The sequence below is a fragment of the Ignavibacteriota bacterium genome, from assembly GCA_016708125.1.
In the GTDB taxonomy this organism is placed as follows: Bacteria; Bacteroidota; Ignavibacteria; order Ignavibacteriales; family Melioribacteraceae.
In genome coordinates, this window is record JADJGF010000001.1 from 2,771,515 (window position 1) to 3,232,887 (window position 461,373).

Sequence of the window (461,373 nt, forward strand, 5' to 3'; positions counted from 1 at the left end):
ATCAATATTTACTTTTTATCCTAATATAGATGCAGTTGCAATGCTTCCTTTTATAGTTCAGCTACACATAATAATTGCATTTTTTATTTTTTTGATAATTCCATTTACTCGTTTGGTACATTTACTTGTTTTTCCATTAAGTTATTTATGGCGACCTTATCAAAAAGTTATTTGGAACTGGGACAGAAAGAATGTTAGAAATCCCAAATCAAGTTGGAATATAAATAAACCTAAAAATAATTAATGATATTTATATGAAGTCTGAAATTTTTGATCTGAAAAAGTATTTATCAAGAAAGATAGATGAACGAAAACACATTTGGGTTATTTGATAAATTCATTTTTGAATTCTAATAAATTTGAGAATTGTTGAGTAATGCTAACTTCTAGGACATACAAAATATGATCGAAAATTCAATTAAGAAATCATATCAAATTTTGTTTGTAAATACGTTTGCATTTATGATTTGTTTTGCTGCATGGACAATAAACGGCGTATTAGTAACATTCCTTGTGGAAACTGGAACATATAATTGGAATAGTGTTCAGGTGGGTTGGTTACTTGGGCTTCCAATTTTATCTGGTTCTATATTTAGATTTCCCGTTGGAATGTTGACAGACAAGTATGGAGGAAGAATTGTATTCAGCGCATTGCTGTTCTTTTGCAGCATCCCAATGTTTCTATTAAGTGTTGCAAACAGTTTTGAAGTGTTTGCGTTTCTAAGCTTTCTTTTTGGACTTACTGGCGCTAGCTTTGCAAGTGGAATTGCTTTTACTTCTTTATGGTTTACCAAAGACAAACAGGGAACTGCATTAGGAATTTTTGGAGTGGGTAATATTGGAACCGCTTTAACAGTACTATTTGCCCCAAGTCTTTTAGAGATATTGACTGAAAATAATACTTTCATTGAAGGTTGGAGAACGTTACCAAAAATTTATTCGGTGATCTTAGCTTTTACTGGTATTCTTTTCGTTGTTTTTACACAAAACAAATTTCCGAATAAAAGGAAATCATTTAAAGAATTATTCGATCCATTAAAAAATATACGGCCATGGAGATTTGGTTTGTATTATTTTTTAGTATTTGGGTGTTTTGTAGCTTTTTCTCAATGGCTTATTCCATATTACGTCAATGCTTATTATCTTCCGCTAGTTACAGCTGGTTTTTTAACATCTCTCTTTAGTGTTCCAGCAGGGCTATTCCGAGCACTTGGGGGTTGGCTCTCTGATATGTTTGGTGCGCGAAAAGTAATGTATGGTGTATTCGGAGCATCAATTATTTTATCTTTTCTTTTAATTTTTCCAAGAATGGAAATCTATTCGCCAGGATATGGGGTAATTGCAAATAGAGATGGTAAGATAACAAGGGTAGAAGAAAACTTTATTGAAATAGATGGAACCAAAGTTGAGTTTATGAAAAAAGGTGTTAAGCCCCATCATGAAAATAATAATATGATAGTTTTACCAAAAATTGAATCGTGGCAGGAACCAGTTGTTTCAATTGGAAAAGTAGTCAAGAGAAAGGAACTTATTGCTAGGGGAGTTACAAGAATTTTCTTCCAGGCAAATGTTTGGATTTTTACTGGATTAGTTTTTTTAATAGGGATTGCGTGGGGAATTGGAATGGGAGGTGTTTACAAGTTCATTCCGGAGTATTTTCCAAATGAAGTTGGTGTAGTTGGTGGTGCTATTGGAGTTCTAGGCGGTTTGGGTGGATTCTTCTTCCCGATCGTTTTTGGATATACTTTTACTCTCACAGGAATATGGACTTCAAGTTGGTTTCTTGTTTTAGTTCTATCAATTATTTGTTTTAGTTGGTTTACTTCAGTTGTTACAAAAATGCTTAATAGTAATTTACCGGAACTTACAAGTAAGTTTGAATCAGCAGGTTAAGTAACTTATGTTCTTTGAAATTTTGGTTAATAAAAATAAAAAATAATTTTTTTTTGAAGAAAAGTCACTTTATACTTATTGTTTAAATGTAAAAAATTTTAATTTCTATTTACATTGAGCTCATTAATCCAGAAAAAGTTAAACTCGATGTTTATATAAATATAATTCAATGTAAATATAATATTCTGGAACTTTGTCAAAAATACAACTTAATTGATTTATCCATATTAAATGTACAAGATTTATACAAGCCAAGAGACGAAACTACTAACCAATAAAGTGGATTATATTTTAATGGGTATCTTTCATAATATGCCGCCCATTAACAAAAAATGATAAGGGTATCCACATGTTTCTTTTACTAAGTAATATGTTGTAAATCTCTTTAATAAGGGTAAGATCAATTCTTGAAAAGGAGCCTGTTCAGTACTCGTAATTAACCAAGAACCACATACCAAGTGCTAAAAATTAATTAGTAATTTTTGTGGGTGCATTTAATGATTTGTTATTAGTGTATTTAATAATGCAATGATTGTTTTGCCACTCTGCAAATAGACAAAAGATAAAAGGATTTTGAATTAAACTTGGTTTGCTTTCATTAATCATCATTCTATAAAAGATTGAATATTTTAGTTCTCAAGAATACAAAAAATTTGATTCCAAGTAGTAAAAATGCAGAATTATTTTTTGTCAATTATCATGAATTTACTATCAAAAAACAAGAATCGTTAATCAAAGTTATTGGACAAATTCCAAATTATGATCAATTAAATATACAAAAATTGTTCTTGGTTGAATAAAATCCAACCAAAACGATTTTATAAATATTTTAATCTAAAGAAAAAATATACATTTAAAATGATTTAGGTTGTCTTTGTAGTTAAAAAATAAAATTGACATTGGTTTTTGAAATACGAATTATACTCAACAAATTATAGCTGTTCCAATTTTCGATTAATTTATTACTTTAGATTCACTTTATTTTGGCTATTACTTAATTATCAATTTCAAAACAAAATGATTTGGAGCATTTATGAATACATATCTTTCGTTAAAAAAATGGTTTGAAAAAAATATAGATACAGCTTTTTCTCTAATACGAATATTTGTGGGTTTTGCTCTATTTGTACGGGGAATAATACTTTTTGTTGAACCTTCGGTTTTTACAAAATTGACTGGATCAGATCAATGGTATTGGTGGTATTCCTATGTAATTGTAATACATATAATTGGTGGAGTGTTATTAGGAATAGGTTTATTAACTCGTTTATCTGCTTTACTTCAAATTCCAGTTTTATTAGGTGCAATTTTATTATTCCATTTAAAAGAAGGATTAGCACGCGTTGAACAATCTCTTGAACTTTCAACATTAGTTTTGGTGCTTTTAGTGATTTTCTTTCTGTTTGGTTCTGGAATTCTATCAGTTGATTCTTACTTAGAAAAAAGAAAAGTAAAACCATATTAGATTAAATTTTATTAAATATTAATAATTTATTTATAAAGGAAAAAATGAACAATATAATAGATTTAAAATCTACTATTGGCGAAATAGTAAAAGATAATTATAAAACTGCTGAAGTATTCAAGAAATATAATATTGATTTTTGCTGCGGTGGAAATAAGACAATTTCTGAAGTCTGCAATGATAAAAACCTTAAAGTTGTAGAATTATCAAAAGAATTGGAGAAGAAAATTTTTCAATCGGTTGAGAGTGTACAAAACTATAAGGAATGGGAAATTGGCTTTTTAACAGACTATATAATTAATATTCATCATAAATACGTAAAAGAAAATATACCTATTCTAACTGAATTTACTAATAAAATTGCCAAAGTTCATGGTGATTCTCATCCTGAATTATTTAAGATTGAAGAATATTTTAATGATGCATCTGAAGAACTACAGCATCACCTAATGAAAGAAGAACGGATTTTATTCCCCTATATATTTTCTCTTTCAAATGCACAAAAGAATAATACAAAAATTGATCCATCACCTTTTGGTACTGTTCGTAATCCTATTTCAATGATGATTATGGAACATGAAAATGCTGGAAATCTACTTAAAAAAATACGCGCAATAACAAATAATTATGAATTGCCTGAAGATGCATGTAATACTTACAATATAACATTCAAAAAACTTGATGAATTTGAAAATGATTTACATTTACACATTCATTTGGAAAATAACATTTTATTTCCCAAGGCAATTTTTCTCGAGGAAAATTTAGTTGGTAATTTATCAAGGATTTATTAATAAATATTTTTTAAATAATCATTAAAAGATAAATAAGAGTGCAGTAAATGAATAACCTAGGTTCAGAAAAAATACAGAAAATTGTCGATAAAAATTCTGAAGAAGAATTTTCTCCAATGAATCCACCCGATGCTTATAACCCTCCTAATTCACAACCAATTTTATATGATAAACTTCATCCCTTATTACAAGAATTGGTAGATGAGCATAAATTATTTGATAAGATTCTTGATAAATTTGAAGTGGCTTTACATAATTGGAAAAGTGAAAATTGGATTTTTAATGAAAATATAAATATTAGTTTCAGAAATTTTTTTGAATTTATGGATCATACAATTCCTTTGCATAATCAGAAAGAAGAACGAGAGGTTTTTCCCTTTGTTAAGAGGCTGATGATAGAAAAAAAGGAGTATAATTTTGTAAATTCCTCTTATACCGGAATAGATATACTTGAAGATGAACACTTAAAGGTTGCTCAAGCAGCTGCAGTTGTTTTTAATTTTCTTGGGTTAGGCTCTCAACTTCCGGATGAAAAATCAAGGAATATTACTTTCCAAGTTGTCTTTGATCAAGGTAGAGCAATTATTGAAACGATGAAATTGCACATTTATCGTGAGGAAAATATAATATTTAGCGACGCAAATTTCTATCTTCAACAAAAAGGAAATATTAAATGAATTAATAAAAATTAATTTAATATTTCAATAATCATTCAAAATTTATCAATTATTTTATGATTTATTTATAGTTATCAACGCTGCAATAATTGAAAAATTTTTACGGTTAATCATTGACAATCTGTTTTAAAATACAATGGAGGTACCGTGAATAAATTTATCCTTTTTTATATTTTAATAGCATTTTTAATCATTTCTTGTAAAATAGATTCACCCACTGAAACCAGAATTGAAGAATCATATCAAATAATTAGTGCACTACAAGGCGGAGAAATAACCATTAAGGATGAAATTAAGTTACAAATCCCTGCAGGTGCATTAAAAGAAGATACAAGAATAACACTAACTTCATTACCCAGCTCACAAATGCACGAATGGTGTATTAAATCAGTACATTTGGAACCTGATGGTCTAACATTAGAGAAACCTGCAAAACTTAGCTTTTCATTACCAGATAATTGGCCTTCAGATCACAATCCACTGATATATGTTTCATTTACTGAAAATGCATCTGAGTATTTTGATATGGGTATTTGTGCAGAAATTGTTACTGATGAAGAGAAATTATCAGCTCAAACTGAAATAAATCATTTCAGCAAATACGGAGTGATTGCAAATTGTCATAAAGGAACTTTAACTTTTCTGCTTGATAATTTTATAAAAAGAGGATGTGTTGCAGATTCAGCATGGAAAAGTGTGAAAGAGAAATTTCCCAATACAAATACAGATATAAATTCTAATCCATTGACAGGCCATCAAACTCTGCAAGCATTTTTACTTACACATTTCAATGATATTGGCGGATTGAATGCAAATGAATTAACTAGTAAGAAGTGGGATGAGTTAGTAGCATACATTAAAGCAGAAAATAAACAAGTGGTTGCGTTATTTACAAGAGATATGTGGGGAAACAATGATGCTAAAGGAATTTACGGTAACGTTCCACATAGTGCAGTAATAGAAGTAAGAAATGGAAAAATAAAGCTTAGAAATAGTGTTAGTACTGATGAAAAAATTTTAATTAAACTAAGAGAATTAAATGGTGAAAATGTTTTATGGTATCCAAAAGGTAATGAGGAATTAACTTCGGAATCATTTGATATATTCAGAAATATGAAATCTGGAAAGGCATTGGAGCTGGAATTGAGTAATTATTCGGAATTATTTATTAATTGGCCAAATGAATCACTTAGGTTAAAACCATGGACTGCTGTACGTTTTTATGTGGCAAAGTTACCTGAAAATTCTAATCCGTGTATTACTTCCAATTTGAATTTTAAGGTAGCAGCAATAGAAATATATGTAAAAGGTTTTCTTCAAAGAACAGACTCGAATAGTACTTACGAAGATCCTTATTATATAAACTATAAGACCACATATAACAATCAAAATGGAAACATAATTGGAAATGTATTTAGTTCAGTATGGGATACATCATACAATGATGGTATTGGTGAAGTTAAAATTACTGGAAGTATAAATATTGAATTCAGTAATGATTTTGATAAAATCATCAGTTACAAAGAAGAGGAGCACCGAGATTTTTATTCAAGTTGGCGTATTGACGATTACAAAATAGAAGTAAAAGATATACCTTATTTATTTGAAACCTCAAATTCTATTAAATTTGGTACTAATCGAGGTATTAACAACTGTCAGAAAATTTTAACTTGGAACTACAGTGTTGTATGGACTGGACAAATGTCAGCAGTCTTAAACAGATTTGAATGCGATGAGAATAGTAATATTTCAATTGGGTTGTTCGAATGAGAGTCAGAACAAAAATGTTGTGATATTAATATTTTAATTTCTAGTAAGTTGTGAAATAGTCCTGTTTAATTTTAGATGAGATTGGGGATTAATGCTTTTAAGATAAGAAAACAAGTAGAAATATTTTTCCCAGCACTTTAGATCAAATTTAATAAATAAAAGATAAATAATTATGAAATCTTTTATATTTATAAAAAATAAATTTATAAATATTTAATGCCTCGAGAGTGTAAAGTTTATTGTGTAAATGGAAAATTGAGTTATTAAAAATCATGAAATCTTTCCTTAAAGTAAATCGAAAAATTGGAAAGAATACGAGCCCAGTTTTGAATTGGTAAAGTCCATTTTTTAGATAAATCTCTATAAGCTAAGTATAACATTTTGGTATTGTCGTTTTTGTATTTTTTTTTAAGTTGTTGGAATTAAAAAAACCTTGGTTTTTTTGGTAATAAAATTAAGCTTATGATATTTTGATAAAATTGTTGAATGAAATATGAAGAGAAAAAATATAAATATTTTGAGAAATTGTGTGTAGTAGTTGTGTAGATAAAAAATAAGCCCTTATAAAATAAGGGCTTTAGTAGCGGGACTAGAGCTAATTCAATTATTTTATATTTTTTTGACTTATTGGATCAAATTATCATTGAAACAAAAATATCACCAATGTCGTTATTAAGCGATTTTTGAGTTTCACCATTTTAAAAAATTAGTAGTAATTTTTAACAATTAAATTCTGTTTCATAAAAATTCAAAGTATTTAGTCAACACTATTAATAAAAAATTTACATAAATTATTTTCACAACTTTAAGTTTTTAAAACTGATACAGTTATTAATTCTAATTCTTTTTAACTAATCTTAGAGAACTTCCCCAAGCTTTATCCATTTCATTTCTTACTTCAGAATTGTCTATTGCTAAATATCTTTTCATCATCCTATAATCTGAGTGACCGACAACTTTCATAATATAATCTGGTTTCATGCCATTTTTTAAAGATAATGAAATAAATGTTCTTCTTGCTGTATGTGTTCCTATAAGATTATATTTTGGTAAAATTTCCTCTACAATTTTATTTGCTTTTATTTTTGATACTTTAACATGAGTTGTAATCTTGGCAACTTTACAAAGTTCTTTAATATACTCATTCATTTTTTGATTACTTATAATTGGTAATGGAGATTCCCAACCACGATATTTTTCTAAAATTGAAAGGGCATAATGGTTTAGTGGTACTTCCAAAATTTCTCCAGTCTTAATGGCTCTAAATCTCCAAATCCCGTTTTTAATATCTAAGATAGATATTTTTTCAATATCTGAATATCTCTGCCCTGTAAAACATTGGAAACAAAAAACATCTCTTACTCTAGTTAACCTTTCATTCTCTAGTTTTATATCATATAAATTCATTAGCTCTTGTTCTGTTAAATAAACTATATCATTTTTATTATATTTAATCTTAAAATTTCTAAAATCAGTATTTTTTGTTAACTCTCTTTCAACTGCCCAATTCATAAATACTTTAAGAAAGCTAATAGTTTTATTCGCAGTATTATCAATAAAGTTTTTATTACTAATTAAATACGGATAAAATTTATCAAAAAATAATAGATTTATTTTTGAGTAAGATATTTTTATGCCCATATCATTCTCAAAATCTTTAAGATGTTTTTTTGTTTGCATATATTTTTTCATAGTACTTTTAGAAACCTGAGTTGATTTAGCTGAAATGAAATCGTCAAAATCATCAAAAAAGTTTCGTGTTTTATTTGAAAATGCTGTCTTTATTTCTTGAGCAATATCATCAAAATCTGCATTAAAATTTCTAATTTTTGAGTCTCGAATAATTTCTCTAATTCTATTTTCATACATATTTAAGTAATTATTGAGTCCGTACAACATTCCTTTCATCATTTTATCTTTTGTTTTTAATTCATTTGCTCTATGCTGATTAACATCCCAAAATTCTGGTTGAATCTTTTCTCCAGTATTTAATGGTAATGTCCTATTCTTTTCCCTAATAAAACACCAAATAGTATGTTTCCCAGTTCTATTTTTTTTCTGTTCAAGGTAAAATTTAATATTCATCTTAGTCTTCTTTTTTCAATAAATAAAGATATTGTTTAGACAATTCAATATCAATTATTCTTACAATATTCTTACAAAAATATGCGATAATAAAAGATATTTATAAGATTATAAAAGAAATCAAAAAATATAATATTAGGTATAACGTATTATAAAATAATAAGTTAACAAATAAATAAAGAAATGATGAATAGCTAGAAAAATAATAAAATATAGTAGGTACAACTCCCGCCACCTCCACTAAATATAAATAAAAACAATAACTTATAAACTCTCCACACAAATTAAACACAAAAAGTATCAAAAAAAAAGCCGAACAAAGTCCGGCTTTTCATTAAATAATATTACTTCATAAGTATCATTTTCTTTGTTGCAACATAATTACCTGCTTCAATATGATAGAAATAAATTCCACTTGCATAATTTGTTGCATTAAATTGAACCGAGTATTTTCCCGCGTCTTGTTCCTCGTTTACTAATTGAGCAACTTCTCTTCCAAGAACATCAAATACACTTAACTTAACTATTGTTTTCTCTGGAATTTGATATTTGATGGTAGTTGATGGATTAAATGGATTTGGATAATTACCTACTAGTTCAGTATAATAAAAAATATTTTCATTTTCTAAATTTTCATTACTTTTTAATATTGAAATCCTTCCATTTGTTGTAAAAGCAAATATTGCATTAGATGGTGAACATGGAAACCACCCAATATAATCACCAGGGGCAAAACCACCACCATAAGGTGATCCAACACCACCATCCTCATATATTTGATAGCAATATGTTTCTAATATAGCCGAATTTCCAACTATGCTACCTGGAACCAAATCACACCAAGGCATCGAATAGGTAGGGCTGGATGCCCAACCAGTAGTTCTAGAACCTCTTCCCCAAATATACATATCTGCTGTATAAGCTGGATAAAAAGTTACAGTTTTTCTTACATTATATCTAATATACCAATATATACCATCAGGTAATCCAGTAGCTCCATAAATTTGTCCTCGAATAATATTGTCAATGCTATATATTGTGCCACCTGTTGCTGTTGCTTGATTGGTCAAATATGGTGATCCTAATCGTTGTAATGCTTTGTATGCATTTACTCTACCTGTCCCATATTCTTGATCCCATCCAGTTGCTCCCTTGTCATCTGTTGAAATTCGAATAAGTTTTTCTATATCATCATTATCTAAATATGATTTATAACCTTTTATTAGAGATGCAATTCCAGCAACAACTGGAGTAGCCATGGAAGTTCCAGCCATATTTTCATAACTGTTACTACCAAAGGTTGACCAAATATCATGCCCATTTCTATAAGTCCAGCTATTAATTCCACCTGGTGCAACAACATCAATATGATTACCGGTTTGTGAATATGGGGATCTTTCGTCTTCATCTGTGGTTGCTCCTACAGCAGTAATTCCTTGCCCATATGCAGCTGGATACATAGTTGAATTACCTGATTCATAAGAATTACCCATTGCAACGGTTGCAACTCTATTCATTTTATAAGCATGTGCAAAAGCAAGTCTTATGGTTGTATTAAAAGTTGTTCCCCCCCAACTATGATTTTGTATTTGGATGCCAGCATTAGCTGCAGCAATAATTTTATCTGACGCATTCTGGTCCCCTAAGTAGGAACCGTATCCATCGAAAATCTGCCTAGATTCGATTTTTGCATTCCAATCTACTCCACGACCGCCATATGAATTATCTGCTTTAGCAGTTGCAATTCCAGCAACATGTGTTCCATGGGATTGATATGGCTCGCTACCAGCACTTGATCTATTATCACCTGAAGCTTTACCACTCAGATCTTCATGGTTCAAAGAAACACCTGTATCAAATATTCCTATTTTAACTGAAGAACTGCCTTTGAATATTTGCCAAGCTTCAGGGGCATCAATGTCAGCATCAATGTTTCCAGAAGACTGACCAGTATTATTTAAATGCCACTGTTGACTATATGTTGGATCGCTCATAAGTTTCGCATCCATCTGTTTTCTATAAATAAGACACTTCGTTCTTTTGATAAGACTTCTATAACTTCTTGAATATCATTTTTCTTTTTTAATTTTAAAATAAAAATTCTTGACATATTTGGTAGTTTAACTTTTTCACCATCATCGTTTATAACGCTTGTATCTGCTTCGCTGAAATTAGGAAATGCTTTTTTAATCAGTTTCAATTCAACCTTTTTTAAAGCTTTATCTAGTGATTTTGATGTAATTTTTATTTTTTTTAGGTCCAGTATTTCTGTTTCATTTTTAGGGAAATCTAAGGAATCAGGCAAAATATAGATTAAAAGCTCATCATCTATTTCATTGATCTGAGCATTTACAGTCATAAAATATGGGTTTATTACAAACTGAATAAAAAGTGATATACCAATCACTTTGTGAATAATTTTGAATTGCATTTTCAACTCCTTTAATTTGTAGAAAAATATTTTTTTAACTACGTTAAAGGAACAATAAATTTCTTAGTATGTTATTTATATATCATACTGTGCAAAGATCATTTATTGTTCTTTAACCGTCATTGTGCGCCAACATAATGACGGTTTTATTTCTTTTTTTAATAATACCTCCTATTTTTTAATTTTAAAATGTTAATTGCTTTTTATTACTACCATCACTATGCATAATCCAAAGTTTCCCATTACTTAATCTAGAATCAGTATAAACAATCAAATTACTATTTGGAGACCAATCACAATAATAGCCCTGAGTTGTTGTAAGTTGTTTAATATTTTTACCGTCATAATCCATTACAGAAATTTGGAATTTATTGTTTGTAGATTGGGATGAAAAGGCAATTTTTGAACCATCGCTAGAATATTTTGGGTATCGATCGGTTGCTGAGTTAAAAGTCAGCCTTGTTATATTTGAACCATCGCTATTCATTTCAAATATTTCCGATGATTCAACGCCAATGAGAAATCTAATATGTAAAATTTTGTTTGAATAAGAATTATTGGGTTGTCTTGCCTCACCTTCCAAGGGTGTATAAACTATACGAGTGTGAATCGTTCCGTCAATTGTCATTTTCCAAATGAAGTTCATACCATTTGGACTATCCCTATTTGAATCATAAAAAATCCAGTTATTGTCGCTGGACCAACTTGGGAAATAATTTGATCCTTCTGATGTTAATTGAATTAAGCTATCACCATTAGTTTTTATTTTAAATATGTTCGCATAATTTTCAAAAACCAACCAATCTCCATTTGGGGACCAATCTGGTGTTCCAGCTCCAGCACTAGCAAAAAATAGTCTATTATTCGCTCCGCTTGATTCAATCAAATAAATACCAGTTTTTCCTTTATTTGTATCACTGTGAACATAGGCTATCGTCATACCATCTGGAGACCAAGCAGGATGAAAATCTATTAAAATAAAATCAAACGGACAATATATACAAGGATCATCATCATCTATTTCGGTAGGTTTTTTTGAACAATTATAAAATAAAATGCTTACGACAACCATTATTATTGTAAAGTAGTTTACAGAATGAATTATAGGACTCCTCATGCAAACCTCTAACTTATAATTAATTTCGCTTTGTGCAAAAACCAGTCATTTAAAATTACTATACAACTAAAAATACAATAACAAATGTAAAATGATTTAATAATAAAAATTTAAATTTCTTTTTGAAAGATAAGAAATTTTTATTTTTTTGTAAATACGTATAAATACTTACAAATAAAAAGTTAAATAGTGTATATTCTAAAAATCCTAACATTTTTAGTATGTTGTCAATTCAAAAATAAAATACATTTAAGACGTTCTTTCTCCTAAACAATATTGATTTTACAATTACTTACAGAATTGTAGTACAAATTCATCACAAATTATTTCATTTTACTTGCTAACTAAGAAATTTACACTTCGACTTATCGACATAATGAGATCCTAGAATTGATGAGGTATACCCTGATATTGCTTTCAGAAACCTCAAAATTGAGTTAGATTATCATGAAATGGTTCTTAATGGAAATTCACCGTACTTAGCTGCTTAAATAAATTATTTAAAAACTTTCTTTTATATACAATTATTTTATTTGAAATTTATTTATTTTTAAGTTAGCTTTTAAGTAATCAATAAAGTAATCGGTTAAGTATAAACATGAAAAAAATATTATTTTCAATCTTAATTTTATTTGTAACAACCAACTTAATTTGTCAAAACATAGAACCAATTTCTTTAGATACAACAAAATTTACGCTTGAAAATTGTGTGAATCAGTTTAACATTGAAGATACTGTTGGGACAAAAGTTGGATATCAATATTGGTTTGTCGATAAAAATTTTATTGATGGAAGAACTTTAAAACTAAGTGTAGTTAAACCATTTTCTGCAACCCACGCTCCGCATTCACATCTTGAAGATGAATTCTTTTTTGTTTTGGAGGGAACCGCAGAATTTTTCTTAAATGGAAAAACAGCAATTGGAAAACCGTATTCAAGTTTTTATTGTCCGTCTAATTCGTTGCACGGAATTAAAAATATCGGCGATTCAGAATTAAAATATCTTGTGATTAAAAAATATATTTTAGAAAAATAATTTGATTCAACTTAATATTATGAATTTTAAAATCACAATTTTCAATTTACTCAGCATTTTGTTTTTATTTTATTTTCAATTGAGTTATGCCCAATTAGATACTAATCGATTTCATGATAGTGCACATCATTGGTATGATATTAATGATGATGAAAAAATAATTGAACCGCTTCTCGATAAGCCAAAATATAATTCAAGTGAATTTGTAAAAATTGCAGATAATATTTTATTATTTCAAAAAAGTAACGGCGGCTGGGCAAAAAATTATGATATGCAGGCAATTCTAAATTCCGATCAAAAATCAAAAATAATTTCCGAAAAAAATAAACTTAACACAACTTTTGATAATGGAGCAACTCATTCACAATTAAGTTATTTGGCAGAAGTTTATACAATAACAAAAGATGAAAAATATATAAATTCGTTTTTGAAAGGATTGGATTTTGTATTAACCGCACAATATAATAATGGAGGTTTTCCTCAATTTTTTCCGGATACAAGCGGATATCGGAAATATATTACATTTAACGATGGCGCAATGCTCGGCGTAATGAAATTGTTATTCAATATTACAAATCAAGATTCAAATTATTTATTTATTCCGAATGAATATTTTGAAAAAGTAAATTCGGCATTTGAAAATGGTGTTCAATGTATTTTAAATTGTCAAATAACAGAAAATAATTTACAAACTGTTTGGTGTCAGCAGCATGATAATAAAAATCTAAAACCTCAAAATGCAAGAACATTTGAACCCGCTGCAATTTGTAATATGGAAAGTGCTGAAATTGTTTTATTCTTAATGAAGATAAAAAATCCAAATGAAAAAATAAAAACTGCAATTATGAATGCTGTGTCTTGGTTTGAAAAATCTGCAATAAATGGAATCAGAGTTGAAACATTTAAAAGTACAAATGCAGAATTTATTTATCATAAAACAGAGTTTGATAGAAAAATTGTTGAAGATAAAAATGCACCAAGAATTTGGACACGATTTTATGATTTGAAAACTCACCAACCAATTTTTTGCAGACGTGATGGAAAAATTGTGCAAAGTTTGGAAGAAGTCGAGCGCGAGCGTAGAACCGGTTACGCATGGTACACATACGAACCGGAAGAAGTTTTACAACTTTATCAAAATTGGATGAAAAAAAATTATGAGTAAAATTTATAATTCAATATTCATCATCGGCACACCTCTTTCACAAATTTGAAGCGGCATTCCAAAAGGATCTCTCAACATTACTAAATGTGAACCATCATTAAGAATTAAATCTTCTTCAAATACAGCACCGGCATGAATAAGATTATTCTTTACTTCATCAGCATTTTTCACCATGAATGCTAAATGAAATTCAAGTGAATGTTTGGATTTAAGATTAATAATTTTAGCTTTGGAATTATTGTAAACTTCAATAACTACTCTTCCGGTTTTATCTGCAAGAAAATGTGTAAATGGAGCTTCATCAATTTTTCTTACAATTTTCATTTCTAAATTTTCTGAATACCATTCGGCTATTTCAATTGGATTATTTACATTTAAAGCAAAATGTTCAAATATCATAAAATTTCCTAATTTGTTTTTGTTGTAAAATGATAAAGTTTTCCTTCAATAATTTTTTCATCAATAATTTCATCAACTCGCCAGTAATATGTTGAATTATTTTCTAACATTTCAGTTTCAAAATAATTTACGGTTTGATGTTTTACAAAAACCGGCTCTCCGCTTGCACTTGGTCCGTCTTTTAATTTTTCGCCATTCTTCAAAGTTTGCGGAAATTTTGATTTCCAAAAATAAATTTTAAACGATTCTGCATTTCTTGATGGAATCCAAGTAAGAGTAATTTTGTTTGCTTCAATATTATAAGAACCATTTCTTGGTTTTTCTAAAAATGTAAACGGAAGAACCGAAGGTATTTCTTTTTCCGGATTCCACTTTCCGTTAAAAGTCCATTCAGCATTTATTATTTCCGGAGTTGGTGAATTTTCTGCTTCGTGTAAATTATTTTTAAACCAATCATAATCTCCGCCTAATCTGTGGCAATTATAAAAATAATGACGTTCTCCCCAAATCCATTCTTTTGCATTTGGTGAAACAGGCCAAAAGATTGGAACGTCTGCCATGTTTTCCGAGAAGATACAATCGAGCAAATAAAATTGTGCATCAACGTGATGTCTTCCGAGTGGAAAACCTTCAACTCCATCAAAATAAGAATTACGGATTACAAACTTTGCATTTTTATCATCAATTCCTTTATGCCAAAGTGAAGCTGTTAAATTGTGTCCGTAAAATTTTGAATCCGTAATGTAACACCAGCCTCGTGGACAAACATAATCAACCCAGCCTTCAAAGTAACAATGCGAATGATAATACATTCCGTTTTCTGCCCATAAGCTAACGGTATCTGCACCATCAGCAATAATATTGCAATTTATTAAAATTACTTTTGTGCCCAATCCAAGAATTGCATATTGATGATCGTGATCTCCAAATAAATCCCCATAATTATTGTGAATTGTCAAATTAGCAAAAGTTACGTTTGATGTATTTGAATCAATATTTACAACCGCTGAGCCAAAATGTGAATTATTTTTTAGGATCCATTTTTTGCGTAATTCTGCAAATTGAATTATTGTGCTGTCTTTATTTTCTCCAACAATAGAAATATTAGAATTATGGATAAATAATTTTTCATTGTACAATCCATTTTTCACTAAAATAATTTTTAATGAATTATTATTTGCCGGAATAGATTCAATTGCTTCTTGTATTGTTAAAAAATTTCCCGAACCATTTTTATCAACAATTATATCAGCTTTCTCTTTTGCGAATAAAAGTTGTGAAAATAAAATTATAAGGAAAAATAGTTTTGTAATAATTCTTTTCATGATTTTCACTTTTTAAGTTCAATAATTAAATATACAAAATTGAAATAAATCAGATGGTTTCAGATTTTCCGTCCTAAATCAGATTCTACATTTACTGAAAAAATTCTATCAAATAAATTTTTGCTCTCAATGATGGTGAACTATTTTTTTACAAAATTTGTAAAAATAATTTAGTTCAAATTTTTTTTACTTGACAAATATATAAAATATTCTGATTTTTAGTAAGCGTTTAAGTAATTGATAAAGTAATCGCTTAAAATTACTTTAAATAACTTTCAATTTTACATACTTTTTTTGTGGCTGTTTTTTTCACTAATCGAGAAAAAATATGACTCAAGACAACATTAAAATTCTTGCCTTTTTCACGTTGCTTTTTTTAACGTCACAAATTTTTGGACAAGGAAATATTTCCGGAATAATTTCCGATTCATTAACAAACAAGCCACTTATTGGAGCTAATGCCGTATTGATGGGAACATCTATGGGAAGTGCAACTGATTTAGAAGGAGAGTATAAAATTTCAAGAGTTCCGGATGGACAGCATAAAATTCGCATTTCTTATATTGGTTATAAACCAAAAGAATTTGTAATTAATATTGTAAGTGGAAGGACATTGAATTTTGATATAAACCTTTCTCCCGATATTGTTGAAGGCGAAACAGTTGTAGTTTCTGCACAAGCTGCCGGGCAAGTTGCCGCCATAAATCAACAATTATCTTCAAATACAATTGTGAATATTGTTTCGGAAGAAAAAATTCAAGAATTGCCGGATGCAAATGCTGCAGAATCAATTGGAAGACTTCCCGGTGTTTCTGTAATTAGATCAGGAGGAGAAGCAAATAAAGTTATACTTCGCGGATTATCCGACAAATTTTTAAATGTAACAATTGATGGAATGAAAGTTCCGCCAACTGATGCAACCGGAAGAGGAATAGATTTAAGCATGATTTCCCAAAACTCTTTAGCTGGAATTGAACTTTATAAAGCTTTAACTTCAGATAAAGACGGCGATGCTTTAGCTGGCAGTGTAAATTTAGTAACAAAAACAGCTCCGCATAATCGTGAAATAAGATTAGACTTAAAAGGCGGATATAATGATATTATGAATTCATTTAAGCAGTATGATTTTGCGGTAAATTATGGTGAGAGATTTTTTGATGATTTTTTAGGTGTTCAACTTAATGCTAATCTTGAGAGTAAAATAAGAAGCAATGAAAGTATAAATGTTAATTATAGCGTAGATCAATCATTTGGAGGTGATTATTTTATAAATAATTTTTTACTTCAACATACTGATGAAATTAGAGAAAGAAATGGTTTTAAAGTTTTGCTAGACTTTAGAACTCCTGATGACGGTGTTATCAGAATAAATAATGTACTCGGGAAAACGAAAAGAGATTATTTATGGTTTTATAGAGAATTTACTTCAAACGGCGGCGGAGATTTTGACGGTCCGGCTTATGATTTTAGAGATAGAGAACAAGAAATAGGAACATTTAATAGTTCTATTAAAGGAGACAATAATTTATTAGGATTTAAATTATCATGGGGATTATCGTTTGCTGAAAGTGAAGCTAACTATCCTTATGATTATGAAATGATTTTTGTTGAAGATGGAGGAATGGAAGCTTCACCAAAAATTAAAACAAATCCTGAACAGCTTATAGATTATGCGGTAAATAGTTATTTAAATGCTTCACTTGATTGGGCATACTTTAGAGAACAAAATAATTACGATAAAGAAAAAACAATATTTTTAGATATCTCAAGAACATATAACATTAGTAAAGAATTTTCGGGAGAATTTAAATTCGGCGGCAAATATAAAATAAAAGATAGATCAAATAATCAGTCAGAAAAATTAACACCTTACTATTTAGGAAGATGGATGCCGTATGAAAGACTTCCCGACGGAACTTTTCAACTTAAAGATTTTACTGGTACATACTTTGAAAATTGGTGGTTAGCCGGCGGCGGTGCAATAGGACTTAATGAATTTTTCAGTGATTTAGAAATTAGAGATATTTATGGAAAATATCCTTTAAGCCCAATAATAGAACGTGACAGACTGAGAGAATGGCAAAGAATAAATCAATATGGAGTAAACAGTAGCGGTTCAGATTTACCCAATGCTCAAGAAATTTGGGACAATCCTTTAATAAAATATAACGATTATAATATCACGGAAAAGGTAAGTTCCGGGTATTTGATGAATACATTAAATGTCTCACAATTTCTTACTGTAATAACCGGATTAAGAATTGAAAACGAATCGAATGATTATTTAGCAAGTTTTATGCGTGGTTCAACCGGAGGATTTCCTGTTGATCCCGGAGTAATTCAAGATACAAATTCTACTTCTCAGCAAACTGTATGGCTTCCAAATCTAAATATTTTAATCAAACCAAATGACTTTATGAATATTAGATTAGCTGCTTATAAAGCTTTAGCAAGACCCGATTTTAATATGAGACTTGATAGATATATAGCTGGAAGACCGGCAGAAGCAAGCAGCAGACCTCAAGTTTATGTCGGTAATATTGGATTAAAATCGGCACAAGCATGGAATTTTGAAATTAACACATCATTCTTCACTAATGAAATTGGCTTAATTTCAATATCGGCATATTATAAAGAAATTGATGATATGTTTCATATGTTAAATAACTTTAACACTTTTGCAGTTAGAGATGAACAAGGAGTTTTACAAGATACACTAATTCAACATTTTGGCATAAAATGGCCAAGTAAAATGGGAACAACTCCCTATGATTTAACACTTCCGTACAATTCACCCAAACCAACAAAAGTTTGGGGATTTGAATTAGAACATCAGATAAATTTTCTGTTTTTGCCGGGGTTCTTAAAAAATTTCGTATTATCATATAATGCATCAATAGTCCGTTCCGAAACCGTTACTTACGGTTCTCAAACAATTTCATATATAGATTCATCAGGATTAATTCCTTTAAGAAAATCAAAAAATATTTTAATTGAAAGAGTACAGCAGCTTGAAGGAATGCCCGAATTTTTTGGCAATATATCTCTGGGTTATGATTTGGATGGTTTTTCTGCAAGAATATCATTGTTTCATAAAGCAAAACATAATGTTACGTTTTCTGCTAGATCAGATGACAGAGTTACAAAACCTTTTACCAGAATTGATTTAGTAGTTAAGCAAAAGATTACGGATTATTTATCTGCATTTGTTAATGTAAATAATTTAACCGATGTAGAAGAGGGATCTGATTTAGTGAGAAGACAATATGACTATACTCTTTTTGATCAAAGTGAAAGATACGGTTTAACTTTGGATTTTGGAGTTACGTTAAATTTTTAGTTTAATAATTACTTAATTAAAATTTAAAATATAATTGTTATAAAAAAAGAGGAGGTGGCGTATAATATCTTTAATAATTCATTCTAATTTATTTAATTTAATTTGGAGGATTTAATGCGGATCAAAAAACTATTATTGAGTTTTATTTTTAGCATCCTATTTTTTAGCTCAATTTATGCACAAGAAGATGTATTGCAATTAGTTCCTTTTAACGGTGATACTCTTACTTATATAAATTGGCAAATAATAGCTGACACAACAGCAAATGGAATATTACCTAACAGAGTTTATGAATTATCGCGTGACGGTATCTATTTGCACAATCGTATATTTACAGTTCCAAATGGTGAGACATTGAGAATTAGAGCAGCATCGGGAACCGGTGAAAAACCAATAGTTTATTTATGGGAATCCGGAACAGGATCTTCACCAACTCGCCCTCCCGGAAATTTTGTTGTATTAAATGGTGCAAGTCTTGAGTTAAAAAACATTTGTATTACCGGTTTTTACGAACCAGAGCCGGACCGTGTTGATGGAACACAAGGTGGATTAATTAATACTACGGCTGCCGGAAATTCTATAGTTTTAGATGGAGTTATTCTTTCAAATATTAATGGTCAACATGTTAGAGTTGCTCATACTTCATCAAAAGTACAAATTACAAATTCAGTTTTAGCAAATATGGGTGCTTTAACAACATCAAATCTTGGTGCCGGAAAAGGACTTGATTTAAGAGAAGCTGCAATTGATACGCTCATTGTAGAAAATACTTCTTTTGTAAATTATCAAGATAGAGCAATTAGACATTATAATTTTAGTAATCCCTTAGCCGGAACAGGAAATTTAGGATATGTAAGAATTAATCATAATACTTTTACAAATGGTATGGGTTATCACGGATTATTATCACTTGGCAGTTTAGGTGATAAAGTTATGATTACGAATAATTTCTTTGTTGATGCATTTGCATTAGGAGAAGATTCTACGGATGCTACACGTACAGCAGAATGGGCAAACACAGGTGAATTTTATACTAATGGTAATAACAAAATTACTTGGATTTTTTCTACTCCAAACGATTCCACAGAATGGTTTGTAAATAATAATTATTTCACAATTTCATCTGAAGGTCAAAATTGGTTGAATGATAATCATTATGGAAATGGATCATTTGGTCGTGCACCGCACTTATCAAATCATATAATTTCAAAGTTAGGAACTGCTGCAGAAAATGCTTTTACAGAAGCTGCAGATTTAACATTGAATAATACTCCAAGATTAATGACAAATATGATGACTTGGTACGAAGATTCAACCGGTGGAAATAGATCTAAAAATACTCCTGGTGCAGTTTTTGACAGAATGACTGATGATTTTGATAGAAGAGTTATTCAATACTATAGAGATTCTTTGGATGCATCATATCCAACTTCTTCTGTAGCATATACCGGAGCTGAAGATGGATTTCCGGCTGGAGATTTAAACTGGTTCCCGGATAAATTAAATGATTGGCTGACTGATGTTGATGATAATTCAATTGAAGTTATTCCATCAGAATTTACGTTAAGCCAAAATTATCCGAATCCGTTTAATCCGTCAACAATTATTAAATATGCAATTCCATCAAAAGCAAATGTTACGTTAAAAGTTTATGATGTTCTTGGAAGTGAAGTTGCAACAATTATAAAAAATAAAGTTCAGAATACCGGAAAATATGAAGTTAAATTTGATGCAAGCAGATTATCAAGCGGAGTTTATTTCTATACTCTAAACGCCGGAAACTTTTTACAAACAAAGAAAATGATATTAATAAAATAAGCCTCCTTTACTGAGCCTCCTGAAGCATCCATTTTGTAATTAGATGGATGCTTCTTAATAAAATATTGTATGAATTTTTATGAAAATTAGTTTATCAATATCAGTTATTCTCTTTATTCTATTTTGTAATTTATTTTCACAAACGCAAAAAATTGATACTTCATTTACCGTTTTCAGTGCTTACCAAAAAGCCGTAAAAGATTTTCCTTTCATCAAAATTGTAAAACCAATTCTTCCGGAAAATGTAAACGCAATAAGAAATTTATCCTATGTAAAATATGGCGAAAGGGAACTAAAGCTTGATATTTTTTATCATGCAAATAATAAAAATTACAAACCGGCAGTAATTTTAATTCATGGCGGCGGTTGGCATTCGGGAAACAAATCGCACCAAGTTCCGCTGGCAATGGAATTAGCAAAAAATGGTTTTGTTTCCGCAACAATAGAATACAGATTTTCTCAAGAAGCAATTTTTCCCGCAGCAATTATTGATGTAAAAAATTCAATAAAATGGCTTAAGAAAAATTCTGAAAAATTTAAAATTGATACTAATAAAATTGCAGTTTTAGGATTTTCTGCGGGCGGACAAATAGCATCTCTGGTGGGATTTACTCCGGATTATAATGAATTTGAAGATGAAAATTTTTCTAAAATTTCAAGCAAAGTTCACGCAATTATTAATGTTGATGGATTGTTAGATTTTCTTCATTCTGAATCTAAGGAATTTGATGAAGTTCCAAACATGGAAAAACCAAGATCTGCACATCTTTGGTTCGGCGTTTCGCAAATTGAAAATCCGGAAATTTGGAAAAAAGGTTCACCAATAAATTATATAACGGAAAAATCATGTCCCATACTTTTTATAAATAGTTCAATTCCGTTTTATCACGCCGGAAGAGACGACGCAATTTTTATGTTAAAAAGTTATAAAATTTATTTTGAGCAGCACACAATTGAAAATACTCCGCATCCGTTTTGGCTTTTTCATCCATGGTTTGATGAAACAAAAGAAATTATAATTAATTTTTTAAATAAATTATTTGTCAATAAGAATGAATAAATTTTGTATATATGAGGTTTTTATCTAACATAAAGCAATATTTGCTTGACTTTCTAAAACTTTTTATTGATTTTTAGTAATCGTTTAAGTAATCGATGTAGTTACTGATAAAGTTAATATATTTAAAAGAAAATTGTGAAAAATAAGAAAAAAAACACTTTTTGAGAAATCTTAACATAATTAAAGTTAATTGATAAAAGACTTTGAGAAATTTATGAAAAAATTCATTTTAATAAATTTAATTTTTCTAATACAAATTTTTGCACAAATTCAATTTCCCAATAAAACCGATATTACAATTTCCCCCAAATTACCTTGGTCGCAAAGAATTGCGCAATCTTTTGTTTTAAGACATTCCGGCTCCGTAACTTTTGATAAATATATGACGAAAAATAATTGGAATTATGAGCAAGGTGTAATGCTTGAGGGAATGAAAAAAATATATGAGTTTTCGGGTGACAAACAATATCTCAATTTTATTAAAGAAAATATAGATCAATTTGTAAATGAAAATGGTGAGATAAAAACTTATAAATATTCTGATTTTAACATTGATAATATTAACGCCGGTAGAGCTTTGCTTTATTTATATGAAAATGAAAAATTTGAAAAATACAAAATTGCACTTGATACTTTGGGTAAACAAATTAAAAATCAGCCAAGAACTCTAAGCGGCGGATTTTGGCATAAGAAAATATATCCATATCAAATGTGGCTTGATGGACTTTTTATGGCTGAGCCATTTTATGCAAATTATTCCCAATTATTTTCTGAAGATAATTATGATGACATCTTCAAACAATTTACAATGATTTACGAAAAAACTGTAGATGAAAAAACTGGATTACTTTATCATGCATGGAATGAAAATAAAGAACAGAAATGGGCAGATAAAGAAACCGGAAAATCTCCGCATTTTTGGGGAAGAGCAATGGGCTGGTATTTAATGGCAATTGTGGAAACGCTTGATTTTATTGATGAGAATGATATTCGTAGAAATAATTTAATAAATATTTTACAAAATGTTTCAGAAACATTATTAAATTTTAGAGATTGTAAAACCGGTTTGTGGTTTCAAGTAATTGATATGCCGGAACGAGAAGGAAATTATCTTGAAGCATCTTGCGCAACAATGTTTACTTATGTTTTTACAAAAGGTGCAAACAAAAAATATTTAGATGCAAAATTTCTAAATATCGCAAAAGAAAGTTTTAATTCAATAATTGAGCATCATGTAAAAATTGATGAAAATGGTTTTGTAGATCTTTACAATACTTGCTCAGCAGCCGGTTTAGGCGGAAATCCATACAGAGACGGCTCTTTTGCGTATTACATCAGCGAGCCGACAAGAATAAATGATTTTAAAGGTTACGGTCCGCTTTTATATTCTGCAATAGAATTAGAAAAGGCTGATGTTTTAGTTAAATAATATTTTAACATTTTTAAAGAATTTTTATAGAGTGAAATTAAAATGACAAGTAAATCAATACGATTAAGTGACATTGCAGAAAAATTAAATGTTTCTACGGTTACGGTTTCTAAGGCACTTCGAGATCATCCGGATATTTCTCCACAAACAAAAAAATTAATTATAAAAGCTGCATCAGAAATGGGTTACACTCCAAATTTTATGGCGCGCAATTTATCATCAAGAAAATCAAATACAATTGGGGTGGTGGTTCCAAAAATTGCTCACTTTTTTTTCGGATCAATAATTGAATCAATTTATGATATTGCTTTTACAAATAATTACGAAATAATTTTAACAGTTTCGCAAGAAGATGAAGAAAGAGAAAAAAGACATATTCAAACTCTTTTATCAATGCGGGTTGACGGAATTATAATTTCAATTTCGCAAGACACAAAAGATTATTCGGTTTTTGAAACAGTAAAATCGCGTGGAGTTCCGATTGTTTTTATGGATAGAATTCCGCAAATCTCCAATATTGATACGGTCTTTGTTGATGATAGAGGCGGTGCATTTAAAGCGGTTGAACACGCAATAAAATTGGGTTATAAAAAAATTGCCCACTTTGCCGGATATTCTGAAATAAATATAGGAAAGCAAAGATATCTTGGATTTGAAGATGCAATGAAAAAATATAATTTGCCTATAAATCCGAATTGGATTTGTCATGGCGGCTTTGGCGAAAAATATGGCTATGATGCTTTCATGCGGTTGTACAAAGAAAATAATTTGCCCGATTTAATTTTTACAGTTACGTATCCGGTAGCTCTTGGAATTTATATGGCTGCAAGTGAAGTTAATATGAAAATCCCAGACGAGATTGATGTAATTTGTTTTGGAGATGCTAAAATTCAGAAATTTTTATCACCGCCATTAAGTTGTATAACTCAGCCGACAAATTTAATTGCTGAAAAATCGATGGAAATTTTATTTAATAGAATTAATTATCCCGAAGAAAAACCGAGTCAAAATATAGAAATACCAACAGAATTGGTAATTAGAGGAACTTGCAAAAAATTTAATAAACAATGATCTATTCAAATAAATATAGTGAAATAAGGCAAAATACAATTCGTATAAGTTTTGTGATATATATAATTTTTAGTTTTTTGAGTTGTTCTTCAAATTCAGTTAAACAAAATGTTGATTGGAATTATGTTGATGAAATAATTTTGCAAATTGAAATTCCAAAATTTCTGGATAAGAATTATACTGTAACAGAATTCGGTGCTAAATCAGATTTACTGTTTGATAGCAAATTTGCAATTCAAAATGCGATTGATAAATGCAATGAGAATGGCGGCGGAAAAGTTATAATTCCCAAAGGAAAATATTTTTGCGGCGGATCAATTTTTCTTAAAAGTAATGTGAATCTTAAACTTGAAAAAAATGCCGAAATTATTTTTAGTACAAAATCAAAAGATTATCTTCCGCTTGTTTTATCAAGGTGGGAAGGAGTTGAGTTATATAATTACTCAGCACTTATTTACGCAAAAGATCAAGAAAATATTGCAATTACCGGTGAAGGAATTTTAAACGGAAATTCCAACAATAAAAATTGGTGGTGGTGGAAGGGTAAGAAGAATTATGGATTTAAAGATGGAATGCCATCACAACTTGATAGTTTAAACAGACCACTTTTGCTAAAAATGAATAACGAAAATATTCCCGTTGAAAAAAGAATATTTGGTGAAGGAAAATATTTACGTCCGAATTTTCTTCAAACAATAAATTGCAAAAATATTTTAATTGAAAATGTGACTTTTCTTGATTCACCAATGTGGTTTTTAAATCCGGTTCTTTCAGAAAATATTACTGTTAGAGGAATTACTGTTAAAGGCAAAGGACCCAATAACGACGGGCTTGATCCGGAATCATGCAATAATATTTTAATAGAAGATTGTGATTTTGATACCGGTGATGATTGCATTGCAATTAAATCCGGAAGAAATAATGACGGAAGAAGAATCAATATTCGATCGGAAAATATTGTAATTAGAAATTGTAAAATGAAAGACGGACACGGTGGAATTGTAATTGGTAGTGAAATTTCCGGCGGATGTAAAAATATTTTTGTTAAAAATTGTGAAATGGATAGTCCTAATTTAGAAAGGGCACTTCGCATAAAGACCAATAAATATCGTGGTGGAATTATAGAAAACATTTTTATGAAAAATTGTACAATCGGTGAAGTTTCCGAAGCTGTAGTAAAAGTAAATTTAAAATATGATGAAAAAACCGAGAGTGGTGATATTCACTTTCCGATCGTAAAAAATATTTTAATTGAAAATTTAATAAGTGCAAAAAGTAAATATGCATTTTATTTAGATGGATTAGAACAATCGCAAATAGAAAATATTAATATTACGAATTCCAAATTTAACGGCGTATCAGAAAAAAGTATTCTTAATGATGTTAAAAATTTATTAATGGAAAATGTGTTTATAAATAATGAATTATATAAAAATTAAAATGGTGAAGAAATGATTAAAAATATTGCCATAATTATTTTGTTAATTTTTTTATCAACAAATATTTCTGCACAAAATTCAGAATTTAATTTTTATGAAGAAATAAAAATTGAAGTTACAAATTCCTCCAATATTGAACGAGTTGATGAATTGGTTTCAATCAATGTTGATAAGCTGAAAACGGTAAAAAACAATTTTAACAAAGAAGCATTTATAATTTATCAAAACGGAAATGAAATTCCTTCGCAGCTTTATAACGATGAATTTACTTGCAATTTAATTTTTGTTTGTAATTTCAAACCGAATGAAACAAAAGCTTTTTCTATAAAATATTTAGAAAGTGGAAAATTAAGAAGAGATTATATGAATCGAACTTATGCAGAATTGGCAATGAAGTTTGATGCAATTTATAAGGATAATAAATTTAACGGAGATCGATTTCAGAATTTCACAAAAGTTGTAGTTCCCAAAATTCACACTGACCATGATGCATTATTTAAATATGAAGGTCCGGGCTGGGAATCGGAAAAAGTTGGATACAGATTTTATCTCGATTGGAGAAATGCTACAGATATTTTCGGAAAAAAAAATAACGAATTAATTTTGCATAAAGTAGGAAATAATGATGTAATTGCCAAAGATGATTCATATCATAATATGCAAGAATGGGGAATGGATATATTTAAAGTCGGCAATAGTTTGGGAATTGGTTCAATCGGAATGATGAGCAATAATAAAATTGAAATGTTACACAAAACTGATGAAGTAATTTGCGAAATAACTCAAAATGGACCAATACTTTCAGAGGTGAAAACAAATTATAAAGGATGGCTTGTTGGTGAAAATAAATTTGATGTTGTTTCAAAATTTTCCATTTCCGCCGGAAGCAGAATTACTAAATCAAATTTGTTAGTTTATGAAAATGCAGAAAATATTACAACCGGTTTAGCAAAACATACTAATGCTGAGTTTATTAAATCAAATCAAAATGGTGATTGGAATTATATTGCACTTTATGGGAATCAAACTTTAAATAATGATAATGTTGGGATTGTTCTATTTTATAAAAATTCTGATTTGCTAAAACAAGGTGAAGATGAATTAAATTATTTTGTTTCACTAAAACCTAACAATCAAAAAGTTGAATATGCCTTTGCAGCCACATGGGAGCTTGAGCAAAATGGAATTAAAAATAAGTTAGAATTTGAAAAATATATAAATGATGAATTAACAAAATTAAACAATCCATTAAAAGTTGAAATAAAATAGAGAATTGAAATGAGTGAATTTATTTTGAATGAAGATAGATTTTTTGATGCGAATCCGGCGATTAGAAATATTGCTAGGGAATTATATTTTGAAGTGAAAGATTTACCGATTGTTAGTCCGCACGGACATGTTGAACCAAAAATATTTGTTGAGAACAAACCTTTCCCAAATCCTACTGAATTATTTATAACACCCGATCATTACGTTTTTAGAATGTTGTACTCGCAAGGAATTTCACTTGATGAATTAGATATTCCACAAAAAGATGGAACGAGATTAGGAAAAGATCCAAGAAAAGTTTGGCAGATTTTTGCAGAAAATTATTTTTTGTTTGCGGGAACTCCTTCCGGCGTATGGCTTGATTATGAATTTAACAAAGTGTTTGGAATCAAAGAAAAATTAAACGGAAGTAATGCACAAAAGATTTATGATGATATAAATGAAAAATTACAAACTACGGAATTTTTACCAAGAAATTTATTTAAGCAGTTCAAAATAGAAGTTTTATCTACAACTGATGCTGCAACTGATCAATTGGAAAATCATAAGAAAATTAAAAAATCCGGTTGGGATGGAAAAATCGTTCCGTGTTTTAGACCGGATGGACTTACGAATCTATTAAATCCATATTGGAAAAATGAAATTGCTGAACTTGAAAAATTAACTTCACTCGAAATAAATAATTATAAAAATTTTATTTCTGCTCTGGAAATGAGAAGAGAATATTTCAAGAAAAATGCTGCTACATCTACTGATCATGGTGTTGTTTCACCTTATACACATAAGTTAACTCAAAGTGAAGCTGATGAAATATTTTCGAGTGCACTACAAAATAATGTGAACGAAAAATACTCTGATTTATTTACTGCAAATATGTTAATGGAAATGGCGCGCATGAGTTGTGAAGATGGTTTAACAATGCAAATTCATGCCGGTTCAAATAGAAATCATAATAAATTAATTTTTGATAAATATGGTGCAGATAAAGGCTGCGATATTCCACAGCAGACTGAATACACAAATAATCTGAAAGAATTATTGAACACATATGGTAATAATCAAAATTTTACGGTAATTGTTTTTACACTTGATGAAACAAATTATGCAAGAGAATTAGCGCCGCTCGCCGGACATTATCCCGCAATGAAATTAGGTCCTGCATGGTGGTTTCATGATAGTATTGAAGGTATGTCTCGTTACCGACATAATATTACGGAAACAGCTGGTTTTTATAATACTGTTGGATTTAATGATGATACACGTGCGTTTGTTTCTATTCCGGCACGACATGATGTTGCTAGAAGAGTTGATTCAAATTTCTTAGCCGGATTAGTTGCCAAACATATTATCAGCATGGGTGATGCGCAAATTTTAATAAATGAATTAACATATAATTTGGTTAAAAAAGCATATAAATTATAAAGGTGCGAAAAATGATATTGGATAAAATTCTTGAGATCAAAGAAGCTGAAAAAAATGGTAATAATGATTTATTGAAGTTAGAAAATTTAATTGGCGAAGAAATATTTATCTATCCTAAATCTGTAAATCATTTAGGAGAAGTAACGTTTTTTATTGGAAAGAAAAATAACGAGAAATATCTTTTTTTAGGTTTCAAAAATAATTCAGAATTGATGGAGAATTTTGAAGGTCATAATTACGATTTGTCGGATATAAAAATTTTACTAAAACAATGTCCGTTAAATCATAATAATGCAATTCAGCTTCAAAAAATATTTCCTTTTACAAAACCAATTTTATTGGGTCTATCAAATTCATTTGGCTTTGGTGATAGAATTGGATTAGCCAATCCGGCTCACATTAGAGCTTTAGAAGGAAGCGATTTTAAACCAATTTTTGCTCAGCAATCTATTCGTGAATTAACAAGAACTCAAAGAACTCCCCATGAAGTAATGGACGCAGCAATCTGGGCAGTTTTTCAAGAAGGATATAAAAGTGGATTTGGTGCTGATGCAGATCATTTAAAAACTATTGAAGATATTGATCTGATGATCAATGCCGGATTTACAATGTTTACATTTGATCCCGGGGAATTTGTTATTAATGAAGCAGATTCTATTTCAATTGATGAGCTTGAGAAAAAATCGAATGATTTAAATTGGGAAAAATTAGAAGATACTTTTTCAAATTTAGTAAATCGTTATTCTCAAATTGAATTCGATTTGAAGGAAGGATTGATTATTCATCCCACTTATGAAAATGTTCTTCGAGCATCAGTAAAATATGGAAATGCAATTGCTCACATCAAATATTTGTTTGATCATTTGAGCAAAAAATATTCTCATCTTCCATATGAGGTTGAAATATCAGTGGATGAAACCGAATCTGTAACAACTCCATTTGAGCATTTCTTTATGGCTTCTGAGTTAAACAGATTGGGAGTGAAAATAATTAGTCTCGCTCCAAGATTTATTGGAGATTTTGAAAAGGGAATTGATTATAAAGGTGATATTGAAATTTTCAAACAAGAATATTTAAAGCATGTTAAAATTGCAGAATATTTTGGGTCATATAAAATAAGTTTGCATTCCGGAAGTGATAAATTTACTGTATATAAAGCTATTGGTCAGCTCAAGCGAGGATTTACACATGTTAAAACTGCCGGTACAAGTTATCTGGAAGCTTTAAAAGTTGTGGCTTTTGCTCAACCAAACGAATTTAGAAAAATATTAGACTTTGCCAGAATTGAATTTGAAAAAGAAAAACATTCGTATCATGTTTCTGCAAAATTAGAAAATGTTCATTCATCTGAAAATTATACAAATGAGCAACTGCTCGAATTATTTAATCAAAATAATGCAAGACAAGTTCTTCATGTAACATTTGGTAAAACGCTTACCACATTGGATGAAAACGGAGATTCATTATTTAAAGATACAATTTTAAAATGCCTAAAAGAGAATGAAGAAATTCATTATAAATATTTAATTAACCATTTCAAAAATCATTTAAATCCATTTAAATAATATGATGCGAGAAGAAGTTAGAAATAAAATTATTGAGAGAAAAGTTGTTGCAGTTGTTAGAATGAAAAATTCTTCGCAATTATTGAAAGTTATTGAAGCAATTAAAATTGGCGGAGTTTCGGGAATTGAATTAACAATGACAATCCCAAATGCAATTCAATCAATTGAAATTGCATACAAAGAATTTGGCGATGAAATATTATTAGGAGTTGGATCAGTTACAAATTCTCAAACCGCAATTGATGCAATTAATGCCGGTGCAAAATTTGTTGTTTCGCCAATTTACAAACCCGAGGTTGTACAAACTGTAATTGATAGAAATTTAGTTGTAATTCCCGGATGCTTTACTCCAACGGAAATACAAACTGCATATGAACAAGGGGCGGATTTTGTAAAAATATTTCCGGCAGATAATTTGGGAATGAGTTTTATAAAATCAATAAAAGCTCCGTTGCCACATTTAAAAGTAATTCCAACTGGAGGTGTAACATTGACTAACGCCATCGATTGGATAAACCACGGTGCAAGTGCTGTTGGTATTGGCTCAGCGCTGGTTGATAATAAAGCAATTGAAAATGAAGATTATTTAACTCTCACAAATAATGCTATAAAACTTTGTGAAAATTTAGGAATTAATTAGGAAAAATTATGCAGAAATATTCATTCGAAGATTTAAACGGAAAAGTTTGTATAGTAACCGGCGGCGGTGGAATAATTGGAGCTGTTCTTGCAAAAGGTTTAGCAAGTGTTGGTGTTAAACTTGCAATTCTTGATATTAAAAAAGAATTTGCGGATAAGGTTGCAGATGAAATAAACAATATTTATCATATTGATTCTATTGGAGTTGAAGCAAATGTATTAGATAAATCATCTTTAGAAATTGCTAAGAAAATTGTATTAGAAAAATTTGGAAAGATTGATATTTTAATTAATGGCGCCGGCGGAAATTCTCCAAAGGCAACCACGAAAGATGAATTTATTACTGATGAAAATATTAATTCGTTGAATGATACTTTTTTTGGATTAGAGCTTGAAGGATTCCAAAAAGTTTACGATTTAAATTTTCTTGGAACTCTTTTACCAACAATGGTTTTTGCAAAAGAAATGGTAGAAAAAAAATCCGGAGTTATTCTAAATATTTCTTCAATGAATTCTTTTAGGCCATTAACAAAAATACCAGCGTATTCAGCAGCTAAATCATCTATAAATAATTTTACGGAATGGCTTGCTGTTCATTTTGCAAAAATGAATGTTAGAGTTAATGCTGTTGCACCGGGATTTTTCCTTACAAATCAAAATAGATTTTTACTTATTGATGAAAAGACAAATGAACTTACACAAAGAGGTAAAAAAATTATTAATAATACACCTATGGGAAAATATGGTGAACCGGAAGATTTAATCGGCGGAACTTTATTTTTGTTATCAGATATTTCCAGTTTTATTACGGGAATTGTTTTACCGATTGATGGCGGATTTAATATTTATAGTGGTGTTTAAAAATAAAATGGAAAATAAATGAGTATAGAATTAAAAAATAATTGCAAATATTCTTTGGTTGTGCCTACAAGTATGGGCGTTAGAATTACACCGGCAAATGGTCAGCCGGTTCATAGCAGCGAACAGTTTACTTTGTTTGTTACTAGTGCAGAAACAAATGTTGCAAGTATTGCTTCATATTTGGGAATGCCGGTAAAAGTTCTAACAACTTTTGTAAAAGATAGCCCAATTGCAAAAATTATTAAATCAAATTTAAAATCTAGAAATATGGATTTTGAAGGAAAAGAAATTTCTCAGGGCGGACCTTGGGGATATCGTCATCAATTTAATATTGCAGATAGCGGAATTGGCTCACGCGGACCTAGAGTTCACAATGATAGAGCCGGCGAAGTTGGTCGAACTTTAAACGTAAAAGATTTTGATCTTGAAAAAATATTTAATAAAGATGGAGTTCAAGTTTTGCACTTATCCGGATTGATTGCAGCGCTTTCACATGAAACAAGTAATTTTTGTTTGGAGTTAGCACGATCAGCAAAAAAATATGGAACTAAAATATCATTTGATTTAAACTATCGTGCATCGTTTTGGAAAGGAAGAGAAAAAGAATTATCATCAGCATTTTCTGAAATTGCTTCAGTCTCAGATATTCTAGTTGGTAATGAAGAAGATTTTCAACTTTGTTTAAATATTGAAGGACCGGAAGCCGGTGGAAAAGGTTTGGAAGAAAAAATTGAAAATTTTAAAGAAATGATAAATAGAGTGAAAACAAAATATCCTAATACTTCAGTTTATGCAACAACACTTCGCGAAGTTGAAAATACCAATAAACATTTGTGGGGAGCAATTATGCTTGAGGGTGAAAATTGGCATATTGTAAATCCAAGAGAAATAAATGTGTTAGATAGAATTGGCGGCGGTGATGGATTTGTAGGTGGATTGATTTATGGAATTCTGAAAAATTGGGAACCGGAAAAATGGATTCAATTCGGCTGGGCTTCCGGTGCTTTGGCAACAACTTTTTTAACTGATTATGCTCAACCGGCAGATGAGGAAATGGTTTGGAGTGTTTGGGAAGGAAACGCTCGAGTTAAAAGATAAAATTTAATTTTAAAATGATGGAAAGGTAATTATAAATGATATTGTTTGCTCGCGGATCAGAAAATGATATTCTTGATTCACAGATACTGAAGGAAGCGTTATTTACTTCTTTTGAAAAATTAGGAAATAAAAATAAAGTTCTTGCTATTCCTCCCGATTTTACTCGTTATCATTCACGTGCCGGAGAACTTACAACAATTTCTTATGAGTTTTATAAAAATAATTTAACTGATATTCTTCCGGCACTTGGAACTCATTTTGCAATGACGGAAAAAGAAATTAATAAAATGTTTCCGGGAATTCCGCATAATTTATTTCGAGTACATAATTGGAGAAATGATTTATTTACATTGGGAAAAGTTCCATCCGAATTTGTAAAAGAAGTTTCAGAAGGAAAAATTGATTATGATTGGCCGGCTCAAGTTAACAAACTAATTGTTGAAGGAAATTTCGATTTAATTCTTTCAATCGGACAAGTTGTTCCGCACGAAGTTGTGGGAATGGCAAATTATAATAAAAATATTTTTGTCGGAACCGGCGGAGCTGAAGGAATTAATAAAAGTCATTTTCTTGGGGCTGCATATGGAATGGAACGAATGATGGGCAGAGCCGATACACCGGTGAGAAAGGTTTTAAATTATGCTTCAGATAATTTTACCAAACAACTTCCAATTATTTATGTGCAAACAGTTGTTGGCAAAGATCAAACTGGTAAATTAGTTGTAAGAGGATTATATATTGGGGATGATTTTGAATGTTTTAAACTTGCCGCAGAATTATCTTTAAAAGTAAATTTTCAAATGCTGGATAATCCTTTAAAAAAAGTCGTAGTTTTTTTAGATCCATCAGAATTTAAATCAACTTGGCTTGGTAATAAAAGTATTTACAGAACCCGCATGGCTATTGAAGATGATGGCGAATTAATTGTACTTGCTCCGGGTTTAAGAGAGTTTGGTGAAGATCCCGGTATAGATAAATTAATTAGAAAATATGGATATGTAACAACTCCGGAAGTTTTGAAGTTTGTAAAAAATAATGATGATCTTAAAAATAATTTAAGTGCTGCTGCACATTTGATACATGGTTCATCTGAAGGAAGATTTAAAATATCTTACTGTCCTGGAAATATTTCTCAAAAAGAAATTGAAAGCGTAAATTTTAATTATGCTGATCTGAATGAAATGTTGAAAATTTATAATCCCGAAAAATTGAAAGATGGTTTTAACACAATGCCAAACGGAGAAGAAATATTTTACATTTCTAATCCGGCATTAGGTTTGTGGGCATGGAAAAATAAATTTATATAGAGAATTTAAATTGTGTTTGTCATTCCCAACTTGACTGGAAATCCAGTGATTTTAGTAAATGGATTTCCGATAAAAGCATTCGGAAATGACAAATAAAAAATTATTAAGCTGATGGCGAATGTAAAAAAAAAGATTATTGCAGATGATAAAATTCCATTTCTAAAAGGAGTACTGGAACCCTTTGTTGATATTGAATATTATCCCGGTAAAGAAATTACAAATAAAATTATAAAAAATGCAGACGCATTAATTACTCGAACAAGAACAAAATGTAACAAAGATTTACTTGATGGATCAACAATAAAATTAATTACAACTGCAACAATTGGATATGATCATATAGATACAAAATACTGTGATGAAAATAATATTAGATGGATAAACGCACCTGGGTGCAATTCATCATCTGTAATGCAATATATAACTTCTGCACTTTTAACAATTGCAAAAAAAGAAAGAATAAATTTATTTGAAAAAACTATTGGAATTATTGGTGTTGGTAATGTTGGAAGTAAAATTCAAAAAGTTGCAGAAATTTTAGGAATGAAAATTTTATTAAATGATCCACCACGAGAAAGAAAAGAAGGAAGCGAAATATTTTCCTCACTTAAAACAATAATTGATGAAGCTGATATTATTACTTTTCATGTGCCGTTAAATAAAGTTGGGATTGATAAAACATATCATTTAGCAGATGATAATTTTTTCAATCAACTAAAGAAAAAACCAATAATCATAAATTCTTCCCGCGGCGAAGTTGTTGAAACCAATGCTTTAAAATCTGCAATAAAAAATAAAAAAATTAGTAATGTAATTTTAGATGTTTGGGAAAATGAACCAAATATTGATTTGGAATTATTAAATTTAATTGATTTTGCAACCCCGCATATAGCCGGTTATTCAGCTGATGGTAAAGCTAAAGGAACATCGGTTTGTGTAAATGAAATAAATGAATATTTCAATTTGGGTTTGGAAAAAAATTGGTATCCCAAAAATATTCCTTTAGCCAAAAATGGAAATGAAATAAACATAAATTGTTCAAATAAGGAAGATCAAGAAATATTTTTTGAAATTGTTGAACTGACTTATTCAATTATTGAAGATGATTCTCGATTAAGAAATTCTGTTACAACGTTTGAAAAGCAACGCGGAGATTACCCGATTAGAAGAGAGTTTGTAAATTATTATTTAAATGCTGAGAATATTAGTGATTCAACAAAAACAAAATTATCCATTCTAGGATTTAATTTTATTTAAAAATAAATAGGTGAAAATAATGGAAAAAAAAGCTGACATTGGAATTGTGGGACTTGCTGTTATGGGCGAGAACCTTGTCTTGAATATGGAAAGTAAAGGATTTACCGTTGCTGTATATAATCGAACTGTTGAAAAAGTCGAAAGTTTCATGAACGGAAGAGGAAAAGAAAAAAACATTATTGGTGCAAAGTCTATCGAAGAATTTGTTGGTTCATTGAAATCCCCAAGAAAAGTTATGTTGATGGTTAAAGCCGGTAAACCGGTCGATGCATTTATTGAGCAAGTAATTCCTCATTTGGAAGCTGGTGACATAATAATCGATGGAGGAAATTCACATTTTCCGGATACAATAAAAAGAACTGCATTTGTTGAGAGCAAAGGTATATTATATATCGGAACGGGAGTTTCCGGAGGTGAAGAAGGTGCATTGAAGGGACCTTCCATAATGCCGGGCGGTTCACCAAAAGCTTGGGAACACGTAAGACCAATTTTCCAATCAATTTCTGCAAAAGTAAGTGATGGAAGTCCTTGTTGTGATTGGGTTGGTGAAAATGGCGCAGGCCATTTTGTTAAAATGGTACACAATGGAATTGAATATGGTGATATGCAGCTAATCACAGAAGTCTATCAAATTATGAAAGATTTGCTTGGAATGAATGCTGACGAAATGCATGAAGTTTTTAAGAAATGGAATGAAGGCGAATTGGATAGTTATTTAATAGAAATTACACGAGATATTCTTGCTTATAAAGATGAAGATAATTTGCCACTTGTTGATAAAATTTTAGATACTGCCGGACAAAAAGGAACTGGCAAATGGACCGGAACAGCCGCATTAGATTTGGGCGTTCCACTTACTCTTATTGGCGAAGCTGTATTTGCAAGATGTTTGTCAGCACAAAAAAAGGAAAGAGTTGAAGCATCAAAAATTTTAAGCGGACCAGATCCAAAATTTGTTGGCGATAAAAAAGAATTTATAAAAGATCTTGAAAGAGCTTTATACGCAAGTAAACTTGTTTCTTATGCACAAGGATATGTTTTAATGAAAGCTGCAGCTGAAGAATATGGATGGAATTTAAATAATGGGGGAATTGCGTTGATGTGGAGAGGCGGATGTATAATTCGTTCAGTATTTTTAGGCAAAATTAAAGAAGCATTTGATCGTAATCCAAATTTATCTAATTTATTGCTCGATCCGTTCTTTAAATCAAAAATTGAAGAAGCTCAAGATAGCTGGAGGAAAGTTATTTCAACTTCAGTACTGAATGGTATTTGGGTTCCGGCAATGAGTACGGCACTAAATTATTTTGATGGATTTAGAAATGAACGATTGCCGGCAAATTTATTACAAGCCCAGCGTGATTATTTTGGTGCACACACATATGAAAGAATTGATAAACCAAGAGGAGAATTTTTCCATACAAATTGGACCGGACGTGGTGGTGATACTGCATCATCGACTTATACTGTATAATTGAAAATTAGTATTTTGTTTAATAAAGATGGAGAAAAAAATGGAAGTTCGATATTCACCAGATAAAATCGGTTTTAGTTATCTCTCTACCGATGAATTAAGAGAAAGTTTTTTGATTGATTCGCTATTTACCAAAAATCAAATTCCGATGGTATATTCCGATGTTGATAGATCGATAACCGGTTCCGCAGTTCCGGTTGGCAAAGTATTAAAATTAGTTGCAACAAAAAAGGAAATGGCTGCCGATTATTTTGCAGAAAGAAGAGAAATTGGCATTATCAATATTGGTGGAAAAGGAACTATTACTGTTGATAAAATAAATTACACAATGAATAATCGTGATGCGATATATATAGGAAAGGGCGCAAAAGATATTTCTTTTAAAAGTACAGATTCAAAAAATCCGGCAAAATTTTATTTTGTAAGTTATCCCTCGCATACCTCTTATCCAACAAAACAAATAAAATTAGAAGATGCAGTTTCTGTAAATTTAGGAAGTGTATCTGATTCAAATAAAAGAACTATACATAAATATATTCTTCCTGGAAAAGTTGAAACATGCCAGCTTGTAATGGGCTTAACAATTCTAGATGAAGGAAGCGTTTGGAATACAATGCCTGCGCATACACATCAGAGACGCTCAGAAGTATATATGTATTTTAATTTACGTCCTGAATCAATGGTTGTACATTTACTTGGGGAACCCTCGGAAACAAGACATGTAATTATTCGTAATGAGCAAGCCGTGCTTTCAACAAGCTGGTCAATGCATTCCGGCTGCGGAACACAAAACTATTCATTTATTTGGGCAATGGGCGGTGAGAATCAAGTATTTGATGATATGGATTGGATTGATATGAAAGAGTTAAAATAAATTATTTCCTCACTTAAAAAGGAAGAACAATGCTTGGAACAAAAATAGAATTACCAAAAACAGAAGTTGAACAAAAAAAGAAAATAGGTAATTACAGATGGTTCATTGTTGCTTTAATATTTTTTGCCACAACAATTAATTATGTAGATAGAGCAGTTTTGGGTGTTTTAGCACCAACGCTTAGATCTGAAATTGGTTGGACCGATCAAGAATATGGATACATTAGTGCTGCATTTACATTAGCCTACGCAATTGGTTTTCTTTTTGCCGGTTGGTTTATAGATAAAGTTGGATCAAAATTAGGTTATACTTTGTATTTAACAGTTTGGTCATTAGCAGCCGCAGCACATGCATTAGTTAAATCAACTTTTGGTTTTGGTATAGCACGATTTGCTTTGGGGATTGGCGAATCGGGGAATTTCCCGGCGGCAATTAAAACTGTTGCAGAATGGTTTCCCAGAAAAGAGAGGGCTTTAGCAACCGGAATATTTAATGCCGGAACAAATGTTGGGGCCGTAATTGCTCCATTGGTGGTTCCGTGGTTGGCATTAAATTGGGGATGGCAATCAGCTTTTATTGTTACCGGTTTAGCTGGTTTAGTTTGGATTATTTTTTGGTGGCCTGTTTATAAAAAACCATCAGAACATCCTAAAGTTTCACAAGCAGAATTAGCGCATATTGAAAGTGATCCACCTGATCCGGCAGTAAAAATATCATGGTCAAGATTATTGCAATTTAAGCAAACATGGGCGTTTTCAATAGTAAAATTTTTAACGGATGCAATATGGTGGTTTTATTTATTTTGGTTTCCGCTTTTTATGAATGATAGATTTGGAGTTGATTTAAAAACAATCGGAATACCAATGATTATTGTATATGTTCTTGCTGATTTTGGATCAGTCGGCGGAGGATGGTTAAGCTCATTTTTACTAAAGAAAAATTGGACTGTGAATGCCGCAAGAAAAATTGCAATGTTGATTTGCGCTTTATTAATTTTACCAGTTGCTGCGTCACCTTATGTTGAAGATAAATGGATTGCTGTAATTCTAATTGGTATTGCAGCCGCAGCACATCAAGGATTTTCTGCTAATATTTTTACAACTACTTCAGATATGTTCCCGAGAAAAGCAGTGGGTTCTGTTGTTGGTATCGGAGGCTTTGCCGGTGCAATGGGCGGTTTCATAATGAATTTAGGCGCCGGATGGTTAAAACAAAATACCGGAAGTTACGAAATTATGTTTGCCATTGCCGCAGTTATTTATCTAATTGCTTTACTAATAATGCATTTGTTGGTTCCAAGACTTGAACCGGCTGTAATTGAATAAAATTTCATTAAATATATTCTTGAGTTAAAATTGATAATTGAATCAAGAGCATATGCAAGAGCCGGTTTACTCGGAAATCCTTCAGATGGATATTTTGGGAAAACAATATCGCTAATTATTAAAAATTTTGGTGCGCATATTTCTTTATATGAATCCCCAGAATTAATTATTGAGATTCTTGATCAAGATAAAAATGTATTTAAAAATATCTATGATCTTGTTGATAGAATTAAACTTCATGGATATTACGGCGGAGATAGACTAATAAAAGCAAGTATAAAAGCCTTCTTTGATTATTGCAGAGAAAATGAAATTAAAATTAAGAACAAAAATTTTTCCGTAAGATATAATTCTTCAATTCCAAGACAAGTTGGTTTAGCCGGCTCAAGTGCAATAATTACTGCTACAATGAAAGCTTTGCTTAAATTTTTTGAAGTAGAAATTAGCAAAGAAATTCTTCCCACACTTATTCTTTCTGCTGAAATTAAAGAACTAAACATTAATGCCGGACTTCAAGATAGAGTAATTCAAGTTTATGAAGGTTTAGTATATATGGATTTTGAGAAAGATTTTGTTGATAAAAATAATCATGGAAAATACGAGCAATTACCTATTGAAAATTTACCGAAAGTTTATTTAGCTTATAAGGATTCGTTAGGAAAGATTTCCGGTGTAGTGTTAAACGATATTGCAAGTCGATACAAGCGAGGTGATAAACTTGTTATTGATACACTTAATGAAATTGCAAATTGCGCTGCTGAAGGTAAAGATGCAATTATAAAAAAGGATTTTAAACTTCTTTCAGAATTAATTAACAGAAATTTCGACCTTCGTACAAAAATTATGAATATAAGTGAAGAAAATTTTGAGATGGTTGAAATTGCCCGTAAATGCGGGGCATCTGCAAAATTTGCGGGCTCAGGCGGTTCAATAATTGGTACTTATTCAAACGATGAAATGTTACATAAATTAATTATTGAATTAAAAAAAGTAAATGTAAGAGTAGTAAAACCATTTATTTCTTAGGAGATTTTAATGATTAAAAAAGCTGTAATTCCCGCAGCGGGACTTGGTACAAGATTTTTACCGGCAACCAAAGCACAACCAAAAGAAATGCTGCCTATTATTGATACGCCAACAATTCAATATGTTGTGCAAGAAGCTGTGGATTCCGGAATTGAAGATATTTTAATTATTTCCGGTAAAGGAAAAAGAGCAATTGAAGATCATTTTGATAGAAATTTTGAATTAGAAATTGCGCTCGAAGAAAAAAATGTGCAAGCACTAAATGAGATTAAGAATATTTCTGACATGGCGAAAATTCATTATATCCGACAAAAAGAATTAAAGGGTTTAGGCGATGCAATTTATCATGCAAAACATCATGTTGGTAATGAGCCATTCGCAGTTTTGTTGGGAGATACGGTTGTAAGATCAGTTATTCCAGCTACTCAACAATTAATTGATATTTATGAACAATACAAGCAAATCGTAATTGGTGTAGAGCAAGTTCCAAAAGAAAAAGTTCATAGATATGGAATTGTTGGCGGTGTAAAAATTAATGATTCACTTTATCAATTAAATGAAATGATAGAAAAACCAAGTATTGAAGAAGCGCCATCCAACTTAGCTGTAGCAAGTAGATATATTTTAACTCCCGATATTTTTAAAGCTTTGGAAGAAACTAAAGCCGGAAAGAATAATGAAATTCAACTAACGGATGCGTTAAAAATATTTCTATCAAGAGGTAGTGTTTATTCTTATACATTCGAAGGAAAACGCTATGATATTGGCGATAAACTTGATTATTTAAAAACTACGGTAGAATTTGGTTTAATAAGAAAAGAATTCAGAGAAGAATTTTTGGAATTTCTAAAGGAAATAATAACTAAGGAAAATGGAGACAAATTATGATTTTAGATAAATTCAAATTAGATGGAAAAGTTGCATTAGTAACCGGTTCAAATCAAGGTATTGGACAAATGTATGCAATTGCGTTAGCAGAAGCAGGCGCTGATATTATAGGTGTTTCATACACCTATGATTTTGCAGAAACAGAAAAATTGATAAAAGAAACCGGAAGAAATTTTAAATATTATGTAAGTGATTTTTCAAACCGAGACTCACTTTATGAATTTATCAAAAATGTAAAAAATGATTTTGAAAAAATAGATATTCTTGTAAACAATGCCGGAACAATAATGAGAAAACCAATTTCAGAACATCCGGATGAATATTGGGATAGAGTAATTGAAATAAATTTATCCGCACAATTTATTTTAACTCGTGAGTTTGGCAGAGATATGGCAGAAAGAGGTTATGGAAAGATTGTATTTATTGCATCATTACTTTCTTTCCAAGGTGGAATTACGGTTCCAGGCTATGCTGCATCAAAAGGTGGAATTAAACAAATCACAATGTCGTTTGCAAATGAGTGGGCTTCAAAAGGAGTAACTGTAAATGCTATTGCTCCGGGTTATATTGCCACTGAAAATACAAAAGCATTAAGAGAAGATGCTGTAAGAAATAAGGCTATTTTAGATAGAATTCCGCAAGGAAGATGGGGAACGCCGGAAGATTTAATGGGAACAATAGTTTTCTTAAGTTCAGACGCATCAAATTATTTAAACGGAAGTGTGGTTACTGTTGACGGCGGCTGGATGGGAAGATAAATCACTTTAATAAAATTTTATTAAAATAAAACTATTCTTAAAAATTTACTTTCTAATATTATTGTCATATTCTCCAAAGAATAAAAATATAGAATAAGTCTGTAATTGTATTGTTTAAAATTTCTCTATTCTAATTAGATGAAGTTTGTAAAAACTTCTTCTAACCTTTTAAGAAACCTTCCAAACTAAATTAAATGAATTTTTAAATTCCAACCATTTTTTTACGATAATACTTTCAGTGATTGATATTATCCTATAATTAAAGATTTTTAAAAGTATTTTCCGGGGGGAAAATGAAAAACAAAAAACTTCATTTAATAGAAATTTTGTTGCTTATAATTTTATTTTCTACTCATAATTTTTCTCAAGAAACTCCAGAATCTGTAATCAATTTAACAAAAACTAAATTAATCAATTGGGCATCTTCAAATAAAATAATTTCTTCAATTAATGATCAAAATGCCAAAAATTTGTCTTTAGATAAAATTAAAGATTTAGATAAAAAATGGACATCAACTTCTGGATTAGATGATTTTATGAATCAGATTTTAAATAATGATTGTTCACAATTTTTGAAAAATCTTCGTAAAGAAAATAGTTTTATTGTTGAAGCTTTTGTGATGGATAATAAAGGTGCAAATGTTGCAATGACCAATAAAACAAGCGATTATTGGCAAGGTGATGAAGATAAGTTTATAAAAAGTTTTAATAATGGGAACGGAAAAATTCACTATGGGAAAGTAACTTTTGATGAGAGTACGCAAACATATTTGATTCAAGTTTCAGTGCCGGTTTTGGAAAACAACAAAACAATTGGAGTTGTAACATTTGGAATTGATTACGGAAAATTTAAATAAATAGATAAACCAATTTGGGGTTTGGAAATGTATAAAAAAATTAAAAATTTAAAAGTCAATCAAAAGATTTCACTCATATTTTCAATTTTTATTGTTCTAATATTATTTATCGGCGGAGTTGGAATTTATAATATGTCAGCCATACATAAAAATTTGAAAGATATTGCCGAAGGAGATTTGCCAAGTATTGATCTAATAATTCAAATTGATAGAGATATGCAGCAAGCTTTGGTTGCCCAAAGAACAATGATTTTTTCAAGTGTGGGCAGCGAAACTTATAAAAATTTATTAGCTGATTATGAAGAAAATATTTCTCAAGTAAATGAAAGATGGAATAATGTAAAAGAATTAGGACATCATGAAATTAGTGAAGAAGTAATTAATAAATTTGAAGCAGCAAAAGATAATTGGATAAAAGTTTCGCAAAAAATTGTTGATGCAAGAACTTCCGATACTCCGGAAGGCAGAATTGAAGCAATTGAATTATCATTTCGAGAAGGTAATGAATCATTTGAAAAGGCAAGAGAATTTATAAATACTTTTACAGAAAATTTAGAAAAGGTAACAGAAACCGATATTGCCTCAAGCGACAACTCATATAATTTAGCAATAATTGTTATAAGCAGCGGATTAGGATTTGCAATTTTATTATCAATTATAATTGGTAAAGTTGTTAAAAATTTAATAGGAACTCCGGTTGTAAATGCTTCCGAAATGATGAACGATCTTAAAAAAGGAAAACTAAAACACAGACTTAATGTTGATACAAATGATGAAATTGGTATTCTCAGCAAATCAATGGATTCGTTTGCAAACACACTTCAAGAAATTACAAATAAAATGTATAAAATTGCAGACGGTGAATTTAATATAGAAATTAATCATCTCAGTTCAGAAGATGAAATTAGTCCGGCATTACAAAGAACGGTTGAAACACTGCAAAATCTTAAAATTGAAACTGACTTTTTAACAAATAGCGCATTGGATGGAAAGCTCAAGAACAGAGGAAATAGTTCTAAATTTAACGGCGGATATCAAGAAATTGTAAAAGGAATAAACGATACTTTAGACGCAGTAATTCTTCCAATAGAAGAAGGCGCAAAAGTTCTAAAAGTAATGACCGAAGGAGATATGACCGTACGCGTAAACGGGCAATATAAAGGCGATCATCAACTAATTAAAAATAGTATAAATAGTTTAGCTGATTCTTTTAATTCATTATTAGTTCAGCTTTCCGAAGTAATTCATGCAACTGCAAGTGCGTCAAATCAAATAACATCAAGCGCAGAAGAAATGGCTGCGGGATCAGAAGAACAAAGCAGTCAAACCGGAGAAGTTGCAACAGCTATGGAACAAATGGCTGCTACAATTGCAGAAACAACAAGAAATGTTATTAAGACAAATGAAGCTGCAAAAGATTCTAAAGAACTGGCTCAAGAAGGTGAAAATATTATTGAATCAACAATTAAAGGTATGGCAAAAATAGAAAGTGTTGTAAAGCAAGCTTCTGATATAATTCTTGAATTAGGACAAAGCAGTACACAAATTGGTCAAATTATAAAAGTTATAAACGAAATTGCCGACCAGACTAATTTATTAGCACTTAATGCTGCAATTGAAGCTGCGCGAGCAGGAGATCATGGACGAGGTTTTGCAGTTGTTGCAGACGAAGTTAAAAAACTTGCCGAACGAACAACTATTGCAACTAACGAAATTGCCGGAATGATTACAAAAATTCAGCACGATAGTAATAATGCGGTTTCTGCAATTCAGAAAGGAAATGAAGAAGTTTCTAAGGGAATGACTGAAGTTGTGAATGCCGGAAAATCAATGAAAAATATTGTTACATCATCTGATAAAGTTTTGGAAATTTCTTCGCAAGTTGCAACAACAAGTGAAGAACAATCGGCAACGGTTGAGCAAATTAGTAAAAGTATAGAATTAATTAATTCTGTTTCTCAAGAATCTTCTGCGGGAATTCAACAAGTTGCAAACGCTACAAATGATTTAAATGTTCTTGCTGAACAGCTTCAAAATATGGTAGGAAAATTCAAATTAGATAACGGCTCAAATTCAAGCAGTTTTGGCAAAAGTCATAGCGTAAATAAAAAAGGATATTTAGTTGAATCATAATTAAATTATTTAAGAAAATTTACTTTAGAAAAAAATCCCGTACATTTTATTGCGGGATTTTTTATAACTACCAATCAAAAAAAATGTTAATTTATTTGTTATGGAGAAAATAAATTTTATAAAAATGAACGGAGCCGGAAATGATTTTATTCTGGTTAACCAAATTGAAAATCCAAACTTTGTTCCAAATTCCTATTTGATAAAACAAATTTGCAACAGAAGAAAAGGGATTGGTGCAGACGGATTATTATTTATCAAAAATAATGAAAATTATGATTTTGAATTAGAATATTATAATTCCAATGGATCACTTGGTTCTTTATGCGGAAACGGTGCGAGGTGTTCAATAAAATTTGCTATTGATAATTTTGAAATCGGAAAAAATAAAACAACTTTTTTATGCAACAATAAAATTTATTCGGGAGAGAAAATTGATTCCGAAATTTTCAAATTTAATTTGAATGAAATATCGCAAATAAAAATAAATCAGCAAATTTTATTTGAAGGAAAAAATTTAAAATTTCATTTTGTTGATAACGGTTCTCCGCATGTAATAATTTTTTGGGAAGATTTTGAAAATTATACGAAAGATAATTTTGATGAATTTGATGTTTTCAATTTTGGAAGAAAAATTAGATATTCTGAAGTTTTCAAACCATTTGGAACAAATGTAAATTTTATTAAAATTGAAAAAAAAATTATCAAAATCAGAACTTTTGAAAGAGGAGTTGAGGAAGAAACTTTGGCTTGCGGAACCGGAACGGTTGCTTCTGCAATAATTTTAAATTTAATTAACAAAATAAATTCACCAATTACATTTTTAACAAAAGACAATGATGAATTAATTGTAGAATTTGAAAAAAATGAAAAATTTGAAAAAATTACCTTAACAGGACCTGCAAAAATTAATTATATTGGAACTTACAATTTTCAAAAATAGGGAGTTACATGGGGAAAGTTATTTTTTCTATTAGTTATGATATAATTCCGGAAAAAAGAGTAGAATATTTAGGAATTGTGCGTGAATTAAAAAGTATTATAAAATCTGATGGTTTGGAAAGTTATTCTGTATTTGAACAAAAATCAAAAGAAAATAGTTTTCAAGAAATTTATGTTTACAAATCTCAACAAGCTTGGGAAGATTCTGACGAAATTGAGAATGAAAGAGTTGATATTTTGATGACAAAATTATCGGATTTAATAAAAGAAAAATCTACTCAATATTCAACCTTGTTTGAAGTAGAAAATTAATAATTTTTAATAAAGCAAGAATTTTAAGATGTATGAATATGTCGGCGCAATTCATATGCACTCAAAATTTTCCGATGGTTCCGGAGATCCTGCCAAAATAGCTCAATTTGCCGATGAAGTTGGGCTCGATTTTATAATTCTAACCGACCATAATACTTTAAGAGCTTTACATGAAGGCTTTGAAAAATGGTATGGTCAAACTTTGTTGCTGGTTGGCTGTGAATTGAATGATAAATTCAATAAAAATCATTACTTGGCAATGAATATTTCGGAAACATATTCCACGCGACAATCGGCAAAAGAATATGTTAAAAAAGTTAAAGATGCCGGCGGAATTGGATTTATTGCACATCCGCATGAAGAAAGAAATTCCATGAAAGAACATCCGCCTTATCCTTGGACTGATTGGGATGCCGGAGATTTTACCGGAATTGAAATTTGGAATCACATGTCGGAATGGATGGAAGGATTAACTGAACAAAATAAATACAACCATTTTATTCATCCGTTAAAATCAATTGTTGGTCCATCAAAAAAGACTTTGCAAAAATGGGATGAATTAAATAAAAAAAGAAAAGTTGTTGGAATTGGCGGAATTGACGCACATGCACATAAAATTAATGTTTTGGGATTTGTGGAAGTTGAAGTATTTCCATATAAAGTTTTATTCAAATCAATTAGAACGCATATTTTAACTGAAAAGAAATTGCGAGCAAAAAATATTTCCGTCGATTCATCAAAAAAAATAATTTATGATAGTCTTGAAGAAGGAAAATGTTTTATTTCCAATGATTACCATGGTGATGCAAAAGGATTTAAATTTTATGCCAAATTGGGAAAAGAACATTTCCAAATGGGCGATACAATTAAAAGTTCTGGGAAAGTTAATCTTAAAGTTATCCTTCCAAATAAACTTGGAAAAATTACTTTAATTAATAACGGAAAACCACTTAGCACAGTTGAAAATACTGAAGCTGATTTTATTGTTCAAAAACCCGGGCAATATAGAGTTGAAGTTTACTTAAACGAACACGCATGGATTTTTTCTAATCATATTAGGATTGAAAACTAATATTTATTATTTTTCCCGTTCAAAATTGATTCACATTCAAAAATCCAAATAAAATTATGATCGGAAAAAAGAAAAAACTATCGAAAAAAGAAATTCAAGAAGACAAACTTGTAACCAGTTTTTATAAAACTCAAGGCTTCTTTGAAAAAAATCAACAATATTTATTAATTGGCGTTGGCATTATTGCGGCAATTGTTTTAGCGGTCTTTTGGTACAACAGCAAAGTTGAAGACGATAATCTTCAGGCAACTACTCAGCTTGCAAGTATAATTCCTTTATATGAAAATGGTCAATATCAAAAAGCAATTGACGGAGAACCGGGAACAAATGTAGTGGGTTTAACTTCAATTGTTGATAATTACGGAAGCACAGAACAAGGCGAAATTGCTAAAATGTATTTGGCAAACTGTTATTTCTCTTTGGGAAATTACCAAAAGGCTATGGAATTTTATTCAGATTATTCCGGTGATAGCGATTTATATAAAGCAAGTTCATTAGCAGGACAAGCAGCATGTAATGAAATGCTTGGAAATTATGAAGATGCTGCCGATGATTACGAAAAAGCATCAAAAATTGTTAAAATAGAATCACAATCAGCAACTTATTTATTAAGTGCCGGAAAAAATTATCTCAAATCAAATTCTGCTGAAAAAGCAAAAGAATTATTTGAGAAAATTAAAAATGATTACAAAAACACAACTTCAGCAAGAGAAATTGATAGATTTCTCTATAATTTTTAATTCAATTTAATAACAAAAATATTTAAGGGTATGGCAGATACAGCAGATTTCAGAAATGGACTAATCATTAAATTCAAAAATGATTTATACGCAATTACAGAATTTCAACATGTAAAACCCGGCAAGGGCGGAGCTTTTGTAAGAACAACTCTTAAAAATTTGCGAAACGGAAAGGTTTTAGATAATACTTTCAGATCCGGCGAAAGTGTTGAAATTGTTAGAGTTGAAAGAAGAAAATATCAATATCTTTTTAGAGAATCCAACGATTTAGTAATTATGGATAATGATACCTACGAACAAATAAATGTTTCTGAAGAATTGTTTGACGGAGGCGATAAGTTTTTAAAAGAAGGTGAGGAAATTGAATTACTTCTTGATGATAAAGAGCAAATTGTTACGGTTGAAATTCCATTATTTGTTCAATTAAAAGTAGTTGAAACAGAACCAGGTTTTAGAGGAAATACAGCAACAAACGCAATGAAATCAGCAAAATTAGAAACCGGCGTAACAATCAACGTTCCACTTTTTATTGATCAAGATGATATTCTAAAAGTTGATACTAGAACCGGACAATACATGGAAAGAATTAAAAGTTAAGGGGCAAAATGGATATCAATGAAATTAAAAAACTTATAAAAGTTTTTGAAAATAGTGCAATCACTGAATTATCCGTTCAAGAAGGTGATTTAAAAATTAAAATTTCCAAAAATGGTTCCGTTGGTACTCCAATTTACACAACTCAAAATATTCCATTTCAAAATTTAGCGAGCAATAATTCAGAATCAAATAAAACTACAACAGTAATAGAAACTCCGCAAGTTAAGGAAGAAAATTTTCATATAATAAAATCCCCAATAGTTGGTACTTTTTATAGATCCCCTGCTCCGGACGCAGATCCTTATGTTCAAATTGGTGATACAGTTAATACCGGAAGCGTTCTTTGTATTGTTGAAGCTATGAAATTAATGAATGAAATTGAATGTGATTTAAGTGGAAAAATTATTCAGATATTAGTTGAAGATGGAACTCCGGTTGAATATAACCAGCCATTATTCAAAATAGAAAAGAGTTAATAATCTTAGGAGTTCTTTTTGTTCAAAAAAATACTGATTGCAAATAGAGGCGAAATTGCATTAAGAATAATTAGAACTTGCAAAGAGTTGGGAATTCCAACAGTTGCGGTTTATTCAGTTGTTGATAAAGATTCTCTCCATGTTGTTTTTGCCGATGAAGCAGTTTGTATAGGTCCCGCATCTTCCAAAGAAAGCTACCTAAAAATTCCAAGTATAATCTCTGCTGCACAAGTTACCGGAGCAGATGCAATTCATCCGGGATACGGATTTTTAGCAGAGAATTCAGAATTTTCTGAAATTTGTGCCGAATCAAATATAAAGTTTATCGGTCCTTCACCGGATATGATTAATAAAATGGGTGATAAAGCTTTTGCAAAATCTACAATGAAAAAATGTGGAGTTCCGGTTGTTCCTGGAAGTGACGGAGCTGTTGCCGATGTTGAAGAAGCTAAAAAAATTGCACAAGAAATTGGTTATCCTTTAATGTTGAAAGCTTCTGCTGGCGGCGGCGGTAAAGGAATGAGAATTGTTTGGAAAGAAGACGAAATTACAAAAGCTTTTCAAACTGCAAGCAATGAAGCTTTTGCAGCTTTTAATAACGGTGAACTTTATTTAGAAAAATTTATTGAAAATCCTCATCATGTTGAAATTCAAATAATGGGCGATCAATTTGGAAATGTTTATCATTACGGCGAAAGAGATTGCACAATTCAGCGCAGACATCAAAAATTAATAGAAGAAACTCCGAGTCCAATTATTACTGATGAGACAAGACAAAAAATGGCTGAAGCTGCAATTCTTGGCGCTAAATCTGTAAATTATGAAGGTGCCGGAACAATTGAATTTTTAGTAGATAAAAATCAGAATTTTTATTTCATAGAAATGAACACAAGAATTCAAGTTGAGCATCCGGTTACGGAAATGGTAAATAATATAGATTTGATCAAACAACAAATTTTAGTTGCCGCAGGAAATAAAATTACCGAAATTCCACAAAAGCCAATTGGACATTGTTTTGAATTTAGAATAAATGCTGAAGATCCTGAAAATGGTTTCAGACCATCTCCGGGAAAAATAAATTATTTACATTTTCCGGGTGGTTTTGGTGTTAGAATTGATTCTCATATTTATAATCAATATACAATTCCATCAAATTATGATTCTTTGGTAGCCAAACTAATTGTTTGGGGTATGGATAGAGAACACGCAATTTCAAGAGCTCTTAGAGCTTTTGAAGAATTTGCCGTTGACGGAATTAAAACAACAATTCCATTTCACATTAAAGTTTTACAAAACGAAAAATTTAGAAATGCTGATTATGATACTTCTTTTATAGATAAATATTTTGCGAAATAAATAGTAGAGGTTAATATGAATATTCCATCAGACTTAAAATATACAAAAGATCATGAATGGATCAAAGTTGAAGGAAATGAAGCAAAAATAGGAATCACAGAATATGCGCAAGGTGAATTAGGAGATATTGTTTTTGTAGATATTTCTTCAGATTTAAGTGAAATTACAAAAGGCGAACCTTTCGGAACAATTGAAGCCGTAAAAACTGTAAGCGATTTATTTGCTCCTTGTAACGGAAAAATTATTGAAATTAATTCCAAACTTGCAGATAAACCGGAATTGATAAATAATGATCCTTATGGCGAAGGTTGGATTATTAAAATTGAAATTACATCTCCATCAGATTTAGATGAACTACTTGATAACATTACTTATCAAACTCAAATTACTGCATAATATTTCTCAAAGCCGGAATTCATTCTGAAAACCGGCATTTTTTAATTTTACATATTATATAAAATGCAAACTCATAGCACAATTTTAGTTTTAGATTTCGGATCTCAATACACACAATTAATTGCAAGAAAAATTAGAGAACAAAAAGTTCGCTCAATAATTTATCCTTACTTTACTTCGCTTAATAAAATTAAGGAATTAAATCCAAAGGGAATTATATTTTCCGGAGGACCAACCAGCGCTTACGAAAAAGATTCTCCGCAAGTTGATCCGGAAATTTTTAATCTAAATATTCGCATACTTGGAATTTGTTATGGAATGCAATTAGTTACTTTACACTTTAATGGAAAAGTTGAACCGGCACAAAATAGAGAATATGGAAAAGCAAATATTCAAATTTTGAAAAAGGATGGATTATTAAAAAATGTAAATGACAAATCAATAGTTTGGATGAGTCACGGTGATTATATTACAAAAATTCCGGATGGATTTGAAATAGATTCAAAGACTGAAAATTCCCCAATTTGCTCAATTTTTAATAATGATAAAAAAATTTATGCACTACAATTTCATCCGGAAGTTGCTCACACAGAAAACGGTAAAGAAATTTTACGAACATTTATTTTTGAAGTTTGTAACTGCAATGCTGATTGGACTCCGACCAATTTTATCGAAGATTCAATTTTAGAAATTAAAGAGAAAGTCAAAGATTCAAAAGTAATTTGCGCTTTAAGCGGTGGAGTTGATTCTTCTGTTGCGGCAATTTTATTGCATAAAGCAATTGGTGATAATTTAACTTGTGTTCATGTTGATAATGGATTAATGAGAAAAAACGAAAGCAAAAAGTTGTAAAATTATTTAAAGAAAATTATGAGCTAAATATAATTCATGTTGATGCATCAATTGAATTTTTGACAAAATTAAGTGGAATTTCTGATCCGGAAAAGAAAAGAAAAATTATTGGAAATACATTTATAGAAATTTTTGAACGAGAATCTAACAAAATTGAAAACGCAGAGTTTTTGGTTCAAGGAACATTATATCCGGATGTAATAGAATCAGCATCTGCTGGAACAGCTTCGCATAAAATAAAAACTCATCATAATGTTGGCGGTTTGCCGGAAAAAATGAATCTGAAATTAATTGAACCTTTTAGAGAATTATTCAAAGATGAAGTTAGAGAAATTGGAGAAATTTTAGGTTTACCGCACGAATTTGTTCATAGACATCCATTTCCGGGTCCTGGTTTAGCAGTAAGAGTTTTAGGGGAAATTACCGAAGAAAAACTTAGAATATTAAAAGATGTTGATGATATTTTTATTGACTCACTGAAAAAATTTGATCTATATTATAAAATTTGGCAAGCATTTGCAGTAATACTTCCTGTTCAATCAGTTGGAGTAATGGGAGACGCAAGAACTTATGAATCAGTTATTGTCTTAAGAGCAGTAACTTCCACAGATGGAATGACAGCCGATTGGTACAGATTTGATAATTCATTCTTAGAATTTATTTCAAATAAAATTATTAGAGAAGTATCCGGAGTTAACCGAGTTGTTTATGATATAAGTTCCAAACCGCCATCTACAATTGAGTGGGAGTAAAACTAAAAATGCTAAAAGTTAAAGAATTGCCGATTGATGATAGACCAAGAGAAAAATTAATTTTACGCGGATCTCAAAATTTAAGTGATTCTGAACTTATTGCAATTCTTTTAAGAACTGGAACCAAGGGACAATCAGTAATTGAAGTTGCTCAAAAATTATTACAAAAAGATAATTTAGCTATTCTAGCCTCAAAATCTGTTGAATCATTTACTAAACAAATTGGAATTGGTAAAGATAAAGCTGCAACTTTAGTCGCTGCATTTGAACTTTCAAGAAGAATTAAGTTTAATGAAAAATGGTTTTCGCAGAAAAAGATAACTTCACCAGAAGATCTAGCGGAAATATTTATTCCTTTGCTTAAAGACGAGGTTAAAGAAAAATTTATTGTCGTATGCTTGAATACATCAAATCAAATCATTAAGTTTGAGATAATTTCAATTGGCAATCTAAATTCAAGTATTGTGCATCCAAGAGAAGTATTTAAGGTTGCAATAGATAATAATTCCGCAAGTATATTTTTAATTCATAATCATCCAAGTGGAAACAGTGAACCAAGTAAGGAAGATATTGCTATTACAAAAAGATTAGCTGAAGCCGGAAAAATATTTGATATTACAGTATTAGATCATTTAATTATTGCAGGAGATAAATTTACAAGTTTAGTTGAAAAGAGAATTATTTAGTTTTATAAAAAAATGTTATATTATAACTTATAGAATTTAATATATTTACTAAAAGAATTTCACAAATAAATAAATCATTCTTTTACATTAGGAGGATTACCAAATGACAAAAATCAAAAAACTTCTCACTACTTCCTTGGCAGTAGTTTTTTTAGCTGGTTCAATAGGTTTGACCGGCTGTGGTGGTGTTAGTGACGAACAAATGGCAGAATTAAATGCTTTACGAAGTGAAGTATCTGCATTAGGCACAGAAGTAAATAGCCTAAAAAGTGAAAAAACAAAGTTAGAAAGAGAAATAGCTGAAATAGAAGCAAAACTTGCTCAATGTGCAAAAGATAAAGAAGCTACTACTGCAAATTTACAAAAATTAGGTTTATAAAAAGTTTAATAATAAAAGGAGAGTATATAAATGAGACAATTTAAGAGCGTACTTGCATTATTAGCTTTATTAGTTTTCCTTTCAACAAGTGTTTTTGCTCAAGAAGAAATGACTTCAGATGAGTGGGAAGCTGAAATTGCAAGATTGACACAAGAAAAAGCTGATCTTTCAGCAGAATTAGAAAGTTTACAAGCTTCTGTAAATTCATTAAAAGAAAAGAAAAATTCTTTGCAAACTTATGAAGAATGCCAAGACGAAATGTATGCTTCAGTTGGTGCTACAAAAAGTGATGTTGAAGCTTATGATGCAAAAGTTAACGCTTTAATGGCTGATATTTCTGCAAAAAAACCAACAAAAGCTGATAGACAAGCTGAATTAGATGCTTTAAAAGCAAGCAAATTAAGTGCTTTACCAGCTTTTTATGATATCGTTCATGGCAAATTACAAAAAATGTTAGATGCATGGCCGGCTGAAGAAATCAACTATACAGTTGTAAAAGGTGATCATCTTTGGGGAATTTCTAAAAAGCAAGAACATTATGGAAACGGCTTTGCTTGGCCAAAAATCTATAATGCAAACAGAGATAAAATTAAAAATCCTGATTTAATTTATCCAAAACAAGAATTTACAATACCAAATTTAACAGAAGAAGAAACAGCTAAATACAACAAATTAAAAGCAAATTACAAACCAGCTCCAATGCAATAAAATTTGTTTTTGATTTAATAAATTTTCAAGGATATTCTGAAAGATGTTGCAATAGTTTGGTAAACAATTGCAAAAACTTTTTGAATATCCTTTTTTAGTTTTGAGGCAACTATTACACATATAGAAAAAAAAATAAAATTAGATAATGTAGATTTGTTAGCACTTCTCGGTTCTAATGATGCCAATCTTAAACCAATTGAAGAAAGAGTAACATCAACAATTTCCATTCGCGGTGATCTTGCATTAATAAAAGGAACTACTGAAGAAGTTGAATTAATTGAAAAAGTATTCAAAGAAATGATTTACGTTTTGAATACAACAAATAATCTTACTCCAAATGATGTTGCTACAATAGTCGATCTAACATTATCCGGAAAAGATATTATTAGTAACGATGATTACAATTCAATTGTTCTTTATACCAAAAAAGATGTAATAAAAGCTAAAACTGAAACTCAGTTTGAATATGTTAAAGCAATGAGCGAAAATGATATCTGTTTTGGTATTGGTCCAGCCGGAACCGGAAAGACTTATCTGGCGGTTGCATTTGCAATAGCACAATTTAAAAAAGGTATTGTTAAAAAAATTGTTTTAGCGCGACCTGCAGTTGAAGCCGGAGAAAGTTTAGGATTTTTGCCCGGTGATTTTAAAGAAAAAATTGATCCGTATTTACGACCTTTATTTGATGCATTGCAAGATATGCTTCCAAGTGAGCAACTTAAAAATTATATGGAAAAAAATATTATTGAAATTGTTCCGTTAGCTTACATGCGCGGAAGAACTTTAAATAATTCTTATATTATTCTTGATGAAGCTCAAAACAGTACAAACATTCAAATGAAAATGTTTTTAACCAGAATTGGTCCAAACTCAAAAGCAATAATTACCGGAGATATAACTCAGATTGATTTACCCAAAAGAACGGAAAGCGGATTAATTCTTGTAAAGGAAATTCTTCAAAGTGTTGATGGAGTTTCTTTTGTATATTTCAAAAAATCTGATGTAGTACGACACAAACTTGTTAAAGATATTATCCACGCTTATGAGCAATATAATAATGGAAATTAATTTCTAAATTGTAAATCTCAATTTTAAATTCTAAAATCTCAAATCTCATATCCAAAATCATTCTTAAAAGTACTTTTTACTTTCCTCCCAATATTTATCCATTTCCTGCAAATTAGATTCTGTAATTAATTTTTTATTCTCCTCTAATTTTTTTTCAATGTAATTAAATCTTTGAAGAAATTTTTTATTTGTTCTGCGTAAAGCATTTTCCGCATTTATTCCTAAAAATCTTGAATAATTTATTAACGCAAAAAATACATCGCCCATTTCTTTCTCTAACAAGTTTTTATCACCGGTTTTTTCAGATTCATGCATTTCTTCAATTTCTTCAATAACTTTTTTCCAAACATCATTTTTATTTTCCCAATCAAAACCAATTTTTGAAACTTTTTCTTGCATTCGCGAAGCTTTTTGCAATTCCGGTAGATTTTTGGGAATTCCTTCCAAAATTGATTTTCTTCCTTCCTGCATTTTAATTTTTTCCCAATTTTTTTCAATTTCTTTATTATTCGCAACTTCCAAATTTTCAAAAACATGCGGATGTCTTCTAATTAATTTTTCACTTATTGAATCAATTACATCATTTATATTAAATAAATTTTGGTCTTCTGCAATTACGGAATGAAAAACAATGTGGAGTAAAAGATCGCCTAATTCGTTCTTGAGCGATGAATAATTTTTGTCATCAATCGCTTCAATAACTTCATAAGTTTCTTCCAAAGTTGCGGCTTTTATCGAATCAAAAGTTTGAACTTTATCCCATGAACATTCGGTTCTAAGCCTGCGCATAATTTTTACAAGTTCGTCAAATTTTTCTTTGTGCATATTTTGCCTTAATGTTTGTATATTAAATTTATGATTTTTTTATATCAGAAAATGAGTTATTTTTAATCGTAATTAACTGAGAAATAAAATGATTGAAGAAAAATTAAATTTGATGAATATTAAAATTCCAGATGCGCCAAAGCCTTTAGCAGCTTATATTCCGGCAACAAAAATTGGTAATTTGGTTTTCACTGCGGGACAAATTCCTCTTGAAAACGGAATCGTAAAATATAAGGGAAAAGTCGGTGCAGAAATTACTTTGGAAGTTGGAAAAGAATCAGCAAAATTATGTGCAATAAATTGTTTGAGTGTAATAAAATCTGAAATGGGAAATTTGGACAAAATTAAAAGAATTGTAAAAGTTACAGTTTTTGTAAATAATATTGATGGATTTGGTGATCAGCCAAAAGTTGCAAACGGTGCATCTGAATTTTTAGTTGAATTGTTTGGCGAAAGTGGGAAACACGTAAGAAGCGCAGTTGGTGTAAATGGCTTACCGCTTGGCGCAACCACTGAAGTTGAAATGATTGTAGAAGTTTAATACCTTTACAATATTGTTTAAATTCTTGAAACAATTTGAACACTTTTTGGTCTAACAAATTATGAAAAAATTAACTTTTATTTTTTTAGTATTTATATCTTCTCTTTCATTTGCACAATTTAAAGGAGAAGAAAGTAAACCAATAGATATAAGAAGTGGAATTTTAAGTGAAAATCCAATTAGCTCACTTTTTAGTTTTATAAATCCGGAAAATTTTTCGATGAATCACAGTTTTGGAATTTCTTATTCTTCATTCGGAAATAATGGTTTGGCACTTGGCGTTTATACAAATCACCTTGCATATAAATTTAGTGAAGAATTTGATTTTGAGCTTGATGCAAGTTTAGTTAATAGTCCTTATAATACGCTTGGAGATTCATTCACAAAATCAATAAATGGTTTTTATATTGATAACGCGAGAATAAATTACAATCCCTCAAAAGATTTTAATATCAGTTTAATGTTTTCCAACTCACCGTATGGATATTATAATAGTTACGGTTACGGAAGACTGTCACCATATTCAAACAGATGGTTTGATTAGTAAAATAGGCTAACAAAATTTATTTTATTATTTTTACAATCAGAAAATAAAAACATAATATGTTTTGTTAATTTATTTATCTAAAATATAACTTCAAAATTGAAAAAAACTATTAAAAAGAAAAACGATTCTAAAGTTGATATTCAAACATCAACGGTAAATATTTTTTATAATATTCTAATATTTTTTCTGGTTGTTTTAATAGTTTATCTAAGTTATTCGGCTTATATTAAATTAGTAAAAGGTTCGGAAAAAATAGATGAATTAAAAAACAGTCAAGTAGCCGCAGAAATAATTCAGTTGGATGTTTTAAACGGCTGCGGTGTTGCGGGAGTTGCAGATAGATATACGGATTTTCTTAGATCAAGAGGATTTGATGTGGTTGAAATAGGGAATTATGTTTCTTATGATGTTGACGAGACGTTTGTTATTGATAGAATTGGGAACAAAGCAAATGCTCTAAAAGTGGCTTCTGCATTAGGAATTGAGAAAGTAAAAGTAATTCAGCAATTAAATGAAAATTATTTTCTGGATGTTTCATTAGTTATAGGAAAAGATTATTATAAACTTAAACCAATTATAGGTGAATATTAATTTTGGAAACCAAAAATTTAGTAAATGAAATTGTTGAAATTATACAATCAAAAAAAGGGTTTGATATTTCTGTTTTAAATTTGACAAATCTTTCTGCAGTTGCTGATTATTTTATTATTTGCTCCGGTGATGTTGACGTTCACGTTAAAGCTATTGCCGATGAAATTGATAAAAAACTTAGAAAAGATGGAATTAAATGTTACAATAAAGAAGGTTATAACGCATCAAATTGGGTTTTGATTGATTATTTTGATGTTGTTGTTCATGTATTTAAGAAAGATGCAAGAGTTTATTATAATTTAGAAAAACTTTGGGGCGATGCAGAAATTACCGAAATTGAAAACTCCAATTAATATTTTCCTTCCAAAAATTTTATGAGAAAAATGTGAAAGAATATTTATACTCCTTGTTTAATCAAGCTTCTGAAAAATTATCTTATTTAAATGAAATTCCTTTATTCTTTAATGTTCCGCAAGATGAAGAGCATGGTGATTTATCTTCAAATGCAGCAATGCTTCTTACAAAAATTCTTAAAAAAAATCCGCGACAAATTGCAGAAGATATAATTTCTAATTTAAATTACGATTCAAATATTATTACTAAAACCGAAATTGCGGGACCGGGATTTATAAATTTTTATTTCAATCCAAAGTTTGTAAATAAAAAAATTGAAAAAATAATTTCCGAAGGTGAAAAATTTGGTTACAGTAAAGAATTCAACGGTAAAAAAGCAAATGTTGAATTTGTTTCTGCAAATCCAACCGGACCATTAACAGTAGGACATGGACGCAATGCTGTATTGGGTGATACATTCGCAAATTTATTGGAAGCAATTGGTTATTCTGTTGATAGAGAATATTATTTTAACAATGCCGGCAGACAAATGCGCGTTTTAGGAGCTTCGGTTGCAGCACGTTATTTAGAAATTCTAGGAATCAACAAGGAATTTAGTGATGAATTTTATCAAGGTGAATATATTAAAGAAATTGCACAAAAAATTTATGATAAATTTTCCGATAAATTTAAAGATGATTTAGAAAATGAAATTTTTAAAAATACTGCCGAAGAAGAAATTTTTAACGATATCAAATCAACATTAAAAAGAATTGATATTGAATTTGATCAATTTTACAATGAAGATGATTTGTATAAAAATGGCAACATTGATTCTTTACTAAAATTTTTGGAAGAGAAAAATCTTTCTTATAAAAAAGATGATGCCACTTGGTTAAAGTTCTGCGAATTGGGACAAGAAGTTGATAAAGTAATTGTCAAATCAACCGGCGAACCAACTTATAGACTTCCAGATATCGCTTATCATAAAACTAAATTTGAAAGAGGTTATGATTTAATTGTAGATATTTTCGGTTCGGATCATAATGCAACATACACTGATGTGCTTGCCGGAATTGAAGCTTTGGGTTATTCAAAAGAAAAAGTTAAAGTAATTATTTACCAATTTGTTACAATTACGCAAGGTGGCGAAGTTGTAAAAATGTCAACTCGAAAAGCTAATTTTATTACTTTGGATGAATTAATTGATGAAGTGGGAAAAGATGTTGTCCGATATTTTTTCATTATGAGAAATTATTCTTCGCACATGAATTTTGATTTGGATATTGCGAAAAAGCAATCAGATGAAAATCCGGTATTTTATTTAAAATATGCTCACGCAAGAATTGCATCAATTTTAAGATTAACAAAAGAACAAGAACTTAATATTTCTTGTGAAAATTTTGATTTATTAGTTGAACCAATTGAACAAAAATTAATTAAACATCTGCATAGATTTGAAGAAGAATTAAAAAGTTCCGCAATAAATTTTGAGCCTCACAAACTTGCAAATTATTTGGAAAATCTTGCGGCGTTATTTCATAGATTTTATACGGAGTGCAGAATTATTGGCTCCGAGAAAAATTTAGCAGAAGCAAGAATTGCTTTAATTATTGCTGTTAAAACTGTATTGAAAAACGGTCTAACAATTCTGGGAATAGAAGCTCCGGAAAGTATGTACTAATCTGCAATTGCAACTGATAATGCAAAAATATTCTTTGCTCCATTTGCTTTTAAAATTTTTGCACATTCACTAACTGTTGCGCCGGTTGTAATTACATCATCCACAAGAATAATATTTTTATCTTTAATTATTTTTTGATTTTTTAACTTGAAGGCATCTCTCATATTCTGTTTTCTTTCAACAAGATTTAGTTTTGTCTGCGTGTCGGTAAATCGTGATCTTACTAAAATATTTTTTCCATAATTTATTTTAAGATTTTCCCCAATTTCCTTTGCAATAATATCAGCTTGATTAAAACCTCGTTCAGCTTTGCGTAAACTGTGCAAGGGAATTGCAATAATTAAATCTGCATTCCAATTATCTATTTTTTCCTTTAAAATTTCTGAAACTTTTTTGCCAAGATATTTTCCAATATAAAATTTACCATTGTATTTTAGTTCATGAATAATATTTTGGATTGGTGTTTCATCTGCAAAAATAAATGCCGATTGAAAATCTTTTACAATATTTTCTTTTGTAAATTTTCTTTCATATTCCGAAGTTATTCTTTCTTGTGAAGCAAATTGAAGAAGGATAAAGCAGTTTAAGCAAATTATTTTTTCATTATCTAAAATTTTATTTTTACAGTTTATGCAAATTCTTGGAAGGAAAAAATCAAGGAGAAGATTGAAATTTTCTTTAATCAAAATATCTTAAATTTAGTTTAAAATATATTTTAATTTTAAATCTTTTTTCTCAAAATGATTTTCAAGCCAATTTTTCAAAGAAACAAGAATTTCAGAATCCAACGTTGAATTAGCTTTTTTTAATGTTTTAAAATATTCAGAATATTTTTCCAATGCTCTATCGTGCTCAAGTTTATGAGAAATAAACTCAACCACTTTATTTTTTTCATCAGATTTTCTTCAGTTTCGAAATGTACTTTTAATTTTTGCAGAAGTGATTGATAGTTTTCAATAATTTCTTTTTTGTCACCATTCAGAATTTCATATAAATGATTTACAGATTCGTAAATTTCCTTATGTTGTACATCAATTTCTTGAATTCCTAAAACATGTTTTTTCTCAAACTTTAAAAATTCCATTTTTACCTCAAAAAAATTATAACATTCGCAAAACCTTTCTTATTATCCATTCGATGGAAAAAAACAGAACTACTATTAGCAATATAAGATGTAAAAAAGATATTCGCAACTCATTATCTATATAATTAAAACTAATTCTGCTTTTATAAATTGATTGAATTTGTTCATTTAAATTATTTATTGAATTGATATCAAAATATTTTCCGTTGGAATTGTATGATAATTCGCGTAAAAAATTTCTATCGGATCTTTTTGTTAATAATTCCAACTCAATTGGTTCAATCAAAAATGAATTAGAGAAATTTAAATTTTTATTTTCGCTAATTAGCTTATAATTATATTTTCCAGATTGGTTTGGCGTAAATTCAGATTCATATAATCCGTTCCCAATTGCACTAAGAAGAATTTTCTGCGAAGACTTTTCATTTGAAATTTCAATTTCCAAATTTGCATTATTGATCGGTTCAAAAGTATCATCATAATAATTTGCATTAAAAATTACTTTTTCACCAAGAGAAAAAATTGTCTTTTGAGTTTTCAAATTAAATTTTTGATTATCGGAATTGAGCGAAAGCCACTTAATTGAATTTATTAAAAGATTTTCAAATAAATTATTTTGCTTTTCTGAAGATTGAATTTTCCAACGCCAAAAATTTGCTGCCGTTAAAACAATAATTTTATTTTTTGCAGAACTCGAAAATAGAACCGGCTGTTTTGAATTTTGATCAACTAATAAAATCTGTGATTCAACCGAAGGAATAATTTTTGTCTTTGTTAAATTTATTGGTGGCAATTTTTTCCAGCTTGCCAATTCTTCATTTAAATTTCCAATTATAGAATAATTTACGTTTTGGGAATTTATCTGAGTTTCAATAAATGAATTTGAAATCTGCGCAAAACTGAAAGGGAGAATATTTTTAATTTCACTTAGTTTTGTAAAATCAATATTTGTTGAGAAAATAAAAAAGACCGGTTTTTTGGAATTCGAAATTTCTACTAAAATATTTTTAATAAAATTTGAGTTTGTATTTTTTGTCGGAAATCCAACTAAGAAAACAACATCAGAATTTTTAAGAATATTAATATCACTTTTAGAATTTAGAAATTTGTTTTCACCAATTTGAACTATTGGAAAAATTTCATAATCTTCAAATTTGGTTAAAGTGCTTACCACAATTGATAAATCGGCACTTGGTCCGCCGCTTATAATTGCAATTTTTTGTTTTGAAGCTAATATATTTAATAAAACAGATTTCGTATTATTTGTTTTATTTTTTTCTTCACCTTTTAAAAATGCATTTGCAATAATTTTGTGTTCACCTTCTTTCACGCTGGAATATGTAAATCTCAATCTATTTATTCCGGTTTCACTAATTTTTATTTCTTGCTGAGAAATAATTTTACCGTTTTCAATTAATTGAATTATTGCATTTTGCTCAGACAAATTTTTGTTTAAAATTGAAATCTCAATTTCAGTTTCTCTGCCGGCATAAATAAATTCATTCGCAGAAATCTTTTGAACTTCGATATCTTTTTCAATTGTTGTATCGCCCAAACCAATTGTGAAAATTGGAAGTCCTAATTCACTTGCGGAGTTTACCGGATTTGAACCTTGGTTATTTATTCCATCGCTTATGATTACAATTGATGAAACATTTTTCTTTTGTTTCGCAATTTTAAAAATGTTATCAAATTCTGTTGAAGAATTATCATATGAAATTGAATCAACATTAATCACTTTTTTTATATTATTTCCAAAAAAATAAATTTCTGATTTCAAATCGTCATTAATTATTTCATTGGAAATTTCTACAACTTTTTTTAATTCTGATTCTGTAGATATTTGTTTAACGGATTTTGAATTATCAAGAAATAATAAGTTTATCGGTTCATTTATTTCTTTTGTTGTTGAAGAAATAATTGGATCGAAAAGAAGAATAAAAATTAAAAATAAACTTGCGGTTCGCAGAAAAATTAAAATTGATTTTACAAATAAATTAATTTTTGGAAGCGTTGTTTTGTAAATGAAAATTGAATAAATAAAAATTATCAGCAATCCAAAAATAAGTAATACTGGATTGCCGGATATAGATATGTTAAAATTCTCAAACAAATTCATTTGCTTTTAGAAATGAAAATTTATTTTAATGAGGACAAATTCCATGTCTGCAATTCTTCAAAAGTTTTATAATCGGTTAAATCAAAATGAACCGGAGTTACTGCAACATATTTATTTTTAATTGCAATCTGATCTGATTTTATATCGTTATCAAAATCAATCATTTCGCCGGTTAGCCAAAAATAATCGTTACCGTAAGGATCAATTCTTTTTTCATAAATATCAGCCCATTTTGAATTACCTTGCTGAGTTGCAATAATTCCTTTAATCTCACTCTCCGGTAAATCGGGAATATTTACGTTTAGCAATGTTCCTTTTGCAAGTCCGTGTTTAACAACTTTTAAAGTAAGTTCCTTTGCAACTTTTTTTGCAAAGTCAAAATTTGTTGGTTTGTGGTTTGTAATAGAAAATGCAATTGCGGGACAATCCATAATTGCGGCTTCTCGCGCGGCTGAAACTGTTCCGGAATAAATTATACTAATTGCAGTATTTGATCCGTGATTTATTCCCGAAACAACAATATCCGGAGGTGAATCCAATAAATTTTTAATTCCAAATTTTACACAATCTGCCGGAGTTCCATTTACGGCAAATCCGGTAAATTTATTTCTCAAATTATATTCAGAAACTCTTAAAGGAACTTTCATTGTTATTGAATGACCAACTGCACTTTGTTCAGATAAAGGAGCAACAATTGTAACATCGCCAATTTCACTTAAAGCATCTGCTAACTGATAAATTCCTTCCGCGCCAATTCCATCATCATTACTAACCAATATTTTCATAAATAAATTTCCTATATTTTAAAAGACAATTTTTACTATAGAAATAAATATACCAAAGTTTGTTAATTAAACCGTTATACATCGATAAACATTGAACTAAAATAAATTTATTATGAAAAAAATATTCAGCAAATTATTTTTTATTTTGATATTAATTTCACTTCCGGTTTTTGCACAAGACGAAACAGAAATTTTTATTATTGATGGATTTGTAACTCCGGAAAAACCTCATACTTTTAAACTTAGTTTCTATACTTCATTTCCGGTGAAGACAAAAATATTCATTGATGAGAAGTATGAATTTCAAATTTCAAATGAATTTTTGGAAGATCACAAAATTGAAATTGATTTCAGCACTTACAAATTCAATAAAAAAAATGTACCGTATAAAATAATTTCGGAAAACGAATCCGGCGAAAAATTTATTTCGGAAGATTTTGAAGCAATACTTCCTTATGATGAATTTATTTTCACAAAATCCGGAAGCAATCCGGTATCCACAATTCTACTGGGACTTTTACTTTACGCATTGCCATCGCCAAATTTAGCAATTATTGATAAAGAAAATTATTTCAGTCTAACAAAAGAAATTCCCTTAATTACTTTTTACGGTTCCGGTTATAATTATCCAAGCGGAAATATTGGTTTTGAATATACTCATATTTATAAATCAAATATTAGAGATTTAGTTCGTTTAGGTTATAAACATTTTATTCCGATAAAAGGAATTGAGTATATTTCTCCGGGAATTTCCGGATTTAGCAATTTAAAAGGTTTTAATGGAATTGGCGCTGAATTTTCAATTGGATTATTTAAAGTTTACGATGTGTTTACGGTTTATACAAAATATCGATACAACTTAAAACCTAACAATACTTCCCAATATTTTCACGAAATTTCTGTAGGACTTTATTCTCATTTTTTTACAATTGATTTATAATGAAGAAAACCAATAATGTTATTGATCTTGGCGAAAGAGGTAAGTTCAATTCGAATAATAAACTAAATAACTTAACCGGAAAAGAATGGATTAAGTTTACCAAATCTTGGTTTATCCATAAACCAAAAAAAAGAAATAATGAAGAAATTCTTCATCCTGCTAAATTTCCCGAAAGTTTAGTCGAAGAATTTATATCTTTTTTCACAAAAGAAAATGATTGGGTTTTCGATCCTTTTTTAGGAACGGGAAGCACATTAATTGCATCCGGAAATTTAAATAGAAATGCAATCGGAATTGAACTGAACGAAAAATATTATAAAATTTCAAAAAAAAGAATTACGGAGAGAGAATTTAAAAATTCAATAATTTCATTAAAAGGAAATTCGAGTAAATTAATTGAATTATTTAGTAAAAATAATATAGCACAAAAAATAGATTTCACAATTACGTCTCCGCCATATTGGAATCAGTTGGAAAGAAATTCACTCAGACAAAAAAAAAGAAATGAAAATGGATTGGATACTAAATATTCCAAAATAAAATCTGATATTGGAAATATTGAAAATTATGAAGAATTTCTTGAAGCTCAAGCAAATATTTTTGATCAAGTTTATGAAATTACAAAAGATAAAGGTTACTTGGCTGTAATTACAAATAATATTTTTTACCATAGTAAAGTTTTTCCGTTGGCATTTGATACTGCAGTTTCATTAACAAAACGCGGAAGTAAAAGTTGGATTTTAAAAGATGAAAAAATTTGGCTTCAAGATGATAAACCACTTATTGCGCTTGGTGTAAACAGTGCTTGGGTAGGAAACAGACATCATCAATATTGCTTAATTTTTAGGAAGGAAAGTTAATTTTGGAAAATGCAATTTCTGTAAGTGAATTAACTTCTCACATTAAACGAGTAATTGAAGATAATTTTGAACAAGTAAAAATTATTGGCGAAATTTCAAACTTCAAATCTCACATTTCCGGTCATTGGTATTTTACTTTAAAAGATAAAAATGCACAAATAAGCTGCACAATGTGGAAAGGAATTAACAATTATGTTTTTTTCACTCCACAAGACGGAATGCAAATTATTGTTACCGGAAAAGTTACAGTTTACCCGCCCAGAGGGAATTATCAATTAGATGTAAAATCTATGAAACCAGCCGGCGAAGGTGAACTTCAAAAAGCATTTGAGCAACTAAAAAGAAAATTATTTGAAGAAGGTTTATTTGACGAAATTTATAAAAAACAAATTCCGGTTTTTCCAAATACTATTGGAATTGTAACCGGAACCGACACAGCCGCTCTAAAAGATATGCTTAGCGTTGCATCAAGAAGATTTCCGTTGGTTAATATTATTGTTGCACCAACAAGAGTTCAAGGTGAAGGAGCCGCTGAACAAATTGTTGAAAGTATCGAAAAATTAAATCTGCAAAAAGAAATAGATTTAATTATTATTGCAAGAGGCGGCGGTTCTTTAGAAGATTTGTGGGCTTTCAATGAGGAAATTGTTGCGCGCGCAATTTTTGATTCAAAAATTCCAATAATTTCCGGTGTTGGACACGAAATTGATTTTACAATAGCAGATTTTGTTGCAGATTTACGGGCTCCAACTCCATCTGCAGCAATGGAAATTGCAACACCTAATCAAGAAGAAATTTTAAATATAATTAATGAATTTTCAAATAATATCACAAATTCAATTTTTGAAAAAATTGATAATTTAAAATCAGAAATTAGTATTTTAAAAAAATCCTACGGTTTTAAGAATTTAACAAGTTTAATAAATTCTAAAAAACAGACAATAGATAATTATATTTTTAGAATTCAAGTTATTATTGCTAATTTTTTAAAAGAGAATAAAAATAATTTGGCAATTTTTTCGAAAATAATTTCAAGTAATAATGTAAATTCAATTTTGAAAAAAGGATTTGTTTTAATTGATCAAAATGAAAAAATTGTAAAACGTAAAAATGAATTTAATTCAAACAAAAATTTTGATATTAAATTTTATGATGGAAAAGTGAGTATTAATAAATGAGTAAAAAAATTAAAAATTTTGAAGATTCATTAAATCGTTTAAGAGAAATTGCAGATTTATTAGAAAATGATGATGTTTCGCTTGAAGATTCTATAAAAATTTATGAAGAAGGAATTAAACTTTCTAAATATTGCAGTGAACTTTTAACAAATGCTGAATTGAAAGTACAAGAACTTAATAGTGAACTCAAAAATGAAATTGATAAATAAAGAAAGAGCGCAATAAATTGGTTGATGAATCACAATACAAAATTCTGTTTAAAGTAAATTCACCAAAAGATATTAGAAATTTTTCCGTATCTGAATTAAAAGACTTATGTTCGGAAATTAGAAATTATATGGTTGATGTTGTTTCTCAAATCGGCGGACATTTTGGCGGCGGACTTGGAACCGTTGAATTAACTGTTGCTTTACACAAAGTTTTTAACACACCAATTGACAAATTAGTTTGGGATACCGGACATCAAGCCTATCCGCATAAAATTATAACCGGAAGAAGAGAAAAATTAAAAACTATCCGAAGACTTAACGGAATAAGCGGTTTTTTAAAAAGATCGGAAAGTGAATTCGATGAGTTTGGTGCGGGTCATGCATCAACATCAATTTCCGCAGCACTTGGAATTGCAGCAGCAAATAGAATTAAAGGTGAAGATAACAAAAAAGTTATTGCAATAATCGGTGATGGTGCAATGACCGGCGGAATGGCTTATGAAGCTATGAATAATGCCGGCTTTCAAAAACAAAATTTAATAGTTGTACTTAATGATAATAACATGTCGATCGCTCCAAACGTTTGGCAAATCTCAAATTATTTTAATGAAGTAATTTCTCATCCGGAATACAATAAATTCAAAGGTGCAATTTGGGATTTAACCGGAAAATTAGATCAGTTTGGAGATAGATTAAGAACTGTTGCCGGAAGAGTTGAATCCGGAATTAAAGCAATTGTAACTCCCGGAATGTTATTTGAAGCTTTGGGTTTTAGATATTTTGGTCCCGCAAACGGACATAATATTTCAAAATTAATTACATTATTTGAACATATAAAAGAACTTTCCGGACCAATTTTGGTTCATGTAATTAGTGAAAAAGGTAAAGGTTACAAGCCAGCAGAAGGAAGCAAATCTGCGTTTCATGGTGTTACTCCATTTGATAAATTAACCGGAGAAATTCACAAAAAATCCGGAACGGCTCCATCATATACATCAATATTTGGCAAAGCTCTTGTTGAAATAATGAAAAATAATGATAAAGTTGTGGGAATTACTGCAGCAATGCCCGATGGAACTGGATTATCTTATGTTGAAAAAGAATTTCCTAAAAGATATTTTGATGTTGGAATTGCAGAAGAACACGGTGTAACTTTTGCCGCGGGACTTGCAACTCAAGGAATAATTCCAGTTGTAGCAATTTATTCAACATTTTTACAGCGAGCTATTGATCAAATTATTCATGATGTTGCTTTACAAAAATTGCATGTTGTTTTTGTTTTGGATAGAGCCGGCTTAGTCGGCGCCGATGGTCCAACTCATCACGGAACATTTGATTTATCATATTTAAGATATATTCCCGGAATTGTAATTATGGCTCCGAAAGATGAAGCCGAATTACGAAATATGTTGTACACATCTACCAAATATGAAAAGGGACCAATTGCAATAAGATATCCTCGTGGAAATGCTCTTGGCGTTGAAGTAAAAGAAAATTTTGAAGAAATTGAAATTGGAAAAGCAGAAAAAATAAATGATGGAAATGATATTGCTATTTTGGCTGTTGGTTCAATGGTAACTTATTCGGAAAAAGTTGTTGAATTGTTAAATGCAAATAATATATCTTCGGCACTTTTTAATATGAGATTTATAAAACCTTTAGATACAAATTTATTAGATGAAGTTGCTAATAAATTTGATAAAATAATTACGCTCGAAGAAAATTCAATCGTCGGTGGATTTGGAAGTGCAGTTTTAGAATATTTAAATTCCAAAAATTATAAAAATGATGTGAAGCTTATTGGAATTCCCGATAAATTTATTGATCACGGAACTCAGCAAGAATTGCACAAAATTATTGGAATTGATCCGGAAGGAATTGCTGAACAAATTCAAACTTTTGTTAAATCGAAAATTATTCATGAGGCTATAGTTGAACCAAAAAACTAAAATAGCTGTTATTGGTTTAGGAACAGTTGGACAATTAGTTCATCTGCCAATTTTATCAAAGCTAAATTCTGTTGATCTTGTTGCGGTTTCGGATGTTAACAAAACAAGATTAAATACAGTTGCAGATAAATTTAATATAAAAAATAGATTTACAGATTTTACAAAAATGTTAGAATCTGAAGAAATTGATGCAGTAATAATTTCAACTCCAACAAATACTCATAAAAGTATTGCGGTTGAATGTTTATCAAAACAGAAACATGTTTTAATTGAAAAACCAATTGCATTAAATTTAGAAGAAACAAAAGAAATTGATGCGGAAGCAAAAAAGAATAAATGTCACGCTATGGTTGGAATGAATTTTAGGTTTCGTCCGGATACTATGCTTCTCAAAAGTTTAATAAATAGTGGTGAACTTGGCGATTTATTTTATATAAAATCTGGATGGACAAGAAAGCAAAGCAGCCAGCAAAAATGGTTTAATAAAAAAAGTTTAGCCGGTGGCGGTGTAATGTTTGATTTAGGAATTGTTGTAATTGATACTGCACTTTGGCTTTTGGATTATCCTAAAATTAAAAATGCATCTGCTCAGCATTTTTATCACGCAACTCAAAATATTGAAGATTCTTCAGTTGGATTTATTAGAATGAACAATTCTGCAGTTGTAAATTATGAAGTAAGCTGGTCATTTCATGATGAAACAGAAAGTTTTAAATTAGCAGCTTACGGAACAAAAGGAACGGGACATTTAAATCCATTACGAGCTTATAAAAAAATGGGTTCAAACAGGATTGATTTAACTTCAAACTCCGGCTTGCAGGTAAAAGATTTATTTAAAAAATCTTATGAAAATGAATTGAAACATTTTGTCGGTGCAATTCGAGATTCGGTCCCGCTAATTTCCTCAAGTAATGAAGCATTATCTCGAATGAAATTAATTGAAAGTCTATATGAATCTGCTAATTTACAATCAGAAATTAATTTATAAAATAAAATGGCAAAAATATTATTAGTTGATGATGAAAAAGATATTGTAGAATTTCTTCAATACAATTTGGAAGCAGAAGGATTTGAAGTAATTTCCGCTTACGATGGAGAATCTGCTCTCGAAAAGATGCAAGAAAATCCCGATGTTGTAGTTTTGGATGTAATGATGCCCAAAATGAATGGGTATGAAGTTTGCAAAAATATTAGACTAAACGAAATTTATAATGATATTCCGATAATTTTTCTTACCGCAAAAATAAGTGAGTTTGATGAATTAAAAGGTTTTGATCTTGGAGCCGACGATTATATAAAAAAACCGATTTCTCCCAAAATGCTTGTTGCGAGAGTTAAATCAAAAATAAGAAGATCAACAAATACAGATGAAAAAGATCAGCAGAATTCGTCAATACTAAAAATTGGCCCGCTTGAAATTAATAAAGATAAGTTTGAAGTTAAGGTAAATGGAAAGAACATAATCCTTCCCAAAAAAGAATTTGCAATATTATTTTATTTGGCAAAAAAACCCGGAAAAGTTTTTCCAAGAGATAGAATTTTGAATGATGTTTGGGGCGAAGATATTTATGTAATTGAAAGAACCATTGATGTTCATGTTCGTAAGATTAGAGAAAAATTAGGTGAAGAAGCAAATTTGATTGAAACAATTAAAGGTGTTGGATATCGCTTCCGAGAATTTTAATAAAGTTTTGTCCAACTTTAAATTTTCCTCAGTTTATTTAAGAGAAATAGTTCTTCTAAGTATTTTATTTGCAATTCTAATTTTTACACTTTTCGAAATTTCCCCAGCATTTTTTTTAGCAATTTCTTTTACAATAATAATTTTCGATTTGATAATTCTATATCTCATTGGAAATAAACGAAAAAAAGAAATTGAAGAAATCAAATCTGTAATTAGATCAATAAGAAAAAATGTTCTGCTAAATGAAGAAGAAATAAAATTAAGTAAATCACTTATTGATTTGGAAGGCAATATTAAAGCAATGTTTAGGCGAACTCAGAAAGATCTTGCAAACATGCAGAAATTAGCGCAAGCCAGAAGTGATTTTCTCGGTTACGTTTCTCACGAATTAAGAACTCCAATTTTTACAATACAAGGATATGTAGAAACTTTATTAAACGGTGCAATTGATAATCCAAATGTTAACAGAAAATTTCTCGAAAAAACTTTAACACATTCCAATAATTTAAATTCGCTTTTGAATGATCTTATTGATATTTCAATGATTGAATCCGGATTGATGAGTTTAAGTTTCCGGTATTTTAATTTATTTAATTTTCTGCAAAATATTGTTTCTGAAATTAAAAACACTCATCAGCTTAAGAATCTTGAATTGACAATTTCAGAATTCAACAAAAGTATTGAAGTATATGGTGATAAAGAAAAACTTGTACAAGTAATGAATAATCTTTTATCAAACGCAATTAAATATACGAATGAAGGGAAAATTGAAATTTCAGTTTTGGAAAAAAATAAATTTGTTTTAATTAACGTTAAAGATACCGGTATTGGAATTCCGGAAAATGAAATCGACAGAATATTTGAAAGATTTTATAGAACCGAAAGAGAAAGGGAAAGTTCAACACCGGGAACTGGTCTTGGACTTGCAATAGTTAAGCATATTTTAGAAGCACATAGTTCTGCCATTGAAGTAAAAAGTACTCTAAATGTTGGAACGGAATTTTCATTTAAACTTAAACGTGATTAAAAGTACAATTCAAAAACAGTTTCTCACAGCTTAACAATTTCTTAACACACAATTAACAAATACTTAACAGACCGATAACATTCAATTAACACCATTCGCATAATTTTGGTTCAAAATTAATTCTAACATGAGGGGTCATGGAAAACTTAAACTGGCATAAGTGTGCCATAATTATGAAAAAAACAAATTACTTATTTTTACTACTTTTTATAACGTTACAATCAAATTCAATTTTTGCGCAATCAAGCAGCATTAACGGAATTGTTGTAGATAAGGATTTTGGTGATCCATTAATTGGTGTAAACGTTTTTATTGAAAGTCTAAATCGTGGTGCAGCTACAGATGTTAATGGAAATTATTTTATCGAAAAAATTCAACCCGGAGTTTACACAGTTACTTTTTCAATGATTGGGTTTCAGAAAAAAACTATAACCAATTTTGAAATTAAAGAAAATGAATCTAAAAAATTAGACATTGTTCTTAGTACAGAAACTTATGAAACCGAAGAAGTTGTAATTTCTGCAAAAGCTTTAACTAATACAGAAGGTGCATTGCTTGCAAAACGTCAAAAATCAATTTCTGTAAGTGATGCAATTAGTGCCGAAGCAATTTCTAAATCCGGCAGCAGCGATGCGGCAGATGCAATGAAAAAAGTTACCGGTGCTTCTGTTGTTGGAGGAAAATATGTTTATGTAAGAGGATTAGGTGAAAGATATTCTGCAACAACTTTAAATGGTGCAGAATTACCAAGTGCTGATCCGGATAAAAAATCATTTCAATTGGATTTATTTCCTTCAAATTTACTTGAAAATATTGTAACGGTTAAAACATTTACTCCTGATAAACCCGGAACTTTTACCGGCGGTCTAGTTGATGTTACAATGAAAAATTTTCCAGAAAAATTTTCTTTAAACTTTTCAGTTTCTACAGGTTACAATTCAATTGCTACAAATAATGATAATTTCATTTTACCAAATTCCGGCGGATATGATTGGCTTGGAATGGATGACGGAACAAGAGAATTATCTAATTTGTTAAGCAATTCTGATATTACAATTCCTCGTTACACATCTATTAAAACGAAAGAAGAAGCTTTGTATTTAGACAAACTTACAAAATCTTTAAATACAAATATGACTCCAATTTCTGCAAATGCAGGTTTAAATAGCGGAATGTCAATTTCAGCCGGAAATCAATTTGCTTTTGCAAATCAAACATTTGGATATTTAGCATCATTAACATGGGGACAAAAATATTCATTCTACGAAGATGGTGAAATTGGAAGGTACAAATTACCCGGCACCGTTGAAGATATTGAGTCTTTGAATATTGAAAGACATTTCAAAGATACACAAGGGACTTATGAAGCGAATTGGGGAGCTATTGCTTCTTTATCCATGAAGAATGATAGTTATGGTCAATTCAAAGCTTCGTATTTACGCACACAAAGCGGAGAATCTACCGCAAGATATATTTCTGGTTCATGGACGGATATTCCTTCAACCGCAACTTATGAAACAAGAGTTTTGCAATATACTGAAAGAGCTTTAGACACATATCAGCTTGAAGGTGATCATTTAATGAAGTTTCTTTCAGATTTAAAAATGGATTGGAAATTAACATACTCAGTAAACGAACAAGATGAACCGGATTTAAGATATTTTTCAAATCATTGGTCTGTTAAAGCATCAACCGGTGATACAATTTATCAAAGTCCATCTTCACTTTATCCGCCGCCAATAAGATATTTCAGAAATTTATCTGAAGATAATTTATCGGGAAATTTAAATTTTTCAATACCCTTTAATGTTTGGAATAATTATTCTGCAAAATTACAATTTGGTGCTGCTTATACAAATATTGATAGAGCATATAATCAACGCAGGTTTGAGTATGAAGCTGATGCAATTAGATTTAGTGATTACAATGGTGATATAGATGCATATTTCAATACCGTAGGAATTCTTGATACAAGTGAATCTTACTATGAATTTGGAAATGTAATCGGTGAATCAAAATCATTAAAAAATATTTTTAATGGTGATCAAAAAACTTCCGCTGCTTATTTGATGGTTGATTTACCAATTTCAAAAGATTTAAGATTTGTTGGCGGTGCAAGATTAGAATCAACCGAAATGAATGCTGTAAGCGGTGATCCTTCATTGGCTAAAGGATATTTGGATAATACGGATATTTTACCCTCGATAAATTTTATTTATCAATTGCAAGAAAATATGAATATGCGCGCAACTTATTCTCAAACAGTTGCTCGGCCAACTTTTAGAGAATTAGCTCCATACACTAGTTTTGAATTTATTGGCGATTACTTATTTGTTGGAAATGCAAATCTTAAACGAACACTAATTAAAAATTATGATTTGCGTTGGGAATGGTTTATGAACCCTGGAGAAATAATTGCAGTTAGCGGATTCTATAAATCATTTGCTGATCCTATTGAGAAATATCAGGATAATAGTGTTCCTAATGGATTACTTTCCGTACAAAATGTTAATGAAGCAAGTTTATATGGTTTGGAATTTGAAATGAGAAAAAATCTTGGAACCATTTCTGATTTATTCTCAAATTTCAATATCGGCACAAATGTTTCATTGGTAAATTCTAAAACAGAAATACCTGAAACAGAATATTTTCTTATAGAGATTTCAGATCCAACTGCATCAAAAACCAGACAATTCATGGGACAATCACCATATCTTTTTAACTTAAATCTTGCGTATGATAATTATGATTTAGATATGAGTGCAGGAGTTTTCTACAATATTTTTGGTAATAGATTAGCAATTGTTACAGAAGGTGCAAGCCCGGATGTATTTGAACAAGGCTATGGCACATTGGATTTTAAGCTCTCAAAGGGTTTGTTTGATTTATTTAACCTTTCGTTTACTGCTCATAATGTTCTTGATCCGGATATTAAATTTATACAAGAATTTAAGGGACAAGAATATATATACAGTAGATTAAGTAAAGGTAGAACGTTTTCAATTTCATTAAATGTAAAAATATAAAAGGAGAAAAACATGTCTAAAATATTAAAGACAATTTTGATAACTATGTTGTTTTTTGTGGGGACAATTTCTGCACAAGAAATTATTACAATCACAGACGGAGATATACCGGTAGGAGGAAAAGTAACATTTACGTCAGAGAATATATATTTGTTAGATGGGATGGTATTTGTGGATAGTGCAGCAGTGTTGACAATTGAGCCGGGGACAATAATAAAAGCAAAAGAAGGCCAAGGAAATGCAGCAAGCGGATTGGTAGTAACAAGAAATGGGAAGATCTATGCAGAAGGTACATCGGATAGACCAATAATCTTTACTGCAGAGAGTGATAATTTGGATGGAAACTTGAGCCACACAGATAGAGGATTGTGGGGTGGAGTAGTAATGTTGGGACAAGCGTCAACGAATAACCAAACAACAGATGGATTAAAAGCAGTAGAAGGAGTAAATGAGATAAATGCAGAAAATGCATTATATGGCGGAACGAATGATGAGCACAGCAGCGGAGTGTTTAAGTATGTATCAATAAGACATAGCGGAATAAATGTAGGAGATCAAGCCGGAAATGAGATACAAGGATTAACTTTAGGCGGAGTAGGCAGCGGCACGGTGATAGAATATGTAGAAAGTTATGCAAGTGCGGATGATGGGTTTGAATTCTTTGGGGGAACAGTAAATACAAGATATATGGTAGCAGCATTTTGTTCAGATGATGCATTTGATACGGATGAAGGATTTAGAGGAAAAGGACAATTTTGGTTTGGAATCCAAGCGGAAGATCAAGCTGGAAGAGTAGCGGAAATGGATGGAGCAACGGGAGATGAATATTATCAACCATATGCTCATCCGATATTATCAAACATAACTTATGTAGGTCCTGGAGTAGGCGCATCACCGGAAGGAGATGGGCAAGAATGTATAATCTTGAGAGACAATACAGGCGTAGAATATTACAACAGTATTTTTACGGAATATGATGATGCAACAAGCGGCTATGGATTAAAAATAGAAGATGTAGACAATACAGGGGCAACAACAGAAGACAGCAGAAAGAGATTTGAAAATGGAGAAATAGTATTTCAGAACAATATATGGTATGGCTTTGGATCTGGAAATGAAATAACACAATTTATCTATCAAGATTTTGCACAAGGATATTTCCAAGATGGAGGAAATTCAAATAGTGCAGTAGATCCGATGTTAAAAGGAATAAGCAGAACCACAGATGGAGGGTTGGATCCACGCCCAGAAAGTGGAAGTCCGGCATTGAGTGGAAGTAAAACAATAGAAGATAATTGGTTTGTCCCGACAAGTTATGTAGGTGCATTTGGTGGTAATAACTGGTTATTAGGGTGGACAACCTTAAGTGAATTAGGATATACTGACAATTTAACAAGTATTAGTGAAGAATTCGTAAATGTAATTCCAACTAATTTTGAATTGGTTCAGAATTATCCTAATCCATTTAATCCTTCAACAACAATTGAATTTTCTATTCCTCAAGCAAGCAAGGTTCAACTAAATATATTCAATATTCTTGGACAAGAAGTTGCTTCACTTGTTAATGGACAAAAAAATGCCGGCACTTATAAAATAAACTGGAATGCTTCTAATTTAGCAAGCGGAACTTATATATATAGACTCCAAACTGATTCTAAAGTTTTTACAAATAAAATGATTTTAATGAAATAAACCCCTCTGTTAGACTGCCCATAACGGGAAATAAAAGGGACGTGCTTTTTAGTATGTCCCTTTTTTATTATATTTTTCAAATGAAAAACATAAATAAAAATTTTTTATTTATTCTTTTAATTTTCTCCTCACCAATTATTTTCGCACAAAACATTTTTGAAAAAACTAATTTCAATTTTGATAGAAACTCATTTCAGAAACATTTAGAAATTTTAGGAAGTGATTTATATCAAGGAAGAGGAACCGGAACAAAAGGAGGAGAATTAGCAGCAAATTATATTGCAGAAAAATTTAAAGAAATAAATTTATCAGAACCGGAAAATTCAAATTCATATTTCCAAGAAGTTCCTCTGCATGGATCAATTGCTCTAGAAAATTCTAAATTAATTGTTTATGCCGAAGATGATACTTTTCAACTAAATTATAAAAAAGATTATTTGCTTGTGAATACGGGAGAGCAAACAATTATTCCTTATCCTATTGAAATTACATTTTCCGGTTATGGAATTATCGCTCCGGAATTTGATCATTATGATTATACTGAAAATGATGTAACCGGTAAAATATCCATGATATTAAGCGGCGAACCCGAAACAGATGATCCGGATTTTTTTAATGGTGATGAACCAACAATTTATAGTTATAATGATGTTAAAAATAGAATAGCTCTGAGCAGAGGTGCATCCGGAACTTTAATTCTGCCAAATATGGAAGCGGCGGATTCAAATTCATGGAATAAACTTACTAATGAATATTCGTTTGAAGATATAAATTTACTTTATTCGGCTTCGGAAAATTTTTCAATTATAATAAATCCTCAAACTGCAAAAAGAATATTTAATATTTCATCGGAAAATTCATTTGAGGAAATAAAAAGGAATTTAAGCGGTAAAAAATATCAATTAAAGTTTGAAGGAAATTTTCACCAAAGAGATTTTATCGCAAATAATGTAATAGGGATTATTAATCCAATTGAAAAAGAAAATGATGAGGCTATAATAATTTCCGCACATTATGATCATCTTGGAATTGGTACAATTGTTAATGGAGATAGTATTTACAACGGTGTTTTAGATAATGCAATTGGAGTTGCAGCTTTAATCGAAATAGCAAAAATTTTAAAGTTGAATGAAAATATTCTCAATCGAACAATTATTTTAATGGCTGTAACCGGAGAAGAAAAAGGTTTATTGGGTTCAACTTATTATACTGATCATCCAATTTTTCCTTTATACAAAACAATTGCAAATTTGAATATTGACGGAATTGCATATTTGGATAATTTCAATTCGATTGTTGGAATAGGATCTGAATTTTCTAATTTGGATGAATTTATTAATAAAACTGCAAATTTGTTAAATCTAAAAATATCAGAAATTCCGCCGGAGTTTTATAATCAAGAAGCATTTAATAGATCGGATCAAATTGCTTTTGCCAAAGCCGGAATTCCATCTGTTTTAATTTTAGATGGAATTGATTATGAAAATTTATCACGCAAAGAAGCTTTGCGACAAATATTTTATTTTAATGAAAATATTTATCACACTCCATTTGATGATTTGAAAATCAATATAAATTTTGATGCCGTTAAAAAGCATGTTGAATTTTTAACTTTGTTAATTATGCAAATTGCAAACTCAACTTCAGAAATTAATTGGAAAGAAAATTCACCTTACAATTTTACAAGGTTACAAACAAAAGCAGAAAAAAGATGAGAACTTTAAAATTAATTTCGATTATAATATTTTTTGTTTCGTGCAGCAATTCAACAAATTTGCAAAAAAATATAATTAGAATTAAAGGATCTGATACGATGCTTTTGATAAATCAGAAACTTGCTGAAAAATTTATGATCGAACATCCGAACATTTCTATTTATATAGAAGGCGGCGGTTCTGCAGAAGGAATAAAATCTTTATTAAATTCTGAAGTAGATATTTGTGCTTCATCGCGAACTTTAGATCCTAATGAAATAAAAGAATTAGCGGAAAAATTTAATACAATTGGAATGTCTTTTTTAATCGCAAAAGATGCATTATCAATTTACGTAAATGAGAAAAATTCGATTAGAAATATCAGCCTAAATAATTTAGAAAAAATTTTCACTTGCGAAATTACAAATTGGAAAGAATTAGGCGGATTTAATTCTGAGATAAAGGTTGCATCGCGACCGACTTCATCCGGCACTTACGGTTACTTTAAAAAACATGTTTTGCTCGATCAAGAATTTTGTGATAATTCTTTTATAATTCCAACAACGAAACAAATTGTAGAATTTATTAAAAATAATGAAAATGCAATTGGTTACGGCGGCGTTGGTTACGGAGATGAATCGATAGAAATTTCAGTAAATAATTTCAAACCATCTGAGGAAAATGTTATTAATGGTAATTATCCGCTTGCAAGATATTTGAGATATTATGCAACAAATAAAATTTCCGGAATTACTCAAGCATATATTGATTGGGTTGTGAGTGAAAAAGGTCAAAAAATTATTAAAGAAAACGGTTTTTTCCCGCTTTATTAGATTTTCAAAAAATTAACAATTATTTAACAATAAATTAACAAAATACCTTTGTTTTACCGATATATTTGAATCTTACTAAAATTTATAAAGTAAAATTTATTAGAATACTTAAGAGGGAATATGAAACTTAACAAAAAATTAACATTAGTAATCTCTGCAATATTAGTCGGTTTAGTTTTTTTAACCGGATGCAAGAAAAAAGAAGAAGTTGAAAAAACTATTGTTTCGGTAAAAGGATCGGATACTATGGTAAATCTTTCTCAGAAATGGGCTGAAACTTATATGAAGAAGAACCCAAATGCTTCAATTCAAGTAACCGGCGGAGGCTCCGGAACCGGAGTTGCAGCTTTGTTGAACGGTACTATGGATATTGCAAATTCGAGCAGAGAATTAAAAGAAAAAGAATATGAAATTGCAAAATCAAAAAGCATAACTCCTAAAGAATTTAAAGTTGCGTTAGATGGAATTGCAGTAATTGTTAACACAACAAATCCAATTAATGAATTAACTATTGCCCAAGTTAGAGATATCTTTATAGGAAAATATTTGAACTGGAAAGAACTCAGCGGTTCAGATTCACCAATTGTATTATATGGAAGAGAAAACAGCAGCGGGACTTATGAATTTTTCAAAGAACATGTTTTAGGAAAAGATGAAAGAGGTGAAACAAGAGATTTTGCAAATAATACACAAGTTTTACAAGGAACAGCAGCTTTAGGTGAAGCAGTTGCGCATGATCTTAAAGGAATTGGTTATGGCGGAGTTGGTTATTTTGCCGCAAGAACTGATGTGAAAATTCTAAAAATTAAAGCAGATGAACAAGCTTTAGCAATTGCACCGGCTCAAGACGGAAAAGTAAATTACGAAGCAATTTGGAATGGTACTTATTCAATTTCAAGATATTTATATTGCTACACAAATGGTACACCCGATAAAAAAGTACAAGATTTTATGGATTTTATTCTTTCAAAAGAAGGACAAGATTTAGTTAAACAAATGGAATATATTCCATTACCACAATAATTCATAAAAATTATGACTGAAATTCAGACATCGGATGAAAAAGTTGAAGTTGAAGATTCTGTTCAAGAAAGAGCAGAATCTTCTCTTTATGGAAAAAAAATATCTTTAAAAGTTAGAGTTAAAGAAAAAATTATTGAATATTTTTTTGCATTAAATGGCGCAGTTGCATTAATATTTATTATTCTAATATTTATATTTTTATTCAAAGAAGGAATAAATGCGCTAAATAATATTGGTTTGCTTGATTTTATATATTACGATCAAGTTCAATTAAATCAAACTGTTGAAAGACTTTTCGAATGGTATCCAACTTCAAGTGAAGAAAGATATTCTTTGCTTCCACTTATTGTTGGAACTTTACTTACCGCAATACCGGCTACATTAATTTCAACATTTTTTGGAGTTGCCGCGGGAGTTTATCTTTCGGAAATCGTAAATCCAAAATTGCGGGAATTTTTAAAACCAATGATTGAGCTTTTTGCAAGTATTCCAACCGTGGTTTTGGGATTTTTAATATTAGTTGTCGGAGCAACAATTTTTAACGATTTGTTTCATCCATCAAATAGATTGAACGCATTTATTGCTTCACTTGGTTTATCATTTGTAATTATTCCGATTATTGCATCAATGACTGAAGATGCGTTAAGATCAATTCCAACAGATTTAAGAATGGCTTCATATGGATTGGGCGCAACCAAATGGCAGACTATAAGCAGAGTTATTATTCCAGCCGGATTTAGTGGAGTTTCCGCAAGTATAATTTTAGGATTTGGGAGAGCCGTTGGCGAAACAATGATTGTTTTAATGGCTGCCGGAAATGCCGCAAATATTACAACAGATTTATTATTAAGTGTGCGAACAATGACTGCAACTATTGCCGCAGAAATGGGTGAAGTTTCACAAGGTTCTGATCACTATTATGCATTATTTTTTATTGGAATAATACTTTTTACAATTACATTTTTTCTAAATTTAATTGCAGAAATTATTATAAACAAAATGCGCAAGAAAAATGTTTTTTAGGTGAAAATTGGATATTACAAAAAAACATAAAGATTTAACCGGAACCTTTTTTATTGGTACTACAAAATTTTTATTCTTTTTGTTAGCATTTATTCTATTGATGGTTTTAGGCAAAATTGTTTACGAGGGAATTGGAATAATATCCTTAGAATTTATTTTTGATGAACCAAGAAACAATATGACCGAAGGCGGAATTTGGCCCGCAATTTTTGGTACTTTAGCAGTAACAACTATAATGGTATTGCTTTCTGTTCCGGTGGGTGTTTCGGCGGCAATTTATTTATCTCAATATGCTAAAGATACTTTTTTAACAAGAATTATAAGAACCGCAGTAAATAATTTAGCCGGAGTTCCTTCAATAGTTTTTGGGTTATTCGGACTCGGATTTTTTATTTTGTTTATCGGCAGAAATATTGATGAAGTTTTAGGTACTGGATTATTATGGGGACAACCGTGTTTACTTTGGGCTGCTGCTACATTAAGCGTTTTAGTTTTGCCGATTGTAATCGTTTCAACTTTGGAAGCATTAATTTCAGTTCCTAAAAGTCACATTGATGCTTCATTCGGACTTGGCGCAACAAAATGGCAGACAATAAAAAAAGTAGTTTTTCCGCAAGCAAAGCCCGGAATTTTAACCGGAACAATATTGGCTATTAGTCGAGGTGTTGGTGAAACTGCACCAATCTTATTTTTAGGTGCAGCATTTTTTCTTCCAAATTTACCAGTTGTTGATTTGTGCATTGGTGATTATTGCATTCCGATGATAAATCCCGCAGAACAATTTATGTATTTGGCATATCACATATTTATTTTAGCAACACAATCTTCAAATCCAACATTAACAATGCCAATACAATATGGATCAACATTAGTTTTGATTGCGATAACATTTTTATTAAATATTACGGCAATAGTTTTAAGATATAAATATAGAAAGCAGTTGGGAAAAATTTAATTTAGAGAAATATTCAGATGAAGAACACAAAAATATTAACAAAAGATTTAAGTTTATATTATGGCGATAAACAAGCACTTAAAGACATTTCTTTACAAATTCCGGAAAAGCAAGTTACTGCATTTATTGGTCCATCCGGCTGCGGAAAATCGACTTTTTTGCGTGTAATAAATAGAATGAATGATTTAATTGGAAATGTTAATATAACCGGTGAAGTTATAATTGACGGAATAAATATTTATGATAAAAATATTGATGTTGTAAATTTACGTAAACGAATCGGAATGGTTTTTCAAAAATCAAATTTATTCCCCAAAACTATTTATGAAAATATTATTTATGGACCATCGATAAATGGAATTAGAGATAAAAAGAAATTGGAAGAAATTGTTGAAAAATCATTAAAACAATCTGCAATATGGGAAGAAGTTAAAGATAGATTACATGAATCAGCATTAAGTCTTTCCGGAGGGCAGCAGCAAAGATTATGCATTGCAAGAGCCTTAGCAGTTAAACCGGATATAATTTTAATGGATGAACCCGCAAGTGCACTTGATCCAATTTCAACTGCAAAAATTGAAGAATTAATTCATGAATTGAAAGAAGATTATACAATTGTAATTGTTACGCACAACATGCAGCAAGCCGCAAGAGTAAGCGATAAAACAGCATTTTTTTATCTTGGGGAATTGATTGAATTTGACGGAACATCAAAAATTTTTACAAATCCATCAAAAAAACAAACAGAAGATTATATAACCGGAAGATTTGGCTAATTTTATTTTTGAGGTAAAAATGGAAAGACAATTTGAAATTCATTTAGGAAAATTAAGAACGCGAATTATAAAAATGTCAAGTTTGGTCGAAGATCAAATGGAACTTGCAATTCGCGCAATAAATGAAGAAAATCTTGAATTAACAAATTTAATTATTGAGCGTGAAGATAAAATAAATAAACTTGATCGTAAAATTGAAAGAACATGCCAAAAAATTATTGCGTTAAGTCAGCCGGTTGCAATTGATTTAAGACTTGTACTTTCCGCATTAACAATAAATACAAATTTGGAACGACTTGGCGATTTAGCAAAAAATATTGCAAGAAGTTTTCAAACTTTGAAGAAAAAACCAATTTTCCTAAATTCTACAAAGTTTCATGATATGACAATTATTGTTAGAAAGATGATAAAAGACGCAATTGATTCTTTTAACAATAACGATGCTGCGCTTGCTAAAAAAGTGATAGAAGCTGATGTAAACCTTGATAATCTTTTTGCAGAAAACAGAAAAATTATAATTAATATAATGAAAGAAAATTCCAATAATATTGATGAAGCTTTAAGTTTATTGGAAATCAGCAGACATTTGGAAAGAGCCGGAGATCATTCCACAAATATTGCCGAAGATGTATATTTTATTGTTGAAGCTCAGCTAATAAAACATAAATATGAAAAATATATTTTCTCGGAAATTGAAGATGAAGAAGAAGAAGATAATTAGTCAATTTTTTACATTAAAAATTTACTCAAATTAAAATTTGACAATTTTTATTCATTTCCGTACTTTTACAAGTCTAATTAAGATTTAATGGAGAAAAAATGTACGCAATTGTTGATATATTAGGACAACAATTTAAAGTTGAGGAAAATACTAAGTATTACGTCCCAAAATTAGATTCTGAAGTTAATAAATCTATTACTTTTGATAATATTTTACTTTTTTCTGATGGAAAAACAACAACAATTGGAAATCCTTCTGTTAAAGGAGTAAAAGTAAAAGCTAAAATCTTAGAACATTTAAAAGATGAAAAAGTTTTAGTTTTCAAAAAAATCAGAAGAAAATCATACAAATTAAAAAATGGTCACAGACAACAGCTTTCAAGAATTGAAGTAACAAATATTTCTTCGTCTAAATCTAAAGCTGCAGAGAAGGAGAGTTAATAATGGCTCATAAAAAAGGTCAAGGATCCACTAGAAACGGTAGAGATAGCAATCCGCAGTATCTTGGCGTAAAAAGATTTGGCGGTGAAAAAGTTAGTGCCGGATCAATTTTAGTTAGACAAAGAGGAACTAAATTTCATCCTGGCAGTAACGTGAAAAAAGGAAGCGACGATACACTTTTTGCAGTTATGGATGGAGTTGTAAAATTTGAAGTAAAAAGAAATAATAGAAAATATATAAGTGTTTACGAAAGTTTGAATTAGTTATAAATTTGATATAAAAATCAAACCCCTCTTTTGAGGGGTTTTTTGTTTTAAAAATTAAAATCCTAATCTATCCATATCAGCAACTAATTCTGTTACAGCTTTAACGGAATTATTAAATAATGCTTGCTCTTCATCGTTAAGTGTAATTTCTAAAATCTTTTCGCATCCGGTTTCACCTAAAACTGCCGGAACTCCAACGTAATATCCATTTACCGAATATTCACCATTTAAATAAACACATGAAGCCAAAACTCTTTTTTGATCTCCCAAAATGGATTCTGCCATTGCAATTGCCGCAGAAGCCGGTGAATAAAATGCTGAACCAGTTTTCAATAATTTTACAACTTCACCGCCGGCCATTTTTGTTCTTTCAACCATTGCAGTCATAACTTCTTTGGCTTTTGCTGAATCATTATATTTTCTTTCCAATAATTCCATTACCGGAACACCGTTTACATTTGCATAACGAACAAGCGGAACCATTGTATCTCCGTGTCCGCCCAAAACCATTGCGTTAACATCTTTTACTGAAACTCCTAATTCCCATGCAATAAAAGTTGAAAATCTTGAAGAATCTAAAACTCCAGCTTGACCAATAACTTTGTGATGAGGAAAACCCGATACTTTTTGAAAAAGTGTAACCATTGCATCTAAAGGATTTGAAATAATAATTACAATAGAATTTGGTGCAAATTCTTTAACTCCTTCTGCAACACTTCTCATAATTTTTGCATTTGTAACTAATAAATCATCTCTGCTCATTCCGGGTTTACGAGGTAATCCGGCAGTAACAATTACTAAATCAGAACCGGCAATATCTTGATATTTATTTGCGCCTTTTAAACTCACATCAAATCCATCAATGCGTGAAGCTTCAGCTATATCAAGAGTTTTACCTTGAGGCATATCTTCAACAATATCAAATAAAATAACATCTGCTAATTCTTTTTGAGCAATAAGCTGAGCTAAAACTCCGCCTATTTGTCCACCGCCAATTAATGCAATTTTTTTCTTAGTCATAATGTTCTCCTTAAATTTTTGTAATAAAACCTTGTTATCCTAAAATAAGAATTTGTTAATTCAATTACACCTAAATACATTCAAATATTTGGAAAGTTTTTGAGAAAATAAAATGTTAGAATAAAAATTGGTTTACTAATTATTTTTGTGATTACAAATAAAAAGTTAAAATTAATTCCGTCCCATTTTTATCGAAATTAAATTTTACATCATCGGCTAAAGATTTCATAATAAATAATCCTCTTCCGCTTCCTTTTAAAATATTTTCCGGAATTGTTGGATTGGGAATTTTTTTCGGATTAAAACCGTTTCCCTCATCTTTAAATGATATTTTAATTTTTTTTTGATTAATTGATAAGTTTACAAAAATATTTTTTTGAGGATCTGAATTATTTCCGTGAATTATACTATTTGCTGCAGCTTCGGCAATAGAAATTTCGATTGAATTTTTCTTTTCATCACTTATTTTTATTTCATTTTGAATTGTATCCAAAATAAATTTTTCTATTTCGGGAAGCAGTTCGGGATCGCTTTTATATTTTTGTTGAAAACTTTTTTTCACAAGCATTGAAAATCAATTTGTAATATGAAAAAAATACTTTTTATTCAAAACAATTGCAATTCATTATATTCGCCAATTAACAGAAAAATAAAGATTTGCCAACTCTCTTTGTATTTTTTCTTCGTTAGAAATAAATTCGTACCAGCCGTATAATGCCAAATCAACATTTTCCATTTTGATTAAGAAATTTGTTATTGGTCCAATACTGCTATACTTTGAAGTGAGAATTTTTTCATTAAGTAAATTGTAATTAAATGTTTGCAGACTGAATAATCTTAATCCCACGCCAATTTTCATTTCCGAATATTTTATGTTGAACATTGGTTCCAAATAAAATTCCGCTAAAAATCTTTCCGGATTATTTGTAAAATTTGACCACACAAAATCTCCTTGCTCAGAAAGTTTAATATATCCGGAAAAATCAAGATAAACTTTATTATAAAATTTTAACGAAGTTGTATCTTTTGCGCTAAATTGTCTGAAAGAAAAACTATTAATATTTGGCACAATATCTTCAAAATCATAAGAAGTATAATTTGCAGAAACCTCAAATGTGTTTTTAGAATATAAATTTGTTCCGTTAAATTCACCGCCGGAACTTAGTTTAATATTTCTTCTCGTATTATTGTTAGAACTTCTTTCCGCAAAAATGTAAACAATGTGATTAAAACTTCCTTCAAGATTTATAAAGAAATTAAAAAGGTGATTAAAAGATTTTAAATATGATAAACGCAGAATTGATAAAAGCTCATCGCGGTCATCAAAATTAATTTCACTTGGAGTATCATAAATTAATTTTCGATGAAGCAAAGTAAACAATAAATTATCTTTTTTTGTAATTGAGTAATTTCCAATTGCAGAAACCGTTGTGTACTGCGAATTATTATTTTTTCTTTTCTCAAGTTCCGTGCGCTGATCAAAAATTATGTTGTTAGCATCTTCAATTTTTTTTGCGTTATATTTTTCATCTCTTTCACTGTAATCAATTTTAATTCTGCCAAAAAAACTTTCGCTGTTATATTCTGTAATTGCCGAAAAATCAAGCCGGAACTCATCAATTTGTGAATCGAAAGTTGAAAGATCAATATTTGCTAAATTTTTAAATTTTGTAATTCTATCAATATTTCTAAAAGAAGCGCGCCCGCTTAAATCAAAATAAAAATCTGAATTAAATCTTGAGTTGAAAATTCTTTCTTCAATAAAATATCTGTTTTCAATTCTGCTTTGAATATTTTTTGAAATATTAAAAATGTTTGATGTAAGTGAATCAGCTTCGAAATAAAAATCTTTTCTTACGTTACTGTAATCGGCGGAAATTAAATTTGTAAGTTCCAGATCAAAATCATTTTTAACCTTTATTGATGCGAGTCGGTTATAATTTTTTCTTGGAGAAATATCTTCATTCTGAAAATTTAGATTTGACGAAATTTGAAATTCGTTAAGATTATATTTTTCCAATATAAGATTTGAGCCATAAATAATACCGCGATCATCTTCATTAACTTGTTTGTTAATTGAATATCCACCGTAAGGAATTATTTTAAATTGATCGATTGGTGAAATTTTTGAGTAAATAGTTGAATGCAAAATTGACGCTTCATTGATTGCAATTTTTCTATCGTTTGAATAAATATTATTTTGTGTAAGAATTCCAAATTGCAGAACCGGCGAATATTTATACTCGCCGATTATGGAAAGCGATTGTTCATCTTTAATATTTTTTGTTCCGGAGCTTACGAGCGAAGAAAAATAATTTTCATTCAAGCCAATGAAATAATTATTTGAATTTTGTGAAACCGACAAACCCGAATGAAGGTTTAGCGTGTTTAATCTTTTTTCAAAAGATGTATTAAACAAATTTTTTTGATACTTGAAATAAGTAAAATTCAAGCTATCGTTACTTGTTTGAGAAACAAGAAAAATTGGAAATAATAAAATGAGCGCAGATATTTTCTTTATTTTTTTCACAAATATTATTTTTGCATTTTATTATTAATCCAAAACAAAAACATCACCTTTTTCTGGAATTGTAACTTTGCTAAATCCGTTTTCCAAAATTCTATTTTTAAATATTTCTTGCTGATCAAATTCGCCGTGAACAAGGAAAATATTTTTCATCATTTTTTTATCAAAATTATTTACATAAGTGATAAGTTCGTTTTCATCTGCATGAGCACTGAATGAATTTAGTACAATCACTTCTGCTTTCAGTTTATATTCATCACCAAAAATTTTCACAAATTCATCCTTATCCATAATTCTTCTTCCTAATGTATGCTGCGCAGAATAGCCAACCATCAATATAATGTTATTTGGATTTTCAATATTATTTTTTAAATGATGCTGAATTCTTCCGGCTTCGCACATTCCCGAACTTGAAATAATCATCAATGGTCCATTGTATGAATTTAATTCTTTAGATTCAGAAACTTCTGAAATATAATTCAATTGATTGAATCCAAATGGGTCTTTATCCTTTAAAATAAATTCTTCGGTTTCGTTATCAAAACATTCGGGATGAAGTCTGAAAACTTCTGTTGCATTTACGGAAAGCGGACTATCAACAAAAACCGGAATTCTTGGTGCATCTCCTCTTAAAAAAATTCTGTGCAAAGCGTAAACTAATTCTTGAGTTCTTCCAACGCTGAAAGCCGGAACAATAATTTTTGCATTTCTTTGAACTGCACGATTTATAACTCTTGCAAGCTGATGTTCTGAATCTTTAGGATTATCATGACTTCTTCCGCCGTATGTACTTTCGCAAATAAAATAATCTACGTTTCCAATTTTTTCCGGGTCGCGTAAAATTGGAAGATTTGGTCTTCCTAAATCTCCGCTAAATCCAACTTTAATTTCTTTTCCGTTTTCATTTATTGTTAAATGTGAAACTGCCGAACCAAGAATATGTCCCGCATCTGCAAAGTATAATTTTATATCCGGAGTAATTTCAATATCGTGGTGATAATTTAAACCGACAAAAAGTTTTAAAGTATTTGAAACATCTTTTGGAGAGTACAATGGCTCAAACAAATTTTTACCTTGCTTTGATCTTGCCTTATTTACAAACTCAACGTCTTTTTCTTGAATGTGCGCACTGTCCCGCAGCATTATTGTAACTAAATCTCTTGTCGCAAAAGTTGCGTAAATTTTTCCTTTAAACCCTTTGCTAACCAAAGTCGGTAAATTTCCGGAGTGATCAATATGTGCGTGAGTTAAAATCACAAAATCAATTTCGGAAGGATCAAAAAAATCAAAATGTCTGTTTATTTCAAAAGCTTCCTTTCTTTTACCTTGATATAATCCGCAATCGACTAAAAATTTTGTTGTTCCGGTAGTAACCAAATGCATTGATCCGGTTACGGTTTTTGCTGCGCCAATAAATTGAATTTCCATAAATTACCTTAGAAAATTTGTTTAAGAAAATATTTCACTTAAAATAACAAAATTTGAAAATATATTTATAATTAAGTAAAAATTGATTTTATTATATTTACGAAAACAAAAATTAAAAATGGATAGTTATGGCAGATTTAAAATTAATTGAAGAAATTAAAGCAAAAGCAAAAAATTTGAGGAGAACAATTGTTCTTCCGGAATCTCATGATGATAGAGTTTTAAAAGCAGCTCAAAAGCTAACTAGCGAAGGTATTGCAAAAGTTATAACTCTCGGAAACGAAGATAAAATTCGCTCAAGAGCAAGAGAATTGGAATGCGATCTTTCCGGAGTTAGAATTATTGATTACGAAAAATCAGAAATGTTTAGTGATTTTTCGAACATATTTTTTAACATGAGAAAACACAAAGGTGTTACAATTGAGCAAGCAAGAGAAACTTTAAAACGTGATTTATTTTTCGGTGCGATGTTAGTAAAAGAATCAAAAGCAGATGGATTTGTTGCCGGTTCTACAGCTTCCACCGGTGATGTTTTAAGAGCAGCTTTGCAATGCGTTGGAATGCCGGATGGAATTTCAATTGTTTCAAGTTTCTTTTTAATGATTTTCCCAAATAGAGTTTTTTCATTTGCGGATTGTGCAGTAGTTCCAAATCCGGATGCAGCACAATTAGCCGATATTGCAATTACAACGGCAGAAAATCATAAAAAATTAACGGGAGGAGAACCTTATGTTGCAATGCTTTCTTTCTCAACAAAAGGAAGTGCAAAACACGAATTGGTAGATAAAGTTTTAGAAGCTACATCAATTGCAAAACAGAAAAATCCTAATTTAATGATTGATGGCGAACTTCAATTTGATGCCGCAATTGTTGAATCAATCGGAAAGAAAAAAGCTCCGGAAAGTAATGTTGCTGGTCGTGCAAATGTTTTAGTTTTCCCGGATTTGCAAGCAGGCAATATTGGTTATAAAATTGCGCAAAGATTAGGCGGAGCAGAAGCCGTTGGTCCGGTTGTTCAAGGATTGAAAAAACCTCTATTTGATTTAAGCCGCGGATGCAGTGTTGATGATATTGTAAATACTTCCGCAATTGCAGCTCTTATGTCATAAAATTACTAATATTATGAATTAAGCCCTCTAATTTGAGGGCTTTTTTTTATTCATAATTTATAATGATCATAATCGTTCCGTGTGAATCATAACTAGTTAATTCGTTGATATAATAATTATTATTAACATTTGAAATCATTTTATCATAATCATAAAGTTTTGTAAGATACTGTGAAATATCACCGGTATATTCAAATCTGATTCCATTTTTTCCATAATCATAAGCAACAAATGGAACTCCGTTTCCGGCGGCTGAAAAAGTTTCTGATGAGTTATAATTCAAACTTTTATCAACCATATCAAATCGAAAATCAAATATTTTTGTAGGATTTTCATAGTCGTCAAGAGTTAAACCGATTGTAGTTTTAAATTGAGAATATTCACTTGTTGAGTCTTGTGAAATTAAAATTGAGTTACTAGAAATTTGATGATTTCTATCCCAAACAACCCCACTCATTCCAGTTTCATAAGTATTAGTAGTTGTTTCATCTGGTGTGGTCCATGTAAAAGTACCTGTATAAGAAACTCCAAGATAAATAAATTGAATAGTTTGTGCTGCTTTGACTTTAATCTCCATCTCATAACTCTTGGTATTATTATAAGGTGAATCAAAATCATTATTATACAGAACAACTGCTATTTGATAACCTGCATCTGCAATTTTTTTAAAATCACTTAGAACTAAAGTGTCTTTTCCGCTTGCTAAAAATTTACTTTCAGAACCATTCACTTTGAATAATTGAAAATTCCAATCTTTACAAACAAACTCAAGTTTTGCATTACTGTTTAATTTTTCAAATTCATTTTTAATGGAAAAAATTGTTGCTGATAAATCCGAAAGTGAAGACTTAAAACTTTTTACGGAATCTGCGGCAGTTTTAATTGTAAAATTCTGACTCTTTATTTTGGCTGTTGCCATTAATGAACTTGGTCGAAAACTGTCACCATCGTATAACTCAAATGAAAAGAGACTTCTTAGATACGTATGCCAGCTCATATCAATACTTATTGGCAGAATATCACCGATTGCATCAAATGCATTTTTGCCACTATAAATATTTTCATAAATATTAACAAGTGAGCTATTATTATAATTTTTGGTTAAATATTTAATTAAACTTGCACTTCCATATCCATAAGACTGGGCATCACTTCCAGCGGTTTTTGCACCGTTTAATATTTCATAAGCATTACTTGCAAAAATAGGCGATACATAATTTGATCCGCTACTGCTAAAAAATGATTCAGCCCAAACTGAGGATGCTTCATCTAACCAGAGATGAGGCGATTGAAATTTAGATTTAGAAAATCTGTTTCGTGGATCGTATAAAGATTGAACTAAATGAAAAAATTCATGCCCGGCGGTTACTTTAAGCTCTTCTGCATCTCCCATTTTATTAGCATTGAATTCCATATATCCATAATTATCGCCCCAAGATGAGTTATAAGAATATCCGTAAACGGAATTATCCAGAACTTTTACAGTAACTTCAACCGGCCACTTTGAACGTCGGCTATAACTGAAACCAATTGACTGAAATTTGTCATAAGCTGATTCTAAATAATCTGCAAGATCATAAGCTTGAGTTATTACTGATGAAGGAAAATTTATTCTAAAATGATTTCCACGACTTTTATAACTTGCATAACCTGCAATTGCACCTAAATTGAAAGATAAATCATCAGCTTCAATAGAGTAATTTGAATTGGATTTTTCCATCCCGGTACCAACAGTTGAAGGGATTTGTGCTATTAAAAAACCAGCCGAGTCTTTTGCGCTTAAAAGTCTATAAGATTTTGCTTCACTATTTAAACTGGCAACAAAATTACTTTCTCCAAGTGCAATGAATGAACTATCTTTTAGAGAGCCATTATATTTAATTTTAATTTTAATTGGTTTATCAAATTCAGCGGGAATTCCATCAATAACAAAAAAGTCAGAAACATTATTTGTGCTGAACAAATTGTCATCAACTGATTTTGAAATTTTAATTTCTGAATTATTTTTGAATGCGCCGGTTGGAACATTTAATTCAAAATTATCAATGCTAATTGTGCCACCTTCATTACCAATATTTTTACTTCCCAAAACCGGTACTTCTTTTTCTTCAGGTTTGGTAGGTGAATCTTCCGCACAACTGTAGATAATTAGCGATAATAATAAAAGAACTGAAAATGTGAAGATTGATTTCATACTTTACTCCATATTAGAATATTTAAAATCTTTCTAGTTTTAACTGGAAAACAGAATTTTTATGGCATAATCTTCTATTAAATTGGTCAAGATTAAATACAATTTTATTTTTTTGATATAAAAATTTTGATAAAAATAATTTATCTATCAAAATTGTTTATTATCCAATTTATATTTTTAATAAAAGACAATCTTCGGATGAAATAAATTAATATTCGTTAGAAAATTAAAAAGATTTAGTTATTAGAATATTTTTCAATTCTAATAACTAAAAAATAGGATTTTTAAGGAGTTACAAGTATTTTTTTAATTTTGGATATTATCTAAAATTAAAATTCATTTTTGTATTTTGGAATTAAACCATTCAATTAAAGCATTCTTTTGTTCATCACTCAACTTTGCTTCGGAATGCATCATAACATAACCTTGCATTGGCATTTCACCGGATTTAATCATTTCAATACATTCATCCAGTTTATGTAATTGTTTTTCATTATCATATTCATTCCAAATTGAAAAATTTAAATGACGTCTTCCGTCATCAATATGATTTTTCAACAGCCAAGAAACCGGAGCAATATCTGAATACCACGGATATTTTGTTTGATGCGAATGACAATCGTAGCATGCATTTTTTATTACTGTACTTATTTCAGTTGGAGGATTGCTAAAATTAATAAAATCATTTTCTTGTTTTGCTTCCGGATTTGTTTTATCAATTCTTATAAATTGAATTACCGCAAAAACCGCAACAATTATTAATAATATTTTTTTCATTTAACTTTAATTCCTTATGATAATTAAATTTTTTACAACCCTAATTCTGATTTAACTTCAAGTTTTGCTGCAATTCTATCTTTATGAGAAAGATGTAAATTGTTGCAAATTTTCTTTATATAATGTTCTTCATATTGATCAATATTTCCATCAATAAAAGCAATATGCCAAAGATTTTTAATTAGATTAAACTTTTCATTTTGATCAAAATGTTTGTTCATAACTTCAGTAAATTCATAAAGACTTACAGATTTTTTAATTTCTTCTTTCGATTTTGAAATCAGCAAATTTAATTCTTCTTCCGTAAGTGAAAAATTGTTTTTCATAATTGCTAATATTTTATCTTCTTCATCAATTGAAAAATTTTCATCTGCATTAGCAATTTCTAAAAATAATGCACAAGCCGCAATTTGAATTGTGTGATTCTTTAAATTCTCATCCGGATTATTTTTACATTTCTTAAATGAATCTATAATAAAATCAAACATACTTTTCCTTTTTATTCTGGTAAAGATAAATCTGGTTTATTGGAATCAATTTTCTCATCAACCTTATAATTATTTCTTTCATAAAGCTCAACCAAAGATTTTAGATAAAGTGCTAAATTTGTATTTACTTGATTCCAATCAAAACGCCAAGTCCAGTTTCCGCCTAATTTTCCGGGGAAATTCATTCTTGCATCAGACCCTAATCCCAAAATATCTTGCATTGGAATTACAACAAAATTTGCTACAGAAGCATAAGCTACTCTAATTAATTCTTGGGTTAAATTATCACCATAATAATTTAAATATTTTTGCGTCCACTCGTAAACTCCGGAATTATTTTCTCTTTCTTTTTCAAAAAATCCGGTTGTTGTGTCGTTATCATGAGAGCCGGTAAATACAATGCAGTTTTTTACATAATTGTGGGGAAGAAAATTTTTATCTCCATTTGGACCAAAAGCAAATTGCAGAATTTTCATTCCGGGGAATTCAAAATCATCTCTAAGTTTTTCTACTCCTGGAGTTATTACTCCCAAATCTTCCGCAATAATCGGCAGATCTCCAAGATGTTTCTTAATTTCGTTAAATAAATCTCTTCCGGGAGCTTTTACCCAACGACCTATTTGTGCGGTTGGTGCTTCTCCGGGAATTTCCCAATATGCTTCCAAACCTCTAAAGTGATCAATTCTTACAATATCAACTAATTCCAAAGTTTTCTGAATTCTTTTTTTCCACCAGTTGAAATTATCTTTTTGAATTTCATCCCATTTGTAAAGAGGATTTCCCCAAAGTTGTCCGGTTGCAGAAAAATAATCCGGCGGAACTCCAGCTTTTGTTTCAAGCTTTCCATTTTCGTCAACAGAAAAAAGATGTTTATTTGCCCAAAGATCTGAACTATCGTAAGCAATAAAAATTGGAATATCGCCGATAATTTTTATTCCTTTTGAATTTGCGTAATTTTTCAACTTTTTCCATTGCGAGTAAAATGTATATTGAAGAAATTTTTGAAAATTAAATCTGTATTCTAATTTATCTTTCCATTTTTCAACGGAATCATTAATTCTGAAAGCAATATCCTGTTCCCATTCCGTCCATAATTTTCCGCTGTGATATTCCTTTACAGCCATAAATAATGCATAATCATCAAGCCAAAAAGCATTTTCGCTGCAGAAATTTCCGCAATTTTCGGAAAATATTTTTCCTGATATTTTATAATTCTGAAATGCAATTGAAAGAAGCTGATATTTTACTTCAATTAGTTTTCCAAAATCAATATTATTTTTTTGAAAATGCGGAATACTTTTTAAATCGTTTTCTGCCAATAAACCATCTTCTTTCAAAAAATCTAGGTCAATCAATAAAGGATTTCCGGCAAATGTTGAAAATGATTGATAGGGGGAATCTCCATATCCGGTTGGGCCAAGTGGGAAAATTTGCCATAGTTTTTGTCCGGATTCTGCCAAAAAATCAACAAAATGATATGCATTTTGGCCGATGGTTCCAATTCCGTAATCACCCGGTAGTGAAGTTGGGTGAAGTAAAATTCCAGCACTTCTTTTGAATTTCATTGTAATTCCTACATTTATTAAAAAAAAAGAAAATTAATATTGAGTTTAACAAATTATTTTTTATTTTCTGACCACAAAAATTCGGAACTGAATAATAAATTTCAAGCTTAACTTTTAAACTTTTTTATTTGAAATAATCAATCATTTGTTTAATTTTCGTGCCCGATGTTGTCAGTTTTATTCCTACAAAATCATCGGCAAAATTTTGAAATACTTTTCAATAGCTAATTGATAATCTGTTCACTACATAAAATTTGAGGCTTTAATGAAAATTAGTCGTTACTATACTATCGCTAATCAAGATCCATATTCATCGATAGAATTCGTAAAACGCACATCTGAAATTAAAAATCCAAACGGAACCAGCGTATTCAAAATGGAAGACGTAATGGTTCCAAAAACATGGTCACAAGTTGCTACAGACATAATTACTCAAAAATATTTTAGAAAAGCCGGCGTTCCAAAGTTAATAAAAAAATTGAAAGAAAAAGGTGTTCCAAAATGGCTTCAGCCATCTGTTGCCGATGATGAACTTTTAAATGAATTGCCGGAAAAAGATAGATTGGGCGGTGAAACTGATTCTCGACAGGTTTTTAATAGATTAGCTGGAACTTGGACTTATTGGGGCTGGAAAGGAAATTACTTTGATTCCGAAGAAGACGCTCTCGCATTTTATGATGAATTGTGTTTTATGCTAGCAAATCAAATGGCGGCGCCTAATAGTCCGCAATGGTTTAATACCGGTTTAAATTGGGCTTACGGAATTAATGGTCCGGCACAAGGTCATTATTATGTTGATTTTAAAACCGGCGAATTAACACAAGCCGAAGATGCATATACACATCCTCAGCCGCACGCATGTTTTATTCAATCAGTTACGGATGATTTAGTTAATGAAGATGGAATAATGGATCTTTGGGTTAGAGAAGCAAGATTATTTAAATATGGTTCCGGAACCGGAACAAATTTTTCAAAAATTAGAGGTTCCGATGAACCATTAAGTGGCGGCGGAAAATCTTCGGGATTAATGTCATTCTTAAAAATTGGTGATAGATCAGCCGGAGCAATAAAATCCGGTGGAACAACACGCAGAGCTGCAAAAATGGTAACACTTGATATTGATCATCCTGATATTGAAGAATTTATTGATTGGAAACAGCACGAAGAACAAAAAGTTGCGGCAATCGTTACCGGATCTAAACTTTGCAATTTACATTTAAATAATATCGTTAAAGCTTGCTATGCCGAACATCCGGAAAATGACAGATTTAATAGAAAAAGTAATAAAAAATTAAATGCTGCAATCATAAATGCAAGAAGATCACAAATTCCAGATAATTATATAGAAAGAGTAATTCAACTTGCAAAACTTGGATTTACATCGATAGAATTTCCGGAATATAATACTGATTGGAATTCGGAAGCTTACGCAACTGTTTCGGGACAAAATTCCAATAATTCAGTTAGAGTTACAAATGATTTTATGAAAGCCGTAATTGATGATTCTGAGTGGAATTTATGTTGGAGAGTTGAATTAAAAAAATCGGCAAAAGATCAGAGAAAACCGGTTGCTTGCAAAACTTTGAAAGCTCGCGATCTTTGGGCTCAAATCGGTTATGCAGCTTGGGCTTCCGCTGATCCGGGTCTTCAATTTGATACAACAATAAATGAATGGCATACTTGTATTAATGATGGAAGAATTAATGCTTCAAATCCTTGCAGTGAATATATGTTTTTGGATGATACAGCTTGCAATCTTGCATCAATGAATCTTGTAAAATTTTATGATGAAGAAAAACAATCATTCAATATTAAATCATTCCGTCATGCAACTCGTTTGTTAACTATGGTTTTGGAAATCAGCGTTTTAATGGCTCAATATCCGAGTAAAGCTGTTGCTCAAAACAGTTTTGATTATAGAACTCTTGGTTTAGGTTATGCAAATTTAGGATCATTATTGATGATTCAAGGAATTCCTTATGATAGTAAAGAAGGACAAGCAATAGCCGGCGCAATAACCGCAATTATGCATATGAAATCCTATGCAACCTCATCTGAAATGGCAAAAGAATTAGGTACTTTCATTAAATATGAAAATAATAAAGAAGAAATGCAGAGAGTAATTCGTAACCATAAAAGAGCTGCATTTAATGTTCCAGAAGAAGAATATGAAGGTTTATCAATTTATCCTATGGGAATTGATCCAAAATATTGCCCTTCTGATTTATTAAAAGCTGCTCAGCAAGATGCTGTTAACGCTGTTGATCTTGGAAAAAAATACGGATTTAGAAATGCTCAAGTTACAGTTGTTGCTCCAACCGGAACAATTGGATTGGTAATGGATTGCGATACAACCGGAATTGAACCGGATTATGCATTAGTTAAATTTAAAAAATTAGCCGGCGGCGGATATTTTAAAATTATAAATCAATCTATTCCTCCGGCGTTAAAAAATTTAGGATACAACAACGAACAAATAAATGAAATTGTAAAATATGCAAAAGGTACCGGTTCATTATCGGGTTGTCCTTACATTAATCCGGAAACTTTAAAAGCAAAAGGTTTCACTGAAGATATTTTGAAAAAAATTGAAGGAATGTTACCATCAGTATTTGAATTGAATTTTGCGTTTAACACTCACACAATCGGTGTAGATTTTTGCAGAAATGTTTTGGGATTAACAGATGATCAAATAAATGATTTTAATTTAAATTTACTTGAACAAATTGGATTCAAGAAACAAGAAATTGCAATTGCTAATGATTATGTATGCGGAACAATGACAACAGAAGGTGCTCCTTTCCTAAAACATGAACATTACGCAGTTTTTGATACGGCAAGTAAATGCGGAAGAAAAGGGACAAGATTTATTAAAGCTCATGCGCATATTAATATGATGGCTGCAGCCCAACCATTTATTTCCGGTGCAATTTCCAAAACAATAAATCTTCCTAATGAAGCAAAAATTTCTGATATCGAAGATGCTTATATGACATCGTGGAAAATGGGTTTGAAAGCAAATGCACTTTACCGCGACGGTTCAAAATTATCTCAACCGCTAAACTCTATGTCTGATGAAAGTATTGATGCAATTGAAGAAGAAGAAAATAATAACGAAATAATTAAAATTGCAGAAAGAATAATTCACAGATATATTGCAAAAAGAAGAAGATTGCCGGATAGAAGAACCGGTTATACACAAAAAGCAAAAATTGGCGGACAAACAGTTTACATAAGAACCGGAGAATATGAAAACGGTCAACTTGGAGAAATTTTCTTAGATATGCATAGAGAAGGTGCAGCTGTTAGAAGTTTGTTAAACAATTTTGCAATTGCAATTTCTTTAGGATTGCAGCATGGTGTTCCTTTGGAAGAATTTGTAGATGCATTTGTGTTTACAAAATTTGAACCAAGCGGAATGGTAACCGGAAATAGAAGAATAAAAATGGCAACATCTATAATTGATTACATTTTTAGAGAATTGGCTGTAACATATTTAAGCAGAAATGATCTTTCGCATGTTGAAGAAGATGAGTTGAACAGAGGCAAAACTTACGGTTCATTAGTGGAACCGGAATATGAAAGTGAAGAAGTAATTAGCGAAAGAATGATTCATTTGGATAATACAAATGATAGAAGTACAACACTAAGTGCAACTTCAAGCAGTGGAAATGGAAACGGTGTTCATAAACAACAAGTTGCGCATATAACCAAAAAAGTTCAGGAGGCACGAATTTTAGGTTATACGGGCGATATTTGTCCCGAATGCCAAAGCATGACTATGGTTAGAAATGGAACGTGTTTGAAATGCGAAACATGCGGATCTACAACCGGCTGCAGCTAATTGGAAAATATCCAAATTAAAAAGGGGCGGAAACGCTCCTTTTTTTATATATTAAAAATTATCAAATTGTTGAAATGATTTTATCTTCAAATGAATAGCATCGAACAAAATATTAAATTCGTAAATCAAAAAATTCAAAATAAATGTAGTCAAGTTGGAAGAAATTATTCTGAGATTACACTTGTTGCAGTTTCAAAATTACATTCAGTTGAAGAAATTGAAATTGTAAATTCAACAGGCATTTTAAATTTTGGTGAAAATAAAGCCCAAGAACTTGAAGAAAAAAATAAAATAATCAACAAAAAAATAAATTGGCATTTTATTGGTCATCTACAAACAAATAAAGTAAAAAATGTTGTTCCAATTGCAGAATTTATTCATTCTGTTGATTCAATAAAATTAGCAGATGAAATTAATAAACGTGCAGAAAATATTAATAAAATTCAAAAAATTTTATTAGAAGTTAAAACTTCGGATGAAGCAACAAAATACGGAATTGAAAATTTTTATGATCTTCAAAAAATTGCCGAATATAGTAAAAGACTTTCAAATGTATATTTAGTTGGACTAATGACCATTGCTCCTTATACAAATGATGAAGAAATTATTCGAAATTCATTTAGGAAGTTGTCTGAATTTAAAAATAAATTGAATCAAAACGGTTTCGAACTTCCTCATTTATCAATGGGAATGACAAATGATTTTGAAATTGCAATTGAAGAAGGCGCAACAATTTTAAGAATTGGAACAGCAATTTTTGGAGAGCGAAATTATTCTATCAAATAATGAATAGAATTAATTAAGTTTACAATTCTAAATTTTGGAAAATTATGAGTAACCTTTTACAAAAAATTGACGAAACTTTAACCGAACTAAGAAAGTACAGTTCAAAAGAATATCCAATTGGAATAATTTTAGGAACCGGACTTGGCGGATTAGTCAGCGAAATAAAAATTGAACACATTATTGATTATGATAAAATTCCGCATTTTCCGCTTTCAACAGTTGAATCACATTCCGGTAAATTAATTCTTGGTTCAATAAATGGAAAAAATGTTGTAGCAATGCAAGGAAGATTTCATTATTACGAAGGATACAGTATGCAGCAAATTACTTATCCGGTAAGAGTAATGAAATTTCTTGGAGTAAAAACTTTATTGGTTTCAAATGCTTGCGGCGGAATGAATCCGATTTACAAAAAAGGAGATATAATGATTATGAATGATCATATAAATCTTCTTGGGGATAATCCTTTAATCGGAATAAATGAAGATTCATTGGGCCCAAGATTTCCGGATATGAGCGAACCTTATGATAAAAATTTAATTGAATTAGCTGAAAAAGTTGCATTGGAAAATGGAATAAAAGTTCAAAAAGGTGTTTATGTTGCAGTTGCTGGTCCAAATTTGGAAACGAAAGCCGAATATAGATTTTTGCGCGCGACCGGAGCAGATGTTGTGGGAATGTCAACAATACCGGAAAATATTGTTGCAAATCATATGGGAATAAAAGTTTTAGGAATTAGTATAATTACGGATGAATGTTTTCCGGATTCGTTAAAACCGGTTGATGTTAATGAAATTATTGAAACGGCAATGAATGCAGAACCAAAAATGACAGAAATACTAAAAGAAGTTATTAAACAATTATGAGTTTAAAAAAGTTAAAATATTATTTATCACCGCTATTAATTGCGTTTTTAATATTTTTATCAAATTTTTTAAATACGCAACTTTTTGGTTCTGAGATTATTAACTTTGTTGTCTGGTTTATTTTATCGTTGTTCATTTTTGGAATTGGCTGGTTTACGAATAATACTTTGGGTTGGGTTCACGGTGGTAAAATTGTTTTTGCCGTTATTGTTGCAATGGCAATTTTGAGCTCTTTGCTAATTTCTTTTTTTAATGATTATTTTCTTACGGAAAATTTGCTATTTGAAAATGTAATTCTTTATTCATTAAGAATAATAATGCTTGGAGTAATGGCATTTTTTGGAATGTCGATTTCTGAAATATTTACAAAACAAAAAGAAATTGAAAATCTTAAAAAGCTTGATAATGAAAATGAAATTTTGGAAGTTAAAAGAAAATCAGAAAATATTATTAACGAAGCAAATTTAAAAGCAGAAAAAATAATTTTCGAAGCAAATAAAAAAGCATCGGAATTATTTTCAAAAAAATAAATTATTAGGAATTTTAAGTTATTCAAGTTATGGAAAAGTACAAACAATATTTAAATAGTGTTAATTATTCAAAAATTGAAGAAGAGATTTTAGATTTTTGGCAGAAAGAAAATATATTTCAAAAAAGTATTGAACTTAGAGAAGGCAGCAAACCCTTTACATTTTTTGAAGGACCACCAACTGCAAACGGTAAACCCGGACTTCATCATGTAATGGCAAGAACTTTAAAAGATTTAGTTTGCCGTTACAAAACTTTACAAGGTTTTAAAGTTAATAGAAAAGCCGGCTGGGATACACATGGACTTCCCGTAGAAATTGAAGTTGAAAAACAATTAGGAATAAAAAGTAAAAGTGAAATTCCGGAATTCGGAGTTGCAAAATATAATGCAGCATGCAAGGAATCGGTTTTTACTTATAAAGATCTTTGGGAAAAAATGACAAACCGCATGGGATATTGGCTAAGCTTGGAAGATGCTTATATCACTTGCACAAATGAATATATTGAATCAGTTTGGTGGGCGTTAAAAACTTTATTCGATAAAGGATTGATTTTTAAAGATTATAAAATTGTTCCGCAATGCCCACGATCCGAAACGGTTTTATCTTCCCACGAACTTGCTTTAGGCTATCGCGATACGAAAGATCCGTCGGTTTATGTTTTAATGAAACTTGAAAATTCTGAATTGACGAAAGACGGCGATACATATTTTCTTGTTTGGACAACTACTCCTTGGACACTAATCTCTAATGTTGCATTGGCTGTTGGAACAAATATTGATTATGTGAAAATTAAAACAGAAAGCGTTTACTTAATTTTAGCAAAAGAAAGATTATCCGTAATTCGTGAAGAATATGAAATTATTGAAGAATTAAAAGGTTCGCAACTTGCGGGAATAAGTTACCAACAATTATTTCAATATTTAACAGTTGATAAAAAAGCATTTTACGTTACAGAAGCTAATTTTGTAAGCACGGAAGACGGTTCCGGAATTGTTCATATTGCGCCGGCTTTTGGTGCAGATGACTATGAATTATCTAAAACTTATAATTTGCCATTTCTTCAGCCGGTAACACGCGGCGGATTATTTACGGAAGAAATTACAGATTATGCTGGAAAATTTGTTAAAGATGCAGATCAAGAAATTATTCAAGCATTAAAAGCAAAAGGTCAACTTTATAAAAAGGAAACAATAACTCACTCATATCCGTTTAGTTGGAGGTTTGATAACGTTCCGGTAATTTATTACGCACGCGAATCTTGGTTCATTAAAACCACAGCAATTTCCGATAAAATGGTTGAGCTAAATAAAGAAATTAATTGGTATCCTCCGGAAGTTGGTTCGGGTAGATTTGGAAATTGGCTTGAGGAAAATAAAGATTGGGCTTTATCTCGTGATAGATTTTGGGCAACGCCTTTACCAATTTGGGTTACGGAAGACGGTGATATGTTTGCTGTTGGAAGTATCGATGAATTAAAAGAAGGATTTGTTGAAAGAAACGGTAATAAAATTAAAGTTGCAGATTTACCAAATGAAGAAATTGATCTTCACAAACCTTTTGTTGATGAAATTAAATTTGAGAAAAATGATAAAATTTATTTTAGAACTCCGGAACTAATTGATGTTTGGTTTGATTCGGGTGCGATGCCTTTTGCTCAACATCATTATCCGTTTGAAAATAAAGAATTATTTGAAAATAATTATCCCGCAGATTTTATTTGCGAGGGAATTGATCAAACTCGCGGATGGTTTTATACTTTACATGCAATTTCAACAATGTTATTTGAAAAAGTTGCTTTTAAAAATCTTATTGTAAATGAATTAATTTTAGATAAAAACGGAATGAAAATGTCAAAGTCAAAAGGGAACGCTGTTGATCCTTTTGAACTTTTTGATAAATACGGAGCCGATGCAACAAGGTGGTATTTGGTTACGGGAAGTCCGCCATGGAGAACTACTCTCTTTGATGAAGACGGAATTTTAGAAGTTCAGCGTAAATTTTTTGGAACATTAATTAATACTTATTCATTTTTTGCACTTTATGCAAATATTGATAATTTTGATTTTAGTCAAGAATTTATTCCTTATGGAGAAAGATCAGAAATTGATAGATGGATAATTGCAAAACTATCTTCTGTTGTTGAAGAATATCAAGAACTTATGGATAATTACGATGTAACAAAAGCCGCAAGATTAGTAAGTGATTTTACTATCGATGAATTATCTAATTGGTATGTAAGAAGAAGCAGACGAAGATTCTGGAAATCAGAAATAAATAAATCTAAAATTTCTGCATATCAAACTTTATATGAATGTTTGATTACTGTTGCAAAATTAACTTCTCCGTTTGCACCATTTATTGCTGAAGAGATTTACCAAAATTTGAATAAAGTTTCTAAACTTGAAAATAGAAAATCAATTCACTTAGTTGATTTCCCAATTCCAACTTACCGAAATAAAGAGTTGGAAGAAAAAATGGAAATTGCTCAAAAAGTAGTTTATCTTACAAGAGCAATGAGAGCAAAAAATAATTTAAAAGTTAGACAGCCGCTTCGCAAAATTATGATTGCCGTTGAACCAAAAAGCAGAGATGCTGTTAGAAGTATGAGCGATGTAATTTTAGAAGAAGTTAACATTAAAGAATTAGAAGTTTTGGAAGATGATTCCGCAATTGTAAGTAAATCGGCAAAAGCTAATTTTAAATCATTAGGTCCTAAGTATGGGAAAATGATGAAAAATTTAGCAAATAGAATAAAAGATTTTAATAAAGATGAAATTAAAAAGTTAGAAACAGAGAAATCTTTTTCATTTACTTTGGATGGTAATGATATTACATTAACATTAGAAGATGTAGAAATTATCAGTACGGAAATTGAAGGCTGGGTTGTTGAATCGGAGAATGGCGTTACGGTTGCAATTGATAGCGAATTGAATGATGAATTAATTGGTGAAGGATACGCAAGGGAATTTGTAAACAGAATTCAAAATTTAAGAAAAAATTCCGGGTTAGAAGTTACAGATAGAATTAATATTTTTTATATGGCAGATTTAGAATTACAAAAATATATTCAGAGTTTTGAAAGTTATATTAAAAATGAAGTTCTTGCAGATAAGTTGGAAAATAAGAATGATGGGGGAAATGGTTATAGCGAGGAATTAACAATAGGTGAATTTAAATGTGGTATAACCATCAATAAGGTAATGTAATATTATTGAGGAGACAAAACATGGCAAAGAAAACATCAGCTAAAACAAAACCATCTTCAGCAAAAGCAGCACCTAAAAAAACTAAAGATGTAAAAGAAAAAAAAGCAGCTGCTAAAAAACAGACAAAGGTTAAAGTTGTAGTTAAACCAGTAAAAAAATCTGTTGGTAAAACAGATACAGTTAAAAAAGGTTCAGTAAAAAAATCAGTTCCTACAAAGGAAACTGTTAAGAAAGTAATTTCTCCAGCAGTGAAAAAAAATGTCGTAAAGACTCCAAGCAAAACTAAAACCGGAAAAAAAATTGAAGTAGTTGTAACTCCGGTAAAACCTAAAGTTCCTAAAAAAATTGTAGGTTATCCTAAAAAGGAATTAGATGAATTTAAAACTGTAATCCTTGATAAAAGAAAAGAAATTATTGAGCAGTTGCAAAATTTAAAAGAGCAAATGATGGATGAAACAACCGGTCAATATGTAAACGAAAATTCTCCATATTCATTACATATGGCAGAACAAGGAACCGATGCGCAAGAAAGAGAAAAATTATATTTGTGGGCTCAGCGAGAAACAAAATTTTTAGGTTATTTGGAAGATGCACTTCAAAGAATTGATAACGGAACTTACGGAATTTGTATTGATAGTTTGGAATTACCCGAAGGTCCGCATTTAATTCCAAAGAAAAGATTATTAGCCGTTCCGCACACACAGCATTGTGTTGATTGTAAAAATAAAAAGTGAAAAATTATTTAATTACGAGAAAAATATTTGAGAGTAATTTTTATTTCAGCGATTGTTGTATTTGTTGACCAAATAACAAAAATATTTGTAAAAGGTATTTCTATTCCGGCTTTAGGAATTAATATTCAAGGAATGAAATACGGGGAAAGTATAAATATAATTGGTGATATTTTCAAATTTACATTTGTCGAAAATCCCGGAATGGCTTTTGGTATTGAGGTTGACGGCTATGCTAAACTTTTGCTTTCAATTTTTTCATTAATTGCAAGTATTGGAATTGTTGTTTATTTATTCAAAGTTCGACACGAAAAATTGTTATATCGATTTTCACTTGCATTAATTTTAGGCGGTGCAATTGGAAATTTAATTGATAGATTTTTTTACGGCGTAATTTATGATTACGCTCCTTTTCTTTATGGAAGAGTAGTTGATTTTCTTCATGTTGATACTTTTGGATTTACAATTTTCGGTAAAACTTATGATAGTTTTCCTATTTTTAATGTTGCTGATTCTGCAGTAACAATTGGAGTTGCGCTGATTTTAATTTTTCATAAAAGTATAGAATCAAAAAAGAATACAGAAAATTCTGAAAACGAAATTAATTCTGAAAAACTGGAAACTCAATTAGAGTATGGCAATAGTAACAGAGAAGATAATAAACTTAGTAATAACTGAGGGACAAAGAAAACAAAGAATAGATGCTTATTTAGCAAACTGTTTAGAAAATACAACTCGATCAAGAATTCAAAAACTTATTAAAAATAATTTGATTACTGTAAATGGAAATCTTATAAAATCAAATTATACAATTTCTCCCAAAGACGAAATTAAAATTACAATTCCCGTTTCACCAAGACCCGATAAAATTGAACCCGAAGACATTCCACTTAAAATTATTTTTGAAGATGACTATTTAATTATTATTGATAAACCCGCGGGAATGGTGGTTCATCCATCTTACGGAAATTACACTTCCACAATGGTTCATGCATTACTTCATCACACAAAAAATTTAAGTTCTTTTAACGGAGATTATAGAGCCGGAATTGTTCACAGAATTGATAAAGACACAACGGGATTATTAGTTATCGCAAAAAGTGAAGAAGTACATTCGCATTTGGCAAAGCAGTTTGCGGCAAAAACTACGGAAAGAGAATACTGGGCTGTTTGCTGGGGAAAGTTTAAAGATTCAACCGGAGAAATTATTGCAAATATTGCACGAAGTAAAAGTGATAGAAAATTATTTTCCGTTTCGGAATCTGATGGAAAAACTGCTCATACAATTTATACGGTTTTGGAAGAATTTGATTTTTTAAGTTTGATAAAATTAAAATTAATGACCGGAAGAACACATCAAATTAGGGTTCATTTAGCTCACGTAAAACATAATATTTTTGGCGATCACACATACGGCGGCAGAAGAATTAATTATGGTTTTGAACTTCCTAAAATTAGAGCTCGCGTAAATAATCTTTTGGAAATAATTGATCGACAAGCACTTCACGCAAAAACTTTGGGATTTATTCATCCAATTACAAACGAAAAAATGACGTTTGCTTCTGAGCTGCCTGAAGATTTTAATAATTTATTAATTGAATTAAGAAGTCAGCAACAGTAATTTATAAATCGGAAATTATTTTTATTGTTCCTTCCTTTGGCAAACTAATTTTATAATTTTTTTTCAGTTTATTTTTTAAGAAATTATCTCTCAACCAAGGATTATACAATTTCAAAATTTTGTAATTAATTCCATTTGATTTTGCAAAATCTGCAAAGTTAGAAATTGAGCTATCAACATTTATTTCATATGTTTCAAAAGGTTTGTACAATTCATCATCTTTAATATCAAAGCCATATTCTGCCGGATTATTCATCATAATTTTTGTTGCAATTACTCTAAAAACATATCTTGAAGTTTCCTCATTCAAAACTAAATTGTAATAATTATTTGTCTTTTGACGAGAAATTTGTTCATCAATTCCGGTCTTCCCCATATTGTAAGAAGCCGCAGCCATTGTCCAACTTCCAAATTTATTATAAGCCGACAGCAAATATTTACATGCCGCTTCTGTTGATTTTTCAACACTGTATCTTTCATCAATTTCATCATTAATTTCTAAACCAAGTTCTTGTCCCGAAGTTTTTAAAAATTGCCAAAACCCAACGGCGTTTGATGGCGAAACTAAATTGAGCAAAGTACTTTCGGTTACGCATAAAAATTTAAAATCATCCGGAATATTATTTTTTTTCAAAATTGGTTCAATAACGGGAAACCATCTATTTGCTCTTTTAATCGTAAGAATCATTAAAGAATGCCAATAAGTATTTACAATAAATTCTCTATCCAATCTTTCGTAAACTTCAAAATTTTCCAACGGAACTTTTTCTCCACAGAATTCTAATTCATCCGGAATAATTGGAGAAACAATTTTATATTCTTTTTGAAATTCTTCTTTTACAATTACCGAATCTTTTGGAATAAAATTTTGAAATAGTAAAATTGGAATTGCAATTCCAAGGATTATAAAAAAAGTTGTTTTCACTATTTTTGATTTTTTTATATTATTTTCATTCATATTTCAGTCTCAATAAATTTAAATGCAAGTTTAGTTTATCTTTTTTCAAAAAGCCATTTTTAATTTTATAATTAGTAGTTTTTATTATCGATTTGCAAATCGGTAATTTAAAATGAAAGCAAAAATTATTAAAATTGAACCAAAACTTAATTGAATAAAATTTGTTTTTTCACCAATTAAAATAAATGCAAATAAAACTCCGAGCGGAATTTTTAAATTATTCATAATTGCTAAAATTCCGGTTTCCACTTTTGTAACGCCAATATTCCAAAGAAAAAATCCTATTCCCGATGCGACAATTCCTAAGTAAAGTAAAGATAAAATTTGACTTGAATTAATTTGTAAATTTTTAAAATCTGTGGAAGCTATTGAAAAAATTCCCGTAATTAAAATTGCTCCAAAATATAAAAGTGCAAAAGTTTGATGAGGTTTAAAATCAAAATCTTTCTCAATTATTTTTTTATAATAAACTTGCCCAAGTGCAAAACAAAAATTTGAAATTTGAACAAGCAAAATTCCTTTCCAATATCCGAATGAAAAATTTTCTTTGTAAACTATTATAAACGATCCGGCAATTGTTATGAAAGCTGTAACCCAATTAAAATAATTAATTTTCTTTTCCCAAATTTCTGTGATTAGAACAATAAAAAACGGCGTAAGCAAAGTTAAAATTGCAACTTCGTAAGCTTGCAAAAATTGGAAAGAATATATGTAAGTTAAGTACATAATTCCGTATTGAATAATTCCAATAAAAAATAAATGAAAATTAATTTTTGATGAAATATTTTTGATTCGCAGAAATGGAAGAAAAATTAAAAATGAAATTAGCAATCTTGCAAATGCAACAAAATTTGAATCAAGCGAACTTAAATTTCCCTTAATCAAACTGAATGAAAGCGCCCAAATGATGGAAACAATTATTAAATAAATCATGCGCAAATATAATTAAATTAGTTTGTCAATCCTTCGCAGATTAGAATGGATTCTGATAAATAAGCAAATAGATTCCCGATTAAAACATTCGGGAATGACACACAAAATATATAATTGAAAAAATTCTTCATCTCAATTAAATGTGTTTGTAATTTAAAGAAAGTGAAATTTATTATATTTGTTTTTCAATTTTGGAGTTCTAATGTTAATTTATAATACGCTGACAAAAAAGAAAGAAGAATTTATTCCGTTAAATCCGCCAAAAGTTACGGTTTATGTTTGCGGACCGACAATTTATGATTTTTTTCACATCGGAAATGCGCGTACTTTTGTTTCTGCAGATATAATTAGAAGATATTTGGAATATAAAAAATATGATGTAAAATTTGTGATGAACCTTACGGATATTGATGATAAGCTGATTAAAAAATCTAACGAAGAAAATTTACCGGTTGAAAAAATTGCCGATAAATACGCCGAAGCTTTTTTTGAAGATATTACGAAATTGGGAATTAAGAAAGCAAATATTTATCCGAAAGCAACCGAACATATGCCGGAAATTATTGATTTAATTCAAAAACTTGTTGATAAAAACTTTGCCTACAATGTTGATGGAAATGTTTTTTACGATGTAAATAAATTTACCGAATATGGAAAATTAAGCGGAAAAAATTTAGCTGATTTGGAAGCCGGTGCAAGAATTGAAATTAATGAACAAAAGAAAAATCCTTTGGATTTTTCACTTTGGAAAAAAGTTAAGCCAAATGAGCCTTATTGGGAAAGTCCTTGGGGAAACGGTAGACCCGGCTGGCATATTGAATGCTCGGCAATGAGCATGAAACATTTGGGACAAACAATTGATATTCACATTGGCGGAAATGATTTGGTTTTTCCGCATCATGAAAATGAAATTGCGCAAAGTGAAGCCGCTTGCGGAAATGAATTTGTAAAGTATTGGATTCACTGCGGATTCTTAAATATCAACCAAGAAAAAATGTCTAAATCGCTTGGCAATTTTTTTACTGCAAGAGAAATTCTTAAAAAATATAATCCGAATGCAATTAGATTCTTTTTTAGTCAAACTCATTTTTCCGGACCTTTAAGTTTTTCGGAAGATTTAATTGAAGGTGCAGAAAAAGGTTTGGAAAAAATTCTAAATCTCGCGCAAAAAATTGAAAACACAAAACCGTCTATTGAGTTGGATTTAAATCCTTTTGAAATTGATAGATATCTTTTTGCGTTTGAAAGTGCGATGGATGATAATTTTAATACTTCGCAAGCACTTGCTGCAATTTATGATTTTGTTAGAGATTTCAATAAATTTTTAACTAAGAATGAAAAAATTTCTAAAGAAGTTTTAGCAAACGCAAAAGATTTTCTAATATCAACTTTAACTAATGTTTTGGGAATTGAAATTTTTTCTGAAAATTCTACAAGAAATTCCAAAGACGATGAATTGATAAAATTATTTATTGAGTTTAGGACAAAAGTTAAACTTGATAAAAATTATAAACTCGCCGATGAAATTAGAGATAAGTTAAAAGATTTGGGAATTATTTTGGAAGACAGCAAAGAGGGAACTTACTACAAAATTTTAAGCAAATAAAATTTGTGAAAAATATTTTGATAATTTCTGCAATTGTAATTTTTGCAATTTTTCTTTCACTTCTAATTTGGAATTATTTTTTCTCTATCTACGAAATTAAATTTTCGACAAGTTTTCAAAATTCAACTATAAAAACTAATTCTGAAAATTTCATAGAATTTTACGGAATAAATTCATTCGGACAAAAACTTAGTTTTAGAAACTTGGATATCACATTTGAAATACTTGAAGGAAAAGAATTAGTGAATGAAATTAAAAAAAAATCAAACAAAGTTTTTATTTCAACAAATGAAATTGAAGGAAAAATTGTGGTAAAAGTGAATTCAAGATTTTCGCTTAATCCGATAATTATATCAATTAATAACTGAAGTTACGCAAAATGTCATTCTGAACGAAGTGAAGAATCTCAATATTGCGAATTTACTCTATTTTGAGATATTTCGCTTCGCTCAATATGACAAAAACCTCAAATTGCGTAACTTCATTTAATAATAAAAATCTCTAAAAATTAAAGGAAAATTTGTCTATTAAACTGTACAATGAGTTTAAAAATTTGTACAAAATCCTTAAAAATTGATTCAAAAACGAAAGAAATTGACATTTTTTTTGGCTCAAAATTTGAACTTATACTTTTGTTTTAATACAACGAGGGAAAAAATGAAAACATATATTTATTTAGCAATTTTTGCTTTAACTTTATCTTTAACCGGATGTTACACAGAAATCGGTTATGATTATGAGCGTGAAGCTTATTGGGATAAAGTAGAAAATAAAGAACCAATGCGTAATGAAGATGTTGATACTTCGGAATATGTGGATGAAGAATATTCAGATTCTTCAGAATATTATTCCGATGAAAATTACGATGGCGAAAATTATGAAAATGAAGAATATTATGATGATTCTAATTATGACTCAAGACCTTACAGATTTTATGATAATTACTATCCCGGTGTAAGTTACAGATTTTATTCAAGATTTTATGATCCTTGGTGGGACGGCTGGTGGTCATGGAGATATTATACTTATGATCCGTTCTATTTTTCATATTATCCATTTTACAGAAATTATTATAGCGGCTGGTATAATTCGGGTTATTATTACGATTATTATCATTATCCAATTACTCATTATTTTAGTAAGACAAAACACAGAACTAATTATGATTCGAGATTAAGAGACGGCGGCGGAAGAAGTTATACAGCAGATAGAGCAACACGAAGTTCCGGAACAACGAGCAGATCATCTAGTTTATCGAAATCAAGAGGTGATGTTTCAATTAGTAAAGAAAGATCAACAAGAAGTACTTCGGATATAAATATTTCGCGAGAAAGAACTTCAAAATCTAATGATGGCAAAATTGATTCAAGAAAAATTTCGAGATCGGATAGAAATACGAATGAACAATCCGTAAACAATAGAACTACTTCAAGAAAAACAATTGATAAAAAATCTGGTGATTATATCCAAAGAGGTTCAACTAGATCAAATTCCGGTGATAGAAATTCTTACACAACTCAGAAAAGTTATAAAACCAAAAATAGCACAATGAGTAAACCAAATGTAAGATCAAACGAAAGCAGATCAACTTCAAGCAGAAGCAGCGAATCTAAAAGTTATTCTTCGCCTTCAAGATCAAGTAAATCAAGTGGATCAAGCTATTCGGCTCCATCAAGAAGCAGTTCAAGTTCCGGTAGTTATTCATCCGGCAGCAGATCAAGCTCAAGCGGAAGTTCATCAAGTGGTTCATCATCAAGAAGCAGCGGTAGTTCAAGTAGCGGCAGTTCCAGCAGTAGAGGATCCAGTAGCAGCGGTAGAAATAGATAAGAAATTTCTGTGTAAAATTTGAGTTGGTTTTTTTTGAATTTTGAAAATAATGGAGAAATAATTTAATGAAGGTGAAAATATATTTTGTAATTGGAATTTTCTTGCTGAATTGTTCAAATTACATTTTTGCTCAAAATTTTAATGATGCTTATAGACTAAGTGAACAAACTGTTGATTTTGATGCGCGCACACTTGCGTTTGGAAATAGCTCAATTGCTTCTATGGGAAATTTTTCAAGTGCGGTTATAAATCCGGCTGGATTGGCAACAATTAAAAAAAGTCTGCTAAATTTTGGAATTAATACAAATTCGTTTAACAACAACGGAAGTATTTTTAATTCATCATCAACAACTGAAAAAAGTAATAATAATACAAACCAATTTGGATTAGTATTTCCGCTGCCTACAAAAAAAGGAAGCGCAGTAATTGCTTTTGGTTACAATCAATCTAATGATTATAACTCTTTTGTAAAATTTGATGGATTTAATTCTAATACAAATTCGATGATTCAAGATTTAGCTTTTGCAAATGATGATTTGGCTTACGAATTATATTTAAGTTACCCAACGTATAATTCAAATGGCGATTATGATGGTGATGTAACAAATATAAATGGCAGACTAAACCAAAGCGGATCAATTGATGAAGAGGGAAGTTTGAATAGCTGGCTTATGTCCGGTGCATTTGAAATTTCCAAAAATATTTTTATCGGCGGAACTCTTAATTTACTTTCCGGAGAATATAAACGAACCAGAACTTATTGGGAAGAAGATGTAAATAATGTTTATACCGGATATTTAGATTCTCAAGATTCAAGCACATTTGATTTTCAATCGTTTTACTTGAATGATAATATTATGTGGGATATCAGCGGTTTTGATTTTCGTTTGGGATTGCTTTATAAAATGAACGATATGTTAAATTTTGGTGCTACAATTAAATTCCCGACAAGTTACACAATTTTAGAAACTTATTCAGTTTACGGCGAATCTGAATTTGCAAATGCCGGATATTATGTAGATTATCCCGGAGAAGAATTTGAATACAAAATTTCAACTCCAATGGAATTAAGCGGAGGAATTTCTGCATCATTACCATTTGTAAATTTAAACGCCAGTTTAAAATTTATTGATTATTCACAATTGGAATTTACTGATGGCTTTGATGAAATTGATCTCGATACAAAAAATGCAAAAATTGTTGAAAATTTAGAAAATGTAGTAAACTACAATTTTGGTGCTGAAGTAACTTTTCCATACCCCGCAATGAAATTACGCGGCGGATTTATTTATAATCCTTCACCTTATATCGGCGATGCTTCAGATTATGATAAAAAATATTTTACTGCTGGTTTAGGTTTACCGCTTTCCAAAAATCTTATTATTGACTTTGCATATTTGCACGGCTGGTGGAATAATTTCGGCGATAATTACGGAACAAATTTATCAAGAATAAATCAAGAAATTACTCTTAACAAATTTGGTATAACCGTTAATTATATATTTATGTAAAACACAAATTCAATTTGATTTGTAATCAAAAGCACCTTATTTTCTTGGGTGCTTTTTTTATTTTAAGGAGAATTTTTATAAAAGGCAGAATTGTTAAAATAGAAAGTAAAGATTATTATGTAAAAATTTCTGATGATGAAATTTTAAGATGTTCGTTGCGCGGAAAATTCAAAAAGGAATATAATCTTAAAAAAGATAAACTTTTAACTTTGGATTTTGCTTCGCTTGGAGATTGGGTAGAAATTACAAAAATCTCAAATGAAATTGGAGTTATTGAATCAATTCATGATAGGAAAAATTATTTATCACGTAAAGCCGGAAAATTGCGCGGCGGATTAAAAAGAGGAAGAAGATTTGAGCAAATTATAGCTTCGAATATTGATAAAATTTACATAGTTGCCAGCATAATTTTCCCCGAATTCAACAACAGATTTATTGATAGAGTAATTGTTGCCGCAGAAAGTGCAAACATTGATTTTTCTATCGTTATAAATAAAATAGATTTGGATGAAAATAATAACTCGCAAAATTGGGAACAATTTTATAAATCAATAGGTTACAATGTTTTTAGAGTTAGCGCAAAAAGAGGAGATTCAATTTCTGAACTAAAAGAAAATTTATCCGGAAATGTAAATTTATTTTGGGGGCAATCCGGAGTTGGAAAATCTTCAATATTAAATTCAATGTTTCCGCATTTGGATTTTCGTGTTGGTGAAGTAAGCAATTATTCACAAAAAGGAATTCACACAACTGTTACCGGAGAATTCAAGAAAGTTGCGGAAAATACTTACATTGTTGATACTCCCGGAATTAGAGAAATTGATCCTTACGGAATAAAGAAAGAAGATTTATCACACTATTTTATGGAGTTTAAACCTTTTCTGCAAAATTGTAAATTCAATACTTGTAATCATGATCATGAGCCGGATTGCGCAGTTCTTGATGCAGTTGAAAAAGGCAAAATTTCCATTGAGCGTTATCAAAGTTATTTAAATATTCTCAACACAATTGAAGATGATATGTTTTATTAAGCAAGTTTACATTTCATTTGATAATTTTACATTTATATTTTATTCACTATTCTTAGGCAAAATTTAATTGATTAAATACATTTATTTTCTGTTGGTAATTTTTATAATTTCTTGTTCTTCTCACGTTGAAAAAGAATCTTTGGAAAATCAAGAAGTAAAAAGTAAAATTTCTAAAGCCGATAAAGAAACTGCTCAGCAATTATTCATTGATGCATCTATGATGGATATTGATGAAAAATATGCCGAAGCAATTTTGGATTATCAAGAAGCATTAAGATTAGATCCAAGTGCCGGAATTTATTACGCTCTCGCAAAAGATTATCTGCGTTTAAACAAACTTTCTCAAGCACTAATTAATTCAAAAAAATCCGTTGAATTAGAATCGCAAAATGTTGAATATTTAACATTGTTGGGAACTGTTTATTCATTCAGCAGAAATGCGGATTCTGCAAAAGTAATTTTTGAAAAAATTGTAAATTTGGATTCTTCTGATGTAAACGCAAGATTTAATTTGGCGCAATTAAATGAAGCAAATCAGCCATTGGAATCATTAAAACTTTACAAAGAAATTTTAGCAATTACTGGTCCGGAGTGGAATGTTTTATTAAAAATTGCCGAACTTAACGAAAGACTTGGACAATCTGATCAAACTGTAAAAACCGTTGAAGAACTTTTGGAATTAAATCCTTCGAGTTTAGAATTGCAAAAAATGCTTGTTGAATCTTACATCAAAACAAATCAATATGAAAAAGCGTTAAATACAGTTAACAATTCCTTGGAAATTTTCCCAGATGATATAAATCTTATTGAGCTAAAAGGAAATGCTTATGTAAAGATGAAGGAATGGGATAAAGGTGCGGAAGAATATAAAAAGATTTTGAACAAACCAAATATTCCGTTTGAAATTAAAATGAGAATTGGTGCCGCTTTTTATGCAGAGAGTTTAAATGATTCTACACTTTTACCCATTGCGTTAAATGTACTTCAGCAGATTGATAAAGATTCTTCCGATTGGCAAATAAATGCGTTTATGGGAGAAATTTCTAATAAACAAAAAAATGATTCGTTAACATTAAATTATTTCAGAAAGGCGATAGAATTAGCTCCGCTTAATAGTGATTTGCGAATTAGATTTGGACAAATATTATTTGAAAGCGCAGATTATGCAATTGCCGCAAGCGAAATGGAAGATGCTGTTAAAAAATTCCCAAATGATTTTGTGATAAATTTTATACTTGGTTTATCATTAGCACAAAGTTCTGATCATAACGGAGCAGTTCCATATTTGAAAAAAGCCGTTGAAATTAATCCTAATGATTTAAATTCTACAATGTCTTATTGCTTTTCATTACATCAAATAAAACATAGTGATGAAGCTTTGAAATATCTTGAACGTGCTTTGCGAATTGATTCAAAAAACGTTCAAGCATTAAGTCTAATGGGAATGATTTACGAAGGCAAAGATTTGTTTACGAAAAGTGACAGTTTATATGATAAAGTGATTTCGTTAGATTCAACTGATATTTTAACTTTAAATAATTTTGCATATTCGCTTGCTGAACGCGGAGTTCAATTAGAAAAAGCATTAAAAATGGTAAAGGTTTCTGTTGAAAAAGAACCGGAAAATTCATCATACCTTGATACAATCGGCTGGGTATATTTTAAAATGAACAATTTTGAAGAAGCCAAAATACATATTGAAAAAGCAATTGAGTTTGATGATAAAAATGCAACTTTACTTGATCATTTGGGAGATGTATATTACAAGCTTGAAAATAGAGAAAAAGCTAAATTGCTTTGGCAAGATGCTCTTAAATTAGATCCCAAATTAGAAAATGTTGAACAAAAAATTATGCAAGGATTGGAGTGACAAACAAGAAAAATTTTATCATTTATATTTTATTAATTATTTCAATAATAAGTTGTGTTCCAAGCAAGCCGGTTTATGAAGAAGAAATACTTACGGCAGATAGATTAATAAAAAAGTTGGAAGCAAATAGAAGAAAAATTAAAACATTTCAAGGTTCCGGAATAATAAATGTTGAATCAGAAAAAATAGATGCAAAAGCTACTTTTGAAGTTTTTCTAAAAAAACCGGATTCTCTAAAATTTGTTATTTATGGTCCTTTTGGGATTGACCTAGCGCAAGCATTAATAACTTCATCCGAATTTGAGTTTTATGATGAAATGAAAAACACAGTTTACAAAGGAAGAAATGATAACAATATTCTCAATAAAATTTTTCACATTGATTTAAGTTTTGCTGAATTAATTGATGCTTTTGCCGGTGCGGTAAATTTAACGGATAAATTAAGAATTGAACCAGATAATTATAAATTAACCGATGAAGAATATCACCTAACTTATTTAGATACGTTAAATAATAAACAAAGCTTGTATCAAATACAGATTAGCAATTTGGCAATAAATAATTTTAAACTTTACAAAAACAAAAAGACTCTTTTGTTTGATGGTGAATATAAAGATTTTGAAATGTTTGATAATGTTGCAATTCCTTCAACAGTTATTATTCAAAATAAAATTAATGATCAAAAAGTTACAATTGATTATAGAAATATTTTAGTTAACGAAAATTTGGGAAATCTGCAGCTTGATTTGCCAAAAGATGTAAGTGTAAAAATATGGTAAGAAAAATTATATTCGGTTTATTATTTTCTGCTGCAACTTTCTTTTGTCAGAATGATATTAAAATTGATGATAAAAATAGTGAGCTCAAAAATATTCAGAAGCAAATCCAATCGCTTGAAGGTGAACTTTCCGAATTGGCAAAAAAAGAAAAAAATAATCTTTCCGTATTAAAAAAGTTAGATCATCAAAATTTACTTTTGAATAAAAGTATAAAAAAAATAGAAAAGGATGAAAAGCAAAAAGAGGAAAATATCCTCAATTTGAATTCGCAAATTGTAAAACATAAATCTAGAATTAAAGCACTTCAGAAAGAATACGGAAGTTATTTGGTTTGGATTTACAAACAAGGCGATAACTCAACTTTAAAATATTTGTTCAACTCAGATTCATTTAATCAATTACTTATTCGTTATAAATATTTGGATTATGTTCATAAAGCAAGCGAAACAAATGTAAATGAATTGAAGGAAAATCAAATAAAACTAAGTGAAGCAAAAAATTCAGTTGAGACTGAACTTTCGGAAAAAGTGAAATTAAAAAATCAGAAAGCAAGTGAACAGGAAGTTCTAAATAAAAAAAGAGAAGACAGAAAAGTTTTATTGGCTTCGTTAAAAAAAGATAAAAAAAATGTAAATGTTGAGATTGATCAAAAACGAAAGATTGAGATTAAAATTAAAAAGATGATTGCTGATTTAATTGAAAAGGAAAGAGAAAAAGAAAGACAAATGCGGACTGCAAAACTTAAAGGTGAAATAAAAGAATATAATTATGATTTTAATTATAAAAGTTTTCAAAATTTTGCCCAGTTGAAAGGTGTTTTAAGTTGGCCGATAAAATCTCCAAAAATCGGAAGAGATTTTGGCGAAAATAAAAATGATAAAACAAAAACCGTAACTTTAAATTACGGCATTGATATAATTGCAAAAGACAATAAAGATGTTTACGCAGTTGCTGAAGGAATTGTGAGTGCAATTGAATGGATTCCGGGTTACGGAAGTGTTTTAATAATTACACATAGAGACGATTACAGAACTGTTTACGGACATATGACTGACATAAATGTTTTGGAGGGCAATAAAGTTAAAGCCGGCGATTTAATTGGTCAAGTTAATGAAAGTCTTGAAGGTAGCATTTTACATTTTGAAATTTGGAACGAAAGGAATTATCAAAATCCGCAAGAATGGCTTGTAAAAAAATAAATGATTATTAAAGATTTTATTAAAATATTTATTCAAAAAAATAAAACTTTACTTAGGAATTTTTCTTCGTTAACTGCACTTCAAATTTCACAATATCTTTTTCCTCTTGTAACATTTCCATATTTAGTAAGAGTTTTAGGTCCGGATGGTTACGGACTTGTATCTTTTGCAAACGCATTTATCGGATATTTCACAGTTTTAACAGATTACGGTTTTCATCTTTCGGCAACAAAAGATATTTCAATTAATAGAAAAAATAATCCGCAAAAAATAGAAGAAATTTATAGTTCGGTTCTTGGAGTAAAAATTTTATTATTTCTTCTCAGCATTTTGATAATTGTTCCAATACTTTTATTTATCCCAAAGTTTAATGATAATGCAATGATTTATTTCATTTCATTCCTTGCGGTTTTCGGAACAACATTATTTCCCATTTGGTTTTTTCAAGGAATTGAAGAAATGGGATATATAAGTTCAATAAGTATTTTGGTAAAAGTTTTTTGGGTAATTTCAATTTTTCTGTTGGTAAATTCAAAAGATGATATAATTATTCTGGTAAGTTTAAATGCAATAAGTTCAATTCTAACGGGCTTAATTGGCTTATGGATTGCAAGAATTAAATTTAATTTAAAATTATTTATTCCCACCGTTGAACAAATAAAATATCAACTTGAAGATAGCTGGCATTATTTTTTGTCAAACGTATCAATAAGTTTATACACAATTTCCAATATTTTCATTTTAGGAATTTTTACAAATGATACAACTGTTGGATATTTTTCAGCCGCAGATAAAATTAGATACGCAATTCAGAATGTTACGTCAACGGCCGGAAGAACTATTTTCCCGCATTTATCATCGGAATTTCTTAGATCATTAGAAGCCGGATTTAGCTTTATCAGAAAATATGTAATTTCAATGGGAAGTTTCGTATTTCTGCTGAGCATTTTACTTTTTCTTTTTTCTGAACAAATAGTTTTACTGGTTCTTGGTGAAGAATATTTTAAATCTGTTATTGTGCTTAAAATACTTTCCGTATTGCCGTTTATAATATTTGCTAGCAATGTCGCGGGAATTCAAACAATGATAAATCTTGGTTTCAAAAAAGAATTTGCAAACATTATTATTATTGCCGGAATTTTAAATATTGTACTTTCACTAATAATTGTTCCAATTTATTTTGAGTTTGGAAGCGCTGTTGCGGTTGTAATTACCGAATTAGTTGTAACAATAAAAATGTTAAGTTTTCTAAAACGTAAAAATATTAATGTTTTTAAGAAAGCAACATCTGAGTTATGAAAAAAAATATTTGTTGTTATTTAAAATTAGTTGAAATGTCTTTCCTTTAAAAAATTATTTTATCTAAGAATTTTGATATTGTTAAAAAATTTATATTTTTCGGTATAATACTAAGTGGTATAATACTATTGGGTATAAAATGAAAAATTCACCGTTCATTTATGGAAATGTAGTTGCAGATATTTCTTTTACAAACAGAGATGAAGAAAGTAAAAAACTTTATTCTAATTTAACAAATGGAATAAATACTACAATAATTTCACCACGCAGATGGGGAAAATCTTCACTTGTTGAAAAAGTTTTTAAAGATATTCTTAAAAAAAATAAAAATACTAAAACTATTATTGTAGATTTATTTTTAACAAGTAGTGAAGAAGAATTTTTAGAACTTTTTGCAAAAGAAATCATTAAAGCTTCATCTACTAAAATTGAAGATCTTATTAAAAATTCAAAGGATTTTTTTAAACAGCTTATCCCCCAAATTAGTTTTGGAGCTGATCCAAATTCTGAATTGTCTCTAAGTTTTAATTGGACTGAATTAAAAAAAAATAAAAATGAAATCCTTGATTTAGCAGAACAAATTGCAATTAAGAAAAAAAATAAATTTGTTATCGGTTTAGATGAATTTCAAAATCTTGCGACTTTTACTGACTATAAAAATCTTGAAAAAAATATGAGAGCTATTTGGCAGAGACAAAAACATGTTACTTATTGTATATTCGGAAGCAAACGGCATATGATGACGGAAATATTTGATAATTCAACAAGTCCTTTTTATAGATTTGGAGATATAATTTTATTGCAAAAAATATCAACGGAAAATTGGGTTAAATTTATTAGTGATAGTTTTAAAAATTCTAAGAAATTAATTAAAATTCAAATTGCTCACAAAATTCCAACAATTATGAAAAATCATTCATGGTATGTACAGCAATTATCACATTATACTTGGAATTTAACAGATAAAGTTGCAACGAATGTAGAAATAAAAAAAGCATTAGAGGAATTGATATCTGCAAATACTCCACTTTACCAAAAGGATATTGAACAACTAAGTAAAACGCAGATTAATTTATTAAAAGCCATTACACAATGTGAGCAGCAATTAACGAGTGCAAATGTTATGCAAAAGTATAAACTTGGTACTCCGCGAAATGTTACAAAGAATAGAGAAATATTAATAAATAATGATTTTATTCATTACCAAGATGGGAAGTATGAATTTTTAGATCCCGCATTTGAATTATGGTTTAATAAAGTCTTCTATAATAAATTTATTGAAGCTTATTTTAGTAATTAAAAAACTATTCTAAATCAATCTTTTATGAAATATGATTATCTAATTGTTGGTGCGGGATTTGCTGGAAGTGTTTTTGCAGAAAGAATTGCAAGCCAGCAAGATAAAAAAGTTTTAATTCTTGAAAAAAGAAATCATATTGGCGGAAATGCTTATGATGAATTTGATGAACATGGAATTTTAGTTCATAGATATGGACCACATATTTTTCATACAAATAGCAAAAAAGTTTTTGATTACCTTTCACAGTTTACAGAATGGAGATTTTACGAACATAGAGTTTTAGCGAAATTAAAGAATGAACTTTATCCAATTCCGATAAATAGAACGACAATAAATAAATTATATAATAAGAAATTTACGACTGATGAAGAAGTTGCAGAGTTTTATAATTCGATTAAAGAAAAAAGATATCCAATAAAAAATTCGGAAGATATAATTATTAACCAAGTTGGTATTGATTTATACGAAAAGTTCTTTAAATTTTACACTAAGAAACAATGGAATTTAGATCCGGCGGAATTATCTTCAACAGTTTGCGGGAGAATTCCGGTAAGAACAAATGATGATGACAGATATTTTACAGACAAATATCAATTTATGCCGAAGGACGGTTACACTAAAATGTTTGAGAAAATGTTAGATAATAAAAATATTGAGATTTTGCTAAATACAGATTACAAGAAAATTGTAAATGAAATTGTTTTTGATAAAATGATTTATACCGGACCAGTAGATTATTTCTTCGATTATAAATTTGGGAAATTACCTTATCGATCAATCAGATTTGAATGGGAGAATATTAATGAAGAAAAGTTTCAAGAAGTTGCTCAAGTAAATTATACTGAGAAAGAGGTAGATTTCACAAGAGTTGTTGAACACAAACATTTATCCGGACAAATAAAAAATTTAACTACAATTAGCCGAGAGTTTTCTCAAAAAGATGGCGAACCATTTTATCCAATACCAAATAATGAAAATGAAATTATTTATAAAAAATATAATAATGAAGCTGATAAACTAAATAATATAATTTTCGCCGGACGTTTGGCAGAATATAAATATTATAATATGGATCAAGTGGTTGCTAATACGCTAAATCTATTTTTAAATCAGTCAAATAAATGAAAAAAAAGATTCCAATTCTTTTAGTTGTAAATAATCGTCCACATCTTTTAACTATCATACTTAATAGATTACTTAAATATACTGACTGGAATATATTTGAGCTTTGGATTCTTGATAATTTTGGATCTGATTCTGTCAAACACATCATTTCTGCATATACTTGTAAATATTCTCATATAAGAGTGTTTGAACAAAATTTCAATCAGATTTCTATAATACAAAATGAAATTATTAAAAAACTCAAAGCAGAAATTTATATTAAATTAGACGATGATATTTTTGTTACTAAAAACTGGACAAATGGATTTGTAAATGTTTTAGAAAGAAATAAAAGTAGCATAAGTATTGGTTCAGTTGTTATTCCCGTCAATGGATACGGTTGGAAAATATTTTTAGAAAGTATGAATCTTGTACAAAAATTCAACGAAAGATTTCCAAATATAAACATAATACAAGGTTGTATGGAGCCAGCAGTTTGGGGGAATAATGAAGTAGTCAACTTTATTTGGGAAAATTCATTAAATATTGATATTACCACTGAAAGATTTATAAATAATAATTTACAAATCAAAGATTTTGGCGTTCCATATAGATATTCAATTGGGGCAATCAGTTTTACTCACGATTTTTGGGAGAAGATGGGTGGGTGGAAAGTTGATTCTAATTTCTCTAAAAAATGGAGAATTAACCAAATATTAACTGAATTAAATCAAAATATTGCTAAAATTAGAAAACGTGAACAACAAAGAAGAATTCAAAAAATTATTAATATTTTAACATCGATAGATACATCAGCTTTAGGAGTTGAAGAAGAATATTTATTTGAATTTTCCAACAGAAACAACCTCAATCAATATGTAACAAATGAAAGCATTGTATTTCACTTTTCTTTTGGTGCGACAAATGAATATTTAATGAAAAAAAAATTTTTGGATATTTTAAAGTATGAATCAATCTGAAAATTCACAATTAGTTACAGTAAATATTCTTTCTTATAATAGAAAAGATCAATTAAAAATTACTTTAACAAAAGTTTACGAACAAGATTATAAAAACATTGAAGTTATTGTTGTTGATAATGCTTCTTCTGATGGAACTCAAGAAATGGTTAAACAAGAGTTTCCTAATGTAATTTTAATTGAATTAAATGAGAATATTGGGATTGCCGGTTGGAATAAAGGTTTTGAAATTGCAAAAGGAGAATATGTTTTAGTTTTGGATGATGATGCTTATCCTGAAAAAACAGCTTTAGGGAATTGTGTTCAAAAAATAAAAGAAAATAGTTTAATAGGTGGAATTACACTAAATATTATAGATTTAAATGATAATAATGATAATTTTAGAACATCCTGGCTTCCCAATCATCATATTTCTGAATGTTACTGGCCAATATTTTTAGGTTGTGCTTTTTTTTTAAAGAATGGTTTATTAGGTAAAAGTCCTATGCCGAAAGATTATTTTATTTTTCAGCATGAATTACCTGTTGCTGCAGATATATATAATTTGGGATTTAAAATTTATTACAATAAGAATTATTTATCATATCATTTCTTTAAAGATCAAACAAATTACAATATAGTTGCTGATCAATATGGATTTAGAAACAATTTTAAGTTTATCATAAAATATTTACCGAGAACAATTATAATATTTTACTTAACTCAGATAATTCTTTTTTATTCGACGCGGTCGATTAGAAAAATGTGGTTTAGAAAGTTTTTGGAAATAGTTTTTTCTGAAAAGATTTTAATAACTAATTCGAATAGAATATCATATAAATATTTTTGGCAATTAAGGAAATATCATTTTTTTAATCAAACATTGTTTTCTAAAATTATAAAATGAAAATCCTCTTTTTAGTTAATGAGCTTTTAACAGTTTGTGGAGTCAGTAAACACTTCTACAATTTACTCGGTGGGTTAATTAAATATTACCCAGGAAATGAATATTACGTTATTTGCGGTGGGGGCGATGCAATTGAAAAATTTGAAAGTTTAGGAATAAATGTAGTAATAAACAATAAAATTAGACATGAAACACGTTCAATTAAAGGTTATATATTTGCAATAAAAAATATTCGTCATTTTGTTAAAAAGAATAAAATTGATATCATTCATTCACATCATCATTATGCCGCAAGTTTATCACAAAAAGCTGTTAAATTAAGTAAAACAAAAACTATCTTTACGAATCATGGAATACTTCCAGAAATTGGAATATTGAATCATTTTAATGGAGATAAAATAATTGTTGTGAATGAACATGTTAGAGAATACTTAATTCAGAGAAAAATTAGAAAAGAAGATGATATTTTTCTAATTAGACATGGGTTCCCAATTATTAAAATAAATAAAATAAGGTCTGATAGATTAAAAGTAATCACCGGAGGAAGATTTGTAAAAGAAAAATATTTTGATGAATACATCAAAGCTATTGCAAATTTATCAAATGAAATAAAGCAAAAAGCTGAGTTTTATATTGCTGGAGATGGCGAAGAAGAAATTAAACTAAGAAAACTAAATAATGAACTAAATGCAGGTATAATATTTTTAGGAAAAATTAGTGATTTTCAAAAAAAAATGTATGAAACTAACATTTTTGTTTTTACTTCCAAATTAATAGCAGAGGGTTTTCCAACTATAATTGTTGAAGCTGGAATTGCTGAAAATTTAATAATTACATCAAATTTTGTAGGATTAGATAAAGTTTTATCAAGTGACAAAGTTTTAATAATTGAAAATGGGAATATTGAAATGCTAACACAAAAATTAGAAGAAGCTATTTTAAATTTTGACAATCATAAAATAAAAGTTAAAAATATGACAGAGATTATCGAAAAATATTTTAATCAACATGATATGATTGAAAAAACAGTTTCACTCTATAAAGAGATCTTATGTTGCAGATGAAGTGAAAAAACTAAGTCTTCATAACTAATCTCTTCTTGGTTTAATAAAAGTAATTTATTCGGTTAATTTTTTATTCATATTGAATTAACTAAGCATTTTCAAACTACGGATATTTTATCTTGTGAAAAATAAAATTTTATCTATGAGAATATATCTACTCCTAATGTTAAATTAAAAAATATTCAAAATGAATTTACATGGGAAAAAGTTATCTTAAATTATTATCTACTATTTAAAAATGTTATTATTGCTAGATAATTGATATATAAATTTCTATATGATTAAAAAGACAATTATTCATATTGTTGGAGCATCAACTTATGATGGTACTTTTATCTTTGCACTTCACTTATCAAAAATTCTTAAAAGTTATAACCATAAAATATTTAATCAGGTAATTGGAAGTGCACAAGATCAAGCATTACAACTAGGATATAATTTATTATTTTCAACAATTACAAATAAAATAATAAGAGTAATAAAGTACATTCATTTCTTGATTCAAATAAAAAAGGAAGAAAATCAAAATATTATATTCCATTATCATTCTGGCAGTTTATTCTTACTTCTATATACTGTTTTAATTTCAAGGTCAAAACTAATAATAACGTTACATTGCAAAAATGTACATTGCAAGAATTCAAAATATATCTCATTGTTCAGAAAATTTATATACAAATTTATTTTTAGTCAATCTAAACTAATAACAGTTTCTCATGCTGCATATGATGAAATTCATTATATTTTCCCTCAGTTTGAAATCCAAATTATACAGAACTATATCTCTTTTGATATCACTTCGACTAGAACAGATTATCAACTTTTGTTTGGATATTTAGGACAAATATCATCTTCAAAGGGGATTGAAGACATTTTAAAATTTGCAAGTTACTTTGAGCCAAAAAAATCAAAAATAGTTGTAATGGGAGATGTAAAAGAAAAAATATATAAGGAAAAAATAAGAATACTGAATAATAAGATTGAATATTTTTATCCTAACTTAGATAAAACTATATTTTTCAAAAAAATTGATTTTTTACTATTTCCGTCAAAATCACAATATGAAAGCTTTGGATTAGTAATTTTAGAGGCTATTTTGAATTATAAACCAGTTATTTGCTATAAGACTGCTTCAAATCTTGAATTATTAACTGAAGAATATCCCTTATTTGTTAATGATTTTTTAACTCATACAATTATTCAGAAAGTTAATAATTTTTTGCAAAATGAAGATGAAAAAGAAAAATTATTCAAAATATATAATGAATTGAAAACAATTGTTGCTAAAAAAGAATTTCAGAAAAATTATGAAGTCATATTTCAAAAAGTTAAATAAGATAAAAACCATGATCATTATACATATAATTAATAATAATATCATAAAATATAGTTACATAAAAATATTTCGTCAATTTTTACATAATGTTTTTGATACAAATGGAGCTGTTTATATAACTAGAAAGCAATTCATTAGTACGTATACTCATTCAAAAAAAAATAGTTTTTATTTATAAAAGTTATTTATGAATATTCTGCATTTAACTAAAGATTATACAAAAATAAACGGCATTACAACTGCAATTGAAAATTTAATTGCTGCAGATAAATTAAATTTTCATTATGTCTTAAGTAACTTTGTTGATGATGCCTTTCAATGTAGTAATCACTGTATTTATCTTAACACAAGTTTGCCAATATCAGTTTCAAAAATTATTTATAATATTTTTAAGTTAAAACAATTATGTAAAAAATATCATATTGGTATTATCCATTGCCATCATCGCTATTTCGATTTATTAGCAAGCTCACTTAAATGTATTATTAAAATTGAAGTTGTAACTACAGTACACAGTAAAGTTTATGGAAAGAAAATACTTAGTTACAAAGCTGATAAATTAGTTGCAGTTGGAGAAAGCATAAAAGAGCATTTAATCGATTATTTTAGAATTGATGAAAAAAGGATAGCTGTTATAAATAATTTTATTAATCCAAATGTTATAAATGTTACCAGAAATAAAAATGAAATTATTGAGGAGCTTAATATATTGCCTTCGTACTATATTGTTGGTTATGTTGGCAGATTTGATATTGAGGAAAAAGGCATTGATATTCTGTTGGATGCAATAAAACTAATCATTAAGGATAAACAAGATATTGTTTTTATTTTTATCGGGGATGGTGCTGATAAAAATTATATTATAAATGAAAGCAAAGAATTTGAGACTAATATTAGAGTAATAGGTTCTAAAATAGATATTTTTAATTACATGCAGATATTTGATATGATTATTTTATCTTCTCGTATTGATCCTTTCCCTTTAGTAATGTTGGAAGCAGCTTACTTAAAAATCCCGTTTATCGGGAGTAATGTTGATGGAATTCCAGAAATAATTGAACATAATGTAAATGGTATTTTATTTGAGTCTGAAAATGCAGAAGATTTAGCTAAGAAAATTGAATTCCTTTTAGAAAATGCAGACTTTGCACAAAAATTAGGTGAGAACCTTTATAAAAAAGTTATTGAAAATTATACTGCTGAAAAAAATATCAATAAAATTGAGAATTTGTATCGTCAACAATTTATTTCTGAATAATTTGTTTGAATATTTTTTTAATGAAATAAATTAGAATTGTTATTTAATTAACTTTAACTTTGATAAAAATAATCCTAAAATGAATGAAAAAATAAATATACTTGGATTTCAGTTTACTAATTCAACATTTGAAGAGTTAGCTGAGAAAGTCGAAGAAAATATAACAAAAAGGCAGAAATATTTAATCCATAATATAAATCCTTACATATTATTGGAAGCATTGAAAAGAAAAAGTTTTTACCAATTACTAATTTCATTTTCTGATTTATACCTTGATGGAATTGGTATTTTTATTGCAGCTAAAATATTATACGGGAAGAATAGCTTTAAAAAAAAAATAACTGGCACTGACTTATATCCCTTTTTATTCCGTTTAGCTGATCAAAAAAAATATGATGTTTTTTTTTGGGGTGGAAGTGAATTAGCATGTAGTACAATTAATAGTGTATTATTGAAGGATTATCCCAACGTGAATTTAGTAGGTAATTTCTCTAGGAATTTTAACGATATAAACTATATCAAAAGTCAAATTAATGAATTTTTACCGGATATGATATTCATTGGTTTGGGTACTCCAGTTCAAGAAAATGTATCAAAAGATTTATTTGATTGCTGTAATGTAAAATTTATAATTTGTGTTGGGAGCGGTCTCGATTATATTTCTGGAGTATATAAAAGAGCTCCGATAATTTTCCGAAAAATCGGTATTGAATGGTTGGTGCGGTTAATTTATAATCCCAAACAATATTGGAAACGTTACTTAATCGGCATCCCATTATTTATATTTAGAATAATAAAATTTAAATTTAGTATGAAAAAGGAATCAAATTGAAAAAATATTTTTTTATACTTTTTTTTCTAATTAACTTAACATTACTTTTTCCTAATACAACTGTAAAAAGTAATTCATTTGCTATTCGATTAAACAATAAATCTATTGATTATAAAAAAGAAAATAAGAGTAGTATTTCTGTTATTGATTACTATAATTTTACAAATCCATCAAAAGCCGGTGAGTTTAAACTTCCTCAAAAAACTATTTATATTGCAGTTCCATTTAATTCAAAACCAAAAATTAAATACATTTCTTTGTTAACAAAAGAAGTTACGAATTCAATTCCAGCAATTCAGCCTTCTATAATTAAGCAAAATGATTCTACAATAATTTATAAATCCATACCAGATATATATGTAAAAAAGGAAATTAAAATTGGTGCAGAAATAATTGATTTTACTTGGATAAGAGATTTTTACTGCGCAGTTGTGCAAATAAATTCATATCAATTTTTATCTGAAACAAATACTATTCAATATGATGAAGAATATGAACTTGAATTTTCTTTTCCACAAAATACATTGTTAAAAAGTGCGGATCCGATTGCAATAAAATCAGAATTCGATAAGGAATTATTAAACATAATTTCCAATTCTGATATTGCAGAACAATTTAGAAATACTAACCAAAAATTTAAAATTAACTCTAATGACAGTTGGATAAATTTCAATTCAAATTATCTTAAACTATCCATAATAAATGATGGAATTTATAAACTCGACAAACAATTTTTTATTGATCATGGGATTAGTTTTATTGACGTCAATCCAACTACTTTTCAACTATTTAATTATGGTGAAGAAATTCCAATTTTTGTAAAAGGTGAATCTGATTTAGTATTTGATGATAGTGATTATGTCATTTTTTATGGTAATAAAAATTATTCAAAGATTTCAAATAGAATTTTAAATAGTACAGATAGTTCTTATAATGAATACTTAAACAGATATTCTGATACATCTTATTACTATTTAACTTGGGGTAATCAGCTTGGTAAAAGAATTCCAGAACAAATAAATTCAAGTTTAAATGCCACTGATACTATCAATTATTTCCAATCATTAACTCATTATGAACAGAACTCGTGGTTTCAAAATGCTAATGATGATGAAGTATCAAACCAAACTCCAAATTGGAATAAAAATAAAACATGGTATTGGAATTGGCTTGCAAGTTGGCGAAAATCTGTGAGTCTTAATTTTAATTGCTCAAATTTGGTCGCCGACAAAGATGCGAAATTTTATTTTAAATTATCCAGCTATGGCTCAAACATTATTTCAGATTCCCATATAATCACAATGTCTGTTAATAATATAAAAGTTGATTCGCAAACCGTTAATAGATTTGACCAGGTTTTAATGAATGGTGTTCTAAACTCTGCTAATTTATTAGAAGGTACTAACACAATAAGATTAGATTTAATTGATAATGGTACAAATCCAAATGTCTTAGCATATGATTGGTATGAGATTGAATATCCTAAAATTTTAATGTTAGAAAATGATAGTCTAAATTTCACTTTAGATAATATTGAAAAGGGAATTAAAGTTTTAGAAATTTCAAATGCTACGAAGATGAATTATACAATTCTGAGAACTTTCCCTATTTTGAAATTAATATCGGATTATTCTGTTGCAAATGGGAAAATATACTTTGCTGATACAGTAAATGTTGGTGATAAATATTCAATAACTTCATTCGATAAGTCTTTTTTGCCAGAAAATACATTAAAGAAAAAATTTATTGATTTAAGTTCAAACTCTAATACTGCAGAATATATTGCAATAACTCACAAAAACTTTGATGCTGCAGTAAATGATTATATAGCTTTTATCTCACAAAATTATGGTGTTAAATCTAAATTAATTTTGGTTAATGATATTTTTGATCAGTATGGTTATGGATATCCAATTCCGGAATCAATAAAAGAATTTCTAATAAATGCATATAACAAATGGGCAACTCCAAAATTTTCTTATTTGGTTTTAATTGGCGACGCTACTTATGATTATAAATATTATATAAAACAGAGTACTGGTGTTTCACTTAGTACAAATTATATTCCTTCTTACGGAAATCCAACTGGTGATTATTGGTATGGCATTTGGGATGAAAGTAATTCTGCAATTCCTCAAATTAAAATTGGCAGAATACCAATTAATAAAGCTGAAGAACTTGAATATTATCAATCAAAAGTTGAAAATAATATTAATCAGAAATTTGACGAATGGAATAAGGATTATTTATTTTTTACCGGAGGCAGTACTGAAATTGAGATTAGCCAATTAAAATCGGTTAATCAATCAGTAATTGATCAATATATAAGTACGTCACCTTTGTATGGAAATTCATGGCATTTTTACAAAACTGTAAATCCTCAATCCGATTTTAGTCCATATTCTTCAGAACAATTTCAAAATGCAATTGATAATGGGGGAGTGTTTATTTCATATTTAGGTCATAGTGGTACGGCAACTTGGGATAATAGTATAAACTCAATTTTACAATTGGAAAATAAAAATAATAGGAATCCCATCATTACAGACTTTGGATGCTCTACAAATAAATTCGCAGAACCGGATATTATTTGCTTTGGAGAAAAATCAATTTTAGATAATCAAGGTCAAGCTCTGGGTTATATTGGTAATTCTTCTCTAGGTTTTTTATCAACCGCATCAAATGTACCAACTTTATTTTATAACGATATTATTAATGATTCACTTCATGAAATTGGTTCTGCACATTTAAAATCCAAAATTGATTTAATTACTAATTATGGGAACTCTGGAGTAAATAAAGTCTTTATGCAGACAAATATTTTAATAGGCGATCCAATTATTAGAATAAAAATTCCCAGTAAACCTAATCTGAATATTTCCTCATCTAATATTTTAACAAGCTCAAATCTTATTGAAAGTTTAGATTCTTCACAAATAAAAATTGTTGTAAATAATTTCGGAACTGTAAATTCAGAAAATCTTAAAATTAAAATTGATGAGTATTATTCGGGAAAAATTATTACTTCTAAAATTCTTACAATTCCATTTGTTCAACAAAGCGATACATTGATTTATTTTGTCCAGACAAAGAATAAACCAGGAGTGCATTCAATTTCAGTGTTATTAGATCCTCTAAATGAAATTGATGAAATTTATGAAAATGATAATACTGCTGAATTAAATGTAAATGTTTATTCTCAAGATTTAAGAGATTTGTTTACTACAGCAAATGAAAACTCGAAAGTTGGTTCAGTAAAATTGCTCAATCCAACTTCATATTCTTCAAGTAGTTTTAAAATTGATATTCAATTAAGTGAAAAAACAGATTTCTCAAACTCAATATTATTAAGTCAGTTGTCTGATACTTTACTTACAGAAATTCCGTTAAGTTTAAATAATAATAATCGATATTGGATGCGTTACAAGTTAGAAAATAATTCTGAGTATGGAATTGAAAAATCATTTTTCTTTAATAATGATTCCAAATTTTTAATTAATGATGATTTTACTTTTTCTAATCAGAACGTTATCGATTTAAAAATTTCTAACAATTTATTTCTGTCTGATGATTCTACGACTTTATCAGTATTATCTGCTGGATGGAATTCCGGTGCTACATGTGTTATTGCAAAAAATGGTGAAAATTTATTAAGCAATTCTTTTTTTGCTGGAATGGGTATTGCTGTGTTTAATCCGGTTTCTACAGAATTAGATACTGCTTTTTGGTTAACACTTTTTAACCAACCGACGAATGTACAGCAATTAGCTGATTTTATAAATTCAATCCAAGATGGTAAATTAGTTATTATGGGTGTCGCTGATGATGCTAGAAATAATCTCTCTGCAAATTTAAAAAATGCCATTAAAACTCTTGGAAGTACAAGAATTGATTCACTAATATTTAGAGGTTCTTGGGCAATTATAAGTTATAAAGGTGCAGAACCTGGAACAGCAATTGAAAAAGTTTTAGGACCATATGATGGACAGATTTTCATAGATTCTGTTTTTGTTCAAAAAAAATCTACTGGAAAATTGATTACAAATATCATCGGTCCCTCAGCAAATTGGAAGAATTTTGTTGTTCAAGATTCTCTTCCAAATAATTCAAATATTATTTACAAACCAATTCTAATTTCCCAAGTTGATAATTCTGAAGATACGCTTGATGTGTTAAATATTGTTAATGGTGAAGCATCCTTAAGTTTTATCGATGCAAAAAAATATCCTTACATTAAAATTTTAGCTGAATTTAAAGCTGGTGATAATAACACATCTCCGGTTCTAAAATCTTTAGGTGTTGATTATGATGGAATTCCAGAACTGGCAATCAATTATCAAGTTGTTTCTGTGGAAAATGATACAATCCAGCAAGGTGAAAATGCCAATCTGCAATTTTATGTTTATAATGTCGGTGAATCAACCGCCGATAGCGTAAATGTAATAGTTGAAGTTGTTAATCCGGATAATTCCAAAGAAAAAATATTTGAAACTATTATTGATTCTATTGGTTCTGAGCAGAGAAAGAAATTTAATTTATCATATCCAACTTCTTCATTTAATGGTATAAAAACTTTCTCAATTTCTATTAATGGCGAGAATAAAATAATGGAATTGTATGAAGATAATAATTATTTCAATATTCCGTTTTATGTAATTGGTGATACGACAAAACCAACGCTGGCATTGACTATTGACGGCAACGAAATTTTTGACGGTGAATATATTTCAAATAAACCGAATATAAAAATTGATTTGAATGATCCGTCTCTTGTTCCAATAACAGATACATCATCAATTTCAGTTTATCTTAATAATGAATACGTGAGTTATTTTTCGAATCCAGAAATTCTTAAAATAAATTATTCTTCAACAAATCCTAAAGTTTCTGTTGAGTATAATCCAATTTTAGAATACGGTGAACATACACTAAAAATATTTGGTAAAGATGCTTCCGGTAATGATGATCAGACTTCAGGAATTACTAAAACTTTTAACGTAATGAATGAAGCAAAATTATTGGAAGTTTATAATTACCCAAATCCATTTAGCTATGAAACGTATTTTACATTTAAGCTTACGCAAATTCCCGATGAAATTAAAATTCGTGTATTTACGGTTGCCGGCAGACTTATTAAAGAAATTAATCTTTCCGGAACTCAACTAAATTTTGATATGAATAAAATTTATTGGGATGGAAAAGATGAAGACGGCGACCTTATTGGAAACGGAGTTTACCTTTATAAAGTTATTATGGATGTTGACGGCAAAAAACAAGACATCACACAAAAATTAGCAGTTGTAAGATAAAATTTATTTTTCGATAATTAGTTAAAATTTCTGAGATATTCAAAATGTCATTCTCGTGCAAACAGAATCTACTTAATTTCCTCTGGATTCCCACTTTCGTGGGAATGACAAGTACTATTAAAATAATTTTTCAGAAGTTTATTGTTAATACTTTGGCATTGTAATTTCTTATTCATTCTATTATTTATAATTTCATGAAAAATAAATTATTCTTTACAATTTGGTTAACGTTTTCAATTTTAACTTCCGCACAAATTTTCAGACCAAATCCCAACGAAGGATTTATCGGCGGTGCAGCCGGTTTAACTTGGATTGATGAAGAGCCATATTATTCGGTTCATCTTTTCCCGGAAATTGCATTTGCCAAATTTGGAATTGGGTTAGATCTTAATTTAGACTTCGATAAAAACGGAAAACTTCGACACGAAAATTTTAATGAAACTTCGGATTATCTCAGTTTAATTCGTTATGTAAGATACGGACAAAAAAATGATCCGTTTTATATAAGATTGGGAGCATTAGATTTTGCTACAATTGGTCACGGAAGTATAATGTATTTGTATAATAATAGTCCAAGTTTTGATTCAAGAAAAGTAGGTTTGGAGTTTGATCTTGATTTTGATTATTATGGTGTTGAATCGGTTTACGGCACATTTGCAGAAACGGGAATTATTGGTTTTAGAACTTTTACTCGACCGCTTTTAGCAACTACTTTGGCAGATATTCCTATTATTGGAGCTTTTGAAATTGGAGCAACTTACTCTACGGATTTTAATAAAAATGCTGGAGTTGTTGAAGTTAATTATGATTCAATAAAAGAAGAATATAAATCCTCCAAAGATTTAGGCGCTACAGAAATTATTGGTTTTGATTTTAGTCTTCCATTACTTAGAACAAGTGTGGTTAACTCCGATATTTATTATGATTATGCGGAAATTTTAGATTTTGGGAATGGAAGAAGCGCCGGAATTATTTTAGATTTTTATGGACTTGGATTAGTTGATGTAAGAACCAAACTTGAAAGAAGATGGAATGGTGTAAGTTATTTGCCGGCATATTTTAATTCATTTTATGAATTAGAAAGATTTCAAATTAATGAAACATCTCATTCAGTAAATAGTAAAATTCAAACTTTAAATGATGGAATAAAAGTGGGCGATGGATACTACGGGGAATTATTAATTTCCGTAATTAATTCATTTTTTGTTTTCGGAAGTTATCAGCGTTATGATGAAAATCCCAAAAGTGGTTCGCTAAATTTAAGAACAGAAATTTCTCCGGAAAATGGAGTATTTGTTGCTCGCGCCGGTTACGATAAAATAAATATTAAAGATGAAAAAGATTTATTTACTTTGGATAATAGATCTTATCTTTTTGCGGAATTGGGTTATAAACTAAATCCTTATATTTTAGTTTCTATGATTTACAATTGGACGTTCACTCCGGTTCGTGATCAAAATGATAATTTTATTCGATACAAACCTCAGAAAAAAATTGAGCCGCGAATTTCATTTATCTTTCCGCTTAATTTTCAGCAATAAATTATTTCTCAAACTGCCAAGATTTAACAATTGAAAACTTTTGAAAAATTAAATTAAAAAATGCTTGTCATTCCCACGAAAGTGGGAATCCAGTGAGAATTCAATAGATTCCAGTCTGTAATTAACGGATCATGGAAATAACATTTTAAATATTTTCGGAAGTTACCATTTCTAACTCAAATTGGAAATTGCCTTATCAATAGGTATATTTCTAAGCTAAATTTTAAAAGACATAATGGAAAATATTAGAAATTTTTGCATAATCGCACATATTGATCACGGCAAATCAACATTGGCAGATATGCTTTTGGATGTTACCGGAACCGTATCTAAAAGGGAAGCTAAAGCCCAGCTTTTAGATGATATGGATTTAGAGCGTGAAAGAGGAATTACAATAAAATCTCACGCAATAAAAATGAGTTACACACACTCCGATAATAAATTATATAATCTGAATTTAATTGATACACCCGGACACGTAGATTTTTCTTACGAAGTTTCAAGATCACTTGCTGCTTGCGAAGGCGCTTTACTTGTTGTGGATGCCGCTCAAGGTGTTGAAGCTCAGACAATCAGCAATGTTTATTTAGCAGTTGAAGCGGGTTTGGAAATTATTCCAATTATAAATAAAATTGATTTGCCAAGCGCAAGAGTTGATGTAATTAAAAATCAAATAATTGATTTAATTGGCTGTGAAGAAAATGATATAATTTTAGCAAGCGCAAAAGCTAGAATTGGTTTTGATGAAATTCTAGATGCAATTATTCATAAAATTCCTCCGCCGAATGGTGATCCCAACAAACCTTTACAAGCCCTAATTTTTGATTCGGTTTTTGATGCTTATCGCGGAGCAATTGCTTATGTAAGAATTGTAAATGGAGTTCTTAAAACAAAAGATCAAATTAGATTTTTTGCAAGCAACGCAGTTTGTCAAGCTGAGGAAATTGGAATTCTGGGTTTAAAGAAAATCAAAACTGAAGAATTAAGCACCGGCGATGTTGGTTACGTCATTGGAAGTATTAAAGATGTTCACGATACAAAAGTCGGCGATACAATTACGCATGCAAGAAATGGCGCAGAAGCTCCGCTTGCCGGATATAAAAATATTAAGCCAATGGTTTTTTCCGGATTATATCCATCTGATTCCGATGATTATGAAGATTTAAGAGATGCAATTGAAAAACTTCAACTTAATGATGCGTCATTAGTTTTTATTCCGGAAACTTCTGCAGCTTTAGGATTTGGATTTCGCTGCGGATTTCTTGGAATGCTTCACATGGAAATTATCCAAGAAAGACTTGAACGCGAATATAATCAATCAATTGTTACAACATTACCAAACGTTGAATATCATGCATATAAAAGAAATGGTGAAAAAGTAATTGTTGATAATCCGGCAGAACTTCCTCCGGTTGGCGATATCGAAAGAATTGAAGAGCCTTATGTTAAATCTCAAATAGTTGTCCCAAGCGAATATTTGGGCAATATTATGAAACTTGCAATTGAGAAAAGAGGAATCTATAAAAATACAACTTATATAGATCCAACGCGTGCAGATGTTGAATATGAATTTCCGCTTTCAGAAATTATTTTTGATTTCTTTGATAAATTAAAATCTACAACGAGAGGTTACGCTTCTTTTGATTATGAATTTATTGGCTATAGAATTTCTGATCTTGTGAAATTGGATATTATGCTTAACGGTGATGTTGTAGATGCGCTTTCAATTGTTGTTCATAAAGACAAAGCTTATGATTGGGGAAGGAAAGTCTGCACAAAATTAAAGGATTTAATTCCCCGACAGATGTTTGAAATTGCAGTTCAAGCCGCAATCGGAAATAAAATTATTTCCAGAACAAGTATTAAAGCTTTACGTAAAAATGTACTTGCAAAATGTTACGGCGGTGATATTACGAGAAAACGTAAATTACTTGAAAAACAAAAAGAAGGCAAAAAAAGAATGAAACAGATTGGTAATGTGGAAATTCCTCAAGAAGCATTTCTTGCCGTATTACAAATTGATGAATAATTTTTGAAATTGCTTTGAAACAAAATTGAATAACAAAACTATAAATAGGTTCACAATTTAAACTTGGAAAAAATTCTTATGCTTTCAAAAGATGAAAAAAATAAAGAAAGGCAGATTATAAAACTTAATAAAACACCTTTGCATAAATTTTTAGATTTTTGGAAAAATTTATTTTATGCGGCAATCGCAGCTTTGTTAATAAAAACATTCTTTATCGAAACTTCAAGAGTTCCAACCGGTTCTATGGAACAAACAATTATGGTCGGTGATTTTTTATTTGTAAATAAATTTATTTACGGAGCATCAACTCCAAGAAACATTCCTTTTACAAATGTTGTGCTCCCGTATTATCAATTACCGGCAATAGACGAGCCTGAGAAAGGCGATATTTTTGTTTTTGAATATCCCGGAGATAGAGATGTAATTGTTCCAACTGAAGTTTTAAGTTATGTAAAAAGATGCGTGGCAGCAGCCGGAGATACTATTGAAATTAAAAATAAAGTAATATTTGTTAATGGAAACGAGTTGCATCGCCCAGCAAATATTCAATATTTAGTTCCGCAGATTTTACCAAAAAGTTACACACGACCAGATATTTTCCCCAAAGGAAGCGGTTGGAATAAAGATCAATACGGCCCATTAGTAATTCCCAAAAAGGGAGATATTATAAAACTAACTTTACAAAATATTGAAACTTATAGAACTTTGATTAATAGAAATTATGGAAAAGAAGTTGTAAAAGTTGTTGATGGAAATATTTATATTAACGGAAAATTAACTACCGAATATGAAATTCCTCAAGATTATTATTTTGCAATCGGCGATAATAGAGACGATAGTTCAGATAGCAGATATTGGGGATTTGTTCCCCGCGAAAAAATTGTAGGTGAAGCATTAATGATTTATTGGTCGTGGAATCCCGAAATTCCATTTAGTAATTTTTTCAAACTTTTAGGCTCAACAAGATTTAATAGAATTGCTAAATTAGTTCGTTAAAAAAGTGAAGTAATGAAAACATCAATAATAATTTTTACAATTTTATTTACTGCATCTTTAATTGCGCAAGAAAAATATCTTATTTACTTCAAAGATAAAGGTGATGTGCTTTCTAAGTTTGCTGATAAAGAAAAAATTTCAAATGAGATTCTTTCAGAAAAAAGTATTGAACGAAGAAAGAAAAATTTGGGTGAAAATTATTTAACAATTTCCGATCTTCCAATAAATGAAAATTATATTGATAAGTTGGAAGAAAGTAATATTAAAATTATCAATAAGCTAAAATGGTTCAATGCCGTAAGTGCTTTTCTTAGTAATGATGAATTAAATCGAATTAAAGAATTTTCATTTATTTCAAAAATTGAAAAAGTTAGAAAATTAAAATCGTTAAAACCAATAAATGATAATTCCGAAAAAAATAACGTACTTTCAAAATCAAATCAAACTTATACATATGATTATGGATCTTCGTTAACACAAAATGAACTTTCGGAAATTCCCGCTGTTCACGATTTTGGTTTTTCCGGCGAAGGAGTTATTATTGGAATTTTGGACACCGGTTTTGATTGGCAAACTGTAAATTCACTAAAAAATAAAAATGTGATTGCAGAACACGATTTTGTTTTTAATGATAGTTTAACTGCAAATGAAACCGATGAAGATGTTTCAACGCAACATAATCACGGAACAAGCGTATTCTCAATTTTAGCCGGATTTGAAGAAGGAAAAATTGTAGGGCCAGCTTTTAATTCTTCTTTCATTTTAGCGAAAACAGAATATGTTCCTTCAGAAACTCACGTTGAAGAAGATAACTATGCCGCAGCTTTGGAATGGATGGATTCTATCGGGGTTGATATTACAACTTCATCTTTAGGTTACAGCGTATTTGATAAAACAGATTTTTCCTATACTTATGAAGATATGGATGGAAAAACTACAATTGTAACAAAAGCCGCAGAATTAGCATTTGAAAAGGGGATCACAGTAATTACATCTGCGGGAAATGAAGGAAATAGTGTTGGGAATGATTCCACTTATTGGTACTATATTTCTGCTCCCGGTGATGGATTTAATACTTTAACAATCGGAGCAGTTACAAGTTCAAATACAATTGCTTCATTTAGTTCACGCGGACCAACTTACGATGGAAGAATTAAGCCGGAAGTTGTTGCGCAAGGTGTTTCAGTATTTAATGCAAATGCCGGAAACGAAAGTTCATACTCTTTTGGAAACGGAACTTCTTATTCGGCTCCAATTGTGGCGGGAATTGCCGGACAATTATTATCAGCTTTTCCGCATTTATCAAATAAACAAATTAGAAGTATTTTGATTAAAAGCGGTGATAATCAAGTTAGCCCAAATACAAGTATCGGTTACGGTTTAGTTTCTTCGCTGAAAGCTATTTTATTTCCAAATTTAGAAATGATATCCGATAAATATTTTATAAATAAAATAATTTCCGATTCATTTGGAATTCAAACCAATACAGTTGAAGTGATTTCCGAAAGTGGGAATAAGTTTTCCGTAAATCAAAAAAGTGGAATTTATTATCAAATCGAATTACCGTCAGAAATTTCCTCAACCAATAATAAAATTTATTTTACTTATAAAGATTTGCAGAATAATATAATCAGAGATCCAAAAGAAGGATTTTATGAATTATATTTTGATGATTTAATTAACGATACAACAGAAGAAATACCGCAATCTTTTAAGCTTTTGCAAAATTATCCTAATCCATTTAATCATGGAACAATTATAAATTATTCTCTTTCAAATGAAAGATTTCAAAATATCCAATTAAAAGTTTATGATATTTTAGGAAGGGAAATTACAACTTTGGTAAATGAAAATAAATCAAAGGGGAATTTTTCTGTTTATTTCGATTCGAAAAAATTAGCTTCCGGAATTTATTTTTACACACTTCGAACTTCAGATTTTTCTGAAACCAAAAAAATGATGCTTTTAAAGTAAACATGTCTAATATTTTATTTCCAGAGCAAATAAATTATTTAGAAAATTCTCTAATTAAAGTTGATCCATTAATTGAAGAAATAGAAAGGTTTGCTGCAGAAAATAAAATTCCGATTTTAGAAAAGATTTCCGCAAATTTCCTAGAACTTCTACTACATATTTATAGTCCCAAAACATTCTTAGAAATTGGTACAGCAATAGGATACTCTACAATAAGAGTTGCTAAAATATTACAAAATGAAGGGAAAATTGACACAATTGAATTAAGTAAAGATAATATCAAACTTGCCAAAGAATTCATTTCCAAATTTGGTTTATCAGAAAAAATTAATATAATTGAAGGAAATGCATTTGAAATTATTCCAAATTTGAAAAATGTTTATGATTTTATTTTTCTTGATTCAGATAAAGAAGATTATGAAAAATTACTAAGTTTATCTTTTGATAAATTGAAAATCGGCGGAATAATTTTGATAGATAATTTACTTTGGAAAGGGTTTACAGCTTCAAAGGAAATCCCGGAAAAATTAAAAATCAGCACGGAAGTAATTAGAAAATTCAACAAATATTTTTTGAACTTCCCGGGATTAAAATCATCAATATTGCCAATTGGTGATGGTTTAGGTTTAGCCATCAAAATTGGTGAAAAATAAATTTATACTTTTCTTTTTAATGTTTCGGTATATTCTGCAGCAACTTCTCTTACAGATTTACTTGAAATTAAAAAGTGAATATTATCTCTTAACTTACTCCACTCATCATGTAACGGACAAGGATGTTCATCAGAACATTCTTTCAAACCCGTAACGCATTTTAATGTAATAACCGGACCTTCAATTCTTTCTACAATTTCTAAAATCGAGCTATCCAAAGCCAGCTTTGTAATTTTGAAACCACCGCCGCGTCCTTTGTAAGAATCGACATAACCGTATTTTGCCATTCTTTGTAAAATTTTTGCCAGATAATGTGAAGGAATATCTTCTTTTTTTGCAATATCGGATGACATAACTAACATATCACTTGATTGCCTTGCAAGGAACAGAATTGCTCTAATCGCATATTCACCGGTTTTTGTGTAAATCATGCTTACCTCTTAAAGAAAAATTTTAATTAAAATACAATTATCAAAATTTATAAGGAGTTTAATATCCGAAAATGAATTTAAGTAAATCGGAACTTTTTATCAACTTAAATTTTATTTAAGTCAACTCTAAATAAATTTGTTCATTTTTATTTTGTAAACGAGCTTTTCCTTGAGAAATATTTGTAATCTCAGTCTCAAGAAATTTTATTTTTGATGGTTCAATATAACAAGATATTACGGGTGATTTTTCAAATTTTTCAATAATTTTTTCACATTCAAACTTTTTTATCAAGTGATGAATTTTACTTATATCTTCATAATTGTAAGAAATTTCGATTCTTTCAAATTTTGTTAATTCGATAATTTCTGATGTTTGCAAAACTTCAAATGCACTTTTAAAATACGCTTTTCCAAGTGGACCAACACCTAATTTTGTTCCGCCAAAATATCTTAGAACAACAACTAAAATATTTGTTAAATTAAAATGATTTATTGCATTCAAAATTCGTAATCCGGCTGTTCCATTTGGTTCTCCATCATCTGAATATTTTTCTTCTCCGGAATTAAGTTTGTATGCGTAACAATGATGAGTTGCATCATAAAATTCTTTTTTAAGATTTTTTAATTCAGAATTTACATTTTCATTTGATGAAATATTAATTGCATATCCTAAAAAAGAGGAGCCTTTTTCTTTAAATTTATATGAGTTATTTTTTTTAATCGTTAAAATTTTTTCTGAATGATTCATTGTAGTAAATTTTATAAATAATAAAAATTGATTTTCAGCTAACCTTTAACTAATATAATTGTTTGAACAATTCCAAATTTATTTAATGATACAAGACAAAATAATTATTAGAGGTGCAAGAGAGCACAATCTAAAAAATATAAATTTAGAAATTCCTCGAAATTCTCTAACAGTAATTACGGGTTTATCCGGCTCGGGAAAATCATCATTAGCGTTTGATACAATATTTGCCGAAGGACAGCGAAGATATATTGAATCACTTTCTGTATATGCCCGGCAATTTTTGGGTCAAATGGAAAAACCAGATGTTGATTTAATCGAAGGACTAAGTCCGGCAATTTCTATTGAACAAAAATCTTCCGGCGGAAATCCAAGATCAACAGTTGGAACAATTACGGAAATTTATGATTTTCTGAGATTACTATATGCGCGAGTTGGAACGGCTCATTGCTACAATTGCGGGAATGTTGTTAAAAAGCAATCAGCTGATCAAATTATTGATAAGATTTTAGAAAATTTTGATGGAAAGAAAATTGTAATTCTCGCTCCAGTTGTGCGCGGAAGAAAAGGACATTACTGCGAACTTTTTGAAGACATTCAAAAAGATGGGTTTCTAAAAGTTAGAGTTGATGAAGAAATTATTGAACTTACTAAAGATTATAAAGTTGATAGGTATAAAATTCACAATATCGAAATTGTAATTGATAGAATGCAAATTTCGGAGAAATCAAGATTTAGATTATCTGAGTCCATTGAAGTTGCGTTAAATTTTGGAAACGGAAGTTTAATTATAAATTCTGAAAATGCGGATCATATTTTCAGCAGACATTTTGCTTGCGCTGAATGTGGAATTGGTTTTCAAGAACTTGCGCCAAATTCATTTTCGTTTAATTCCCCTTATGGTTCTTGTCCCGATTGTGACGGCTTAGGTGAAAAAAAAGATTTAGATATTAAATTGTTAATTCCGGATTTTGATAAAACAATTAATGAAGGTGCTTTAGAACCAATAGGGAAGCCAAGAAAAGTATGGTTTTACAATCAGCTTGAAGCTGTGGGAAAGCATTTTAATTTTGATTACAAAACTAAAATTAAAGATTTGACAGAAGAGCAGTTTAATATAATTCTGTACGGAAGCAAAGAAAAAATTCCTTTCACTTATACTTTTGGAAATGGAAAAAATGCAAATTATATGCACAAATTTTCCGGATTAAAAAAGTATGTTCAAAATTATTTTGAAAATACTACCTCATCTAAAATTAGAGAATGGGCAGAATCATTTATGAATTCTCAAATTTGCTCAACATGTAACGGCGGAAGATTAAAGAAAGAATCATTAGCTGTAAAAATCAATGGATTAAATATTAGTGAAGTATCAAATTTATCAATCGTAAGAACAAAAGAATTTTGCGAAAATATTAAACTTGAGGGCAATGCTGCAATTATTGCACATCAAATTATTAAAGAAATAAATTCCAGATTAGATTTTTTATTAAATGTTGGATTAGAGTATTTAACACTTAATCGTTCTGCAAGAACACTTTCCGGCGGAGAATCTCAAAGAATTAGACTCGCAACGCAGATCGGTTCTCAGCTTACCGGAGTATTATATGTTTTGGATGAACCCAGCATTGGACTTCATCAAAGTGATAATATAAAATTAATTAAGTCACTTCAAGAATTAAGAAATTTGGGCAACACTGTAATTGTTGTTGAGCATGATAAAGAAACAATGTCTCACGCTGATTATATTGTTGATCTTGGACCAAAAGCCGGAATTCACGGCGGGGAAGTTTGTTTTCATGGAGATAGAAATAGTTTAGCAAAATATGAAAATAAAAATTCAATAACTTTATCATATTTGTTAAATCAAAAATCGATTGAGATTCCTTCAGAAAGAAGAATTGATACAAATCAAAATTTGGAGATTATTGGTGCAACCGGAAATAATCTTAAAAATGTTCATCTCAAAATTCCACTTGGAAAATTTGTTGCTATTACCGGAGTAAGCGGATCTGGAAAATCTTCATTAATAAATGAAACGCTTGTTAGAATTTTAATGCGAAAAATTTATAATTCAAAAACAATTCCTTTGGATTTTATAGAAATAAAAGGATTGGAATTTATTGATAAAATAATTGAGATTGACCAATCCCCAATTGGACGAACTCCAAGATCAAACCCGGCAACTTATACCGGATTATTTACATTTATCAGAGATTTATTTTCGCAATTACCGGAATCAAAAATTAGAGGATATTCTCCGGGAAGATTTAGTTTTAATGTTTCCGGAGGAAGATGCGAAGAATGTCAAGGCGATGGATTGAAAAAAATTGAGATGAATTTTCTTCCGGATGTTTATGTTATTTGCGAAGAATGCAACGGAAAAAGATATAATAGAGAAACTTTAGAAGTGTTGTACAAAACAAAATCTATAAATGATGTTTTGGAAATGACGATTGAATCTGCATTAGAATTTTTTGAAGAAATGCCTCGAATAAAAAGAAAGTTAAAATCATTGAACGATGTTGGTTTGGGATATATAAAACTTGGTCAGCAAGCAACAACGCTTTCCGGCGGAGAAGCGCAAAGAGTAAAATTGGCAACGGAATTAAGCAAAGTCGGAACCGGAAAAACAATTTATATTTTAGATGAACCGACAACCGGACTTCATTTTGAAGATATAAATATTTTGCTTGGTGTTTTAAATAAACTTGTTGATAAAGGAAATACGGTCGTAGTTGTTGAACATAATTTGGATGTTATAAAAGTTGCTGATCACGTTATTGATTTAGGTCCGGGTGGCGGTGAATTTGGCGGAAACATAATTGCAGAAGGAACACCGGAAGAAATAATTAATTATTCTCAAAGTTTAACCGGAAAATATTTAAAACAAGAATTGCAATTAAATTAATTTGAAATGAAAAAAATAATTATTCCAAAAAATATTTTAACTGTTGATGAACAAAATAGAATACTTTTCAATCACGCTGTAGAAATTGAGGGAAATAGAATTATTAATATTTTTCCAGTTCAAGAAATTGATAAAAATAAATTCAATGTAGAAATTTTTAATTTTCCAAATCTTACGTTAATTCCCGGTTTTGTTCAAACACATGTTCATCTTTGTCAAACTTTATTTAGAGGTTTGGCTGAAGATATGGAACTTCTTGATTGGCTTCAGAAAAAAATATTTCCTTACGAAAATTCGCATGATAAAAATTCGTTAAAACTTTCGGCTCAATTAGGAATTCATGAATTACAAAAAGGCGGAACCACAACAATTTTGGATATGGGAACAATTAATCATCACGAAATTATTTTTGATGAATTAATAAAATCTAATATGCGCGCAATATCCGGGAAATGTATGATGGATATAAATTCACTTTATCCAAAATTTATAGAAAATACTGAAGGTAGTTTGAATCAATCATATCAGCTTGCAAAGGAATTTCACAATTCAAATAATGAAAAAATTAAATACGGTTTTGCACCAAGATTTGTTTTATCGTGTTCGGAATATTTGCTAAAAGAAACAAAAAGTATGATGAAAGATTTTCAAAATTCAATTTATCACACGCATTCATCGGAAAATAAAAGTGAAATTGAAGCAGTTAAACAAATGCACAATATGGAAAATATAGAATATTTCGATTCGATAAATATTCTTGGAGATCATACGGTTTTGGCTCATGGAATTCACGTAAATGAAAAGGAAATTGGATTGTTGAAAAATTCTAAAACAAGAATTTCTCATTGTCCTTCTTCAAATTTAAAACTTGGTTCCGGAGTTGCAGATATTCCAAGATATTTAAAAGAAAACATTTCGGTTTCGCTTGGTGCGGATGGAGCGCCGTGCAATAATAATTTAAGTCAATTTACAGAAATGCGATTGGCATCATTAATTCAAAAACCAAGATATTCGCCAACTGCGATGGATGCTTTAATAGTTTTTCGTTTGGCAACAATTGAAGGTGCGAAAGCTTTAAATCTGCAAAATGAAATTGGAAGTATTGAAATTGGTAAAAAAGCCGATTTAGTTTTTTTGGATTTGGAGAAACCAAATCAAACATTAATTGATGAAAATATTTATTCAACAATTATTTTTTCTGCAAGTAACGAAAATGTTAAAGAAGTAATGATTGACGGCGATTGGGTTGTTCGCAATGGAAAATCATTAAATTATAATGAAGATGAATTATACGAAAAAGGCAAAATTGAACTTAATGAATTATTAAAAAGAGCAAAGTTAAATTGATGAAAATAATTTTTGCAACCGGAAATAAAGGAAAATTAATAGAAGTAAGAAATATTTTTTCAGATACAAAATTTGAAATTATTTCTATGGAAGAAATTGGGTTTGCCGAAGAAATTATTGAAGATGGAAAAACATTTGAAGAAAATTCATTTATTAAAGCTGATAAAATTTTTAGTGGATTTAAAATTCCGGTAATTGCCGATGATTCAGGTTTAGCTGTAGATCAATTAAATGGTGAACCGGGAATATTTTCTGCGCGCTATGCCGGAGAAGATGTTTCTTATTATGATAACAATATTAAATTGTTAAATGAACTAAAAAATTTTCCCGAACCACATTTGGCAAAGTTTTTATGTAGTGCAGTTTATGTTGATGAAAAAAATAGAATTTCTGTTTTGGGAGATTTGCCGGGAAAAATTATAAATGAATTTAAAGGTGAACATGGATTTGGTTATGATCCAATTTTTCAACCGGATGGATTTGACTTAACTTTAGCTCAAATGAATTTGGAAGATAAAAATAGAATTAGTCACAGAGCAAAAGCATTTAATTTGTTGAAGAAGAAAATTGAAGAAGTGAAAACGTAGAAACGTTAAAACGTTGAGACGTAAAAAAGTGGAAACGTGAAAAGTCAAAAAAAAATTCGTGCATTCGTGGCTTAGTTTAATCCAATCAATAGTCGGGATTTTTATTTTTCCGCAATTACAACTTGTACAATTCCAAACGTGAGAGAAAATTTTTCAATATTTCTAAATCCAACTTCACACAAAATTTTTTCTAAATCAATTTTTGAATCAAATATATTTACTGATTCCGGAAGGTAAGTATAAGCTTCATTATCTTTAGAAATTATTTTTCCAACAAGCGGCAGAATTTTTTGAAAATAAAATTGGTAAAGATTTTTAATTAAAAAGTTTTTCGGCAAACGAAATTCCAAAATTGTAACTTTTCCATTATTTTGAAGAACTCTAAAAAATTCCTCAAATCCTTTTTTTATATCGTAAAAGTTTCTAACACCAAATGCCACAGTTATATTAGTAAATATTTCTTTTTTTAAGGGAATTGCTTCAGCAACAGATTGAACTAAATTTCCTTTAATCCAATCAACTTTTTCAATAAAATGAGAAAGCATGTTTTTGCTAAGATCAACGCCAATAATCTCAATGACGCCAATTTTTTTTGCAGCAATTGAAAAATCACCGGTTCCACAAGCAATATCTAATAAACTTGAATTGGAAGAAATTTTTGTTAACTCTAAAGCTTTTTTTCTCCAATAAAAATCTATTCCCAAACTCAGAAAATGATTGAGGAAATCATATCTATGTGAAATGCTGTCAAAAATTCTTTTTACTTGTGTTTTTTTTTCTATCATAATTTTAGTAATTAATAACTTCGCTGCCGGTTTTTTTCTGCCACCAATTAAAAAGATATTTACCGGTTAAAATTGTAAAAATCATAAATACTACGCCGCCGATTAAATCAATTACGTAATGGTATCGTAAATAAACTGTTGCAAAAATTAATAGTGAACCATCAATTAAAAAAAATAATTTATTTGAAGACTTTAATTTAACGGCAAGATACATAACGATTAAAGTCATTTGTGTATGTCCGCTTGGAAAAACATCACGCTGAACAACTTCAAATGGATTTATTGTTCCGGAAGGAATTGATTCTCCGGAGTTAATTATTTCTCGCAGAAAATTTGTTAGAAAAATTCCAGGCAATTCTAAATTTGTTGTTTCAAAATTATGTAAAGTAAATCGCGGACCAACTGCCGGAAGTAAAAAATATCCAACGTATGAAAGAAAAAATCCGTAGACAACCAAAAAAATTATAAAATCAAATTCCCGTGATTTATGTTTTAACTGAAACTCAACTCCTAAAATAATTGGAAGGAAAAAAAAAGTTCCATACGCGATTTGTAAAATCTCTGTTAGGATTGGATTAGCAAATTGATACAGAAAAATTGTTGGATCTAATCCGAATAAAAATCTATCTGCGGCAATTAATAAAGAATCATAATCACTTGAGTGAATCGCATCCAATAAAATATATACTTCTTTGAAAGAAAGAAAAATTAGTGGAACAACATAATAGAAATGAACGTTTTCCCAAATTTTACTTTTTGTAATTTCAGCTTTATCAGCAAAAAATAAAACAAGAATAATTAAACTTATGTTCAGCGAAGTTAATAAAATCCATTCATCAATTAAATTGTGAAAAATTAAATTTATTGAAATAAGAAATAGATAAAAAAAGATAATAACTAAATCAGTTGCACTTAATGATTTATAAATACTTTTTCTAAAAATCATTTTAGGAGATGAAAATTGTTAGAAGTGAAAAATATATTATTAGTCCAACAACATCATTTGTAGTTGTTACAAAAGGACCAGTTGCAATAGCCGGATCAATATTTGCTCTATCTAAAATAACTGGAACAATTGCTCCAACCATTGTTGCGTTAACCATAATAATAAAAAGAGAAGCCGAAAGAATATATGCAAAACTTAAATCAACTTTAAAAACAAAATATGTAATTAAAAGAAGAGCAATTGTGCAAATAAGTGAGTTAACAAAGGCAACTCGCAATTCTTTTAATAATCTTTTCATTGTATCATTTTTCCAAATATCACCGGCGTTTATTGCCTGAACCATTACAATAGCGGATTGACTTCCTGCACTTCCGCCCATTGCCATTACTATTGGAATAAAAAAACTTGCAATTATTATTTGTTCTATTGAAGCTTGAAATGATGAAAGAACTAATGCGCTTAATAATTCACCGGCAAGCGAAACAAAAAGCCAAGGTAATCTGTTTCTCGAAACCCTAAATGTTGAATAACTAAATTCTTCTTCTTCAGTTAAACCGGCAATTTTTTGCATATCTTCAGAAGCTTCTTCATGGATTACGTCTTGAATATCATCAAAAGTAATTCTTCCTAACATTCTTCTATGTTCATCAACTACGGGAATAGCAACTAAATCATATTTGTGCATAATGTTTGCAACTTCTTCCTGATCGATTTCCGGCGTTACAAAAATTAAATCTTCTTGGATTACTGATTTAATTTTTAGATTTAACGGATTGACCAATAATGATTTTAATGTTACAATTCCCAACAATTCATCATTTTCTTTTAAAACATAAATGTGATAGATATGTTCAAATTCCTCTGCATTTTTTCTTACTTCTTCAATTGCATCTTTGATGGTTGCATTGGTGTTTACGTAAACAAAATTGCTCGTCATAATACCGCCGGCAGTGTCTTCCGGATATTTGAGCAATTCTTTTAATTCTTCAGAATCTTCTTTATCAATATTTCTTAAAACTTGTCTTGCAATTGTTTCTGGTAGATCACTTACAATATCTGTTGCATCATCCGAGTAAAGTTCTTCAACAATATTAGAAATGGTTTTAACATCAATATCTTTAAGAATTTTTTCTCTTAAACTTTCGTCAATATCTAAAATTACTTCACCGGCAGTTTCTGTATCGAGCAGAGAAAATGCATATTTTGCATTTGCCAAATCTAATCTATTAATTATTTCGGCAATATCGGCGGAATGTAAATCTGCAAAAATGTTTAGCAAACTTTTTTCTGCTTCATTTTCAATCAAGCCGGTAATGCTTTCCAAAAGTTCATTATCAACTTGCAGAACAGTTTTTACATTCGATATTTCGTTTTCTATTGGCATTTATTGTTTTGAATAAATTCTGTTAAATGTAAAAAATCAATTAAATCTAATTCTTCAGCTCGTTTTGAGAAATTAAACTCAAATGTTGTGAAATCACAGTTTGCAAATATACTATTCCTAAGGGAATTAATTAAGGTTTTTCTCCTATTTCCGAATGATGCTTTCACAACTTTAATAAAAATTTCTTTATCAATTTTAGGCGATTCTGATTTATCAAAAACCAGATGAATTATTGCCGCATCAATATTTGGTTTTGGATAAAATACATTTAGTGAAACTTTTGTTACTAAATTAATTGTTGAAAAATAATTAAATATTACTGTTATCGCTCCGTATTCTTTTGTCCTTTTTTGTGCAGTAAGCCTTTTTGCAATATCATTTGAAATAATAAAACTTGCTTCTTTTACAATTTCTTTTTCATCAAGTAGTTTAAATAAAATATCTCCCGTAAGATTAAATGGAATATTTCCAATAATTTTTAACGGAAATTTTAAGTTCAAATCACATAAATTAATTTTAGTAAAATCTGAATTAATAATTTCAGCTTTTGGGAAATTAAGTTTTAAATCTTCAATAACTCGTGTATCAATTTCAATTGCGTAAAATTCTTCAACTTTTTTTGATATTTCATTAGTTATAAAACCTTTGCCGGGACCAATTTCCAACACAGAATCTGAACTTTGAATTTGCAGACAATCAATCATTTTGTGAACAATATTCTTATCTGTCAAATAATTTTGACCAAATTTTTTTAAAGGTTTTATTGCCATCTTTCTTTGAAGATAAGTTTAACTTTTTTAACTTAATATTGAAAATGATAAAATTTAATTTCTCCGCACAAAATAACAATAAAAACTAATTTTAGAGGAATAACTTGGCAAAAGATTATATTATTTCCGTTGATTTAGGTGGGACAAAAATACTTTCTGCTTTAATTAATAAAGAGAAGCAAATTGTTGATAGAACAAAAGTTTCTACCGATATAAAAAAAGGTGCTGATTTTTTAGTAGAATCTGTTGCGGAAAGTATTAAAGAATTGTTGAGTAAAAATGGAATTGATGAATCGCAAATTAAAGCTTTGGCATTAGGTGTTCCGGGAACTGTAAATCCGGAAAGCGGAATTATTTCAGTTGCACCAAATTTGCAAATTGAAAATTTCAACATAAAAAAAGAAATGGGAAAATATTTTAACATTCCAATGCTTTTGGAAAATGATGTTAACATGGCGGCTTTGGGAATTAAATATTTTGAATATAACAATACAATTAACAATGGATTAGTAGTTTTTCTAGGAACCGGAATTGGGGGCGGACTAATTTTTAACGGACAATTTTACAGAGGTTCATCATTTTTTGCCGGCGAAATTGGGCATATGAAAGTTAGATCAAATGGTTATTTTGATGGAGACGGAGAAAAATCTACTTTTGAAAATCTTGCGAGCAGAACAGCAATTGTAAATAATATTATTAAAAAATCAGAAAAGAAAAATACAGCTCTAAGAAAAATTATTAAGGATAAAGAAAAAATTAAAAGCAAGAATTTGCAAAAAGCTATTGAACAAAAGGACGAATTAGTAATTGAAGAAATTGAAAAAGCTTGTAAAATTGTCGGAACAGTTTTAGGAAGTATTACAACATTATTAAATTTAGACACAATTGTTTTAGGCGGCGGATTAATTGAAGCAAATGAAAAATTTATGATGGAAAAAATTGAAAAAGCATTTAAAAATTCAGCAATAAAAGATGCGGCAAAAATTGTGAATTTAAAAGCAACAACTCTTGGCGATGACGCTCCGCTCTATGGGGGATATGCTTTAGTTGAGGAGTTTATAAAAGATGAAAATTAAAATTTTATTATTTCAATTAATTTGTTTTGTGGTTTCTAATTTTTCTCAAACTCCGATTGAAGAAATTACTGAAAATTATTTCGTTAAAAATGAATGGGAATCTTTTTTCAATAAAGCAAATGTTACCGGAACTTTTGTCCTTTATAATTTAACAAAAGATTCATGTTTAGTTTATAATTCCGATAGAGCTGAAACTCAATATTTGCCGGCATCGACTTTTAAAATTCCCAATTCATTAATTTCACTTGAAACCAAAGTAATAAATGATGAAAATGAAATTATAAAATGGGATGGCGAAAAAAGATTTATCGATAATTGGAATCAAGATCATAATTTAAAATCGGGAATAAAATATTCGGTGGTTTGGTTTTATCAAGAATTGGCGAGAAGAATTGGATTTGAAAAAATGCAAGAATTTGTAACAAAAATAAATTATGGTAATAAAAAACTCGGTGATAAAATTGATACTTTTTGGCTTGAAGGAGATTTAAGAATTAATGCCGTTGAACAAATTTTATTTTTAAATAAATTTATTAAGAATGAATTACCTTTCTCCAAACGAAATATGGAAATTGTAAAAAATATTCTTTTGGTTGATTCTACCGATGCTTATAAATTATATGCAAAAACCGGTTGGTCAGCACGTGTTGAAAAAGATAAACAAATTGGCTGGTATGTTGGTTTTGTTGAAACTAAAAATGATACTTGGATATTTGCAATTAATATTGATATAAATGATGAAAAAGATTTACCACAAAGAATTAATATTACACGAGAAATTTTAAAGTCGGAAGGAATAATTAAATAATATCTTATTGATTTTATTCTTCATTCATTACTTTCAAAATTCTTTCTAATTCTTCGCTTGATTGTGTCCAATTCATATATAAATTTTCTAAATCATTTTTTACTTTGTCATAATTAATTTTATTCTGCTTTGCTAAAACCGGATTAGAATAGACTTCTTCTTTCATCATATCTAATTCTAAATTTGTTTTGAGATTTTCGAATTTCTCAATTTCAGTTTCATAAATTTTTATTTGCGATTTTAAATCTTTTGTTGCTTTATGAAATTTTTGGCGTTTTTCAGCTTCAAATCTTTTTTGATCTTTTCGAGTAATTTTATTTGATTCATCAACGTTTGAAATCTCATCGTTTTCCGAAAAATCTATTTCTTCTTTTTTCGATATGTAATAATCAATTCCGCCGTAAAATATTTTTAAATTATGATTTCTAACTTCAATTACTTTTGAAACAATCGGTTTAAGAAAATCAACATCGTGAGAAACAATTATTAAAGTTCCGTTAAATTTCATTAATGCATTTTGCAAAATTTTCTTTGAATCAAAATCCAAATGATTTGTAGGTTCATCAAGAATAATTGTATTTGCTTTTGTAAGTAGAACTTTTGCAAGCCCAACACGACTTTTTCGCCACCGGAAAGTACTTTAATTTTTTTGAAAACTTCATCTCCATTAAATAAAAATGCACCGAGCAAAGTTCTAAGTTGAGCAATTGTACTTTCAGAATCACTTTCCGCAAGTTCTGTAATTATATCGTTTTCCAAATTTAAATTGTCAACAACATCTTGAGCATAAAATGAAATTAATGTATTGTGACCAAATTCAATTTTTCCGAAAGTTGGTTCTAATCTCTTTGAAATAATTTTTGAAAGTGTAGTTTTTCCCGCGCCGTTTGGTCCAACCAAAGCAATTTTTTCACCGCGTTCAATATCTAAATTTATATTTTCTAAAACATTTAAATTCCCGTAAGATTTTGCAACATTAATAATTTTTATTGGAACAACGCCGCTTGGAGTTGTATCAAAAAAATGGAAATGAATTTTATTTTCGGTTTCAACTAATTCAATTCTATCAATTTTATCAAGCTGTTTTATTCTGCTTTGGACTTGTTTAGCTTTTGTAGCTTTGTATCTGAATCGTTCAATAAATTGTTCTGTTTGTTTAATCTTTTTTTGTTGTTCCGCAAATTCTAATTTTAATCGCTCAGCCCTTTCTTCTTTAAAATTTAAATATTCGTTGTAGCTGCCTTTATAGAAAGTTACATTTTTGTTATAAATTTCTAAAGTTTTATTGCAAATATTATTTACAAAATATCTATCATGACTAACAAGAATAATTGCACCTTTAAAAGATTTTAGAAATTTTACAAGCCATTGAAGCGAATCAATATCCAAATGATTTGTAGGTTCATCCAATAGAATTATATCATTATTTGAAGTTAAAATTTTTGCAAGTTCAACTCTCATTTGCCATCCGCCGGAAAGCTCGGATGTGGATTTTTCAAATAATTCTTTACCGAAACCCAAGCCCATTAAAATTTTTTCTATTGTGGAATTAATTTCATAATAACCGATTTCTTCTTTCAGATGATTTAAATTTCCAAGTTGATGAATAATTTCATCGTGTTCAATTCCGTGAGAGGGAAGTTGTTGAAGTTTATCATGAAGAATATTTTCTCTTTCATCTATTTGAATTATTTGAGTAAGAGAATTTCTAACATCATCAAAAATTGAACTTTTACTTGTAGAAATTAATTCTTGCGGAAGGTAGCCGATTTTTAATCCTTTCTTGAAATTTATTGTTCCACTTTCTTGCGATTGTTTTCCGGAAAGCATTTTTAAAAATGTAGATTTTCCGGTTCCGTTAGAACCCACAAGTGCAATTTTATCAATTGGAAGAATTTTTAGATTTACGTTTTCAAATAAATTCTCGCCGGTAAATTGTACGGAAAGGTTGTTGATATCAATCATGTAAGATTTTTTTATAATAATTTATTAAGAAAGGAAATATATCTTGTTTAATGATTTCTTTACAACTTAATTATTTATAAAATTTATAACGGAATTGAATTTGGAATTATTTTGCTTAACAAATTATGACCAACTTTTGAAAAATGTATTCCATCACCGTATAAGTATAAATCTTTTGAATTAAATTTACTTTTTAAAATGTTTTTAGAAATATCAATAGCATTAATATTAAATGATCTTAATGAATCAACCAATAAAGTTTGCGGATTGAAGTTTACAACATTTTTATTTCTGATTTGATATTCATACGGCAAGGTTATGACATAAAAATTTATTTTTTTAGAATCTAAAATTTGTTTTATATCTTTTAAATTTTTAACCGCAGTTTGAAATTGCAAATTTTCATTATTGTAAAAATTTTCATCATATAAATAATAAGATTCAGCTCTATCAAAAAAAATGTGTTTTAGAAAATGGTAAAATTTAAAATTGTTTCTAATAAAAATTAAAACCCGATTTAGCCAATTTGAAGAATTAATTTCAATTTCATTGTTAAGAGTGAAGTTGGAATAAATATCATTTAAACACCAGAATAAAACAACAGAGGAAATTTTATTTTGATTTCCTTCATCTAAAAAAAATTTCTTAATAATATTTTTATAATCTAAACTTGAATATCCAATTAGAGCAGAATTTAAAATTTGTGATTCGGTTAATGAAGAATTAAGTAAACCGGCAAATGTTGAATCAGATTCAACTCCAATTCCCATAGTAATAGAATCACCCAAAAATAAAATTTTATTTTTAACATTTTTGTTTGGTGAGTTTAATTTCCAAAATCTATTTTGATCGACAAATTTTATTATTCCATTTGAATATCCGTGAGAATTTGCAACTAAGCCGGGAGAAGTAAAGTAAACATTTTCTTCTAAGAGTGATTTTTCAGTTCCTGGTAATTGAATTTGGGGAAATGCAAAACGAATTGAAATTTCAAATAATCCAAATAAGAGAATTACGATAAGTAAATTTATTAAAAAAATTTTTGTATAAAATTTTATCAAGTGAAATCAAAAAATTATTAACTAAAAATCTAAAAAATAATCTAACATATTTAGTTTCTTATAACTGAAATTTTTGTAAGACCTACATTGTTAACTTCCGGATCATAAGCTGCAATTATATAAATACCGGATGGAACAAATTTATTGTTCGAATCTTTACAATTCCAAAATGTTGTTCTTCCTCCAACTGATCTAAATTCTGTAATTAAGTTGCCGGAAACATCTAAAATTTTAATTTCAGAATTTGCAATAAGTCCATCAATAGTTATAATGTTTTCTGAATTTTTTGACAAAACAATTGGATTTGGATAAACCAAAATTTCATTAAAATCTTCATTTGGTTTTATAAACATAGTTGAAATTGCTGTTAAACCTAAATCAGTGCCAACGTACACAATTCCTTTTTGTTCATCAATTGTTATATCTTTAATTAAATCTGCCGGAAGCGGTGAATTGTTTTTATTATAATTTGCAAGTAAAGTTGAGCCATCTGAGCTCATTAAGAACACGCCTTTTGCGGTACCAATCCATTTTTGATTTATTGCATCAACTGCAATTGCATTTATTGTCTCTGATTTAATTGCGAAATATTGATCGTTTCTAATTGAAGAAGGAGACGTAGGATTAGGAATAACATCAATCCCGCTGCTCGTTCCAATAATTATTTCTCCAAATTTATCTACTACTAAATCTCTAATATCTTTATTTCTTAATCCGCTGCTTTCTGTAATTTTTCCCCAAATATCGTCTGATAAATTTTCTAAAGTTCCATTATCGTTGAAATAAAAAAGTCCTTCGGTTGCAGATCCCCCGCCAATATCTCCCGAAAACCATTTAGTATTATATTGATCAATAGCTAATTCTTTTACACTTATTACGTCGGAAATTAATGGGCTTCCTAATTCATAACTTATAAATGTTCCGTCTGTTTTTAAAACACTTATCGGTTTTTTATCTCCAGCCCAATAATTTAAAATCCATGCATTTCCATTTTCATCTTCTTCAATATCATTTATAACCAAAAAACTGTTCGATCCCGGAATTCCAACAAGTCCGCTATTACCGGCATCAAATCTTTGATATTGACCATCTTTAAATCTTACAAATCCTCTTCCCCAACTTGAAAAATAAACAGAATTATTTGAAGCTGATACTCTATGGAAATCATTTGAAATTATTTCAGTGTTGTTACTGATATTTTCAATTGACCAATTTAAACCATCAAATTTTTGTACGCCAATTCCTGCACCATCTTTACCTGTTGCCGACCATAAATTATTTTCAAAATCAACGGCTAAACTTATAAAGCCATTAGTCTCCGGTGAATTTGGAATAATAAAATTTTTATTCGTTCCAGAAAAGTGTAACAATCCTTTATTGCTGCTGATGTATAAATTATTTTGGTCATCAATAAAAAAACTGTTAAAGTTAATATTTTTTTCAGATACAATTATTTGGTCACTTCCGTTATATAAGTGAATTGTGTTTCCCAACAAAGAATAAATCATTTGATTTTTTTCAGTTACATCTATAACTTCAAAATTATTATATAAAAATGATGACCAGATTCCGTTTGAATTTTTTAGCAGACCTTCATCGGTAGCGGCGTAAATTTCGTTATTTATTTCAATCATTGAATTTATACTACCTGCTGGAATTTGAGTAGAAATATTAATATTTAACCAAGATTCTGGAGCGGATAAATTTGTTGCGCCAGATTTCTTAAAAGCAATTCCTGCTTGAGTTATAACAAATATTGTGCTTCCTAAATAAACTTTTTTAACAGGAGTTTCACTTGCAAAATTTCCAAATTTTAAAATGCTGTCAAAAAAAGAAAAATCATTTGTGTTTATTAATGCTAATCCAAAAGCAGTTGAAACAAAAGCTGTATCTCCGCTGATTAAAATATTATTAATACTTTTTATTGATTTATCAGTTTTAAAAATTTCTAAAATCGTTTTCAATTCGCCGGTTTCCGGAGTATAAACAATTATGTAACCTTCGTTTGTTCCAAGCCACAATTTATTATTTTGATCTTTATTAATTGCTGTAATATTTTGGCTTATCAATCCATCTGATTTTGTTAGAATTTGATATGAACTATCTGAAGTTGAGAATGCAAAAACTCCTCCATCAGAGGCAGCCCAAATGATATTTCCTATTTGGCATGATTGAACAACATTTTTAAAAGCGGAGTAATTTTCCCAACTTTTAATTGTTTGCGAATAAGTTATAATATTCAGAAAAACTAATAATATTATTTTTTTCATTTACCACTCAATTCTGATCTGTTTCTCAAAATATAAGAATTTAGAAATTTTCATTTAGTCTAAAATTTTCTGACCTAAAAAATTTTTTATTTATGATAGTTTGAAGTAAGTGAATTTTTGATGTTATTGAGAATCGATTCATCAATAAAATATTTACCAAAATTTGATTCATCATTTCTTAATCCGCCGTGAAAATCAGATCCGCCGCTTGAAAGCAAACAATATTCATTTACAATATCGGAATAAAATTTTTGCTGATATTTTTTATGTGATGAATGAACTACTTCAATTCCATCTATTCCCAATTTAATAAGATTATTTAAAATTGATTCTTTCATTTTTCCCGGATGAGCAATAAATGAAAGTCCGCCGGCATCACTAATAATTTTAAGAGCACTTTGCGGCGATACATGAATTTTTCTTTCAAAAGCCGGACCATCATCGCCAATATATTTATAGAATGCCTGCATATAATTTTTTATATAACCTTTTCCTAAAATTGCTTTTGCAATATGAGGTCTGCAAATTGGAGCATTTTTTGAAAATTCTAGAACGTCTTCAAAAGTTATTTCAATTTTAAGTTTATTTAATTTTTTTATAATTCTTTTTGCGCGCTCAATTCTTTCATCTCTAAAAAATTTCAAAACTTTATTTAACTCTTTATCTTTATAATCAATAAAATACCCTAAAATATGAACTTCCGAATCTTCAATATCCGTACTTATTTCAACACCGGGAATTATTTCAATCCCAATTTTTTTGCCATATTTTATAGCTTCATCAATTCCATTAACGGAATCATGATCAGTTATTCCAATTACTGAAATTTGTTTTTTGCGAGCTAAATCTAATAACTCTTGAGGCGAGAGAGCTCCGTCTGAATATGTTGTATGAGTATGTAAATCTGCTTTAATTTTCACAATGAACTATTTGTTTGAATTGCAAAATTTTAGATTGCAAAGTAATAAAATTTATGATAGAAAACATCTTATCAATGAATTACAATTTCTATAAATGAATAAAATTTCATGGAATTGATAGATTATTTGGTAAATGCAGAAATTGAAGTTTTTTTAAGCTATTTAAGAAATAAGTTTTTTATCAGATTAGTAAATTTACGATGCAAATTAGAAAATATTTTTAGGACTTAAATATCTCTATTTTTGTAATTGAATTCGTAAAATATTATCTTTGACAATTATAAATATTTTTTTTCATAAACATAGAATTAAAGGAGAATAATTTAATGGCTATCAAAGTAGGAATTAATGGTTTTGGAAGAATTGGAAGACAAGTAATAAATGTACTTTCTGATAAAGGATTACTTGGTAAAGAAGTTGATGTTGTAGCTGTAGTTGATGTCAGCACAGATGCAAAATATTTTGCTTACCAATTAAAATATGATTCGGTTCACGGTAAATTTAACGGAACTTTAAGCAGTGAAAAAAGCGATCCATCTTTAACTGAAGATGATGTAATAGTTATAAATGGCGATAAAATTAAATGCGTTATGGCTCAGAGAGATCCTTCACAATTACCTTGGGGTGAATTAGGTGTTGATATCGTAATTGAATCAACCGGTTTATTTACAGATTCTGAAAAAGCTAAAGGTCATATTGCCGCTGGTGCAAAAAAAGTTTTAATTTCTGCTCCGGGAAAAGGTGATGTTAAAACTTTAGTTATGGGTGTTAACGACGATGAATATCAACCGGAAGTTCATAATATTGTGTCAAATGCTTCTTGCACAACAAACTGTTTAGCTCCCGTTGTTCACGTTTTATTAAAAGAGGGAATTGGAATTGAAAACGGTTTGATGACGACAATTCACTCATATACTGCAACACAAAAAACTGTTGATGGACCTTCTAAAAAAGATTGGAGAGGCGGACGCGCTGCAGCAATTAATATAATTCCATCTACAACCGGCGCAGCAAAAGCTGTTGGCGAAGTTTTGCCAGTTACAAAAGGTAAATTAACCGGAATGTCATTCCGTGTTCCAACAGCAAATGTTTCTGTTGTTGATTTAACTTTCCGTTCAGAAAAAGAAACTTCAATTGAAGAAATTGATGCGCTAATGAAAAAAGCTTCGGAAACTTATCTAAAAGGAATTCTAGGATATTCTAACGAAGAAGTTGTTTCTACAGATTTTATTCATGATGAAAGATCTTCAATTTATGATTCTCTCGCAACTTTGCAAAATAATTTAAAAGGTGAAAAAAGATTCTTCAAAGTTGTTTCTTGGTATGATAATGAATGGGGTTACTCAAACAGAGTTGTTGATTTATTGTTAAAAATGGGAAAGTAAATAAATTGTAATAATTTATAAAAGACGCAGTCAAAATTTATGGCTGCGTTTTTTGTATATAAAAGTTTTCTGTCATTCCGGTTTGTTTTTTTACGGAATCTATTCAAATAAAAATGTGGATTCCCGATTTATCCGTTAGCTAACGGAATTTGGAAACGACACTTTCAGATTTAGAATAAAAATTGTAACATAAAAATTATATTTCATTGGAGTAAAAATGGAAAAATTATTTATCGAAGATTTAAACCTTAAAGGTAAAAAAGTTTTAGTTCGCGTTGATTTTAATGTTCCGCTAAACGAAAATTTAGAAATTACTGATGATATCAGAATTACATCTGCGCTTCCAACAATTGAAAAAATTATAAAAGACGGCGGAAAGGCAATATTGATGAGCCACTTGGGAAGACCAAAAGGGGGACCAAATCCAAAATATAGTTTAAAACCAACAGCAGTTCGTTTGGGTGAATTGATAGGAAAAGAAGTAAAATTAGCTCCCGATTGTGTTGGTGAAGTAGTGAAAAAAATGGTTGATGATATGAAAGAAGGCGATGTTTTAATTTTGGAAAACGTAAGATTTCATGCAGAAGAAGAAAAAAATGTTCCGGAATTTGCAAAACAATTAGCTGATTTAGGAGAAGTTTACATTAATGATGCATTCGGTTCTGCTCACCGTGCACACGCTTCAACAGAAGGAATTACAAAATATATTTCTCAAAATGCTTCCGGCTATTTGATGAAAAAAGAATTGGATTATTTGGGAAGTGCAGTTCAAAATCCTAAAAGACCATTTACGGCAATTTTGGGCGGTGCAAAAATTTCTGGTAAAATTGATGTAATTCAACAATTAATGAGCAAAGTTGATAACTTGATTGTCGGCGGCGGAATGGGTTACACATTTTATAAATCGCAAGGTTTGGAAATTGGTACATCACTTTTGGAAGCTGATAAAGTTGATCTCGCAAAAGAAATTCTTGAAAAAGCAAAAACTTCCGGTGTAAATTTTATGCTTCCGGTTGATGTTGTTGTTGCTCCGGAATTTGATAATTGCTCACTTTCTGATATTGTTCCAGTTACCGCAATGCCGGCAGATAAAATGGGATTGGATATTGGTCCAAAAACTATTGAGAAATTTAAAGAAATAATTTTAGCAAGTAAAACAGTTGTTTGGAATGGACCAATGGGAGTTTTTGAATTTGATAATTTTGCAAAAGGTACAAACGCAATTGCCGAAGCTTTAGTTGAAGCAACAGAAAAAGGCGCAATTACAATAATTGGCGGCGGAGATTCTGCTGCAGCAATTAAAAAAGCCGGATTGGATGAAAAAGTTTCTCACGTTTCTACAGGCGGCGGCGCATCTTTAGAATATTTAGAAGGTAAAGTTTTACCCGGAGTTGAGGCTCTTTCCAATAAATAAATTTGAAACCTTTTAAATCAAATTTAGTCTAATCTTTCAAAACCTCCGGAATTTGTAAATTATTCAAATACGGAGGTTTAATTTTATACTAATTTATTTTTAATAATATTTTAGTAAATTCCAAAAGTGATTACAAAGATTTAATTTTAGGAAATTTTAATGGCTTATAATGATTATCGACCAAGGGGATTTGGCGGATTTAGTTTTTTCCCTCCGGTTATAAAAAATATTTTAATAATAAATGGAATTGTTTTTTTTATTTCAATTATTGCACAAAATATTGTAGTTGGCGGAGTACTTCTTGATAATTTAATTACAAAATATTTCGCATTAATTCCATTCAGTAATACATATTGGAATTTTATGCCTTGGCAATTAATTACGTACCAATTTTTGCATGGCGGATTTTCACACATATTTTTCAATATGTTGATGTTGTGGATGTTTGGAATGGAAATTGAAAATATTATGGGCTCAAAGAAATTTTTAATTTTCTATTTGCTCGCCGGAGTTGGAGGAGGAATTCTACAATTATTATTGGGAACCGGTTCGGCACCGATAATTGGAGCTTCCGGAGCTGTTTATGGCGTAATGGTTGCTTTTGCAATGTACTTCCCCGATAGATTAATTTACGTATATTTTCTTATTCCCGTTAAAGCAAAATATTTAATTGTTTTTATGATGGTTATTGAATTTCTTTCTGTGGGAGATGCAAGTTTTGTTGCACATTTAGCTCATTTAGGCGGAGCAGTAATTGGATTTTTATTTGTTATGTTGGATAGGAAAAACAATTATAATTTTGATCGAATTTTTGATAATTTCAAATCAAAATCAAGTGGGTCTGATAATCTAAATTTCAAGAAAAAGAAAAGTCCATTTAGTTTTGGGAAAAAAGATGCTGAGGAAGTTGAGTTTTATGATATAAATTCATCAAATAAAAATGAAGAAAAAATTTCTCAAGAAACAATTGATAAAATTTTAGATAAAATTAGTCAAAGCGGTTATCAAAATTTAACAGAAAAAGAAAAGAAAATTCTTTTTGAAGCAAGCAAGAAAAATTAATTTAAATTCGTCATTACGGATGAAATTCCGGAATCTAAATCTCAAATTTAAAGATATATGAAAATTATTTACTCAACATTTTACTTAAATAGTTTTCAATTATGCTAATGATAAAAAATTACTTCGAAAAATTAAAAATAATTTTTTCTCGAAATGACAAACTCAAATTTACTTTTTATCATAAAATTACTGCAATTTTTCTTGTGGCATTTTCATTTTCACTTCTTAATTGTTCACAGCATAAAAGTACTGATCTTGAAACTCTCTCAAAAATTTACATTGATTTATTAGTTGTTGAAGATTTCTACGTTGGCACAGATTCGGTTGAAATAAAGAAGAAAGAAATTTTTAAAAAGTATGAAATTGATAGTTCCACTTACTTTAACAGTTACAGAAATTTAAAGTATGATGATGAAAAATGGAATGAATTTTTTAATCTCTCGCAAACTTATTTGGATTCGTTAAAATCTAAACAGCAGAAGAATTAGCTTTAAGGATTGCTTTTACAATTCTAATTTTTGAATAACTAATATTTTTATCCACTCTATTTTTTATTGATTTCAAATCTTCGTTAAAATCTGTAATATTCACTTTTACCAAATCAAATTCTTCTTTCGAGATTAATGGAGAAAAATCCAAATTCGGATAATAACTAATTATTGTTTCAACTTGAATTGACACAATAGATTCCGGCAGTTTAAGCAGTTTTGAAATATCATAAAGTGAATATTTTTTCAATATCAAATCATAAGTTTGTGAAATGTGTTTTGGTAATTTTTTCGAAATTGAATTTTCATTTTCAGTTATTGCGTGTTCCTTAATAATTGATAAAAATTCCGGACCAATTTTATTAAACATTCTTTGGTTGAATCCGTAAATCTGTAAAATTGCCGATGAAGATTGAGGTTTATCTTTTACAATTTCTCTTAAAATTTTATCCGAGCAAATTATTTGCGGATTTTGATTAAATTTTTTTGCTGCTAAATCTCTTTCTTCGCGTAATTTATTATATAATTCAAGATTAATTTCATAATTATTATTCTGAATTTCTGCATTTTCAAATTCGGTTTCTTCAACAAAAAATAATTCTTCCATTGGATTAAAAACCAATTCATCATTTATTTCTTTCAAAACATTTTTCTTCAATAAAAATTGAATTGACAATTCAATTTCTTGAATTGAGTAATGTTTGCAATTTTCAAATGTTGAAATTTTTCTTGCGATATTTGAATTCGAACTTCCTTTTAAAATTCCGATCAATCTATTTTCTGTTAAACTTCCTTTAAATTCCTTAAAAGTTCTAATAATAATTTCGTTGATAAATTCATTGTTATTAATATTTTTGTTTTTATTCGTACAATTATCACATTTACCGCATTTGTAATTTTTAGTTTCTTCACCAAAATATTGCAAGATAAATTTAAAACGGCAATCATCGGTATTTACGTATTCTAAAACTTGGTCAAGTTTATTTTCAGCTAATTGAATTTTTTTATTAATCTCCGCTTTGTTCAACTTAAGATTTTTGCTCGCAACTCTTTCAGTTAACATAGAAATTTTTTGAACAAACGCCGGTTTATCGTATTCAATAATTCCAATATTATTTAACGTAAATAAAAATGAACTGATTGTATTTTTAGTATATCCAAAATTTTGATAAAGAAAATCAAAATTAATTTCCACTTTTGAATTGAAAATTGAATTTCCGAAAATTTTAATTAATTGAATTACAAAATCTTGTAATTCGGAATTATACATTCCCTTTAAATATTTCTTTAAATCATTTTGAGATAATTTTATTTGAATAAAATGCGAAAGTGAATTTTGTGAATGAAGTTTTAGATAATTACTTTCTTCCAAAATTGAAATTATTGAAGGAATCAATCCTTTATGAATTTCTTTCGATTCAATTAATTTTATTAAATCATTTGAAATTTCTAAAAGTTTTTCAGTTTTAATATTTACTGCAATTTTGTGAAAGTCTAAAATCGTATCGTAACATTTTTTAATTTGCTCAACATTTGGATTACTAATTTGAATAAAAAAATCTTGAATTTCTTTATCGCGATTTGAATAAAATAAAATTGCTTTCGATTCGGCACCGTTTCTGCCGGCCCTTCCGAATTCTTGATATAAATTTTCGATTGAACTCGGAATATTATAATGAATTACAAGTCCAATATTTTTTTTATCAATTCCCATTCCAAAAGCATTTGTTGCAACAATAATATTTGTTCTTCCATTAATAAAATTATCTTGAATAATTCTTCTTAATTCATTTGTTAAACCGGCGTGATAAAATTCATTTGTAATTTTTTGAAGATTTAAAAATTGTGATAACTGTTCCGCATGTTTTCTTGTAGAAGAATAAATTATTGTCGGAGTTTTATTTTCCCTTAAAATTTCCGCAATTTTCTCTTTTTTATTTTTATCAAATAAAACATTTAGTGAAATATTTTCTCTCTCAAAACCAGTAATGTGAACTGCGGGATTTTCAAATTGCAATTGCTCAATTATATCTTTTCTAACTTCGGGAGTTGCGGTTGCGGTAAATGCAGAAATATTTTTCACTTCAATTGCTTGAGCAAAAGTTTTAATATTTCTGTAACTTGGTCTAAAATTATGTCCCCATTCGCTTATGCAATGTGCTTCATCAATAAATAAAAATTCCGGTTTGAAATTTTTAATTCGCTGAACAAAATTTATGTTGTTAAGTTTTTCGGGAGAAACAAACAGCAATTTTATTTTACTATTTTGCAATTCGTTTAGAACTTTTTCTGACTCTGAGAAGTCTAAACTGCTGTTAATGAATGCTGCAATTTTTTGTTTTTGATTCAAAGAATTTACTTGATCTTGCATCAAAGAAATAAGCGGGGAAATTATAATTGAATAAGTTTCGGAAATGATTGATGGCAATTGGTAACAAATTGATTTTCCGGCTCCGGTTGGCATAATTACTAAAACATTTTTTTTATTTAAAATGTCTTTAATAATTTGTTCTTGTCCGGGACGAAAATTTTCAAATCCGAAAAATTCGTGTAATTTATTTTGCAGCATATTCAATTTTTATTTGTTGAACTTTATAAAATATTATCAATCATTTTGTCATGAGATTCTTTTGTTCATTCAGAATGACAAATCTTAATTTTAAGAAGTTTAGATTTAGAAAAAACAAAGAATAATTCTATCTTTACGTAAACTTATTACAAATTTAAAGAAATAATGAATTCCATTGAAGTTACAAATCTAACCAAAATATTTAAAACCAAAGCTCTAAATAAAAATGAAATTACAGCTTTGGATAAAGTTTCGCTGAATGTTGAAAAGGGAATTATATTTAGTTTGCTTGGTCCAAACGGAGCCGGAAAAACTACATTGATAAAAATTTTGTTAGGAATTGTTTTTCCAACAAGCGGAAATGCTAAAATTTTAGATCAAGATGTTTCAAATTTTGAAGTGAGAAAAAAAATCGGATATCTTCCGGAAAATCATAAATTCCCAAATTATCTAAATGGTGAAGAAGTTATTGTATATTATGCAAAATTAAGTGGATATGAAATTGATAAAAATTCTCCAAGAATTTCCGAAGTTTTGAATTTGGTGAAAATGGAAAAATGGAGAAAAACCAAAATCAAAAAATATTCTAAAGGAATGATGCAAAGATTGGGTTTGGCGCAAGCAATTATTCATGATCCGGAAATTATTTTTCTTGATGAGCCAACGGATGGAATTGATCCGGTTGGAAGAAAAGAAATTAGAGATATTTTAAAGGATTTGAAAAATCAAGGAAAAACATTATTTCTCAATAGCCATTTGCTTTCCGAAGTTGAATTAGTTTCCGATAAAGTTGCAATTTTAAATGAAGGAAAATTAATAAAAATCGGAAGTGTTGAAGAACTTACCGTTTCCAAAGAAATCTGTATTATTGAAATTAATGAAAAGTTAAATAATGATTTGATCGAAAATTTGAGCAAATCTTACAAATTTAATTTTAGCAATAATATTATTGAATTGGAAGTTTCGGATAATAAAATCTCTAATGTTTTTATGGATGAATTGCGAAAATCAAATATTAATATTCTAAGTTTTAGTCAGAAAAAAAGTTCGCTTGAAGATATGTTTATCAAATCAATTTCCGAGAAAAATAATAATGAATAATATTTTAACGATTTCCAATTTTACAATTAGAGAAGCAATTTCAAGAAAAATTATTGTAGCTTTTTTTGCAATTTCAACATTTGTAACAATTATGTTTGCATTGCTTTTTACATTTGTATCTTTCAATGATTTTAGTATTAGTGCACAATCAAATGGACACGATATGGTTGGAGTGACTAAGGAATTGCTTAGTAAGCTTAAAGGATTTGTTATTTGGCCCTTATTTAAAGGTGGATTATTTTTATCAATTTTTTCTGCAGCAAGTTTTATTCCCAGTATGCTGGAAAAAGGAAATATTGATCTTATTCTTTCCAAACCGATTGCTCGCTGGCAAATTATTTTGGGAAAATTTCTTGGAGGAGTTTTAATTGTACTAGTGAATATTGCATATTTGGTTGTTTTTCTCTGGATTTTGATAGGAATAAAATTTGGGGTTTGGGAACCATCATTATTATATAGTATTTTTACAATCACTTTTGCTTTTGCATCTCTCTATTCGTTAATAATTTTAATCGGTATCTTAACTCAAAGTTCAATTCTTGCAATGATGCTTTCATATTTGATTTTTTTTGTATTATCTCCAATTTTACAAGCTCGAGATACAATATCAATTTTCTTAAAAAATCAAATCATTCAAAAAGTAATGGAAATATTGTATTATATTATTCCGCAAACCTCTGAGTTAAGTGATATCACTACTGACTTAGCAATGTCTTCTAAAATTTATGATTTCCAGCCATTTTTAACATCTTTGGTGTTTCTAATTCTCGTTCTATACTTCAGTATTATCATTTTTAGTAAAAAAGATTACTAAATAATCGAATATCAATTATTTACTGGTTATTTTTGTGGTATAAAACTTGATTCTTTCTCTAATTAATATTTATCAATTAATGAAATACGGTTATGGAAGAAAAAAAATTGAAATTAGAAGATTTACTAAATGATGCTCCATCGGCAGAAAATAAAGATCAAATTGAATATGTAGCAATTATTGGCGCGGGAGTAATGGGACAAGGAATTGCTCAAACAATTGCTTCATCCGGCGTTGATGTAATAATAATTGAAAAGGATCAAAATAATCTTGAGTTGGCGAAGGAAAAAATTCAAAACTCAATGCGTTATGAAATTGAAAGATGGGCAATGACCGAAAGTGAAATGAAATCAATTCTAAGCAGAATTAGATGGAGTTTGGATTTAGAAGAAGCTGCAGAATGCGATGTAATTATTGAAGCTATTGTTGAAAATTACCAACTAAAAAGAATATTATTTAAAAAGTTGGATGAAATTGCAAATCCCGATACAATTTTTGTTTCGAATACATCAACTTTAAGTTTAACGGAAATTGCCGAAGTTACAAACAGAAAAGATAAAATTATTGGAATGCATTTTCTAAATCCGGTTCCAAAAGTTCCTTTGGTTGAATTGGTAAAAGGAATGGATACTTCGGAAGTAACTGTTGCAAAATGTAAAAAGTTTGCGCGCAAAATCGGCAAAACGGCAATTGAAGTTTATGAATATCCTGGCTTTGTAACAACAAGAGCAATCGTTCCTTTACTTAATGAAGCAATGCACATTTTGCTCGAAGGAATTGCATCTGCAAAAGATATTGATATTGCTATGAAACTTGGTTACAATTTTAAAATGGGACCTTTAGAATTAGCTGATTCTATGGGATTAGATGAAGTTTTAACTTGGATGGAACAATTGTGGAAAACTTTAGGCGAACCAAGATACAGACCTTGTCCGCTTTTAAGAAAATTAGTTAGGGAAAGAAAACTTGGGAAAAAATCTAAAGAAGGATTTTTCAAGTATGATGATGACGGAAATATTATTGAATAATTTAAGGAAATTTTAGTTGAAAATATTAGTATTAAATTGCGGAAGTTCTTCAATCAAATATCAATTGATTGAAACAAATACCAAAGATGCGCTTGCAAAAGGAATGATTGAAAGAATTGGAATGAGCAGTGCTGTGTTGACTCATGAACCAAAAGGGAAAGAGAAAATTAGAATTGTCGGTGAAATTTTGGATCATTCAATTGCAATGGAATATGTGATTGCAGTTTTGTTAAGTCCAAATCACGGTGTTATTTCAAGCAGAGACGAAATTGATGCGGTTGGTCATAGAGTTGTTCACGGCGGTGAAGATTTCAGCGGATCGGTTTTAATAACGGATGATGTTTTAAAAGCTTTGCGTGAAAATATTGAATTGGCACCGCTTCACAATCCGCCGAATTTAAAAGGAATTGCAGCGGCAAAAGAACATTTACCAAATATTCCTCAATGCGGAATTTTTGATACTGCGTTTCATATGTCAATGCCGCCGCACGCTTATTTATATGGAATTCCATTTAAACTTTATAAAAGATATAAAATTAGAAGATACGGTTTTCACGGAACTTCGCATAGATATGTTTCTTTAAGAGCTGCAGAAATTTTAGGAAAACCTTATGAGGAATTAAAAATTATTACAGCGCATCTTGGAAACGGTGCAAGCATGGCAGCAATAAAAAATGGAAAATCAATTGATACTTCAATGGGATTTACACCTTTAGAAGGTTTATTAATGGGAACAAGAAGCGGCGATTTGGATCCTTCAATAATTACTTACATTATGGGAAAGGAAGAATTAACCATTTCAGAAGCAAACACAATGTTAAACAAACATAGCGGTTTAGTTGGAATTAGCGGTGAAAGCAGTGATATGCGCGAAATTGAACAAGCAGTTGCCGAAGGTGATAAAAAAGCTACTTACGCATTTGATGTTTTTACTTATAGAATTAAAAAATATGTTGGTGCTTACGCAGCAGCAATGGGCGGATTAGATGCTTTAGTTTTTACCGGTGGAATTGGAGAAAATTCTGTAAAAGTTAGAAAAGATGTTTGTCACGATTTAGAATTTTTAGGAATTGAATTAGATGATGAATTAAATAATAACGTAAAAGGTGAAGCAATAATTACGATGCAAAATACAAAGACTAAAGTTTTAAGAATTCCTACAAACGAAGAATTGGTTATTGCAATGGATACCGAACAAATTGTTAAGGGAAATCTTTAAGGAATTATAAATTTGGATCTTCAATTAGGAAATAAAATTGTATTAGTTACTGCGGCAAGTACTGGCATTGGCAGAGCTATTGCAGAATTATTTTTATTAGAAAATTCGAAAGTTGTAATTTGTTCAAGTAATATTGATAAGCTTGAAAAAACCGCAAATGAAATTAGAGAAAAATTTAACAAAGAAATTTTATTCTATAAGTGTGATATAAATAATTTACATGAAATAGAAAAAACCGTTTCTTTTGTTGAAAGTAAATTAGGAAGTATTGATATTTTAGTAAATAATTGCGGCGGACCAATTCCAGGTTATTTTGAAAATCTTTCGGAAGAAAATTGGAATTTTGCATTTGATCAAGTTTTGAAAAGTGCAGTAAGATTTACAAAATTAGTTCTTCCAAAAATGAAAGAAAAAAAATGGGGAAGAATAATTAATATAACTTCGATTTCTGTAAAACAACCGATAGATAATCTATTACTTTCCAATGCATTCAGAAGTGCAGTTACAGCTTTTGCAAAAACTTTATCAAATCAAGTTGGACAATATAATATTACCATAAATAATGTAGCTCCGGGTTTAACATTAACCGGCAGACTTGAAGAACTTGCAAAAGTTAAAGCAAAGGAAGCAAATATTTCTAAAGAAGAAATGCTTGCTAAAATGGCAAACGAAATTCCTTTAAGAAGATTGGCAAAACCGGAAGAAATAGCTTCATCAGTTATTTATTTAGCTTCGGAAATTGGCGGATATATAAACGGACAAACCATAGTTGTTGATGGCGGATTTAACAAATCAACATATTAATTTTTTGTTTTTTTCATTTCTGTTGATGTGAATCTTTTTTAATAATTTAAAATTCTAATGTTTTTTCTTAATCATACTCCTAATCTTAATCTTTTTTAATGAGTAAGAAAAAGATAAAGATTAAGAATAAATGCAAAAAAAAATAAAATAAACTTTCCTCATAAGTAGAGGATACAAATGATAAAAGAAATAGATATTTCCATCCCACCGGATTTTATAAACGATTACGATTTTATTAAAAACCTTTCCGCAGAAAAACTCAATCTTAATTTTAGTGAAATAAATAATGTTGTAATTTTAAAAAGGTCAATAGATTCAAGGCGTAAACCAATTTTTTTTCTTAAAGTAAATGTTTTTGTTAATGAATCACCAAAAGAAATTCAATCAAATTTTAATTTTAATCCGGTAAAAGAGAATAAAAAAGTTATAATAATTGGAAGCGGTCCAGCTGGACTTTTTGCAGCATTAAAATTAATTGAATTGGGAATTAAACCAATTATTTTTGAGCGTGGAAAAAATGTCAGAGATCGTAGGTTTGATCTTAAATCAATTATGCAAAATGGAATTGTTAATCCTAATTCAAATTATTGTTTTGGTGAAGGCGGTGCGGGAACATACAGCGATGGCAAACTTTACACTCGATCAAATAAAAGAGGAAATGTTAGCAGAATTTTAGATTTATTAATTTATCATGGTGCCAATCCGGAAATTGCAATTGATGCTCATCCGCATATTGGATCAAATAAACTTCCCAAAATCATTCAAAATATTAGAGAAACAATTTTAAAGTGTAATGGGGAAATACACTTTAATTCCAGAGTTACAGATTTTATTATTTCTGAAAAAAAAATTAAAGGTGTAATTGTAAATAATTCTGAGGAATATTTCGCTGATTCTGTAATTGTTTCAACCGGACATTCAGCACGAGATATTTATGAAATGTTTAAGAAAAATAATTTAAAATTAGAATCAAAACCTTTTGCAATTGGTGTTAGAATTGAGCATCCGCAAGCGCTGATTGACTCAATTCAATATCATTCAAAAATTCGTCATGAGAATTTACCAGCAGCAAATTACAGTTTAGCTTGTCAAATTAATGATAAGGGAGTTTATTCGTTTTGCATGTGTCCGGGCGGAATAATAATTCCCGCTTCAACAAATCAAGGTGAATTAGTTTTAAATGGAATGTCGGTTTCGAAACGGAATTCTCCATTTGCAAATAGCGGTTTGGTTGTTGAAGTAAATGAAAAAGATTGGAAACATTTAAATCATTTTAAAGAATTTTCCGGATTAGAATTTCAAAAAGAAATTGAAGAATTAGCTTTTAAGATTGGAGGTGCCAATCAAACAGCACCGGCACAAAGAGTTACAGATTTCGTGAAGAATAAAATTTCGCAAAATTTATTAAAATCATCATATATCCCGGGATTAATATCAGCAAATTTAAATGAACTTTTTTCAAAGCAAATTTCGGAAAGTCTTAAAAAATCCTTATTTGAATTCAACAAAAAAATGAAAGGTTATTTTACCGAAGAAGCTCAAATATTAGCAGTTGAATCAAGAACAAGTTCGCCAATTAGAATTCCAAGAGATAAAGAAACACTTATGCACATTGATGTTGAGGGATTATTCCCAGCCGGAGAAGGTGCTGGTTATGCCGGCGGAATTGTTTCCGCCGCAATTGATGGAGAAAGATGCGCTGAGAAATCAGTAAAATTTATTTGCTAAAAGCTAATTTATTCCAATGCTTTTTTTATTGCTGCTTCAACTAATGGCTCCATAATTTTATATCCATCTGCATTTGGGTGAACTCCATCAGCAGAAAATTTTTCTGGTAAACCATTTCTTTCATCAGTCATAGCAGAAAAATAATCTAAATAAATTACATCATTTTCATCGCAATATTTTTTTATCATTTTATTTAATTGCGGAATTTTTTCATTGGGATACATTCCGGATTTCCATGGATAATCAAATGCCGGAACAACCGATGATAGAATAACTTTAATTCCATTCGCTTTTGCAATTTCTGACATCGATTTTAAATTATCCAAAATCATTTCTAATGTTGATGGTCCTGTATTTCCGGCAATATCATTTGTTCCAGCTAAAATTACAACAACTTTTGGTTTTAAATTTATTACGTCTTGTCGAAATCGCAATAACATTTGCGGTGTAGTTTGTCCGCTGATTCCTCTATTTATAAATGGCTTGCCGTCAAAAAATTCCGGTCGTTGCTCAATCCAGCCTTGCGTAATTGAGTTCCCCATAAATACTATTCGGTCTTCATCGAGGTTGATATTTACAGAATCATTTTCATTTTTAAATCTGTTTAAATTTGCCCAATCTTGCGAAAGTAATATTTCATTCATAATTAAAAATACTATAATTGTTTTTAATACAATTTTTGTGATAAACATTTTTAACCTCTGACAATTTTTTAGAATATTAGTTTGTAAAAATTATTCCCGAAACTTAAAACCAAGTTTGCCAATTATTTTTTTTGCATGCTCAGCAACTTCTTTTGATTCAAATGAAATTCTAAATGTTCCGCCGTTACCTTCACGGATTTTCAAAAGTTCAATATCCTTAATATTAATATTATTCTTATAAAGTTTTGTTGAAATTTTACTAATTACGCCGGGCTCATCTTTAACGAAAATAAAAATATCATAAATTGGAGTAAGAAAACCTTTGCTATTTTTTGGAATTTCATCACGATGCTGTCTTGCAGAATTAAAATATTTTTCAATGGATTTTAAATCATCATTGTTGATCCAACTTTTTACTTTTTTAAGTTCATATTCAAACCCCTCAATTGCATTAAGAATTTGATTTTTATTTTTAACAATTACAGATTCCCAAATATTAAAATCGCTTGATGCAATGCGGGTCATATCTCTAAAACCGCCGGCTGCTAAATCTAGAAAGTTATAGTCATCAGTTTTTAAACTTGCAGAATTTACCAAAGCTACGGAAAGTAATTGCGGCAAATGGCTTACACTTGCTGCAATAACATCATGTTGCTTTGCCGGAATGTGAAGAATATGAGATCCTAATAATTCAATGATATTTTTAAAGTCTTGAAGTATTTTGTCGGCATTTAAATCTTCGGTAACAATATAAACCGTATTCTCAAAAAGTAGAGGATCGGAATTATCAAAGCCGGCAACTTCTTTTCCTGTCATTGGATGTCCGCCAATATAAATTCCTTTGCTTTTTAATTTTTCCCATTCTTTTTGAAAAATATATTTTACTCCGGAAACATCGGTAAGAATTGTATTTTCATTTAAGATTGGAGCAAATTCTTTGAAGAATTTTAAATTGTTTTCTAAAGGAAGGCAAAGAAAAATTAAATCAGAATTTACTGACTCATTTGCATTGAAAAGTATTTCATCAATTACTTTTTGATTTAAAGCTTTCTCTAAAATTTTAGGTTCATCGAAAGCGGAAATAAAAAAATTGCGGTCACTATTTTTTAACGCTTTTGCAATAGAACCGCCAATTAATCCTAATCCAATAATTGAAACATTCTCAATAATTTTTGTCATTCAAGGTAAATGAATATTAAAAATGATTAAATAGTTTTTCCAATAGCATTTGCAATTGCACGAAGCTCATCCATAAGTCCAATAAATGTATCCGGTAATAATGCTTGCGGTCCATCAGATAAAGCATTTTCCGGATCATGATGTATTTCAATCATTAACGCATCCGCTCCGGCAGCAACTGCGGCTCTTGCCATTGGCGGAACTTGATCTCTTAATCCAGTTGCGTGTGATGGATCTGCAACAACCGGTAAATGACTTTTTTTATGAACAATTGGAATTGCTGATAAATCAAATGTGTTTCTTGTATAAGTTTCAAATGTTCTAATTCCTCTTTCGCAAAGGATTACATTTTTATTTCCGCCCGCTAAAATATATTCTGCCGACATTAACCATTCTTCAATTGTTGCAGCCAATCCGCGTTTAACCATTACCGGAACTGTACTTTGGGATAATTCTTTAAGCAATGAAAAGTTTTGCATATTTCTTGCACCTAATTGAAAAATATCAGTGTACTTTGCAATTAAATCAATATGATCAATTTGCATAACTTCTGTGATTACTAACAATCCATATTTATCAGCGGCTTGTCTCATTAATTTTAAACCTTCTTCGCCCATTCCTTGAAATGAATAAGGTGAAGATCGTGGTTTAAAAGCGCCGCCTCTTAATATTTTTGATCCTGATCTGGCAACTACTTCAGCAAGTTTAAAAATCTGTTCTTCACTTTCAACCGAGCAAGGTCCGGCCATTACTGCTATTTTATTTCCGCCGATTTCCACATCTTTAATTTTAAGGACAGTCTTTTCTTCCTTAAAATTTCTGCTTGCTAATTTAAATGGAGATGTTATTCTGTAAACATCGGCGACACCTTCAAGAATTCGAATTATTCTTGTATCAAATCCGGGTTTTACTCCAATTGCTCCTAGAATTGTTCTTTGTACTCCTGCAGATTCATGTATTTGAAATCCGAAATCTTCAAGATGTTTTTTTATATTTTTTATTTGTTCTTCGGTTGCATTATTTTCTAAAATTACTACCATCTTTATTTATCCTTTTTATGTTTAGTCATGATATGTTTTTTCGCCGGCTGTTACTTTCAAATCCAAATAATCATCTTGCGTTGGAATTGCACAAGAATAATCAGCACTATATGCACAATATGGATTAAATGCCAAATTAAAATCAATAGTGTAAATATGATCTTTGTTTGGATCAAGTTCAAATGATAAATATCGTCCCACTCCGTATGTTTGTTTAGCTGTAGTTTTATCAGTGAACCAAATGCTGTAATATACGGAACTGTCTTGTCCCATATTTGCATAAAGATTTAATTTATATTCTTTACCATCTTTATTAAAATTTAGATAACCAAATCTAAGTGCTGCTCTTTCCTCTCCCTTAGTGCCAAAAACGGGAACATCAACTTTTTCATCATATTCAATTATTTTACTTTTAAAAACAAATGATGGATCTACATCAAAATAATTTAATCCGCTGAATTCAATTTTACCCTTATAATTAAATGGTGAATTTGGATCGTCTTTCATCCATTCATCTATTACTTCTCTTTTTTCTTCAACTGATTTAATATATGCTTTTTCTTCCGGAGTATAATTATTACAACTTATTAAAAATAATAAAATTAGCGATGTTGAAAATAATATCAGTTTTTTTTTCATTAAGATTCCTTATTTACTTTTTTCTTTAATTCATTTAATCTGTTCAGAGCTTCAAGCGGAGTCATTTCATCCAACGAAATTCCCGCAATTTCATTTCTCAATTCTTCATCTTTCATTTCAAAAAGATTTATCTGAAATTCATTTTGTTTGAATTTTTGAATTTTTTGTTTTTTGACTTCGTAAGGAGTCAATTCTTTATCTTCCAAATTTATTAAAATTTGTTTTGCACGTTTTGTAACAAAATCCGGCAATCCCGCCATTTGTGCTACTTGAATTCCATAACTATGATCAGCTCCGCCGGATGAAACTTTGTGCAGAAAAATTACTTTGTCGTCATATTCTCTAACTTCAACTTTGAAATTTTTTATCCTTGGAAAAATTTCAGCCATTTCGTTCAATTCATGATAATGAGTAGCAAATAATGTTTTTGCATTCACGTTCGGATTTTCATGAAGAAATTCCGTAATTGCCCAAGCAATTGAAAGTCCGTCAAAAGTACTTGTTCCGCGACCGATTTCATCAAGCAAAATTAAACTTTTATTTGTTGCATTGTTTAAAATATTTGCAGCTTCCTGCATTTCAACAAGGAATGTACTTTCTCCTGCGGAAATATTATCGCTTGCGCCAACACGCGTATAAATTCTATCTACAATTCCAATTTTTGCTTTTTCTGCCGGAACAAAAGAACCAATTTGTGCAAGCAAAACTATTAATCCAATTTGACGAAGATATACAGATTTTCCCGCCATATTTGGACCGGTTAAAATTATAATTTGAGTTTCGGAATTATTTAGATTATAATCATTCGGTGTAAATTTTTCTCCGGCTGGTAAAATTCTTTCAACAACCGGATGTCTTCCGTTTGTAATTAAAATTTCTTCATCGTTTGAAATTTCCGGTTTTACATAATTGTATTCATCGGCGCATTCTGCAAAAGATAAATAACAATCAAGCATTCCAATTAACTGAGCATTTTTCTGAATTTTCTCCGCTTCGTTTGCGACTGCTAATCTAATTTCATTAAAAAGTTGATATTCCAAATTACCGATATTTTCTTCCGCATTTAAAATTTTATCTTCATATTCTTTCAATTCCGGAGTTATAAATCTTTCTCCGTTTACTAAAGTTTGCTTACGTATATAATTATCGGGAACTTTATTTTTATTTGCATTACTTATTTCAATGTAATATCCAAAAACTTTATTGTAGCTAACTTTTAACGAAGAAATATTACTTCTTTCTCTTTCTGTTTTTTGAAGATTTGCAATCCAACTTTTTGCATTTAACGAAAGATCACGCAGTTCGTCTAATTCTTCATTAAATCCATTACGAATAATTCCGCCATCCGTAATTGAAATAGGCGGATCATCAACAATTGCTAACTCAACTTTTTCAAAAACTTCATTTAAATCAAAAAGTTTGGAATTTATTATTCCAATAATTTCAGAATTTGATTGATCAAGTAATTGTTTTAGAATAGGAATTTTTTTTATGGAATTTTTTAGAAAAACCAATTCACGAGGATTTGCTCGATTTGTGCAGACTTTGGAAATTAATCTTTCAAGATCGCCAATTTCTCTAAATTCATTTTGAAGATTTTTTCGTAAACTTTTATTTTTATGAAAATCCTCAACGCATTCCAAACGTTTATCAATTTGTTCTTTATTTCGCAATGGCGCGTTAATCCATTTCTTTAAAAGTCTTGCGCCCATTGCAGTTTTTGTTTTATCAAGTACAGAAATTAGCGAACCTTCTCTTTGTCCATCCTGCATTGTGTAAAGAATTTCCAAATTTCTTTTTGTCGATAAATCCAAATACATAAATTCCGAAGAATTGTATAAAGAAATTTTTGTTAAATGACCGAGATTTGATTTTTGTGTATCCTTAAGATAATATAGAATTGATCCGGCAGAAATAATTCCCGAAGTTAGATTTTCAATCCCAAAACCTTTTAGAGTTTGAGTTTTAAATTGTTCTTTCAGCAAATCATTTGAATAATCCGAAGTAAAAACCCAATCGTCAATTCGTGTAACTTTACAATTATATTTTGCTTGATTAATAATTTCGGTTATTTCAGTAAATTGCTTTTTAGCAACAATAATTTCTGATGGCTGAATAGTTTCTATTTGTTCACCGACTTTTAAAATTTGAGTTTCAAAAGTGAAAAATTCTCCGGTGGAAATATCGCTAAATGAAATTCCCGCAAAATTATCACCAAGAAAAATTGAAGCTAAATAATTATTTTTTTTATGTTCTAAAAGTTTATCGGAAAAAACTACTCCGGGAGTTACAACTTCAACAACTTCACGTTTAACAATTCCTTTTGCAAATTTTGGATTTTCCGTTTGTTCGCAAACCGCAACTCTTAATCCGGCTTTAACTAATTTGGGTAAATAAGTATCAATTGCGTGATGAGGAAATCCTGCTAAAGGAACTTCACCGGCTTTACCATTTGCTCTTTTAGTTAAAGTAATTCCTAAAACCTTTGAAGCTGTTTTTGCATCTTCCTCAAAAGTTTCAAAAAAATCACCAACCCTAAATAACAAAAGTGTATCGGGATACTGATTTTTAATTTTATGATATTGAGCCATTAATGGTGTAGCTGTCATTTCACTGCAATTTAGTTATAGTAATCTAAAACTAAAATATACCTTAATAACAATTATTTATCAATTTTGGGGAATATATTACTTTGTGAATTAATTTAACTTGGAATATTTTTGAGAATTGTTGAATATTAAAACTGTAGAAAAGATTTTATTTATTTATATTTTAGCAAAATAAAAATTCCTTTCAATTTTTGGTAAATACATGAAAAACTCATCTTGTTTGGATCTGTTGACTTATGAATTCCACGTTGCAAAACATTTACGTGAAAAATATGAATTAGACGAATTATTTTTTTCAATTACCGGAAATGTAATTTTTGCAAATTTTTATCAAGTTAGAGTTTTTACTCAAAAAATTAATTCCAAGCGAAATATTTATGAACACTTATCTCCGGGCGAAGTTAATGCTGCGGGTTTGCTTGACGAAATTTTTCACTTTGCAATAAAAAAATATTTTAAGGAAAATTTTCCAAATGCGTTTTCAGATGCAATAAAAAGTGTTAAAGATAATTTGGGCGATAAAAATTTTGATAAATTACTTCTCAATTTTATAAATATTTTTCCACCTCAAAAAGTTTTTAAAAATGAAGTTAGTCCGAAAGAATATTTAAATCAGTTTACGGAAAATATTCAGAACAGAGAAATTTTAACTGAAGAATTAATTCTTCTACACATTGCAAATTTAAATCCGGCTTTCAATAAACTTAAGGAATTATTCAGCGAAGAATATATTTCTGAAAAAGTAAATTACAAATCAACAATATTCAGATTGGAAAATTTCTTTAAGAAAGAAGAACTTAAAATTGGAGTTAAGAATATTGATTTGTTTACATTTCTTAAAATGCCTTTTCAAAAACATTCGGATAGTATTTGGGATCAACTCGAATTTATTAAAAATGAATGGGGAATTTCGATTGATGTTGAATTGATGAGAAAAATTGAAAGTGGAAAAGATTTATATATCGAAAGTATAAAATTTAATCAACATTTTGATGGTGGTTTCGTCGGTGGTGGCGGAGCTCCAACAATTGTTCCGCAATATAAAGGAAAATCAATAAGTGCCGAAAGTTTTGTTTTAGGAAAATCAAAATTTAAATATGCTGAAGATGCTTCAAAAGACTATGAAGAATTTGAACAATTTACACCAGACACAAACTGGATGCCGAAATTAGTTTTAATTGCAAAAAATATTTATGTGTGGTTAGATCAGCTCTCAAAAAAATATCAAAGAGAAATTAGAACATTAGATAAAATTCCAATTGAAGAATTAGCACTTTTAAAAAAATGGAATATAAATTCACTTTGGCTAATTGGCGTTTGGGAAAGAAGTCATGCATCAAAAAGAATAAAACATTTAATGGGAAATCTTGATGCAGTTGCTTCCGCATATTCACTTTACGATTATGAAATTGCACATAATCTTGGAGGAGAAGAAGCGTATAGAGTTTTTAATAATAATGCAAAATCAGTTGGAATTAGACTTGCCAGCGATATGGTCCCAAATCATACCGGAATTTTTTCTAAATGGATAATTGAACATCCGGAATATTTTGTACAATTGGATTATCCGCCGTTTCCGAATTATTCTTTTACCGGAACAAATTTATCGGAAAATTCAGAAATTGAATTACGTCTCGAAGATCAATATTGGCAGATGAAAGATGCTGCCGTAGTTTTTCAGAGAAAAGATTTGCGTAATGGCGATGTAAAATATATTTATCACGGCAATGACGGAACGAATATGCCGTGGAATGACACAGCTCAACTTAATATGCTGAAAGCTGAAGTTAGAGAAGCGGTAATCCAAAAGATATTTGATGTTGCAAGAAAATTTTCTGTAATTAGATTTGATGCAGCAATGACTTTGGCAAAAAAACATTTTTCAAGATTGTGGTATCCGGAACCGGGGAAAGGAGGAGACATTCCTTCGCGTGCAGATTTTGCATTGACCAGAGAAGAATTTGACGAATTTTTCCCGAAAGAATTTTGGCGCGAAGTTGTCGATCGCATAAATGATGAAATGCCGGAAACACTTTTACTTGCGGAAGCTTTTTGGTTAATGGAAGGATATTTTGTAAGAACTTTAGGAATGCACAGAGTTTACAATAGCGCTTTTATGCATATGATGATGAAAGAAGAAAATTCAAAGTATAGAGAATTAATTACAAATACTTTGGAGTTTGAACCGGAAATTTTAAAACGTTATGTGAATTTTATGAGCAATCCGGATGAAGAAACAGCTATAAATCAATTTGGAACAGACGATAAATATTTTGGTGTGTTAATTATGATGTGTACTTTGCCGGGCTTACCAATGCTGGCTCACGGACAAATTGAAGGCTATACGGAAAAATATGGCATGGAATATCAACGGGCTTATTACAATGAAACTCCACAACATTGGCTTGTTGAAAGACACGAACGGGAAGTTTTTCCTATTCTTGGAAAAAGATATTTGTTTGCCGAAGTTGATAATTTTTGGTTCTTTGATTTTATTGATAACAATAATAATTTGAATGAAAATGTTTTTGCATATAGTAATTCGCATAATAATGAAAAGGCATTGGTAATTTACAATAATAAATTTCATCCAACTTCTGGATATATTAATTTTTCGCGTCAAAAATTAAAAAATAACAGTGCAAATAAATATTTAACAAATATTAAAATTTCGGATCAATTTAAAATTCAGAATAGCCAATTCCACTTTTATATATTTAAAGACAATACACATCAAACAGAATATTTATTTAATGGAAAAGATATTTGCGATAACGGATTATTTCTGAATTTAAAAGGATTTGAGTACAGAGTTTTTCTGAACATTGAAGAAATTTATGACCAATCTGAATTTGTATATAATTTTTATAAAGAAAATTTTGGTAAAGAAATTTCCAATGTTAAAGAACAATTGGAAGAACATAAATTAATTCCAATCCAAAATTCATTCAAACAAATATTCAATGAAGAAAACATAAATAAATTTTGTGAGTTGGCATTTACACAATTTGTAGAAAAAGAAGAGATAAATGGAGTTGTTAAAAAAATTGAAGAGGATTATTCAAATTTTGTTATACAATTTAAGAATCATTTTAATGTTGATATAAATTATGATTTGATGAAAACTAATTTTCATCATAGTTTAAGAAATTTTATTGAATTAACCGAAATAACTAAAATTAAAAAAGTAAAAAAAACTAAATCGGATTTAAGAATTAATGAAATATTTTCCGATAAGAAGAAAATCAATTTTGTTATACTCATTATTAATGAAGTTATAAATTGCACAAAAGAAATTATTTATAACGAAAATATTGCAAAATCATTTCCTAAAAATTTAAGAGTTACAAAAACAGTTCAAAATGTCTTTGAGCAATTTAGTAATAATGAGTTTGAAGCAACAAGAAATGTTATTCTTCTGAATTTATTGATAAATCAGAAAGAAAAAATAGATAGTTTTCAAATAAATTTTGAACAATTCATGAAATTGAGAAGTAAAATTAAATTGTTTGATTTGATAAAAAATAGTGAAGTAAAATTTATTGAAGAATTTTTTGAAAATGAATTTACGCAATCCTACATTGATGTAAATGAATATGAAAAAGTAAAATATTTCAGCAAAGAAAGGTTTGAAAGTTTAATTAATCTTTTTCAATTATTTGCAGCGTATAAAATATATTCAAATAATATAACTTTACAAATTAGCTCAAGTAAATCAAAAGTCTTAAGCATTATTAGAAAATTAATAAATATTGAAAATCACCTAAATAATTTAGCTATTGAATCCAAATTTGTTTTTACAGATTTATTAAAAAATTTTGATAATAAAAATAAATTATCAAGCTAATTTTTGTGCAAGCATTTCATTAATTGCTGCAGCTGCTTTTCTTCCTTCACCCATTGCAAGAATTACAGTTGCTGCACCAAGCACAATATCGCCGCCGGCAAATACTTTATCCATTGATGATTTTTGATTTTTATCAACAATAATATTTCCCCATTTATTTGTTTGCAATTCTGGAGTTGTTTGATGAATTAACGGATTACTTCCATTTCCAATAGCAACAATTACGGTATCAAGTTCAATTGTAAATTCACTTCCTTCAACAACAACTGGTCGTCTTCTTCCGGAACTATCCGGTTCACCTAATTCATAACGCAGACATTCCATTCCTTTAACTTTACCTTTTTCATCACCCAAAATTTTCTTTGCATTTTGCAAAAAGTGAAATTCAATTCCTTCTTCTTTAGCATGAAGAACTTCTTCTTTTCTTGCAGGCATTTCTACTTCGGTTCTTCTGTAAATTACATAAACTTTTTCTGCTCCTAATCGTAAAGCCATTCTTGCAGAATCCATAGCAACATTTCCTCCGCCAAGAACAGCAACAATTTTCGATGGATAAATTGGTGTATCGGCACCTTTTTTATCAAAAGCGCGCATTAAGTTTGCGCGTGTTAAATATTCATTAGCTGAGAAAACTCCCACTAAATTTTCACCTTCGATTCCCATAAATAATGGAAGACCGGCACCGGTGCCTACAAATACTGCATCAAAACCATCTTTATCAATTAGATCAGTCAATTTTCTTGTTCTTCCAACTACATAATTTTTTTGAATTTTCACTCCCATTTTTATAAGAGTTTCAATTTCTTCATCAACAATACTATTTGGCAAACGGAATTCGGGAATTCCGTAGCGCATTACTCCGCCCAATTTGTGAAACGCTTCAAATATTGTAACTTCATGACCTTCGCGTCTTACATCAGCTGCAACAACTAATCCAGCCGGACCGCTTCCAACAATTGCAACTTTTTTACCAGTCTCAGACTTTACATGAGGAATTTTTACAGTGCCTTGTTCGCGTTCCCAATCGGCAACAAATCTTTCAAGTCTTCCAATTGCCACTGATTTATCAACATCCTTCATCGCAATTCCAACTTTACAATTTTCTTGGCATTGAGATTCTTGCGGACAAACTCTTCCGCAAATTGCCGGAAGTAAACTTGCTTCTTTTATAACATTAACCGATTGCTGAAATTCACCATATGCGATATGTTTTATAAATCTTGGAATATCAATTTTTACCGGACAACCATCTATACAAGTTTGTTTTACACATTCTAAACAGCGTAAAGCTTCAACACGCGCTTCTTCCATTGTATAACCGATTGCAACTTCTTCCAGATTTTGACCACGAATAATTGGATCTTGTGCCGGCATTTCTTGTGGTGGAATTTTTAATCTATCTTTAGCTTTAAGACTATCGACATTATTTATATAATCATTTAGAATTTTTTTTGCATTTGCACTTAATATATCCGGTGATTGATAACTCATTTTTAATTGCTCCAATTATAAACTTTTTTCTTGAATCATTGAATCTAAATAGCATGAGTGTTTATCATGCTCAATTTCTTTGTAAGAGTTTAGTCTTGCCATCATATTATCGAAATCAACTTTATGCCCGTCAAATTCAGGTCCATCAACACAAACAAATTTAACTTCGCCACCGACATTCACTCTACATCCGCCGCACATTCCGGTTCCATCAACCATAATTGTATTTAACGAAACTTCTGTATAAACATTATATGGTCTGGTAGTTTCTGCGCAAAATTTCATCATAATTGGCGGACCAATTGCAATTACAAAATCGGGTTTTTCATTTCTTTCGCAAATTTCTTTTAATGGCTGTGTAACTAAAGATTTTCTTCCATAACTTCCATCATCGGTACAGACAATTAATTCATCGGCAATTTTTTTCATTTCATCTTCCATAATAATTAGCTCTTTATTTCTTGCGCCAATTATTATTATAACTGTATTTCCAGCAGCTTTCAGAGCTTCTGCAATTGGATGAAGCGGTGCAACACCAATTCCGCCGCCAACGCAAACAACTGTTCCGTGTTTTTTTATGTGAGTTGGAGTTCCTAAAGGTCCAACAAGAACCGGAATATCATCTCCAACATTTAATTTTGATAATTCATCGGTTGTCAATCCCACTACTTGAAAAATTATTGTAATTGATCCTTCATTAACATTTGCATCTGCAATTGTTAAAGGAATTCTTTCACCAAAATCTTCATCAATTTGAAGAATTATAAATTGTCCCGCTTTTCTTTCTTCAGCAATAAGTTTAGCTTCTAATTTCATCTTATATACATTTTCAGAAAGTTTTTCTTTATGCAAAATTTTTGCCATATATGTCTCAATTAATTTAAATATTACTTTAGGTTATAAAAAGATATTCGCATCTAAAATATAAAGAAAATATTATAATATTTTCGTATTTGATGATACATTGTTTAGTAAAAACTTTTATCAACATTTGAATTTATAAAACAATCAGTTATTTTAAGTTTACGTTTATATCTTATTTATATAAGGAGAAAAAAGTGGTTATTTCTATTCCTAAAGAAATTTTACCAGGTGAAAATAGAGTTGCAATAGTTCCGGATGTAGCAGCAAAATTGATAAAAAAAGGATTTGCAGTAAAAGTTGAGAAAGATGCTGGAATTTCTGCAGGTTTTACAAATGAAAAGTATATTGAAGCCGGTGCAGAAATTATAAGTTCTTTAGATGAACTTTACAATACTGATATTATTTTGAAAGTACAAAGACCAACTGAACATCCATCCGGCAAACATGAAACAGAATTTATCAAAAGTGGAAGTTATTTAATCACTTTAATGTATTCGCTTCATTATTCAGATTTAGCAAAAACTTGTGCTGAAAAGGGAATAAATGTTATTTCTATGGATGCAATTCCAAGGACAACACTCGCACAAAAAATGGATGCATTAAGTTCACAAGCAAATATTGCAGGATATAAATCAGTTCTAATGGCAGCAAATTCACTCGGAAAGATTTTTCCATTAATGATGACAGCAGCAGGAACAATTCAACCAGCAAAAGTTGTAATTATGGGAGCTGGAGTTGCCGGTTTACAAGCTCTTGGAACAGCCAAAAGATTAGGAGCAATTGTTGAAGTTTCGGATATTCGGCCATCTGTGAAAGAAGAAGTACAATCTTTAGGCGGAAGATTTATTGAAGTTGATACAGATGAAAATATGCAAGATTCCGGAGGGTATGCAAAAGAAGCTTCTGAAGAGTTTTTAAAAAAACAAAAAGAGCTTATTTTTAAACATGTTACAAATGCAGATATTGTAATTACAACAGCATTGGTGCCGGGCAAGAAGTCGCCAATATTAGTTACGGAAGAAATGATAAAAAGTATGCGTCCCGGTTCGGTTGTGCTTGATATGGCAGTTGAATTTGGCGGTAATTGTGAAATTAGCGAAAAAGGAAAAACTGTAAAAAAATATGGAGTTACAATAATTGGCGAACCAAATTTGCCAAGTTTAGTTGCAACCAACGCAAGTGAAGTTTATAGTAAAAATTTATTAGCACTTTTAGAACATATTTCAAAAGATGGGAAAATAGAATTAAATCTAGATGACGAAATTGTAAAAGGCTCACTAATTACTTACAACAATCAAGTTGTACATGAAAGAACAAAAAATTTATTATAACTAATTTGGAATAGCACATGGAAATTCATGAATTATTAATGTTGATATACGTTTTTGTATTAGCCATTTTTATTGGATTTGAACTAATTACAAAAGTTCCGCCAACTTTGCACACACCGTTAATGTCCGGATCAAATGCAATCTCTGGAATTACAATTGTTGGTGCACTTTTGAGTGCTGGATTTAATGAATTTGGTTTAAGCACAATTTTAGGAATGATAGCAGTAATTTTTGCAACAATAAATGTTGTTGGCGGATATTTAGTTACAGATAGAATGTTAAAAATGTTTAAGAAAAAGTGAGGAATTAATGGAAGTTTTATCATACGTAATTTACTTAATTGCATCAGTTCTATTTATCTTTGGCATAAAACAACTTGGTTCACCAAAAACTGCACGACAAGGAAATTTTCTCTCAGCTTTAGGAATGTTTCTCGCAATTGTAATAACACTTTTTGATCAAAGAGTTTTAACATTTGAATATATACTAATCGGAATAATTATTGGTTCAGCAATAGGAGCTTTAATGGCATATAAAGTTCCGATGACGGGCATGCCGCAAATGGTGGGATTGCTAAACGGATTTGGCGGTGGAGCTTCAATGTTAGTAGGTTATGCAGAATTCTATCATCTTCTTAAAAGTAGTGATGGAATTGATATTGCAATTGGAAGTACAATTGTTTTATCAATTTTAATTGGCGGTGTTACATTTACGGGTTCTTTAGTTGCTTTTGGTAAGTTGCAGGAAATAATATCTGGTAAAGTCATAAAATTTCCGCTCCAAAATTCTATAAATATTTTGTTATTACTTGCAGTAATAGTTTTAGGAATTCTCGTTGTAATGAACCCCTCCACAACAATTCTGTTGTTACTTATTATTGGAATAATTTCTTTGGTGCTTGGAGTACTTCTGGTTTTACCAATTGGCGGAGCTGATATGCCGGTTGCTGTTTCATTATTAAATTCTTATTCAGGATTAGCTGCATCAATGACGGGATTTGTACTTCAAAATAATATGTTAATAATCGCCGGTGCTTTAGTCGGGGCTTCTGGAATTATTTTAACAATCATTATGTGTAAAGGAATGAATCGATCGCTTATGAATGTAGTTCTTGGCGGCTGGGCAGATGCAGGAAGTGGTGGTGCATCTTCGAGTGGTTCGCAAGGAGAAGCAAAATCAATTGATGCTGAGGAATTAGCTATGATGTTAGATTCTGTGCAAAATGTTGTTATTGTTCCGGGTTATGGAATGGCGGTAGCTCAAGCTCAGCATGCTGTTAGAGATTTAACTAACATTCTGGAGAAAAAAGGAATAAATGTAAGATTTGCAATACATCCAGTTGCAGGGAGAATGCCTGGACATATGAATGTTTTATTGGCTGAAGCTCAAGTTTCTTATGATAAACTCTTTGCATTAGAAGATATAAATGATGATTTCCCAAATGTTGATGTAGCGTTAATTGTTGGTGCAAATGATGTTGTAAATCCAGCTGCACGGAATGATAAAAATTCTCCAATATTTGGAATGCCAATTTTAAATGTTGATTACGCAAAAACAGTAATTGTAAATAAAAGATCGATGAATGCTGGTTATGCAGGGATTCAAAATGAATTATTTTTCTATCCAAACACATTAATGTTTTTTGGAAGCGCAAAAGAAGCCATCAGTAAATTAGTAAATGAAATAAAGGAATTATAAGAAGAAACCATAAAAAATTATTTAGCCATTTATTATAATTTATAACATAACTCAAAAATTTAAGACAAAAAATTTTTTTAAAAATCTTTAATACCATTTTGTCATATTTCAATAATAAAATCATAATAGCCTATTGTAAGTTTTTATGGATGTTTAATATAATTCCATTCTTTAATTATTTTTTTAATCAGCATTTAAATATGAATTATAAAAAGGAATTCAATGAAGTACGGATTTTTTGATAATGATAATAAAGAATATGTAATTGAAAAACCGGACGTTCCGGTTTCATGGACAAATTATTTGGGTGTTAAAGATCTTTGCACAGTAATATCACATAACGCTGGCGGGTATTCTTTTTATAAATCAACAGAGCATCATAGAGTTACAAGATTTCGCCCAAATGGGGTTCCGCTTGATCGCCCCGGACATTATGTTTATATACGTGACGATGAGACCGGAGAATATTGGTCGATCTCTTGGCAGCCGGTTGGCAAAGATTTTACAGAAGCAAAATATACTTGTCGGCATGGAATGTCTTATTCAAAATTTCAATGTGATTATAATGATATAAATGCGGAGCAAATTTTATTTATTCCTATAGATGATGATGTAGAATTATGGGATGTTAAAATTAAAAATAATTCTGGAAGAGCAAGAAAGCTTAGCGTTTTTTCTTATGTGGAATTTTCTTTCCACCATGTTGAAATTGATAATCAGAATTTTCAAATGAGTTTGTATGCAAGCGGTTCTAATTATAAAGATGAAATTATTGAGTATGATTTTTTCTATGAACCATGGACATTTCATTTCTTTGCATCAAATTTTAATCCGGATAGTTTTGACTGCGTGAGGGATTCTTTTATCGGAAGTTACAGATCGGAGTCAGATCCAATTGCAGTTGAAAAAGGGAAATGTTCAAACAGTACTGAATTGGGTGGAAACCATTGCGGAACTTTGCATAAAAAATTAGAATTACAAAGCGGAGAAGAAACCAGATTAATTTTTATGCTTGGAGTTGGTTCACGCGAAGAAAAAGGAAGAGAAATAAAATCTAAATATTCTGATTTAAAAAATGTTGATAATGAATTTAATCGATTAAAAAATTATTGGGAAGCGAAAACTTCAAAATTTATATGCAAAACTCCAAATGAAGGTTTGAATACAATGATAAATATTTGGACACTTTACCAAGCCGAGGTTTGTGTAATTTGGTCGAGATTTGCATCATTCGTTGAAACCGGCGGAAGAGTTGGTTTGGGATATCGCGATACTTCTCAAGATATTATGGGAGTTGTTCATACAAATCCGGAAAAGACTAAACAAAGAATTATCGAACTGCTTCAAGGTCATACAAGTTACGGATATGGACTTCATCTTTTTGATCCCGATGTTTTCAAACCAAAAGAAAATAAATTACCGGGAGTAAAACTCCCAACAGTTGTTCCGACAAAAAATCCAGAAGATATTGTGCATGGAATGGAAGATGTTTGTTCGGATGATGCAATCTGGCTTGTTGCTTCAATTTGTGAATGGATTGTAGAAAGCGGTGAATTAGAATTTTTTGATAACGTTGTTCGTTATGCAAACGGAGGTGAAGGAACAGTTTATGAACATCTCACAAAAATTTTAGATTTCTCTGCAAAGTATGTCGGCAATAATGGAATTTGTCAAGGCTTGCGTGCTGATTGGAACGATTGCTTAAATCTTGGCGGTGGCGAAAGCTCAATGGTTTCATTTATGCATTATTGGGCAATAAATATTTTTATAGAATCGGCAAAAATTCTTGATAAAAATGAAGATGTTCGAAAATATTTGGAGATGGCAGAAAAAGTAAAACAGTCGTGCGAAAATGAACTCTGGGATGGTGAATGGTACATTCGAGGATTTACAAAATCCGGAAAGAAAATTGGATCAAATGAAGCTGAAGAAGGAAAAGTATTTTTAAATGCACAATCTTGGGCAGTTATGTCCGGAGTTGCAAAAGACGAAAGAGCAGAAAAAGCAATGAATGCTGTTGATAAATATTTGTATTCAAAATACGGACTTCATCTGCTATGGCCGGCTTATGGAAAACCAAATGATGAAATTGGTTATGTTACTAGAGTTTACAAAGGTATAAAAGAAAACGCTGCAATTTTCAGTCACCCAAATCCATGGGCAGTAATTGCGGAATGTAAATTGGGAAACGGAAATCGCGCAATGAAATATTACGATGCAATTCTTCCATATAATCAAAATGATATTATTGAAATTAGACAATCCGAACCCTATTCATATTGCCAGTTTATTATGGGAAAAGATCATACTGCACATGGGCGAGCACGTCATCCATGGCTTACCGGAACTGCATCTTGGTTTTATACAGCGGCAACAAAACATATTTTAGGAATTCAGCCAACTTATAAAGGATTGAAAATTGATCCGTGTATTCCGTCTGATTGGAAAGAGTTTGAAGTAAGACGAGAATGGCGCGGAGCAGTTTATATTATCAAAGTTCAAAATCCAAATGGAGTTGAAAAAGGTGTTAAAACAATAAAAGTTAATGGAAAAATAATTGATGGAATTATTCCTATTTTTCCTAAAGGTGAAAATGTAAATGTTGAAGTTGTTATGCAAAATAATTTCTAAAAAATTCGGATTCTTTTTCAATGAAAAAAATATTTATAACATTTACGTTGATTATTTTTATGGCATTACAATCATGTTCAACAATAAAACAAATTGATTACAATAACCCAAACAGATGGAATGAGCTTGGTGAAAACTCAAAATTAGATTGGCGCGCAGTACATCTTTTACATTATAATAGTGATAAACAGTTAGAAGCTTTATCGAAAAATATTCCTAAACTTACATCAATGGGAATTAATAAAATTATTTTTGAAATTGATTATAACTTTTATTTTCAATCACATTCCGAATTAAGACAAACCGATAGCGTTATTACAAAAGAAGGCGCAAAAAATTTTACAAAAGTTTGCAGAGAAAATGGAATTGAAATAATTCCACAATTTCAATGTGTGGGTCATCAATCATGGGCTGAAGAAACTTATAAATTGTTGGAAGTTTATCCGGAGTTTGATTTAACTCCAAATGCATTTCCAAATAATAAAGGTTTATACTGTAGAGAATGGGATGTTGAAAATCCAAAAGTTTATGAAATTGTTTTTGCTTTGCTGGATGAAATAATTGATGCATTTGATGCAAAGGCAATGCACGTTGGTATGGATGAAGTATTTCTTTTAGGTTCGGAATTTTCGCCATCAACAAAAGGAAAAGATCCCGCAAAACTTTTTGCAAAAGCTGTGAATGATTTACATAATTATATTGTGAAAGAAAAAGGTTTAGAAATGCTTATGTGGGGCGATAGATTAATTGATGCAAACAAAATTAATTACGGCGAATGGGAATCTTCAGCAAATGAAACGAGTAATGCGATTGATGTGATTCCGAAAGATATAATTATTTGCGATTGGCATTATGAAGATTTTAATGATTACAAAAATTTAAATGCAACTGAATATTTATCAATCCCGATGTTTATTGAAAAGGGATTTAGAGTTTTACCGACAAGCTGGCGCCGAGTTGAAACAATGAAAGACTTAATGTATTATAGTTTAACTTTGGAAAATCCAAAAATGTTAGGACATTTATTTACGCTTTGGTCTTCGGCAAAAGGTGATGAATTGTTAGCTTATCCGCCAATGGTAGAAGGATTAAAAGTTGGTCAGCCATTTTTCCTTAATAACAAGTAACTAATTTTTCAACTGTATTGCATGAGTAAAAAATGAAGAAACAAATAATTTATATACTGCTATTGCTTTTTGTAAACTCAGTTTCTGCAATTGAAATAAAAGAACTTAAACTAATGCCGTATCCCAAAAGTGTAAATCTTCTCGATGGAAAATTTAAGGTTGATGAAAATTTTAATTTAGAAGTTTCTCAAAATTCTGAACGATTGAAAATATATTCAAATAAATTTTTAATGAGATTGGCAAATCGAACCGGACTATTTCTCAATAATCCTTTTGTAAATGAGAGTAAAAATCCAAATGCAATAATTGATATTCAACGAATTGGTTTGGTAAAATTGAATGAAGATGAATCATATGAATTAAATATTTCTGATATAAAAATTCACCTCAAAGCCAATACTGATATTGGTGCAATTAGAGGAATTGAAACACTTCTTCAGCTTTTACAAATTGATGAAAATGGGTATTATTTTCCCACTTGTAAAATTATTGACTCACCAAGATTTCCTTGGCGCGGATTGTTGATTGATGTTAGCCGACATTTTATTCCTATTGAAGTTTTGAAAAGAAATTTAGACGGAATGGCTGCAATTAAATTAAATGTTATGCATTTTCATCTTTCCGATGATCAAGGATTTAGAGTTGAAAGTAAAACTTTTCCAAAGTTAACAGAACTTGGTTCAGACGGAAATTTTTATACACATGAACAAATTAAAGAAATTCTTAATTATGCAAATAATTTGGGAATTAGAGTTATGCCGGAATTTGACGTACCGGGTCACTCAACAGCATTGTTAACGGCTTATCCGGAGTTAGCAAGCTTACCTTTTAATTATAAAATTGAAAGAAAATGGGGAGTGATGGACCCAACTCTTAATCCAACTTTGGATAAAACTTATGATTTCTTAGATAAATTATTCAAAGAAATGAGTGAACTTTTTGTTGATGAATATTTTCATATTGGCGGCGATGAGAATAATGGAAATCAATGGAATGCAAATTTGGATATTCAAAAATTCATGAAAGAAAATAACATTCCAGATAACAGTTCTTTGCAAGGATATTTCAATAACAAACTTTTGAAAATCTTAACAAAATATGGGAAAAAATTAGTCGGCTGGGATGAAATTTTTCATCCATCAATGCCAAATAATATTGTAATACAATCATGGCGGGGGAAAGAAGCTTTAATTGAATCTGCAAAAAAAGGATATCAAACATTTCTGTCAAATGATTATTACATTGATTTAATTCAGCCGACGGATTTTCATTATTTGAATGATCCAATTCCCGCAGATGCAAATTTAACTGAAGAACAGAAAAAATTTATTCTCGGCGGTGAAGCAACAATGTGGGCAGAAATGATTTCAGCAGAAACAATTGATTCTAGAATTTGGCCGAGAACTGCAGCTATTGCCGAAAGGTTTTGGTCGCCGCAAAATATTAATGATGTTGAAAATATGTATAAGCGACTTGAATATATTAGTTATTTGTTGGAAGAGCATGATTTGCAACATATTAAAAATTTTGAAAGAATGTTGAGGCGACTTACAAATAATAATGAAACCGAATCATTAAGAAATTTAATCTCTGTAATTGAACCAGTTAAATTTTATCAAAGAAATAATTTGCGTGAACAAACTCAGCAAACACCGTTAACAAGAGTGATTGATGCGGCAACGGCAGATGCAAAGGCTGCAAGAGAATTTAATCAACTTGTCGAAAATTATTTATCTGAAAAAAATAATCTAGAATTGAAAAATAAAATTATTCAACAATTAAATTTTTGGAAAAATAATCACACGGAATTTTTAGAAACGGCAAAAAAATCTCCAATATTGTTTGAGATAATTCCAATGTCGGAAAATCTTTGTAAATTATCAAAAATAGGTTTGGAAGTTTTAGAATTATCATCAACAAAAAAGAAAATGAATAATGAATTATTTAATTCAATTTTTGAATTCATACAAAAAGTAAAGTTACCAGTTGCACAAACCGAGTTAATGATTGTAAATTCAATAGAAAATTTATTAAATATTGTTAAAGAATAAATTGAGAAAATAATGGGCGAACTTAATTGGTTAGATATTTCTGTTATAGTAACATTCTTCATAGTTGTATTTGGAATTGCTGCGTATTATTCAAAGAAAGGCGGGAAGGATACCGGAGAATTTTTTCTTTCCGGAAGAAATATGCCTTGGTACATTGCCGGAACTGCAATGGTGGCAACAACATTTGCCGCAGATACGCCTTTAGCTGTTACTGAGCTTGTGGCAAAAAATGGAATTGCCGGAAATTGGCTTTGGTGGAATTTAGCAATTGGCGGAATGTTAACTGTTTTCTTTTTTGCAAAATTGTGGCGAAGAGCAAATATTTTAACAGATGTTGAATTTGTTGAATTACGTTATTCCGGAAAATCTGCCGCATGGCTTAGAGGATTTAGAGCAATATATCTCGGCTTGTTTATGAACGCCATCGTAATGGGCTGGGTTAATAAAGCAATGGAAAAAATATTTTCAGTTGTTATTCCAACTTTTGATCCTTTTACTTTGGTAGTAATTACGGCTTTAATTATTGCAGTTTACTCAACAGCTTCCGGACTTTTAGGAACTGCGCGAACTGATAGTTTCCAATTTGTATTTGCAATGATTGGCTGTATTGTTCTGGCAATAATTATTGTTCAGCAGCCGGAAATAGGAAGTTTAGAAAATCTTAAAAATAAATTACCGGAATCAACTTTAGAATTTTTTCCATCAATTGGAAATATTGGAGTAAGTGAAACCTTAAGTGGAGTATTTGCTCTTTCGGTTGGAGCGTTTTTAGCACACGTTGCATTGCAGTGGTGGAGCAGTTGGTATCCCGGCGCAGATCCCGGCGGCGGCGGTTACATTGCCCAAAGAATGATGTCTGCAAAAGATGAAAAACACAGTGTGCTTGCAACTCTTTGGTTTACAATTGCACATTATACCGTTCGACCTTGGCCATGGATTATTGTTGCGTTAGCCTCTTTAATTTTGCTTCCAAGAAGTACAGTAGAAAATTTAAAAACAGAAAACATTACATTTTTCCAAAGTGCAGAAAAAGTTAATTCAAAAAGTGAGTTAAATTCCGTTGACCAAAATCTTTTAAACAATGCCGAGTTTAAAACTTATTATGAAAAATATGAGAATACAGTTGATCCCGGAGTTATGTATCCCAAATTAATGTTAAAGTATTTACCCTCTGGTTTATTGGGAATGTTAATTGCAGTTTTTCTTGCGGCATATATGTCAACAATTGCATCTCAATTAAATTGGGGAACATCATATTTAATTAATGATTTTTATAGGAGATTTATAAGAAATAATGCTGAAGAAAAACATTATGTAGCTGTATCCAGAATAGGAATTATTTTAATGACAATTTTTTCATTAGTCGTTACAAAATATTTTCTTTCATCTATTTCCGGAGCCTGGGAATTTATAATTAATGCAAGTGCCGGAATGGGAGCCGTATTAATTTTACGTTGGTATTGGTGGAGAATAAACGCTTGGTCAGAAATTTCCGCAATGATTGCACCATTAATTATTTATCCAATTGCAAAATATGGTTACGGATTGGAATCGCCAATTACGCTTTATCCAATTGTATTTGGAACATCTTTAGTTTGGATTGCCGTTACATATTTAACAAAACCGGTTGAAGAAAATAAACTTATAGAATTTTACAAAAGAACATATCCGGGCGGAATTGGATGGAAAAATATTGCATCAAAAGTTGGCGCAATTAAAAGTGAAATGAATTTTGGAAAAGCCTTTGCAAATTGGGTTTTTGGTGTTGTTCTGGTTTATTCATTTTTATTTGGATTAGGTAGTTTATTATTCGGTTTTACAACTAATTTTTTAATATATACAGTTTTAGCAGTTATAAGCGGGTTAGTTATTTATAGAAATTTTAAATAATATTAGAGACTTCCGAAATATTCAAATTGTCATTCTGTGAAAACTGGATCTATTGAATTCTCTCTGGATTCCCACTTTCGTGGGAATGACAAGCACCTTTAATTTAATTTTTCAGAAGTTTCATTATTTGTAATAAGGCAATTAAGAAATTGAAAATTTTTAGATTTCAATTTTAAAATTGCCTTTAGTAAATCTTATTTTAATTGCAAAAGCGGTTCAAAAATATATTGAATTCCTCTTGTAAATCCTTCCGGTTTTGAGCTTGAATGATAAGCATCGTCTAACATTCTAAATTTGTATTTAAAATTATTGTAATTACGATTTTGTAATATTTTATCAAATTCAATTATCGATTTTAGAAAATTTGGTCTTTCCGGTAATTCTTTTTCGGCGCCGGTCATATATAAAGTTACATCAAGCTCTTTATTTTTTTTGAAAAATTCATTTTCAAAATTAAACATCCAATTATTGCTTAATTCAACTGCCGGACTTATAGAAATATATGCGTTGAACAGACTGGGATTTGTGAACATTGCGAATAAAGTAAAAACTCCTCCGGCTGAACTTCCGCCTAACGCTCGCCATGCTTTTGAAACTCGAAAATTATTTTCCATAAAAGGTATAAAATCATTTTCAACAACTTTTAAAAATTCTGATGCACCGCCTCCAATATTAGTTCCGGCAAATGTTGTGGGAAGGTAATCATTCATTCTCAAACTTCCGTAATCAACATTTCCCTTGTATGAAAATCCTACAATTATGAATTCGGGAATTCTCTGATCGTAAGAAAGTCCGCCATAAATACTTGAAAGAAGCGGGAAATCATAAAATCCATCTGTAAAATAAATTACCGGATAATATTTTGTTGTATCTTCAAAATATGAATATGGATAATTTATAATCAATTCATATTCAACATTATTTATTTTTGATTTTACTTCTCTTATTTCACCAATTTCAACATGTCTATATTTTACAGAATCTTGAGAAAAATTTAAACTATTCAATAAAAAAAATATCGTTAAAAAATACTTAAGTAAATTTTCGATTTTCATTTTACACTCACAAATTTTAACAAATTATTTTGAAGAAAAATGTCTAATAATATTTGCTTGTTCAATTGTAATCAGTCCGCCGGAATTTGATTTTTCTAAAATTTCATCAATTGTTGGCAAAAATTTTTGAATGTTTTCTTCCGAATCAACAATTTCAATTACCAAAGGCAAATCTTCCGAAAGTCTTAAAACTTTGCTTGTATGAATTTTACTATTTTTTCCAAAACCCATAATTCCCTTATAAACAGTGGCTCCGGCAAGGTTTGCTTCTTTTGCGGAAACAACTATTTTTTCATAAACCGGAATTGGTCCAATTTTATCATTTTCGCCGATAAAAATTCTTAGCAATTGTGCTTTTAGATAATTCATATTTACCTTCTATTTTGAAATTATATAGACGAAATAAATTCCCAAAATTGTTATAACAACATTTAGTAAAATATTTAAACCGGCAAATAGAAATTGTGAATCGCGGAGAAGATTAATTGTTTCGAGAGAAAAAGTTGAAAAAGTTGTAAATCCTCCGCAAAATCCTACTGTTAGAAAAAGCTTTAAACTGTTGGAAATTAATTCTTTTTCATCCAAACTAAAAATGAAAAAACCGAGAAGTACGCTTCCCAAAATGTTTACAACTAAAGTTCCAAATGGGAAATAAATGGGAAAAATTTTTGAAGCAAAATCTGAAATAAAATATCGTAAACTTCCGCCAATTCCCGCGCCTAAAAAGACAAGTAAAAATTTCATTAAAATATTCTATAATTATTTAAATAATTTTTTTGCAAATATACCAACTTTTTTGACTGAAGTTAGTCTAAATTATTAAATGTAAATTACATTGTGAATAAAGGAGGATTTATGAATAATAATTTGATGAAAAAATTCTTTTTTCTTTTGAGCTTAATTTTGGTGAATATTTCTTTTGCCAAGCAAATGGATAAAAAGGAACTTGAATTAATTCAGAAGAAAAATTTTAAAGTCAGCTTGGGTGAAAATTTAGTTGTAAAAACTGATGTCGGCGATGTTGTTGTAAAATCTTGGGATAAAAATGAAGTTGATATAAAAATATTCGGTAATAAAAATGCCGAATCAAAAATGGAATATAGTTTTAATCAAGATGAAAATACTGTTGAAGTAATCGGCGAAAGAGAAGGCGGCAAAATTTTTGGCTGGTTTAGTAAAATTGATTTGAAATATGAAATTATGGTTCCAAAGGAATTTAATTTGGAATTGAAAACTTCCGGCGGTGATCTTGTAAGTAAAACAATTGACGGTAAACTTGATTTGAAAACATCTGGCGGCGATATTTTCGTTGAAAATTCAAAAGGAAAATTAAACGCATCAACATCCGGCGGCGATATAGTTTTAGAAAAGTTTAACGGAAATTCCGATGTTGCAACTTCCGGCGGCGATATTCAAATAAGCGATGCACGCGGATTAGTAAATGCCGCAACATCCGGAGGTGATGTTGTAATAAAATCCGCAGACGGCGAAGTAAATGCGGAAACATCGGGCGGAGATATTTTCTTGGATTATTCCGGAAAAGATCAAAATATTAAACTGTCAACTTCCGGCGGAGATATTGATGTAATTGTTCCAAGTAAAATAAATGCTGATGCTGAAATAAAAACATCGGGAGGAAGTATTCGCAATAATTTTTCAAATACAAATATTGTTTCAGTAACAAAGACAAAACTAATTGGAAAATTGAACCAAGGTGGAAAAAGACTTATTTGTACTACTTCCGGCGGAGATATACAGCTTTCTCAAAAGTAAATTCTTTTTAATAAAATTTTTCTTTATAAAGTGCCGCTAATTTAGTGGCATTTTTTCCCTTTTTTTTCTAATTCGTTAAGTTAGGTCAAAATCCAATCCATTGTTTACCGCTTAAAATTTACTATTTTTATGCCTTAATTATTCATACAATTAAAAAATTAATGAAAGCCAAATCAATTATAAAATTTCTTAAACGGAATATTTTTTTTACAAAATCATTTTTATTTTTTTTGATATTGCTGTTTTCTAAAATTAATATTTCTGCATCTGAACCAATAATTAAAAGTCTGAAAGTTTATGTTAATGAAAATCAACATTCCTTACCGGTTTTAAAACTCGGAACTAAAGATAAATTAAATATTTATTTTGAAGTTGAATCCGAAGAAATTCCTTCATTTGCAATTCATTTTCAAGCATGCAATAAAAATTGGGAAACATATGATAATTTGCTACTTCAAGGAACGAGCGATAACGCTTTGTTCAATGTAAATGTTGAAAGACTTCCAAACACAACCGATGGAGCTAATTATTTTGTAAATGAAACTTTCCCGAATAATAATGTGAATTTTAACATAAGCGGAAATTGGATTTTCTATATTACCGATTCTTATGATAAAGAAACTATTTACGAATTTGGAAAGTTTTTTATTGTTGAAAATATTGTCGAATTAAAAACAGATATTCAAAATTGGAGAAGAGAAGGAAAAATTTCATCAAACAATGAATTGGATAGAGTTCTAAATCTTAAAACTTCTTTTGTAATTCCGGATTCTCTTGATCCATTTAGAGTAGATTTTGTAAATATCATAAAGAATTACGAAATTAATTTTTCGCAAATGTTGGAAAAAAATTCATTTCAAGAAAATAAAAATTATGAATGGGACGGTTCCAAATCTTTTACATTTATTACAAGAGATTTAGAACCCGGAAAAGAATATAGGCAAGTTAATTTGAATGATCATAATAAATATCAACATCCGCAAACCCGCGCGCATTTTGATGGAATTGAATATTCCCGATTTTATAAATTAGGTGAAAAAGATTTAAATGGAAGTTTTAGTTTGATGCAAAAAAATAATCAATATGCAGATTACATAATTGCAACATTTGAATTTAGTCCGCCGGACCCAATTGATGAAGATATTTTTATAGTCGGCTCATTTACAAATTGGGAAGTTTTGCCTTGGTATAAATTAAATTATGCTAAAAATAATTATAAAATTAGTTTGGAGTTAAAGAGAGGAATTTACGATTACCAATTTGTTACCGGAAATATTGATGACGATAAAGTTGAAAATATTGATTGGCGGATTTTTGAAGGAAATTTTTGGGAAACAAATAATAAATATTCCATATTTTTGTATTACAAATCGCCGCTTTTTGGTGAGTACGATCAGATAATTGGTTACAAGCAAATATTGAGATAAAAATGAAATCGCTTAAAGTTGGAATTCTCGGAACCGGTCACTTAGGTAAAATTCACACAAAATTAATTAAAGATGTTCCAAGAGCAAATTTAGTTGGAGTTTATGATTTAAATTATGATGTTGCAAAACTTGTAGCCGATGAAAATAAAACAAATAGTTTTAAATCGCTTGATGAATTTCTTTCTTCGGTTGATGCTGTTTCAATAGTTTCTACAACAAGCGCACATTATGATTTAATTAAAAAAGCATTTGAAAAAAATGTTCACGTTTTTGTGGAAAAGCCAATCACAAGTACAATTCCGCAAGCCGAAGAAGTTGTGAAAATTGCTGAAGAAAAAAATCTGAAACTACAAGTTGGTCACATCGAAAGATTTAATTCCGCACTTTTAAGTTTGGAAAAATATCATCTTGATCCAAAATTTATTCAAACAGATCGTTTGGCTCAATTCAATCCGCGCGGAACTGACGTTGCGGTTGTTTTGGATTTGATGATTCACGATATTGACATAATTTTAAGTCTGATAAAAAGTAAAGTTAAAGAAGTTAGAGCAAGCGGAATTGCTGTGGTTTCAGAAAGTATTGATATTGCAAACGCGAGAATTGAATTTGAAAATGGTGCAATTGCAAATGTAACGGCAAGCAGAATTTCACAGAAAAAAATGAGAAAGATGAGAATGTTTCAAAAAGATTCTTACATTTCAGTGGATTTTAATTCGGGAGTTTCCGAAGTATTTAGATTAATTTCTCCCAACGATATGAATCTTGAACATTTTCTTTCATTCGGTGAAATTGGAGTTGGCGAAAACAAAAAAGCTGTAATTTACGAACAACCGGAAGTAAAAGAAATAAATGCCTTAAAACACGAATTGCATTTATTCGTTGATGCTGTTCTTGATGATAAAAAACCCGTTGTTAGCGGTGCAGATGGATTAGAAGCACTAAAAGTTGCTCAAATTATTTTGGAAAAAATTGAGGAGTCAAAATTAAAATGATAAATAAAAGATTTATACTTTTTGTTTTGTTAACTGCATTATTTTCATCATGCAGTGTTTATAATTCACTTATGAATTTATCAAAACTGAAATTTAAACTTGGAGCCGTAAATAATTTTAAAGTCGGGAATTTATTAATTTCAGATAAAACACAATTAAAAGATTTTGCAGCAACCGATTTATTAAAATTAACATCGCAAGTTGTTTCCGGAAATTTCCCGGTTACATTTACAGTAAATGTTTTAGCGCAAAATCCAAACAAATCAAATGCAAATTTAGTTGCGGATATTTCATTAAAATCATTTCCATGGACGCTTTACATCAATGATAAAAAAACGATTTCGGGAAATATTTCAAATCCGGTTTCAGTTCCCGCAATAGAAAATTCAACAACAATTCCTTTGGAAATGAAATTGGATTTACTTGAATTTTTTAGCGGCGATGGTTTGAATAATCTTGTTAACCTTGCGTTAAATTTAGGCGGAGCAAAAGGTTCGCCTTCAAATATTAGAATAGTTGCAGAACCAGTTTTAGGAACTCAAATTGGAGATTTAACTTATCCAAGTCCATTAACAATTATTGATAAATCATTTAATTAAGAGAAAAGTTATGAAAATTAAATATGCGGTTGGTGTTGATTTAGGCGGTACAAAAATTAAAATTGGATTAGTAACTCATGAAGGAAAAATAGTTAAAAAAATTTCTATACCAACATTGGCTGAAGAAGGTGTTGATAAATCTTTGGGACAAATTAAAAAAGGTATTTCTACTTTATTAAATGGGAACAAAAATTTAATTACAGGAATTGGAATTGGTTCACCGGGAGTTGTTTCATTAAAAAAGGGAACTGTAGAAAATCCCCCAAATTTACCTGGATGGGGAAAAGTTCATCTTGGAAAAATTATTAGTAATGAATTTTCAATTCCAACCTTTGTTGAAAATGACGCAAACGCTGCGGCAATTGGAGAATTAATTTATGGTGCTGGGAAAGATTTAAAAAGTTTTATAATGATAACTCTCGGAACCGGAGTTGGCGGCGGAATTATTTATAACAAAAAACTTTTTAGAGGTGATTTTGGCGGTGCGGGAGAAATTGGTCATGTTACAATTGATCATAACGGTGTAAAATGCAATTGCGGCTCAATTGGATGTTTGGAAGCATATTTGGGAAATAATTATTTAATTAGAGACGTAAAGGAAAAAATAAACCAGCAAAAAAATTCTAAAATTTTCAAATTAATAAATAATGATTTAGATAATCTAACTCCTCAAACAATTCATGAAGCTTCACTTCTTGGCGATCAATTTTCTATCGATTATATAAAATATTTAGGTGTAACATTAGGACATGGGTTAGCTTCTATTGTGAATATACTTGATATATGCAATATAATAATTGGCGGCGGAGTTTCCGGTTTTGGAAAACCTTTGTTCGATGCCGCAAAAGAATCATTAAAATCAAGAGTTTTAACTTCGCTTAAACCAAGAATTGAAATTCTTCCTGCTGAATTAAAAAATAATGCGGGAATTAAAGGTGCTTCTTCATTAGTATTTTATGATTAAATTATTTCCAATATTTTAAATATTGTTGAATAGTTTTTAATAGAAGAACATAAACAAATTAATCACAAATGAAGATAGCTTTTCTAATTTTGATTTTGGGAATTACATTTTGTAATTCGTTTGCACAAAATAGTGATTCACTTTCTTCATTGTTAAAAGTTGATACTTCGATTACTTCAAACCAAAATCTACAAATCGATTCTGCAAAAACTAAATCCAATGAAATTGATGATATTGTTTACAGCAGCGCATCAGATTCATTAATGTTTAATATCCCCAGTAAGAAAATGATTATTTACGGGAAAGGCGAAATTAAGTATAAACAAACTTCTTTAACGGGGGGAAAAATAAATGTAAATTTTGAGACAAGCGATTTGGAAGCCGAAGGAATAATTGATTCGGCAGATACAAATGCCGTAAATGGTTTGGCGCAAACTCCGGTTTTAAAAGAAGCTGATGAAAATTACGAAGGAACAAAACTCCGCTATAATTTCAAAACCAAAAAAGGATTTATTTCTGCGGCTAAAAATAAAAAAGAAGATTCAAGATACGAGGGCAAAAATGTAAATAAAGTTGATAAAAATACATTTTTTATTGAAGATGGAATGTACACAACTTGTGAAAGCGATACTCCGCATACACATTTTACTGCCTCAGAAATGAAAGTAATTCAAAAAGATAAAATAATTGCAAAGTGGATTTTCATGCATATTGGCGGAGTTCCGGTTCCAATCCCAATTCCGTTTGCAGTTTTCCCAAATGAAAAAGGAAGACGTTCCGGAATAATTGCTCCAACTTACGGATCAATAAATAACCGCGGACAATATTTTAAAAATTTCGGTTACTTCTTTGCAGTTAATGATTATATGGATTTAACAATGAATGCCGATTATTATATGCGCGGCGGTTACGGTTTACGAAGCAGATTGCGATATGCAAAAAGATATGATTTTAACGGAAATTTAAATATCGGTTATTCCAAAATTTTAATTGGCGAAGATGAAGATCCCGATAAACAAAGAAGTACGGATTGGAATCTTTCTTTATCACATAGTCAAACATTTACGCCGACATTAAATTTATCTGCAAATTTAAATTTTCAATCAAGAACTTATCTTACAAATAATACTACAAGTTATAATGATTTGCTAAAACGTAATATTACATCTAATGCAACTCTTTCTAAAAGATGGGATGATTATGGAATAAGTATGAACGTGAATTATTCTCGAACACAAAGTCTTGATTCACTCAACATTCAAGAAAGTTTACCAAATATGTCAATTTCAAAAAATCAATTTTATCCGTTTAAAAGTTCATCAAGCACGCCAAGCAATCAAAAATGGTATGAATATATTGGAATGAATTACTCGGGAAATTTAGTAAATAAAAAAAGTAATATTATGGGCGATATTAAGATCAGAGGCGGAATTCAGCATAACATTACCGCAAGCGCTTCGCCAAAATTTAGCTATTTTAATATTACTCCAAGTTTAAGTTATGTAGAAAAATGGTATAACAAAAAAACAAATTATGTTGTTGAAACCGTTCAAGATATTGCAAATTCTCCGAGTTTGTTAAATTCATTTTATAAAACAAGTGATCACGATACTATAATTTCAAAAGATGAACATGAAATTAATATGATTCGTACATTCCGTTTTAGTTTGGGAACTTCAACCAAATTGTACGGAATGTTTCAGCCGCAAATGTTGGGAATTGATGCTTTTCGTCATACGCTGATTCCAAGTATTTCTTACAATTATACTCCGGATTTCTCCGATGAAAAATGGGGATACTATGATTCTTATACAAAAACAGATGGAACAATTGTAAAATATGATCCGTACGCAAATGAAGTGTTTGGCGGCTCCGGAAAAGGAGAATCGCAAAGTATAAATTTTTCTTTAGGCAATGTGTTTGAAATGAAAACTTTGAAAGATCCAACCGATACAACTTCCGAAGCTAAAAAAATTACACTTCTAAATTTTGATATTTCCACCGGATATAATTTTGCGGCAGATAGTAATAATCTTTCGGATTTGAGATTAAACTATAGAACAAATATCAGCAATTTATTAAATCTTTCGGGATCTTCATCTTACACATTTTATGATTTTATAGATACAAAAAGGATCAACCAATATCTTGCCAATAACGGCAAAGGTTTATTACGAATTACAAATTTACAATTTTCTGTTTCTACAACTTTATCCGCCGAAAAACTTTCTGGAGAAGATAGAACCGGAAAAAAAACTGATGAAGCTGATGAAGAATTTACATCATTCAAGAAAAAAGATCATGTTGGATTATATGAAGAACAAGACACTGATTTTTCTATTCCGTGGAATTTAACTTTAAATTATTCTTACAATTTTTCTAAACCATCGCCGGCGCCGGGAATTGTACGTTCAAATCTTGGAGTAAATCTTGGTTTTAATCTAACAAAAAATTGGAAATTTGGAGTTATGGGAAATTATGATTTTCAGAATGATGAAATTGCCGCACCGCGAATTACAGTTTACAGAGATTTAGAATGCTGGGAAATGAATTTTAGCTGGAATCCAATTGGCACTTACACCGGCTATAGATTTGAAATTAGAATGAAAGCTCCGGAATTAAGAGATGTTAAAGTAACAAAAACCGGCGGATGGATTTCCGGAAGATAATTTTATTAAAAAATTTTATAATGAAAAAATATATTATAGATGGAAATAATTTAATTGGAAAAATAAAATCCATTTTTACACTGCAACAAAAAGATAAAAGTCAATCAAGAAAAAATCTTATCAAAATTTTAGATAAATATTTTTCGGATAAAAAAGTTAAAGTTAATCTTCATTTTGATGGATTTGAAAATGATCCGCTTCATTCTACAAAAATGAAAATTATCTACTCTAATAATAAATCCGCTGATACAGAAATTATTAATGAAATTGATTCTGAAAAAAATCCCAAATTACTAATTGTGGTAAGTTCCGATTTGAAAATTTATAATTACGCAAAAGTAAATAGCTGCGAAGTTTTAAAGAGTGAAGATTTTGTAAAGTTAATTTCGCACAAAAAAAATATTTCAGAAGAACAAATTCAAAAATCAATTGCTGATGATGAAATTAAAAAGATGTTTGGAGTGTAAATTTTATAGTCAAAACTAAATCAATTTCATATCACTTAAAAAAGGAAGATTTTCTCTAATATTTTTAACGCCATCAAGATTTATTTCGCAGTAAATTAATTTTTCTTCGTTCTCAACAAAAACTAATTCTTCGCCCATTGGATTAAAAACTGCTGAACATCCGTTATATTCAAAATACGGATCAGTCCCAATTCTATTGGCTCCAATCACAAAACACTGATTTTCAATTGCACGAGCTTTTAATAAAGTTTTCCAATGATCAATTCTTTTAATCGGCCAATTTGCAATGTTGATTAAAACTTCCGCACCTTGTTTTACATTCATTCTGTACAATTCCGGAAATCTTAAATCGTAACAAATTGAAAGTCCAATTTTTAATTTATTAATTGAAGAAACGACAATTTCATTTCCCGCAGAATAATTTTCATTTTCTTTTGCTAAAGTGAAAGGATGAATTTTTCTGTAAACAGCTTGAATTATTCCCCAAGAATTAAAGTGAAATAATGAATTATAAAATTTGGAATTTTCTTTTTCAATAATTCCGGCAAAAATTTCTATTTTTTTTCTTCGCGCAAGTTTGAGAAAATATGTAATTCCGGTTCCGTCAATTTCTTCGGCATTTGCTTTCGCATCCATCGTGAAGCCGGTTAAAGTCATTTCTGGAAAAATTAAACAGTCCGTTCCTTTTTCCAAATTAGAAATTAATTTTTCAATTGTTAAAATACTTTCTTCTTTATTGTTCCAGCTTGGGCTAAATTGACAAATTGCAATTTTCATTTTTATTTCTAAATAATTATCAAAAATGTTGATGTTATATTATTGTAATAATTTATAACTTGTATCGCAAAATTCAATTTTTCTTCTCTAAAATCAAGGAGTTACAAATGTTAAATTATGTTTGGCTTGCTTTATTAATGTTAGGAATTGGCGTAGCTCTTACCACGGATATTATTGATAAATCTGAAAACAAATATCAGAATAATGTAAAATTATCCGCGGAAATAATTCTTGAAGATTCTACACAAAATTTTCAAACGGGGAAAAATTCAGTAATTATCAAAATTCCAAAGGAAAGATTTAATTCGTTCTATAAAACGCAAAGCCTTACTGATATTGAACAAAAAGCATTCGTAACTTTTTCTGAAGTAAAAAAATCAAGCATTTTATTTTTAATAGTTGATGAGAAAACTCCGGTTTTTTGGAAAAATATGGCAAAAATTTCCGGCAAAGAAGATGATTTAACCGGCGAAGTTTTTATTGGAAAAAAAATAAATGGAAGTAAATATTCGGCAGATTTAATTTTGGAAAATATTTCTTTTTCAAAAATGAAAGATGTTACAAACTCAGCATTAGATTATGCCGGAACTGCGGTCGATATTGCTTTAGGTTTAATTGGAATTATGACATTGTGGCTTGGAGTTATGAAAGTTGCCGAAGAAGCCGGACTTATAAAAATTATTGCAAATGTTATGAAACCGCTTACTAAATTTTTATATCCTTCGGTTCCGCAAGATCATCCGGCAATGGGCGCAATGATTATGAATATGGCTGCAAATATGTTGGGACTTGGAAATGCCGCCACTCCATTCGGTTTAAAAGCGATGGAAGAACTTGATAAATTAAATCCCAATAAAGGAGTTGCAACTGATGCAATGTGTACTTTTCTTGCGGTAAACACAGCGGGATTAACATTAATTCCGGCAACGGCAATTGCAGTTAGAGCCGCTTCGGGAAGCAGCGATCCGGCAATAATTATCGGAACTTCAGTATTTGGCGCATCTTGCGCAACAATTGCGGGAATTACATCCGCCAAAATTTTAGAAAAATTTCCGCTTAAAGAAGGAGGAATTTCTGGTTTAATAAAATCAAGTAGAAAAGGTTTAACAATTTTTTCTGCAGCAATTCTAATAATTTTTGCTTTAGCGATTTCCGGTTTAGCAACTTCATTAATGAGTTATTTGAGTTTTCTAAATCCGGAATTATTTAAATCAATAATTCAAATTATTTCAATTCTCGCAATCCCAATGTTGATTTTTATTTTTGTTGGTTACGGCGCAATTAAAAAAGTTAAAATTTATGAAATGTTTATCGAAGGAGCCAAAGAAGGATTTAATGTTGCAATCAGAATAATTCCTTATTTAGTTGCAATGCTTGTCGCTATTGGGATTTTTAGAGCAGGCGGTGCAATGGAAATGTTAATTTATATTTTAACTCCATTTACAAATTTAATTGGGATGCCGGCGGAAGCCTTACCAATGGCTTTGATGCGACCACTTTCCGGCTCCGGCTCTTTAGGAGTTATGGCGGAAATAATTGCTACTCACGGTCCGGATTCGATGATTGGAATTTTAGTTTCAACATTTTTCGGAAGTTCCGAAACAACATTTTATGTAATTGCAGTTTACTTTGGTGCCGTAAATATTAGAAAAATTAGACACGCACTTGCCGCCGGATTAATTGCAGATATCGCCGGAGTTCTTGGCGCAATATTTATTGTAAAATTATTATTTGGTTAAAATGAAAGTAATTATCACAAGAAAAATTTCTTCGGTTGCAAAAAATTTATTGCAAGAAAATGGAATTTCCGTAAAAGAATTTTCATTAAATAGAAATATGAATCGAGAAGAATTATTAAAATATGCAAAAGATGCAGATGGAATTATTTCGGTTTTATCGGATAAATTTGATAAAGAATTAATCGATCAGTTACCAAAATGTAAAATTATTGCAAACTACGCCGTGGGCTTCAATAATATTGATATTAATTACGCAAAACAAAAAGGAATTGTTGTTACAAATACGCCAAATGTTTTAACCGATGCAACTGCAGAAATTGCGGTTTCATTAATTCTTGCTTGTTCAAGAAGAATTGTTGAGGCAGAAAATTTTGTGCGAAATAGAAAATTTAAAGGCTGGGAACCTCAGCTTTTACAAGGAATTCAACTTACCGGAAAAAAAGTTGGAATTATCGGTGCGGGAAGAATTGGACAAGCAACTGCAAGACGAATGAAATCTTTCGGATGTGAAATTTTGTATTATTCAAAAAGTAGAAAATTAGATTTTGAGAAAGAATTAAATGCCAAAAAAGTTTCGTTGGATAAATTGATGAAAGAATCCGATGTTATCTCAATCCATGTTCCGTTAAATTCGGAAACCAAAAATCTTCTAAGTAAAGAAAAACTTGATTTGTTAAAACCAACTGCAATCTTGGTCAATACTGCAAGAGGAGAAATTGTTGAAGAGAAATATTTAATTCATTTATTGAAGAATAAAAAAATATTTTCCGCCGGATTTGATGTTTACGAGAACGAACCTAACTTAAATAAATCACTATTCAAACTAAAAAATGTCGTACTTTTACCTCATATCGGAAGCGCAACTTTTGAAACAAGAAACAATATGGCAGAACTTGCCGCAAAAAATATAATAAATGTTCTTAACGGAAAAAAAGCTTTAACACCGGTTTGCTAATTCCTTTATTTCAAATTACTTATATATAAGAAAGAATTAAAAATCTTTTGATTTGACTGCAAATTCTATTTATTTTGATATACAACTAATTAAATTATTTTATTTATGAGAATCGGAATTCCAAAAGAAACATTACGAGAAGAAAAAAGAGTTGCAATAGCTCCAGCCGGAGTTGATGCTTTAGTAAAATCCGGACATTCAATATTTATTGAAACTGAAGCCGGATTAGGAAGCCATTTTACAGATCAAGATTATATTGATGTTGGTGCAACAATTGTTTACAGCGCTGAAGAAGTTTTTCAACGTGCTGAATTAATTGCTAAAGTAACTCCGCTGACTGACGAAGCGGCAAATCTAATTCAAGAAAATCAAATTATATTTTCTTTTTTACATTTATCTGTCGGGAAAAAATATATTCTTGAAAAATTAATTGAGAAGAAAGCAATTGCAATTAGTTATGAATTGATTGAGAAAAATGATCATCTTCCGGTATTACAAACAATAAGCGAAATTGCGGGACAGCTTGCTGTTCAAATTGGAAGTAAATTTCTTAAAAGTGATGTTCCATCCGGACGAGGAATTCTCTTAGGTGGAATTCCCGGAGTTGCACCAGCTGCAGTTGTAATTTTAGGAGCCGGAGTAGTTGGATATAATGCTGCCCGCACTGCATATGCACTTGGTGCTCAAGTAATAGTTTTGGATAATGATCTGCGAAGATTAAGAAGAATTGAAAATTCTATTTCAAAAAATATTACCACTGTAGTTGCAAATCCTTTAACAATTGCACGCGGCGTAAAATTTGCGGATCTTTTTATTGGTGCAGTTCAAATTAAGGGAGAAAAATCGCCAAATATTATTACCGAAGAAATGGTTAAAACAATGAAAAAAGGAGCTGTAATTGTTGATGTTTCAATTGATCAAGGCGGATGCGTTGAAACAAGTTATCCAACAACTTTATCGGATCCTATTTTTATCAAACATGATGTAATACATTATTGCGTTCCGAATATTCCCGCACTTGTTGCCAGAACCGCAAGTTACGGATTAACAAATGCATCTCTTGAATACATTATGAATATTGCCGATAATGGCTTATCGAATGCATTGTTAGGTGATCTTGGATTATCAAAAGGAGTTTGCACTTATTTAGGTACTTGTACAAACGAAGTTATTGCCGATACATTTAGTTTGGAATATAGAAGACTACATATTTTTTCAACGAATTAAAAAGTTAAAAAAATGACATCAGAAATTTTAAATAGAACACAAAAAATTACTTGGCGCGAAAAATATAAATCAAAAGTTTTTTCATCGGATGATGCTTTAAAAGTTGTAAAATCCGGCGATAAAATTGTAATTCAACCGGGCTGCGCTGCACCAATGGAACTTATTAAAGCTTTGGTTAGAAAAAAAGATGAACTAAGTGATGTAATTTTATATCATATTTTAATTGTTGGCGATCTTCCATATTTAGCTCCCGGAATGGAAAAACATTTTACACACAAAGCTTTTTTTATTGGAGGAAATGCACGAAAATCTATAAATGAGGGAAGAGCAGAATTTATTCCGATATTTCTTTCAGAAGTTACAATGTTGTTTAAACGCGGAGTTATTGTTCCGGATATTGCTTTGATAAATGTTTCGCCTCCGGATGAACACGGATTTTGCAGTTATGGAATTGATGTGGGAAATATTAAAACTCCCGCAGAAAAATCAAGAATTGTAATTGCTCAAATAAATGATCAAATGCCGCGCGGATTGGGAAATAGTTTTATTCATTTAAATAAAATTGATTTTATTGTTGAACAAAGTGAACCGCTGATGGAACTTCCGCAAGTTGATCCAAACACTGCGCCAAATATGCTTGCAAGTTATGATAAAATTGGACAATACATTGCGGAAATGATTGAAGACGGTTCAACAATACAAATGGGAATTGGTGCAATACCGGATTCGGTAATGAAGAATTTGAAAAATCATAAAGATTTGGGAATTCATACAGAAATGTTTAGCGATGGAATTGTTGAGCTTGTTGAAACCGGCGTAATTAATGGTGAGAAAAAAACTTTGCATCCCGGTAAAATTATCGCTGGATTTGTACTTGGTACAAAAAAATCATTTAGATTTATTGATAATAATCCAATTTTTGAATTTCATCCGCAAGAATATATAAATAATCCTTTTATAATTGCGCAGAATAATAAAATGGTTGCTATCAATTCTGCATTAGAAATTGATTTAACCGGACAAGTTTGCTCAGATTCAATTGGTACAAAATTTTACAGCGGAATTGGCGGACAAGTTGATTTTATTAGAGGTGCGGCTCATTCTGAAGGAGGAAAGCCAATTATTGCACTTCCATCAACAACTAAGGATGAAAAAATTTCAAGAATAGTTCCAATACTTAAACCGGGGGCGGGGGTAGTTACTTCAAGAGGTGATGTTCATTACGTTGTAACAGAATATGGTGTTGCAAATCTATTTGGAAAAAGCATTCAAGAACGTGTTAGAGCGTTAATTAAAATTGCTCATCCAAAATTTAGAGATGAACTTACTAAATTTGCTAAAGAGACATATTTCATTTAGGTAAAAATGATTGCAGTTATCGGCGATATTCATGGATGTTATTACACCCTAAAAGAATTATATTCCAAAATAAAAAATCTGTATCCCTGTGCAGAAATTTTTTCGGTTGGAGATTTGTTGGACCGCGGACATTATTGTTTGGAATCAGTTGATTTTATTAAGGAAAAAGGGATTAAATTCACTCCGGGAAATCATGATTTAATGTTTTCTCATTTCTTTAAATCACCGGGAAGTATTTTTGCGAGAACATGGATTCATAATGATAACGGCGAAACTTTAGCCGCTTATGAATTTGAACCGGATAAAGTTTGGGATCATATTGAATATATTGAACAGCAGCCGTTTTGGTATAATCATGAAGATGCATTTATTACTCATGCCGGATTTTCATCATTTTATAAAAAGTTTCTTAAATCCGGATTTAAAAAAGATCTAAATATTCTTGGTGAAATTATCGATCATGAAATTGAATCTGATCACGGAGTTATGTGGAACAGAGATAAACTTTTGGATTTAGGTAAATTACAAGTTGTTGGTCATACTCATAATTTAGAACCTAAGTTTGATAAATCTTCTCATTCACTTTATATTGATACCGGCGCTTTTAGAGGAAATAAGTTAAGTGCCGCAATAATTGAACACAGCAAAATTATTGAAATTTTATCGGTTGCTACAGTTCCAAAAGATATTCATAAAATATAGGCAGATATTTTTGACTATTTAATTCGTTTATTGATAATTAATATTGAAATAGATAATTTTCCATTCCTATTAAAAGGAGGCTTTATAGAATAATTTTTTACGTTAATTAAAATTCTCATTTATTTAGGCTTTTCGTACAATTTGAAGTTAGAGAATAAAAATAAAAAAAAGATATTTAGTGCATTTCTGGTATTATTAATTTTATCAGCTTTTGCTTTTATATTTGCCTCAAAAAATAATATTCATACAAATTTGGATTATGAAAAAATAAATCTGAATTTTGATGAATTATTAACAAACCAGCCAAATCAATTTTCGAAAGTTGCAGATTCTACAAATATTTTTGATTCCGATACAACAAGATTTGACTCATTAAAAATGTCAAATATGAAATATGATTCAACTAAATTTGATTCGATGAAACTTGATTCAACTTATAGGTTGAAAAATTTTAAATATGTTAGAACCGACGATCAATTCTTAAAACTTAAACCAGATAGAAAAATTGGTTTTTTTGCTTATCCATCCGAAAGATTTATAAAAAGAACAGTTGAATTGGATTCCACCGGAAGTTTTGTAATAATTAGAGAATTTATTGCAAATAGCGAAGTGAGATTGCCGTTAAAAATTCCTTTAGATGAATATGTAAAAATGCGGTTAGAAAATGTTGAAAGAAGTTCTTGGGAAAATATTGGCTATACTTATGAGCTTAAAGAATCCGGCGATGATTTAGGACAATTAATTAAAGACATCACAAATATTGAAATTCCTCTGCCAAGCGTTGGAATTTTAAGTATTTTCGGTCCGCCTAAAATTAGTCTAAAAATTAGCGGTGCTGTTGATATTCATGGTGCTTGGAGAAATGAAACAACAGAAGGAGTAACCGCTTCGTTATTAGGAAATACAAGAAACGAACCGGATTTTAAACAGCAAGTTCAAATTAATGTTAATGGATTAATTGGTGATAAATTAACAATTGGTGCAGATTGGAACACAGAGCGTACGTTTGAATATGAAAATCAGCTTAAACTTCAGTATAAAGGTTATAAAGATGAAATTGTGCAAAATGTTGAAGCCGGAAACGTTTCACTGCAAACTTCACCATTGGTTGGCGGAGGAGAAGCACTTTTTGGAATTAAAGCACTTTTTCAACTTGGTCCGTTTAGTTTAACTGCAATAGCGTCACAGAAAAAAAGCGAGGTTGAAGAAGTTTCTGTCTCCGGCGGAACTCAGAAAAATGAGTTTGAAATTCACGCTTATGATTATTCACAAAACCATTATTTTGTTGATTTAGATTATGCATCAACCGATCCAAATCTAAATTTATTTGAGAAATATTATGCAAATGCAAATCCGGTTGTTAGCAAATTTCATAAAATTAAAGAAATTGAAGTTTGGAAAACAACTGATCAAAGAATAGATATCAGCAACGAAAGGAAAGCAAATGCATTTATTGATCTTCCTCCAAGAGTTTCTGATACTTCTTTAGTTCCTTATGAAGATTCTTACAAACAACTTACGAATAATTCAATTCCAGGCAGAAGTATTATTGACGGAAGATTTGTAAAAATGATTGAAGGACAAGATTATGACGTTAATATTTATGCGGGATTTATAAGTTTTAGAACTCAAATAAATACTGAAGATGCTATTGCTGTTGCTTACAGAATTGAAGGTGATGATGGAATATTTGATCACTATTATGGAGAATTTCTGAAAGAGATTAATGATACTTCTTCAATAATGGTTTTAAAATTAGTAAAGCCGGAAAAACTACAGCCGGGCGGAACTTTTGCTGATGCTTGGAAATTGCAGTTAAAAAATATTTATCCGATTGGCGGACGCGATGTAAATAAAGAGGGTTTTAAATTAGATATAAATTATCAAATTGCCGGACAAGAAGCGGTTAGAGAATTAGATGGGAAAAATATTCTTGAAGAATTTGGATTAGATTTAAGTGATGAAAGCGGTGGCGGAAGTCCGGATGGAGCTTTTGATTTTGAACAAAACAGAACAATCTTAACTAAAACGGGAGAAATAATTTTCCCAAAATTGCAGCCATTCGGCAGAGATTTTCCTTTTGGTGTTGAACGTGCATATCAAGCAATATATGATACAACCGTAACTTTTGCTAAAAACGATAAAGCTCAAGATAAATTTATAATTATTGGCGAATATTCTGCGGCAGCGTCTTCTGTTTATAACATTGGATTTAACGTTGTGGAAAATTCTGTAAAAGTTACTCTTGATGGAAGAACTTTAGATGCCGGAACAGATTATAGCGTTGATTATAATATCGGTCAAGTAATTATCCGTAACCAAGATGCATTAGTTCCCGGTGCAAATCTTAAAATTACATTCGAAAAAAATGATTTATTCCAGCTTGCATCTAAAACACTTTTAGGTTTACGCGGAATTTATGATGTAAGCGAAAAAACAAAATTTGGATTTTCATATTTAAATTTAAACCAAACAACACTTAGCGATAAAGTTAGAATTGGCGAAGAGCCTTTGAATAACTCAATTTTCGGAATGGATTTTCAAACCGGAATTGAATTACCGTTTATTACAAAAGGCTTAAATTATTTAATTTCAACTAAGGAAATGTCATCTTTTAATCTTAAAGGTGAATTTGCTTATATGAGTCCTGATCCAAATACTAAAAAAAGTACAATTAAAAGTGATAATAGCCAAAGTATTGCCTACATTGATGATTTTGAAAGGTCAAAAAGAATTATTCCCGTTGGTGTTTCTTATACGGGGTGGAAAGATATCAGCATTCCGGATTCAATTAATGGAATTGGAAATCTTGAAAAATCTGAAATAATGAATTATAAAGCACAAAGTTATTGGTTTAATAGATTACCTTCATTAGTAACTGTTGATTCTATTTGGGGCGGAAGAAGAGACGTTGCAAGAAATGATGGAAATATAACTGTGCTTGATTATATTTTTAATCCTGCAAAAAGGGGAACTTATAATTATAATCCAAGGCTTGATGATAGATCAAAACTTTGGGGCGGAATGATGCGCGGACTTTCTTCCTCAGCCGGTAATTTGGTTGAAGAAAACATTGAATATATTGAATTTTGGATAGACGTTGGAAGATCATCAACCGACACAAAAATGATAATTGATCTTGGTCAAATTAGTGAAGATATAATTCCCAATAACGAATTTAACACAGAAGACAAACAGCCCTATAATGATATTCTTGAAGACAATGAAGATCTTGGTTTGGATGGTTTAGCTGATGCAGAAGAAATTGCATTATTTGGTGATGTTGATGGAAACGGAGATCCGAGTAATGATAATTTTAAATTTTCCCTCGGATCACTTGACTATTCAACAATTAATGGTACGGAAGGCAACGGAAGATTAAGCGATGCCGGAAGACTGCCTGATACTGAAGATCTTAAAAATAAAAATTATGGCGTTGATAAAGTTAACAGTTATTTTAGATATGAAATTCCATTAGATACTTCGAAGTTAAACAATCCTTACATAAGCGGAATTGGAGAAAAAAATTGGAGACAATTTAGAATTCCTTTACGACAAGCAACAAGCAAAATTGGTAATCCAACTTTAACAATTGTTGAAGCAATTAGAGTTTGGATAAACGGAGCTAATGAACCATTGAGAATCAGATTTGCTGAAATGAATTTGGTTGGTAATCAATGGCAGAAAGTTATCATTCCGGGCAAAGTAAGTGAAAATGATACAACATTGGAAATTGCAACTATAAATTTTGAAGATGATCCAAATTATCTAAGTCCGCCCGGCGTTCAAAGGGAACGAGACAGAACACAAACCGAAGAAGTTGTTTATAAAAATGAGCAAGCATTAAAATTGACAATCAACAAACTTCAAGACGGAGATACGCGAGAAATAGTTAAATATTTATTCAAACCTCTTGATGTTTTTGATTATAAAGAAATGAAATTATTTATACGCGGTGATCAAAGTGATTTGCCCGGTTCAATTTCATTTTACGAAAATGAAGATAGTTATGGTTCAGAAGTATATTTTAGATTTGGAACTGATACCTCAAACTTTTATGAATATCGTCAGCCGGTAACAAAAGGTGATCCTCTAAAAAATGGATGGAGTGAAATTTCAATTTCGTTTGATAAATTAACTGCAATAAAACAAGGAAGGGAAGACGTAACACAATTTTATTCTCAAAGTATTGATGAGTTACCAGGTCATACGCGCGGAGTTAAAGGAAATCCTTCATTAACGAAAATAAATTATTTCTCATTTGGAATTAAAAATCCTAATAATAAAGGTATTTCTACCGGAGATGTTTCCGGCGAATTGTGGGTAAATGAATTGAGAGTTTTAGGTGCTGATGATACTCCGGGCTGGGCATATAGCGGATCAACACAATTTAAGTTTGCAGATTTATTAACAGTAAGTTTAAATGCAAGTAAAACTGATCCCTATTTTCATAAATTAAGCCAGAGATTTGGATCCAGAGTAGATAACTCAAGTTGGAGCGGATCAGTAAATCTGGATGTTCTAAAATTTATTCCATGGAATTTAACCGGAAGCAGCTTAAGTGTAAATTATGCAAGATCAGAATCAATTTCTAAACCATTGTATCTTCCCGGAACGGATATAAATGTTGATGAAGCGGTAAGATTAGAAGTTGATAAACAAAAGGAAGCGGGTTTAACTGAAAAACAAGCTGAGAATATTGCAGAAGAAACAATTAGAAAGACCTCTCAATCATTAAATATTTCTGATACTTGGTCGCTATCAAGTATAAAATTTAAAATCCCAAGCAAGAGCTGGTATATTGAAGATATAATAAATAATCTTCAGTTTTCATTCAGCTTTAATAAATCTTATAGCAGAAATCCGCAAATGATTTTTTCAAACGGCTGGCAATGGAATGGAAGCGGTAAGTACTCCTTAAATTTTAGTAAAGAAAATTATATTTTCGCTGCTGATATTCCTATAATTGGAAGTTTTGTTGAACTATTTAAAGATTACAAAAATGCTAAAATTTATTTTTCACCTCAAACATTTAGTACTGGTTTATCTGCATCAAGAAGAAATTCCTCAAGCTTAAGCCGCCAGGAAAGTGCCGCAATGAATACTCAGCGGGATTTTACTGCAAAAAGAGATTTTGGTTTTAACTGGAAATTTACAGAAGGCGGATTATTAAATTTAGGTGTTGCATACAATGTAAATGTTGCATCGTCTTTTGCTCACTTACTTGCTTATGATGATATTGGTCGTTCTGAAAGTGATATTTGGAGAGATATTATTAATGGGCAATATTTCGGCAAAGATTATAGTTACGCACAAAGTTTTAATTTGAAGACTGAGCCTAAACTTCCGCAAATTTGGGATTTGAATAAATATTTAAATATCACACTTGGATATACTAATTCTTATAATTGGCAAAATAATTTTAAGCAGGATACTTTAGGAAGAAGCGGCGGATTTTCTAATAATATACGTGCTGGATTAAGCATAAAGCTAAAATCCTTAACTGCCCCATTATTTATGGAAGAAAAAGTTGTCGGCGCTGCTTCTGCTAATGCTAAACAAAGGGGAAATCCAAGAAAACCGGCAAACGTTAAAAATATTAGTGAAGATTCTGTTGAAGAAGAAAAAACTGAACAAGTTTCAGCAGATAAAAATGATGAATTGGAAGATAAAACAGAAAATGCAGATTCAGTTCAAGCCGAACCAAAAGAACCGATATTTTCAATAGCATTAAATTATCTTAAACTTGCATCAAAATGGTTATTCTTTGATTATGAAAATATTAGTATGGATTTCTCTCAATCAGTTTCTGCAAGCGGTAGCGGAATTAAAGCCCGAGGAACCGGATTTACAAATTTTTGGGGATTGCAGTCAATTGATGAAAACGGACCATCGCGCGCATTTATGCTTGGCTTAAGCAGAAATATTGGTAAGCGTGCACCAAACGGAAATTTATCGGATAATTTTTCCGAAAAGAATTCTTTGGATTTTAAAACTTCCCGACCTTTATGGGAAGGCGCAACTGTAAGCTTAAACTGGAATGTTGGCTGGGGAATGAATAGAACTACAAGAATCACTACAGATGAATTTGGAAACGTTGAAATTAATGATGTTACATCAACCGGAACTTTAGATAAATCTTTTATGTATTTACCGATTTTCTTCTCAAAAGCCGGAATTATTGAAGTTAATAGAATTTATCAAGCTGACAAAAATAAAAATATTGCAAAAGCTTTTGAAGACGGATTTGAAAGTATTCCTATCTTAGAAAATATTCCTATACTTAATGAATTTTCAAAATTTATCCCAAGGGCAAATTGGAGATTAGATTGGCGAGGTCTCGAAAAATTTGAATTCATAAAAGGAATTGCTAAATCAGTTTCTTTAAATCATGCATATTCTTCATCATATACAGAAGGCTGGAAAGTCGATCCGGATGGAAAAAAACAAACTCAAACACAAAGAATTAATTATGGATTTGCTCCTTTACTCGGAATGAATGTAACGTTCGATAATATTTGGGATGGGAATTTAACCGGCGCCGTTAAATATTCTACAAAATCAAGTTTTGATCTTGGAATTACTACAAGAAATATTACTGAATCATTTTCGAGAGATATTAACGTTACAGCAAGTTTTTCAAAATCCGGATTTTCGCTTCCGTTATTTGGTTTGGATTTGAAAAATGATATTGAAATGTCATTATCCTACACAAGTGCGCAAAATTCTGTTGTAATTTTTGAAATGGATAAAGAAGATTTTGACGAAGACGGAAAACCGCAAGACGGAACAACAAGAACAATAATTGAACCGAGAATAAAATATACTTTAAGTTCAAAAGTAACACTCTCAATTTTCTATAAACGAACTGCAGTTGAACCGGAAGGAGCGTCAAGAATTCCGCCGACTACAACAAATGAAGCCGGTTTAGATGTGCACATTGCCATTCAATAATTAATAAAAATTAAAATGAAAAAATATAAAATTCTGTGGGTTGATGATGAGATCGAAATGCTTCGTTCTCATATTTTATTTTTGAACGAAAAAGGTTACGATGTAAGCACAGTTACAAATGGAAAAGATGCAATTTCCGAAATTAAAAACAGAGAATATGATTTAATCTTTTTGGATGAAATGATGCCCGGAATGGGCGGATTGGAAACACTTTCAATCATTAAAGAATTGAAACCAAATATTCCGGTTGTAATGGTTACTAAAAGTGAAGAAGAATCATTAATGAATGATGCAATCGGAAGTAAAATAACCGATTACCTAATAAAATCGGTTGTTCCATCGCAAATATTAATGGTTTGTAAAAAAATTCTTGATGGAAAAAAAATCTCCGGTGAATATGTTACAAAAGATTATTTGGAAGATTTCAGCAAAATTTCAAGACGACTTTTAGACGATTTGGATTTTGATGATTGGATAGATATAAATCTCAAAATGGTAAATTGGGATATGGAGCTTGACAGTCATAGAGAAGTTGGTTTACAGCAAACTTTGTTAGAGCAAAAGAAAGAATGCAATCAAGAATTTTCAAAATATGTTGAAAAAAATTATGAACATTGGATTCATAATAAAGGCGAAGAAAATGTTCCGCTTTTAACTACCGATATTGTAGAACAATTTGTAATTCCTCATTTAGAAAGTGCCGAAGGTCCGGTTTTTTTATTTGTTCTCGATTGCCTGCGTTTAGATCAATGGCTGCTTATGGAAAAACATTTGCTGGAATATTTCTCAATAGAGAAAGATTACTATTATTCAATTTTACCAACTGCAACTCCTTATGCAAGAAATTCATTATTCAGCGGATTGTATCCTTCGGAAATTGAAAATTATTATCCTGATTTGTGGCAAGAAAATAAAGATGATGAAAGAAGTCAGAATAAATATGAAAAAGAATTGCTCCAATTTTTACTTGATCGAAAGCGAATAAAATTAGATAATGAATTGAAGTATATGAAAATTATTGATCCGGATGTGGGAAGATCATTTGAGCAAAATATTGTTTCGCATAAACGAACTCACTTTATGGCAGTTGTTGTAAATTTTCTTGATATGCTTGTACACGGAAGATCGGATTCCGAACTTATAAAAGAAATTGCTCCAAACGAAGCTGCATTTCGGTCGCTTACAAATAGCTGGTTTCAACATTCTTCTTTATTCGGAACTTTTAGAAATATTGCAAATATGAACAAAGCAAAAATTATTGTTACCACAGATCACGGAAGTATAATAACAAGAAGAGCAGCAAAAGTTTTTGCCGATAGAGAAACTTCTAAAAATCTTAGATTTAAATTTGGCAAAAATTTAAAAGTAGATCCAAAATTTGCAATGCAAATTAACAATCCCAATAAATTTAAATTACCAAAACGCGGTGTTACGGGTAGTTATATTATTGCAAAAGAAGATTATTATTTTATTTATCCGACTGAATACCACAAGTATTTAAATCATTACAAAGACACTTTCCAGCATGGCGGAATTTCAATGGAAGAAATGATTTTGCCTGTAATTACAATGGAGAGCAAAGTTTAATTGAAAACTTTAATCCAAAAAGAAATTCATAATCTATTTGAATTGGATAAAATTGCGTTTGAAATTTCAAACATTATTAAAAATGGTGATGTAATTTTACTTGAGGGAAATTTAGGAAGCGGCAAAACTACTTTGGTAAAATCTATTTGTTTAAATTACGGAATAGAAAATGTTGTTAGTCCATCTTTCGCAATTGTGAACGAATATTTTGGCAAAGTTCAAATTTATCATTTTGATTTTTATAGAATAAAAAAAGCTGAAGAACTTTACGATATTGGTTTTCATGATTATTTGAATAATGAAGATTCAGTAAAATTTATTGAGTGGGCGGAACTCTTTCCAGAAATTTTACCGAAGAATTTTATTAAAATAATTATCAAACAAAATGAAAATGATGTTAGGAAAATTGTAGTAATTCGAAATGAATAAAATGGAAACTGATCAAAAAATTCTTGCTATTGAAACTTCAAACGAATTGTGCAGCGCTGCAATTTATTTTGATCAAAATAATTTTGACGAAAGAAATATTTTATTAAAACATGTTCATTCGGAAAAGTTAATTCCAACAATTGAAGAATTACTAAACTCAAATAAAATTTCTACAAAAGATTTAACAAGTGTTGCGGTTTCAATTGGTCCGGGTTCATTTACCGGATTGAGAATTGGATTAACAGCCGCAAAAGCAATTGCGTTTGCATCAAATTTGCCAATAATTCCCGTTCCGACTTTTTCCGCATTAGCTTTAGAAATTGCTGATTATATTAAAATAGATTCCGAATTTTATATAATAAACAACGCAAATATTGAGGAATGTTATTTTGCAAAATTTAAAAACTATAAGTTTGGTACAATGGAATTTAATAATCCGGAATTAACTTTAAAGAAAGATTTAATAAATTTAATTGAAGAAGATTCGCTAATTTTTGGCAATCTAAAAAACATTGAAAACATAAAATTTATAAGTTCGCCAAGAGCTTCTTATATTGGAAAATGGGCTTATTTATTTGGCAGAGATTTATTAACTTTTGAGTACGATTTTCTTGAACCAAATTATTTAAAAGATTTTAAGATTAAGAGAGTACAATGAAAAAATTATTAGTTGCAGCAATTATTTTAATTATAAATATTTCTGTTAACGCGCAATTTTCAAAACCAAAGATTTCTGCATTAAGCAGCGAATTTAATTTTGGTGATGTTAAAGAAGGCGAAATTCTTACTCATAAATTTGTTATACAAAATACCGGCGGGGAAATTTTACAAATTGCAAAAGTAAAAGCTTCTTGCGGATGCACAGCAGCAAAGCCATCAAAAAATGATATCAAACCGAATGATACAACTACAATTAGTGTTCGTTTTGATACAAATAGAAGAATGGGAAAACAGCAAAAGTATGTTTACATTATTAGTAATGATCCGGAAAATCCTCAGTTCAGATTATCATTTACCGCAAATATAATTTCCGGAAATGCGATTAGTCCTCTTTCTCAGCCCGAATTAAAACTTTCAAAATACACTCATAATTTTGGAAATGTTAAAGAAGGAAAAGTTTTAAAAATTGGCATAAATGTTTCAAATTCCGGAACAAGCAATTTGGAAATTAAAAATATAAAATCATCTTGCGATTGTGCAACAGCATTAATGAGTAATAAAAAATTATTACCAAATGAAAATTCCGAATTGAAAATTGAATTTAATACCAAAAATTTATCCGGACAAATTGCAAGAACTGTAACTTTATTTTCAAATGATCCTAAAAATCCATCGCAAGTTTTAACACTAATTGCGAATATCGAAAAGGAATAAAATAGATGGCATGGTTTAAAAGATCCAAACAAAATATTTCTCCCGAAAGTAAAAAGTTAGATGTACCGGACGGGCAATGGATAAAATGTGAAAAGTGCGGAGAAATTATTTACGCGCGCCAATTAGAAATGAATGCGTGGGTTTGCTTTAAATGCGATCATCATTTTAGAATTAATAGTGATGAATATATTTCTATTTTGTTTGATAATGGCTCTTTTAAAGAACTTGATAAAAAAATGAAATCCGCCGATCCTCTTAAATTTGAAGATACAAAATCATACAAAGATAGAATTACGGAAACAATAAAAAAAACCGGATTGAACGATGCCGTAAAAACGGGTTTGGGAACAATTAACGGAAAGAAAGTAAGTTTTGCATGTATGGATTTTAAATTTATTGGCGGAAGTATGGGCTCTGTAGTTGGAGAAAAAATTGCACGCGCAATTGATAAAGCTTACGAAAATAAAATTCCGATGATAATAATTTCTCAAAGCGGCGGTGCAAGAATGATGGAAGGCGCTTTATCGTTAATGCAAATGGCAAAAACCAGCAGCAGATTGGCGCGTTTAGCAGATGCCGGATTACCATACATTTCAATTTTAGCTGATCCAACAACCGGCGGAACAACTGCAAGTTATGCAATGCTCGGCGATGTAATTATTGCAGAACCAAAAGCTTTAATTGGATTTGCCGGACCGCGTGTAATTAAACAAACAATCGGAAAAGATTTGCCAAAAGGTTTTCAACGATCCGAATTTTTACTTGAAAACGGATTTGTGGATTCTATAGTTCATCGTAAAGATTTGAAGGAAAAAATCTCTCAGTTAATTGGGTATATGAATTAGATTTTTAAAAGGAATAAATATTTATTTCTGATTTTTCGCGGCAATTTTCTTTAAAATCGAAATTGTAAAATCAACTTCTGCTTCATTATTTTCTACAGTAAACGAAAATCTCAAAGTTCCTTTTGCATATTCAATAGTTTTCCCTCTTTCTAAAATTACATGAGAAGGTTTTAAAGTTCCCGAAGTGCAAGCTGAACCGGATGATGCGGCAATTCCAGTAATATCTAAAAACATTAAAATTGATTCTGAATCATTTTTATAATATTCCGGATTGAAAGTTATACTCAAAATATAAGGTGAGAAATTCTCAAAACTGTTTATTAAAATTTTATCTGCAAAATTTAATTTTAGTTGTTCAATAAAATAATTTTTTAATTCACTCACTTTTTCAAAATTATTATTCATTTTTACTTTTGCAATTCTTACAGCTTCTGCAAAACCAACAATTCCCGCAACATTTTCTGTCCCGGCTCTTCTGTTTCTTTCTTGTCCGCCGCCAAGAATAAATGATTCTAAAGGCGTTCCACTTTTTACATAAGCAATTCCTATTCCTTTTGGTCCATTTATTTTATGTGCGGAAGCCGAAAGTGCATGAATCTCAAATTCATTTACATCAATTTTTATTTTCCCAAAACTTTGAACTGCATCAGTGTGGATATAAATATTTTTCGTTTCCAATTTTGTAAAATCAAAAATACTTCCGGTTTCATTATTAAGATGAATTAAAGAAATCAATGTAGTTTCAGAATTAATTTCACTTTTTATTTGATTTAAATTTGGGAGAAATTTTTCATCAATATTTATAAAAGTTGGATTATAATTTTCCTTCCCTAATTTTTTAAAAGTATTTAAAATAGAATGATGTTCACCTTTTGAAGTAATTATTTTATTTCTTCCACTTTCCAGAAATTCAGTTTTAGCAATTCCATTAATTATAAAATTATTTGCTTCGGTTCCGCCGCTTGTAAAATAAATTTCACTTGGGTCTGCATTAATAAAATTTGCAATTACTTCTCGGGATTCTTCAATCGCAACTCTGGCTTTTCTCCCAAATGAATGAATTGCGGATGCATTTCCATAATTTTCTGTTAAATACGGAAGCATCTTCTCCAAAACTTTTGGATGTAGTTTTGTTGTAGCAGCGTTATCAAAATATACATGCATAATTTTCCGATCGTAAAAATGAAAAATTGAATATGGTTTTATGGCTAAATTGCTTATAAATATTCATAGACTTCTTAAATATTCAAATTGTCATTCCCGTGAAAACGGGAATCTATCGAATTCTCACTGGATTCCCACTTTCGTGGGAATGACAAGCTCATTAATCTAATTTTTTAGAAGTTGCATTCATTTAATTAGTGTAAAATTGTTGTGAATAAAAAAATTAAATAATAAAAACCACATAAAACCAAAATTTCCAAAAATATAAATTCGATTCCCAACTATTACTTTCTTAAATATTTCAACAAATTTTTGTTATTAGAATTTTTAATATTGAGAATTGTTTGATTTTTGTAATTTGCTTTTTGGGATTTCAAACATTTTTCTATAACAATTTTTTTAATATTAAAATTATTTTTAAGCTTATTTTACTGAAATATCTCCGCTTGTTATTTTTTCTAATTTATCACCAATTTTCAAAATCATAAAACCGTTTGCATCTATATCATAAAAAATCCCGTGTAAAATTTGATTATTTGAATCGATTGTAATATGTTCGCCGATCATTCTGCATTTATCGCGCCACTCATTTAAAATTCTTTTTGAGTTAGTTTTTAGTTCAATCAAATTCATTTCAAAATTATTTAGGATTTCGCTTAATAAACGTTCGCGAGAAATTTCTTTTTTTACTTCAAATTTTAATGAAGTTGGTTTGATTTTGTACTCGCCTTCAAACTTTGTTTGGTTTACATTTATTCCAATTCCAATAATTAATTTTTCAAGTTTTGCACCATTGTAAGTTGATTCAAGTAAAATTCCACTTAACTTTTTATTTTTTACTAAAATATCATTCGGCCATTTCAATTCAGTTTTCAACTGAAAAAGATTTTCAATTGAATTTGCAACAGCTAAAGACGCCGCCAAATTTATGTGATTGAGGTTAACTTTATCTAATTTTTTATTAAGCAAAATTGAAAATGTAAGATTTTGACTTTTTGTGCTAAACCATTTTCTGTTAAGCCGCCCTTTTCCATCAATCTGAAATTCACTTAAAAGTACAGTTCCATTTTCTAAATTTTCACTTTCCGTGTTCAAATATTCATTTGTTGAATTAACTTCTTCAACATAAATAAAATTTCTTCCTATAAAACTTGTTTCTAATTTTAAATCAAACTCTTCAATGTTAAACATAGTTCCTCCATTTATATACGACAAATTGACATTCATTCAGCCAAAAATGAAAATATCACGCCAATATTTCTGTTATATGTCAATATGGCAAAATTGTAAAAATTTCCAAAAATCAATTAACTCATTTAATTACAATAAGTTATGCAAAAAATAATTTTTGGCACATAATCTGTTTACTAAATAACAAAAATAATTCAAAAATAAAAAGGAGAAATTAACATGACACTTTTAAGATTTGAACCAATGAGAGATTTTGATCATTTAGCAAACCGTTTTCAAAGATTCTTTGATGAATTTCCGGGTTTTACAGAAATTGAAAAAGATAATTTTTCACCGAGAATAGATATTTCTGAAAATGAAAAAAACATAATTGTCGATGCTGAAATTCCGGGTGTTAAAAAAGAAAATTTAAAAATCACATTGCAAGATAACATTTTAACAATTGAAGGTGAAAAGAAAAAAGTTTCCGAAGAAAAAGAAAAAAATTATTACCGTGAAGAAAGATCTTACGGGAAATTTAAAAGAAGTTTCACATTGCCGGTAGAAGTTGATTCAAATAATGTTGAAGCAAAATTTGATAACGGAATGCTTGCAATCAAATTGAATAAACTTGAACCGAAAGTTGCAAAAGAAAGAATTATTGAGCTAAACTAAATAAGTTAAAAGCGACTCATTTCGAGTCGCTTAATTTTTAATTAAGGAGAAATGAAATGGGTAAAATTATAGGAATTGATTTAGGAACTACAAACTCATGCGTAGCTGTGATGGAAGGTAACGATCCGGTTGTTATACCCAATGCAGAAGGCGGAAGAACCACACCATCTGTAATTGGTTTTACAAAAAGTGGTGAAAGATTAGTTGGGCAGCCGGCAAAACGACAAGCTGTAACTAATCCGACAAATACAGTTTTTTCCGTGAAAAGATTTATGGGAAGAAGATTTGATGAAGTTGGAACTGAAATTAGAGAAGTGCCATATAAAGTTGTGTCCGGAGATAACGGATCTGCAAGAATTAAAATTGATGACAGAGTTTATTCTCCGCCGGAAATTAGTGCAATGGTTTTGCAGAAAATGAAAAAAACTGCCGAAGATTATTTAGGTCAGGAAGTAACCGAAGCCGTAATTACTGTTCCGGCTTATTTTAATGATGCACAAAGACAAGCAACAAAAGATGCCGGTGAAATTGCCGGATTATTGGTGAGAAGAATTATTAACGAACCGACAGCCGCAGCTTTGGCTTACGGTTTAGATAAAAAAAACAAAGAACAATTAGTTGCTGTTTATGATTTAGGCGGCGGAACTTTTGATGTTTCTATCCTACAATTAGGCGATGGAGTTTTTGAGGTAAAATCTACTAACGGTGATACACATTTAGGCGGTGATGATTTTGATCAAAGAGTAATTGATTTTCTTGCAAATGAATTTCAAAAACAAGAAGGTATTGATTTACGAAAAGATGCAATGGCTTTGCAGAGATTAAAAGAAGGCGCAGAAAAAGCTAAAATTGAATTATCATCAACAACACAATCTGATGTAAATTTACCTTTTATTACTGCTACTCAAGATGGTCCAAAACATTTGAACATAACAATTTCCCGTTCAAAATTTGAGCAATTAATTGATGATTTAATTGAAAGATCAGCCGGACCTTGTGAGCAAGCAATTAAAGATGCCGGAGTTTCCGCTTCACAAATTGATGAAGTAATTTTAGTCGGCGGTTCAACAAGAGTTCCGAAAGTTCAAGATTTAGTTAAGAAAATTTTTGGAAAAGAACCTCACAAAGGTGTAAATCCGGATGAAGTTGTTGCAGTTGGCGCCGCAATTCAAGGCGGAGTTTTAGCCGGTGATGTGAAAGATGTATTGTTGTTAGATGTAACTCCACTTTCACTTGGAATAGAAACTTTGGGCGGAGTAATGACAAAATTAATTGAATCAAATACAACAATTCCGACAAAGAAAAGCGAAGTATTTTCAACCGCCGCTGATAATCAACCGAGTGTAGAAATTCATATTCTGCAAGGCGAAAGATCAATGGCTTCGGATAACAGAACTTTAGGAAGATTTCATTTAGAAGGACTTCCGCCGGCACCAAGAGGAATTCCACAAATTGAAGTTACATTCGATATCGATGCAAACGGAATTATGCATGTTTCGGCAAAAGATAAAGCTACTTCAAAAGAGCAAAGTATTAGAATTACATCTTCGAGTGGATTGAACAAAGATGAAATTGATAAAATGAAAAATCAAGCTAAAGAACATGCCGCTGAAGATAAAAAGAAAAAAGAAAGTGTTGATATAAAAAACAGTGCGGATAATTTAGTTTTTCAGACAAAGAAACAAATTGAAGAACTCAAAGATAAATTGCCGGCTGATACAAAATCAAAATTGGAAGCTGAAATTGCAAATGTAGAAGAAGCAATTAAAACAAACAATACTGATACAATCAAAGCTGCGACTGATAAATTAAGTAAAGTTTGGAGTGATGCGGCACAAAATTTATATCAGCAACCGGGTGCTCAAGATCAACCTGGACAAGGTTTTGATCCAAATGCACAGCAATCTCAACCAAAATCGGAAGCACCAAAAGATGAGAGTAAAAATGTAGAAGATGCTTCTTATGAAGTTGTTGATGACGACAAATAGAAAATTATATTAAAAGAAATAAAGAAAGTAAGGAGATAAAAAAATGGAAGATACAAAAGTATTAACGCAAGTTGATGAAACAAAAAGTTGGGAGGAAGCTCTCGAAACTGAATCTTGGGTTGCACCACTTATAGATATTTACGAAACAAATGATGATTATTTCATCGTTGCAAATATGCCGGGCGTTAACAAAGAAGATGTTAAAATAAAAGTTGAAGACGGCGATTTGGTAATTATGGGAAGAACTAATTTCTCAGATGTTTTGAATAAAAAATATTTGCTAAAGGAAATTGATCCAAGTAATTATTACAGAAAATTCAAACTATCCGATAGTGTAAATGAAGAAAAAATTGTTGCTTCTATTGATAACGGAAGGTTAACAATTAATCTTCCAAAAGTAGAAAGAGTTAAACCTCGCACAATAGAAATTAAGTAAATCTTAATTACAAACCTCAGTCAAAAGCTGAGGTTTTTTATTTTCACCAACTTTTATCTTCACTCAAACTTAATTATTTTTATTTATCAAAATTATAAGGATGAGTTTTAAATGATTGTTTATCCAATTACACAATACGGCGATAAGATATTAAGAAAAGTAGTTAAACCGGTTAAAGCAATTGATGATGACATAATTAGAATTGTAAAGAAAATGTTTGAAACAATGCGAAACGCTTATGGAGTTGGATTAGCTGCAAATCAAGTTGGATTAGATAAACAAATATTTGTTGTTGATATTTCAACAGTTGAAGATTGCGAAAGTATAAAACCCGTTGCAATGATAAATCCACAAATAATTTTACAATCCGATGAAAAAATAATTTTGGAAGAAGGATGTTTAAGTTTGCCAAGTCTTAGAGCAGACGTTGAAAGAGCAAAAGATATTAAAATAAAATATTTATCCACAAATGAAGAAGAAGTTGAAATTGATGCCGGTGATTTTTTTGCAAGAGTTATTCTACATGAATACGATCATCTGATTGGGAAAATGATTCCGGATAGAATTAGCGAAAGTGAAAGAAAAAAGCATTTAAAATTGTTGAAAAAGATTCATAATAGAGAAGTAGATTGTGATTACCCAGTAACCGAATTAGAAATTTAAAACATGAAAATTATTTTTTTTGCAACTCCAGATTTTGCAATTCCTTCTCTTAAAATTCTTCACGAAAATTATCATGAAATTCTAGCTGTTGTAACTGCACAGGATAAACCTCGCGGTCGTGGGCAGAATTTATCACCAACTCCAATTAAGCAATTTGCTGTTGATAATAACATCAAAGTTTTCACTCCGGAAAATTTAAAAGATGAAAATCTTGTAAAAGATTTAAAAGAATTAAATCCAGATTTATTTGTTGTTGTTGCATTTAGAATATTGCCAAGAAATATTTTCACAATTCCAAAATTTGGATCTTTCAATTTGCACGGATCTTTGCTTCCAAAATATAGAGGAGCTGCACCGATCCAATGGGCATTGATAAATGGTGATATAGAAACTGGATTAACAACATTTTTTTTGGAAGATAAAGTCGATACCGGAAATATTATTTTATCTGAAAATGTTAAAATTGAGGAATCAGATAATTTTGAAACTTTACATGATAAAATGAGTTTGGTGGGCGCAGAATTAGTTTTAAAAACAGTTCATTTAATTGAGCAAAACAAATTTGAACTGCAAAAACAAAATGATAAAATTGCAACACCGGCCCCAAAAATTACAAAAGAAATTTGTGAAATTGATTGGAACAAGTCCGCTTATCAAATACATAATCTAGTAAGAGGATTATCTCCATTTCCCGGAACTTTTTTTTATCATAATGAAAAATTGTATAAGGTTTACTCAACTAAAGTTTTACAAAATTCAAATTTGAAAATTGGAGAAATATCCCAAACCAAAAACGAAATATTTATTGGCTCTTCAGAAAATGCAATTCAAATTTTAGAAATTCAAACGGAAGGAAGAAAGAGAATGAAAACCGAAGAATTTCTCCGTGGGTATTCAATAATTTAATTTTGATTTTTAATCAAATCAGCTAAACTTTATAGCATAAATTATTGATATTGTTTTAAGAATATAATTTTTTTAATTTGTATTAGTTAATTGATAGACTACTTCTTATGTTAAACACGATTAAGTTTATAGAAATTATGATTTAAAAAGTTGACTTTCTATTTAATTATATGAAATTATTACAACATAATTTACAAATCTACAATTTAACGTTTTTGCACTTTTGCTTTGAAAAGTTTTTCATTAAAGGTATACTTATCATTTTTTCACATAATACAAATCTCAATTTCTTTTTTAGAAAAAATCAAATTTTAAATTTCAATTTATATAACTTAAATACTGTTCGTATTAATCATATTTCTGATTTTGACAAAATTATAAGTTTTCGTTAAATCATAAAATAAGGAGAAAACTTGTGAATATTATTTTAAAGAATTTCAATTTTATTTTATTTGTTTCCATCTTATTAATTTCAAATTCAATTTACTCTCAATCCGGAAGTATAAAAGGCACAATAACAGATGAGCAGACTAGTGAACCACTTCCGTTCTCAAATGTATTTCTTGTTTCAACCGGCTTTGGCGGATCAGCTAAGGTAGATGGAAGTTATAGCATAAATAATATTCCCACCGGAAAATATATCATCCGAGTTACATATGTTGGATACAAGAAAATTGAACAAGAAATTGACATATCCAGCAATAGAGTTGTTGAGATAAATTTTAAATTGTTTCCGGAAAGTTTACAAGGTGAAGAAGTTGTTGTAACATCTCAGGCTATAGGTCAGCAGCATGCAATAAATGAACAGTTAAATTCCATTTCTGTAAAAAATGTTGTTTCTTCTGCAAGAATTCAAGAATTGCCGGATGCCAATGCCGCTGAATCGGTTAGCAGACTCCCGGGAATTTCTTTAATTAGAACTGGAGGTGAAGGTTCTCAAGTTGTTGTAAGAGGATTATCTCCGCAATATAACCGAATTACAATTGATGGAGTTGAATTGCCCGGTAATATTGGCTCCGGCTCAAGTGATAGAGCTACCGATTTGAGTATGATCTCTTCAAATATGCTTGGCAGTATTGAAGTAGTTAAAGCCATCACTCCGGATATGGATGCTTCGGTAATTGGTGGAACTGTGAATTTTGGAATGCGCAAAGCTGAAAAAAAAGCTACGGATCCGGTATATGAATTAGTTACACAAGGAACTTATAACGGATTAAGAGAATCGTATAATGATTATAAATTAGTTGGTTCGGTTGAACAGCGTTTTTTTGATGAAAAATTTGGTGTATTAATTCAAGTAAATGTTGAAGATAAAAATTTAGGCGCAAATGAACTTGATGTAAATTATATATTGGAAGATAAATCAAAAGGTGATGAAGGTTTACCGCTTCTTAATTCTATGACTTTAGCGGATGTTGTTAGAACCCGCCAAAGATATGGCGGAGATATAACGTTAGATTATGAACACAGCTCCGGTGAAATTGGTTTAATGAATTTTTTGAGTATTAATGATACCAAATCATCAAGCCGATCTGAATCTTTCCCTTCAGATAATGGATACATAACATATAACATAAATAATGCACCGTATAAATTAACTACCTTTAGCAACTTGTTAAGTGCAAAACAAAAAGTTGCTATGTTTGATGCAGAAATTAAATTATCGCATTCATATTCAGAAAGAGATGCGCCAGGTTCACTAAACTTTTCTTTCTTACAACCCGGCGGCGTTAATCCGAGCGATGTTCCGAATTTAAGAAAATTAACTCCAAAAGAATTATCATCTTATGTAAAACATGATGCGACAGATGGTTATTTACAAAGTATAACTTATTCAAACAGCATTACGGAAGACCGAACTTTTTCCGGCGGGCTTGATCTTAAAACAGATATTGCATTTTCAAATTATATAACAGGAACTTTAAAATTTGGCGGTTCTTATCAATATAGAAAACGTTCTTATAATTATGAATATTGGTTCGGAAGTATGTTTGATGATGGCCAAACAGTAGTTTTAGCAATGGCAGATGAATTAAATATAAAAACAGTTCCGCTTGGTACTGGCGGTCCGTTACTTACTTTAGCTTATGATGATTTTGTTGATCTCGATTATGAATATGGCAGTTTTTTAGATGGAGATTATGAATTAGGTAGTCCGGCTAATATTGATTTGGTTTTGGAAGCAGGAGATATTGCAATTGCAAATGCCGGAACTAATCCCGCACAAGTTGGATTTAAGTATCAAGTTGCATCATCAAAATCTTCTGATTACTCCGGAACTGAAATTAAAGATGCCGCTTATACAATGTTTATTTTAAACATCGGTTCTGATATAACATTAATTCCCGGATTTAGATATCAAAATTTAACAACAGATTATAATGGCATAAGAGGTTTAGCTTTAATTGCGGGTCAATTACAATATACCAAATCATCAGAAAAAATTTCTCACGGTTATTTTTTACCTATGTTAAATTTAAAATATCGACCTCTAACTTGGTTACAGTTTCATTTTGCTTATACAAATACTTTAAATTATCCAGCTTACAGCATTATAACACCAAAATATTTAATTGGCGAATCATCTATATCGTATAATAATTATAGACTAAAACCGGCACAATCTGAAAATTTAGATTTAGCATTATCAATATATAATAATGAAATTGGATTATTTACAGTAAGTGGATTTAATAAAAATATTAAGGATTTGATTTTCAATACAGGAGCAAGATTTCCGACTTCAGAAAAAATTAGTGAAGAATTTCCCGAATTCCCAACAGAGTTTTTAGCCGGCAGAGAATTTTATACTTACATAAATAATACTAACATGATAAATGTTTATGGTATAGAAATAGACTGGCAAACACACTTTTGGTATTTACCACAGCCGTTTTCCGGAATTGTTCTTAACGTAAATTATACTCATATTTTTTCGGATGCAAAATATCCAAGAACAGAAAGAATTTCTTTGGGTTATGATCCATATACTGGAACTGAAAAATATGAATTCATAGATACCTTTTACACAGCGCGATTGTTAAATCAGCCAAATGATATTTTTAATATTTCGGCAGGTTATGATTACGAAGGATTTTCAAGCAGATTTTCAGTTTCATATAAAGATAATGTTTTTAAAGAAGCTGCATTTTGGCTTCAAGAGAGAGTACATTCCGATAAATATTTAAGATTTGATTTGTCGCTTAAGCAAAAACTTCCATGGTATGGAATTCAGCTATTTTTTAACTTGAATAATATTACCTCTGAAGATGATGTTGACTTAAATCAAAAGACAGCATTCCCAGCTTCACGACAGAGGTATGGTATGACCGGAGATTTTGGAATAAGAATTAAAATGTAATTTCACTTAATTAACTATATTCAATCAAAGAGGAGGCAAAACTAAATGAAAAAACTTATCACTTTATTACTAATGGGCTTTGGTTTAATTTTATTTAAACCGAGCACGAATTTTGCGCAAGATTCAGATACGCTTGATATTGCACCGTTAGAAGCAATTAACATTAGTTCAATTATTAATGGAGACACTTTACAAGGTGGTGTAATTAAAAATCAAAATCGCGTTTATCGTTTACAAAGAGGTGTCATTTATCCTTTGGATGCTCCAATTAATATTCGTGGTTCTTTTAAAATGATTGCAACAAATGGAACTGAAAGACCACCGGTATTGGTTCCGAAAATTTTAGCCGATAACTCATCAATTCAAAATTATCTTAATCTTTATGGTGCAGTTTCAAATGTTGAATTTCATAATATTTATATGCTTGGAATTAGACAAGACGGCGCAATCAGTAACGCCTTAAACAGTGCTATTTCAGTTATGGATAGTGCAATAAATTTAAAGGTTAGAAATTGCGTATTTGATGGTTTTGGAGCTCGTGGAATTAGAGTTTTAGAAGGTGGTGTTTGGAGTAAAATTGATGTTCAAGACAGCAAATTTCGTAATTTAATTTATCCCGGCGGATCTTGGCTTTATGGACAAGCATTTAAAACTGTAGGAAATACATATCCTTTAGATACTGTTAAGTTTGTTAATAATACTTATCTTTCTTGCGGAAGCTACATTTTGGGTGTAAGCGGTTATGTTAATTACGGACTTTTTGAACACAACACAATTTTATATGGTATAGGAAATACATTCCTAAGTTCTTATAATACAAATATTCATATCAAAAATAATATTGTTTATTCAACTTTTACTGCAGCTGGTTACAAACCTGCAGTTTACGGCGATTGGTTTTTCCCCAGACCTGATACTATTTCAAGCAGCGTTATTGTAATTAACATTCCTGATACTGCTTCATTTAGAGATACAACTTTGGTTATGCCTGGTTTGAAATATATCGTTAATGAAAAGCATGGTGTTCCCGCAAGTTCTATTAATGATTTAAATAGAGTTTTGGAAATAAATAACAATAATTATTTTTACCCGGAAAAATTAACCAATTTTATTAATGCTTATAATGATACTGTTCAAACGATGGTTGATATTACATTCCCTGGCGGTGCTGATAAAGTGTTAAATAAAGTTGAACAACCAAGATGGATGAATGATTATACTAAAAATATTCTGCAAACTAAAGCTCCTATAGTTTCTCCCGGAATAAAAGTTGATGAAGCTACTACTTATAACCAAGATCCGCAATTTAATGATGTTGATGCCGTAAATCATGTTGATGCACTTATTGGTAAACTTCATGAAATTTTTGTTAACAAAATTACTCCGGATAGATGGACATATAAAATGGCTTATCCACCAGCTTGGCCATTACCTGAAGATTTAGCATATGCAAACACTAGTTTACAAACCGCTTCCGAAGGTGGATTTCCATTAGGTGACTTAAACTGGTTTCCAGAGAAAAAAGCTCAATGGCAAGATTGGTTAACTGATGTAAAAGAAGAAAAAGGTGCAATAGTTTCAAATGAATTTGAATTGCATCAAAACTATCCAAATCCGTTTAACCCAACTACAGAAATTAAATTCTCAATTACGAAACCCGGAATTGTTACTCTAAAAGTATTTGATGTTTTAGGTAGAGAAATTGCTACGCTAATAAATAATAAATTAAGCAATGGAAGTTTTAGTGTTAATTTCAATGCCTCAAATTTAGCTTCCGGTACTTACATTTATCAATTATCGGCTGATGGTGTTAGAATTTCTAAAAAAATGATGCTTATAAAATAATAGAATGATTAATGAAAAAGTCGGACTGAAACATGTCCGGCTTTTTTGTAAAAATATTCATTATTACTTTTAAATATTCCTCAAAATATTCTTCTTCTCAATTTAAAACTAAACTGCAATTTTTTAATAATTCTTCAAACTCAAATTATCTTTCCTAATCAATCTAAAATTTATTTCTCCTTTAATTAGATTTCTTAGAACACTTTCCGTAATTTTAAATATTAAAAATGGAGAGTAAAATGTCTGAAATTAATAAAACAAAGAAAAATGAATCAATAAATGATTCTAAATATTCGATGGATACGCATTTAATTTATGGAAAAAATGTTTCAAATAAATGGGATTACAGTCATCATGTAACTGCGCCGATTTCATCATCTACAACTTTTAGGCTTGATTCTGTTGAGCGCGGTGCGGAAGGGTTTATGCAATTTGCTCAAACTGAAGCTCATGGAAATGAACAGCCAATTTTTATTTATGATAGACTCGGCGAACCCAATAAAGATATGCTTGAAGAAAATTTGGCATTTATTGAAAAAGGTGAAATGGCTGTTACTTTTGCAAGCGGAATGAGTGCAATTTCCGGAGTTTTAGGAATTCTTACAAAATCCGGTGATGAAATAATTACGCACACCACTTTGTACGGATGTACAATTTCGCTTTTTAATAATTGGTATCCGCGATTAAATATTAAGGTTAATCCGATTGATTTAACAAATCTCCAAAATATTTTTTCTGTCCTAAATGAAAACACAAAAGTTATTTATTTTGAAACTCCGGCAAATCCTAATTTGGATATTATAAATATTATTGAATTAAGAAAAATTGTTGATGAAATTAATAAATCAAGAAGCGAAAATAATTTATTAACAATTGTAGTTGATAACACTTTTGCAACTTCGTTCAGTCAAAGGCCAATAGAATTAGGTTCAGATTTCACTGTTCATTCTTTAACAAAAGGAATGGGCGGATTTGGAACAGATATGGGCGGCGCTGTAATCGGTAAAAATAAATATCGTGATGCACTTCTTCTTTATAGAAAAGATTTTGGCGCTGTATTAAATACAAAAAGTGCTTGGGCAATTTTAACTTACGGATTACCAAGTTTGGCACTTCGACAAAAACATCAAATTCAATCATCAATTAAAATAGCTGAGTTTTTAGAAAATCATCCAAAAGTAGAATTTGTAAAATATCCGGGATTAAAATCTCATCCGCAGTATGAAATTGCAAAAAAACAAATGATAGATTTCTATGGAAATTTTGCACCGGGAAGTTTAATTTATTTTGTACTTAAAGGAAATACTCCCGAAGAAACAAAAAATAACGGTAAAAAGTTAATGGATCATATTGCGCAAAATGCTTACACAATGACTTTGGCGGTAAGTTTGGGTCATACAAGAACTTTAATTGAACATCCTGCTTCAATGACGCATTCTGTTATTCCCGCTGATAAATTAGTTGAACGTGGAATTGATGCCGGTGGTGTAAGATTAGCAATTGGAATTGAAAATGTAAATGATGTTTTAACCGATTTGGAAGAATCTTTAAAAGTAATTTAGAATTTAATAAAAGTAGTGAATGAAAATTTTCATCCACTACATAATTTTTCACTTCATAGAAATTATTCCGATAATTACAATTATTTACAGATTGAGTAAAATTTGAAATTACTTTTTATAAGCATTTTATTTTTTTCTTCAAATTTATTTTCTCAAGAATTTGAGAATCTTGATCAGAATGTTGTTGGAATGATAAACTCAAATGGAGAAATTTATTTAGTTCTTGAGAATGGTTTTTTAAAATTAGAAAAGAACATTGCCTATATTGAGTATTACAGAAAAATTTATAATGATTCCACAATTACAAATCCAAATACAGAAATTACGGAGAACTATTCCGTAAACTTTTTTCCGTATTTAGTTCCAACTCAAAACGATTTTAAAATTGATTTTGATCAACCGATGAAACTTGGAGTTTTAATTGAACTTAAAAGTTCTGAGAAATTCAATTTATCGGAATATGGAAAAACTGTAGTTGATTCAATTAAAGACAAATCAAAGTAAGTAAAAATTATTTACAACTTTTAATTCCAAAACTTCTTCGTAAATTTCACTTCAATTTTTAAAAAATATAAAATGAAAATTCACAAATCGAAAATATTCGAAAAATTTCCGGAAATTATTTTCGGCTTCAGTCAAAAAATTAAATTAAATGAAAATGATAAATTTAGTTTCAACATGTCAAAATCGATTGGTAATGATGAAAATATAGTTGAAAGTAATCGCGAGAAATTTTTTAATCAATTAGGATTAAACTCAAAAAATGTTGTAATTGAAAAACAAAATCATAGTGATATTATAAATTTTGTAGAAAGTTTTGAAAAAAATTTAACCGGAGATGCATTAATTACAAAAACTAAAAATTTAGGTTTGGCAGTTTCAACTGCGGATTGCACAAATATTTATTTGTATGAAATTAAAGAAAAAGTAATCGCTGCAGTTCATTCTGGTTGGGAAGGAACAGAAAAAAGAATTTTGGAAAAAACTGTACAAAAATTAATTGATGGATTTTCGTGTAATCCAAAAAATTTGGTTGTTTATTTTGGACCTTCAATTTCTCAAAAAAATTATGAAGTTGGAAAAGAATTCGCTCAAAAGTTTGAATCAAAATATTTACTTCCAAATGGAGAAAAATATTTACTCGATTTGAAATCTGCGAATAAAGATATTTTGTTGAAATTCGGAATTCCAGAAAATCAAATTGAAGTTGATGAAATCTGCAGTTTTGGGAATTCTAATTTCCATTCATTTCGAAGAGATAAACAAAATTCCGGTCGCGCTTTTGGCGTAATTGCTATGAAAGGAACAAATGAGTAATTCATTAAAAATTGTTTTGGGATATGTAGCAATTTGTCTTATTTGGGGCTCAACATGGCTTGCAATAAGGCTGGGATTGGATTCATTAACTCCTTTAATTTCTGCGGGATTGCGTTTTCTTTCAGCTTCAATAATAATTTTTGCAATCGTATTTATCAAAAAAATTGAAATGCATTTGGATTCCAATTCAATAAAAATGTATATTTTTTTGGCATTCTTTTCGTTTACAATTCCGTTTGGTTTGGTTTATTGGGCAGAGCAATTCGTGCCAAGCGGATTAGCTTCAGTATTGTTCGGAATTTTTCCATTTTCCGTTTTCGTATTTTCTTGGTTTATTCTCAAAGGAGAATCCGCAGATTTTTTCAAATTGGCAAGTGTAATTTTAGGCTTCATCGGAATTCTAATAATTTTTTTAGATAGTTTAGAATTGGATATTGAAAATCACACTTTAGGATTATTGGCAGTTTTGTTAAGCGCAATAATTCAAGGTTCAAACTCAGTTGTGGTAAAAAAATGGGGAAGTCATCTTCATCCGTTTTCGCTAAATGCAATTCCGTTGTTGATTGCCGGAATTTCCATGATTTCGTTAAGTTTCCTTTTCGAAAATTCATCAATTTGGGAATTTAACACTAAAGCAATTTTTTCAATTTCTTACTTAGCTGTTGTTGGAACAATTGCTGCTTTTACAATTTATTATTGGTTGTTAAAGCAAATTAACGCGGTGATTTTAGCGCTTTCATCATTTATAACTCCAATTATTGCATTAATTTTGGGCTGGCTGATACTTAACGAACAACTTTCTGCAAAAGTTTTAGTTGGGGCACTTTTTGTGTTAATTGGAATTTTATTTGCTAATTTTAAGCAATTAAGAAAATATATTCTTAATAAAAAGGAATTGTAAATGTTAAATGTTGTTCGAATAAAAAATGCGGTTTTTTATGCATATCACGGAGCTTTAAAAGAAGAGCAGTTTATTGGCGGAAAGTTTGAAGCCGATGTTGATATGTTTTTCAATTTTACGGAAGCTGCCGCAAATGATGATTTATCTAAAACAATAAATTATGATGAAGTTTATAAATTTATTAATAAAGTAATACATGAAAAAAAATATTATTTGATAGAAACTTTGGCAACAATTATTGCAGATAGTTTATTAAAGACTTATCCCATTTTAGAAAAAATTAATGTGAAAGTTAGAAAAAATAATGTTCCGGTCGGCGGAATTATTGAACATGTGGAAGCAGAAGTTGAAAAACGCAGAAACGAATAAAGTATATATTGGAATTGGCTCAAATGTTGGTAATCGTTTATTAAATTTTAAAAAAACAATAAAATTAATTAGCGAAAATGAAAATATTTCTGACGTAAAAATTTCATCTGTTTATGAAACTTTGCCTTACGGAAATATTGAACAAAATAATTTTTATAATGCAGTAATTAATTTCAACACAAATTTTACTTTGCAAGAACTTTTTGATTTTACAAAATCAGTTGAGAAAAAAATTGGGAGAATTAAAAGACAAAATTGGGGACCGCGCGAAATTGATTTGGATATTTTATTATTCAACAAATTGGTTTTTGCCGATGAAAATATTTCAATTCCGCATAAAGATTTGGTAAATCGCGATTTTGTTTTGGTTCCGTTATTGGAATTATCTAAAAATTTGGTAAATCCGGCAACAAAAATTAAGTTAAAAGAATACTTAAATAAATTATCACATAAATTTATAATTAGTAAATTTGGATTAGAAATTTAGATCAATAATTAGCATTTTTCTTTATCCTCATTTTAGAACTTTTTTGAAAATATAATTTTGAATATGGAGATTTTTTTGGAACAACCGAGATATATTGCAATTGAAGGTGTAATTGGAGCCGGCAAAACAGCTTTATCAAAAAAATTGGCGGAAAAACTTTCGGCAAAATTAGTTTTGGAAGAATTTGAAAATAACCCATTCTTAGAAAAATTTTACGATGACAGAAAACGTTACGCATTTCAAACACAAATGTTTTTTTTAATTAATAGATTTAAGCAGCAAGAACAATTTAATCAAGAAGATCTTTTTACGGAATATTTGGTTTCGGATTATTTTTTCGATAAAGATCAAATTTTTGCATATTTGAATCTTGCCGGCGATGAATTAAAATTGTACGAAAGCGTTTTTCCATTATTGAAAAGAAATTTGCGACAAATTGATTTGGTGATTTTTCTTCAAGCAAGTGTTGATCGTTTAATTTATAATATTAAAAAACGAGGAAGATCAGTCGAGAAAAATTTAACTAGAACTTACATTAGAGATTTAAGCGAAGCTTATAATAATTTTTTCTTCAAATATAATTCAACGCCTTTGTTAATTGTTAACACAACCGATATTGATTTTGTAAATAAAGAAGATGATTTTGATGAACTTTTCAATCAAATATTTAGAAAAGATAGAGGTTTCATAGAATATTTTAATCCTAAAATAAAAGTATAAAAATGACCGGACTATTTAGATTATTATTTTACATTTTAATTGGTTATATATTTTACAAAAGTTACAAAGTAATTGTAAATATGTTTCGGAATTCATCAAGAAAAAGTTCTGATGAAAATATTTTTGAAAGAGAAAATGTAAAAAGCAGAATTAATAAAAAAGATGCAGTTGATGCGCAATTTGAAGAAATTGACGAAAAAGAAAACCCGCCATCAGATAAATAATTATGTGTAAAAATTTTTAGAATATTAAATTGCCAATTCTGATATGTATAGGCTTACAGATAGAAATATAAAAAATTATTTTTGGAAATCTTCTTATTAGATAGTTTGTAAAATGCGCTTGTCACTTCGACCGAAGGGAGAAGTCTGAAAAGCTAAACAGATTTCTCAGTCGTATACTCCTTCGAAATGACTATTCTAATTTTGATAAGTACTTTTGTGAGATTGACAAATAAACTAACTTTTCTAAAAATTCAAACAATGAAAAAAATTGCCGCAATTGATATTGGTTCAAATTCATTTCACTTAATAATTGTTCAAATTTTACAAAACGGAAATTTAGAAATTATTCATCGCGAAAGAGAAGTTTTACGTTTAAGCGAAAATTTTACAATCGAATCAAAAATAATTTCCGCAGAATTAATTGAAAAATCGATTTTAGTTTTAAATAGATTTTCGGAAATTGCAAAAAATCATAAAGCAGAAATCTTTGCAGTTGCAACAAGCTCAGTGAGAGAATCTTCAAATCAAAATATATTTTTAAATAAAATTTTTGATGAAACCGGAATCCAAATAAAAGTTATTGATGGAATTGAAGAAGCCAGATTAATTTATTTGGGAGTTTCAAATTCCGTTAAAATTAAAAATAAAAAATGTTTCTGTATAGATATCGGCGGCGGAAGCACGGAATTTATTGTTGGAATTAATGACGAAATTATTTTTTCGGAAAGTTTAAAACTTGGTGCGGTTCGTTTAACTAAAAAATTTTTCCCAGATTTAATTATTTCCGAATCTAATATAAATGAATGCAAAAAATATATTGAACAAAATTTATCAGAATTAAAAAGTAAAAGTATTTTGGCTAATTTAGATTTAGTTATTGGAACTTCCGGAACAATTTTATCTGTTGGGAATCTAATAAATTCAATAAAGTTCAAAAAAGATAATTTTGAAAGTTTGAATAACTTCAAAATAAGAAAAGATGATTTACTCGAAATTCAAAAAATTATTTTATCAAAAAAAACTTTGGAAGAAAGAAAAATTATTGTTGGTTTGGATGAAAAAAGAGCAGATATAATTCCCGCCGGAATAATTTTGTTATCATCAATTTTTGAGCAATTCCAAATTGAAGAAATGGTAATTTCCGAATTTGCTTTGCGTGAAGGAATTATTTTTGATTCGTTAAAACGAAAAACTTAACCAAAATTTAACCTTCAAAACGTATTTAATTAACTTAATATTTGTGAAACTTTTACGAAAAGTGGTATTTTAACAACCATAATAAAATCGTTTAACAATTCGGATTAAAAATGATCTCACACGTTTACATTAAAAATTTAGCAAATCACATTGGAAATTCCGTAACATTAAAAGGCTGGCTGTTTAATAAAAGATCAAGCGGAAAAGTAAAATTTTTAATTTTAAGAGATGGCAGCGGATATTTACAATGTATAGTTTTTAAGGGAAATGTTTCCGAAGAAGTTTTTCAATTGGCTGATTCTATTACTCAAGAAAGCAGTTTTGAAATTACCGGAATTGTGAAATCTGAACCGCGTGCAGTCGGCGGATTTGAGCTTGATGTTACAGATTTAAAATTAATTGGAGATTCTGTTGATTATCCAATTACACCTAAAGATCACGGAATTGAATTTTTAATAGATAAAAGACATTTGTGGATTCGCTCAAAAAGACAAGCTGCAATTTTAAAAGTTAGACACAGAATTGTAAAAGCAATCAGAGATTTTTTTGATGAGAGAGATTTCACACTATTTGATCCTCCGATAATTACACCAAATGCTTCGGAAGGAACTTCCACACTTTTTGAAATGGAATATTTTGATTTGGGGAAAGCGTATTTAACACAATCGGGACAATTATACGCTGAAGCTGGCGCAATGGCTTTGGGAAAAGTTTATTCTTTTGGTCCAACTTTTAGAGCTGAAAAATCCAAAACAAGGAGACATTTAACAGAGTTTTGGATGGTTGAACCGGAAATGGCTTTTTATAATCTTGATGATGATATGGATTTAGCGGAAGAATTTTTGGAATATATTGTTCAAACAGTTTTGAAAGATTGCAGATCGGAATTAGAAATTTTGGAAAGAGATACAACTAAATTGGAAAAAGTTGTAAGACCTTTTCCAAGAGTTTCATATACGGAAGCCGTGGAAATTTTACGATCGAAAGGGCATGAATTTGAATGGGGAAATGATTTAGGTGCAACTGATGAAACTGTAATTTCCGAACAATTTGATAAACCGGTTATGGTTCATAGATATCCCGCAGAAATTAAAGCTTTTTATATGAAACGCGATCCGGAAAATCCTAAAGTAGCATTGGCTGTTGATGTTTTAGCTCCGGAAGGTTACGGAGAAATTATCGGTGGAAGTCAAAGAGAAGATAATTTAGATTTGATGTTACAAAGAATAAATGAACATAAATTACCACAACATTATTTTGAATGGTATTTGGATTTACGAAGATTCGGCTCGGTTCCTCATGCGGGATTTGGTTTAGGTTTGGAAAGAACAGTAACTTGGATTTGCGGAATTGAGCATTTGCGGGAAACAATTCCATTTCCAAGAATGATTTATAGGAATACACCCTAATTCTAAAATAAACTTTCAAATATTATGAAAACTAAACTTTCACTATTGTTTTTGATTTTACTTCAAACTCCAAGTTATTTATTTGCATCGGAAGGCGCTCACACATTACCGGAAACTTTTATGGTAATTCCTTTTATTGTTTTGTTACTTATGATTGCAACTGGACCATTATTTTATCATCATTTCTGGGAACATCATTATCCAAAAGTTTCAATATTTTTAGGATTGATAACTGTAGTTTATTATGCATTAGTTCTTGGTGATACACACAGTTTATTTCACACTTTAACAGAATATTTAGCTTTTATTGCTTTGCTCGCTTCATTATTTGTAGCATCCGGCGGAATTTTAATTAAGATTGATAAAAAATCCACACCACTACTAAATACCGGAATTTTATTTTTCGGTGCTGTAATTGCAAATATTATCGGAACTACCGGCGCATCGATGCTTTTAATCAGACCATTTATAAAACTTAATAAAACAAGAATTAAACCTTACCAATTTATATTTTTCATTTTTACTGTAAGTAATGTTGGTGGAGCTTTAACTCCAATTGGTGATCCGCCTTTATTCTTAGGATTTTTACGCGGTGTTAATTTTTTCTGGTTTTTCGGTCACATTTGGTATATTTGGATTATAGCACTTCTTCTAATTTTAATAATTTTCTACATAATTGATTCAAAAAACATTGCCGAAAATGATAGTAATGAATATTCCGGAAAAATTGAATTCAAAGGATTAAAAAATGTTGGATTTTTAATAATAATTCTTCTCTCAGTTTTTATCGATCCGGCAATAATTCCTTGGGTTCCAAGTTTATCTCCGCTTCCTTTTGGAATTAGAGAAATAATTATGTTTTCAATAGTTTATCTTGCATATAAAAATGCCGATGAAGAAATTTTAAAAGCAAATGAATTTGATTTTGAACCAATTAAGGAAGTTGCATTTTTATTTATTGGAATTTTTGCAACAATGATTCCGGCACTGCAATTAATTGCACATGAAGCAAATGTTTTAGGTGATCAATTAGTTCCTGGAATATTTTATTGGGCAACCGGAAGTTTATCTGCATTCTTAGATAATGCACCAACTTTTTTAAATTTTCTTAGCGCAGCAATGGGCAAATTTGGTTTGGATGTAAATAATATTGAACAAGTTCATCAGCTTTCTATTGATTATCCAATTTATTTATCGGCAATTTCTGTGGGCGCTGTATTTTTTGGTGCAATGTCGTATATCGGAAACGGACCAAATTTTATGGTAAAATCTATTTGTGAAAGAAGCGGAATTAAAATGCCAAGTTTTTTTGCATATATTATTAAATATTCAATTCCGGTTTTATTGCCGGTTTTCGCTTTAGTTTGGTTACTTTTTTATTTTGGAGTATAAATGAGAACAATTGATCAAGTTTTAGAAAAAAAAGTTAACGGACTTTTTTACGGTACAAGAGTTTTGCTTCCGTTTGTTTGCGATATTTTAAAAGCCGTTATTGATGATGAAATTATTTACGATTTTAGTTCTGTTTCTGAAGGTGCGTATTATGAAAAATTTGATGAATTTACGGAAATTTATTTTTTTGATCATGAAGATATGTTAAGCGATGTTTCTAAGTATGAAACAATAAAATTAATTGTTGTTGAAGAAGGCGAAGATATTTTTGATACAAAATCGCATAGAAAAATTTCATTAAAACCAAGTGAAAATCATAAATTGGAAATTTTGGAAATTGGCGAAGATATAATTTTTATTGAATAGGAATTTGTAAAAAAATGATTCCACTTTTTAATGTTTCACAAATTAGATTTGCAGATAAATTTGCGATTGAAAAATATTCAATTCCAAGTTTATTGCTTATGGAAAATGCTGCGGAAAGTATAAAAACAGAAATATTTAATGAATATCCGAACAATTCTAAAAATCAAATATTTTCAATTGTTTGCGGAAAAGGTAATAACGGCGGCGATGGATTTGCATTAGCAAGAAAGTTAGCTGTTGAGAATTTTATTGTTAATGTTTTTGTAATTCCAAATAAAAATGAAATTTCCGGCGATGCAAAAATCAATTTTGAGATTTTAGAAAGTATTTCAAAAGATTATAAAAATCTTAAAATTAAATTTTATAAAAAATTATCCGATTTAAATTTTGTAAAAAATTCTGATTTTATAGTTGATGCAATTCTCGGTACCGGTTCGCAAGGTGAATTAAAATCTCCAATTAAAGAAATTGTTGAAGAATTAAATAAAGTAAATTCTATAAAAATTGCTATAGATATTCCAACCGGATTGAATCTTGAAAATGCAAACGGAAATGTAATTTTCAAAGCAGATTTAACTGTAACTTTGGCTGAATTAAAAACCGGACTTTTTTACGAAAAAGGTAAGTTAAATTCCGGTAAAATTGTAAAGGGTTCAATTGGAATTGGCGAAAATTATTTTGATAAATTAGAAGTAAACGAATATTTAATTGAACCGGAAGATGCTTTTTCCGGAATTCCGGTAAAGCAAACAAATTTAAATAAATATTCTGCCGGAAAAGTTTTGGTGATTGCCGGCTCAGGAGAAATGCCCGGAGCTGGAGTTTTTGCAATCAATTCTGCAATGATTTCCGGAAGCGGCGCCGGATATTTGGCATTTCCAAAATCAATTCAGAATTTAGTTCAATCACAAATGAACTCTGCGATTGTGCTGAATTACAAAGATGAAAATTCCGAAATTTTACAATTTAGAAATTTGGAAGAAATTCAATCTAAAATTGATTCGTCTGATTCGATTTTAATTGGTCCCGGATTGGGAAGAAATGAAGAAACTCAAAATGCTGTTTTTGAATTTCTGAAAAATAATTCTTCTAAAAAAATTGTAATTGATGCAGATGCAATTTTTAGTTTAGGAAAGGGAAAATATAAAAAATTAAATTTATCAGATTCAGCATTTACTCCGCACCATAAAGAATTTGCAGATTTATTAGGAATTGAATTTAAGGATTTGACAAATAATTTGCTAAAATATGGCAGAAAATTTGTACAAGAAACTCATTCATTTTTGGTTTTAAAAGGAAGTCCAACTTTGTTGTTCAATAAAAAAGGTGAAGTTTTTATAAATACAACCGGAAATGCAGGTTTAGCAAAATTTGGCAGCGGAGATGTTTTAGGCGGAATTATAACTTCATTTATTGCACAAACAAAAAAAATAGAAAGTTCGGTAATTTCGGCAGTATATATTCATGGTTTAGCAGCAGATTTAATTGCCGATGAAGAATCAGAATTTGGAATTACACCGGCAAAATTAATTAATTACATTCCTTCAACAATAAAATTCTTGAGAAAATCATTTGTATAAATATTTAAAAGAAAATAGATTAAAGGTTTTGGTTATTCCTCTAATCTTGTATTGGATTATTTTGTTTATTGGAACTACGCTACCCTCAACAACTTATGTAGATGTTTTTGAAATTTCGGATAAACTAAAACATTTAGGCGCATATTTAATTTTAGCAGTTTTGTTAGGATTGAATCTTCATTTTCAAGAAAAATGGCAAGGTCTTTCTAAATTTTACCTAAGTTACACTTTTATAATTTGTATTACTTATGGCGTTCTTGATGAAATTCATCAAATTTTTGTACCAAATAGATCCGCAGAATTTTTTGATTGGATTGCAGATTTATCGGGAACTTTAATTGGAATTTTAGTTATTAGAATTTTTATAAATATTATTCGTAATAAAAACATGCAAATTGAAACAAATCAGTAAAAATTTTGTTTAATATTTGCGTTATCGTTTGACAATAATTGAATGTTTTTTTAAGTTAGAACTCAAATAAATACATTCTTTTCTTACGAGGAGGAAAGCAGTGGCATTAACGAAAAATCCAAAAGTTGATCTAAAATTAAAATACAAAAGAGTATTTGAAATTAGTGTAATAATTGCTCTTTTACTTTTAATTTTATCTTTTAAGTACTTCCCAAAAATTGAGGGTGATGCTTTAGCAATAGAGGCACCACAAGAATTGGTTGAAGTTGAAGATGTTGATATTACTAAGCAAGAAACTGCTCCGCCTCCACCACCAAAACCGCCTATTCCGATTGAAGCTCCATCTGATGATGAATTAGAAGATATCGAAATTGAAGATACGGAAATTGATATTAATGAAGATGTTGCAGCTCCGCCTCCGCCAGTTAAAGAAGAGGAAGAGGAAGTTGCTGTTGAGTTTTTTGTTGCAGTAGAAGATATGCCAGAACCAATTGGTGGAATTCAAGGTATTCAAGAAAAAATTGTTTATCCGGAAATTGCAAAAAGAGCTGGTGTTCAAGGCAGAGTTTATATCAAAGCATTTGTTGATGAAGGCGGAACAGTACAAAAAGCTGAAGTAATTAAAGGCATTGGTGCCGGTTGTGATGAGGCTGCTGTTGAAGCCGTAATGAAAACTAAATTTAAACCCGGAAAACAAAGAGGAAAACCTGTTAGAGTTCAGGTTTCAATTCCAATTCTTTTCAAATTAAACTAATTTAGTTTTTTGAAAAATTTAAAAGCGTCTTTTTAGACGCTTTTTTTTTTGCTATCTGAAACAAATCTTAAAAATTTATGTTTAAACGTTATCACTTTCGCAAGGAGATAACACCATGCTAACCAAAAATCCAAAAGTAGATTTAAAATTAAAACATCAGCGAATTTTTGAAGTTGGAATGATTCTTTCAATCTTGTTAGTAATTTTTGCATTTAGGTTTTTTCCTGAAGTAAAATCGCAAACGCATATTCAAAAAATTGAAAATGAATTTATTACAGTTGAGGATGTATTAATAACAAATGGAATTAAAACACCGCCTCTTCCGCAAATACCAATAATTCCCATCGAAATTCCGGAAGATGAGGAATTAATTGATATTGAAATTGAAAATACTGATTTAATTCATACCGCCAATGTTTCTGATGCAAAAAATTACAGAGAAGAAATTGAAAAAATAGATGAACAACCGCCATTTATTTGGGTTGAAGAAATGCCGGAAATAATTGGCGGATTACAATCCTTGCAAAGTAAAATTATTTATCCGGAAATTGCTCAGAAAGCCGGAATAGGTGGAAAAGTAATTCTGCAAGCAACAATTGATAAAATTGGAAATCCAATCGATATAATTGTATTAAAAGCAGTTGGAGCTGGTTGTGATGAAGCTGCAATAGAAGCTCTTAAATCTGTTAAATTTACGCCGGGAAAGCAAAGAGGAAAACCAGTTTATGTAAGAATAACAATTCCAATTGTTTTTGCACTTCAATAAAATTAATTGCACTCATTTTTTTGAGTGCAATTTTATAAAATTGTAAAAACCTACATTTAAAATTCATATCTTTGCAATTATATTTTTAGAATTATGAACTTTCTTGAACTTTTAAATATTGATTTTCGATACGAGACAAATTCTCTCCAATCCTCATTTTTAATTTCCGATTTAAATTTAGTTGTTAATGCCGGCGAATTTATAACAGTTATGGGTCCAAACGGTTCTGGAAAATCTACACTTCTAAAATTAATTGCAAATCTTATTGAACCAAATAACGGTAAAATTTTTTTAGAAGGAAAAAATTATAATTCTTATAAAAGAAAAGAATTTGCAAAAATTGTTTCATTTGTGCCCCAAATAAATAAAATGTTTTTCCAATATTCTATTTATGAAATTGTTATGATGGGAAGAACTCCGTTTCAAAATATTTTTGGAATTGAGAATGATACGGATAAAGAAAAAATTGCAAACGTTTTACAAATATTAGAAATTGATCATCTAAAACATAAAGGTATAAATGAAGTTTCCGGCGGTGAGGCTCAAAGAGCTTTAATTGCAAGAGCTTTGGTTCAAGAACCAAAAATAATTTTGCTTGATGAACCAAATGCTCATTTAGATATTAAACATCAAGTGGCTATTTTTAATATATTACAAAAATTGAATGATGAATTTAATTTAACAATTATGTTAATTTCTCACGAGTTAAATTTGGCAAGTTTTTTTAGCAAAAGAGTCTTGTTGATGAATAATGGAAAAATTGAATTTGATTCCTCACCAAAACAAGTATTAACCGAAAAAAATATCAAATCTATTTTCAAAATAAATTCAAAAGTTTCAGTAAATGAAAAAGACGAAATTTTTATTAAAATTATTCCTAAATTGTAATTAATGTCTTATCAAATAAAAAATATTTTAATAGTTTCGTTCATCGCAGTAATTAATACTTTTCTGCTTTTTTTTGTGAAGTATTATCAAAATAATCTTTCACTTGTTGAGTTTAGTATCAGCAAAACCGGAAATTTTATAAGTATTTTTTTATTAATTATTTTTATAATTGGCGCATTCTTACTTTTAAAACAAAAAGATAGTTTTACCGTTGTAAAATCAAGAATGCTTATTACATTTTCTATTTTATACTTACTACCGATTTTTGTAATTATAATTTTTAATTTTGTTGATTTCAAATTTGCAGACGAATATTTACTTGGATATCCTTTAAAGAAAATAATTCCCGCAATATTTTTTGTATTTAATCAAGCATTCTTTTTGTTCGTTTTATTTTTAATTTGGTTTACATATTTAGGCTATCCGTTATTATCATATTTCTTCTCAAGCGTTGCAGTTGGATTTACAATAATTTTATTTTTAGCAGTTTCATTTATTTGTACATTTTTTACAAGTGAATTTAGTTTAACAAAAAACCAAACTAAATTTGATTACGGAATAATTTTAGGTGCAGCAGTTTGGAGTAAAAATAGACCAAGTCCAATATTTTCCGGCAGAATTGAAAAAGGTGCCGAACTTTACAAAAAAGGAATTGTTGAAAGACTTCAGCTTACGGGAGGAAATGCGCCCGGAGAATTAAGTGAAGCTAAAACTGCTTTTAATTATTTAAATACTATTCATAAAATTCCTAAAACAAAAATATTTATTGAGGAGAAAACCTCAACAACAAATGAGCAAATTAGATTTATAAAAAATGAAATTCTTGAGAAAAACAAAGCTGAAAAATTTTTAATTATTTCGGACCAATTTCATCTTAAGCGAATTGAAGAAATGGCGGATTTTTATAATCTAAATGCAGAAGTAATAAGTTCAAATTATAAATTAAATATGCAAAAATCATTTTATTACAGATTTCGTGACTGTGTAAGTTTGGTAATGTTTTGGTTTTTTGCAATTTGATTTTTAAATGGAGATACAATGAAAAATTTTGATGTTATGGAAAAATTTGGGCATGAACAAGTAATTTTTTGTTCAGATAAGGATTCCAGATTAAAAGCGATAATTGCAATTCATGATACAACTTTGGGACCTGCAATCGGCGGAACACGAATGTGGGATTATGCAAGTTTTGATGAAGCATTAAATGATGTTTTAAGATTATCAAGAGGAATGACATATAAAGCTTCGGTTTCTGGATTAAATTTTGGCGGCGGAAATGCTGTAATTATCGGAAATCCGGAAACACAAAAATCAGAAAGATTATTTAGAACTTTCGGAAAATTTATTGAAGGATTATCCGGAAGATATATTACAGCGGAAGATGTTGGAACAACAGTTAATGATATGGAATACGTTTTAATGGAAACATCTTTTGTTACCGGAATTTCTAAAGCGTTGGGAGGCTCCGGCGATCCCGCTCCCGTTTCTGCTTACGGAGTTTATATGGGAATGAAAGCATGTGCAAATGCAAAATGGGGAAATGATTCTTTAAATGGTAAAAAAATCGTAATTCAAGGCGCCGGAAGAGTTGCTCGTTATTTGTGTGAACATTTATTTAATGAAGGTGCAAAAATAATTATATCCGATATTTTAGAATCTAAAGTTAAAACAGTTTTAGATTCCGTAGATGCTGAAGTTGTTTCTCCGGAAAAAATTTATGATTTAGATTGTGATATTTTTTCGCCTTGTGCTTTAGGTGCAATAATTAATGACAAAACAATTTCAAAATTAAAATGTGAGATAATTGCTGGTTCTGCAAATAATCAATTGGAAGATGAAAATAAGCATGGACAAATGTTAAAGGAAAAAGGAATTTTATATGCACCGGATTATGTAATAAATGCCGGGGGATTAATAAACGTTGCAAATGAACTAAAAGGTTACAGACAAGATCGTGCATTAAAACAAGCAGATGGAATTTACGATGTTTTGAGTAAGGTAATTAAAATTTCTAAGGAACAGAATATTCCTACACATTTAGCATCAAATCAAATTGCTGAAGAAAGATTAAAACAAATTGGGGGAATTAAAAAAATATATTCCGCAAGTTAGAAAATGAGTAATCAAAATTATGAAATCTAAAAGAAGAAAATTAAGAGAAAAAGTTTTACAAGTTTTATATGCTTATGAAATGGAAGCGGCTGGTTTATCAGATATAATGAATGATCAGCTTACAGAAATTACATCAAGTGAAGATAAAGAGTTTTGTTCAAAACTTATTAACTCAATTATTGCAAATCGAAAATTAATTGAAAGTAAAATTGAAAAACGACTTGTAAATTGGGATGTTTCTAGAATTGCAGTTGTTGATTTAATATTGTTAAAAATTGGCGTAGGTGAAATTTTATATATTGAAGATATTCCTCCAAAAGTTACAATAAATGAAATTATCGAAATTGCTAAAGAATATAGCACTGCGAAAAGCGGAAAATTTATTAACGGCATTTTGGATGCAATTCTTGCCGATATTAAAACTGGAGGAAATTTAAAAAAAGTGGGCAGAGGACTTATTGAAAACTCCCTTCCAAAACAATCCTAAATTAAATTTAAATTCTAATAAATTTAAAATTTTTGTTTGGACTTTATACGATTTTGCAAATACATCATATTCGATCGTTGTAGTAACTTTTATTTTTGCTGTTTACTTCAAAGATGTCATTGCACAAAAATTACCAATCGGTGATTTATTTTGGAGTTTAGGAATTAGCATTTCAATGGTTCTTACAGGAATTATTTCACCAATTCTTGGTGCAATTGCAGATTATTCAGCCGGCAAAAAAAGATTTTTATTGTTCTTCACACTGCTTTGTATCATTCCAACATCACTTCTTTATTTTACTCACGAAGGTGATATTTTATTAGCTTTAATTTTATTTATTCTTTCAAACATTGGTTTTGAAGCAGCATTAGTTTTTTACGATTCATTTCTTCCGGAAATTACATCAAGAAAAACTTATGGAAGAGTCAGTGGATATGGTTTTGCTATGGGTTATTTAGGTTCATTAATTATTTTAGCATTGTCTTATCCATTTATTGAATCGGGAAAAATTAAAGAAACTTTTCCACTGGCGGCATTATTCTTTTTTATTTTTTCTATTCCATTATTTTTGTTTTTAAATGATTCAAGAAAAAAAGTTGAAAGCAGCATTTCATTTATAAATATTGGTGTTAGCAGAGTTTGGAATACAATTAAGCATCTTAAAGATTATAAAAATTTGGCATTATTTCTTTTATCATTTTTCCTTTATATAGAAGGAGTAAATACAGTTATATTTTTTGCGGGAAATTATGCTTCAACAACTTTAAATTTTACAATGATTGAATTAATTATTTTTTTTATAATTGTTCAAACCACTGCAATTTTTGGATCAATATTATTTGGAATTATCTCTGATTCGATCGGACAAAAAAAATCCATAATAATTTCATTATTCATTTGGATTTTTACAATTGTGCTTGCTTATTTCACAAGCAGCAGCGAAAGTTTTATAGTTCAAATTTTATCTAAATATTTTAATATTTCTGATCAACAAATTATGATTAAAAGTTTTTATTTTGTTGGACTTTTAGCCGGAAGTGTAATGGGCGCAACTCAATCAACAAGCCGAAGTCTTATGTCAAAATTAACTCCGGAAAGTAAGAAAACTGAATTTTTTGGATTTTATTCTTTGTTTGGAAAAAGCAGCGCGGTTATTGGTCCGTTAGTTTTTGGATTAGTTAGTTATAGTTCCGGAAATCAAAGATTTGCAATTCTTTCGGTTGGAATATTTTTTATTTTAGGATTATTTAGTTTGCATTTTGTAAAAGACACACAGCCGCAAAATTAATTTTTAGAATTTTTAAAAGTAAATTTTAGAAGAAATAACATCACAATAATTGAAATTATAAACCAAATAAATCCCCAAACATTTGAAGAAATTCCGGTTAAATATTCTAAAATTTGAGTGTCTGTTTCGCGAATTGTTTGCGTAAGTAAATCTTCTTTAATATCGGAAATAATATATAAGCAGCTTACCAATCCAAAATATTGAAGAAATAATTTTGAGATTTTTTCAGGCAAATATCTTGGAATTAAAAACAGTATTAGTGAAGCAATTAATCCAAGAAATATTTGTAATTCACCCTTAACTAAATTTACTGTTACAATAAAAACGACAAGAGCCAAAATGCTTAAATACCATTTTTTAAAGCGAATTGAAAATGAAGATAAAAATAACAAAGAGCCGAAAATTAAGCTTCCTAAATAACCGGCTGAAGCAATAATAATTGAATTTCCGCCTTCAATTGAAGTTTTGCCGGCTAAGTTTAAATCAAATGTTAAATAATTAATTTTCCCGCCGGAAATTATTCCAGCTAAAACATGGCTAATTTCATGAAAAATTATTATAAATAATTTTAATGGAAATAATAGAAAAGTATCGAAAAGAAATAAACTAATTATTACAAGACTTAAAATTATTCCAAACGAAAAAAATGCAGATTTGTTTTTTACCAAGATAAACTAAAGTATAATTTAATAACGAAAAATTTTGATCGAAAATTAACATTTTGATATTTAATTATCAAAATAAATTGATAATTAAAATTTATTTAAAATTTATACATAAAAATTTAATTGAAATAATGTTTGATTTGGAAAAGATAATATCTATATCACAAATTAATATTTTTTTGAATCTTTGAGTACTTCAAATAAAAATCAAATTTGAAATTTCCTATTTTTTTGCAATAAATTTTATGAGTAATAATTTTAATTAATGCAAATGATATATTTCCCAAGTTAGTTTTTGCAATAACAATATCTAAAAAACTTCAAAGAATTTTATAGTTAGAAAAAATGTTATTATTCATATGTTAAAATCAGTACAAAAATAAAAAAGTTTTCTATGGAGAAGGTATGAATATTAAGAAACAAATAATATTAATTTCTACAAAAATATATTTATTTATTCTAATTTTACTTCAATTTACATTTACACAAAATAATGCACAACCTATGAAAAATCTTAAATTTAATGAAGACGGTAAATTTAAAATATTACAATTCACAGATATTCATTTGGATATTCAAAACCAATCTGAAACAGATAGTGTAATAAATATGATGACGGATATAATAAAAAAAGAAAATCCAAATTTAGTTGTTTTAACCGGTGATATTGTTACATCAAAACCGGTTGAAAAAGCTTGGGAAATAGTAACCGAGCCAATGAGAAAATTGGAAATACCATGGGCTGTTGTTTTTGGAAATCACGATTATGAACAAGGAAGTTCAAATAAAGAAATTATGGATTATCTGGTAACGCTTCCTTATAATTTCTCAGAAGCTGGACCAGAAAATATTTCTGGAGTTGGAAATTATGTGCTTCAAGTAAAATCTTCGGATTCTGATAACCTAAAAACCATACTCTATTTTATTGATTCAAATGCATATACGTATGAAAAAGATAATGAAGAACTTGGTAATTATGATTGGATAAAGTTTGATCAAATTCAATGGTATAGAAATATTTCTAAAAATTTCACAACTAACAATGATATGAAACCATTGCCTGCTTTGGCATTTTTCCACATTCCGCTTCCCGAATATGATTTAATTAAAAAATTTCCAACTACAATTGGTGATAGAGACGAAGAAGTTTGTTCGCCAAAAATTAATTCTGGAATGTATAATGCTTTTTTAGAATGCGGAGATGTTATGGGAATGTTCGTTGGGCACGATCATAATAATAATTACATCGGAACACTTAATAATATTGCTCTTGCTTACGGTTGTAAAACCGGAAAAAATTCATACGGAGATTTTGATAAAGGCGGAAGAGTAATAGTTCTTTATGAAGATGAAAGAAAATTTGATACTTGGATTCACAACACAAATGAACCAAGCATTAATTTTGCTACTTATCCCGACTCATTTGCTAAATAATAAAGAAAAATGTAAATCAAAATTTCAATTTAGTTGATCAATTCTTTGTAAATAACTTCTGCAATGTTTTGTTTAGATTCGTTTTTTTTAGTAATTTAGATCAAATCTAAATAAAGACTTTGTATTGGAAAGAATAAAAATCCTTATCGCAAATAAATATTTCTTAATGAATTTTGCAATAACTTGTATTCTTCAACGATTGAATGATTTTGAAGTATATGGAGTTGAACCTGAAGAAATTCATAATGAAATTATAAAGTATAAACCGCATTTACTAATCTGCGAAGTTGAAAAAACTAAAGATGAAACTTGTCTGTTAATTGAAAAAATAAAGGAAGATTTTCCTAATCTAAAAATTCTTGTTCTTGTTGATTATAATGATAGAAAACATATTAGTGAATTGCTTAAATATAAATTGGAAGGATATTTACTTAAAAATACAACTAAGGAAGAATTAATTTTTGCCGCAAAAAAAATTCACAATGGAGAAAAATATTACAGCAAAAAAATTTATGAATATGTAATGAATAATTTTGATAAGGAACTGAACGAACAGAAAAGTGAAATGATTGACGAATTGTTAAGTGAAAGAGAAAAAGAAATTTTAGAGCACATTGTTCTTGGGAAAAAAAATAAAGAAATTTCCCAAACTTTTTTTATCAGCGAAAATACAGTTTTAACGCACCGTAGAAATATCATGAAAAAAATGAATGTAAAAAGCACTCCGGAATTAATTGTTGCCTCAATTAGAAATGGAATAGTTACCTTCAAATAAAATTCACATACTAAAAATTTAGTATCTAAAATTACTTAATCCCAAGTATTGATAAAAAGTTCCGCTTATCTTTTATTTACAGTTAAGATTAAATCTTAATAAGGATAAATAAATTTAAGTGGTAATTTCAAATAGATTTCTAAATTCACATAAACTAATTTTTGTTACTTTAATATTTTTTATTCCGTCAATAGTTGTATTACCGCAATCAATTATTAAAGGAAAAATTTTTGATTCAAAAACAAATCTTCCTTTAGTTGGCGCAAATATTTATTTGGAAGAAACTAATTTTGGAAGCTTGAGCGATGAAAATGGAAATTTTTCATTTTCATGTAATGTTGATATAAAATCCCGAAAACTAAAAGCATCTTACATCGGATACTTCACGGAAGTTATTGAAATAAATTCTGAGAAACCAGTCGAAATTTATTTAAAACCATCTCTTCTAAATTTAGATCAAATTGTTGTAACCGGAACAAGAACCGAAAGATTTTTAAAAGACACACCGGTTTCCACAAGAGTTATAAATAAAGAACAAATTCAAAATTCCGGAGCGAGTGATATAAAGCAAGCACTTTCGGAAATTAACGGAATCGTGATTCATGAAAATCAATTTGGAACCGGAGTGAACACTGTTGAAATTCAAGGATTTAGCAGCCAGCATGTACAGATTTTAGTTGATGGAATTAAAATGATCGGCAGAGTAAACGGGGAGCTTGATATTTCCGCAGTTCCCATTAACCAAGTTGAAAGAATTGAAATTGTAAAAGGAGCCGCTTCTGCATTATATGGAAGTGAAGCAATGGGCGGAGTTATAAATATTATCACAAATAAAATTGATAATAATTTTTCTGTTAATTCTGATTTAATCACCGGAAGTTACGGAAGACTTGACGGAAATATTAATATTAACGCTCCAATTCAAAATTGGAAACCAAGTTTAAATCTCAGTTACAGAAAATATGATGGATATGATCTAAATGATTTAACGCCATCTGAAGACGGAACGGCATATCAAAAATATCATGGTCAATTTAATATCAACAGAAATTTAAGCAAAAGTTCTGAAGTGAATTTTAGAACATTATTTTTTACAGAAAATCACAATTCACAAAGCAGTCAAATTTTTGAAGACAAAATTGAGAATAATCATTTTGCCGGAAGACTTGAGTTTGCGACTAAGAAATTTTTTAATTCACTAAATATTAAATCCGGAATTGAATATTCGGCATATAATCATAAATATGATCAAAAAGTAATTAGCAGCGGATTTATTAAAGAAGGTGATATTTCAGATGAAAAACTTATGCGCGGAGATTTGTTATTTGATTTTTCTGTGGGCAGTAATTTGATAAATAGCGGATATTCTTTTGAGTATGAAGAAATTAAATCTGATAGAGTAATTGGAAAAAATCAAAATAATACTTTAAATAATATTTTTCTTCAAGATGAAATTACATTAAATGATTGGTCGACTTTTCTTGGTGGAATTCGTTTAGATGCGCATTCAGTTTATGGAAGTCAATTTACACCAAAAGCCACAATAATGTTAAAGCCATCAAATACATCGCGAATAAGATTTTCTTATTCGGAAGGTTTTCGTTCACCTTCATTTAAAGAATTATTTATTGAGTATGTAAATTTAACGGTCGGTTATCATATCTCCGGGAACCCAAATCTGCAGCCGGAAAAATCATTATCTATTCAAACGGATTTTGAATATTGGAATGATAATAATTACCATTTTAGAATTCATTTAAATTATAACAAAATTTCAAATTTAATTGATTACGAATATTTAGGAATTGTTGATAATTACGGATTATACAAAACTGCAAATTTGGAAAAAGTAAATACTTGGGGCGGAGATTTTGAGATAGAATATTTTCCATTAGATTTTATGAATTTCAAATTTGGATATGGATATTTTGATTCTAAAGATTTTCAGACAAATGAATCACTTCCATTCAAATCAAATCACAAATTAAATTTTTCCATCAACTTAAATTTTATTGAATCTTTATCATTCAATATAAGAGGGCAATTTTTTGGTGAGCAGTTTTATTTATCAGATTTTGATGAAATTGCTCAAATCGGTATAAAAGAAAGCATACCTTCTTATTGGTTATTCCACACAAATTTAAATTATAAAATTACAGAAATACTTGATGCTCATCTCGGTTTGAGAAATCTGAATGATTATGTAAATAAAACTTGGGGGCCAATGCCCGGGCGCGAATGGCATATTGGAATAAAATTTAATTACAAATAAACTCAACAAAACAAACGAGGAAGTATTGAAAAATAAAATATGCTATTTAACCAAATGTGAAAGTTGTAATTCGTTTAACCTTTATTATAATGGGGTTCAGATGCATATTAGCTTTAAATCTATGCAGCATATAATTTCAATTTTGTATCAGTATGATTGTTCGGATGAAAAAACAAAACTAGAAAAACCCTTTCGAATTAAAATTGAACCGGTTGTTCTTACCGTTAAAAATTCAGATTATATTGAATTTAAATCAATTCTGGAAAATGCAATTATTGAAAATTATAATCTTCCGGATTTTACTCACTACAAAATTTTTACAAATTAATATGGATATCATAAAATGAAAAAAATACTATACATAATAATTCTTGCAATGTTTCTTTTTGCATGCAATGAAAATTCAACTGATCCGAAAAATGAAAATATTGCAGAAATACAGAAGTTTAAATCGCATAATGTGAAAACAAATGGTAAGCATTTTTTTACATTCAGCACAAATTCAGCGGAAACAAATGAAACAATAAATTATGATATTGCTTTCGGAACAGTTCCATTAACTGTTGAATCAGCACCTTGTCAATATTTTACAATGCCTAACGATCCGGTAATTTTATGCGGACCAAATTCATCAATTGCAATTATTGATGCAGTTTCACTTAGTGATATTAATTCCATTCCGGCAGAATCAGAATTTGCGAAAGATGATATTCTTGGAGAAGCTTATATTGGTAAGAATTGGTATGATTCAAATAATGAAGTTAAAAATGAAATTTACATTATTAAAACATGTGCCGGAAATTTTGCTTTATTAGAAATTAAAAATTACAATTATGATTTTATTACTCATCAAATTTCAAGCATTCATTTTAGTTATAAGTATAATGCAAGCATCAGTTTGGATTTTTCTTCAACACCAATTGATTCATTTAAATCTGAAAATGCATATTCTGAAGCAAAATATTTTTCGTTTGAAAATGGAAATGTAAACTCAACTGACTCATATCATTTAAAAATTGCCGGAAGTTCAATCTGGCTTGGCAATAATGTAAAAGTTAAAAAAATAGAAAACACTTCCATTGAAAATATTTCGATTATTTCAGATTCAGAATTTCAATCTGATAAAAACCAAAATTATGTAACACTTGGCTGGTACAGTTACGGTGAGGGACATTTATTAACTCCGAAAGATTATGTTTATGTTGTAAAAACCATAGATGGAAAATATACCGCATTGGAAATAAATAATTACTATGATGATGAAGGAAACTCGGGTACATTTTCAATTGATTGGAAATATCTGAACTAATTATTAAATCAATATTTAGAAAGGAAATCATGAATACATTTTATAAATCTGTAATACTCACTTTAATAATTCTTTCTTTTATGTTAATTGAGATTACTAAAGCAAAACAAATTAACACAAAAAAAATAGGCGTGCTTCTTGTCAATCACGGCTCGCATTCATCAACTTGGCGAAAAGCACTAATTGATTTGGAAGAAAGTGTAAAAAGTGAAATTCTAAAAAATAAAAATATTATAGAAATTAAAACTGCTTTTATGGAATATAATGAACCATCAATTGCTACAAGATTAAAAGAGTTTGATAAAGAAAATTACACAGATATAATTTTAGTCCCTATTTTTCTTACTGTAAGCTCACATTCTTTTGATGATATTCCAACAATAATAGGCAGAAAAAAAGATAAGCACTCAATTGAGTTATTGAAAATTGAAAAGATAGAAAGATATACACCAAAGGCAAAAGTACACATTACACCATTGTTAGATTTTACTGATATACTTCAAAAAAATGTTGTAAGAAGAGTTATTGCACTAAGTAAAAATGTTTCCAATGAAGGATTGGTTTTAATTGCATACGGTGATAAAACTTACAATAAAGAATGGAGTGAACTTCTCACAAAAGTCGGAGAAAGTGTAAAAGTAAATATCGGAATAGAAGATTTTTCTTACGGCTGGTGCGGACATGTTGCACATTATGATCCTGATTCAACAACTGCTGCAATTAATCAAATTTTAGAAAAAAAAGATAATGCAATTGTAATTCCAGTTTTAGTAGCACATGATGAAATGTTCCAAATAAAAATTATTGGAGATGGAATTAAAAAAATAAAAAATTCTAGCGAAAGAATAATCTACAAACCGGACGCAATTTTGCCTGATGAAAACATACAGAAATGGGTTATTGAAATTACAAACGAATTTGCAAAAAAAATCGAAACAAAAATTGTAAGTAAAGAAAATTGAACAAACAAAAAATTAGAAAACTCAATAACGACCTACATAGAGATTTAGGATATTTTTTCTCGGCATTAGTAATTGTTTATTCATTATCCGGATTGGCTTTAAATCACGTTGATGATTGGAATCAGGATTTTATAATACAAAAAGATACTTTAAAAATTCCAGCGGAATATAAATTTGAAAATATTTCTAATAATAATATTGTTGAACTTAGCAGACTTGTTAATCATAGTAAATATAAACTTTATGATTCACCAACTTCTGACCAAGTAAAAATTTATTATGAAGATGCATCATTCCATATTGATTTTTCAAGAATGCTTGGTTTTTACGAAGCAGTAACCAAAAGATTTTTATTCTATGAAGTAAATGTTCTCCACCGAAATAGTTTGAAAGAGTGGAAATGGTTTTCTGATATTTTTGCAATTGCTTTAATTTTTATAAATGTTACGGGATTATTTATTCTAAAAGGAAAAAATGGAATCAATGGAAGAGGTAAATGGTTTATTGCTGCCGGTTTTTTCCCGCCAATTATTGCATTAATTATTTTTACGTTATTTAAATAAATGCAGTTTTGAATTTTTCGCGAATATGGTTATTTTTTTTACAAAGAAAAATAGTATTGCGAGTGTAACTCAGTTGGTAGAGTGTCAGCTTCCCAAGCTGAATGCCGCGGGTTCGAATCCCGTCGCTCGCTCAAAATATAAAAATAAAATTTGCATCATTCTTAGTATTAAGCTAAATTTACATCTCAAATTTTGAACGGGAACTTAGCTCAGCTGGTTCAGAGCACCTGCCTTACAAGCAGGGGGTCATAGGTTCAAATCCTATAGTTCCCACAACGTAAACCCTTATAAGACAATATCTTATGAGGGTTTTCCATTTTAAAGGAAATGTCAGGTGAGTAAAAAGGGAGTAAATTTTTGAATAAAATAAAAAACCCTAACCTTTTAGCATGATACAGTGGCTAAATATGAATCATCACTGAATCACAAATTCTGGTTGGGGACATGTCAGGTGAAGCCTATCACCTGTTGAATTTAAGAAAAATATTAGTAGTATTGAAGTCTGGAAAATAGTTTGTGTAATTGATTTTAGGCTTTTAAAAATCATCAAATCTTTCTTTAAACCAGAACTTTATTCCTACTTCTTACTTTGGAACATCTTAAAACCATCTCCTATTTTCAAAGCTTTTTTGGTCCAATATATATTTAATAATTATAATTTAAATAAAAATATTATAAGTTAAAAAAGTTAATATATATATTCAATAAAATATTTCCAAATTGCAATTTTAAATTGAATACTTCTTTACTTACAAATATGATATAAAATTAAAACGTAATTATTTGATTTTAATAATCATGCAACGTAAATTATAACACAAACGAAATAAATCATTTACATTAAGTTCAGCTTATTTAGAAATTATGCGAAAATTAAAAAAAGTTATTTTACTGCTTGAATCATCAAGAGCATTTGGGAGAGATCTACTTTTTGGAATTGGAAGATATTCAAGACTAAACGGACCTTGGTCATTTTACTGGGAACCGAGAGGTCTTAAAACATCTATTCCACATTTATCAAAATGGAATGCTGATGGCATAATTATGAGAAATTCATTAATTAAAAAAGAATTAATGGATATGAATCTCCCAACTATTTTAGCTTTACATGACTCAAACCGACCAGCAAATATGCCGGCAATTTGTACAAACTCAGAATCAATTTCAAGATTAGCTGCTGAACATTTGATGAATACAGGTTTAAGTAATTTTGCATTTTGCGGTTTTGATGAAATTGAATGGTCTAACCAGAGAAAATTTCATTTTAAAAAAATAATAGAAGAAGCAGGTCAAAATATATATTTGTATAATCAAACAGATATTTCAAAACAAATTTCTTGGCAAATCGAACAATCCAAAATGAGAAAATGGATTCAAAGTTTGCCTAAGCCTATAGGCATTATGGCTTGTAATGATGATCGTGGTCAGCAAGTTTTAGAGATTTGTAAATCCCTAACAATTAAAGTTCCAGAAGAGATTGCTGTTATTGGTGTAGATAATGATGCATTAATTTGTGATTTATCAGATCCACCATTAACAAGTGTATGTTTGAATACTGAACAAGCTGGTTATGCTGCAGCTGAACAACTGGATCAAATGATGGACGGCAAACAAAAAAATTATGATGATATTATAGTATTAGGAACTCATATTATACATAGGCAATCAACAGAATTACTTGCGGTAAATGATAAAGATGTTGTAGAAGCTGTAAGGTTTATTAGAAGTAATGCAAATAATAAAATTCAAATTAAAGATGTAGTTAAACAAACTTGTTTGGGCAGAAGAAGTTTAGAGAATCGATTCAAAAAAACAATTCATAGAACAATTAGTCAAGAAATAAGAAGAGTTAGAACCGAAATGATAAAACGTATGTTGTTGGAAACTAATTTATCTATTTCGGAAATAACTTCGATGTTTGATTTTACCGGGATTGAGCATATTGCTAGATTCTTTAGAAAAGAAAATGGATTAAGTTTAACCCAATTTAGAAAACTCTCACAAAAAATTTAGAATAAATCATTCTAAACATTTTAACTTTTGCGTAATATGGTTATAAAAATACTTATTTAGGCTTTTACAATATATCAAAAGCCAGTATTTTTTTTCAAGTATAATTCAAAACTTATTGAGGGAAAAATGAAAAAGAATTCTATGTTGTTTCTTATATTTTTTATGTTCATGGCATGTGGTGCAATTGAAAAACAAATTGTTGACAACAAAAAATCACTTTTTGGAAAATTATCAGACGAAAAAGAAGTTTATTCGTTTACACTTAAAAATAAAAAGGGAACAGAATTAAAAGTAATAGAATTTGGAGCTACAATAACTTCATTAAAAGTTCCCAATAGAGAAGGTAAATTAGAAGAAGTGGTTTTAGGATATGACAATCTAGAAAGTTATGTTAATGGAACATCTTACTTTGGAGCAATTGTTGGACGTTATGGTAATAGAATTTACAAAGGGAACTTTAAATTGAATGAAATTGAGTATCAGCTAAGTATAAATGATGGTGAAAATCATTTACATGGCGGAAAAATTGGTTATAATAAAGTTTTGTGGAAAGGTGAATTTGTTCAAAGTATTGATGGTGAATCAGTTAAATTAACTTATTATAGTCATGATGGTGAACAAGGATATCCTGGTAACTCAATTATTAATGTTATTTATTCGCTAAATGAAAATAACGAATTAAAAATAGAGTATTTTGCAACTACAGATAAATCTACAATAATGAACCCAACTCATCACTCATACTTTAATCTTAGTGGAAATTTTCAAAATACAATTTTAGATCATGAATTAATGATTAACTCAGATTATTATACACCAGTAAATAATGGTTTAATCACAACAGGTGAATTAGAAAGAACAGAAAATACGCCAATGGATTTTAAGAATCCAACAAAAATTGGTAAAAATATAAATGAAAATTTTGAACAATTAATTTATGGCAAGGGATATGATCACAATTGGGTACTGAATAATTACGATGCAAGAGTACAAAAAGTAGCAACTTTATATGATTCTACATCTGGTAGATTGATGGAAATACTTACGGATCAACCGGGATTACAATTTTACTCTGGAAATTTTTTAAATGGAACTTCAATTGGTAGAAATGGAGAAAAATATAATTTTAGAACAGGATTATGCCTCGAAACACAGAAGTATCCAGATTCACCAAACAAATTAAATTTCCCATCAGTAATTTTAAATCCAGGGGAAATATACAAGCACATTACTATTTACAAATTTTCAATTAAATAAATATTGCCATAATCAAGATTTGATGTTACTTTCTTTTTAAGAATAAATTATTTTGGTACATACTGGGATTAAAAATTGATTTGAAATTTTTATAATTAATTATAGATTGTCACAATGTGAAATGATTTCACTAGCTTTTATAAATAGTCAATAGTTGCGTAAAATGGTTAATAAAAAACTTAAAATGGTTTTTTTTGTTAACTTATTAAAGCTAATTTAATTTGGTATAACAATAATATCTTTTTGAAAAAATAATCTAAATTATTGCAAATGATATTGAACAAAATTAATAAAGTCGACCTTTTTCGCATTCATCAGTTACAGTTTCTAAAATCCAATATAATTATCTAAAATGGTTAAATTAACAATTCGAATAGTATTTAATTAAAAAATTGAAACGATTCAATAAAGAAATATATTATTTGAAATAGTTAAAAAGGAGCAAAAATTCATTATGTTTAAGAAGCTTAAAATGGAAATTAGAAAATAAAAGAGATGGAAAAATAAATGAACGGAAAAACTGAAACACTTAATTCAGTAGAGACACAAGATTATAAAAATCCATATTTAACTGTTTTGGAAAGAGTGGAAGATTTATTGAGCAGACTGAGTTTGGACGAAAAGATTGCCCAGATGCTATGTATATGGAATCAGAAAAAAGAACTGATATTGGATGAGAGTGGAAATCTTAATTATGAGTTAATGAGAAAAAATTTACCAAGCGGATTAGGACAAATAGGAAGAATAAGTGATACCAATGGTGGATTAAGTCCAGTAGAAATGGCAGAATTCGCAAATTCTCTTCAGAAATATTTTGTTGAAGAAACAAGATTGGGCATACCGGTAATAATACACGAAGAATGTTTGCATGGATTGGCGGGAAAAGAAGCGACAAGTTATCCGCAACCGATTGGGTTGGGAGCTACATTTAATCCGAAACTTGTAGAAGAAATATATTCGGCAATAGCTGAAGACACTAGAAAAAGAGGAGCTCATCAAGCACTTACACCTGTATTAGATGTTGCAAGAGATCCGAGATGGGGAAGAGTTGAAGAAACTTTTGGAGAGGATCCTTACTTGATTGGTGAAATGAGTAAAGCAGCAATTAGAGGATTTCAGGGCGATAGAACATTTAAAGATAAAAATAAAGTATTAGCTACTCTCAAACACTTTGCAGCACATGGACAACCTGAATCGGGATCAAACTGCGGACCTGCAAACTTTTCTGAGAGAGTGTTACGGGATGTATTCCTTGCACCTTTTAAAGAAGTAATTGAAGAAGAAAAACCATATTCCGTTATGGCATCTTATAATGAAATTGATGGAATACCATCTCATGCAAATAAATGGCTTTTGAGAAATGTTTTAAGAAACGAATGGGGTTTTAAAGGATTTGTAGTATCTGATTATTATGCAATAACTGAGTTAAGCAATAAAGAAGAAACAGTAAGTCATAATGTTGCAGCGGATAAGAAAGAAGCTGCTCTTCTTGCTGCAGAAGCCGGAGTAAATATAGAACTTCCGGAAATAGATTGCTATCCGAATCTAAAGGAATTGGTAATAAGTGGAAGACTAAGCGAAACAGTAATTGATGAATTAGTAAAACCAATGCTGGAAGCAAAATTTGAGATGGGATTATTTGAAGATCCGTATGTAGATCCAACGCTTATTCAGAATGAACATAAATTAGAGAATGACAGAAAAATAGCCTTGAAAGCCGCCCAAGAAACAATTACTTTGCTAAAGAATGATAACATACTTCTCCCGATAAATCTAAAAGAAAAAAGTACAATTGCGGTAATAGGACCAAATGCAGATAGAAAAATGCTTGGAGGATACAGCGGAACTCCAAAATATTATACAACAGTTTTAGAGGGAATAAAGAACAAAGCAAAAGACAAATATGAAATTATCTATAGTGAAGGATGTAAAATAACAATCGGTGGATCATGGAATGAAGATACGGTTGTTCCATCTGAGCTGGAAGAAGACAAAAGACTTATAGAAGAAGCTGTGAAAGTAGCAGAAAAATCAGACATTGTAATAATGGCAATTGGCGGTAATGAACAAACTTCAAGAGAAGCGTGGAGTAAGATTCATTTAGGCGACCGAACAAATTTAGATTTGGTTGGAAGACAGAATGAGTTATTGAAAGAAATACAAAAAACCGGAAAACCGATAGTTGTTGTTCTATTTAACGGAAGACCAAAATCGATAAGTTATATATCAAAGACAGTACCATCAATATTGGAGTGCTGGTATTTGGGACAAGAGACTGGAAATGCTGTAGCAGATGTAATATTTGGGGATGTAAATCCAAGCGGGAAATTGCCAATATCAATTCCAAGATCGGTGGGACATATTCCATGTCACTATAATCACAAACCATCATCGCGTAGAGGATATTTGTTTGATGATATTACACCGCTTTATCCATTTGGGTTTGGACTAAGCTATACAAAGTTCAAGATTTCTAATCTTAAGATTGATAAACAAGAAATAACTGAAAACGAAAAAGTAATTGTTTCAGTCACAGTGAAGAATGAAGGCGAAATAAAGGGAACCGAAGTAGTACAATTATATATTAGAGATAAAGTAAGTTCAGTAACAAGACCGGTGAAAGAATTGAAAGGATTTAAAAAAGTAACATTGGAATCCAATCAAGAGAAAGAAGTAAGTTTTGAAATAACGAAAAAAGAATTATCATTTACAAATGTTGAAATGCAATTTACAGCAGAGCCTGGTGAATTTGATATTATGGTTGGAAACTCATCAAAAGATGAAGATTTATTGAAACTCACATTGAATTATCGTTAAAGAATAATTTCTAAAATTGGAAAATTTGTGCAAATAAAAAAAGAATACTCAGAAGAAGCAGCTATTTCAAATGGATTTGCCTCCAAATCAATTTTAACATTAAAAGAAAAAATTGGTTATAGTTTGGGAGATGCTGCTTCAAATATTTATTTTCAGACGTTTATAATATTTCTACTAAATTTTTACACAGATGTTTTTGGTTTGCCTGCAGCAGCAGTTGGAACCATGTTTTTAGTTACAAGAATATTTGATGCAGTAAATGATCCAATTATGGGGGTTATATCTGATAGAGTAAATACAAAATGGGGAAAGTTTAGACCTTTCATTTTCTTTTTTGGCATTCCAATGGTGATAATGGGAGTTCTAACATTTACAACACCTGATTATGATATGTCCGGGAAATTAATTTATGCGTACATAACTTATAATCTCTTAATGGTAATGTACACAATCGTTAATGTACCATATTCTTCTTTAATGGCTGTAATAACTCCCAATTCTTTAGAAAGAACGGAATTAAGTTCATTTAGATTTGTTGCTGCTTTTGTTGGCGGACTTATAGTTCAAGGCTCAACAATATATTTAGTGAAATATTTTGGAAATGGAAATGATGCTATTGGTTGGCAATACGCAATGGGAGTATTGGGGCTACTAGCTTTGAGTTTTCTATTCATTACTTTTGTTACAACAAAAGAAAGAGTGCAACCGCCAAAAAATCAAAAAATTGAACTAAAAAAAGATTTAGGGGATTTATTTTCAAACAAAGCATGGTTGTTGATTGGCGGTGCTACTGTATTTCAATTAATATTTATAGTTGTTAGAAGCTCATCAATTGTTTATTACTTTAAATATTATGTAATCGATCAGCAGATGAATTTATTTGGAAATATAATTGATTTGCCATACGAAACATTTACTTCTACATTTCTACTTTCTGGAACAATCTTCAACATACTGGGTGCAATTTTAACAAAATGGATATCTAAGCGTTTTGATAAAAAGAATACTTATGTAGGTTGTTTATTGATAAGTGCAGTAGGAAGCAGTCTTTTCTTTTTTATACAACCAGAAAATGTAATATTAATATTTTTTATAAATATTCTAATATCGTTTGCTTGGGGACCAGTATCTGTGCTGCAATGGGCTATGTATACAGATGCTGCTGAATATTCTGAATGGAAGAATACAAGAAGAGCAACCGGTTTGTTAATGGCTGCTTCATTGTTTGCTCTAAAATTGGGATTAACTATTGGTGGTGCATTGGTTGGATATATTTTAGCCTATTACGGGTTTGTAGCAAACGAAGTACAAAATGCTGAAACAATAATGGGGATAAGATTACTAATGAGTTTTTATCCGGCAGTATTTGGAATAATTGGTGCTGCTTTAATGTTATTCTATCCTTTAAATAATAAAATGATGTTGAAAATTGAATATGATTTATTTGTTAGAAAAAATAGTGATAATTAAATTGGACTTTTTTTATGGGAATAAAAATTTTAGCATTATTAATAAATAAAATTTTTACAAAACGAATTTCATTAATTAACAGGAGAAAAAATATGTGGCTAAGTATTTACTTTTCTAAAAGAAAACTAATTTCGCTTTTTTGCCTTACAGTATTTTTTGTTTTACAAACAGTTGTTTCTGCTCAAACTGGTAATATTAAAGGCAAAATTCTTGATCAAAATTCATCAGAAACATTACTTGGGTCAAATATTTCAATCAAGGGTACAAGTTTAGGGGCTGCTTCAGATTTAGAAGGAAATTATATTGTTCGTAATATACCTGTTGGTCAATATACAATAGAGGTTTCTTATATTGGTTATATTTCAAAAACTCTTGAAATAAATATAATTGAAAATAGAACAATTGAACAAGATTTTTATCTTGAAGCTAAAACAATTGAAGGCGAAACTGTAACCGTTACTGGTCAAGCATCAGGTCAGTTGGAAGCTATAAACAGGCAATTAACATCTAACACAATTACTAACGTAGTTTCTTCCGAACAAATCCGTGAATTACCGGATGATAACGCAGCAACAGCTCTAAGTCGTTTACCTGGTGTTTCTCTCATGAATGGAGACGAAGTTGTAATTCGTGGTATGGAATCAAAATTAAATCAGGTTTTAATTAACGGTATTCAATTACCATCAACAAATATGGAAACCCGTTCAACAAATCTTGGTTTTATTTCATCAAGTATGATTTCCAGTATTGAGGTTGTAAAAGCTATTACCCCCGATATGGATGCAAACACAATTGGAGGAGTTGTTAATTTAAAATTGATGGAAGCACCGGCTGACCTTCACTTCGATGTTCTTACTCAAGGAAATTATAACTATTCAGATAGAAATTATAATAATTATAAATTTTGGGGAAGCGTAAGTAATAGATTTTTTGATAATAAATTCGGTGTGTTTTTGCAAGCTAATGCCGATCGTTCCGATGGAGGAAATCAAACTGCTTCAATTGGACTTACACGAGACGGTTCAAGTAATTTGGCATATGGACAGTCTGCTTACTTTACAAATAGTGCAAATTTTGGATATGGAAGAAGCATTGTAGATATAGCTGGGGGCAGTCTTCTTATGGATTATAAGCTGCCGAACGGTAAAATTATTTTACAAAATACTTATGCAGGAAATTTTACAGACCAACGAAATAATATTATTGGGTTAGATTTTGATGGTACAGATATTCATTATACAGTTGATAGAAATAAGTTTGGCAGAGATTTATGGATCAACGCTTTGCAAGCTGAAAATAGTTTTGGTGACTTAAAAGTAGAAGCAAGTTTAGCTCATTCAAGTACAAATCAATATACAAGAAATGCTTATTCCCCATGGGGAAGCGGTAACGGATGGACTGACTTTAATAATGAAACTGGCTTTGATGCACCTTTTGGAGTTGGTTCCGATGGTTTACCAATTAGATATACTGGAACTGCTCAAGCTGGGATAACTTTACAAAGAGCCTATGCAATTTTTGATAATATTAATCCTTCCGATCCTGATAGTGCAACTTTGGAAGGCTGGGTATCTTCTATTAAAAATAGATTTAATCAACACTTGTATAATGGGTCTTTTGATGTTTCGAAACCTGTTAATTTTTCCACAGATATTACGGCAACATTTAAAGCTGGCGGAAAATATGTGAAAACAACACGCGTTAATGATTTTAATAGAACTTACACCGGTTCATCTGATGATGATACATATAACAGAGTAGAAGATTTCTTCCCTATACATAGGGATGCTGAAAATAGAATGAGATTAACTGACGTTTTAGACGATGATTTTGATAGAGGGAAAAATTATTTAAGCGATCAGTATGATTTTAAGAATGGATTTAAATATGTAATAGATGCTGATGTTTATGACGAATGGCTTTACTTAGCTCAAACAGGCTGGGAATCTGCTTTAAAAGAGGATGACAGTTGGAGAGATGATTGGAATGGTTCAGAAGCTTTTACGGCTGGTTATATTATGGGGACTTTTAATTTCTTTAGAAACCTTACTTTAATAGCCGGTCTTCGTTATGAAAATTATAACATGAATTATCGTGCTCAGTTTACTCTTGTTACACATAATGTTTATGGCGATGCAATTAGTACAAAAGTAGGAACAGCAGTTGTTCCTTATGATTATTACAATGTTGATAGATATGATATAAATTACTTCCCAAACTTTCATTTAAAATATCAAGTTAATGGTTGGTCGGATATGAGAATAGCATATACGAACAGTATTATACGTCCGGATTATTCGCAAATTATTCCTAAAATGACTGTTTTCCCGGGCAGTAATTATGTAATTGGTAATCCTAATTTAAAACCAACAACAGCAAAAAACTTAGATGTTATTGCATCTGTTTACAGTAATATTGTTGGTCTTTTTACAATTAATGGATTCTATAAAGAGTTAGAAGATGCACAGTACAGAACAGGAATTTATTATGGAAATATTGATTTGTATGGCGACAATGTATTCATGCCGGATTCAGCACTTTTGTGGAACGATTTTAAATATCAAACTAAAGCTTCAGATATTGTTAATACATCGTTGAATAATCCAAACTTAGGTTTTATTAGAGGTGTTGAATTATCTTGGCAAACAAACTTTTGGTATTTACCTCAGCCATTAAATTCACTAGTATTAAATGTGAACTATACAAAATCAGGATCAAATATTGATTATCGCATAATTAGAAATATACCAATAACGGTTCCAGATCCAAATAATCCCCGTAAAACTATAACTTATTTTACAACAAATGATACTGTTTACAGCGGCAGGTTGCTTCAACAAGCGGACGATGTAATTAACGTTGCTTTAGGTGTTGATTATAAAGGATTTTCAGGTCGTTTATCGTTTAATATGAGAGGTAATGTGTTAACCTCTATTGGGACTAGACCAGAAGAAACTTCATATACCGGAAATATTTATAGATGGGATTTTACAATTAAACAAGATTTACCAATTAAAGGTTTAAGTCTATCACTGAATGGATTAAATATTTTCCATAACGGAATTGAATCATTTAGGAAATTTAGACTTACAAAAGATTCTCCAATAACAGAAAATTTAGTTTCGGTTTTATATTCGCCAACAATTTATCAATTTAATTTAAGGTATAATTTTTAACAAATAGTATAATTATAAAATAAACATAAGGAGGAGAAAGTTATTAACAAACAAATATTTTTTAACCTTTTTTGCTCATTAAATCAATTATTTTAATAAGGAGAAATTTATGAGAAAGTTACTTTTACTTCTGGCGGTATTAACATTACTACCGTTAGCTACTGTATTTTCACAAACATTGGAAGACTACATTTTAGAACATCGTGGAGATTCTCTTGTAATTAAAGATGATATCGACTTTGGGGCACCAAACGCACTGTTTTCCGTAATAAATGCGGATACACTTAATGTACCTGCTGGACGTGTATATGTATTAAAAGCATTTGGAAATTATACTCTTGCAAATAACCCAACAACTTCTGCAACCCAAAAAACAATTATTATGGGTGAAACAACCGAATCTGTAAAAACAAGTAAAGGCGATGCTCCACCAGTTGTTGCTGGTGCTGTGTTGGAAGGTGGAAATACTACTCCATTTATTACAAGTGGTTCAGATCTTCTTGTGAAGAATATAAATATGGCTGTTGGTAATGCTGCTGGTGGTCTTGGATGGAATTGCTTCGGTTTAGCAGGCCCAGGTATGAGAATACAAGTTGAAAACTGTATTATTGAACATAACCTTTGGACAGTTATTGGTGGTCAACCTACAAATTCAAGAATATTCTTTATAAATAATTATTTTGTAAACTTGTTAGGCCATACATGCCGTCGTAATGGTGGTGTGTTGGATTTCTTCTCAAATCAAGATACAATTTGGGTTGAAAATAATACACACGTTAACGTTCAAGGTCTTTTGTATAAATCAAGAGATAATTATGTAATTAACAGACAAGTTTTCAATCACAATAATTTTATTAATTGTAGCTCATATCCTCTAATGAACAGAGGCGGACATCCAAATTATAGTGTTACAAATAATATTTTTGTAAATACTAATGTGCAAGGAATGTCTGCTGTGCTAATTGGCGCTGATGCCGGTGAAGTTGATCCTGAAGGCTTACCAATGGGTATTGTTAATTTACATGCCGATTCTACATTTTTGGCAAACGGTGCATCTTTCTATGCAGATAGAAACTTAACTTATTGGGACCCAAGTCTAAGTGATGTTGCAACAACATTAAATGGCAGTGCAGTAAATGGAATGACTGATTGGGTTTCACAAATGATCCCAATGAATACAAGAACTGCTGCAATGTTTGCAGATGATGCTACATATCCTAAATTAACTAACGGAACATGGTATTCAAAACTTCCTAATTTTGCAGAAACTGATGTGTTGTTTACTACTCAACTTCAAGTATTGAAAGAATTTTCAATTGCAACTGTAGATACTACATATTCTGGTTCTTTAACTGCTTGGCGTCAACCAAATAACCCAGAAGCAGATAATTTCATATATGCAGACTGGCCGACACCAATTGATCTTTCATATGATGATGCAGATTTATTAACTGCAGGTCTTGGCGGTTTTCCAGTTGGCGATTTAGCATGGTTCCCAGCTAAATATACAGAATGGATGAATCAAAGAGATGCAGAATATACAGTAATTCATAATACTCTTAATGGAATAGTTGGTGTGGAAAAAGTTGATGGTGTGCCAGTAAAATTCAGTTTAGATCAAAATTATCCTAATCCATTTAACCCTTCAACAGTTATTAACTTCTCAATTCCTAAATCAGGAAATGTTTCATTAAAAGTTTATGATGCTGTTGGTCAAGAAGTTGCTACTTTAATTAACGAATTCAAGAATGCTGCTAACTATAAAATAAATTTCAATGGTGCAAATCTATCAACTGGAGTTTATTTCTATAAATTGGATGCAAATGGTTTCGTACAAACAAAGAAAATGTTATTAATCAAATAGTTTTTAATTATTGATAACACGGATTCAAAATTACCCCGGTAATTGAATTTTGCCGGGGTTTTATATAAAATGCAAGTGGTTTAAAGTTTTATTCACAAAATGAGTTTTTAAGTTATGCCTTTTTACAAAGCAAAACACGTGTTGAAATTAAGGAAATATCTTATACTTATAATTTTAGCTTTTATAATTTTAAGCTGTATTAATAATAATGCTAATTCTTCTGAAGACGAATTAATAATTGCCAAAATTGGTGAAGATTATATTGTTAAATTAAGTGATTTGAAGCAATATATTAAAGACTGGAATTACAACCAAAAATTTAGAGACAAAGAAAAAGTTTATAAAAATGCACTAAATGATTTAGTAACCAACCAACTGAAAAGATTTGATTTCTTTGATAGAAAATTAGATCAAAACAAAGATTTAATGAGCAAAGAAAGACGTTTAATAAATAGTGAAATAATTAATTCATACTTCGATAAAAAATTTGCTTCAAAATATGTAAATGATAGTGCTGCCGCTAAAGCTTATAAGGAAATGGATAAAGAAGTTATCTGCAATGATATTTTATTACCTATTCCCGAAAATACATTTCAACAAAAACTTGATTCACTAAAAGCAATAGCTTTGGAAATTGAAAATTATATTAGTAATAATTTAAACATAGATGAGCTTATTAAAAAATATTCCCTTCAAAATACTTTAGTAAGCGCACAAAAAAATTATACTTGGTCGCAAAGTATGAATGATCCTTTGGCTTTTGTTGCGTATCAATTGCAAATTGGTTCTACGCAAGTGCTGTACAATATTGATGGATTTCATATTTTAAAAGCGATCGACGCAAAAAAAATAAAATTAGAACCTTTTGAAGAAATGAAAGACGCAATTATTTCTGATCTTAAAAAGGGATATTATCAAACATACAATGATGAGTACAGTGATTTTAGGAAAAATCTTATAGATTATAGCTCTATTATATGGAATGAACGAGGTCTGGATCAAATTGTTAAGTGGTCAAATACCGATAAATTCTTTGGCGAAGCTTATAAAGATACAATGCAAAATGCAATTTCAAACGGTAACAATTTTGAAATTCTAACATATAACAAAGGTAAAGTTGATTTAAAAGAATTCCTTAGACTTCTTGATGAAGTTGTAATTTTAAATCCAAATATCCAATTAAATCCCAAAAGTGTAAAAGATTTTATTTCAGAAGCAGTGTATGATGATAATGTTGTTAAGGCTGCGCAAAAAATTGGATTGGAAGAAAAGATAATTAATCCATATACGGATAATTTAGTTGTTAAAAGTAAATTGTCTTATTTATACAACCAGGCAATTATTGAAGGAAATATTCCGGAAATCACACCAGAAACTTTAAAGAAATTTTACGATGAGCAAAGAGATTCAATATTCTATCAACTAAAAAAAATAAATCTTTATACAAGAATTTATTCCGATAAAGAAAAAGCTGAGAAGGAAATTGAAGATATAAATAGTGGTATTCCATTTGAAAAAATTTCTAATAGATGGTTTGTTAAAACATATATACGTGAACGTGATGGCTCCCTAAAATCATTTAGAAGTATTGAACCGCCATATTTGGCTGAAGCTGCTTTTAAATTGGAGTTAAACGAAGTTGCTGGACCAATTGAATTTGATGATGTCGAAAAGGGAAAACAGTTTGCCGTTATAAAAGCAATTAACATTATGCCGGAAAAACAGCTCACATTTGATGAAGTTAAAGGAAAAAGAATAGAAGAAGAATTTAAAAATTATTATCGTCAAAAAATTTCGGATGAAGTTAATGCAAAGCTGATGAAGAAATACAATGTTAAAATTTATGAAGATGTATTATCTCAGGCAATAAACGCTAAATAGAGATGAACAATTCTAAAATTGTAAATTTAAATATCTTATTAATCTCAGCTGTAGTTATTTGTTTTGAAATTTTATCCACAAGAATTTCTTCGGTAATATTCGTTCAGAATTATGCATTTATAATTTTATCATTATCTATTTTAGGTCTTGGTACTGGCGGAATTTTTTCCTTTTACAAAATAAAACCAGATGAAACGAAAAGTGAAAATCATAAGATATTTAGCTTATACATTTCACTTACCGGAGTTTCATTAATATTTTTTATTATAGTTGTAATTCTATTCTCGATAACAAATCCGTACATTTATTTTTCTCTTCTGTTTTTACCATTTTTTTTTGCCGGAATAGTTTACTCAGAATTTTTTAAAAACTTTGCAAATTCCGGATATAAAATTTATGCCGCTGATTTAATTGGCGCGGCGTTGGGTTCTATTATTTCAATTTTTATTTTCATTTTTTTTAATGCACCAAATGCTGTTTTATTTCTTGCGATAGTTTTAGTTTTTTCTGCAGCTAATTTTTTTGTTGTTGAAAGAAATAAACTCTTGCTGTATTACTTTAGTCTTTTGTCAATTGCAATTTTGTTAACTGTTTTTGGGAAAAATGAATTCCTTGGAAAAATTCCTATCGGTAATTATCCGGAAAAAGACTTTTATCATATTTTAGATAATTCAAATATTACACCGGAAATAGTTGAAAGCAAATGGAGTATAAATGGAAGATCGGATTTAGTTGAATTTGAAAATCAAAGTTACGTAAAACATTTACTTATTGATGGTGCCGCCGGAACGCAAATGTATGAATTCAATGGAAACATTGAAAACCATGACAAAATGCTAAATGATATACTGATTCGAAATTCAACAACAATTCCTCTTTTATTTTTAAAGAAAGAAGAAAAAGAAAATATGCTGGTTATTGGTCCCGGTGGTGGAAAAGAAATTCTTTCCGGGATTCTTAGTAATGTGCAAAATATTACCGGAGTTGAAATAAATCCGGATTTTGTAGATATAGTAAAAAAGTATAAAGATTTTAACGGCGGAATTTATACTGATTTTCCAAATGTGAAAATTGAAATTGCAGAAGGAAGACATTTTTTAAAGAGATCTGAGAAGTTTTACGATTTAATAATTTTAGCTCTTCCATCAACTGAACAATTCCAAATTATTGATGGAATTGCTTCCAACGAAAATTATCTTTTAACAGTTGAAGCAATTACAGATTATTTAAAAATTTTAAACCAGAATGGGCAACTGATTTTTACTGTTCATAACAAATGGGAACTTGTTAGACTTATTGTTACTGCTTTATATGCATTTAAAGAAAATGGAATAAGTTATTCAATTGCAGTTAATCATTTTTTAAGTATTGGAGATGAACATTCCCCAACTTTAGTAATTAAAAAATCCGCTTACACAATTGAAGAAATTAATAATATTATTAAAACTGCAAATACTTTTCCCGCAGATTTACCGAAGATTGCTTATTTACCATTTGTAAATATTCCGGGCAATAATCAAATTGAAAATATTCTTTTAAATACTCTTAAAGATGGCAGAAGTTCGCTGGAAGAATTAATTGCAAAGAATAGCTCTGATATTTCACCGGTGCTTGATGATAGCCCTTATTTTTACAAAGTTAAAAAAGGATTACCCGAAGATTTGAAATATCTACTAATTGCGGTATTGATCTTTGCAGTTTTATCGGTTGTTATTCCACTAAAGAAAATAAAATCTGTTTCGAAAAAAAATATTAAAATTAAAAAAGAAGAAAATGTTATTCTTCCGCTTTTTGTTTTTGTTAGCATTGGTTTTGGATTTATGGTTTTGGAAATTGCATTACTGCAAAAATTTATTCTTTATTTGGGTTCGCCAACAATTGCTTTGTCCATTCTTCTTGGTTCATTGCTTGTTGGTATGGGAATTGGAAGTTTTTTTGGCGGGAAAATATTTCCCGAAAATATTATAAAACGCCTTAAATGGATTTCCGGTTTGATTGTAATTACCGGAGTGATTTTATTTTTTATACATCCGTTAATTTTAAATCCGCTTCTTGTTTATGGATTAACATTTCGTGCAATTGTAAGTTTTGTTTTGTTACTGCCATTCGGATTTTTTCTTGGAATTCCATTTCCTACAGCAATACAATTATTGAAGCAGAAAAATTTTATAAAATATATTCCATGGATGTATGGTGTTAACGGAATTTTTTCAGTTCTTGGTTCGGTATCGGCAGTTATTCTATCTATGATTTTTGGTTTTACTTTAAGTTTTTTTACCGGATTAAGTTTGTACTTAATCATTTTTGTTTTTTTAAGCTCAAGAACTCATCAGATTTGATTGAATAAAAATTTAAATCAAAGACTTTGAATTTAAGATGAAAACACTTAAAATTTTATACTTACTAATTTTTATAGCAATGTTATTTGCAAAAAGTTTAACCGCCCAAACATTACATATTAGTGGAAATATATCAACGAAAACTGAAGTTGTGAAGAATGCAAAAATATCATTTATTGAAACAGATGATACCTCAAAGCGATACGAAGCATTTAGTGATGAATTCGGAAACTATAATATTGATGTAATTACTTCAGTAGAAAGCACGAAAAATCAATTACCAACAAAATTTGAATTGGGACAAAATTACCCTAATCCTTTTTCAAGTGAGACGGCAATTTCATATAAACTCAAAGAAAACTCAGATGTAAGCATTACAATCTATGATATGCTGGGTAGAGAAGTAAAAAAGTATCATGAAGGTCAACAAAATGCCGGTGTGCATGGAATAATTTGGGACGGAAGAAATAGTATCGGCGAGAAAGTTGCAACTGGTATATACTTTTATCGATTAAAAACTGGAAAAGAAACTATTGTAAATAAAATGCTTTTATCGAGAGAAGCAGACATAAAGAACAGTTTGAGTTTAAACCATCACTTTGTTTCGGCAAGCGAACTTAAAAAGGAATCAGGCAAACCAATAAGTTTTAAGTTAAAGATAGAAAATACAGCCAACACTGAACCAAGAATAGCTTGGAAGAAGATTGATAATTTACCAATAGAGAATGACACGACAATAAATATCTCCGTTAATAAGTTGCCGATTGCTAAAGCTGGTGAAGATGACAGTGTGAAAGTTGGGCAATATGTTACATTAGATGGTTCACAAAGTAAAGTAGGCGATGGAGATGTTCTATATTATGATTGGATACCTGATTCTACTAATCCGGCTGAAGTAAGAATTCTTTGGTCTGAAATACAGCCAAATGTTGCTTTTAGTTATCCAGGTACATACAAGTTTTCATTAGTGGTAAATGATGGTATTGCTGATAGTGAACCGGATGAAGTATTAATAGAAGTAGGTGAAAGGGGTGAAAGCAAATTTGAAGACGCTGTATTAGAAGCATATATACGATTTGAACTAAAAGATCCTAAAGGTGAACTTACCAAGGAGAAGCTGGAATCGATGACATCTTTTAATTCACTAGGAATATTTGGTGATGTAACTTCGTTAATTGGGATCGAGAATTGCATAAATTTTGAGATACTGAATTTAAGTTCAAATAAAATAACAGATTTAGAACCCTTATCTAGTTTAACAAAGCTTGAAGAGCTTAATTTAAATCAGAATCGAATTCTCGCGGATATTTCACCTTTAGCTAATCTGATAAACTTGAAAATACTAGATTTATCTACTAATATAATAGCAGATATTTCACCACTTAAGAATTTGACCCAATTAACATTTCTTTCTTTAGCATGGAACCCAATTACAGATATTGCTGCTTTGGAAGGGATGACGGAACTTCGTGAACTATATATTAATTATTCAGTTCAGAATGGTCCAAAATTAAAAAATACTCATGTCATCTCGAGATTAACAAAATTAGAAACATTATGGGTAGGCGATTATGATATTGAAGAAATATCTTTTGTTTCTACATTAACAAACTGTGATTACATGAGCTTAAATTTTAATACAGTTTCAGATATCACGGGGATATCCAATTGTAATAAGTTATATAAGCTTAAACTAGATAATAATAATTTAACTGATATTACACCTCTTGAAGAAGGCATGGAAAGTTTAAAATATCTTGATTTAGCTGATAATCAAATTACAAATATTGAACCATTGGTAAAGAACACTAATTTTGGACAAGGAGATTTAATATTTATAAATCGCAATCCATTAGATGAAATTTCAAAAACACAATATATACCGGAATTAAGAAACCGTGGAGTTGTAGTATCTTTTTAACTAATATGAAAAATGTAACATTTGTACAAATAATACTGGGAAGAAGCTGCTGCAACACATTTCTTCCCTTTTACAAACAAAATATCAAGGCTGTGCACCTTTAATGTTTACTGATTAAACGGCTTTGCCTTTTTGTTTGTGTCCAAAAATAAACAAAATAAAATCAAAACAAACGGAGGTTTAAAATGATTGTAAAATTCTTAAAAGTATTTCCATTGGTATTGTTTATAACCTTTTTTACATTAACATGCGTTCTAATTGCGCAAGATTCTGATAATCAACTTATTATAAGTCAGGTTAGTCTAAATAAAAAGGAAACAAACAAAAGTTGGCTAAAAATATTAAACCCAACAGAAAATGATCTTTTTCTGGAAAGATTCAGATTATCTCATATTAAAACAATTAATGTTTTACATAAAGAGACTAGTAAAAACGAAGGAATAAGGATTCCAACAGGAGGATCAATAATATTATGTACTGATGAAAAAACATTTACCTCATTATACGGTAAGAGAAATAATATTATTAATGTAAATGCTTTATCAATGGCAATAGAGGGTGGATTTTTAGCTATTAAAACAAAAGGGATTGAAGCAGCAAAGGGCTCCATAGTGCGTTACGGTAAAAGAGATCTGTCTTCAATAATTGAGCAACTTGCCGGCAGTCAAGTTATTGGTTTTTCTGATGACGGGAAAAGTTACATGCGTAAAATAGATAAAAAAGAATCTGAAATTGAGGTATGTGAATTTATTGATTCTTCGGATAGACCCTAAAAATTGAGTAATTAGTCTTTTCCATAAAAAAGGGAGAAAAAATGTTTAAAATTAAAAATAGTATATTAGTAATGATCTTGTTCAGTATAGTTCTAAAAGGACAAAGTATAGTATATCATGCTGTAATTGCTGGCATAGATAATTACAATGGAGTTGCAAATAATCTACAATACGCAGTACAAGATGCATATGATATGAAACAAACCTTAATAAATCATCAAGGTTTTTTAGCGGCAAATATTGAGTATAAAATTAATACTGACGCTAATAGCGATGAATTAAGTGACGATTTAGCATATATGCCACGCGGAACTGGAAAAACAAATTTATTCTTTTTTTCTGGTCACGGATCTACAGATGGAATTCTAACCTATCATAGTGATTTACCTCAATATCTTGCTCCCTACAATATTAATAGCTTTCTTGGTTATCAGGGTTTTAATCAATTCACTGCAATAATAGATGCATGTAATTCCGGAGTGTTTGTTGATGAAATGACAAATGGCGTAATTCTTTCTGCTTGCACAGCCAATCAAAATGCTTATGAATTAGCTTATTTAGAAAATGGTTGTTTTACAGAATTTATTATTGAAGGTTTAAGAAATAATGCTGCAGCAGATATAAATGGTATTCTTTCTGCTGAAGGTCTTTTAGGGTATACATTTTACAGAACCATTGGAGCTTCATGTGGCCAACAAGTTCCTCAGTTGAAGGATAATTACAGTGGCAAATTGGTGCTGAATAGTAATGTTCTAGCGAAAACACAGCAGTATAATCAAGAAGAATATCTTGTAGAAAACAATGAGCCATCAGAATATTATCTACATGCAAATTATCCAAATCCATTTAACCCGTCATCAACTATAAATTATATTGTAAAAGAAATAGGCAATGTAAATATTACAATTTATGATGCGCTTGGCAGAAAGGTAAAAGAATTAGTTAATGAAATAAAAGAACCCGGAAGTTATAATGTAAAATTTGATGGCTCGGACCTTGCAACAGGAATTTACATATACACTATGCGAGTGAACAACTTCTTTGAAAGTAAAAAAATGATTTTAAATAAATAGTACAGAAATTGCTTAAGAAAATGAAATTTAATTCAAAAATATCAAAAGAAATAAAAAAACAAATCTTTGCAGATAAAGATAAACTTTCTGCGCACGAAATCTCAAAGAAATATAATGTCCCCATTTTTGAAGTAAAAAAAATTATTAATGCTTCTGCAAAAAAAACGCCTAAATGGTTTTATGCAATTTTATTTTTTTTACCAATTTTATTTTTAATCCTTCTGGAAATATTATTGAGAAACATTAATTATGGTTATGATTTTACTCAATGGATAGATGCCGGCGAAGGTAAATATGTAATTAACTCAAACATTAGTAAAAAATATTTTACAAGTGGAGATTTCAATCCCACAACCAGCGAAGATTATTTTGATATACAAAAAAAGACAAATTCTTTCCGAGTATTTGTTTTAGGCGGAAGCAGTGCAGAAGGATATCCTTATAGTCCAATGGGATCATTTTCACGTTATGTTCGAAAAAGATTGGAATTGGTATATCCAAATACGCACATTGAGGTTGTTAATTTGGGTATGACAGCAGTAAACTCATATACAATACTAGATCTTTTCCCCGAAGTCTTGGATCAGCAACCCGATTTAATTTTAATTTATGCCGGACATAATGAATATTATGGAGCTTTGGGTGTTGGTTCGGTTCAATCATTTGGTTCTTCTCGAAATCTGATAAATTTAATATTATATCTAAATAATTTTAAAACTACTCAATTAGTTCGCAATTCAATTCAGTGGGTGACTTCATTATTTTTTTCATCAGAAAATATAAAATCATCCGGCACGCTGATGTCACAAATGGCAAATGACAAAAACATTATTTTAGATTCAGATGTGTATAATGCCGGACTTCAGCAGTTTAAAGAGAATTTTACGGACATTTTAACATTATGTAAAGAAAAAGGTGTTCCGGTAATTATTGGTAAGTTGGCAAGCAATTTAAAAGATCAAAAACCTTTTATTTCTGTTGCAACCCAAGGATATAAGAATACTGATAAAGTTTACGAAGAGGCTTGGGATAATTTTAAGAATGATAATTTTAAGAAAGCAGATTCTTTATTCAGATTAGCAAAAGATCTTGATGCACTTAGATTTAGAGCCCCTTCCAAAATGAATATGATAATTGATCAACTTGGAAAAGAATTTAATGTTGCGACTGTTCCGATTGATTCAATATTTAATTCTGAAAGTTCGGGCGGAATAGTTGGCGACAATTTAATTGTAGATCATCTTCACCCAAATGTTGAAGGATATCAACTAATTGGAAAAGCATTTTACAATTGCATGGAAAAGAAGGGATATCTTCCAAAAACAGAAAATGCAAATATACCATTTGCTAAACAAGATAGTTTAACGAAAGCAAATTTTGTATTTACAAAACTCGATTCAGCTATCGGCAATTATAATATTACACTTTTAAAACACAATTGGCCTTATGTTAAGAATAGTATTACAATGACTAAGTTTCAACACAAAGACTTTTTAAATATGCTTCAACCCAAGGATTTAACGGATTCTATTGCAGTTTACAAGATAGAAGGTTTATCTTGGACTGACGCACATTTACTTGCAGCTAAAACTTATTTGAGAAGAGATGATATTAAAAATTATTTGAAACATATAAATACAATTCTTTATCAATATCCGGTTCTAAAAGACTTTAATACTTTAATCACATATTTCTATAACCAAAAAAAAATAGATCTTGCTGATTATACTTCTACACGTGTTGGAATAATAGAATTATATAGAGAAAAATATGATGAAGCTATTAAACACTTAACCAAAACATACAATATCGATCCGAAAAATTCATTTGTATTGTATAATCTTTCTGTTGCATATTTCGAAAAAAGAGATTTAAAATCTGCATTGAGTATGATAAATAAATGTTTAGATGTTGATAAAAAAAACGAAGATGCAATTAAATTAAAACGAGAAATATTGAATCAACTTGAAAAAACTAATTAGGTAAAAGAAAAATTTAAATGAAATTTCTTGGATTAACAAAATGAAAAACAATTTAATAAAAAAAATGATTTTGATTTTAGCATTGTTAATTTCTATTTCTTCAATTTTAAAATCTCAAGAAAAATTATATCCAAATTTATTTCCATTACAAGATGTAAAATTACTTGAAGGACCTTTTCAACACGCACGCGATTTAAATATTAAAGTTTTGTTAGAATATGATGTTGATCGATTATTAGCTCCTTATCGTAAAGAAGCTGGTCTGAAACTTAAAGCTCCATGCTACCCAAATTGGGATGGATTAGATGGTCATGTCGGCGGACATTATTTAACTGCAATGGCAATGAATTATGCAGCCACCGGAAATCTTGAGTGTAAAAAGCGCATTGAATATATGCTTGCCGAATTAAAAATTTGTCAAGATTCAAACGCAATAAACAATACCGAATGGGGAGTTAATTATATTGGCGGAATGCCAAACAGCAAAGAGATTTGGAATAATTTAAAGAATGGAGAGTTTAAAGTTTACAAATCTTCTTGGGCTCCTTGGTACAATTTGCATAAAATGTTTGCCGGATTAAGAGATGCTTGGCTTTATACCGGAAATGAAATATCAAAAGAAATGTTTCTTGATTTTTGTGATTGGGCGATAAATATTACATCACAATTATCTGATGAACAAATGCAAATAATGCTTGATTCCGAACACGGCGGAATGAATGAAATTTTTGCAGATGCATATCAAATTACTAATGATGACAAATATATTAATGCTGCAAAACGTTTCTCTCATAATAAATTTCTTGATCCATTATCACAAAAAATAGATAATCTTGATAATACTCATGCTAATACACAAATTCCCAAGTTTATTGGTTTTCAACGAATTGCAGAAATTACCGGTGATAAAATATTTGCAGATGCTGGCAGTTATTTTTGGGAAACTGTTACAAAAAATCGAACACTTGTTTTTGGCGGTAACAGCAGAAAGGAGCATTTTCCTACAGTTAAAGCTTCAAAAGATTATATAATTGATATTGATGGTCCGGAATCATGTAATTCGTATAACATGCTTAAGTTAACAGAAGATTTGTTCCGAACATATAAATCTGCTAAGTATATTGATTATTACGAGAGAACACTTTACAATCATATTTTATCGACACAACATCCGGAACATGGCGGATACGTTTATTTTACTCCAGCACGCCCTAAACATTATAGAGTTTATTCAGCTCCAAACGAAGCAATGTGGTGCTGCGTTGGAACCGGAATGGAGAATCATGGTAAATACAATCAATTAATTTATACACATCATAATGATTCACTTTTTGTTAATCTATTTATCGCTTCAGAATTAAATTGGAATGAAAAGCAAATTAAAATAAAACAAGAAACCAATTTTCCATATGAAGAAAAGACAAAATTAATAATTACTGAAGGTTCATCTAAATTTAAAGTAATGATTAGATATCCATCATGGGTTAATGAAGGTGAATTAAAAGTTTTAATTAACGGTGAAACTTTTCCGGTGACGGCTTCTTCTTCATCATATTTTGCGATAGAACGTTTATGGAATATTGGTGATACAATTGAAATATTTTTACCAATGCATAATTCTATAGAAAGTCTGCCTAACGTTTCAGAATACATTGCATTTCTTCATGGTCCAATTCTACTTGGTGCTAAAACTGGGACGGAAGATTTAGCTGGATTAATAGCTGATGACGGACGTTGGTCGCAATATGCAAGTGGTAAAAGGTTGCCTTTAGATAAATCTCCAATCATAATTTCTGATGACATTAAGAATTTATCAAGCAAATTAATTCCGGTTGAAAATAAACCATTCACATTTAAAGATCCGGATTTAAATCTCATTAATCCTATTGAAATTATACTTGAACCATTTTTCAAAATTCATGATTCAAGATATATGATGTATTGGATGGCTTTAACAAATAGTCAATATGAATCGCGTATTGATTCTATTGCTGCAGATGAAAAAGCAAAACTTGCTTTGGAAAATCGTACTTTAGATTTTGTTGCTCCTGGAGAACAGCAACCTGAAACTGATCATTTAATACAAACTTCAAATTCTAGTACTGGAGTTTTTTTTGATGAATTTTGGCGCGATGCAAAAGACGGAGGATATTTCAGTTATAGTTTAGCAACAAATGGGGAAAATAATTTATCATTAATTGTACGTTATTATGGTTATGAATGGGGAAGCAGAAAGTTTGACATTTTTATTGATGATGAAAAATTAATAAGCGAAGATAATACCGGAAGATGGTATCAATCAGAATTTATAGATGTTGAATATAAAATTCCAAATTCTATGATAGAAGATAAAGAATTCGTTAGGATAAAATTTCAAGCTCTGCCGAACAGCACTGCCGGAGCAGTTTATTTTGTTAGGTTGGTTAAATAAAATGACCAAAATATTTTTTCAGAAGGATGAAATGAACTATCTAAAAAATAAAACAATACGATGCGCAATAAATGTAATTGTTTTGTCTTTTTTAAGCGTAGCAAATTTTTATGCACAAAGTGAAACTTTGTTAAAATTATGGTATGATAAACCAGCTAAACAATGGATTGAAGCATTGCCAATCGGTAATGGCAGACTTGGCGCAATGGTTTATGGTGATCCGCAAAATGAAATTATTCAATTAAATGAAAGTACAGTTTGGGCTGGGCAGCCTCATAGAAATGATAATCTCGAAGCAAAAGAAGCTTTACCGATTGTTCGCAAATTACTTTTTGAAGGGAAATCTAAAGAAGCGCAAGATATAATTAATCAAAAATTTATTAGTAAAAATTCTCATGGAATGCCTTATCAAACTGTTGGAAATTTAAATCTAACTTTTCCTAATCATTCTAATTACAAAAATTATTATAGAGAATTAAATATTGAAAATGCAATTTCCACAACTATATATGAAGTTGATGGAGTAACTTTTAAAAGAGAAATTTTATCTTCGTTTCCAGATCAAGTAATTGTTCTAAGAATATCAGCTAGTGAAAATGAAAAAATTAATTTTACTGCAACAATGAATCGTCCGACAAAAGTTGATGTGAAAACAATTGGTAATGATTTATTGATAATGTCCGGAATAACAACGGATTGCGATTCAATAAAGGGTGCATTAAAATTCCAAGCAAACGTAAAAATAAAAATTGATGGCGGAAAAATATTTTCCAATGATAGCAGTTTAACTATACAAAATTCAAACGAAGCAATAATTTTTATTTCGATAGCATCAAGTTATAAAAACTATAATGATATAAGTGGTGACCCAAATCTATTGGCTAATTCATATCTTGAAAATACTTTTACAAAAGATTTTAATCAAATTAAAAGTAATCACATTTCTGATTTTCAAAAATATTTTAATCGTGTTTCAATTGATTTAGGAATTACAGATTCTGTTAAAAATCCAACCAATATAAGAATTAAAAATTTTGCAAACGGAAACGATCCTCAACTTGCTTCACTATATTTTCAATTTGGAAGATATTTATTAATTTCTTCTTCACGTCCCGGAGGTCAGCCCACAAATTTACAAGGAATTTGGTGCAAAGATCTTTATCCGCCATGGGATAGCAAATATACAGTCAATATAAATACAGAAATGAATTATTGGCCTTCAGAGCCAACAAATCTTAGTGAAATGAATGAACCGTTCATTCAAATGATTAAAGAAGTTTCTGAGTCTGGAAGAAAAACTGCGAAAGATATGTATGGTGCAAATGGATGGATGCTACATCACAATACGGATTTATGGAGAATAACTGGACCAGTTGACGGAGCATATTGGGGAATGTGGCCTATGGCAAGCGCTTGGTTTTGCCAGCATCTATTTGAAAAATATGAGTATAGCGGTGATGAAAAATATTTGGCAAATATTTATCCAGTTATGAAAGGTGCAGTTGAATTTTATTTAGACTTTTTAATTGAAGAACTAAAAAATAAATGGTTAGTGGTTTCTCCCTCCAATTCTCCGGAAAATTCTCCATCGATTCATCCTGAATCATCTATATCTTATGGAACAACGATGGATAATCAATTACTATTTGATCTATTTTCAAAAACTATAAAAGCTGCAAAAATTCTGAAAACTGATAATAGATTTATTGATACGATGAATTCTGTTCTTGCAAAATTACCGCCAATGCAAATTGGTCAGCATTCGCAATTACAAGAGTGGATTGAAGATTGGGATAATCCGGAAGATAAACATCGTCATGTTTCACATTTATATGGTGCATTTCCCTCTAATCAAATTTCCGCATTCAGAACTCCGGAATTATTTGATGCAGCTAGAACATCCTTAATTTATCGAGGTGATCCTTCGACAGGCTGGTCTATGAATTGGAAAATAAATTTGTGGGCAAATTTCTTGGATGGAAATCATGCTTACAAATTAATCAAAGATCAAATAAATTTGGTTGAGAAAGATTCATTCGAAAAAGGCGGAACATATACTAATATGTTTGATGCGCATCCACCGTTTCAGATCGATGGCAATTTTGGATTTACTTCCGGTATTACTGAAATGCTTATGCAAAGCGATGATGGAGCAATTTTCATTTTACCGGCATTACCAAATGTTTGGGAAAATGGAAGCATTTCCGGACTTAGAGCGAGAGGCGGATTTGTTGTTGAAAAATTAGAATGGAAAGATAGTAAAATTGCAAATCTAATTATTAAATCAACAATAGGTGGAAATTGCAGAATCCGTGTTTATGATGAATTGAATTCAGATAATAATTTTTTGAAAATTGCTGAAGGAGAAAACAGTAATTCATTTTACCAAACACCTAAAAATAAAGCTCCGCTAATTTCAGATAAAGCTAAGCTGAATAAATTAAATATTAGAGAAACATTTTTATATGATATTCAAACTGAAGTTGGGCAGAGTTATGAATTCACAATTAAATAAATATAAATTTTTATGAAATTTCTAAGCAAATATTTTATTGTGTTTCTCTTTTTAATAGTAACAAACCTATTATTTGCACAAAGTATTCAAAAGCACAGAGTGATAATACTTACTGATATTGAAGCTGATCCGGATGATACACAATCTTTAGTACGATTATTATTATATTCAAATGAAATTGATATAAAAGGAATAATTGCAACAACTTCTTGTTGGATGAAAACTAAAATCAATCCGGAATCAATAAAAAAAATTGTTCAAGCTTATGAAAAAGTTCAACCAAATTTATTAATACATAATCCAAATTTTCCCAAAGCAGAAAATTTATTTTCAATAATTAAAAAAGGACTTCCGGAATATGGGATGTTGGGTGTTGGGGAAAACAAAGATTCAGAAGGTTCTGATTGGATAATTAATGAACTTGAAAGAAATGATGATCGCCCTTTATGGATTTCAGTTTGGGGCGGTTCAAATACACTTGCACAATCCTTATTTAAAATAAAAAATACAAAATCAGAAAAAGAACAGAAAAAATTAATTGCTAAACTTCGTGTTTATACAATTTCTGATCAAGATGATAGTGGCATTTGGATTAGAAATAATTTTTCGGATTTATTTTATATTGTTAGCCCTGGTGATGATTATGGCAGTGCAACTTGGAGTGCAATTAATACTTATGTAAAAAATATTGATAATACTTCAATTAGTAATTCATGGCTTTCGAAAAATATACAGCAATCTCATGGTCCACTTGGAGCAGTTTATCCGGATGTTGCTTGGGGAATGGAGGGAGATACTCCATCATTTTTATCTTTAATACCAAATGGCTTAAACAATCCAGAACATCCAGAATGGGGCGGTTGGGGTGGAAGATACGAGTTTTATAAACCTGATTTTTCTACTCAGAAAAAAGGCGGTTCGGGAGTTCCTTTTGAACCTGAAACAAGAATAATATGGACGAACGCTGTGGATAATTTTACACCATATATTTCAAATGAATTTGGCAGAACTGTAAAATTAGATTCAGTTTCTTTCAATGATAACAAAGTTACAATGTGGCGTTGGAGAGATGATTTTCAAAATGATTTTGCTGCAAGAATGGATTGGTGTAAAAAATCATTCCAAGAAGCCAATCATCCACCTGTTATTGTTTTAGATAATGCTGAAGAAATTACAGTTAAATCCGGACAAGGTTTTGGAATGGATGCATTTAATACAAGCGATCCGGATGGAGATAATTTCAGTTTCTTATGGTTCAATTATCCAGAAGCTGGAACGTATAAAACATTAATTAAAATAGAAGGATCTGAAAATTCTCATGGAGCTTATGTCATTGCTCCAAAGGTTGAAAAAGAAGAAACCGCACATTTTATTCTTAAAGTTACGGATAAGGGTGAGCCAAATTTGTGCAGTTATAAAAGAATAATTGTAAAAATATTACCATAAAATTTTGAAATAATTAAGTCAATGAAAAAAATAATCTTAGTGGGAAAATGAAAAAAATATTTTCAAAATTAATAATAATTATTTGTATTGCAACTTTCTCAAATCAAATAGTTGCTCAGAATTTTAGAAGACAGCCGGTTGATTCACCAGTTTTCAATAATGATAAATCTGTTACTTTTAAGATTATGGCTAAGAATGCTAAAATTGTTGAATTAAGTGCGCAATTTCTTAAATCAAATCAAAAATTGGAAAAGGATAGCTCCGGAATTTGGTCTATTACATTAGGGCCAATTGAGCCGGATATTTATCCATATAATTTTATTGTTGATGGAATTTCAATTGCTGATCCGAACAATTTAAATATTTTCCCGAATGAGAGATTTAAAAGCAGTTTGGTAGATATTCCCGGAGAGCAAACCGATCTTTATTCTACTCAAAATGTACCACATGGAAAAGTAACTTATTGCTATTACTACTCGGAAACATTAAAAGTAACACGACCGCTTTTAATTTATACTCCCCCGGGTTATGAAAAAAGCAATAATAATTATCCCGTATTTTATTTAGTTAGTGGAACAACAGATACGGAAGAAACTTGGTTTAAAGTTGGAAGAACAAATTATGTTCTTGATAATTTAATTGCGCAAAACAAAGCAGTTCCTATGATTGTTGTTATGCCATATGGAAATATGTTATGCGGCACTCCGGATCCGAATACTATTCAAGCCGCAGATATGTATAAATTATTTAGTGATGATTTAACCACAAATATAATTCCTTACGTTGAAGAGAATTATAGAGTTATTGCTGATAGAGAACATCGTGCAATTGCCGGATTTTCAAGAGGTGGCGGTCAATCATTATTTGCAGGATTTATGAACTTTGATAAATTTGCTTGGATCTGTTCATACAGTGCATTTTTAACAGGAGAAGTTTTCGATAAGTATTTTGAAAATATTTATTCAAATCCGGAATTGACAAATAAAAATTTAAAACTTTTATGGCTTGGCGTTGGCAGCGATGATTTTCTTTATAAACAAGCAACAACATTTATGGAAATTATGAAAGAAAAAAATATCGAACATAAAACATTGATTACCGGCGGAGGTCATACGTGGATGAACTCCAGACATTATCTAACAGAAACATTACAATTATTCTTTAAATAAAATTAACAATCAGAAAGTTTTGTATATTTTACTATTAAAAATTGAATCGGTTTAATAATGTTTTAAACGATAAATAATGAATTAAAAGTATTGTAAATAATAAACAAAGAAATCAATTTAAAAAGTAAAAGTTGAATTTAAAAAGGAGAGAAAATGAAACAATCAATTAAAATATTGATTTTTGTTTTGCTATTAAGCAGAGCAAATTTTGCGCAATCAGAGCAAGAAAAAATTATTGAAGATTTTAAAACGGTTTCAAATCAACCGGGCAAAGAGTTTCCAAAAGTTAATTCAGAAAGAAGAGTTAGAACAAGTATTTCCGCACCGGATGCGCACAAAGTTCAATTGGATATTAGTGCAGTAAAATATGATTTAAACAAAGATACAGCTGGTGTATGGACTGGTGAATCTGCACCGCAAGATGAAGGTTTTCATTATTATCAACTTTGGATTGATGGTGCAGCAGTGCCGGATCCAAACAGTTTATATTATTTTGGTGCAATGCGTTGGGGAAGCGGAGTAGATGTTCCCGCGCACGATCAAGAATTTTATGAATTAAAAGATGTTCCTCACGGTCAGATAAGAGAAATTTATTTTCCTTCAAAAAGTACAAACACTTCTCGCAGAGCATTTGTTTATACTCCTCCGGATTATGAAAAAAATGTAAATAAAAAATATCCGGTGCTTTATCTTCAACATGGATATGGAGAAAACGAATATGGCTGGCCTAACCAAGGCAAAACAAATTTTATTATGGATAATCTTATAGCTTCCGGAAAAGCAAATCCATTTATAATTGTAATGACTTACGGAATGACAAATGATGTAAAAATGGGCGGACTGAGAAATTTTGATATTACACCTTTTCAAACAGTTTTAGTGGATGAACTTATTCCATACATTGATTCAAATTTTAGAACTCTAACAGATCAACCAAATAGGGCTATGGCTGGTCTTTCAATGGGTGGTTTTGAAACAAAACTTGTTACCCTAAAAAAACTGGATACATTTTCTCAAATTGGTCTTTTTAGCGGCGGAAGTATAAATCTGGAAGATGTTAATAATACTCCTGGTTTTAAAGAAAAAGTAAAACTTGTATTTGTTGGTACTGGAGGCAGAGAACTTGAAAACTTTAGAAATGGCGGAAGAGGTTTTGGCGGAGATCCGGAAAAAAATACGGAAGAAATATCTAAGGAAGGAATAAATGCTCATTTTTATGTTTCGCCTGAAACTGCCCACGAATGGCAGACATGGAGACGTTGTTTAAATGAATTTGCACAGTTAGTATTTAATAAATAAGGATTTTTTTATGAAAAAATTTGAATTAAAGTTAATTCTTATTCTGATAATTTTATCAATCAACATAAACTTTGCACAAACTATTGTTGAAGATTTTAAACCATCGTCAACAGTTCAGCCGGGAAAAGAATTTCCTCAAGTAAATTCTGAAGGCAGAGTTCGAGTTTCAATTTCAGCTCCGGAATCAAAACGAGTTCAGCTTGATATTAGTGCTGTGAAATATGATCTTAAAAAAAATACAGACGGCATTTGGATTGGAGAATCTGATCCGCAAGATGAAGGATTTCATTATTATCAAATTTGGGTTGATGGTGCTGCAGTTCCCGATCCCGGAAGTTTATACTTTTATGGTGCTGGTCGTTGGGGAAGCGGAATTGAAATTCCTGCTAATGATAAAGATTTCTATGAATTAAAAAATGTTCCGCATGGAAATGTTTGTGAACAGTATTACTTTTCTAAAATTACAAAAAAATGGCGCAGATGTTTTGTTTATACTCCACCGGAATATAATGAAAATACATTTAATAGGTTTCCTGTTTTGTATTTGCAGCACGGAAGTTTTGAAGATGAAACCGGCTGGAGAAATCAAGGTTTTGCAAATCTGATTTTGGATAATTTAATTGCAGAAAATAAAGCAATACCAATGATTATTGTTATGGATAATGGTTATGCGTTTGAAGAATCTCAAAACTCTGATAAAAAAACTCCACCCAAATTTGTGTTTGAAGAAGTTTTAATTCAAGAAATAATTCCAATGATTGATGCAACTTACAGAACAATTGCAGATCGAGAACATAGATCAATGGCTGGTCTCTCAATGGGAGCAAATCAAACAATAAGAATCACAATGAATAATCTTGAAAAATTTTCTTGCATCGGCGGATTCAGCGGAACATCAAATTATCCAAGCAGTGATAAAATTGATAGACAAACATTTATGAATGGGATCTTCAAAGACGGAAATTTGCTGAATGAAAAAATTAAATTATTCTGGTTAGGAATAGGAACAAAAGAACCAAATCCGTTTCCGGGTTCTGTTGGAGCATTTCGAGCAATGTTAGATGAAGCCGGAGTAAAACATGTTTATTATGAATCGCCTAAAACAGCGCACGAATGGCTTACTTGGCGTAGAAGTTTATATCAATTTGCACAATTGTTATTTAAATAGAATAAATCATGTAGGATGAAAGAAATGAAATTAGTTAAAAATATTTTACTGATATTTTTTGTAATAACTTCTTTAACACAAGCCCAAGAAATAATTGATTTGTATTCCGGAGAAATTCCTAATTCGAAAAAATCAAACATTAAGGAAGAATTTAAAAATGGAATGTTCTCAAAAGTAACAATTCCTAAATTAGAAATATTTCTTGCCGAAAAAGATAAAAATAACGGATTGGCTGTTATTATTTGTCCCGGCGGAGGTTATGGCGTTGTTGTTTATGAAATGGAAGGAATTAAAACTGCAAAAGAATTTACTAAAAATGGAGTTAATGCATTTTTGTTAAAATATCGTCTTCCGAATGATTCAATAATGATTGATAAAAAAAATGGTACTCTTCAAGATGCACTTCAAGCAATAAAATTAGTGAGAGAAAATTCTGAGAAATGGGGAATAGAAAAATCTAAAATTGGCATTATGGGATTTTCTGCTGGCGGACATTTAGCATCTACAGCTGCAACTCATTTTGATATGCAAATTATTGAAAATAATTCAAACATAAATTTACGACCCGATTTTCAAATATTAATTTATCCGGTAATTAGTATGCAAGAAGGATTAACTCATTTGGGATCTAGAGAAAATCTTTTAGGAAAAAATCCAACAAAAGAATTAATTGATTTTTATTCAAATGAATTGCAAGTAAATGAAAACATACCGCCAGCTTATGTTACTCATACCGGAGATGATAAAGTTGTTGATGTAGAAAATAGTTTGGAATATTATAAAGCATTGAAGACTAATAATGTTCCGACAGAGATGCATATTTATCCCAAAGGAAATCATGGATTTGTATTATCTCAGCCAGTTGAAGAATGGATGGAACCAATTTTAAAATGGTTGAAAAAGTTAAACTAAATATTAGATGAAGGAAATTATGAAAACTGAAAAAAAATTATTTCTGCATATTATTATTCTGACTTTATTATTTACAAATATTTATTTCGCTCAATTTGGAAACCGACCGGTTGTTATTTCTCCACAAGTAAATGAAAACTTTACAGTTACATTTAATTTCCTTGCACCCTCTGCAAAAGAAGTAAAACTTAATGCACAATTTGAAAAACAGCCAAAATTAATGGAAAAAGATTCTGTAGGAATTTGGAGTGTAACGGTTGGTCCGGTAAAACCAGATATGTATCCATACTGTTTTATTGTTGATGGAATAAGTATTGCAGATCCAAATAATTCAGCAATATTTCCAAATGAAGGATTTCAAAACAGTGTTGTGGAAATTAATGATAAAACACCGCTAATTCATTCTGTGCAAAATGTACCCCATGGAACAGTTTCTTATCGTTATTATTATTCTGAAGAACTTGGAATTCGTCCAGTAGTAATTTATACTCCTCCGGATTATGAAAAAAATATTGATAAGAATTATCCGGTTCTATTCTTGCTTCATGGAACAACCGATACCGAAGAAACTTGGACGAAAGTCGGAAGAGCAAATTTCATTTTAGATAATTTAATTGATCAGCAAAAAGCTGAGCCAATGATTATCGTAATGCCGTATGGAAGGGCTTATCCAGCGATTAGTAAATCTTCCGGAAGTTTAAGAAATTGGGAAAACCTTCAAGAATTTAAAAAAGATTTTTTAAACAATCTCATGCCATTTGTTAAAGAAAATTATAGAATAAAAGAAGGTAAAGACAATTATGCAATTGCGGGATTTTCCGGCGGCGGCGGCGAAACTTTATATCTCGGTTTGAATAATCAAGACAAATTTAGCTGGGTTTGCGGATTTGCTCCCGGAATGTTGAAAGAAGAGTTTGATAGAAATAATGCCGGCGCATTTGCTGATCCAAATCTTACTAATCAACAATTAAAATTATTTTGGATTGGAGTTGGCAGAGAAGATTTTTTATATAAAGTAGTATTAGATTATTTAAACATTCTTGATGAAAAGAAAATTAATTATGAAAAATTTATTTCGGAAGGCGGACATACTTGGATGAACTGCAAACTTTATCTGAGTGTAATATTACAAAAGTTATTTAAATAATTTTTCTTGATAAAACATTAAAAAATATTTTTATAGGGAAATAATGAAATTATTCAGATTAGCAATTATTGTCATAATAATAAGTTTTGCAAAAGATTCTTTTGCGAATAAAATTTATGACTTAAAAAGTCCAAACGAGAAACTATCAATAAATTTTAGGATAACTGAAAATGGTGAACCAGTTTATTCAATTTCAAGTTTGGGTGAATCAATTTTTAAGCAGTCTAAATTGGGAGTTGTGAGAAGCGATGGAAATTTTTCTGCTAATTTAATTCTTGACTCAGTTTCGAATGTTACAGTTGTAAATGATAAGTATAAGTTGCTTCATGGAAAAAGATTAGAATGCAATTATTCAGCAAATAAAAAAGTATTTTATTTGAAAAATTCTGATTCAAAAAAAATAGAGATTATTTTCCAAGTATCGAATGATGGTGTTGCATTTAGATATCACTTTCCGGAAAATTCAGATGCGAAATTAAAAATTTATAATGAAGCAACATCTTTTCATTTTGATACTTCCACCAAAGCATTTTTACAGCCTTGCCCGGATGCACGAACTGGTTGGAGTTTTTCACAGCCATCTTATGAAGAATATTATCAAATGGAAATTCCGGTTGGAACAGTTTCTCCATTTCAAGCCGGTTGGGTATTCCCGGCACTATTCAATTTTAAAAATTATTGGATAAGTATTACGGAAACAGCAGTTGATACAAATTATTGCGGTTCTCGGTTAGGTCAGTTTTCACCGGATGGCGAATATTCAATTCAATTTCCTCAGCCACAAGAAACCAGAGGAAATGAGTCCGCATTACCAGAATCAACTTTACCGTGGTTTACGCCCTGGCGAATTATAGCAATTTCAGAAAATTTAGGTGGACTTGTAGAATCAACAATCGGAACAGATTTAGCAATCCCACAAAAATATGATGTGTCTTCTTGGCTCAAGCATGGTATAGCTTCTTGGAGCTGGGTAATTCTTAAAGATGATTCTACAAATTTTGATACTCAAAAAAGATTTATTGATTTTGCTTCCAAAATGAATTGGGAATATTGTTTGATTGATGCTTTTTGGGATAAGCAAATTGGATATGAAAAAATAAAAGAGCTTGCAGATTATGCGAAAACCAAAAATGTGAAAATACTATTGTGGTATAATTCTGCTGGTGATTGGAATACAACTCCGCTTACACCACATAATAAAATGATTTCAAAAGAATCAAGAAGAAATGAATTTCAAAAATTACAAGAAATGGGAATTGCCGGAATAAAAGTAGATTTCTTCGGAGGTGATGGGCAGTCGATGATGAAATATTATATTGATATTTTAAAAGATGCCGCTGATTACAAAATTGCAGTAAATTTTCATGGTTGTACATTACCGCGCGGATGGCACAGAACTTATCCAAATTTGGTAAGTATGGAATCAATTCGTGGTGAAGAATATGTGACTTTTGATCAATCGAATGCAGATCGCCAAGCAGCACATTGTGCAATAATTCCATTTACAAGAAATCTTTTTGATCCAATGGATTTTACACCAGTTAATTTTTCCGGAATTCCAAATATAAATCGTAAAACAACAAAGGGATTTGAAATTGCGTTATCTGTTTTATTTACTTCTGGAATTCAACATATAGCTGAAACACCAAAAGGAATGTACATACAAAAGGATTTTGTTCAAGAATTTATGAAGAATTTACCAGAAACATGGGATGACGTAAAATTTATTGATGGTTATCCCGGTAAGTATGTTGTACTAGCAAGAAAAAAAGGTAATGAATGGTATATAGCTGGAATTAATTCTGAAGATAAAGAAATAAGTTTAACATTAGATTTGTCATTTATCAAAAGCAAATCAAATGGTAAAATATTTAAAGATTCACAAGATTTAAAAGATCTTACTCTATCGGTTATTTCATACAGAAAACCAATTAAATTAACGCTAAGTCCAAATTCCGGTTTTGTTATAAAATAAATTTTATTGATTATAAAATAAATTGAGAGAATAATGAAAAAAATATTTTTAATAATATTAACCATAACGGTTACTTTGAATTTGTTTGGGCAGTCATATCCATATCAAAATCCAAATTTAAGTTCAGAAGAAAGAGCGAATGACTTGATTTCTCGTCTAACTATTGAAGAAAAAGCTGCATTAATGTGTGACGTATCAGATGCAATTCCAAGATTAGGAATTAAGAAATTTAATTGGTGGAGTGAAGCTCTGCACGGTCTTGCAAATAATAATGATGTAACAGTTTTTCCACAACCAATTGGAATGGCTGCTTCATTCAACGACGAACTTGTATACAAAATATTTAACGCTACTTCAGATGAAACTCGTGCAAAATATAATGAGTCTCAACAAAAAGGATTAGAAAATAAACGTTTCTTGAGTCTTTCTGTTTGGACACCTAATATTAATATTTTTCGTGACCCACGTTGGGGACGTGGACAAGAAACTTATGGTGAAGATCCATACTTAACTTCACGAATGGGAGTTTCGGTTGTTAAAGGTCTTCAAGGTCCAGATGATGGAAAGTATAAAAAACTTCTTGCTTGTGCAAAACATTATGCTGTTCATTCTGGCCCGGAGTGGAGCCGTCATTCACTTAATCTAAATAATGTTGATCCTCGGGATTTATGGGAAACATATCTTCCGGCATTTAAATCATTAGTTCAAGAAGCAGATGTACGTCAAGTTATGTGTGCTTATCAGCGTTTGGATGATGAACCTTGTTGTGCAAATGGTCGTTTACTTCAAGACATTTTACGAGATGAATGGGGATTTAAACATTTAGTTGTATCCGATTGCGGTGCAATTGGAGATTTTTATACTACTCATAAATATTCATCAGATGCAGTTCATGCTGCTGCTAAAGGCGTTTTGGCTGGAACTGATGTTGAATGTCAATGGATAAATCATAATTATAAATTATTACCGGAAGCAGTTGAAAGAGGATTAGTAAAAGAGGAGGAAATTGATGTTAGGTTGATGAGAGTTTTAAAAGGTCGTTTTGATTTAGGTGAAATGGATAAAGATGAATTGGTTCCATGGACAAAAATTCCCATATCAATCGTCAATAATGATGAGCACAAAAAACTCGCATTTGATATGGCACTTCAAACAATGACACTTCTTCAAAATAAAAATAATATTCTTCCTATTAAAAAATCTGTTGAAAAGATTGCTGTAATTGGTCCTAATGCCGATGACGAAGTTATGCTTTGGGGAAATTACAACGGAAAACCATTCAGAACAATTACAATTCTTGATGGAATTAAAACCAAACTTTCTGAAAATAAAATATTTTATGATAAAGGTTGTGATTTAGTTGAAGATAAAGTTACAAATAGTTATTTCGCAAAATGTTCTTTTGAAGGAAAAAAAGGATTCAAAGCTACTTACTGGAACAATAAAGATTTTACCGGAGATATTGTAACTACTGACCAATTAGAAAACCCAATAAAATTAACTACTGCTGGACAACATGAATTTGCTTCCGGAGTTAAGTTAGAAGGTTTTTCTGCTAAATATGAAACAGTATTCGAAGCAACTGAAAGTGAAGAAATTGTTTTCAAGTGTGGAGCAACAGGTTCATTTGAACTTTTAGTTGATGATAATAGAATTAGAAAATATGAAAATTGGAGAACTCTTCCTTCAAGAATTCCATTTAAAGTTGAGAGCGGTAGAAAATATAAAATCGAAATTAAGTTTGCTCAATTAAATGACTGGCAAGCAAATATTGAATTTAATTTTGGGAAAGAAGTAGATATAGATTATAACGCACTCATTAGTAAATTAGATGAAATTGAGACTGTAATTTTTGTTGGAGGACTTTCAACACAATTGGAAGGCGAAGAAATGCCGGTTTCTTATCCGGGTTTTAAAGGCGGTGATCGTACTGAAATTGAACTTCCATCTGTTCAAAGAAATTATCTTAAGGCTCTTAAACAAGCTGGGAAGAAAGTAATTTATGTTAATTGCTCAGGATCAGCTATAGCATTAGTTCCCGAAACTGAAAGCTGTGATGCAATTCTTCAAGCTTGGTATGGTGGTGAATCCGGTGGACAAGCTGTTGCAGATGTTTTGTTTGGTGATTATAATCCATCTGGAAAACTACCAATTACATTTTATAAAAATTTACAGCAACTTGCTGATTTTGAAGACTATTCAATGCAAGGAAGAACTTATAGATATATGTCTGATCACCTTTTCCCATTTGGCTTTGGTTTAAGTTACACTACTTTTTCAATTGGTGAAGCAAAACTGAGTAAATTCACGATTAAGGAAAATGAATCAATAGAAATAACAATTCCGGTTTCAAATACTGGCAAAATAGATGGAACAGAAATAGTCCAAGTTTATGTTAAAAAATTAAAAGATGTTGATGGACCACTTAAAACATTAAAGGGATTTCAAAGAGTTTATTTAGCTGCCGGGAAGAAAGAAAATACTGTTATTAGTTTGCCGTATAATTCATTTGAATTTTACGATAGATTCAATGATAAAATGATGGTAACACCCGGTGAGTATGAAATATTTTACGGAAAAAGTTCAGATTTAAAAGATTTGATAAAAACAATGATTACCATAAAAAATAATACAAAATTGAATTAATTGATCATGGAGATTAAATGAATATTCGAATAATTTTTATTGTTTTTTTATTATTTAGTTGCAATTACTTAAAAGCACAAAATCTTGAAAAGCAAGCTCCGATTGGCTTTGACGTTTATAGAGAAAATATTGCTCATGGAAAAATTGATTCAGTTACATATGAATCAAAAACTGTTGGTACAAAAAGAAAAGCAATAATTTATACTCCGCCGGAATTTTCTAAAGACAAAAAATATCCGGTATTATATCTTTTACATGGAATTGGTGGAGATGAAAAAGAATGGTTGAAAGGTGCACAGCCGCAAATAATTTTTGATAATCTTTATGCTGAAAATAAAATTGAGCCAATGATTGTTGTAATGCCAAACGGCAGAGCAATGAAAGATGATCGAGCAATTGGAAATATTTTTGATAAAGAAAAAGTTGATGCATTTGCAAATTTTGAAAAAGATTTACTTAATGATCTTATTCCTTTTATTGAAAAAACATTCCCAGTTCTAACTGACAGAGAACATCGTGCAATTGCTGGTTTATCAATGGGAGGCGGTCAATCATTAAATTTTGGACTTGGAAATTTAGACAAATTTGCTTGGGTTGGCGGGTTTTCTTCTGCTCCAAATACTAAAAATCCGAAGGAACTTTTTCCAAATCTGGAAGAATCTAAAAAGAAATTAAAATTGCTTTGGATTTCATGTGGAGATAACGATGGCTTAATTCCTTTTAGTACACGAACACATGAATATGCAAGAGACAATAATATTCCACATATTTTTTATATAGAACCCGGAGTACATGATTTTAAAGTTTGGAAAAATAGTTTGTATATGTTTTCCAAAATAATATTTAAAAATGTTGACGAAACAAAATTCTCACAATGCAGCCCTTTGGGAATTCCGGCATCAAGTAATGTTAGAAGAGCAAAGTATCCGCAGATTTTACCAGATAATAGAGTAATATTTCAAGTAAAAGCTCCGGAAGCAAAAAATGTTCAGATTGATTTGGGCAAAAAATATGATATGATAAAAGATACAAGCGGTGTTTGGGAAATTATAACCGATACGATTTGTGAAGGGTTTCATTATTATTCATTATTGATTGACGGCGTTGCAGTTTGCGATCCGGCAAGTGAAACTTTTTACGGTATGGGTAGAATGGCTTCGGGAATTGAGATTCCACACAAAAATGATTTTTATTATGAATTGAAAGATGTACCTCATGGTGATATAAGAATTAAAAAATATTTTTCAAATGTCTTAAACAGATGGCGACAAGTTTATATTTATACTCCTCCCGGTTATGATCAAAATGTTAATGAAAAATATCCAGTGCTCTATATATTGCATGGTGGAGGCGAAGATGAACGCGGATGGGCAACTCAAGGTAAAACAGATATTATTTTAGATAATTTAATTTCAGATAAAAAAGCAGTCCCAATGGTTATTGTAATGCCCGATGGAAATATTGATGCCCCAATGTTCGGTGATCAAGTTTTAAAAATGTTTGAAACAGAATTATCAAAATCTGTTATTCCATTTATTGAAAATAATTATCGAGTTAAAACAGATTCTAAAAATCGCGCACTTGCTGGTTTATCAATGGGCGGACTTCAAACACTCTATGCCGGAATTAACAATACAGAAATGTTTTCATACTTGGGAGTTTTTAGTTCGGGTTGGATCCAACCGATGCAAAAAGATTTAGCGAATTCACAATATGATTTTATACGAAACAATGTTGATAAAATAAATACAAATTTAAAATTATTTTGGATTTCGATGGGTGGAAAAGAAGATATTGCTTACAATAATTGCCAATTGATGATTCAAAAATTTGATGAGATGAAAATAAATTATCAATATAGTGAATATCCCGGCGGACATACCTGGCCGGTTTGGCGTCATGATTTATTCAACATAGCACAATTATTATTCAAATAAAATATTGCTAAAAGAATGAAGAAATTTAATAAAATATTTTGCCGAGTAGAAATTAACATAACAAAAAATCTTTTCAACTTGATTTTATTTTGTGTGTTATTTTCTACAGTAATATTTTCACAATCAGCAAACAATGGAAAAAAAATTAGCTCCAATTTATTTGGATTATTTTTTGAAGATATTAATTATGCAGCAGATGGCGGACTTTATGCAGAGCTTGTGCAAAACCGTTCGTTTGAATATAATCCTACAGAACAAAAAAGTTGGAATCCCTTTTCTTTCTGGGAATATATTTCACCCGGGTTTTCTTATGGAAGAATTAGTGTAGAAACAAATTCACCAATTCATTCAAACAATCCGCATTACATAGTGCTTGATGTTGAACATGTTGGACATGAAGGTAATTATATTGGTGATACCGGAGTTGGTTTAAAAAATTCCGGATTTAACGGAATGGTAATTAAGACTGGTGAAAAATATAATTTTACTTTTTTTGTACATCAATATTCAGAAGAACCAATTAATTTCAAAATAAGTTTGCAAAGTCCATCCGGCAAAATTAAATATGCTGAAAATCAAATTACAACTTCTTCAAAAGATTGGAAAAAATATTCAACAAGTTTAATTGCATCAGAAAAAAGTGACAGTGCAACATTAGTGATTCTGGCATCAACCAAAGGAAAATTTGCAATCGATGTAATTTCTTTATTTCCGGAAAAAACGTTTCTTAATCGCACAAATGGATTAAGAAATGATATTGCTCAAGTACTTGCCGATATGAAACCAAAGTTTATTCGTTTTCCTGGAGGATGTCTTGTGCATGGCGATGGATTGGGTAATATGTACAGGTGGAAAAATACAATCGGTCCAATTGAACAAAGAAAAGAACAGAGAAATATATGGGGTTATCACCAAACAACCGGTCTTGGATATTTTGAGTATTTTCAATATTGTGAAGATATTGGCGCAAAGCCTTTACCGGTATTGCCAGCTGCGGTTAGTTGTCAGAATTCCGGAGGAACCTGGAGAATTGGAGGTACTGGGCAGAAAGCACTGCAAATGAATGAAATGGATGAATATATTCAAGAAATCCTTGATTTAATTGAATGGGCAAATGGTCCAATTACTTCAACTTGGGGTAAAAAGAGAGCTGAAGCTGGACATCCAAAACCATTTAATCTAGAATTTATTGGGATTGGCAATGAAGATAAAATGACACCGGATTTTCAAGAAAGATTTAAAATGATATTTGAAGTTGTAAAATCAAAACATCCGGAAATAACAATAATTGGTACAACCGGACCTTTTCACAGTGGAGAAGATTTTGAGAAAGGATGGAAATTAGCAAATGAATTACAAATCCCAATTGTTGATGAGCATTATTATGTCGATCCCAATTGGCTTTTAGCAAATCAGAATCGTTATGATAAATACGATAGAAATAAATCGAAAGTTTATCTTGGGGAATATGCTTCTTGGGGAAACGAGATAATAAATGCAATTACCGAAGCAGCTTATTTAACGTCGTTAGAGAGAAATGGCGATGTAGTTGTTATGGCATCATATGCACCTATGCTTGCTAAAAAAGATTTTACACAGTGGAAAACCGACTTGATATTTTTTGACAATAATCAAATTTTACTTACACCAAATTACCATGTTCAAAAAATGTTTATGACGAATCAAGGTGAAACGTATTATGATAATATTATTTCATTTGATGAAAGTGATACGACTTTAGCTTCATCTTGCGTTAAAGATAGCGAAAGCGGTGATATAATTTTAAAATTAGTTAATGCAAGCCTTGAAATGAAATCAATTAAAATTGATTTATCAAATTTTAAAATTTATTCAGAAGCTGAGAAAACAATTTTATTTGGTGATCCGGAAGATGAAAATTCATTTGATAATCTTGTAAAAATTATGCCAGAAAAATCAACAATGAAAATTCATTCAAAATTTAATTGTGATCTACTGGCAATGTCATTAACTGTTCTAAGAATAAAAACAGAAAAATAATTATTGCATAGTATGAGTAAAATTATGAGTAAAAAAAAGTTTATACCTAAAATAATTTTATTGATGATAATTATTTTATCTGCAACCAATTTAAGTGCACAAAAACTTCACAGCGATAATGGGGATGGTACATTTACAAATCCGGTTATTGCGGCTGATTTTCCAGATCCAGATGTGATTCTTGTAGATGATACTTATTATATGGTTACCACAACAATGTTTATTTTCCCCGGAGTAACAGTTCTTAAATCCAAAGATTTAGTTAATTGGGAATATTGTAGCAATGCGGTTCCTAGATTTGATTTTAGTCCATGTTATAATCTTGATGGGTGTAATAGATATCGACACGGACAATGGGCAACAAGTATAAAGTACAATAAAGGAAAATTTTATTTATTGTTTATAACTCTTGATGAAGGCGGATTTATTTGCTCCTCAGAAAAAGCTGAAGGTTCTTGGGAAATTAAAAAATTACCCAAAGGGTTTTATGATCCTGGATTATTTTTTGATGAAGATGGAAGAATATTTGTTGCTCATGGATATAGTGAAATTAGAATTACCGAAGTTGATAAAAATTTTACACCAATAAGCAAAGATTCGCTTGTTTACGTCGGCGATATTCGAAAAGGTTTAGAGGGTGCTCATGTTTATAAAATTAACGATTATTATTATTTGTATTGCACATACGGAGGACTAGACGGAATTCAAGTTGCTCTTCGTTCAAAAAATATTTACGGACCATATGAACAAAAAATTGTAATTAGTGAAAAAACTCATGGCTCAAACTTTGGCATACATCAAGGAGCACTAATTAAAACTCAAACTGGAGAATGGTGGACAATGCTTTTTGTTGATAGCGGTCCTTTCGGTCGTTTCCCATCATTGCAGCCGGTGACTTGGATTGATGGTTGGCCAATGGTTGGCGTTGATGGAAAAGCTGTAGTTAATTATAAAAAGCCCAATGTTGGAAAAGAATATCCAATAAAAATATTTCCCACATCTGATGAATTTAATACTCAAGAATTGGGAATGCAATGGGGATGGAATCATAATCCGGAACAAAGTAAATGGTCACTTTCAGAAAATCACGGATACTTAAGATTAAAAACAGTTAGAATTGTTGACAGCTTGCAAAAAGCACAAAATACTTTAACACAAAGAATGTTTGCATATTATTCCGATACTTTAGCAACAGTTGGAACAACAGAATTAAATTTTGAAAATATGAAAGATGGTGATATTGCCGGATTAGCAATATTTCAAGATCCGTATGCATTTATCGGAGTAAGAAAAAACAATAATAAAAATTATGTGATTATGTTTAACAATGGAAAAATAATTGATTCGACTGAAGTTAACGGAAATAAAATTTATTTAAAAGCTAACGCAATTTACGGATCGGGTGCCGAAGATATTTTTACGGGCGATGCTCCAGCTGGATCTGGAACTGCAACTTTTTCATTTAGTATTGATAATAAAAATTTTACAAATATTGGTGATGAATTAAAAATGAGATTTAGTTTAAAAATATTCACGGGAAATAAATTTTGTTTATTTAACTATGCTACAAAGGAATTTGGTGGTTATGTTGATTTCAATTGGTTTAGAACAAGTGCCGAAAAAATTTAAATATATAATTTGAAATATATTCGCTAATATTTTTTTAATATCATAAATGTGGGGGTAAGATGAAGAATAATATTAAACAAAATCAAAAGTTTAAAAAACCTTTAAGATTGAAATATGGAGAAATCATAATGAAACAATCAGCAACTTTTGCACTTTTGTTAATTTTACTGTTAATTTTAACAGAAAATTCATTTGCACAAAAACTTAAATTAAATGAATCAGATTATTTTGAAGCACAAGGAATTAATGTTTTAGTTTTTAGTAATCAATACAACGGAATGTTTTTTGATGAAAAAACTGCTGGTATTGAATTAATTCAACATGGTGTGCGTACATCAACCGGCGGCGCAGTAAGATTGGCAAACACTCCGGAGCAATGGGATTTAGTTCCGATGGTTGTTGATCGAAAAGTTGACAAAGAAAAAAATAGTATTGATGTTGTTTTGAAATATGAAGAGTTTGATTTTACTTCCAAAATAAATGTAACTGCAAAAGAAAATGGTGTATTGATAAGTGTATATCTTGATAATCCGGTTCCGGAAAAATTAGAAGGTCGTGCCGGATTTAATTTGGAATTTCTACCTTCAACTTATTTTGAAAAAACATTTATGGTAGATGGAAATGCTGGAAATTTTCCAAGATATCCTTCGGGCACAACGAAGATTGAACCGATAAAAAATAAAATAACACAGTTTGCCGGACACACGACTTTTGATGATAGAGGACTTGGTGAATTTATTGTTCCTCAGCCGTTAGCAAAAGGAAAGTCAATTGTTTTATCACCAGAATGTCTAGAAAGTTTTGTAACGATAAAAAGTTTAGATACAGAAATTATGTTATTAGATGGTCGCAATGTTGCACAAAACGGTTGGTTTATTGTAAGAAGTTTGCTTCCGATAAAGAAAACCGGAAAAGTACTTGAGTGGTATCTTGAAGCAAATACAATTCCAAATTGGATTAGAAAACCTAATATTGGTTTTTCTCAAGTTGGTTATACGCCAAATCAAGAAAAAGTTGCTGTTATAGAATTAGATAAAAATGATACTCAGTTAAATAATGCTAAAGTATTTCAAATTACTTCAGATGGAAAAACTGTTGAGAAATTTAATGGTGATGTGAAAGAATGGGGAAAATATCTAAGATATAATTATGCAAAATTTGATTTTAGTTCAGTTAAAGAATCGGGAATTTACTATATCCAGTATGGTGATCACAAAACAAATACTTTTAGAATCAATCAAGATGTTTATGAAGATGTTTGGCATCCAACAATGGATGTTTGGTTCCCGGTTCAAATGGATCACATGCAAGTAAATGAAGCATATAGAGTTTGGCACGGTGAACCATTTATGGATGATTGTCTTCAAGCGCCGCTTAATCATCAACATTATGATGGTTATAAAATGGGAGATACAACAGATACAAAATTTAAACCATATGAAAGAATTCCTAATATGGCTGTTGGCGGATGGTTTGATGCCGGTGATTTTGATATTCAAACCGGCTCGCATAATCATGTTATTTCAAGTTTTGTTGATACTTGGGAAAAATTTAAAGTTGAACGTGATCAAACTTTTATTGATCAAAAAACTCGTTATGTTGATATTCATCGTCCCGATGGAAAAATTGATATCCTCCAGCAAATTGAGCATGGAACATTGAATCTTGTTGCCCAATGTGAAAATATTGGTCACCCGGTAATGGGAATTATTGTTCCAAATTTACATCAATATCATCATCTTGGTGATGCAATGACTGAAACGGATAATCTTCCGTATAATCCAGATTTAAAACCATTTGAAAAAGATGGAAAATCAAGCGGAACAATGGATGACCGTTGGGCATTCACTACACGCTTGCCATTTTTAGATTTTCAGACTTCGGCAACATTAGCAGAAGCCGCTCGCACTTTAAAAGGATATAATGATGATCTCGCAAATAGAAGTTTAACAAATGCAAAAAGATTATTAGCAGAAGCTGATGAAATACTTAAAAAACCAATTAAAGATGATAATCCTTGGTGGACAAGATGGGCAAGAGGTGCAGATATTGAATCTGTTCTTCAATTATATATAACAACGAAAGAGCAAAAATATGCTGATAGATTTATAGAAAAGATTTGGTCAATTCTTGAACCACCAAAAATTGATGATCCTCATATTGATCCTAGTTTTTTCTTGAGCAGAAGCATTAAAGTAGCGTTAAAAGCCACTCCATATATGGATGATAATTTCAAAACAAAATTAAGAGATTATGTAATTAAGTATAAAAATTTCCTAACCGAGTTAGAAAAGAAAAATCCATACGGAATGCCAATAGCAACCGGAGGTTGGGGCGGAAGTGGAAATGTAGTTGCAACTGCAATTACAAATTATTTTGCTTATAAATTATATCCGGATATTATGACAAAAGATGATGTAATAAAAGGTGCAAATTATATTTTTGGATGTCATCCATATTCTAATCTTTCTTTTGTAAATGCTGTTGGAACAAAGTCTAAGAAAATTGCTTATGGAAATAACAGAGCAGATTTCACAACAATAGCTGGTGGAATTGTTCCCGGAGTTATGTTACTTAAACCGGATTTCTTAGAAAACAAAGATGATTGGCCGTTCTTATGGGGAGAAAACGAAGTTACAGTTGGAGGTTCTGCAGATTATGTTTTCTTAGCAAATGCTGTTAAAGAATTATTAAAATAATTTGTAAGGAATTTTAAAATGAGTTTCCCAAATATTATTTCTTTCACACTTTTGAACGCATGCAACTTAAGATGTAAAATGTGCGGGCAGTGGAGTGAAACCGGCTATGTAAAAAATAAAATTGTAGATGCAAATCCACAATTGGATTTGGAAGTTTGGAAAAAACTCATTGATGAAATTTCTCAAAATAAAATTAGAATTATTTTAATTAGGGGAGGAGAACCATTTCTCTTCCCCAAAATTATGGATTTGATAAAATATGCAAATAGTAAAAATCTGTTTTTATCTATTGATACAAACGGAACGATGATAGAAAAATTTGCCGAAGAACTTGTCCAATTGGGTAATATGCATATTACTTTTTCTGTTGATGGACCTGAAAAAATTCATGATGAAGTTCGCGGAATTGAAGGAAGTTATCAAAAAATTAAAACCAATATTGCTTTATTTAACGAACTTGAGAAAAAATATAATAAACCATTAAGTAAAAGTATTTGCTTTACAATCAGTAAATATTCTTATGAAGGTTTAGGCGAAATGCCAAAGGTTGCAAGAGAAATGGGAATAAGCTCAATCAATATTGTTCCATATTATTTTTTTAATTCTGAAGTTGGTGAAAAATATGAAGATGAATTATTAAAATATTTTAATACTAAAGCATATTCTTGGAAAGGATTTTATAATGAAGATTCGGGGATCGATTTTAATATTTTCAAAACTCAATATGAAAAATATATTTCGTCTTTAAATGGAATTGAGAATTTCCCGTTTATGCCGTTTGGAATTAATGAATATAAGGAATGGTTTGATAATTCTTATTCAGTTGTTGGATCAGAAAAATGTTTTAATGTAGAAAGTTTAATAGATATTCAGCCAAATGGTGACGCAAATTTCTGTATTGATTTTCCGGATTATGTTTTTGGAAACGTTAAAAATAATTCGATTGAGGAAATATGGAATTCTGAAAAAGCAGAAAAATTTAGAAAGTACAGAAGAGAAAAACCATTAGCTGTCTGCTATAGATGCGGCGCAAAGTACTGTTCGGAAATTAAAGAATAGTTATAACGTATTTATTTGAAAATAAAAATATTAGAAGTTGTTTGGAAAATAAAAATGAAATTATTACGATATAAAATATTATTGATTTTACTTTTCGTTTTGCTTAATAATATATCAGCGCAAAACCCAATAATAATGGATCAATACACTGCTGATCCAACAGCAAGAGTTTTTGATGGAAAAGTATATCTTTATCCCTCGCATGATATTTTGGCAACTGAAGGTAAAGGAAGAATCGGTTGGTTTTGTATGGAAGATTATCATGTTTTTTCTTCAGAAAATTTAACTGATTGGAAAGATCACGGTGTAATTGTTAGTCAAAATAAAGTTCCTTGGGTTGATTCAAATACTTACAGTATGTGGGCTCCGGATTGCATTGAAAAAAATGGAAAATATTATTTTTATTTTCCGGCGATGAACAAAGATACTTCAACTCAATTTAGAATGAATATTGGAGTAGCAGTTTCTGATAAACCATACGGACCATTCACTCCGCAAAACGAACCAATAAAAAATGTTCGAGGAATTGATCCGAATGTTTTTATTGATAAGGACGGGCAAGCTTATTTGTATTGGTCGGCAAGAAATATCTTTGTCGCAAAACTAAAAGACAATATGCTTGAATTAGCTGAAGAACCAATAATAATTCCAAATCTTCCGGAGAAAGGATTGAAAGAAGGTCCTTTCATGTTTGAGCGAAACGGAATTTATTATTTAACTTATCCGCATGTGGAGAATAAAACAGAGCGACTTGAATATGCAATTGGTGATAATCCGCTTGGTCCCTTTAAAGTTACCGGAATTATTATGGATGAATCACCAAATTGTTGGACAAATCATCATTCAATAATTGAGTTTAAAAATCAATGGTATTTGTTTTATCATTTTAATGATTTATCTCCGCACTTTGATAAAAACAGATCAACAAGAATTGACAGCTTATTTTTCAATGAAGATGGAACAATTCAAAAAGTGATTCCAACTTTACGCGGAGTTGGTTTAACAAATGCAAAATCAAAAATTCAAATTGATAGATACAGTTTAAAAAGTGAAAATAATGTTCATATTGAATTTATAGATACAACAAAAAAGTTTGAAGGATGGAAAACTGTTTTTGAAAATGAAAATTCTTGGATTCAATATAATAGTGTCGAGTTCGGAAATGAAAATTTAAAATCAATTATTGTAAATGCTATGTCATCAGAAGGCGGAGAATTAGAAGTAAGATTAGGAAATATTAACGGAAAAATAATTGCAAAAATTGAAATTGAAAAATCAGATGATTGGAAAATATTTAAATCAAAAATTGCAAATGTTCCAACCGACAATCAAAATATTGTTGTAATAAATAAAGGTAAAAAAGTAGTAGTGGATTGGATTAGTTTTGAATAACAATTATTAAAATTTATTAAAAAAATATTGAGAATGATTATGAAAAAATTATTAGCAGTTTTATTTCTTACTTGTGCATTTACAATAATTGGGCAAAACGCAAAAATTAAAATTGATGTTACAAGAACAATAGGAAAAATCGATCCCAAAATTTATGGCGTATTTATGGAACCAATTCATTTTAATGGCGCAAGAATGGGATTGCCGGATACCGTTGATTTTAATACACTTTATGGAACTCTTTATGATCCCAAATCACCACTTGCTGATGAAAATGGATTTAGAAAAGATTACATCGAAGCAATGAAAGAATTGAAAATTACAAATATGCGCTGGCCCGGAGGAAATTTTTTAATGGGTTATAATTGGGAAGATGGTATCGGTCCAAAAGATAAAAGACCATCCCGCATAAATCTTGCGTGGGGTGGATTGGAAAGCAATCATGTTGGGACAGATGAATGGTTTCAATTAAATAAATCAATTGGAAGCGAGAATGTGGTTTGCGTAAATCTTGGACTAGGTACAATACAAGATGCACATAATTGGGTTGAATACTGCAATTACAAAAAAGGAACGCACTATTCAGATTTGAGAATAAAGAACGGGCACAAAGAAGCATATAATGTAAAAATATGGGATTTAGGAAATGAAGTTGACGGATATCCTTGGGAGCTTGGTTATAAGAATGCGGAAGATTATGTTAAAATAGGAAGAGAAGCTGCAAAAGCAATGAAAGCTGTGGATGGATCAATAAAATTAGTAGCTTCCGGTTCTTCATATTATGAACCAACTGGTCAATGGATTGATTGGAATAGAAAAGTTCTTGCCGGTTTGGGAGATATGATAAGTTATATTTCAATTCATAGATATTGGGAAAGAAGTGATGATTATTATGATTATATGGGACAAAGTGCAATGGATTTTGAAGAAAAAATTACAATTCCCGCCGCAGAAATTAAAGCAATGCAAGCAATGAAAGGATTGAAAAATGAAATTCATATTTCTTTTGATGAATGGGGAGTTTTCGGAAGAAACTTTTTATCGGTATTGCCGATTGCACAATGTTTAAATTCGTTTATTCGCCATGCAGATGTTGTAAAAATGACAAACTTCACAATGCTTACTTCTTTGCTTTCAAATGATATGGAGAAAGGAACTTATAAATCTCCATTGTTTTATGCATTTAAAATGTTTTCAACAAATTGTTTAGGAAACTCAATCGATACTTATGTTGAATGTGATACTTTTAACACTGCTAAGTATAAGGGAATTCCATATCTTGATGTAACTTCTGTTTACAATAAGGAAAGCAATACTGTTTTTATAAATGTTGTAAACCGCAATCAAGAAAATTTTATTACGACTGAAATTATTAGTACAGAGGGAAGTTTTGCCAGCAAAGCTGAAGTTAATTTACTAAACTCGGATTCACTTGAAGAACAATTTTCTTTTGATAAACAAGATGAATATAAACCAGTTGTAAAAGAAATAAGCGTGAATGCAAATAAATTAAAATATTCATTTCCGCCGCATTCAATTGCTCAAATAAAAGTAAAGGTTATAGAATAAAATACAAATTAAATTTAGTAGTTCTGTTAAATGTGCGAATTAAGTAGGAGTCATAAATATGAATGAATTTTTTCAAAGATTCGTTAAGGTTTGTCCGAAATCCGGTAAGATTAGAAAAATAATTTTACCAAAAGGATATTATAAATTACTTTTTCCATTTGTCGGATTAGCAGCATTATTATGGATTGCATTTCGAGTAATTCCAAAGCCAAGCAGAGTTGCTTATCCTTGTGTAAAAGCTGCAACTCCAATTGCAACAAGTTTTGTACTTTGGTTAATTGGGATTACTGCATCGTTTACTGCATTTTCAAAAATGAAAACTGCTTTTTCAAATTCATCATATTTCCGAACAATTATATTTTTATTTGTCGGAGGAATACTTGCAGTTTTTGCAATTAGTCAAGATGGAATTGTTTCACTTGCTGATTCAAAAAATAAATATGTATTTAAGCAAGCTGTACTTGAGCCAAATCAGCCAATGGGAGTGCCCGTTGGAATAATTCCGGGCAGAGTTGTTTGGGTTCACAATCCGGATGCAACAAATGAAAATTTTGATCCGATGGAAGAAAATCATTCATATTTTCATGAAGAAAATTTTAATCAATCTGTTGTGGATCAAATGCTTTCTCAAGCAATTCAAAATCTAACCAAATCAACCTCAGATTCTGCGGCATGGGAAGCAATATTTAAATTTCATAATAATACAAGAGGCAAAGGTGAGGTTGGTTATCAATCCGGAGAAAAAATATTCTTAAAAATGAATGCCACAAGCAGTTGGGGCGGAAATTATAATGATGAAGATTTAACAAAAGTTTATAAATCGTGGTGGGGAAGTGTTAACAGATATTATGGACTTTCAGAATCTTCACCGACATTTATTAAAACAATATTACGTCAATTAGTAAATGTTGTAAAAGTACCGCAAGAAAATATTTACATTGGTGATCCGATGAAAATTATTTACAAACATATTTATGATTATTTGCATTCGGAATTTCCAAACGTACATTATTTGGATCACTATGGGCATACAAATTTAGGCAGAGAGCTTGCCGAAAAAGGTACAACCCCGCTAATAAAATATTCTGATCGAGGTACAGTACTTGTTCGAGATGGTAGTCCGGTTTATGAAGACGCACTATATAAAATTTATGAAGATATGGAATACATGATAAATATGCCGCAGATGAAAGGACACGTTCGTGGTGGGGTTACAATGTTTGCAAAAAATCATTTTGGTTCACACACAAGAGATGGAGCAAATCATTTACATAATGGGCTGATGCTTCCGGGTGAAACTGGTTTAACTGCACGACCCGGTTATGGATTATACAGAGTTCAAGTTGATTTGATGGGACATGAAATTCTCGGAAAGAAAAATTTGGTTTATCTGATGGATGCTTTGTGGGGAACCGATCATGAATTAAATCCACCAGCAAAATGGCAAATGGAACCATTTAATAATGATTGGACTTCATCAGTATTTGCATCACTTGATCCCGTAGCAATTGAATCAGTTGGATACGATTTTGTTCGAACTGAATTTACTAAAGAAAGATATCCAACAAGTTATGAAAATGTTGTTGATGTAATTCAAATGGATGGAGTTTCTGATTATTTACGACAAGCTGCAGATTCATCAAATTGGCCGGAAGGAATTATGTACGATCCGGAAAATGATGGAACAATAATCGGAAGTCTTGGTGTTCACGAGCATTGGAATAATTCAATAGATAAACAATATTCAAAAAATTTAGGAATTGGAAACGGAATTGAGTTAGTAAAAATTAGTAAACCTACAAATATTCTCGAAGCTCCAAGTTTGCTAAATACAGAAGTTATAGATAATTCAATAGTTAATTTAAGTTGGCAAGATAATTCAACTTCTGAAGAAGGTTTTATTATTGAAAGAAAAGAGAATTCTCAAAATGCTAATTTTATTATTCTTGATACAGTTTCCGCAAATCAAACAAATTATTCTGATAAAACTGATAAATTAGTTTCGAGTTATTATTATAGAATTAAAGCTTATAATTCTTCGGAAAATTCTAATTATACGGAATCGGTTTTGGTTAGCAATTTAATTGTTGTTGGAATTGATGAAGAAAATATTCCAGGCGAATTTAGGCTACATCAAAATTATCCAAATCCATTTAATCCAAGCACAACAATTACTTTTAGTATAAAAAATAATTCGAATGTTAATATGATTGTTTATGATGCAATCGGCAGATTAGTAAAAGTTTTGGTTGATGAAAAACTTTCTTCCGGTGAATATAAAATTGATTGGAACGGAAAAAATTATTTAGGCGAAACCTCTGTAAGCGGAATTTATTTCTACAAAATTATAGTTAAATCAAATAATCAAAACTATTCTGAAACTAAAAAAATGTTACTGGTAAAATAATATGGAAAAAATATTCTTATACATTTTCGTAATTACTTTAATCTGCACCAATTTTGTTTTTGCTCAAACTTGGAAATCATATACAACAGAAAATAGTGGATTATCTAATAATATGGTTAATTCAATGGCTATTAGTAGTGATGGAACAATTTGGTTTGCAACAGACAATGGCTTATGTGCTTATGATTCCATAAATTGGAAAGTTTATAAAGTAGAAGATGGACTTAAAACAAATAAAATTAATTCAATATCATTTTTACCAAACACTACTCAAGAACTTTGGGTTGCATCAGATTCCGGTGTTATAATTTTAAATGTCAATAAAACTGAAATTGTAACAAGTCCCAGTTATATAAATAAAAGTTCAAACAATATTATATCCAACAAAGTTAAAGCAATTGAGCTTGATGGTTTTGTAAACAATTGGATTGGAACCGAAGATGGTTTATCAATAATTACAAACTCCGGAATTTACAGTTTTAATGAAAGAAACGGTTTTGAAAATCCTAAAGTAAATTCATTAAAAACTTTGTCAGATAATTGGGTTCATGTTGGAACATCCGGTGGTGGTGTGAGTCGTCTTAAATATAATGGTGTAGATGGAATTACTTCCGCTTCAAATATAATAACTACATGGAGCGGATTAGCATCGGACACTGTTTTAACAATTTACGTTACCGATGATACTTTGCGCTGGTATGGAACAACACAAGGTGTTTCTACTCATTATGGAACTGATACAAAAAGTATTAGCTACTGGTGGATTTATAATACTTACACAAGTGGAATTACTGAAAATTATGTTCACGCAATAATTAGAGATAAAAACAATGCAATGTGGTTCGGTACAAGAAAAGGTATTTCAAAAATGTTAGCCGATAAAACTACTTGGCAAACTTATACTGAGGTGGATGGTTTGATAAGTAATAATATTTTTGATATTGAAGTTGATAAAAATAATAATATTTGGATAGCAACTGATAAAGGTGTTTCTTATTTCAAAAATATTACAACATCAATAAAAAATGATGAGTTGAAATCTTACAAATTAAATTTATCAAATTATCCGAATCCTTTTAATCCATCTACCAATATCGGATATTCAATTTTCAAGGATAGTAAAGTGAAATTAGAAGTTTTTAATAACATTGGAAAACTAGTTGAGGTTTTAGTCGATAAAAAATTAAATTCCGGGAATTACAATGTTAGATTTGATTCTAAAAATTTACCAAGCGGAGTGTATTTTTATCGATTAATTACAGAACATTCATCCATTACAAAAAAAATGATTTTAATAAAATAGTTATTAAAAATACTGAGTTGATATAAATGATTTTTATGAAAAAGCAGAGAAATATTATAAAGAAATTTTTATTGTTAATATTTATTGAGATAATTTTTCAATCACAAATATTTTCACAAATTGTAATTGATCCAAATTTAGTTGTTGAGGAAATTGTAAAAGATATTCAGCAGCCGGAAGGACCAATCTGGAATGATAGTTTAGGATTATTATTCTCTGATATTAAAGGAAATAAAATTTATAGATGGTCTCAAGAAAATGGGAAAGAAATTTACTTAAATGATTCTGATAGCACAAACGGATTAACTTATGATTTGGAGGGAAGATTAATTGCCGGACAAATGGGGAAAAGAAGAATTGTTCGATTTGAAAATGATGAAACTCAAACTTCGCTTGCAGATAATTATGAAGGGAAAAAATTAAATAGCCCAAATGATTTAGTTGTAAAATCTGATGGCTCAATATTTTTTACAGATCCGGATTTTAATATTCCGGTTGGACAAAAAAAAGAATTATCATTTAACGGAATTTACAGAATTAGTCCAACAGGAAATCTTCAACTTTTAGAAACATTAACGTTACCGAACGGAATTTGTTTTTCACCAGATGAAACAAAACTTTATGTAAATGATTCGCAAGCACATAAAATTTATGTGTGGGATGTTATTAATGATTCAACCATTACAAACAAAAAATTATTTTTTTCAATTCCGGTTAATGGTTATGCAGACGGAATGAAAACAGATTCAGCTGGATATATTTATTGCACGTGTTCATCTGCAGTTTGGGTAATTTCTCCCAATGGAGAACAAATTGGAAAAATTAATTTGCCATCAAATGTTTCTGCTTCAAATTGTGCTTGGGGTGAAAGTAATAGAACAACTATATTTATAACTGCGGGAAAATCCGTTTTTAAAACACGACCAATTTTAACATCGATAATTGAACAAAGTTCAGTAATCCCTAATAAAATTAAACTTTATCAAAATTATCCAAATCCATTTAATCCTACCACACATATAAATTACTCTATTCCTAAGCAAAGTTATATCACTTTAAAAATATTTAATGTGTTAGGAAAAGAAGTTAAAACGATACAAAAAGGAATTCTTCAAGCTGGTAATTACTCTATAATTGTAAATTCAGAAGGTTTATCAAGCGGAGTCTATTTTTATAGATTGGAATCAAAGGATTTTACTGAAACGAAAAAATTTATAATAACTAAATAAAATGAGGAACTCAAAATGGAATATAAGCGAAAAAAAATCTTTATCCTCTTGCTAACATTTTTTATAGCAATATTTATTTCTGGAAATATTTTTGCACAATTAGTAACAAACGGAAGTTTTGAAAAATCTGATACAGGAGTTGTTGCGGGAGCAGAAATAAATGGATGGTTAATTCAAGTTGCTGACGGAATATCACCTTCACCGGTTTATCAAATTATTGATATTAATGCTCAAGATGGTAATAAGGCTTTAAAGATAACAATTGCAGCGGTGGCAACAAATAATTGGGATATTCAAATAGTTGCAGATAGTATTCATGCAGAGCCGGGGAAAACATATTATTACTCGATTTGGGCAAAAGCAGAGAAACCTGGTGCACAAGTAAATTTTACAGTTGGAAATTATTCATATTCGGAATATGCAGCGTTAAGACCAGCAAATCTAACTACACAATGGAAAGAATTTAAATTAACTTTTTCAGTGAGTGATGGTCAAACTGTTATTAGAGCACCAATCCATTTTAATTATGCTGGGAATGTTGGTAATACAATTTACGTTGATAATTTAAAAATTATTAGTGAAGATTTTGCGAAAACACCAATAATAGTTGAAGCTGAATCCGGAATTGTTGGTAGCAATTTTTCAGTTCAGCAAGAGGGAGATATTACTTTTGTTACAACAACAAAAAACTATACCGGACTTAGTTTCCCGGAAGATTCAAATAGTGTTATAACCTATCAAGTAGCTGTTGAAGATTCCGGAAAATATAATTTGTTTGCACGCGTTAGAGTTGGTTCCGGAACTTTTAATGATGACAGTTTTTTCTCAGGTAAAGGATTTGGCAATAAAAATGATACTTCCGCAAATGATTGGGTATTTGTAAATGGATTAGCTAGTGCTGGTTTTTCAGCAGCGGAAGATTATGTTAATGATATTGGTATTGCAGCCTCTGAAGTCTGGAAATGGGTAAATGTTACAAAAAACTTTTTCCCGGTTGATTCAACACAAGAATATTTTTATGTTGATTTAGATAGTCTTACAAACACGTTTCAAATTGCAAGCAGAGAAGACGGTTTATATTTTGATAAGTTCGCATTTGGAAAAGCCAACTTATTTTTCACTGTTGAAGATTTAGATAATTCCTTAGCCGGTAATGAAACGATGGATAAACCGGATTCTAGTAAATTTTATGAAGGACCTCCGTTTGCTGAAGGAATGCCTAAATTTTTAGGAAATGCATACGGAGATATACAGGATAACATATTTGCAAATTATTGGAATCAATTAACGCCGGGGAATGCCGGTAAATGGGGATCTGTTGCTTCTCAACAAGATACAACATTGTGGAATTGGAATGGTTTAGATAGAGCATATAATCACGCCAAAGACAATGATTTAATTTTCAAAAATCACACATTAATTTGGGGGCAGCAGCAGCCTTCTTGGATTTCTGCTTTGGATTCTGCTCAGCAAATAAAATATATTGAAACTTGGATTAGAAAAGTTGGTGAAAGATATCCGGACATCGATATGATTGATGTTGTTAACGAACCTTTAACAAATCATAATCCACCGGATGGAATTAATGGTAGAGCGAACTATAAAAAAGCATTAGGTGGAAATGGAGCAACCGGATTGGATTGGGTTATTAAGTCATTTGAATTGGCAAGAAAATATTTACCAAATACAGAACTTATTTTGAATGATTATGGAATTATAAATGATAACGCTGCAACAACATCTTATCTTCAAATAATAAATTTACTTAAAGCAAGAAATCTGATTGATGGCATTGGTGTTCAGGGTCACAGATTCGAATTAGAAAATACAAACACAAGTACTTTAAAAAGTAATTTAGATAGACTTGCGGCAACCGGATTGCCAATATATATATCTGAATTAGATTTAGGTAATCTTAATGATTCCGGAACCCCCGATGACGCAAAACAATTAGAATTATATAAAAAATATTTTCCTGTTTTATGGCAGCATCCAGGAGTAAAAGGAATTACACTTTGGGGTTATTTAGAAGGACAAATGTGGCAGACCACTTGTTTCTTGGTTCACACAGATGGAGAAAATAGACCGGCAATGGATTGGATGGTTCAATACATAAAAGATAATCCAGTTGGAGTTGAAGAAATAAAAGAATCTTTACCGACTAATTATTCATTGGAACAAAATTATCCAAATCCGTTTAACCCAGCAACAGAAATACAATTCAGCATTGTTAATACAACAAAAGTTTCGTTAAAAGTTTATGATATTTTAGGTAGTGAAATTCAAACATTAGTCAATGAAGTTAAATCACCGGGAAATTATTCAATTACATTTGATGCAAAAAATATTTCAAGTGGAGTTTATTTTTATCAATTGTCAGCAGGAAATTTTTCTGCCATAAAGAAACTTGTAGTACTTAAATAATATAAAAAAAAGACTGAGCTTTGCTCAGCTTTGCAGTACGAATTGGAATTAACAATGAGAAAATTTTTCAACTTATTTATTATCATTTTTTCAATGCAGCATTCTGCACAATCAGATACTAGTTATATATCTATTGAGCCACCGGTAATATTATCAGCAAAAGAAGACCATGCAAGATTAATGAAACTTCTGGGAATTGAATCAATCCGTCCTGGTCCATCTGGTAACCCAGCAGATTCTAATTATGCAAATGTTGATGAATCAAAAGCTTCACCATACACAAGTTTATCGGATCCACTTATATTCAAAAACGGTGAGAAAGTAACTACTTCAGAAATGTGGTTGAAAAAAAGACGAAGTGAAATTATTGAAGAATTTGAAAGAGAAATTTACGGCAGACTCCCTTTTAACATTCCAAAAGTAAATTGGGAAGTAACCAAAGTAGAAAATAGTTTCATTGAAAATATACCGGTTATTAAAAAGCACTTACTTGGTAAAGTTGATAATTCAATATATCTTCTTATAAATGTTGGAATAAAAGCAACACTTGTTCTTCCGCAGAAAATTGAAAAACCAGTTCCGATTATGATACATCTTACATTTGATTTAAGTTTGTTCCCAAATTTTGATGTATCCAAGCTTCCGCCGGATTTTAATAAATGGCAAATACAATTGTTAAATGAAGGTTGGGGATTTGTAGAATTAATTCCTACAAGTTATCAAGATGATAATGGTGCAGGATTAACAAAAGGGATTATTGGTTTATGCAATTTAGGAAAACCAAGAGACTTAGATGATTGGGGAGCTTTGCGCGCATGGGCTTGGGGCACAAGTAAAGTTTTAGATTATTTAGAATCTGATAAAAATGTTGATGCGAAAAAAGTTGGAATTGAAGGATTATCCAGATATGGCAAAGCTGCATTGGTTACAATGGCATTTGATGAACGTTTTGCAATTGGTTTTATTGGATCTTCCGGGGCAGCTGGTGCAAAATTACACCGTAGAATATTTGGGGAGCAAGTTGAAAATATTGCATCGGAATATGAATATCATTGGATGTGCGGCAATTATATAAAATATGCCGGACCATTAACTGCTAATGATCTGCCAGTTGATTCTCATGAATTAATTGCTTTATGTGCTCCTCGACCAATATTTATAGGCGTTGGTTCTCCGGAAGTAGAAGGAAATTGGATTGATGCAAAAGGAATGTTTCTTGCGGCAGTAAATGCCGGTCCGGTTTACAAACTTTTTGGTAAAAAAGATTTGGGAGTTTCAGAATTCCCTGAAATGGGTACAAAATTAATTAGTGGAGAAATTGGGTTTCGTCAACATTTTGGTGGACATACAAATTCACCTAATTGGGAAACGTTTCTTAAGTTTGCTGAAAAATATATTAAGTGAAAAACTCAAAATATTTTTTGAGTTAATAAATTTATTTAAATCATTTTAATTTTGGGAAAATATTATGAAAAATTTTTTATTATTTGCTATTCTAATTGGATTGATTTCTTGTACACAAATTGATGTTCATAAAACATATACTAACCCAATTTTAGCTGGATTTTATCCTGACCCAAGTATTACAAGGGTTGGTGACGATTATTATTTGCTAACTTCAACTTTTACCTATTTCCCTGGAATTCCGATTTTTCATAGTAAAGATTTAGTTAATTGGGAATTGATTGGGCACGCACTAGAAAATCCTAAAACATTTAATACAAATGGTTTGGGTTTATCAAGAGGAATTTTTGCACCGGCAATTAATTATCATAAAGGAATATTTTATATTACTTGCACAATTGTTGATGGCGGCGGAAATTTTGTTGTAACTTCTACAAAACCTGAAGGACCTTACTCCGATCCAATTTATCTTCCGGAAATAAATGGAATTGATCCTTCATTGCATTTTGAAGATGACGGGAAAACATATATTCTATATAACAGTGATGCACCGGAGAATAAACCTTTATACAGTGGTCACAGAACAATTAGAATGTATGAATTCGATATTGAAAATTTAAAAGTAGTTGGTGAAGAAAAAATTATAATAAATGGCGGTACTGATATTAGTAAAAAGCCAGAATGGATTGAAGGTCCGCACATTTATAAAAAATATGGATATTTCTATTTGATGGCAGCAGAAGGCGGAACCGCAGATAATCATTCAGAAGTAATTTTTAGAAGTAAAAATATTTGGGGACCATATGAATCATACAAAGGTAATCCAATTTTAACGCAAAGAACTCTTGATCCAAAAAGGAAAAATCCGGTAACATCAACCGGACATGCAGATATGTTTGAAACACAGAATGGTGAATGGTGGGCAATATTTTTAGGCATTCGTCCGTATGAACCATTCGAAAAAAATTATTACAATCTTGCACGAGAAACATTTTTAACTCCGGTTAAATGGATTGAAGACCCAAATTCCAAAGGAGATATGTGGCCAATTATTAATCCGGATTTTGCAGAAGTTAAATTTTCTTATCCGTATCCAAATATTGATATTGATGAAAAAATTAATAGTATTGAATACAGCGGAAATTTTTCGAGAACCTATGATTTTAATGAAAATGAATTACACAAAAATTTTATTTTTCTCAGAACTCCTTTAACAAAATGGTTTTGTTTGGATGAAAAGAAAAGTTATGTAGAATTACAATTGCGAGAAGAAACTTGCAGTGGATTGGGAAATCCAAGTTTTTTGGGACATCGTCAGCAGAATAATGCTTGTGTGGCAAGTACAAAATTGCAATTCACTCCAAAATCAGAAAATGAAAAAGCTGGACTTGTAATTTTCACCAATGAAAACAAACATTATTTTATATGTAAATCTTTTGAAGAAAATAAAGAAGTAATTCAATTATTTAGAAGTGTGAAAATGGACGACAATAATAATGGAATTGAATTGATTGAAAGTAGGGAAATTTTTGATGAAAATAAATCTAAAGATGTGGTTTTAAAAATTGATATAAAAGGCGGGGATTTTTCTTTCTCATATTCTTTTGATAATGAAACTTGGAATTTGATGAAGGATAAAGTTGATGGAACTTATATCCGTGCGCATATTCCGGAAGATTTTGTTGGTTCGGTATTTGGTTTGTATGCAACCTCTCTTGGAAAAGGAAGTAATAACAAAGCATATTTTGATAATTTTTATTATGAAGGAAAAGATAAAATTTATAACGATTTGAAAAATTAGTCTGAGATAAAAGTGAAGAAAATATTATTAATAATATTTATTGTTGCGACGATTGTTGTTGCACAAAAGAATAAATTAGATTTTAAAGATTATCCAATCAGCAATGTGGATATAAGAAATATTAAATTAACTGATAATTTCTGGCTACCGAAAATTAAAACTGTTCAAAATACAACAATCAATATGGAAGTATGGTTTCCGAAATCTTTACATAAATTATAAATTTCAAAAGTTAACTTGAGGAGTAAAATTATGATTAGACTTAAACATTTATTTTTGATTTACTTTATTGCCGTATTTTCAATTATTGCCGGAGACGGAAATAAAATAATTGTAAATGGTGATTTAGGAAAAGTAAAAATTGATAAAAATATTTACGGACATTTTGCTGAACATTTAGGTAATTGTATTTATGAAGGATTTTGGGTTGGAGAGAATTCACCAATCCCCAATATTCGTGGGCTTCGTAAAGATGTAATCGATGCATTAAAAGAAATTAATCCGCCGGTAATTCGCTGGCCCGGAGGATGTTTTGCAGATACTTATCATTGGATGGATGGAATTGGTCCACGTGAAAATCGTCCTTCAATTGTAAATACAAATTGGGGAGGAGTTACAGAAGATAATAGTTTTGGGACTCATGAATTTCTCGATCTCTGTGAAGTTCTTGGAGCTGAGCCATATTTGTGTGTAAATGTTGGAAGTGGAACTGTTGAAGAAGCTGCAGAATGGGTAGAGTATGTAAACTCAAATAATGAAAGTCCTATGACAAGATTAAGAAAACAAAACGGAAGAGAAAAACCTTGGAATGTAAAATATTGGGCCGTTGGAAATGAAAGTTGGGGATGCGGCGGAAATATGGAACCGGCTTATTATTCAGATGAATTTAAAAGATTTTCAACATTTATGCATGGAAGAAATTTATATAAAGTTGCAAGCGGCGGAACTGATGCTGATTATGATTGGACAGAAACAGTAATGAAAAAAACACAAAAGTTTGGACATTTAATTCAAGGATATTCATTTCACTATTACACAGTTTATCCCGGATGGAATCCCAAAAGTTCTGCTACACAATTTAAGGAAGACGGTTGGTTCGGAATGATGAAAAATACTTTTGTGGTTGATGAAAGATTAAAAAAACATGTCGGTTTAATGAATGAATATGATCCGCAAAATAAAATTGGATTGATTGCAGATGAATGGGGAAGCTGGTATGAGGTTGAACCCGGAACAAATCCCGGTTTCTTATATCAACAAAATACTTTGCGTGATGCTGTTATGGGAGCAATTTACTTAAACATTTTTAACAACAATGCAGAACGAGTTAAAATGGCAAACATTGCACAAACAATAAATGTTTTACAAGCAATGTTATTAACAAAGGAAGATCAGCTAGTTAAAACACCAACTTTCTATTTATTCAAAATGTACAAAGTTCATCAAGATGCTACTTTATTACCAATAAATATTTCGTGCGAAGATTATGAATATAATGGAGATAAAGTTCCGGCTGTAACTGCATCGGCTTCAAAATCCGCAAATGGAGATATAAATATTTCATTAGCAAATGTTAACCCAAATAAAGATTTGGAAGTTGAAATTGATTTGCGTGGAATATTAAAAGCTAATTTGGCAAAAGGTGAGATCATAAATTCTGAAAATATGAATGATTATAATGATTTTGGACAACAAGAAAAAGTGAATATAAAATCATTTTCCGGATTCAAATTATCTAATAATAAATTAAGTGTTAGTCTTCCGGCAAAATCTGTTGTAACAATTAATGTAAATTAGAGTGTAAAAAAATAGGAAAAAATTAATGGTGTTGTAATTTTTCCCTATCTTATTTACATAGTAATAACTTTAAAAAATATAGTTAATGATTTTGTTAAAAATATAATTAAAAAAATAAATTTTTTTTGAATTGAATTTTATGCCTCAAAACCTAGAAAACATCGAAACTTTATTACAAAAATTAAAGAGCGAAATTAAAAATTATGGCAGAGTAATTATTGCTTTATCCGGCGGAGTGGATTCTTGTTTAGCAACATATTTATGCAGAAAATATCTTGGGAAAGAAAACACCGTTGCTGTAATTTCCGATTCCGCAAGTCTGAAAAGAAAAGATTTAAATATTGCAATTAATTTTTGTAACGAGCATGATATTAAATACGAAATTGTTAAATCCGAAGAATTGAAAAATGAAAATTATTCTTCAAATCCAATTAACCGATGTTACTTTTGCAAAAATGAACTTTATGATAAGTTAACAAATTTGGCAACTTCTAAGTATCTAAATTATAAAATTATTAATGGAAATAACTATTCAGATTTGGGCGATTACCGACCTGGATTAAAATCTGCTTCAGAGAATAATATTCTAAGTCCATTTATTGATTGTGAAATAGTTAAAAAGTCAATTAGAGAAATTGCTAATTATTTCAATTTATCAGTTTGGGATAAGCCTTCAAGTCCTTGTTTAAGCAGCAGATTCCCTTATGGTGAATCAATAAATGAAGCAAAATTAAAAATGGTTGAAGATGCAGAAATGATTCTTAATGATTTTGGTTTTGAAGAAGTTAGAGTTAGAACAAGCGGCAGTTCGGCAAAAATTGAAGTTCCGAATAATCAAATTGATGATTTAAAAATTCATTTCAAAAAAATTGAAGAAAAATTAAAAGAATTAGGTTATGATAATTGTTTAATAGATGATGAGGGATTAATCTCCGGAAAGCTTAATAGAGTAATTTATGAATTATAATATTGATCACAATCGTAAAAATAGGATTGGATTTCCTGAAGTTATTTACGGTGAAACTAAAGATGTTGAAACACTTCTAAAAATTATTAAAGAAGTACTTAAATATGAAAAGAAAATTTTAATTACAAAACTTCAAGAAGTAAAATATTTAGAAATAAAGACAAACTTTAAAAATGTTTTTTATGATCAAAAATCCGGAATATGTTTGATTGGAAAATTTCCGGAAGTTAAAAAGAAAAATCCGGATGTAATGATTTTATCCGGCGGAACTTCAGATGAATTTGTTGTAAATGAAGCATTTTATACGGCAAAATTTTTGGCATTAAAAACAGAAAAAATTATGGATGTTGGTGTTGCCGGTGTGCACAGATTACTTGAAAAAGAAAATGCAATTTTAAAAGCAAAAGTGATTATTGTTTGCGCGGGTTTTGAAGGCGCATTGCCAACTTTAGTTTCCGGATTATTTCCTCAACCCGTAATTGGAGTTCCGGTAAGTGTAGGTTACGGTGTTGCAAAAGGCGGTACAACTGCGTTAAACTCTATGTTATCAAGTTGTGCCAATGGTTTAACAGTTACAAATATTGATAATGGTTATGGCGCAGCAATTGCCGCTTACCGAATTCTGAAAGGTTAAAATAATGACAAAGATATTAAAAATAGAAGCATTCTCCGGTGCAAGCGGCGATATGTTTTTAAGTGCGCTCGCTCAATTAACAAATTCATTTGATGAATTGATAAGTTTGCCTGCTTTATTAAATTTTGGCGATCATGCTGAAATAAAAATTACAGATGTGATGAAAAATGGAATTTCGTGCAAACATGTTAAAGTGATTGATAAGGTTCATCAACATCACCACAGACATTTAAGTGATATCATTAAAATTATAAATGAATCATCATTAAATGATAACGCAAAAAAAATTGCTTTAGACATATTTGCAATTATTGGAAAAGCAGAAGCAGAAGTTCATAATATCCCAATTGAAAAAATACATTTCCATGAAATTGGAGCGGTTGATTCAATCATTGATATTTGCGGGACAGCTTTTTTATTAGATAAACTCAATATCAAAAATTCCTATCTTACTACATTAAATACTGGAAAAGGATTTGTAAATACTGCTCATGGAAAACTTCCAATTCCAACACCTGCAACAAAATTAATACTTGAAGGAATACCATATAATTATGGAGAAGAAGAAGGTGAAAAACTTACGCCAACCGGAGCGGCAATAATTAAATATCTAAATCCACAATTTAATCAAATATCAACAAGCGATTTAAAAACTGCATACGGTGCAGGCGAAAAAGATTTTAATCTGCCAAATGTATTAAGATTATCTATTTCTGAAATTACAAATCAAGCACAAAATTTAATAATGTTGGAAACAAATTTTGATGATATGAATAATGAATTTTTGGGAATTCAATTTCAGAATCAGCTATTAAATATTGGAGCAATTGATTTTTATCTGACTCAAGTAATAATGAAAAAAGGGAGACCCGGAATTACACTTAATATAATTTGTGAACAAAGTAATCTTGATGAAATATCAAATTTTATATTAAATTTTACATCTACAATCGGTGTTAGATATTATCCAATTCAGCGAATTGAACTAAATAGAAAGTTTACACAAATTGAAACAGAATTTGGTAAGTTCAATGTGAAAGTATCTCAAATGCCAAATGGAGAAGAAAAAATTAAACCGGAATCAAACGAAATTATGGAATCTGCTTTAAAAAATAATATTAGTCCTGACTATTTATCAAACTTAATAAAGGAACGCTATGAAAAAAATAATTAATAAAATTGCTTTTGCAACACTTGCATTAACTCCTTCACTTTTTGCACATGAAGGTCATGTACATCAAGGTACATCGATAGAAATATTAGTACATAATTTTGTAACATCGCCATGGTTTTTATTTCCGGCAATATTATTAATCGCGTTTCTAAGTTTTAAAAATTACAGGAAAAGAAAAACTGCAAAATTATAAATATTAAATTTTAATAATGTTTTTATTAAATCTAATTTGAATTCATAAATTCATTAAAATAAATATTCATGAAAAAAATAATTTTTAAAATTATCATTATTCTATCTTTAACTTGTCCAAAGTATAACGCACAATTTATAGATAACTTTGATAAAGAAAACATTGAAGGATGGTTTGCGTTAGTTGGTGATGGAAACCCTAAATTAAGTTTTGTTGCCGGTAAAGAGTTTGCAACAATGCTTATTGATGGAACTGCGGATAAGCATAATGTTTATTGGACTTTAATAAAACGTGATGTTACTAAATGGCTTGATCTTTCAAAATTAGAAGATCCAAATTATCAGTTAAGAGTTGAGGCTAAAGTTAGGCTGCATAATGCTCCTCGCAGATTAAATTTTATGGTTAATACAAATCGTACAACTGATTTTCATATTGATTTAATGGAATTTGATATCGCCGATACAACTAACTGGCACGTTATAAGTATGACAACAAAAAATTTTGACGCGAAACCCGGCGATGCTGTTTATGTACAACTTTGTGCAACAGATTTCGGATTAGAAAAATACAAAGTTGATGTTGATTATTACCGCGCCGATATTGTGAATATTAATGAACTTGAACCGGATAAAGGAAACTCAGTTGCGTATCATCCGCCAATTCCAGAATTAACTAATTTTACAAATCATCTAAATGTAAATCATGATTGTATAATAAATCCAGATTATCCGGATGTAAATTTTAATGATTTTCATATAAAAGAAAATGAAGATTCTATTTATGTAATGAGTATAAATTCAAATCAGTGGGGAATATTACGTTGGGATTTTTCAAATTATAAAAATCAACAAATTTCCGATGCTGGATTATTAGAATTAACTACACACTCAATGTATAATGGTGGCAATTACATTAAAACATTTGGCGAAGATTTTGGAATTGAATTTGGTAAAGTTAGAGTTATTGAAATTTTTGCCGGCGATGATGAATGGAATCAGAATTCAGTTACTTATAATACTTTAACAAAAGGGAAAAAATATTCTGAAGTTTTTAATTCGCAAATGATTTATGATTTTGAAGTTGTACAAAATAAAGAAGGAAAAAATTTTATAACAATATCTGCACCGGTTTTAAATCGATTAATAAGTGGAACAACAAAAGGATTACTGATTCGTCCGCTTGGGGCAATAAATGCAAATTTTTATTCATTAGAAAATAAAGTAGATATTAATACATCAAAACTTCATTTCAATTCTGTTAACAGCAACCATTAAATTAAAATCAATGAAAATATTTTTATCAAAATATATTTTAGTTTTATTTCTAATCAATTCATTTGCAAATTTATTATTAGCAAATAATGCTGATACAATTCATGTTTGGGAAATGAAAGAAATAAAGTTCAATGCTGAAAATGACTATAAAAATTCTTACATGGATGTTACAATTTGGGTTGAATTAAAAGGACCAAATTTTGAAAAAAGAGTTTATGGATTTTGGGATGGCGGAAATAATTTTGTTGTTCGAATAGTTGCTACAGAACCTGGTAATTGGAAATGGAAAAGTTTTTCCAACAAAAATGATGATAATGGATTAAATAATAAATCCGGTTCTTTTAATGCAATAGATTGGACTGAAGAAGAGAAAAATAAAAATCCAAATAGAAGAGGATTCTTAAGAGCGACAAAAAACGGACATGCATTACAATATGCAGATGGAAATCCTTTTTTTATGGTTGGAGATACTTGGTTAGCCGGAAGCACTTGGCGACTACCATTTAGAAATGCAAAAACCAATAATGATTATAAACCAAGCCCAGGAATTGGTTTTGAAGATGCAGTAATGTTTAGAAAAAATCAAGGGTTTAATTCAGTAAGTATGATTTCTTGTTTCCCAAATTGGGATTCTGATATACATCCAAGCACTTATGCGGATTCCAATAATATTTTCATTAGAAATGCTTGGGAAAAATTTGGTTATGATGTAAGCGAAGCAAAAGGTATTGATGCATCGGGAGGATTAAGTTACTGGGGAACTTTTACTTCAAAAAATATGCGTGATGAATTTGGAAATCTTCCATTCGAAATGTCTAGAGATTATAAGGGTGTTTCTGATTTTACTAAAATAAATCCGGAATATTTTAAAAGTTTAGATAAGAAAATGGAATTTTTATCTCAACAAGGATTTGTATCATTACTTGAAACAGTTAGAAGAGATGTTGGTCCATCTTGGAAAGCATATTTTGATTTTGATGAAACTTTCGCAAGATTTTTCCAATATTTAATTTCTCGATACGGAGCTTATAATATTGTGTTTAGCGGAATTCATCTTGATTGGATTCCAAAAGATTTTAGTCTTACTGCTCAAGCATTTAATGAAGCTTTAACATATCATTTGGAAAATTATGGTTCTTTACCTTTCGGTCAACCTGTAACATCATTAATAAGCAGTTCAACTCATTCAGTGTTTGGTCATTATAAAGATTGTCCTTGGTTAACTATGCATAGTGTGGGCAATAAACCAAGGGATCATAGAGTTGCCGATTCTCTGGAAATTATATTTAAACTAAATCCTCCGTATCCGGCAATTAATTTTGAGCCATATTATACAGGATGGAATCATGAAATTAATAAGCCAAATGGTGAGCGTCCTCAAGCAAATTCAGAAAGAGATAATTATTTTGCAAGAGCTCAAATGTATGGTTCGGTTTTATCTGGCGGACTTAGTGGACATGTTCATGGAACTGCTGCTTACGATATTACAACAACAGGAGAACCGAATGGTGCACGTCCACATTTTTGGGAAGCGCTACAGTATGAATCTGCAAATTATATGAAACACCTTAATTCATTTATCTTTTCTGAAGGAAATAAATTTCAAAATTTATTAATTGCAAGAGATGATGTTGTTCCAAATAAAACTAAAGGAAGTCCACAAAACGGATTAGACGGATGGATTTATATGATGCGAAATTCCGAAAAAGATTTTGCACTTCTATATTTTGAAAACAAATCAGAAATTCCTATCCTAAAAAATTTTCTATCTCAAAAGGAATATTTTTTTTCTTGGTATAATACAATTTCTGGAGAATGGTTAAATAAAGTAATTGTAGAATCTGATGCAAAGGGAACAATAATAATTCCAAATTATCTAGGAAACGTAAAAATATCTTCACAAGATTGGGCTGCGAAAATTTATCTTATTAATAATAAATAAGTCTCAAAACTATAAAAGTCTTATTACTGTTGTGTGTCGAAGCAAGTACGAAGTTAAAATCGGAACAAATTCTGGTTCTCAATTTTCATTAAAATGGATTTTAGAATTTGATGCAGTTACTTGTGCAATTCCCGGCGGGAAAAATGTTAGTCAAGTTAGAGAAAATTCAGTTTCTTCAGAATTACCAGAAATAAACGCTAAATTAATGGAAAAAGTTAAATTTGTTTATGAAAAGTTTATAAAATCGGAAGTTCATCAAAAATGGTAAAATATTTTATTTGAAATAAAGATTCATAATCATAAGGATTTAGTTTATAAACTTTTGAGGAATAGACTTAAAATTGTTATTTTTAGATTATTAAATCGGTTCAATTAGAAAATTTTTAGATAGAAAGACTAAATGTTATCCGGAGAATTTGATGAAAAAAATTACAATTGTTGATGTTGCTCAACGTGCGGGAGTTTCCAAAGGCACAGTTTCGGCAGTAATTAATGGTAAAAATTCCGTAAAACCATCAACAAGAGACGAAATTTTGGCAGTAATGAAAGAACTAAATTTCAGACCCAAAGGAATTGCACGTAAGTTAAAAAATGGAGAAGTTGATAACACAATTGGACTAATTATAAAAGATTTAGGTTATCCGTTTTATACATCTATTGCTGCCGGAGTAAAAGAATACGCAAATAGTAAAGGATATTCCGTAATAATTACAAGTTCGGAAAATAATCACGAAAGTGAAATTAGATTTTCTCACATTTTTTCTACCAAAGATATAAAAGGGACAATAATTGCACCGGTTGTGGAAGGAACATCCGAAATTGAACATCTTTTTAAGCTGAAAATGGTGAATTATCCATTTGTACTTTTAGAAGATGTTAGAGGAATTCAAGCCAATGTAGTTGCAATAGATAATTTGAAAGCAATTAAAAAAGCAGTAAAGTATTTAATAGATGGCGGACACTCAAAAATTGTACATTTTGCCGGACCACACAAATCTTCACATACACAAGAAAGAATTCAAGGATTTCGCCATGCGTTTAGCGAAAGCACGTTGGTCTTTCATAAAGATATGATTGTTGATATTGGTTCCGGTTATGATGAAAGTTTTACAAAAACGATAGCATATTTTAAAGATAAAAAAAAGGAAGAATATCCAACTGCAATTGTATGCTTCAATGATCAGCAAGCGCTTGGAGTTATGATTGCTTTGAAAGAATTAAAAATAAAAATACCGGAAGATATATCAGTTATAGGAAATGATGATATTTTTTATTCACAAATTTATCCGGTTCCTTTAACAACAATTAGAGCTCCATTACAAGAGATAGGAAGAAAGGCTGCAGAAATTCTAATTAATAATATTGAATCTTCTCAAATAATGCCTATTGAAAGAGTGGTAATGAATACGGAATTTATTATTAGAAATTCTACAAAACTGTTAAAATAATTTAATTCATTTATAGAATATTAAATTGAAATTATTATTCTTCTCAACATATGAAATATTTTTTATTACTTACTAAATTTGTTTAAAAACATTAATCTTGAATATATTTTTAAAAAGACAAATCTCTGATAAATGTAGTATTTGTTAAATGAACAGATAATTGTTTTTGAAGATTAATTAAAATTATTTTTATCAAAATCCAACCATTCATAATTGTAATTACATTTGTTAAATTTGTCATATTGTCGAAATGCTATAATTTCATAAATTATCTATGTGTTTTCTTTACAAATCTGCTATATTTATTCTTTATTAAATAGTTTGATGTTAAACTTGAGATTTGTTTATGTCCCTTTTCCAAAAATCTGTAATTAAGAAATACCTTTCTAATTTAGATTCCAAAGAAATTACTTCTGCTTACAATAAATTCAAAGAATTTTACGGTGATTCTGAAAGAATAGAAAATATTAAACTCTTAAAGGAAGAAAATTACCAAGAAGGATTTTTAAGAGAAATATTTGTTCAAGTTTTGGGATATACGATAAATCCCGATAAAAACTATAATCTTACTACAGAATTTAAGAATGAAACTGATTCTAAAAAAGCAGATGGTGCAATTCTTCAAGATTGCAATGCAATCGGAGTGATTGAGCTTAAATCAACAAAAACGGTTAATCTGGAATCAATCACAACTCAAGCGTTTAATTATAAAAATCATCAAAATAAATGCAGATTTGTAATTACATCAAACTTTGAAAAACTTAACTTTTATATAGATAATGCAACCGAGTGGGAAGAATTCAATCTTTTTACATTTACGGAAAACGATTTCAAACTTTTTTACTTTCTTCTAAACTGTAAAAATATTCTTTCCGGAATTCCGTTAAAAGTAAAAGAAGAATCAAGATTACATGAAGAAAATATTTCCGATAAACTTTACAAAGATTACTCGCAATTCAAACATAGAATTTATAATAACCTTGTAAAAAATAATCCGCAATTTGATAAACTAAGCTTGTTCAAAAGTTCGCAAAAATTATTAGACAGAATTTTGTTTATACTTTTTGCAGAAGATAGTTTATTGGTTCCGCCAAATTCAATAACCAGAATTGTTGATCAATGGAAACAACTAAAATCGCTGGATGAAGCAAAACCGCTTTACACAAGATTTGTAAAATTTTTCAATCATTTAAATGTTGGTCACACTTACGAAGAATATTCGGTTCCGGCATATAACGGAGGATTATTTCAAGAAGATGAAATTCTGGATAATGTAAAAATTGACGATGAAATTTTACTTACCGATATAATTAAACTTTCTTCTTATGATTTCAGCAGTGAAGTTGACGTAAATATTTTAGGACATATTTTTGAACACAGCTTATCGGAAATTGAAGAACTAACCGCAGAACTGGAAGGCAATTTAGTTGAGCGTGAAAAATCCAAACGTAAAAAGGATGGAATTTTTTACACTCCAAAATACATTACAAAGTATATTGTTGATAATACAATTGGCTCTTTGTGTACCGAAAAGAAAAGAGAATTAAATCTTGATGAAATTGATGAAACAATTTTAGAAAGCAGCAGAACGCAAAAAGGGAAGTTAAACCAGAAAGCAAAAATATTATTTGACAACCTTGATAAATACAGAGAATATATTTTATCGCTGAAAATACTTGATCCGGCTTGCGGGAGCGGAGCATTCTTAAATCAAGCGCTGGAATTTTTAATAAAAGAGCATAAATGGATTGATGAACATAAAAGCTCTTTGCTGAAAGAAGCATTTACAATTTCCGAATATGAAAAAGAAATTGTTGAAAATAATATTTACGGAGTTGATATAAATGAGGAAGCTGTTGAAATTGCAAAACTTTCTTTGTGGCTGCGGACTGCAAAAAAAGGAAGAAAACTTTCTACACTAAGCAATAATATAAAATGCGGAAATTCTTTAATTGATGATCCGAATGTAGCCGGAAATAAAGCATTTAATTGGAATGAAGAATTTAAGGAAATAATGAGCAATGGCGGTTTTGATGTTGTAATTGGTAACCCACCATATGTAAGAGTACAGCAACTTGAATATGCTGTAATTGATTGGTTTAAAAAAAATATGAATGGAGCATATAAAAGAATTGATATTTCAATATTATTTATTGAAAGAGCATTAAAAATAATAAGTAGCAATGGGCTTATTAGTTTTATAACTTCAAATCAGTTTTTTAAAGCTGAATATGGAAGAAAGATTCGTGAAATAATAAAAAATAAATTGTATAAAAATATTGATTTATCTGATACAACTGTGTTCAAAGGTCTATCAACATATGTTTCAATTATAAATCTTTCTAAAAAAAAAACGGATTTTATAGACTATATAAAAATAAAAGAAATTTCTAATGACTTAAATAATAATGAACTTAATAAATTTTATTATAATGATTTTGATAATGAATCTTGGAATTTTAATTTACAAAACAGATTGACAAATAAAATTTTTAATAATACTAGTTTACTCGGAAATAGCGCTAATTTTATTTATGGTATTATTACTGGTAATGATAAATCTTTTATAATTGATGAAATTCAAAATAAAATATTTAATATAGAAAAAGAAATATTAGTGCCTTTTATTAAGCCAGATAACTATGCAAGATATTCAATAAAAAAATTAGATAAATATATTATATATCCTTATGATGAAAATAATGAAATAATTAAGGAAAATAATCTTAAAGAAAAATTTCCAAGTGCTTATAAATTTTTATTACAGAATAAAAAAGAATTAGAATCGAGAAAAGATAGTAGAAAAATTCTTAAAGAAATTGGTCTTGATTGGTACTCAATTATAAGAAGAGTTAATCCAATTGATTTAAAAAAAACAAAAATAATATTTTATGATGTTGGTAACAAACCTAACTTTTGCTTAGATAAAATTGGGACTGCTTTTGGTGGAGGTACATCTCATTCACTCACAGTAGATAATACAAAAAATAATATTTATTATTTATTAAGCATATTGAATTCAAAACTAATTTCTTGGATTATATTTCAAATTTGTCCAGTGAAGATGGGAGGAGCTAGAAAATATGGGTTAGACTATATTAGAAAATTACCAATTAAAGAAATTGAATTAAAAAATCAAATATCTTTTATTGAAAAATCAAAGTATATGATTCAATTATATGATCATTTTTATGATAATAAAAATAAGTTTATTAGAAGATTAAAAGGAAATTTTAAATTTGAAAAAATTTCAAAAAAAATAGATTACTTTTATGAAAATAGTTTTGATGAATTCAGAAAAGAATTAGAAAAAAATAGAATATCTCTTTCTCTAAAACTACAGGATGAATGGGAAGAATATTTTAACGAGTACAAAACAAAAATAAATCAGCTTCAAAAAGATATAACCAAAACAGATAACGAAATAGATTTAATGGTTTACAAACTTTACAACCTAACCTATGAAGAAGTAAAAATTGTTGATCCACAATTTTGGATGAGTGAAGAAGAGTATAATAGATTTGAAATAAATGCTGTTGATAAAAAATGAATATAAATAATTTAGCATCACTAATAATTTCAGTTCATAATGAATTGCAATCCCGTGCAAAATCTGCAATAAACGTTATGCATACACTACGCAATTGGCTGATTGGTTTTAATATAGTAGAATATGAACAAAATGGAAGCGATAAAGCCAAATATGGAGATAAATTATTAGAAATTTTATCAACAAAAATAAAAATTAAAGGACTATCTGTAACTTCACTTAAAATTAACAGACAGTTTTATATTTCATATCCGCAAATTAGTCAGACGTTATCTGACCAATTGAAAATAAAAAGTCAGATACACTCTGACGATTTAAGTCGTAAAAATATTTTTCAGAAATTAGAAATGCTTCCGGCTATATTAGAAAAATTTAATCCTAAAAAAATTCCCCAAGATAAGCTAATTGTCCCTCCAGTTGAATTAATAAGTAATTTGTCTTTTTCACATTTTGTAGAATTGATAAAAATCAGAGAAGATCTGAAACGCACTTTTTATGAAATAGAGTGCATGAAAGGTACTTGGAGTGTAAATGAATTAAAACGACAAATAAGTTCGCTTTATTATGAACGTTCGGGGTTATCACTTGACAAAGAAAAATTAAGTAAACTTGCAAACATCGATGCTCAATCCGAAAACATTAAACTTTCACTTCGCAATCCAATGGTTTTTGAATTTTTAGATTTACCATTACATGAAACAATTGAAGAGAGCCAATTGGAAAAAGCGCTAATGGATAATCTCCAGCAATTTTTACTTGAATTGGGCAACGGATTTTGTTTTGAAGCCAGACAAAAACGTATTTTAATAGATGATGAATATTTTTATGTCGATCTGGTATTTTATCATCGAATATTAAAGTGCCATGTATTAATAGAGCTAAAAGCAGAAAGCTTCAATCATGAAAATATAGGTCAGCTTAATGTTTATTTACAGTATTACAAAGATAAAATATCACAAAAAGGTGATAATCCACCAATAGGAATTTTGCTCTGCACAGAAAGTAAACCACAAATGGTTCGTTATGCATTGGCAGATAAAAATAACATGTTGATAAGTCAGTATAAATTACAATTGCCTACTGAAGAAGAACTTCAAGAATTTATTCAAAAACAGTTAAGTGATAAATCGAAAAAATTAAAGTGAATTATCAATTAAATAACAAGAGGAAGTGAAGAATATTTTAACGAATACAAAACAGAAGTAAACAAGTTCCAAGAAGAAATAACCAAAACAGATAACCAAATAGATGTAATGGTTTACAAACTATATAACCTAAACTACCAAGAAGTAAATATTGTGGATCCTCAATTTTGGATGAGTGAAGAAGAGTACTCAAATTTTTCTATAGATAAAAGTTAACGTAATGGTTTACATTATGAAGAGAAAAACTATGATATTATCAAAAGCAATTTATAAATTAGCAAATGCTGCTTTTCTCGAAATTAATGATGCTGGAATATGCAATTCAAAATGCACTTCACAATAAAAATTAAGTTTATTAAAACGCCGGTTAGTTTTATTCTATCAAAAAAACTCATCACAAATTGATACCGATTGATAATTGACAGCGTCTAATTAATAGTCATTAAAATTTAATTGAGGAAAAAATATGAACGAGAGTTTTAAGTATTTAATACCAATTTTCGGAATGATTTTCGTCGGTTGGTTGACCTACCTTGACTATAAAAATAAGCACATTATAAACAAAGAAAAAACTGCTTTAATTGAAAAGGGAATGGATCCTTCACTTTTGGATACAAAACCAAAGAATCAAAATAATAATTTTAAAATAGGATTGTTATTTATTGGTATTTCACTTGGTGTATTGGCTGGATATTTACTTAACATATTTTTAAATGTACCAAACTTTGTTGCATACTCCACAATGATTTTAGCTATTTGCGGGATAATGCTTGTATATTTTCACAAATCTGAAATTTCATAGAATATTGATTGTCTATGGACATTAATATAAATAAAAATCAGAATTGCGACTATTCAGCTATAATTAACAAATACAAAGGTCTGGCTTTTAATATAGCCCTCAAAATCTGTAAAAACGAGCAAGATGCCGAGGAGATTGTTCAAGATGCATTTGTTAAAGTATTTAAAGGATTGAATAAATTCAAAAATCAAAGCCAGTTTTCAACTTGGTTTTATCGGATTGTTTATAACACGGCTATTTCTTCGATAAGGTATAAGAAAAATCTTACTTTGGAAATTGATGATAATCTTACTGAAACTTTAGGAAGTGATCAAATTGAGTGTGCAATAAATAATCTTGATTCTTATGACCGGAAACGGTTAATAAGTGAAGCCTTAGCAAAGTTAAATGAACTTGAATATACAATACTTTCACTTTATTACTATGAGGATATGAGTTTAAAAGAAATATCTAAAATCGTTGAAAAGGAAAAAAACTATCTGAAAGTTTTGCTTCAAAGAGCAAGATTAAAATTATTCAACGGACTAAGTATATCCTTAAAAAATGAATTAAAGGAATTAGTATGAAAATAAATGATAAAGAATTTATCAGGGAATTAATAACTTCTGATTTAAAGCATATTTCAAATTCCGATTTTACAAGTGATACTCTTGAAAAAATTAAAATATCAGAAGGGAATACAATAACATATTCAAATTTAGGCGATAAAATTTTTTTCATCCCCATGATATTATATGTTTCTATGTCTATTCTTCTTTCATTTATTACCGGAATTATTTCTTGGGCTCCGATAGAGGAAATTAATAGCATTTTGCATTTCATCGAAATAATTTCGGGTTTTTTATGGCATCCGATCACACTTTCAATTTTGTTTTCTTTTTGTCTACTTTATCTGATGGATTTATATTTGAAAAAAGTAATTGCATAATTTACTGAACAGAACACTTAGAATTAAAGATTGTATTGTTAGCGAATTTGATATATTCAAAAGTGGTTCAAATCATTATTATTGAATTAAGAAACGACCGCTCTGACTATCCTTAACGAAAAACCTCCTAGGTTTTTGTTATCAGAGCGGAACCTTTTTAAAATTTTACTTTTTTATAATATTATTTTTAACTAAAATAAATAAAATTGAAACAAGCTGATTAACTGGTTCAGCGTCAAATCCTTTTTAGATTCCAAACCTAATGGTAAAGAATAAAATAAAGTAATGATGAAATATTGAATAATCAAGTATTTACTATCGTTATATTAATTCAATTATCTGATTTTAGTTCCAATTTTTAACAATATATTTTGAAATACAAAAAATTGTAGATTCACAATTTTGGATGAGTGAGGAAGAGTATAATAGTTTTAATATTTAAACGAAGATTTATTTGTAAAAAATGATAATCATATTTCTGTTTTTATTTCATCTGCAAATGAAATTGAAAAGGGAATTCTGAATTATGATGATGCTGATATTCTTATTAAAAGAAACCTTTTTTTGTGTTGAATAACAAGATCCAAAAATATAAATGAGAACAAAAATTAAATTCAAAAATCTCTAAATAAAATTATATTTTAATAAGAAAGCTAATCAATTGAATTATTCTTTTATTAGCAGTCATACTTAAGAAAAATATTTTACTTATATATTAAAGAAGAGTCATCTAAAAAGTATATCAAAAATGCATAATCGTTATTCAAAAATTATATAAAAATAATTGTAGAATATTTTTTTATAGGACAATAATATGTTTAAAATATTTATCTATTCTGTTTTAATAAACTTAACAATAATGCAAAGTAAAATTGTTTCGCAGAAAAAAATAGAATTAAATGGCATTTGGCAGTTTAAGATAGATTCGCTTGATGTTGGAATTAAAGAAAAATGGTATTTAGAAAATTTCAGTGAAACTATTACTCTTCCCGGATCTATGGCTGAGAATGATAAAGGTAATAAAATATCATTAAAAACAAATTGGACAGGTGATATAGTAGATTCATCATTTTTCAAACTTTCACAATACGAAAAATTCAGAGATCCTAATAATTTTAAAATTCCATTTTGGTTACAACCTAAAAAACATTACGTTGGTGTAGCTTGGTATAAACGTGAAATTAGTATTCCATCTGATTGGATAAATCAAGATATTGAAATATTTTTAGAACGATGTCATTGGCAGTCCACTGTTTGGATTGATGATATTTTACTTGGCTCGGATAATTCACTAAGCACACCTCACAAATTTAATGTAAAAAAACTTTCTACTGGAAAACACTTTATTTCTATTAGAATTGATAATAGAATAAATGAAATAAATCCCGGTGAAAATTCACATAGTATTTCGGATCATACGCAGACTAACTGGAACGGAATCATTGGTGAAATTTCAATTAATAAGAAAAGTGTTATAAGTATTGAGCAAATTAAGATTTATTCAGATTTAACAAACGAAGAAATTAAGATAGAAACAATAATACAAAATGAAACTAACAAACCGGTAAAATGCAATCTAAGATTTACAATCAAAAATACAAATGGCGCTTTGGATAGTGAAAAACTTGCAGTTATTAATTCTGAAATTAATTTAAATCCGCTAAATGACACAATAATAAATAAATTTAATTTTTCTGATGTACTTTATCTTTGGGATGAATTTACACCAAATGTGTATGAACTTTCAGCCGAACTTATAAGTGAAAATTTTTATGATGCTAAGAATGAAAATTTTGGGTTAAGAAAAATTACAGTCGATAAAACTCAATTTAGAATAAATGAAAATTTAACATTTTTACGTGGAACATTAGAATGTGCAATTTTTCCTAAAACCGGATATCCGCCTACACATGTAAAAGAGTGGGAAAGAATTTTTAAGATTGCTAAAAGTTTTGGCTTAAACCACATTAGGTTTCATTCATGGTGCCCGCCGAAAGCTGCATTTACTGCTGCTGATAAAATAGGTCTGTATTTACAAATTGAGGCTGCTTCATGGGCAAATCAAGGATCAGCAATAGGTGATAATAAACCAATTGATGAATATATTTACAGAGAAAGCAAAAGAATAATAAATGAGTATGGAAATCATCCGTCTTTTTGTTTTCTTTTATATGGTAATGAACCCGCGGGTGAAAATCAGAATGAATATTTAAATAAACTAGTTTCATTTTGGAAGAAATATGATAATCGCAGACTTTATGCCGGTGCTGCCGGATGGCCCGAAATAGAAGAAAATGATTTTATAAGTAATTTTGAACCTAGAATTCAACTTTGGGGTGCAGGATTAAATAGTATTATAAATTCTGAACCGCCCAAATCAAATTATAATTGGGATAATATAATTCAGTCAAAAAGCAAACCAATCATTAGTCATGAAATTGGTCAATGGTGTGTTTATCCGAATTTCAAAGAAATGTTAAAATATGATGGAGTTTTATTCCCTGAAAATTTTGAAATATTTAAATCATTCTTAGAGAATAATAACTTATTTAATTTTGCCGATGATTTTCTTTACGCATCCGGAAAATTACAAACCCTTTGCTACAAAGCAGATATTGAGGCAGCCTTACGGACTAAAAATATGGGAGGATTTCAATTACTGGATCTTCACGATTTCCCGGGCCAAGGAACAGCATTGGTTGGTGTTCTAGATCCGTTTTGGGATGAAAAAGGATATGTCACAGCTGATGAATATAGTCAATTCTGTAACTCAACTGTACCATTAGCAAAATTTCCTAAGTTTGTCTATTCTGATAATGAGGATTTAGTTGTACCAATTGAAGTTGCTCATTTCGGTTTTAAGCCTATGGAAAATATAACTCCAAGTTGGAAAATTTTTGATTTACAAAACAATGAAATTGCAAATGGAATAAATGAGAAAACAAATATTCCAATTGGGAATGCAATAAACTTAGGCAACATTGAATACTCTTTAAACCAATTGAATTCGCCGGCAATGTATAGACTTGAAGTTAGAGTTGATAAATATATTAACAATTGGAATTTTTGGGTTTACCCAAATTCTGAAAATACTGAACTAAATGGAGATGTAAAAATTGTTCAGGAAATTAATGATAATATTTTAACTTATATTGAAAATGGCGGAAAGGTTATTATAACTCCTAAAAAGGGAAGTATTAAAAATGATAAAGGTGGAGATATAGCAGTAGGATTTTCTAGTATATTTTGGAATACTGCTTGGACAAATAAACAACCTCCGCACACTTTAGGAATTTTATGTAATCCTAATCATCCTATGTTGCATGAATTTCCTACGCAATCTTATAGCAATTATCAGTGGTGGGATGCGATGAGTCATTCAAATGCAATAATATTAAGTGAGCTTGGAAATAATATTGAACCAGTTGTAAGAATTATTGACGATTGGTTTACCGCAAGATCATTAGGACTTATTATTGAAGCAAAAATTGGAAAAGGTAAAATTATACTTACCGGTATTGACTTGCTGACTAATTCGGAGAACAGACTAGAAGCAAAACAGTTATTAAATAGCATGTTAAATTATGCAAAAAGTGACTCTTTTAATCCAACGAATGAAATACAAGTAAATAAAATTAGAGATCTTTTTAATATTAGATAGGAAATATTCGGATGAATTTTTTAAGTGTTCAAAATTATATTACACAAAACATTAGAAGTATTTATGCAATATTTTTTGCACTTATCTTTATCACAAAAGTAAATCTTTTATCTCAAAATAATTACCAAACAAATGATTTGCCATTAACAATTACTAAAGATTCAATGGGGATTTATGTAAACAAGAATAACTTCAATCCAAATCAATTATTTCCAAAAGAAGAATGGGAAGGTAACTGGATTTGGTTAAATAAAAATAAATTTTACGATTATCAAAAAACTTTTTCTACTTGGATAAACAATAACGAAATTACAAATAAAAAATACAGAGCATTATTCAGAAAGAAATTCAAAATTGATAAAATACCTGATATAGCAATTCTTAATATTTCTGGTGATGTTTCTTTTAGAGCTTATTTGAATGGCAATTTTATTTGTCAAGGACCTCCAAATATTGGAAGTGATTATGAAGATAAAACTCCACCCCAGGATTGGTATTTTACTACACATGATATAAAAAATAATTTAATAAAAGGTGAAAATATTATTGCTGTAGAAGTATTTTCATTTGATTTTGTTTTATCCGAAACTACTTCTGGAAATGGAAAATTTATTTGTAATATCGATTCGGCAAAAAATCAAACATTTCTTTCGACTGATAATTTATGGAAAGCTGAATTAGATACAAGTTATTCAAGTATAAATAATATATTAATATTTAACTCATATAGTGAATTAAGTAATTGGACAAAATTAAATTATGATGATAAAAATTGGTCAGATGCATCAATATTAGATGCAGATAAATATCAATATTTAGAACAGAGTCAAATTCAAACACCGCTTAAAGTCAAAATTGAGCCAACGAGTGTTGTAAAAAATTTTAATAACGTTGAAGAAATAATCAATATTAATGATCTTTATAATCAAACGTTATTTAATGAAAAATTCAAATTAGATTTTGGTAAGAATATAACCGGATTTTATTCTTTTAGCATTAATGCATCAAAAAACGATACAATTAAAATTTACCCTTCGGAAAAATCACAAATCAATAGACCATTTATTTACGTTTGTAAGCAAGGCGAAAACAATTATACAATTCCATATTTAAATGTTTTCAGGAATTTAACTTTTGAGATAATTTCAAAAAGTGGTTTAAAAATAAATTCAATTGAAGTTCTATTTTCATCTTATCCCATTAACTATCTTGGTAATTTTGAATGCTCTGATCCTTTCTTTACAAAACTATGGGAAATAATTCGTCGGACAACACAAATGTGTATGCAAAGTCTTTATTTAGATTCACCATTACACCAAGAGCCACTTGCTTGTACCGGAGATTATTTAATTGAATCAATGTCAAATTATTACGCATTTGGTGATCCTTGGTTGATTAGACAAGATTTAATAAAAACAGCAAAAATGTTAGAAAAAAATAATTATGATATGTTTCATACAAGTTATTCACTGCTTTGGGTTCAGATGCTTAGCAATTATTTTCAATATACATCAGATACAATTTTAGTTAAAGAGCTTGTTGGAGATGTAAATAAATTGAATGCTTTATTTGAAACATATCTCGATTCAAATTACTTATTAAGTCAAGCTCCAGATTATATGTTTATGGATTGGATAAAAATAAATAAATTTAATGCGCATCACCCGCCGGCAGTAATAGGTATGGGTTATTTAACAGCATTTTATTATAAATCTTTAATTGAAGGAGCAAAATTAAATGATGTTATTGGAAATAATTTAGAAAAAGAGTCTAATTTAAATTTGGCTGAAAAAATAAAATTAGGAATCAATAAATGTTTATGGGATGAACAAAAAGAACTTTACAAAGATGGTATTCCATTTATAAGTAAAGTAAATAAGCATTTTTGGTTGCCGGAAGACGAAAATATAATTACATATAGTCCGCATATAAATACTTTGGCAGTCTTGTATGATATTGCTCCGGCAGGAAAAAAAGAAATGATTTTGAATTATGTGCTTAATCAGAATGAAATTGAGCTTCAACCGTATTTTACATATTTCGTTTTAAGTGCAATTGAACATATTGAGAAATTTGAAACTGATGGATTAAAGTTAATTGATAAATGGAAGAATGGAATTGATCTTGAAACTTATACTCTAAAAGAAAATTGGAATGACGAAACTGAATTTGGTTATAAAGGTGATTATAGCCATGCTTGGGGAGGTTCACCTCTGTATTTCATGTCAAAAAATATTCTTGGTATTTCAACAGAACTTTCGGGATTTGAAAAAATTAAAATTAAACCTTTCGTAAGTGAAGAAATTAATTGGGCGAAAGGTGATATTCCTATAAATCAAACACAAAAAGTTGAGGTAAATTGGGAACGAAAAGATAGTTCAATTTATAAATATGAAATTACTATACCAGAAAATTATTACGGAATTTTATATCATCCAACGAAATATAAATTGTATAATTTTATTTTGAATAACAAAAGTTGTTCATCAACAAAACCAACTGAACTTTCTGAAGGAAAACATAAAATTGAATACAAAATATCAAACTAATTTATATAAACTTCTGAAAAATTAAATTAATAGTGCTTGTCATTCCCACGAACTTGCCTGCGGCAGGCAGGAGTGGGAATCCAGCTAGAATTCAGTTTTCACGGGAATGATATTTTTAATATTTAAGAAGTCTCTTATAATTCTAATTTATAATAACAATATCACTTTTTCTTTTTTCCGGAGAAATATTAATAATCTCAAATTTTCCTTTTGAATAATTTCCTTCAATCGTAGTTTTATTTGGTGCATTAAGTCTAAATTTTACATCCCATTCTTTTGGCCAAGTTGGAAGAATATAAATTTTATCGTCTTCGGTTTGAATTAACATTGATTGCAAAGTCTTCATCAAAACTCCGCCATGAGTTTGATCTGGTGTCCAATCATAATTTGGTCCCCAAAATGCAGGAAAACGTGAATCAGCATTTTTATTTTTTGCACGCTCAACCAAATATTTTTTAGTTGTATCAACTAATCCAAGATAAGATGCAAAAATATCATCTTGTCTCCAGCCCCAATTGCCTTTGTCTAATCTATATTTAAAAGCATCGATAGCCAATTGTTTATTTTGCGAATTAAAATTTACCAACTGAAATGGGAAGACAGAATAAAGTTCTGTGTTTTCAATATTCATTTTATTCTCAAACTTTTCAGCCGGAGCAAACATTTTAATTCCATTATTTTCATGAATCGGCAAATCCGGAAGTTTACTTTTTATACTTTTCCAATAATCAGTCATTTCAATATTAATTTTGTCAGATTTAAGATTTAACAAACGATTTACAACAGAATGCAATCCTGTAAGCTCTGGCATTGGGTTTAAGCATTTCCACCAAGTTTCACCGGACTGCGAAGGTTTCATTACCAATTTGCCATTTTCGGTTTTGTAGAAATTATCAAAAAATGCAATTATTTCATTTGATGTTGGTAAAACATATTCTGAAAGAAATTCTTCATCATTAGTATATTCAAAATAATCTAACAATAAATAAACAAGTTCAAGTCCGGAAACCCATTCCCACTTATGCCATCCGCTTTCTTGCAATTTATCTGAACGATTTTCAAATGGAGTAGCGCCATAGCTTTCGGTAAAAAGATCGCCCCAAAAATAAATGCATTCTGGAATAAAAACGCCATTTACATCTAAGTATAATTTTGTTCGATATTTAAATAATTCAAAATTATCTTTTGCATACATTTTAAATAGAGGTAACATCATTTCAAAATCTCCGGAAGCCGGCATTGAGTAATATGGAAGCCGAGTATTTTGCCACCAATAACCGGGACCCCATCTTCTATAATCTGCATCACCAGGTGCATCTTTAAAAGGCACATTAAAAATTGAGCCGTTAAATTTTATAGGATATTCACCGCGACCATTACACGCATTTATGAATCTTTGCAAAGCATAAGCCTGGCTAACAGTGAAAGCATCTTCCATATCTTTTGGATTTGAATTATTTGCAGAAATATCTATCCAACTTCTTTCCCAAAAATTATTCCACCAAATACTGTGTTGATCAAATTTTTGTTTTATGGATATTCCCTCAATTTTATTAACTAAAGAATTTAAATTCTCTAACCATTTTATTGGAGTGGAAGGATGTTCAGTCAAAAGATAAATACTAAATCTATGCTTTGTAGAATTTTTAGATTTGATACTAGAATTATCGATTTTTATTGGGTTCTCAGTAACAACAATTCCACCAAAAATTCTATTTAAAAGTGGATCAGCTCGCTTAAAATTTTGAAGTCCTTGATGAAGCGATGTAAAGTTTTGTCCAACTGATTTTTTATTGATGTGAAACCATCCAATTTCATTATCCAAATTTAGAATAGAATCCGGTTCAACAATTGTTGGTTCTATTTGATTATTTTGAATACTGTGATCATACATTACATCACTAATTTCTATCTTTGGTAATTGATATTCCGAAGTTCTCCAAAATTCAAGCGAAGCAATAGGACTTATTTCTTCACTGCTTTCAATTTCAACATTTATAACCGGATTATTTGCTTCAACCCATAATAAAATTTTACAATTATTATATTTTATTTCTATGGTTGAATTTTCAAGATGCAAAGTTTGATCAAAATTTTGCAATGGAAATTTTTGCGATGGAGATAGTTTAATTCTTATTTTGCCAACTTTTAATAATCGTCCATATGCATCCCAACTATCAGTTTTTCCTATGTAAAAAAGTAAATCCCCATTTTCTTCCACCCAAACATTTAATCCAATTTCACCATTACCAATAGGCATGGAACCGTTATAATCTTTGCTTGGCGTGTTCCAAGTAACATTAAATTTTGAAGGTAAATCTAAATCTGTTTGTGCAATAAATGAGGACTGAATAAAAAGACAAATTAGAACAATATTTTTCATCATGTTGTTTCTCGCTTAGAGATTGTAGAAATAAAAGTTAATGATTCTCAGAACTAAAAATAAAATTACAATTTGAAATTGATTTTACAATTAAATAATGTAAGATCCTTGCTTAGTTAAATTTAGTTCAAAGTCTAATAAATTCAAATAAATTGTAATTATGATTTATAGATAAATTTTAATAAATTGCTTAAGAATTGAATTAATAAAAGTTTAGAAATTGGATACTTTTAAAAATTTATTAAAAAGAATTTTTACATTTCTTAAAAGACCTCATTACAAAATTTCGTTAATATATCTTTTTATTTCAATTTTATGGATTATTTATTCTGATAAAATAACTTTCGAAATTTTTACTACTCCTGAATCATTTAAATATATTCAATCTGTAAAAGGATTGTTTTTCATTTTCACAACATCGATAATTATTTTTCTTTTAATTAGAAACGATTACCGTACAATTAAAGAAAAAAATAATCAGTTAAACGATAGCAAATTAAAAATGCAGCTTGCATTTGATTCCTCCAATATGGGTACATATCAATTCGATATAAAAAACAATATCGTTTATTTTGATGAAATATCACAAAAGATATTCGGATTTAACAAGAGTGAATTAAACCCAGAAGAAATTTTTAATCGTATTCATCCTAATGATCTACAACTTGTTAAAGATTTATTGGAAAATATTATTGGAAAGGGAGAAGAAATAAAATCATATGCAACTTATAGAATTATTTTAGACAACAATGAAATTAGATGGATAGATTCATCTATAATACTTTTCTCAAATGATGAAAATAATTTATCAAAAATTAATTGGGGTATTGGAACTTTTTTAGATATTACAGAAAAAAAGAAATCAACGGAACAATTAATAATTTTACAATATGCAATTGAAAATGCTAACATTGGAATTTTTAAGATTGATGAAGACGGAAATATAAACTATGCAAATCAATACGCTTGTGATTATTTGGAATACACCAAAGAGGAAATTTCTAATTTAAATATCTCTGATATCGACAAAAGTATGACCCCGGAAAGATTCAAAAAACATAGAAATTTTGTTAGAGAAAATATTTATAATACAATTGAAACAACTCACACAAGAAAAGACGGAACTTCATTTCCGGTAGAAGTTACGGTAAATTATTTTACTTACGAAAATCAATTACTCGCAATTTCTTTTTCTAAAGATATTACTGAACGAAAGCATGCTGATGAAAAACTTAGATTAAGTGAAGAAAGATTTAAAGTTGTACTTCGTGGTGCTGATTTAGGAACTTGGGATTGGAATGTTGCAACAAATGAAACAAATTTTAATGATCGATGGGCTGAAATGCTTGGATATACAAAAAATGAAATAAGTGAATCTTACAGCTCTTGGACAAATTTAGTTCACCCGGATGATTTATATTTTGTAGATAAAGTTCTAAAAAATCATTTAAATGGATTAACTGAATTTTATGAAGCCGAATATAGAATGAAGCATAAAAACGGTAAATCTATTTGGATTTTAGATAAGGGGAAAGTGGTTGAAAGAGATAGTAATGGAAATCCAAAAAGATTAGCTGGAACTCATTTGGATATTTCTGCAAGAAAAGAAGCTGAAATCGAATTGATTAATACAAAAAATCAACTAAGAGCATTGTTTGCAAACATTGATAATATTAGAGAAGATGAAAGAAAAAATTTAGCTCGTGAACTTCATGATGAATTGGGACAAGTTTTAACTTCATTAAATATGAATTTAAGTTTACTTAAAAATAATATTGATCATAATTTATATGATGAGAAATTATTGCTTAACGATTTGGATGAAATGAGTCAAATAGTTGATACTTCAAAAATTAATATAAAAAAATTAATTCGCTCATTAAGACCGGAATATTTAGATAATTTGGGATTGGTTCCTGCACTAAATCATCTTGTGGATGAATTCAAAAAAAATAAAAAATTAATTATAAATTTTAACTTTAATTTTGAAGAAGTAAATATAAATTCACAAAAAGAAAATATTATATACCGAGTTATTCAAGAGTCTTTAAGTAATATTGTAAAACATGCAAACGCATCAAATGTTGAAGTAAATTTGTTTTTAACTGAAGAAAAATTAAATGTATTAATTAACGATGATGGAATTGGAATAAATACAAAAGATTTTAAAAAGGAAAATTCCTTTGGTATTATTGGAATGAAGGAAAGATTATCTCAAATTGGAAGTGAACTGATAATTAAAAGTGAAGAAAATTTAGGCACAAGTATAATTTTTGAAATTACTTTGTAAATAAATTGCTTCTTCTCTTTTTTGCTGGAGACTTTGAAATGATAAAAATAATTATTGCTGATGATCATAAGTTAATTAGAGCTGGATTAAGAAAGTTAGTAGAACACGAAATTGATATTGAAGTTGTTGCGGAAACAGAAAACCCAAATGAAATTTCTGAAATTATAAAAAAAACTGATGCTGATATTTTACTTCTTGATCTTCAATTTCCAGGCAAAAGCGGATTGGATGTTCTAAAAGATGTAAAAGTAATAAAACCAAAATTGCATGTTTTAATATTAAGCATGCATCCGGAAGAAAGATATGCAATTAGAGCACTAAAATCCGGTGCAAGCGGCTATGTTTCAAAAGATACGGATCCAATGTTAATTTTAGAAGCAATTAGAAAAATTTACTCCGGAAGAAAATTTATTAGTCCGGAACTTTCTGAACAATTATTATTTAGCATGGATTCCAATAAACCTCTTCACGATTATTTATCCGATCGTGAATTTCAAATATTACATTTAATTGCAAAAGGGAAATCTCAGACAAAGATTGCCGATGACCTATCTTTAAGTGTAAGCACAGTAAATACTTATCGCGGTAGAATTTTAGAAAAATTAAAACTTAAAACTACATCGGAATTAATTCACTATGCAATTGAAAATAAATTAGTTGATTAATTTTTCTCAATAAAATTATGTAGTAATTTTACTACATAAATATCATTCATTTCACTATATATTTTAAGATTTCTAATTTCTATTTTCGTACAACTTACAAACCAGAAAATTATGACATTACTAATTGTGGATGATTCCGCCAATATTAGAAAGGCTTTGGTGAAATCATTAAATACTTTTATTCCAGAAATTAAAGCCATTATTGAAAAAGAAGATGTTGAAGAAGGATTAAAAGCTATAGAAAAATACAAACCGGATATAATGATTTTGGATTTGATGTTAAAATCCGGAACCGGTTTGGATTTATTAAAGTCGGTCAAAATTAAGGAAGATAGACCATTAACAATATTATATTCAAACTTTTTAGATAATGAATATAAATCTTCAGCAAAAAAACTTGGAGTTGAAGAATATTTTGATAAATCTGAAAATATTTTTAAACTCATTGAAATAGTTAAAAAATACGTCAAGTAAATAATTTGTAGGAATTTTACTACAGACCCGGTCTTAATAATTCTACAAAACATTAGCATTTTCAACTATACTCAGTTTACCAATTTTATTTTAACTTGCTTTACGCAAAGGATAAATATAAAATTTATGAATAATGAAATAATAATTGTTCAAGAAAAATTAGTATTAGTAATGCACACAGTAAATAAGATTATTAAAACTTTATTTCACACAACACCATTAGTGTTAGATTATCAAAATATAAATAACGATGAAAGAAATTATATACCCAAATTATTAATAATAGATAATACATTATTTGATAAAAATTTGAATTCAGAGATAGCAAGATTTAAATCAAATTTCCCAAACGCGTCAATAATTATAATTACATTGGATAATAGTCAAGAAGCAGAAAATCAGATATCTAAATTAGAATTTGTAGAATTACTGAATGTATGGAATTGCAATCAATCAATTGCAAAACTTATTGCATCACGAGTAGAAAATAAAATGAACACAGAAAGGTTCAACTAATGAAAAATATAAATATTTTGATTATTGATGATAATTCTACAGAAAAGAAAAAAGTTATTGATACAATAAATTCAATAAATCATTACGCGTATAATATTTCTGAAACATCAAATCTGGAAAATCTTCAAACGTTAATTTTAAATTTCGGAATAGATATTATTTTGTTGAATTCAAAAATTATTGGATGGAACGGAATAACAACATATCAAAAACTTGAAAAAGAATTTCCGCAAATTGGCAAAATAATAATTTTAGATAATGAAGATGATCCAATTCTTGAATCGCTGCTAAATAATTCTTCAAGCAATTTCTTGTTAATTGATAAATACAATAAAGAGGATTTTTTTAAAACTATAAATTCTGTAGCTAAATGGAAAAGCAAATTAGAAGAATTTAATGGATCAAAAAGTTTTTATCACGCAACAATTGATTCTTTAAATGAATTGATTACAATTATTGATGAAAATGGTTTTATCATTTATGCGAACAAATCTTGGAAAAAATTTGCAGAGTCGATTAATGGAATATTTGATTATGGAATTGATCAAAAATATTTAGATATTCTTAACATAATTTCGGATGACGAATATTCGTTCAGCATTACGGATTCTGCAATTAATGAAATTTTAGTAAATGAAAGAATAAATTTTACAATTGAATTTCCATTTAAAACAAATGAAAATAAACTTTGGTATTCGCTTAATTTAACTTCGTTTACGGAAAATGGTTCAAAAAGAATTGTTGCCGCACATCAAAATATTACTCACTTAAAAGAAGCTGAAAAAGCTAAAGAAATTAGTCAAAAGGTATTTAGACATTCAATTGATTTTTTATTAATTAGCGGTTTTGACGGATATTTAAAAGAAATAAATTCTACTTGGACAAAGATCCTTGGCTGGAAAAACAAAGAATTATTTTCAAAACCATGGATTGAATTTATTCATAAAGATGATAAGGAAATAACGCAAAGTTTAATTGAACAAAAAATTAACGGCATTGAGTGTATTCAATTTACAAATAGAGTAATGTGTCAGGATAACTCTTTCAGATGGTTATCTTGGAATTTGTATTCTTATCCTCAAGATGATATAATTTTCGGCGTTGCTAGAGATATTACGGATAATAAAAGAATTGAATTAGAATTAATCCAGAGTCAAAAAAATGCTGAAAAATCAGATAGACTTAAGTCAGAATTTTTAACACAAATCTCGCACGAAATTAGAACACCGTTAAATTCCTTATTAGGTTTTGCATCATTAATAAAATTAGATCTTGGTGATAATATAACTGAAGATTTATCCGAAGCCTTTCAGCATATGGATTTAGCCGGGAAAAGAATTTTTAGAACAATAGAATTATTAATAAAAATATCGGAATTGCATACAGATAATTACGAACCTGAATTTTGCGATGTAAATATTTTAGAAATTTTAGAAAAAATTGTAGCTGAATATAAACCCGCTGCAGATCAAAAGAATTTAACTTTAAAACTAATTAACGCAGTAAATGATGCAAATCTTGTCTTGGATAGAAAATCAATTATTGATGTTTTTTCAAACCTAGTTGATAATGCAATTAAGTTTACACGAACAGGTTCGGTTACAATTTATTTAAAACAAACATTATTCAACAAAATATCAGTTTCAATTATTGATACAGGAATTGGAATTTCAGAAAAGTTTATTGGTTATATGTTTAATCCTTTTTCTCAAGAAACTACTGGCTATACACGGAGGTTTGATGGAAATGGATTGGGTCTTTCATTAGTAAAACAATATTGTGATTTGAATAAAGCAGAAATTTTTGCAAGTAGTGAAAAAGGAGTTGGGTCAAATTTCACTATTATTTTTTGATGAAATAATTAGAACAATCCAAGTCATTAGGATTGTTTAAGAGTGAGGAGCAGTTGGGGGACTCGCTCCTTCACTTTTATTTTAACCACAAAAATCAGACTTAATAACAAATCAGCAATTTTGGAATAATTTTTTATGCAAAAACAAAACCACTCAGTTATAAATATAGAATCGCAGCACAAAGAAAAATCTTATAATTTAATAAATACAGCATTAGAGGCTGCGGCTAACGGCGTTGTAATTACTGATATTACAGGGCAAATTATTTATATAAATAATTCCTACACAAAATTAACTGGTTATTCAAAAGAAGAAATGATAAATCAAAATCCAAGAGTACTTAAATCGGGTATTCACAACAATGCTTTTTACAGAAATATGTGGGATACAATAAACAAAGGGCAAATCTGGTTTGGTGTAATTACAAATAAAAAAAAAGATGGAAGCTTTTATTTTGAGGAAATGACCATTACACCTGTAAAAAATTCTTTTGGCGAAATTGAAAATTTTATTGCCGTTAAGCAGGATATTACAATCAGAAAAAAGATGGAAGAAGAATTAAAGCACAATAATTATAAATTCAAAAAGATGATTGAAAATTCTACATTAGGAATAATGAGAATTGATAATAACGGAAAAATTATTATGGCAAATCCTGCAATGTTCAGAATGCTAAAATACAATTCGCAATCTGAAATGATAACGCAGGAAATCAACAGAATTTATTATTCTCTGAATAGCAGAAATAAATTTTTACAAATACTTGCAAGAGAAGGAAAAATCTCCGGTTACGAAGAAATTTTTGTTGAACGCGATGGAAATCTATTAGAAGTTAAAGAAAGCGCATGGCAAGTAAAGGATAAAAATAATGAAATATTATATTATGAAGTATTTGTAGAAGACATCACAGAACAAAAAAAGATTTACAAAAAACTCAATGAATCTGAATATAAATATAAAATTCTGATTGATAAGTTATATGAAGCCGTTTATTTGCTTATTGGAAATAAATTGGAAATTGCTAATCTAAAATTTTTAGAAATGCTTGAAATTACTGAAGAAGAAATTTACAAATCTGATTTTAATTTATTGAATTATGTTTCCGAAGAAAGTAAAGAAATGTTAAAAGTTAGAACCGATAAAATAAAAAACGGCGAAGATGTTGAGAAAAAATATTTTATGACGATAAAAACAAAAAACGGTTTTGAAAAAAATGTTGAAGTTTCAACTAGCTATCTTACATTTAACGATAAAATAGCAACGCAAGGTGTAATAAGAGAAGTCATTTAATAAAAATCTAAATCAATTTTTTATAACATCTTCTTCTTTTGTGTAGTCGGTTTTTGAAGAATTTCCATTGAGATTGAATTTTTGAGTTATCTTCAAGTTCGCGGTTGGTTTCAACAATTGTAATTTTTTTGTTGATAATTAATTTGTTTGTTTCATTCATTAAAATTGCGTTTAAACCTTTATCTTGCATATCCGGACGAACCGCCGTTAAATATAAATCAAGTCTTTCATTTTTTTTCATCGCCTTTAAAACATGAATAAATCCAAACGGGAAAAGTGAGCCGTTACATTTTTGCAAAGCTTTCGACAAAGACGGCATTGTAATTCCGAATGCTACAACTTCATTTTTATCATTTAAAACTAACGGAACATATTCCGGTTTGATAAATCCAAAATATTGTTTTACATACATATCAATTTGTCTATCGGAAAGTTCAACAAATCCGTATAAATCTTTATAAGCTTTATTTAAAACGTAAAATATCTCTTTTGCATAAGGCAATAATTCTTTTGATTTTTTTACTTTTAAGATGTGAAGATGATTTCGTTTTAAAGCAATTTCTGCAATTCTTGTAATCTTTTCCGGAACCGGATCTGAAGTCATAGAAACTTCATATTCCACCCAATCCGTAGCTTTTGAATATCCGCTTTTTTCAATAAGATTTGAATAATATGGAAAATTATAAATATTACCGAGCGTACTTAATTCATCAAAACCTACTATTAAAGTTCCTTCTCCATCCATATCCGTAAAGCCAAGCGGACCTTCAACTTCATTCAATTTATTTTCTTTTGCCCAATTTTCAACTTCCGCAAAAAGTAAATTCGCAACTTTTTCATCATCAATAAAATCGATCCAGCCAAAACGCATTATTTTTTTATCAAATTTTTCATTGAATTTCTTATTAATAATTCCGGCAATTCTTCCGACTAATTCACCATTTTTGTAAACGAGCCAATATTTTGCATCACAAAAATCAAATGCGGGATTTTTATCTTTTCGAAGCGAAAGAAGTTCATCTTTTTTTAACGGAGGAATCCAAAATTTATTTTCTTTATAAAGTGTATATTGAAATTCAACAAACTTTTTCAATTCATTTAAACTTTCAACAACCTTAATTTCATATTTATTTTTTTCGTTCATAAAATCTTAAAAATCTTTGTGAGATATTTTCAAATTAATTTGGAGATTTTTATCGGTTATAAACTTAAGGATTTTTAAATTCAATAAAATATAATTTTTGGTCTCAATTTTTGTAAATAAAAAAAATTATACCACTTAAAATTAAATTTACGAAAAACTTGTTTTTTTAATCAAATCTTGACTTTTCAGCATAGAATAAGCATATTTCAATCCATGAGTCAAAACTATTATTACCAAACCAATGATGGTTTTAAAATTAACATCACAACTTTCGGCAATTCCAATTTAGAAAAAGGGAATTGTATAATTTTGGTTCATGGTTTTAAAGGATTTAAAGATTGGGGATTTGGACCGTACACAGCCGAATTTTTTGCTCAACATAATTATTTTGTTATAACTTTTAATTTTTCGCACAATGGAATTGGTGAAAATTTTACGGAATTTACCGAGCTTGATAAATTTGCAGAAAATACATATTCGCGGGAAATTAGCGAACTTAATCAAATAATTTCTGCATATAAAAATAATTTTTTCGGAAAAGTTAATTCAAACAACAAAATTGGTTTAATCGGTCATAGTCGCGGCGGAGCAATTTCAATAATAGAAACTTCTCAAAATGAAAATGTAGATGCTTTGGCAGCTTGGGCAACAATTTCAAATTTTGATAGATTTTCAAGGAAACAAAAAGATGAGTGGTACCGAAAAGGATTTGTGGAAGTTTTAAATGTTCGCACGCGGCAGAAAATGAGAATGAATATTTTGTTTCTTGAAGATTTTGAGAAAAATTCTGAAATTTTGAATATTGAAAAAGCTTTGACAAAAATTCAAAAGCCATTTTTAATTATTCATGGAGATCAAGATTTAGCAGTTCCGGTAAAGGAAGCAAATACAATTTATCATTTTGCCGATAAAAGATTTACTCAGCTTGAAATTATTCACGGAACCGGACATACTTTTGATGTAAAACATCCTTTTGAAGGAAGTACAAAAGCGCTTGATATTGTTCTAAATAAAACTTTAAATTTCTTCAATTCTTCATTTGGTGAGAATTAATTATGGGAATTAAAAATATAGTTTTCATCATTGTATTTATTGCGGCTTTTGCATTTCTGTATTTCAATTTAAAAAGATTAATAAATTATTTAAGCATTGGAAAAAAAGAGAATAGATTCGATAAAGTTCCGGAACGAATTAAAAATGTTTTAAAAGTTGCAATTGGTCAAACCAAAATTCTTCGCGAGCCGATTGGCGGAACAGTTCACGTATTAATTTTTTGGGGATTTCTACTTTTTCTTTCTGCCGTTTTGGAATCAATTTTGCAAGGATTTTATTCGGAATTTTCACTCAATTTTCTTGGACCAATTTTTTCAATAATCACTTTAACTCAAGATATTTTTGGAGTTCTTGTAATTTTTGCAGTTTTGTTTGCGTTTTACAGAAGATACATACAGAAAGTAAAAAGGTTGGAACACGGAAAAGAAAGTCTGCTTGATGCAACAATTGTACTTTCGTTAATTCTACTTGTTGTAATTTCTATGTTCGGACAAAATTCTGCTCATATTGCAAAAAATAATTTCACTTTATCAAATTGGGAAGTTCGCCCGGTAAGTTTTGTAATTTCGCAAATTATTTTTCAAACTTCGGAAAATGCAAATATTTGGTATGAAATTTTTTGGTGGATTCACATTTTAACAATTTTCGGATTTATGAATTTTCTTCCATATTCAAAACATCTGCATGTTTTTGCTTCAATTCCAAACGTATATTTTGAAAAATTGGGAAATAAAAAATTTGAAATTACAAAAATCAATTTGGAAGATGAAACAATTGAGCAATACGGCGCAGCAGATGTTGATCATTTATCTTGGAAGCAAATGTTTGATGGTTACACTTGTACGGAATGTGGAAGATGCTCTGATGCTTGTCCCGCGAATACAACCGGAAAATTACTTTCGCCGAGAGAAATTATAATTAATGTAAGAAAGAGAACAGTTGAAAAAGCTCCGTTAATTTTAGATAAATCGGTAAACGCTGAAGTTATAGAAAAAACATTAATCCATAATTACATAAAACCGGAAGAACTTTGGGCTTGCACAACTTGCGGAGCTTGTGTTCAAGAATGCCCGGTAACAATTGAACATCTTGATACAATTATTGATATGCGCAGAAATTTAGTTTTGATGGAATCTGAATTTCCGAATGAATTAAATCCCGTATTTAAAAATTTAGAAACAAATTTTACTCCGTGGGCTTTTAATCACCAAGATAGAGCAAATTGGGCAGAAGGTTTAAATGTTAAAACAATGGCTGAAGATCCCAATTGCGAATATTTATTTTGGGTAGGATGCGCCGGAAGTTACGATTCACGTTATCAAAAAGTTACTAAAGCAATTGCCAAATTATTTAATAAAGCCGGCGTAAATTTTAGAATTTTAGGAACAGAAGAAAAATGCAATGGAGATACAGCCCGCAGATTAGGCAATGAATATTTGGCTCAAATGATGATGCAAGAAAATGTTGAAACTTTAAATTCATATAAAGTTAAAAAAATTGTAACGGGTTGTCCGCATTGTTATAATTCATTAAAAATTGAGTATCCTCAGTTCGGCGGAAATTTTGAAGTTTATCATCATTCGGAAATTTTAGAAAATTTAATCAGCGATGGAAAAATCAAATTAAAGGAAAATTCGGTAAATTCAAAAATAACTTATCACGATTCATGTTATCTTGGCAGATATAATCAAATTTACAATTCTCCGAGAAATTCCTTAAATTCGGTTGCCGGTTTAGAATTATTAGAAATGGATAGAAATAAAGACAAAGGATTTTGCTGCGGAGCCGGCGGCGGAAGAATGTTTTTGGAAGAAACCGAAGGTACGAAAATTAATGTAAACAGAACGGAAGAAGCAATTTCAACCGGCGCAGAAACTGTAGCTTCGGCTTGCCCGTTTTGTATGACAATGTTAACGGATGGCGTAAAAGCCTTTGAAAAACAAGAAGAAATAAATGTAAAAGATATTGCGGAAATTATTTTAGAAAATTCTATTTAATATATTATTAACCAAATAAAAGGAGAACAAAATGAGCGATAAGTACACACAACTAGTAGAATTTGTTAAAAATATGGAAACAGATGTTGAAAAATTTTATGTAAAAGGACAATCAGCAGCTGGAACCAGAGTTCGTAAAGCTTTAAGCGAATTAAAGAAAATGGCTCAAGATATGAGAAATGAAGTTCAATCAAAAAAAATTGAAAAGAAAGCTTAATTCTTTTTTATTTTAATAAGGAACAATTTATTGAGGCTGTTTATTTTGTAATGGACAGCCTTATTTTTTAATATGAAAATGAAATATATTCTGCTACCAACTTTTTTATTATCACTTTTTTATTGGGTTTTAAATCCAAGTTTTATTGAACATGAAACCGTAAAAGTTGAGGAAAAAATTGATTCAACCGTTACTGTTACATTTTCATGTGTTGGTGATATTATGTGTCACTCAACCCAATTTAATTCTGCAAAAGTTGAAAAGGATAGTTTCGATTTCAAACCGATGTTTAATTTTGTTAAAGATTATCTTGTCCAGAAAGATATTTTATTCGGAAATTTAGAAACAGTTCTTGCCGGAAATACAAAAAATTATTCCGGTTACCCATTTTTTAACACGCCGAACGAATTAGCTGAAGCATTAAAATTTACCGGATTTGATTTTTTATTTACAGCAAATAATCATGCAAACGATCAAGGAATTGATGGAGTTAAAAGAACAATAGAAGTTTTGAAAAAAGTTAATATTGTTTCAATTGGAACTTCAATTCCCGAAGATTCCGTAGAAACTTATAATTTGTTTGTTAGAAAAGGTTTAAGATTTGGAATACTTTCTTACACTTACGGAAGCAATAATAAAAGCGCAAAAACTTTTCCACAAAAATTTATTAATCATATAGATACTTTAAAAATTAAAAATGATATAAAAAATCTCAAAAATAAAAATGCCGATTTGATAATTGTTTATTTTCACTTCGGAAACGAGTACGCTAAGAAAGTTAGCTCTTACCAAAGAAAAATTACAAACCAAACTGTTAAATATGGCGCCGATGTAATTCTTGCAAGCCATCCGCATGTTGTTCAGCAATTTGAAAAATTTAAAACAAATAACTCAAATTTGGATAGCGCAATTGTAACTTTTTCTTTAGGAAATTTTATCTCAAATCAGCGATGGAGATATTCTGACGGCGGATTAATTTTTAATTTCGATATTACTAAAAATATTTTTACGGATTCTGTTTATGTTTCAAATATTAATTTTTTACCAATTTGGATTTTCAAGGGAAAAATTGATGGCAAAAAAGAATATCGAATTCTTCCTTCGCAAAATTTTAATGATACAACAAACTTTAGTTTTTTAACTTCTGCAGATGTTGACAGCATGAAAAGATCTTATTATGATAATGTAAAATTATTTTTATCAAAAAATAATTCGGCAAAAATTGATACGTTGAAATTTTAATATGAATAAAAAAACTTCACTCACAATTATATTTATTACGGTTTTTATTGATCTTCTGGGATTTGGATTACTCATTCCAATTTTGCCAACATTTGCAAGTAAAGTACTTTTTATTTCAGATTTTGAAATTGGAATTCTTGTTGCCGCATTTTCGTTTATGCAATTTATTTTTAATCCAATTGTCGGAAATTACTCGGATACAATTGGAAGACGGCCAATAATTTTAGCATCACTTTTATTGACTGCAATTTCATATATAATTTTCAGTTTTTCGCATTCCTTTTTAATGCTTTTAATTTCAAGAATTATTGCCGGACTTGGCGGAAGCAATATTTCTGCGGCTCAAGCTTACATTGCCGATATTACCGAAACAAAAGATAGAACAAAAGGAATGGGAATTATCGGCACAGCATTTGCTTTAGGATTTGTATTTGGACCAATGCTGGGTGGCTTTTTAGCGCATTATGGTTATGAAGTTGTCGGATATGTTGCTGCCGGTTTTTCATTTATTGCATTTATATTTGCAGTTTTCTTTTTAAAAGAATCCCTTGTTAAAAATAAAATTGAGACTCAAAAAAGACAAAGATTAATATCAATAAATATTTTTCAAGAATTATTTGCTCAAAAAAGATTGGCATTTTTTGTAATGATTTATTTTGTAATTGTTTTTTCAATGGCAAATATTTACGGAACTTTTGCACTTTTAGGATACAAAGTTTACAATTTAAATGATAGACAAATTGGTTTGTTATATACAATTATGGGATTAGCAAGCGCCTTTGTGCAAAGCGGTTTGCTAAGATATTTGTTAAAACATTTTAAAGATGAAACATTGCTTCTTGTAAGTATGATTTTTATGATTATAGGAATTGGAGGTTTACCTTTTGGATACAACTTTTTGGGAGTTGCAATAATTTCTGCAATTTCATCTTTTGGAACGGGAAGTTTACAGCCAATAATTTTAGGATTAATTTCCAAAGAAATTAATCAAGAAAAACAAGGAAGATTATTAGGATTGAATCAATCAATATCAGCAATGGCAAGAGTATTAGGTCCAATTTGGGGTGGATTTGCATTCGATTATTTAGGTTATGAATTTCCATTTTTAACGGGAGCAATTTTTACATTTATTACATTAATAATTTCATTTTATTTTATGAAATCAAAAAAATATAAAGTCTATTAAAATGTTTAAAGTTGGAAAAATAGAAATAAAAAATCCTTTACTACTTGCACCAATGGAAGATGTAACAAGTATTGCTTTTAGAAAATTATGCAAAGAAATGGGTGCCGATATTGTTTATACAGAATTTGTAAATTCCGATGGGTTGATTAGAGACAATAAAAAAACACATGAGAAATTAAAAATTACAAACGAAGAAAGACCGGTTGGAATTCAAATTTACGGCGGTGAAATAAATGCAATGCGTGAAGCTGCAAAAATTGCAGAACAAGAAAATCCGGAAATAATTGATATAAATGCCGGATGCTGGGTAAAAAAAGTTGCAAACCGCGGAGCCGGTGCAGGTTTACTTAAAGATCCACCGTATATGCAAAAAATGGCAAAGGAAATCGTGGATGCTGTTAAAATTCCGGTTACGGTTAAAACAAGATTGGGCTGGGATGAAAATTCAATTGAGATTCTTGATGTTGCAAAACGGCTTGAAGATGTTGGTGTTCAAGCATTGACAATTCATTGCAGAACAAGAGTTCAAGGTCACGATGGCGAACCGGCTTGGCATTGGATTCCAAAAATTAAAGAAGTAGTAAAAATTCCCGTTGTTGTAAATGGTGGAATAATGTCGGCAGAAGATGCATTAAAAGCAAAAGAAATTACTAACGCTGATGGATTTATGATTGCTCGCGGAGCAATAAATCATCCATGGATATTTAGAGAAATTAAAGAAATTTTTGAAAATGGTTTTGTATCAAAAATTGTAGATGTTGAAGAAAGGATTTCAACTGCACTTCGCCACTTAAAATATGAAATCACAATTAGTGAAAAAGCAATTATTCCATTTAGAAAATATTATTCGGGATATTTGAAAGGTCTTTACGGTGCTTCAAAAATTAAGCAGCAAATTATGCAGCTTGAAGAATACAATTCTATTGAAGAACTTTTATTAAATTATAAAGAACATTTATTAAAGCATCAAGAATTAGAAGAAAATTAATCTTTAAACCTCCAAGGTTTTTAAAAACTCGAAGGTTTCTACACCAAAAAATAATGCACTTAAAAAATATTGCAAAAATCATTTCATATTTATTTGTCCCGCCAATATTAAATTTTATAATATTCGTCAACTATTCAATTTATTTTGAGTCAGATTTTAAGTTATGGATTTCAATAATAATTTCATTTCTATTTGGACTATCAATTCCAATTTTTACTTTTATTTATTTCCGTAAAAAAGGTAAAATCATAAATGATGATGCAACAATAAAAGAGGAAAGAACCGTTCCTTACATTTATGCAATTTTGTTTACAATTTTTGGAGTTATTCTTTCGGGAATTTTCAAACTAAATGAATCAATTATAATGTTATGGATGATTTATTTAATTTGCAGCATATTAATATTAAACGTAAACAGATTTTGGAAAATTAGCGCACACTCAATGGGAGCCGGAATTCCGTTGGGTGCTTCACTTTTTATAAATAATTTTTATTTTTTTTTGGCAGTAATAATATTTGTTGGATGGTCAAGATTTTATCTTAAAGTTCATACAATTCCGCAAATAATTTCTGGTGGAATTGTTGGAATTTCAGCTTCATATTTATTATTAAAATTTTGTCTTTAAAATTAATTTATTCAAAATTTAGTTTTAAATATTTTAGGAGTTTTTATGGAATTAGAAAAATTAATTAGAGATGTACCAAATTTTCCTAAAGCGGGAATTATCTTCAAAGATATTACAACATTGTTAAAAGACAAAGAGGCATTTCAAATTACTTTAAATCTTTTATACGATTTATCAAAAGATAAAGGAATTACAAAAGTTGTGGGAATTGAATCTCGCGGATTTATTTTTGGCGGTGCACTTGCAAATAAATTAAATGCCGGATTTGTTCCGATAAGAAAGCCGGGAAAACTTCCCGCAGAAAAAATTAATGAAAAATATTCGCTTGAATATGGAACCGATTCAATTGAAATTCATAAAGATGCTTTAGATAAAAATGATATTGTTTTATTGCATGATGATCTTTTGGCAACCGGTGGAACAATGAAAGCTGCGTGCAGTTTGGTTGAAAGACTTGGTGCCAAAGTTGAACAAATTTCTTTTATAATTGAATTAGATTTTTTAAATGGAAGAGATTTATTAAAAAACTATGATGTAAATTCTTTAATTCATTATTGAAAAATATTTCAAATTAAAAATTTCTGATTTTGTCATGCTGAACTTGTTTCAGCATCTAAAAATTGATTTTAAAATAAACTTGCCAGTTGCAAGCGGGTTCAAAATGAAGTTGATTTTATTTACTTAAATAAAAATCCAGCGGAATTATCAATCATTTGTAAAAATAATTTTATGAAAAAAACAATTATTGATGAATTTCTTATCATAAAAAATGAATTCAAAATACTAGATAAAAAAGTTGTTACAATATTTCTAAGTTCAATATTTCTGTTTACAATAAGCTGGTATTTTTCAACACCAAAATTTTTTACTCAACAATTTCAATTCTACAAAAATGATTTTCCTTCCAACGAAATTTACTCATTTATGTTTTGGTTTTTGTTGGATACAATACTTTTTTTAATTATTCCCATTCTTATCATAAAATATATTTTCAAAGAAGATTTAATTAAATATGGATTAACACTCAAAAATTTTTCAATTGGGTTTAAAATTTCCGGAATATCAATTCTAGTTTTTATTCCCATAATATTTTTACTTTCGCAATCAGAAAATTTTGTTGAATATTTTCCGCTTATGCAAAGTGCGAAAGATGATATCTTAATTTTCATTATTTATGAAATTGGATTTATCATATTTATTTTTTCGTGGGAATTTATTTTCCGAGGATTTTTACTTTTTGGATTAGAAGAAAAATTCGGAATTTACTCAATATTTATTCAAATAATTCCGTTTGTAATTTTGCATAATGGAAAACCTTTTATAGAAACTTTTGCATCAATTTTTGGCGGAATATTTTTAGGATATTTAGCATTAAGATTTCGATCAATCTGGTATGGATTTTTAATCCACAGTTTTATTTTAATTTCTCTTGATATATTATCTTTTCTGATGAATTGATTTAAAAAAAATTTGTAACTTTTGGTAACTAAATTGAAAAATTAAAAGGCTGCAATTATGAAATTTTCGTTAAATGTTGATCATGTTGCATTTCTAAGAAATGCCCGCGGTGAAGAAAATCCTGATCCGGTAACTTATGCTTTAATGGCTGAATTATATGGCGTTGATGGAATTGTAGTTCACCTTCGTGAAGATCGTCGACATATAAATGAACGCGATTTAAGATTGATGAGAGAGCAACTAAAAACAAAACTCGATCTTGAAATGGCAGCGGTAAAAGAAATAATTGATATTGCCTGTGATGTTCAGCCGGATTTGGTTACGCTCGTCCCGGAAAAAAGACAAGAACTTACAACCGAAGGCGGATTAAATATTATTGATAATATTGACTTAATTAGAAATACAATTGATCGTTTGCACGAAGTTGATATTCCGGTTTCACTTTTTGTTGAACCGGATTTAAATCAAATTGATGCAGCTTCAGAAATTAGTGCTGATGTAATAGAAATTCATACCGGAACTTACGCAAACTCAAAAGTTGAAGAAGATATTTTTGATGAACTGGAAAGAATTAGGCAAGCCGCAAAACATGCAAAAAAATTAGGACTCGGAGTAAATGCCGGTCACGGTTTGAATTATTACAATATGAAAGAATTTATGCTGATTGAAAATATAGATGAAGTTAGTATTGGGCAAGCTGTAATCGCCCGTTCAATATTTGTTGGAATTGAACAAGCGATAAAAGAAATGTTATCACTTATTGATAAAAAATAAATTGAATCAATTAAAAAGAAAATTAGAATATCATTACAAAAAATTTGACGCAAACCAAATTTATCCCGATCCTATAATTTTTCCGCGAAAGTTTAAAAGAGAATCTGATATAGAAATTTCTGCATTTATTTCCAGCATATTTGCTTACGGAAGCGTAACACAAATTTTAAATTCATTGGAAATAATTCATAATTTATTTGGAAATTCACCAACTGATTTTTTTCTGAATTTTGATTCGAAAAATCATAAAGATTTCTTTAAGAATTTTAAACATCGATTTTATTCCGGGAATGATGTAAAAAAACTTTTCCAAATTATTAAATATATTTTGGAAGAATACGAATCAATAAAACATCTGTTTTTACTTTATTATTTTGATCAAGATAAAAACATTAAAAATTCACTTTCATTTTTTTCGAAAAATTTAATTGAAATTTCGGAAAGAATTTCTGCATCCACAAAAGGCGTTAAATTTATGTTTCCCGATCCATTTTCCGGAAGCGCATGCAAACGAATGAATTTATTTTTAAGATGGATGGTTAGGAAAGATGAAATAGATTTGGGAATTTGGAAAGCTGTAAATAAAAAACAGCTTATAATTCCGGTTGATACACATATTGCAAAGCTGAGCAAAGAATTAGGTTTAACAAAAAGAAAAAATGTTTCTTGGCAAATGGCAGAAGAAATAACAGAAAAGTTGAAAAATTTTGACCAAAATGATCCGGTTAAATATGATTTTGCAATTTGTCACATTGGAATTAGAAAAATTAGTTTTTAGATCAATTTCCAATTAAAAAGCTGTTATTAACTATTAATAAATTTAATTGCATAAAAATTGGTAAAAGTTTATATTTACGTTTCATTTTAAATGAAAGTTCTTAAAAAAATTGAAAATACCTAAATGCCGGGGTGGCGGAATTGGTAGACGCATTGGACTTAAAATCCAATGGAAGGTTTCTTCCGTGCCGGTTCGAGTCCGGCCCTCGGTACTTGGTTATTTGGGTAAATAAAATTTATAATATTTTTTGGAGAAAAAGATATTAAGCTTTTATCAGACTGGGTTCTTAGCTCAGTTGGTTAGAGCGTCTGCTTGACGTGCAGAAGGTCAAAGGTTCGAATCCTTTAGGACCCACAAAATTTCGGAGTTTACTCCGTTTTTTTTTATAATAATATGAATGAAAAAATTAAAATAAAATTTCCGGATAGTTCTGAAAAAGAATTTGATAAAGGTATAACATCTTTACAAATTGCTGAAACAATTTCATCAAAATTAGCTGAAGATGTTCTAATTGCAAAAGTGAACTCTAAATTGGTTGATTTGAATAAACCAATTATTTATGATTCTACTTTACAGCTTTTTACATTTAATGATGAAATTGGAAAACATTCATATTGGCATTCAACTTCTCATTTAATGGCTCATGCAATTCAATCAATATTTCCGGAAGCAAAATTTGGAGTTGGTCCAGCAATTGAAGGCGGTTTTTATTACGATTTTGATATTGATACAAAAATTACGGAAGCAGATTTAGCAAAAATTGAAAATAAAATGTTGGAAATTGCAAAAGAAAATAATCCTTTCCAACGAAGAGAATTAAGCAAAACTGAAGCATTGGATTTTTTCACAAATGTTGGTGATCAGTATAAACAAGAAATAATTTCTGAGCTTGATGGTGAAACAGAAGTAATAAGTTTATATCACGAAGGAAATTTTACTGATTTATGTATCGGACCGCATATTCCATCAACCGGAAAAATTAAATATGTAAAACTTATTAATATATCCGGCTCATATTGGCGTGGTGATGAAAAACGCCAAAGTTTGCAGAGAATTTATGGAGTTTCATTCCCTAAAAAGAAAATGCTAGATGAGCATTTGGAACTTTTAGAAGAAGCAAAAAAACGAGATCACAGAAAATTAGGTAAACAGCTTGGGCTTTTCAGCATTGAAGAAGAAGCTGGTCCCGGTTTAATTTATTGGCATCCGAAAGGTGCAATGGTTAGACATGTTGTTGAATCATTTTGGAAAGAAGCTCACTTAAAAAATGGGTATGAATTAGTTTATTCCCCTCACATTGGAAAAAGTTGGCTGTGGGAAACAAGCGGACATCTTGTAAATTATAAAGATAGTATGTTTGCCCCAATGAAAATTGATGAACAAGATTATTATATAAAACCAATGAATTGTCCTTTTCATATAATGATGTATAAATCAAATTTACATTCTTATAGAGATTTACCATTTAGATGGGCAGAACTTGGAACAGTTTATAGATATGAAAAAAGCGGTGTTTTGCACGGACTTTTACGCGTAAGAGGATTCACTCAAGATGATGCACATATTTTTTGTGCTCAAGAACAAATTGAAGCTGAAATTATTGAAGTAATCCGTTTTTCAAACTATATGTGGAAAACTTTCAGTTTTGACAAATTGAAATACTATGTCGCTACAAAACCGGAAAAAGCTGTTGGAAGTGATGAACTTTGGGATAAAGCTACTAATTTGTTAAAAGAAGCTTTAGAATCTGAAGGATTAAAATATGAAATGGATGAAGGCGGCGGAGCTTTTTACGGACCAAAAATTGATATTAAAGTTAAAGATGCTTTGAATCGACAATGGCAAATGAGCACAATTCAGTTTGATTTTAATTTGCCCGAGAGATTTGACATGAAATATATCGGAGAAGATGGAAAAGAACATCGTCCGTTTATGGTTCATAGAGCTTTGTTTGGATCAATTGAAAGATTTATGGGAGTTCTAATTGAACATTTTGGCGGAGCATTTCCAACTTGGCTTGCACCTGTTCAAGTTGCGATTATTCCGGTTTCACAAAACTTTTTAGATTATGCTGAAGAAGTAAAAAATAAATTAGTTGAGAATAATATTCGCGTAGAACTTGATACTCGTAATGAAAAAATTGGATATAAAATTAGAGAATGTGAAAATCAAAAAGTTCCTTATATGCTAATTTTAGGTGAAAAGGAAAAAGAATCCGGAAATATTTCAGTTCGAAAACATAAAGAAGGTGACAAAGGTTCTTTAAATTTAGAAGAATTTATAGTGAATCTTAAATCAGAAATAAATAAATTATCTGTTAACTAATTTAGGAGGTTTTCATCGCTCAAGAAAAACAGCGCGTTAATGAAGAAATAAGACATCCAGAAGTAAGATTGCTTGGACCGGATAACCAGCAATTAGGAATTTATACTTCATTTAATGCACTAAAAAAAGCTCAAGAACAAGGTTTGGATTTAATTGAAATTGCTCCTCAAGCAAAACCACCGGTTTGTAAAATTATTGATTTTGGAAAATATCAATATGAATTACAGAAAAAGGAGAAAATTCAAAAGAAGAAACAACATGTTACAGTGTTAAAAGAAATTAGATTGCATCCTAATACTGATACACATGATTTTGAATTCAAATCCAGACATGCAGAAAAATTTCTTAGCGAAGGAAATAAAGTTAAAGTTTCTGTTATTTTTAAAGGAAGAGAACTTGCCTACAAAGATCACGGAAAAGAATTATTAGTAAAATTTATTGAAAGTTTAGGTGAAGTTTCAACTGTTGAGCATGAAATTAAATTTGAAGGAAAAGCAATGCATGCTATTCTTCAGCCAAAAAAAATAAAAAGTAAAAAGACAAAATAAATAGGTTAGATTATGCCAAAAATGAAAAGTAATAGAGGAGCTTCTAAAACTTTTAGAAAAACCGGTTCCGGAAAAATTAAAAGAAACAAAGCTTTTAAATCTCATATTCTTACCAAAAAAAGTACAAAAACAAAACGAGGTTTAAGAAAAGCTACACTTGTTTCTGATGCTGATTTCAAACGCGTAAAAACAATGATTCAATAAAAGGAGTTTGTGTAAAATGCCTAAAGCAAAAAATAACGTTGCCTCTCGTGCACGTAGAAGAAAATTATTAAAACTTGCAAAAGGTTACTGGGGTTCAAGAAGTAAAGTTTATACAGTTGCAAAGCACTCGGTTGAAAAAGGATTGCAATTTGCTTATAGAGATAGAAAAAATAAAAAGAGAACTTACAGAAGTCTTTGGATTGTTAGAATTAACGCTGCAGCAAGAATTAACGGAACTACTTATTCTCGTTTAATTAATGCAATGAGTCAAAAAGGAATTGATATTAATAGAAAAATTCTTGCAAGTTTAGCAGTTGAAAATCCTAATGCCTTTGCTGATATTGTAAAATTCGTTACTGCTTAATTTTTACCCCTAAAAATCTTCCTTTTAACGGTGGATTAATTTTAGGGGTATTTTTTTAAATTTAAGAATCGGTATGAAAGAAAAAATTGAACAAATAAAAAATGAATTTTTACAAGATTCTATTACTATCTCTGATTCTTCATCTCTTGAAAATCTTAGAATAAAATATTTTTCCCGCAACGGAATTTATGCGCAGCTTTTTGAAGAATTCAAAACTTTATCAAAAGATGAAAAACCTAAATATGGTAAAGTTTTAAATGAAGAGAAAAATATTGCTCAAAATATTTTTGATGAATTAAAAAATAAAATTGATGCAAATAATCAATCGCATAAAAATCAAATTGATTTAACACTTCCCGGAAGAGAAAAAGAAATTGGAACACTTCACGTTTTAACTCAAACTTTAAATGAAATAAAATCAATATTTAAAGGATTGGGTTTTTCAGTTTATACCGGACCGGAAATTGAATCTGATGAAAATAATTTTGAATTGCTAAATTTCCCGGATGATCATCCGGCGAGAGATATGCAAGATACATATTTTATTACTGAATCATTTTTATTACGCACACACACATCGCCGGTTCAAGTTAGATTAATGAAAAATAGCAAACCCCCGTTTCGTGCAATAATGCCGGGCAGAGTTTATAGAAATGAAGCAATCAGTGCAAAAAGTTACTGCTTGTTTCATCAAGTTGAAGGATTGGTGATTGATACTGATATTACTTTTGCAGAATTAAAAGGAACGTTAGTTTATTTTGCAAAACAACTTTTTGGCGAAGATGTAAAATATAGATTTAGAGCAAGTTTTTTTCCGTTTACTGAACCAAGTGCAGAAGTTGATATTTGGTGGCAGCCGAAAGGTAAAGAAGGAAAATGGCTTGAAATTCTTGGCTGCGGAATGGTTGATCCGAATGTTTTGAAAAATTTAAATATAGATTCTGAAAAATATATTGGTTACGCATTTGGAATGGGAATTGAAAGAATGGCTATGCTTAAATACGGAATTGACGATATTAGACTTTTCTACGATAGCGATAAAAGATTTTTAAATCAATTTAAATAAAGTGAGGAAAAAGTTTTGATAGTTTCACTTAATTGGTTGAAAGAATACGTAAACTTAGAGGGAATTTCTGTTCAAGAAATTGTTGATAAATTAACAACTTCCGGATCTGAAGTTGAAGAAGTAATTGATAAATCTAGTGAATTTAATAATATAAATGTTGCAAAAGTTGAAAATGTAAAAAAACATCCCAACGCAGATAAACTTTCTGTTTGCAAAGTTAACGATGGAACTAAAATTTATGATGTTGTTTGCGGCGCGCCAAATGTTCAAGCGGGACAAACAGTTGCGTTTGCAAAAGTTGGTGCAATTATTCCAAATGGAAAATTTGAAATTAAAGAAGCAAAAATTCGTGGTGAAAAATCTTCTGGAATGATTTGCGCAGAAGATGAACTCGGACTTTCCGAAGATCATTCCGGAATTATGGTTTTAGATGAAAATCTTAAAATTGGTGAACCGCTTGCAAAAGCGTTAAATATGGATGATGTAATTCTTGAAGTTGCAATCACTCCAAATCGCTCCGATGAATTAAGTCATATTGGTTTAGCAAGAGATTTATCAGCAATATTTAATCGCGAACTAAATCTTCCAAAACTTCAAACTGAATTTAAAATTGTTGAAAAAAATAAATTTGCTGAAATCAAAATAGAAAATCTGCAAGCTTGTCCGCGCTATTCCGGAATTGTTGTAAAAAATATTAAAGTTGACGAATCACCAAAATGGCTGAAAGATAAACTTACCAAAATTGGTTTGCGACCAATAAATAATATTGTTGATATTACAAATTTTGTTCTTCATGAAGTTGGTCAACCTTTGCACGCTTTTGATTTAGATAAAATTTCCGGAAGTAAAATTATTGTTAAAAATTTTGTTGGTGAAGGTAAATTCACAACTTTAGATTCAAAAGAAAGAAATATGTTTTCTTCGGATTTAATGATTTGCGATGCGGAAAAACCAATTGCAATTGCCGGAGTAATGGGCGGAGAAAATTCCGAAGTAACTTCAGAAACAAAAAATTTATTAATTGAAAGTGCATATTTTAATCCTTCATCAGTAAGAAAAACAGCAAAACATTTAGGTTTATCTTCAGATGCATCTTACAGATTTGAAAGAGGAATTGATCCAAACGGAACTTTATTTGCCGGATTGCGAACTGCAGAATTAATTCAGCAAATTGCCGGTGGTGAAATTATCACAGAAATAATTGATGTTTATCCGAATAAAATTGAAGAGAAAATTCTTAATGTAAGATTTTCAAGAATTGAAAAAATATTAGGTTTCAAAATTTCCGAAGAAAAAATAAAATCAATTTTGGTTGGACTAAAATTCCAAATTGTAAATTCCGATGAAGAAAAAATTGAAGTAAAAGTTCCAACTTTCAGAAATGATATTGAACGCGAAATAGATTTAATTGAAGAAATTATTAGAATTTATGGATTGGATGAAATTCCACCGGTTCAAAAAATTTCTTTATCATTGAACAAAAAAGTTGATGAAACTGATTTTGAAAACTCGGTAAAAAATAAATTAATTGCGTTGGAATTTAATGAAGTAATCAGCAATTCGTTATTGAGCGATGAAAAAATAATTGGAAGTAAAAATCCGATTAAAGTTTTAAATCCGCAAAGTACCGAAATGTCAACGCTTAGAACTACATTGCTTCCGGGAATATTAATGAATATTTCCAGAAACATAAAAGTTAAAGAAACCGATTTAAGATTTTTTGAAATTGGCGAAGTATTTTCATCAGTAAATAATAATATAAAAAGTTTTGAAGATATTGAAGAAAATCAAAATTTAATTTTGGCAATATGCGGAGAAAGAATAAGTTCAAGCTGGTTCCATAAAAATCAAGAATTTGATTTTTATGATTTAGTTGGATTTAACGATAGAATTTTATCATCATTAAATTTTAACGGAAAATTTGAAAAAGAATTTGAATGTGATGATAATATTTTTGAATATGGGTTTACTCAGAAAATTGATAATAAAATTATTGGAATTGGCGGAAAAATAAATCAAGCAATTTTAGAAAAATTTGATATTTCTAAAGATGTTTTTGTTGTAGAATATAATTTAACTCAATTCAAAACTTTTGATAGATTATTAAAGAAAAATATTCCGTTATTAAAATATCCGAAAGTGTTCAGAGATTTTAGTTTCATTTTAGATAAAAAAATTACCTATTTTGAAGTATTGAAGACAATAAAAGAATCTAGTTCTAACCTATTGAAAAATGTAAATTTATTTGATATCTTTGAAAGCGAAAGTTTAGGTATGGACAAAAAAAGTTTAGCATTTCAGTTAGAATATTTTGATGAAGCCAAAACTTTACGCGAAGAAGAAATTGATGCAGATTTTTGGAAAACAATAGAAGCTGTTAAAATTAAATTTAACGCAGAATTAAGAGGTTAAAGTGAGTGAATCTACAAAATATGATTTATTCATGAAGGAAATTGAATCATTGGAACAAATGGTTCAGGGGTATGTTGCAGACACAGAAATTGTTACAAGTGAAAAAATTAATCTTAAGCAAAAAGTTGAAAGTTTATCAAAAGAAAACGAAGTTCTTGTTTTAAAAATTAAAGAATTGGAAAAAAAATTAAACACTGCTGATGAAAAATCATCTTTAGGTGGAATTAAAAAAACAAATTTAGATTTGCAAGAAAGACAAAATTTGAAAAATCAAATTGATGATCTGATTGCAAGAATTGATTATCATATAAGATCGTAGAATTAATTAACAAATTAGTGTTGAAGTTTTAGGTACAGAATAGACAAAATGTCAGAAAAAAAGAAGCTAAAAGTAAAAATATTTGATAAAGAATTTTCATTGCTCGTAGAAAATGAAGAAATTGCAACAGAATTAGCTAACTATGTAAATAAAATTATGGATGAAACAAAAGCGGAATTAAAAGATCAGCCTACAGAAACTATTGCTATAATAGCTGCATTAAATATTGCCTATGATTTATCCGTAGAAAAAAATAAGTTTAGAGAATTTAGTATACAAGCAACTGATAAAATTAAAAAAATAAAGCTTCTTTTAGACAAATCTGATATTGAGTCCATTCCATCATAAATTTCCGCACTGCCAATTAATACATGAAAAACTAACAAAGTTCATTAAGGGTTTCTGACTCACAATGTGTATTACAGGCCTCAATCCGATTCGTCGGATTCCGGTAACGGACTAGTGGAAGTAAAAAGCATTGGGCAGTTTCCCACACTAATAAGGATGAGTTTTTCCATCCTTAGTTGGCAGTTGCGGTTTTATTTCTGTTTTTGGAGGCATTATGGATTATAGTAACATATTATTTATTGTAGCAGCAATCGTTGTTACTTTCGTTATAGCATTTGCAATCGGCTGGTTTATTCACTCAAAAATCGCATCAAATAAAATTAGTGTGGCTAAAGAAAATGCCGCAAATATTATTGCAGATGCTGAAAAAGAAGCAAAAAATATAAAACGAGAAAAACTTTTAGAAGTTAAAGATGAATGGTTAAAAAAGAAACAAGAATTTGATGGCGAAAAAAATACTAAACTTCAGAAACTGCAAGTTTATGAAAAGAAAATTGAGCAGCGTGAGCAAAGTTTAGAAAAAAAATATGAATTGGTAACAGAAAAAGAAAAAGAGAATAAAGAAATTGATAGACAAATTAAGAAACACCAAGAAATAATTGAAAAAAAATTAGAAGAAGTTGATAAACTAATTGCTGATCAAAATATACGATTGGAAAAAACTGCCGGATTAACGAAAGACGAAGCAAAAAAAATGCTGATGGAAAACGTTATTGATAAGGCAAAATCCGATGCTTCACAATTTGTAAATGAAATTAAAGATAAAGCAAAATCGGAAGCAAAAAAAGAATCTCAAAAAATTATTGTACAAGCTATTCAAAGAACTGCGGTTGATCACTCAGTTGAAACAACAGTTTCTGTTTTACAAATTCAAAATGATGAAATGAAAGGCAGAATAATTGGGAGAGAAGGAAGAAATATTAGAGCTTTTGAAGCTGCAACCGGTGTGGATGTAATTGTTGATGATACTCCCGAAGCGGTTATTCTATCGGCGTTTGATCAGTTTAGAAGAGAAATTGCAAGAATTTCTTTAGAAAGATTAATTGCGGATGGAAGAATTCATCCATCAAGAATTGAAGAAGTTGTAAAAAAAGTTGAACAAGAATTGGATGAAGAAATTCAAAAAGAAGGTGAAAATGTTCTCATTCAATTAGGAATTCATGGAGTTAATAGAGATCTTGTAAAATTTATTGGCAGAATGAAATACAGATCAAGTTACGGACAAAATCTATTACAGCATAGTATTGAGGTTGCATATATTACCGGATTTATGGCTGCAGAACTTGGCTTTGATCAACAAATTGCAAAACGTGCCGGCTTACTTCATGATATTGGCAAAACAGTTGATAAAAGTATTGAAGGACCGCATGCATTACTTGGCGCTGAGTTATTAAAAAAATATAAAGAACATCCGGTTGTAATTAATGCTGCCGCAAGTCATCACGAAGATGTTGAAATGACTCATGCAATTTCAGCATTAGTTCAAGCTGCCGATGCGATTAGCGGTGCAAGACCCGGCGCAAGAAGAGAACCGCTCGAAGGCTACGTTAAACGTTTGGAAAATCTTGAAAGTATTGCAAACACTTTTGAAGGTGTTGCAAAAACCTATGCAATTCAAGCCGGAAGAGAAGTTAGAGTTGTTGTTGAGCCGGATAAAGCCGATGATCAATTATCGGAAAAACTTGCTGAAGATATTGCTCATAAAATTCAAGAAGAAATGGAATATCCGGGACAAATAAAAGTTACGGTAATTCGTGAAGTAAGAAAAATAGCTTACGCAAAATAAATAAAATTTATAATGCCGGATTTATTCCGGTATTTTTTTATTATGAAAAAATTAGCAATAGGAATAACCGGCGGAATTGGTTCCGGGAAATCTACAGTTTCTGAGTTTTATGAAACAAAGGGATTTCATGTAATTAAAGCTGATCAAATTGCAAAAAATATAATGCAAAATGATTCTGAAGTAATTGCAAGAATTAAAAGTGAATTCGGAAATGAATCATATCTGGAAAATAAGTTAAACTCAAAATTTATTGCAAAAATTGTTTTTCAAAATGAACAAAAATTAAGAAAGTTAAATTCTATTGTTCATCCGGCAACAATAAAAGAAATTTCTGAAGAAATAAAAAAATATCACATTTCTGAAAATATAATTTTTGTTGAAGCCGCATTAATATTTGAAGCCAAAATGGAAGAACTTTTTGATTACATTTTATTGGTTACGGCTGATGATGAAATTAGAATTGAAAGAGTAAGCAGTAGAGATAAAGTTTCCAAAGATGAAATTGCAAAAAGAATTGAGAATCAAATTCCGGAGAAAATAAAAAAATCCCAATCAGACTTTATTATTGAAAACAATAAAAGTTTAGATGAACTAAAATCAAAATCAGAATTTTTCCTAAAATTATTTCAAACAATTTAATTTATAATCCTTCAAAAGTATAATCCATTCCTTGCTTAGAACGATGCGAACATTTATTTTTCATGTATTAAAATTGAGGTAAATGTGGATTTTGTAAATCAAACTATCGTATCATTTGTTAAGCTATTGCCCAAATCAGTTGTACATATTTTTGCAAAAAAATATATTGCCGGTGAAACTTTGCAAGATGCAATTAATGTTGTAAAGCAGTTAAATCAAAAGGGAATTTTTGCAACTTTGGATGTTTTAGGTGAAGCAATTAAAACTAAAGAGGAAGCAATTAAAGAAAAGGAAGAATGTTTAAGAGTTCTAAACGCAATTAGTCAGAATAATTTAAAAGCTAATCTTTCAATAAAACCAACATCGTTAGGGTTAAGTATTGATGAAGATTTTTTTTATCAGCAATTAAAAGAAGTTTTAACTAAAGCAAAAGAATTAAACAATTTTGTCAGAGTTGATATGGAAGATTCTCCATATACATCAACGACAATAAAAATATTTAAAAAATTGCAAAGTGAATTTGATAATGTTGGGATTGTACTTCAAGCTTATTTAAAAAGAACAATGGAAGATGTTAAAGAATTAAATTTAATAAAAACAAATTACAGATTGTGCAAAGGAATTTATATCGAGCCGGAAGAAATAGCTTATAAAAATAAACAATCTGTTCGAGATAATTATTTGAAACTTCTTGAAAAAATGTTGCAGAATGAAAGTTATGTTGGAATTGCAACTCACGATGAATATTTAGTAAATGGCGCATATAGAATTATTGATGAAATGAAATTGCAAAAAGATAAATATGAATTTCAAATGCTTTACGGCGTAACGGAAAGACTTAGAGATAAAATAAATTCGGATGGTCACAAAATTAGAATTTATGTTCCGTACGGGAAAAAGTGGTACGCTTATTCAATTCGAAGAATGCAAGAAAATCCGGAAGTTGCCGGACACATTGCAAAAAGTATATTTAAGTTTAATTAATGATTGTTCTCGGAATAGAAAGTTCGTGTGATGAAACTTCCGTTTCCATTTTAAAAAATGGCGAAGCGTTAACTAATTTAATTTCATCTCAACATTTTCATAATAAATTTGGCGGAGTAGTTCCCGAACTTTCAAGCAGAGCACATCTTCAACAAATAATTCCGTTATTAAAACAGGCGCTTGTATCAACAAATATAAAATTAACTGATATTGATTTAATTTCTGCAACTGCTGGTCCCGGATTGATTGGAGCGCTTTTAGTCGGATTAACTTTTGGTAAAAGTTTAGCGCTTTCATTGAACAAACCTTTCATTCCGGTTAATCATATTGAAGGTCATATTTTTTCTGGATTTCTGATGAAAGAAAAACCTGAGTTTCCATTTTTGTGCATTGTCGTTTCCGGCGGACACACTTTATTGCTTTTAGTTAAAAGTGAATTTGAAATAGTAAAATTGGGTTCTACAATTGATGATGCAATTGGCGAAGCATTTGATAAAGTTTCCAAAATGTTAAAACTTGGTTATCCGGGCGGACCAATAATTCAAAAATATGCGGAAACCGGCGATGAAAATTCGATAGATTTTCCAATCGGAAAAACAAAAAATAAATTTGATTTTTCTTTCAGCGGATTGAAAACTTCCGTTTTAAGATTTATTCAAAATATTGAAAATTCACGAGAATTGATTGAAAATGATAAACTAAATATTGCCGCATCTTTTCAAAAAGCTGCCATAATATCAATATCAAAAAGAGTTATTTTTGCTTTAAGTGAATTTGAAATAAAAAGTATTTCTTTGGTTGGCGGAGTTGCAGCAAATCAAGAATTACGCAATGAAATAATTTTAATTGGGAAAAAATTTAATAAAAATGTTGTCATCCCTAATCTTGAATTTTGCGGTGATAATGCTGCAATGATTGCTTTGCGTGGATTTCAATATTTTAAGGGAGGATACAAATTTCCGTTAAGTTCAAATGCATATCCTAATTTAACAAAAGATTATTTTGAAAATTCTGTGACAAATAAATTGGCATAAATTATTTTTAAAAAGTTTATGAAAAGAAAAATTTCTAAAAAAATATTCAAAATTTCTAAAAATAAAATTTATTTTTTTATCGCATTACTAATTTTTACTTTAGGATTTTTTTCTTTTTCATTTTATAGCCCAAATTTTAATGGAACATCAAAATCTATTTTAATAGATATACAACAAGGTTCAACTTTCAATTCCATTATTGATTCACTTTACAATAAAAAAATAATCTCAAGCAAAGTAAAATTAAAGTTAGCTTCATATTTATTTAGAGCTGATAAAAATATTAAAGCCGGTCGATATGAAATTCCGGATGGAATTAACTATGTTGAGTTATTAAAACTTTTAATTGAAGGTCGTCCGAAAAATCAAAAATTAGTTACAATTCAAGAAGGTATTTGGCAAGAAAATTTAGCAGAACTTTTAAATAAAGAATTGGGGATTAATAAACAAAGATTTTTAGAATTATCTACGGACGAAAAATTTATCAAAAGTTTAAATTTAAATGTAACTTCTTTGGAAGGTTATTTATTACCGGAAACATATTATTTTTATGATGGAACAAATGAAGAAGAAATTCTGAAAAAGTTGAGTTCTGAAATAAAAAAAATATTTGAGAAGAAAGAAGTTATTGATCAAATGAAATTGTTGATTATGGATCAGAATCAAATTTTAACAATGGCATCAATTATAGATGGCGAATCAAATATTATTCCGGAGTTTAAAAGAATTGCCGGAGTTTATTATAATAGATTAAAAAATAATTGGAAGCTGCAAGCTGATCCTACGGTGCAGTATGTGCTTAGACAAAGAGGTGATAAAATCAATCAAATCCTTTATAAAGATTTGGAAATAGATTCAAAATTTAATACATATTTGTATTATGGATTGCCACCAGCTCCAATTAATAATCCCGGAAAAGAAGCAATTATGGCAGCGTTATTTCCCGAAGAACATAATTATTTTTATTTTGTTGCAGATGGAAAAGGCGGACATGTATTTTCTGAATCTTCTCGTGAACATCAAAATCAAGTAAATAGGTATAGAATTTGGCGCGAAAACAACAAATAAAATTCTTCATAATATTGATTCTCAATTTCTTATTCGTGAGTTGCGCAAATCAACTTTCACCTCCCGGTGGAGAAAAAGATATAATTCCTCCGCAAATTATTTCATCATATCCGGAAAATGGAATGACAAATTTTGAAGATAATTATATTGAATTTACTTTTTCTGAATACGTTAACAAACGAACAATTAATGATGCATTTTTCATTTCGCCAATTTTGGAAGATGTACCGGAATTTTCTTGGACAAATAAATCCGTGGAAATAAATTTTAATGAAAAATTAAAAGAGAACACAACCTACTCTATTGTTATTGGTACTGAAGTTACAGATATCAACAATAACAATAAAATGATTGAACCATTTATTTTAACTTTTTCGACCGGAAGTAAAATTGATAGCGGAAATATAAGCGGAAAAATATTTGCTGATAAAGCAGACGGTACTATGATTTTTGCTTACGTAAATAAAAGCGATACGTTAAATATTTATAAAAATAAACCTAATTACGTTTCACAAATTAATAAAAAAGGCGAATATAAAATTAGTGGATTAGCAAACGGAACTTACGAACTTTTTGCTGTCAAAGATCAATTTAAAAATTTAGTTTATGATAAAGGTGAGGATTTAATTGGATATGCTACAAATAGTATTATAATTTCTGATTCACTTAATAAAGTTGAAAATATAAATTTTTTCTTAACAAAAGAAGATACACTTCCGCCAAATTTTCAAGCAATTACAATGACTGATAAAAATCATATTGTAGTTGAATTTAATGAACCGATTGATAGTTCAAAACTTAGTAATATAAATTTTTCAATAATTGACTCAACACAAAATTCAACTATTGATGTGAAAACAGTTTTTAAAGGAAACTCAAAAAAAAGTGAATACATTCTAGGCGTTGTAGATTCGTTGAATGTTGAAAATAATATTTATTTAATTGCAAAAAATATATTTGACTTAAGCAAAAATGAAATGCTTTCACAAAGTATAAATTTTACACCAAGTGAAAAAGCTGATACAAACATTATAAAAATTTCAAAACTTAATACACCATTTAATAGCAATACAATTGATTATCAATCGCCAAATTTTATTATAAATTTTTCAGATGCTTTTGATATATCCAACTTGAGTAATGATATAAAATTTTTAAATCCGGATAGCAGTGAAATAACTTTTAATTTTTCAAAAATTGATGATGCGTCAATAAAAATAATTCCGGAAAAAGATCTAAAACCAAAATCTATTTACAAACTTAAAATAGATTTTAAGGATATTATAGATTTGGCGGGAAATAAAATAGATACGGTTTTAATCAATAAAATCAATACTATCAGTAATATGGAATTTTCCGGAGTTAGCGGTATTGTTAAATCAAAAAATAAAAATGTAAAAGTTGTAATTAATAATATAGAAAATAAAAAGTCTCAGTTACAAAAAGAGATTATTAAAGATGGTAAATTTGAATTTGATAGAATAATTCCGGGAAAATATTTGTTATGGATTTATGATGATAAAGATTCGAATAATGCATATTCATTTGGAAATTTTGATTCTTTGAAATATTCCGAAGAATTTAAATTTTATCCGGATACTTTAAACCTAAGACCACGTTGGCCAATTGGCGATATTGAAATAGAATTTTAAAATCATTGAGTTAAGTATGAACGAACAATTAATTGAATGTGTACCAAACTTTTCTGAAGGTAGAGATTTAAATATCATCAAACAAATTACCGATGAAATTGAAAAAGTTGAAAATGTAAAACTGCTTGATGTTGACCGTGGCGCTGATATGAATAGAACGGTTGTAACTTTTATTGGTGATAAAAAAGGAGTTGCAGAGGCTGCATTTCAATCAATTAAAAAAGCGTCGGAATTAATTGATATGTCAAAACATTTTGGATCCCATCCGCGTATGGGTGCAACGGATGTTTGTCCATTTATTCCGGTAAATGGAATAAGCATTGATGAATGTATTGATATTTCAAAAGAAGTTGCTAAACGAGTTGGTGAGGAATTAAATATTCCCGTTTATTTATATGAAAAGTCTGCTCAGAAGTACGATAGAAAAAATTTAGCTGTAATTAGAAAAGGTGAGTACGAGGGATTACAAGAAAAATTAAAAGATGAAAATTGGAAACCGGATTTTGGTCCAATTGAATTTAATAAAAAAAGCGGCGCTACAGTAATTGGTGTAAGAGAATTTTTAATTGCTTACAATATAAATCTAAACACAAGGGAAAAACTTCATGCAATTGATATTGCATACGAGTTAAGGGAAAAGGGAAGATCAGCAAGACGACCGGTTTCAACTCCATATTATTATAAAAGTGAAAATTTAGTAAAATATGAAAACGGTTCTTATCCTTGCGGAGACTGCGATTTTATTGGTAATACTATTAATGAAACAATTTCTCATTGTAACGAAATTCATAATTATAATTTGATTGAATTATTAAAATTGAATGAAATTAGTCCAAATAATCCCGAAGGTGAATCTGTAAAAAAAAATGGGATGTTCCAAAACTGCAAAGCAATTGGCTGGATGGTTAAAGATTTTGATAGAGCGCAAATATCAATAAACTTAACGGATTATAATATAACTTCTATGCATCATGTTTTGGAGGCTGCAAGAAAATTAGCATTTGACAGAGGTTTAATTGTTACTGGAAGTGAGATTATCGGTATGGTACCATTTAAAGCTTTGTATGAATCTGGAAAATATTATTTGCAGAAGCAAGGAAGATCAACCGGAATTCCTACTAAAGATATTTTAAATACCGCAGTTCAATCATTGGGTTTAGATGATGTTTCAAAATTTAAAATAGAAGAACGCGTTTTAGGTTTACCGAAAAATTATTCTGATTCATTAATCGAAATGAAATTAAATGATTTTGTGGATGAAGTTTCAAGAGAATCACCTGCTCCTGGCGGCGGATCTATTGCAGCATTTGCTGGTGCTTTAGGGGCAGCATTATCTTCAATGGTAAGTAATTTATCTTCTTTTAAAAGAGGAACTGAAAACATTGATGAAATATTAAATAATTGTGCAAATGAATCTCAGCAAATTAAAGATGATTTGTTGAAAGCAGTTGATGAAGATACTCGTGCATTTAATGATTATATGATTGCAAAAAGATTGCCAAATATCACAAATGAGGAAAAAGAATTTAGGAAAGCTGCAATTTTAGATGGATTAAAAAAAGCTGTAAATGTGCCTTTAAGAACTTCTGAATTATCACTAAAAGTATTGGAAATTTCATTTACAGTAGTAAAGCTTGGAAACCCTAATTCAATTACGGATGTTGGCGTTGGAGCGCAAATGGCTTATTCCGGTGTGCTTGGCGGAATTTATAATGTGCTGGTAAATTTAAAAGAAATTAAAGATGAAACATTTTGTATTAGTATGAAAGAAAAATGTTCATTATTAAAAAATGATGCACAAAATAAATTATCTGAAATATTAAATTTTGTTGAATCAAAAATAAATTAAAATATTAATTTGCGTTTGATATATATTATTCAGTAATTAGGAATGAAGATAAGTTCTAAAAAATTTTAATACAAAATCACTTTTATTTTATTATAAATAAAATAGTTACAACAAATAAACGAGGAGGTTATATGAAAACTTCTTGGTTGTTTATAAGTGTTTTTGTGCTCAATCAAATTATTCCTTCGCCAAACATTTCACAAAATTTAAAAGTTTATCAAATTATTGGAAAGAAAATTGATTTTGTAATTTCAAAGTTTGGTAAACCGATTCATCAAGATAGAAGCAATCCCAATATGCAATGTATATTTTACAAAACTAATAATTCACAATCTGTTTTTGTTTCGGATAATGAAGGGGTTTTTCAAGCAGAATGTTCATATAATTATAGTTCAAAATCTTCTGCAAATGTTGAACTAAATAATTTTCTCACAAAATGTAAAAATGAAGGATATGAAATAGACACAATTAATTCCGCCGAATTTGATTTATCTTCTTCCGGAGTTAAAGTTAATGCTACGCTTTTTGAAAATAATTTTTCTAAAAAGTATGAAATAAAAGTGAAAGCAAATAAATCTGTGGGATTAAAATAAATTAAAATACTATTGTCTTTTTTCCGTAAACCAAAATTCTATTCTGACTTTGAAATAATAAAGCTCTGGCTAAAACTAATCTTTCCAAATCTCTTCCTTTTATAATCAAATCTTTTAAAGAATCATTGTGTGAAATACGAATTATATCTTGCTCAATAATTGGACCTTCATCAAGTTCATTTGTTACAAAATGACTTGTTGCACCAATTATTTTAACACCTCTTTCATACGCTTGCTTATAAGGATTTCCACCAATAAATGCGGGAAGAAACGAGTGATGAATATTTATAATTTTGTTCGGAAATTCGTTTACAAAATTTGCTGATAAAATTTGCATATATCTTGCAAGAACAATTACATCAATATGATTTTCTTTTAGAATGCTTAATTCATTTTGCTCAATTTCTATTTTATTGTTTTGGTTAATTTCAAAATAGTAAAACGGAATTAGATAATTTTCAGCTAATTTTTTAAGATCAGTATGATTTGAAATTACTAATTTGATATTAATATTATACTCATTCAGTTTATTACGCCATAAAATTTCATGAAGACAATGATCATATTTTGATACAAATATTGCAACATTTTGTTTTTCATCATCAAAATTAATTTTCCAATTTGCAGAAAATTCTTGAGCTAAAACCGAAAACGATTGATTAATAAAATTTTTAGTTGATAAATTTTCATCAAAACTCCACGCAACTCTAACAAAAAACATTGATTCTATTGGATCAACATGTTCATCAAGATCAATTATATTTCCATTAAGTTCATAAATTAATTTGGTGATTTTATAAACCAATCCCTTTTGATCTTTACAACTTAAAAGCAAAATTGCAGTATTATGCATATTATTAGATTTTATGGTTTGTATCTCAATTTAAAAAATTGTTACTTATATCAATAAAAATTTTAGAATTTGCTTATAAAAAAATCAGAAAAACTCTTTATAATATAATCATAATTTGAGTTTGTGAAAAATATTGGAGATATAAAATGAAAAAAGTTTTTAAAGTTGTTGGAGTTATTTTTGTTTTACTTTTGATTGCAATATTAGTTTTACTATTTTTCTTCAAATCACAAATCACTGATTTAATTAAACAAGAAGCTAATAAGAAATTAAATGCAACATTAAATTTTAATGATGTTGGATTAAACTTAATTTCCGATTTCCCAAATTTATCTTTATCTCTAAATGATTTAGCGATTGTAAACAAAGCTCCATTTGAAGGCGATACAATTTTCAGCAGTTCAAATTTGGGATTTTCAATTGATTTGATGAGTGTAATCAGCGGAGATAAAATAAAAATAAATTCATTCAATTTAGATGATCCAAAAATCTTTGTATATATTTTAAAAGATAGCAGTGCTAATTACAATATTTTTCCGGAAGAAGAAATTACGGATACTGTAAAAAAATCGGATGAGCAAAATATTTCTATTGATATAAATTCGTATGAAATTAAAAACGGACAAATTGCTTACATTGATCAAACTTCAAATATGGTTGCGGCAATTAAAGGATTAAATCATTCCGGTGATGGAGATTTTAGTCAAGAGTCTTTTATTCTTAACATAAAAACTTCAGTTGATGAATTAACATTTGAAATGGAAAATGTGAAATATTTAAATAGAGTAAAAGCAGATTTGGTAATGGATCTTGATGTGAATTTGAAAGACAAAAAATTTCTTCTAAAAAATAATCAGTTTAAAATTAATAATTTGGTTTTTAATTTAAGTGGAGGAGTTGAACTTCCGAATGATGAAATTTTTGTTGATTTAAAATTTGATTCACCGACTTCAAATTTTAAAGATATACTTTCATTAATCCCGGCAATTTATAAAAATAATTTTGCTGATTTAAAAGCCAGCGGGAATGCAAAACTTAATGGATTTGTAAAAGGAAGTATGGAAGAAAATATAATTCCTACTTTTAATCTAAAACTAAATATTGGCAATGCTAATTTCAGTTATCCGGATTTGCCGGTTCCGGTTAATAATGTAAACGTTGATTTATTTATTGAAAATAATGACGGAAAAATTAATAGCACAATTGTTGACCTTCGCAAAATACATTTTGAACTTGGTAAAGATTCTTTTGATGCGAAACTAAAATTAACAAATATTAAAGAATCTCCTTTTGTAGATGCGGCAATAAAAGGTACAATTAATTTTGATAATCTTAAAAAAGCAATCCAGTTGGAAAATGTTACAACATTAAGTGGAATTGTTAATGCTGATGTTAGTTTTAATGGAAATCTTCAAACTGAAACAAAAGATTATGAAAACTTAAATGCGAATGGAAAACTAATTTTACAAAACTTCAGATATAAATCTGCCGATCTAAAAGAAGAAATAAATATTACAAATTCTGAACTAAATTTTACTCCTAAAAAAGTTGAACTAAATTCTTTCAATGCAAAAATTGGTGAAAGTGATTTAAAAGCATCGGGAGATTTAAACAATCTAATTTCATTTTTCCTATCGGATGGAATTTTGTTTGGCAAACTCAATATTTCTTCAAATTATTTAAATCTAAATCCATTCATCAGTGATGAAACCCAAACGCAGCAAGCAAATTCTGATACGACAAAAATCGCTGCAGTAAATATTCCTAAAAATATTGAATTTATTCTTACATCTAATATTAAAAATTTGATTTATGACAATTTGGATATCAAAAATTTCCAAGGAAAATTAATTGTGAAGAATAGTAAAGTTGATATGCAGAATCTTTCTATGAATTTGATGAATGGAATTTTATCTGGCAACGGATATTATTTTAAGGATGAATCGGTAGAAAATCCGGAAGTAAAATTTGCAATGAATATTTCTAATTTCGATATTAATAAAACTTATAACTCGTTTGTTACTGTAAAACAATTTGCGCCAATAGCAAAATATATCCAAGGAAATTTTAGTTCGAATTTAACTTTTACAACAAATTTAAATAATGAATTAATTCCGGATTGGAATACTTTTAACAGCAACGGAAAACTAAATTTAGCTTCAATAGAAATCAAAAACTTTAAACCCTTTACTACATTGGGAAATATTTTGAAGTTATCTGAATTGTCAAATCCGAATATTAAAAATGTAAATCCGTCTTTTAAAATTGAAAACGGAAAATTTTATATATCACCGGTTTCGTATAAAGTTGGTAATTATGATATAACTTTTTCCGGTTCGAACAGTATTGATCAATCAATTGATTATGTTATGGAAATTGATGTTCCGGCAAGTAATTTAAGAAGTTCAGCAAATTCAGCAATTAGCGGACTATTGAAAAAAGATTTGGATTTAGTTAAGTCAGATAAAATAAAAGTTAAAGCATTTATTGGTGGTACAATTGATTCACCGAATATAAAAACTTCAGCTTCGGATATTGCAAAGAATATTGTAAGCGATGCGGTTGAAGAAATTAAGGAAAAAGTATTCGAAGAAGTTAAAGAAAAAGTTGACTCATTGAAAATTAAAGCTGAACAAAAATTGAAAGAAGAAGCAAAGAAAAAAGAAGATGAGTTAAAGAAAAAACTAGAAGAAGAAGCAAAGAAGAAATTAAAAAAATTAAAACTTTGGTAAATCTATTCTGAGTTTCAATTTATATTTACAGAAACTTAATTGGATTGATTAAAAAATAAAAACTTTGTAAGTTTACATATATTTTCATTAGGGGTGTCACAATAGTGACTGAGAGCAAACCCTTGAACCTGATCCGGGTAATTCTGGCGTAGGGAAATGAGTTTCTATTCTTTTAAAACCTTTTCTCTATGGGAATTGGTTTTTTTGTTTTATCCAATTCTCATCGCAAAAATCCCTATGAAAATTGATTGTTAATTATTTTCGAAGGAATTTTTATGAAACACATTTTAATATATTTATTTGTTTTAACTAATTTAATATTTTCACAAGAGATTAACATTTCTGGAACTGTTTTAGATGGAAAAACAAAATTACCTTTAACTTCAGCAAATGTTTTTTTATCCAAAAATAATATAGGTGTTGTTACAGATTTTGATGGAAAATTTCTTATAAAATCTAAAATAATTCCAAATGATAGTTTGGTAATAAGTTATATTGGATATAAAACTTATAAAACCGAACTTCAAGAATTTCTTAACTCAAATCGAATTATTGAATTAGAATGGATAGATTACAAATTACAATCTATTATCGTAAGTGCAATAATTTCAGATGAAAAAAAATCGCCGACTTCATTTTCAAAAATCAGTAAAAAAGAGATTGAAGAAAATTATTCTGTTCAAGATGTTCCGGAATATTTATCATATTTGCCTTCTACAACTTCATACTCTGAAAATGGAAATGGAATTGGTTATAATTATTTAAGCATACGTGGATTTGATCAAAGAAGAATTTCTGTTTCTGTAAATGGAATCCCTCAGAATGATCCTGAAGATCACAATATTTATTGGCTTGATTTACCAGATTTATTGGAAAGTACTGAATTAATTCAAGTGCAAAGAGGAGCCGGTGCTGGCTCAATTGGATATCCATCAATTGGCGGTTCAATCAATATTATTACTTCACCATTTTCGGATAAACCAAATTTTGATTTATCATTTTCGGCCGGAAGTTATTACACAAAAAAGTATAGTGCAAAATTTTCAAGCGGTTTAATTGAAAATAAATATTCTATTTATGCAAAACTTTCTAAAATTTTAAGTGATGGTTATAGACAAAAAAGTTGGGTGGATTTTAATTCGTATCATATTTCTGCGGCGAGGTATGATAAAAATTTAACAACGCAAATAAATTTTTTCGGCGGACCAATTTCTGATGGATTAGCTTATACCGGATTACCAAAATTTGCAATTAAGAATAAGGAATTGAGAAAGGAGAATTTGTCTTATTGGGAAGCTGACAAAAATTTATATACTTACAAAGTTGAAAGAAAATCCTCTGAAATAGAAAACTTTTCTCAGCCTCATTTTGAAGTTTTGAATGAGTTTAAAATCACAAATAATCTAACAATAAATAGTGCACTTTTTCTTGTAATTGGTGAAGGATTTTTTAACTATGATGGCTCATGGTCAATTTATTATGATGATTATTTTAGATTAAAAGAAAATGGTTTTGATTCTACACTTGCTCCGCAAAATGCAATAATTCATGCAGAAGTTAAAAATAAACAATGGGGATTTATACCAAGAATAACTTGGGAGCATAATAATGGTGAGTTTGTTGCCGGATTAGAATATAGAAATCATAAATCAAAACATTGGGGAAATATTAGATTTGCAGAAAATATTCCCGCAAATGTATCTCAGAATTATCAATATTATTATTATGAAGGCGGAAAAGATATAGTTAATTTTTTTCTAAATGAAAATTATAATTTAACAGAAAACTTAAATTTAATGGCAGAAATTCAACTTTCATTTCACGAGTATAAGTTATTGAATGAAAAGTATTTAGATAATTCTATTTCAATTAACGATTTATATCTGAATCCAAGATTTGGATTAAATTACGCGTTTAATAATTCAATAAATTCCTATTTTTCAATTGCAAAAGTTACACGTGAACCAAGATTAAAAAATTATTACGATGCCGCTGAATCAAGCGCTGGTGAAACTCCACAATTTGAATTAGATAATTTTGGTAATTATAATTTCGATAAACCTTTAGTTAAACCGGAAGTTATGACTGACATTGAAATGGGAGCACGTATATCAAAAAGTAACTTTGGATTAAATGTAAATTTATTTTATATGCTTTTTAAAGATGAAATTGTGAAGCAAGGTCAGTTAGACAGATTTGGTCAGCCAATAACCGGAAATGTTGATGAAACAATTCACTCTGGAATTGAAATGGAAGGGAACGTAAAATTCTTATCCAACTTTGAAATTATTTTAAATTCTTCATTCAGTAAAAATTATATTAACAAAGGAATTTCGTTTATTACATTTGAAGATGAATTAGGAAATTCAGTTTCAAAAAATATTGATCTTTCAAATAATTCAATTTCCGGATTTCCAGATTTAACTTTTAATGCAATTGTAAAAATGAATTTTGAAAATATGGATATTCAACTTAGCGGTAAATATGTTGGAAAATATTTTTCAGATATTTATGATAAAAAATTAGATAAACTAATTTTAGAAAATCCCGGTTTTGTATCTTATTTTGATAATGAAGTTGACCCTTATTTTGTAATGAATATTTTTGGTAGTTATAATTTTGAATTAAATTCATTTTTGAAATCTGCAAAAGTTTTTTTACAAGTTAATAATATTTTCGATGAACTTTATGCTGCTTATGCAACAGGCGGTGATTTTTATCCCGCAGCAGAAAGAAATATTTTAGCCGGAGTAAAATTTGGTTTATAATTTTTCAATAATAATTTGACAAATTTATAAGTATGAAGAAAGCAATTTTATTAGCAAATGGTGAAAGTCCAACAAAAAAAAATATCCAATATTTTAAAACACTAGGATATAATACTTTGGTATGCGCAGATGGCGGTGCAAATTCTGCGAGAAAAATTAATGTTGTTCCAGATTTTATTATTGGAGACTTAGATTCAATTACTGATTCAACTTTAAATTATTTTAAAAGTAAAGCTGAGGTAATAAAAATTTCCCGTCAAAATGATACAGATGTTGAAAAAGCGCTAAAATATTTAATTAAGAAAAAATACCAACATGTTATTCTTCTTGGCGGAACAGGAGACAGATTAGATCATTCATTTTGCAATATTGGAATTGTAATAAAATTCTTCTCAAAAATTAATATTTCTATTCTACATAAAAACTCTTTTTTAAAAGCCTATACCGGAAATGTAAATATGAAAGCTAAAAAAGGAGAAACAATTTCTTTATATGGAATCGACTCATTAACAAAAATAACTTCTGTTGGATTGAAATATAAATTGAAAAATATTTCACTTCCATTTGGAAAAAAGGAAAGTACAAGCAATTTAGCAACATCTGAAAATGTAAATTTAAAAATTGATGGAGGAATAATTCTTGTAATTAGAGACTTCCAAACTTTAGTAAAAAATGATCTCATTTAGCACTTTAGATATTTTCATTATTATTTCATTTTTAATTGGAATAGTTTCAATTGGATTATTTTCTTCTAAAATAAATTCAGTGAAAAACGATGAAGATTATTTACTTTCCGGAAGAAATGTTGGAATGGTATTATTTATTTTAACGAATGTTGCAACTTGGTACGGTGGAATTCTTGGAGTTGGAGAATTTTCATATAAATACGGATTGGTAAGCTGGCTAACGCAAGGATTTCCGTATTATATTTTTGCAATAATATTTGCTTTAACTTTTGCAGAAAAAATTAGATCAGCAAAATTATATACAATTCCGGATAAGTTGGAAAATATTTACGGAAAAAAAGTTAGTCTTATTTCTGCAATTTTAGTTTTTATTTTAGTTTCGCCGGCGCCATATCTTTTAATGATGTCACAAATAATTTCGTTAATATTTAACATAGATTTTTTTTTAGCATTAGTAATAAGTGCAGTTTCGGCAAGTATCTATTTAATAAAAGGTGGTTATAGATCAAATATTTGGGCAGATGCATTTTCATTTTTTGTAATGTTTTGTGGATTTATAATTATTGTTTTTGTTGCAGAAAATAATTTTGGTGGAATTACATTTCTTAAAGAAAATTTACCGGAACAACATTTATCGCTTACCGGTGAAGCTTCTGTTACTTTTATTTCAGTTTGGTTTTTAATTGCGCTTTGGACTTTTACAGATCCGGGTTTCCATCAAAGATGTTATTCAGCAAAAAGCGGAAAAATCGCCAAATGGGGAATTCTAATTTCCATTATTTTTTGGATTTTTTTTGATTTCTTAACAAACACAACCGGATTATATGCGAAAGCAATTTTACCCAATTTAGAAAACCCAGTTTTGGCTTTTCCTTATTTGGCACAAAATATTTTATCTTCGGGATATAAAGGAATATTTTTTGCGGCAATGATTGCAACGATTTTATCAACTTTAAATAGTTTTATTTTTTTGAGTGCAACAACCTTTAGTGTCGATTTTATTTCACGAATTTTATTCATCAAAACAACTTCTTCTTCTAATGTAAATTCTAAAGAACTAAATGAAAATATTAGTAATAAATTCTATAAATCTTTTTTCATAAAAATAAACGAAGATAATAAAATTTTAATCAAGCTAACTCAACTCGGAATAGTGGTAACTCTAATTCTCTCAATATTTATTGCTTATTATTTTCAATCGGTAGTTGAACTTTGGTATATAATAGGAAGTATTTGCATTCCGGGGCTTATAATTGTTGTAGTATCAGCTTACTATCCAAAAATAAGTATTGATAAAACATTTGCACTTTTTGAAATATTAATTGGGTTGATAACAAGTATTATCTGGATTTTTATTAGATCGAAGTTTCAATCAACATTTCTAAGTGAATTTGAACCAATGATTATTGGATTATTTTTTGCTCTAATAATTCACTTGATTGGAATTATTCAAAAAAAAGCCAGACTAATTAGCCTGGCTTTCAAATCTTAAAAATGCAATCTTATTTCAGTAATAGCATTTTCTTTGTAACAACATTATTGTTGCTTGTTAATCTATAAATATAAGTTCCGCTTGCTAAGTTTGAAGCATCGAAATTATAATTAAATGAACCAGCTTTTAATAATTTGTTATTTATAATTGTAGCAACTTCTCTACCCAAAATATCATACACTTTTAAATCAACAACTGATTGTTCCGGTAAACCAAAACTAATTGTAGTTGTTGGGTTAAATGGATTAGGATAGTTTTGATCTACAAAGAATTTTGAAGGAATAGTTTGATCAACACCAACTGCTATTATATCATTTACAAGAGTAACAGTAAATGTGTCCATACTTGTTGCGGATTGTGAATTTGCATCCAATACTAGTACAGTCCATTCAGCAGTTAATGAATCAGCTCCATTTAGTAATCCTAAAATATCAAGTGCTGTAACTGTAACTTTTGGTTCAGTTGATTGAGCTGCAAATGCGTCGGGTAAAATAACAAACTGATATCCGATTACATCATTATTTAAGTCTGTAGCGGCTTCCCAAGTTATGTCAAATGTTTGAGCTGAATCTGTAACAGATATAACTGAATTATCTTCAGGAGTTAATAATGCAAAATAGGGAAGTGGTCCAACAGAAACATTTTGAGTAATATCTGCATAATTTAAAAAGGTAACTTGATATCCATCATTTGCAGGAGTAACAGTACTAAATTGAGTTGCAACACCTGAAAAGGTAATAGGCCAAGTTGGTTCAGCACCCTCATCTACATCTGTGTCTTTGTCAATTCTTCCGGTAAGAGTTGAACCATAACCAGTCCAAACAGTCAAATTTGCATTACTTCCAGAAGCAGGCCAAGCAGCAGATTCTGCAGTTTTTGCAACACCAGTAATTTTAACTAAAGTTCCTTCATATAATTCAGCGTTAGCTAAATAATTATCAATAGTTAAAGATTTTGGAATAACAACTCTTGCAGTATCAACAAGAGTAATTTCGGTACTAGGATTGGTTAATTCAATTTCATTTAATCCATTATATTGAGCGACTTTTCCAGTAGCAATAACTCTATCGCCAACATTCAAATCTGGACCGACTGCGGAACTAAATAATTGTAATCCGCCAGTTGGATCTTGAACGAAGATTTGTGTACCGCTTGAAAGAGTTTTATTAAGAACAACTCCGGAAATAGTAACAGTTTGGTCTTTTAAATCTGGAACGTAATCACCATCAGCATCAACTTTTGCTTCAGCAATTGATAATAAGTTTTCTACTGGATATCTGTCTAATAATACTAATGGAATTAAACCAGTTGCGGGAATTCCTGAATATACAACTTCTAAATCTGTATCATCATCTAAATTACCGACTCTTACTACATCTAAACGACCGCCGCTTGCATACAATAATTCATCAATTCTTGAGATATAATAATTTGCAGGATCTGTAATGCTTCCGCCTTGATATTCAACTCTATAAACTCCATTATTTGGGCTTCCGCCGCGAGTACCAACAATTAAATCGAGATTTCCATCTCCATCAATATCGCCGGCATCTCCGCCATAAAGTTGTCCGCCAACACCAATAAAAGATGACATATTTGCAATCTTTGTAGCGGTGTATGAACCATTATCAATTTGTAATAGCATTACATTTTGGTTTGAAGAACCCCATCCAGATACAAGTACTTCTTTAACTCCATCATTGTTTATATCAACAGTTACTGAAGATTTCCAAGATCCAGTTGGAACAAATCCAGTAAGAACAGGTTCTGTAGTATAAGCACCATTTGAATAAACTACTGGAGTAACATTTCCGTTACTGTGGATTAAAAGTATTACGCTATCAACAACTGCTATGTCATAAATTGTTCCGGCATCTACAACAAAATTTGTATCTGATAATGCGCTTACTTCTAATGTCCAATTTTCTGAACCATCTGCGTCATCTGGAATATTATCAACTGAAATTACTCCAAATCTTTCTGCTCCGGCTCTTGCACCAAATACAATTTCTTCAGTTCCATCTGAATCAACATCTGTTAAATGCCATTTAAATGGTCTTAAATTATAATTAGGTGTGTCAATAATTGTCCATGAAGCATTTGCTTTAAATGTTCCATCACCGTTATCAACGCCCATTACATCTGAGCCATCACCGGCAGTTTCAAATACAATTACTCTTGTATAAATTGAATCGCCGCCGCCAAAATTGTTAACTGGTCCCCAAATAATTTCCATTTTACCATCTTTATCCCAATCACCGGCAGCAAGTGGTGGCCATGTATTTTGACCTTCTAAAGGTAATCTTGTTGACCAAACAACTTCCCAGCCTGAACCGCTGTTTTCATATTTGTAAATTCTTGGTATCCAATCAAAACCAGCAAGATCTGACCAGTCATTAGAAACACCGTAAATTTCTTTTAAACCATCACCGTCGAAATCTACACCTACTATTGCTTCACCCCAGCCGCCAACATCAAGTGTATCGTTTGGGATTAAAGCACTTCTTTTGAAAAGATCTGTTTGTGCAAACAGAACTGAAGAAAGAAGTAATGATGAAATAATGAGAAATGTAATATTAATTTTTCTCATTGTGCCTCCTTATTTGTTTGTGAATGAATGAAATTATTTTAATAGAACCATTTTATTTGAAAATATTTTTTGTCCGACTTTTAGTTGATAAAAATAAGTTCCGGAAACTAATTTTGATGCATCAAATGTTAATTTATAGTTGCCGGGGGAGAATACTGAGTTACTAATTAAATTTGTAATAAGTTCGCCATTTATGCTGAATATTTTCAAAGAAACTTCATCTTGTTTATTAATTTGAAATTCAATTGTTGTTGTTGGGTTAAATGGATTTGGATAATTTTGTTTTAATTGAATTTGTTCGGGAATAAATTCTCCATCAATTTCAATATCTGTAATAGTAATATCTATTGTTGGTAATTCACCAGAGTAAGTCCACTTTTCAATAGACCAACCATAATATGCAGCAGTATAAACATTGAAATTTTCATCAAAATCGAGATTATAAGTTGCAGCATATCCTGATGCTGTTCCTAAACTATCAGGATTATTATATACTCCAGATTGCTTAACATTCCATTCTGCAACGTTAATAGTATCTAAAATTTCACCAGTGTTTGGATTAAGAATATAATAACGACCATAATTATATCCCTCAGACCTAACAAAACTTGCATCATGACCAACAAATAATAAATTTTTATTATTCATATATTGTAATCCCCAAGGTCCAACTTCAAGTGTGACAGCACCAACTTCGAATGTGTTATTTGCATTAAAGTTGAATCCACTATTTAATGAATAACCATCGTTAGGATTTCCAACATAACAATAAATTTCTCTCGTCAAGTAATTTGAAACGTATATTAGTGTTCCTTCACTATTAACAGTTATTCCTCTAGCTGTTCCAGCGTTTGGAAGAATTATTTCATGTAAAATTGTTGCCTTGTTACCCTGTGAATTCCAACCAGCTATTGATGGGTTTTCAAAGACTAAAACTGAACCAGGAGTTGAAGAATCACCAGCAACAGTAACAAATATATGTCCTGCTTGATCTATGTCAATTGCCCAAAGTTCTCTGTTTCCTGTTTTATATCTTTGAGGGTATGTATAAATACTATCGGCTTTAAGTTCAAAAGCTAAAATATTATGATTTACATCATTACTTGGAACATAAATCAAATTATTATAAGAAACAATATCTCTAGGTGTTTCTAAAAAGACCTGATTAAATCCATCTATCCATTTCATCTTTAAACTGTCAGCACTATAGGGATAAGTTCCTAATATCCCCGTATTTTGCGAAGCATTTTTGTATCCTACTAAATAGTATGTTCCATTCCCATAGTTTGCGGCAAGAGCAACAAAAGAATTTTCCGCAACAACTGCAACAGACATTGTCCTCTGTCCAATACTATTTGGATTAAACTCATTATCAGGTAAAACATAATCAACCGACCATGTTCCATCAAAAGTTTGAGGTAAAATTAGACTTGAAAATATTGTCAAAAAAAACAGAATTGAAGTAATTTTTTTTATCATGCTAACTCCTTTTTCAAATCAAAAATTAAAAATTCAAGATAAATAATATTATTAAATAAAATCAAGACAAATTGTATATATGAGTTCCAAACCTTAAAATAACAAAATTCTTGTGTGATTAAAATCATTTTTATTTATTTTTGTTGTGAAGTTTGAATATTTCCATTTTATTACAATAAAAAAATTGTTCATTTAATCGATTATTTACTTGCATTATTTAGTTATGTGACTTATTTTAAAAACATGAAAATTCCAACAAAAATATTTATCACTTTTTTTCTTATTCTTTCCACAACAATTGGCGGAACTTTAATTGATTCTTTCGTTGCTTCAAGTAACGGCGAAAGTATTACATTATCTTGGCAAACAATTGTTGAAGAAAATGTTAAGGAATTTGAAATTCTTAGAGGGAAGGATAAAGATAATCTGACTTCGATAGCAGTTGTTAAAGCAAAAGGGAATAATTCTCAATATATTTTTATTGATGAAAATGCTTATAAATCTTCAGGCTCTTTCTACGCATATGGATTAATTCTTGTTGATTATAGCGGAAACAAATCTCAAGTTGTTATGAACACTCAAGTTGTTCATGATAATGTTTCAAGTGTTAAAAAAACTTGGGGAAGTATAAAAGCACTTTTCCGATAATTCATTTCTCTCCAAATTTCTATGTTAAATCTTAGTGTTCCACTTTACTTAGCTTCAAATTCACCAAGAAGAAAAAAAATGCTGCATTCTTTGGGAATAGATTTTCATCATATTTCAATTGATCACGAAGAAATTATAAACAAAAATCATTCACCGCTTAAAAATGTAAAACGGCTTGCAGGTGAAAAATGTAAAAAAGCAGTTTCAAAAATTAAGGATGGAATTGTAATTTCTGCCGATACTATTGTTGTGTTAAATAATAAAATAATCGGCAAACCAATTAATGAAAATGATGCAAAAAATATATTGAAAAATTTAAGCGGAAAAACTCACATTGTGTACACTGGTTTTGCAATTTGTGATGCAAAATCGAAAAAAAATATTATTGATTTTGAAAAAACAAAAGTTACATTTTATAATCTTAGTGATAAGCAAATTGAAGATTATGTAAATACTGGAAGTCCGATGGATAAAGCCGGAGCTTATGGAATTCAAGACGATTTTGGCGCATTGTTTGTAAAAAAAATTGATGGTTGTTATAATAATGTTATGGGATTTCCAATTGCAAAAATTTTCCGAGCACTTGAAAAATTAAATTGAAATTTTGCGAAATTTAAAAAGAAATATAATTCTTACCATAATTTTCGCACTTCTTATTTATATCCTTTTGGCATTTTATTCAGATTACAAATCTTTATTAAATTCATTAAGCAGAATTTCAACTTCAAATTTATTTATAACTTTTTTTATTTCAATTATAATACTTTTAATAAAATTTTTTAGATGGCATTTTTTACTTAAGCTAAGAATAAGTTCAGTTAATTTTTCACAATCACTTTTAATTTTTGGTTCCGGTTTAATTATGAGTATTTCACCGGGAAAGTTTGGTGAAATATTTAAATCGTACCTTCTTAAAAAAAATAATAATATCAATTATGAAATTAGCATTCCATTGATAATTGCAGAAAGATTCAGTGAATTTTTAACTCTTTTAATTATTCAAGCATTATTCTTATTATATTTTTGGGAAAATCTAACAACATTTTTAATTCTTTTTCTTTTAAGTACAATTCTAATTTTAGCAATTTATAACTCTGCTGTTTATGGAAAAATTTTAAATATTCTCAGTAAAATTAAATTTCTCAAAATTGATGCATCCAAATTGGAAATTCTGCTGGAAAGCAGAAAAATATTAGCTAATCCTAAAATTTATATTTTAAGTATTTTAGCTTGGTTAATGGAATTCTTTTGTTTTTATATAATTCTAAGTAATTTTATAACCGATATAATTGTCCTTAAGGCAGTTTCATCGTATTCGTTGGCAATAATTTTAGGCTCGGTAAGTATGTTACCGGCTGGCTTAGGAACCACCGAAAGTTCTTTAACATATTTATTATTTAAGAATGGAATTGAAGTTAGTAATGCTGCTGCAATCACAATTTTAATAAGAATCTTTACTTTGTGGATTCCAATAGTTATTGGATTTCTAAGTTTATTCTTATATTGGAAAAGAAATCAAAAAAAAATGTGAATAGTATTTTAGTAAACTTAATCTTTGAATAAATATTTATCTTGATTTTTTAATTTTTTGATAATAATATAAAATTTATTAAATAAACAAACTGGAGGATAAAATGAGTGATGAAAATGGAATGAGTAAAGGACTTATTTTAGGACTTTTAACAGGTACAATAATTGGCTCAGTTTTAGGATTATTATTTGCTCCTAAATCCGGACGTGAATTACGCGGAGAACTTAAAGAGAAATCGGATGAATTTCTAAATGGAGCTGAAGATTATCTTGAACAAGCAAAAGGAAAAGCAAATTCGTTAATTAATGATGGAAAAAAAAAATCAGAAAAACTTATTTCTGAAGCTAAAGAAAAAGTAGATAATTTATTAGCCGAAGCTGAAAAAATTTTAGATGATGCTAAATCAAAAACAAAAGATATTGTTGATTCGGGAAAAGAAAAATTTGGCAAAGAAGGCGATAAATTAAAAAGTGCAATAAAAGCCGGCGTTGAAACCTATAAAACTGAACGAGAAGCTTAATATATGACAATCTTAGATGTTTTATTAGTGATTCTTATAATTGTTGCTATAATTGTTGGAATCTATTTAATATTTGCATTAAGGAAAATTAATAATACGTTAGATATTGTTCGGGAAGATATAAATATTTTAAATAATCGACTTGAACCAATACTTGAAAACCTCACTATAATTACAGAAAAATTTGCAAAAATTAGTGAGGAAACCGAAAGAAGAATTTTCGATATAAGTAATACTATCCAAAATGTTAGAAATACAGTTTCTAAACTTTCCTTTAGAAATGAAAATTACGCCGGTAGAAATCCGGTTCAGGATTTATTGAATAATGTATCTGCAATTTCAAAAGGAGTTTCTGCGTTTTGGAGAAAATTATATAATTAATTGCTGAATAATAACATCAAAAATATTTGGAGGCATTTTGAGTGCTTTTACTCCCGATGCAATTAGAAATATTGCATTTGTTGGTCATGGCGGAAGTGGAAAAACTTCCTTATCAGAATTTTTACTTTTTTCTGCTGGTGAAATAAACAGAATTGGAACAGTTGCCGAAGGAACTACAACATCAGATTTTAATCCCAATGAAATTGAAAGACAAATATCAATATCAGCTTCTGCATTACATTTAATTTGGAAAAACACAAAAATTAATTTATTAGATTCACCCGGATATTCGGATTTTATTGGCGCTGTTAAATCAAGTTTGCACGTTGTAGATACTGCAATTGTTGTACTAAAAGGTATGGAAGGTGTTGAAGTTGGAACTGAATCTGCATGGGAATATATTCAAAAATTAAATTTACCTGCTGCAGTAATGGTTAATAAATTAGATAATGAACATTCTAATTTTGATAAAACAGTTGAAGTTGCAAAAGAGAGATTGAGCCATGATATTGCAGTTGTAAGTTTTCCTGTTAATGAAGGGCCAAATTTTAATTCCGTTATTGATATAATCAAAATGAAAAAATTTACTTTTGGCGATCCAAAATCTAAAAAAGTTACAGAAGAAGAAATTCCCGCACAGTTTAAAGAAAAAGCCGATAAATTAAGAGAAGAATTATTAGAGAAAGTTGCTGAATCAACCGAAGAATTGATGAATAAATTTTTTGAAGAAGGTACTTTAAGTGATGCAGATTTTGCAATAGGATTGAAAAATGCAATAATTTCAAGATCATTAATTCCGCTTTTTGCTGTTTCTGCAGAAAAAGGTGTTGGATTAGCTGATTTTGCTGATTTTGTTGTTGAGTATTTACCGGCTCCGTGTGATAGAAAACCGGTTCCGGCAATAAAAGTTGGATCAGAACAAAAGGTTGAAATTAAATGTGACCCCAAAGGTGAACCGGCTTTATTAGTATTTAAATCATTATCGGAAGCACACGTTGGTGAACTTTCGGTTTTCAAAGTTTACTCTGGAAAGCTAACTCCCGGTTTGGATATGTTTAATGAAGAAAGAAATAAACCGGAAAGATTAGGACAATTATATGTTCTTAATGGTCATAACAGAACAGAAGTTACCGAACTTTTAGCTGGTGATATTGGTGCTGTTGTAAAACTAAAAGATACACATACAAATAATACATTATGCAGCAAAGAGTTGGGAATAATTTTACCTCATATTGAATTTCCAAATCCTGTAATTAGAGGTGCAGTTATTCCAAAAGCTAAAGGTGATGAAGATAAAATTTCATCGGGATTGCATACTGTTCATGAAGAAGATCCTACACTTCAAGTAAAATTTGATCCTGAATTATCCCAAACAATTATTTCGGGACAAGGTGAACTTCAGCTTACTTTAGCAACAAAACTTTTAAAAGACAGATATAAAGTTGAAGTAGATTTAGTTGAGCCGAGAATTCCCTATAGAGAAACTGTTCGCGGTATTTGCGAAAACGCAGAATATAAACATAAAAAACAATCCGGCGGACGCGGACAATTTGGACATGTATTTATTAAAGTTGAACCAATGCCTCAAGGCGGCGGTTTTGAATTTGTTAATGCAATTGTCGGTGGTGTTATCCCAGGTAGATTTATTCCTGCTGTTGATAAGGGAATTAGAGAAATATTGGATAAGGGAATTTTAACCGGAAGTAAAGTTGTTGATATTAAGGTTACATTGTTTGATGGAAATTTCCATAACGTAGATTCTGATGAAGTATCATTTAAAATTGCCGGTTCGCAAGCTTTTAAAAAAGGATTTCTTGCAGCAAATCCGGTACTTCTTGAACCAATTTATGAATTATCAATTAAGGTCCCCGAAGAATTTATGGGAGATGTAATGGGAGATATTTCAAGTCGACGCGGAAAAATTTCCGGAATGGATGCTGAGGGACCTTTCCAAATTATCAAAGCAAAAGTTCCGTTAGCAGATCTTTATAAATATTCAACTCAATTAAGAAGTTTAACTTCCGGAAGGGGAATTCACAGTCGTGAATTTTCACATTACGAACCGGTTCCGAAAGATGTTGAAGCAAAAGTAATTGAAGAATATAATAAATCGAAACAAGAAGAATAATTATTTTTAACATTTTTAAACTCAGAGGTTGTTTTCAGTAATAAAGAAACAACCTCTTTTATTTAGTGAGATATCAATTTGGAAAAGATGTGGTCGCCTTGGCGTTCAAATTATATAAATTCTTTTAAGAATGCCAAAGATGACGAAAGTTGCGTTTTTTGCGGAATAGAAAATCACGATTTGGAAAATGAAAACTGCCTTGTTGTATATAAAGGCAAATTAAATTTTGTGATGTTAAATCTTTATCCGTATAACAATGGACATCTAATGATTATTCCATACCGACATTTATCGGATTATGTTGAACTTACAAATGAAGAATTGAATGAAATAACTCAACTAAATAAAATTGCAATAATTGCTTTGCGAAATTTAATTTCTCCGCAAGGATTTAATTTTGGTGCTAACATTGGGAAAGCTGCCGGAGCGGGAATTCATACTCACTTGCATTTTCATCTTGTACCAAGATGGAACGGCGATACTAACTTTATGCCGGTTTTAGGTGAAGTTAAAATAATTAGTCAAGATTTGCTTGAATTGAAAAATAAATTAATTCAAGAATTTAAAAATTTAGTTTAGAAAAATATTATTAAAGGGAATAATGAGCGAAGAGAAAGTTTTTGAAAATTTACAGCCAACAATGGTGAATTCATTAAATGAAATTCTTGGAAAACCATTTAAAGTTTTAGATGATGGATTTGTTAGAGTTGTTGATTATATGGGTTCCGATCAATCAATTGTGCAAGCTGCAAGAGTTTCGTACGGTGCCGGAACAAAGCAAGTTAGTCAAGATAAAGGTTTGATACGATATTTAATGCGTCATCAGCACTCAACTCCTTTTGAAATGTGCGAAATAAAATTACACGTTCGTGTTCCAATGGATACTTGGCGACAATGGATTAGACACAGAACCGCAAATGTAAATGAATATTCTACACGTTACTCTATCGCAATTGATCAAGCTTCAAAAACAAATGAAGATGAATGGAGATTGCAGTCGACCTCAAATAAACAAGGAAGCGAAGGCTTTTTATCAATTGATGAAGGTACAAAACTTTCTAATGAAGAAAAAAATCTTCACAAAGAAATTTGGAATATATATAATAATAGAATTGAAAAAGGTGTAGCTCGCGAACAAGCAAGAAAAGACTTGCCGCTTTCAACATACACGGAAGCTTATTGGAAAATTGATCTTCACAATTTATTACATTTTCTGCATTTGAGAATGCACAAACATGCTCAATTGGAAATTAGAAAATATGCTGAAACAATTGGAAATGAAATTGTAAAAAAATGGGTTCCTTTAGCTTGGCAAGCTTTTGAAGATTACATATTAAATTCAAAATCATTTTCCGGATTAGAATTAGATTTATTAAGTTTAATTTCAAATGGAAAAAATCAACAAGCGGTAGAAAAGGCAAAAGAATTCGGCTGGTTGAAAGAGAAGGATGAAAAAATTATTAAAAATTTAGAACGATTTGAATTTGAAGAAAAACTCGAACAGCTTAACATAAAAGTTCCGTGGTAAAAAATAAAACAGAATTAAAAAAAATAATTATTGCAGCAGTATCACAAAATGGAATTATTGGAAGCGATGGAAAAATTCCATGGAAATCAAAATCTGAATTAAACCACTTTAAATTTACTACGTTAAATTCGGCAATAATTTTTGGCAGAAAAACTTTCGAAAGTTTTGATAAACCATTAAACAATAGAACAAACATTATTATTTCAAAAACTTTAACTTCACAAAAAAAAGATTTCTTAATTTTTCCAACATTAGGAAAAGCGTATAATTATTTAAGAAAAAATAAATTTGAAAAAGTATTTATTTGCGGCGGTTATAAAATTTATTTATCTGCTTTAAGAAATGCAGATGAAATGATTCTTTCCGTGATGAAATTTTCCGTTGAAGGGGATACAAAATTTCCTAAAATTAATTTTTCAAATTGGAATTTAATTCGATTAGAAAAAAATAATGACTTCGATGTTTATTATTATGAACGAAAAAAGAAACAATAATTTGGTATTTTCCATTTATAAAAAATGAAAAGTAACTCAATAAAAATATTGCCCGATAACATTGCTAATAAAATTGCAGCCGGGGAAGTTGTTCAACGACCTGAATCTGTGTTGAAAGAATTAATGGAAAATTCTCTTGATGCCGGTGCAAAAAATATTGATGTATTTATAAAAAGAGCCGGAACAGTTCTCGTTCAAATTATTGATGACGGAATTGGAATGAATGAAGCTGATGCTTTGTTAAGTATTGAGCGACACGCGACAAGTAAAATTAGCACAATTGAAGATTTAAATAATATAAATACATTTGGATTCAGAGGTGAGGCTTTAAGTTCAATTGCATCGGTAAGTATTTTTGAACTAAAAACAGAAACACGAGAAAGTGAAGTCGGAGTTTTTCTAAAAGTTGAAAATGATGAACTCAAAATTGAAAAAGGAAGTTTTCCAAAAGGAACTTCTATCGCGGTAAAAAATTTATTTTACAATACTCCGGCGAGAAGAAATTTTTTAAAATCGTACGCAACCGAATTAAAACATTTGCTTGATTCATTTAAGAAAATTGCGTTAAGTAATCCATCAATTAGTTTTAAATTATGGAACGACGACGAATTGGTTTTTGATTTTAAAGCTTCAAATTTAGATGAACGGATGACGCAAATTTTTGCAGACAATATTCTTGATGGTGTTATTAAAGTTGAAGAAATAACAGATTATATTTCTGTTTACGGTTATATTTCAAAACCAACCTATTTAACAAAAAGTAAAAGTGATCAATATCTTTTCATCAACAAAAGATTTGTAACAAATAAATCAATAAATCATGCTGTGTTTAGAGCTTTTGATGATTTACTTGAAAAAGGTGAATATCCGTTTTTTGTTTTGTTTATTGATTTAGATCCGCAGAAAGTTGATGTAAATGTTCATCCTTCAAAGTTAGAAGTAAAGTTTGACGATGAAAAAAATATTTACAATTTTATAAGAGCAGTTGTTAAAAAAGGTTTGGGACAATATGATCTAATTCCAAACATTGAATTAAACAAGAATGAAAATAATTCTACATCAATAAAAAATAATTATCCAAATCCGGTTGGTAAAAATAATTTTGATGATCGCCCCAATTTTATTGGTCAAAGTACAATAAGGAAAGAGAAACCCAAAACTTATAACGAAAATAAAATTGATTTACTTTTTAATTCGTTAAATAATAAAATTAAAAATTCGGTGATTATTGAAAATTCAGATCATCCTTTTGATGAAGATACGACAAAACAAATTTATCATTCGCCAACAAATATTAATTTTGAAGAAACTCCAAAAGGCGATACGACTTTTATTGTTGCACTTCATAGTAAATATATTTTAACTCCAATAAAAAGCGGATTGATGATAATTGATGCACATGTTGCACACGAAAGAATTTTGTATGAAAAAGCAATAAATTCATTTGAAGCAAATTTACCTTTTACACAGCAATTACTTTTTGCCCAAACTTTACAGCTTGATCCGGCTGATTATTTATTGGTAAAGGAGCTTGAACCGCATTTATCAAAATTAGGATTTGCACTAAAATTCTTTTCTAAAAATGTTGTAGTAATTGATGGAGTTCCTTCTGATATAAATGTTGGTTCCGAAGTTGAAACATTTTTGGATATTTTAAATGAATATAAAAATAACGATCAAGAAAAACATTTAGAGCAAAAAGATAATATAGCAAAATCATATTCATGCAAAGCGGCAATTAAAGCCGGCGATAAATTAACTGAAAGAGAAATGCGGATTTTAGTTGATCAGCTTTTCGCAACATCTATGCCTTATGTTTGTCCTCATGGGCGACCAATTATTGTTAAAATTCCGTTAACAGAATTTGATAAAAGGTTTGGAAGAACTTAATAATAATCTGAAAATAATCGTCTTCAAATAAACTCTAATTTTATTATTTTATATGCAAAAGATGAAAGGAAAATATTTTGGATAATACTTTTATAAATGGAAAAGAAAAATTTGAAAACAGTTTTGAAAAATCCGTAAAAAATAATTTAAAGTTTACAACCGTTTCCGGTGAATCTGTAAATCCTCTTTATACGCCGGAAGATTTAGAGAATAAAAATTTTAGTGAAATCGGATTCCCCGGACAATTTCCTTATACACGTGGAATTCATTCAACCGGATATAGAGGAAAGTTATGGACAATGCGGCAATTTGCCGGATTTGGTTCACCGGAAGATACAAACGAGAGATTTAAATATTTGTTATCACACGGACAAACCGGTTTATCAGTTGCGTTTGATTTGCCGACTTTAATGGGTTATGATTCCGATCATGAAATGAGTATTGGCGAAGTTGGAATTTGCGGTGTTGCCATTTCATCTTTGGAAGATATGGAAATTTTATTTGATGGAATTCCGTTAGAACAAGTTTCTACATCCATGACAATTAATTCTCCGGCTGCAATTGTATATGCATTTTATCTTGCAGTGGCAAAAAAACAAGGTGTAAAATTTGATCAACTCCGCGGTACTTTACAAAATGACATTTTAAAAGAATATATTGCGCAAAAAGAATTTATATTTCCTCCAAAACCTTCAATGCGAATAATTACTGACATGATTGAGTTTTCTACAAAAGAGGTTCCTCAATTTAATCCGGTTTCTGTAAGCGGATATCACATAAGAGAAGCTGGCGCAACTGCAGTACAAGAATTGGCTTATACTCTCGCTGATGGCTTTGCATATATTGAACATGCAATTGAAAGGGGAATGGATATAGATGAATTTGCACCAAGAATTTCTTTTTTCTTCAATTCTCATTTAGATTTCTTTGAAGAAATTGCAAAGTATAGAGCGGCTCGTAGAATTTATGCAAAACGCATGAAAGAAAAATATGGTGCAAAAAACCCAAGATCTTGGTGGATGAGATTTCATACACAAACTGCGGGTTGTACATTAACAGCGCAGCAGCCGGAAAATAATATTGTGCGAACTGCATTTCAAGCAATGGCGGCGGTACTTGGAGGAACTCAATCACTTCATACAAATTCTATGGATGAAACTTTAGCATTACCAAGTGAAAAGGCTGTTAAAATTGCTTTAAGAACTCAGCAAATATTGGCATATGAAACCGGCGTAATTAATACAGTTGATCCGCTTGGCGGAAGTTATTTTATTGAATCATTAACAGATAAAATGGAAGAAGAAGCTGAAAAGATTTTTGCTGCAATTGATTCTTTGGGTGGAGTAATTCCCGCAATTGAAGCCGGTTATTTTCAAAAGGAAATTTCACTTAGTGCTTATCGATATCAAATTGAACTGGATAAGAAAGAAAAATTTGTTGTCGGCGTAAATGAATTTATTGAGAAAGATGAAAAAATTGATATTCCAATTCTGCAAATCTCTAAAGAAGTTGAAGCAAAACAAAAGGAAAGATTAGCTAAATTAAAGGAAAGACGAAATAATTTAAAAGTTGAAGAATGTTTAAATGAGCTTGATTTTGCAGCGCGAAATAATGTTAATCTTATGCCGATTCTTATTAAAGCTGCGGAAAATTATGTAACGCTTGGCGAAATGATAGAAGTTCTAAAAGTCCCGTTTGGAATTTACGAAGAAGCAATTGTATTTTAGATAAAATGAAAACAAACATTATTACTAAAATATTTTTACTAGTAACAATTTTATTTTATATAAGTTGTTCATCTTCTGAAGTAACCAAAATTCAAAAGAAGGAAAGCGGGATAAATATAATCTCAAAAAAAATGAACGATATTGATTTGAATATTGAAAAAACCGTAAGCTGGGTAAACTTAATGCCGGGTTCCGATTCTAAATTTCATGTAAGCGGTAAATTTATTATTCCGCAAAATAATAAAATTAAAATTGAAGATATTGAATTAAAATTCATTAAAGTTTATCAAGAGGAAAGCGAATTATATTTTATTCAACCTAAAACGATTCAGAAAATTGAAAAATCTTCCAAAGAAATTATATATTCTACTTTGCAAGGATTATCATTAAATAAAAATTTCAATAAAAAGAAAAATGTTACATTTGAATTAATTTTTAATTCGAATGGAGAAGAATTAAAATATTACATTGAAAATATAAATGTAGATGAGGTTTATTAGAAATGACTTTTGAATTTATTGCATTATTCATTCTGCTTTTGATGAGCGGTTTTTTTTCTTCTGCTGAGCTTGCATTTATTGTTTCCAACAAACTTAAAATTGAATTATTGGCGCGAAAAAAAAATATTGCCGCAAAGTATGCACTTTTTTTTATGAATAATCCCCAAACTTTTTTCTCAACAATTTTAATATCAAACAACATTGTAAATATTGCATTCGCTTCGCTGATTACAATTTTTCTTACACGCATTTATAATTTTAGCGAACCAATAATTTTGCTTATTTCAACATTACTACTTTTACTTTTTGGCGAGCTCATTCCCAAATATATTGGTAGAGAACTTTCAGACTTTTTACTTTTAATTTCCTCTATTCCGGTTAAAATTATTTCTTTTATTTTATATCCCTTAGTTAAAATAACGGATTCAATTTCACTTTTATTAACAAGAAAAAAAGATTTATCGGATGAAGTTGCCGATATTATGCATAAGGAAGATATTCATTCGCTAATTGTTGAAGGATCAGAAGTTGGAAATGTTGATGAAGAAGATTCTGATATAATAAAAAATATTATTGATTTAGCAGAGCAAAAAGTTTATGAAGCAATGACGCCAAGAACGGAAATTGTCGGTGTTAGCATTGATTCTCCGATTAGTGAAGTAATAAATATTTTTATTGAATCCGGATATTCAAAATTGCCGGTGTTTGATGAGAACTTAGATAATATTAAAGGCGTTGTTAATGTTTATGATATGTTTAAGAATCCCGCAAATTTGGAATCTGTGCTTCGCGAAGTTTTATTTGTTCCGGAAACAAAAAAAAGTCTTGATATGCTTAGCGAATTTTTAGAGAAGAGAATTTCATTTACGGTTATTGTTGATGAATTTGGCGGAACCGCCGGAATATTAACCGTTGAAGATTTGATTGAAGAAATGTTTGGCGAAATTAGAGATGAATACGATGAAGATCCGGATGTTTGCAAAAAAATTGATGATAAAACTTTTGTGCTTAGCGGAAGAATTGAAATTGATGTTTTAAATGAAGAATATGAATTAGACATTCCCGATGGAGACTACGCAACAATTGCCGGATTTATAACTTCTCATCTTGGAAGAATTCCCGCAAAAGGGGAAAAAGTTAAAATTAATAATTTTGATTTTGTAATTCTTCACGCAAGCAAGATTAAAATAAATCTTGTGAAAATGTTTGCATTTCCCAAACCAAAAGAAAATTAGAATATTAAATTATTAAGAGATTTAAAAATAAAAAGGCGAATCAGATGACTCGCCTTTTTTATAAAATTATAATACGTGTTTCCACCAATAGTAGTACTTATTTTCCAGTTCTGTTTCAGAGGGCATTGGGAAAAATTTCAATTCTTCTCCGGCGGCAAACCAAAATCCATGACGTAAAAATTTGTAAGAAATTTCTTTTAACAAACTTCCCAGACTTATTGTTTTTGTAGTTTTTTCCGGTTTATCAACAAGTTCATTTACACAATTAAAAAATCTGTATGGATTAACACCTGGTAAATCAATTGTAAAAATTTCTTTGTTTTTATTAATTTCAAAAAAGTGATCGATATTAAAATCAATTTGTGTAAAACAAATTTTTGGTGCACCTTTAGATTTTGTACCAGTAGTTATAAATTTGCCAAAATCTCTTTGATCTTTTGTAGAAGCAACAAGAGTTTCAAGTGGAGTAATTTCTTGGTAAATTCTAATCATTCCGGGTTGGTTGTATGCTGTATATTCAGCTGGTTCAATCGGCAAAACCTTTCCGTTAATTGTACATAAAAAAAGTTTTTTGATTGCAGAAAGATCAACATGTTCTAAAACATTGTATGATGAAATAAATTTTGTTTTTTTAGGCAATCCGCCTTCATCTGGAACTGTTAGCGCTAAATATTTGTCTATTTCAAAATAATCGTTTCTAAAATTAATATCTAATTCGGCAAAAATTACTTTGCCGCTAAAATGTTTTGCACTTCCCATTGTGTAGTGTTCACCAAATCTATCAGGTTCAAGTTGTGATGCAACCATTGCATTTATTGGATAAACAATCATATACAAATGTTTTTGATATTCTGGCATTACACTTCTCCAAGTTTATTATATAATAAATTTATCAAATCAATTAGTTTAATTCAAGAATGAACATTTTTATTTCAGAAAGTTAATTTATTCTCCGTTAACTTTTGATGTTTAAACTGCTTAATTTTATTACGTTTGTAATACTGTAAATTAAAATTGCAACTCCAATCCATTGAACAAAACTCAAAATATTTCCGTGTAAAATATATTCAAGAATTATTGCAGTAAGTGGAAAAGCCAATTCCAGAATTGTTGATGATGAAGCTGTGATATTTTTTAATCCATAATAATATAGAAAAATTGCTGGACCACCAGTTGAAAAAGCTATCAATATAAAAATTAACCATTGAGAATTTGAAACAAATTTAATTGTATCAAATTCGTTAAAAGTTAAAACAAAAATAAGCATTATTAGTGCAGTGATCCCAAAACGCAAATAAGTTCCTAATTCAAAATTAATATTTTTTAGTGCACGTTTACTTAATACAGTTGAAAATCCAAAACTGAAAGCCGCAAGAGCTGAATAAAGTGCAGCAAATAAATTTTTATTATCAGAATTAATTTTTGGTATCTGAAACCCAAAAGTCATAATATATGTACCGATAACTGCTAAAATTGCCCATTTAATAAATTGTTTAGGAAGTTTTTCTTTTAGGAAAATTGCGGCTAATGTTAATGCAAATAATGGCTGTAATTTTTGAATTAGAATAACTATTGAAAGATTAACAAAGTTTACATAAAATAATGCCTTTGTAATACTTAAAGTTCCAATAGCTCCGCCAAATAATGCTACGCCGAAAAATGCCAGTAAATCACTTTTATTTAATTTTTTGAGAACGTTTAAATTTTTTACAAGAATAGGTGAAAGATAAATTGCAGTTATTGAACTTTCTATAAAAACTACAAAAACAACCGGAAGAGAATATAATTCGGGACGTAATACAATTCCATCAAAACCCCAAAGCATTGCTGCAACTATTATAAAAATTGGCGCAAGTTTAATCATAAAAATTTTAGAATCTTTCAAAAAAATGAAATCAAATATATCAAAATTGCGGATTAAAAATTTTGTGCCATTAATGAGGATTGTTGTAAATAAATAATTAAAATAATTTACAATAGAATTAGTAAATTATCTTTTTCTTGCTCTAATTCTTAATCCTAATCTTACTCAAAAATATTCACAATTAGATTAAGAAAAAGATTAAGAGTAAGATTAAGAATATTTTAAAATCATGATCTTTTACTTCGATCAACTGCTTTTAGAATTTTAAGATTAAGAATTATAAATCTAAAAAACTGAATAACTTTATTATTCATCCATTTTTCATCTTGTTTTGTAATTTGCATTTTCAAACTCCTTTATTCTGGAATAATTTTCCAACCAATTCGAGCTCTTAATTTGTGCATAAATGTTGTGTGAATCATTCTTTTCATCCATGCACCGGCTAAACCCATTTCCATATGAGTTACAAAGGAATCTCTTCCTTGTTCATTTGGAAATTTCCTAGCATCCGGCACAACCGGATACATCATAATTGTAGCTGCTGAACCATCCCAAAGAGAATCTCCCATTGAAGCAATACATGCAGCAGCCATATCACTCATTCTTTCATGGTGAGTCATTCTTCCGCGTTCAATCAGATCAATAATATTTTTAGCAATTATTCTTCCAATAATTCCAGAAACCATTCCGGTTCTTGGAGGAGCGGCTGTAATTGATGTTCCGTTTGGTGTAGTGTGCGGTTTGGAAATTGGTCCCGGAGGTGCAAATGCAATTCCTCCGGCAAAAATATTTCTATAATTTCTATTTTGATAAACTGCGGGCCACGCATCCGGATTTTCCGAAAGTACATCCCACGTTAATCCGTAAATTCCATCTACTAAAATAAATCCACCGGGATTTGTTAATTTGCTTGAAATATCTTCTCCATCTTTTCCAACATACTTAAAAGGTTGACCAAGAAATTGCGGAACCAACATTGCAAAATCATATTCAGTTTCACCAAATTCACCATTAAAATTTTCCCAATAAATATTTTTTTCATTAACTTCTTTTGCACCTCTTTGAACTTGAACATCGAAACCGTATTGTTTAAAAACCGCACCAATAAAATCCTCACTGGAAACAACTTCACCTTTATATTTAGCTTGAACTCCTCTAACTCCAAAATCGCCTAAAGCTCTTTCGTTTGAAAAATAAATCATTTCCGCTTTGTCGCGAATTCCTTTTTTAACTAAATCTTTGTGAATATTTGTTATATATTCCAAAGCCGCACCTTGGCAAGTTGCTCCGGGATGTCCGGTACCAATTACAATTTTTTGCTTTTCGCCTTTTTTCATTCGCTCAACAATTTCAAGATACTTATCTCGCGAAGCAACGGCATGATCCAAAGTACAAATTGAATATGTAAATCCATTTGGACCTAATCCTTTTGTTCCATCAAAATTTAATTTTGGTCCCGTGGAAATTATTAAATAATCATACTCAAGTTTTTTAATATTATTTGAACCATTTTCTTCGGCTAAAACAAACTGATTATCCGCATGTATTTCGGTTACTTTTCCATGAATAAAATTTACATTTAATTTTGAATAAACTGGTTCAAGTGGGAAAGTTGTTTTTTCGGGAGGCATGTGTCCAATGCCAACCCAAACCCATGAAGGAATGTAAGCAAAATAATTTTGTCTGTTCACAACAGTTACACTATGATTTTTCCCTAATGAATCGCCGAGATAAAGTGCTGCAGTATGTCCGGCAAATCCGGCTCCAACTATAACAATCTTTGCCATAGGAACTCCATTATTTATTTGTAATTTTATTTTAATAATTTAGTTTTGATGAATCATTAAGGAAACGATAAGAACAACTTGTTTTAAATATACATTTTTTTATTAAAACAAAAATACCTTTTATGCTATTAAAGAATTTTTTTAAAAAAATATATTTAAGACAAATTCTTGCTAAATCATAGAATATATCGGAAGTTAAAAATCGAAAATCAATTTTCAAATAAAGTTATTGTTAATAAAATTACTGCATTGTGGGCTTTTAGTGAAGCAGCTCTCGGTGGAATTCTACATGTTCTTAAAATTCCACTCACTGGATTATTTATAGGAAGCAGTGCCGTAATTTTTATTTCACTAATTGCTTATTTTTCAGACTCAAGAAAAGAAATTTTTGAATCGACAATTAAAGTATTAATTGTAAAATTTATTGTAAGTCCTTACACTCCATTAAACGCATATTTGGCTGTTCTGATACAATTCATTTTCGGGTATATTTTATTTTTTAATGGATTCAATAAAATTTCCCCAATTCTATTAGGAATTTTATCACTATTGTTTTCTGCTGTGCAAAAAATATTTGTTCTAACTGTAATTTTTGGAATGACGCTTTGGGAATCGATTGATATTTTTTTCAAATTTGTAATAGATCAAATTTTGCCGAACTCATACAATATTCTTCTTCCCAAAATTAGCTACTTAATTATTGGAATATATATTTCAATTCATTTAATCGGTGGAATTATGGCGGGTTTTTATGCTGCCGGTTTTTCAAAAAAACTTTTAAATATTAACGAACAAAAAAACATTTTATTAAATGATCAACTTAATGATTTTCTTTTAAACAGAAATTTCAAAAAGAAAAAAAGAAAGTGGTGGCAGAAGCCATCTAATATTGGAATTCTTATTTTTTCCATTATGCTAATTTTGCTTTCTTATACAATAAAAGAGTTTGATAAAAATATTTCTATCAATATTATAATTATGTTATTTCGATCAGTAATAATTCTTTTAATTTGGTATTATTTTATTTCACCGAATGCCTTGAAAATTGTGAACACGTTTTTAATAAAAAGAAAACAGAAGCAAGCAGAAGAAATTGAAAATATTCTTGAGGTATTTCCAATTATAAAATCAATAATAAAATATTCATGGAATGAAACACAGAATATTAAAAGTATTAAAAGAATATTTACTTTTTTGGATAAAATTTTAATTCATTATTTATTGTTTGAGAAAAACAAAATTGAGCAAAAAGTTTAAAATATTAACCGGGAAAATTCATTCCGGTAAAACAACAAAATTATTTAATTATATAAATACATTAAATTCTGTTGATGGAATTTTAGCTCCGATTGTAAACGAAAGAAGAATGTTGTATCATATTTCTTCAAAAACTATGAAGGAATTTGAAGTATCCGGTCAAAGTGAAAATATAATTAATGTTGGAAAATATTTTTTTCTTGAAAAATCTTTTGATTGGGCGAATGATATTTTGATAGAAAGTTATTTAAAAAATCCTAATTGGTTAATTATTGATGAAATAGGAAAATTAGAATTGACAAAAAAAGGATTAAATAAATCTTTTAGTTTTATAATTGAAGACAAACTAAATTTAAATACAAAAGTTATAATTGTAGTTCGCGAAAGTTTACTAAATGATGTAATTGAATTTTATAATCTGCAAAAAAAAGATTATGAATTTTTGGAAATTTGATAAATGAAATTGCAAAGTATTTCATAATCAAAAACATTAGATTTATACTGTAAATCAATTCAAATATTGAGGGAATTATGTGGAAATGGAATATTGAAAATGAAGAATATCTTACCAAAACAATTGAAAGATGTAAAAAACAAAATATAATTTTACCAACATTTCAACAGCTCAAACAACCGCAATCAATTCCAACAGAAATTCAAAATAAGCTTGATAATATTGATCTACAAGCACTTCATCCATTAAATTTATTTAGAATAAATTGGTGTAATGATTCAACAACGGGAAGAATTGGCGAAATAAATTATTTAGAAATCCCAAAAGAAATTACCGGAGTTAATGCTAGAATAATTGGTTTGGTCGGGAAATTCTTTCCAACCGGTGCGCATAAAGTTGGTGCAACATACGGATGTTTAGCTCCATACTTGGTAACCGGAAGATTCAATCCCGAATATCACAAAGCAGTTTGGCCTTCAACCGGAAATTATTGTAGAGGCGGAGTTTTTAATTCCAATTTACTTTCTGTTCATTCTGTTGCAATTTTGCCGGAAGAAATGAGCAAAGAAAGATTTGATTGGCTTCGTGAACGAACAGAAGAAGTTTATGCAACTCCGGGCTGCGAAAGCAACGTAAAGGAAATTTATGATAAATGTCACGAGCTTGAGGCAAAGAGTGATGAGTATTTGATATTCAATCAATTCGATCAGTTCGGAAATCCAATCTGGCATTACGAAATTACCGGTTATACAATTGAAAAATTATTTAATCAAATTAAAAAAGAAAATCAAAGACTTAGCGGTTATGTAAGTGCAACTGGCTCTGCGGGAACAATTGCTGCCGGAGATTATTTGAGAAAAGTAAATCCGCAAATTAAAATTTTAGCTTCGGAAGCTCTACAATGCCCAACTTTATTGATGAATGGATTTGGCGGACATAGAATAGAAGGAATTGGCGATAAACATATACCTTGGGTTCATAATGTTAAGAACACGGATTTTATTGCTGCAATTGATGATGAAGATCCAATGAGAGTTTTACGTTTATTTAATGAACCGGAAGGAAAAGAATTTTTAGCTCAACTTGGAGCTGATAAAAATGTTGTTGAAAAATTAAGTTATTTAGGAATTTCATCAATCAGTAATTTGCTTAGTTCAATAAAATTAGCAAAGTATAATGAGTATAATGAGAACGATATAATCTTTACAATTTTTACAGACTCAAAAGATATGTATGATTCACGATTGATAGAAATGACAGAACAACTTGGAGAATATTCAGAGAAACAAGCAAATTTGGATTGGTACGGTTCAATCAAAAAGCAAAGTATTGATTATTTGAAAGAATTGAATTACTATGATAAAAAAACAATTCATAATTTGAAATATTTTACATGGGTTGAACAGCAAGGTAAAACTGTTGAAGAATTAAATGCTCAATGGTATGACGAAAATTATTGGAATGAAAGATTCAGCATTGTTCCAACTTGGGATAAATTGATAGAAGAATTTAATTCAAAAACCGGAGTAACAATTTAAAATATTAAATTCTAATTGAATTGTCATTCTGGAAATTAGGAAGTAATTATCCGGAATCTAATAATCCATTTGATAGATTCCCGATAAAATCATTCGGGAATGACAAATATTTGACTTTGCAATGATGAATAAACAAAAAATACTAACAAACATCTTTATTAATACAAGCGAAAATAATTTCACTCCGGTCAATATTTACTTTTCTGATAAAATCGAAAAAGTGGAAAGAATTATTGAACAAGAATTTACTTGGCAAGAATTAAAAAGTGGAGAAAATAAAGAGAAAATAATTAAGCAAATTCCACAACAAAATTTCTCAAATAATTTAAAAATTATAAATGGGAAATTTAATATTGTAATTCCCGGAACTATTGATCCACACGTGCATTTTGATACGCCCGGATTTGAATTTCGCGAGGATTTTGAACATGCATCGACTGCTGCAGCTTTCGGCGGCGTAACGACAATTATTGATATGCCATGCACATCTTTGCCACCTATTACATCGCCAGAAAATTTTCACAAAAAATTAGAAGCTGTAAAAAATAGAAGTATAATTGATTTTGCATTTTGGGGTGGAGTTTGCGGAAATGATTTTGAAGTTGGGAATAAAATTGGAAAACAAATTATTGAGTTAAATGAATTGGGTGTTGCCGGATTTAAAACTTATTTGATTTCCGGAATGGAATCGTTTAAGGATTTAAATTTGGAGCAGATGAGAATAATTGCAAAATACATAAAGCAAACTGGTAAACCTCAAGCTGTGCATGCAGAAGATAAATTTATGATTGAATCAAAAATGCAGAGATTCAAAACTGCAAATCAAAATACTTGGGAATATTATTGTTTGGCTCGCAATACAGATGCAGAAGAAAAAGCAATTATTGATATGATTTCTGTTGCAAAGGAGTTTGGACTAAAAATTCATATTGTTCATCTAAGTTCGGAAGCCGGATTAAATGCAATTCGTATAGCTCAAAAAGAGGGAATAAATATTACTGCAGAAACTTGTCCGCATTATTTGCAATTCACTCAAGATAGTTTTTTGAATGATAAAATAAGAAATTATTTAAAAGCTGCACCACCAGTAAAAATGAATAATGATCAAAATGCTTTGTGGAACGGACTAAAAGATGGAACACTTACTTTTGTAACTACTGATCACGCTGGTTGCAATCCAAATGAAGAAAAAGTAGATGAAAATTTTTGGAATGTATACGGTGGAATTCCAGGAATTGAACATCGAGTCTCATATTTATTTAGTGAAGGATTTATAAAAGAGAAATTAACATTTAGGCAAACAGTAAATTTACTTTCAACAAATGTTGCTGAGTATTTTAACTTAAGAAAAAAAGGAAAAATTGAAATTGGATATGATGCAGACTTCGCAATTATAAATTTATGGGATTCAGAAATTATTAATTCGGAAAATATGCATAGCAAAGGTAAATATACTCCATTTGAAGGAATGAAATTTAATGCTACAGTAGAAAAAACAATATTACGCGGAAATGTAATTATGGATAAAGAAAACGATGCTGAAGTAAAAATTGGTTATGGGAAATTTATTGAGGTAATTTCTTGAAAGTAATTAATGCTTGGATTTGCCAAATAAATGATCAATCAGTTTCCCCAATCTTTGGTGATTTGGAAATTGAAGATGGAAAAATTATTAATATTTCCGAAAGACATTTTGATTTATCAAATTTAAACACTTCGACAAATTCTGAAACAATAGATGCAAACGGAAAAGTTCTCACAATCCCAAATGTAAATTTTCACGATCATATTTATTCAAGATTGGCGAAAGGCTTATCAATAAAGGGGGATATGTCAACTTTCCCAAATATTCTAAAAAATCTTTGGTGGAAATTGGATTCGCTATTAGATATGGAAATGATTGAAGCATCAACAAAAATGGCAGCACTTGAATCAATTATAAATGGTGTGTCGTATATTATTGATCATCACTCTTCACCAAACTTTGCAAAAGATAGTTTAAAAACAATCTCACAAACTTTTGAGAAATTTAATATTCGTAATGTTCTTTGTTTTGAAACGACTGATCGAAATGGAAAAGTGCACAGAGAAAATGGATTTGAAGAAAATATTAATTTTCTAAAAAATTATACAACTGAAAATTCCAATTCACTTTTAGGTTTGCATGCTTCATTCACTCTTGATGATGATACTTTGGAAACAGCATCAAGATTACTTCAAGAAAATAATTGGGGAGTTCATGTTCATCTTTGTGAAGATAAATCCGATGTTGAAATAAGCTTGGAAAAATATTCAGCTAAACCAATGCACAGATTTACAAAATATAATTTGTTAAATGATAAAAGTATCTTAGCTCATGGAATTCACTTGGATAAAAATGATTTTGAATTAATAAAAAATTCCGGTGCCTCACTCATTTTTAATATTGATTCAAACATGAATAATTCAGTCGGTTTGCAAAAATTTAAAATGATTCCTAAAGAAATTCCAATATTAGTTGGAACTGATGGAATGCATGCAAATGTTGCTCGATCATTTAAAGAATTGTTTTTGCAATTACGAAATGCCGGTTTATCTTTTGAAGATTCATTTAGTTTAATGATCAAAACTTATTTCGATCAAATTAATTTTATTAAAAAGTTTTTCCCGGATTTTACAAAGTTACAAGTTAACGATAGAGCAGATTTTGTAATATGGGATTATGTTCCGCCGACACCAATAAATCAGAATAATTTCTGGGGACATTACATTTATGGAATTTTGGAAAGACCTATTAAAACTGTTGTTCAAAATGGAGAAATAAAATTAGATAATTTTCAAATCAAAAATATTGATGAAACAAAAATATTAAATGAAATTTATGCACAAGGTGAAAGATTGTTTAATAAATTTAACGAGGAAAGTTAATGAACATTACTGAAGAAATTATTAAAAAGTCAGAAGAATATAAAGACTATACGGCAAAAAATTTATCTGAAATGATTAAAATAAAATCGCTTAGTTTACAAGAGAAAGAAGTCTGTGAAAAAATAAAAGTTATGATGGAAGAAGCTGGATTTGATGAAGTAAAAATAGATGGACTTGGAAATGTGATTGGCAGAATTGGAAATGGTCCAAGAGTTATTGCATTCGATGGACACATTGATACTGTAGATTTAGGCAATTTAGAAAATTGGGATTTTGATCCTCTTGGTGGAGAAATAAAGGATGGATTTGTGCACGGGCGAGGAAGTGTAGATCAAGAAGGTGGACCTGCAGCGTTTATTACTGCCGGAAGAATAATTAAAGAATTAGGATTAGAAAAAGATCTAACAATTTATTTTACAGCAACAGTAATTGAAGAAGATTGCGACGGACTTTGCTGGAAATATATTGTTGAGGGAGATAAAATAAAACCGGAATGTGTTGTAATCACCGAACCCACAAACCTCAATATTTATCGGGGTCATAGAGGAAGAATGGAAATTGCCGTTTCATTTTATGGAGTATCGTCTCATGGTTCTGCGCCGGAAAGAGGAAAGAATGCAATTTATATGGCATCTCGTGCAGCACTGGAAATTGAAAAATTAAATGAAAGTTTAGCTCATGATGAATTTTTAGGAAAGGGTACAATCACAATTTCGGAATTTAAATCAAATAGTCCATCTCTTTGTGCAGTTTCTGATTTTGCCAGAATTCATTTGGATAGAAGATTAACTTGGGGCGAGGACAAAGAATTAGCTTTAAATCAAGTGAAAGAAATTGTGAAAGACATGAATGCGAAAGTTGAACTTTTAAATTATGAAGAAATTGCCTACACCGGATTAAAATATGGAATGCAAAAATATTTTCCTACTTGGAAATTGGAGGAAGATCATCCGCTTGTCCAGAAAGGGGTTGAAGCATATTCTGATTTATTTAAAGAAAATCCAAAAGTTGATAAATGGACATTCTCAACAAACGGCGTAACTATCCGCGGTTATTATGATATTCCGGTTATTGGGTTTGGACCCGGTAATGAAGTTTTAGCTCATGCACCAAATGAAAAAGTTCCAATTGATCATTTGGTAAAAGCAACTGCATTTTATACAAATTTTGTTGCAAAGTATTAATATAACAAACATGTCATTCTAGTCTTGTTCTGGAATCTAATGAACAAATTGGATGCTGAAATAAATTCAGCATGACAAGGAAAAAAGAAATATAAAATATTTTTATTCGGAGTATTTATGGAAAGTAAATTAAAAGGAAAACATTTTCTTACTTGTGAAGATTGGACAAAAGAAGAATTAGATATTGTATTTAACAAAGCATTCAAACTAAAAGATGAATTCTACAAAGAAATTAATCACTTGGATTTACCGCACAAAACTTTATTCATGATGTTTTTTGAGCAATCTACAAGAACTCGAAATTCAATGGAAGCCGGAATGACTCAGCTGGGCGGGCATGCGCACGATTTAACTCCGGACAAAATGCAAATTACTCATGGTGAAGTTGCAAAAGATACTGCAATAATTTTATCGCGAATGGGAAATGGAATTGCATGCAGAAATTGTTTTTATGGAGTCGGTAAAAAATATTTAGATGAACTTGCTGCGTTTTCGCGTAAGCCGGTTATGTCTTTGCAAGATGATGTTTATCATCCTTTCCAAGGTTTAGCAGATTTAATGACAATATTTGAACACTTCGATAAAAATCCAAAAGGATTAAAAGTAACCATAGCTTGGGCTTATGCAACAACGCATTCAAAGCCGCTTTCAGTTCCACAAACTCAAGCTTTACTATTTCCTCGTTATGGAATTGATGTAACAATTGCGAATCCTAAAGAATTTCCGTTAAGTCAAGATATTGTTGATAAAGCAATGAAGAATGCGGAAGTCGGCGGAGGAAGTATAAAATTTACAAATGATATGGATGAAGCATTTGAAGGTGCGCATGTTGTAATTCCCAAAAACTGGGGCGGGTTTGGGCATTATTCGGTTGATGATTATTTAGCTAATGAAACAGATTGCAAAAAAGAAATGAGTGAAAATTTAGCAAAGTATAAAAGTTGGATTTGTGATGATCGAAGAATTAAACTTGCTGATAAAAATGTTAAACTCATGCACGCTCTACCAGCTGATAGAAACAATGAAGTTACTGATGAAATTTTAGATAACCCAAATATTTCAATAGTGTTTGATGAAGCTGAAAACAGACTTCACACAGCAAAAGCAATTATGTCTTTAACGATGTAAAAATGATAAATAATTATTTATACAAATGTTTTAATTGCAAATCTGAATTTGACGCAAATGAAATTGAATCTAATCAAATTTATCTTTGTCCAAAATGTGGAAAGTTAGAGAAGAACCAACCGCTTATTGGAGTTTTAGAGATTATTTATGATTATAAAAAAATAAAAAATGAAATATCAAAAGAAGAATATTTAAAAAATAAAGTGGGTAAGTTTTGGGAATATCCATATTTATGGCCTTTGAAATTTAGTGGAAATAAATTTGAAGATATTTCTGAATCGAAAGTAAATAAACTTACACTGCTTGAAAATCCAATTTCTGAAATTAAATATGAAAATAATCTAATTAAGATTTTTGATGATTCAAGAAACCCAACTTTATCTTATAAGGATAGAGCTTCCATTTTAGTTGCATTAAAAGCAGTTCAATTGGGAATTGATGAAATCTCAGCAGCTTCAACCGGAAATGCTGGTTCATCGCTTGCTGGAATTTGTGCAAAGCTAGGATTGAAATCTCATATTTTCGTTCCTAAAAATATTCCGGAAAGTAAGAGAATTCAAATTCAAGCATTTGGTACAAAAATTTATATTGTTGATGGAGATTATGATTTAGCATTTGATTTGTGTTTAGAAATTTCAAAAAAGAAAAATTGGTATAATAGAAATACGGCTTTTAATCCGTTAACAATTGAAGGTAAAAAATCCTCGGTTTATGATATGTTTATTTCATTAAACGGAAAATTACCAAATAATATATTTATTCCGGTAGGAGATGGAGTAATAATATCGGGCATTTATAAAGGTTTGAAAGAATTAATTAAATTAGGTTGGATTGAAAAATTACCAAAATTGTATGCAGTTCAAGCTGAAGGAAGTTCTGCAATAGTTGATTATTTAGAAAATAGAAAATATGAATATAAATCAGCTATCACAATTGCAGATAGCATTTGCGCCGGAGCTCCAAGAAATTTGTATATGGCAGTTGACGCAATTATAAATACAAACGGAAATGGAATTAAAGTTTCAGATAATGAAATAATTTCCGCACAAAAAATATTAGTACAAAAGTATGGAATTCTATCAGAACCGGCTGCAGCAGCTTCATTTGCCGGATATAAAAAAGTTAATAAAAATGAGCAACTTGAAGGAGACTCAATTTTGATGATTACCGGAAACGGTTTGAAAGATATTTCTTCGTTACAAAGTTGGAATGAAAAACCGGAATTAAAATCTTATGATGAATGGAAGAAGAATTTACTCAACTAAAACTGATTATACTTTATAAGTATTTTATCAAAAAATTATGATTCATAATTACATATCTAAAATATTATTTGTTGCTTTAATTATAAGTCAAGCAACAGTTTTATCTCAACAAAATAATATAAAAAGTGAAAGTTATTTCTATCCAATAAAATTAGATAATTGGAAGTTCAAGAGCGCTATAACTCTTTCTTTTAGTCAATTGCCGGAAGAGATTATTGAAGAGGTAAATTCTTTAATTTATTCGCCGCTTATTAATTTTGATGCAACATTTGGAATCCCATATAATTTTAATTTGCATACCGGTATTACATCAAACATAATAACTAATCATTTTTTAATTGGAACAAATTGGAGATATAGTAAAAATAATTTTGCAGTATCAATCGGTTATGATGTTGCTTTTTGGTTTGGCATACTGGATGATTTTGATTTTGCAAGCAGAAATATCGGATGGCTTCATTACCCGAATTTCACTTGTGGTTATGCCTTTGATAAGTTTACTGTATCTGGAAAATCAGAAATAATATTAAATACATTCTACACACAATTTGTTGATAATATTGAGATAAGTACTGAAAAAAATACTATTAGCGGATATAGTTTTGCATTATTTGTTGAACAGCCTCTTTGGAAAAATAATATAATGAGCATAGGAATAAAAGCAAACTTCTCACGTTTTTATTATCCGGTTTGGATTGCTTATTCAAACAGCTATAATTTCAGATTAATTCCAGAAATACAAATTGGATTAGTATTATGAAAATATTTATCGCACGGTTTGTAATACTTTTTATTGCAATTAGCTGTAATCCGGATGAAACTATTGTTGAACCAAAATTTGCTGATTCAAGTATTTTAGAAGGAACTATTCCATTAACCGAAATTCAAAAAAATAAAATTGAAGGTGTTTACAATTTAGTAAGCGGTAAAGAAAAGTTTGGCGGATCTTTAGTTTTAAAATCAAGTGGAAATTCACTTTCAATATTCGGAGTAAAACTCGGGACCTACTTTATTTTAAATTGCGGATCAAAAGATGGAGAATTATTTTTTGAAGGAAGTTGGAGATATGCACAAAGTACAGAAGTCGGTTTAGTAAGATTAACCTTAACAGAAGCAAATGGTTCTTCCTCAATTTTAAGTGATACGACAATTTCAAATATCAAATTGACGGGTAAGTTTTCTGAAGGCGATGATAATTTGGATAATGTCATTGAGTTAGAATTTTCTAGAAAATTTTCCGGTAAAATATATGATAAAAACTTTTACATTTTAGCACATAGAGGAGGAGGAAGAAATTCCGATAATCTTGGCGCTTCAGAAAATTCAATCGAGATTATTGGTAAGTCAGAAAATCTTGGTGCAAACGGAATTGAGATTGATGTAAAATTAAGCGAAGATAATATTCCATTTTTATATCATGATGTAAGTTTAAATTTGCGAACATCTACCGATAGCCCAATTTGGGGACCAGTTGAAGATTTTTCATTTAGTCAACTGAGCTCTTTTATAAAATTAAAAAATGGTGAGAAAATTCCTTCATTGGATGAAGCATTGAATTTTATTGTACACGAAACAAATTTAAAAGTTGTTTGGCTCGATATGAAATCCGAAAAAAACTCGGTTCCGTATGTAGTCCCGATTCAACAAAAATATCTTAAAATAGCTAACGAACTTGGGAAGCAGATTCAAATATTTATAGGACTTCCGGATGAAACGATGTATAATAATTTCGTTCAATATTCTGATTACGAAAATACTTTATCACTCTGTGAATTATCAATAGATTATGTTCAAAAAGCTTCATCAAATGTATGGGCTCCGCGATGGACATTAGGTTTGCAAAACTCTGAAATAGATCAATTGCACAATGCAAATAAGTTAGTTTTTACATGGACTTTAGATCAATCGCAATTTATAAATGAGTTTATAGCAAATGGTTCCTTTGATGGGATATTAACAAATTATCCAACATTAGTAGCGTACTATTTTTATGCTCAAGAATAAATTAAATATTTCAATAGTAATTATGTTCTTAAGTTTTCCAATTATATTAATTGGTCAAAATAACAATGCAAGTTATAATATATATACAAATTTAAGTTTTGGATATTCCTATTTTGCAAGTACAATTAGCAGTAAAAAACTAAATAGATTTCAGCCCAATGCAGCAATTAAAATTATGTGGCAGCCAGAGCATCTTTTAAGTGTTGGAATTGAATCCGGTTATTTTCTTCTTTACACTTTAGAAAAGGATGATTTTGTAGATGAAGAATTTGGAACCACAAATGTGAAAGTAAATATGTCTGCAATACCTTTATTTTTAGCCTTCTCAATGAAGATTTATGAAAATATTGAATTAAACGGTGGAATTGGCGGATATTTAATTTTAACAAATGTTGATGCTTTCGATAATAAAATAATTAGCACCGGATGGAGTACCGGTTACCAGTTGGGAATTAATTATCTTTTTCCTTTTTCTGAAAAATTGAATTTTGGAACGGAACTTAAAACTTATTATTTGTCTAAACTCGAATCAGCTTCAATTGGAATAAATATTTTTGTTAAATATGCGTTGATAACTTATTAATAAATATGGATGGAATAATAATAACTGCCGGATTCTCAAGCAGAATGGGTAAATTTAAACCGTTGCTAATTTTTAATGATAAATCTTTTTTGCAAAATATAATTGAAAAATTAGATTTGATTTGCGAAAAAATTATTGTTGTTACCGGATTTAATGAAAATGAAATTCTCAATCTTATTTCAATATTTAATGTAAAACTCAAAAGTAAAATTGAAATTATTCATAACGAAAATTATGAAATGGGAATGTTTTCATCGTTACAAAGCGGAATAAGAAATATTCATTCAGATTGGGTAATTTATCATTTTGTAGATCAACCAAATATTCCATATAATTTCTATTCGGAATTTATTAAGCAAATTGATATAAAGTATGATTGGATTCAGCCTATGAATAAAGGACGAAAAGGACATCCGATAATATTTGGTAGAAAAGTTATTTCAAAAATATTGGAGAAAAATTATAATTCTAATTTGAAAGAATTATCTTTTGATTCAGAAATAAATAAATATTTTTTTGAATGTGATTTCCCGGAAATACTGACTGATATCGATACAACAAAAGATTATAAAAATATTTTAGGAATTTCATGAAAACAATTCTTGCAGCTTTAACATTATTTTCAATTACAATATTTGCTCAACAAAATTCTTCTAAAAATATTGCAACTGTTGATTTTGTTGATTTGAAAAAATATGTTGGCACTTGGTACGAAATTGCAAAAATTCCAAACTCATTTCAAGATCATTGTATAAAAAATACAACGGCAAGTTACAAAATAAATGAAGACGGAGATATTGAAGTTTTAAATCAGTGCGTTGATGATGAAGGTGAAATTGATGGTGCGGAAGGAGTTGCGCGAATTGTTGATAAAAAAACTAATTCAAAATTAGAAGTTAGTTTTGTAAGTATTTTAGGGTGGAATTTATTTTGGGGCGATTATTGGATTTTAGGTTTGGATGGAAATTATAAATTTGCCGTAATTGGAACTCCATCAAGAAAATACGGATGGATATTGAGCAGAACTAAAAAGATGAATGAAAATGATTTGGAAAAATGTTTTAAAATATTTGAAGAAAACGGTTACGATAGAAATAAATTTGAACTTGACGTTCACGATAATTGAAAAACATTATTTAGAAATTTTATTAAAAAAGAGATAAATATGAAATCAAAAGTAATTTATTTTGTGTTAATTTTATCAGCAATGGTTCAATCATATTATTCGCAAAATTATGAATTGAAATCACCTAATAAAAAATTGGTTGTAAAAATTGTAAATAATCAAGGACTCAAATATTCATTATCATTCAATAATCAGAATCTAATAGAAGAGGCTGAAATATCAATAAACATTGATGAAAAAGTATATCCATTGCTAAATTCAACTGTTGTAAATTTTAAAAATACTCTGATTGATGAAATTATTAATTCAACTGTTCCAACAAAATCTCTTCAAATTAAAAATAATTGCAATGAGCTGATTTTAATTTTTAGAGAAAATATTTGGGTTGTTTTTCGTGCTTATGATAATGGATTTGCTTACAGAATTATTACAGATTTGTCAAATCCAGTAAAAATATTTAACGAAAATGTAAACATAAAATTTGCAAAGAATAATTCAATTTATTTTCCGGAAGAAGATAGTTTTATTTCTCATTTCGAGAGAAATTATAAGTATCTGAAAATTAATGAAATAACTGAAAAACAATTTTGTTCATTACCGGCTTTAGTTGAATGTGATAATAATATTAAAATTGGAATTACAGAATCGGGACTTTCAAATTATCCGAACCTTTTCCTTAAGGGAAATTCTTCAAATAGTTTGGCTGGAATATTTCCCAAATATGTAATTGAAGCAGAGCAAGCAAAAGATTCTGATAGAAATGAAATAATTACAAAAGAAGCTAACTATATTGCAGAGATTGAAGGAAGTAAAGATTTGCCTTGGCGAATTTTTATGATTTGCGAAAATGATAAGGATCTTTTAGAAAATCAGCTTGTTTATATTTTATCTGATGACTCAAAAATTAAAGAAACAAGCTGGATTAAACCCGGAAAGGTTGCATGGGATTGGTGGAACGCAAATAATATTTATGGCGTTGATTTCAAATCCGGAATTAACACTGAGACGTACAAGTATTATATAGATTTTGCAAATAAATTCAGTCTTAATTATATAATTCTTGATGAAGGCTGGTCGAATACTTTGACAAATATTCTTGAACCGAATGAAGAAATTAATATTGAAGAATTAATAAATTATGGTAAACAAAAAAATGTTGGAATTATTCTTTGGGTTTTGTGGAAACCATTAAATGAAAATCTTGAAGAAGTTCTTGATAAATATAAAGAATGGGGAGCTAAGGGAATTAAAGTAGATTTTATGCAGAGAGCCGATCAATGGATGGTAAATTTTTATGAAAGAGTTTTAATTGAAGCTTCAAAAAGACATTTACTTGTTGATTTTCATGGCGCATTTAAGCCAGCCGGTTTAGTAAGAAAATATCCGAATTACATTTCTAATGAAGGTGTAAAAGGTTTGGAAAATTGTAAATGGAGCGAAGAAATTACTCCAGATTACGATTGCACTTTGCCGTTTACAAGAATGTTAGCGGGACCAATGGATTATACTCCCGGCGCAATGTTAAATTCCGAAGAAAAAAACTTTAGAATAATTTTTGATAAACCAATGAGTCAAGGAACACGAGCACATCAAATTGCGCTGTATGTAATTTTTGAAAGCCCGCTGCAAATGCTCGCTGATAATCCATCAAACTATTATGCAAATGAATCTTCTACAGAATTTATTTCTAAAATTCCAACAACTTGGGATGAGACAATTTCGCTTGATGGAAAAGTTGGTGATTATGTTGTAATTGCCCGGAAGAAAAATAATGTTTGGTATATTAGCGGAATTACAGATTGGACGGAAAGAGATTTTGAAATAAAATTAGATTTTATTGATAATAAAAATTATAACATAGAAATTGCAAAAGATGGAATTAATGCAAACCGTTATGCGAGTGATATTAAATTTGAAAATACAAATGTAAAAAATGGAGATACTTTAAAAATTCATTTGGCAAAGGGCGGAGGATTTGCAGCAATTTTAAATCCAGTTCAGTAATTATTGAAAAAATTAGAAAGCCAGTATAAAATAAAAATCGATTTTTTAATTATAAAAATTTAAAACTATCTGATCGATAATTTCATTTTCATCGAATGAAAACGGTAACTCGTTTGTAGAAAACGTAAATTTACTGTTGGATGGTAAAAAGGTGATTTCAACTTTTTTATTTTCAATTTTATCTTTTGCAAAAATGTATAATTTATTTGAAGTCTTACCAAAAAATAATTTTAGAAGATAATTACTTTCTTTATCTCTAAAAGTAGTGCATTTTAATTGTTCCGTACTTTCCGAAGCTGCCGCTAAGCAGTATTCATCGTGTCCCGATCTATATTCATTTTTATCTTTTTCCAAAATTATACTTTTAAAATTATTCAGCGATGCAATTCTTTTATTAAGTTTTTCAACAATGGAATCCGGAATTTGAGTTTGCATTTCATCATATAAATTTTGCAAAAACTCCAATTCATTTTTGAAATTTGGTTTATTATCACTAATAAAATCGTATATATTTTTAGAAAGATTTTCCGGATAGAAAATATATTTAAAAAGATCTTTTTCGGTTATGTTTTGCATATTTAATCGTCACTTATACCTTAAAATAGAAAATTTACTTAGAAAATAAAAGTAAAAATACTTCTTATCCTAAATCAATATCATTTGGATTTTTTTTCTAAATAGTAAATTATAATTTCCCTAAAAAGTTGTGTTTGCGTAAGATTTAATTTTTCAGCCAAGTTTCTAAACTTAATTGAAAGCGGATTAAAAACAGCGATTATAAAATTTCTTGTGCTTATTCTTTCAAAATTGTTAAATTTTAAAGTGTAAGTTTGTTTATCATTTTTCTTTATAAATTCATTTAAAGCAATTTCAAAAAAATCATTTTTTGTTAGTTTTTTATCTAAAATAATTTTATTTATTTGCTGTATGTAATTTTCTTCTAATATTGTACGGATTGAGGTCTTCATAGTTTTTTTATTATTATTATAAAGTTTAATTTAATTTAAAATTTGTTTTATTAAAAATACAATTATTTAAAAATTAAAAAAAATGTATTTCTGTTTTTATAATTTGAACCGACAAAGAAATTGTGTGAATAAATATGAAAAAAATTGAAAACCCCGTAATTTCGGAAGTGAACTTAAAAGCGCTTGCAAAAAGTATTTACCAAGAATCAACAATGATGGGATTTAACTCCAATGATTACATCAAGCTTACAAATGAAATTTTAGGAATGACAATTGATAAAAAAGTTATTAAAGAAATTCCTGAAGAAATTAAAATTGTTGAAGATGATGATAGATTTCCATTAAAAACACAAAATTTAAAAATCAGAGAATACTCGGAAAAAAAAGATAAGAAAATTATTGAAAAATGGTTTGAAGACGAAACAAGCCGATTATTTTTACTTTCTACAACTTCACTTCAAAATTTAAACATTGATTTTATTTCATCCGATAATAAAAATATTTTTGCAACAATCACATTAAAAAATGATTTGCCAATCGGTTTGCTTGCAATTTTAAATATTGATCACAAAAATAAAAAAGGTGAAATGCGAAAACTTATCGGCGATTTGAATTATCGAGGTAAAGGTTTTGCAAAAGAAGCTTCAATAAGATGGATCGATTATTGTACAAATTCTCTTGAGTTGCGGAAAATTTATATTAACACAATTGAAACAAACATCAATAACATTTCTCTAAACCGGCAATTGGGATTTGAAATAGAAGGTTTATTCAAAAAAGATATTGTTTTAGATGGAATTGAACACGATGTTTTGCGAATGGCTTATTTTAAAACATAGCCCCAAATGTGATTTAAAACAGAGCAATAAAATATTTTAGCAATTTATTGCAAAATTAAAATACTTTGAAAGGAGTTATAAATGTGCGGAATAGTTGGATATATTGGAAATAAAAATTGCGTTCCAATAATTACAAACGGTCTAAAAATGTTGGAATATAGAGGATATGATTCTGCCGGGATTGGTATAATTCAGGGTAATAATTGTTACGTTGAGAAAAAAGTTGGTAAAGTTTCATTTTTAGACGATGCACTAAAAAGTTCTGGAATTTCAGCCGCAATTGGAATTGGACATACAAGATGGGCAACTCACGGCGGTCCTTCGGAAATAAATGCTCATCCTCATTTTAATAGTGATAAAACAATTTGTTTAATTCACAATGGAATAATTGAAAATTATTCAGTACTTAAAAAAGAATTAATTTCAGAAGGTTTTGAATTTATAAGCGAAACAGATACGGAAGTTATTGTTCATTTAGTTGATAGATTTTTTAAAAAAGGGAATACTCTTTTCAAATCGGTGAGAAAAGCTTTAGCAGAAGTTGAAGGAGCTTATGGAATTTGCGTAATTTCTTCAGAAGAACCTGATAAAATTATTGTTGCAAGAAAAGGTTCTCCATTAGTAATTGGAGTTGGAAACGGAGAAAATTTTGTTGCTTCTGATGTAAGCGCACTTGTAGCTCATACAAGTCAGGTTGTTTATTTGGATGACAGCGAAATTGCTGAAGTTACAAAAGATGGATTTCAAGCATTTTCAATTGCTGATCGGGAAATTAAAAAAGAGATCGAAGAAATTACAATTTCGCTTGATGAAATAAGCAAAGGCGGATTTAAGCATTTCATGATGAAAGAAATTATGGAACAGCCGGAATCCATCACTAATTCAATGCGCGGAAGAATTTTATTAAATGAAGGTTCCGTAAAATTAGGCGGATTGTTAACCGTTCAAGATAAATTAGCAAGTGCAAAAAGAATTATTATTTGTGCGTGCGGAACTTCTTGGCATGCGGGATTAGTTGCGGAATATATGATTGAACAATTTGCAGAAATTCCCGTAGAAGTTGAATATGCTTCCGAATTTAGATATAGAAATCCAATTGTGCAAAAAGATGATATTATGATTTTTATTTCACAAAGCGGCGAAACTGCTGATACTTTAGCCGCAATGAAAGAAGCAAAAAGACGCGGGGCTTTAGTGCTTGGTGTTTGTAACGTTGTAGGAAGTTCAATTGCCCGCGAAAGTGATGCGGGAGTTTACATTCATGCCGGACCAGAAATTGGAGTTGCATCAACAAAAGCTTTTACATCACAACTAGTAGTTTTCGCATTAATTACAATTTTAATTGCGCGCAAAAAACACATGAGTGAAATTGACGGAAAAAATATTCTAAATGAATTAACGCTTATTCCGGAAAAAGTTGAAAAAATTCTTCAGTTAAATGATGAAATTGAAAAAATTGCTGAAAAATTTGTTAACGCTAAAAACTTCCTATATTTGGGAAGAGGATATAATTTTCCTGTTGCTTTAGAAGGCGCACTTAAACTTAAAGAAATTTCATACATTCACGCAGAAGGTTATCCAGCTGCGGAAATGAAACATGGACCAATTGCATTAATTGATGAAAATATGCCCGCAATTTTCCTAGCACCAAAAGATTCGGTTTATGATAAAATTATCAGCAATATTGAAGAAGTGAAAGCTCGTAAAGGAAAAATTATTGCAATCGCTTCAGAAAATGATCATGAAATAGATTCTTTAGTTGATTTTACAATTAAAATTCCAGAAACAATTAGAATGTTAATGCCAATTTTAAATGTAATTCCTTTGCAATTATTGTCATATCATATTGCAGTTAAAAAGGGATTAAATGTTGACCAGCCAAGAAATCTTGCAAAAAGTGTAACAGTGGAGTAGATTTTTCTACTCCATTTTTCTTTCCCAAAAATTTTTTCGAAAAAAAACTTTTTTCTCACGAATTAATCTCTTCCCAAATACGAAAAATTTTTACTAATTTACGATAATAAAAGCAAATTAATATTTAAGGAAATTAAAAATAATTTGTTGAAAATGAAAATAAATACTAAAAATTGAAATAATATACAAAACGGAGTTTTTTATGTCGAAAAAAAATATTCTAATTATGGGTGCAGCTGGAAGAGATTTTCACAATTTTAACGTTTTCTTTAGAAATAATGAGGATTACAATGTTGTTGCATTTACAGCAACACAAATTCCAAATATAGATGGAAGATTATATCCCGCAGAATTAGCCGGAAAATTATATCCAAACGGAATTAAAATTTATGATGAAACTGAATTAGTTAATTTGATAAAAGAATTTAATGTTCACGAAGTTGTATTTTCATATTCGGATGTTCCGTTTAATTATGTTATGACAAAAGCCTCAATTGTTAACGCTGCCGGAATTTCATTTTGTTTGTTGGGAAGTGAAGAAACAATGTTAATTAGTACAAAACCGGTAATTGCAGTTTTAGCAACAAGAACCGGATGCGGAAAATCTCAAACTTCAAGGAAGATTGTAAAAATATTAAGAGATGCCGGAAAAAAAGTTGTTGCCGTTCGTCATCCAATGCCTTATGGAGATTTGGTAAAACAAAAAGTTCAGAGATTTGCAGCTTTGGAAGATTTGAAAAATCATAATTGCACTATTGAAGAAATCGAAGAATATGAACCGCACATTGCACTTGGCGGAATTATTTATGCCGGCGTTGATTATGAAGCAATTCTGCGCGAAGCCGAAAAAGAAGCTGATGTAATTTTATGGGATGGCGGAAATAATGATATGGCTTTTTATAAGCCGGATGTTACATTTACGGTTGTTGATCCGCTTCGCCCGGGACACGAACTTTCTTATTATCCCGGAAATACTTCACTTCGTTTGGCTGATGCTGTAATTGTAAATAAAATAGATTCGGCAAAACCGGAAGATATTTTAACGGTTATTAATAATTCAAGATCCGTAAATCCAAATGCAATAATTATTGAAAGCGCTTCGCCATTAATTGTTGATAAGCCGGAATTAATTAGAAATAAGCGAGTTTTAGTTGTTGAAGATGGTCCAACTTTAACACACGGCGAAATGAAATTTGGAGCAGGAACTGTTGCAGCACAAAAACTTGGAGCAAAAGAAATTGTTGATCCAAGACCATTTACTGTGAACTCAATTTCAAAAACATTTAAAAAATATCCAAATATCGGAATTTTGTTACCGGCAATGGGATATGGTGATGAACAAATGAAAGACCTTGAAGAAACAATAAATAATGTTGATTGCGATTCTGTCGTTATTGGAACTCCAATTGATCTTGGAAGAATTTTAAAAATAAATAAACCATCAACACGAGTTATGTACGAGCTTCAAGAAATTGGTTCAGTTACACTTCAAACAGTTTTGCATGAAAAGGGAATTATATGAAAAAAAAGCTTGCGGTAATTGCGCTTGGCGGAAATGCTCTTTTAAGAGGCAATGAAATTGGAACAATTGACGAACAAGAAAAAAATACTTTTGATACTTGTAAACAGTTGGTTGACCTTATTAAAAAAGATTTCAACATAATAATTACACATGGAAATGGACCGCAAGTTGGAAATATTTTACTTAGAAATGAAGCCGGTTTCGATAAATATAAAATTCCCCAAATGCCAATGGATATTTGCGTAGCAGATTCTCAAGGCGGAATTGGTTACATGATAGAACGAATGATGCGAAATGTATTGACTGAAGAAAAAATTAAAAAAAATGTTGTTACACTTGTAACGCAAGTTTTGGTGGATAAAAAAGATCCGGCATTTGAAAATCCTACAAAACCGGTTGGACCATTTTACCTAAAGGAAGAAGCAGATTTACTCGCAAAGAAAAATAATTGGTTCTTTAAAAAAGATTCTCGAAACCGAGGTTGGAGAAAAGTAGTTGCTTCTCCAATTCCTTTAAAAATTATGAATCAAGAAGTAATAAAATCAATTGCAAATAAAGGGACAATTGTAATTGCAGTTGGCGGAGGAGGAGTTCCGGTATATAAACATGAAAACGGATATTTAGAAGCAATTGAAGCAGTCATTGATAAAGATTTGGCTTCATCAGTTTTGGCAAGAGAAATTAAAGCAGATAAATTTTATATCGTAACGGATGTTCCTAAAGTTTATCTTAATTTCAACAAAAAAAATCAAACAGAATTAGGAAACATAAAAGTTAGCGAAATTCAAAAACATCTAGAAAATAATGAATTTGGATCAGGAAGTATGGAGCCTAAAATTAAGGCAGCAATAAATTTTTGTGTTTCGACAAATAACGAAAGTATAATTACCGACACTGATAGTTTATCAATTCCAGGTTGTGGAACAAGAATTTCCTTATAACAAAAAAGCCCTCGATTGAGGGCTTTTATTTTTCTTCTTAATCTAAAATATATCTTAAACCAATTTGCATTTGCCATCTGCTGAATAAACTTGGATCATCTACAAAAGTTTTATCAACACCTGTAAAGTTGAATTCTGGTCTTCCATTTTCGTCAATTACTAATTTGCCTGTTTCATCAAATACCGCAACTAAAGGTGAAGTTGCAGCTGCGGAAGCTACTTGTCTTACACCCCAGCTTGAATTGAGGAAATTTGCAAAGTTCAAAATATCCAAACTTAGTTGGAATGTATTGTTTTTACCAAAAGCCGGAAGTGTAAAATCCTGCAAGATTCTTAAATCAATATTAAAATACCAAGGATTTACTAATCCATTTCTTTCTGCAATTTCACCTCTGTGAGTGCTTAAATATTCATCTTGTTCGATGAAAGCATTTAAAGCAGTCCATTGTGTAGGATCAGCAAGATTGATATCGCTTGAATTTTCAGGTATATAAATTAAATCATTTCCACCAGCGCCATCACCATTTACATCGCCGGCATAAACAAATGAATATCGATTTCCACCTGAAGTTGTAAACATATTACCTTCGGCAGCTTCTAAAAACATTCCAATAGTGGTTGCTAAATTTTCACTCCAATTATGTTTATAGGTTGCACCGCTTATAATTCTATGTCTTTGACCAAACTGGGAATTGCTCAATTCAGGATTATTTGGATCACCTTGAATTGGATTGCTTTGGTGAAGAGTAGCTGCAATTTCCGTTGTGGTCATAATATTTTTAGAATCCAAATAAGTATAAGCTAAACTTGTTGTGAGACCAACTTCAAACTGTTTTCTCAATTGTGCAGTTATGCTAAAATTATATCCTTCATCACTGTTATCAATTACGTAAGCACCGCCGTCAAGGCTTTGATCTGAATCAGCTACAGCACCGCCAAAATAAGGTCTGCCATCAGCTAAATTGCGCAAAGGTAAACCAAGATTTGCATTTCTTACATAAACTGAATTTATATCTTTCGAGTAAATTGCTTCCAAGGTTCCTAAAATTTCATAAGGTAATTTGTAATCAAAAGCTAAATTTGTCGTCCAAACTTGAGGCCATGTAAAATCTTCAGCCATAGCATTCAAGTAATAAGATTGTTTAAGTATCGAATTATCTTGGGTTTCAACCACATCAACACCATCCGGAACATCTTCAATTTTTACACCTTCTGCAGGTAAATTTGGGTTTAGACCGGGATTTGAAATATTATTACCAATCCATACAAAAGGAATTCTTCCGGTAAATATTCCGGTTCCGCCGCGTAATTGAGCAGATCTATCCCCATGAATATCCCAATTAAATCCTACTCTTGGAGAAAATAAAGGAGTTGCATCTGGCATTTTACTTTGATCAACAGTTTCCGGCTTATCATTTTCATCTAAAAGCGTTAAACTTCTTGACCATGGATTATCAACCGGTTCTGTAAAATAAGTTGGAATATCAACTCTAACTCCATAAGTTAATGAAAACGCATCGGTCATTAGATATTCATCTTGAGCATAAAAAGCAAGCTGCCCAACTTCAATAAATTCACCCTTAAATGGAATATCTTCGGATGGAACATTTGTCATAAAGTTTTGCGGATTAGCCGGATCTGTAGCAGCTAAGAAATCTGCAACTGAATTGAATGCTGTTCCACCGGGCCAAGTATTGAAACCTAATAAACCATATCTGAATAAATTGAATGAATTAAAGAAATCAAAATATTCAAATGAAGCGCCAACCGTTAAAACATGACTTCCCAAATAATAACTGAAATTATTTGTTATCTGCAAAACATCTTGATCTAAAATATTATGAATTGAAAATGGTTCATGACCAAGCGTAGTATAGGTTATGCCGCCTTCACCAATTTCAATTGTTGGATAAGGTTCGCTGAAAGGATCACGAAAATCTCTGAATCTATTATAGCTTACGAAAAATTTATTCGAAAAACTTTGATAACGACTGTTCAATTCTAATGCGAATGAACTTAATTGATTGTTCATTTCATAACCGGAATTTTTAAATGGAAGTGTATTTTGATTTGGTCCTCTTCCGGTATTATTATAACTTACTGCAAATGGATGCGGTGGTTTCTGCTGGCGGGCATTAAGATAATTATAACGGAATACCAAGTTATTATTATCATTAATGTTCCAATCCAACTTAGCAAGAAGTTTTTCATTTTCTGTATTTAAGTCATAACCCTGGTATGGACCGGGATCGTATCCGTAAACATCAATCATTCTTTGTCTAATCAAATCCATTGTCGCAGCGTTAACTCTGGATTCTGCTGATGTTACATTTCCGTCGGTATCAGCTGTAAAATTAGTGCCCGGATCTTTTCTTCTTTCTATTTCACCATTTATAAAAAAGAATAACTTATTTTTTATAATCGGTCCGCTTAAAGTTAAGCCGTACTGATTATAAGATAAATCGGGAACATTTAATTCAACGTCTCCAATTTTTCCGCCCTGCATACTTTCATTTCTAAAGAATGTATAAACTGAAGCCTTAAGATCATTGGTTCCGCTTTTGGTAACTGTGTTAATTCCTGCACCTGTAAATCCGCCTTCTCTAACATCAAATGGAGCTAATGAAACTTGAACTTGTTCGATAGCATCATACGGAAGTGGTTCTGCATTTGTTTGACCGCCGGGAGCCGGATCATCTAATCCAAACGGATTGTTAAAATAAGATCCATCGACAGAAATATTATTGAAGAGCCAGTTTTTTCCACCGAAGCTAAAGTTACCGTCGCTTCTCGGATCTAATCTTGTTAAATCTCTTGTACTTCTTTTAATTGTCGGCAAAGCTCTAACTTCATCGGGATTAATAAAAGTTTCTGCGCCGGTTCTGCTGCTGTTCAGAATATTATCAGTCATTCCGTGAACAACCAATTCACCAAGTTCAACTGATTCCGGAGTTAGTTCAATATCTAATTTTAAAGTTTGACCAATATTTAAATAAATATTGCTTTCATTTTTTGTATTAAATCCAACATAAGAAACTGAGATTGAATATGGACCGCCAATTTTCAAATTTGGCAAATTAAAAACTCCGTTTTCTCTTGATACGGCACCGTATTTTGTTCCGCTTGGTTCATGAGTTGCCATAACATTTGCGCCGGGTAAAGCACTTCCTTCATTATCGGAAACAAATCCATTGATGGCGGCTGTGGTAACTCCTTGAGCTAAATTGTTGCTTGTAAGTAAAACAAGAAACGAGAACAAAAAAGTTATTTTAGAAATAGATAAGAAAATTTTTTTCATAGGCTCTCCTTTTATGAATGGGGTAAAAGTTGATTTAAGGTGTAACCAAATTATGAAATATTAAATAAAGAACAAAAATTATAATTATTAATCTGAGGAAAACTTATTATACGATTACCGTTTTAATAATTAATAAGTTAATGCAGTAAAGTTAAATGATGATTTATTGGTTGAAAATTCCTCAAATGGCAAAATATGCATCGTCAATACGAAAAAAATGTATTTTATTTTTCATGGTAATCTATAGAAAGATTGCTTCGTAAAAACACTCGCAATGACTAAAATTATCAAACCTTCGAGGTTTTTAAAACCTCGAAGGTTTGATGAAATTATCCCAACTCCATTCCAATAAATTTTATAATTTAAATTGTAAATTTCTAATAAAAAACTAAAACACATGTCAAGAATTCTCATCAATCAATATTACACAAATCTCGATCGCGCAGTGCAATTCGGCAAATCTAAAAATGAGCAAAGCATCCGCAATTATTTTTGGAATTTACTTAATGAATATGCGCATAAACAAAATTATGAAGTCGTTACAGAAGTTACTTGCCAAGGTACAAAAGGCGCAAAAGTTCGCCCCGATGGAATTATTAAAAATTCTTTCGGACTTGATATTGGTCTTTGGGAAAGTAAAGATGAAAAAGATACAATTGATGATGAAATAAATTCCAAACAAAAAAAAGGTTATCCGTTTACAAATATACTTTTTGAAGATTCTCAAACTGCCGTTTTGTTTCAGCGGGGAGAAGAAATTTTGCGCGGTTCGGTTCGCAATCCCGATGAACTTCACAACATTATCACAAAATTTATTTCTTTCAAAAGTGATATAATTTACAAATTTGAAGATGCGCTGGAAAAATTCAAATCCGATATTCCCGCAATTGTAGAAACGCTTAGAACTAAAATTGATCAAACAAGAATTAAAAATAAAAATTTTATTTCCGTTAGCGAAACTTTTCTTGAATTATGCAAAGTTGAAATAAATCCCGATATAACCGAAGCCGACATTCGCGAAATGATGATTCAGCATATTTTAACAAGCGATATTTTCAACAAAATTTTTGATGATCCGGAATTTCACCGACATAATAACATTGCGCGCGAATTGGAAAAACTTATAGAAATTCTTTTCACTTACGGCGAACGCAAAAATTTAATGGCAAATATTGAACATTATTATGATGCAATAAACAGCACAGCCGCCGCAATTACGGATCATCACGAAAAGCAAAAATTTCTAAAAGTTTTGTACGAAAATTTCTACAAAGTTTATAATCCTAAAGCTGCGGATAGACTTGGCGTTGTTTACACTCCAAACGAAATTGTAAAATTTATGATTGAAAGCACCGATTTTCTGCTTCATAAACATTTTGGCAAAACGCTTGCAGATAAAAATGTTGAAATTTTGGATCCCGCAACGGGAACCGGAACTTTTATAACTTCCATAATTGATCACATTCCAAACCACGATTTGCTGTACAAATACAAAAATGAAATTCACGCAAACGAAGTTGCAATTTTGCCTTATTACATTGCAAACTTAAATGTGGAATTTACCTTTAAACAAAAAATGGGTTTTTACGAAGAATTTAAAAACCTTTGTTTTGTTGATACTTTGGATAATACAACTGCTTTAAATTATGCCGGAAAACAAGAAAATATTTTTGGATTAAGTTCTGAAAACAGCGAAAGAATTAAACGCCAAAACAGCAAGAAAATTTCCGTAATTATTGGAAATCCGCCGTACAATGCAAACCAGCTTAACGAAAATGAAAATAACAAAAACAGAGAATATCCGATTCTTGATAAGCGGATTAAAGAAACTTACATAAAACACAGCACTGCACAAAAAACAAAAGTTTATGATATGTATGCGCGCTTTTATCGTTGGGCAAGTGATCGTTTAGAGAAAAACGGAATTTTGGCTTTTATTACAAATAGAAGTTTTATTGATAGCAGAACTTTTGACGGATTTAGAAAAAATATTTTTGATGATTTTTCTGCGTGTTATATTATTGATACAAAAAGTGATGTTAGAGCAAACCCAAAAATTGCCGGAACAACACACAATGTTTTTGGAATTCAAACCGGCGTTGCAATTATGTTTCTTGTTAAAAAAGAAAATGAAATTGGAAAATGTGAAATTAAATATTCTGTAATGGAAGATAATTGGAGAAAGGAAGAAAAGTTAGATTGGCTTAGAACAAATAAATTGCAAAATATTTCTTTTGAAAAAATTACTCCCGATAAAAATAATAATTGGATAAATCTTGCAGATAATGATTTTGAAGAATTGATTCCGTTAGCAACAAAAGAAACAAAACTTTCAAAAAAGAAAAGTGATGAAAAAGCAGTTTTTAAATTATTCACATTAGGAACAGTTAGTAATCGTGATGAATGGGTTTATTCATTTGATCAAAATGATTTAAAAGCTAAAATAGAATATTTTATAAAAATTTATTTAAAAGATATTGAAAAACAAAAAAAGGCAAAAAAATCCAAACAAATTTTTTCATTTAATTCTGGAATAAAGTATACACGTGATTTAAAAAAATCACTTTTAAATGATCAAAAAATTGAACTTGAAAAAAGTGAATTTAGAAATTGTCTTTATAGAGCTTTTGTAAAAAAAGAATTTTATTATGCAAAAGAATTAAATGAAATGCGTTATCAAACTCCTTTAATATTTCCGAACAGAAAATCAGAAAACATTTTATTTGCTATAAATTTATCAACAAAAGCTTTTAATATTTTAGGAAGTAAATATTTAGTTGATTTGCATTTTAATGGTGATTCTCAATGTTTTCCGCTTTACATATTTGATGAAAAAGGAAACAAAACAGAAAACATAACTGATTGGGGATTGGAACAATTTCAAAAACAATATTCATCCGTCATTGCGATCCGTCAGTCGACGGAGAAGCAATCTAAAATCACAAAAGAAGATATATTCAATTACGTTTACGCAGTATTGCATAATTCGGCATACAGAAAAAAATACGAATTAAATTTAAAGAGAGAATTTCCGCGAATTCCATTTTATAAAGATTTTTGGCAATGGAGCAATTGGGGAAAAACTTTAATGGAATTGCACATCAATTATGAAAATGCAAAACCGTATAATTTAAAAGTTGTGAATAAAGAAAATAAAGAGTTTGTAAAAGAGCAAAAAGAAATTTTTCAAATAGTTGAAGAACCCAAAGTTTTATTTGAGTACAAACCCAAAATAAAAGTAAAACTAAAAGCCGATAAAGAAAACGGAACAATTGAAATTGATGAAAATACCACAATAAAAAATATTCCCAAAGAAGCTTGGGAATATAAACTCGGCAACCGCTCAGCAATAGAATGGATTTTGGATCAGTACAAAGAAAAGAAACCAAAAGACCCGACAATCGCGGAAAAGTTTAACACTTACAAATTTGCAGATTATAAAGAAATCGTTATTGAGCTAATTAAAAAAGTAACAACCGTAAGTGTGGAAACTGTAAAAGTTGTTAAAGAAATGGAAAAGCAGAATTCAGTATACAGAAGTTAGAAGTCAGTATAAAAACGAAGAAATGATAAAAGAACGACGAAAAAGTCAAACTTTTCTACAAGTAGGCGATCGAAAAATAAAAAATTGTCATTTCGATTACTTGCGTTTTTCGCAAGTTGAGAAATCTCAAAAAAGAGATGTCTCATCAAAAAGCGATTCGACATGACAAATGAAAATAAAAAGTCAAAAAATAATTTGTCATTCCGGTAGCTGAGATTATCGAAGCATACTGGAATCTAAAAATATTACTTCACAAAAACACGCCAATAATCTTTTTCTTGTCATTTCGAAACCTTGCGTATTTTGCAACGTGAGAAATCTCTAAACTGAGATGTCTCATCAAAAAGTGATTCGACATGACATAACTTGTCATTTCAATTCCGATGATTTTTATCTGAGGAGAAATCTCTAAAAAATAAAATGACTCGCCTTTAAAACAAAAAAGCCAAGCTTGGTTACTTGGCTTACTGGAAGTGGGCAGAGACGGAATTGAACCGCCGACACAAGGATTTTCAGTCCTTTGCTCTACCAACTGAGCTATCTGCCCAAAAATTTTGAGCACAAAGTTAAGGATATTCTGAAATTTTACAAAGAAAATTTTTTATATTTTTTCATTTACATAATATTGGATATTTATAAATCTTTTAAATAATTTTTTTTATAAAAATTGTTATAAATCAATTTTTATTATTATAATTGACTTATTCCTTTATTTTGGTTTGAGAAATGAATAAAAAAAGTATCAATCTTTCTATTTTAGGACTAATTGTAGCTTTTCTTATACTTCCTAATAATTTAATTACAGCAAATTTCGATTCGGATACAACAGCAGCAAATAAGTTATATAAAATTGCTTGGGAATTAGCGCCGTCAAATTTTGAAAAATGTCTTTTATATTCAGACTCTGCCTTAAAGATTTCAGAAAAAATTGGCTGGGGTAAAGGAATTGCGGATAATTTAAACTTAATTGGGGAAGCAAACAGATTTAAGGGAAATATAAAAGAATCAATTGCAAAACATAAAGAAGCGTTAAAAATTAGCAAATCGGCAAACTATAAAAAGGGAATCGCAGATTCGCATAGTAAATTAGGCGTAGCTTATTTTCATATTTCAGATTATCCCAAAGCGTTTGAAAATTTTAATATTGCCGGTAAAATTTTTGAAAATTTGAATGATCAGCATGGAATAAGAAATTGCTATAATTTCATGGGAATTTTAAAAACCACACTTGGTAATTATTCAGATGGTATTGAATATTTTAACAAGGCATTAAAATTATCGGAGAAAATGGATGATGAGAAAGAAGTCGCAGTTCAACTTGGAAATATAGGACTTACCTATTACGAAATGAAAGATTTTGTAAAAGCATTATACTATTATAAAAAAGCAATTTCCTCTTTTCGAGAAATTAATGACGACTATAATCATTCAATTTTTAGTGCAAATGCAGGGTTGGCATATTTGAAATTAGGAGATTATAATCAAGCTTATTTTAATTTAAGAAGTTCATTGAATTATGCCGAGTCAATAAAAAATGAATATAGAATTGGTTTTTACAAAAGACATTTAGGCGAATTAAAATTGAAAATGGCCGAGGATCCAATTTTAAACACAGATTCATTTACTAAAAAACAATTACTTCAAGAATCTGAAGATTACTTAAGCAGCTCACTAGAGAATTTTTTAAGATTAGGTAATAAAGAAGAAATTAAGAACAATTTTTTCCTTTTATCAAAAACATATGAATTAAATAATGATATAGTAAATTCGTTAAAATGCTACAAACGAGCAACTATTATTCAAGATTCAATTTTTTCAATTAAAAATAGAAAGGCAATTGCAGAGTTGGAGGTTCAACAACAGATTAAATTAAAAAACAAAGAAATTGAACTTTTAACTCAAGCTAAGCAGCATCAAGACTTTGTAAAATTAACAATTATAAGTTTTGCAATAATATTCTTTTTGGTAAGTCTGCTTTTCATAATAATGTTTATCAAGAAAAGAAAGCAAAATATTGAGTTGGAAAGAAATATTAGAATTAGAAAAGAAACAGAATCGTTGCTTTTAAAAAATGAAAAAGAGTTAAAAAAACATCAAGAACAGTTAGAAGAATTAGTTTCTCACAGAACTAAAAAGCTGGAAGAAGAAATTATGGAAAGAAAAAGAACAGAAGAAGATTTAATATTAGCCGTAGAACGATCTGAAACTGCAAGCAAAGCGAAAAGTACATTTTTAGCTAATATGAGTCATGAATTAAGAACTCCACTTTTTGGTATTTTAGGATATTCCGAAATTCTATCCAAAGAAATAAATGATTTTGAGAAAAGATCAATGGCAGAAGGAATTTACAGAACAGGATCAAGACTTTTAAATACTTTAAGCATGATTTTAGATTTTGCAAGAGTTGAATCTGATAGATTTGAAGTAAATTATCGTGAAATAAATATTATACCGGAAATTATTGAGATTTTTAATTCATTTAAAGGAACTGCCGCTATAAAAGGTTTAGATTATGAATTAAAATTACAGCGCGAAGTTGAAATTTTATACATCGATGTTTCAATGTTAAGAGTTATTATTGAAAATTTGATTAATAATGCAATTAAATTTACCGATACCGGAAGCGTTGTGGTTGAAACTGAAAGTATTGAAATTAATGGCAGCGATGAATTTTTGCTAAGAGTAAGAGATACAGGAATTGGAATGAATAAGAAAAATATTCCGACAATCTTTAAAGAATTTAAGCAAATTAGTGAAGGAACAAACAAAGCCTATCCGGGGACAGGCTTAGGTTTATCAATTGCGAAAAAATATATTAAAATTTTAAATGGTGAAATTACAGTTAAAACCGCTGTCGGTTTTGGTTCAACATTTGAAATTAAATTTTTAAAAAATCAAATTTTTATAAAGCAAAGTGCTTAATAATATTTTATCTACTCCAGCCCCAATCAGAGAAGTGGGGAATTTGTGCTTTTTTAACTTCTAAATTTCCTAACTTAGTATCAACAATATTTTCTTCATAAGCAACTTCTTCATTTCCATCTAAATATTTAAAATCTAAATCATCATATAAAACGTTTACATTTTTTAATTTTAAACTGAATAATAATGGTTTGTCAAAAGTTGTAGGTGACGGATATAAACTAACAGAATTTTTATCAAGATTGAAAACCATACTAAATTCTTTTGTTCCCTCAAAAGCATTTTTAGGAATATTTAATACAGCTTTTAATTTAGAGTTTTTTCCATTTTCATTTTTCCAACTATGAGCAACTTTAATAGTTCCACCGTTACTTCCATCAATTACATAAGTATTTGAAGTATAAGTTGAAGAAATTTTGCTTAATGCTGAAGCATTTTCTTGATTTGTTGGTTCTAGAACTGAATTACTTTCTTGACATCCAAATGCAATTAATAATAGAACTGAAATAACTAAAAATTTTTTTTTCATAAATTCTCCGGTTAATTTAAAATTATATAAAGTGGCATTCTATAATCGGGAAATAAGAAATTTTGTTTAGTGATTTTAATCATTGAATGTTTAATAAAATTTTTTAAGGGAAGTAAACTTTGTTTGACATTTTTATTACTTTGCTCAAATTGATACACTTTATACAAATTATTTTAATTTGAAATAAAATTCTTTTGTTCTGAATAAAAAAAAGTGAATTCATCACTAAAATATTGGCGTAAAATTTGCGAATATCATAATAAGCCAAAAAACTTTGGAGTTAAAATGGAAGCTTTTTATGATGCACCGTTAACCGCAAGTATTCTTCTGCAAGAAGTTATGAAAGATCTTAGAATCCGTATTTTACCTGGAAAATGCTGTAAAAATGGTTTGGATAAAAAGATCTTTAGAAAGTGTAAAAGAATAATTGAAAAAGAATATTTAGATAAAAATTATCAAGAATTATTAAAATTGTACATTTCAAGTTATTTTATTGAGGATTCTGTTGGTGAAAATGGTGAGGAATTTGAGGATTTCGCTGAATTAGAATTCGAAAGAAATTATGATGATTTTGAAGAAAGTATTCAATTATCAAAATAAATAGTTATAAAAATTAGTCTAATAAAATCCAACCGGCTAAAGTTAGTCACCAAAAATCTCTGCCTTTTTATATTTCAACTCAAATAAATAAATCATATTTTTACTTACAAATAATTTTTGGTTTTAAGATGAAAAACAATTACTTATGTCCTTATTGCAAAGGACAATTAAACGTAAAATCCAATATTGTTTTAGCAGTTAGAACAGAAGCTCAAAAACGCGGATTGATTTTACTAAGCTCTAAATTAGGAAATTACCAAGTTACAACACATCCAAGTTTTCAATTAAAAGAAGGTGAACATTTGGAAATATTTTGTCCGATGTGTCACGCAAACTTAAAAGCAATTGAATTTGATGATAACTTGGCGAAAATGTTTATGATGGATGAATCACAAAAAGTTTACGAAATTATTTTTTCAGAAATTGCCGGCGAGCATTGCACTTATAAACTTGTTGATTCAATGATTGAAAGTTATGGTGAACATCAGAATAATTATGTAAATCATTTTGGAGCAAAAGCCAGATTGTAATTATCTGGCTTAACATTTTTTATTTCATCATTTCTGAAAAAATTATTTTCCAAAATAATTCTTCATATTTTCTTTGCTTATAAAAATGAGCTTTCTATTTGTTGAAATATGAATGAAGTCTAACTATATTTTAATCTTAAAAAAAAATTAGAAGGAATATAAATGGTTGTTAATCAAACGGAATTTAGCGATGTAGAATTATTTAAACGTGGAAAAGTTAGAGATGTTTATAATCTTGGAGAAAATTATTTAATTGTTTCTACAGATCGTTTATCAGCATTTGATGTAATTATGCAAGAGGGCATTCCGCAAAAAGGTAAAATTTTAACTCAAATTTCGGAATTCTGGTTTGACTTTTCAAAAAATATAATTCCTAATCATTTGGTTTCAACAAAGATTTCGGATTTTCCGGAAATACTTCAAAAATATTCTTCAATTCTTGAAGGAAGATCAATGTTTGTTAAAAAAGCCGAGTTAATTCCTTTGGAATGTATTGTGAGAGGTTACATTTCCGGCTCGGGATGGAATGAATACAAAAAAAACGGAACAGTTTGCGGAATTGAATTACCAAAGAATTTGGTTGAATCTGAAAAATTACCCGAACCGATTTTTACACCTTCAACCAAAGCAGATATTGGAGATCACGATGAAAATATTTCCGAAGAAAAAGCGAAAGAAATTGTTGGTGAAAAAGTATATAATGTATTAAAAACTAAATCATTAGAAATTTATAAGACTGCTGCAGATTTTGCTTTTGAAAAAGGAATAATTTTAGCTGATACAAAAATGGAATTTGGGTTTTATGGTGATGAAATAATTTTAATTGATGAATTATTAACTCCCGATTCATCAAGATTTTGGCCAAAAGATTTATATCAAAAAGGAAGAGGTCAAGATAGTTTTGATAAACAATATGTTCGTGATTTTTTAATTTCAATAAACTTTAATAAACAACCTCCGGCTCCAAATCTTCCGGAAGAAGTAATAAATAATACGACAAAAAAATATCTTGAAGCGTTGGAATTATTAACTGGAAAAAGAGCATAATTTTGAAACCAACTAAAATTAAAGTTAGAGAAAATCAATATTTAGATGTTACTTGGGATAACGGACAACTTAAAAGTATTAAATTAAGTAATCTTAGAAATGCATGTCCGTGTGCTTTATGCAATGCAGAGAAAGATGAATGGAGCAAAACATATATTCCGCTTTTCACTTTAGAGCAATTAAAAATAAAGAAAATTAATATTGTTGGAACTTACGCAATTGGTATTGAATGGGCAGACAGACACAATACCGGTTTATATGATTACGAATATTTGTATGAAATTTTTGAGCAATTTTCTGTAGTTAAATAATTATGGTATTACCAAATCAATTAACCACATTAAGAATTATTTTAACTCCAATATTTCTGTTTTTATTTTTATCTGAAAATCCAATTTTAAAACAAATCTCGTTAGCGGTTTATATTGTTGCTGCAATTACGGATTGGTACGATGGCTGGCTTGCAAGAAAGTTTAATTATATTACAACTTGGGGAAAATTTATGGATCCGCTTGCAGATAAAATTCTAACTTCTGCAGCTTTTTTCGGATTTGTAATAATCGGAATTTTACCTTTGTGGATGGTAATTATTGTTGTGTTCAGAGATTTATTTGTAACCAGTTTAAGGCTTTTTGCCGAGTGGAAGAAAAAAACTTTTACCACAAATTATCTTGCTAAAATTAAAACTTTTGTTCAAATGACATTTATTTTCTATTTGCTCATAGTTTTCACTTTAAAAGAAAATCAATTTTTAAAAGAAAATTTTTCAAATCTTATCGAATATTTAATAAATCAAAACCTAATATATTTTTCAATGTTCGCAATTACTGTTTATACTTTTATAACCGGCGTAATTTATATTTATCAAAACAGAATTTTGATTAGCAGAATTCTATTTAGAAAATGAATCAAATAAAAAAAATTATTGGATCCGGTTTTTATACCGGATTCTTACCAAAAGCTCCCGGAACATTTGGAAGTTTTGCTGCACTTTTTTTTTATTTAATTCCGGGTTTTGAAAATCCAATATTTCTAATTTCAACAATTATTTTTTCAGTTATAATTGGAATTCCGATTGGAAATTATTTTGAGAAAACTTTTGGCAAAGATCCGCAAATTTTTACTCTTGATGAATTTATCGGAACTTGGATTTCCTTACTTTTCATTCCCAAAATTTATTATTTCATAATTCCGACTTTCATAATTTGGAGAATTCTTGATATTCTAAAACCTTATCCTGCAAATATTGCAGAAAACATTTCCGGCGGATTGGGAATTATACTTGACGATATAATTTCTGGAATGTATTCCTTAATAATTATACATATATTTATAACCATATTTTTTTGACAAAATGAGCAGAATATGAAAATTCACATTCTAACAATTGGTGATGAAATATTAATTGGTCAAACTCTAAACACAAATGCAGCATTTATCGGAGAATTGTTAAACAATAACAATTACACTATTTCAAGCACTTCAGTTGTTGGTGATAGAACAAATGAAATTGTTGAAGAAATAAATAGAGTTTTAAAAATTAGTGATATTATTTTATGTACCGGCGGATTAGGTCCAACAAACGATGACGTAACTTTACATGCAATTTCCGAAGTATTTAAAACTGAATTGATAGAAAATGAAGATATTCTAAATGACATAAAATTATTTTTTGAAAAAAGGAAAAGAAAATTAACCGATATAAATCGACAGCAAGCTTTAGTTCCAAAAATTGCAAAACCAATTAGAAATACAAATGGAACTGCACCGGGAATATGGATTCAAAAAGATAAAAAAATATTTGTCGCAATGCCCGGCGTTCCACTTGAAATGAAAGCAATGATGGTAGATTTTGTACTTCCCAAAATTCAAGAATTATTGCCAAGTCAGTTTATAAAAAAACAAACAACTCTTTTAACGACTGGAATTCCGGAATCTTATCTATACGAAGAAATTAAAACTATAGAGGGAATAATTGAAAAGGAAAATTTAGCTTTTTTGCCAAGTCAATTTGGAGTAAAAATTAGAATTACCGCAATTGATAAAGTTGAATCGGTAGTAAATGAAAGAATATTTGAAGTTGAGCAGCAAATAAGATCAAAAGTTGGAAGATATATTTACGGAAAAGATAATCAATCCTTAGAAGAAGTTGTTGGAAAATTGTTGAAAGAACGAGGTCTAACAATTGCAGTTGCCGAATCTTGTACCGGCGGATTAATTAGCAGTAGAATTACAAATGTAAACGGAAGCAGTAAATATTTTGAAAGATCCATGATTACCTACAGCAATGGTGCAAAAGTAGAATTATTGGGAATTGATGAAGATTTAATTATGAAATATGGTTCAGTAAGTTTGGAAGTTGCTCGCTTAATGGCGGAAGGAATTAAAGCCGTAAGCGGAACCGATATTGGTTTAGCTGTAACCGGAATTATGGGACCAACCGGAGCAACTGAAAATAAACCGGTCGGGTTAGTATTTGTTGGCATTTGTGATGATAAAGTTTGTACAGCAAAAGAATTTAGATTTGGAGATGATAGATTACTGAATAAAGATAGAACCTCTCAAGCTGCGTTGGAAATGTTGAGAAGAAATTTGTTAGGAATTTCTTATGACCAATAGATTATTTGTTGCATATGATTTACCAAATGAAACATTAGAATTTATTACAAATAAAAGAGATGAACTTTATAGTTTACCAAATTCGGTAAATTGGGAACCAGATGAAAAATTACACATCACATCAAAATTTTTAGGTGATGTTGGAGATTATTTAACTGAATTAATTATTGATAGATTTGAAAATTTGGAATTACATTCAGTAAAATGTGAATTTTCTCAATTTAATTACTTCAAAAAAAATGGGGAAATGAAAATTCTTTATGCCGGAATTAAGCAAAATGATGAATTATCGAAAAATCAAAATATAATTGAAAATGAATGCGGATTGCTTGGTTTTGAAAAAGAAATTAGAAATTTCAAACCACATTTAACAATTTTGAGAATTAAAGGAAATGAAGATTTAGAAAAATTATATAAATTTGCAAATTTTGAAATTGAACATAGTTTTATAATAAATTCGGTTTCGTTAGTTAAAAGTGAATTAAAACCATCTGGTTCGGAATATACAATTCTAAAAAGTTTTAAAATGAAATAACGGAGGGCAAATGGCTGCAGAAAAAGATCCAAGATTAAAAATTCTTGAAGATACAATGTTCAGCATCGAAAAAACTTATGGCAAAGGTGCCATAATGAAATTGGGGGATGGAGTTGTAAATAAAATAGAATCAATTTCTACAGGTTCGGTAAGTTTGGATTACGCACTTGGAATTGGCGGTGTGCCAAGAGGAAGAATTGTAGAAATTTATGGACCGGAATCATCTGGTAAAACTACAGTGTGTTTACATACAATTGCCGAAGCACAAAAGCTTGGCGGAATTGCCGCATTCATTGATGCGGAGCATGCTTTGGATGTTAATTATGCTCAAAAACTTGGCGTTGATATTAAAAATTTATTAATATCTCAACCAGATTATGGGGAGCAAGCTCTAGAAATTGTTGATACTTTAGTTAGAAGTAACGCACTTGATATTATTGTAATTGATTCTGTTGCCGCACTTGTACCTCGCTCAGAAATTGAAGGAGAAATGGGCGATGCACAAATGGGTGTCCAAGCAAGGTTAATGTCACAAGCTTTGAGAAAAATTACCGGAGCTGTAAGCAGATCAAAAACTTGCGTTATATTTACAAATCAATTGAGAAGTAAAATTGGCGTAATGTTTGGAAGTCCGGAAACTACAACCGGCGGAAACGCACTTAAGTTCTACGCTTCATTAAGATTAGATATTAGAAGAATTGCTGGTTTGAAAAATGGTGAAGATGTAATCGGAAGTAGAACAAAAGTAAAAGTTGTAAAAAGTAAAATTGCACCTCCGTTTAAACAAGTTGAATTTGATATTATGTATGATGAAGGAATTAGTAAAACCGGCGAATTAATAGATTTAGGTGTGGAGCACGGAATTATTAAAAAAGGCGGAGCATGGTTTACTTTTGGCGAAGATAGATTTCAAGGTAGGGAGCAGTTTAGACTTCAACTTAAAGAAAACCTAACTTTAATGGCAAATTTGGAAAAAGAAGTAAAAGTTAAATTAGGAATGCTGCCTCAAGAACAAAAAGAAGTTGTAGAAGAAAAATCTAAAAAATAATGATTGTTTCAGAAATTTCTAAAAAGGGAAATTGGGTTAACATTCTTTTTGATAATAATGAATTATTTAAAATTCCATATGAATTATTTGTAAAAAATAATCTTTACGTTGATGATGAAATTTCTGAAGATGAATTTTTTAAATTAAAACATCAAACAAATATTTATCAAATTAGGCAAAGTTCTTTTAGATATTTAGGATTACGAAATCACAGCAACAATGAATTGAAAATCAAACTTTTAAAAAAAGGTTTTGATAAAAATCTTATAGAAAATGTTATTATTGAATTAACAAATTCGGGTTTTCTAAACGATAAAATTTTTGCAGAGAATTATTTTCAGTTTCAGATTAGAAAGAAAAAAGGGAAATTAAAAATTCAATCAGAGTTAATTAAAAAAGGAATTAATAGAGAAATTATTTCTGAAGTTGGAAAAAATTTTGATGAAGATTTTTCTAATGAATCTACAGTCTATGAAATTGGGATAAAAAAGTTTAATTCGCTTAAACAGAAAAATAATTCAAATATTCAGATTAAGCAGAAATTATTTGCACATTTAGTTAATAAAGGATTTACAACTGATTTAATCGGAAAAGCAATTTCAAAAATTATGAAAGAAGATTATGAATAAATTTGTTGGAGTTGATTATTATAATATTCAAGATTTATTAACAGAAGAAGAGAAATTAGTTCAAAATTCTGTTCGAGAATTTGTTGATGAAAAGGTAATTTCGATTATTGAAAAACATTATCAAAATTCAACTTTTCCAATGGAATTAATTCCGCAGCTTGGTGAATTGGGAGTTTTCGGAATTACACTTCCCGAAGAATTTGGATGCGCAAATCTAAATAATATTTCTTCTGGTTTAGCAATGCAAGAACTTGAAAGAGGTGATAGCGGTTTACGTAGTTTTGCATCTGTGCAAAGTAGTTTGGTTATGTATCCGATTTATACTTTTGGAAGCGAAGAACAGAAAAATAAATGGCTTCCTAAATTATCTACCGGAGTAAAAATTGGATGTTTCGGATTGACCGAACCGGATTTTGGTTCAAATCCCGGTGGAATGATTACAAACGCAAAAAAAGTTGATGGCGGATATTTATTAAATGGTGCTAAAATGTGGATTACAAACGGAACTTTAGCAGATGTTGCAGTTGTTTGGGCAAAATTGGATGGTATTGTAAAAGGATTTTTAGTCGAGAAAAATTTTAAGGGATTTTCTGCTCCCGAAATGAAAGGCAAACATTCACTTCGGGCTTCTATAACTTCAGAATTAATTTTTCAAGATGTTTTTGTTCCGGAAGAAAATTTGCTTCCAAATTCTAATGGATTGAAATCTCCGCTTATGTGCTTGAATCAAGCAAGATTTGGAATTGCTTGGGGAGTTGTTGGTGCAATGATGGCCGTTTATGAATCGGCATTAAATTATGCAAAATCAAGAATTCAGTTTTCAAAACCAATTGCCGGCTATCAATTAACTCAAAAAAAATTAACAGATATTCTTACTGAAATTACTAAAGCTCAATTATTAAATTATAGATTGGCAAAACTAAAAGACGAAGGAAAAGTAAAACATACGCAAATTTCTATGGCAAAAAGAAATAATTGTGAAGTTTCGTTAAATGCAGCGAGAATTGCGAGAGAAATTTTTGGAGCAAATGGAATTTTAGATGAATATCCAATTATGCGACATTCGGCAAATTTAGAAAGTGTAAAAACTTATGAAGGCACACATGAAATGCACACATTAATTATTGGAGAAGATATTACGGGAATTTCTGCGTTTGAGTAAAGAAAATGCCTAAAATGCCTTAAATACTTAAAGTACGAAAATTAAATAAAATGAATAACAAAGTTTTTGCACAAGAATTAGAAAAAAGAACAAAAGAATTTGCAATAAAAATAATAAATTTATCATCAAAATTACCAAATACAATTGAAACAAAAATCATTCGAAATCAAATTAATAAATCCGGAACTTCAATTGGTGCAAATTATAGAGAAGCAAACAGATCAAGAAGTAAAGCAGATTTTTTGAATAAAATAAAAATTTGTGAAAGTGAAGCTAGCGAAACTCAATATTGGCTTGAAATTATTAATGATTTAAAGTTGTTGAAAACAGAAGAAATAAAATTTGAAATTAAAGAATCATCAGAACTTTTAGCAATTTTTACATCTATTAATTCTAAATTAAAATTATAATTTAAATAACTTTTTAACTTTAGTACTTAATGAACTTTAAGTACTTATTTTTCAGAGAAACTTATGCACATCGATAAAATATTATTTGAAGGATTAACATTTGACGATCTTTTATTAATTCCGGCAAAATCAAATGTATTACCAAGAGAAACAAATTTAGAATCAATGCTAACAAGAAAGATTAAATTGAATCTACCATTTCTTTCTGCTGCAATGGATACAGTAACAGAATCTAAAATGGCAATTGCAATGGCGGCTCAAGGCGGAATTGGAATTATTCATAAAAATATGAGTATTGAAAAGCAAGCTGAGGAAGTTGATAAAGTTAAAAGATCAGAAAGCGGAATGATTACGAATCCGATAACTTTACTAGCTGATAAAACCGTTGGTGATGCAACAGCATTGATGGAAAAATATCATATAAGCGGAATTCCAATTGTTGATGATAACAATAAATTAATTGGAATTTTAACAAATAGAGATTTAAGATTTGAGCCAAATTTAAATCTTAAAATTTTTGATATAATGACAAAAAATAATTTACGAACAGCGCCATTAGGAACTACTCTTGATCAAGCTGAAAAATTACTTCAAAAATATAAAGTTGAAAAACTTCCCGTCGTTGATGAAAATGGAATTGTTAAAGGTTTAATAACGTTTAAGGATATTTCAAAAAAGAAACATCATCCAAATGCGTGTAAAGATGAATTAGGAAGATTAAGAGTCGGAGCTGCCGTTAGTGTTTCTTCTGATACAATGCAAAGAGTTGACGCATTAGTAAAAGCACACGTTGATGTAATTGTTGTTGATACTGCGCACGGTCATTCGGAAGGAGTTTTAAAAACTGTAAAAAAAATAAAAAATACTTATCCGGAAATTCAATTAATTGCGGGAAATATTGTAACGAAAGAAGCCGCTTGGGAATTAGTCGAAATTGGAGTTGATGCAGTAAAAGTTGGAATTGGTGCCGGATCAATTTGTACAACAAGAATTATTGCCGGTGTTGGAGTTCCTCAAGTCAGCGCAGTTTTTGAAGTTGCAAAAGCTCTTAAAGGAACCGGAGTTCCAATAATTGCTGATGGAGGAGTTAAGCAAACCGGTGATGTTGCAAAAGTAATTGCTGCCGGAGCGGATACAGTTATGATGGGAGGAATGTTTGCCGGAGTTGATGAAACCCCCGGAGAGAAAATTTTATTTGAGGGAAGAAGTTTTAAAATGTACAGAGGAATGGGTTCAATCGGTGCAATGAAACACGGAAGTAAAGACAGATATTTTCAAGATATGGAAGACGATATTAAAAAACTTGTTCCCGAAGGAGTTGAAGGTAGAGTTCCATTCAAAGGATCACTTGCTGATACAATTTATCAATTTGTCGGTGGATTAAGAGCAGCAATGGGATACTGCGGAGCACTAACAATAGATGATTTCAAAAAGAATGCAAAATTTGTAAAGATTTCAACATCAGGATTGAGAGAAAGTCATCCGCATGATGTAATTATTACAAAAGAATCTCCAAATTATCATTCATAGATAAAATATGTTTAAGGTTCTTGTTATTGCATATTATTATCCTCCATTAGGATTAAGTGGTGTTCAACGTACGTTGAAATTTACGAAATACCTTTCTCAATATAATTGGCAGCCAACCGTAATTACAACCGGTAAAATAAGCTATTTTGCTCATGATGAGCAAATGTTGAAAGAAGCTGAAAATTCCAATGTTAGAATAATAAGAACTGAAGCAATTGCTCCCGGTTCGTTATTCTTCAGGAAAAGCACAATCAAAATGCCTTCTTCTTTTATTCAAGGATTATTTACTAGGATAAGTAAGACTTTTTTTATTCCGGATAACAAAATATTTTGGGCAAAAAAAGCTTCAAAGATTGCTTCAAAACTTTTAAAGAGTGAAAAATTTGACGCAATTTTTATCACCATTCCTCCATTTTCTTCTGCAGTGGCTTTTACAAAATTAAAAGCAAAGTTTGATATTCCCATTTTTGTTGATTACCGTGATGCTTGGTTAACTAATCAATTTCGTTTTTATCCAACGCCAATTCACAGATATTTGCATAAAAAGTTAGAATACAATGTTTTAAGAAAAACAGATAGAGTTATTGTTGTTAATAGGAATATTAAAGAAGAACTTTTAACAAATTACCAATTTCTAAAATTTAGGGATATTGATATTATTCCCCATGGTTATGATCCGGAAGATTTTGAAAATTTGAATCCATATCCGAAAGAGAATAATAAAATGGTAATTTTATACGCCGGATCTTTTTATGAAGGAATAACTCCAAAATATTTGCTTAAGGCTTTTAAACTATTAACAATTGAAAGACCAGATGTTGCATCAAATATTGAATTACATTTTGTTGGACAATTTAAAAGAGAAAATCTCAAAATTGTACAAAATTTGAAATTGGAAAAATTTGTAAAAGAAATTGGCTATCTTACACATTTAGATACACTTAGAAGAATTATTTCAAGTGATATTTTATGGCTGATGTTACCAAAAAGTGCACGAATGTATAATGTCACACCGGGAAAAATATTTGAATATTTTGCTTCTGGAAAACCAATCTTTGCAAATTTACCTGAAGGAGTTGCTAAAAGTACAATTACTGAATATAAGGCTTCATTTGTTTCTGAATCAGAAAATTTGGAGGAAATTAAAAACACACTAATAAAATCTCATGATTTATATATAGAGAATAAACTTCCAATTCCAGATGATGAATTTATAAATAGATTTGACAGATCAAAATTAACTGAACAATTAGTAAAAATTTTTCAATTTTATTTGAAGACTGAATAATGAAAATACTTATAATAGGTTCCGGTGGTAGAGAACATGCGATTGGAATTAAAATTTTTGAACAAAACAAAAATGCAAAAATTTACTTTGCTCCCGGAAATGGAGGCACTTGGCAAATTGGTGAAAATGTAAATTTGGATTTGCTAGATCATCAAACTGTAATAAATTTTTGTTCACAAAAAGAAATTGAATTGGTAATTGTCGGACCCGAACAACCTTTGGTAGATGGAATAGCAGATGATCTAAGAAATGAAGGAATTAACGTTTTTGGCCCAAGTAAAAATGCAGCAAGAATTGAAGGTGATAAATCATTCGCAAAAAGTTTAATGAATAAATATAATGTCCCGACTGCGATTCATAAAACATTTAATAGTTCAGAAATTGAAAATGCAGTAAAATATTTGAGAGAAGGAAAATTTCCAATTGTTATTAAAGCTTCAGGTTTAGCGGCTGGGAAAGGTGTAATAATTGCAAATAATTTTTCAGAAGCCGAAACAGCTATTTATGACATTATGAAAAATTCTATATTTGGAGAAGCTGGAGAAAAAGTAGTTATTGAAGAATTTTTAGAAGGTGAAGAACTTTCCGTTTTTGTTGTTACTGATGGAAAGAATTTTATTATACTTCCGCCAGCACAAGACCATAAAAGAATTGGCGAAGGTGATACCGGGAAAAATACCGGCGGAATGGGAGCATATTCTCCAATTTCATTTGTTGATGATATTTTAATTGAAGAAATAAAATCTAAAGTAATTATTCCAACTTTAAATGGCTTAGAAAATTGTAATTCACAATTTAACGGATGTCTTTATTGCGGATTAATAAATACAAGTGATGGAATAAAAGTAATAGAATTTAATTGCAGATTCGGTGATCCGGAAACTCAAGCAGTTTTGCAACTTATCGATGGTGACTTTTTATCATTATTAAATTCTGCAGCAAAAGGAAAAATTATTAAAGAATCTGTAAAATATAACGGAGGAAGTGCAATTTGTGTTGTTGTTGCTTCTGGTGGATATCCGGATAATTATGAAAAAGGATTTGAAATTTTTGGGTTAAAAGAAAAATTTGATGATAATATTAAGATTATTCATGCCGGAACAAAACTACAAAATGGTAAAATGTTAACATCCGGTGGGAGAGTATTAAATATTGTTTCCTCAATTAAGCAAAATGATTTAAAATATTGTATAACAAAAGCTTATGAAGTATTAGATAAAGTTAAATTTGATAAAATGTACTTTAGAAAAGACATTGGGTTTAAAGCAATAAATTGAAAAACAATAGTTAGATTATTCGCAAATAGAAAATACAATCCCAACATTTAAAGTGTAAATTTTCACATCAGTATTTTTATAATTCGAATAAAATTAAATAACAAATTTGGAATTAAAACATATTTTTCACTCAGATTGGCAAGCAATCTGAGTTACATTTTTTTTGTATCACAGTTTCCTTGGAAACTGTGAATATATTAACATGTTATAATTTTTCAGCTAAAAAATTGTATTCGAAATCTCTCCAATCCTCAACAATTCCGGCTTTTACCGGATTCATCAAAACATATTCTATTAATTTCTCAAGTTCATCTGGATTACGGACAATATGATCATAACTTTCCGATTGCCAAAAACTTCCCGTTTTGTTAAGAATACAATTCATTCTAAACGCAGCAATTCTTTTTAAAGTCTGCATTATTTTCCCAACATTTCTTGCATTTTCAAGCAAATGAAAAATAAGATGTACATGATTCGGCATAATTGAATAACAAATTAGTTTAAATTCTTTCTTATCAAATTTATGAATCTCAAATTTCACAACATTTGCTAAATCAAAATTATTTAAGTAATAACCAAGTTCATATTTGTGAATCAGATTATCATATTCAAAGAAGTATTCATTATTGATTTCATAAATATTATTTGCTGCAGCGTTTAATTTTACTTCATTAAATTTGGTATTCAGCTGCAATAAAACATCTAAAGGAATTGAATTTTTGACTCTGAAAGTAACAAAGTATGTCGAATTTGGACGATAAAAGTGAGGAAGGTTTCTTCTATGAAATGTTAAAGAATTCATAAATAGAAATTTAAATAATTATTTATAAAAGTAACACATTTTGCTCGCAAAATGTGCAAATCAGCGATTTTGCAAAGAAAGACAAGAATTCGTAAAATGAAATTTTAATTTTTATAAAATTATGGTTATCCTCAGATTGCAAACAATCTGAGTTACATTTGTTGTAAGATTGACAAGCAATCTGAGTTACAAAAGTTTAAATGTAGCACAAATTGTTCAAAATCTTTAAATGTAAAACAGATTGTTTACAATCTGTAAGAACTAAAAAAAAAAATCTGTATTTCTTTTTTTTTGTAAAAACAACCACTTTTGGACTATAAATCACTATAAATAATCACCAATCTATTTGATTTAAATCATTAAATACTTTTACTATTTTAGTGATATTGATCCTTAAAAGTAGGATTCTATGAAAACTTACATTTCCATATTTTCTGCGTTCTTGCTAATCTTCACAACTTTATATTCTCAAGGACTCAATGGTCCAACTTCTTGGGAAACAATTGGAAATACTTTTTCTCAACCTAATGTTCATTTACAATTGGGAAGAAATTTTTATGATTGGTATGGAAGTGGAGATGTTAATAATGATGAAGTTATTGATAATAATGATTTAATTGCAATTAATAATGGTGTTAAAAATGATAGAAGTGATGTTGATGGAGATGGAATTTCTTCTGCAAGTAATGATAAATTAGTTTTACAAAATTATCTTAATAAAAATATTGATTATTTACCCAGTCATTGGAATTATTTAAATAAGGAAGAAAAAACTTCTTGGTTAGAGAAAATTATTAAGATAAATGATGCAATTAATTATGGTGGTACTGGATGGTTTTGTAGAAATTATATAAATCAAATGGAAATTGATTTTTATGGAATTTCAAATATTGAGGGGTATATTGAGTATAAAAAAGATTTAGGGGAGGTTGAATATAATAAAGAGGATAATGCTAAATTTAATATTCCTTTACAATATTTTTCAACTAAAAGTACTTCAGGTGTTGATCATGCTATTTCTGGAACTCTTGTTGGAAATAATCCTTTAGATTTTAATGATTGGTATTTTGTTGGATATGAAAATGATAATAGAGTATTTCCTGGAGATTATGCCTTAGATGAAGATGGTTTTGCATATATGGGCAAAAGCGCTTATATCGAAGATGACATTTTTCATAATAGATTTTTTACTTTTATTAATAACTTTCTTAGTTTTAATTTAACAGATGGTGAAGCTATTATGGATTATTACGATGTTAATGGATTACTTCTTACAGACCCAAGTAATTTTACAATTGATGTACTTGACCCTATTGATAAAACATTAAATTATCAAGTTAATTTAAATACAACCTCAAATGTTACAGGTTATCCTGAGGTAAATGTTTCAAATGGATTTGAAGCAATTTTAACTTATTCAGATGGTTCTAATGTTCCTACAAATGCAACATATCCAAATATTGAATATTATTTTGATAGAACTTGGACTGGTGAAGCCACTTCATCAAGTTTAGTTACAAAAAGAGACTCAGAAGTACAAAGAATTTATGTAAAAGACAATGAATCACCAACCGGAAATATTCCAGTTGATATAAATTTAATAAATGAGCAAGTTGTTTCAAATGGAGGATTATCAGCTTCATTAACTGGTGAAATTATAAATGTAAAAGATAATTCTAATCTTCCGGTAAATGTAAATGTTGATTATCAGTTAAAAAGTGAAACAGATGAAGAAAGAATCTATAATTCAATATTTACTTTAACAGATGTTTTCGGTAATGTAAAAACATATTCTACACAAAAAATTACAGTTCTTTATTCTCAAATAAGTATTCAGAGTTTAACAGATTTACTAGTAAATGCAGAAAAGAATCAAGATTTAAGTCCGCAAGGTTTAAAAGAAAAAGGATATAATTCAGAACCAAAAGTCACAATCAGTAATTCCACATCAGATTATACTTTAACATATTTTGATAAAGATACAATTTATCATTCTTCATTATTTCCTTGGGCAGAAAGAGAATTTACAAGAATATTTATTGCACAATTAAATTCAGATGGAATTGCTGATACAATGCAACACAAAATAATTGTAAAGGATTTGGAGAATCCGTTTGTAGAAAATTTAGAAGCAATAACAATTACGGATAAAGATTCTCTACATCCAAGTGTTACCGGATATCCAAAAATAACTGATAATGTAGCTGTTCAAGATACAATAATTACATATAATCTAGTTTCTGAAAATTCCACTGAAAGAAATTATAATGCAGTAGCAACAGTAACAGATGTATTTGGTAATGTTACAACATATACTTATCAAATAGTTACAGTTACAATAGTTACCGATGTTGCAGAAAATAATAATTTACCAACAGAATATAAACTTTCACAGAATTACCCAAATCCGTTTAATCCAACAACAACAATAAATTACTCAATTAAAAATTCAAATCATGTAAAACTTGTAATATTTGATATATTAGGAAATGAAATTATTAGGTTAGTTGATAAATATCAAAAAAGTGGAAATTACAATATTGAAGTTGATGCTTCTAAATTATGTGCTGGAGTTTATTTCTATAAGTTAATTTGCGGAAATTTTATCGTTACTAAAAAAATGGTGGTTCTAAAATAATTTAGTACATAGTGTG

370 protein-coding genes, 5 tRNA genes, 2 pseudogenes and 1 riboswitch (1 of these 378 only partly in view) are annotated in these 461,373 nt (G+C 29.7%); of the genes and pseudogenes, 317 read left to right on the forward strand and 60 right to left on the reverse strand.

Going from position 1 to position 461,373, the window contains the following annotated elements:
- From narI to IPH62_12125, 6 genes are all read left to right on the forward strand, one after another.
- Positions 1–244, forward strand: the final stretch of a protein-coding gene (gene narI / locus IPH62_12100; GenBank protein ID MBK7106015.1) for a respiratory nitrate reductase subunit gamma. It extends 485 nt beyond the left edge of the window; only the last 244 of its 729 coding nucleotides appear in the window; the start codon falls outside the window, past its left edge; its stop codon occupies positions 242–244.
- 158 nt (positions 245–402) lie between these two features.
- On the forward strand, positions 403–1,893 hold the full coding sequence (locus IPH62_12105) for a NarK/NasA family nitrate transporter (protein ID MBK7106016.1): 1,491 nt from the start codon (positions 403–405) through the stop codon (positions 1,891–1,893).
- A 1,033-nt stretch (positions 1,894–2,926) separates the two neighbouring features.
- Positions 2,927–3,358, forward strand: a complete 432-nt coding sequence (locus IPH62_12110) for a DoxX family membrane protein (GenBank protein MBK7106017.1) — start codon at positions 2,927–2,929, stop codon at positions 3,356–3,358.
- Between the two features lie 44 nt (positions 3,359–3,402).
- Positions 3,403–4,152: an iron-sulfur cluster repair di-iron protein gene (ric, locus tag IPH62_12115; protein ID MBK7106018.1), complete on the forward strand. Its 750-nt coding sequence runs from the start codon at positions 3,403–3,405 to the stop codon at positions 4,150–4,152.
- A 47-nt stretch (positions 4,153–4,199) separates the two neighbouring features.
- Complete coding sequence (locus tag IPH62_12120; GenBank protein MBK7106019.1) at positions 4,200–4,829, forward strand: hypothetical protein; 630 nt, start codon at positions 4,200–4,202, stop codon at positions 4,827–4,829.
- Between the two features lie 147 nt (positions 4,830–4,976).
- Positions 4,977–6,599, forward strand: a complete 1,623-nt coding sequence (locus tag IPH62_12125) for a hypothetical protein (protein MBK7106020.1) — start codon at positions 4,977–4,979, stop codon at positions 6,597–6,599.
- A gap of 837 nt (positions 6,600–7,436) precedes the next feature.
- Here the strand turns inward: IPH62_12125 and IPH62_12130 are convergent.
- The 4 genes from IPH62_12130 to IPH62_12145 all read right to left on the reverse strand — a co-directional run bounded on the left by IPH62_12130 (position 7,437) and on the right by IPH62_12145 (position 12,232).
- Positions 7,437–8,684, reverse strand: coding sequence for a tyrosine-type recombinase/integrase (locus IPH62_12130; GenBank protein ID MBK7106021.1), 1,248 nt, complete (start codon positions 8,682–8,684; stop codon positions 7,437–7,439).
- Between the two features lie 344 nt (positions 8,685–9,028).
- Positions 9,029–10,678, reverse strand: coding sequence for a S8 family peptidase (locus IPH62_12135; GenBank protein MBK7106022.1), 1,650 nt, complete (start codon positions 10,676–10,678; stop codon positions 9,029–9,031).
- Positions 10,675–11,115 carry a hypothetical protein gene (locus IPH62_12140; protein ID MBK7106023.1) on the reverse strand — a complete coding sequence of 147 codons (441 nt, stop codon included), beginning with the start codon at positions 11,113–11,115 and terminating at the stop codon, positions 10,675–10,677. The genes IPH62_12135 and IPH62_12140 overlap by 4 nt, the downstream gene beginning before the upstream one ends.
- Before the next feature lie 184 nt (positions 11,116–11,299).
- Positions 11,300–12,232 carry a PD40 domain-containing protein gene (locus tag IPH62_12145; protein ID MBK7106024.1) on the reverse strand — a complete coding sequence of 311 codons (933 nt, stop codon included), beginning with the start codon at positions 12,230–12,232 and terminating at the stop codon, positions 11,300–11,302.
- Positions 12,233–12,830: 598 nt separating this feature from the next.
- On the opposite strand from IPH62_12145, the gene IPH62_12150 reads away from it, so the two are divergent.
- Together IPH62_12150 and pelA are read left to right on the forward strand one after the other, a co-directional pair.
- Complete coding sequence (locus IPH62_12150; protein MBK7106025.1) at positions 12,831–13,268, forward strand: cupin domain-containing protein; 438 nt, start codon at positions 12,831–12,833, stop codon at positions 13,266–13,268.
- Between the two features lie 19 nt (positions 13,269–13,287).
- Positions 13,288–14,433 (forward strand): pectate lyase, encoded by a 1,146-nt coding sequence (gene pelA / locus IPH62_12155; GenBank protein MBK7106026.1) that lies wholly within the window; start codon positions 13,288–13,290, stop codon positions 14,431–14,433.
- A gap of 3 nt (positions 14,434–14,436) precedes the next feature.
- Here pelA and IPH62_12160 read toward each other — a convergent pair whose 3' ends face one another.
- Both IPH62_12160 and IPH62_12165 read right to left on the reverse strand, forming a co-directional pair.
- Positions 14,437–14,832 carry a VOC family protein gene (locus IPH62_12160; protein ID MBK7106027.1) on the reverse strand — a complete coding sequence of 132 codons (396 nt, stop codon included), beginning with the start codon at positions 14,830–14,832 and terminating at the stop codon, positions 14,437–14,439.
- An 8-nt stretch (positions 14,833–14,840) separates the two neighbouring features.
- A complete protein-coding gene (locus tag IPH62_12165; GenBank protein MBK7106028.1) occupies positions 14,841–16,157 on the reverse strand; it encodes a pectin esterase in 1,317 nt (438 codons plus the stop codon).
- A 328-nt stretch (positions 16,158–16,485) separates the two neighbouring features.
- Between IPH62_12165 and IPH62_12170 the strand changes: the two genes are divergently transcribed.
- The 35 genes and pseudogenes from IPH62_12170 to IPH62_12340 all read left to right on the forward strand — a co-directional run bounded on the left by IPH62_12170 (position 16,486) and on the right by IPH62_12340 (position 55,400).
- Entirely contained in the window at positions 16,486–19,497 is a 3,012-nt protein-coding gene (locus IPH62_12170; protein MBK7106029.1) for a TonB-dependent receptor, read from the forward strand.
- Positions 19,498–20,778: 1,281 nt separating this feature from the next.
- The gene (locus IPH62_12175; GenBank protein ID MBK7106030.1) at positions 20,779–21,315 is read left to right on the forward strand and encodes a T9SS type A sorting domain-containing protein; all 537 of its coding nucleotides are present in this window, start codon (positions 20,779–20,781) and stop codon (positions 21,313–21,315) included.
- Between the two features lie 79 nt (positions 21,316–21,394).
- On the forward strand, positions 21,395–22,375 hold the full coding sequence (locus tag IPH62_12180) for an alpha/beta hydrolase (protein MBK7106031.1): 981 nt from the start codon (positions 21,395–21,397) through the stop codon (positions 22,373–22,375).
- Between the two features lie 214 nt (positions 22,376–22,589).
- On the forward strand, positions 22,590–23,804 hold the full coding sequence (locus IPH62_12185) for a glycoside hydrolase family 88 protein (protein MBK7106032.1): 1,215 nt from the start codon (positions 22,590–22,592) through the stop codon (positions 23,802–23,804).
- Positions 23,805–23,846: 42 nt separating this feature from the next.
- Positions 23,847–24,875, forward strand: a complete 1,029-nt coding sequence (locus tag IPH62_12190; protein MBK7106033.1) for a LacI family DNA-binding transcriptional regulator — start codon at positions 23,847–23,849, stop codon at positions 24,873–24,875.
- Entirely contained in the window at positions 24,872–26,314 is a 1,443-nt protein-coding gene (locus IPH62_12195) for a glycoside hydrolase family 28 protein (protein ID MBK7106034.1), read from the forward strand. Before IPH62_12190 ends, IPH62_12195 begins: the two co-directional genes overlap by 4 nt.
- Positions 26,315–26,326: 12 nt before the next feature.
- Positions 26,327–27,583, forward strand: coding sequence for a DUF4861 domain-containing protein (locus tag IPH62_12200; GenBank protein ID MBK7106035.1), 1,257 nt, complete (start codon positions 26,327–26,329; stop codon positions 27,581–27,583).
- Positions 27,584–27,592: 9 nt separating this feature from the next.
- Positions 27,593–29,005, forward strand: a complete 1,413-nt coding sequence (gene uxaC / locus IPH62_12205; protein ID MBK7106036.1) for a glucuronate isomerase — start codon at positions 27,593–27,595, stop codon at positions 29,003–29,005.
- An 11-nt stretch (positions 29,006–29,016) separates the two neighbouring features.
- On the forward strand, positions 29,017–30,570 hold the full coding sequence (locus IPH62_12210) for a hypothetical protein (protein MBK7106037.1): 1,554 nt from the start codon (positions 29,017–29,019) through the stop codon (positions 30,568–30,570).
- 1 nt (position 30,571) lies between these two features.
- Positions 30,572–31,210, forward strand: a complete 639-nt coding sequence (locus tag IPH62_12215) for a bifunctional 4-hydroxy-2-oxoglutarate aldolase/2-dehydro-3-deoxy-phosphogluconate aldolase (protein MBK7106038.1) — start codon at positions 30,572–30,574, stop codon at positions 31,208–31,210.
- An 8-nt stretch (positions 31,211–31,218) separates the two neighbouring features.
- A complete protein-coding gene (locus IPH62_12220) occupies positions 31,219–32,070 on the forward strand; it encodes an SDR family oxidoreductase (protein ID MBK7106039.1) in 852 nt (283 codons plus the stop codon).
- 18 nt (positions 32,071–32,088) lie between these two features.
- A complete protein-coding gene (locus tag IPH62_12225; GenBank protein MBK7106040.1) occupies positions 32,089–33,168 on the forward strand; it encodes a sugar kinase in 1,080 nt (359 codons plus the stop codon).
- Between the two features lie 35 nt (positions 33,169–33,203).
- The gene (locus IPH62_12230; protein MBK7106041.1) at positions 33,204–34,475 is read left to right on the forward strand and encodes a DUF2088 domain-containing protein; all 1,272 of its coding nucleotides are present in this window, start codon (positions 33,204–33,206) and stop codon (positions 34,473–34,475) included.
- Positions 34,476–34,586: 111 nt separating this feature from the next.
- Positions 34,587–35,732, forward strand: a complete 1,146-nt coding sequence (pdxB, locus tag IPH62_12235) for a 4-phosphoerythronate dehydrogenase PdxB (protein ID MBK7106042.1) — start codon at positions 34,587–34,589, stop codon at positions 35,730–35,732.
- A 19-nt stretch (positions 35,733–35,751) separates the two neighbouring features.
- Positions 35,752–37,206: a decarboxylating NADP(+)-dependent phosphogluconate dehydrogenase gene (gnd, locus tag IPH62_12240; protein MBK7106043.1), complete on the forward strand. Its 1,455-nt coding sequence runs from the start codon at positions 35,752–35,754 to the stop codon at positions 37,204–37,206.
- 40 nt (positions 37,207–37,246) lie between these two features.
- A complete protein-coding gene (kduI, locus tag IPH62_12245; GenBank protein ID MBK7106044.1) occupies positions 37,247–38,080 on the forward strand; it encodes a 5-dehydro-4-deoxy-D-glucuronate isomerase in 834 nt (277 codons plus the stop codon).
- Between the two features lie 29 nt (positions 38,081–38,109).
- Complete coding sequence (locus IPH62_12250) at positions 38,110–39,405, forward strand: MFS transporter (GenBank protein ID MBK7106045.1); 1,296 nt, start codon at positions 38,110–38,112, stop codon at positions 39,403–39,405.
- 30 nt (positions 39,406–39,435) lie between these two features.
- Positions 39,436–40,431, forward strand: coding sequence for a GHMP kinase (locus tag IPH62_12255; protein ID MBK7106046.1), 996 nt, complete (start codon positions 39,436–39,438; stop codon positions 40,429–40,431).
- 9 nt (positions 40,432–40,440) lie between these two features.
- Complete coding sequence (gene galU, locus IPH62_12260; protein MBK7106047.1) at positions 40,441–41,319, forward strand: UTP--glucose-1-phosphate uridylyltransferase GalU; 879 nt, start codon at positions 40,441–40,443, stop codon at positions 41,317–41,319.
- On the forward strand, positions 41,319–42,077 hold the full coding sequence (locus IPH62_12265; protein MBK7106048.1) for an SDR family oxidoreductase: 759 nt from the start codon (positions 41,319–41,321) through the stop codon (positions 42,075–42,077). Before galU ends, IPH62_12265 begins: the two co-directional genes overlap by 1 nt.
- A gap of 293 nt (positions 42,078–42,370) precedes the next feature.
- Positions 42,371–42,934, forward strand: coding sequence for a PDC sensor domain-containing protein (locus IPH62_12270; protein MBK7106049.1), 564 nt, complete (start codon positions 42,371–42,373; stop codon positions 42,932–42,934).
- Between the two features lie 27 nt (positions 42,935–42,961).
- Entirely contained in the window at positions 42,962–45,067 is a 2,106-nt protein-coding gene (locus tag IPH62_12275) for a methyl-accepting chemotaxis protein (GenBank protein ID MBK7106050.1), read from the forward strand.
- Positions 45,068–45,167: 100 nt separating this feature from the next.
- A complete protein-coding gene (locus IPH62_12280; GenBank protein ID MBK7106051.1) occupies positions 45,168–46,007 on the forward strand; it encodes a diaminopimelate epimerase in 840 nt (279 codons plus the stop codon).
- 8 nt (positions 46,008–46,015) lie between these two features.
- Positions 46,016–46,318: a hypothetical protein gene (locus tag IPH62_12285; protein ID MBK7106052.1), complete on the forward strand. Its 303-nt coding sequence runs from the start codon at positions 46,016–46,018 to the stop codon at positions 46,316–46,318.
- A 28-nt stretch (positions 46,319–46,346) separates the two neighbouring features.
- A complete protein-coding gene (locus tag IPH62_12290; protein ID MBK7106053.1) occupies positions 46,347–47,390 on the forward strand; it encodes a CehA/McbA family metallohydrolase in 1,044 nt (347 codons plus the stop codon).
- A gap of 56 nt (positions 47,391–47,446) precedes the next feature.
- On the forward strand, positions 47,447–48,130 hold the full coding sequence (locus IPH62_12295; GenBank protein ID MBK7106054.1) for a tetratricopeptide repeat protein: 684 nt from the start codon (positions 47,447–47,449) through the stop codon (positions 48,128–48,130).
- A gap of 30 nt (positions 48,131–48,160) precedes the next feature.
- Positions 48,161–48,727, forward strand: a complete 567-nt coding sequence (gene efp, locus IPH62_12300; protein MBK7106055.1) for an elongation factor P — start codon at positions 48,161–48,163, stop codon at positions 48,725–48,727.
- A gap of 8 nt (positions 48,728–48,735) precedes the next feature.
- A complete protein-coding gene (gene accB, locus IPH62_12305) occupies positions 48,736–49,203 on the forward strand; it encodes an acetyl-CoA carboxylase biotin carboxyl carrier protein (protein MBK7106056.1) in 468 nt (155 codons plus the stop codon).
- 18 nt (positions 49,204–49,221) lie between these two features.
- Positions 49,222–50,559 carry an acetyl-CoA carboxylase biotin carboxylase subunit gene (gene accC / locus IPH62_12310; GenBank protein MBK7106057.1) on the forward strand — a complete coding sequence of 446 codons (1,338 nt, stop codon included), beginning with the start codon at positions 49,222–49,224 and terminating at the stop codon, positions 50,557–50,559.
- Between the two features lie 15 nt (positions 50,560–50,574).
- Positions 50,575–50,955, forward strand: coding sequence for a glycine cleavage system protein GcvH (gene gcvH / locus IPH62_12315; GenBank protein MBK7106058.1), 381 nt, complete (start codon positions 50,575–50,577; stop codon positions 50,953–50,955).
- 63 nt (positions 50,956–51,018) lie between these two features.
- Positions 51,019–52,559, forward strand: a pseudogene (gene guaA, locus IPH62_12320) (glutamine-hydrolyzing GMP synthase).
- A gap of 8 nt (positions 52,560–52,567) precedes the next feature.
- Entirely contained in the window at positions 52,568–53,245 is a 678-nt protein-coding gene (radC, locus tag IPH62_12325; GenBank protein MBK7106059.1) for a DNA repair protein RadC, read from the forward strand.
- 103 nt (positions 53,246–53,348) lie between these two features.
- Positions 53,349–53,624 (forward strand): hypothetical protein, encoded by a 276-nt coding sequence (locus tag IPH62_12330; protein MBK7106060.1) that lies wholly within the window; start codon positions 53,349–53,351, stop codon positions 53,622–53,624.
- Positions 53,625–53,654: 30 nt separating this feature from the next.
- Positions 53,655–54,332 (forward strand): LysM peptidoglycan-binding domain-containing protein, encoded by a 678-nt coding sequence (locus tag IPH62_12335; protein MBK7106061.1) that lies wholly within the window; start codon positions 53,655–53,657, stop codon positions 54,330–54,332.
- 111 nt (positions 54,333–54,443) lie between these two features.
- Positions 54,444–55,400, forward strand: a complete 957-nt coding sequence (locus IPH62_12340; protein ID MBK7106062.1) for a PhoH family protein — start codon at positions 54,444–54,446, stop codon at positions 55,398–55,400.
- A 63-nt stretch (positions 55,401–55,463) separates the two neighbouring features.
- Here the strand turns inward: IPH62_12340 and mazG are convergent, their stop codons facing one another.
- Positions 55,464–56,225, reverse strand: coding sequence for a nucleoside triphosphate pyrophosphohydrolase (gene mazG / locus IPH62_12345; protein ID MBK7106063.1), 762 nt, complete (start codon positions 56,223–56,225; stop codon positions 55,464–55,466).
- An 88-nt stretch (positions 56,226–56,313) separates the two neighbouring features.
- Between mazG and IPH62_12350 the strand changes: the two genes are divergently transcribed.
- The 5 genes from IPH62_12350 to IPH62_12370 all read left to right on the forward strand — a co-directional run bounded on the left by IPH62_12350 (position 56,314) and on the right by IPH62_12370 (position 59,921).
- Entirely contained in the window at positions 56,314–56,766 is a 453-nt protein-coding gene (locus IPH62_12350) for a RidA family protein (protein ID MBK7106064.1), read from the forward strand.
- A gap of 61 nt (positions 56,767–56,827) precedes the next feature.
- A complete protein-coding gene (locus tag IPH62_12355; protein ID MBK7106065.1) occupies positions 56,828–57,310 on the forward strand; it encodes a hypothetical protein in 483 nt (160 codons plus the stop codon).
- Positions 57,311–57,409: 99 nt separating this feature from the next.
- The gene (locus tag IPH62_12360) at positions 57,410–57,904 is read left to right on the forward strand and encodes a LytR C-terminal domain-containing protein (GenBank protein ID MBK7106066.1); all 495 of its coding nucleotides are present in this window, start codon (positions 57,410–57,412) and stop codon (positions 57,902–57,904) included.
- A gap of 2 nt (positions 57,905–57,906) precedes the next feature.
- Positions 57,907–58,257, forward strand: a complete 351-nt coding sequence (gene rsfS / locus IPH62_12365) for a ribosome silencing factor (protein MBK7106067.1) — start codon at positions 57,907–57,909, stop codon at positions 58,255–58,257.
- A 32-nt stretch (positions 58,258–58,289) separates the two neighbouring features.
- Positions 58,290–59,921 carry an arginine--tRNA ligase gene (locus IPH62_12370; protein MBK7106068.1) on the forward strand — a complete coding sequence of 544 codons (1,632 nt, stop codon included), beginning with the start codon at positions 58,290–58,292 and terminating at the stop codon, positions 59,919–59,921.
- Here IPH62_12370 and IPH62_12375 read toward each other — a convergent pair.
- From IPH62_12375 to surE, 4 genes are all read right to left on the reverse strand, one after another.
- On the reverse strand, positions 59,918–60,607 hold the full coding sequence (locus IPH62_12375) for a ComF family protein (GenBank protein ID MBK7106069.1): 690 nt from the start codon (positions 60,605–60,607) through the stop codon (positions 59,918–59,920). The two genes, IPH62_12370 and IPH62_12375, sit on opposite strands and share 4 nt — an antisense overlap.
- Positions 60,608–60,726: 119 nt before the next feature.
- Entirely contained in the window at positions 60,727–61,005 is a 279-nt protein-coding gene (locus tag IPH62_12380; protein ID MBK7106070.1) for a hypothetical protein, read from the reverse strand.
- A gap of 16 nt (positions 61,006–61,021) precedes the next feature.
- Positions 61,022–63,124 (reverse strand): hypothetical protein, encoded by a 2,103-nt coding sequence (locus IPH62_12385; protein ID MBK7106071.1) that lies wholly within the window; start codon positions 63,122–63,124, stop codon positions 61,022–61,024.
- A gap of 20 nt (positions 63,125–63,144) precedes the next feature.
- Positions 63,145–63,909, reverse strand: coding sequence for a 5'/3'-nucleotidase SurE (gene surE / locus IPH62_12390; protein MBK7106072.1), 765 nt, complete (start codon positions 63,907–63,909; stop codon positions 63,145–63,147).
- 112 nt (positions 63,910–64,021) lie between these two features.
- Between surE and IPH62_12395 the strand changes: the two genes are divergently transcribed.
- From IPH62_12395 to rpmA, 19 genes are all read left to right on the forward strand, one after another.
- A complete protein-coding gene (locus tag IPH62_12395; protein ID MBK7106073.1) occupies positions 64,022–64,849 on the forward strand; it encodes a hypothetical protein in 828 nt (275 codons plus the stop codon).
- Positions 64,849–65,709 (forward strand): site-specific DNA-methyltransferase, encoded by an 861-nt coding sequence (locus IPH62_12400; protein ID MBK7106074.1) that lies wholly within the window; start codon positions 64,849–64,851, stop codon positions 65,707–65,709. Before IPH62_12395 ends, IPH62_12400 begins: the two co-directional genes overlap by 1 nt.
- A complete protein-coding gene (locus IPH62_12405; protein MBK7106075.1) occupies positions 65,709–66,887 on the forward strand; it encodes an exodeoxyribonuclease VII large subunit in 1,179 nt (392 codons plus the stop codon). Before IPH62_12400 ends, IPH62_12405 begins: the two co-directional genes overlap by 1 nt.
- A complete protein-coding gene (gene xseB, locus IPH62_12410; protein ID MBK7106076.1) occupies positions 66,884–67,096 on the forward strand; it encodes an exodeoxyribonuclease VII small subunit in 213 nt (70 codons plus the stop codon). The genes IPH62_12405 and xseB overlap by 4 nt, the downstream gene beginning before the upstream one ends.
- Positions 67,097–67,113: 17 nt before the next feature.
- Positions 67,114–69,045: a 1-deoxy-D-xylulose-5-phosphate synthase gene (locus IPH62_12415; protein ID MBK7106077.1), complete on the forward strand. Its 1,932-nt coding sequence runs from the start codon at positions 67,114–67,116 to the stop codon at positions 69,043–69,045.
- On the forward strand, positions 69,029–70,033 hold the full coding sequence (locus IPH62_12420) for a Gfo/Idh/MocA family oxidoreductase (GenBank protein ID MBK7106078.1): 1,005 nt from the start codon (positions 69,029–69,031) through the stop codon (positions 70,031–70,033). Before IPH62_12415 ends, IPH62_12420 begins: the two co-directional genes overlap by 17 nt.
- A gap of 6 nt (positions 70,034–70,039) precedes the next feature.
- Positions 70,040–70,729: a response regulator transcription factor gene (locus IPH62_12425; GenBank protein MBK7106079.1), complete on the forward strand. Its 690-nt coding sequence runs from the start codon at positions 70,040–70,042 to the stop codon at positions 70,727–70,729.
- A gap of 7 nt (positions 70,730–70,736) precedes the next feature.
- On the forward strand, positions 70,737–71,756 hold the full coding sequence (locus tag IPH62_12430; protein MBK7106080.1) for a GHKL domain-containing protein: 1,020 nt from the start codon (positions 70,737–70,739) through the stop codon (positions 71,754–71,756).
- A gap of 173 nt (positions 71,757–71,929) precedes the next feature.
- Positions 71,930–74,782: a TonB-dependent receptor gene (locus IPH62_12435; protein ID MBK7106081.1), complete on the forward strand. Its 2,853-nt coding sequence runs from the start codon at positions 71,930–71,932 to the stop codon at positions 74,780–74,782.
- A gap of 12 nt (positions 74,783–74,794) precedes the next feature.
- Positions 74,795–76,474: a T9SS type A sorting domain-containing protein gene (locus IPH62_12440; GenBank protein MBK7106082.1), complete on the forward strand. Its 1,680-nt coding sequence runs from the start codon at positions 74,795–74,797 to the stop codon at positions 76,472–76,474.
- Between the two features lie 80 nt (positions 76,475–76,554).
- On the forward strand, positions 76,555–78,189 hold the full coding sequence (locus IPH62_12445) for a M28 family peptidase (GenBank protein ID MBK7106083.1): 1,635 nt from the start codon (positions 76,555–76,557) through the stop codon (positions 78,187–78,189).
- Entirely contained in the window at positions 78,186–79,001 is an 816-nt protein-coding gene (locus tag IPH62_12450) for a phosphate ABC transporter substrate-binding protein (GenBank protein ID MBK7106084.1), read from the forward strand. Before IPH62_12445 ends, IPH62_12450 begins: the two co-directional genes overlap by 4 nt.
- Positions 79,002–79,121: 120 nt before the next feature.
- On the forward strand, positions 79,122–80,024 hold the full coding sequence (locus tag IPH62_12455) for a PstS family phosphate ABC transporter substrate-binding protein (protein ID MBK7106085.1): 903 nt from the start codon (positions 79,122–79,124) through the stop codon (positions 80,022–80,024).
- A gap of 12 nt (positions 80,025–80,036) precedes the next feature.
- The gene (gene pstC, locus IPH62_12460; protein ID MBK7106086.1) at positions 80,037–81,047 is read left to right on the forward strand and encodes a phosphate ABC transporter permease subunit PstC; all 1,011 of its coding nucleotides are present in this window, start codon (positions 80,037–80,039) and stop codon (positions 81,045–81,047) included.
- A gap of 52 nt (positions 81,048–81,099) precedes the next feature.
- Complete coding sequence (pstA, locus tag IPH62_12465) at positions 81,100–82,002, forward strand: phosphate ABC transporter permease PstA (protein MBK7106087.1); 903 nt, start codon at positions 81,100–81,102, stop codon at positions 82,000–82,002.
- 17 nt (positions 82,003–82,019) lie between these two features.
- Entirely contained in the window at positions 82,020–82,778 is a 759-nt protein-coding gene (locus IPH62_12470; GenBank protein MBK7106088.1) for a phosphate ABC transporter ATP-binding protein, read from the forward strand.
- A 19-nt stretch (positions 82,779–82,797) separates the two neighbouring features.
- Positions 82,798–83,499 carry a phosphate signaling complex protein PhoU gene (phoU, locus tag IPH62_12475; GenBank protein MBK7106089.1) on the forward strand — a complete coding sequence of 234 codons (702 nt, stop codon included), beginning with the start codon at positions 82,798–82,800 and terminating at the stop codon, positions 83,497–83,499.
- A 98-nt stretch (positions 83,500–83,597) separates the two neighbouring features.
- The gene (gene rplU / locus IPH62_12480) at positions 83,598–83,939 is read left to right on the forward strand and encodes a 50S ribosomal protein L21 (GenBank protein ID MBK7106090.1); all 342 of its coding nucleotides are present in this window, start codon (positions 83,598–83,600) and stop codon (positions 83,937–83,939) included.
- A 2-nt stretch (positions 83,940–83,941) separates the two neighbouring features.
- Positions 83,942–84,202, forward strand: a complete 261-nt coding sequence (gene rpmA / locus IPH62_12485) for a 50S ribosomal protein L27 (protein MBK7106091.1) — start codon at positions 83,942–83,944, stop codon at positions 84,200–84,202.
- 57 nt (positions 84,203–84,259) lie between these two features.
- Here the strand turns inward: rpmA and mdh are convergent, their stop codons facing one another.
- The 4 genes from mdh to IPH62_12505 form a co-directional block, all read right to left on the reverse strand.
- A complete protein-coding gene (gene mdh, locus IPH62_12490; protein ID MBK7106092.1) occupies positions 84,260–85,225 on the reverse strand; it encodes a malate dehydrogenase in 966 nt (321 codons plus the stop codon).
- Between the two features lie 151 nt (positions 85,226–85,376).
- Positions 85,377–85,793 carry an ATP-binding protein gene (locus IPH62_12495; protein ID MBK7106093.1) on the reverse strand — a complete coding sequence of 139 codons (417 nt, stop codon included), beginning with the start codon at positions 85,791–85,793 and terminating at the stop codon, positions 85,377–85,379.
- A gap of 57 nt (positions 85,794–85,850) precedes the next feature.
- The gene (locus IPH62_12500; protein ID MBK7106094.1) at positions 85,851–87,755 is read right to left on the reverse strand and encodes a hypothetical protein; all 1,905 of its coding nucleotides are present in this window, start codon (positions 87,753–87,755) and stop codon (positions 85,851–85,853) included.
- 24 nt (positions 87,756–87,779) lie between these two features.
- Positions 87,780–89,180 (reverse strand): MBL fold metallo-hydrolase, encoded by a 1,401-nt coding sequence (locus tag IPH62_12505; protein MBK7106095.1) that lies wholly within the window; start codon positions 89,178–89,180, stop codon positions 87,780–87,782.
- Positions 89,181–89,308: 128 nt separating this feature from the next.
- Here IPH62_12505 and pta point away from each other — a divergent pair, with 128 nt between their 5' ends.
- On the forward strand, positions 89,309–90,289 hold the full coding sequence (gene pta / locus IPH62_12510; protein MBK7106096.1) for a phosphate acetyltransferase: 981 nt from the start codon (positions 89,309–89,311) through the stop codon (positions 90,287–90,289).
- A gap of 46 nt (positions 90,290–90,335) precedes the next feature.
- Here pta and IPH62_12515 read toward each other — a convergent pair whose 3' ends face one another.
- The 4 genes from IPH62_12515 to malQ form a co-directional block, all read right to left on the reverse strand.
- A complete protein-coding gene (locus IPH62_12515; protein MBK7106097.1) occupies positions 90,336–92,483 on the reverse strand; it encodes a hypothetical protein in 2,148 nt (715 codons plus the stop codon).
- A 336-nt stretch (positions 92,484–92,819) separates the two neighbouring features.
- The gene (locus IPH62_12520) at positions 92,820–93,260 is read right to left on the reverse strand and encodes a heme-binding domain-containing protein (protein MBK7106098.1); all 441 of its coding nucleotides are present in this window, start codon (positions 93,258–93,260) and stop codon (positions 92,820–92,822) included.
- Between the two features lie 32 nt (positions 93,261–93,292).
- Positions 93,293–93,748: a TerB family tellurite resistance protein gene (locus IPH62_12525; protein MBK7106099.1), complete on the reverse strand. Its 456-nt coding sequence runs from the start codon at positions 93,746–93,748 to the stop codon at positions 93,293–93,295.
- A gap of 11 nt (positions 93,749–93,759) precedes the next feature.
- Positions 93,760–95,313, reverse strand: coding sequence for a 4-alpha-glucanotransferase (malQ, locus tag IPH62_12530; protein MBK7106100.1), 1,554 nt, complete (start codon positions 95,311–95,313; stop codon positions 93,760–93,762).
- A gap of 265 nt (positions 95,314–95,578) precedes the next feature.
- Here malQ and IPH62_12535 point away from each other — a divergent pair, with 265 nt between their 5' ends.
- From IPH62_12535 to IPH62_12570, 8 genes are all read left to right on the forward strand, one after another.
- The gene (locus IPH62_12535; GenBank protein ID MBK7106101.1) at positions 95,579–99,157 is read left to right on the forward strand and encodes a vitamin B12-dependent ribonucleotide reductase; all 3,579 of its coding nucleotides are present in this window, start codon (positions 95,579–95,581) and stop codon (positions 99,155–99,157) included.
- 90 nt (positions 99,158–99,247) lie between these two features.
- Positions 99,248–99,943, forward strand: coding sequence for a YggS family pyridoxal phosphate-dependent enzyme (locus IPH62_12540; GenBank protein MBK7106102.1), 696 nt, complete (start codon positions 99,248–99,250; stop codon positions 99,941–99,943).
- 44 nt (positions 99,944–99,987) lie between these two features.
- On the forward strand, positions 99,988–100,809 hold the full coding sequence (locus tag IPH62_12545; protein ID MBK7106103.1) for a purine-nucleoside phosphorylase: 822 nt from the start codon (positions 99,988–99,990) through the stop codon (positions 100,807–100,809).
- The gene (locus tag IPH62_12550) at positions 100,806–101,339 is read left to right on the forward strand and encodes a hypothetical protein (GenBank protein ID MBK7106104.1); all 534 of its coding nucleotides are present in this window, start codon (positions 100,806–100,808) and stop codon (positions 101,337–101,339) included. The genes IPH62_12545 and IPH62_12550 overlap by 4 nt, the downstream gene beginning before the upstream one ends.
- A gap of 29 nt (positions 101,340–101,368) precedes the next feature.
- Positions 101,369–104,545, forward strand: a complete 3,177-nt coding sequence (locus IPH62_12555; GenBank protein MBK7106105.1) for an isoleucine--tRNA ligase — start codon at positions 101,369–101,371, stop codon at positions 104,543–104,545.
- Positions 104,546–104,565: 20 nt separating this feature from the next.
- Positions 104,566–105,279, forward strand: coding sequence for a conjugal transfer protein TraR (locus tag IPH62_12560; protein ID MBK7106106.1), 714 nt, complete (start codon positions 104,566–104,568; stop codon positions 105,277–105,279).
- A 27-nt stretch (positions 105,280–105,306) separates the two neighbouring features.
- Positions 105,307–105,954: a signal peptidase II gene (lspA, locus tag IPH62_12565; protein ID MBK7106107.1), complete on the forward strand. Its 648-nt coding sequence runs from the start codon at positions 105,307–105,309 to the stop codon at positions 105,952–105,954.
- Positions 105,911–106,897: an RluA family pseudouridine synthase gene (locus tag IPH62_12570; GenBank protein MBK7106108.1), complete on the forward strand. Its 987-nt coding sequence runs from the start codon at positions 105,911–105,913 to the stop codon at positions 106,895–106,897. Before lspA ends, IPH62_12570 begins: the two co-directional genes overlap by 44 nt.
- 1 nt (position 106,898) lies before the next feature.
- On the opposite strand, the gene IPH62_12575 is transcribed toward IPH62_12570, so the two are convergent.
- Positions 106,899–107,855 carry a lytic transglycosylase domain-containing protein gene (locus IPH62_12575; GenBank protein ID MBK7106109.1) on the reverse strand — a complete coding sequence of 319 codons (957 nt, stop codon included), beginning with the start codon at positions 107,853–107,855 and terminating at the stop codon, positions 106,899–106,901.
- Positions 107,856–107,939: 84 nt separating this feature from the next.
- Positions 107,940–108,788 (reverse strand): EamA family transporter, encoded by an 849-nt coding sequence (locus IPH62_12580; GenBank protein ID MBK7106110.1) that lies wholly within the window; start codon positions 108,786–108,788, stop codon positions 107,940–107,942.
- 202 nt (positions 108,789–108,990) lie between these two features.
- Between IPH62_12580 and IPH62_12585 the strand changes: the two genes are divergently transcribed.
- The 23 genes from IPH62_12585 to IPH62_12695 all read left to right on the forward strand — a co-directional run bounded on the left by IPH62_12585 (position 108,991) and on the right by IPH62_12695 (position 141,172).
- The gene (locus tag IPH62_12585) at positions 108,991–110,394 is read left to right on the forward strand and encodes a cysteine--tRNA ligase (protein ID MBK7106111.1); all 1,404 of its coding nucleotides are present in this window, start codon (positions 108,991–108,993) and stop codon (positions 110,392–110,394) included.
- A 5-nt stretch (positions 110,395–110,399) separates the two neighbouring features.
- Complete coding sequence (locus IPH62_12590) at positions 110,400–110,762, forward strand: hypothetical protein (GenBank protein ID MBK7106112.1); 363 nt, start codon at positions 110,400–110,402, stop codon at positions 110,760–110,762.
- Between the two features lie 289 nt (positions 110,763–111,051).
- A complete protein-coding gene (locus IPH62_12595; protein ID MBK7106113.1) occupies positions 111,052–112,221 on the forward strand; it encodes a hypothetical protein in 1,170 nt (389 codons plus the stop codon).
- Positions 112,222–112,286: 65 nt separating this feature from the next.
- Positions 112,287–113,732 (forward strand): outer membrane protein transport protein, encoded by a 1,446-nt coding sequence (locus IPH62_12600; GenBank protein ID MBK7106114.1) that lies wholly within the window; start codon positions 112,287–112,289, stop codon positions 113,730–113,732.
- Between the two features lie 89 nt (positions 113,733–113,821).
- The gene (gene rsgA / locus IPH62_12605; protein MBK7106115.1) at positions 113,822–114,763 is read left to right on the forward strand and encodes a ribosome small subunit-dependent GTPase A; all 942 of its coding nucleotides are present in this window, start codon (positions 113,822–113,824) and stop codon (positions 114,761–114,763) included.
- 67 nt (positions 114,764–114,830) lie between these two features.
- Positions 114,831–116,633, forward strand: coding sequence for a tetratricopeptide repeat protein (locus IPH62_12610; GenBank protein ID MBK7106116.1), 1,803 nt, complete (start codon positions 114,831–114,833; stop codon positions 116,631–116,633).
- Complete coding sequence (locus IPH62_12615; protein MBK7106117.1) at positions 116,630–117,412, forward strand: DUF4292 domain-containing protein; 783 nt, start codon at positions 116,630–116,632, stop codon at positions 117,410–117,412. The genes IPH62_12610 and IPH62_12615 overlap by 4 nt, the downstream gene beginning before the upstream one ends.
- Positions 117,406–118,611, forward strand: a complete 1,206-nt coding sequence (locus IPH62_12620; protein ID MBK7106118.1) for a peptidoglycan DD-metalloendopeptidase family protein — start codon at positions 117,406–117,408, stop codon at positions 118,609–118,611. Before IPH62_12615 ends, IPH62_12620 begins: the two co-directional genes overlap by 7 nt.
- Positions 118,612–119,910 (forward strand): flippase, encoded by a 1,299-nt coding sequence (locus tag IPH62_12625; protein ID MBK7106119.1) that lies wholly within the window; start codon positions 118,612–118,614, stop codon positions 119,908–119,910. It begins immediately after the preceding gene.
- Positions 119,911–120,049: 139 nt separating this feature from the next.
- Positions 120,050–121,210 (forward strand): ATP-binding protein, encoded by a 1,161-nt coding sequence (locus IPH62_12630; GenBank protein ID MBK7106120.1) that lies wholly within the window; start codon positions 120,050–120,052, stop codon positions 121,208–121,210.
- A gap of 24 nt (positions 121,211–121,234) precedes the next feature.
- Positions 121,235–122,335 carry a UDP-galactopyranose mutase gene (gene glf / locus IPH62_12635; protein MBK7106121.1) on the forward strand — a complete coding sequence of 367 codons (1,101 nt, stop codon included), beginning with the start codon at positions 121,235–121,237 and terminating at the stop codon, positions 122,333–122,335.
- Positions 122,332–123,294 carry a glycosyltransferase gene (locus IPH62_12640; protein ID MBK7106122.1) on the forward strand — a complete coding sequence of 321 codons (963 nt, stop codon included), beginning with the start codon at positions 122,332–122,334 and terminating at the stop codon, positions 123,292–123,294. The genes glf and IPH62_12640 overlap by 4 nt, the downstream gene beginning before the upstream one ends.
- Positions 123,281–124,180 carry a glycosyltransferase family 2 protein gene (locus tag IPH62_12645; protein MBK7106123.1) on the forward strand — a complete coding sequence of 300 codons (900 nt, stop codon included), beginning with the start codon at positions 123,281–123,283 and terminating at the stop codon, positions 124,178–124,180. The genes IPH62_12640 and IPH62_12645 overlap by 14 nt, the downstream gene beginning before the upstream one ends.
- Positions 124,177–125,244 (forward strand): glycosyltransferase family 4 protein, encoded by a 1,068-nt coding sequence (locus tag IPH62_12650; protein MBK7106124.1) that lies wholly within the window; start codon positions 124,177–124,179, stop codon positions 125,242–125,244. Before IPH62_12645 ends, IPH62_12650 begins: the two co-directional genes overlap by 4 nt.
- Positions 125,245–125,521: 277 nt before the next feature.
- On the forward strand, positions 125,522–126,580 hold the full coding sequence (locus IPH62_12655; GenBank protein ID MBK7106125.1) for a glycosyltransferase family 4 protein: 1,059 nt from the start codon (positions 125,522–125,524) through the stop codon (positions 126,578–126,580).
- Positions 126,581–126,767: 187 nt separating this feature from the next.
- Positions 126,768–127,838, forward strand: coding sequence for a glycosyltransferase family 4 protein (locus IPH62_12660; protein MBK7106126.1), 1,071 nt, complete (start codon positions 126,768–126,770; stop codon positions 127,836–127,838).
- A gap of 79 nt (positions 127,839–127,917) precedes the next feature.
- Positions 127,918–128,670, forward strand: a complete 753-nt coding sequence (locus IPH62_12665) for a WecB/TagA/CpsF family glycosyltransferase (GenBank protein MBK7106127.1) — start codon at positions 127,918–127,920, stop codon at positions 128,668–128,670.
- Positions 128,667–133,979 carry a hypothetical protein gene (locus tag IPH62_12670; protein MBK7106128.1) on the forward strand — a complete coding sequence of 1,771 codons (5,313 nt, stop codon included), beginning with the start codon at positions 128,667–128,669 and terminating at the stop codon, positions 133,977–133,979. Before IPH62_12665 ends, IPH62_12670 begins: the two co-directional genes overlap by 4 nt.
- 194 nt (positions 133,980–134,173) lie before the next feature.
- Positions 134,174–135,520: a hypothetical protein gene (locus tag IPH62_12675; GenBank protein MBK7106129.1), complete on the forward strand. Its 1,347-nt coding sequence runs from the start codon at positions 134,174–134,176 to the stop codon at positions 135,518–135,520.
- A 235-nt stretch (positions 135,521–135,755) separates the two neighbouring features.
- Positions 135,756–137,549: an elongation factor 4 gene (gene lepA, locus IPH62_12680; GenBank protein ID MBK7106130.1), complete on the forward strand. Its 1,794-nt coding sequence runs from the start codon at positions 135,756–135,758 to the stop codon at positions 137,547–137,549.
- Positions 137,550–137,627: 78 nt separating this feature from the next.
- Positions 137,628–138,545 carry a signal peptidase I gene (gene lepB, locus IPH62_12685; GenBank protein MBK7106131.1) on the forward strand — a complete coding sequence of 306 codons (918 nt, stop codon included), beginning with the start codon at positions 137,628–137,630 and terminating at the stop codon, positions 138,543–138,545.
- 12 nt (positions 138,546–138,557) lie between these two features.
- A complete protein-coding gene (locus tag IPH62_12690) occupies positions 138,558–140,519 on the forward strand; it encodes a S8 family peptidase (protein ID MBK7106132.1) in 1,962 nt (653 codons plus the stop codon).
- A gap of 2 nt (positions 140,520–140,521) precedes the next feature.
- Positions 140,522–141,172: an O-methyltransferase gene (locus tag IPH62_12695; GenBank protein MBK7106133.1), complete on the forward strand. Its 651-nt coding sequence runs from the start codon at positions 140,522–140,524 to the stop codon at positions 141,170–141,172.
- A gap of 2 nt (positions 141,173–141,174) precedes the next feature.
- Here IPH62_12695 and IPH62_12700 read toward each other — a convergent pair whose 3' ends face one another.
- Together IPH62_12700 and IPH62_12705 are read right to left on the reverse strand one after the other, a co-directional pair.
- Positions 141,175–141,603 (reverse strand): Rrf2 family transcriptional regulator, encoded by a 429-nt coding sequence (locus IPH62_12700; GenBank protein MBK7106134.1) that lies wholly within the window; start codon positions 141,601–141,603, stop codon positions 141,175–141,177.
- Positions 141,604–141,718: 115 nt separating this feature from the next.
- Positions 141,719–142,351, reverse strand: a complete 633-nt coding sequence (locus IPH62_12705) for a YigZ family protein (protein MBK7106135.1) — start codon at positions 142,349–142,351, stop codon at positions 141,719–141,721.
- A gap of 85 nt (positions 142,352–142,436) precedes the next feature.
- On the opposite strand from IPH62_12705, the gene uvrA reads away from it, so the two are divergent.
- Genes uvrA through rdgB form a run of 3 tightly spaced genes read left to right on the forward strand, consistent with a single transcriptional unit; the run spans position 142,437 to position 147,196 of the window.
- Complete coding sequence (uvrA, locus tag IPH62_12710; protein MBK7106136.1) at positions 142,437–145,262, forward strand: excinuclease ABC subunit UvrA; 2,826 nt, start codon at positions 142,437–142,439, stop codon at positions 145,260–145,262.
- Positions 145,263–145,268: 6 nt separating this feature from the next.
- Entirely contained in the window at positions 145,269–146,609 is a 1,341-nt protein-coding gene (locus IPH62_12715; GenBank protein MBK7106137.1) for an amidohydrolase family protein, read from the forward strand.
- The gene (rdgB, locus tag IPH62_12720) at positions 146,609–147,196 is read left to right on the forward strand and encodes an RdgB/HAM1 family non-canonical purine NTP pyrophosphatase (protein ID MBK7106138.1); all 588 of its coding nucleotides are present in this window, start codon (positions 146,609–146,611) and stop codon (positions 147,194–147,196) included. Before IPH62_12715 ends, rdgB begins: the two co-directional genes overlap by 1 nt.
- A 101-nt stretch (positions 147,197–147,297) precedes the next feature.
- On the opposite strand, the gene ubiE is transcribed toward rdgB, so the two are convergent.
- From ubiE to rsmA, 4 genes are read right to left on the reverse strand one after another with little or no spacing between them, the layout of a single operon-like run.
- Positions 147,298–147,981 carry a bifunctional demethylmenaquinone methyltransferase/2-methoxy-6-polyprenyl-1,4-benzoquinol methylase UbiE gene (gene ubiE, locus IPH62_12725; protein ID MBK7106139.1) on the reverse strand — a complete coding sequence of 228 codons (684 nt, stop codon included), beginning with the start codon at positions 147,979–147,981 and terminating at the stop codon, positions 147,298–147,300.
- A gap of 4 nt (positions 147,982–147,985) precedes the next feature.
- Positions 147,986–148,927: a phosphatase PAP2 family protein gene (locus IPH62_12730; protein ID MBK7106140.1), complete on the reverse strand. Its 942-nt coding sequence runs from the start codon at positions 148,925–148,927 to the stop codon at positions 147,986–147,988.
- 1 nt (position 148,928) lies between these two features.
- A complete protein-coding gene (gene mgtE / locus IPH62_12735) occupies positions 148,929–150,311 on the reverse strand; it encodes a magnesium transporter (protein MBK7106141.1) in 1,383 nt (460 codons plus the stop codon).
- Positions 150,302–151,081, reverse strand: a complete 780-nt coding sequence (rsmA, locus tag IPH62_12740) for a ribosomal RNA small subunit methyltransferase A (protein MBK7106142.1) — start codon at positions 151,079–151,081, stop codon at positions 150,302–150,304. Before rsmA ends, mgtE begins: the two co-directional genes overlap by 10 nt.
- A gap of 104 nt (positions 151,082–151,185) precedes the next feature.
- On the opposite strand from rsmA, the gene IPH62_12745 reads away from it, so the two are divergent.
- Positions 151,186–152,157, forward strand: coding sequence for an ROK family protein (locus IPH62_12745; protein ID MBK7106143.1), 972 nt, complete (start codon positions 151,186–151,188; stop codon positions 152,155–152,157).
- The gene (gene blaOXA, locus IPH62_12750; GenBank protein ID MBK7106144.1) at positions 152,147–152,965 is read left to right on the forward strand and encodes a class D beta-lactamase; all 819 of its coding nucleotides are present in this window, start codon (positions 152,147–152,149) and stop codon (positions 152,963–152,965) included. The genes IPH62_12745 and blaOXA overlap by 11 nt, the downstream gene beginning before the upstream one ends.
- A gap of 13 nt (positions 152,966–152,978) precedes the next feature.
- On the opposite strand, the pseudogene IPH62_12755 reads toward blaOXA, so the two are convergent.
- From IPH62_12755 to IPH62_12770, 4 genes and pseudogenes are all read right to left on the reverse strand, one after another.
- Positions 152,979–154,930, reverse strand: a pseudogene (locus IPH62_12755) (ABC-F family ATP-binding cassette domain-containing protein).
- Positions 154,931–155,013: 83 nt separating this feature from the next.
- Positions 155,014–155,991, reverse strand: coding sequence for an SGNH/GDSL hydrolase family protein (locus IPH62_12760; protein ID MBK7106145.1), 978 nt, complete (start codon positions 155,989–155,991; stop codon positions 155,014–155,016).
- 50 nt (positions 155,992–156,041) lie between these two features.
- Positions 156,042–158,261 (reverse strand): hypothetical protein, encoded by a 2,220-nt coding sequence (locus IPH62_12765; GenBank protein ID MBK7106146.1) that lies wholly within the window; start codon positions 158,259–158,261, stop codon positions 156,042–156,044.
- Between the two features lie 86 nt (positions 158,262–158,347).
- Positions 158,348–159,175 carry a PHP domain-containing protein gene (locus tag IPH62_12770; protein ID MBK7106147.1) on the reverse strand — a complete coding sequence of 276 codons (828 nt, stop codon included), beginning with the start codon at positions 159,173–159,175 and terminating at the stop codon, positions 158,348–158,350.
- Between the two features lie 332 nt (positions 159,176–159,507).
- On the opposite strand from IPH62_12770, the gene gap reads away from it, so the two are divergent.
- The 4 genes from gap to IPH62_12790 all read left to right on the forward strand — a co-directional run bounded on the left by gap (position 159,508) and on the right by IPH62_12790 (position 163,530).
- The gene (gene gap, locus IPH62_12775) at positions 159,508–160,566 is read left to right on the forward strand and encodes a type I glyceraldehyde-3-phosphate dehydrogenase (protein MBK7106148.1); all 1,059 of its coding nucleotides are present in this window, start codon (positions 159,508–159,510) and stop codon (positions 160,564–160,566) included.
- Positions 160,567–160,783: 217 nt separating this feature from the next.
- On the forward strand, positions 160,784–161,980 hold the full coding sequence (locus IPH62_12780) for a phosphoglycerate kinase (GenBank protein ID MBK7106149.1): 1,197 nt from the start codon (positions 160,784–160,786) through the stop codon (positions 161,978–161,980).
- A 159-nt stretch (positions 161,981–162,139) separates the two neighbouring features.
- Positions 162,140–163,042 carry a rhomboid family intramembrane serine protease gene (locus tag IPH62_12785; GenBank protein ID MBK7106150.1) on the forward strand — a complete coding sequence of 301 codons (903 nt, stop codon included), beginning with the start codon at positions 162,140–162,142 and terminating at the stop codon, positions 163,040–163,042.
- A gap of 107 nt (positions 163,043–163,149) precedes the next feature.
- Positions 163,150–163,530: a hypothetical protein gene (locus IPH62_12790; protein MBK7106151.1), complete on the forward strand. Its 381-nt coding sequence runs from the start codon at positions 163,150–163,152 to the stop codon at positions 163,528–163,530.
- On the opposite strand, the gene IPH62_12795 is transcribed toward IPH62_12790, so the two are convergent.
- On the reverse strand, positions 163,511–166,099 hold the full coding sequence (locus IPH62_12795) for a RecQ family ATP-dependent DNA helicase (GenBank protein MBK7106152.1): 2,589 nt from the start codon (positions 166,097–166,099) through the stop codon (positions 163,511–163,513). The two genes, IPH62_12790 and IPH62_12795, sit on opposite strands and share 20 nt — an antisense overlap.
- A 165-nt stretch (positions 166,100–166,264) precedes the next feature.
- Between IPH62_12795 and IPH62_12800 the strand changes: the two genes are divergently transcribed.
- From IPH62_12800 to IPH62_12825, 6 genes are all read left to right on the forward strand, one after another.
- Positions 166,265–167,200: an ABC transporter ATP-binding protein gene (locus tag IPH62_12800; protein ID MBK7106153.1), complete on the forward strand. Its 936-nt coding sequence runs from the start codon at positions 166,265–166,267 to the stop codon at positions 167,198–167,200.
- Complete coding sequence (locus tag IPH62_12805; GenBank protein MBK7106154.1) at positions 167,193–168,014, forward strand: ABC transporter permease subunit; 822 nt, start codon at positions 167,193–167,195, stop codon at positions 168,012–168,014. The genes IPH62_12800 and IPH62_12805 overlap by 8 nt, the downstream gene beginning before the upstream one ends.
- Before the next feature lie 92 nt (positions 168,015–168,106).
- Positions 168,107–169,042, forward strand: a complete 936-nt coding sequence (locus tag IPH62_12810; protein MBK7106155.1) for an NAD(P)-binding domain-containing protein — start codon at positions 168,107–168,109, stop codon at positions 169,040–169,042.
- A 16-nt stretch (positions 169,043–169,058) separates the two neighbouring features.
- Entirely contained in the window at positions 169,059–170,261 is a 1,203-nt protein-coding gene (locus IPH62_12815; GenBank protein ID MBK7106156.1) for an acetate kinase, read from the forward strand.
- A gap of 12 nt (positions 170,262–170,273) precedes the next feature.
- Positions 170,274–171,065 carry an SDR family oxidoreductase gene (locus IPH62_12820; GenBank protein MBK7106157.1) on the forward strand — a complete coding sequence of 264 codons (792 nt, stop codon included), beginning with the start codon at positions 170,274–170,276 and terminating at the stop codon, positions 171,063–171,065.
- A 177-nt stretch (positions 171,066–171,242) separates the two neighbouring features.
- Complete coding sequence (locus IPH62_12825) at positions 171,243–172,793, forward strand: FAD-binding protein (GenBank protein MBK7106158.1); 1,551 nt, start codon at positions 171,243–171,245, stop codon at positions 172,791–172,793.
- An 8-nt stretch (positions 172,794–172,801) separates the two neighbouring features.
- On the opposite strand, the gene IPH62_12830 is transcribed toward IPH62_12825, so the two are convergent.
- From IPH62_12830 to mutS, 5 genes are read right to left on the reverse strand one after another with little or no spacing between them, the layout of a single operon-like run.
- Positions 172,802–173,485 carry an SGNH/GDSL hydrolase family protein gene (locus IPH62_12830; GenBank protein ID MBK7106159.1) on the reverse strand — a complete coding sequence of 228 codons (684 nt, stop codon included), beginning with the start codon at positions 173,483–173,485 and terminating at the stop codon, positions 172,802–172,804.
- 42 nt (positions 173,486–173,527) lie between these two features.
- A complete protein-coding gene (locus IPH62_12835; protein ID MBK7106160.1) occupies positions 173,528–174,616 on the reverse strand; it encodes a prephenate dehydrogenase/arogenate dehydrogenase family protein in 1,089 nt (362 codons plus the stop codon).
- A 26-nt stretch (positions 174,617–174,642) separates the two neighbouring features.
- The gene (gene aroF, locus IPH62_12840) at positions 174,643–175,656 is read right to left on the reverse strand and encodes a 3-deoxy-7-phosphoheptulonate synthase (protein ID MBK7106161.1); all 1,014 of its coding nucleotides are present in this window, start codon (positions 175,654–175,656) and stop codon (positions 174,643–174,645) included.
- A gap of 21 nt (positions 175,657–175,677) precedes the next feature.
- The gene (locus IPH62_12845; protein MBK7106162.1) at positions 175,678–176,295 is read right to left on the reverse strand and encodes a DUF1684 domain-containing protein; all 618 of its coding nucleotides are present in this window, start codon (positions 176,293–176,295) and stop codon (positions 175,678–175,680) included.
- The gene (gene mutS / locus IPH62_12850; GenBank protein MBK7106163.1) at positions 176,295–178,886 is read right to left on the reverse strand and encodes a DNA mismatch repair protein MutS; all 2,592 of its coding nucleotides are present in this window, start codon (positions 178,884–178,886) and stop codon (positions 176,295–176,297) included. The genes IPH62_12845 and mutS overlap by 1 nt, the downstream gene beginning before the upstream one ends.
- A 220-nt stretch (positions 178,887–179,106) precedes the next feature.
- On the opposite strand from mutS, the gene IPH62_12855 reads away from it, so the two are divergent.
- Positions 179,107–182,751, forward strand: a complete 3,645-nt coding sequence (locus IPH62_12855) for an alpha-amylase (GenBank protein ID MBK7106164.1) — start codon at positions 179,107–179,109, stop codon at positions 182,749–182,751.
- Here IPH62_12855 and gltA read toward each other — a convergent pair.
- Positions 182,743–184,242 carry an NADPH-dependent glutamate synthase gene (gltA, locus tag IPH62_12860; GenBank protein ID MBK7106165.1) on the reverse strand — a complete coding sequence of 500 codons (1,500 nt, stop codon included), beginning with the start codon at positions 184,240–184,242 and terminating at the stop codon, positions 182,743–182,745. The genes IPH62_12855 and gltA overlap by 9 nt on opposite strands.
- 15 nt (positions 184,243–184,257) lie before the next feature.
- Positions 184,258–185,106, reverse strand: coding sequence for a sulfide/dihydroorotate dehydrogenase-like FAD/NAD-binding protein (locus IPH62_12865; GenBank protein MBK7106166.1), 849 nt, complete (start codon positions 185,104–185,106; stop codon positions 184,258–184,260).
- 194 nt (positions 185,107–185,300) lie between these two features.
- Between IPH62_12865 and IPH62_12870 the strand changes: the two genes are divergently transcribed.
- From IPH62_12870 to IPH62_12900, 7 genes are all read left to right on the forward strand, one after another.
- Positions 185,301–186,437 (forward strand): Re/Si-specific NAD(P)(+) transhydrogenase subunit alpha, encoded by a 1,137-nt coding sequence (locus IPH62_12870; GenBank protein MBK7106167.1) that lies wholly within the window; start codon positions 185,301–185,303, stop codon positions 186,435–186,437.
- 17 nt (positions 186,438–186,454) lie between these two features.
- On the forward strand, positions 186,455–186,739 hold the full coding sequence (locus tag IPH62_12875; GenBank protein ID MBK7106168.1) for an NAD(P) transhydrogenase subunit alpha: 285 nt from the start codon (positions 186,455–186,457) through the stop codon (positions 186,737–186,739).
- Positions 186,740–186,746: 7 nt separating this feature from the next.
- Positions 186,747–188,135 carry an NAD(P)(+) transhydrogenase (Re/Si-specific) subunit beta gene (locus IPH62_12880; GenBank protein ID MBK7106169.1) on the forward strand — a complete coding sequence of 463 codons (1,389 nt, stop codon included), beginning with the start codon at positions 186,747–186,749 and terminating at the stop codon, positions 188,133–188,135.
- 222 nt (positions 188,136–188,357) lie between these two features.
- The gene (locus tag IPH62_12885) at positions 188,358–190,766 is read left to right on the forward strand and encodes a N,N'-diacetylchitobiose phosphorylase (protein ID MBK7106170.1); all 2,409 of its coding nucleotides are present in this window, start codon (positions 188,358–188,360) and stop codon (positions 190,764–190,766) included.
- Between the two features lie 20 nt (positions 190,767–190,786).
- Entirely contained in the window at positions 190,787–191,893 is a 1,107-nt protein-coding gene (locus IPH62_12890) for a family 20 glycosylhydrolase (protein ID MBK7106171.1), read from the forward strand.
- A 32-nt stretch (positions 191,894–191,925) separates the two neighbouring features.
- Positions 191,926–193,944 (forward strand): family 20 glycosylhydrolase, encoded by a 2,019-nt coding sequence (locus IPH62_12895; GenBank protein ID MBK7106172.1) that lies wholly within the window; start codon positions 191,926–191,928, stop codon positions 193,942–193,944.
- Between the two features lie 12 nt (positions 193,945–193,956).
- A complete protein-coding gene (locus IPH62_12900; GenBank protein MBK7106173.1) occupies positions 193,957–195,834 on the forward strand; it encodes a Na+:solute symporter in 1,878 nt (625 codons plus the stop codon).
- A 194-nt stretch (positions 195,835–196,028) separates the two neighbouring features.
- Here IPH62_12900 and IPH62_12905 read toward each other — a convergent pair whose 3' ends face one another.
- Genes IPH62_12905 through crcB form a run of 3 tightly spaced genes read right to left on the reverse strand, consistent with a single transcriptional unit; the run spans position 196,029 to position 197,633 of the window.
- Positions 196,029–196,889 carry an alpha/beta hydrolase gene (locus IPH62_12905; GenBank protein MBK7106174.1) on the reverse strand — a complete coding sequence of 287 codons (861 nt, stop codon included), beginning with the start codon at positions 196,887–196,889 and terminating at the stop codon, positions 196,029–196,031.
- A 24-nt stretch (positions 196,890–196,913) separates the two neighbouring features.
- On the reverse strand, positions 196,914–197,258 hold the full coding sequence (locus IPH62_12910; protein MBK7106175.1) for a DUF190 domain-containing protein: 345 nt from the start codon (positions 197,256–197,258) through the stop codon (positions 196,914–196,916).
- Positions 197,259–197,267: 9 nt separating this feature from the next.
- Entirely contained in the window at positions 197,268–197,633 is a 366-nt protein-coding gene (gene crcB, locus IPH62_12915; protein ID MBK7106176.1) for a fluoride efflux transporter CrcB, read from the reverse strand.
- Between the two features lie 111 nt (positions 197,634–197,744).
- Here crcB and IPH62_12920 point away from each other — a divergent pair, with 111 nt between their 5' ends.
- From IPH62_12920 to IPH62_12950, 7 genes are all read left to right on the forward strand, one after another.
- Positions 197,745–198,662 (forward strand): DUF4097 family beta strand repeat protein, encoded by a 918-nt coding sequence (locus IPH62_12920; GenBank protein ID MBK7106177.1) that lies wholly within the window; start codon positions 197,745–197,747, stop codon positions 198,660–198,662.
- Positions 198,663–198,898: 236 nt separating this feature from the next.
- Positions 198,899–200,089 (forward strand): DUF5103 domain-containing protein, encoded by a 1,191-nt coding sequence (locus IPH62_12925; protein ID MBK7106178.1) that lies wholly within the window; start codon positions 198,899–198,901, stop codon positions 200,087–200,089.
- A 2-nt stretch (positions 200,090–200,091) separates the two neighbouring features.
- A complete protein-coding gene (locus IPH62_12930) occupies positions 200,092–201,081 on the forward strand; it encodes a Gfo/Idh/MocA family oxidoreductase (protein MBK7106179.1) in 990 nt (329 codons plus the stop codon).
- Positions 201,078–201,680 (forward strand): hypothetical protein, encoded by a 603-nt coding sequence (locus tag IPH62_12935; protein ID MBK7106180.1) that lies wholly within the window; start codon positions 201,078–201,080, stop codon positions 201,678–201,680. Before IPH62_12930 ends, IPH62_12935 begins: the two co-directional genes overlap by 4 nt.
- 10 nt (positions 201,681–201,690) lie before the next feature.
- A complete protein-coding gene (locus IPH62_12940) occupies positions 201,691–202,644 on the forward strand; it encodes an ROK family protein (GenBank protein MBK7106181.1) in 954 nt (317 codons plus the stop codon).
- A 68-nt stretch (positions 202,645–202,712) separates the two neighbouring features.
- Positions 202,713–205,313, forward strand: a complete 2,601-nt coding sequence (locus IPH62_12945; protein MBK7106182.1) for an LPS-assembly protein LptD — start codon at positions 202,713–202,715, stop codon at positions 205,311–205,313.
- Positions 205,314–205,333: 20 nt separating this feature from the next.
- Positions 205,334–205,780, forward strand: a complete 447-nt coding sequence (locus IPH62_12950; GenBank protein MBK7106183.1) for an NYN domain-containing protein — start codon at positions 205,334–205,336, stop codon at positions 205,778–205,780.
- 15 nt (positions 205,781–205,795) lie between these two features.
- On the opposite strand, the gene IPH62_12955 is transcribed toward IPH62_12950, so the two are convergent.
- A complete protein-coding gene (locus IPH62_12955; protein MBK7106184.1) occupies positions 205,796–206,557 on the reverse strand; it encodes a hypothetical protein in 762 nt (253 codons plus the stop codon).
- A 107-nt stretch (positions 206,558–206,664) separates the two neighbouring features.
- Between IPH62_12955 and IPH62_12960 the strand changes: the two genes are divergently transcribed.
- From IPH62_12960 to IPH62_13010, 11 genes are all read left to right on the forward strand, one after another.
- On the forward strand, positions 206,665–208,296 hold the full coding sequence (locus tag IPH62_12960; GenBank protein ID MBK7106185.1) for a spore maturation protein: 1,632 nt from the start codon (positions 206,665–206,667) through the stop codon (positions 208,294–208,296).
- Position 208,297: 1 nt separating this feature from the next.
- Entirely contained in the window at positions 208,298–209,251 is a 954-nt protein-coding gene (locus tag IPH62_12965) for a D-glycerate dehydrogenase (GenBank protein MBK7106186.1), read from the forward strand.
- A 105-nt stretch (positions 209,252–209,356) separates the two neighbouring features.
- Positions 209,357–210,478 (forward strand): alanine dehydrogenase, encoded by a 1,122-nt coding sequence (locus IPH62_12970; protein MBK7106187.1) that lies wholly within the window; start codon positions 209,357–209,359, stop codon positions 210,476–210,478.
- A 12-nt stretch (positions 210,479–210,490) separates the two neighbouring features.
- Positions 210,491–211,837, forward strand: a complete 1,347-nt coding sequence (locus IPH62_12975) for an acetyl-CoA hydrolase/transferase family protein (protein MBK7106188.1) — start codon at positions 210,491–210,493, stop codon at positions 211,835–211,837.
- A gap of 6 nt (positions 211,838–211,843) precedes the next feature.
- A complete protein-coding gene (locus tag IPH62_12980) occupies positions 211,844–212,539 on the forward strand; it encodes a metallophosphoesterase (protein MBK7106189.1) in 696 nt (231 codons plus the stop codon).
- Positions 212,540–212,680: 141 nt separating this feature from the next.
- Positions 212,681–219,493, forward strand: coding sequence for a cell surface protein SprA (gene sprA / locus IPH62_12985; protein MBK7106190.1), 6,813 nt, complete (start codon positions 212,681–212,683; stop codon positions 219,491–219,493).
- A gap of 15 nt (positions 219,494–219,508) precedes the next feature.
- Entirely contained in the window at positions 219,509–221,080 is a 1,572-nt protein-coding gene (locus tag IPH62_12990; protein ID MBK7106191.1) for a bifunctional response regulator/alkaline phosphatase family protein, read from the forward strand.
- Entirely contained in the window at positions 221,081–221,509 is a 429-nt protein-coding gene (gene tsaE / locus IPH62_12995) for a tRNA (adenosine(37)-N6)-threonylcarbamoyltransferase complex ATPase subunit type 1 TsaE (protein MBK7106192.1), read from the forward strand. It abuts the gene before it with no gap.
- 1 nt (position 221,510) lies between these two features.
- Complete coding sequence (tsaB, locus tag IPH62_13000) at positions 221,511–222,167, forward strand: tRNA (adenosine(37)-N6)-threonylcarbamoyltransferase complex dimerization subunit type 1 TsaB (GenBank protein MBK7106193.1); 657 nt, start codon at positions 221,511–221,513, stop codon at positions 222,165–222,167.
- Complete coding sequence (locus IPH62_13005; protein MBK7106194.1) at positions 222,164–222,883, forward strand: DUF1573 domain-containing protein; 720 nt, start codon at positions 222,164–222,166, stop codon at positions 222,881–222,883. The genes tsaB and IPH62_13005 overlap by 4 nt, the downstream gene beginning before the upstream one ends.
- Positions 222,884–222,888: 5 nt before the next feature.
- A complete protein-coding gene (locus IPH62_13010) occupies positions 222,889–223,728 on the forward strand; it encodes an acetyl-CoA carboxylase carboxyltransferase subunit beta (GenBank protein MBK7106195.1) in 840 nt (279 codons plus the stop codon).
- 21 nt (positions 223,729–223,749) lie between these two features.
- Here the strand turns inward: IPH62_13010 and IPH62_13015 are convergent, their stop codons facing one another.
- A complete protein-coding gene (locus IPH62_13015; GenBank protein ID MBK7106196.1) occupies positions 223,750–224,892 on the reverse strand; it encodes a cysteine desulfurase in 1,143 nt (380 codons plus the stop codon).
- Between the two features lie 423 nt (positions 224,893–225,315).
- Positions 225,316–226,083 carry a biotin--[acetyl-CoA-carboxylase] ligase gene (locus tag IPH62_13020; GenBank protein ID MBK7106197.1) on the reverse strand — a complete coding sequence of 256 codons (768 nt, stop codon included), beginning with the start codon at positions 226,081–226,083 and terminating at the stop codon, positions 225,316–225,318.
- Between the two features lie 219 nt (positions 226,084–226,302).
- Here IPH62_13020 and IPH62_13025 point away from each other — a divergent pair, with 219 nt between their 5' ends.
- The 28 genes from IPH62_13025 to IPH62_13160 all read left to right on the forward strand — a co-directional run bounded on the left by IPH62_13025 (position 226,303) and on the right by IPH62_13160 (position 254,167).
- Entirely contained in the window at positions 226,303–226,737 is a 435-nt protein-coding gene (locus tag IPH62_13025) for an Hsp20/alpha crystallin family protein (GenBank protein MBK7106198.1), read from the forward strand.
- A gap of 56 nt (positions 226,738–226,793) precedes the next feature.
- Positions 226,794–228,725: a molecular chaperone DnaK gene (gene dnaK, locus IPH62_13030; GenBank protein MBK7106199.1), complete on the forward strand. Its 1,932-nt coding sequence runs from the start codon at positions 226,794–226,796 to the stop codon at positions 228,723–228,725.
- Between the two features lie 43 nt (positions 228,726–228,768).
- Positions 228,769–229,161 (forward strand): Hsp20/alpha crystallin family protein, encoded by a 393-nt coding sequence (locus IPH62_13035; protein ID MBK7106200.1) that lies wholly within the window; start codon positions 228,769–228,771, stop codon positions 229,159–229,161.
- 111 nt (positions 229,162–229,272) lie between these two features.
- Positions 229,273–229,824 (forward strand): peptide deformylase, encoded by a 552-nt coding sequence (def, locus tag IPH62_13040; GenBank protein ID MBK7106201.1) that lies wholly within the window; start codon positions 229,273–229,275, stop codon positions 229,822–229,824.
- Positions 229,825–229,827: 3 nt separating this feature from the next.
- Positions 229,828–230,730, forward strand: coding sequence for a methionyl-tRNA formyltransferase (locus IPH62_13045; GenBank protein MBK7106202.1), 903 nt, complete (start codon positions 229,828–229,830; stop codon positions 230,728–230,730).
- Between the two features lie 415 nt (positions 230,731–231,145).
- Positions 231,146–234,091, forward strand: coding sequence for a TonB-dependent receptor (locus tag IPH62_13050; protein MBK7106203.1), 2,946 nt, complete (start codon positions 231,146–231,148; stop codon positions 234,089–234,091).
- A gap of 45 nt (positions 234,092–234,136) precedes the next feature.
- The gene (locus IPH62_13055; protein MBK7106204.1) at positions 234,137–235,936 is read left to right on the forward strand and encodes a T9SS type A sorting domain-containing protein; all 1,800 of its coding nucleotides are present in this window, start codon (positions 234,137–234,139) and stop codon (positions 235,934–235,936) included.
- Between the two features lie 248 nt (positions 235,937–236,184).
- Positions 236,185–237,498, forward strand: a complete 1,314-nt coding sequence (locus tag IPH62_13060) for an aminotransferase class I/II-fold pyridoxal phosphate-dependent enzyme (GenBank protein MBK7106205.1) — start codon at positions 236,185–236,187, stop codon at positions 237,496–237,498.
- A 102-nt stretch (positions 237,499–237,600) separates the two neighbouring features.
- Positions 237,601–238,002, forward strand: a complete 402-nt coding sequence (locus IPH62_13065; protein MBK7106206.1) for a hypothetical protein — start codon at positions 237,601–237,603, stop codon at positions 238,000–238,002.
- 72 nt (positions 238,003–238,074) lie between these two features.
- Positions 238,075–238,815 (forward strand): peptidoglycan editing factor PgeF, encoded by a 741-nt coding sequence (gene pgeF, locus IPH62_13070; protein MBK7106207.1) that lies wholly within the window; start codon positions 238,075–238,077, stop codon positions 238,813–238,815.
- Positions 238,808–239,716: a DMT family transporter gene (locus IPH62_13075; protein ID MBK7106208.1), complete on the forward strand. Its 909-nt coding sequence runs from the start codon at positions 238,808–238,810 to the stop codon at positions 239,714–239,716. Before pgeF ends, IPH62_13075 begins: the two co-directional genes overlap by 8 nt.
- Positions 239,717–240,085, forward strand: a complete 369-nt coding sequence (gene folB, locus IPH62_13080) for a dihydroneopterin aldolase (protein MBK7106209.1) — start codon at positions 239,717–239,719, stop codon at positions 240,083–240,085.
- Positions 240,048–240,572 carry a 2-amino-4-hydroxy-6-hydroxymethyldihydropteridine diphosphokinase gene (folK, locus tag IPH62_13085; protein ID MBK7106210.1) on the forward strand — a complete coding sequence of 175 codons (525 nt, stop codon included), beginning with the start codon at positions 240,048–240,050 and terminating at the stop codon, positions 240,570–240,572. The genes folB and folK overlap by 38 nt, the downstream gene beginning before the upstream one ends.
- A gap of 63 nt (positions 240,573–240,635) precedes the next feature.
- Complete coding sequence (locus IPH62_13090) at positions 240,636–241,292, forward strand: deoxynucleoside kinase (GenBank protein MBK7106211.1); 657 nt, start codon at positions 240,636–240,638, stop codon at positions 241,290–241,292.
- A 2-nt stretch (positions 241,293–241,294) separates the two neighbouring features.
- Positions 241,295–241,516: a hypothetical protein gene (locus tag IPH62_13095; GenBank protein ID MBK7106212.1), complete on the forward strand. Its 222-nt coding sequence runs from the start codon at positions 241,295–241,297 to the stop codon at positions 241,514–241,516.
- A 186-nt stretch (positions 241,517–241,702) separates the two neighbouring features.
- Entirely contained in the window at positions 241,703–242,713 is a 1,011-nt protein-coding gene (locus IPH62_13100; protein ID MBK7106213.1) for a Ppx/GppA family phosphatase, read from the forward strand.
- Positions 242,714–242,823: 110 nt separating this feature from the next.
- A complete protein-coding gene (gene asnS, locus IPH62_13105) occupies positions 242,824–244,122 on the forward strand; it encodes an asparagine--tRNA ligase (GenBank protein ID MBK7106214.1) in 1,299 nt (432 codons plus the stop codon).
- Between the two features lie 24 nt (positions 244,123–244,146).
- Positions 244,147–245,514, forward strand: coding sequence for a sodium:proton antiporter (locus IPH62_13110; GenBank protein ID MBK7106215.1), 1,368 nt, complete (start codon positions 244,147–244,149; stop codon positions 245,512–245,514).
- Complete coding sequence (locus IPH62_13115) at positions 245,515–245,880, forward strand: hypothetical protein (GenBank protein ID MBK7106216.1); 366 nt, start codon at positions 245,515–245,517, stop codon at positions 245,878–245,880.
- A 14-nt stretch (positions 245,881–245,894) separates the two neighbouring features.
- Positions 245,895–247,460, forward strand: coding sequence for an NAD(P)H-hydrate dehydratase (locus IPH62_13120; GenBank protein ID MBK7106217.1), 1,566 nt, complete (start codon positions 245,895–245,897; stop codon positions 247,458–247,460).
- Positions 247,453–247,872 carry a VanZ family protein gene (vanZ, locus tag IPH62_13125; protein ID MBK7106218.1) on the forward strand — a complete coding sequence of 140 codons (420 nt, stop codon included), beginning with the start codon at positions 247,453–247,455 and terminating at the stop codon, positions 247,870–247,872. Before IPH62_13120 ends, vanZ begins: the two co-directional genes overlap by 8 nt.
- Positions 247,873–247,972: 100 nt before the next feature.
- Positions 247,973–248,626, forward strand: a complete 654-nt coding sequence (locus tag IPH62_13130) for an energy transducer TonB (GenBank protein MBK7106219.1) — start codon at positions 247,973–247,975, stop codon at positions 248,624–248,626.
- A gap of 115 nt (positions 248,627–248,741) precedes the next feature.
- Positions 248,742–249,392 (forward strand): energy transducer TonB, encoded by a 651-nt coding sequence (locus IPH62_13135; protein ID MBK7106220.1) that lies wholly within the window; start codon positions 248,742–248,744, stop codon positions 249,390–249,392.
- A 93-nt stretch (positions 249,393–249,485) separates the two neighbouring features.
- Positions 249,486–250,280 (forward strand): ABC transporter ATP-binding protein, encoded by a 795-nt coding sequence (locus tag IPH62_13140; GenBank protein ID MBK7106221.1) that lies wholly within the window; start codon positions 249,486–249,488, stop codon positions 250,278–250,280.
- 3 nt (positions 250,281–250,283) lie between these two features.
- Entirely contained in the window at positions 250,284–251,300 is a 1,017-nt protein-coding gene (locus IPH62_13145) for a YdcF family protein (protein ID MBK7106222.1), read from the forward strand.
- 18 nt (positions 251,301–251,318) lie between these two features.
- Positions 251,319–252,392: a Glu/Leu/Phe/Val dehydrogenase gene (locus IPH62_13150; GenBank protein ID MBK7106223.1), complete on the forward strand. Its 1,074-nt coding sequence runs from the start codon at positions 251,319–251,321 to the stop codon at positions 252,390–252,392.
- A 19-nt stretch (positions 252,393–252,411) separates the two neighbouring features.
- Positions 252,412–252,879 carry a transcription antitermination factor NusB gene (nusB, locus tag IPH62_13155; GenBank protein MBK7106224.1) on the forward strand — a complete coding sequence of 156 codons (468 nt, stop codon included), beginning with the start codon at positions 252,412–252,414 and terminating at the stop codon, positions 252,877–252,879.
- A complete protein-coding gene (locus tag IPH62_13160; protein ID MBK7106225.1) occupies positions 252,851–254,167 on the forward strand; it encodes an MFS transporter in 1,317 nt (438 codons plus the stop codon). Before nusB ends, IPH62_13160 begins: the two co-directional genes overlap by 29 nt.
- On the opposite strand, the gene IPH62_13165 is transcribed toward IPH62_13160, so the two are convergent.
- Positions 254,164–254,835, reverse strand: a complete 672-nt coding sequence (locus tag IPH62_13165; GenBank protein ID MBK7106226.1) for a M50 family metallopeptidase — start codon at positions 254,833–254,835, stop codon at positions 254,164–254,166. The genes IPH62_13160 and IPH62_13165 overlap by 4 nt on opposite strands.
- A 402-nt stretch (positions 254,836–255,237) precedes the next feature.
- Here IPH62_13165 and IPH62_13170 point away from each other — a divergent pair, with 402 nt between their 5' ends.
- The 61 genes from IPH62_13170 to IPH62_13470 all read left to right on the forward strand — a co-directional run bounded on the left by IPH62_13170 (position 255,238) and on the right by IPH62_13470 (position 346,357).
- A complete protein-coding gene (locus IPH62_13170) occupies positions 255,238–256,266 on the forward strand; it encodes a metallophosphoesterase family protein (protein MBK7106227.1) in 1,029 nt (342 codons plus the stop codon).
- A 166-nt stretch (positions 256,267–256,432) separates the two neighbouring features.
- Entirely contained in the window at positions 256,433–257,041 is a 609-nt protein-coding gene (locus tag IPH62_13175) for a response regulator transcription factor (GenBank protein ID MBK7106228.1), read from the forward strand.
- Positions 257,042–257,159: 118 nt separating this feature from the next.
- The gene (locus tag IPH62_13180) at positions 257,160–259,313 is read left to right on the forward strand and encodes a TonB-dependent receptor (GenBank protein MBK7106229.1); all 2,154 of its coding nucleotides are present in this window, start codon (positions 257,160–257,162) and stop codon (positions 259,311–259,313) included.
- A gap of 100 nt (positions 259,314–259,413) precedes the next feature.
- The gene (locus tag IPH62_13185) at positions 259,414–259,641 is read left to right on the forward strand and encodes a hypothetical protein (GenBank protein ID MBK7106230.1); all 228 of its coding nucleotides are present in this window, start codon (positions 259,414–259,416) and stop codon (positions 259,639–259,641) included.
- A gap of 15 nt (positions 259,642–259,656) precedes the next feature.
- Positions 259,657–260,622: an HmuY family protein gene (locus tag IPH62_13190; protein ID MBK7106231.1), complete on the forward strand. Its 966-nt coding sequence runs from the start codon at positions 259,657–259,659 to the stop codon at positions 260,620–260,622.
- A 29-nt stretch (positions 260,623–260,651) separates the two neighbouring features.
- Complete coding sequence (locus IPH62_13195) at positions 260,652–261,584, forward strand: cobalamin biosynthesis protein CbiX (GenBank protein MBK7106232.1); 933 nt, start codon at positions 260,652–260,654, stop codon at positions 261,582–261,584.
- Positions 261,585–261,595: 11 nt separating this feature from the next.
- The gene (locus IPH62_13200; GenBank protein MBK7106233.1) at positions 261,596–262,147 is read left to right on the forward strand and encodes a PepSY-associated TM helix domain-containing protein; all 552 of its coding nucleotides are present in this window, start codon (positions 261,596–261,598) and stop codon (positions 262,145–262,147) included.
- Positions 262,148–262,205: 58 nt separating this feature from the next.
- A tRNA-Gly gene (locus tag IPH62_13205) sits at positions 262,206–262,278 on the forward strand.
- Positions 262,279–262,345: 67 nt separating this feature from the next.
- Positions 262,346–262,420: transfer RNA gene (locus tag IPH62_13210), tRNA-Val, on the forward strand.
- 591 nt (positions 262,421–263,011) lie between these two features.
- On the forward strand, positions 263,012–264,160 hold the full coding sequence (locus IPH62_13215) for a DNA-binding transcriptional regulator (GenBank protein ID MBK7106234.1): 1,149 nt from the start codon (positions 263,012–263,014) through the stop codon (positions 264,158–264,160).
- A gap of 126 nt (positions 264,161–264,286) precedes the next feature.
- Complete coding sequence (locus IPH62_13220; GenBank protein MBK7106235.1) at positions 264,287–265,417, forward strand: galactose mutarotase; 1,131 nt, start codon at positions 264,287–264,289, stop codon at positions 265,415–265,417.
- Between the two features lie 507 nt (positions 265,418–265,924).
- Positions 265,925–268,234 (forward strand): glycoside hydrolase family 3 C-terminal domain-containing protein, encoded by a 2,310-nt coding sequence (locus IPH62_13225; protein MBK7106236.1) that lies wholly within the window; start codon positions 265,925–265,927, stop codon positions 268,232–268,234.
- A 90-nt stretch (positions 268,235–268,324) separates the two neighbouring features.
- On the forward strand, positions 268,325–269,704 hold the full coding sequence (locus IPH62_13230; GenBank protein MBK7106237.1) for an MFS transporter: 1,380 nt from the start codon (positions 268,325–268,327) through the stop codon (positions 269,702–269,704).
- Positions 269,705–269,796: 92 nt separating this feature from the next.
- Positions 269,797–272,880, forward strand: coding sequence for a TonB-dependent receptor (locus IPH62_13235; GenBank protein ID MBK7106238.1), 3,084 nt, complete (start codon positions 269,797–269,799; stop codon positions 272,878–272,880).
- A 109-nt stretch (positions 272,881–272,989) separates the two neighbouring features.
- Entirely contained in the window at positions 272,990–274,744 is a 1,755-nt protein-coding gene (locus IPH62_13240) for a T9SS type A sorting domain-containing protein (GenBank protein ID MBK7106239.1), read from the forward strand.
- 114 nt (positions 274,745–274,858) lie between these two features.
- Positions 274,859–276,625: a peptidyl-prolyl cis-trans isomerase gene (locus IPH62_13245; GenBank protein MBK7106240.1), complete on the forward strand. Its 1,767-nt coding sequence runs from the start codon at positions 274,859–274,861 to the stop codon at positions 276,623–276,625.
- Positions 276,626–276,627: 2 nt separating this feature from the next.
- Complete coding sequence (locus IPH62_13250) at positions 276,628–278,964, forward strand: hypothetical protein (GenBank protein MBK7106241.1); 2,337 nt, start codon at positions 276,628–276,630, stop codon at positions 278,962–278,964.
- 37 nt (positions 278,965–279,001) lie between these two features.
- Positions 279,002–280,885 carry a leucine-rich repeat domain-containing protein gene (locus tag IPH62_13255; protein ID MBK7106242.1) on the forward strand — a complete coding sequence of 628 codons (1,884 nt, stop codon included), beginning with the start codon at positions 279,002–279,004 and terminating at the stop codon, positions 280,883–280,885.
- Positions 280,886–281,070: 185 nt separating this feature from the next.
- Positions 281,071–281,658 carry a hypothetical protein gene (locus tag IPH62_13260; protein MBK7106243.1) on the forward strand — a complete coding sequence of 196 codons (588 nt, stop codon included), beginning with the start codon at positions 281,071–281,073 and terminating at the stop codon, positions 281,656–281,658.
- Positions 281,659–281,729: 71 nt separating this feature from the next.
- On the forward strand, positions 281,730–282,731 hold the full coding sequence (locus IPH62_13265) for a caspase family protein (protein ID MBK7106244.1): 1,002 nt from the start codon (positions 281,730–281,732) through the stop codon (positions 282,729–282,731).
- Between the two features lie 20 nt (positions 282,732–282,751).
- Positions 282,752–284,713 carry a tetratricopeptide repeat protein gene (locus IPH62_13270; GenBank protein ID MBK7106245.1) on the forward strand — a complete coding sequence of 654 codons (1,962 nt, stop codon included), beginning with the start codon at positions 282,752–282,754 and terminating at the stop codon, positions 284,711–284,713.
- Positions 284,714–284,753: 40 nt separating this feature from the next.
- Complete coding sequence (locus IPH62_13275; protein ID MBK7106246.1) at positions 284,754–287,144, forward strand: glycoside hydrolase family 127 protein; 2,391 nt, start codon at positions 284,754–284,756, stop codon at positions 287,142–287,144.
- Positions 287,145–287,175: 31 nt separating this feature from the next.
- Positions 287,176–289,659, forward strand: coding sequence for a glycoside hydrolase family 95 protein (locus IPH62_13280; protein MBK7106247.1), 2,484 nt, complete (start codon positions 287,176–287,178; stop codon positions 289,657–289,659).
- Between the two features lie 12 nt (positions 289,660–289,671).
- The gene (locus IPH62_13285; GenBank protein ID MBK7106248.1) at positions 289,672–291,105 is read left to right on the forward strand and encodes a DUF1593 domain-containing protein; all 1,434 of its coding nucleotides are present in this window, start codon (positions 289,672–289,674) and stop codon (positions 291,103–291,105) included.
- A 47-nt stretch (positions 291,106–291,152) separates the two neighbouring features.
- A complete protein-coding gene (locus IPH62_13290; protein MBK7106249.1) occupies positions 291,153–292,274 on the forward strand; it encodes an esterase in 1,122 nt (373 codons plus the stop codon).
- 153 nt (positions 292,275–292,427) lie between these two features.
- Entirely contained in the window at positions 292,428–293,573 is a 1,146-nt protein-coding gene (locus IPH62_13295; GenBank protein ID MBK7106250.1) for an esterase, read from the forward strand.
- Positions 293,574–293,583: 10 nt separating this feature from the next.
- Positions 293,584–294,741 (forward strand): esterase, encoded by a 1,158-nt coding sequence (locus tag IPH62_13300; GenBank protein ID MBK7106251.1) that lies wholly within the window; start codon positions 293,584–293,586, stop codon positions 294,739–294,741.
- Positions 294,742–294,765: 24 nt separating this feature from the next.
- On the forward strand, positions 294,766–295,653 hold the full coding sequence (locus tag IPH62_13305) for an alpha/beta hydrolase (GenBank protein MBK7106252.1): 888 nt from the start codon (positions 294,766–294,768) through the stop codon (positions 295,651–295,653).
- 19 nt (positions 295,654–295,672) lie between these two features.
- Complete coding sequence (locus IPH62_13310; protein ID MBK7106253.1) at positions 295,673–296,800, forward strand: esterase; 1,128 nt, start codon at positions 295,673–295,675, stop codon at positions 296,798–296,800.
- A gap of 43 nt (positions 296,801–296,843) precedes the next feature.
- Entirely contained in the window at positions 296,844–298,775 is a 1,932-nt protein-coding gene (locus tag IPH62_13315) for a glycoside hydrolase family 97 catalytic domain-containing protein (GenBank protein MBK7106254.1), read from the forward strand.
- 33 nt (positions 298,776–298,808) lie between these two features.
- Positions 298,809–301,421, forward strand: coding sequence for a glycoside hydrolase family 3 C-terminal domain-containing protein (locus tag IPH62_13320; GenBank protein MBK7106255.1), 2,613 nt, complete (start codon positions 298,809–298,811; stop codon positions 301,419–301,421).
- 17 nt (positions 301,422–301,438) lie between these two features.
- Complete coding sequence (locus tag IPH62_13325) at positions 301,439–303,358, forward strand: esterase (protein ID MBK7106256.1); 1,920 nt, start codon at positions 301,439–301,441, stop codon at positions 303,356–303,358.
- A gap of 15 nt (positions 303,359–303,373) precedes the next feature.
- Positions 303,374–305,377 (forward strand): alpha-N-arabinofuranosidase, encoded by a 2,004-nt coding sequence (locus tag IPH62_13330; GenBank protein ID MBK7106257.1) that lies wholly within the window; start codon positions 303,374–303,376, stop codon positions 305,375–305,377.
- Positions 305,378–305,401: 24 nt separating this feature from the next.
- Complete coding sequence (locus IPH62_13335) at positions 305,402–307,006, forward strand: glycoside hydrolase 43 family protein (protein MBK7106258.1); 1,605 nt, start codon at positions 305,402–305,404, stop codon at positions 307,004–307,006.
- A gap of 128 nt (positions 307,007–307,134) precedes the next feature.
- Positions 307,135–309,705, forward strand: coding sequence for a glycoside hydrolase family 9 protein (locus tag IPH62_13340; GenBank protein MBK7106259.1), 2,571 nt, complete (start codon positions 307,135–307,137; stop codon positions 309,703–309,705).
- 18 nt (positions 309,706–309,723) lie between these two features.
- Positions 309,724–310,764: a radical SAM protein gene (locus tag IPH62_13345; protein ID MBK7106260.1), complete on the forward strand. Its 1,041-nt coding sequence runs from the start codon at positions 309,724–309,726 to the stop codon at positions 310,762–310,764.
- Between the two features lie 54 nt (positions 310,765–310,818).
- On the forward strand, positions 310,819–312,156 hold the full coding sequence (locus tag IPH62_13350; protein ID MBK7106261.1) for a family 43 glycosylhydrolase: 1,338 nt from the start codon (positions 310,819–310,821) through the stop codon (positions 312,154–312,156).
- Between the two features lie 39 nt (positions 312,157–312,195).
- The gene (locus IPH62_13355) at positions 312,196–313,725 is read left to right on the forward strand and encodes an alpha-N-arabinofuranosidase (GenBank protein ID MBK7106262.1); all 1,530 of its coding nucleotides are present in this window, start codon (positions 312,196–312,198) and stop codon (positions 313,723–313,725) included.
- Between the two features lie 58 nt (positions 313,726–313,783).
- Entirely contained in the window at positions 313,784–316,132 is a 2,349-nt protein-coding gene (locus IPH62_13360; protein ID MBK7106263.1) for a DUF362 domain-containing protein, read from the forward strand.
- A 1-nt stretch (position 316,133) separates the two neighbouring features.
- Entirely contained in the window at positions 316,134–317,435 is a 1,302-nt protein-coding gene (locus IPH62_13365; GenBank protein ID MBK7106264.1) for a T9SS type A sorting domain-containing protein, read from the forward strand.
- 35 nt (positions 317,436–317,470) lie between these two features.
- Positions 317,471–318,664 (forward strand): SMP-30/gluconolactonase/LRE family protein, encoded by a 1,194-nt coding sequence (locus IPH62_13370; GenBank protein MBK7106265.1) that lies wholly within the window; start codon positions 317,471–317,473, stop codon positions 318,662–318,664.
- Positions 318,665–318,679: 15 nt separating this feature from the next.
- Complete coding sequence (locus tag IPH62_13375) at positions 318,680–321,088, forward strand: endo-1,4-beta-xylanase (protein ID MBK7106266.1); 2,409 nt, start codon at positions 318,680–318,682, stop codon at positions 321,086–321,088.
- A gap of 54 nt (positions 321,089–321,142) precedes the next feature.
- Positions 321,143–322,492: an acetylxylan esterase gene (locus IPH62_13380; protein ID MBK7106267.1), complete on the forward strand. Its 1,350-nt coding sequence runs from the start codon at positions 321,143–321,145 to the stop codon at positions 322,490–322,492.
- Positions 322,493–322,556: 64 nt separating this feature from the next.
- Entirely contained in the window at positions 322,557–324,293 is a 1,737-nt protein-coding gene (locus tag IPH62_13385) for a glycoside hydrolase family 43 protein (protein MBK7106268.1), read from the forward strand.
- Between the two features lie 12 nt (positions 324,294–324,305).
- Positions 324,306–324,515, forward strand: a complete 210-nt coding sequence (locus IPH62_13390; protein ID MBK7106269.1) for a hypothetical protein — start codon at positions 324,306–324,308, stop codon at positions 324,513–324,515.
- Positions 324,516–324,545: 30 nt separating this feature from the next.
- Positions 324,546–326,090, forward strand: a complete 1,545-nt coding sequence (locus IPH62_13395) for an alpha-N-arabinofuranosidase (GenBank protein MBK7106270.1) — start codon at positions 324,546–324,548, stop codon at positions 326,088–326,090.
- 139 nt (positions 326,091–326,229) lie between these two features.
- Positions 326,230–327,057 carry an ATP-dependent sacrificial sulfur transferase LarE gene (larE, locus tag IPH62_13400; protein MBK7106271.1) on the forward strand — a complete coding sequence of 276 codons (828 nt, stop codon included), beginning with the start codon at positions 326,230–326,232 and terminating at the stop codon, positions 327,055–327,057.
- Positions 327,047–327,691, forward strand: a complete 645-nt coding sequence (gene larB / locus IPH62_13405; GenBank protein ID MBK7106272.1) for a nickel pincer cofactor biosynthesis protein LarB — start codon at positions 327,047–327,049, stop codon at positions 327,689–327,691. Before larE ends, larB begins: the two co-directional genes overlap by 11 nt.
- A 4-nt stretch (positions 327,692–327,695) precedes the next feature.
- Positions 327,696–328,865 (forward strand): nickel pincer cofactor biosynthesis protein LarC, encoded by a 1,170-nt coding sequence (larC, locus tag IPH62_13410; protein MBK7106273.1) that lies wholly within the window; start codon positions 327,696–327,698, stop codon positions 328,863–328,865.
- Positions 328,849–329,058, forward strand: a complete 210-nt coding sequence (locus IPH62_13415; GenBank protein MBK7106274.1) for a hypothetical protein — start codon at positions 328,849–328,851, stop codon at positions 329,056–329,058. The genes larC and IPH62_13415 overlap by 17 nt, the downstream gene beginning before the upstream one ends.
- Before the next feature lie 68 nt (positions 329,059–329,126).
- On the forward strand, positions 329,127–330,332 hold the full coding sequence (locus tag IPH62_13420; protein MBK7106275.1) for a hypothetical protein: 1,206 nt from the start codon (positions 329,127–329,129) through the stop codon (positions 330,330–330,332).
- Between the two features lie 10 nt (positions 330,333–330,342).
- Positions 330,343–332,274, forward strand: coding sequence for a DUF4038 domain-containing protein (locus IPH62_13425; protein ID MBK7106276.1), 1,932 nt, complete (start codon positions 330,343–330,345; stop codon positions 332,272–332,274).
- 31 nt (positions 332,275–332,305) lie between these two features.
- Positions 332,306–332,542, forward strand: a complete 237-nt coding sequence (locus tag IPH62_13430) for a hypothetical protein (protein MBK7106277.1) — start codon at positions 332,306–332,308, stop codon at positions 332,540–332,542.
- Between the two features lie 151 nt (positions 332,543–332,693).
- The gene (locus IPH62_13435; protein ID MBK7106278.1) at positions 332,694–333,722 is read left to right on the forward strand and encodes a LacI family DNA-binding transcriptional regulator; all 1,029 of its coding nucleotides are present in this window, start codon (positions 332,694–332,696) and stop codon (positions 333,720–333,722) included.
- A gap of 346 nt (positions 333,723–334,068) precedes the next feature.
- On the forward strand, positions 334,069–337,272 hold the full coding sequence (locus IPH62_13440) for an N-6 DNA methylase (GenBank protein MBK7106279.1): 3,204 nt from the start codon (positions 334,069–334,071) through the stop codon (positions 337,270–337,272).
- Positions 337,269–338,417 (forward strand): DUF1016 family protein, encoded by a 1,149-nt coding sequence (locus IPH62_13445; GenBank protein ID MBK7106280.1) that lies wholly within the window; start codon positions 337,269–337,271, stop codon positions 338,415–338,417. Before IPH62_13440 ends, IPH62_13445 begins: the two co-directional genes overlap by 4 nt.
- Positions 338,418–338,883: 466 nt before the next feature.
- Entirely contained in the window at positions 338,884–339,219 is a 336-nt protein-coding gene (locus tag IPH62_13450; GenBank protein ID MBK7106281.1) for a hypothetical protein, read from the forward strand.
- Positions 339,220–339,233: 14 nt separating this feature from the next.
- Positions 339,234–339,785, forward strand: a complete 552-nt coding sequence (locus IPH62_13455) for a sigma-70 family RNA polymerase sigma factor (protein ID MBK7106282.1) — start codon at positions 339,234–339,236, stop codon at positions 339,783–339,785.
- Positions 339,782–340,147, forward strand: coding sequence for a hypothetical protein (locus tag IPH62_13460; protein ID MBK7106283.1), 366 nt, complete (start codon positions 339,782–339,784; stop codon positions 340,145–340,147). The genes IPH62_13455 and IPH62_13460 overlap by 4 nt, the downstream gene beginning before the upstream one ends.
- Before the next feature lie 814 nt (positions 340,148–340,961).
- The gene (locus IPH62_13465) at positions 340,962–343,808 is read left to right on the forward strand and encodes a beta-galactosidase (GenBank protein MBK7106284.1); all 2,847 of its coding nucleotides are present in this window, start codon (positions 340,962–340,964) and stop codon (positions 343,806–343,808) included.
- An 11-nt stretch (positions 343,809–343,819) separates the two neighbouring features.
- A complete protein-coding gene (locus IPH62_13470) occupies positions 343,820–346,357 on the forward strand; it encodes a hypothetical protein (protein ID MBK7106285.1) in 2,538 nt (845 codons plus the stop codon).
- Between the two features lie 142 nt (positions 346,358–346,499).
- Here IPH62_13470 and IPH62_13475 read toward each other — a convergent pair whose 3' ends face one another.
- Positions 346,500–348,740, reverse strand: coding sequence for a hypothetical protein (locus IPH62_13475; protein MBK7106286.1), 2,241 nt, complete (start codon positions 348,738–348,740; stop codon positions 346,500–346,502).
- Positions 348,741–348,960: 220 nt separating this feature from the next.
- Here IPH62_13475 and IPH62_13480 point away from each other — a divergent pair, with 220 nt between their 5' ends.
- The 6 genes from IPH62_13480 to IPH62_13505 all read left to right on the forward strand — a co-directional run bounded on the left by IPH62_13480 (position 348,961) and on the right by IPH62_13505 (position 355,828).
- A complete protein-coding gene (locus IPH62_13480) occupies positions 348,961–351,030 on the forward strand; it encodes a PAS domain S-box protein (GenBank protein MBK7106287.1) in 2,070 nt (689 codons plus the stop codon).
- Positions 351,031–351,068: 38 nt separating this feature from the next.
- A complete protein-coding gene (locus tag IPH62_13485; GenBank protein MBK7106288.1) occupies positions 351,069–351,695 on the forward strand; it encodes a response regulator transcription factor in 627 nt (208 codons plus the stop codon).
- A gap of 111 nt (positions 351,696–351,806) precedes the next feature.
- The gene (locus tag IPH62_13490) at positions 351,807–352,169 is read left to right on the forward strand and encodes a response regulator transcription factor (protein MBK7106289.1); all 363 of its coding nucleotides are present in this window, start codon (positions 351,807–351,809) and stop codon (positions 352,167–352,169) included.
- 126 nt (positions 352,170–352,295) lie between these two features.
- Positions 352,296–352,685 (forward strand): hypothetical protein, encoded by a 390-nt coding sequence (locus tag IPH62_13495; GenBank protein MBK7106290.1) that lies wholly within the window; start codon positions 352,296–352,298, stop codon positions 352,683–352,685.
- Positions 352,685–354,538 (forward strand): PAS domain S-box protein, encoded by a 1,854-nt coding sequence (locus IPH62_13500; protein MBK7106291.1) that lies wholly within the window; start codon positions 352,685–352,687, stop codon positions 354,536–354,538. The genes IPH62_13495 and IPH62_13500 overlap by 1 nt, the downstream gene beginning before the upstream one ends.
- Before the next feature lie 135 nt (positions 354,539–354,673).
- Positions 354,674–355,828 carry a PAS domain S-box protein gene (locus tag IPH62_13505; protein ID MBK7106292.1) on the forward strand — a complete coding sequence of 385 codons (1,155 nt, stop codon included), beginning with the start codon at positions 354,674–354,676 and terminating at the stop codon, positions 355,826–355,828.
- Between the two features lie 7 nt (positions 355,829–355,835).
- On the opposite strand, the gene IPH62_13510 is transcribed toward IPH62_13505, so the two are convergent.
- Positions 355,836–356,972, reverse strand: coding sequence for a hypothetical protein (locus tag IPH62_13510; protein MBK7106293.1), 1,137 nt, complete (start codon positions 356,970–356,972; stop codon positions 355,836–355,838).
- A gap of 213 nt (positions 356,973–357,185) precedes the next feature.
- Between IPH62_13510 and IPH62_13515 the strand changes: the two genes are divergently transcribed.
- From IPH62_13515 to IPH62_13655, 29 genes are all read left to right on the forward strand, one after another.
- The gene (locus IPH62_13515) at positions 357,186–358,025 is read left to right on the forward strand and encodes a prolyl oligopeptidase family serine peptidase (GenBank protein ID MBK7106294.1); all 840 of its coding nucleotides are present in this window, start codon (positions 357,186–357,188) and stop codon (positions 358,023–358,025) included.
- 2 nt (positions 358,026–358,027) lie between these two features.
- The gene (locus IPH62_13520) at positions 358,028–360,022 is read left to right on the forward strand and encodes a 4Fe-4S dicluster domain-containing protein (GenBank protein ID MBK7106295.1); all 1,995 of its coding nucleotides are present in this window, start codon (positions 358,028–358,030) and stop codon (positions 360,020–360,022) included.
- Positions 360,023–360,053: 31 nt separating this feature from the next.
- A complete protein-coding gene (locus IPH62_13525; GenBank protein MBK7106296.1) occupies positions 360,054–360,239 on the forward strand; it encodes a histone H1 in 186 nt (61 codons plus the stop codon).
- A 72-nt stretch (positions 360,240–360,311) separates the two neighbouring features.
- Entirely contained in the window at positions 360,312–361,481 is a 1,170-nt protein-coding gene (locus IPH62_13530; GenBank protein MBK7106297.1) for a CapA family protein, read from the forward strand.
- Position 361,482: 1 nt separating this feature from the next.
- On the forward strand, positions 361,483–362,667 hold the full coding sequence (locus tag IPH62_13535) for an MFS transporter (GenBank protein MBK7106298.1): 1,185 nt from the start codon (positions 361,483–361,485) through the stop codon (positions 362,665–362,667).
- Between the two features lies 1 nt (position 362,668).
- Positions 362,669–363,655 (forward strand): tRNA dihydrouridine synthase DusB, encoded by a 987-nt coding sequence (gene dusB / locus IPH62_13540; protein MBK7106299.1) that lies wholly within the window; start codon positions 362,669–362,671, stop codon positions 363,653–363,655.
- 53 nt (positions 363,656–363,708) lie between these two features.
- On the forward strand, positions 363,709–364,281 hold the full coding sequence (locus tag IPH62_13545) for a hypothetical protein (protein MBK7106300.1): 573 nt from the start codon (positions 363,709–363,711) through the stop codon (positions 364,279–364,281).
- 45 nt (positions 364,282–364,326) lie between these two features.
- Positions 364,327–364,839 carry an adenine phosphoribosyltransferase gene (locus IPH62_13550; GenBank protein MBK7106301.1) on the forward strand — a complete coding sequence of 171 codons (513 nt, stop codon included), beginning with the start codon at positions 364,327–364,329 and terminating at the stop codon, positions 364,837–364,839.
- 171 nt (positions 364,840–365,010) lie between these two features.
- Positions 365,011–365,739: a CPBP family intramembrane metalloprotease gene (locus tag IPH62_13555; GenBank protein MBK7106302.1), complete on the forward strand. Its 729-nt coding sequence runs from the start codon at positions 365,011–365,013 to the stop codon at positions 365,737–365,739.
- Positions 365,740–365,793: 54 nt separating this feature from the next.
- A complete protein-coding gene (locus IPH62_13560; GenBank protein MBK7106303.1) occupies positions 365,794–366,513 on the forward strand; it encodes a pyridoxine 5'-phosphate synthase in 720 nt (239 codons plus the stop codon).
- A gap of 1 nt (position 366,514) precedes the next feature.
- The gene (locus IPH62_13565) at positions 366,515–367,291 is read left to right on the forward strand and encodes a TIGR02757 family protein (protein ID MBK7106304.1); all 777 of its coding nucleotides are present in this window, start codon (positions 366,515–366,517) and stop codon (positions 367,289–367,291) included.
- Between the two features lie 125 nt (positions 367,292–367,416).
- Positions 367,417–367,502, forward strand: a tRNA-Leu gene (locus tag IPH62_13570).
- A gap of 69 nt (positions 367,503–367,571) precedes the next feature.
- Positions 367,572–367,645: transfer RNA gene (locus tag IPH62_13575), tRNA-Val, on the forward strand.
- A gap of 39 nt (positions 367,646–367,684) precedes the next feature.
- Positions 367,685–369,616, forward strand: coding sequence for a threonine--tRNA ligase (thrS, locus tag IPH62_13580; GenBank protein ID MBK7106305.1), 1,932 nt, complete (start codon positions 367,685–367,687; stop codon positions 369,614–369,616).
- A gap of 14 nt (positions 369,617–369,630) precedes the next feature.
- Entirely contained in the window at positions 369,631–370,164 is a 534-nt protein-coding gene (locus IPH62_13585) for a translation initiation factor IF-3 (protein ID MBK7106306.1), read from the forward strand.
- A gap of 12 nt (positions 370,165–370,176) precedes the next feature.
- The gene (gene rpmI, locus IPH62_13590; GenBank protein ID MBK7106307.1) at positions 370,177–370,368 is read left to right on the forward strand and encodes a 50S ribosomal protein L35; all 192 of its coding nucleotides are present in this window, start codon (positions 370,177–370,179) and stop codon (positions 370,366–370,368) included.
- Positions 370,369–370,384: 16 nt separating this feature from the next.
- Positions 370,385–370,732: a 50S ribosomal protein L20 gene (rplT, locus tag IPH62_13595; protein ID MBK7106308.1), complete on the forward strand. Its 348-nt coding sequence runs from the start codon at positions 370,385–370,387 to the stop codon at positions 370,730–370,732.
- Between the two features lie 73 nt (positions 370,733–370,805).
- Positions 370,806–371,798: a phenylalanine--tRNA ligase subunit alpha gene (pheS, locus tag IPH62_13600; protein MBK7106309.1), complete on the forward strand. Its 993-nt coding sequence runs from the start codon at positions 370,806–370,808 to the stop codon at positions 371,796–371,798.
- A 15-nt stretch (positions 371,799–371,813) separates the two neighbouring features.
- Positions 371,814–374,210 (forward strand): phenylalanine--tRNA ligase subunit beta, encoded by a 2,397-nt coding sequence (locus IPH62_13605; GenBank protein MBK7106310.1) that lies wholly within the window; start codon positions 371,814–371,816, stop codon positions 374,208–374,210.
- Between the two features lies 1 nt (position 374,211).
- Positions 374,212–374,529: a hypothetical protein gene (locus tag IPH62_13610; GenBank protein ID MBK7106311.1), complete on the forward strand. Its 318-nt coding sequence runs from the start codon at positions 374,212–374,214 to the stop codon at positions 374,527–374,529.
- Positions 374,530–374,577: 48 nt separating this feature from the next.
- Positions 374,578–374,877, forward strand: a complete 300-nt coding sequence (zapA, locus tag IPH62_13615) for a cell division protein ZapA (GenBank protein ID MBK7106312.1) — start codon at positions 374,578–374,580, stop codon at positions 374,875–374,877.
- A 214-nt stretch (positions 374,878–375,091) separates the two neighbouring features.
- Positions 375,092–376,663, forward strand: a complete 1,572-nt coding sequence (gene rny, locus IPH62_13620) for a ribonuclease Y (GenBank protein ID MBK7106313.1) — start codon at positions 375,092–375,094, stop codon at positions 376,661–376,663.
- Positions 376,664–376,705: 42 nt separating this feature from the next.
- Positions 376,706–377,302, forward strand: a complete 597-nt coding sequence (locus IPH62_13625) for a dephospho-CoA kinase (GenBank protein MBK7106314.1) — start codon at positions 376,706–376,708, stop codon at positions 377,300–377,302.
- 84 nt (positions 377,303–377,386) lie between these two features.
- Positions 377,387–378,286 (forward strand): proline dehydrogenase family protein, encoded by a 900-nt coding sequence (locus IPH62_13630; protein ID MBK7106315.1) that lies wholly within the window; start codon positions 377,387–377,389, stop codon positions 378,284–378,286.
- A complete protein-coding gene (tsaD, locus tag IPH62_13635) occupies positions 378,286–379,320 on the forward strand; it encodes a tRNA (adenosine(37)-N6)-threonylcarbamoyltransferase complex transferase subunit TsaD (protein MBK7106316.1) in 1,035 nt (344 codons plus the stop codon). Before IPH62_13630 ends, tsaD begins: the two co-directional genes overlap by 1 nt.
- Before the next feature lie 18 nt (positions 379,321–379,338).
- Positions 379,339–380,388, forward strand: coding sequence for an endolytic transglycosylase MltG (gene mltG, locus IPH62_13640; GenBank protein MBK7106317.1), 1,050 nt, complete (start codon positions 379,339–379,341; stop codon positions 380,386–380,388).
- Between the two features lie 35 nt (positions 380,389–380,423).
- A complete protein-coding gene (locus tag IPH62_13645) occupies positions 380,424–382,040 on the forward strand; it encodes an Ig-like domain-containing protein (protein ID MBK7106318.1) in 1,617 nt (538 codons plus the stop codon).
- A gap of 16 nt (positions 382,041–382,056) precedes the next feature.
- A complete protein-coding gene (gene ftcD, locus IPH62_13650; protein ID MBK7106319.1) occupies positions 382,057–383,889 on the forward strand; it encodes a glutamate formimidoyltransferase in 1,833 nt (610 codons plus the stop codon).
- A gap of 131 nt (positions 383,890–384,020) precedes the next feature.
- Positions 384,021–384,482, forward strand: coding sequence for a hypothetical protein (locus tag IPH62_13655; protein ID MBK7106320.1), 462 nt, complete (start codon positions 384,021–384,023; stop codon positions 384,480–384,482).
- Position 384,483: 1 nt separating this feature from the next.
- Here IPH62_13655 and purU read toward each other — a convergent pair whose 3' ends face one another.
- Positions 384,484–385,335, reverse strand: a complete 852-nt coding sequence (gene purU / locus IPH62_13660) for a formyltetrahydrofolate deformylase (protein MBK7106321.1) — start codon at positions 385,333–385,335, stop codon at positions 384,484–384,486.
- 146 nt (positions 385,336–385,481) lie between these two features.
- Between purU and IPH62_13665 the strand changes: the two genes are divergently transcribed.
- From IPH62_13665 to IPH62_13680, 4 genes are all read left to right on the forward strand, one after another.
- The gene (locus IPH62_13665; GenBank protein MBK7106322.1) at positions 385,482–388,067 is read left to right on the forward strand and encodes an AsmA family protein; all 2,586 of its coding nucleotides are present in this window, start codon (positions 385,482–385,484) and stop codon (positions 388,065–388,067) included.
- Between the two features lie 79 nt (positions 388,068–388,146).
- Positions 388,147–388,239: riboswitch (TPP riboswitch) on the forward strand.
- Positions 388,240–388,342: 103 nt separating this feature from the next.
- Positions 388,343–390,835 carry a TonB-dependent receptor gene (locus IPH62_13670; GenBank protein MBK7106323.1) on the forward strand — a complete coding sequence of 831 codons (2,493 nt, stop codon included), beginning with the start codon at positions 388,343–388,345 and terminating at the stop codon, positions 390,833–390,835.
- Positions 390,836–390,867: 32 nt separating this feature from the next.
- Positions 390,868–391,521, forward strand: a complete 654-nt coding sequence (locus IPH62_13675) for a thiamine diphosphokinase (protein ID MBK7106324.1) — start codon at positions 390,868–390,870, stop codon at positions 391,519–391,521.
- A complete protein-coding gene (locus IPH62_13680) occupies positions 391,508–393,013 on the forward strand; it encodes a sodium:solute symporter family protein (GenBank protein ID MBK7106325.1) in 1,506 nt (501 codons plus the stop codon). Before IPH62_13675 ends, IPH62_13680 begins: the two co-directional genes overlap by 14 nt.
- Before the next feature lie 10 nt (positions 393,014–393,023).
- Here IPH62_13680 and IPH62_13685 read toward each other — a convergent pair whose 3' ends face one another.
- Positions 393,024–395,603: a VCBS repeat-containing protein gene (locus IPH62_13685; protein MBK7106326.1), complete on the reverse strand. Its 2,580-nt coding sequence runs from the start codon at positions 395,601–395,603 to the stop codon at positions 393,024–393,026.
- 33 nt (positions 395,604–395,636) lie between these two features.
- A complete protein-coding gene (locus IPH62_13690; protein MBK7106327.1) occupies positions 395,637–397,082 on the reverse strand; it encodes a T9SS type A sorting domain-containing protein in 1,446 nt (481 codons plus the stop codon).
- A gap of 243 nt (positions 397,083–397,325) precedes the next feature.
- Here IPH62_13690 and IPH62_13695 point away from each other — a divergent pair, with 243 nt between their 5' ends.
- The 13 genes from IPH62_13695 to IPH62_13755 all read left to right on the forward strand — a co-directional run bounded on the left by IPH62_13695 (position 397,326) and on the right by IPH62_13755 (position 409,664).
- On the forward strand, positions 397,326–397,730 hold the full coding sequence (locus IPH62_13695; protein MBK7106328.1) for a hypothetical protein: 405 nt from the start codon (positions 397,326–397,328) through the stop codon (positions 397,728–397,730).
- 21 nt (positions 397,731–397,751) lie between these two features.
- The gene (gene maf, locus IPH62_13700) at positions 397,752–398,330 is read left to right on the forward strand and encodes a septum formation protein Maf (protein ID MBK7106329.1); all 579 of its coding nucleotides are present in this window, start codon (positions 397,752–397,754) and stop codon (positions 398,328–398,330) included.
- A gap of 4 nt (positions 398,331–398,334) precedes the next feature.
- Positions 398,335–399,261 carry a flippase-like domain-containing protein gene (locus IPH62_13705; protein ID MBK7106330.1) on the forward strand — a complete coding sequence of 309 codons (927 nt, stop codon included), beginning with the start codon at positions 398,335–398,337 and terminating at the stop codon, positions 399,259–399,261.
- A 103-nt stretch (positions 399,262–399,364) separates the two neighbouring features.
- A complete protein-coding gene (locus tag IPH62_13710) occupies positions 399,365–399,781 on the forward strand; it encodes a YtxH domain-containing protein (GenBank protein ID MBK7106331.1) in 417 nt (138 codons plus the stop codon).
- A gap of 3 nt (positions 399,782–399,784) precedes the next feature.
- Complete coding sequence (locus tag IPH62_13715) at positions 399,785–400,162, forward strand: hypothetical protein (protein ID MBK7106332.1); 378 nt, start codon at positions 399,785–399,787, stop codon at positions 400,160–400,162.
- Between the two features lie 37 nt (positions 400,163–400,199).
- Positions 400,200–402,290 (forward strand): elongation factor G, encoded by a 2,091-nt coding sequence (gene fusA, locus IPH62_13720; GenBank protein MBK7106333.1) that lies wholly within the window; start codon positions 400,200–400,202, stop codon positions 402,288–402,290.
- Positions 402,291–402,368: 78 nt separating this feature from the next.
- Positions 402,369–402,869 carry an HIT domain-containing protein gene (locus IPH62_13725; GenBank protein MBK7106334.1) on the forward strand — a complete coding sequence of 167 codons (501 nt, stop codon included), beginning with the start codon at positions 402,369–402,371 and terminating at the stop codon, positions 402,867–402,869.
- Positions 402,870–402,891: 22 nt separating this feature from the next.
- Positions 402,892–403,818 (forward strand): FAD-dependent thymidylate synthase, encoded by a 927-nt coding sequence (locus IPH62_13730; protein ID MBK7106335.1) that lies wholly within the window; start codon positions 402,892–402,894, stop codon positions 403,816–403,818.
- Entirely contained in the window at positions 403,812–404,312 is a 501-nt protein-coding gene (locus tag IPH62_13735) for a dihydrofolate reductase (GenBank protein MBK7106336.1), read from the forward strand. Before IPH62_13730 ends, IPH62_13735 begins: the two co-directional genes overlap by 7 nt.
- A 24-nt stretch (positions 404,313–404,336) precedes the next feature.
- Positions 404,337–406,202 carry a DNA mismatch repair endonuclease MutL gene (mutL, locus tag IPH62_13740; protein ID MBK7106337.1) on the forward strand — a complete coding sequence of 622 codons (1,866 nt, stop codon included), beginning with the start codon at positions 404,337–404,339 and terminating at the stop codon, positions 406,200–406,202.
- Positions 406,203–406,279: 77 nt separating this feature from the next.
- The gene (locus IPH62_13745; GenBank protein ID MBK7106338.1) at positions 406,280–407,929 is read left to right on the forward strand and encodes a methylmalonyl-CoA mutase family protein; all 1,650 of its coding nucleotides are present in this window, start codon (positions 406,280–406,282) and stop codon (positions 407,927–407,929) included.
- A 5-nt stretch (positions 407,930–407,934) separates the two neighbouring features.
- Positions 407,935–408,429, forward strand: coding sequence for a hypothetical protein (locus IPH62_13750; GenBank protein MBK7106339.1), 495 nt, complete (start codon positions 407,935–407,937; stop codon positions 408,427–408,429).
- Positions 408,430–408,431: 2 nt separating this feature from the next.
- Positions 408,432–409,664, forward strand: coding sequence for an HlyC/CorC family transporter (locus tag IPH62_13755; GenBank protein ID MBK7106340.1), 1,233 nt, complete (start codon positions 408,432–408,434; stop codon positions 409,662–409,664).
- Positions 409,665–409,730: 66 nt separating this feature from the next.
- On the opposite strand, the gene IPH62_13760 is transcribed toward IPH62_13755, so the two are convergent.
- The 3 genes from IPH62_13760 to IPH62_13770 form a co-directional block, all read right to left on the reverse strand.
- Positions 409,731–410,522, reverse strand: a complete 792-nt coding sequence (locus tag IPH62_13760) for a hypothetical protein (GenBank protein ID MBK7106341.1) — start codon at positions 410,520–410,522, stop codon at positions 409,731–409,733.
- Between the two features lie 97 nt (positions 410,523–410,619).
- A complete protein-coding gene (locus tag IPH62_13765) occupies positions 410,620–411,528 on the reverse strand; it encodes an EamA family transporter (GenBank protein MBK7106342.1) in 909 nt (302 codons plus the stop codon).
- 356 nt (positions 411,529–411,884) lie between these two features.
- Positions 411,885–413,315: an FAD-dependent oxidoreductase gene (locus IPH62_13770; protein MBK7106343.1), complete on the reverse strand. Its 1,431-nt coding sequence runs from the start codon at positions 413,313–413,315 to the stop codon at positions 411,885–411,887.
- A 168-nt stretch (positions 413,316–413,483) separates the two neighbouring features.
- Here IPH62_13770 and IPH62_13775 point away from each other — a divergent pair, with 168 nt between their 5' ends.
- The 14 genes from IPH62_13775 (at position 413,484) to IPH62_13840 (ending at position 428,765) form a co-directional block, all read left to right on the forward strand.
- Positions 413,484–414,572 (forward strand): hypothetical protein, encoded by a 1,089-nt coding sequence (locus tag IPH62_13775; protein ID MBK7106344.1) that lies wholly within the window; start codon positions 413,484–413,486, stop codon positions 414,570–414,572.
- Entirely contained in the window at positions 414,556–415,026 is a 471-nt protein-coding gene (locus tag IPH62_13780) for a hypothetical protein (protein ID MBK7106345.1), read from the forward strand. Before IPH62_13775 ends, IPH62_13780 begins: the two co-directional genes overlap by 17 nt.
- Positions 415,027–415,103: 77 nt before the next feature.
- Complete coding sequence (locus IPH62_13785; protein MBK7106346.1) at positions 415,104–416,564, forward strand: pyridoxal-5-phosphate-dependent protein subunit beta; 1,461 nt, start codon at positions 415,104–415,106, stop codon at positions 416,562–416,564.
- 124 nt (positions 416,565–416,688) lie between these two features.
- Positions 416,689–418,149 carry an allantoinase AllB gene (gene allB, locus IPH62_13790; protein MBK7106347.1) on the forward strand — a complete coding sequence of 487 codons (1,461 nt, stop codon included), beginning with the start codon at positions 416,689–416,691 and terminating at the stop codon, positions 418,147–418,149.
- Entirely contained in the window at positions 418,146–419,471 is a 1,326-nt protein-coding gene (locus IPH62_13795) for an amidohydrolase family protein (GenBank protein ID MBK7106348.1), read from the forward strand. Before allB ends, IPH62_13795 begins: the two co-directional genes overlap by 4 nt.
- On the forward strand, positions 419,471–420,655 hold the full coding sequence (locus IPH62_13800; protein ID MBK7106349.1) for a YgeY family selenium metabolism-linked hydrolase: 1,185 nt from the start codon (positions 419,471–419,473) through the stop codon (positions 420,653–420,655). The genes IPH62_13795 and IPH62_13800 overlap by 1 nt, the downstream gene beginning before the upstream one ends.
- Positions 420,656–420,772: 117 nt before the next feature.
- Entirely contained in the window at positions 420,773–421,783 is a 1,011-nt protein-coding gene (locus tag IPH62_13805) for an ornithine carbamoyltransferase (protein ID MBK7106350.1), read from the forward strand.
- A 2-nt stretch (positions 421,784–421,785) separates the two neighbouring features.
- A complete protein-coding gene (locus IPH62_13810) occupies positions 421,786–423,048 on the forward strand; it encodes a pyridoxal-phosphate dependent enzyme (GenBank protein MBK7106351.1) in 1,263 nt (420 codons plus the stop codon).
- Positions 423,049–423,085: 37 nt separating this feature from the next.
- Positions 423,086–423,808, forward strand: coding sequence for a hypothetical protein (locus tag IPH62_13815; protein MBK7106352.1), 723 nt, complete (start codon positions 423,086–423,088; stop codon positions 423,806–423,808).
- Positions 423,805–425,052 (forward strand): hypothetical protein, encoded by a 1,248-nt coding sequence (locus IPH62_13820; GenBank protein MBK7106353.1) that lies wholly within the window; start codon positions 423,805–423,807, stop codon positions 425,050–425,052. Before IPH62_13815 ends, IPH62_13820 begins: the two co-directional genes overlap by 4 nt.
- Complete coding sequence (locus tag IPH62_13825) at positions 425,039–425,635, forward strand: hypothetical protein (protein MBK7106354.1); 597 nt, start codon at positions 425,039–425,041, stop codon at positions 425,633–425,635. Before IPH62_13820 ends, IPH62_13825 begins: the two co-directional genes overlap by 14 nt.
- Before the next feature lie 5 nt (positions 425,636–425,640).
- Complete coding sequence (locus tag IPH62_13830) at positions 425,641–426,228, forward strand: nucleotidyltransferase family protein (protein MBK7106355.1); 588 nt, start codon at positions 425,641–425,643, stop codon at positions 426,226–426,228.
- Positions 426,225–426,761, forward strand: coding sequence for a lipocalin family protein (locus tag IPH62_13835; protein MBK7106356.1), 537 nt, complete (start codon positions 426,225–426,227; stop codon positions 426,759–426,761). The genes IPH62_13830 and IPH62_13835 overlap by 4 nt, the downstream gene beginning before the upstream one ends.
- Positions 426,762–426,800: 39 nt before the next feature.
- Positions 426,801–428,765: a glycoside hydrolase family 97 protein gene (locus tag IPH62_13840; protein MBK7106357.1), complete on the forward strand. Its 1,965-nt coding sequence runs from the start codon at positions 426,801–426,803 to the stop codon at positions 428,763–428,765.
- Positions 428,766–428,810: 45 nt separating this feature from the next.
- On the opposite strand, the gene IPH62_13845 is transcribed toward IPH62_13840, so the two are convergent.
- Together IPH62_13845 and IPH62_13850 are read right to left on the reverse strand one after the other, a co-directional pair.
- The gene (locus tag IPH62_13845; protein MBK7106358.1) at positions 428,811–429,341 is read right to left on the reverse strand and encodes a hypothetical protein; all 531 of its coding nucleotides are present in this window, start codon (positions 429,339–429,341) and stop codon (positions 428,811–428,813) included.
- A gap of 80 nt (positions 429,342–429,421) precedes the next feature.
- Positions 429,422–429,733 carry a hypothetical protein gene (locus IPH62_13850; GenBank protein ID MBK7106359.1) on the reverse strand — a complete coding sequence of 104 codons (312 nt, stop codon included), beginning with the start codon at positions 429,731–429,733 and terminating at the stop codon, positions 429,422–429,424.
- Positions 429,734–429,867: 134 nt separating this feature from the next.
- On the opposite strand from IPH62_13850, the gene IPH62_13855 reads away from it, so the two are divergent.
- From IPH62_13855 to arcC, 4 genes are all read left to right on the forward strand, one after another.
- Positions 429,868–430,572, forward strand: a complete 705-nt coding sequence (locus IPH62_13855) for a GNAT family N-acetyltransferase (protein ID MBK7106360.1) — start codon at positions 429,868–429,870, stop codon at positions 430,570–430,572.
- Between the two features lie 81 nt (positions 430,573–430,653).
- Entirely contained in the window at positions 430,654–432,486 is a 1,833-nt protein-coding gene (gene glmS, locus IPH62_13860; protein MBK7106361.1) for a glutamine--fructose-6-phosphate transaminase (isomerizing), read from the forward strand.
- A 202-nt stretch (positions 432,487–432,688) separates the two neighbouring features.
- A complete protein-coding gene (locus tag IPH62_13865) occupies positions 432,689–434,008 on the forward strand; it encodes a GTPase (GenBank protein ID MBK7106362.1) in 1,320 nt (439 codons plus the stop codon).
- Positions 434,005–434,949 (forward strand): carbamate kinase, encoded by a 945-nt coding sequence (arcC, locus tag IPH62_13870; protein ID MBK7106363.1) that lies wholly within the window; start codon positions 434,005–434,007, stop codon positions 434,947–434,949. Before IPH62_13865 ends, arcC begins: the two co-directional genes overlap by 4 nt.
- A gap of 37 nt (positions 434,950–434,986) precedes the next feature.
- Here arcC and IPH62_13875 read toward each other — a convergent pair whose 3' ends face one another.
- On the reverse strand, positions 434,987–438,247 hold the full coding sequence (locus IPH62_13875; protein ID MBK7106364.1) for a TonB-dependent receptor: 3,261 nt from the start codon (positions 438,245–438,247) through the stop codon (positions 434,987–434,989).
- A gap of 397 nt (positions 438,248–438,644) precedes the next feature.
- Between IPH62_13875 and IPH62_13880 the strand changes: the two genes are divergently transcribed.
- Complete coding sequence (locus IPH62_13880) at positions 438,645–441,791, forward strand: N-6 DNA methylase (protein ID MBK7106365.1); 3,147 nt, start codon at positions 438,645–438,647, stop codon at positions 441,789–441,791.
- Between the two features lie 474 nt (positions 441,792–442,265).
- On the opposite strand, the gene IPH62_13885 is transcribed toward IPH62_13880, so the two are convergent.
- Positions 442,266–442,338, reverse strand: a tRNA-Phe gene (locus IPH62_13885).
- Positions 442,339–442,517: 179 nt separating this feature from the next.
- Between IPH62_13885 and IPH62_13890 the strand changes: the two genes are divergently transcribed.
- Positions 442,518–444,713: a hypothetical protein gene (locus IPH62_13890; protein MBK7106366.1), complete on the forward strand. Its 2,196-nt coding sequence runs from the start codon at positions 442,518–442,520 to the stop codon at positions 444,711–444,713.
- A gap of 7 nt (positions 444,714–444,720) precedes the next feature.
- Here IPH62_13890 and IPH62_13895 read toward each other — a convergent pair whose 3' ends face one another.
- Entirely contained in the window at positions 444,721–445,242 is a 522-nt protein-coding gene (locus tag IPH62_13895; GenBank protein MBK7106367.1) for a hypothetical protein, read from the reverse strand.
- Between the two features lie 285 nt (positions 445,243–445,527).
- On the opposite strand from IPH62_13895, the gene IPH62_13900 reads away from it, so the two are divergent.
- From IPH62_13900 to purD, 15 genes are all read left to right on the forward strand, one after another.
- Positions 445,528–445,842, forward strand: coding sequence for a hypothetical protein (locus IPH62_13900; protein ID MBK7106368.1), 315 nt, complete (start codon positions 445,528–445,530; stop codon positions 445,840–445,842).
- A gap of 128 nt (positions 445,843–445,970) precedes the next feature.
- A complete protein-coding gene (locus IPH62_13905) occupies positions 445,971–446,372 on the forward strand; it encodes a hypothetical protein (GenBank protein MBK7106369.1) in 402 nt (133 codons plus the stop codon).
- 162 nt (positions 446,373–446,534) lie between these two features.
- A complete protein-coding gene (locus IPH62_13910) occupies positions 446,535–447,419 on the forward strand; it encodes a phosphoribosylaminoimidazolesuccinocarboxamide synthase (protein ID MBK7106370.1) in 885 nt (294 codons plus the stop codon).
- A complete protein-coding gene (locus IPH62_13915) occupies positions 447,395–447,730 on the forward strand; it encodes a DUF971 domain-containing protein (GenBank protein MBK7106371.1) in 336 nt (111 codons plus the stop codon). Before IPH62_13910 ends, IPH62_13915 begins: the two co-directional genes overlap by 25 nt.
- Before the next feature lie 2 nt (positions 447,731–447,732).
- Positions 447,733–448,326: a CDP-diacylglycerol--glycerol-3-phosphate 3-phosphatidyltransferase gene (gene pgsA, locus IPH62_13920; GenBank protein ID MBK7106372.1), complete on the forward strand. Its 594-nt coding sequence runs from the start codon at positions 447,733–447,735 to the stop codon at positions 448,324–448,326.
- A complete protein-coding gene (locus tag IPH62_13925; protein MBK7106373.1) occupies positions 448,323–448,769 on the forward strand; it encodes a phosphatidylglycerophosphatase A in 447 nt (148 codons plus the stop codon). Before pgsA ends, IPH62_13925 begins: the two co-directional genes overlap by 4 nt.
- Before the next feature lie 15 nt (positions 448,770–448,784).
- Positions 448,785–450,038: a competence/damage-inducible protein A gene (locus IPH62_13930; GenBank protein MBK7106374.1), complete on the forward strand. Its 1,254-nt coding sequence runs from the start codon at positions 448,785–448,787 to the stop codon at positions 450,036–450,038.
- A complete protein-coding gene (gene thpR / locus IPH62_13935; GenBank protein MBK7106375.1) occupies positions 450,028–450,573 on the forward strand; it encodes an RNA 2',3'-cyclic phosphodiesterase in 546 nt (181 codons plus the stop codon). The genes IPH62_13930 and thpR overlap by 11 nt, the downstream gene beginning before the upstream one ends.
- A 10-nt stretch (positions 450,574–450,583) precedes the next feature.
- Complete coding sequence (gene recA / locus IPH62_13940) at positions 450,584–451,621, forward strand: recombinase RecA (protein MBK7106376.1); 1,038 nt, start codon at positions 450,584–450,586, stop codon at positions 451,619–451,621.
- Positions 451,621–452,250: a regulatory protein RecX gene (locus IPH62_13945; GenBank protein MBK7106377.1), complete on the forward strand. Its 630-nt coding sequence runs from the start codon at positions 451,621–451,623 to the stop codon at positions 452,248–452,250. The genes recA and IPH62_13945 overlap by 1 nt, the downstream gene beginning before the upstream one ends.
- Positions 452,243–453,412 carry an acyl-CoA dehydrogenase family protein gene (locus IPH62_13950; protein ID MBK7106378.1) on the forward strand — a complete coding sequence of 390 codons (1,170 nt, stop codon included), beginning with the start codon at positions 452,243–452,245 and terminating at the stop codon, positions 453,410–453,412. The genes IPH62_13945 and IPH62_13950 overlap by 8 nt, the downstream gene beginning before the upstream one ends.
- A 50-nt stretch (positions 453,413–453,462) precedes the next feature.
- Positions 453,463–453,822, forward strand: coding sequence for a four helix bundle protein (locus IPH62_13955; GenBank protein MBK7106379.1), 360 nt, complete (start codon positions 453,463–453,465; stop codon positions 453,820–453,822).
- 63 nt (positions 453,823–453,885) lie between these two features.
- A complete protein-coding gene (gene guaB / locus IPH62_13960; protein ID MBK7106380.1) occupies positions 453,886–455,352 on the forward strand; it encodes an IMP dehydrogenase in 1,467 nt (488 codons plus the stop codon).
- 7 nt (positions 455,353–455,359) lie between these two features.
- On the forward strand, positions 455,360–456,640 hold the full coding sequence (locus IPH62_13965) for a glycosyltransferase family 4 protein (protein MBK7106381.1): 1,281 nt from the start codon (positions 455,360–455,362) through the stop codon (positions 456,638–456,640).
- Entirely contained in the window at positions 456,640–457,917 is a 1,278-nt protein-coding gene (gene purD / locus IPH62_13970; GenBank protein ID MBK7106382.1) for a phosphoribosylamine--glycine ligase, read from the forward strand. Before IPH62_13965 ends, purD begins: the two co-directional genes overlap by 1 nt.
- A gap of 205 nt (positions 457,918–458,122) precedes the next feature.
- On the opposite strand, the gene IPH62_13975 is transcribed toward purD, so the two are convergent.
- Entirely contained in the window at positions 458,123–458,719 is a 597-nt protein-coding gene (locus tag IPH62_13975) for a transposase (GenBank protein MBK7106383.1), read from the reverse strand.
- A gap of 409 nt (positions 458,720–459,128) precedes the next feature.
- On the opposite strand from IPH62_13975, the gene IPH62_13980 reads away from it, so the two are divergent.
- Entirely contained in the window at positions 459,129–461,357 is a 2,229-nt protein-coding gene (locus IPH62_13980; protein ID MBK7106384.1) for a T9SS type A sorting domain-containing protein, read from the forward strand.
- The last annotated feature ends 16 nt before the right edge of the window (positions 461,358–461,373 follow it).

Excerpts from the sequence above, each read along its gene's own strand:
- IPH62_12105 (MBK7106016.1), top strand. The coding sequence starts at position 403 with ATGATCGAAAATTCAATTAAGAAATCATATCAAATTTTGTTTGTAAAT.
- IPH62_12110 (MBK7106017.1), top strand. The coding sequence starts at position 2,927 with ATGAATACATATCTTTCGTTAAAAAAATGGTTTGAAAAAAATATAGAT.
- ric (MBK7106018.1), top strand. The coding sequence starts at position 3,403 with ATGAACAATATAATAGATTTAAAATCTACTATTGGCGAAATAGTAAAA.
- IPH62_12120 (MBK7106019.1), top strand. The coding sequence starts at position 4,200 with ATGAATAACCTAGGTTCAGAAAAAATACAGAAAATTGTCGATAAAAAT.
- IPH62_12130 (MBK7106021.1), bottom strand. The coding sequence starts at position 8,684 with ATGAATATTAAATTTTACCTTGAACAGAAAAAAAATAGAACTGGGAAA.
- IPH62_12135 (MBK7106022.1), bottom strand. The coding sequence starts at position 10,678 with ATGAGCGATCCAACATATAGTCAACAGTGGCATTTAAATAATACTGGT.
- IPH62_12140 (MBK7106023.1), bottom strand. The coding sequence starts at position 11,115 with ATGCAATTCAAAATTATTCACAAAGTGATTGGTATATCACTTTTTATT.
- IPH62_12145 (MBK7106024.1), bottom strand. The coding sequence starts at position 12,232 with ATGAGGAGTCCTATAATTCATTCTGTAAACTACTTTACAATAATAATG.
- IPH62_12150 (MBK7106025.1), top strand. The coding sequence starts at position 12,831 with ATGAAAAAAATATTATTTTCAATCTTAATTTTATTTGTAACAACCAAC.
- pelA (MBK7106026.1), top strand. The coding sequence starts at position 13,288 with ATGAATTTTAAAATCACAATTTTCAATTTACTCAGCATTTTGTTTTTA.
- IPH62_12160 (MBK7106027.1), bottom strand. The coding sequence starts at position 14,832 with ATGATATTTGAACATTTTGCTTTAAATGTAAATAATCCAATTGAAATA.
- IPH62_12165 (MBK7106028.1), bottom strand. The coding sequence starts at position 16,157 with ATGAAAAGAATTATTACAAAACTATTTTTCCTTATAATTTTATTTTCA.
- IPH62_12170 (MBK7106029.1), top strand. The coding sequence starts at position 16,486 with ATGACTCAAGACAACATTAAAATTCTTGCCTTTTTCACGTTGCTTTTT.
- IPH62_12175 (MBK7106030.1), top strand. The coding sequence starts at position 20,779 with ATGACAAATATGATGACTTGGTACGAAGATTCAACCGGTGGAAATAGA.
- IPH62_12180 (MBK7106031.1), top strand. The coding sequence starts at position 21,395 with ATGAAAATTAGTTTATCAATATCAGTTATTCTCTTTATTCTATTTTGT.
- IPH62_12185 (MBK7106032.1), top strand. The coding sequence starts at position 22,590 with ATGAAAAAATTCATTTTAATAAATTTAATTTTTCTAATACAAATTTTT.
- IPH62_12190 (MBK7106033.1), top strand. The coding sequence starts at position 23,847 with ATGACAAGTAAATCAATACGATTAAGTGACATTGCAGAAAAATTAAAT.
- IPH62_12195 (MBK7106034.1), top strand. The coding sequence starts at position 24,872 with ATGATCTATTCAAATAAATATAGTGAAATAAGGCAAAATACAATTCGT.
- IPH62_12200 (MBK7106035.1), top strand. The coding sequence starts at position 26,327 with ATGATTAAAAATATTGCCATAATTATTTTGTTAATTTTTTTATCAACA.
- uxaC (MBK7106036.1), top strand. The coding sequence starts at position 27,593 with ATGAGTGAATTTATTTTGAATGAAGATAGATTTTTTGATGCGAATCCG.
- IPH62_12210 (MBK7106037.1), top strand. The coding sequence starts at position 29,017 with ATGATATTGGATAAAATTCTTGAGATCAAAGAAGCTGAAAAAAATGGT.
- IPH62_12215 (MBK7106038.1), top strand. The coding sequence starts at position 30,572 with ATGATGCGAGAAGAAGTTAGAAATAAAATTATTGAGAGAAAAGTTGTT.
- IPH62_12220 (MBK7106039.1), top strand. The coding sequence starts at position 31,219 with ATGCAGAAATATTCATTCGAAGATTTAAACGGAAAAGTTTGTATAGTA.
- IPH62_12225 (MBK7106040.1), top strand. The coding sequence starts at position 32,089 with ATGAGTATAGAATTAAAAAATAATTGCAAATATTCTTTGGTTGTGCCT.
- IPH62_12230 (MBK7106041.1), top strand. The coding sequence starts at position 33,204 with ATGATATTGTTTGCTCGCGGATCAGAAAATGATATTCTTGATTCACAG.
- pdxB (MBK7106042.1), top strand. The coding sequence starts at position 34,587 with ATGGCGAATGTAAAAAAAAAGATTATTGCAGATGATAAAATTCCATTT.
- gnd (MBK7106043.1), top strand. The coding sequence starts at position 35,752 with ATGGAAAAAAAAGCTGACATTGGAATTGTGGGACTTGCTGTTATGGGC.
- kduI (MBK7106044.1), top strand. The coding sequence starts at position 37,247 with ATGGAAGTTCGATATTCACCAGATAAAATCGGTTTTAGTTATCTCTCT.
- IPH62_12250 (MBK7106045.1), top strand. The coding sequence starts at position 38,110 with ATGCTTGGAACAAAAATAGAATTACCAAAAACAGAAGTTGAACAAAAA.
- galU (MBK7106047.1), top strand. The coding sequence starts at position 40,441 with ATGATTAAAAAAGCTGTAATTCCCGCAGCGGGACTTGGTACAAGATTT.
- IPH62_12270 (MBK7106049.1), top strand. The coding sequence starts at position 42,371 with ATGAAAAACAAAAAACTTCATTTAATAGAAATTTTGTTGCTTATAATT.
- IPH62_12275 (MBK7106050.1), top strand. The coding sequence starts at position 42,962 with ATGTATAAAAAAATTAAAAATTTAAAAGTCAATCAAAAGATTTCACTC.
- IPH62_12280 (MBK7106051.1), top strand. The coding sequence starts at position 45,168 with ATGGAGAAAATAAATTTTATAAAAATGAACGGAGCCGGAAATGATTTT.
- IPH62_12285 (MBK7106052.1), top strand. The coding sequence starts at position 46,016 with ATGGGGAAAGTTATTTTTTCTATTAGTTATGATATAATTCCGGAAAAA.
- IPH62_12290 (MBK7106053.1), top strand. The coding sequence starts at position 46,347 with ATGTATGAATATGTCGGCGCAATTCATATGCACTCAAAATTTTCCGAT.
- IPH62_12295 (MBK7106054.1), top strand. The coding sequence starts at position 47,447 with ATGATCGGAAAAAAGAAAAAACTATCGAAAAAAGAAATTCAAGAAGAC.
- efp (MBK7106055.1), top strand. The coding sequence starts at position 48,161 with ATGGCAGATACAGCAGATTTCAGAAATGGACTAATCATTAAATTCAAA.
- accB (MBK7106056.1), top strand. The coding sequence starts at position 48,736 with ATGGATATCAATGAAATTAAAAAACTTATAAAAGTTTTTGAAAATAGT.
- gcvH (MBK7106058.1), top strand. The coding sequence starts at position 50,575 with ATGAATATTCCATCAGACTTAAAATATACAAAAGATCATGAATGGATC.
- radC (MBK7106059.1), top strand. The coding sequence starts at position 52,568 with ATGCTAAAAGTTAAAGAATTGCCGATTGATGATAGACCAAGAGAAAAA.
- IPH62_12330 (MBK7106060.1), top strand. The coding sequence starts at position 53,349 with ATGACAAAAATCAAAAAACTTCTCACTACTTCCTTGGCAGTAGTTTTT.
- IPH62_12335 (MBK7106061.1), top strand. The coding sequence starts at position 53,655 with ATGAGACAATTTAAGAGCGTACTTGCATTATTAGCTTTATTAGTTTTC.
- mazG (MBK7106063.1), bottom strand. The coding sequence starts at position 56,225 with ATGCACAAAGAAAAATTTGACGAACTTGTAAAAATTATGCGCAGGCTT.
- IPH62_12350 (MBK7106064.1), top strand. The coding sequence starts at position 56,314 with ATGATTGAAGAAAAATTAAATTTGATGAATATTAAAATTCCAGATGCG.
- IPH62_12355 (MBK7106065.1), top strand. The coding sequence starts at position 56,828 with ATGAAAAAATTAACTTTTATTTTTTTAGTATTTATATCTTCTCTTTCA.
- IPH62_12380 (MBK7106070.1), bottom strand. The coding sequence starts at position 61,005 with ATGGAATTTTTAAAGTTTGAGAAAAAACATGTTTTAGGAATTCAAGAA.
- IPH62_12385 (MBK7106071.1), bottom strand. The coding sequence starts at position 63,124 with ATGAATTTGTTTGAGAATTTTAACATATCTATATCCGGCAATCCAGTA.
- surE (MBK7106072.1), bottom strand. The coding sequence starts at position 63,909 with ATGAAAATATTGGTTAGTAATGATGATGGAATTGGCGCGGAAGGAATT.
- IPH62_12395 (MBK7106073.1), top strand. The coding sequence starts at position 64,022 with ATGAAAAAAATATTCAGCAAATTATTTTTTATTTTGATATTAATTTCA.
- IPH62_12400 (MBK7106074.1), top strand. The coding sequence starts at position 64,849 with ATGAAGAAAACCAATAATGTTATTGATCTTGGCGAAAGAGGTAAGTTC.
- xseB (MBK7106076.1), top strand. The coding sequence starts at position 66,884 with ATGAGTAAAAAAATTAAAAATTTTGAAGATTCATTAAATCGTTTAAGA.
- IPH62_12425 (MBK7106079.1), top strand. The coding sequence starts at position 70,040 with ATGGCAAAAATATTATTAGTTGATGATGAAAAAGATATTGTAGAATTT.
- IPH62_12435 (MBK7106081.1), top strand. The coding sequence starts at position 71,930 with ATGAAAAAAACAAATTACTTATTTTTACTACTTTTTATAACGTTACAA.
- IPH62_12440 (MBK7106082.1), top strand. The coding sequence starts at position 74,795 with ATGTCTAAAATATTAAAGACAATTTTGATAACTATGTTGTTTTTTGTG.
- IPH62_12445 (MBK7106083.1), top strand. The coding sequence starts at position 76,555 with ATGAAAAACATAAATAAAAATTTTTTATTTATTCTTTTAATTTTCTCC.
- IPH62_12450 (MBK7106084.1), top strand. The coding sequence starts at position 78,186 with ATGAGAACTTTAAAATTAATTTCGATTATAATATTTTTTGTTTCGTGC.
- IPH62_12455 (MBK7106085.1), top strand. The coding sequence starts at position 79,122 with ATGAAACTTAACAAAAAATTAACATTAGTAATCTCTGCAATATTAGTC.
- pstC (MBK7106086.1), top strand. The coding sequence starts at position 80,037 with ATGACTGAAATTCAGACATCGGATGAAAAAGTTGAAGTTGAAGATTCT.
- IPH62_12470 (MBK7106088.1), top strand. The coding sequence starts at position 82,020 with ATGAAGAACACAAAAATATTAACAAAAGATTTAAGTTTATATTATGGC.
- phoU (MBK7106089.1), top strand. The coding sequence starts at position 82,798 with ATGGAAAGACAATTTGAAATTCATTTAGGAAAATTAAGAACGCGAATT.
- rplU (MBK7106090.1), top strand. The coding sequence starts at position 83,598 with ATGTACGCAATTGTTGATATATTAGGACAACAATTTAAAGTTGAGGAA.
- rpmA (MBK7106091.1), top strand. The coding sequence starts at position 83,942 with ATGGCTCATAAAAAAGGTCAAGGATCCACTAGAAACGGTAGAGATAGC.
- mdh (MBK7106092.1), bottom strand. The coding sequence starts at position 85,225 with ATGACTAAGAAAAAAATTGCATTAATTGGCGGTGGACAAATAGGCGGA.
- IPH62_12495 (MBK7106093.1), bottom strand. The coding sequence starts at position 85,793 with ATGCTTGTGAAAAAAAGTTTTCAACAAAAATATAAAAGCGATCCCGAA.
- IPH62_12505 (MBK7106095.1), bottom strand. The coding sequence starts at position 89,180 with ATGGAAATTCAATTTATTGGCGCAGCAAAAACCGTAACCGGATCAATG.
- pta (MBK7106096.1), top strand. The coding sequence starts at position 89,309 with ATGGCAGATTTAAAATTAATTGAAGAAATTAAAGCAAAAGCAAAAAAT.
- IPH62_12515 (MBK7106097.1), bottom strand. The coding sequence starts at position 92,483 with ATGAAATCAATCTTCACATTTTCAGTTCTTTTATTATTATCGCTAATT.
- IPH62_12520 (MBK7106098.1), bottom strand. The coding sequence starts at position 93,260 with ATGAAAAAAATATTATTAATAATTGTTGCGGTTTTTGCGGTAATTCAA.
- IPH62_12525 (MBK7106099.1), bottom strand. The coding sequence starts at position 93,748 with ATGTTTGATTTTATTATAGATTCATTTAAGAAATGTAAAAATAATCCG.
- malQ (MBK7106100.1), bottom strand. The coding sequence starts at position 95,313 with ATGAAATTCAAAAGAAGTGCTGGAATTTTACTTCACCCAACTTCACTA.
- IPH62_12535 (MBK7106101.1), top strand. The coding sequence starts at position 95,579 with ATGAAAATTAGTCGTTACTATACTATCGCTAATCAAGATCCATATTCA.
- IPH62_12540 (MBK7106102.1), top strand. The coding sequence starts at position 99,248 with ATGAATAGCATCGAACAAAATATTAAATTCGTAAATCAAAAAATTCAA.
- IPH62_12545 (MBK7106103.1), top strand. The coding sequence starts at position 99,988 with ATGAGTAACCTTTTACAAAAAATTGACGAAACTTTAACCGAACTAAGA.
- IPH62_12550 (MBK7106104.1), top strand. The coding sequence starts at position 100,806 with ATGAGTTTAAAAAAGTTAAAATATTATTTATCACCGCTATTAATTGCG.
- IPH62_12555 (MBK7106105.1), top strand. The coding sequence starts at position 101,369 with ATGGAAAAGTACAAACAATATTTAAATAGTGTTAATTATTCAAAAATT.
- IPH62_12560 (MBK7106106.1), top strand. The coding sequence starts at position 104,566 with ATGGCAAAGAAAACATCAGCTAAAACAAAACCATCTTCAGCAAAAGCA.
- IPH62_12570 (MBK7106108.1), top strand. The coding sequence starts at position 105,911 with ATGGCAATAGTAACAGAGAAGATAATAAACTTAGTAATAACTGAGGGA.
- IPH62_12575 (MBK7106109.1), bottom strand. The coding sequence starts at position 107,855 with ATGAATGAAAATAATATAAAAAAATCAAAAATAGTGAAAACAACTTTT.
- IPH62_12580 (MBK7106110.1), bottom strand. The coding sequence starts at position 108,788 with ATGATTTATTTAATAATTGTTTCCATCATTTGGGCGCTTTCATTCAGT.
- IPH62_12585 (MBK7106111.1), top strand. The coding sequence starts at position 108,991 with ATGTTAATTTATAATACGCTGACAAAAAAGAAAGAAGAATTTATTCCG.
- IPH62_12595 (MBK7106113.1), top strand. The coding sequence starts at position 111,052 with ATGAAAACATATATTTATTTAGCAATTTTTGCTTTAACTTTATCTTTA.
- IPH62_12600 (MBK7106114.1), top strand. The coding sequence starts at position 112,287 with ATGAAGGTGAAAATATATTTTGTAATTGGAATTTTCTTGCTGAATTGT.
- IPH62_12620 (MBK7106118.1), top strand. The coding sequence starts at position 117,406 with ATGGTAAGAAAAATTATATTCGGTTTATTATTTTCTGCTGCAACTTTC.
- IPH62_12625 (MBK7106119.1), top strand. The coding sequence starts at position 118,612 with ATGATTATTAAAGATTTTATTAAAATATTTATTCAAAAAAATAAAACT.
- IPH62_12630 (MBK7106120.1), top strand. The coding sequence starts at position 120,050 with ATGAAAAATTCACCGTTCATTTATGGAAATGTAGTTGCAGATATTTCT.
- glf (MBK7106121.1), top strand. The coding sequence starts at position 121,235 with ATGAAATATGATTATCTAATTGTTGGTGCGGGATTTGCTGGAAGTGTT.
- IPH62_12640 (MBK7106122.1), top strand. The coding sequence starts at position 122,332 with ATGAAAAAAAAGATTCCAATTCTTTTAGTTGTAAATAATCGTCCACAT.
- IPH62_12645 (MBK7106123.1), top strand. The coding sequence starts at position 123,281 with ATGAATCAATCTGAAAATTCACAATTAGTTACAGTAAATATTCTTTCT.
- IPH62_12650 (MBK7106124.1), top strand. The coding sequence starts at position 124,177 with ATGAAAATCCTCTTTTTAGTTAATGAGCTTTTAACAGTTTGTGGAGTC.
- IPH62_12655 (MBK7106125.1), top strand. The coding sequence starts at position 125,522 with ATGATTAAAAAGACAATTATTCATATTGTTGGAGCATCAACTTATGAT.
- IPH62_12660 (MBK7106126.1), top strand. The coding sequence starts at position 126,768 with ATGAATATTCTGCATTTAACTAAAGATTATACAAAAATAAACGGCATT.
- IPH62_12665 (MBK7106127.1), top strand. The coding sequence starts at position 127,918 with ATGAATGAAAAAATAAATATACTTGGATTTCAGTTTACTAATTCAACA.
- IPH62_12675 (MBK7106129.1), top strand. The coding sequence starts at position 134,174 with ATGAAAAATAAATTATTCTTTACAATTTGGTTAACGTTTTCAATTTTA.
- lepA (MBK7106130.1), top strand. The coding sequence starts at position 135,756 with ATGGAAAATATTAGAAATTTTTGCATAATCGCACATATTGATCACGGC.
- lepB (MBK7106131.1), top strand. The coding sequence starts at position 137,628 with ATGCTTTCAAAAGATGAAAAAAATAAAGAAAGGCAGATTATAAAACTT.
- IPH62_12690 (MBK7106132.1), top strand. The coding sequence starts at position 138,558 with ATGAAAACATCAATAATAATTTTTACAATTTTATTTACTGCATCTTTA.
- IPH62_12695 (MBK7106133.1), top strand. The coding sequence starts at position 140,522 with ATGTCTAATATTTTATTTCCAGAGCAAATAAATTATTTAGAAAATTCT.
- IPH62_12700 (MBK7106134.1), bottom strand. The coding sequence starts at position 141,603 with ATGATTTACACAAAAACCGGTGAATATGCGATTAGAGCAATTCTGTTC.
- IPH62_12705 (MBK7106135.1), bottom strand. The coding sequence starts at position 142,351 with ATGAATCATTCAGAAAAAATTTTAACGATTAAAAAAAATAACTCATAT.
- uvrA (MBK7106136.1), top strand. The coding sequence starts at position 142,437 with ATGATACAAGACAAAATAATTATTAGAGGTGCAAGAGAGCACAATCTA.
- IPH62_12715 (MBK7106137.1), top strand. The coding sequence starts at position 145,269 with ATGAAAAAAATAATTATTCCAAAAAATATTTTAACTGTTGATGAACAA.
- rdgB (MBK7106138.1), top strand. The coding sequence starts at position 146,609 with ATGAAAATAATTTTTGCAACCGGAAATAAAGGAAAATTAATAGAAGTA.
- ubiE (MBK7106139.1), bottom strand. The coding sequence starts at position 147,981 with ATGATAGAAAAAAAAACACAAGTAAAAAGAATTTTTGACAGCATTTCA.
- IPH62_12730 (MBK7106140.1), bottom strand. The coding sequence starts at position 148,927 with ATGATTTTTAGAAAAAGTATTTATAAATCATTAAGTGCAACTGATTTA.
- mgtE (MBK7106141.1), bottom strand. The coding sequence starts at position 150,311 with ATGCCAATAGAAAACGAAATATCGAATGTAAAAACTGTTCTGCAAGTT.
- rsmA (MBK7106142.1), bottom strand. The coding sequence starts at position 151,081 with ATGGCAATAAAACCTTTAAAAAAATTTGGTCAAAATTATTTGACAGAT.
- blaOXA (MBK7106144.1), top strand. The coding sequence starts at position 152,147 with ATGAAAATTAAAATTTTATTATTTCAATTAATTTGTTTTGTGGTTTCT.
- IPH62_12765 (MBK7106146.1), bottom strand. The coding sequence starts at position 158,261 with ATGAAAAAAATAATATTATTAGTTTTTCTGAATATTATAACTTATTCG.
- gap (MBK7106148.1), top strand. The coding sequence starts at position 159,508 with ATGGCTATCAAAGTAGGAATTAATGGTTTTGGAAGAATTGGAAGACAA.
- IPH62_12780 (MBK7106149.1), top strand. The coding sequence starts at position 160,784 with ATGGAAAAATTATTTATCGAAGATTTAAACCTTAAAGGTAAAAAAGTT.
- IPH62_12785 (MBK7106150.1), top strand. The coding sequence starts at position 162,140 with ATGGCTTATAATGATTATCGACCAAGGGGATTTGGCGGATTTAGTTTT.
- IPH62_12790 (MBK7106151.1), top strand. The coding sequence starts at position 163,150 with ATGATAAAAAATTACTTCGAAAAATTAAAAATAATTTTTTCTCGAAAT.
- IPH62_12795 (MBK7106152.1), bottom strand. The coding sequence starts at position 166,099 with ATGCTGCAAAATAAATTACACGAATTTTTCGGATTTGAAAATTTTCGT.
- IPH62_12800 (MBK7106153.1), top strand. The coding sequence starts at position 166,265 with ATGAATTCCATTGAAGTTACAAATCTAACCAAAATATTTAAAACCAAA.
- IPH62_12805 (MBK7106154.1), top strand. The coding sequence starts at position 167,193 with ATGAATAATATTTTAACGATTTCCAATTTTACAATTAGAGAAGCAATT.
- IPH62_12810 (MBK7106155.1), top strand. The coding sequence starts at position 168,107 with ATGGAAGAAAAAAAATTGAAATTAGAAGATTTACTAAATGATGCTCCA.
- IPH62_12825 (MBK7106158.1), top strand. The coding sequence starts at position 171,243 with ATGATAAAAGAAATAGATATTTCCATCCCACCGGATTTTATAAACGAT.
- IPH62_12830 (MBK7106159.1), bottom strand. The coding sequence starts at position 173,485 with ATGTTTATCACAAAAATTGTATTAAAAACAATTATAGTATTTTTAATT.
- IPH62_12835 (MBK7106160.1), bottom strand. The coding sequence starts at position 174,616 with ATGACAAAAATTATTGAGAATGTTTCAATTATTGGATTAGGATTAATT.
- aroF (MBK7106161.1), bottom strand. The coding sequence starts at position 175,656 with ATGGTAGTAATTTTAGAAAATAATGCAACCGAAGAACAAATAAAAAAT.
- IPH62_12845 (MBK7106162.1), bottom strand. The coding sequence starts at position 176,295 with ATGAAAAAAAAACTGATATTATTTTCAACATCGCTAATTTTATTATTT.
- mutS (MBK7106163.1), bottom strand. The coding sequence starts at position 178,886 with ATGGCTCAATATCATAAAATTAAAAATCAGTATCCCGATACACTTTTG.
- IPH62_12855 (MBK7106164.1), top strand. The coding sequence starts at position 179,107 with ATGAAAAACTCATCTTGTTTGGATCTGTTGACTTATGAATTCCACGTT.
- gltA (MBK7106165.1), bottom strand. The coding sequence starts at position 184,242 with ATGAGTTATCAATCACCGGATATATTAAGTGCAAATGCAAAAAAAATT.
- IPH62_12865 (MBK7106166.1), bottom strand. The coding sequence starts at position 185,106 with ATGGCAAAAATTTTGCATAAAGAAAAACTTTCTGAAAATGTATATAAG.
- IPH62_12875 (MBK7106168.1), top strand. The coding sequence starts at position 186,455 with ATGGAAATTCATGAATTATTAATGTTGATATACGTTTTTGTATTAGCC.
- IPH62_12880 (MBK7106169.1), top strand. The coding sequence starts at position 186,747 with ATGGAAGTTTTATCATACGTAATTTACTTAATTGCATCAGTTCTATTT.
- IPH62_12885 (MBK7106170.1), top strand. The coding sequence starts at position 188,358 with ATGAAGTACGGATTTTTTGATAATGATAATAAAGAATATGTAATTGAA.
- IPH62_12890 (MBK7106171.1), top strand. The coding sequence starts at position 190,787 with ATGAAAAAAATATTTATAACATTTACGTTGATTATTTTTATGGCATTA.
- IPH62_12895 (MBK7106172.1), top strand. The coding sequence starts at position 191,926 with ATGAAGAAACAAATAATTTATATACTGCTATTGCTTTTTGTAAACTCA.
- IPH62_12900 (MBK7106173.1), top strand. The coding sequence starts at position 193,957 with ATGGGCGAACTTAATTGGTTAGATATTTCTGTTATAGTAACATTCTTC.
- IPH62_12905 (MBK7106174.1), bottom strand. The coding sequence starts at position 196,889 with ATGAAAATCGAAAATTTACTTAAGTATTTTTTAACGATATTTTTTTTA.
- IPH62_12910 (MBK7106175.1), bottom strand. The coding sequence starts at position 197,258 with ATGAATTATCTAAAAGCACAATTGCTAAGAATTTTTATCGGCGAAAAT.
- crcB (MBK7106176.1), bottom strand. The coding sequence starts at position 197,633 with ATGAAATTTTTACTTGTCTTTTTAGGCGCGGGAATTGGCGGAAGTTTA.
- IPH62_12920 (MBK7106177.1), top strand. The coding sequence starts at position 197,745 with ATGAATAATAATTTGATGAAAAAATTCTTTTTTCTTTTGAGCTTAATT.
- IPH62_12930 (MBK7106179.1), top strand. The coding sequence starts at position 200,092 with ATGAAATCGCTTAAAGTTGGAATTCTCGGAACCGGTCACTTAGGTAAA.
- IPH62_12935 (MBK7106180.1), top strand. The coding sequence starts at position 201,078 with ATGATAAATAAAAGATTTATACTTTTTGTTTTGTTAACTGCATTATTT.
- IPH62_12940 (MBK7106181.1), top strand. The coding sequence starts at position 201,691 with ATGAAAATTAAATATGCGGTTGGTGTTGATTTAGGCGGTACAAAAATT.
- IPH62_12945 (MBK7106182.1), top strand. The coding sequence starts at position 202,713 with ATGAAGATAGCTTTTCTAATTTTGATTTTGGGAATTACATTTTGTAAT.
- IPH62_12950 (MBK7106183.1), top strand. The coding sequence starts at position 205,334 with ATGAAAAAATATATTATAGATGGAAATAATTTAATTGGAAAAATAAAA.
- IPH62_12955 (MBK7106184.1), bottom strand. The coding sequence starts at position 206,557 with ATGAAAATTGCAATTTGTCAATTTAGCCCAAGCTGGAACAATAAAGAA.
- IPH62_12960 (MBK7106185.1), top strand. The coding sequence starts at position 206,665 with ATGTTAAATTATGTTTGGCTTGCTTTATTAATGTTAGGAATTGGCGTA.
- IPH62_12965 (MBK7106186.1), top strand. The coding sequence starts at position 208,298 with ATGAAAGTAATTATCACAAGAAAAATTTCTTCGGTTGCAAAAAATTTA.
- IPH62_12970 (MBK7106187.1), top strand. The coding sequence starts at position 209,357 with ATGAGAATCGGAATTCCAAAAGAAACATTACGAGAAGAAAAAAGAGTT.
- IPH62_12975 (MBK7106188.1), top strand. The coding sequence starts at position 210,491 with ATGACATCAGAAATTTTAAATAGAACACAAAAAATTACTTGGCGCGAA.
- IPH62_12980 (MBK7106189.1), top strand. The coding sequence starts at position 211,844 with ATGATTGCAGTTATCGGCGATATTCATGGATGTTATTACACCCTAAAA.
- IPH62_12990 (MBK7106191.1), top strand. The coding sequence starts at position 219,509 with ATGAAAAAATATAAAATTCTGTGGGTTGATGATGAGATCGAAATGCTT.
- tsaB (MBK7106193.1), top strand. The coding sequence starts at position 221,511 with ATGGAAACTGATCAAAAAATTCTTGCTATTGAAACTTCAAACGAATTG.
- IPH62_13005 (MBK7106194.1), top strand. The coding sequence starts at position 222,164 with ATGAAAAAATTATTAGTTGCAGCAATTATTTTAATTATAAATATTTCT.
- IPH62_13010 (MBK7106195.1), top strand. The coding sequence starts at position 222,889 with ATGGCATGGTTTAAAAGATCCAAACAAAATATTTCTCCCGAAAGTAAA.
- IPH62_13015 (MBK7106196.1), bottom strand. The coding sequence starts at position 224,892 with ATGCATGTATATTTTGATAACGCTGCTACAACAAAACTACATCCAAAA.
- IPH62_13020 (MBK7106197.1), bottom strand. The coding sequence starts at position 226,083 with ATGTTTAACATTGAAGAGTTTGATTTAAAATTAGAAACAAGTTTTATA.
- IPH62_13025 (MBK7106198.1), top strand. The coding sequence starts at position 226,303 with ATGACACTTTTAAGATTTGAACCAATGAGAGATTTTGATCATTTAGCA.
- dnaK (MBK7106199.1), top strand. The coding sequence starts at position 226,794 with ATGGGTAAAATTATAGGAATTGATTTAGGAACTACAAACTCATGCGTA.
- IPH62_13035 (MBK7106200.1), top strand. The coding sequence starts at position 228,769 with ATGGAAGATACAAAAGTATTAACGCAAGTTGATGAAACAAAAAGTTGG.
- def (MBK7106201.1), top strand. The coding sequence starts at position 229,273 with ATGATTGTTTATCCAATTACACAATACGGCGATAAGATATTAAGAAAA.
- IPH62_13045 (MBK7106202.1), top strand. The coding sequence starts at position 229,828 with ATGAAAATTATTTTTTTTGCAACTCCAGATTTTGCAATTCCTTCTCTT.
- IPH62_13055 (MBK7106204.1), top strand. The coding sequence starts at position 234,137 with ATGAAAAAACTTATCACTTTATTACTAATGGGCTTTGGTTTAATTTTA.
- pgeF (MBK7106207.1), top strand. The coding sequence starts at position 238,075 with ATGAAAATTCACAAATCGAAAATATTCGAAAAATTTCCGGAAATTATT.
- IPH62_13075 (MBK7106208.1), top strand. The coding sequence starts at position 238,808 with ATGAGTAATTCATTAAAAATTGTTTTGGGATATGTAGCAATTTGTCTT.
- folB (MBK7106209.1), top strand. The coding sequence starts at position 239,717 with ATGTTAAATGTTGTTCGAATAAAAAATGCGGTTTTTTATGCATATCAC.
- folK (MBK7106210.1), top strand. The coding sequence starts at position 240,048 with ATGTGGAAGCAGAAGTTGAAAAACGCAGAAACGAATAAAGTATATATT.
- IPH62_13090 (MBK7106211.1), top strand. The coding sequence starts at position 240,636 with ATGGAGATTTTTTTGGAACAACCGAGATATATTGCAATTGAAGGTGTA.
- IPH62_13095 (MBK7106212.1), top strand. The coding sequence starts at position 241,295 with ATGACCGGACTATTTAGATTATTATTTTACATTTTAATTGGTTATATA.
- IPH62_13100 (MBK7106213.1), top strand. The coding sequence starts at position 241,703 with ATGACTATTCTAATTTTGATAAGTACTTTTGTGAGATTGACAAATAAA.
- asnS (MBK7106214.1), top strand. The coding sequence starts at position 242,824 with ATGATCTCACACGTTTACATTAAAAATTTAGCAAATCACATTGGAAAT.
- IPH62_13110 (MBK7106215.1), top strand. The coding sequence starts at position 244,147 with ATGAAAACTAAACTTTCACTATTGTTTTTGATTTTACTTCAAACTCCA.
- IPH62_13115 (MBK7106216.1), top strand. The coding sequence starts at position 245,515 with ATGAGAACAATTGATCAAGTTTTAGAAAAAAAAGTTAACGGACTTTTT.
- IPH62_13120 (MBK7106217.1), top strand. The coding sequence starts at position 245,895 with ATGATTCCACTTTTTAATGTTTCACAAATTAGATTTGCAGATAAATTT.
- IPH62_13135 (MBK7106220.1), top strand. The coding sequence starts at position 248,742 with ATGCTAACCAAAAATCCAAAAGTAGATTTAAAATTAAAACATCAGCGA.
- IPH62_13140 (MBK7106221.1), top strand. The coding sequence starts at position 249,486 with ATGAACTTTCTTGAACTTTTAAATATTGATTTTCGATACGAGACAAAT.
- IPH62_13145 (MBK7106222.1), top strand. The coding sequence starts at position 250,284 with ATGTCTTATCAAATAAAAAATATTTTAATAGTTTCGTTCATCGCAGTA.
- IPH62_13150 (MBK7106223.1), top strand. The coding sequence starts at position 251,319 with ATGAAAAATTTTGATGTTATGGAAAAATTTGGGCATGAACAAGTAATT.
- nusB (MBK7106224.1), top strand. The coding sequence starts at position 252,412 with ATGAAATCTAAAAGAAGAAAATTAAGAGAAAAAGTTTTACAAGTTTTA.
- IPH62_13170 (MBK7106227.1), top strand. The coding sequence starts at position 255,238 with ATGAATATTAAGAAACAAATAATATTAATTTCTACAAAAATATATTTA.
- IPH62_13175 (MBK7106228.1), top strand. The coding sequence starts at position 256,433 with ATGAATTTTGCAATAACTTGTATTCTTCAACGATTGAATGATTTTGAA.
- IPH62_13185 (MBK7106230.1), top strand. The coding sequence starts at position 259,414 with ATGCATATTAGCTTTAAATCTATGCAGCATATAATTTCAATTTTGTAT.
- IPH62_13190 (MBK7106231.1), top strand. The coding sequence starts at position 259,657 with ATGAAAAAAATACTATACATAATAATTCTTGCAATGTTTCTTTTTGCA.
- IPH62_13195 (MBK7106232.1), top strand. The coding sequence starts at position 260,652 with ATGAATACATTTTATAAATCTGTAATACTCACTTTAATAATTCTTTCT.
- IPH62_13215 (MBK7106234.1), top strand. The coding sequence starts at position 263,012 with ATGCGAAAATTAAAAAAAGTTATTTTACTGCTTGAATCATCAAGAGCA.
- IPH62_13220 (MBK7106235.1), top strand. The coding sequence starts at position 264,287 with ATGAAAAAGAATTCTATGTTGTTTCTTATATTTTTTATGTTCATGGCA.
- IPH62_13225 (MBK7106236.1), top strand. The coding sequence starts at position 265,925 with ATGAACGGAAAAACTGAAACACTTAATTCAGTAGAGACACAAGATTAT.
- IPH62_13235 (MBK7106238.1), top strand. The coding sequence starts at position 269,797 with ATGTGGCTAAGTATTTACTTTTCTAAAAGAAAACTAATTTCGCTTTTT.
- IPH62_13240 (MBK7106239.1), top strand. The coding sequence starts at position 272,990 with ATGAGAAAGTTACTTTTACTTCTGGCGGTATTAACATTACTACCGTTA.
- IPH62_13245 (MBK7106240.1), top strand. The coding sequence starts at position 274,859 with ATGCCTTTTTACAAAGCAAAACACGTGTTGAAATTAAGGAAATATCTT.
- IPH62_13250 (MBK7106241.1), top strand. The coding sequence starts at position 276,628 with ATGAACAATTCTAAAATTGTAAATTTAAATATCTTATTAATCTCAGCT.
- IPH62_13255 (MBK7106242.1), top strand. The coding sequence starts at position 279,002 with ATGAAAACACTTAAAATTTTATACTTACTAATTTTTATAGCAATGTTA.
- IPH62_13260 (MBK7106243.1), top strand. The coding sequence starts at position 281,071 with ATGATTGTAAAATTCTTAAAAGTATTTCCATTGGTATTGTTTATAACC.
- IPH62_13265 (MBK7106244.1), top strand. The coding sequence starts at position 281,730 with ATGATCTTGTTCAGTATAGTTCTAAAAGGACAAAGTATAGTATATCAT.
- IPH62_13270 (MBK7106245.1), top strand. The coding sequence starts at position 282,752 with ATGAAATTTAATTCAAAAATATCAAAAGAAATAAAAAAACAAATCTTT.
- IPH62_13275 (MBK7106246.1), top strand. The coding sequence starts at position 284,754 with ATGAAAAACAATTTAATAAAAAAAATGATTTTGATTTTAGCATTGTTA.
- IPH62_13280 (MBK7106247.1), top strand. The coding sequence starts at position 287,176 with ATGAACTATCTAAAAAATAAAACAATACGATGCGCAATAAATGTAATT.
- IPH62_13285 (MBK7106248.1), top strand. The coding sequence starts at position 289,672 with ATGAAATTTCTAAGCAAATATTTTATTGTGTTTCTCTTTTTAATAGTA.
- IPH62_13290 (MBK7106249.1), top strand. The coding sequence starts at position 291,153 with ATGAAAAAAATATTTTCAAAATTAATAATAATTATTTGTATTGCAACT.
- IPH62_13295 (MBK7106250.1), top strand. The coding sequence starts at position 292,428 with ATGAAACAATCAATTAAAATATTGATTTTTGTTTTGCTATTAAGCAGA.
- IPH62_13300 (MBK7106251.1), top strand. The coding sequence starts at position 293,584 with ATGAAAAAATTTGAATTAAAGTTAATTCTTATTCTGATAATTTTATCA.
- IPH62_13305 (MBK7106252.1), top strand. The coding sequence starts at position 294,766 with ATGAAATTAGTTAAAAATATTTTACTGATATTTTTTGTAATAACTTCT.
- IPH62_13310 (MBK7106253.1), top strand. The coding sequence starts at position 295,673 with ATGAAAACTGAAAAAAAATTATTTCTGCATATTATTATTCTGACTTTA.
- IPH62_13315 (MBK7106254.1), top strand. The coding sequence starts at position 296,844 with ATGAAATTATTCAGATTAGCAATTATTGTCATAATAATAAGTTTTGCA.
- IPH62_13320 (MBK7106255.1), top strand. The coding sequence starts at position 298,809 with ATGAAAAAAATATTTTTAATAATATTAACCATAACGGTTACTTTGAAT.
- IPH62_13325 (MBK7106256.1), top strand. The coding sequence starts at position 301,439 with ATGAATATTCGAATAATTTTTATTGTTTTTTTATTATTTAGTTGCAAT.
- IPH62_13330 (MBK7106257.1), top strand. The coding sequence starts at position 303,374 with ATGAAGAAATTTAATAAAATATTTTGCCGAGTAGAAATTAACATAACA.
- IPH62_13335 (MBK7106258.1), top strand. The coding sequence starts at position 305,402 with ATGAGTAAAAAAAAGTTTATACCTAAAATAATTTTATTGATGATAATT.
- IPH62_13340 (MBK7106259.1), top strand. The coding sequence starts at position 307,135 with ATGAAACAATCAGCAACTTTTGCACTTTTGTTAATTTTACTGTTAATT.
- IPH62_13345 (MBK7106260.1), top strand. The coding sequence starts at position 309,724 with ATGAGTTTCCCAAATATTATTTCTTTCACACTTTTGAACGCATGCAAC.
- IPH62_13350 (MBK7106261.1), top strand. The coding sequence starts at position 310,819 with ATGAAATTATTACGATATAAAATATTATTGATTTTACTTTTCGTTTTG.
- IPH62_13355 (MBK7106262.1), top strand. The coding sequence starts at position 312,196 with ATGAAAAAATTATTAGCAGTTTTATTTCTTACTTGTGCATTTACAATA.
- IPH62_13360 (MBK7106263.1), top strand. The coding sequence starts at position 313,784 with ATGAATGAATTTTTTCAAAGATTCGTTAAGGTTTGTCCGAAATCCGGT.
- IPH62_13365 (MBK7106264.1), top strand. The coding sequence starts at position 316,134 with ATGGAAAAAATATTCTTATACATTTTCGTAATTACTTTAATCTGCACC.
- IPH62_13370 (MBK7106265.1), top strand. The coding sequence starts at position 317,471 with ATGAAAAAGCAGAGAAATATTATAAAGAAATTTTTATTGTTAATATTT.
- IPH62_13375 (MBK7106266.1), top strand. The coding sequence starts at position 318,680 with ATGGAATATAAGCGAAAAAAAATCTTTATCCTCTTGCTAACATTTTTT.
- IPH62_13380 (MBK7106267.1), top strand. The coding sequence starts at position 321,143 with ATGAGAAAATTTTTCAACTTATTTATTATCATTTTTTCAATGCAGCAT.
- IPH62_13385 (MBK7106268.1), top strand. The coding sequence starts at position 322,557 with ATGAAAAATTTTTTATTATTTGCTATTCTAATTGGATTGATTTCTTGT.
- IPH62_13395 (MBK7106270.1), top strand. The coding sequence starts at position 324,546 with ATGATTAGACTTAAACATTTATTTTTGATTTACTTTATTGCCGTATTT.
- larE (MBK7106271.1), top strand. The coding sequence starts at position 326,230 with ATGCCTCAAAACCTAGAAAACATCGAAACTTTATTACAAAAATTAAAG.
- larB (MBK7106272.1), top strand. The coding sequence starts at position 327,047 with ATGAATTATAATATTGATCACAATCGTAAAAATAGGATTGGATTTCCT.
- larC (MBK7106273.1), top strand. The coding sequence starts at position 327,696 with ATGACAAAGATATTAAAAATAGAAGCATTCTCCGGTGCAAGCGGCGAT.
- IPH62_13415 (MBK7106274.1), top strand. The coding sequence starts at position 328,849 with ATGAAAAAAATAATTAATAAAATTGCTTTTGCAACACTTGCATTAACT.
- IPH62_13420 (MBK7106275.1), top strand. The coding sequence starts at position 329,127 with ATGAAAAAAATAATTTTTAAAATTATCATTATTCTATCTTTAACTTGT.
- IPH62_13425 (MBK7106276.1), top strand. The coding sequence starts at position 330,343 with ATGAAAATATTTTTATCAAAATATATTTTAGTTTTATTTCTAATCAAT.
- IPH62_13435 (MBK7106278.1), top strand. The coding sequence starts at position 332,694 with ATGAAAAAAATTACAATTGTTGATGTTGCTCAACGTGCGGGAGTTTCC.
- IPH62_13440 (MBK7106279.1), top strand. The coding sequence starts at position 334,069 with ATGTCCCTTTTCCAAAAATCTGTAATTAAGAAATACCTTTCTAATTTA.
- IPH62_13445 (MBK7106280.1), top strand. The coding sequence starts at position 337,269 with ATGAATATAAATAATTTAGCATCACTAATAATTTCAGTTCATAATGAA.
- IPH62_13450 (MBK7106281.1), top strand. The coding sequence starts at position 338,884 with ATGAACGAGAGTTTTAAGTATTTAATACCAATTTTCGGAATGATTTTC.
- IPH62_13455 (MBK7106282.1), top strand. The coding sequence starts at position 339,234 with ATGGACATTAATATAAATAAAAATCAGAATTGCGACTATTCAGCTATA.
- IPH62_13460 (MBK7106283.1), top strand. The coding sequence starts at position 339,782 with ATGAAAATAAATGATAAAGAATTTATCAGGGAATTAATAACTTCTGAT.
- IPH62_13465 (MBK7106284.1), top strand. The coding sequence starts at position 340,962 with ATGTTTAAAATATTTATCTATTCTGTTTTAATAAACTTAACAATAATG.
- IPH62_13470 (MBK7106285.1), top strand. The coding sequence starts at position 343,820 with ATGAATTTTTTAAGTGTTCAAAATTATATTACACAAAACATTAGAAGT.
- IPH62_13475 (MBK7106286.1), bottom strand. The coding sequence starts at position 348,740 with ATGAAAAATATTGTTCTAATTTGTCTTTTTATTCAGTCCTCATTTATT.
- IPH62_13485 (MBK7106288.1), top strand. The coding sequence starts at position 351,069 with ATGATAAAAATAATTATTGCTGATGATCATAAGTTAATTAGAGCTGGA.
- IPH62_13490 (MBK7106289.1), top strand. The coding sequence starts at position 351,807 with ATGACATTACTAATTGTGGATGATTCCGCCAATATTAGAAAGGCTTTG.
- IPH62_13495 (MBK7106290.1), top strand. The coding sequence starts at position 352,296 with ATGAATAATGAAATAATAATTGTTCAAGAAAAATTAGTATTAGTAATG.
- IPH62_13500 (MBK7106291.1), top strand. The coding sequence starts at position 352,685 with ATGAAAAATATAAATATTTTGATTATTGATGATAATTCTACAGAAAAG.
- IPH62_13505 (MBK7106292.1), top strand. The coding sequence starts at position 354,674 with ATGCAAAAACAAAACCACTCAGTTATAAATATAGAATCGCAGCACAAA.
- IPH62_13510 (MBK7106293.1), bottom strand. The coding sequence starts at position 356,972 with ATGAACGAAAAAAATAAATATGAAATTAAGGTTGTTGAAAGTTTAAAT.
- IPH62_13515 (MBK7106294.1), top strand. The coding sequence starts at position 357,186 with ATGAGTCAAAACTATTATTACCAAACCAATGATGGTTTTAAAATTAAC.
- IPH62_13520 (MBK7106295.1), top strand. The coding sequence starts at position 358,028 with ATGGGAATTAAAAATATAGTTTTCATCATTGTATTTATTGCGGCTTTT.
- IPH62_13525 (MBK7106296.1), top strand. The coding sequence starts at position 360,054 with ATGAGCGATAAGTACACACAACTAGTAGAATTTGTTAAAAATATGGAA.
- IPH62_13530 (MBK7106297.1), top strand. The coding sequence starts at position 360,312 with ATGAAAATGAAATATATTCTGCTACCAACTTTTTTATTATCACTTTTT.
- IPH62_13535 (MBK7106298.1), top strand. The coding sequence starts at position 361,483 with ATGAATAAAAAAACTTCACTCACAATTATATTTATTACGGTTTTTATT.
- dusB (MBK7106299.1), top strand. The coding sequence starts at position 362,669 with ATGTTTAAAGTTGGAAAAATAGAAATAAAAAATCCTTTACTACTTGCA.
- IPH62_13545 (MBK7106300.1), top strand. The coding sequence starts at position 363,709 with ATGCACTTAAAAAATATTGCAAAAATCATTTCATATTTATTTGTCCCG.
- IPH62_13550 (MBK7106301.1), top strand. The coding sequence starts at position 364,327 with ATGGAATTAGAAAAATTAATTAGAGATGTACCAAATTTTCCTAAAGCG.
- IPH62_13555 (MBK7106302.1), top strand. The coding sequence starts at position 365,011 with ATGAAAAAAACAATTATTGATGAATTTCTTATCATAAAAAATGAATTC.
- thrS (MBK7106305.1), top strand. The coding sequence starts at position 367,685 with ATGAATGAAAAAATTAAAATAAAATTTCCGGATAGTTCTGAAAAAGAA.
- rpmI (MBK7106307.1), top strand. The coding sequence starts at position 370,177 with ATGCCAAAAATGAAAAGTAATAGAGGAGCTTCTAAAACTTTTAGAAAA.
- rplT (MBK7106308.1), top strand. The coding sequence starts at position 370,385 with ATGCCTAAAGCAAAAAATAACGTTGCCTCTCGTGCACGTAGAAGAAAA.
- pheS (MBK7106309.1), top strand. The coding sequence starts at position 370,806 with ATGAAAGAAAAAATTGAACAAATAAAAAATGAATTTTTACAAGATTCT.
- zapA (MBK7106312.1), top strand. The coding sequence starts at position 374,578 with ATGTCAGAAAAAAAGAAGCTAAAAGTAAAAATATTTGATAAAGAATTT.
- rny (MBK7106313.1), top strand. The coding sequence starts at position 375,092 with ATGGATTATAGTAACATATTATTTATTGTAGCAGCAATCGTTGTTACT.
- IPH62_13625 (MBK7106314.1), top strand. The coding sequence starts at position 376,706 with ATGAAAAAATTAGCAATAGGAATAACCGGCGGAATTGGTTCCGGGAAA.
- tsaD (MBK7106316.1), top strand. The coding sequence starts at position 378,286 with ATGATTGTTCTCGGAATAGAAAGTTCGTGTGATGAAACTTCCGTTTCC.
- mltG (MBK7106317.1), top strand. The coding sequence starts at position 379,339 with ATGAAAAGAAAAATTTCTAAAAAAATATTCAAAATTTCTAAAAATAAA.
- ftcD (MBK7106319.1), top strand. The coding sequence starts at position 382,057 with ATGAACGAACAATTAATTGAATGTGTACCAAACTTTTCTGAAGGTAGA.
- IPH62_13655 (MBK7106320.1), top strand. The coding sequence starts at position 384,021 with ATGAAAACTTCTTGGTTGTTTATAAGTGTTTTTGTGCTCAATCAAATT.
- purU (MBK7106321.1), bottom strand. The coding sequence starts at position 385,335 with ATGCATAATACTGCAATTTTGCTTTTAAGTTGTAAAGATCAAAAGGGA.
- IPH62_13665 (MBK7106322.1), top strand. The coding sequence starts at position 385,482 with ATGAAAAAAGTTTTTAAAGTTGTTGGAGTTATTTTTGTTTTACTTTTG.
- IPH62_13670 (MBK7106323.1), top strand. The coding sequence starts at position 388,343 with ATGAAACACATTTTAATATATTTATTTGTTTTAACTAATTTAATATTT.
- IPH62_13675 (MBK7106324.1), top strand. The coding sequence starts at position 390,868 with ATGAAGAAAGCAATTTTATTAGCAAATGGTGAAAGTCCAACAAAAAAA.
- IPH62_13680 (MBK7106325.1), top strand. The coding sequence starts at position 391,508 with ATGATCTCATTTAGCACTTTAGATATTTTCATTATTATTTCATTTTTA.
- IPH62_13685 (MBK7106326.1), bottom strand. The coding sequence starts at position 395,603 with ATGAGAAAAATTAATATTACATTTCTCATTATTTCATCATTACTTCTT.
- IPH62_13690 (MBK7106327.1), bottom strand. The coding sequence starts at position 397,082 with ATGATAAAAAAAATTACTTCAATTCTGTTTTTTTTGACAATATTTTCA.
- IPH62_13695 (MBK7106328.1), top strand. The coding sequence starts at position 397,326 with ATGAAAATTCCAACAAAAATATTTATCACTTTTTTTCTTATTCTTTCC.
- maf (MBK7106329.1), top strand. The coding sequence starts at position 397,752 with ATGTTAAATCTTAGTGTTCCACTTTACTTAGCTTCAAATTCACCAAGA.
- IPH62_13710 (MBK7106331.1), top strand. The coding sequence starts at position 399,365 with ATGAGTGATGAAAATGGAATGAGTAAAGGACTTATTTTAGGACTTTTA.
- IPH62_13715 (MBK7106332.1), top strand. The coding sequence starts at position 399,785 with ATGACAATCTTAGATGTTTTATTAGTGATTCTTATAATTGTTGCTATA.
- IPH62_13730 (MBK7106335.1), top strand. The coding sequence starts at position 402,892 with ATGAGCGAAGAGAAAGTTTTTGAAAATTTACAGCCAACAATGGTGAAT.
- mutL (MBK7106337.1), top strand. The coding sequence starts at position 404,337 with ATGAAAAGTAACTCAATAAAAATATTGCCCGATAACATTGCTAATAAA.
- IPH62_13750 (MBK7106339.1), top strand. The coding sequence starts at position 407,935 with ATGAAAACAAACATTATTACTAAAATATTTTTACTAGTAACAATTTTA.
- IPH62_13755 (MBK7106340.1), top strand. The coding sequence starts at position 408,432 with ATGACTTTTGAATTTATTGCATTATTCATTCTGCTTTTGATGAGCGGT.
- IPH62_13760 (MBK7106341.1), bottom strand. The coding sequence starts at position 410,522 with ATGCCAGAATATCAAAAACATTTGTATATGATTGTTTATCCAATAAAT.
- IPH62_13765 (MBK7106342.1), bottom strand. The coding sequence starts at position 411,528 with ATGATTAAACTTGCGCCAATTTTTATAATAGTTGCAGCAATGCTTTGG.
- IPH62_13770 (MBK7106343.1), bottom strand. The coding sequence starts at position 413,315 with ATGGCAAAGATTGTTATAGTTGGAGCCGGATTTGCCGGACATACTGCA.
- IPH62_13785 (MBK7106346.1), top strand. The coding sequence starts at position 415,104 with ATGTGGAAATGGAATATTGAAAATGAAGAATATCTTACCAAAACAATT.
- allB (MBK7106347.1), top strand. The coding sequence starts at position 416,689 with ATGAATAAACAAAAAATACTAACAAACATCTTTATTAATACAAGCGAA.
- IPH62_13800 (MBK7106349.1), top strand. The coding sequence starts at position 419,471 with ATGAACATTACTGAAGAAATTATTAAAAAGTCAGAAGAATATAAAGAC.
- IPH62_13805 (MBK7106350.1), top strand. The coding sequence starts at position 420,773 with ATGGAAAGTAAATTAAAAGGAAAACATTTTCTTACTTGTGAAGATTGG.
- IPH62_13810 (MBK7106351.1), top strand. The coding sequence starts at position 421,786 with ATGATAAATAATTATTTATACAAATGTTTTAATTGCAAATCTGAATTT.
- IPH62_13815 (MBK7106352.1), top strand. The coding sequence starts at position 423,086 with ATGATTCATAATTACATATCTAAAATATTATTTGTTGCTTTAATTATA.
- IPH62_13820 (MBK7106353.1), top strand. The coding sequence starts at position 423,805 with ATGAAAATATTTATCGCACGGTTTGTAATACTTTTTATTGCAATTAGC.
- IPH62_13825 (MBK7106354.1), top strand. The coding sequence starts at position 425,039 with ATGCTCAAGAATAAATTAAATATTTCAATAGTAATTATGTTCTTAAGT.
- IPH62_13830 (MBK7106355.1), top strand. The coding sequence starts at position 425,641 with ATGGATGGAATAATAATAACTGCCGGATTCTCAAGCAGAATGGGTAAA.
- IPH62_13835 (MBK7106356.1), top strand. The coding sequence starts at position 426,225 with ATGAAAACAATTCTTGCAGCTTTAACATTATTTTCAATTACAATATTT.
- IPH62_13840 (MBK7106357.1), top strand. The coding sequence starts at position 426,801 with ATGAAATCAAAAGTAATTTATTTTGTGTTAATTTTATCAGCAATGGTT.
- IPH62_13845 (MBK7106358.1), bottom strand. The coding sequence starts at position 429,341 with ATGCAAAACATAACCGAAAAAGATCTTTTTAAATATATTTTCTATCCG.
- IPH62_13850 (MBK7106359.1), bottom strand. The coding sequence starts at position 429,733 with ATGAAGACCTCAATCCGTACAATATTAGAAGAAAATTACATACAGCAA.
- IPH62_13855 (MBK7106360.1), top strand. The coding sequence starts at position 429,868 with ATGAAAAAAATTGAAAACCCCGTAATTTCGGAAGTGAACTTAAAAGCG.
- glmS (MBK7106361.1), top strand. The coding sequence starts at position 430,654 with ATGTGCGGAATAGTTGGATATATTGGAAATAAAAATTGCGTTCCAATA.
- IPH62_13865 (MBK7106362.1), top strand. The coding sequence starts at position 432,689 with ATGTCGAAAAAAAATATTCTAATTATGGGTGCAGCTGGAAGAGATTTT.
- arcC (MBK7106363.1), top strand. The coding sequence starts at position 434,005 with ATGAAAAAAAAGCTTGCGGTAATTGCGCTTGGCGGAAATGCTCTTTTA.
- IPH62_13875 (MBK7106364.1), bottom strand. The coding sequence starts at position 438,247 with ATGAAAAAAATTTTCTTATCTATTTCTAAAATAACTTTTTTGTTCTCG.
- IPH62_13880 (MBK7106365.1), top strand. The coding sequence starts at position 438,645 with ATGTCAAGAATTCTCATCAATCAATATTACACAAATCTCGATCGCGCA.
- IPH62_13890 (MBK7106366.1), top strand. The coding sequence starts at position 442,518 with ATGAATAAAAAAAGTATCAATCTTTCTATTTTAGGACTAATTGTAGCT.
- IPH62_13895 (MBK7106367.1), bottom strand. The coding sequence starts at position 445,242 with ATGAAAAAAAAATTTTTAGTTATTTCAGTTCTATTATTAATTGCATTT.
- IPH62_13900 (MBK7106368.1), top strand. The coding sequence starts at position 445,528 with ATGGAAGCTTTTTATGATGCACCGTTAACCGCAAGTATTCTTCTGCAA.
- IPH62_13905 (MBK7106369.1), top strand. The coding sequence starts at position 445,971 with ATGAAAAACAATTACTTATGTCCTTATTGCAAAGGACAATTAAACGTA.
- IPH62_13910 (MBK7106370.1), top strand. The coding sequence starts at position 446,535 with ATGGTTGTTAATCAAACGGAATTTAGCGATGTAGAATTATTTAAACGT.
- pgsA (MBK7106372.1), top strand. The coding sequence starts at position 447,733 with ATGGTATTACCAAATCAATTAACCACATTAAGAATTATTTTAACTCCA.
- IPH62_13925 (MBK7106373.1), top strand. The coding sequence starts at position 448,323 with ATGAATCAAATAAAAAAAATTATTGGATCCGGTTTTTATACCGGATTC.
- IPH62_13930 (MBK7106374.1), top strand. The coding sequence starts at position 448,785 with ATGAAAATTCACATTCTAACAATTGGTGATGAAATATTAATTGGTCAA.
- thpR (MBK7106375.1), top strand. The coding sequence starts at position 450,028 with ATGACCAATAGATTATTTGTTGCATATGATTTACCAAATGAAACATTA.
- recA (MBK7106376.1), top strand. The coding sequence starts at position 450,584 with ATGGCTGCAGAAAAAGATCCAAGATTAAAAATTCTTGAAGATACAATG.
- IPH62_13945 (MBK7106377.1), top strand. The coding sequence starts at position 451,621 with ATGATTGTTTCAGAAATTTCTAAAAAGGGAAATTGGGTTAACATTCTT.
- IPH62_13950 (MBK7106378.1), top strand. The coding sequence starts at position 452,243 with ATGAATAAATTTGTTGGAGTTGATTATTATAATATTCAAGATTTATTA.
- IPH62_13955 (MBK7106379.1), top strand. The coding sequence starts at position 453,463 with ATGAATAACAAAGTTTTTGCACAAGAATTAGAAAAAAGAACAAAAGAA.
- guaB (MBK7106380.1), top strand. The coding sequence starts at position 453,886 with ATGCACATCGATAAAATATTATTTGAAGGATTAACATTTGACGATCTT.
- IPH62_13965 (MBK7106381.1), top strand. The coding sequence starts at position 455,360 with ATGTTTAAGGTTCTTGTTATTGCATATTATTATCCTCCATTAGGATTA.
- purD (MBK7106382.1), top strand. The coding sequence starts at position 456,640 with ATGAAAATACTTATAATAGGTTCCGGTGGTAGAGAACATGCGATTGGA.
- IPH62_13975 (MBK7106383.1), bottom strand. The coding sequence starts at position 458,719 with ATGAATTCTTTAACATTTCATAGAAGAAACCTTCCTCACTTTTATCGT.
- IPH62_13980 (MBK7106384.1), top strand. The coding sequence starts at position 459,129 with ATGAAAACTTACATTTCCATATTTTCTGCGTTCTTGCTAATCTTCACA.